General features: G+C 69.2%; 449 protein-coding genes, 2 tRNA genes, 3 pseudogenes and 1 riboswitch (2 of these 455 running past the window's edge). Of the genes and pseudogenes, 239 read left to right on the top strand and 215 right to left on the bottom strand.

From position 1 onward, the window contains the following. The 12 genes from ACWEIJ_RS02770 to ACWEIJ_RS02715 form a co-directional block, all read left to right on the top strand. Positions 1-414 carry the 3' portion of a BTAD domain-containing putative transcriptional regulator gene (locus ACWEIJ_RS02770; RefSeq protein WP_449835474.1) on the top strand. Its footprint begins 2,262 nt before the window's first position, so only the last 414 of its 2,676 coding nucleotides appear in the window; its start codon lies off the left edge, out of view; its stop codon occupies positions 412-414. Between the two features lie 73 nt (positions 415-487). Continuing rightward, positions 488-2,293, top strand: a complete 1,806-nt coding sequence (locus tag ACWEIJ_RS02765) for a type VII secretion-associated protein (RefSeq protein WP_449835473.1) — start codon at positions 488-490, stop codon at positions 2,291-2,293. A gap of 20 nt (positions 2,294-2,313) precedes the next feature. Further along, positions 2,314-2,682, top strand: coding sequence for a hypothetical protein (locus tag ACWEIJ_RS02760; protein WP_449835472.1), 369 nt, complete (start codon positions 2,314-2,316; stop codon positions 2,680-2,682). A 146-nt stretch (positions 2,683-2,828) separates the two neighbouring features. Next, the gene (locus ACWEIJ_RS02755; protein ID WP_449835471.1) at positions 2,829-3,137 is read left to right on the top strand and encodes a WXG100 family type VII secretion target; all 309 of its coding nucleotides are present in this window, start codon (positions 2,829-2,831) and stop codon (positions 3,135-3,137) included. A 62-nt stretch (positions 3,138-3,199) separates the two neighbouring features. Beyond that, positions 3,200-3,487: a WXG100 family type VII secretion target gene (locus ACWEIJ_RS02750; RefSeq protein WP_449835470.1), complete on the top strand. Its 288-nt coding sequence runs from the start codon at positions 3,200-3,202 to the stop codon at positions 3,485-3,487. Between the two features lie 257 nt (positions 3,488-3,744). Next, complete coding sequence (gene rplM / locus ACWEIJ_RS02745; RefSeq protein WP_030472013.1) at positions 3,745-4,188, top strand: 50S ribosomal protein L13; 444 nt, start codon at positions 3,745-3,747, stop codon at positions 4,186-4,188. Positions 4,189-4,214: 26 nt separating this feature from the next. After that, positions 4,215-4,748, top strand: coding sequence for a 30S ribosomal protein S9 (gene rpsI, locus ACWEIJ_RS02740; protein ID WP_449835469.1), 534 nt, complete (start codon positions 4,215-4,217; stop codon positions 4,746-4,748). Positions 4,749-4,858: 110 nt separating this feature from the next. After that, positions 4,859-6,193, top strand: a complete 1,335-nt coding sequence (glmM, locus tag ACWEIJ_RS02735) for a phosphoglucosamine mutase (protein WP_449835468.1) — start codon at positions 4,859-4,861, stop codon at positions 6,191-6,193. A 16-nt stretch (positions 6,194-6,209) separates the two neighbouring features. After that, the gene (locus ACWEIJ_RS02730) at positions 6,210-6,455 is read left to right on the top strand and encodes a hypothetical protein (protein WP_449835467.1); all 246 of its coding nucleotides are present in this window, start codon (positions 6,210-6,212) and stop codon (positions 6,453-6,455) included. A 184-nt stretch (positions 6,456-6,639) separates the two neighbouring features. Next, entirely contained in the window at positions 6,640-6,945 is a 306-nt protein-coding gene (locus ACWEIJ_RS02725) for a type VII secretion target (protein WP_449835466.1), read from the top strand. A gap of 6 nt (positions 6,946-6,951) precedes the next feature. Further along, positions 6,952-9,627, top strand: coding sequence for a WXG100 family type VII secretion target (locus ACWEIJ_RS02720; RefSeq protein WP_449835465.1), 2,676 nt, complete (start codon positions 6,952-6,954; stop codon positions 9,625-9,627). Continuing rightward, positions 9,624-10,136 (top strand): hypothetical protein, encoded by a 513-nt coding sequence (locus tag ACWEIJ_RS02715; protein ID WP_449835464.1) that lies wholly within the window; start codon positions 9,624-9,626, stop codon positions 10,134-10,136. The genes ACWEIJ_RS02720 and ACWEIJ_RS02715 overlap by 4 nt, the downstream gene beginning before the upstream one ends. Positions 10,137-10,181: 45 nt before the next feature. On the opposite strand, the gene ACWEIJ_RS02710 is transcribed toward ACWEIJ_RS02715, so the two are convergent. Together ACWEIJ_RS02710 and ACWEIJ_RS02705 are read right to left on the bottom strand one after the other, a co-directional pair. After that, complete coding sequence (locus ACWEIJ_RS02710) at positions 10,182-10,802, bottom strand: hypothetical protein (protein ID WP_449835463.1); 621 nt, start codon at positions 10,800-10,802, stop codon at positions 10,182-10,184. Positions 10,803-10,812: 10 nt separating this feature from the next. Next, positions 10,813-11,640: a dienelactone hydrolase family protein gene (locus ACWEIJ_RS02705; protein WP_449835462.1), complete on the bottom strand. Its 828-nt coding sequence runs from the start codon at positions 11,638-11,640 to the stop codon at positions 10,813-10,815. A 134-nt stretch (positions 11,641-11,774) separates the two neighbouring features. On the opposite strand from ACWEIJ_RS02705, the gene glmS reads away from it, so the two are divergent. Both glmS and ACWEIJ_RS02695 read left to right on the top strand, forming a co-directional pair. Then, complete coding sequence (glmS, locus tag ACWEIJ_RS02700; protein WP_449835461.1) at positions 11,775-13,634, top strand: glutamine--fructose-6-phosphate transaminase (isomerizing); 1,860 nt, start codon at positions 11,775-11,777, stop codon at positions 13,632-13,634. Next, positions 13,635-15,017 (top strand): NAD(P)H-hydrate dehydratase, encoded by a 1,383-nt coding sequence (locus ACWEIJ_RS02695; RefSeq protein ID WP_449835460.1) that lies wholly within the window; start codon positions 13,635-13,637, stop codon positions 15,015-15,017. It abuts the gene before it with no gap. On the opposite strand, the gene ACWEIJ_RS02690 is transcribed toward ACWEIJ_RS02695, so the two are convergent. Further along, on the bottom strand, positions 15,014-15,637 hold the full coding sequence (locus ACWEIJ_RS02690) for a maleylpyruvate isomerase N-terminal domain-containing protein (RefSeq protein WP_449835459.1): 624 nt from the start codon (positions 15,635-15,637) through the stop codon (positions 15,014-15,016). The genes ACWEIJ_RS02695 and ACWEIJ_RS02690 overlap by 4 nt on opposite strands. Positions 15,638-15,758: 121 nt before the next feature. On the opposite strand from ACWEIJ_RS02690, the gene alr reads away from it, so the two are divergent. The 4 genes from alr (at position 15,759) to ACWEIJ_RS02670 (ending at position 18,813) form a co-directional block, all read left to right on the top strand. Beyond that, positions 15,759-16,844 carry an alanine racemase gene (alr, locus tag ACWEIJ_RS02685; protein WP_449835458.1) on the top strand — a complete coding sequence of 362 codons (1,086 nt, stop codon included), beginning with the start codon at positions 15,759-15,761 and terminating at the stop codon, positions 16,842-16,844. Beyond that, on the top strand, positions 16,841-17,938 hold the full coding sequence (locus ACWEIJ_RS02680) for an alpha/beta fold hydrolase (RefSeq protein WP_449835457.1): 1,098 nt from the start codon (positions 16,841-16,843) through the stop codon (positions 17,936-17,938). The genes alr and ACWEIJ_RS02680 overlap by 4 nt, the downstream gene beginning before the upstream one ends. After that, on the top strand, positions 17,935-18,396 hold the full coding sequence (gene tsaE / locus ACWEIJ_RS02675) for a tRNA (adenosine(37)-N6)-threonylcarbamoyltransferase complex ATPase subunit type 1 TsaE (RefSeq protein ID WP_449835456.1): 462 nt from the start codon (positions 17,935-17,937) through the stop codon (positions 18,394-18,396). Before ACWEIJ_RS02680 ends, tsaE begins: the two co-directional genes overlap by 4 nt. A gap of 75 nt (positions 18,397-18,471) precedes the next feature. Beyond that, complete coding sequence (locus ACWEIJ_RS02670) at positions 18,472-18,813, top strand: hypothetical protein (protein WP_449835455.1); 342 nt, start codon at positions 18,472-18,474, stop codon at positions 18,811-18,813. A 61-nt stretch (positions 18,814-18,874) separates the two neighbouring features. Here ACWEIJ_RS02670 and ACWEIJ_RS02665 read toward each other — a convergent pair whose 3' ends face one another. Next, on the bottom strand, positions 18,875-20,224 hold the full coding sequence (locus ACWEIJ_RS02665) for an acyl-CoA synthetase (RefSeq protein WP_449835454.1): 1,350 nt from the start codon (positions 20,222-20,224) through the stop codon (positions 18,875-18,877). Between the two features lie 189 nt (positions 20,225-20,413). On the opposite strand from ACWEIJ_RS02665, the gene tsaB reads away from it, so the two are divergent. From tsaB to tsaD, 3 genes are read left to right on the top strand one after another with little or no spacing between them, the layout of a single operon-like run. After that, entirely contained in the window at positions 20,414-21,094 is a 681-nt protein-coding gene (tsaB, locus tag ACWEIJ_RS02660; RefSeq protein ID WP_449835453.1) for a tRNA (adenosine(37)-N6)-threonylcarbamoyltransferase complex dimerization subunit type 1 TsaB, read from the top strand. Beyond that, positions 21,091-21,549 (top strand): ribosomal protein S18-alanine N-acetyltransferase, encoded by a 459-nt coding sequence (gene rimI / locus ACWEIJ_RS02655; protein WP_449835452.1) that lies wholly within the window; start codon positions 21,091-21,093, stop codon positions 21,547-21,549. The genes tsaB and rimI overlap by 4 nt, the downstream gene beginning before the upstream one ends. Next, the gene (gene tsaD, locus ACWEIJ_RS02650; RefSeq protein WP_449835451.1) at positions 21,542-22,597 is read left to right on the top strand and encodes a tRNA (adenosine(37)-N6)-threonylcarbamoyltransferase complex transferase subunit TsaD; all 1,056 of its coding nucleotides are present in this window, start codon (positions 21,542-21,544) and stop codon (positions 22,595-22,597) included. The genes rimI and tsaD overlap by 8 nt, the downstream gene beginning before the upstream one ends. Before the next feature lie 249 nt (positions 22,598-22,846). Here the strand turns inward: tsaD and ACWEIJ_RS02645 are convergent, their stop codons facing one another. After that, positions 22,847-24,352, bottom strand: a complete 1,506-nt coding sequence (locus tag ACWEIJ_RS02645) for an alkaline phosphatase D family protein (protein ID WP_449835450.1) — start codon at positions 24,350-24,352, stop codon at positions 22,847-22,849. Positions 24,353-24,525: 173 nt separating this feature from the next. On the opposite strand from ACWEIJ_RS02645, the gene groES reads away from it, so the two are divergent. Both groES and groL read left to right on the top strand, forming a co-directional pair. Continuing rightward, entirely contained in the window at positions 24,526-24,819 is a 294-nt protein-coding gene (gene groES / locus ACWEIJ_RS02640; RefSeq protein WP_030471993.1) for a co-chaperone GroES, read from the top strand. Positions 24,820-24,904: 85 nt separating this feature from the next. After that, positions 24,905-26,530: a chaperonin GroEL gene (gene groL / locus ACWEIJ_RS02635; protein WP_449835449.1), complete on the top strand. Its 1,626-nt coding sequence runs from the start codon at positions 24,905-24,907 to the stop codon at positions 26,528-26,530. Positions 26,531-26,587: 57 nt separating this feature from the next. On the opposite strand, the gene ACWEIJ_RS02630 is transcribed toward groL, so the two are convergent. Beyond that, a complete protein-coding gene (locus ACWEIJ_RS02630) occupies positions 26,588-26,884 on the bottom strand; it encodes a WhiB family transcriptional regulator (RefSeq protein ID WP_053737328.1) in 297 nt (98 codons plus the stop codon). A 180-nt stretch (positions 26,885-27,064) separates the two neighbouring features. Between ACWEIJ_RS02630 and ACWEIJ_RS02625 the strand changes: the two genes are divergently transcribed. The 5 genes from ACWEIJ_RS02625 to ACWEIJ_RS02605 all read left to right on the top strand — a co-directional run bounded on the left by ACWEIJ_RS02625 (position 27,065) and on the right by ACWEIJ_RS02605 (position 31,375). Next, positions 27,065-28,006 (top strand): MerR family transcriptional regulator, encoded by a 942-nt coding sequence (locus ACWEIJ_RS02625; RefSeq protein ID WP_449835738.1) that lies wholly within the window; start codon positions 27,065-27,067, stop codon positions 28,004-28,006. 12 nt (positions 28,007-28,018) lie between these two features. Then, the gene (locus tag ACWEIJ_RS02620) at positions 28,019-28,912 is read left to right on the top strand and encodes a hypothetical protein (RefSeq protein ID WP_449835448.1); all 894 of its coding nucleotides are present in this window, start codon (positions 28,019-28,021) and stop codon (positions 28,910-28,912) included. Between the two features lie 80 nt (positions 28,913-28,992). Continuing rightward, positions 28,993-29,589 (top strand): response regulator transcription factor, encoded by a 597-nt coding sequence (locus tag ACWEIJ_RS02615; RefSeq protein ID WP_030471988.1) that lies wholly within the window; start codon positions 28,993-28,995, stop codon positions 29,587-29,589. A 307-nt stretch (positions 29,590-29,896) separates the two neighbouring features. Then, entirely contained in the window at positions 29,897-30,469 is a 573-nt protein-coding gene (locus ACWEIJ_RS02610; RefSeq protein ID WP_089915126.1) for a sigma-70 family RNA polymerase sigma factor, read from the top strand. Then, entirely contained in the window at positions 30,470-31,375 is a 906-nt protein-coding gene (locus ACWEIJ_RS02605) for an anti-sigma-D factor RsdA (protein ID WP_449835447.1), read from the top strand. Between the two features lie 117 nt (positions 31,376-31,492). On the opposite strand, the gene ACWEIJ_RS02600 is transcribed toward ACWEIJ_RS02605, so the two are convergent. Next, positions 31,493-31,876, bottom strand: coding sequence for a DUF5319 domain-containing protein (locus tag ACWEIJ_RS02600; RefSeq protein WP_449835446.1), 384 nt, complete (start codon positions 31,874-31,876; stop codon positions 31,493-31,495). Between the two features lie 127 nt (positions 31,877-32,003). Between ACWEIJ_RS02600 and guaB the strand changes: the two genes are divergently transcribed. The 7 genes from guaB (at position 32,004) to ACWEIJ_RS02565 (ending at position 40,364) form a co-directional block, all read left to right on the top strand. Next, a complete protein-coding gene (gene guaB / locus ACWEIJ_RS02595; RefSeq protein ID WP_449835445.1) occupies positions 32,004-33,515 on the top strand; it encodes an IMP dehydrogenase in 1,512 nt (503 codons plus the stop codon). A 51-nt stretch (positions 33,516-33,566) separates the two neighbouring features. Next, on the top strand, positions 33,567-34,700 hold the full coding sequence (locus ACWEIJ_RS02590; protein ID WP_449835444.1) for a GuaB3 family IMP dehydrogenase-related protein: 1,134 nt from the start codon (positions 33,567-33,569) through the stop codon (positions 34,698-34,700). 114 nt (positions 34,701-34,814) lie between these two features. After that, positions 34,815-34,991, top strand: coding sequence for a hypothetical protein (locus ACWEIJ_RS02585; RefSeq protein WP_449835443.1), 177 nt, complete (start codon positions 34,815-34,817; stop codon positions 34,989-34,991). A 66-nt stretch (positions 34,992-35,057) separates the two neighbouring features. Further along, positions 35,058-36,734, top strand: a complete 1,677-nt coding sequence (locus ACWEIJ_RS02580; RefSeq protein ID WP_449835442.1) for an FAD-dependent oxidoreductase — start codon at positions 35,058-35,060, stop codon at positions 36,732-36,734. 12 nt (positions 36,735-36,746) lie between these two features. Then, positions 36,747-37,706: an MBL fold metallo-hydrolase gene (locus ACWEIJ_RS02575; RefSeq protein ID WP_449835441.1), complete on the top strand. Its 960-nt coding sequence runs from the start codon at positions 36,747-36,749 to the stop codon at positions 37,704-37,706. Next, complete coding sequence (locus ACWEIJ_RS02570; RefSeq protein WP_449835440.1) at positions 37,703-38,956, top strand: FAD-dependent monooxygenase; 1,254 nt, start codon at positions 37,703-37,705, stop codon at positions 38,954-38,956. Before ACWEIJ_RS02575 ends, ACWEIJ_RS02570 begins: the two co-directional genes overlap by 4 nt. Positions 38,957-38,993: 37 nt before the next feature. Beyond that, a complete protein-coding gene (locus tag ACWEIJ_RS02565) occupies positions 38,994-40,364 on the top strand; it encodes an FAD-binding oxidoreductase (RefSeq protein WP_449835737.1) in 1,371 nt (456 codons plus the stop codon). On the opposite strand, the gene ACWEIJ_RS02560 is transcribed toward ACWEIJ_RS02565, so the two are convergent. Both ACWEIJ_RS02560 and ACWEIJ_RS02555 read right to left on the bottom strand, forming a co-directional pair. After that, positions 40,359-41,804, bottom strand: coding sequence for an aldehyde dehydrogenase family protein (locus tag ACWEIJ_RS02560; protein WP_449835439.1), 1,446 nt, complete (start codon positions 41,802-41,804; stop codon positions 40,359-40,361). The genes ACWEIJ_RS02565 and ACWEIJ_RS02560 overlap by 6 nt on opposite strands. Before the next feature lie 9 nt (positions 41,805-41,813). Next, a complete protein-coding gene (locus ACWEIJ_RS02555) occupies positions 41,814-42,479 on the bottom strand; it encodes an aminoglycoside phosphotransferase family protein (protein WP_449835438.1) in 666 nt (221 codons plus the stop codon). A 19-nt stretch (positions 42,480-42,498) separates the two neighbouring features. On the opposite strand from ACWEIJ_RS02555, the gene guaA reads away from it, so the two are divergent. Continuing rightward, complete coding sequence (gene guaA / locus ACWEIJ_RS02550; RefSeq protein WP_449835437.1) at positions 42,499-44,058, top strand: glutamine-hydrolyzing GMP synthase; 1,560 nt, start codon at positions 42,499-42,501, stop codon at positions 44,056-44,058. Positions 44,059-44,094: 36 nt separating this feature from the next. Here guaA and ACWEIJ_RS02545 read toward each other — a convergent pair whose 3' ends face one another. Together ACWEIJ_RS02545 and ACWEIJ_RS02540 are read right to left on the bottom strand one after the other, a co-directional pair. Beyond that, a complete protein-coding gene (locus ACWEIJ_RS02545; protein WP_449835436.1) occupies positions 44,095-44,289 on the bottom strand; it encodes a hypothetical protein in 195 nt (64 codons plus the stop codon). After that, complete coding sequence (locus ACWEIJ_RS02540; RefSeq protein WP_449835435.1) at positions 44,282-45,451, bottom strand: PspC domain-containing protein; 1,170 nt, start codon at positions 45,449-45,451, stop codon at positions 44,282-44,284. The genes ACWEIJ_RS02545 and ACWEIJ_RS02540 overlap by 8 nt, the downstream gene beginning before the upstream one ends. Positions 45,452-45,583: 132 nt before the next feature. On the opposite strand from ACWEIJ_RS02540, the gene ACWEIJ_RS02535 reads away from it, so the two are divergent. The 3 genes from ACWEIJ_RS02535 to ACWEIJ_RS02525 are packed head-to-tail and all read left to right on the top strand — an operon-like array spanning position 45,584 to position 47,996. Further along, positions 45,584-46,753, top strand: coding sequence for an ATP-binding protein (locus ACWEIJ_RS02535; protein WP_449835434.1), 1,170 nt, complete (start codon positions 45,584-45,586; stop codon positions 46,751-46,753). Further along, positions 46,750-47,400 carry a response regulator gene (locus ACWEIJ_RS02530; RefSeq protein ID WP_449835433.1) on the top strand — a complete coding sequence of 217 codons (651 nt, stop codon included), beginning with the start codon at positions 46,750-46,752 and terminating at the stop codon, positions 47,398-47,400. The genes ACWEIJ_RS02535 and ACWEIJ_RS02530 overlap by 4 nt, the downstream gene beginning before the upstream one ends. Before the next feature lie 5 nt (positions 47,401-47,405). Further along, positions 47,406-47,996 carry a hypothetical protein gene (locus tag ACWEIJ_RS02525; protein WP_449835432.1) on the top strand — a complete coding sequence of 197 codons (591 nt, stop codon included), beginning with the start codon at positions 47,406-47,408 and terminating at the stop codon, positions 47,994-47,996. Here ACWEIJ_RS02525 and ACWEIJ_RS02520 read toward each other — a convergent pair. The 3 genes from ACWEIJ_RS02520 to ACWEIJ_RS02510 all read right to left on the bottom strand — a co-directional run bounded on the left by ACWEIJ_RS02520 (position 47,980) and on the right by ACWEIJ_RS02510 (position 50,920). Then, entirely contained in the window at positions 47,980-49,278 is a 1,299-nt protein-coding gene (locus ACWEIJ_RS02520; protein ID WP_449835431.1) for a serine/threonine-protein kinase, read from the bottom strand. The two genes, ACWEIJ_RS02525 and ACWEIJ_RS02520, sit on opposite strands and share 17 nt — an antisense overlap. A 174-nt stretch (positions 49,279-49,452) precedes the next feature. Next, on the bottom strand, positions 49,453-49,872 hold the full coding sequence (locus ACWEIJ_RS02515; RefSeq protein WP_355434502.1) for an SsgA family sporulation/cell division regulator: 420 nt from the start codon (positions 49,870-49,872) through the stop codon (positions 49,453-49,455). 121 nt (positions 49,873-49,993) lie between these two features. Beyond that, positions 49,994-50,920 (bottom strand): DMT family transporter, encoded by a 927-nt coding sequence (locus ACWEIJ_RS02510; protein WP_449835430.1) that lies wholly within the window; start codon positions 50,918-50,920, stop codon positions 49,994-49,996. 82 nt (positions 50,921-51,002) lie between these two features. On the opposite strand from ACWEIJ_RS02510, the gene ACWEIJ_RS02505 reads away from it, so the two are divergent. Then, a complete protein-coding gene (locus tag ACWEIJ_RS02505) occupies positions 51,003-51,905 on the top strand; it encodes a LysR family transcriptional regulator (RefSeq protein WP_449835429.1) in 903 nt (300 codons plus the stop codon). A 4-nt stretch (positions 51,906-51,909) separates the two neighbouring features. Here ACWEIJ_RS02505 and ACWEIJ_RS02500 read toward each other — a convergent pair whose 3' ends face one another. From ACWEIJ_RS02500 to ACWEIJ_RS02475, 6 genes are all read right to left on the bottom strand, one after another. After that, positions 51,910-53,529, bottom strand: coding sequence for a serine/threonine-protein kinase (locus ACWEIJ_RS02500; RefSeq protein ID WP_449835428.1), 1,620 nt, complete (start codon positions 53,527-53,529; stop codon positions 51,910-51,912). A 118-nt stretch (positions 53,530-53,647) separates the two neighbouring features. Continuing rightward, complete coding sequence (locus tag ACWEIJ_RS02495; RefSeq protein WP_449835427.1) at positions 53,648-54,967, bottom strand: serine/threonine-protein kinase; 1,320 nt, start codon at positions 54,965-54,967, stop codon at positions 53,648-53,650. A 149-nt stretch (positions 54,968-55,116) separates the two neighbouring features. Further along, positions 55,117-56,004 (bottom strand): hypothetical protein, encoded by an 888-nt coding sequence (locus ACWEIJ_RS02490; RefSeq protein ID WP_449835426.1) that lies wholly within the window; start codon positions 56,002-56,004, stop codon positions 55,117-55,119. Positions 56,005-56,170: 166 nt separating this feature from the next. Continuing rightward, entirely contained in the window at positions 56,171-56,986 is an 816-nt protein-coding gene (locus tag ACWEIJ_RS02485; protein ID WP_449835425.1) for a hypothetical protein, read from the bottom strand. Between the two features lie 181 nt (positions 56,987-57,167). Then, positions 57,168-58,022 carry a hypothetical protein gene (locus ACWEIJ_RS02480; protein ID WP_449835424.1) on the bottom strand — a complete coding sequence of 285 codons (855 nt, stop codon included), beginning with the start codon at positions 58,020-58,022 and terminating at the stop codon, positions 57,168-57,170. A gap of 104 nt (positions 58,023-58,126) precedes the next feature. Continuing rightward, positions 58,127-58,453 (bottom strand): hypothetical protein, encoded by a 327-nt coding sequence (locus ACWEIJ_RS02475; RefSeq protein WP_449835423.1) that lies wholly within the window; start codon positions 58,451-58,453, stop codon positions 58,127-58,129. Positions 58,454-58,523: 70 nt separating this feature from the next. On the opposite strand from ACWEIJ_RS02475, the gene ACWEIJ_RS02470 reads away from it, so the two are divergent. Further along, positions 58,524-59,576, top strand: coding sequence for a histone deacetylase (locus tag ACWEIJ_RS02470; RefSeq protein WP_449835736.1), 1,053 nt, complete (start codon positions 58,524-58,526; stop codon positions 59,574-59,576). 19 nt (positions 59,577-59,595) lie between these two features. Here ACWEIJ_RS02470 and ACWEIJ_RS02465 read toward each other — a convergent pair whose 3' ends face one another. Continuing rightward, a complete protein-coding gene (locus ACWEIJ_RS02465) occupies positions 59,596-60,030 on the bottom strand; it encodes a chorismate mutase (RefSeq protein WP_449835422.1) in 435 nt (144 codons plus the stop codon). 136 nt (positions 60,031-60,166) lie between these two features. Between ACWEIJ_RS02465 and pcrA the strand changes: the two genes are divergently transcribed. Next, on the top strand, positions 60,167-62,479 hold the full coding sequence (gene pcrA, locus ACWEIJ_RS02460) for a DNA helicase PcrA (protein ID WP_449835421.1): 2,313 nt from the start codon (positions 60,167-60,169) through the stop codon (positions 62,477-62,479). Here the strand turns inward: pcrA and ACWEIJ_RS02455 are convergent. Continuing rightward, positions 62,476-63,474, bottom strand: coding sequence for an IS481 family transposase (locus tag ACWEIJ_RS02455; protein WP_449835735.1), 999 nt, complete (start codon positions 63,472-63,474; stop codon positions 62,476-62,478). The two genes, pcrA and ACWEIJ_RS02455, sit on opposite strands and share 4 nt — an antisense overlap. A gap of 1,245 nt (positions 63,475-64,719) precedes the next feature. Between ACWEIJ_RS02455 and ACWEIJ_RS02450 the strand changes: the two genes are divergently transcribed. Beyond that, complete coding sequence (locus ACWEIJ_RS02450) at positions 64,720-64,971, top strand: hypothetical protein (protein WP_449835420.1); 252 nt, start codon at positions 64,720-64,722, stop codon at positions 64,969-64,971. A 164-nt stretch (positions 64,972-65,135) separates the two neighbouring features. Here ACWEIJ_RS02450 and ACWEIJ_RS02445 read toward each other — a convergent pair whose 3' ends face one another. After that, the gene (locus ACWEIJ_RS02445; RefSeq protein WP_449835419.1) at positions 65,136-65,924 is read right to left on the bottom strand and encodes a M23 family metallopeptidase; all 789 of its coding nucleotides are present in this window, start codon (positions 65,922-65,924) and stop codon (positions 65,136-65,138) included. Between the two features lie 208 nt (positions 65,925-66,132). Next, on the bottom strand, positions 66,133-67,089 hold the full coding sequence (locus tag ACWEIJ_RS02440) for an esterase/lipase family protein (protein WP_449835418.1): 957 nt from the start codon (positions 67,087-67,089) through the stop codon (positions 66,133-66,135). Positions 67,090-67,248: 159 nt separating this feature from the next. Between ACWEIJ_RS02440 and ACWEIJ_RS02435 the strand changes: the two genes are divergently transcribed. The 7 genes from ACWEIJ_RS02435 (at position 67,249) to purH (ending at position 75,946) form a co-directional block, all read left to right on the top strand. Further along, positions 67,249-68,928 (top strand): hypothetical protein, encoded by a 1,680-nt coding sequence (locus ACWEIJ_RS02435; RefSeq protein WP_449835417.1) that lies wholly within the window; start codon positions 67,249-67,251, stop codon positions 68,926-68,928. A gap of 196 nt (positions 68,929-69,124) precedes the next feature. Further along, positions 69,125-70,291: an ADP-forming succinate--CoA ligase subunit beta gene (sucC, locus tag ACWEIJ_RS02430; protein WP_449835416.1), complete on the top strand. Its 1,167-nt coding sequence runs from the start codon at positions 69,125-69,127 to the stop codon at positions 70,289-70,291. A 5-nt stretch (positions 70,292-70,296) separates the two neighbouring features. Then, complete coding sequence (sucD, locus tag ACWEIJ_RS02425) at positions 70,297-71,184, top strand: succinate--CoA ligase subunit alpha (protein WP_449835415.1); 888 nt, start codon at positions 70,297-70,299, stop codon at positions 71,182-71,184. Between the two features lie 159 nt (positions 71,185-71,343). Then, positions 71,344-72,066 carry a DUF5336 domain-containing protein gene (locus tag ACWEIJ_RS02420; RefSeq protein WP_449835414.1) on the top strand — a complete coding sequence of 241 codons (723 nt, stop codon included), beginning with the start codon at positions 71,344-71,346 and terminating at the stop codon, positions 72,064-72,066. A gap of 124 nt (positions 72,067-72,190) precedes the next feature. Then, positions 72,191-73,705 carry a cell division protein PerM gene (locus tag ACWEIJ_RS02415; RefSeq protein ID WP_449835413.1) on the top strand — a complete coding sequence of 505 codons (1,515 nt, stop codon included), beginning with the start codon at positions 72,191-72,193 and terminating at the stop codon, positions 73,703-73,705. A gap of 55 nt (positions 73,706-73,760) precedes the next feature. Further along, positions 73,761-74,378 (top strand): phosphoribosylglycinamide formyltransferase, encoded by a 618-nt coding sequence (purN, locus tag ACWEIJ_RS02410; protein ID WP_449835734.1) that lies wholly within the window; start codon positions 73,761-73,763, stop codon positions 74,376-74,378. Beyond that, positions 74,375-75,946: a bifunctional phosphoribosylaminoimidazolecarboxamide formyltransferase/IMP cyclohydrolase gene (gene purH / locus ACWEIJ_RS02405; protein WP_449835412.1), complete on the top strand. Its 1,572-nt coding sequence runs from the start codon at positions 74,375-74,377 to the stop codon at positions 75,944-75,946. The genes purN and purH overlap by 4 nt, the downstream gene beginning before the upstream one ends. 50 nt (positions 75,947-75,996) lie before the next feature. On the opposite strand, the gene ACWEIJ_RS02400 is transcribed toward purH, so the two are convergent. After that, positions 75,997-76,716, bottom strand: coding sequence for a hypothetical protein (locus ACWEIJ_RS02400; RefSeq protein WP_449835411.1), 720 nt, complete (start codon positions 76,714-76,716; stop codon positions 75,997-75,999). Between the two features lie 225 nt (positions 76,717-76,941). Here ACWEIJ_RS02400 and ACWEIJ_RS02395 point away from each other — a divergent pair, with 225 nt between their 5' ends. The 4 genes from ACWEIJ_RS02395 to ACWEIJ_RS02380 all read left to right on the top strand — a co-directional run bounded on the left by ACWEIJ_RS02395 (position 76,942) and on the right by ACWEIJ_RS02380 (position 83,360). Then, complete coding sequence (locus ACWEIJ_RS02395) at positions 76,942-77,685, top strand: hypothetical protein (RefSeq protein ID WP_449835410.1); 744 nt, start codon at positions 76,942-76,944, stop codon at positions 77,683-77,685. Beyond that, complete coding sequence (locus ACWEIJ_RS02390) at positions 77,682-79,184, top strand: DNA polymerase Y family protein (protein ID WP_449835409.1); 1,503 nt, start codon at positions 77,682-77,684, stop codon at positions 79,182-79,184. The genes ACWEIJ_RS02395 and ACWEIJ_RS02390 overlap by 4 nt, the downstream gene beginning before the upstream one ends. Positions 79,185-79,247: 63 nt before the next feature. Continuing rightward, positions 79,248-82,535, top strand: a complete 3,288-nt coding sequence (locus ACWEIJ_RS02385) for an error-prone DNA polymerase (RefSeq protein WP_449835408.1) — start codon at positions 79,248-79,250, stop codon at positions 82,533-82,535. 162 nt (positions 82,536-82,697) lie between these two features. Next, positions 82,698-83,360, top strand: a complete 663-nt coding sequence (locus ACWEIJ_RS02380; protein WP_449835407.1) for a Type 1 glutamine amidotransferase-like domain-containing protein — start codon at positions 82,698-82,700, stop codon at positions 83,358-83,360. Between the two features lie 129 nt (positions 83,361-83,489). Here the strand turns inward: ACWEIJ_RS02380 and ACWEIJ_RS02375 are convergent. After that, positions 83,490-83,561: transfer RNA gene (locus ACWEIJ_RS02375), tRNA-Arg, on the bottom strand. An 18-nt stretch (positions 83,562-83,579) separates the two neighbouring features. On the opposite strand from ACWEIJ_RS02375, the gene ACWEIJ_RS02370 reads away from it, so the two are divergent. Beyond that, a complete protein-coding gene (locus ACWEIJ_RS02370) occupies positions 83,580-83,708 on the top strand; it encodes a hypothetical protein (protein ID WP_449835406.1) in 129 nt (42 codons plus the stop codon). Positions 83,709-83,786: 78 nt separating this feature from the next. On the opposite strand, the gene ACWEIJ_RS02365 is transcribed toward ACWEIJ_RS02370, so the two are convergent. After that, positions 83,787-84,359, bottom strand: coding sequence for a dihydrofolate reductase family protein (locus tag ACWEIJ_RS02365; protein WP_449835405.1), 573 nt, complete (start codon positions 84,357-84,359; stop codon positions 83,787-83,789). 66 nt (positions 84,360-84,425) lie between these two features. On the opposite strand from ACWEIJ_RS02365, the gene ACWEIJ_RS02360 reads away from it, so the two are divergent. After that, complete coding sequence (locus tag ACWEIJ_RS02360; protein WP_449835404.1) at positions 84,426-85,001, top strand: TetR/AcrR family transcriptional regulator; 576 nt, start codon at positions 84,426-84,428, stop codon at positions 84,999-85,001. On the opposite strand, the gene ACWEIJ_RS02355 is transcribed toward ACWEIJ_RS02360, so the two are convergent. Genes ACWEIJ_RS02355 through ACWEIJ_RS02345 form a run of 3 tightly spaced genes read right to left on the bottom strand, consistent with a single transcriptional unit; the run spans position 84,998 to position 87,070 of the window. Further along, complete coding sequence (locus ACWEIJ_RS02355) at positions 84,998-85,318, bottom strand: DUF3017 domain-containing protein (RefSeq protein ID WP_449835403.1); 321 nt, start codon at positions 85,316-85,318, stop codon at positions 84,998-85,000. The genes ACWEIJ_RS02360 and ACWEIJ_RS02355 overlap by 4 nt on opposite strands. Further along, on the bottom strand, positions 85,305-86,153 hold the full coding sequence (locus ACWEIJ_RS02350; RefSeq protein ID WP_449835402.1) for a bifunctional methylenetetrahydrofolate dehydrogenase/methenyltetrahydrofolate cyclohydrolase: 849 nt from the start codon (positions 86,151-86,153) through the stop codon (positions 85,305-85,307). Before ACWEIJ_RS02350 ends, ACWEIJ_RS02355 begins: the two co-directional genes overlap by 14 nt. Beyond that, positions 86,150-87,070, bottom strand: a complete 921-nt coding sequence (locus tag ACWEIJ_RS02345; protein WP_449835401.1) for a DMT family transporter — start codon at positions 87,068-87,070, stop codon at positions 86,150-86,152. The genes ACWEIJ_RS02350 and ACWEIJ_RS02345 overlap by 4 nt, the downstream gene beginning before the upstream one ends. 139 nt (positions 87,071-87,209) lie before the next feature. On the opposite strand from ACWEIJ_RS02345, the gene ACWEIJ_RS02340 reads away from it, so the two are divergent. Next, entirely contained in the window at positions 87,210-89,834 is a 2,625-nt protein-coding gene (locus tag ACWEIJ_RS02340; protein WP_449835400.1) for a TNT domain-containing protein, read from the top strand. Here the strand turns inward: ACWEIJ_RS02340 and ACWEIJ_RS02335 are convergent. After that, positions 89,820-90,371, bottom strand: coding sequence for a pentapeptide repeat-containing protein (locus ACWEIJ_RS02335; RefSeq protein ID WP_449835733.1), 552 nt, complete (start codon positions 90,369-90,371; stop codon positions 89,820-89,822). The genes ACWEIJ_RS02340 and ACWEIJ_RS02335 overlap by 15 nt on opposite strands. A 140-nt stretch (positions 90,372-90,511) precedes the next feature. Between ACWEIJ_RS02335 and ACWEIJ_RS02330 the strand changes: the two genes are divergently transcribed. Together ACWEIJ_RS02330 and ACWEIJ_RS02325 are read left to right on the top strand one after the other, a co-directional pair. Then, positions 90,512-91,492, top strand: a complete 981-nt coding sequence (locus ACWEIJ_RS02330; protein WP_204763197.1) for a malate dehydrogenase — start codon at positions 90,512-90,514, stop codon at positions 91,490-91,492. Positions 91,493-91,512: 20 nt separating this feature from the next. Then, positions 91,513-92,325: an inositol monophosphatase family protein gene (locus tag ACWEIJ_RS02325; protein WP_449835399.1), complete on the top strand. Its 813-nt coding sequence runs from the start codon at positions 91,513-91,515 to the stop codon at positions 92,323-92,325. Here the strand turns inward: ACWEIJ_RS02325 and ACWEIJ_RS02320 are convergent. The 8 genes and pseudogenes from ACWEIJ_RS02320 to ACWEIJ_RS02285 form a co-directional block, all read right to left on the bottom strand. Next, positions 92,322-92,513 carry a DUF1918 domain-containing protein gene (locus ACWEIJ_RS02320; RefSeq protein WP_030470815.1) on the bottom strand — a complete coding sequence of 64 codons (192 nt, stop codon included), beginning with the start codon at positions 92,511-92,513 and terminating at the stop codon, positions 92,322-92,324. The genes ACWEIJ_RS02325 and ACWEIJ_RS02320 overlap by 4 nt on opposite strands. A gap of 97 nt (positions 92,514-92,610) precedes the next feature. After that, complete coding sequence (locus ACWEIJ_RS02315) at positions 92,611-92,958, bottom strand: bacteriophage spanin2 family protein (protein WP_449835398.1); 348 nt, start codon at positions 92,956-92,958, stop codon at positions 92,611-92,613. 45 nt (positions 92,959-93,003) lie between these two features. Then, entirely contained in the window at positions 93,004-93,975 is a 972-nt protein-coding gene (locus ACWEIJ_RS02310; RefSeq protein ID WP_449835397.1) for an ABC transporter ATP-binding protein, read from the bottom strand. Next, positions 93,972-94,769, bottom strand: a complete 798-nt coding sequence (locus ACWEIJ_RS02305; protein ID WP_449835396.1) for an ABC transporter permease — start codon at positions 94,767-94,769, stop codon at positions 93,972-93,974. Before ACWEIJ_RS02305 ends, ACWEIJ_RS02310 begins: the two co-directional genes overlap by 4 nt. After that, complete coding sequence (locus ACWEIJ_RS02300; protein WP_449835395.1) at positions 94,762-95,472, bottom strand: ABC transporter permease; 711 nt, start codon at positions 95,470-95,472, stop codon at positions 94,762-94,764. Before ACWEIJ_RS02300 ends, ACWEIJ_RS02305 begins: the two co-directional genes overlap by 8 nt. 111 nt (positions 95,473-95,583) lie before the next feature. Then, entirely contained in the window at positions 95,584-96,957 is a 1,374-nt protein-coding gene (locus ACWEIJ_RS02295) for a serine/threonine-protein kinase (protein WP_449835394.1), read from the bottom strand. Between the two features lie 36 nt (positions 96,958-96,993). Then, complete coding sequence (locus tag ACWEIJ_RS02290) at positions 96,994-97,920, bottom strand: hypothetical protein (RefSeq protein WP_449835393.1); 927 nt, start codon at positions 97,918-97,920, stop codon at positions 96,994-96,996. A gap of 90 nt (positions 97,921-98,010) precedes the next feature. Then, a pseudogene (locus ACWEIJ_RS02285) lies at positions 98,011-98,511 on the bottom strand (HhH-GPD-type base excision DNA repair protein); the annotation flags it as partial. 95 nt (positions 98,512-98,606) lie between these two features. Between ACWEIJ_RS02285 and ACWEIJ_RS02280 the strand changes: the two are divergent. Together ACWEIJ_RS02280 and ACWEIJ_RS02275 are read left to right on the top strand one after the other, a co-directional pair. Next, a complete protein-coding gene (locus tag ACWEIJ_RS02280) occupies positions 98,607-99,689 on the top strand; it encodes a hypothetical protein (RefSeq protein ID WP_449835392.1) in 1,083 nt (360 codons plus the stop codon). A gap of 13 nt (positions 99,690-99,702) precedes the next feature. Continuing rightward, positions 99,703-100,569: a restriction endonuclease gene (locus ACWEIJ_RS02275; protein WP_449835391.1), complete on the top strand. Its 867-nt coding sequence runs from the start codon at positions 99,703-99,705 to the stop codon at positions 100,567-100,569. Between the two features lie 12 nt (positions 100,570-100,581). Here ACWEIJ_RS02275 and ACWEIJ_RS02270 read toward each other — a convergent pair whose 3' ends face one another. From ACWEIJ_RS02270 to ACWEIJ_RS02255, 4 genes are all read right to left on the bottom strand, one after another. Beyond that, the gene (locus ACWEIJ_RS02270; protein ID WP_449835390.1) at positions 100,582-101,157 is read right to left on the bottom strand and encodes an HhH-GPD-type base excision DNA repair protein; all 576 of its coding nucleotides are present in this window, start codon (positions 101,155-101,157) and stop codon (positions 100,582-100,584) included. 312 nt (positions 101,158-101,469) lie between these two features. Continuing rightward, positions 101,470-102,855 carry a replication initiator gene (locus ACWEIJ_RS02265; protein ID WP_449835389.1) on the bottom strand — a complete coding sequence of 462 codons (1,386 nt, stop codon included), beginning with the start codon at positions 102,853-102,855 and terminating at the stop codon, positions 101,470-101,472. Further along, the gene (locus tag ACWEIJ_RS02260; RefSeq protein WP_449835388.1) at positions 102,855-103,010 is read right to left on the bottom strand and encodes a hypothetical protein; all 156 of its coding nucleotides are present in this window, start codon (positions 103,008-103,010) and stop codon (positions 102,855-102,857) included. Before ACWEIJ_RS02260 ends, ACWEIJ_RS02265 begins: the two co-directional genes overlap by 1 nt. Positions 103,011-103,620: 610 nt before the next feature. Further along, a complete protein-coding gene (locus ACWEIJ_RS02255) occupies positions 103,621-103,929 on the bottom strand; it encodes a hypothetical protein (protein WP_449835387.1) in 309 nt (102 codons plus the stop codon). A 346-nt stretch (positions 103,930-104,275) separates the two neighbouring features. Here ACWEIJ_RS02255 and ACWEIJ_RS02250 point away from each other — a divergent pair, with 346 nt between their 5' ends. Further along, a complete protein-coding gene (locus tag ACWEIJ_RS02250) occupies positions 104,276-105,478 on the top strand; it encodes an XRE family transcriptional regulator (RefSeq protein ID WP_449835386.1) in 1,203 nt (400 codons plus the stop codon). Here ACWEIJ_RS02250 and ACWEIJ_RS02245 read toward each other — a convergent pair. The 3 genes from ACWEIJ_RS02245 to ACWEIJ_RS02235 form a co-directional block, all read right to left on the bottom strand. Continuing rightward, positions 105,452-105,949 carry an NUDIX hydrolase gene (locus ACWEIJ_RS02245; protein WP_449835385.1) on the bottom strand — a complete coding sequence of 166 codons (498 nt, stop codon included), beginning with the start codon at positions 105,947-105,949 and terminating at the stop codon, positions 105,452-105,454. The two genes, ACWEIJ_RS02250 and ACWEIJ_RS02245, sit on opposite strands and share 27 nt — an antisense overlap. A 107-nt stretch (positions 105,950-106,056) precedes the next feature. Then, on the bottom strand, positions 106,057-106,815 hold the full coding sequence (locus ACWEIJ_RS02240; protein WP_449835384.1) for a toll/interleukin-1 receptor domain-containing protein: 759 nt from the start codon (positions 106,813-106,815) through the stop codon (positions 106,057-106,059). Positions 106,816-106,964: 149 nt separating this feature from the next. Then, the gene (locus tag ACWEIJ_RS02235) at positions 106,965-108,458 is read right to left on the bottom strand and encodes a recombinase family protein (RefSeq protein ID WP_449835383.1); all 1,494 of its coding nucleotides are present in this window, start codon (positions 108,456-108,458) and stop codon (positions 106,965-106,967) included. 295 nt (positions 108,459-108,753) lie between these two features. On the opposite strand from ACWEIJ_RS02235, the gene ACWEIJ_RS02230 reads away from it, so the two are divergent. Further along, the gene (locus ACWEIJ_RS02230; protein ID WP_449835382.1) at positions 108,754-109,317 is read left to right on the top strand and encodes a rhomboid family intramembrane serine protease; all 564 of its coding nucleotides are present in this window, start codon (positions 108,754-108,756) and stop codon (positions 109,315-109,317) included. Here ACWEIJ_RS02230 and ACWEIJ_RS02225 read toward each other — a convergent pair. Beyond that, entirely contained in the window at positions 109,298-110,413 is a 1,116-nt protein-coding gene (locus tag ACWEIJ_RS02225; protein WP_449835381.1) for a J domain-containing protein, read from the bottom strand. The genes ACWEIJ_RS02230 and ACWEIJ_RS02225 overlap by 20 nt on opposite strands. A 106-nt stretch (positions 110,414-110,519) precedes the next feature. On the opposite strand from ACWEIJ_RS02225, the gene ACWEIJ_RS02220 reads away from it, so the two are divergent. Both ACWEIJ_RS02220 and ACWEIJ_RS02215 read left to right on the top strand, forming a co-directional pair. Then, a tRNA-OTHER gene (locus ACWEIJ_RS02220) sits at positions 110,520-110,594 on the top strand. A 145-nt stretch (positions 110,595-110,739) separates the two neighbouring features. Then, a complete protein-coding gene (locus ACWEIJ_RS02215) occupies positions 110,740-111,978 on the top strand; it encodes a glycoside hydrolase family 18 protein (protein WP_449835380.1) in 1,239 nt (412 codons plus the stop codon). 53 nt (positions 111,979-112,031) lie between these two features. Here the strand turns inward: ACWEIJ_RS02215 and ACWEIJ_RS02210 are convergent, their stop codons facing one another. Continuing rightward, complete coding sequence (locus ACWEIJ_RS02210) at positions 112,032-112,502, bottom strand: DUF2690 domain-containing protein (RefSeq protein WP_449835379.1); 471 nt, start codon at positions 112,500-112,502, stop codon at positions 112,032-112,034. Positions 112,503-112,695: 193 nt separating this feature from the next. Here ACWEIJ_RS02210 and ACWEIJ_RS02205 point away from each other — a divergent pair, with 193 nt between their 5' ends. The 3 genes from ACWEIJ_RS02205 to ACWEIJ_RS02195 are packed head-to-tail and all read left to right on the top strand — an operon-like array spanning position 112,696 to position 114,682. Beyond that, complete coding sequence (locus ACWEIJ_RS02205) at positions 112,696-112,956, top strand: Prokaryotic metallothionein (RefSeq protein WP_355434319.1); 261 nt, start codon at positions 112,696-112,698, stop codon at positions 112,954-112,956. A gap of 18 nt (positions 112,957-112,974) precedes the next feature. Next, positions 112,975-113,310, top strand: a complete 336-nt coding sequence (locus ACWEIJ_RS02200; RefSeq protein ID WP_449835378.1) for a hypothetical protein — start codon at positions 112,975-112,977, stop codon at positions 113,308-113,310. 37 nt (positions 113,311-113,347) lie between these two features. Further along, complete coding sequence (locus tag ACWEIJ_RS02195; protein ID WP_449835377.1) at positions 113,348-114,682, top strand: protein kinase domain-containing protein; 1,335 nt, start codon at positions 113,348-113,350, stop codon at positions 114,680-114,682. Between the two features lie 5 nt (positions 114,683-114,687). On the opposite strand, the gene ACWEIJ_RS02190 is transcribed toward ACWEIJ_RS02195, so the two are convergent. After that, positions 114,688-115,725, bottom strand: coding sequence for a medium chain dehydrogenase/reductase family protein (locus ACWEIJ_RS02190; protein WP_449835376.1), 1,038 nt, complete (start codon positions 115,723-115,725; stop codon positions 114,688-114,690). Positions 115,726-115,833: 108 nt separating this feature from the next. Here ACWEIJ_RS02190 and ACWEIJ_RS02185 point away from each other — a divergent pair, with 108 nt between their 5' ends. Continuing rightward, entirely contained in the window at positions 115,834-116,460 is a 627-nt protein-coding gene (locus tag ACWEIJ_RS02185; protein WP_449835375.1) for a TetR/AcrR family transcriptional regulator, read from the top strand. 13 nt (positions 116,461-116,473) lie between these two features. Here the strand turns inward: ACWEIJ_RS02185 and ACWEIJ_RS02180 are convergent, their stop codons facing one another. The 3 genes from ACWEIJ_RS02180 to ACWEIJ_RS02170 form a co-directional block, all read right to left on the bottom strand. Beyond that, a complete protein-coding gene (locus ACWEIJ_RS02180) occupies positions 116,474-116,956 on the bottom strand; it encodes a hypothetical protein (protein WP_449835374.1) in 483 nt (160 codons plus the stop codon). Then, complete coding sequence (locus ACWEIJ_RS02175) at positions 116,953-118,461, bottom strand: PHP domain-containing protein (protein ID WP_449835373.1); 1,509 nt, start codon at positions 118,459-118,461, stop codon at positions 116,953-116,955. The genes ACWEIJ_RS02180 and ACWEIJ_RS02175 overlap by 4 nt, the downstream gene beginning before the upstream one ends. Before the next feature lie 93 nt (positions 118,462-118,554). After that, complete coding sequence (locus ACWEIJ_RS02170) at positions 118,555-119,361, bottom strand: metal-dependent hydrolase (protein WP_449835372.1); 807 nt, start codon at positions 119,359-119,361, stop codon at positions 118,555-118,557. A gap of 114 nt (positions 119,362-119,475) precedes the next feature. On the opposite strand from ACWEIJ_RS02170, the gene ACWEIJ_RS02165 reads away from it, so the two are divergent. The 4 genes from ACWEIJ_RS02165 (at position 119,476) to ACWEIJ_RS02150 (ending at position 124,898) form a co-directional block, all read left to right on the top strand. After that, positions 119,476-120,327 carry an SDR family NAD(P)-dependent oxidoreductase gene (locus tag ACWEIJ_RS02165; protein ID WP_449835371.1) on the top strand — a complete coding sequence of 284 codons (852 nt, stop codon included), beginning with the start codon at positions 119,476-119,478 and terminating at the stop codon, positions 120,325-120,327. A 79-nt stretch (positions 120,328-120,406) separates the two neighbouring features. Further along, the gene (locus ACWEIJ_RS02160; RefSeq protein ID WP_449835370.1) at positions 120,407-121,630 is read left to right on the top strand and encodes an NADP-dependent isocitrate dehydrogenase; all 1,224 of its coding nucleotides are present in this window, start codon (positions 120,407-120,409) and stop codon (positions 121,628-121,630) included. A 203-nt stretch (positions 121,631-121,833) separates the two neighbouring features. Further along, positions 121,834-122,115 (top strand): SH3 domain-containing protein, encoded by a 282-nt coding sequence (locus tag ACWEIJ_RS02155; RefSeq protein WP_449835369.1) that lies wholly within the window; start codon positions 121,834-121,836, stop codon positions 122,113-122,115. A gap of 152 nt (positions 122,116-122,267) precedes the next feature. Next, positions 122,268-124,898 (top strand): AAA family ATPase, encoded by a 2,631-nt coding sequence (locus tag ACWEIJ_RS02150; protein ID WP_449835368.1) that lies wholly within the window; start codon positions 122,268-122,270, stop codon positions 124,896-124,898. Positions 124,899-124,926: 28 nt separating this feature from the next. On the opposite strand, the gene ACWEIJ_RS02145 is transcribed toward ACWEIJ_RS02150, so the two are convergent. Then, positions 124,927-125,241, bottom strand: coding sequence for a hypothetical protein (locus ACWEIJ_RS02145; protein ID WP_449835367.1), 315 nt, complete (start codon positions 125,239-125,241; stop codon positions 124,927-124,929). A 178-nt stretch (positions 125,242-125,419) separates the two neighbouring features. Between ACWEIJ_RS02145 and ACWEIJ_RS02140 the strand changes: the two genes are divergently transcribed. Next, entirely contained in the window at positions 125,420-125,626 is a 207-nt protein-coding gene (locus ACWEIJ_RS02140; protein WP_449835366.1) for a hypothetical protein, read from the top strand. A gap of 11 nt (positions 125,627-125,637) precedes the next feature. Next, entirely contained in the window at positions 125,638-126,432 is a 795-nt protein-coding gene (locus ACWEIJ_RS02135; protein WP_449835365.1) for an exodeoxyribonuclease III, read from the top strand. A 4-nt stretch (positions 126,433-126,436) separates the two neighbouring features. On the opposite strand, the gene ACWEIJ_RS02130 is transcribed toward ACWEIJ_RS02135, so the two are convergent. Next, on the bottom strand, positions 126,437-126,667 hold the full coding sequence (locus ACWEIJ_RS02130) for a hypothetical protein (protein WP_449835364.1): 231 nt from the start codon (positions 126,665-126,667) through the stop codon (positions 126,437-126,439). A 183-nt stretch (positions 126,668-126,850) separates the two neighbouring features. Here ACWEIJ_RS02130 and ACWEIJ_RS02125 point away from each other — a divergent pair, with 183 nt between their 5' ends. The 12 genes from ACWEIJ_RS02125 (at position 126,851) to yhjD (ending at position 136,164) form a co-directional block, all read left to right on the top strand. Continuing rightward, positions 126,851-128,509 (top strand): TIGR03767 family metallophosphoesterase, encoded by a 1,659-nt coding sequence (locus ACWEIJ_RS02125; protein WP_449835363.1) that lies wholly within the window; start codon positions 126,851-126,853, stop codon positions 128,507-128,509. A 104-nt stretch (positions 128,510-128,613) separates the two neighbouring features. Further along, positions 128,614-128,880, top strand: a complete 267-nt coding sequence (gene gvpO, locus ACWEIJ_RS02120) for a gas vesicle protein GvpO (protein ID WP_449835362.1) — start codon at positions 128,614-128,616, stop codon at positions 128,878-128,880. 14 nt (positions 128,881-128,894) lie between these two features. Beyond that, the gene (locus ACWEIJ_RS02115) at positions 128,895-129,200 is read left to right on the top strand and encodes a gas vesicle protein (protein WP_449835361.1); all 306 of its coding nucleotides are present in this window, start codon (positions 128,895-128,897) and stop codon (positions 129,198-129,200) included. Then, positions 129,190-129,936: a GvpL/GvpF family gas vesicle protein gene (locus ACWEIJ_RS02110; RefSeq protein ID WP_449835360.1), complete on the top strand. Its 747-nt coding sequence runs from the start codon at positions 129,190-129,192 to the stop codon at positions 129,934-129,936. The genes ACWEIJ_RS02115 and ACWEIJ_RS02110 overlap by 11 nt, the downstream gene beginning before the upstream one ends. Beyond that, on the top strand, positions 129,933-130,085 hold the full coding sequence (gvpJ, locus tag ACWEIJ_RS02105) for a gas vesicle protein GvpJ (protein WP_449835359.1): 153 nt from the start codon (positions 129,933-129,935) through the stop codon (positions 130,083-130,085). The genes ACWEIJ_RS02110 and gvpJ (ACWEIJ_RS02105) overlap by 4 nt, the downstream gene beginning before the upstream one ends. Next, positions 130,082-130,315 (top strand): gas vesicle protein K, encoded by a 234-nt coding sequence (locus tag ACWEIJ_RS02100; protein WP_449835358.1) that lies wholly within the window; start codon positions 130,082-130,084, stop codon positions 130,313-130,315. Before gvpJ (ACWEIJ_RS02105) ends, ACWEIJ_RS02100 begins: the two co-directional genes overlap by 4 nt. After that, the gene (gvpJ, locus tag ACWEIJ_RS02095; protein ID WP_449835357.1) at positions 130,312-130,668 is read left to right on the top strand and encodes a gas vesicle protein GvpJ; all 357 of its coding nucleotides are present in this window, start codon (positions 130,312-130,314) and stop codon (positions 130,666-130,668) included. The genes ACWEIJ_RS02100 and gvpJ (ACWEIJ_RS02095) overlap by 4 nt, the downstream gene beginning before the upstream one ends. Continuing rightward, positions 130,665-131,204, top strand: a complete 540-nt coding sequence (locus ACWEIJ_RS02090; protein WP_449835356.1) for a GvpL/GvpF family gas vesicle protein — start codon at positions 130,665-130,667, stop codon at positions 131,202-131,204. Before gvpJ (ACWEIJ_RS02095) ends, ACWEIJ_RS02090 begins: the two co-directional genes overlap by 4 nt. Before the next feature lie 72 nt (positions 131,205-131,276). Next, positions 131,277-133,799: a bifunctional FO biosynthesis protein CofGH gene (locus ACWEIJ_RS02085; protein WP_449835355.1), complete on the top strand. Its 2,523-nt coding sequence runs from the start codon at positions 131,277-131,279 to the stop codon at positions 133,797-133,799. A 158-nt stretch (positions 133,800-133,957) separates the two neighbouring features. Beyond that, on the top strand, positions 133,958-134,113 hold the full coding sequence (locus ACWEIJ_RS02080) for a hypothetical protein (protein WP_449835354.1): 156 nt from the start codon (positions 133,958-133,960) through the stop codon (positions 134,111-134,113). 26 nt (positions 134,114-134,139) lie between these two features. Further along, on the top strand, positions 134,140-135,156 hold the full coding sequence (gene trpS / locus ACWEIJ_RS02075; protein ID WP_449835353.1) for a tryptophan--tRNA ligase: 1,017 nt from the start codon (positions 134,140-134,142) through the stop codon (positions 135,154-135,156). A 24-nt stretch (positions 135,157-135,180) separates the two neighbouring features. Beyond that, positions 135,181-136,164 (top strand): inner membrane protein YhjD, encoded by a 984-nt coding sequence (gene yhjD, locus ACWEIJ_RS02070; protein ID WP_449835352.1) that lies wholly within the window; start codon positions 135,181-135,183, stop codon positions 136,162-136,164. Here the strand turns inward: yhjD and ACWEIJ_RS02065 are convergent. After that, entirely contained in the window at positions 136,148-137,098 is a 951-nt protein-coding gene (locus ACWEIJ_RS02065; protein WP_449835351.1) for an Lrp/AsnC family transcriptional regulator, read from the bottom strand. The two genes, yhjD and ACWEIJ_RS02065, sit on opposite strands and share 17 nt — an antisense overlap. 92 nt (positions 137,099-137,190) lie before the next feature. Here ACWEIJ_RS02065 and ACWEIJ_RS02060 point away from each other — a divergent pair, with 92 nt between their 5' ends. After that, complete coding sequence (locus tag ACWEIJ_RS02060) at positions 137,191-138,363, top strand: MFS transporter (protein ID WP_449835350.1); 1,173 nt, start codon at positions 137,191-137,193, stop codon at positions 138,361-138,363. On the opposite strand, the gene ACWEIJ_RS02055 is transcribed toward ACWEIJ_RS02060, so the two are convergent. Then, a complete protein-coding gene (locus ACWEIJ_RS02055) occupies positions 138,311-139,537 on the bottom strand; it encodes an FAD-binding oxidoreductase (RefSeq protein ID WP_449835349.1) in 1,227 nt (408 codons plus the stop codon). The two genes, ACWEIJ_RS02060 and ACWEIJ_RS02055, sit on opposite strands and share 53 nt — an antisense overlap. Positions 139,538-139,610: 73 nt before the next feature. Continuing rightward, entirely contained in the window at positions 139,611-140,879 is a 1,269-nt protein-coding gene (locus tag ACWEIJ_RS02050; RefSeq protein ID WP_449835348.1) for a D-alanyl-D-alanine carboxypeptidase family protein, read from the bottom strand. 61 nt (positions 140,880-140,940) lie between these two features. On the opposite strand from ACWEIJ_RS02050, the gene ACWEIJ_RS02045 reads away from it, so the two are divergent. From ACWEIJ_RS02045 to ACWEIJ_RS02025, 5 genes are all read left to right on the top strand, one after another. Next, complete coding sequence (locus ACWEIJ_RS02045; protein WP_449835347.1) at positions 140,941-141,168, top strand: SCO4848 family membrane protein; 228 nt, start codon at positions 140,941-140,943, stop codon at positions 141,166-141,168. Between the two features lie 9 nt (positions 141,169-141,177). Continuing rightward, positions 141,178-141,528, top strand: coding sequence for a hypothetical protein (locus ACWEIJ_RS02040; RefSeq protein WP_449835346.1), 351 nt, complete (start codon positions 141,178-141,180; stop codon positions 141,526-141,528). Positions 141,529-141,609: 81 nt separating this feature from the next. Next, entirely contained in the window at positions 141,610-142,179 is a 570-nt protein-coding gene (locus ACWEIJ_RS02035; protein WP_449835345.1) for a hypothetical protein, read from the top strand. 39 nt (positions 142,180-142,218) lie between these two features. After that, positions 142,219-142,437 (top strand): hypothetical protein, encoded by a 219-nt coding sequence (locus tag ACWEIJ_RS02030; protein WP_449835344.1) that lies wholly within the window; start codon positions 142,219-142,221, stop codon positions 142,435-142,437. 62 nt (positions 142,438-142,499) lie between these two features. Then, the gene (locus tag ACWEIJ_RS02025) at positions 142,500-143,135 is read left to right on the top strand and encodes a hypothetical protein (RefSeq protein WP_449835343.1); all 636 of its coding nucleotides are present in this window, start codon (positions 142,500-142,502) and stop codon (positions 143,133-143,135) included. Between the two features lie 345 nt (positions 143,136-143,480). Here ACWEIJ_RS02025 and ACWEIJ_RS02020 read toward each other — a convergent pair whose 3' ends face one another. From ACWEIJ_RS02020 to sdhC, 4 genes are read right to left on the bottom strand one after another with little or no spacing between them, the layout of a single operon-like run. Beyond that, on the bottom strand, positions 143,481-144,263 hold the full coding sequence (locus ACWEIJ_RS02020; RefSeq protein ID WP_449835342.1) for a succinate dehydrogenase iron-sulfur subunit: 783 nt from the start codon (positions 144,261-144,263) through the stop codon (positions 143,481-143,483). Next, positions 144,263-146,017, bottom strand: a complete 1,755-nt coding sequence (gene sdhA / locus ACWEIJ_RS02015; RefSeq protein WP_449835341.1) for a succinate dehydrogenase flavoprotein subunit — start codon at positions 146,015-146,017, stop codon at positions 144,263-144,265. The genes ACWEIJ_RS02020 and sdhA overlap by 1 nt, the downstream gene beginning before the upstream one ends. Positions 146,018-146,039: 22 nt before the next feature. After that, positions 146,040-146,447 (bottom strand): succinate dehydrogenase hydrophobic membrane anchor subunit, encoded by a 408-nt coding sequence (locus ACWEIJ_RS02010; RefSeq protein WP_045313181.1) that lies wholly within the window; start codon positions 146,445-146,447, stop codon positions 146,040-146,042. A gap of 2 nt (positions 146,448-146,449) precedes the next feature. Then, positions 146,450-146,872: a succinate dehydrogenase, cytochrome b556 subunit gene (sdhC, locus tag ACWEIJ_RS02005; protein WP_449835340.1), complete on the bottom strand. Its 423-nt coding sequence runs from the start codon at positions 146,870-146,872 to the stop codon at positions 146,450-146,452. A 720-nt stretch (positions 146,873-147,592) separates the two neighbouring features. Here sdhC and ACWEIJ_RS02000 point away from each other — a divergent pair. From ACWEIJ_RS02000 to ACWEIJ_RS01975, 6 genes are all read left to right on the top strand, one after another. Further along, on the top strand, positions 147,593-148,726 hold the full coding sequence (locus ACWEIJ_RS02000; RefSeq protein WP_449835732.1) for a BMP family lipoprotein: 1,134 nt from the start codon (positions 147,593-147,595) through the stop codon (positions 148,724-148,726). A 79-nt stretch (positions 148,727-148,805) separates the two neighbouring features. Continuing rightward, positions 148,806-150,386 (top strand): ABC transporter ATP-binding protein, encoded by a 1,581-nt coding sequence (locus ACWEIJ_RS01995; protein WP_449835339.1) that lies wholly within the window; start codon positions 148,806-148,808, stop codon positions 150,384-150,386. After that, positions 150,386-151,459 carry an ABC transporter permease gene (locus ACWEIJ_RS01990; protein ID WP_449835338.1) on the top strand — a complete coding sequence of 358 codons (1,074 nt, stop codon included), beginning with the start codon at positions 150,386-150,388 and terminating at the stop codon, positions 151,457-151,459. Before ACWEIJ_RS01995 ends, ACWEIJ_RS01990 begins: the two co-directional genes overlap by 1 nt. An 8-nt stretch (positions 151,460-151,467) precedes the next feature. After that, positions 151,468-152,709 carry an ABC transporter permease gene (locus tag ACWEIJ_RS01985; protein ID WP_449835731.1) on the top strand — a complete coding sequence of 414 codons (1,242 nt, stop codon included), beginning with the start codon at positions 151,468-151,470 and terminating at the stop codon, positions 152,707-152,709. Then, positions 152,702-153,091: a cytidine deaminase gene (locus ACWEIJ_RS01980; RefSeq protein WP_449835337.1), complete on the top strand. Its 390-nt coding sequence runs from the start codon at positions 152,702-152,704 to the stop codon at positions 153,089-153,091. The genes ACWEIJ_RS01985 and ACWEIJ_RS01980 overlap by 8 nt, the downstream gene beginning before the upstream one ends. Beyond that, positions 153,088-154,362: a thymidine phosphorylase gene (locus ACWEIJ_RS01975; protein WP_449835336.1), complete on the top strand. Its 1,275-nt coding sequence runs from the start codon at positions 153,088-153,090 to the stop codon at positions 154,360-154,362. The genes ACWEIJ_RS01980 and ACWEIJ_RS01975 overlap by 4 nt, the downstream gene beginning before the upstream one ends. Here the strand turns inward: ACWEIJ_RS01975 and ACWEIJ_RS01970 are convergent. Both ACWEIJ_RS01970 and ACWEIJ_RS01965 read right to left on the bottom strand, forming a co-directional pair. Next, positions 154,299-154,850 carry a DUF2716 domain-containing protein gene (locus tag ACWEIJ_RS01970; protein WP_449835335.1) on the bottom strand — a complete coding sequence of 184 codons (552 nt, stop codon included), beginning with the start codon at positions 154,848-154,850 and terminating at the stop codon, positions 154,299-154,301. The genes ACWEIJ_RS01975 and ACWEIJ_RS01970 overlap by 64 nt on opposite strands. Before the next feature lie 74 nt (positions 154,851-154,924). Beyond that, entirely contained in the window at positions 154,925-156,334 is a 1,410-nt protein-coding gene (locus ACWEIJ_RS01965) for a hypothetical protein (protein WP_449835334.1), read from the bottom strand. Between the two features lie 358 nt (positions 156,335-156,692). Here ACWEIJ_RS01965 and ACWEIJ_RS01960 point away from each other — a divergent pair, with 358 nt between their 5' ends. Beyond that, the gene (locus tag ACWEIJ_RS01960; protein ID WP_449835333.1) at positions 156,693-157,781 is read left to right on the top strand and encodes an adenosine deaminase; all 1,089 of its coding nucleotides are present in this window, start codon (positions 156,693-156,695) and stop codon (positions 157,779-157,781) included. On the opposite strand, the gene ACWEIJ_RS01955 is transcribed toward ACWEIJ_RS01960, so the two are convergent. The 5 genes from ACWEIJ_RS01955 to ACWEIJ_RS01935 form a co-directional block, all read right to left on the bottom strand. Then, complete coding sequence (locus ACWEIJ_RS01955) at positions 157,750-158,757, bottom strand: dTDP-glucose 4,6-dehydratase (protein WP_449835332.1); 1,008 nt, start codon at positions 158,755-158,757, stop codon at positions 157,750-157,752. The two genes, ACWEIJ_RS01960 and ACWEIJ_RS01955, sit on opposite strands and share 32 nt — an antisense overlap. 2 nt (positions 158,758-158,759) lie before the next feature. Next, positions 158,760-159,503 carry a GntR family transcriptional regulator gene (locus tag ACWEIJ_RS01950; protein ID WP_449835331.1) on the bottom strand — a complete coding sequence of 248 codons (744 nt, stop codon included), beginning with the start codon at positions 159,501-159,503 and terminating at the stop codon, positions 158,760-158,762. 73 nt (positions 159,504-159,576) lie between these two features. Continuing rightward, positions 159,577-160,812, bottom strand: a complete 1,236-nt coding sequence (locus tag ACWEIJ_RS01945; protein WP_449835330.1) for a primosomal protein — start codon at positions 160,810-160,812, stop codon at positions 159,577-159,579. Positions 160,813-160,866: 54 nt separating this feature from the next. Next, positions 160,867-161,304, bottom strand: coding sequence for a YbaB/EbfC family nucleoid-associated protein (locus ACWEIJ_RS01940; RefSeq protein ID WP_449835329.1), 438 nt, complete (start codon positions 161,302-161,304; stop codon positions 160,867-160,869). Beyond that, entirely contained in the window at positions 161,301-161,654 is a 354-nt protein-coding gene (locus ACWEIJ_RS01935; protein ID WP_449835328.1) for a hypothetical protein, read from the bottom strand. Before ACWEIJ_RS01935 ends, ACWEIJ_RS01940 begins: the two co-directional genes overlap by 4 nt. Positions 161,655-161,685: 31 nt before the next feature. Here ACWEIJ_RS01935 and ACWEIJ_RS01930 point away from each other — a divergent pair, with 31 nt between their 5' ends. Further along, positions 161,686-162,012: a YnfA family protein gene (locus ACWEIJ_RS01930; RefSeq protein WP_449835327.1), complete on the top strand. Its 327-nt coding sequence runs from the start codon at positions 161,686-161,688 to the stop codon at positions 162,010-162,012. On the opposite strand, the gene ACWEIJ_RS01925 is transcribed toward ACWEIJ_RS01930, so the two are convergent. Continuing rightward, positions 161,993-162,550 (bottom strand): TetR/AcrR family transcriptional regulator, encoded by a 558-nt coding sequence (locus ACWEIJ_RS01925; protein WP_449835326.1) that lies wholly within the window; start codon positions 162,548-162,550, stop codon positions 161,993-161,995. The two genes, ACWEIJ_RS01930 and ACWEIJ_RS01925, sit on opposite strands and share 20 nt — an antisense overlap. A gap of 80 nt (positions 162,551-162,630) precedes the next feature. On the opposite strand from ACWEIJ_RS01925, the gene ACWEIJ_RS01920 reads away from it, so the two are divergent. Continuing rightward, entirely contained in the window at positions 162,631-163,068 is a 438-nt protein-coding gene (locus tag ACWEIJ_RS01920) for a tautomerase family protein (protein WP_449835325.1), read from the top strand. On the opposite strand, the gene ACWEIJ_RS01915 is transcribed toward ACWEIJ_RS01920, so the two are convergent. After that, positions 163,050-163,433: a C40 family peptidase gene (locus ACWEIJ_RS01915; protein WP_449835324.1), complete on the bottom strand. Its 384-nt coding sequence runs from the start codon at positions 163,431-163,433 to the stop codon at positions 163,050-163,052. The genes ACWEIJ_RS01920 and ACWEIJ_RS01915 overlap by 19 nt on opposite strands. A gap of 783 nt (positions 163,434-164,216) precedes the next feature. Continuing rightward, entirely contained in the window at positions 164,217-164,543 is a 327-nt protein-coding gene (locus ACWEIJ_RS01910; protein ID WP_449835323.1) for a hypothetical protein, read from the bottom strand. Between the two features lie 95 nt (positions 164,544-164,638). Between ACWEIJ_RS01910 and ACWEIJ_RS01905 the strand changes: the two genes are divergently transcribed. Continuing rightward, complete coding sequence (locus ACWEIJ_RS01905) at positions 164,639-165,169, top strand: SMI1/KNR4 family protein (protein WP_449835322.1); 531 nt, start codon at positions 164,639-164,641, stop codon at positions 165,167-165,169. Between the two features lie 4 nt (positions 165,170-165,173). Here the strand turns inward: ACWEIJ_RS01905 and ACWEIJ_RS01900 are convergent, their stop codons facing one another. From ACWEIJ_RS01900 to ACWEIJ_RS01890, 3 genes are all read right to left on the bottom strand, one after another. Further along, the gene (locus ACWEIJ_RS01900) at positions 165,174-165,764 is read right to left on the bottom strand and encodes a MarC family protein (RefSeq protein ID WP_449835321.1); all 591 of its coding nucleotides are present in this window, start codon (positions 165,762-165,764) and stop codon (positions 165,174-165,176) included. 95 nt (positions 165,765-165,859) lie between these two features. Continuing rightward, on the bottom strand, positions 165,860-168,046 hold the full coding sequence (locus ACWEIJ_RS01895) for an FtsX-like permease family protein (protein ID WP_449835320.1): 2,187 nt from the start codon (positions 168,044-168,046) through the stop codon (positions 165,860-165,862). Beyond that, positions 168,043-168,729: an ABC transporter ATP-binding protein gene (locus tag ACWEIJ_RS01890; RefSeq protein ID WP_449835319.1), complete on the bottom strand. Its 687-nt coding sequence runs from the start codon at positions 168,727-168,729 to the stop codon at positions 168,043-168,045. The genes ACWEIJ_RS01895 and ACWEIJ_RS01890 overlap by 4 nt, the downstream gene beginning before the upstream one ends. A 109-nt stretch (positions 168,730-168,838) precedes the next feature. Between ACWEIJ_RS01890 and ACWEIJ_RS01885 the strand changes: the two genes are divergently transcribed. After that, positions 168,839-169,969 (top strand): sensor histidine kinase, encoded by a 1,131-nt coding sequence (locus ACWEIJ_RS01885; protein WP_449835318.1) that lies wholly within the window; start codon positions 168,839-168,841, stop codon positions 169,967-169,969. Then, the gene (locus ACWEIJ_RS01880) at positions 169,966-170,592 is read left to right on the top strand and encodes a response regulator (RefSeq protein WP_449835317.1); all 627 of its coding nucleotides are present in this window, start codon (positions 169,966-169,968) and stop codon (positions 170,590-170,592) included. The genes ACWEIJ_RS01885 and ACWEIJ_RS01880 overlap by 4 nt, the downstream gene beginning before the upstream one ends. Positions 170,593-170,614: 22 nt before the next feature. Here the strand turns inward: ACWEIJ_RS01880 and ACWEIJ_RS01875 are convergent, their stop codons facing one another. The 3 genes from ACWEIJ_RS01875 to deoC are packed head-to-tail and all read right to left on the bottom strand — an operon-like array spanning position 170,615 to position 173,859. After that, positions 170,615-171,478 carry an aldehyde dehydrogenase family protein gene (locus ACWEIJ_RS01875; protein ID WP_449835316.1) on the bottom strand — a complete coding sequence of 288 codons (864 nt, stop codon included), beginning with the start codon at positions 171,476-171,478 and terminating at the stop codon, positions 170,615-170,617. Beyond that, on the bottom strand, positions 171,471-172,898 hold the full coding sequence (locus ACWEIJ_RS01870) for an aldehyde dehydrogenase family protein (protein WP_449835315.1): 1,428 nt from the start codon (positions 172,896-172,898) through the stop codon (positions 171,471-171,473). Before ACWEIJ_RS01870 ends, ACWEIJ_RS01875 begins: the two co-directional genes overlap by 8 nt. Positions 172,899-172,902: 4 nt before the next feature. Next, entirely contained in the window at positions 172,903-173,859 is a 957-nt protein-coding gene (gene deoC, locus ACWEIJ_RS01865) for a deoxyribose-phosphate aldolase (RefSeq protein WP_449835314.1), read from the bottom strand. A gap of 123 nt (positions 173,860-173,982) precedes the next feature. Here deoC and ACWEIJ_RS01860 point away from each other — a divergent pair, with 123 nt between their 5' ends. Continuing rightward, the gene (locus ACWEIJ_RS01860) at positions 173,983-176,823 is read left to right on the top strand and encodes a BTAD domain-containing putative transcriptional regulator (RefSeq protein ID WP_449835313.1); all 2,841 of its coding nucleotides are present in this window, start codon (positions 173,983-173,985) and stop codon (positions 176,821-176,823) included. A 38-nt stretch (positions 176,824-176,861) separates the two neighbouring features. On the opposite strand, the gene ACWEIJ_RS01855 is transcribed toward ACWEIJ_RS01860, so the two are convergent. The 7 genes from ACWEIJ_RS01855 to ACWEIJ_RS01825 form a co-directional block, all read right to left on the bottom strand. Then, positions 176,862-177,164 (bottom strand): hypothetical protein, encoded by a 303-nt coding sequence (locus ACWEIJ_RS01855; RefSeq protein WP_449835312.1) that lies wholly within the window; start codon positions 177,162-177,164, stop codon positions 176,862-176,864. Between the two features lie 5 nt (positions 177,165-177,169). Continuing rightward, positions 177,170-177,814 carry a DUF1707 SHOCT-like domain-containing protein gene (locus ACWEIJ_RS01850; protein WP_449835311.1) on the bottom strand — a complete coding sequence of 215 codons (645 nt, stop codon included), beginning with the start codon at positions 177,812-177,814 and terminating at the stop codon, positions 177,170-177,172. A gap of 19 nt (positions 177,815-177,833) precedes the next feature. Then, entirely contained in the window at positions 177,834-178,031 is a 198-nt protein-coding gene (locus ACWEIJ_RS01845) for a hypothetical protein (RefSeq protein ID WP_449835310.1), read from the bottom strand. Between the two features lie 102 nt (positions 178,032-178,133). Next, positions 178,134-178,886 (bottom strand): hypothetical protein, encoded by a 753-nt coding sequence (locus tag ACWEIJ_RS01840; protein WP_449835309.1) that lies wholly within the window; start codon positions 178,884-178,886, stop codon positions 178,134-178,136. A gap of 5 nt (positions 178,887-178,891) precedes the next feature. Further along, complete coding sequence (locus tag ACWEIJ_RS01835; protein ID WP_449835308.1) at positions 178,892-179,374, bottom strand: SigE family RNA polymerase sigma factor; 483 nt, start codon at positions 179,372-179,374, stop codon at positions 178,892-178,894. A 62-nt stretch (positions 179,375-179,436) separates the two neighbouring features. Continuing rightward, entirely contained in the window at positions 179,437-180,429 is a 993-nt protein-coding gene (locus tag ACWEIJ_RS01830; RefSeq protein WP_449835307.1) for a Gfo/Idh/MocA family protein, read from the bottom strand. Between the two features lie 34 nt (positions 180,430-180,463). Further along, positions 180,464-181,075: a maleylpyruvate isomerase N-terminal domain-containing protein gene (locus tag ACWEIJ_RS01825; RefSeq protein WP_449835306.1), complete on the bottom strand. Its 612-nt coding sequence runs from the start codon at positions 181,073-181,075 to the stop codon at positions 180,464-180,466. Positions 181,076-181,108: 33 nt separating this feature from the next. Here ACWEIJ_RS01825 and upp point away from each other — a divergent pair, with 33 nt between their 5' ends. Both upp and ACWEIJ_RS01815 read left to right on the top strand, forming a co-directional pair. Beyond that, a complete protein-coding gene (upp, locus tag ACWEIJ_RS01820; protein ID WP_355448865.1) occupies positions 181,109-181,732 on the top strand; it encodes a uracil phosphoribosyltransferase in 624 nt (207 codons plus the stop codon). 96 nt (positions 181,733-181,828) lie between these two features. Next, positions 181,829-183,118 (top strand): glycoside hydrolase family 18 protein, encoded by a 1,290-nt coding sequence (locus tag ACWEIJ_RS01815; RefSeq protein ID WP_449835305.1) that lies wholly within the window; start codon positions 181,829-181,831, stop codon positions 183,116-183,118. Positions 183,119-183,156: 38 nt separating this feature from the next. On the opposite strand, the gene ACWEIJ_RS01810 is transcribed toward ACWEIJ_RS01815, so the two are convergent. Then, the gene (locus ACWEIJ_RS01810; protein ID WP_449835304.1) at positions 183,157-183,780 is read right to left on the bottom strand and encodes a TetR/AcrR family transcriptional regulator; all 624 of its coding nucleotides are present in this window, start codon (positions 183,778-183,780) and stop codon (positions 183,157-183,159) included. 56 nt (positions 183,781-183,836) lie between these two features. Here ACWEIJ_RS01810 and ACWEIJ_RS01805 point away from each other — a divergent pair, with 56 nt between their 5' ends. Genes ACWEIJ_RS01805 through ACWEIJ_RS01790 form a run of 4 tightly spaced genes read left to right on the top strand, consistent with a single transcriptional unit; the run spans position 183,837 to position 185,842 of the window. Continuing rightward, positions 183,837-184,043: a ribbon-helix-helix protein, CopG family gene (locus tag ACWEIJ_RS01805; RefSeq protein WP_030470728.1), complete on the top strand. Its 207-nt coding sequence runs from the start codon at positions 183,837-183,839 to the stop codon at positions 184,041-184,043. Positions 184,044-184,075: 32 nt separating this feature from the next. Beyond that, positions 184,076-184,462, top strand: a complete 387-nt coding sequence (locus ACWEIJ_RS01800) for a type II toxin-antitoxin system death-on-curing family toxin (RefSeq protein WP_449835303.1) — start codon at positions 184,076-184,078, stop codon at positions 184,460-184,462. Positions 184,463-184,496: 34 nt separating this feature from the next. Further along, entirely contained in the window at positions 184,497-184,874 is a 378-nt protein-coding gene (locus ACWEIJ_RS01795) for a MerR family transcriptional regulator (protein WP_355448874.1), read from the top strand. 47 nt (positions 184,875-184,921) lie between these two features. After that, positions 184,922-185,842, top strand: coding sequence for an aldo/keto reductase (locus tag ACWEIJ_RS01790; protein ID WP_449835730.1), 921 nt, complete (start codon positions 184,922-184,924; stop codon positions 185,840-185,842). Here the strand turns inward: ACWEIJ_RS01790 and ACWEIJ_RS01785 are convergent. Continuing rightward, positions 185,839-186,063, bottom strand: coding sequence for a hypothetical protein (locus ACWEIJ_RS01785; RefSeq protein ID WP_449835302.1), 225 nt, complete (start codon positions 186,061-186,063; stop codon positions 185,839-185,841). The two genes, ACWEIJ_RS01790 and ACWEIJ_RS01785, sit on opposite strands and share 4 nt — an antisense overlap. A gap of 531 nt (positions 186,064-186,594) precedes the next feature. On the opposite strand from ACWEIJ_RS01785, the gene ACWEIJ_RS01780 reads away from it, so the two are divergent. Beyond that, complete coding sequence (locus ACWEIJ_RS01780) at positions 186,595-187,254, top strand: pentapeptide repeat-containing protein (protein WP_449835301.1); 660 nt, start codon at positions 186,595-186,597, stop codon at positions 187,252-187,254. Here the strand turns inward: ACWEIJ_RS01780 and amcA are convergent, their stop codons facing one another. Genes amcA through ACWEIJ_RS01760 form a run of 4 tightly spaced genes read right to left on the bottom strand, consistent with a single transcriptional unit; the run spans position 187,255 to position 189,018 of the window. Then, positions 187,255-187,506 (bottom strand): multiple cyclophane-containing RiPP AmcA, encoded by a 252-nt coding sequence (gene amcA / locus ACWEIJ_RS01775; RefSeq protein ID WP_449835300.1) that lies wholly within the window; start codon positions 187,504-187,506, stop codon positions 187,255-187,257. Further along, positions 187,440-188,525, bottom strand: a complete 1,086-nt coding sequence (locus ACWEIJ_RS01770; protein ID WP_449835299.1) for a radical SAM protein — start codon at positions 188,523-188,525, stop codon at positions 187,440-187,442. Before ACWEIJ_RS01770 ends, amcA begins: the two co-directional genes overlap by 67 nt. Before the next feature lie 32 nt (positions 188,526-188,557). After that, positions 188,558-188,716 (bottom strand): hypothetical protein, encoded by a 159-nt coding sequence (locus tag ACWEIJ_RS01765; protein ID WP_449835298.1) that lies wholly within the window; start codon positions 188,714-188,716, stop codon positions 188,558-188,560. Continuing rightward, positions 188,713-189,018, bottom strand: coding sequence for a hypothetical protein (locus ACWEIJ_RS01760; protein ID WP_449835297.1), 306 nt, complete (start codon positions 189,016-189,018; stop codon positions 188,713-188,715). The genes ACWEIJ_RS01765 and ACWEIJ_RS01760 overlap by 4 nt, the downstream gene beginning before the upstream one ends. A gap of 112 nt (positions 189,019-189,130) precedes the next feature. On the opposite strand from ACWEIJ_RS01760, the gene ACWEIJ_RS01755 reads away from it, so the two are divergent. After that, complete coding sequence (locus ACWEIJ_RS01755; protein ID WP_449835296.1) at positions 189,131-190,228, top strand: helix-turn-helix domain-containing protein; 1,098 nt, start codon at positions 189,131-189,133, stop codon at positions 190,226-190,228. Here ACWEIJ_RS01755 and ACWEIJ_RS01750 read toward each other — a convergent pair. From ACWEIJ_RS01750 to ACWEIJ_RS01740, 3 genes and pseudogenes are all read right to left on the bottom strand, one after another. Further along, the gene (locus ACWEIJ_RS01750) at positions 190,218-190,619 is read right to left on the bottom strand and encodes a flavodoxin family protein (protein WP_449835729.1); all 402 of its coding nucleotides are present in this window, start codon (positions 190,617-190,619) and stop codon (positions 190,218-190,220) included. The genes ACWEIJ_RS01755 and ACWEIJ_RS01750 overlap by 11 nt on opposite strands. Before the next feature lie 536 nt (positions 190,620-191,155). After that, positions 191,156-191,359, bottom strand: a pseudogene (locus tag ACWEIJ_RS01745) (flavodoxin family protein); the annotation flags it as partial. After that, entirely contained in the window at positions 191,359-191,826 is a 468-nt protein-coding gene (locus ACWEIJ_RS01740) for a hypothetical protein (protein ID WP_449835295.1), read from the bottom strand. The gene ACWEIJ_RS01740 and the pseudogene ACWEIJ_RS01745, both read right to left, overlap by 1 nt. A 20-nt stretch (positions 191,827-191,846) precedes the next feature. On the opposite strand from ACWEIJ_RS01740, the gene ACWEIJ_RS01735 reads away from it, so the two are divergent. Further along, entirely contained in the window at positions 191,847-192,473 is a 627-nt protein-coding gene (locus tag ACWEIJ_RS01735; protein ID WP_449835294.1) for a class I SAM-dependent methyltransferase, read from the top strand. A gap of 21 nt (positions 192,474-192,494) precedes the next feature. Continuing rightward, positions 192,495-192,830 carry a hypothetical protein gene (locus ACWEIJ_RS01730; protein WP_449835293.1) on the top strand — a complete coding sequence of 112 codons (336 nt, stop codon included), beginning with the start codon at positions 192,495-192,497 and terminating at the stop codon, positions 192,828-192,830. Between the two features lie 4 nt (positions 192,831-192,834). Here the strand turns inward: ACWEIJ_RS01730 and ACWEIJ_RS01725 are convergent, their stop codons facing one another. The 3 genes from ACWEIJ_RS01725 to ACWEIJ_RS01715 are packed head-to-tail and all read right to left on the bottom strand — an operon-like array spanning position 192,835 to position 196,871. Next, positions 192,835-194,436 (bottom strand): phospho-sugar mutase, encoded by a 1,602-nt coding sequence (locus tag ACWEIJ_RS01725; protein ID WP_449835292.1) that lies wholly within the window; start codon positions 194,434-194,436, stop codon positions 192,835-192,837. Further along, positions 194,433-195,224, bottom strand: coding sequence for a purine-nucleoside phosphorylase (locus ACWEIJ_RS01720; protein ID WP_449835291.1), 792 nt, complete (start codon positions 195,222-195,224; stop codon positions 194,433-194,435). The genes ACWEIJ_RS01725 and ACWEIJ_RS01720 overlap by 4 nt, the downstream gene beginning before the upstream one ends. Before the next feature lie 9 nt (positions 195,225-195,233). After that, complete coding sequence (locus tag ACWEIJ_RS01715) at positions 195,234-196,871, bottom strand: serine/threonine-protein kinase (protein WP_449835290.1); 1,638 nt, start codon at positions 196,869-196,871, stop codon at positions 195,234-195,236. A gap of 90 nt (positions 196,872-196,961) precedes the next feature. On the opposite strand from ACWEIJ_RS01715, the gene ACWEIJ_RS01710 reads away from it, so the two are divergent. From ACWEIJ_RS01710 to ACWEIJ_RS01685, 6 genes are all read left to right on the top strand, one after another. Further along, on the top strand, positions 196,962-198,725 hold the full coding sequence (locus tag ACWEIJ_RS01710; protein ID WP_449835289.1) for a methylmalonyl-CoA mutase family protein: 1,764 nt from the start codon (positions 196,962-196,964) through the stop codon (positions 198,723-198,725). Next, on the top strand, positions 198,722-200,857 hold the full coding sequence (gene scpA, locus ACWEIJ_RS01705; protein ID WP_449835288.1) for a methylmalonyl-CoA mutase: 2,136 nt from the start codon (positions 198,722-198,724) through the stop codon (positions 200,855-200,857). Before ACWEIJ_RS01710 ends, scpA begins: the two co-directional genes overlap by 4 nt. Continuing rightward, on the top strand, positions 200,850-201,842 hold the full coding sequence (meaB, locus tag ACWEIJ_RS01700; protein ID WP_449835287.1) for a methylmalonyl Co-A mutase-associated GTPase MeaB: 993 nt from the start codon (positions 200,850-200,852) through the stop codon (positions 201,840-201,842). Before scpA ends, meaB begins: the two co-directional genes overlap by 8 nt. Positions 201,843-201,898: 56 nt before the next feature. Further along, a complete protein-coding gene (locus ACWEIJ_RS01695; protein ID WP_449835286.1) occupies positions 201,899-202,189 on the top strand; it encodes a hypothetical protein in 291 nt (96 codons plus the stop codon). A 197-nt stretch (positions 202,190-202,386) separates the two neighbouring features. Continuing rightward, positions 202,387-203,571: a M20 family metallopeptidase gene (locus tag ACWEIJ_RS01690; protein WP_449835285.1), complete on the top strand. Its 1,185-nt coding sequence runs from the start codon at positions 202,387-202,389 to the stop codon at positions 203,569-203,571. Next, complete coding sequence (locus tag ACWEIJ_RS01685) at positions 203,568-204,860, top strand: amidohydrolase (RefSeq protein WP_449835284.1); 1,293 nt, start codon at positions 203,568-203,570, stop codon at positions 204,858-204,860. Before ACWEIJ_RS01690 ends, ACWEIJ_RS01685 begins: the two co-directional genes overlap by 4 nt. A 42-nt stretch (positions 204,861-204,902) precedes the next feature. Here ACWEIJ_RS01685 and ACWEIJ_RS01680 read toward each other — a convergent pair whose 3' ends face one another. Both ACWEIJ_RS01680 and ACWEIJ_RS01675 read right to left on the bottom strand, forming a co-directional pair. After that, the gene (locus ACWEIJ_RS01680; protein WP_449835283.1) at positions 204,903-205,853 is read right to left on the bottom strand and encodes a threonine ammonia-lyase; all 951 of its coding nucleotides are present in this window, start codon (positions 205,851-205,853) and stop codon (positions 204,903-204,905) included. A 26-nt stretch (positions 205,854-205,879) separates the two neighbouring features. Further along, positions 205,880-206,278 (bottom strand): RidA family protein, encoded by a 399-nt coding sequence (locus ACWEIJ_RS01675; protein ID WP_449835282.1) that lies wholly within the window; start codon positions 206,276-206,278, stop codon positions 205,880-205,882. 382 nt (positions 206,279-206,660) lie between these two features. Here ACWEIJ_RS01675 and ACWEIJ_RS01670 point away from each other — a divergent pair, with 382 nt between their 5' ends. After that, positions 206,661-210,107, top strand: a complete 3,447-nt coding sequence (locus tag ACWEIJ_RS01670) for an NB-ARC domain-containing protein (RefSeq protein WP_449835281.1) — start codon at positions 206,661-206,663, stop codon at positions 210,105-210,107. 10 nt (positions 210,108-210,117) lie between these two features. Next, the gene (locus tag ACWEIJ_RS01665) at positions 210,118-210,819 is read left to right on the top strand and encodes a TauD/TfdA family dioxygenase (protein WP_449835280.1); all 702 of its coding nucleotides are present in this window, start codon (positions 210,118-210,120) and stop codon (positions 210,817-210,819) included. Between the two features lie 260 nt (positions 210,820-211,079). Here ACWEIJ_RS01665 and ACWEIJ_RS01660 read toward each other — a convergent pair whose 3' ends face one another. Continuing rightward, positions 211,080-212,492, bottom strand: coding sequence for an alkaline phosphatase D family protein (locus tag ACWEIJ_RS01660; protein ID WP_449835279.1), 1,413 nt, complete (start codon positions 212,490-212,492; stop codon positions 211,080-211,082). Positions 212,493-212,522: 30 nt separating this feature from the next. Then, on the bottom strand, positions 212,523-214,232 hold the full coding sequence (locus tag ACWEIJ_RS01655; protein WP_449835728.1) for a glycerol-3-phosphate dehydrogenase/oxidase: 1,710 nt from the start codon (positions 214,230-214,232) through the stop codon (positions 212,523-212,525). Between the two features lie 284 nt (positions 214,233-214,516). On the opposite strand from ACWEIJ_RS01655, the gene ACWEIJ_RS01650 reads away from it, so the two are divergent. Together ACWEIJ_RS01650 and glpK are read left to right on the top strand one after the other, a co-directional pair. Then, entirely contained in the window at positions 214,517-215,260 is a 744-nt protein-coding gene (locus tag ACWEIJ_RS01650; RefSeq protein ID WP_449835278.1) for an MIP/aquaporin family protein, read from the top strand. A gap of 13 nt (positions 215,261-215,273) precedes the next feature. Next, on the top strand, positions 215,274-216,782 hold the full coding sequence (gene glpK, locus ACWEIJ_RS01645; RefSeq protein ID WP_449835277.1) for a glycerol kinase GlpK: 1,509 nt from the start codon (positions 215,274-215,276) through the stop codon (positions 216,780-216,782). 127 nt (positions 216,783-216,909) lie between these two features. Here the strand turns inward: glpK and ACWEIJ_RS01640 are convergent, their stop codons facing one another. Continuing rightward, positions 216,910-217,452 carry a sortase domain-containing protein gene (locus ACWEIJ_RS01640; protein WP_449835276.1) on the bottom strand — a complete coding sequence of 181 codons (543 nt, stop codon included), beginning with the start codon at positions 217,450-217,452 and terminating at the stop codon, positions 216,910-216,912. Positions 217,453-217,783: 331 nt separating this feature from the next. Beyond that, a complete protein-coding gene (locus ACWEIJ_RS01635; protein ID WP_449835275.1) occupies positions 217,784-219,187 on the bottom strand; it encodes an NAD(P)H-quinone dehydrogenase in 1,404 nt (467 codons plus the stop codon). 109 nt (positions 219,188-219,296) lie between these two features. Here ACWEIJ_RS01635 and ACWEIJ_RS01630 point away from each other — a divergent pair, with 109 nt between their 5' ends. After that, positions 219,297-219,746: a gamma-glutamylcyclotransferase family protein gene (locus ACWEIJ_RS01630; protein ID WP_109639156.1), complete on the top strand. Its 450-nt coding sequence runs from the start codon at positions 219,297-219,299 to the stop codon at positions 219,744-219,746. A gap of 134 nt (positions 219,747-219,880) precedes the next feature. Here the strand turns inward: ACWEIJ_RS01630 and ACWEIJ_RS01625 are convergent, their stop codons facing one another. The 8 genes from ACWEIJ_RS01625 to ACWEIJ_RS01590 form a co-directional block, all read right to left on the bottom strand. Continuing rightward, positions 219,881-220,687, bottom strand: a complete 807-nt coding sequence (locus ACWEIJ_RS01625) for an ESX secretion-associated protein EspG (protein WP_449835274.1) — start codon at positions 220,685-220,687, stop codon at positions 219,881-219,883. Then, positions 220,687-221,889 (bottom strand): PPE domain-containing protein, encoded by a 1,203-nt coding sequence (locus tag ACWEIJ_RS01620; protein WP_449835273.1) that lies wholly within the window; start codon positions 221,887-221,889, stop codon positions 220,687-220,689. The genes ACWEIJ_RS01625 and ACWEIJ_RS01620 overlap by 1 nt, the downstream gene beginning before the upstream one ends. A 2-nt stretch (positions 221,890-221,891) precedes the next feature. Further along, on the bottom strand, positions 221,892-222,257 hold the full coding sequence (locus ACWEIJ_RS01615; protein WP_449835272.1) for a transcriptional regulator: 366 nt from the start codon (positions 222,255-222,257) through the stop codon (positions 221,892-221,894). Positions 222,258-222,354: 97 nt separating this feature from the next. Beyond that, complete coding sequence (locus tag ACWEIJ_RS01610) at positions 222,355-222,945, bottom strand: DUF3558 domain-containing protein (protein WP_449835271.1); 591 nt, start codon at positions 222,943-222,945, stop codon at positions 222,355-222,357. Between the two features lie 6 nt (positions 222,946-222,951). Then, positions 222,952-223,524: a GNAT family N-acetyltransferase gene (locus tag ACWEIJ_RS01605; protein WP_449835270.1), complete on the bottom strand. Its 573-nt coding sequence runs from the start codon at positions 223,522-223,524 to the stop codon at positions 222,952-222,954. Positions 223,525-223,550: 26 nt separating this feature from the next. Continuing rightward, the gene (locus ACWEIJ_RS01600; RefSeq protein WP_449835269.1) at positions 223,551-224,186 is read right to left on the bottom strand and encodes an HAD-IA family hydrolase; all 636 of its coding nucleotides are present in this window, start codon (positions 224,184-224,186) and stop codon (positions 223,551-223,553) included. After that, entirely contained in the window at positions 224,165-224,551 is a 387-nt protein-coding gene (locus tag ACWEIJ_RS01595; protein WP_449835268.1) for a DUF1707 SHOCT-like domain-containing protein, read from the bottom strand. The genes ACWEIJ_RS01600 and ACWEIJ_RS01595 overlap by 22 nt, the downstream gene beginning before the upstream one ends. A 31-nt stretch (positions 224,552-224,582) precedes the next feature. Next, positions 224,583-226,355, bottom strand: coding sequence for an acetyl/propionyl/methylcrotonyl-CoA carboxylase subunit alpha (locus ACWEIJ_RS01590; RefSeq protein WP_449835267.1), 1,773 nt, complete (start codon positions 226,353-226,355; stop codon positions 224,583-224,585). A 133-nt stretch (positions 226,356-226,488) separates the two neighbouring features. Between ACWEIJ_RS01590 and ACWEIJ_RS01585 the strand changes: the two genes are divergently transcribed. After that, entirely contained in the window at positions 226,489-227,145 is a 657-nt protein-coding gene (locus tag ACWEIJ_RS01585) for a hypothetical protein (RefSeq protein ID WP_449835266.1), read from the top strand. Here ACWEIJ_RS01585 and ACWEIJ_RS01580 read toward each other — a convergent pair. The 3 genes from ACWEIJ_RS01580 to ACWEIJ_RS01570 form a co-directional block, all read right to left on the bottom strand. Beyond that, positions 227,142-228,422, bottom strand: a complete 1,281-nt coding sequence (locus tag ACWEIJ_RS01580) for a dicarboxylate/amino acid:cation symporter (protein ID WP_449835265.1) — start codon at positions 228,420-228,422, stop codon at positions 227,142-227,144. The two genes, ACWEIJ_RS01585 and ACWEIJ_RS01580, sit on opposite strands and share 4 nt — an antisense overlap. A 180-nt stretch (positions 228,423-228,602) precedes the next feature. Next, positions 228,603-229,202 carry a Maf family protein gene (locus tag ACWEIJ_RS01575; RefSeq protein ID WP_449835264.1) on the bottom strand — a complete coding sequence of 200 codons (600 nt, stop codon included), beginning with the start codon at positions 229,200-229,202 and terminating at the stop codon, positions 228,603-228,605. Next, on the bottom strand, positions 229,162-230,595 hold the full coding sequence (locus tag ACWEIJ_RS01570) for a DHA2 family efflux MFS transporter permease subunit (protein WP_449835727.1): 1,434 nt from the start codon (positions 230,593-230,595) through the stop codon (positions 229,162-229,164). Before ACWEIJ_RS01570 ends, ACWEIJ_RS01575 begins: the two co-directional genes overlap by 41 nt. Before the next feature lie 35 nt (positions 230,596-230,630). On the opposite strand from ACWEIJ_RS01570, the gene ACWEIJ_RS01565 reads away from it, so the two are divergent. Next, positions 230,631-231,017, top strand: a complete 387-nt coding sequence (locus tag ACWEIJ_RS01565) for a hypothetical protein (RefSeq protein ID WP_449835263.1) — start codon at positions 230,631-230,633, stop codon at positions 231,015-231,017. A 514-nt stretch (positions 231,018-231,531) separates the two neighbouring features. Here ACWEIJ_RS01565 and ACWEIJ_RS01560 read toward each other — a convergent pair. Then, positions 231,532-231,762: an acyl-CoA carboxylase subunit epsilon gene (locus tag ACWEIJ_RS01560; RefSeq protein ID WP_449835262.1), complete on the bottom strand. Its 231-nt coding sequence runs from the start codon at positions 231,760-231,762 to the stop codon at positions 231,532-231,534. Then, positions 231,759-233,396 carry an acyl-CoA carboxylase subunit beta gene (locus ACWEIJ_RS01555; protein WP_449835261.1) on the bottom strand — a complete coding sequence of 546 codons (1,638 nt, stop codon included), beginning with the start codon at positions 233,394-233,396 and terminating at the stop codon, positions 231,759-231,761. The genes ACWEIJ_RS01560 and ACWEIJ_RS01555 overlap by 4 nt, the downstream gene beginning before the upstream one ends. Positions 233,397-233,513: 117 nt before the next feature. Between ACWEIJ_RS01555 and ACWEIJ_RS01550 the strand changes: the two genes are divergently transcribed. The 4 genes from ACWEIJ_RS01550 to ACWEIJ_RS01535 are packed head-to-tail and all read left to right on the top strand — an operon-like array spanning position 233,514 to position 236,340. Further along, the gene (locus ACWEIJ_RS01550) at positions 233,514-234,332 is read left to right on the top strand and encodes a biotin--[acetyl-CoA-carboxylase] ligase (RefSeq protein ID WP_449835260.1); all 819 of its coding nucleotides are present in this window, start codon (positions 233,514-233,516) and stop codon (positions 234,330-234,332) included. A gap of 13 nt (positions 234,333-234,345) precedes the next feature. Next, positions 234,346-234,870 (top strand): PH domain-containing protein, encoded by a 525-nt coding sequence (locus tag ACWEIJ_RS01545; RefSeq protein WP_355449003.1) that lies wholly within the window; start codon positions 234,346-234,348, stop codon positions 234,868-234,870. Next, positions 234,857-235,786, top strand: a complete 930-nt coding sequence (locus ACWEIJ_RS01540) for a hydroxymethylglutaryl-CoA lyase (protein ID WP_449835259.1) — start codon at positions 234,857-234,859, stop codon at positions 235,784-235,786. The genes ACWEIJ_RS01545 and ACWEIJ_RS01540 overlap by 14 nt, the downstream gene beginning before the upstream one ends. Continuing rightward, complete coding sequence (locus tag ACWEIJ_RS01535) at positions 235,783-236,340, top strand: GNAT family N-acetyltransferase (protein WP_449835258.1); 558 nt, start codon at positions 235,783-235,785, stop codon at positions 236,338-236,340. Before ACWEIJ_RS01540 ends, ACWEIJ_RS01535 begins: the two co-directional genes overlap by 4 nt. On the opposite strand, the gene ACWEIJ_RS01530 is transcribed toward ACWEIJ_RS01535, so the two are convergent. Continuing rightward, positions 236,324-236,761, bottom strand: a complete 438-nt coding sequence (locus tag ACWEIJ_RS01530) for a MaoC family dehydratase (RefSeq protein WP_449835257.1) — start codon at positions 236,759-236,761, stop codon at positions 236,324-236,326. The two genes, ACWEIJ_RS01535 and ACWEIJ_RS01530, sit on opposite strands and share 17 nt — an antisense overlap. 96 nt (positions 236,762-236,857) lie before the next feature. Here ACWEIJ_RS01530 and ACWEIJ_RS01525 point away from each other — a divergent pair, with 96 nt between their 5' ends. The 4 genes from ACWEIJ_RS01525 to ACWEIJ_RS01510 are packed head-to-tail and all read left to right on the top strand — an operon-like array spanning position 236,858 to position 240,522. Further along, a complete protein-coding gene (locus tag ACWEIJ_RS01525; RefSeq protein WP_449835256.1) occupies positions 236,858-237,343 on the top strand; it encodes a YbaB/EbfC family nucleoid-associated protein in 486 nt (161 codons plus the stop codon). Next, entirely contained in the window at positions 237,340-237,654 is a 315-nt protein-coding gene (locus ACWEIJ_RS01520; RefSeq protein ID WP_449835255.1) for a WXG100 family type VII secretion target, read from the top strand. Before ACWEIJ_RS01525 ends, ACWEIJ_RS01520 begins: the two co-directional genes overlap by 4 nt. Position 237,655: 1 nt before the next feature. Further along, positions 237,656-240,265: a glycohydrolase toxin TNT-related protein gene (locus tag ACWEIJ_RS01515; RefSeq protein ID WP_449835254.1), complete on the top strand. Its 2,610-nt coding sequence runs from the start codon at positions 237,656-237,658 to the stop codon at positions 240,263-240,265. Next, entirely contained in the window at positions 240,262-240,522 is a 261-nt protein-coding gene (locus tag ACWEIJ_RS01510) for a hypothetical protein (RefSeq protein ID WP_449835253.1), read from the top strand. The genes ACWEIJ_RS01515 and ACWEIJ_RS01510 overlap by 4 nt, the downstream gene beginning before the upstream one ends. Here the strand turns inward: ACWEIJ_RS01510 and hisN are convergent. Next, positions 240,503-241,282, bottom strand: coding sequence for a histidinol-phosphatase (hisN, locus tag ACWEIJ_RS01505; protein ID WP_449835252.1), 780 nt, complete (start codon positions 241,280-241,282; stop codon positions 240,503-240,505). The genes ACWEIJ_RS01510 and hisN overlap by 20 nt on opposite strands. A 31-nt stretch (positions 241,283-241,313) precedes the next feature. Between hisN and ACWEIJ_RS01500 the strand changes: the two genes are divergently transcribed. Further along, positions 241,314-241,988, top strand: a complete 675-nt coding sequence (locus ACWEIJ_RS01500; RefSeq protein WP_449835251.1) for a response regulator transcription factor — start codon at positions 241,314-241,316, stop codon at positions 241,986-241,988. Beyond that, positions 241,988-243,262 (top strand): ATP-binding protein, encoded by a 1,275-nt coding sequence (locus tag ACWEIJ_RS01495; RefSeq protein WP_449835250.1) that lies wholly within the window; start codon positions 241,988-241,990, stop codon positions 243,260-243,262. Before ACWEIJ_RS01500 ends, ACWEIJ_RS01495 begins: the two co-directional genes overlap by 1 nt. A gap of 1 nt (position 243,263) precedes the next feature. Here the strand turns inward: ACWEIJ_RS01495 and ACWEIJ_RS01490 are convergent, their stop codons facing one another. From ACWEIJ_RS01490 to ACWEIJ_RS01480, 3 genes are all read right to left on the bottom strand, one after another. After that, a complete protein-coding gene (locus ACWEIJ_RS01490; RefSeq protein ID WP_449835249.1) occupies positions 243,264-243,797 on the bottom strand; it encodes a GtrA family protein in 534 nt (177 codons plus the stop codon). Next, positions 243,727-244,326 (bottom strand): GtrA family protein, encoded by a 600-nt coding sequence (locus tag ACWEIJ_RS01485; protein ID WP_449835726.1) that lies wholly within the window; start codon positions 244,324-244,326, stop codon positions 243,727-243,729. Before ACWEIJ_RS01485 ends, ACWEIJ_RS01490 begins: the two co-directional genes overlap by 71 nt. 123 nt (positions 244,327-244,449) lie before the next feature. Beyond that, a complete protein-coding gene (locus ACWEIJ_RS01480) occupies positions 244,450-246,654 on the bottom strand; it encodes a sigma-70 family RNA polymerase sigma factor (protein ID WP_449835248.1) in 2,205 nt (734 codons plus the stop codon). A gap of 139 nt (positions 246,655-246,793) precedes the next feature. On the opposite strand from ACWEIJ_RS01480, the gene ACWEIJ_RS01475 reads away from it, so the two are divergent. The 4 genes from ACWEIJ_RS01475 to ACWEIJ_RS01460 all read left to right on the top strand — a co-directional run bounded on the left by ACWEIJ_RS01475 (position 246,794) and on the right by ACWEIJ_RS01460 (position 249,902). Then, complete coding sequence (locus ACWEIJ_RS01475; protein WP_449835247.1) at positions 246,794-247,561, top strand: GGDEF domain-containing protein; 768 nt, start codon at positions 246,794-246,796, stop codon at positions 247,559-247,561. A 153-nt stretch (positions 247,562-247,714) separates the two neighbouring features. Next, a complete protein-coding gene (locus tag ACWEIJ_RS01470) occupies positions 247,715-248,095 on the top strand; it encodes a GntR family transcriptional regulator (RefSeq protein ID WP_449835246.1) in 381 nt (126 codons plus the stop codon). Further along, positions 248,092-248,886: an ABC transporter ATP-binding protein gene (locus ACWEIJ_RS01465; RefSeq protein ID WP_449835245.1), complete on the top strand. Its 795-nt coding sequence runs from the start codon at positions 248,092-248,094 to the stop codon at positions 248,884-248,886. Before ACWEIJ_RS01470 ends, ACWEIJ_RS01465 begins: the two co-directional genes overlap by 4 nt. Next, positions 248,883-249,902: a hypothetical protein gene (locus ACWEIJ_RS01460; RefSeq protein WP_449835244.1), complete on the top strand. Its 1,020-nt coding sequence runs from the start codon at positions 248,883-248,885 to the stop codon at positions 249,900-249,902. The genes ACWEIJ_RS01465 and ACWEIJ_RS01460 overlap by 4 nt, the downstream gene beginning before the upstream one ends. On the opposite strand, the gene ACWEIJ_RS01455 is transcribed toward ACWEIJ_RS01460, so the two are convergent. Further along, positions 249,860-250,618 carry an NAD-dependent epimerase/dehydratase family protein gene (locus tag ACWEIJ_RS01455; RefSeq protein ID WP_449835243.1) on the bottom strand — a complete coding sequence of 253 codons (759 nt, stop codon included), beginning with the start codon at positions 250,616-250,618 and terminating at the stop codon, positions 249,860-249,862. The two genes, ACWEIJ_RS01460 and ACWEIJ_RS01455, sit on opposite strands and share 43 nt — an antisense overlap. Before the next feature lie 67 nt (positions 250,619-250,685). Between ACWEIJ_RS01455 and ACWEIJ_RS01450 the strand changes: the two genes are divergently transcribed. From ACWEIJ_RS01450 to ACWEIJ_RS01435, 4 genes are all read left to right on the top strand, one after another. After that, positions 250,686-251,510 carry a helix-turn-helix transcriptional regulator gene (locus ACWEIJ_RS01450; protein WP_449835242.1) on the top strand — a complete coding sequence of 275 codons (825 nt, stop codon included), beginning with the start codon at positions 250,686-250,688 and terminating at the stop codon, positions 251,508-251,510. After that, positions 251,474-252,661 (top strand): 5-(carboxyamino)imidazole ribonucleotide synthase, encoded by a 1,188-nt coding sequence (locus tag ACWEIJ_RS01445; RefSeq protein ID WP_449835241.1) that lies wholly within the window; start codon positions 251,474-251,476, stop codon positions 252,659-252,661. Before ACWEIJ_RS01450 ends, ACWEIJ_RS01445 begins: the two co-directional genes overlap by 37 nt. Further along, positions 252,658-253,146: a 5-(carboxyamino)imidazole ribonucleotide mutase gene (gene purE / locus ACWEIJ_RS01440; RefSeq protein ID WP_449835240.1), complete on the top strand. Its 489-nt coding sequence runs from the start codon at positions 252,658-252,660 to the stop codon at positions 253,144-253,146. The genes ACWEIJ_RS01445 and purE overlap by 4 nt, the downstream gene beginning before the upstream one ends. A gap of 78 nt (positions 253,147-253,224) precedes the next feature. Continuing rightward, entirely contained in the window at positions 253,225-254,388 is a 1,164-nt protein-coding gene (locus tag ACWEIJ_RS01435) for an acyl-CoA dehydrogenase (protein ID WP_449835239.1), read from the top strand. Here ACWEIJ_RS01435 and ACWEIJ_RS01430 read toward each other — a convergent pair. The 5 genes from ACWEIJ_RS01430 to ACWEIJ_RS01410 form a co-directional block, all read right to left on the bottom strand. Continuing rightward, positions 254,378-254,998 (bottom strand): hypothetical protein, encoded by a 621-nt coding sequence (locus ACWEIJ_RS01430; protein ID WP_449835238.1) that lies wholly within the window; start codon positions 254,996-254,998, stop codon positions 254,378-254,380. The genes ACWEIJ_RS01435 and ACWEIJ_RS01430 overlap by 11 nt on opposite strands. 67 nt (positions 254,999-255,065) lie before the next feature. Continuing rightward, positions 255,066-255,830, bottom strand: a complete 765-nt coding sequence (locus ACWEIJ_RS01425; protein WP_449835237.1) for a GntR family transcriptional regulator — start codon at positions 255,828-255,830, stop codon at positions 255,066-255,068. 67 nt (positions 255,831-255,897) lie between these two features. Further along, entirely contained in the window at positions 255,898-256,254 is a 357-nt protein-coding gene (locus tag ACWEIJ_RS01420; RefSeq protein WP_449835236.1) for a hypothetical protein, read from the bottom strand. Between the two features lie 114 nt (positions 256,255-256,368). Further along, entirely contained in the window at positions 256,369-256,848 is a 480-nt protein-coding gene (locus tag ACWEIJ_RS01415) for an SRPBCC family protein (RefSeq protein ID WP_449835235.1), read from the bottom strand. Continuing rightward, positions 256,845-257,171 (bottom strand): ArsR/SmtB family transcription factor, encoded by a 327-nt coding sequence (locus tag ACWEIJ_RS01410; RefSeq protein ID WP_449835725.1) that lies wholly within the window; start codon positions 257,169-257,171, stop codon positions 256,845-256,847. The genes ACWEIJ_RS01415 and ACWEIJ_RS01410 overlap by 4 nt, the downstream gene beginning before the upstream one ends. A 315-nt stretch (positions 257,172-257,486) precedes the next feature. Here ACWEIJ_RS01410 and ACWEIJ_RS01405 point away from each other — a divergent pair, with 315 nt between their 5' ends. Together ACWEIJ_RS01405 and ACWEIJ_RS01400 are read left to right on the top strand one after the other, a co-directional pair. Then, a complete protein-coding gene (locus ACWEIJ_RS01405; RefSeq protein ID WP_449835234.1) occupies positions 257,487-258,422 on the top strand; it encodes a trypsin-like serine peptidase in 936 nt (311 codons plus the stop codon). A gap of 77 nt (positions 258,423-258,499) precedes the next feature. Next, entirely contained in the window at positions 258,500-259,264 is a 765-nt protein-coding gene (locus ACWEIJ_RS01400) for an META domain-containing protein (RefSeq protein WP_449835233.1), read from the top strand. 50 nt (positions 259,265-259,314) lie between these two features. Here the strand turns inward: ACWEIJ_RS01400 and ACWEIJ_RS01395 are convergent, their stop codons facing one another. The 3 genes from ACWEIJ_RS01395 to ACWEIJ_RS01385 are packed head-to-tail and all read right to left on the bottom strand — an operon-like array spanning position 259,315 to position 264,885. Further along, a complete protein-coding gene (locus ACWEIJ_RS01395; protein WP_449835232.1) occupies positions 259,315-259,560 on the bottom strand; it encodes a hypothetical protein in 246 nt (81 codons plus the stop codon). Positions 259,561-259,580: 20 nt separating this feature from the next. After that, positions 259,581-263,801, bottom strand: a complete 4,221-nt coding sequence (locus ACWEIJ_RS01390; RefSeq protein ID WP_449835231.1) for a hypothetical protein — start codon at positions 263,799-263,801, stop codon at positions 259,581-259,583. Between the two features lie 4 nt (positions 263,802-263,805). Further along, complete coding sequence (locus ACWEIJ_RS01385) at positions 263,806-264,885, bottom strand: hypothetical protein (protein WP_449835230.1); 1,080 nt, start codon at positions 264,883-264,885, stop codon at positions 263,806-263,808. 252 nt (positions 264,886-265,137) lie between these two features. Between ACWEIJ_RS01385 and ACWEIJ_RS01380 the strand changes: the two genes are divergently transcribed. Together ACWEIJ_RS01380 and ACWEIJ_RS01375 are read left to right on the top strand one after the other, a co-directional pair. Then, positions 265,138-267,162: an RICIN domain-containing protein gene (locus ACWEIJ_RS01380; protein ID WP_449835229.1), complete on the top strand. Its 2,025-nt coding sequence runs from the start codon at positions 265,138-265,140 to the stop codon at positions 267,160-267,162. A gap of 186 nt (positions 267,163-267,348) precedes the next feature. Next, positions 267,349-267,765, top strand: a complete 417-nt coding sequence (locus ACWEIJ_RS01375; protein ID WP_449835228.1) for a DoxX family protein — start codon at positions 267,349-267,351, stop codon at positions 267,763-267,765. Here ACWEIJ_RS01375 and ACWEIJ_RS01370 read toward each other — a convergent pair. The 3 genes from ACWEIJ_RS01370 to ACWEIJ_RS01360 form a co-directional block, all read right to left on the bottom strand. Further along, the gene (locus ACWEIJ_RS01370; RefSeq protein ID WP_449835227.1) at positions 267,746-268,429 is read right to left on the bottom strand and encodes a TIGR03089 family protein; all 684 of its coding nucleotides are present in this window, start codon (positions 268,427-268,429) and stop codon (positions 267,746-267,748) included. The two genes, ACWEIJ_RS01375 and ACWEIJ_RS01370, sit on opposite strands and share 20 nt — an antisense overlap. A gap of 9 nt (positions 268,430-268,438) precedes the next feature. After that, positions 268,439-269,626, bottom strand: coding sequence for an LCP family protein (locus ACWEIJ_RS01365; RefSeq protein ID WP_449835226.1), 1,188 nt, complete (start codon positions 269,624-269,626; stop codon positions 268,439-268,441). Between the two features lie 68 nt (positions 269,627-269,694). Next, positions 269,695-271,251 (bottom strand): LCP family protein, encoded by a 1,557-nt coding sequence (locus ACWEIJ_RS01360; protein WP_449835225.1) that lies wholly within the window; start codon positions 271,249-271,251, stop codon positions 269,695-269,697. Between the two features lie 109 nt (positions 271,252-271,360). On the opposite strand from ACWEIJ_RS01360, the gene rfbB reads away from it, so the two are divergent. Both rfbB and rfbD read left to right on the top strand, forming a co-directional pair. Then, a complete protein-coding gene (gene rfbB / locus ACWEIJ_RS01355) occupies positions 271,361-272,347 on the top strand; it encodes a dTDP-glucose 4,6-dehydratase (RefSeq protein ID WP_449835224.1) in 987 nt (328 codons plus the stop codon). Continuing rightward, positions 272,344-273,201 carry a dTDP-4-dehydrorhamnose reductase gene (gene rfbD / locus ACWEIJ_RS01350; RefSeq protein WP_449835724.1) on the top strand — a complete coding sequence of 286 codons (858 nt, stop codon included), beginning with the start codon at positions 272,344-272,346 and terminating at the stop codon, positions 273,199-273,201. The genes rfbB and rfbD overlap by 4 nt, the downstream gene beginning before the upstream one ends. A gap of 240 nt (positions 273,202-273,441) precedes the next feature. On the opposite strand, the gene ACWEIJ_RS01345 is transcribed toward rfbD, so the two are convergent. The 6 genes from ACWEIJ_RS01345 to ACWEIJ_RS01320 all read right to left on the bottom strand — a co-directional run bounded on the left by ACWEIJ_RS01345 (position 273,442) and on the right by ACWEIJ_RS01320 (position 280,665). Next, on the bottom strand, positions 273,442-274,524 hold the full coding sequence (locus ACWEIJ_RS01345; protein ID WP_449835223.1) for a glycosyltransferase family 4 protein: 1,083 nt from the start codon (positions 274,522-274,524) through the stop codon (positions 273,442-273,444). After that, positions 274,517-277,006, bottom strand: a complete 2,490-nt coding sequence (locus ACWEIJ_RS01340) for a glycosyltransferase (protein ID WP_449835222.1) — start codon at positions 277,004-277,006, stop codon at positions 274,517-274,519. Before ACWEIJ_RS01340 ends, ACWEIJ_RS01345 begins: the two co-directional genes overlap by 8 nt. A gap of 3 nt (positions 277,007-277,009) precedes the next feature. Continuing rightward, on the bottom strand, positions 277,010-277,561 hold the full coding sequence (locus ACWEIJ_RS01335) for a hypothetical protein (RefSeq protein WP_449835221.1): 552 nt from the start codon (positions 277,559-277,561) through the stop codon (positions 277,010-277,012). A 50-nt stretch (positions 277,562-277,611) separates the two neighbouring features. Beyond that, on the bottom strand, positions 277,612-278,460 hold the full coding sequence (locus ACWEIJ_RS01330) for a glycosyltransferase family 2 protein (protein ID WP_449835220.1): 849 nt from the start codon (positions 278,458-278,460) through the stop codon (positions 277,612-277,614). Between the two features lie 25 nt (positions 278,461-278,485). Next, positions 278,486-279,613, bottom strand: coding sequence for a glycosyltransferase family 4 protein (locus tag ACWEIJ_RS01325; protein WP_449835723.1), 1,128 nt, complete (start codon positions 279,611-279,613; stop codon positions 278,486-278,488). 80 nt (positions 279,614-279,693) lie between these two features. Then, positions 279,694-280,665: a glycosyltransferase family 4 protein gene (locus tag ACWEIJ_RS01320; RefSeq protein WP_449835219.1), complete on the bottom strand. Its 972-nt coding sequence runs from the start codon at positions 280,663-280,665 to the stop codon at positions 279,694-279,696. A gap of 20 nt (positions 280,666-280,685) precedes the next feature. Here ACWEIJ_RS01320 and ACWEIJ_RS01315 point away from each other — a divergent pair, with 20 nt between their 5' ends. Then, a complete protein-coding gene (locus ACWEIJ_RS01315; protein WP_449835218.1) occupies positions 280,686-281,594 on the top strand; it encodes a glycosyltransferase family 2 protein in 909 nt (302 codons plus the stop codon). 4 nt (positions 281,595-281,598) lie between these two features. Here the strand turns inward: ACWEIJ_RS01315 and ACWEIJ_RS01310 are convergent, their stop codons facing one another. After that, positions 281,599-281,973, bottom strand: coding sequence for a hypothetical protein (locus ACWEIJ_RS01310; RefSeq protein ID WP_449835217.1), 375 nt, complete (start codon positions 281,971-281,973; stop codon positions 281,599-281,601). A gap of 101 nt (positions 281,974-282,074) precedes the next feature. On the opposite strand from ACWEIJ_RS01310, the gene ACWEIJ_RS01305 reads away from it, so the two are divergent. Next, positions 282,075-283,142: a sugar phosphate nucleotidyltransferase gene (locus ACWEIJ_RS01305; RefSeq protein WP_449835216.1), complete on the top strand. Its 1,068-nt coding sequence runs from the start codon at positions 282,075-282,077 to the stop codon at positions 283,140-283,142. Then, on the top strand, positions 283,135-284,016 hold the full coding sequence (locus tag ACWEIJ_RS01300) for a DNA-3-methyladenine glycosylase family protein (protein ID WP_449835215.1): 882 nt from the start codon (positions 283,135-283,137) through the stop codon (positions 284,014-284,016). The genes ACWEIJ_RS01305 and ACWEIJ_RS01300 overlap by 8 nt, the downstream gene beginning before the upstream one ends. Here the strand turns inward: ACWEIJ_RS01300 and ACWEIJ_RS01295 are convergent. The 4 genes from ACWEIJ_RS01295 to ACWEIJ_RS01280 are packed head-to-tail and all read right to left on the bottom strand — an operon-like array spanning position 284,013 to position 287,609. Then, positions 284,013-284,540: an NUDIX hydrolase gene (locus ACWEIJ_RS01295; RefSeq protein ID WP_449835214.1), complete on the bottom strand. Its 528-nt coding sequence runs from the start codon at positions 284,538-284,540 to the stop codon at positions 284,013-284,015. The genes ACWEIJ_RS01300 and ACWEIJ_RS01295 overlap by 4 nt on opposite strands. Next, on the bottom strand, positions 284,537-285,916 hold the full coding sequence (locus ACWEIJ_RS01290) for a coenzyme F420-0:L-glutamate ligase (RefSeq protein WP_449835213.1): 1,380 nt from the start codon (positions 285,914-285,916) through the stop codon (positions 284,537-284,539). Before ACWEIJ_RS01290 ends, ACWEIJ_RS01295 begins: the two co-directional genes overlap by 4 nt. After that, complete coding sequence (gene cofD / locus ACWEIJ_RS01285) at positions 285,852-286,820, bottom strand: 2-phospho-L-lactate transferase (protein ID WP_449835212.1); 969 nt, start codon at positions 286,818-286,820, stop codon at positions 285,852-285,854. Before cofD ends, ACWEIJ_RS01290 begins: the two co-directional genes overlap by 65 nt. Positions 286,821-286,853: 33 nt before the next feature. Beyond that, a complete protein-coding gene (locus tag ACWEIJ_RS01280; protein WP_449835211.1) occupies positions 286,854-287,609 on the bottom strand; it encodes a site-2 protease family protein in 756 nt (251 codons plus the stop codon). A gap of 245 nt (positions 287,610-287,854) precedes the next feature. Between ACWEIJ_RS01280 and ACWEIJ_RS01275 the strand changes: the two genes are divergently transcribed. Further along, a complete protein-coding gene (locus tag ACWEIJ_RS01275) occupies positions 287,855-288,151 on the top strand; it encodes a WhiB family transcriptional regulator (RefSeq protein WP_045315329.1) in 297 nt (98 codons plus the stop codon). 39 nt (positions 288,152-288,190) lie between these two features. Next, on the top strand, positions 288,191-291,346 hold the full coding sequence (locus tag ACWEIJ_RS01270; protein ID WP_449835210.1) for a glycosyltransferase: 3,156 nt from the start codon (positions 288,191-288,193) through the stop codon (positions 291,344-291,346). Between the two features lie 476 nt (positions 291,347-291,822). Here the strand turns inward: ACWEIJ_RS01270 and ACWEIJ_RS01265 are convergent, their stop codons facing one another. Beyond that, positions 291,823-292,266 carry a metallopeptidase family protein gene (locus tag ACWEIJ_RS01265; protein WP_086660853.1) on the bottom strand — a complete coding sequence of 148 codons (444 nt, stop codon included), beginning with the start codon at positions 292,264-292,266 and terminating at the stop codon, positions 291,823-291,825. Positions 292,267-292,359: 93 nt separating this feature from the next. Between ACWEIJ_RS01265 and ACWEIJ_RS01260 the strand changes: the two genes are divergently transcribed. The 8 genes from ACWEIJ_RS01260 (at position 292,360) to ACWEIJ_RS01225 (ending at position 299,767) form a co-directional block, all read left to right on the top strand. Further along, positions 292,360-292,719: a DUF3499 domain-containing protein gene (locus tag ACWEIJ_RS01260; RefSeq protein ID WP_355445061.1), complete on the top strand. Its 360-nt coding sequence runs from the start codon at positions 292,360-292,362 to the stop codon at positions 292,717-292,719. Between the two features lie 82 nt (positions 292,720-292,801). After that, entirely contained in the window at positions 292,802-294,154 is a 1,353-nt protein-coding gene (locus tag ACWEIJ_RS01255) for a phosphomannomutase/phosphoglucomutase (protein WP_449835209.1), read from the top strand. A gap of 12 nt (positions 294,155-294,166) precedes the next feature. Then, positions 294,167-294,367, top strand: coding sequence for a Trm112 family protein (locus tag ACWEIJ_RS01250; protein ID WP_189257721.1), 201 nt, complete (start codon positions 294,167-294,169; stop codon positions 294,365-294,367). A gap of 4 nt (positions 294,368-294,371) precedes the next feature. After that, positions 294,372-295,439, top strand: a complete 1,068-nt coding sequence (locus tag ACWEIJ_RS01245; RefSeq protein WP_449835208.1) for a hypothetical protein — start codon at positions 294,372-294,374, stop codon at positions 295,437-295,439. Between the two features lie 20 nt (positions 295,440-295,459). Beyond that, positions 295,460-296,674 (top strand): mannose-6-phosphate isomerase, class I, encoded by a 1,215-nt coding sequence (manA, locus tag ACWEIJ_RS01240; protein ID WP_449835207.1) that lies wholly within the window; start codon positions 295,460-295,462, stop codon positions 296,672-296,674. Positions 296,675-296,719: 45 nt separating this feature from the next. Next, the gene (locus ACWEIJ_RS01235) at positions 296,720-297,640 is read left to right on the top strand and encodes a cation diffusion facilitator family transporter (protein ID WP_449835206.1); all 921 of its coding nucleotides are present in this window, start codon (positions 296,720-296,722) and stop codon (positions 297,638-297,640) included. A gap of 95 nt (positions 297,641-297,735) precedes the next feature. Then, positions 297,736-299,271, top strand: a complete 1,536-nt coding sequence (locus tag ACWEIJ_RS01230) for an amino acid permease (protein ID WP_449835205.1) — start codon at positions 297,736-297,738, stop codon at positions 299,269-299,271. Positions 299,272-299,311: 40 nt separating this feature from the next. Next, positions 299,312-299,767, top strand: a complete 456-nt coding sequence (locus tag ACWEIJ_RS01225; RefSeq protein WP_449835204.1) for a MarR family winged helix-turn-helix transcriptional regulator — start codon at positions 299,312-299,314, stop codon at positions 299,765-299,767. Positions 299,768-299,770: 3 nt separating this feature from the next. Here the strand turns inward: ACWEIJ_RS01225 and ACWEIJ_RS01220 are convergent, their stop codons facing one another. Continuing rightward, positions 299,771-300,379 (bottom strand): hypothetical protein, encoded by a 609-nt coding sequence (locus ACWEIJ_RS01220; protein ID WP_449835203.1) that lies wholly within the window; start codon positions 300,377-300,379, stop codon positions 299,771-299,773. A gap of 18 nt (positions 300,380-300,397) precedes the next feature. Here ACWEIJ_RS01220 and ACWEIJ_RS01215 point away from each other — a divergent pair, with 18 nt between their 5' ends. Continuing rightward, on the top strand, positions 300,398-301,633 hold the full coding sequence (locus ACWEIJ_RS01215) for a glutamate mutase L (protein WP_449835202.1): 1,236 nt from the start codon (positions 300,398-300,400) through the stop codon (positions 301,631-301,633). 286 nt (positions 301,634-301,919) lie between these two features. On the opposite strand, the gene ACWEIJ_RS01210 is transcribed toward ACWEIJ_RS01215, so the two are convergent. Both ACWEIJ_RS01210 and ACWEIJ_RS01205 read right to left on the bottom strand, forming a co-directional pair. Further along, positions 301,920-302,132, bottom strand: a complete 213-nt coding sequence (locus tag ACWEIJ_RS01210; RefSeq protein ID WP_449835201.1) for a helix-turn-helix domain-containing protein — start codon at positions 302,130-302,132, stop codon at positions 301,920-301,922. Beyond that, positions 302,132-302,611 carry a DUF2975 domain-containing protein gene (locus ACWEIJ_RS01205; RefSeq protein WP_449835200.1) on the bottom strand — a complete coding sequence of 160 codons (480 nt, stop codon included), beginning with the start codon at positions 302,609-302,611 and terminating at the stop codon, positions 302,132-302,134. The genes ACWEIJ_RS01210 and ACWEIJ_RS01205 overlap by 1 nt, the downstream gene beginning before the upstream one ends. 77 nt (positions 302,612-302,688) lie before the next feature. Here ACWEIJ_RS01205 and ACWEIJ_RS01200 point away from each other — a divergent pair, with 77 nt between their 5' ends. Next, entirely contained in the window at positions 302,689-303,267 is a 579-nt protein-coding gene (locus tag ACWEIJ_RS01200) for a TetR/AcrR family transcriptional regulator (protein ID WP_449835199.1), read from the top strand. Here ACWEIJ_RS01200 and ACWEIJ_RS01195 read toward each other — a convergent pair. Beyond that, positions 303,260-303,625, bottom strand: a complete 366-nt coding sequence (locus ACWEIJ_RS01195) for a winged helix-turn-helix transcriptional regulator (protein ID WP_449835198.1) — start codon at positions 303,623-303,625, stop codon at positions 303,260-303,262. The two genes, ACWEIJ_RS01200 and ACWEIJ_RS01195, sit on opposite strands and share 8 nt — an antisense overlap. A gap of 86 nt (positions 303,626-303,711) precedes the next feature. Here ACWEIJ_RS01195 and ACWEIJ_RS01190 point away from each other — a divergent pair, with 86 nt between their 5' ends. Then, positions 303,712-304,695, top strand: a complete 984-nt coding sequence (locus ACWEIJ_RS01190) for a zinc-dependent alcohol dehydrogenase family protein (protein ID WP_449835197.1) — start codon at positions 303,712-303,714, stop codon at positions 304,693-304,695. A gap of 3 nt (positions 304,696-304,698) precedes the next feature. On the opposite strand, the gene ACWEIJ_RS01185 is transcribed toward ACWEIJ_RS01190, so the two are convergent. Together ACWEIJ_RS01185 and ACWEIJ_RS01180 are read right to left on the bottom strand one after the other, a co-directional pair. Next, positions 304,699-305,223, bottom strand: coding sequence for a GNAT family N-acetyltransferase (locus tag ACWEIJ_RS01185; protein WP_449835722.1), 525 nt, complete (start codon positions 305,221-305,223; stop codon positions 304,699-304,701). 2 nt (positions 305,224-305,225) lie between these two features. Next, positions 305,226-306,137, bottom strand: coding sequence for an RNA-binding protein (locus ACWEIJ_RS01180; protein WP_449835196.1), 912 nt, complete (start codon positions 306,135-306,137; stop codon positions 305,226-305,228). Between the two features lie 165 nt (positions 306,138-306,302). Between ACWEIJ_RS01180 and ACWEIJ_RS01175 the strand changes: the two genes are divergently transcribed. Continuing rightward, entirely contained in the window at positions 306,303-306,626 is a 324-nt protein-coding gene (locus ACWEIJ_RS01175) for a hypothetical protein (protein WP_449835195.1), read from the top strand. On the opposite strand, the gene ACWEIJ_RS01170 is transcribed toward ACWEIJ_RS01175, so the two are convergent. Next, positions 306,620-309,028 carry a hypothetical protein gene (locus tag ACWEIJ_RS01170; RefSeq protein ID WP_449835194.1) on the bottom strand — a complete coding sequence of 803 codons (2,409 nt, stop codon included), beginning with the start codon at positions 309,026-309,028 and terminating at the stop codon, positions 306,620-306,622. The two genes, ACWEIJ_RS01175 and ACWEIJ_RS01170, sit on opposite strands and share 7 nt — an antisense overlap. Before the next feature lie 97 nt (positions 309,029-309,125). Here ACWEIJ_RS01170 and ahcY point away from each other — a divergent pair, with 97 nt between their 5' ends. The 3 genes from ahcY to ACWEIJ_RS01155 all read left to right on the top strand — a co-directional run bounded on the left by ahcY (position 309,126) and on the right by ACWEIJ_RS01155 (position 312,999). Beyond that, complete coding sequence (gene ahcY / locus ACWEIJ_RS01165) at positions 309,126-310,589, top strand: adenosylhomocysteinase (protein WP_449835193.1); 1,464 nt, start codon at positions 309,126-309,128, stop codon at positions 310,587-310,589. Positions 310,590-310,737: 148 nt separating this feature from the next. Then, complete coding sequence (locus ACWEIJ_RS01160) at positions 310,738-312,489, top strand: ATP-binding protein (protein ID WP_449835192.1); 1,752 nt, start codon at positions 310,738-310,740, stop codon at positions 312,487-312,489. Between the two features lie 60 nt (positions 312,490-312,549). Further along, positions 312,550-312,999 carry a hypothetical protein gene (locus tag ACWEIJ_RS01155; RefSeq protein WP_449835191.1) on the top strand — a complete coding sequence of 150 codons (450 nt, stop codon included), beginning with the start codon at positions 312,550-312,552 and terminating at the stop codon, positions 312,997-312,999. Here ACWEIJ_RS01155 and ACWEIJ_RS01150 read toward each other — a convergent pair. The 3 genes from ACWEIJ_RS01150 to ACWEIJ_RS01140 are packed head-to-tail and all read right to left on the bottom strand — an operon-like array spanning position 312,983 to position 314,768. Then, positions 312,983-313,156, bottom strand: a complete 174-nt coding sequence (locus ACWEIJ_RS01150; RefSeq protein ID WP_449835190.1) for a DUF397 domain-containing protein — start codon at positions 313,154-313,156, stop codon at positions 312,983-312,985. The genes ACWEIJ_RS01155 and ACWEIJ_RS01150 overlap by 17 nt on opposite strands. Next, on the bottom strand, positions 313,131-313,985 hold the full coding sequence (locus ACWEIJ_RS01145; RefSeq protein WP_449835189.1) for a helix-turn-helix domain-containing protein: 855 nt from the start codon (positions 313,983-313,985) through the stop codon (positions 313,131-313,133). Before ACWEIJ_RS01145 ends, ACWEIJ_RS01150 begins: the two co-directional genes overlap by 26 nt. A gap of 54 nt (positions 313,986-314,039) precedes the next feature. Beyond that, a complete protein-coding gene (locus ACWEIJ_RS01140; RefSeq protein ID WP_449835188.1) occupies positions 314,040-314,768 on the bottom strand; it encodes a dienelactone hydrolase family protein in 729 nt (242 codons plus the stop codon). A gap of 201 nt (positions 314,769-314,969) precedes the next feature. Between ACWEIJ_RS01140 and ACWEIJ_RS01135 the strand changes: the two genes are divergently transcribed. Continuing rightward, entirely contained in the window at positions 314,970-316,940 is a 1,971-nt protein-coding gene (locus tag ACWEIJ_RS01135) for a TerD family protein (RefSeq protein ID WP_449835187.1), read from the top strand. A gap of 96 nt (positions 316,941-317,036) precedes the next feature. Here ACWEIJ_RS01135 and ACWEIJ_RS01130 read toward each other — a convergent pair whose 3' ends face one another. Continuing rightward, positions 317,037-318,005 carry a helix-turn-helix domain-containing protein gene (locus ACWEIJ_RS01130; protein WP_449835186.1) on the bottom strand — a complete coding sequence of 323 codons (969 nt, stop codon included), beginning with the start codon at positions 318,003-318,005 and terminating at the stop codon, positions 317,037-317,039. Positions 318,006-318,138: 133 nt separating this feature from the next. On the opposite strand from ACWEIJ_RS01130, the gene ACWEIJ_RS01125 reads away from it, so the two are divergent. The 5 genes from ACWEIJ_RS01125 to ACWEIJ_RS01105 all read left to right on the top strand — a co-directional run bounded on the left by ACWEIJ_RS01125 (position 318,139) and on the right by ACWEIJ_RS01105 (position 324,063). Next, on the top strand, positions 318,139-318,783 hold the full coding sequence (locus ACWEIJ_RS01125; RefSeq protein ID WP_449835185.1) for a dTMP kinase: 645 nt from the start codon (positions 318,139-318,141) through the stop codon (positions 318,781-318,783). Positions 318,784-318,859: 76 nt separating this feature from the next. Next, positions 318,860-319,690, top strand: coding sequence for an SAM-dependent methyltransferase (locus ACWEIJ_RS01120; protein WP_449835184.1), 831 nt, complete (start codon positions 318,860-318,862; stop codon positions 319,688-319,690). A 185-nt stretch (positions 319,691-319,875) separates the two neighbouring features. Continuing rightward, the gene (gene mtrA / locus ACWEIJ_RS01115) at positions 319,876-320,553 is read left to right on the top strand and encodes an MtrAB system response regulator MtrA (protein ID WP_030471262.1); all 678 of its coding nucleotides are present in this window, start codon (positions 319,876-319,878) and stop codon (positions 320,551-320,553) included. A 10-nt stretch (positions 320,554-320,563) separates the two neighbouring features. Further along, complete coding sequence (mtrB, locus tag ACWEIJ_RS01110) at positions 320,564-322,330, top strand: MtrAB system histidine kinase MtrB (protein WP_449835183.1); 1,767 nt, start codon at positions 320,564-320,566, stop codon at positions 322,328-322,330. Next, positions 322,327-324,063 carry an LpqB family beta-propeller domain-containing protein gene (locus tag ACWEIJ_RS01105; protein ID WP_449835182.1) on the top strand — a complete coding sequence of 579 codons (1,737 nt, stop codon included), beginning with the start codon at positions 322,327-322,329 and terminating at the stop codon, positions 324,061-324,063. The genes mtrB and ACWEIJ_RS01105 overlap by 4 nt, the downstream gene beginning before the upstream one ends. A 290-nt stretch (positions 324,064-324,353) precedes the next feature. Here ACWEIJ_RS01105 and ACWEIJ_RS01100 read toward each other — a convergent pair whose 3' ends face one another. After that, positions 324,354-324,968 (bottom strand): ComF family protein, encoded by a 615-nt coding sequence (locus tag ACWEIJ_RS01100; RefSeq protein ID WP_449835181.1) that lies wholly within the window; start codon positions 324,966-324,968, stop codon positions 324,354-324,356. A 988-nt stretch (positions 324,969-325,956) separates the two neighbouring features. Here ACWEIJ_RS01100 and hpf point away from each other — a divergent pair. Both hpf and secA read left to right on the top strand, forming a co-directional pair. Continuing rightward, on the top strand, positions 325,957-326,625 hold the full coding sequence (gene hpf, locus ACWEIJ_RS01095; RefSeq protein ID WP_355445148.1) for a ribosome hibernation-promoting factor, HPF/YfiA family: 669 nt from the start codon (positions 325,957-325,959) through the stop codon (positions 326,623-326,625). 341 nt (positions 326,626-326,966) lie between these two features. Further along, positions 326,967-329,903, top strand: coding sequence for a preprotein translocase subunit SecA (gene secA, locus ACWEIJ_RS01090; RefSeq protein WP_449835180.1), 2,937 nt, complete (start codon positions 326,967-326,969; stop codon positions 329,901-329,903). A 174-nt stretch (positions 329,904-330,077) separates the two neighbouring features. Here secA and ACWEIJ_RS01085 read toward each other — a convergent pair whose 3' ends face one another. After that, positions 330,078-330,482, bottom strand: a complete 405-nt coding sequence (locus ACWEIJ_RS01085; RefSeq protein WP_449835179.1) for an Rv3235 family protein — start codon at positions 330,480-330,482, stop codon at positions 330,078-330,080. A 68-nt stretch (positions 330,483-330,550) separates the two neighbouring features. Between ACWEIJ_RS01085 and ACWEIJ_RS01080 the strand changes: the two genes are divergently transcribed. Then, positions 330,551-330,955, top strand: a complete 405-nt coding sequence (locus tag ACWEIJ_RS01080) for an HAD-IA family hydrolase (RefSeq protein WP_449835178.1) — start codon at positions 330,551-330,553, stop codon at positions 330,953-330,955. A gap of 86 nt (positions 330,956-331,041) precedes the next feature. Further along, positions 331,042-331,347: a hypothetical protein gene (locus tag ACWEIJ_RS01075; RefSeq protein WP_449835177.1), complete on the top strand. Its 306-nt coding sequence runs from the start codon at positions 331,042-331,044 to the stop codon at positions 331,345-331,347. Here the strand turns inward: ACWEIJ_RS01075 and ACWEIJ_RS01070 are convergent. Then, a complete protein-coding gene (locus ACWEIJ_RS01070; RefSeq protein WP_449835176.1) occupies positions 331,329-332,087 on the bottom strand; it encodes a TrmH family RNA methyltransferase in 759 nt (252 codons plus the stop codon). The two genes, ACWEIJ_RS01075 and ACWEIJ_RS01070, sit on opposite strands and share 19 nt — an antisense overlap. A 106-nt stretch (positions 332,088-332,193) precedes the next feature. Here ACWEIJ_RS01070 and ACWEIJ_RS01065 point away from each other — a divergent pair, with 106 nt between their 5' ends. The 4 genes from ACWEIJ_RS01065 to ACWEIJ_RS01050 are packed head-to-tail and all read left to right on the top strand — an operon-like array spanning position 332,194 to position 335,208. Further along, positions 332,194-332,859, top strand: a complete 666-nt coding sequence (locus tag ACWEIJ_RS01065) for a phosphotransferase (protein ID WP_449835175.1) — start codon at positions 332,194-332,196, stop codon at positions 332,857-332,859. A gap of 9 nt (positions 332,860-332,868) precedes the next feature. Then, entirely contained in the window at positions 332,869-334,263 is a 1,395-nt protein-coding gene (locus tag ACWEIJ_RS01060; RefSeq protein ID WP_449835174.1) for a WS/DGAT/MGAT family O-acyltransferase, read from the top strand. Next, positions 334,260-334,751, top strand: coding sequence for a DUF6912 family protein (locus ACWEIJ_RS01055; protein WP_449835173.1), 492 nt, complete (start codon positions 334,260-334,262; stop codon positions 334,749-334,751). The genes ACWEIJ_RS01060 and ACWEIJ_RS01055 overlap by 4 nt, the downstream gene beginning before the upstream one ends. A 37-nt stretch (positions 334,752-334,788) precedes the next feature. Then, positions 334,789-335,208, top strand: coding sequence for a nitroreductase family deazaflavin-dependent oxidoreductase (locus tag ACWEIJ_RS01050; RefSeq protein WP_449835172.1), 420 nt, complete (start codon positions 334,789-334,791; stop codon positions 335,206-335,208). Here ACWEIJ_RS01050 and ACWEIJ_RS01045 read toward each other — a convergent pair whose 3' ends face one another. Beyond that, positions 335,209-335,595, bottom strand: coding sequence for a VOC family protein (locus tag ACWEIJ_RS01045; RefSeq protein ID WP_355445178.1), 387 nt, complete (start codon positions 335,593-335,595; stop codon positions 335,209-335,211). A gap of 36 nt (positions 335,596-335,631) precedes the next feature. Here ACWEIJ_RS01045 and pruA point away from each other — a divergent pair, with 36 nt between their 5' ends. Next, the gene (gene pruA, locus ACWEIJ_RS01040; protein ID WP_449835171.1) at positions 335,632-337,260 is read left to right on the top strand and encodes an L-glutamate gamma-semialdehyde dehydrogenase; all 1,629 of its coding nucleotides are present in this window, start codon (positions 335,632-335,634) and stop codon (positions 337,258-337,260) included. Here the strand turns inward: pruA and ACWEIJ_RS01035 are convergent. Genes ACWEIJ_RS01035 through aroA form a run of 5 tightly spaced genes read right to left on the bottom strand, consistent with a single transcriptional unit; the run spans position 337,257 to position 341,233 of the window. Further along, positions 337,257-337,982, bottom strand: coding sequence for an NAD-dependent epimerase/dehydratase family protein (locus ACWEIJ_RS01035; RefSeq protein WP_449835170.1), 726 nt, complete (start codon positions 337,980-337,982; stop codon positions 337,257-337,259). The two genes, pruA and ACWEIJ_RS01035, sit on opposite strands and share 4 nt — an antisense overlap. A gap of 22 nt (positions 337,983-338,004) precedes the next feature. Beyond that, entirely contained in the window at positions 338,005-338,535 is a 531-nt protein-coding gene (locus ACWEIJ_RS01030; protein WP_449835169.1) for a hypothetical protein, read from the bottom strand. Then, positions 338,532-338,978 carry a hypothetical protein gene (locus ACWEIJ_RS01025; protein WP_449835168.1) on the bottom strand — a complete coding sequence of 149 codons (447 nt, stop codon included), beginning with the start codon at positions 338,976-338,978 and terminating at the stop codon, positions 338,532-338,534. The genes ACWEIJ_RS01030 and ACWEIJ_RS01025 overlap by 4 nt, the downstream gene beginning before the upstream one ends. Further along, positions 338,968-339,966, bottom strand: a complete 999-nt coding sequence (gene rsgA / locus ACWEIJ_RS01020; RefSeq protein WP_449835167.1) for a ribosome small subunit-dependent GTPase A — start codon at positions 339,964-339,966, stop codon at positions 338,968-338,970. The genes ACWEIJ_RS01025 and rsgA overlap by 11 nt, the downstream gene beginning before the upstream one ends. 1 nt (position 339,967) lies before the next feature. After that, positions 339,968-341,233 carry a 3-phosphoshikimate 1-carboxyvinyltransferase gene (aroA, locus tag ACWEIJ_RS01015; protein ID WP_449835166.1) on the bottom strand — a complete coding sequence of 422 codons (1,266 nt, stop codon included), beginning with the start codon at positions 341,231-341,233 and terminating at the stop codon, positions 339,968-339,970. Positions 341,234-341,318: 85 nt separating this feature from the next. Here aroA and ACWEIJ_RS01010 point away from each other — a divergent pair, with 85 nt between their 5' ends. Both ACWEIJ_RS01010 and ACWEIJ_RS01005 read left to right on the top strand, forming a co-directional pair. Beyond that, positions 341,319-342,047 (top strand): SOS response-associated peptidase, encoded by a 729-nt coding sequence (locus ACWEIJ_RS01010; RefSeq protein WP_449835165.1) that lies wholly within the window; start codon positions 341,319-341,321, stop codon positions 342,045-342,047. Continuing rightward, positions 342,044-342,655 carry an alpha/beta hydrolase family protein gene (locus ACWEIJ_RS01005; RefSeq protein WP_449835164.1) on the top strand — a complete coding sequence of 204 codons (612 nt, stop codon included), beginning with the start codon at positions 342,044-342,046 and terminating at the stop codon, positions 342,653-342,655. Before ACWEIJ_RS01010 ends, ACWEIJ_RS01005 begins: the two co-directional genes overlap by 4 nt. On the opposite strand, the gene ACWEIJ_RS01000 is transcribed toward ACWEIJ_RS01005, so the two are convergent. Beyond that, complete coding sequence (locus tag ACWEIJ_RS01000) at positions 342,652-343,509, bottom strand: DUF7916 family protein (RefSeq protein ID WP_449835163.1); 858 nt, start codon at positions 343,507-343,509, stop codon at positions 342,652-342,654. The genes ACWEIJ_RS01005 and ACWEIJ_RS01000 overlap by 4 nt on opposite strands. Before the next feature lie 64 nt (positions 343,510-343,573). Between ACWEIJ_RS01000 and ACWEIJ_RS00995 the strand changes: the two genes are divergently transcribed. Then, positions 343,574-344,116, top strand: coding sequence for a DinB family protein (locus ACWEIJ_RS00995; protein WP_449835162.1), 543 nt, complete (start codon positions 343,574-343,576; stop codon positions 344,114-344,116). Positions 344,117-344,251: 135 nt separating this feature from the next. Beyond that, complete coding sequence (locus tag ACWEIJ_RS00990) at positions 344,252-344,761, top strand: hypothetical protein (protein ID WP_449835161.1); 510 nt, start codon at positions 344,252-344,254, stop codon at positions 344,759-344,761. Here the strand turns inward: ACWEIJ_RS00990 and ybaK are convergent. Next, entirely contained in the window at positions 344,758-345,234 is a 477-nt protein-coding gene (ybaK, locus tag ACWEIJ_RS00985; RefSeq protein ID WP_449835160.1) for a Cys-tRNA(Pro) deacylase, read from the bottom strand. The two genes, ACWEIJ_RS00990 and ybaK, sit on opposite strands and share 4 nt — an antisense overlap. A gap of 50 nt (positions 345,235-345,284) precedes the next feature. Here ybaK and ACWEIJ_RS00980 point away from each other — a divergent pair, with 50 nt between their 5' ends. Beyond that, a complete protein-coding gene (locus tag ACWEIJ_RS00980) occupies positions 345,285-345,950 on the top strand; it encodes a sigma-70 family RNA polymerase sigma factor (RefSeq protein WP_449835159.1) in 666 nt (221 codons plus the stop codon). After that, positions 345,947-346,207, top strand: coding sequence for a mycothiol system anti-sigma-R factor (rsrA, locus tag ACWEIJ_RS00975; RefSeq protein WP_355445221.1), 261 nt, complete (start codon positions 345,947-345,949; stop codon positions 346,205-346,207). The genes ACWEIJ_RS00980 and rsrA overlap by 4 nt, the downstream gene beginning before the upstream one ends. A gap of 60 nt (positions 346,208-346,267) precedes the next feature. Here the strand turns inward: rsrA and ACWEIJ_RS00970 are convergent, their stop codons facing one another. Beyond that, positions 346,268-346,342 (bottom strand): 50S ribosomal protein bL37, encoded by a 75-nt coding sequence (locus ACWEIJ_RS00970; protein ID WP_096498094.1) that lies wholly within the window; start codon positions 346,340-346,342, stop codon positions 346,268-346,270. Between the two features lie 128 nt (positions 346,343-346,470). Here ACWEIJ_RS00970 and ACWEIJ_RS00965 point away from each other — a divergent pair, with 128 nt between their 5' ends. After that, positions 346,471-347,949 carry a sensor histidine kinase gene (locus ACWEIJ_RS00965; protein ID WP_449835721.1) on the top strand — a complete coding sequence of 493 codons (1,479 nt, stop codon included), beginning with the start codon at positions 346,471-346,473 and terminating at the stop codon, positions 347,947-347,949. A 142-nt stretch (positions 347,950-348,091) separates the two neighbouring features. Here ACWEIJ_RS00965 and ACWEIJ_RS00960 read toward each other — a convergent pair whose 3' ends face one another. Both ACWEIJ_RS00960 and ACWEIJ_RS00955 read right to left on the bottom strand, forming a co-directional pair. Further along, entirely contained in the window at positions 348,092-348,346 is a 255-nt protein-coding gene (locus ACWEIJ_RS00960) for a WhiB family transcriptional regulator (protein WP_015104912.1), read from the bottom strand. 343 nt (positions 348,347-348,689) lie between these two features. Further along, positions 348,690-349,637, bottom strand: coding sequence for a diacylglycerol/lipid kinase family protein (locus tag ACWEIJ_RS00955; protein WP_449835158.1), 948 nt, complete (start codon positions 349,635-349,637; stop codon positions 348,690-348,692). A 250-nt stretch (positions 349,638-349,887) separates the two neighbouring features. Here ACWEIJ_RS00955 and ACWEIJ_RS00950 point away from each other — a divergent pair, with 250 nt between their 5' ends. The 3 genes from ACWEIJ_RS00950 (at position 349,888) to ACWEIJ_RS00940 (ending at position 352,078) form a co-directional block, all read left to right on the top strand. Continuing rightward, positions 349,888-350,307 carry a hypothetical protein gene (locus tag ACWEIJ_RS00950; RefSeq protein ID WP_449835157.1) on the top strand — a complete coding sequence of 140 codons (420 nt, stop codon included), beginning with the start codon at positions 349,888-349,890 and terminating at the stop codon, positions 350,305-350,307. An 82-nt stretch (positions 350,308-350,389) separates the two neighbouring features. Next, positions 350,390-351,097: a S1 family peptidase gene (locus tag ACWEIJ_RS00945; RefSeq protein WP_449835156.1), complete on the top strand. Its 708-nt coding sequence runs from the start codon at positions 350,390-350,392 to the stop codon at positions 351,095-351,097. A 168-nt stretch (positions 351,098-351,265) separates the two neighbouring features. After that, positions 351,266-352,078, top strand: coding sequence for an SAM-dependent methyltransferase (locus tag ACWEIJ_RS00940; protein WP_449835155.1), 813 nt, complete (start codon positions 351,266-351,268; stop codon positions 352,076-352,078). Here ACWEIJ_RS00940 and ACWEIJ_RS00935 read toward each other — a convergent pair. The 5 genes from ACWEIJ_RS00935 to ACWEIJ_RS00915 form a co-directional block, all read right to left on the bottom strand. After that, entirely contained in the window at positions 352,071-352,652 is a 582-nt protein-coding gene (locus ACWEIJ_RS00935; RefSeq protein ID WP_449835154.1) for a class I SAM-dependent methyltransferase, read from the bottom strand. The two genes, ACWEIJ_RS00940 and ACWEIJ_RS00935, sit on opposite strands and share 8 nt — an antisense overlap. 10 nt (positions 352,653-352,662) lie before the next feature. Next, on the bottom strand, positions 352,663-354,135 hold the full coding sequence (locus ACWEIJ_RS00930; RefSeq protein ID WP_449835153.1) for a glycoside hydrolase family 28 protein: 1,473 nt from the start codon (positions 354,133-354,135) through the stop codon (positions 352,663-352,665). A gap of 151 nt (positions 354,136-354,286) precedes the next feature. Then, positions 354,287-354,667, bottom strand: a complete 381-nt coding sequence (locus ACWEIJ_RS00925; protein ID WP_449835152.1) for a DUF5684 domain-containing protein — start codon at positions 354,665-354,667, stop codon at positions 354,287-354,289. Positions 354,668-354,791: 124 nt separating this feature from the next. Next, entirely contained in the window at positions 354,792-355,268 is a 477-nt protein-coding gene (locus ACWEIJ_RS00920) for an N-acetyltransferase family protein (RefSeq protein WP_449835151.1), read from the bottom strand. Then, the gene (locus tag ACWEIJ_RS00915) at positions 355,268-355,864 is read right to left on the bottom strand and encodes a histidine phosphatase family protein (protein ID WP_449835150.1); all 597 of its coding nucleotides are present in this window, start codon (positions 355,862-355,864) and stop codon (positions 355,268-355,270) included. The genes ACWEIJ_RS00920 and ACWEIJ_RS00915 overlap by 1 nt, the downstream gene beginning before the upstream one ends. Before the next feature lie 68 nt (positions 355,865-355,932). On the opposite strand from ACWEIJ_RS00915, the gene ACWEIJ_RS00910 reads away from it, so the two are divergent. Beyond that, positions 355,933-356,094, top strand: a complete 162-nt coding sequence (locus ACWEIJ_RS00910; protein WP_449835149.1) for a hypothetical protein — start codon at positions 355,933-355,935, stop codon at positions 356,092-356,094. Positions 356,095-356,182: 88 nt separating this feature from the next. Here the strand turns inward: ACWEIJ_RS00910 and ACWEIJ_RS00905 are convergent, their stop codons facing one another. Further along, positions 356,183-356,305 carry a hypothetical protein gene (locus ACWEIJ_RS00905; RefSeq protein WP_449835148.1) on the bottom strand — a complete coding sequence of 41 codons (123 nt, stop codon included), beginning with the start codon at positions 356,303-356,305 and terminating at the stop codon, positions 356,183-356,185. A 206-nt stretch (positions 356,306-356,511) separates the two neighbouring features. On the opposite strand from ACWEIJ_RS00905, the gene ACWEIJ_RS00900 reads away from it, so the two are divergent. Continuing rightward, positions 356,512-359,154: an alpha/beta hydrolase family protein gene (locus tag ACWEIJ_RS00900; protein WP_449835147.1), complete on the top strand. Its 2,643-nt coding sequence runs from the start codon at positions 356,512-356,514 to the stop codon at positions 359,152-359,154. A gap of 66 nt (positions 359,155-359,220) precedes the next feature. Here ACWEIJ_RS00900 and ACWEIJ_RS00895 read toward each other — a convergent pair whose 3' ends face one another. Together ACWEIJ_RS00895 and ACWEIJ_RS00890 are read right to left on the bottom strand one after the other, a co-directional pair. After that, a complete protein-coding gene (locus ACWEIJ_RS00895) occupies positions 359,221-359,919 on the bottom strand; it encodes an SAM-dependent methyltransferase (protein ID WP_449835146.1) in 699 nt (232 codons plus the stop codon). A 483-nt stretch (positions 359,920-360,402) separates the two neighbouring features. Next, positions 360,403-361,572: a Fic family protein gene (locus tag ACWEIJ_RS00890; RefSeq protein ID WP_449835145.1), complete on the bottom strand. Its 1,170-nt coding sequence runs from the start codon at positions 361,570-361,572 to the stop codon at positions 360,403-360,405. A gap of 663 nt (positions 361,573-362,235) precedes the next feature. Between ACWEIJ_RS00890 and ACWEIJ_RS00885 the strand changes: the two genes are divergently transcribed. After that, positions 362,236-362,346: a hypothetical protein gene (locus ACWEIJ_RS00885; protein ID WP_449835720.1), complete on the top strand. Its 111-nt coding sequence runs from the start codon at positions 362,236-362,238 to the stop codon at positions 362,344-362,346. A gap of 327 nt (positions 362,347-362,673) precedes the next feature. Here ACWEIJ_RS00885 and sodN read toward each other — a convergent pair whose 3' ends face one another. After that, on the bottom strand, positions 362,674-363,081 hold the full coding sequence (gene sodN / locus ACWEIJ_RS00880) for a superoxide dismutase, Ni (protein ID WP_449835144.1): 408 nt from the start codon (positions 363,079-363,081) through the stop codon (positions 362,674-362,676). A 73-nt stretch (positions 363,082-363,154) separates the two neighbouring features. On the opposite strand from sodN, the gene ACWEIJ_RS00875 reads away from it, so the two are divergent. Continuing rightward, positions 363,155-363,457, top strand: a complete 303-nt coding sequence (locus tag ACWEIJ_RS00875; RefSeq protein ID WP_449835143.1) for a S24 family peptidase — start codon at positions 363,155-363,157, stop codon at positions 363,455-363,457. Here ACWEIJ_RS00875 and ACWEIJ_RS00870 read toward each other — a convergent pair. Continuing rightward, positions 363,447-364,046: a dTDP-4-dehydrorhamnose 3,5-epimerase family protein gene (locus ACWEIJ_RS00870; RefSeq protein ID WP_449835142.1), complete on the bottom strand. Its 600-nt coding sequence runs from the start codon at positions 364,044-364,046 to the stop codon at positions 363,447-363,449. The two genes, ACWEIJ_RS00875 and ACWEIJ_RS00870, sit on opposite strands and share 11 nt — an antisense overlap. Before the next feature lie 333 nt (positions 364,047-364,379). Between ACWEIJ_RS00870 and ACWEIJ_RS00865 the strand changes: the two genes are divergently transcribed. After that, positions 364,380-365,576, top strand: coding sequence for an NAD(P)-dependent malic enzyme (locus ACWEIJ_RS00865; protein ID WP_449835141.1), 1,197 nt, complete (start codon positions 364,380-364,382; stop codon positions 365,574-365,576). 225 nt (positions 365,577-365,801) lie between these two features. Further along, entirely contained in the window at positions 365,802-368,966 is a 3,165-nt protein-coding gene (locus ACWEIJ_RS00860; protein WP_449835140.1) for an EAL domain-containing protein, read from the top strand. Here the strand turns inward: ACWEIJ_RS00860 and ACWEIJ_RS00855 are convergent. Next, positions 368,928-370,478, bottom strand: a complete 1,551-nt coding sequence (locus tag ACWEIJ_RS00855) for a bis-aminopropyl spermidine synthase family protein (protein ID WP_449835139.1) — start codon at positions 370,476-370,478, stop codon at positions 368,928-368,930. The genes ACWEIJ_RS00860 and ACWEIJ_RS00855 overlap by 39 nt on opposite strands. A gap of 133 nt (positions 370,479-370,611) precedes the next feature. Between ACWEIJ_RS00855 and ACWEIJ_RS00850 the strand changes: the two genes are divergently transcribed. From ACWEIJ_RS00850 to ACWEIJ_RS00835, 4 genes are read left to right on the top strand one after another with little or no spacing between them, the layout of a single operon-like run. Next, a complete protein-coding gene (locus tag ACWEIJ_RS00850) occupies positions 370,612-371,694 on the top strand; it encodes an ABC transporter ATP-binding protein (protein ID WP_449835138.1) in 1,083 nt (360 codons plus the stop codon). Continuing rightward, positions 371,691-372,329, top strand: coding sequence for an ABC transporter permease (locus tag ACWEIJ_RS00845; RefSeq protein WP_449835137.1), 639 nt, complete (start codon positions 371,691-371,693; stop codon positions 372,327-372,329). Before ACWEIJ_RS00850 ends, ACWEIJ_RS00845 begins: the two co-directional genes overlap by 4 nt. 4 nt (positions 372,330-372,333) lie before the next feature. Continuing rightward, on the top strand, positions 372,334-372,999 hold the full coding sequence (locus tag ACWEIJ_RS00840; protein ID WP_449835136.1) for an ABC transporter permease: 666 nt from the start codon (positions 372,334-372,336) through the stop codon (positions 372,997-372,999). Next, positions 372,996-373,892 carry a glycine betaine ABC transporter substrate-binding protein gene (locus tag ACWEIJ_RS00835; RefSeq protein ID WP_449835135.1) on the top strand — a complete coding sequence of 299 codons (897 nt, stop codon included), beginning with the start codon at positions 372,996-372,998 and terminating at the stop codon, positions 373,890-373,892. Before ACWEIJ_RS00840 ends, ACWEIJ_RS00835 begins: the two co-directional genes overlap by 4 nt. 50 nt (positions 373,893-373,942) lie before the next feature. Here ACWEIJ_RS00835 and ACWEIJ_RS00830 read toward each other — a convergent pair whose 3' ends face one another. Genes ACWEIJ_RS00830 through ACWEIJ_RS00810 form a run of 5 tightly spaced genes read right to left on the bottom strand, consistent with a single transcriptional unit; the run spans position 373,943 to position 377,964 of the window. Next, positions 373,943-374,914 carry a GNAT family N-acetyltransferase gene (locus tag ACWEIJ_RS00830; protein WP_449835134.1) on the bottom strand — a complete coding sequence of 324 codons (972 nt, stop codon included), beginning with the start codon at positions 374,912-374,914 and terminating at the stop codon, positions 373,943-373,945. Positions 374,915-374,919: 5 nt separating this feature from the next. Next, on the bottom strand, positions 374,920-375,870 hold the full coding sequence (locus ACWEIJ_RS00825; RefSeq protein ID WP_449835133.1) for a GNAT family N-acetyltransferase: 951 nt from the start codon (positions 375,868-375,870) through the stop codon (positions 374,920-374,922). Positions 375,871-375,875: 5 nt separating this feature from the next. Then, positions 375,876-376,709: a haloalkane dehalogenase gene (locus ACWEIJ_RS00820; RefSeq protein WP_449835132.1), complete on the bottom strand. Its 834-nt coding sequence runs from the start codon at positions 376,707-376,709 to the stop codon at positions 375,876-375,878. 13 nt (positions 376,710-376,722) lie between these two features. Further along, positions 376,723-377,142, bottom strand: coding sequence for a MarR family winged helix-turn-helix transcriptional regulator (locus ACWEIJ_RS00815; RefSeq protein WP_449835131.1), 420 nt, complete (start codon positions 377,140-377,142; stop codon positions 376,723-376,725). 33 nt (positions 377,143-377,175) lie between these two features. Further along, positions 377,176-377,964 (bottom strand): IclR family transcriptional regulator, encoded by a 789-nt coding sequence (locus tag ACWEIJ_RS00810; RefSeq protein ID WP_449835130.1) that lies wholly within the window; start codon positions 377,962-377,964, stop codon positions 377,176-377,178. Between the two features lie 113 nt (positions 377,965-378,077). On the opposite strand from ACWEIJ_RS00810, the gene ACWEIJ_RS00805 reads away from it, so the two are divergent. From ACWEIJ_RS00805 to ACWEIJ_RS00765, 9 genes are all read left to right on the top strand, one after another. Beyond that, the gene (locus tag ACWEIJ_RS00805; protein WP_045312154.1) at positions 378,078-378,605 is read left to right on the top strand and encodes a SigE family RNA polymerase sigma factor; all 528 of its coding nucleotides are present in this window, start codon (positions 378,078-378,080) and stop codon (positions 378,603-378,605) included. Further along, positions 378,602-379,513 carry a hypothetical protein gene (locus ACWEIJ_RS00800; RefSeq protein WP_449835129.1) on the top strand — a complete coding sequence of 304 codons (912 nt, stop codon included), beginning with the start codon at positions 378,602-378,604 and terminating at the stop codon, positions 379,511-379,513. Before ACWEIJ_RS00805 ends, ACWEIJ_RS00800 begins: the two co-directional genes overlap by 4 nt. A gap of 73 nt (positions 379,514-379,586) precedes the next feature. Beyond that, positions 379,587-381,092, top strand: a complete 1,506-nt coding sequence (hutH, locus tag ACWEIJ_RS00795; protein ID WP_449835128.1) for a histidine ammonia-lyase — start codon at positions 379,587-379,589, stop codon at positions 381,090-381,092. Next, entirely contained in the window at positions 381,089-382,735 is a 1,647-nt protein-coding gene (gene hutU / locus ACWEIJ_RS00790) for a urocanate hydratase (protein ID WP_449835127.1), read from the top strand. The genes hutH and hutU overlap by 4 nt, the downstream gene beginning before the upstream one ends. An 83-nt stretch (positions 382,736-382,818) precedes the next feature. Then, complete coding sequence (locus ACWEIJ_RS00785) at positions 382,819-383,988, top strand: allantoate amidohydrolase (RefSeq protein ID WP_449835126.1); 1,170 nt, start codon at positions 382,819-382,821, stop codon at positions 383,986-383,988. After that, a complete protein-coding gene (locus tag ACWEIJ_RS00780; protein WP_449835125.1) occupies positions 383,985-385,262 on the top strand; it encodes a formimidoylglutamate deiminase in 1,278 nt (425 codons plus the stop codon). The genes ACWEIJ_RS00785 and ACWEIJ_RS00780 overlap by 4 nt, the downstream gene beginning before the upstream one ends. Next, a complete protein-coding gene (gene hutI / locus ACWEIJ_RS00775) occupies positions 385,259-386,389 on the top strand; it encodes an imidazolonepropionase (RefSeq protein ID WP_449835124.1) in 1,131 nt (376 codons plus the stop codon). Before ACWEIJ_RS00780 ends, hutI begins: the two co-directional genes overlap by 4 nt. 228 nt (positions 386,390-386,617) lie before the next feature. Further along, positions 386,618-387,865 (top strand): ABC transporter substrate-binding protein, encoded by a 1,248-nt coding sequence (locus ACWEIJ_RS00770; protein ID WP_449835719.1) that lies wholly within the window; start codon positions 386,618-386,620, stop codon positions 387,863-387,865. A gap of 68 nt (positions 387,866-387,933) precedes the next feature. After that, positions 387,934-388,926 carry an aldo/keto reductase gene (locus ACWEIJ_RS00765; protein ID WP_449835123.1) on the top strand — a complete coding sequence of 331 codons (993 nt, stop codon included), beginning with the start codon at positions 387,934-387,936 and terminating at the stop codon, positions 388,924-388,926. Positions 388,927-388,981: 55 nt separating this feature from the next. Here the strand turns inward: ACWEIJ_RS00765 and ACWEIJ_RS00760 are convergent, their stop codons facing one another. The 10 genes from ACWEIJ_RS00760 to ACWEIJ_RS00715 all read right to left on the bottom strand — a co-directional run bounded on the left by ACWEIJ_RS00760 (position 388,982) and on the right by ACWEIJ_RS00715 (position 403,751). Continuing rightward, positions 388,982-389,134, bottom strand: a complete 153-nt coding sequence (locus tag ACWEIJ_RS00760; protein WP_449835122.1) for a hypothetical protein — start codon at positions 389,132-389,134, stop codon at positions 388,982-388,984. An 81-nt stretch (positions 389,135-389,215) separates the two neighbouring features. Beyond that, positions 389,216-391,873 carry an NACHT domain-containing protein gene (locus tag ACWEIJ_RS00755; protein WP_449835121.1) on the bottom strand — a complete coding sequence of 886 codons (2,658 nt, stop codon included), beginning with the start codon at positions 391,871-391,873 and terminating at the stop codon, positions 389,216-389,218. 49 nt (positions 391,874-391,922) lie between these two features. Continuing rightward, the gene (locus ACWEIJ_RS00750; RefSeq protein WP_449835120.1) at positions 391,923-392,105 is read right to left on the bottom strand and encodes a DUF6104 family protein; all 183 of its coding nucleotides are present in this window, start codon (positions 392,103-392,105) and stop codon (positions 391,923-391,925) included. 79 nt (positions 392,106-392,184) lie between these two features. Beyond that, complete coding sequence (locus ACWEIJ_RS00745) at positions 392,185-395,868, bottom strand: multifunctional oxoglutarate decarboxylase/oxoglutarate dehydrogenase thiamine pyrophosphate-binding subunit/dihydrolipoyllysine-residue succinyltransferase subunit (RefSeq protein WP_449835119.1); 3,684 nt, start codon at positions 395,866-395,868, stop codon at positions 392,185-392,187. 283 nt (positions 395,869-396,151) lie between these two features. Further along, positions 396,152-396,964, bottom strand: a complete 813-nt coding sequence (locus tag ACWEIJ_RS00740; RefSeq protein ID WP_449835118.1) for a hypothetical protein — start codon at positions 396,962-396,964, stop codon at positions 396,152-396,154. 607 nt (positions 396,965-397,571) lie between these two features. Continuing rightward, on the bottom strand, positions 397,572-401,279 hold the full coding sequence (locus tag ACWEIJ_RS00735) for an ABC transporter ATP-binding protein (protein ID WP_449835117.1): 3,708 nt from the start codon (positions 401,277-401,279) through the stop codon (positions 397,572-397,574). Between the two features lie 56 nt (positions 401,280-401,335). Further along, complete coding sequence (locus ACWEIJ_RS00730) at positions 401,336-402,211, bottom strand: hypothetical protein (protein WP_449835116.1); 876 nt, start codon at positions 402,209-402,211, stop codon at positions 401,336-401,338. After that, the gene (locus tag ACWEIJ_RS00725; protein WP_449835115.1) at positions 402,211-403,164 is read right to left on the bottom strand and encodes an ABC transporter ATP-binding protein; all 954 of its coding nucleotides are present in this window, start codon (positions 403,162-403,164) and stop codon (positions 402,211-402,213) included. Before ACWEIJ_RS00725 ends, ACWEIJ_RS00730 begins: the two co-directional genes overlap by 1 nt. 21 nt (positions 403,165-403,185) lie before the next feature. Further along, positions 403,186-403,626, bottom strand: a complete 441-nt coding sequence (locus ACWEIJ_RS00720; protein ID WP_449835114.1) for a hypothetical protein — start codon at positions 403,624-403,626, stop codon at positions 403,186-403,188. After that, positions 403,626-403,751 carry a hypothetical protein gene (locus ACWEIJ_RS00715; protein WP_281248831.1) on the bottom strand — a complete coding sequence of 42 codons (126 nt, stop codon included), beginning with the start codon at positions 403,749-403,751 and terminating at the stop codon, positions 403,626-403,628. The genes ACWEIJ_RS00720 and ACWEIJ_RS00715 overlap by 1 nt, the downstream gene beginning before the upstream one ends. 504 nt (positions 403,752-404,255) lie before the next feature. Between ACWEIJ_RS00715 and ACWEIJ_RS00710 the strand changes: the two genes are divergently transcribed. Together ACWEIJ_RS00710 and ACWEIJ_RS00705 are read left to right on the top strand one after the other, a co-directional pair. Beyond that, the gene (locus ACWEIJ_RS00710; protein ID WP_449835113.1) at positions 404,256-405,704 is read left to right on the top strand and encodes an MFS transporter; all 1,449 of its coding nucleotides are present in this window, start codon (positions 404,256-404,258) and stop codon (positions 405,702-405,704) included. A gap of 10 nt (positions 405,705-405,714) precedes the next feature. Then, complete coding sequence (locus ACWEIJ_RS00705) at positions 405,715-406,395, top strand: TetR/AcrR family transcriptional regulator (protein WP_449835112.1); 681 nt, start codon at positions 405,715-405,717, stop codon at positions 406,393-406,395. Positions 406,396-406,450: 55 nt separating this feature from the next. Here the strand turns inward: ACWEIJ_RS00705 and ald are convergent, their stop codons facing one another. Further along, the gene (gene ald, locus ACWEIJ_RS00700; RefSeq protein ID WP_449835111.1) at positions 406,451-407,563 is read right to left on the bottom strand and encodes an alanine dehydrogenase; all 1,113 of its coding nucleotides are present in this window, start codon (positions 407,561-407,563) and stop codon (positions 406,451-406,453) included. A 104-nt stretch (positions 407,564-407,667) separates the two neighbouring features. After that, complete coding sequence (locus ACWEIJ_RS00695; protein ID WP_449835110.1) at positions 407,668-409,923, bottom strand: alpha-L-fucosidase; 2,256 nt, start codon at positions 409,921-409,923, stop codon at positions 407,668-407,670. 139 nt (positions 409,924-410,062) lie between these two features. Continuing rightward, positions 410,063-410,155, top strand: a riboswitch (glycine riboswitch). A 62-nt stretch (positions 410,156-410,217) separates the two neighbouring features. Here ACWEIJ_RS00695 and gcvH point away from each other — a divergent pair. The 3 genes from gcvH (at position 410,218) to ACWEIJ_RS00680 (ending at position 412,942) form a co-directional block, all read left to right on the top strand. After that, positions 410,218-410,598 (top strand): glycine cleavage system protein GcvH, encoded by a 381-nt coding sequence (gene gcvH, locus ACWEIJ_RS00690; RefSeq protein ID WP_449835109.1) that lies wholly within the window; start codon positions 410,218-410,220, stop codon positions 410,596-410,598. A 3-nt stretch (positions 410,599-410,601) separates the two neighbouring features. Continuing rightward, positions 410,602-411,966 carry an L-serine ammonia-lyase gene (locus ACWEIJ_RS00685; RefSeq protein ID WP_449835108.1) on the top strand — a complete coding sequence of 455 codons (1,365 nt, stop codon included), beginning with the start codon at positions 410,602-410,604 and terminating at the stop codon, positions 411,964-411,966. 85 nt (positions 411,967-412,051) lie between these two features. Then, entirely contained in the window at positions 412,052-412,942 is an 891-nt protein-coding gene (locus ACWEIJ_RS00680) for a cytochrome P450 (protein ID WP_449835107.1), read from the top strand. A gap of 3 nt (positions 412,943-412,945) precedes the next feature. Here the strand turns inward: ACWEIJ_RS00680 and ACWEIJ_RS00675 are convergent, their stop codons facing one another. The 3 genes from ACWEIJ_RS00675 to ACWEIJ_RS00665 form a co-directional block, all read right to left on the bottom strand. Next, positions 412,946-413,302 (bottom strand): winged helix-turn-helix transcriptional regulator, encoded by a 357-nt coding sequence (locus tag ACWEIJ_RS00675; RefSeq protein ID WP_449835106.1) that lies wholly within the window; start codon positions 413,300-413,302, stop codon positions 412,946-412,948. A gap of 250 nt (positions 413,303-413,552) precedes the next feature. Next, on the bottom strand, positions 413,553-416,309 hold the full coding sequence (locus ACWEIJ_RS00670; protein ID WP_449835105.1) for an LAGLIDADG family homing endonuclease: 2,757 nt from the start codon (positions 416,307-416,309) through the stop codon (positions 413,553-413,555). A 484-nt stretch (positions 416,310-416,793) separates the two neighbouring features. Then, positions 416,794-417,444, bottom strand: a complete 651-nt coding sequence (locus tag ACWEIJ_RS00665) for a TVP38/TMEM64 family protein (protein WP_449835104.1) — start codon at positions 417,442-417,444, stop codon at positions 416,794-416,796. Between the two features lie 71 nt (positions 417,445-417,515). On the opposite strand from ACWEIJ_RS00665, the gene ACWEIJ_RS00660 reads away from it, so the two are divergent. Continuing rightward, positions 417,516-417,920, top strand: a complete 405-nt coding sequence (locus ACWEIJ_RS00660) for a hypothetical protein (RefSeq protein WP_449835103.1) — start codon at positions 417,516-417,518, stop codon at positions 417,918-417,920. Here ACWEIJ_RS00660 and ACWEIJ_RS00655 read toward each other — a convergent pair. Genes ACWEIJ_RS00655 through ACWEIJ_RS00645 form a run of 3 tightly spaced genes read right to left on the bottom strand, consistent with a single transcriptional unit; the run spans position 417,917 to position 420,975 of the window. Then, positions 417,917-418,225, bottom strand: coding sequence for a winged helix-turn-helix domain-containing protein (locus ACWEIJ_RS00655; protein WP_355445391.1), 309 nt, complete (start codon positions 418,223-418,225; stop codon positions 417,917-417,919). The two genes, ACWEIJ_RS00660 and ACWEIJ_RS00655, sit on opposite strands and share 4 nt — an antisense overlap. Then, entirely contained in the window at positions 418,222-419,040 is an 819-nt protein-coding gene (locus ACWEIJ_RS00650) for a hypothetical protein (protein ID WP_449835102.1), read from the bottom strand. Before ACWEIJ_RS00650 ends, ACWEIJ_RS00655 begins: the two co-directional genes overlap by 4 nt. Positions 419,041-419,097: 57 nt before the next feature. Beyond that, positions 419,098-420,975, bottom strand: coding sequence for an ABC1 kinase family protein (locus tag ACWEIJ_RS00645; RefSeq protein WP_449835101.1), 1,878 nt, complete (start codon positions 420,973-420,975; stop codon positions 419,098-419,100). 106 nt (positions 420,976-421,081) lie between these two features. Between ACWEIJ_RS00645 and ACWEIJ_RS00640 the strand changes: the two genes are divergently transcribed. Further along, positions 421,082-423,349: a glycosyl hydrolase family 95 catalytic domain-containing protein gene (locus tag ACWEIJ_RS00640; protein ID WP_449835100.1), complete on the top strand. Its 2,268-nt coding sequence runs from the start codon at positions 421,082-421,084 to the stop codon at positions 423,347-423,349. A 61-nt stretch (positions 423,350-423,410) separates the two neighbouring features. On the opposite strand, the gene ACWEIJ_RS00635 is transcribed toward ACWEIJ_RS00640, so the two are convergent. Next, positions 423,411-423,791, bottom strand: a complete 381-nt coding sequence (locus ACWEIJ_RS00635; RefSeq protein ID WP_449835099.1) for an SSI family serine proteinase inhibitor — start codon at positions 423,789-423,791, stop codon at positions 423,411-423,413. 87 nt (positions 423,792-423,878) lie between these two features. Beyond that, positions 423,879-424,736 carry an SGNH/GDSL hydrolase family protein gene (locus ACWEIJ_RS00630; RefSeq protein WP_449835098.1) on the bottom strand — a complete coding sequence of 286 codons (858 nt, stop codon included), beginning with the start codon at positions 424,734-424,736 and terminating at the stop codon, positions 423,879-423,881. 123 nt (positions 424,737-424,859) lie between these two features. Between ACWEIJ_RS00630 and ACWEIJ_RS00625 the strand changes: the two genes are divergently transcribed. Further along, entirely contained in the window at positions 424,860-426,113 is a 1,254-nt protein-coding gene (locus tag ACWEIJ_RS00625) for an MFS transporter (protein ID WP_449835097.1), read from the top strand. On the opposite strand, the gene ACWEIJ_RS00620 is transcribed toward ACWEIJ_RS00625, so the two are convergent. Together ACWEIJ_RS00620 and ACWEIJ_RS00615 are read right to left on the bottom strand one after the other, a co-directional pair. Continuing rightward, the gene (locus tag ACWEIJ_RS00620) at positions 426,045-426,896 is read right to left on the bottom strand and encodes a hypothetical protein (RefSeq protein WP_449835096.1); all 852 of its coding nucleotides are present in this window, start codon (positions 426,894-426,896) and stop codon (positions 426,045-426,047) included. The genes ACWEIJ_RS00625 and ACWEIJ_RS00620 overlap by 69 nt on opposite strands. After that, positions 426,893-427,840: an SPFH domain-containing protein gene (locus ACWEIJ_RS00615; protein ID WP_449835095.1), complete on the bottom strand. Its 948-nt coding sequence runs from the start codon at positions 427,838-427,840 to the stop codon at positions 426,893-426,895. Before ACWEIJ_RS00615 ends, ACWEIJ_RS00620 begins: the two co-directional genes overlap by 4 nt. Before the next feature lie 49 nt (positions 427,841-427,889). Here ACWEIJ_RS00615 and ACWEIJ_RS00610 point away from each other — a divergent pair, with 49 nt between their 5' ends. Next, the gene (locus tag ACWEIJ_RS00610) at positions 427,890-428,576 is read left to right on the top strand and encodes an NUDIX hydrolase (RefSeq protein WP_449835094.1); all 687 of its coding nucleotides are present in this window, start codon (positions 427,890-427,892) and stop codon (positions 428,574-428,576) included. Here ACWEIJ_RS00610 and ACWEIJ_RS00605 read toward each other — a convergent pair. Together ACWEIJ_RS00605 and ACWEIJ_RS00600 are read right to left on the bottom strand one after the other, a co-directional pair. Further along, entirely contained in the window at positions 428,573-429,580 is a 1,008-nt protein-coding gene (locus ACWEIJ_RS00605) for a Gfo/Idh/MocA family protein (RefSeq protein WP_449835093.1), read from the bottom strand. The two genes, ACWEIJ_RS00610 and ACWEIJ_RS00605, sit on opposite strands and share 4 nt — an antisense overlap. Positions 429,581-429,679: 99 nt before the next feature. Beyond that, positions 429,680-430,369 carry a TioE family transcriptional regulator gene (locus ACWEIJ_RS00600; protein WP_449835092.1) on the bottom strand — a complete coding sequence of 230 codons (690 nt, stop codon included), beginning with the start codon at positions 430,367-430,369 and terminating at the stop codon, positions 429,680-429,682. A gap of 79 nt (positions 430,370-430,448) precedes the next feature. On the opposite strand from ACWEIJ_RS00600, the gene ACWEIJ_RS00595 reads away from it, so the two are divergent. After that, entirely contained in the window at positions 430,449-431,564 is a 1,116-nt protein-coding gene (locus ACWEIJ_RS00595; protein WP_449835091.1) for an erythromycin esterase family protein, read from the top strand. On the opposite strand, the gene ACWEIJ_RS00590 is transcribed toward ACWEIJ_RS00595, so the two are convergent. Continuing rightward, positions 431,536-432,042 (bottom strand): hypothetical protein, encoded by a 507-nt coding sequence (locus ACWEIJ_RS00590; protein WP_449835090.1) that lies wholly within the window; start codon positions 432,040-432,042, stop codon positions 431,536-431,538. The two genes, ACWEIJ_RS00595 and ACWEIJ_RS00590, sit on opposite strands and share 29 nt — an antisense overlap. A gap of 120 nt (positions 432,043-432,162) precedes the next feature. Here ACWEIJ_RS00590 and ACWEIJ_RS00585 point away from each other — a divergent pair, with 120 nt between their 5' ends. The 4 genes and pseudogenes from ACWEIJ_RS00585 to ACWEIJ_RS00570 form a co-directional block, all read left to right on the top strand. Then, the gene (locus ACWEIJ_RS00585; protein ID WP_449835089.1) at positions 432,163-433,281 is read left to right on the top strand and encodes a sensor histidine kinase; all 1,119 of its coding nucleotides are present in this window, start codon (positions 432,163-432,165) and stop codon (positions 433,279-433,281) included. Next, the gene (locus tag ACWEIJ_RS00580; RefSeq protein WP_449835088.1) at positions 433,278-433,931 is read left to right on the top strand and encodes a response regulator; all 654 of its coding nucleotides are present in this window, start codon (positions 433,278-433,280) and stop codon (positions 433,929-433,931) included. The genes ACWEIJ_RS00585 and ACWEIJ_RS00580 overlap by 4 nt, the downstream gene beginning before the upstream one ends. Before the next feature lie 62 nt (positions 433,932-433,993). Next, a complete protein-coding gene (locus tag ACWEIJ_RS00575) occupies positions 433,994-434,698 on the top strand; it encodes an alpha/beta hydrolase (RefSeq protein ID WP_449835087.1) in 705 nt (234 codons plus the stop codon). Then, a pseudogene (locus ACWEIJ_RS00570) lies at positions 434,695-435,531 on the top strand (acyltransferase family protein); the annotation flags it as partial. The gene ACWEIJ_RS00575 and the pseudogene ACWEIJ_RS00570, both read left to right, overlap by 4 nt. Here the strand turns inward: ACWEIJ_RS00570 and ACWEIJ_RS00565 are convergent. After that, positions 435,494-437,719 (bottom strand): phospholipase A2, encoded by a 2,226-nt coding sequence (locus ACWEIJ_RS00565; RefSeq protein ID WP_449835086.1) that lies wholly within the window; start codon positions 437,717-437,719, stop codon positions 435,494-435,496. The pseudogene ACWEIJ_RS00570 and the gene ACWEIJ_RS00565 sit on opposite strands and share 38 nt — an antisense overlap. Positions 437,720-437,811: 92 nt before the next feature. Then, entirely contained in the window at positions 437,812-438,384 is a 573-nt protein-coding gene (locus tag ACWEIJ_RS00560) for an SACE_7040 family transcriptional regulator (RefSeq protein WP_449835085.1), read from the bottom strand. 164 nt (positions 438,385-438,548) lie between these two features. Between ACWEIJ_RS00560 and ACWEIJ_RS00555 the strand changes: the two genes are divergently transcribed. From ACWEIJ_RS00555 to ACWEIJ_RS00535, 5 genes are all read left to right on the top strand, one after another. After that, complete coding sequence (locus ACWEIJ_RS00555) at positions 438,549-439,337, top strand: SGNH/GDSL hydrolase family protein (RefSeq protein ID WP_449835084.1); 789 nt, start codon at positions 438,549-438,551, stop codon at positions 439,335-439,337. Positions 439,338-439,474: 137 nt separating this feature from the next. Continuing rightward, the gene (locus ACWEIJ_RS00550) at positions 439,475-441,067 is read left to right on the top strand and encodes a carboxyl transferase domain-containing protein (RefSeq protein ID WP_449835083.1); all 1,593 of its coding nucleotides are present in this window, start codon (positions 439,475-439,477) and stop codon (positions 441,065-441,067) included. A 2-nt stretch (positions 441,068-441,069) separates the two neighbouring features. After that, positions 441,070-442,986 carry an acetyl/propionyl/methylcrotonyl-CoA carboxylase subunit alpha gene (locus ACWEIJ_RS00545; RefSeq protein ID WP_449835082.1) on the top strand — a complete coding sequence of 639 codons (1,917 nt, stop codon included), beginning with the start codon at positions 441,070-441,072 and terminating at the stop codon, positions 442,984-442,986. A gap of 5 nt (positions 442,987-442,991) precedes the next feature. Next, complete coding sequence (locus tag ACWEIJ_RS00540; RefSeq protein ID WP_449835081.1) at positions 442,992-444,143, top strand: acyl-CoA dehydrogenase family protein; 1,152 nt, start codon at positions 442,992-442,994, stop codon at positions 444,141-444,143. Positions 444,144-444,273: 130 nt separating this feature from the next. After that, complete coding sequence (locus tag ACWEIJ_RS00535; RefSeq protein ID WP_449835080.1) at positions 444,274-446,997, top strand: hypothetical protein; 2,724 nt, start codon at positions 444,274-444,276, stop codon at positions 446,995-446,997. Positions 446,998-447,001: 4 nt separating this feature from the next. Here the strand turns inward: ACWEIJ_RS00535 and ACWEIJ_RS00530 are convergent, their stop codons facing one another. Continuing rightward, complete coding sequence (locus tag ACWEIJ_RS00530) at positions 447,002-448,537, bottom strand: acyl-CoA dehydrogenase family protein (RefSeq protein ID WP_449835079.1); 1,536 nt, start codon at positions 448,535-448,537, stop codon at positions 447,002-447,004. 170 nt (positions 448,538-448,707) lie between these two features. Between ACWEIJ_RS00530 and ACWEIJ_RS00525 the strand changes: the two genes are divergently transcribed. The 3 genes from ACWEIJ_RS00525 (at position 448,708) to ACWEIJ_RS00515 (ending at position 451,604) form a co-directional block, all read left to right on the top strand. After that, positions 448,708-449,958, top strand: coding sequence for an FAD-binding oxidoreductase (locus ACWEIJ_RS00525; RefSeq protein WP_449835718.1), 1,251 nt, complete (start codon positions 448,708-448,710; stop codon positions 449,956-449,958). Continuing rightward, positions 449,959-451,191 carry a class I SAM-dependent methyltransferase gene (locus ACWEIJ_RS00520; RefSeq protein WP_449835078.1) on the top strand — a complete coding sequence of 411 codons (1,233 nt, stop codon included), beginning with the start codon at positions 449,959-449,961 and terminating at the stop codon, positions 451,189-451,191. Between the two features lie 137 nt (positions 451,192-451,328). Further along, on the top strand, positions 451,329-451,604 hold the full coding sequence (locus ACWEIJ_RS00515; protein WP_449835077.1) for a type II toxin-antitoxin system VapC family toxin: 276 nt from the start codon (positions 451,329-451,331) through the stop codon (positions 451,602-451,604). Here the strand turns inward: ACWEIJ_RS00515 and ACWEIJ_RS00510 are convergent. Both ACWEIJ_RS00510 and ACWEIJ_RS00505 read right to left on the bottom strand, forming a co-directional pair. Then, positions 451,601-452,434: a S1C family serine protease gene (locus ACWEIJ_RS00510; protein ID WP_449835076.1), complete on the bottom strand. Its 834-nt coding sequence runs from the start codon at positions 452,432-452,434 to the stop codon at positions 451,601-451,603. The two genes, ACWEIJ_RS00515 and ACWEIJ_RS00510, sit on opposite strands and share 4 nt — an antisense overlap. A 66-nt stretch (positions 452,435-452,500) precedes the next feature. Beyond that, positions 452,501-452,535, bottom strand: the final stretch of a protein-coding gene (locus tag ACWEIJ_RS00505) for a putative bifunctional diguanylate cyclase/phosphodiesterase (protein ID WP_449835075.1). It continues 1,999 nt past the right edge of the window; 35 of the gene's 2,034 nt are visible here — the last part of the coding sequence; its start codon lies beyond the right edge, outside the window; the stop codon is at positions 452,501-452,503.

Below are 452,535 nucleotides of genomic sequence, written 5' to 3'. Positions count from 1 at the left end.
GAATGCATCACGCGGCTGAACATCGTCGGAACGCTCACCGACCTCCGTCGCTGTCATGAGGCACTCGAGGAAGGTGAGCGGGCGCGGTCGGCGATCCGCACGGCCGGCGACGAGTACCTGGCGGCACGAGCGGACGCGCTGATCGGTGCTGCCCTGTCGGTGATGGATCGGCTCGACGATGCGGCCACGCTGTTCGAGCGCTGCCTCGAAGGGATGCGCAGGTTCTCGGACGTGCGCGGGCAGATCGTGACGCTCGACGAGGACCTGGCGCCGGTGCTGTTCCGGCTGGGGCGGCACGACGACGCGGTGAGGGCTTGGGAGCAGGCGCTGGAGCTGGCCAAGGCGGTGGGCAACGATCGCGCGGCGGGGCTGGAGGCGAAGCTCGCGCTGGTGCTCGGACCCGGACCGGAGTGAGCCGAGGTTTGCCATCCGTGTCGTCCGGCCGTGCCGCATCGGGTAAGCATGTGCGCGGAAGAGGGGAAGGTGCATGAGCCTGCACGTCGCGGTCGACTTCGGCACGTCGAGCACCTGTGTCGCCGTCTCGGCCCACGGCCGGGAGCCGCAGGTCGTCGTGTTCGACGGCCAGCCGCTGGTGCCGTCCGCCGTGTTCGTCGCCGCCGACGGCACGTTGTTCGTGGGTCAGGAGGCCGAACGCCAGGCCGCGGTCGACCCCGCCCGGTACGAGCCGCACCCGAAGCGCCGCGTCGACGAGGGGGAGTTGCTGCTGGGCAGCACTGTGCTGCCGGTGGTGGACGTCGTGCGCGCGGTGCTGACCCGTGCGGTCGGAGAAGCGCGCCGGGTCGGTGGCGGGGCGCCGGTCGACCTGCTCGTGCTGACGCACCCGGCTGACTGGGGCAGTGTCCGCACCCGCGTGCTGCTTCAGGCCGCGCGCGGGCTCGGTCGTGAGCTGGTGCTCGTGCCGGAGCCCGTCGCGGCCGCCGTCTTCCACTCCGCGAGCCATTCCGTTCCGGACGGTGCCGCGCTCGCCGTGCTCGACCTCGGCGGCGGAACTGTCGACGCGAGTGTGGTGGCGCGCACTGGCAAGAGCTTCCGGGTGCTCTCGGCCAAGGGCGACCCGAGTTTCGGTGGCGCGGACGTCGACCAGGCGTTGCTCGAACACGTCGGCGGGCTGGTCTCGGCCAAGGACCCCGAGGCGTGGCGGCAGCTCGTCGAGGGCCGTGAGATGGCCGACCGGCGCAAGCGGCGGGTGCTGCGGCAGGACGTCCGGGGCGCCAAGGAGACGCTGTCCCGGCACGCCTACACCGACGTGCCGATGCCGCCGCCGTTCCCCGACGCGCACGTCACCCGGTCCGACCTGGAGCAGCTGATCACCGCGCCGCTGAGCCGGGCGGCCGCGCTGGTGGGTGCGGCCGTGCGGGACGCGGGTCTCGCTCCCCAGCAGCTGGCCGGGGTGTTCCTGGTCGGCGGGTCGAGCCGGATTCCGCTGGTCGCGCGGCTGGTCCACGAACACACGCGTGTGGTGCCGACGAGCATCGACCAACCGGAGACCGTCGTGGCCCGTGGCGCGCTGCGGGCGGTCAGCCTCGATCCGGAACGGACCGGCGGCGTCGCGCCGCAGAAGCCGCAGGGCGGTCCGGGTGAGGTCACCCACAACCTCCGGGTGACCGACGACACCACCCGCAAGATCACCCGCCGGATCACGCCGCCACCGGTCGCGCAGTTCCCCTCCACCTTCCCCGCACCCCCGCCGCCGCCGAAGAAGAGCAAGACGCCCCTGTTCGTCGCGATCGGCGTCGTGGTGGTGCTCGCCGCGGCCGGGGTCGGTGGTTACCTCTGGCTGAACCGCGAGAAGCCGCAGCAGCCGAACCCGCCGGCGAACCAGATCGCCGTGTACGACTACAGCTTCACCCGGCCGGACGGCTGGGAGCAGACGGGCGGCGCGCCGCAGGACCGCCAGGTGCTTTTGCAACCGATTGACCGCAAAACCGCCGGCCCGGATTCACCGGTCGATCGCATTGCTGTGCAGGAGCAAACACTTGTCTACGACAGTGACGTGGATCGCCCTCGCGCGCTCAAAGAACTGAAGGACCAATACGACAAGCGGGCGGGTGACGGGGGCAAGGTCTCCGGATTTGCTGATGCGACCACATTCGCGGGCAAGGTTGTTGTTCACTATCGCGAAGAAGTGAACGGCTCCGCAGTCGACTGGTACATCCAGTTCGCCCGCAAGGCTCAGGTGAGCGTGGGTTGCCAGGCCACCGAGGCGGGCAAGACGCAGGTCCGCAGCGCGTGCGAGCAGATCGTCCGCTCACTGGTCATCAAGCCGCAGTAGCAACGTCAGGGGAGTTGCCGATGTCCGCCACCGAGGCCCTTGGCCGGTTCCGCGCCGACGTGGGAGCCGCCGTCACGCGTGCCCGCCGTGCCGCCGGTGAGATCGGTGAACGCAACGCCAAGCTGCGGGAACGCACTCGTGACCTGGCCAGGCAGACCCGCGAACCCGGTGCTCGGGCCACCTCGGCGGACGTGCGGGAGGCGGCCGCCGGGTTCCGCGCAGACCGCGGACTGCCCGTCGTGGAGGTGCCGGATGCGGCCGTGCCGGCTCCAGTTGAGACGCAGCCGCCGGCCACTCTCGGTTCGGTCGCCGTCGCCGGTCCGAGTGGTCAGCTTCCCCGTGTGAGTGACGATGACGAGGACTTTTCGCAGTCGCGAATCCTTTACTGACACCTGGTTTCACCCGGAACCGTTTACTAGCGCAACTACTTCGAAAGAAGTCGCGACAGGGTGGAACCGACGTGGCAGGGTCCTCGTCGGAAGAGGCGTACCAACCAAGAAGTACGGCCTGAAGTTCTAGACAAGGGGGCTCTCCCGTGACCAGTTTCTCTCTTACGCCTTCAGACCTGGACGCTCTGGCGAAGCACATCTCCGAGGTCAACGACCAGACGCAGGGCACGCTTCGTGGAATTCGCAATGCCGCCGACGGTGTTGCGAGCGCCTGGTCGGGTGAGGCTGCGACGGCCTTCCAGAAGCTGATCGAGCGCTTCCAGGACGACGCGAACAAGGTGCAGGAGGCGCTGATGGAGATCTGCTCGCAGATCTCGAGCTCTTCGGACGTCTACAAGCGCAACGAGGAAGAGCAGAAGGGTGCGCTCGGCGGCATCGCCGGCCGTCTCGCCTGACCTGACCTCGTCGTCAACGCTTCACACCTTCAAGCTTTAGCTACTTCCAGGGGAGATTGATCATGGACGGAATCAAGGCCACTTTCGCCGAGATCGAGAGCGCCGGCTCGCAGATCAGCAGCGGCGCCTCGCAGGTTCAGCAGCAGCTGGACGACCTCAAGGCGCAGGTCGACAAGACCCTGGCGGCGTGGGAAGGCTCCGCGCAGGGCGCGTACCAGGCCTCGCAGGCCAAGTGGGCGCAGGCCGCGGGCGACCTGCAGGCCGTGCTCGCCGCCATCGGTACCGCCGTGCAGCAGGCCGCCGAGGCCTACCGCAACGCCGAGCAGCAGAACACGCAGCGCTGGGGCTAGAACCCGCCGCACTGCCGCTAGACCCTCGCGAGCCCCGGAACCACGTGGTCCGGGGCTCGCGTACGTCCGGGGGTGGCAGCTCACAGGGGGCCGTTTTGGTCCCCGCACCACCCATCCGGTATCTTCTTACGTTGTTGTGCGGTAGCTGGCGCCCGTGTGTGCCGCGCCTGTCTCGGAACCACCGCTTGGCACGTCCAAGATCGGTCTGGGGCAACCGCCGCAGTGACCCCAGACGCAAGTGACGACGAGGTAGATCCGTGCGCACGTACAGCCCGAAGCCCGGTGAGGTGACCCGCACCTGGCACGTGATCGACGCCCAGGACGTGGTGCTCGGCCGGCTCGCCACCCAGGCCGCGACGCTGCTGCGCGGCAAGCACAAGCCGACCTACGCCCCTCACGTTGACACCGGTGACTTCGTGGTCATCATCAACGCTGACAAGGTCGCCCTGACCGGCTCGAAGCGGGACCAGGAGTTCCAGTACCGCCACTCCGGCTTCCCCGGTGGTCTGCGCAAGCAGTCCTTCGGCGAGGTTCTGGACACGCGTCCGGACCGCCTGGTGGAGAAGGCGATCAAGGGCATGCTGCCCAAGAACCGCCTGGGCCGTCAGATCGCGAACAAGCTGAAGGTCTACAGCGGACCGAACCACCCGCACGCGGCCCAGCAGCCGCAGGCCTTCGAGATCAAGAAGATCGCCCAGTGAGCGACGAGTACACCGAGGAAGTTCCTGTGACCACCCCTGAGAACGAGACCCCTGACGCCGTCGAGGCCGTCGAGGTCGAGGCCGAGGTCGTCGAGGCTCCCGAGGCCGAGGCCGCTGAGGCTGAGGTCGTGGAGACCTCCGCGCCGGTGGTCGCGCCCTCGCTGAACGGCGCCGCGCACCTCGCGCAGACCGTCGGCCGCCGCAAGGAGGCCGTCGTCCGCGTCCGCCTCGTGCCCGGCACCGGCAAGTTCACCCTCAACGGCAAGGCCCTCGAGGACTACTTCCCGAACAAGGTGCACCAGCAGCTCATCAAGGAGCCGCTCGTCACCACCGAGAAGCCCGAGACCTTCGACGTCATCGCCAACCTGCGTGGCGGCGGCATCACCGGCCAGGCCGGTGCGCTGCGCCTCGCCATCGCGCGTGCGCTGATCGCCGTCGACTCCGAGGACCGCCCGGCGCTCAAGAAGGCCGGCTTCCTCACCCGTGACCCGAGGGTCAAGGAGCGCAAGAAGTACGGTCTGAAGAAGGCCCGCAAGGCGCCTCAGTACTCCAAGCGTTAATCAAGCTCCACAGCTGTACCTGCGGGAGCAGCAGTTCACCTCGAACTGCTGCTCCCGCAGTGTTTTCCGGGTCCTTTCCCGCCTCGCAGTGTGTCCATTTCGGAGGATTCATGGCCCGCCTGTTCGGCACCGACGGAGTGCGTGGTCTCGCCAACGCCGATCTCACCCCTGAGCTCGCGATGTCCGTCGCCGCCGCAGCGGCACGTGTGCTCGCCGAGCACGACCGTTCCCACCGCCCGGTCGCCGTCGTCGGCCGCGACCCCAGGGCGAGCAGCGAGATGCTCGACGCCGCGGTTACCGCGGGCCTCACCTCGGCCGGCGCGGACGTGCTGCGGGTCGGTGCGCTGCCCACGCCGGCCGTCGCCCACCTCGTCTCCGCGCTGGGCGCCGACATCGGTGTGATGATCTCCGCGTCGCACAACGCGATGCCGGACAACGGGATCAAGCTCTTCGCCGCGGGTGGTCACAAGCTGCCCGACGCGGTCGAGGACGAGATCGAGCAGCACATGGGCACGGGCTTCGAACGGCCCACCGGTGCCGCGATCGGCCGGGTCCGCGACGTCCTCGACGCCGAGACCCAGTACGTCGAGCACCTGCTCAAGGTCACGCCGCACCGCCTCGACGGCCTCAAGGTCGTGGTGGACTGCGCGAACGGTGCCGCGTCGGTGGCCGCACCGGACGCGTACCGCCGCGCCGGGGCCGAGGTGATCGCGATCAACGCGACCCCGGACGGCCTCAACATCAACGACGGCTGTGGCTCGACGCACATCGACGTCGTGGCCGCCGCGGTCCGCGAGCACGGTGCCGACCTGGGCATCGCGCACGACGGTGACGCCGACCGCTGCCTCGCCGTGGACGCCGAGGGCAACATCGTCGACGGTGACCAGATCCTCGCGATCCTCGCGCTCGCGATGCGCGACGCCGGCGAGCTGTACGAGGACACGCTCGTCGCCACGGTGATGAGCAACCTCGGCCTGCACATCGCCATGCGGGAGGCGAACATCCGCCTGCGCACCACCGCGGTCGGTGACCGGTACGTGCTGCAGGACCTCAAGGCCGGCGGTTTCTCGCTCGGCGGCGAGCAGTCCGGTCACGTGGTGCTGCCCGCGCACGCCACCACGGGCGACGGTCTGCTCACCGCGTTGCGCCTGATGGCCCGCATGGCCGAGACCGGCAAGTCGCTGGCGGACCTCGCCGCGGTGATGCGCCGCCTGCCGCAGGTCCTGATCAACGTGAAGGTCTCGGACAAGGCCGCCGTCGCCAAGGCCGCGTCGGTCAGCGAGGCGGTGGCCGCGGTCGAGGCCGAGCTGGGTGACACCGGCCGCGTGCTGCTGCGCCCGTCCGGAACCGAGCAGCTCGTGCGGGTGATGGTCGAGGCCACCAGCCACGAACAGGCGGAGTCCGCCGCGCAGCGCCTCGCGGGTGTGGTTTCCTCGGTGCACTGAGGATCTCGGAGGACTCGTGGCTATCTGGTTGGTGCTGATCTTCCTGCTCGTCCTGGTGGTCGGCGCGGTGGTGCTGGTGGTCGTGCTGACCACCAGGAAGAAGCCCGCGCAGCCGCCGTATCCCCCGCAGCAGGGGTACCCGTACCAGCAGCAACAGCAGTTCCCGCCGGGGCAGCAGGGCTACCCGCAGCCCCCGCCTCCTCCCGGTCACCAGCCGTACCCGCCGCAGGGGCAGCAGCCTCCCGCGCCGGGCGGCTGGTGACCGCCTGGCCGACAGCGGCGGCACCCGACCGGTGTGATCATCGGCGGGTGCCGCCGAATGGCTGTTTACTAAGGCAACCGACATCACGGAGCGCAGGTCAGCGTGTGAGCTGAGCTGGCACTGTATGGCGGAACCCGGCTGAGCCGAACTGCGTCAGATCGGGGACAAGGGGAGGCAGGAGCACATGTCTGGCTTTCAGGCCAACGCCGGCGAAATGATGTCGTCCGCGACGACCATTCAGGGCATCGCGACCGAAATCGAGAACTACAAGGCGAAGATCACCGCCACTTCCGTGGTCGCGAAGGACTTCGGTCGCGCGCACGAGACGAGTGGGGGCAAGTACGTCGCCGGCCTGCCGAAGCTGGGCGAGGCGATCGCCGCGTACTCCGCGGCGATGAAGGGCCTCTCGGACAAGCTGCGCGAGTCGGCCAACGGCTACGCGTGGACCGAAGAGGCCAACGCCGCCAAGGTCAACAAGCAGGGAAGGTAGTCGCGGATGCCCAGCTGGGAAGAAGTCAAGAAGCTCTGCGACAACCCCGAAGTCCCCATTGACCAGAAGAAGGCCTTGCTGCAGGCGTACTACGCCACCGAGGCCCGCGACAACCCGTTCGGCACGTTCAACGACGAGCTCGAGGACTACCTCGACAACTACGACATCTCCTGGGGAGATGGTCAGTGGCAGGCCTTCAAGGACACGATGCCTTGGGCCGACAGCTCGGACGACCGGCTGAACAAGGCCTACGACGACGCGAAGAAGTCGGGCGAGGCCGGCCAGAAGAAGATCGACGACTACAACAACTCCAAGAAGGCCGGCCAGGACGCGCTGGACCAGTCCGAGCAGCGCGCCGCCGACGGTGGCGCGGGCGTCGCCAACTCCAACGAGCTGCTCGACGCGGGCATGCCCGGCCTCAAGTACTTCGAGAACTTCCTCCCGGTCTACCAGGAGGCGAAGTCGGTCATCGGCGTCGGCGCGGACGTCAACACCGACTACGGCAACGTCAAGAAGCTCTACGAAGAGCAGCGCGACATCGACTTCCACAAGATCGACGTGGACATCGTCGAGATGCGGCAGATCTCCACCGATCTGCGCACCCAGCAGGCCGACTCCGAGAAGTCGATGTCGAAGCTGTGGTCGACCTGGGACGGCAAGGCCGCGGACAACTCCCGCGCCTTCGTCGCCGACTTCTCCAAGAAGGCGGCGGCCGTCGCGGACGGCGTCAACCACATCGCCGACGCGACGCGCCTCGCGTGCCACACCGTTTCGCAGCTGGTGAACGACAAGGCGAGCACCGTGCTGAACGGGGTGGGCAGCCCGTTCGACATCGCCGGCAAGACGCCGCCGCAGATCCGCGAGATCGTGCAGGCCGCGGACAGCGAGGACGAGGGCGTGCTCAAGCGCGCTGCCGGGTACGTCGGCATCAAGATCGACGACGAGGCGTGCGACGGCGACGTGTGGAAGGGCGAGGTGCGCAAGGGCTGCCGCGAGTGGCTGCAGGGCACCTTCCACAAGGACGTCAGCGAGAAGTACAAGAACTTCGAGGACCTCTGCAAGAACACGAAGAAGGCCGTCGACGACGCGTGGAACGCGCTCGGCGCCGAGATCGACAAGATCAACACCAAGCCGTTCGACCCGGCCAAGGAAGAAAAGCCCGCCGAGAAGCCCGGTGACAACGGCGGCGGTGGTGGCGGTGGCAAGAACCACGGCGGCGGCGGTGGCGGTGGCGGCGGCTCGACCGGTGGTGGCGGCGGTGGGGGCGGTGGCATGCCCGAGATCCCCAAGCCGGAGAACCCGCTCGACAAGAACGGCGACGGCAAGCCGGACATCCCCGGCGACACCGACGGTGACGGCAAGGTCGACGACCTCGACGGCGACGGCAAGCCGGACCACCCGCAGCAGCAGCCGAAGCACGAGGAGAAGCTCGAGTCCGTCACGGTGAAGGCGGGCGACAACACGATCAAGGTCACGGAGCCCGACTCGAACGGGCACGTGAAGATGACGATCGACACGCCCAAGGGCGACCCGAAGACCTACGACCTCGACTTCAGCAAGAACCCCGAGGCCGCCAAGGCGCTGATGGGCCAGAACGGCACGCAGGCCGTCACGGCCATGGCCAACCAGCTCACCGGCACGGCGACCCAGGGCGGCCCGCAGGCACCGGGAACGCACGCACCGGTCGCCGGGAACACGCCCGTGGCACCCGGTGGCGCGCCCGGTTCGGAGTCGAACCCGATCCCGGTCGAGGTCGGCGCCGACGGCAAGATCCACATCGAGCAGGACGGCGTCAGCTTCACCGCCGAGGTCGACCCGAAGACCGGCGAGATCAACCTGGTCGCGGACAACGGCGACGGCACGCCCGACCAGATCGGCGTGGCCTTCGGTGAGGACGACAACCCCGCCGCGGGCGCTGAGGGCAAGCTCGACCCGGCGGGCGCCGGTGGCGGCATGGCCGACGGCCAGCGGCTCAACCAGCCGCTGAACCTCCCAGAGCAGGACTTTCCGCGACCGGTCGAGGGCGAGTTCCAGACGATGCCCGCGCCCGCCCAGGGCGAGTTCCAGACCATGCCTGCCCAGGCCGAACAGGTCTGGAGCCCGCCGGGGCAGGAGACCCCGAACGTGGCCGAGCGCTTCCAGGAGTCGATGGGCCGCAGCTACATCGAGGACAACGGCATCATGCCGAACGTCGGCGAGCACCGGGGCCCCGGCGAGGGGCCGCAGTTCACCCACGCCGTGGCCTCGGACAGCACGTCGACGTCCGGCGTCTCGTTCACCGGCGGCGGCTCGTCGGGCCACGAGTCGGTGCTCGGCGGATCGGCTCCGGCCGACAGCGCGTGGAGCACGCCGTCCCACAGCGACAACGGCGTCGCGTTCGACACGAACGCCTCCGAGGCGGGCCAGGCCGGTTCCGCGAACCTGCCGACGATGCAGGACGGTCACGGCCAGCCCACCTCCGGTCCCGCGGCCGGCGGCATGATGGGCGGCGGGATGATGGGCGGCGGCGGCATGATGGGTGGTGCCGGCGGCCACGGCGGTCAGCAGGGCGGCGACACCGAGCGCGGCGCGAGCCAGTGGCGCACCACCGGTTCGCTGTTCGACGAGGACAACAGCAACCCGTTGAGCGGCGCCCAGGGCGTGCTCAGCGGCGATGACGGCAACCGGGGTGGTCAGTGGTGAGCGATCTCGACCTCGCCGCGTTCAAGGCGAAGCTCGCGGGCATCGAGTCGGAGCACTCGTCGCGCATGGCGGACGTCCGGCAGAAGTTCGACGAGTCGACCAAGGCGACTCAGGAGAGCCACGACAAGTTCGCCGACCGCAAGCAGCGGCTCACCGAGCGGTTGCGCGAGATGGCGCGCAACCAGCGCGGCGACGGTCAGCAGAAGAACGGCAACAAGGAGCTCTCCTTCGGGCTGGAGGACGAGACCGCGGCACCGCACGACGACCTGGCGGAAGAGCTCGCGCAGATCGAGCGGGAACGGCAGGAACGTGAGCTGCGCGCCCAGTCGCAGGCCTTCATGAACGCATCGGAGGCGCCGCAGCGGCACGTGCGCCAGCCTCCCGCCGTCCAGCAACCGCTGGTACCTCCGCCTCCGCCGGTCCGCCAGCCGCCACCGCCGCCACGCCGGCCGCAGCGCCCGGTCGTCGACGATGACGACGACCTCAGCAACCAGAGCTGGCTCTCCTGAACGACCAACGCCCCCAGGTCCGACGACCTGGGGGCGTTGTCGTGCTCAGCGCGGCGGTCCGTAGCCGGGCGGCGGCTGCTGCGGCGGGAACTGCTGTGGTGGGTACTGCGGCGGGAACTGCTGCTGGGGCGGGAACGGCGGCTGGGCGGCGGGTTTCAGCGCGTTGGTCACCGGCGGCAGGATCGCCAGCACTCCGACGACGAGCGTGAGCCCGGCCGCGATGTAGTTGTCGCTGGTCCCGCTCCAGCCGAGCTGGTGGTAGTAGAGGAAGTGGGCGACGGCGGCGAGCACGGCCACCAGCACGGCACCGGCGACGAGGAACGCGCCGGGCAGCTTGCGCAGCACGATCAGCAGGGCGCCGAAGACCAGCACCACCGCCGCGAGCAGCTTGAGCACCATGTCGGCGATGCTCAACGGCACCAGCAGGTCGCCGTTGCCGCCAGTTCTCGCCAGCAGTCTCGCGACGACGTCCGGCTCCGCCTCGTGCGGAGGTTCGATGACGATCCGCATCACGCCGAGGATCGCCCAGTACACGGCGACCCCGATCGCGCCCACCGCGGCCACGACGGCCAGCGCGAAGTTCCCGCGCTTCGGCGCCGGCGGTGGCGGACCCCACTGCTGTTGCTGCGGCTGGTGCCAGCCTCGGTTCTGCTCTCCCGGCATCACGGGGAGCACGCTAGCGCTGACGCAGCGCCGCTCGCTGGAAGATGAGGTTCGCGTTCTTCAGATCGCCGTCGAGCAGCTCGTCGTACGTGCGCTCACCGGTCAGCACCCGCAGCAGGAACGCGGTCACGAAGGCCCGCCCGAGCTTGTGCGATCCCCGTTCTGCGCGCCCGTCGAGCAGGAGCTCGCTCCAGTGCCGCCCCTCGGTGAACCCGAGGTGCGAAGCCTTGGGCAGCAGCCGCAGCTGCACGGGGCCGCCCCACGCCTGGGCGATCGCCTCGGCGTGCCCGACCGGCGGCGCGATCCGGTCCTCACCGGCCGCGAGGTGCAGGCCGGGCACTCGGACGTCCCGCGCGGCGTCCAGTGCGGACGGACGGGTCTCCGTTGCGGCCAATGTCACAACGGCCCGGACGTGATCGGCTTCCGAGGCCGCCAGCACCGCCGCGCCGCCGCCCATCGAGTGCCCGGCCAGTGCGAGGCGGGCCGGGTCGACGCTGATGTCCCCGGTTCCCAGCCGCACGCCGGTGCAGATGTCCAAAGTGGTCAGCAGGTTCGCCGCCAGCACCCGCGACGACAGCAGCGGCCCGCGCTCCACGGCAGGTGCCGCGGCGACGACGCCCCACGACGCCAGGTGCCGCAAAAGCCCGTGGTAGCGGCGAACGGGCTGCATCCAGCCGTGTCCGAAGGCGACGGCGGGCAGGCCCAGACCGGCGGTGGGCGTGAAGATCACTCCGGGCAGGCCGACGAGCGCGAGGTCGCCGCGCAGCACCGGGTGCGGACCGGGCCTGCTGAGCTGCTCCAGGGCCTGTTTCGCGGTCAGCGTGATCACGCGGCGAGCCATGGGGTGAACCGTAGTCGATCCTGTCGCGCGCACCACACCTGAGATTGGTCTACACCATACGGGCTTTTGACCAGCACAAACAGCGCGTCACCACTCATTAGGGTTAGCGGCGTGGTCTAGCTAGTCTGTTTCCCGTGTGCGGAATCGTGGGATACGTGGGTCACCGGGCAGCGCTCGACGTCGTCCTGGACGGGCTGAGGCGGCTCGAGTACCGGGGTTACGACTCGGCAGGCGTCGCGGTCATCAACGAGGGCGACCTCGCCGTCGAGCGCAAGGCGGGCCGGCTGCAGAACCTGGAGACGAGGCTCGACGAGGTGGGCCGCGACAACTTCGCGGGCACCGTCGGCATGGGGCACACGCGGTGGGCGACGCACGGCGCGCCGATCGACCGCAACAGCCACCCGCACCGCGACGCGACGAACCGCGTCGCCGTGGTGCACAACGGCATCATCGAGAACTTCGCCGCGCTGCGCGCCGAGCTCGAAGGCCTCGGCGTCGAGATGGCGTCCGACACCGACACCGAGACGGTCGCGCACCTCGTGGCGTTCGCCTACGCCGAGGGCGACACGAAGGGCGACCTGCCTGCCAGCGTGCGCAAGATCGTGCGCCGCCTCGAAGGCGCGTTCACCCTCGTGTTCACGCACGCCGACGAGCCGGACCAGGTCGTCGCCGCCCGCCGCAACTCCCCGCTGGTCGTGGGGGTCGGCGAGGGCGAGCACTTCGTGGCGAGCGACGTCTCCGCGTTCATCGCGCACACCAAGGAGGCCGTCGAGCTGGGTCAGGACCAGATGGTCGTGATCACCCGCGACGGCTACGAGGTCACCGACTTCGACGGCGAGCCGGCCGACGCCAAGCCGTTCACGGTCAACTGGGACCTCAGCGCCGCCGAGAAGGGCGGCCACGAGTACTTCATGCTCAAGGAGATCGAGGAGCAGCCGGACGCGCTGGCCAACACGCTGCGCGGCCACTTCTCGAACGGCCGGATCGTGCTCGACGAGCAGCGCCTGTCCGACCAGGACCTGCGTGACGTCGACAAGGTCTTCGTCGTCGCCTGCGGTTCCGCCTACCACTCCGGTCTCGTCGCGAAGTACGCGATCGAGCACTGGACCCGCCTGCCCGTCGAGGTCGAGCTCGCCTCGGAGTTCCGCTACCGCGACCCGGTGCTCGACCGCGACACGCTCGTCGTCGCCGTGTCGCAGTCCGGCGAGACCGCCGACACGCTGGAGGCCGTGCGCCACGCCCGTGCGCAGAAGGCCCGCGTGCTGGCCGTCTGCAACACCAACGGCGCGCAGATCCCGCGCGAGTCCGACGCCGTGCTCTACACGCACGCCGGTCCGGAGATCGGTGTCGCGTCGACGAAGGCGTTCCTCGCCCAGATCGCGGCGAACTACCTGGTCGGCCTGGCCCTGGCGCAGGCACGCGGCACCAAGTACCCGGACGAGGTCGCCCGCGAGTTCCACGAGCTGGAGGCCATGCCCGAGGCCGTGCAGCGCGTGCTCGGCACCGTCGAGCAGGTCCGCGCCCTGGGCCGTGAGCTGGCCGACTCGAAGGCGGTGCTGTTCCTCGGCCGCCACGTCGGCTACCCGGTGGCGCTGGAGGGCGCGCTCAAGCTCAAGGAGCTCGCCTACATGCACGCCGAGGGCTTCGCCGCCGGTGAGCTCAAGCACGGCCCGATCGCGCTGATCGAGGAGAACCTCCCGGTCGTCGTGGTCATGCCGTCGCCGAAGGGCCGTGCCGTCCTGCACTCGAAGCTGGTGTCGAACATCAGCGAGATCCAGGCCCGCGGCGCCCGCACGATCGTGATCGCCGAGGAGGGCGACGAGACCGTGCGCCCGTTCGCCGACCACCTGATCGAGATCCCGGCCGTCCCGACCCTGCTGCAGCCGCTCATCTCGACGGTCCCGCTGCAGGTGCTCGCCGCCGAGATCGCGCGCAGCCGCGGCTACGACGTCGACAAGCCCCGCAACCTGGCGAAGTCCGTTACGGTCGAGTGAGTGAGAGGCGTCTGGCACACCGAACGCGTCAAGTCCGCTGAAGAGGAGCTCATGGCGGTGGTCCCGCCGGGCTCGCTGATGCGCAAGGCCGCGTTCGGTGTGGCCACCCACGCCCTCAGGCTTTTGCGCGGACGTCGCCGCGTGACGTTGCTCGTGGGTGCGGGCAACAACGGCGGCGACGCTCTCTGGGCCGGATGTTTCCTGCGCCGTCGTGGTGTCGCGGTGTCCGCCGTCCTGCTCAACCCGGCCAAGGCGCACGCCGAAGGGCTCGCGGCCTTCCGCCGCGCCGGCGGCCGGATCGTCTCCGAGGTCGGGTCACCGGACCTGGTGATCGACGGCATCGTGGGGCTCTCGGCACGCGGTCCGCTGCGCCCCGACGCCGCCGCGCTGGTCGACTCGGTTCGCGCGCCGATCCTGGCCGTCGACCTGCCGAGCGGCATCGACCCGGACACCGGTGAGATCTCCGGGCCGTTCGTGCGAGCCCACACGACGGTCACCTTCGGCTGCCTGAAGCCGGTGCACGCGCTGGCCGAGTGCGGCGACGTGCGGCTGGTCGACATCGGCCTGCGGCCGGCGGACCCCGACTTCGTGCTGCTCGACCGCGCGGACATCGCCTGGCCGGTGCCGGGCCCGTCCGACGACAAGTACACCCAGGGCGTCACGGGCGTGGCGGCCGGCAGCGCGACGTATCCGGGCGCCGCCGTGCTGTCCACGGGCGCTGCCGTGCTGGCCACGTCGGGCATGGTCCGGTACGCCGGTCCCGCCGCGGACGCGATCCGCGCACGCTGGCCCGAGACGATCTGCACCGGCTCGATCACCGACGCCGGCCGCGTCCAGGCCTGGGTGGCCGGCCCCGGCATGGGCACCGGACCGTCGTCGGCGGAGGTGCTGCGGTTCGTGCTGGACGCCGGGGTGCCGGTGATCGCCGACGCGGACGCGATCACGTTGCTCGCCCAGCACCCCGAGCTGTGGGACGCCCGCGACCCGGACACCCCACTAGTGCTGACCCCGCACGACCGCGAGTTCGAACGACTGGCCGGACCGGTGGGCGCGGACCGCGTCGCGGCGGCGCGCAAGGCAGCTCAGCGGTTCAACGCCGTGGTGCTGCTCAAGGGCCATCGGACCGTGGTGGCGGCGCCGGATGGACGGGCGCTGGTCAACTCGGCGACCTCGTCGTGGCCCGCGACGGCCGGGTCCGGGGACGTGCTGTCCGGGATCATCGGCGCGTTGCTCGCCGCCGGCGTGGACCCGTTCCTGGCAGCCGGGTACGCGGCGTACGCGCACGTGCTGGCGGCGGAGCTGGCGGCTGACGGCGCGCCGGTGCCGTCGTCGGGGCTGATGGCGGCGATCCCGGACGCGATCCGTGCGATCCGAGGCCGTTAGACCACCGAGAAGCCCGCGGTCAGCTCCCGCCTGCCGGTCAGCGCCAGCAGGACCTGCCGGCCGTCGCCGGTGACCGCTGCCAGCCGGGCGGCCAGCGCGGCCGACTCGGCGAGCGCGTCGACGGGCAGGTCGACCGGCACGTTCGCCGCCATGGCGATGTCCATGCCGTGCACGACCAGCTCGAACGTTCTGGTGGGCAGCCACTGGGCCAGTCGCATGCCGCCGGCCGACGTGGTGACCAGCAGGTCCGGATCGGCGACGGTGACGGCGGCGACCGCACGTTCGGCGAACTGCCGGACCGGGCCTGCGGGCTGATCGCCCAGGCGCGCGCCCCACTCCCCGGCGTCCGCGCCGGACAGAGCGACGACGGCCTGGTGGACGGCAGGGTCGATGGTCTTCGCCAGGGCGTAGTAGGCCTCCGGCGTGGCGATGTCCTCGGTGGTGGCCGGCTGGTCGAGCGCCTCGGTGACCTTGACGAGCCCGGCCGAGACGGTGTGGCCGATCAGGTCGCGCAAAGTCCAGTCGCCGAGGCCCGGCCCGGGAAGACGGTCGACGGGCAGCGCGTCCATCAGGTCGGCGAAGGCGTGTGCGGTTGCGCTGAAGATCTGCTGTGCGGCCATGCCGTCAGCGTCGCAAAGTCCGTGCCACCGCAGCCCGTGCTTCGCGCACGGTGAACGTGGCGGCGTGTGCGAGTTGCGCCATAGTCCCTGTTCGCGGCTGTCATGGCACGATGAACAGGTTATGGCCCGTTCAGAAGTGGTTGTCGACCTCGGTGCGTTGCGGCACAACGTCGCACTGCTGTCGAGCCTTGCCCCCAGCTCCGAGACGATGGCCGTCGTCAAGGCGGACGGCTACGGTCACGGCGCGGTGGAGGTCGCCAGGGCGGCGCTGGAAGCCGGCGCGACCTGGCTCGGTTCCTGCTCCACCCAGGAGGCCCTCGCGCTGCGCGCGGCCGGCATCCGCGCCCCGATCCTGGCCTGGCTCGACGCACCGGATGAGGACCTGGCCGCCGGCGTCGCGGCCGACGTCGACCTGTCCGTGTCGTCGATCTCGGACCTGCGCCGGGTCGAGCAGGCGGCCGAGGAGGCCGACGCGCGACCCCGGATCCACCTGAAGATCGACACCGGGCTGAGCCGCAACGGCTGCCAGCCGCACGACTGGCCGGAACTGGTCGAACAGGCCCGCAAGCACGAGGTCGTCGCGGTCTGGTCGCACCTCGCGTGCGCCGACGAGATCGGCCACCCGTCGGTCGACCTGCAGGCCAAGCGGTTCGACGACGCCTACGAGGTGGCGAAGGCCCACGGTCTCGACCCGAAGAGGCACATCGCGAACTCGGCCGCCCTCCTCACGCGCCCCGACCTGCACTTCGACCTCGTCCGGCCGGGCATCGCGATGTACGGGCTGAACCCGGTGCCGACCGGCCACGACCTGCGCCCGGTGATGAGCTACCGGTCGCACGTGGCGCTCACGAAACGTATCCCCGCCGGCGAGTCGGTCTCCTACGGGATGACATGGACCGCGCAGAAGGACACGACGCTGGCACTGGTGCCCGCCGGGTACGCGGACGGTGTCCCGAGGGCGCTCTCCGGCCGGATGGAGGTGCTCCTGGAGGGGAAGCGCCGCCCGGTGGTCGGGCGTGTCTGCATGGACCAGATCGTCGTGGACTGCGGGGACGACGAGATTGCCGAGGGTGCCGAGGTCGTCCTGTTCGGCGACGGGAGCCGGGGGGAGCCGACGGCGACGGAGTGGGCGGAGCTGACCGGGACGATCGACTACGAGATCGTCTGCGGGATGTACCGGCCGCGGGTGCGGAGGATCTACACGTGAAGCCGGTGTGGAAGGTCGTCGGGTGGGTCGGTGGCGCGCTCGGTGCCGCCGTCGCCGGTGCCGCGGTGGCGCAGACGGCGAAGGTGTCGCACGAGCGCAAGACGGCCACCGACAGCCTCGCCGACGAGCCGTTAGGCGCGCTGCGGCCCGATCGCGAGTCGACCGTGGCCGCGGACGACGGCGTGCCGATCTCCGTGGAGGAGGTCGACCCCGGTGACGGTGGCGCCGCCGACATCACCGTGGTGCTGGTGCACGGGTTCGCGCTGGACCGCCGCTGCTGGCACTTCCAGCGCCGCGATCTCGCGGAGCTGCTCGACCCGCGCGTCCACCAGGTGCTCTACGACCAGCGTTCGCACGGCCGGTCCGGCAGGTCCTCCGCCGAGGGCAGCACGATCGAGCAGCTGGCGCTCGACCTCGACGCGGTGATCCGCTCGGTCGTGCCGGAGGGGCCGCTCGTGCTCGTCGGCCACTCGATGGGCGGCATGACGATCATGGCCCTGGCCGAGAGCCGGCCGGAGCTCTTCGCCGAACGGGTGCGCGGTGTCGCGTTGATCGGCACGGCCGCCGGAGCCGTGGGCGGCGCAGGGCTGCCGAAGTCCGTGCTCTCGCGCTACAACCCGGTGACGCTCGGCATCGGCCGCCTCGCCGGGGTGCAGCCCGCGCTCGTCGAATGGGTCCGGCGCGGTGCGAAAACCCTCACCTGGAGCGGCATTCGCGCGCTGGCGTTCGGTGACCGCAAGGTGGCTCCGTCCCTTGTGGACCTGATGGAGAAGATGATCAACGGGACGACGGTGAAGGTGCTCACCGAGTTTCTGGAGACCCTCGGCACGCACGACCGCTACCGGGCGCTGGCGGGCCTGCGGCACTGCGAGGTGCTCATCCTGAGCGGCGACGCGGACAAGCTCACGCCGTTCTCGCACGCCGAGCGGATGGCCGAGGAGATGCCCCACGCCACCCTCGTCCGGGCCCCCGGTGCCGGGCACATGGTGATGATGGAGCAGGCTGATCTCGTCAACGACCATCTGGTCGCGCTGGTCGAACGGTGCGCGGCCGATCGCGGAGAGAGTCGGAAGAAGTGGTGGCGCCGAGCGTGAAGACCGTCGAACTGCCCCTGGTGGAAGACACCGAGGAGTTCGGCCGCAAGCTGGGTGAAGTCGTGCGGGCGGGCGACCTGCTGCTGCTCGCCGGGCCGTTGGGTGCCGGGAAGACGGCACTGGTGCGCGGGCTCGCGCGCGGCCTCGGGGTGCAGGGCAGGGTGTCGTCGCCGACGTTCGTCATCGCCCGCGTCCACGAGCCCGCGGAGGGCGGCCGGGGCGTGCCGCTGGTGCACGTCGACGCGTACCGGCTCGGGGGTCACCTGGACGAGTTGGACGATCTTGATCTGGACACGGACCTGGTCGACGCCGTGGTCGCCGTCGAGTGGGGCGAGGGCGTCGCGGAACGCCTGAGCGAAGATCATCTCCTCATCCGGCTGGAGCGCGGAATCGACGACGTTCGCACGGCTCAGCTGATCCCGCACGGCGAGTGGGCGGCTCGTGACCTCCCCGTGTGACGATGATCAGCGCATGGGGTGACGTCCATTAAGGACAGAGCGTGACGAGCCGATGAAACTTGCATGATCAAGAAGATGCTTGTTGCGACTGCTGTCATCGGTGGCGCCATGCTGGTCGCCGCGTCCCCCGCCTCGGCCGGCGAGGGGCACGACCACGGCCGCTCCGGCCACGGCATCAGCATCGCGGACAACCTGTGTGCCGCTCCGTGGCAGTGGAACGGCCCGTTCTCGCTGCTGCACGAGGGCCACGCGCCCGGCTACGCCGCGTGCAACGACAACTCGGCCGCTGGTGGCTCGGACATCAGCATCGCCAACAACGCCTGCCTGCTGCCGTGGCAGTGGAACGGCCCGCTGGAGATCTTCACGGTCGACCACGCGCCGTCCTACGTCGCCTGCAACGGCAACTCGGCGGGCTGATCGACGGACGTCGTGGGGGATGGCCGGGCGAGCCCGTCGGCCATCTCCCACGACCGTCCTCTCAGGACAGCTCGCGCTTGAGCACCTTGCCCATCTCGTTGCGCGGCAAGGCTTCCAGGTAACGCACCACCCGCGGCCTCTTGTGCGGTGACAACAGCTTCGCCACGTGGTCGCTGAGCACCGACGGTTCCGGCGCCTCACCCGCGGGCACCACCCAGGCCACGATCCGCTCGCCCAGGTCGTCGTCCGGCTCGCCCGTCACCGCCACCTCGGCCACCGCCGGGTGCTCCAGCAGGGCGTTCTCGATCTCGCCCGCGCCGATCTTGTAGCCACCGCTCTTGATGAGGTCCGTGGCCCTGCGCCCGACGATCCGGATGTACCCGTCGGGGTCGCGCACCGCCATGTCACCGGTCCGGAACCACCCGTCGCGGAACGCCTGCTCCGTCGCGTCCGGCCGGTTGAGGTACTCCAGGAACAGGTTCGGCCCGCGCACCTCGATCTCGCCGATGTCGCCGATGCCGACGTCGTCGCCCTGCTCGTCGACCACGCGCACCTCGACCCCGTCCACCGGCAGCCCGACCGCACCGGGCCTGCGGTCGCCGTCGAACCGCACGCTGACGTTCATCAGCGTCTCGCTCATCCCGTACCGCTCGACGATGCCCTGTCCGGTGGCCCTGGCGATGCGCTCGTGGTCGCTCGCCGGCAGCGCCGCACTTCCGGAGACCAGCAGCCGCGCGGTCCGGAACTGCTCGGCGAGCGCTGGATCTTTCTCCACCGCCTCGGCGATCCGGTGGTACATCGTCGGGACGCCGAACATCATCGTCGCGCCGGTCGCGAGCTCGTGGCCGATGGCCTGCGGCGAGAACTTCACGTGCCGCACCGAACCGCCGAGCCGCAGCACGCCGAGGACTCCGATGCCCAGCCCGTGCACGTGGAACAACGGCAGCCCGTGCACCAGCACGTCTTCGTCCGTCCACTGCCACGCCTTGGCGAGCGAGTCGATGTTCGACGTCAGCGCACGGCGCGGCAGCACCACGCCCTTGGGCGGCCCGGTGGTGCCCGAGGTGTAGATGACCAGCGCGGGCGTCTCGGGGCCGGGCTCGTCGAACGTCCCCGGCTCGCCGAACACGATCGGTTCGTCGCGCAGCACCAGGTCGGGCTTGCTGTCCGACATGATGTGGTCGAGCTCGCGCTCGCCCAGCTTGGGGTTGAGCGGCACGACCGCCACACCGGCGAGCAGCCCCGCGACGACCGCCACGCAGGTTTCCGGCGTCGAGGTCGCCCACACGGCGATGCGGGTGCGGCCGCGCAGCCGTTCCGCCAGAGTGCCCGCGGCCTGGTGCAGCTCGGCGTAGGTCAGGGACTTCTCACCGAAGCGCAGGGCCTCGCGGTCACTCGGTTCAGCGAACATGGGATCCAGGGTGGTACGCGCCGCTGGAGCCCGCATCGGAAGTGTGGGGACGCCCACGCTGCGCGTCACCCGTGGTTCGCGTCGCGTGGGCCCTCTTTCCCGAAGCGCGACGTCCACGTCGCAGCCGCCTCGCCGGCGACCTGCGGTCGCGCGAAAGCCGTCGTTCGCCCCGCGTTACTCTGGACAACTGTGCTAGTGCTCGCCGTCGACACGGCCACCCCCGCAGTCACCGCCGGTGTGGTCGACCTCGCGCCCGATTCCCCGCCGCGCCTGCTCGCGAAGCGGGTGACGCTCAACGCCAAGGCGCACGGCGAGCTGCTCACCCCGCACATCAGCGACGCGCTCGAAGAGGCCGGCCACACCTTCGCCGACCTCGACGCCATCGTCGTCGGCGCGGGTCCCGGCCCGTTCACCGGCCTGCGGGTCGGCCTGGCCACGGCCGCCGCGCTCGGCCAGGTGCTGAACCGCCCGGTGTACCCGGTCGCCACCACGGACGCCATCGCCAGGGACGCGGCCAGCGGTCACCCGCTGCTCGTCGCGACCGACGCGCGGCGCAAGGAGGTCTACTGGGCCGCCTACGACGCCGCCGGTCGCCGCACCGACGGGCCGCACGTCGAGCGCCCGCAGGACCTGGCGGAGAAGCTGCCGTCGCTGGGCGTGCACCACGCGACCGGTGAGGGCGCCGAGATCTACCGGGACGTCCTCGGGCTCGACACCCTCGACGCGCGGCACCCGTCGCCGGAGGGCCTGGTCGCCGCCGCGGCCGCCGAGGTGCTCGCCAAGGCCCGGCCCGCCGCGCTCACCCCGCTCTACCTGCGCCGCCCGGACGCGGTCGAACCCACCGGGCGCAAGCGGGTGACCAAGGCATGACCACCGGCACCGTCACGCTCGCGCCGTTGCAGCACGCCGACGTGCCCAGGTGCCACGAGATCGAGCTGGCGTTGTTCCCCGGCGAGGACCCGTGGAGCGAGAACGTGTTCCACAGCGAACTCGACAACGGCCACTACTACGTCGGCGCGTACGCGGACAACGAGCTCATCGGTTACGCGGGGCTCGCGGCGAGCGAGTTCGAGGCCAGCGTGCACACGATCGCGGTGGCCGAGCACTGGCAGGGCCGGGGCGTCGGCAAGAAGCTCCTGCGAGACCTCCTCGCCCGCGTGGACGAGATCGGCGTCCCGGTGTACCTCGAGGTCCGCACGGACAACGAGCCCGCGATCGCCCTGTACCTGGCGCACGGCTTCGAGCACCTCGGCCTGCGCCGCCGTTACTACCAGCCGTCGGGTGCCGACGCGTACACGATGGGAAGGCCTGCTCAAAGTGTCTGATCGCTTGATTCTCGGCATCGAGAGCTCGTGCGACGAGACGGGCGTCGGCATCGTCCGCCTCGGTCCGGACGGCTCGCTCGAACTGCTCGCCGACGAGGTCGCCTCCAGCGTCGAGGAGCACGCCCGCTTCGGCGGCGTCGTGCCGGAGGTCGCCTCCCGCGCCCACCTGGAGGCCATGGTCCCGACCATGCGCCGCGCCCTGGACGCGTCCGGTGTCGAGCTCTCCCAGATCCACTCCATCGCCGTCACCGCGGGCCCCGGTCTGGCCGGTGCGCTGCTGGTAGGCGTGTCGGCCGCGAAGGCCTACGCCGCCGCGCTCGGCAAGCCGCTCTACGGCGTGAACCACCTGGCCGGCCACGTCGCCGCCGACACGCTGCAGCACGGCGCGCTGCCGGACCGCTGCCTCGCGCTGCTGGTCTCCGGCGGCCACTCGCAGCTGCTGATGGTCGAGGGCGGCCTGGCGAACTCGATCACCGAGATCGGCTCCACCGTGGACGACGCGGCCGGCGAGGCGTACGACAAGGTCGCCCGGCTGCTCGACCTGCCCTACCCCGGTGGTCCGCCCATCGACAAGCTCGCCAAGCAGGGCAACGGGTGCGCGATCGCGTTCCCGCGCGGCCTCACCGGCCCGCGCGACGCGAAGTACGACTTCTCGTTCTCCGGTCTGAAGACCTCGGTCGCCCGCTGGGTCGAGCGCGCCGAACGGGCCGGCGAGGAGATCCCGCTGGCCGACGTCGCCGCGTCGTTCCAGGAGGCCGTCGCGGACGTGCTGACCGCCAAGGCGATCCGCGCCGCGAAGGACCTGAAGGTCGACACGCTGGTGATCTCCGGCGGTGTCGCGGCCAACTCGCGGCTGAGCGGCCTGGCCGCCGAGCGCTGCGCGGAGGCGGGCATCGAACTGCGCGTGCCGAGGCCACGGCTGTGCACCGACAACGGCGCGATGATCGCGGCACTCGGCGCCCACCTGGTCCACGCGGGCGCCAAGCCGTCCTCGATGGACATCTCGACCACGCCGGGCCTCCCGGTCAGCACGGTCCAAATCCTCTGACCCCGCGGCACGCAGGGCCCCTCCGTTCCCCACAGGGAAACGCGGGGCGCCCGCGTCACTCCGACGGCACGCGGGGCTCCCGCGTTGCTCCGACGGCACGCAGGGCGCCTGCGTCACTCCGACGGCACGCAGGGCGCCTGCGTCACTCCGACGGCACGCAGGGCGCCTGCGTTGTTTCGATGGCACGCGGGGCGCCCGCGTACTCCAGGAGAGTACGAAAGCTCCCCGCGTGCCTTCGGTGAGACGCGGTCAGAGGCGGTGGAGGCCGGGGCGGCGGTCCTCGACCGCGAACGTGGCCTTGGTGCGGATGGGCGAGCCCGGCCGCGTCACGTAGTCGAGGCCGCGGAACTCCGTGCGCAGCTCACCGGGCGTGAACCTGCTCAGCGCGTACCCCCGCCGGTTGTTGAAGTACTTCACGTGAGGGTTCTCGCGCAGCCAGGACGCCGTCTCGGCGTACTCCTCCGAGCCGTCTCCGCCCGCGGTGATGGACGTGGTCACGAGCTCGGTCGCGAGCGTCGGTGACGACGGGTCGTCCCAGCGCAGCTTGACCTCCGCGCCCCACGCCGCGTGCACGTCGCCGGTGAGCACGATCGGGTTCCGCACGTCGCCGAACCGCGCCACCACCCGGTCGCGGTCCGCGACGTAGCCGTCCCACGCGTCGAGCAGGAACTTGGCCTCGTCACCGGGGATGTAGTCGTACTGCGAGAAGAACACCTGCTGCCCGAGGACGTCCCATCGCGCCGTGGACTCGCGGAAGCCGTTGAACAGCCACGCTTCCTGTTCGTCGCCGAGCATCGTGCGGTCGGGAGCGAGTCGTTCCGGGCAGAACTGCAACCCGTCACCGCAGGCCTGATCGGTCCGGTACTGCCGGGTGTCGAGCATGTGGAACGTGGCCAGCGCGCCCCATCGGATCCGCCGGTACAGCCTTGGTGACCTGCGCAGGGGCATGTTCTCGTAGTGGGCCTGGAACGCCGCCGCCCTGCGCTTGGCGAAGTCGGCCTGCGGGGTGTCGGGCTGCAGGCCCGCCCAGTTGTTGGCGATGTCGTGGTCGTCCCACACGACGGCCCACGGCGCGACGGCGTGCGCCTCCTGCAGGTCGGGGTCGGCCCGGTACTGGGCGTACCGCCGCCGGTAGTTCGCGAGCGTCGTCGAGGTCGGGCCCTCGACGTGGCGGGCGATGCCGCTCGGTGAGAGGTGGATGCCGGCCTCGTACTCGTAGGTGTAGTCGCCGAGGTGCAGGATCAGGTCGGGCTCGTCCTCGGCCATCCTTCGGTAGGCCGTGAAATAGCCGTGCTCGTACTGCGCGCACGACGCGAACGCCATCGTGAGCGGCACCTCCAGCGTGCCGGGGGCGGGCGCGGTGCGGGTGCGGCCCGTGCGCGACAGGTGGCCGAGCGCGGAGAAGCGGTAGAAGTACTCGCGTCCCGGCTCCAGCCCGGCCAGCTCGACGTGGACGCTGTGGCCCTCCTCGGGTCGAGCGGCGGTGGAACCCTGCTGGACGATCCTGGTGAAGCGCTCGTCGTGCGCGATCTGCCACTGAACCTCGACCGGGCGGTTCGGCATGCCGCCCATCCCGTCCTCGGCGAGCGGTTCGCGGGCCAGGCGCGTCCACAGCACCACTCCGTCGGGTGCCGGGTCGCCCGAGGCCACACCCAGTGTGAAAGGGTCGGTCGGCCGGGCGGACGCGGCGACCGAGAACGCTGTGACTCCCGCCACGCCGGCGATCAGCAGCGTGCGGCGCGTCAAGGTGGGCATGCTTGGAATACGGCTCCCACCGGGTGAGCGGTTCGGGGGTCTCGTTGAAGCGTTGGCACTCTCATGGGTAGAGTGCCAACTGCACGGCACCAGCACCGCCCCGACCCCCGCGACGGCGGGGTGGCAGGAGCCGTAACAACGAAACCTGCCAACGACCCGTGGAGGTCATCCCGGTGAGCGTGAACATCAAGCCGCTCGAGGACAAGATCGTCGTCCAGGCCTCCGAGGCCGAGACGACCACCGCCTCCGGCCTCGTGATCCCGGACACCGCGAAGGAGAAGCCCCAGGAGGGCAAGGTCCTCGCGGTCGGCCCCGGCCGCATCGACGACAAGGGCAACCGCATCCCGGTCGACGTTGCCGTCGGCGACGTCGTCATCTACTCGAAGTACGGCGGCACCGAGGTCAAGTACAACGGCGAGGAGTACCTGATCCTCTCCGCTCGCGACGTGCTGGCCGTCGTCAACTAAGACGCCTGGTCAACATGCCTGACGCCCCGGCGCCCCATCCCGGGGCATCCGGGGCGTTTCGCTACTCAGAGAGGCTTTGAGGTAAATGGCCAAGCAGATCAGCTTCGACGAGGACGCTCGTCGGGCGCTTGAGCGCGGCGTGAACAAGCTCGCGGACACGGTCAAGGTCACCCTTGGCCCGCGCGGGCGCCACGTCGTGCTCGACAAGAAGTTCGGTGGCCCGACGGTCACCAACGACGGTGTCACGATCGCTCGTGAGATCGAGCTGGACGACGCGTTCGAGAACCTCGGCGCGCAGCTCGCCAAGTCGGTCGCCACCAAGACCAACGACGTTGCCGGTGACGGCACCACCACCGCCACCGTGCTCGCGCAGGCGCTGGTCAAGGAAGGCCTGCGCAACATCGCCGCGGGTGCGAACCCGACCGCGCTCGGCCGTGGCATCCAGGCCGCCGCCGACGCCGTCGTGGACGCGCTCAAGGGCAAGGCCACCCCGGTCAAGGGCCGCGACAACATCGCGCAGGTCGGCACCGTCTCCTCGCGCGACGAGTCGATCGGCCAGCTGCTGGGCGAGGCCATCGAGCGCGTCGGCGAGGACGGTGTCATCACCGTCGAGGAGTCGTCCACGCTCGCGACCGAGCTGCAGATCACCGAGGGTGTGCAGTTCGACAAGGGTTACGTGTCGACGCACTTCTCGACCGACCTCGAGGCGCAGGAGGCCGTCTACGAAGACGTCCGCATCCTGCTGCACCGCGAGAAGATCTCGGCCCTGGCCGATGTCCTCCCGATCCTCGAGAAGGTCGCGGAGTCCGGCAAGCCGCTGCTGATCATCGCCGAGGACGTCGAGGGCGAGGCCCTGTCCACGCTGGTGGTCAACGCCGTGCGCAAGACGCTGAAGGTCGTCGCCGTGAAGGCGCCGTTCTTCGGTGACCGCCGCAAGGCGTTCCTGGACGACCTCGCGGTCGTCACCGGCGGCGAGGTGATCTCCGCGGAGATCGGCCTGAAGCTGTCCGAGACCACGCTCGACCAGCTGGGCTCCGCCCGCCGCGTCGTCGTGACCAAGGACGACACCACGATCGTGGACGGCGGCGGCACCAAGGCCGACATCGCCGGCCGCGCGGAGCAGCTGCGCCGCGAGATCGAGGCCACGGACTCCGACTGGGACCGCGAGAAGCTCCAGGAGCGCCTCGCGAAGCTCTCCGGCGGCATCGCCGTGATCAAGGTCGGCGCCGCCACCGAGACCGAGCTCAAGGAGCGCAAGCACCGCATCGAGGACGCGGTCGCCGCTACGAAGGCCGCGGTCGAGGAGGGCATCGTGCCCGGCGGTGGTTCCGCGCTGGTCCACGCCTCCAAGGTGCTGGACGACAAGCTCGGCCTCACCGGTGACGAGGCCACGGGTGTCGCGCTGGTCGCGAAGGCCCTGGCCGCGCCGCTGTTCTGGATCGCCGCGAACTCGGGCCTTGAGGGCGCGGTCGTGGTGAACAAGGTCCGCGAGGGCGAGTGGGGCTTCGGCATCAACGCCGCGAAGCTCGAGTACGGCGACCTGCTCGACCAGGGCATCATCGACCCGGTCAAGGTCACCCGCTCCGCGGTCGCGAACGCCGCCTCCATCGCGCGCATGGTGCTCACGACCGAGAGCGCCGTCGTCGAGAAGAAGGCGGAAGAGCCCGCTGCTGCCGGTGGCCACGGCCACGGGCACGGACACGGCCACTGAGTTCTTCGAACTCAAAAGGAAACGGGCGACACCCTCCGCGGTGCCGCCCGTTTCCTTTTAAACGATTGCCAGCTGACGCTTGCGCGCCTTGATGATGTGGTCGCGCTCCGATTCCGAGAGCCCGCCCCAAATTCCGTACGGTTCCTGCACGGCGAGCGCGTGCCTGCGGCACATCTCCAACACCGGGCAGGCGAGGCAGACGGCCTTGGCGCGAGCTTCCCGCCGTGCTCTCGCCGGACCCCGTTCACCATCAGGGTGGAAGAAGAACGCGCTGTCCATGCCCCGGCACGAACCGCGCATCTGCCAGTCCCAGAGATCTGCGTTGGGACCGGGGAGCCTTCGGGTGTCCGCCATCGAGACCGCCTCCGTGACGACTGCTCCATTCGGCTTAACGATGATCCACCGTAGAACCGCGTCAAAACTTGTTCAAGAGGCTGAAGACCCTTATCAACTGATGGGTGACGACACGCGTGTTCGATCACTCACCGCCCGGAGTTGCCGCCCGGATGAGGTGAACGGAACATGGCTCTCGTGATGACACAGCCGGAGCACAGATCTGCCGGTAGTCACACGAGTGAGCCCCTTCTCTCAGTGGCCGCGGTGGCCAGGCGACTCGGCGTGGCTCCTGCCACCCTTCGCACCTGGGACCGGCGTTACGGGCTCGGCCCGAGCGGTCACACGACCGGGCGACACCGCAAATACGGGCCCCGCGACGTGGCTCGTTTGGAATTGATGCAACGCGCTCTCCTCCGTGGCGCGTCGTCGGCCGAGGCGGCTCGTTTCGCCTTGGACTCGAAATCATCGATGACGCACGGCGAGGTTCCCGTCGCACCATCGGGTGGCGGTCGCGGCCTGAAAATGCCGGGCGCGTCCCGGCTGGCGCGCGGGCTCGGCCGCGCGGCGCTCGCGATGGACTCCATCGCGGTGCAGGGCATGCTCGCCGACTCGCTCGCGTCCGACGGTGTGATCGCCACCTGGAACGAGGTCGTGCGACCGGTCCTGACGGCCGTTGCCGCGCGGTGGCAGCTGTCCGGCGCCGGTGTCGAGGTGGAGCACCTGTTGAACGAGTGCGTGCTCGCCGCCTTCGTCCGCGCGACGCCTCTCGTCACCCTCGGTCGCAACCATCGGCCCGTGTTGCTGGCGTGCATGCCGGAGGAGAGGCACAACCTTCCGCTCTACCCGTTGGCCGCGGAGCTGGCGCAGCGCGGTGTGGTCGCCCGGCAGCTCGGGGCGGCGTTGCCGGTGGACGCGCTGGCGGCCGCGGTGCGTCGTACCGCGCCTTCCGCGGTGGTGCTGTGGGCGCAGCTGCCGCGGTACGCCGATTCGGGGGTGATCTCCGCGTTGCCGCGCACCCGGCAGCAGGTGAGGTTGTTCGTGGGCGGGCCGGGATGGCGACGTGGAGTGGTGACGGCGCCGGCCGAGCGGGTGGACGACCTCGCCGAGGCCGTCGCCGCCGTCGAGGCCGCTGTCACCTGACAGACTTCACCGGTGGAAGAGGAGCTGCGCCGCGCCGCCTTCGGCGACTCACCCGATCTGGATGTTTGGGCCGCGCTGTCGTCCTCCAGCCCGCGGGTGCGCTGGCTCGCCGCCGTCGTGCTGGGCGGCCAGGGCCACTACGCCGCCGCGGCCACCGTGCTGGACGCGCTCCGTCACGACCCCGACCCGGTGATCGCGTCCCTTTCTCTCTCCACTCGCGCGTCCCACCACCGTCAGCTCGGCGCGCATCACCTCGCCCGGCCCCTCGACGGCGCGGCCCTCACCCGCATCGGGAAGAGCGGTGGCGGCGATCCGGACGGGGTCGACGCGGACGGTGCCCGGACCGACGCGTTGCTCGGTCTCGCCGCCGACTCCCTCGGGGCCGGACGGCTGGGTGAGGCCCGCCGGCTCCTCGCGCGAACTGAGACGGGCTCGTGGAGGAGTGAGGTCCGGCGGGGATGGGTAACCGCGGAGGTTGAGCTCGCGTCCGGTCAGGCGCACGCCGCGGTGGCCCCCGCCGAGGCGGCGTACGGCGTAGCGACGAGCAGAAAGGCGCTGCGGCACGAGCTCAAGTCGGCGCTGGTTCTGGGCACCTCGTTGGTCGTGTGGGGGACACCCGACGGCCTGACAAGAGGGGTTGAACTGGTCGAGTGTGAGCTAAATCACAGCGTCACAAAGCGGCTTCATCCGTTGATCTGGCCGAGCGCTCTTGTCCTGGTGGGTCGTCCCACCACGGTGGGCGCAGTCGCCATCGACCGGGCGACGGAGGCTCTGAGCTGCGTGTTACGCAGAGCTGATCCCGTCAGCCGACAGGTTGCTCTTGATTCCCCGTGGGTGCCGAGTGGGCTGCTCCGTTCCGGGGAACCCCCGAACGCAGACCCTCAGACGAACTTCTTGACGGATTAAGCACCGGATCGTGTCAAGGTTGGGCCGCGAGCGTCCGATAGGGGAGATGGAACGTCACTCGGCTGCAGGAAGGAGTCCCCGTGACCACGGTCCTTATTTGCGACGACCGGCGCAGTGTGCGGGAGGGTCTCACCCGCGTGATGTCGGCTGTCCCCGGGGTTAGCCGCATCGACTGCGTAGCGCACGGTGACGAGTTGTTGGCTCGCTTTTCCAGGCAGCCGGTTGACGTCGTTCTGGTGGGAACCCAGCGCGCCGTGCCGACTGGGGTAGAGGCCACCCGGCGACTCGTCTCCGCCAATCCGCAGGCAAACGTCATCGTGTTCGGAGCACCCGACGACGCGGGCAGCATCGCTGCCGCGATCGCCGGTGGCGCCCGCGGCTACCTGAGGTGGGACGCGTCGCGTCCCGAGCTTGTGGCAGCCCTCGCGCACACGCTCGCCAGCACCTCGGTGCCGGCGCCGCGCCAGCCCTCCGACCCCGGCGTGCAGCTCACGGAGCGCGAGCTCCAGGTGCTGCGCGGCATGAGCCAGGGCAAGAGCAACGGCCAGATCGGCCGCGAGCTCTACCTGTCGGAGGACACGGTGAAGACGCACGCGCGTCGCCTGTTCCGCAAGCTCGGTGTCCGTGACCGCGCTCAGGCGGTCGCGCACGGCTTCCGGCGCGGTCTCGTCCAGTAGTCGACTCGCCGCACCGGCCCCGCGTCCTCATATGCCGCATGTGGGGAAGCGGGGCCGGTGGCGTGAGACGCCTCACCTGCTGCACCAGGTGTTTCTTCGGGTCGCGCAGTTAGCTCAGCCCGGTGACAATGTCGCCGGGCTGTTGCCGTTCGGCGTGTCTGCTGGTCACGCGGGGTGTCCATACCCCACTGATGAACAGAAGGCGTTAAGACCGGTACGGTGAGTGCTGCTGCAACGAGTCGCCGTGAGTGACTCGTGCTGTTTCATGTCGGTACGCCAACAAGTAACACCAGGGCTGTTGTCTGCGATGACCAACTTGGGGGACGGACTGGACGCCGAAGTGGGCGCGGCCGTCGACGGCGACCGCCAGGCGATCGAACGCCTGCTGGCCTCCATTCGTCCTCTGGTGGTGCGGTACTGCCGCGCCCGAGTTGGCAGGCAGGAGCGAAGCTTCGCTTCGGCGGACGATGTGGCCCAGGAGGTGTGTCTCGCGGTGCTCACGGCATTGCCCAGCTACCGCGACCAAGGTCGGCCCTTCCTCGCGTTCGTGTACGGGATCGCGGCGCACAAGGTTGCCGATGCACATCGGTCTGCCGCCAGGAACCGCTCCGAGCCCGTTCCTGAAGTCCCCGACGCACCGGAGACCGACGCTGGTCCGGAGCAGCGGGCGATGCAGGGCGAGCTCTCCGATCGGATGGCTGTACTACTGCGCGTCCTGCCGGAGAAGCAGCGGGAGATCCTGCTGTTGAGGGTGGTGGTCGGGCTTTCCGCCGAGGAAACTGCCGAGGCGGTCGGTTCGACGCCGGGTGCGGTCCGGGTGGCGCAACACCGTGCGCTGGCTCGGCTCCGCAAGTCGCTGGCAGCGGAGGAGGTGGTCTGAGTGGCCGACGAACACGGGAAGGACGACGAGCAAGTGCGCGGACCGGACGACAGAGCCCCGCACGAACCCGTTGTGGCGGATGATCTTTCGGCTGTGCAGGCCGATGACAGGCTGCTGGACGCACTGGGGTCTGCGACGCCAGGTGCGGCCGGCTCTCTGGTCGACGACGAGCTGAACGCGTTGCTGCTCGCGTGGCGCAACGAGGTGGAGACCGCGCCCTTCGGCGAACTGGTCGACACCGAGACCGCCATCGCCACCATCCAGGCTGCCCGCCCGCAGCCGGTGAGCAGGCACCGCTTCCTGATCCCCCTGGCAAGCGCCGCCGCGGTACTGGCCATCGCCTTCACCGGCGTGAGCCTGGTCGCCCGCGACGCCCAGCCGGGTGACGCGCTCTGGGGCCTCACCAGGGTCCTGTACTCCGAGCACGCCAAGTCGATCGAGGCCGCGGCCATCATCAACACCGACCTCGAGTCCGCCCGCCTCGCCCTGCGCGAGGGCAAGGTCAACGAGGCTCGCGAGAAGCTCAACAAGGTCGAGGCCAGCCTCGGCTCCGTCTCCACCGCGGACGGCAAGGCCCAGCTGCAGGAGAAGCACGCCGAGCTCGAGAAGCAGCTCAACACGAACACCTCGGCCACCGCGCCCTCGCCGACCACCCCGTCGGCGCCGCAGTCGACCGAGTCCTCCACCAAGCCGACGACCTCGTCGTCGACGTCGTCGAGCGAGCCGACCACCACCACGGTGCCGCCCACGACGACCACGACGGTCGCCCCTCCGCCGACGTCGAACGGTGAGAACCCGCCGCCGCCTCCGCCCCCTCCGCCGGGCACGGGCACGGGCACCGCGGAGTCGCCCGGTTCCAGCGGGGCCGCCAAGGGGCAGGAGCACGGGGAACCCGGCTCCAAGTGAGACGCTGTGTGAACGGCTCCTGATCTTTCGAGGTCAGGAGCCGTTCACATGCTGCGGGTGGTCACGCGCAGGCCGCGCGCGGCCGGCAGTGGCCAACGCCACGCCGGCGCGCCGCGTTCAGCGCGCCGACTCGGTGGCCGTCACGCCGTCCGCGTAACCCCGGCAGTACTCCCAGCTCACGTAGGCACCGGGGTCCGGGTCGAAGGCGGGCTCGTGCGGCCGCATGCGGCCGTCGGAGAGCAGCTGTTCGAGTGAGGCTCGCAACAGCGCCCAGTCGTGGTAGTGGGGTTCCTGGCACTCGCCGCAGTCGACGACGATGCCGCGCACCCCTCGGTGTTCGAGCAGGGCCTGGTAGACGGCGAGGTCGCTCAGGTCGCTGACCAGCTCTGCTCGTTCGTCGTCGTCCATCGGGGGATGGTCGTGGTCCGGCTCACCGAGGGTGAGCGCGGGGTCCTCGGGGTCGCCCTCGAAGGGGTCTGGTGGCAACGCGTCGTGCGGCACGACCCCGCACGGTACCCGCCGTACCCCCACAGCCGTCCAGATACCATGGGCAGCACCGCCTCCGCCTGCGGAAACCTGACCCGCGGGCAGAGGGGCAGACCGCACGACGGAAGGCATGTCACCCGCTATGACCAGCGAGCTCAACGCTGACGGAGTCCCGAGCAAGTTCGCCATGCTGGGGCTGACCTTCGACGACGTGCTCCTGTTGCCGGCAGAGTCCGACGTCGTTCCCAGCGGCGTGGACGCGAGCACCAGGATCTCGCGCAACATCACCCTCAAGATTCCGCTGGCCAGCGCCGCGATGGACACGGTCACCGAGGCGCGGATGGCGATCTCCATGGCGCGTCAGGGCGGCATCGGCGTGCTGCACCGCAACCTGAGCGTCGAGGACCAGGCCCGCCAGGCGGAGACCGTCAAGCGGTCCGAGGCCGGCATGGTCACCGACCCGGTCACCTGCTCGCCGGACGACACGCTGGCCCAGGTCGACGCGCTGTGCGCCCGCTACCGGATCTCCGGTGTGCCGGTGACCGACGCGAGCAACAAGCTGGTGGGCATCATCACGAACCGCGACATGCGGTTCGAGCTCGACCACTCCAAGAAGGTCAGCGAGGTCATGACCAAGGGCCCGCTGGTCACCGCGCAGGTCGGCGTGTCCGCCGACGCCGCGCTGGGCCTGCTGCGCCGCCACAAGGTCGAGAAGCTGCCGATCGTCGACGGTGACGGCAAGCTGCAGGGCCTGATCACGGTCAAGGACTTCGTCAAGACCGAGCAGTACCCGAACGCCACCAAGGACCCGGACGGCCGCCTGCTGTGCGCCGCCGCCGTGGGCGTGGGCGAGGACTCGTTCGTGCGCGCCATGACGCTCGCGGACGCCGGTGTGGACGTGCTGATGGTCGACACGGCGCACGGCCACTCGCGCGGCGTGCTGGAGATGGTCGCCCGCATCAAGAAGGAGCTCGGCGACTCGGTCGACGTCGTCGGCGGCAACATCGCGACGCGGGCCGGCGCGCAGGCGCTGGTGGACGCGGGCGCGGACGGCGTGAAGGTCGGTGTCGGCCCCGGCTCGATCTGCACCACGCGGGTCGTCGCGGGTGTCGGCGTGCCGCAGATCTCCGCGATCTACGAGGCCTCGCTCGCCTGCCGTCCCGCCGGTGTGCCGGTGATCGGTGACGGTGGCATCCAGTACTCCGGCGACATCGCCAAGGCCATCGCGGCCGGCGCGTCCGCCGTGATGCTCGGCTCGCTGCTCGCGGGCACGCAGGAGGCGCCCGGCGACCTGATCCTGGTCAACGGCAAGCAGTTCAAGACCTACCGCGGCATGGGCTCGCTGGCCGCCATGCAGTCCCGCGGTGACGCCAAGTCGTACTCGAAGGACCGCTACTTCCAGGACGACGTGCTCAACGAGGACAAGCTCGTCCCCGAGGGCATCGAGGGCCGCACGCCGTTCCGCGGCCCGTTGTCGCAGGTCGTGCACCAGCTCATCGGCGGTCTGCGGGCGGCGATGGGCTACACGGGCTCCCGCACGATCGCCGAGCTGCAGAACCAGCAGCTCGTGCGCATCACCGCGGCGGGCCTGAAGGAGAGCCACCCGCACGACATCACGATGACCGTCGAAGCCCCGAACTACACAACCCGTTAGGGTTCTCCGGGCCGTTCGAAGGCCCGCTATCGCTTGGGAGAGGAACTAGAGGTGCGCGATCTGGTCGAGATCGGCATGGGCCGGACCGCGAGGCGGGCCTACGAGCTGGACGACATCGAGATCATCCCGTCCCGTCGCACGAGGTCGTCGAAGGACGTCTCCACGACGTGGCAGATCGATGCCTACCGCTTCGACATCCCGCTGATCACCCACCCGACCGACGCGATCGTGTCGCCGGGCGTCGCGGTCGCGGTCGGTGAGCTGGGCGGTCTCGGCGTGCTCAACGCCGAGGGCCTCTGGGCCCGGCACGGCGACGTCGACGAGGCGCTGTTCCGCCTGGTCCAGGCCACGGAGGACAGCGACGACCCGGCGGCGGCGGTGAAGGTGCTGCAGGAGCTGCACGCCGCACCGCTGCGGATGGACCTGCTCGCCGAGGCGATCAAGCAGGTCCGCGAGTCCGGCGTCACCGTGGCGGCCCGGGTCAGCCCGCAGCGCGCCGCGGAGCTCACGCCGGACCTGCTGGCCGCGGGCGTCGAGATCCTGGTCGTGCAGGGCACGATCATCTCGGCCGAGCACGTGTCGCGCGACGGTGAGCCGTTGAACCTGAAGTCGTTCATCGCGGACCTCGACGTCCCGGTGATCGCCGGCGGTGTGGGCGACTACCGCACGGCCATGCACCTGATGCGCACCGGCGCGGCGGGCGTGATCGTCGGTTACGGCTACACGCCGGGCGTCACCACCACCGACACCGTGCTGGGCATCGGCGTGCCGATGGCCACCGCGATCGCCGACGCCGCGGCCGCGCGCCGCGACTACCTCGACGAGACCGGCGGCCGGTACGTGCACGTCATCGCGGACGGCGGCGTCATGACGAGCGGCGACGTGGCGAAGTCCATCGCCTGCGGTGCCGACGCCGTGATGCTGGGCGAGCCCCTCGCCGCGGCGACCGAGGCGCCGGGCCAGGGCCTGTACTGGACGGCGTCGTCCGCGCACCCGTCGGTGCCGCGCAGCCTCGTCGCCGAGGCCGTGGACCAGGAGCTGGACCTTCGCAAGCTGCTGTTCGGCCCGTCGTCGGACCCGCGCGGCGTGACGAACCTGTTCGGCGCGCTCAAGCGGGCCATGGCCAAGACCGGCTACTCCGACCTCAAGGAGTTCCAGAAGGTCGGCCTGACGATCCGCGGCTGACAGCTGATCGACGAGAGGCGCGCTCCGGCAGGGGCGCGCCTCTCTGCTTTTGCGTGGCCCCCCGACGGAAGCTGATCTTGCAACCGATCCGCCCTCCCGTGCGTCCTGTGGAGCGTGGAATTGGATGCCTTGTTCGGTGACAGCAGCGTCGACACTGTGGAGGAAGCACCCGCCCAAGAGCCGGAAGGCATCGGCTGGAAGGCACTTGCCCTGTTCATCTGCGGTGGACTGGTGATCACGGCACTGGTCGTGGCGTTCATGGTCTGGGTCATCGAGGGCCTGGTCCTGTAGATCCCAGGGGGCGTCTGAACCGATCGGGACTAGGCGTTACCGGAAGTAACGCCTACTCTCCGGTTCATGGGTGAACTCGCCGGTAACTTCGATGTGGTCATCGTCGGCTCCGGGTTCGGTGGCAGCGTGGCCGCGCTCCGCCTGACCGAGAAGGGCTACCGCGTCGCCGTCCTGGAGGCGGGGCGCAGGTTCGCCGACGACGAGTTCGCCAAGACCAGCTGGAACCTGCGGAAGTACCTGTGGGCGCCGCAGCTCAAGTGCTTCGGGATTCAGCGCATTCACCTCCTCCGCAACGTCATGGTGCTGGCCGGTGCGGGCGTCGGCGGCGGCTCTCTCGTGTACGCCAACACGCTGTACCGGCCGCTCAAGCCGTTCTACGAGGACCGGCAGTGGGCGCACATCACCGACTGGCAGGACGAGCTGGAGCCGTTCTACGACCAGGCGAGCCGGATGCTGGGTGTGGTCACCAACCCGACGACGACCCCGAGCGACGTCGTCATGCAGAAGGTCGCGAAGGACATGGGCGTCGAGGACAGCTATCACGCGACACCTGTCGGCGTGTTCTTCGGCGAACCCGGAAAGCCCGCCGACGACCCGTACTTCGGCGGCGCCGGGCCGCGGCGCACCGGGTGCACCGAGTGCGGCAGCTGCATGTCCGGTTGCCGGGTCGGCGCCAAGAACACGCTGGTCAAGAACTACCTGTACCTGGCGGAGAAGCTCGGCGCGCAGGTCTTCCCGCTGACCACGGTCACCCAGCTCAGCGAGCGCGACGGCCGGTGGACCGTCGAGACCCGGAAGACCGGTGGACGGGCCAGGCGGACCTTCACCGCCGACCAGGTGGTCGTGGCCGCCGGCACGTGGGGCACGCAGCAGCTCCTGCACCGGGCCAAGGCGAGCACCCTGCCGAGGATCTCGGACCGGCTGGGCGAGCTCACCCGCACCAACTCCGAGTCGATCATCGGGGCGGCCAGGTACTCGGTCGACCCGGACAACGACTTCACCAAGGGTGTCGCGATCACGAGCTCGATCCACCCCGACGAGATCACGCACATCGAGCCGGTCCGGTACGGCAAGGGCAGCAACGCCATGGGGTTGCTGCAAACCCTCGCCACGGACGGTGCGGCGAGCACGCCGAGGTGGTTGCAGTTCATCAAGGAGGCGGCCAAGCACCCGTTGAAGCTGCTGAGGCTGCTCAGCGTGCACCGGTGGAGCGAGCGGACCGTGATCCTGCTGGTGATGCAGAGCCTGGACAACTCCATCACCACGTTCCTCAAGCGCGGCAAGCTCACCAGCAGGCAGGGCCACGGTGAGCCCAACCCGGCGTTCATCCCGGCCGGTCACGAGGCGAACCTGTTGGCCGCCAAGCACATCGACGGCATGGCGGGCGGCACGTGGGGTGAGCTGTTCAACATTCCGCTGACCGCGCACTTCATCGGCGGCTGCGCGATCGCGGCCGACGAGGAGCAGGGTGTCATCGACCCGTACCACCGGGTCTTCAACTACCCCGGGCTGTCCGTTGTGGACGGTGCGGCGATCAGCGCGAACCTCGGCGTGAACCCCAGCCTCACGATCACCGCGCAGGCCGAGCGGGCGTTCTCGCTGTGGCCGAACAAGGGCGAGCGGGACCAGCGGCCCGAGCAGGGGCGGCCCTACCGGCGGATCAACCCGGCGAAGCCGAAGAACCCGGCGGTTCCCGATCAAGCTCCAGCCGCATTGCGGTTGCCGATCGTGAAGGCGTCCTGACACGGTGTAGGCATGGCCACCAAGCCGTTCGCCTCCAGTGCCGACCTCGCCCCGAAGGACGAGGTGTTCATCCAGCTCGCCGAGGGCGTCTACACCCTGACCGCGGAAGGAGACCCCAACGTCGGGGCGATCGAGGCCGAGGACTTCCTGATCTGCTTCGAAGCGCGCGCCACCCCCGCGGCCGCGCGCCGATGGCTCGAAAAACTGCGCAAGCACACGAAGAAGCCTGTCCGGTACCTCGTGCTCAGCCACTACCACGCGGTCCGCACGCTCGGCGCCAGCGCGTTCGACGCCCAGGAGATCGTCGCGCACGAGATGACACGGGTGCTGATCGCCGAACGGGGGCAGCAGGACTGGGAGAGCGAGTACGGCCGCATGCCGCGCCTGTTCGAGAAGCCGGAGGAGATCCCCGGCCTCACCTGGCCGACCCTCACGTTCTCCGACCGCATGTCCATCCCGCTCGGCGACGAACGCGGCGACCTCGTGCTGCAGCACCTCGGGCGCGGGCACACGGCGGGCGACATCGTGGCGTGGCTGCCGCAGCAGCGGATCCTCTTCGCCGGCGACCTGGTCGAGTCGCAGGCCGCGCTCTACACCGGTGACGCCTTCCACGACGAGTGGGCGACGTCCACATTGGACGAGATCGAGGACCTGGGCGTGGAGGTGCTCGTCGGCGGACGCGGCAAGGTCGCCCGCGACCGCATCGAGGTCGAGGCCGCGATCAACCAGAGCCGGCACTTCCTCAACGAGCTGCGCCGCACGGTCGGCGGGGTGCACGCCGAGGGCGGCACGCTCAAGCAGGCCTTCGAACTCGCGCACCGGATGCTCGCGCCCCGCTACGGGCGCTGGCCGATCTTCGAGCACTGCCTGCCGTTCGACGTGCAGCGCTACTGGGACGAGTGCGACGGCAAGGACTGGCCGGAGATCTGGACCGCCGAGCGCGACCGCGCGGTCTGGAACGCCCTGCAATGACTCCGGTGCTGGTCGTCGGTGCCGGACCGGTCGGCCTCACGGCCGCGCTGTTCCTCGCGAGAGCCGGTGTGCCGAGCATCGTGCTGGAGAAGTCGCAGCGACGTCAGCAGGCGGGCAGCCGCTCGATCTGCGTCCAGCGCGACGTCCTGGAGATCCTGGAGCGGGTCGGCGTCGGACAGGCCGTCGCCGACGCGGGCGTCACCTGGTACACCGGCCGCACCTACCACCGCGACCGCGAGGTGCTGACCCTGACGTTCCCGGAGGTCACGGGTTTCCCGCCGTTCGTGAACACCCCGCAGACCGTCGTCGAGCAACTGCTGGAGGAACGCGTCCGCGGCGAGCCGCTGATCGAGCTCCGGTACGGGCACGCCCTCGAAAGCCTGACCCAGGACGACGAAGGCGTGTCCACAAAGGACATCCGGGCGACCCACTGCATCGCGGCGGACGGCATGCACTCGACCGTGAGACAGCTCCTGGGCATCCCGTTCGAAGGCTTCTCGTTCGACGACCGGTTCATCATCGCCGACGTCCGCGTCGACCTGGACTTCGAGACGCCGGAACGCCGTTTCTACTTCGACCCGCCCTGGAACCCCGGCCGTCAGGTCCTCCTGCACCCGCAACCGAACGGTGTCTGGAGGATCGACTGGCAGGTCGCGGAGGACGTGCAGCTCACCGACGACCACATCCGCGCGATCGTGGGCGACCAGCCGTACGAGGTGGTCTGGCAGTCCACCTACCGCTTCCACCAGCGGCGCGCGAAGTCCCTGCGCAGCGGCCGGGTCCTGCTCGCGGGCGACGCCGCGCACGTGATGAGCCCGTTCGGCGCCCGCGGGCTGAACTCGGGCATCTGCGACGCCGACAACGCCGCGTGGAAGATCGCGGCCGACCGCGCCGGCGAGGCGGGGCCGCAGCTGCTGGCCTCCTACGACGTCGAACGCGGTGCGGCCGCCGACGAGAACCTCCGCATCACCGGTGACACGATGCGATTCCTGGTGCCGGGGAACGAAGAAGAGCGCGCGCACCGGCAGAAGGCGCTCGAAACAGGTGAAGGCATCGACTCCGGCAAGCTCTTCACGCCGTTCTCCTACGAGACATCGCCGCTGACCACCGACGGCGGCGAGCTGGTTCCTCGCTCCCGCACCGCGGGTCCGGGTTTCACGACCAGGAACGGTTGGTTGATCAGACCGGACGGGCACGTTGCCGCACACCGTTGCGACGATCAGGTGAAGCTGCGCGCTCTCGGCTGGTGACGAGCAACCCACCGCCGAAGGTGGACGTGTGCACACCATGGGGGTCAACAGGCGAACTTTCTTGCAGGGCGCCGCGCTCGCCGTCGCCGGCATCGGCACCGGCACGGCCGTCGCCGACACGAACTGGGCGAAGCTGCGCAGACGGCTCGGCGACCGGCTCGTGCTGCCGCAGGACGCGGGCTACGACCGGCTCAGGTTGCCGTTCAACACGGTCTACGCGAACCGCAGGCCGGCCGCGATCGCCAGGTGCGTGCGGCCGGAGGACGTGCAGGCGTGCCTGGAGTTCGCGTCGCACGAACGCATCCCGGTCGCGGCCCGCAGCGGCAAGCACAGCTACGCGGCCTATTCGCTGCCGGAGAACGGCCTGGTCGTCGATCTCGCCGGGATGTCGGCGGTGGACGTCGCGGGCAGCCGCGCATGGATCGGCGCGGGCGCCCAGCTGCTGCCGGTGTACGAGGCGATCGGCGGTGCCGGGAGGGCTCTGCCCGCGGGCACGTGCCGCTCGGTCGGCATCGGCGGGCTCGCGCTCGGCGGCGGCATCAGCGTGATCGGCCGCAAGTACGGGCTGACTTGCGATCACCTGACGGGCGCCAGGATCGTCACCCCGGACGGCTGCCTGCGCACGGTCTCCGCGCACGAGGAACCCGACCTGTTCTGGGCGTTGCGCGGTGGTGGCGGCGGCAACTTCGGCATCGTCACCCAGTTCACCTTCCGCACCGATCCCGCTCCGGACGTCACGGTGTTCAACCTCGGCTACCCGCCCGGCGCGACGGCGGAGGTGTTCGACGCCTGGCAGGAGTGGATGGCGCACGCACCGGACGAGCTGTGGTCGGGTTTCCGCGTCGACGCGGGGCCGTTGTCGGACCCCAACGTCGGTGGCGTCCACGTGGGCCAGGCGAAGGACCTGCTGCCGTTGCTCGACCGGATGCCGCCCGCGGAGCGGTTCGTCCAGGAGATGACGTACCTGGAGGCGATGCGCTACTACGCGGGCGATCCTGACCCCGGCAAGCCGTTCGTGGCGTCGTCGCGCATGCTCCGCGACCACGTGCCCGGCTCTCGGGTCGCCGGCCTGATGGACGGACAGCGCAACGTCGCGATCCTGTTCGACTCGTTCGGTGGCGCGCTCGCCAGGGTCGCGCCGGACGCCACGGCGTTCCCGCACCGCGACGCCCGCGCCAGCGCCCAGATCTTCGTGGACGTCGTCGACGAGACCGTCGAGCAGGCCCGTGCGCGGCTCGCGGTCGTGCGGGACGGCCTCGGCGCCGGCAACACCGGGTACGTGAACTACATCGACCCGGAGATGCCCGACTGGCCGACCGCCTACTACGGCCGCAACCTCGCGCGACTCAGGAAGGTCGCGCGACGCTACGACCCGGACCGCGTGCTGGCGTTCCCGCAGGCCCTATAGCTGGATGCCGGTGAGGACCGTCACGCGCTCCTCGGTGAAGTCCTCCATCGCCGACCGGACGCCCTCACGCCCGGTGCCCGAGCCCTTCACGCCGCCATAGGGCATCTGGTCGGCCCGGTAGGACGGCACGTCGCCGATGATCACGCCGCCGACCTCCAGCTCGGCCGCGGCCTCGAACGCCACCTGGACGTCCCTGGTGAAGACCCCGGCCTGCAGCCCGTACCTGGTGTCGTTGGCCTGCGCGAACGCGTCCTCGACCCCGTCGGCCACCGACACCACGAGCACCGGCCCGAAGATCTCCTCGGTCCACACCTTGGCGGTCTTCGGCACGTCGGTCAGCACGGTCGGCTCGACCGTCGTCCCGGTCCGCTTGCCGCCGAGCAGCACGCGGGCGCCCGCGTCGACGGCCATGTTGACCCACTCCTCGACGCGCCGTGCGTTGTCCTCGTCGATCAACGGACCGACCTCGACCTCGGGGTCGTGCGGGTCGCCGGTCTTCAACGCGCTGACGGCGTCGACCAGCTTCGGCACGAACTCGTCCGCCTTCGAGCGGTCCACGATCACCCGCTGCACGGCGATGCACGACTGCCCGGCCTGGTAGTTGCCGAACGTGGCGATCCGCCGCGCCGCGTGGTCCAGGTCCGTCCAATCAGGACAGATGAGGGCCGCCGCGTTGGACCCGAGCTCCATCACGACGTGCTTGCGCGGTGCGGCGTCCATCAACGACCAGCCGACCTTCGTGGAGCCGGTGAACGAGATGACCGGCAGCCGCTCGTCCTGCACCAGCGCGTCCATGTCCGCGCCGCGCACGGGAAGGATCGAGAACGCGCCCTCCGGCAGTTCGGTCTCGGCCAGGATCTCGCCCAGCAGCAACGACGACAACGGCGTGGCGGAAGCGGGCTTCACGATCACCGGCGCACCCACCGCGAGCGCCGGCGCGACCTTGTGCGCCACCAGGTTCAGCGGGAAGTTGAACGGCGCCACGGCCAGCACCGGCCCGCGCGGCACGTGGCGCACGACCGCCATCCGCCCCACGCCGTTCGCCTCGGTGTCGAGCCGCTGCAGCCCACCGGTGAACCGGCGTGCCTCCTCCGCGGCGAACCGGAACGTGTTGACCGCGCGCGAGACCTCGATCTCGGCCCACTTGAGCGGCTTGCCGTTCTCCGCCGTGATCGTCTCGGCGATCTCCTCGGCCCGTTCGGCCAGCGTCCGCGACACCTGCAGCAGCGCCTCGGCCCGCACGTGCGCGGGTGTTCGCCGGAACTGTTTCGCCACCGCGTGGGCCGCGGCGACCGCGCGTTCGACCTGCTCCGGGCCCGGTACGGCGACCGAGGCGACCTCGGTGCCGTCGAACGGGTGGAAGACCTCTAACGCCTGCTCGCCCTGCTCGGGGCGGCCGGCGATCCAGCACGGCCTGGGTTGCGGCGTGAACGCGTCCATGGGATCACGTTAGGCCCTATTGGCCTGCACGTACTGGGTGAGTCCCACGTAGTAGTCGTCGTGCCGTTCCGCACGTTGCCGAACGAACGCCGGATGCTCGCGAATGGTCCTGATCATGTCGTCCAGCCGCATGAGGACGTGTTCGTCTTCGTAGCCGCACCCGTAAGCCTCGCAGAACAGCAGCGCACGCCGTTTGCGCTCGTGGGGCAGGCCGAACACGAACTGGATGATCGCCCAGCTGACGTCCCACCAGCGCGGACCGGGATGAGCCGTGTCGAAGTCGAACACGCCGACCGGCAGGCCGTCCCGGTAGACGGTGTTGTACGGCGCGAAGTCGCCGTGGAGCACCACCTCGACGGGCTCCCTGGCGGGGAACTGCCACCCGTCGAGCTCGCCGTACCCCTCCGTCGCGTCGTGCAGCCTGCGCAGCAGCAGAGCCGACGCGACCAGCGACTCGTCGTCGTCCGGAAACACGTGGCCAACGTCACCGGGCAGATAGCTGAGCAGTTCGTGCGACCCGTCGAGTCCGAGCGGGACCGGCGCGATCCCCAGAGGAGCCAAGTGGCGCAACAAATCGTGCACCCGAGGCGCCCACGGCCCGGCCGGTCTGCGCACCGCGTCACCCACCCTGAACACCTGGTTCAGCCCGCCACCGGTCAGCAGCTCCCCGTCCACGCATGACATCCTTGGCGGCGTGTCCGACACCAGCAACCGCCCTGTTCTCGTCGTCGACTTCGGCGCCCAGTACGCGCAGCTGATCGCCCGCCGCGTGCGCGAGGCCCAGGTCTACTCCGAGGTGGTCCCGCACACCGCGACGGTGAGCGAGATCCTGGACAAGAACCCGCTGGCCATCGTGCTGTCCGGTGGCCCGTCGAGCGTCTACGAGGAGGGCGCGCCGCAGGTCGACCCGAAGCTGTTCGAGACCGGCGTGCCGGTCTTCGGCATCTGCTACGGCTTCCAGGCCATGGCGCGCGCGCTCGGTGGCGCAGTTGAACAGACCGGCACCCGCGAGTACGGCCGCACGGACCTGAGCGTGCCGACCGAGGGTGGCGCGCTGCACCAGGAGCTCCCCGCGAGCCACCCGGTGTGGATGAGCCACGGCGACGCCGTCACCAAGGCGCCGGAGGGCTTCACGGTCACCGCGACCAGCGAGGGCGCCCCGGTCGCCGCGTTCGAGGACACCGAGCGCCGCTTCGCCGGCGTGCAGTACCACCCGGAGGTGCACCACTCGCCGCACGGCCAGGAGGTGCTGCGCCGGTTCCTGCACGACATCGCGGGCATCCGTCCGCAGTGGACGACGTCGTCCATCGTGGACGAGCAGGTCGCCCGGATCCGCGAGCAGATCGGTGACGGCAAGGCCATCTGCGGTCTCTCCGGCGGCGTCGACTCCGCCGTGGCCGCCGCGCTGGTCCAGAAGGCCATCGGTGAGCGCCTCACGTGCGTGTTCGTCGACCACGGCCTGCTGCGCTCCGGTGAGCGCGCCCAGGTCGAGCGCGACTACGTGGCGGCCACGGGCATCAACCTGGTGACCGTCGACGCCCGCGAACGCTTCCTCAACGCACTCGCCGGCGTCACGGACCCGGAGGAGAAGCGCAAGATCATCGGCCGCGAGTTCATCCGCGTGTTCGAGCAGGCCGAGCGCGACCTCAAGGCCGAGGGCGACTACCGCTTCCTGGTGCAGGGCACGCTCTACCCGGACGTCGTCGAGTCCGGCGGCGGCGCGGGCACCGCGAACATCAAGTCGCACCACAACGTCGGCGGCCTGCCGGACGACCTGCAGTTCGAGCTGGTCGAGCCGCTGCGCGCGCTGTTCAAGGACGAGGTCCGCCGCGTCGGCACCGAGCTGGGCCTGCCGGAGACGATCGTGCAGCGCCAGCCGTTCCCCGGCCCCGGCCTCGGCATCCGGATCATCGGCGAGGTCACCCAGGACCGCCTCGACACGCTGCGCCAGGCCGACGCCATCGCGCGCGAGGAGCTCACTGCCGCCGGTCTCGACCGGCAGATCTGGCAGTGCCCCGTCGTGCTGCTGGCGGACGTCCGCAGCGTCGGTGTGCAGGGCGACGGCCGCACCTACGGCCACCCGATCGTGCTGCGCCCGGTGTCGTCCGAGGACGCGATGACGGCGGACTGGACGCGCCTGCCGTACGAGGTGCTGGAGCGGATCTCGACCCGGATCACCAACGAGGTGGCCGAGGTCAACCGCGTGGTGCTGGACGTGACGTCCAAGCCGCCAGGCACCATCGAGTGGGAATGACGTAGCAGAAAGGCCCCCGGCGACCGGGGGCCTTTCTCATTGCCGGGACTTCCGCTTCAGGGAGTTGGTCAGCAGCACCAGCCCGACCACGATGGCCGTTCCTCCCAGCGCCCACCGGAGGTCGAACCAGAACGTCCCGTTGCTGAGGATGTACGCGGCCATCAGGCCACCGCCGATCCCGAACATCAGCCCCAGCGGGTCGATCCGCCTGCGCATCACCGGCTCAGTCACGGAGCACCTTCACCTCTCCGACGTTCGTCCGAACGTCCAGGTCGATCTTCAAGCCACCCTCGCCGTTGTCACCGAGGTCGGTGCCGTCGACCTGCACGGAACCGCCGTCCGCCCTCTTGCCGAGGCAGTTGAGCTCGCCGACGGACGAGGCCTCGCAGCGGAACGTCACGTCGGCGTTCTTCGGCACGTGCACGATCAGCTCGCCGAGGTTCGCCTCCAGCGAGGTCTTCACCGAACCGGAGTCCGGGAGCTCCCGCAGGTCGAGGTGCACGCTGCCGACGCCGACCGCGTACCTGTCGTTCACCTCGGCAACGGTCTTCGGCGTCGGCTTGAGGTCAGCGAAGTTGGTCGGGCCGTCGAACTTGAACGTCGTCATCGCGAAGCCCACCGCGGACAGCGGGACCAGCAGCCAGATCAGGCCGCGCCCGCCACCGGTGAACGCACCGACCAGCAGCCCCGCCGACAGCACCGCGACCAGCAGGCCGAGCACGTGCGGAACCGTGAGCCACGGCAGCCAGTTCCAGGCGATCGCGGAACCGGCGATCACGAGCGACGTCACGCCCAGGGTCATCAGGCCGATGCGCGGCCTGCGCGGCCGGGGAGCCGGCGGTTGCGGCTTCGGCGTCGGTTCCGGCAGGTCCCACGCGAACGGGGCGGCGCCGAGCGGGTCCCAGGCAGGCGCGCCCGGCACCGGAGGCACCGGCGCGGGCTCGGCCAGCGTGGCGGGCGCCAGGTGGCCGCGGTTCTTCTGCAGCAGGTAGATGGCCGCGACCGCGGCGGCCAGCGTCACGACGACCTGGAACCCGCCGTTGTCGAACGTCAGCGCGAGCGCGGGGAACATCAGCAGGCCCAGCACCACCGTCCGCGTCTGGGACATCGAGCTGTAACCCTTGTTGATCAGCGACTCCAGTGGCGCGACCTGGTCGCCCTCCTCGGGCAGCAGCAGCCAGCCCGCGAGGTACAGCGGCACGCCCACGCCGCCCGACAACGCGAGCGCCACGAACGCGATCCGCACGATCACCGGGTCGATCTGGAAGCGCAGGGCGATCCCGGTGGCGACGCCGCCGAGCTTGCGTCCTGCGCGGGGCCGCACCGGACGGTGGGCCCAGAACTCCCTGAGCGTGTCCGCCACGCCCTGCATTGCCTTCTCAGTCCCGCTCACGGTGACAAGGTTGCGCTGTCACGCCTGGAACCACATCAGGGACCAGCCCTGATTCGCGGAACCGGGGTCATCCCTGATGAACAACAGCCCGGGACGTGTGACGATCTGACGGTGAGTGCACGGATTGAGCCGATGCGCCGTCGACGCACCGGTCGGGTGGTCGCGGGCGTCGCGAGCGGACTGGCGGACCACCTCGGCGCACCCGTCTTCTGGGTGCGCGCGGTCTTCGCCGGGCTCGCCGCGCTGAGCGGGATCGGGATCGTCGCCTACGCCTTGCTGTGGATGTTCGTCCCGCAGTCGACCGTGGCCGAGCCGGAGACCGACAAGGACCGCAAGGAGTGGCAGCAGGCCGTCGGTCTCGCCGCTCTCGGCATCGGTGTCGCGGTGTTCACCGGGCTGATCGGTGGCACGGCGAGTGGCTGGATCACCGGTCCGATCGCCGTGGCGCTCGTGGGCGCCGCGGTCGTGTGGCGCGAGGCGGACGAGGCGCAGCGGCGTCGGTGGAAAGACGGGGCGCTGGGGCAGGGGAAGACGGGGATCGTGCGGACGGTGGCGGGAGGGGCGCTGGTGCTGGCGGGTGTCGCCGCCTTCCTCGTCGCGAACGACTCCATCCAGAACCTCTCGACCGTCGTGCTGTCCGTGCTCGCCACGTTGATCGGTGTCGCGGTCCTGACCGTGCCGCTGTGGATGCGGCTCGTGCGTGATCTCGACGCGGAACGCCGCGCGCGCATCCGCACCGAGGAACGCGCGGAGATCGCCGCCCACCTGCACGACTCCGTGCTGCAAACGCTTGCCCTGATCCAGAAGCAGTCCGAGTCGCCGCGCGAGGTGAAGCGCCTGGCCCGCAGCCAGGAACGCGAGCTGCGCAGCTGGCTCTACGGCCGTGAGGTGGGCGAGCAGCCGGCGACCATGAGCGTCGCCATCGCCCAGACGTGCGCGGAGGTGGAGGACCAGTTCGCGATCGCCGTCTCCCAGGTCGTGGTCGGCGACTGCGAGCTGGAGGACGGGATGTTCGCGCTGATCCAGGCGTCGAAGGAGGCGATGGTCAACGCCGCCAAGCACGCGGGCGTCGGCGAGGTCAGCGTGTACGCGGAGATCGAACCGGACAAGGTGACGGTGTTCGTGCGCGACCGCGGCAAGGGCTTCGACCCGGACACCGTTCCGGAGGACCGGCATGGCCTGGCGGGCAGCATCCGGGGGAGGATGGACCGGCACGGCGGTCAGGTGCGGTTGCGGACCGCGCCGGGTGAGGGGACCGAGGTGCAGCTGGAGATGCCGAGGAAGACGGAGGCCAGGACGTGAGCGTGAGGGTGTTCCTGGTGGACGACCACGCGTTGTTCCGCGCGGGGGTGCGGGCCGAGCTCGACAACATCACCGACGAGGTGGAGGTGGTCGGCGAGGCGGGCAGCGTCGGTGAGGCGGTGGCGGGGATCGCGCACCACAAGCCGGACGTGGTGCTGCTCGACGTGCACATGCCCGACGGCGGTGGCGCCGAGGTGCTGCGGCAGATCCGGACCAAGATCCCCGAGGTCACGTTCCTCGCGCTGTCGGTGTCGGACGCGGCCGAGGACGTCATCAACGTCATCCGCGCCGGTGCCCGCGGCTACGTCACGAAGACCATCTCCAGCCAGGAGCTGGTCAAGGCCGTCGTGCGGGTCAGCGAGGGCGACGCGGTGTTCTCGCCGCGGCTGGCCGGGTTCGTGCTGGACGCGTTCGCCGACCGGCCGGGCGCGGCGCCGATCAGCGACCCCGAGCTCGACCTGCTGACCCCGCGCGAACGCGACGTCCTGCGGCTGCTGGCCCGCGGCTACGCTTACAAGGAGATCGCGTCCGAGCTGTTCATCAGCGTCAAGACGGTGGAGACGCACGTGTCGAGCGTCCTGCGGAAGACCCAGCTCTCCAACCGGTACGAGCTCTCCCGCTGGGCCACTGATCGCAGACTGGTCTGAGTGATTTGATCGAGAAGGTCGCCCGCGGCGCCACCGAGGTGCTCGCGCCGTGGGTCTGGGTGATCCTGCTGCCGTTCGCGGTGGCCGCTGCTTCCGAAGGTCTGTGGAAGACGTTGCTGTGGGGGTTCGTGGTCGCCTTGACGGCGTCCGTCATCCCGATGGCCGTCATCGTCCGCGGCGCGCGCAAAGGCAAGTGGGACGGCCACCACGTCACTAACCGCGAGGGGCGCCTCGTTCCGCTCGTCACGGCCGGTGCGTCGCTCGCGGCCGGCACGGTGATCATGGTCCTTGGGGATGCGCCGCGCAGCATGCTGGCCTTGGCGGGCAGCATGTTCGCCTCGTTGATCGTGAGCATGGCGATCACGTTCGGGCTGAAGTGGAAGATCTCCTTGCACGCCGGGGTGGCGTGGGCCGCCGTGGTGACCATGGCGATCGTCCACGGGCCGTGGATGCTGCTGATCGCGCTGCCGGCGGCCCTGGTGGCGTGGTCGCGGGTCGAGCTGGGTGACCACACGACGGCGCAGGTGCTGGCCGGGACGGCGATGGGCGTGCTCGTGGGTGGCGGCAGCTTCTGGCTGCTCACCCAATCTCTTTGAGGCTGACGATCTTCATCTCGTTGTTGACCGCGGCGATCGCGACCTCGACCGTGATGTTCCGCTGCTTGCCCAGGTCCGTGACGAGGGACAGGTCCACGGTGACGACCCAGTTGGGGCCGTCCGAGCGGACGGGCTTGTCCGGCGTCTGGAGGCACCGCACGGAGGTGTAGATCTTCCACCGCTTCTGGAAGTCGGCCAGCGGTTCCCTCGCCCGGTCCGCGAAGTGGTTCCACGCCGCCGTGGGGTTGCCCGGCAGATCGGCGTAGTGCTGCAGGACGAACGCGAGGGCTTCCTCCGCCGTGAAGTAGCGCGCCTTCTCGCCGGCGGGGATGTTGTTCTGGCTGGTCGGCGCGTAGTTGCCACCGGGATCGCTGCGGTTCAGGTACGCCGCGGCCGCGCCACCGCCGACGGCCAGCAGCCCGATGATCGAGACGAGCACCAGGATCCGGCGCTTCGGCGCCTTGAGCCCGCGCGGTGCCGGCACCGGCAACGGCTGGGACGGCTGCGGTTCGGCGGCCAGCAGGTCCGCGGCCTCCTGCGCGCTCGGCCGCTCCTTCGCGTCCACCGCGAGCAGCCGCGTCAGCAACGGGGTGAGCTCACCGGCGCTCTTCGGGTCCCTGAGCTGGCCGCTGGCCGCGCGGTAGATGAGGCCGAAGCTGTTGTCGCTCGGCCCGAAGACCGACTCGCCCTCGACGGCCGTGTAGATCGTGGCGCCGAGCGAGAACACGTCGGACGCCTCGCCGGGCTGCTCGCCGCGCGCCACCTCGGGAGCGAGGTACGCCGGGGTGCCCGAGATCACGCCGGTGTCGGTCATGGTGCCGTCGCCGTTGGCCTTGGAGATGCCGAAGTCGGTGATCTTGACCGTGCCGTCGTGGCCGATCAGGACATTGCCGGGCTTGATGTCGCGGTGGACGATGCCCGCCGCGTGCGCCGCGGCCAGCGCCGAGGCGACCTTGGCCCCGATGTTCGCCGCCTGGGAGGGCTTGAGCGGCCCGTTCTGGGCGATCAGCTCCGAAAGGCTCTGGGACGGCAGGTACTCCATGACGATCCACGGCTCTTCGTCGTTGTTGCCGACGACGTCGAACACCGCGATCGCGTGCGGGTGGTGCAGCCGGGCGGCGTTGCGCGCCTCGCGCATCGCCCGCTGGTGGTCACCCGTGATGAGCTGCTTGACCGCGACCTCGCGTGCCAGCACCTCGTCCCGAGCCCGCCAGACCACCCCCATCGCCCCGCTGCCGATGCGCTCCAGCAGCGTGTAGCGGCCCCCGATGGTGGTTGTCACACCACGAGACTAATCAATCACCCGGACGCGCATCCCCGGGATCACCGTCACGGGTTGGTGCGAATCGTTCACATCATGCCTACCAGTGGGGACCGTGTCTCGGCGTCGCTGCCCACGCCGCCGAACACCGCTGGTGGTCTCCCGCGCCCGTCAGACCACCTCAGGACACGAGAACTAGTCGATCGTCGAGACCAGCTTCTGCAGCTCGCGGTCGAAGTCGATCCACAGGTCCTCCTCGCCCGGCTGCACGACGTCGTAGGAGCTGTCCAGGAACGCCGCCACGTCCTCGGCGACCGCGCTGAGGATGGCGAAGCCGGTCGGCGCGTTCAGCTCGACCAGGACGCGCTCGGGGTCGTCGGACGCGGGGCGGACCAGGATGTCGCCCTCACCGGACGGGGTCAGCAGACCGTCGGCCAGCAGGTCGCGGGCGAACATCCACTCGACGCGGCCGGTGCCCGTGTGGAACACGATGGCCACCGCGTACGGGTCCTCCGGGTCGTACACCAGCTCGGCCTCGACCGGCGCTGGAGCCGCGCCGGGGGCCAGCAGCTGAAAAGTCGTCCGAGTGGTGACCTTCAGGTTCTCGTTGTTCATGTCGATGTCCTTCCCAGGCTGGTCTCCATGTCCGCTCACAAAGAGGAGACGGCTAACCGGCGGGATAAGGACGCGGTTCGTCTCGGAACCATCCTATTGGGGGAGACGTGCGTCTCACCGTTCAGCGTTTGACCAGGTCGCGTGTCTCGTTTGGTGAGACGTTCTGACCTGCCGCGACCGGCTGCCTGCGGGTCAGCGCGACGCCCATGAGCACGACGAGCATGCCCGCCACGACCCTCGCGTTGAGCTGCTCGCCGAGGAAGATCGCTCCGAGGAGTACCGAGACCACCGGCAACAGGTAACCGACCGTAGTCGCCGTGGTGGCACCCTCGTCCGCGATGACGCGGTAGTTGAGGATGAACGCGGCGCCGGTGCCGAAGACGCCGAGGACCGTCACGGCGACGACGCCGATCCAGTGCAGGTGCAGCGGCTGCAGGCCACCGAACGGCAGCGCGAGCACGAGCAGTCCCATCGCGGTGGTCAGCTGCATGGCGGCGAGCTGAGTCGAGGTCGCGCCGGTGTTGACCAGGTGGCGGCCCGCGTAGGTGTAGCCGACGGCGTAGCTCGCGGCGCCCGCGAGGCAGAGCACCGCACCCCAGCTCGCGATGCTGTTGGCCTGCTGCCACGGCGCGAAGATCAGCAGCACGCCCGCGAAGCCGAGCCCGAGGCCGAGCATGCGAACGACGTTGCTCAGCTTCTCGGTGCCCAGGAAGAGCCCGATGGTCAGCGCGAACAGCGGCGTCGTGGAGTTGAGCACACCGGAGACGCCAGAGTCGACCGTCTGACCGCCGATCGCGAAGAGCGTGAACGGGATGGCGCTGCCGAACGCCGCCACGAACAGCATGTGGCCCCAGGTTCTGCGGTCGCGGGGCAGCGTCATCTTCGCCGTGGCGAGCACGACGAACAGCACGACCGCTCCGAAGAACGTCCGCACGAGCGAGATCTGCAGGGGCGCGAGGCTCCCGAGTGCGAGCTTCATCCAGAGGAAGCTGGATCCCCACAGCAGGGCGAGCACGCCCATCCTGATCAACGTTCCGCGCTGGTTCACACGTCCAACGATGCGCGCCCGAACCCGTAAATACAATTTAATTGTTGTGCATAACCTTTAAGTAGGGCTGTAAGATTGACGCATGCTGGACGTGCGACGCATGCAGGTGCTCAGGGCGGTCGTGACCACGGGTTCCATCACCGCGGCCGCGACGAACCTCGGCTACACCCCGTCCGCCGTCTCCCAGCAGGTGGCCGGCCTGGAGAAACAGGCGGGTCTGCCGCTGCTGGAGCGGGTGGGCCGCGGCGTCCGCCCCACGGCGGCGGGCCGGCTCCTCACCGAGCACGCCGGCCGCCTCTCCGAGCAGCTCGCCGAGACCGAGAGCGCCCTGAGCGCGTTGCGCAACGGCTGCGCAGGCACGCTGCGCGTCCGCTACTTCGCCACGGCAGGTGCCGCACTGGTGCCGCCCGCCGTGGCCGCCTTCCGCGCCGAACGCCCCGGTGTGGAGCTCGACCTGAAGCTCAGCGAGCCCACCGACCCGTTCGAGGAGCTCGCCGCGGGCCGGGCCGATGTCGCCATCACCGTCCTGGAGCCGAACGAGCCCGCCCCCGAGGGCGTGGTCGCGCGCCACCTGCTCGCCGACCCGTTCTTCGCCGTCCTGCCCCGCGGCCACGCGCTGTCCCGCAAGCGCGTGATCGACCTGGCCGAGCTGGCCGACGAGCCGTGGATCAGCGCGGACTGCGGGTCCACGTGGCCGTGCAGGGACCTGGTGTCGAACGCGTGCGCGGGTGCCGGGTTCGCCCCGAAGATCGCCGTGGAAAGCGATGACTACGCGACCGCGCAGGGTTTCGTGGTGGCCGGGCTCGGCGTCACGCTCATCCCGCGGCTCGGCCTGAACTACGCGCACCCCGGCGTGGTGCTGCGCAAGGTCCGCAATCCTGAGCCGGTGCGGCACATCCACGTCGTCTACCGCGAAGAGGCCGCGTGGAACCCCGCCGTGGTGGCTCTGGCGGAAGCCCTGGAGAAAGCCGCGCTGGCCAGCTGACCCGCTACGCCCCGTTGCCGAGCGGCTTGTCGTAGCTCAGCAGGAAGTTCGGTGAACGCCACTCCAGCGAGACCTGACGCTGGATCGACGACTTCGTCCCGTCCTTCTTCGTGACGTCCAACGAGACCACGAAGTAGTAGGGCTGCCGTTCCTCGACGTTGGTGACGTTGACCTGCTTGACGCCGCTCCAGAAGCTCTTGAACCCGTCGTACCCGCCGGGGTACTGGCCCTGGAACGCGGCGTTGCCCATCTGCCACGCCTCGTCCGGCTTGCCGGGCGCCGTCTGGAAGTAGTCCTCCAGCAGGGCGCGCTTGTCGTCGTCGGTCGGCGTGTCGGTCCACTGGCCGGCCTTGCCCGCTGACTTGGAGGACGTCGACGGCTTGGTGCTCTCCGACGTCTGCTGGGTCTGGGTGTTGCCGCCCGCGTTGTTGCTGGAGCCGCCGTTGTCCTTGTTGTTGGAGATGATGCTGGCGAACATGATGCCGATCACCGCCGCCGCCACGATGGCGAGCGCGGTGAAGATGGTCGACTTCTTGCTCTTCGCCACCGAGGACAGCGAGGTGGGCCTCGGGCGCTGCGAGTACTGGGGTGCCGCGGCCGGACGGTGGTTCGACGGCGGCTGCTGCGTCGGCACGGGCCGTGGCGGCGTGTGCACGTCCACGCGGGTGGCGGCCGGAGGCGGCGGCTGCTGCGGCGTGAGGGCGCGGGTGGCGGCCTGCTGCTGCGGTTGCTGCTGGACCGGGGCTCCGCGCCACGACGGCGGGTGCGTCGGGGCGACGACGGCCGGCGTGAAGGCGGCTGCCTGGCCGTTCGCCACGGCGGCGAGGGCGTCGCGGGCCTCGGCCATCGTCGGGCGGTCTTCCGGCTCCGCGCGCAGCAGACGCATCAGCAGCGCGGTCAGCGGGCCGGCGTTGCGCGGCGGGTTGACCTTGCCGGAGGCGACCTTGTGCAGCAGCGCGATGGTGTTCTCGCTCAGCCCGAACGGCGGTTCGCCCTCGATCGCGGCGTACAGCGTCGAACCCAGGGAGAACACGTCGGACGGCGAACCCGGGTCGTAGCCCTTGGCCACCTCGGGAGCGAGGTACGCGGGGGTGCCGGCGAGCATGCCCGTGGCGGTGACGGTGACGTCACCGGTCGCGCGGGAGATGCCGAAGTCGGTGATCTTGACGGTGCCGTCGTCGCCGAGCAGCACGTTGCCGGGCTTGATGTCGCGGTGCACGATGCCCGCGTTGTGCGCGGCGGCCAGCGCGGAGGCGACCTGCATGCCGATCGACGCCACGTCGCGCGGCGGGAGCGTGCCGCGTTCGGACAGGACCGCCGAGAGGCTCTTGGACGGCAGGTACTCCATCACGAGCCACGGCTGGCCGTCGTCCTCGGCGACGTCGTAGACGGCGACCGCGTGCGGGTGCTGAAGCCGCGCCGCGATGCGGCCCTCTCGCATGGCCCGTCTCTTCGCCTCGTCCGTGTCGGCTTCGGCGAGTCCGGGCTGCAAGAGCAGTTGCTTGACCGCGACGGTGCGGTGCAGACGTTCGTCGTGTGCCGTCCAGACGACGCCCATGGCGCCACTACCGATGCGCTGGCTCAATCGGTAGCGACCAGCGACCAATCGGCCATCGTCGGTCACAGTTGCTCCCCGCTGTGCGGTCACTTGCTCTCTGTTCAACGGCTCATCACACCTTTGGGTTCAGATCACCCATCGGTGCGGGTACCCACCTTACGAGATTTCTACGACGTAACGGCGATTAGGTCGTTTGCTTTACGGCCGTCGTCGTGGTGGTCGTCGTCGTGCTCGACGGCGGCGGCGTCGTGGTCGTAGTCGTCGTCGTAGTCGTCGTTGTGGTGGTCGTAGTTGTAGTCGTCGTAGTGCTAGACGTCGTTTCGCGCGTTGTCGTTGCCTGGGGCGTGGTCGTCGTCACCTCAGTGGTCGGCGTCGTCGTCGGCACCACGGCCGAGGACGAGACCGGCGGCACCGAAGGCGCCTCGCGCTCCTTGTTGAACACGCCCAGCGCGACCAGCAGACCACCGATGACCAGCAACAACGCCAGCACGACCGCAGCGATCACCAACGGCCGGTTGTCCTGCTGCCTGCCCGCGGGCACCATCGGCGGCGCCGTGCGGGGAGGCGCCGTGGGCCGCGCCACCGGACGGACCACGCGGGTCCGGTCGGGTTCGATCATCGCCGTCGGTTCGGGCCCGGCGGGTACCGGCAGCCCGCTGAACGACGGCGACCTGCCGTGCGCGACGGCGTTGAGCAGCTCGCGCGCCTGCGACATCGTCGGCCGGTCGTCCGGCTCGTAGTTCAGCAGGTACAGCAGCGTGTCGGCGAGCGGGTGGTCGACGGTCGGCGGGTTGATCCGCCCGGCCGCGACGGCATGCAGAACACCCAGAGTGTTGTCGCTCACCCCATAGGGCGGTTCGCCCTCCATCGCGGCGAACAGCGTCGAACCGAGCGAGTAGACGTCCGAGGCGGCCGTCGGGTCCTGGCCGCGCGCGATCTCCGGGGCGAGGTACGCGGGCGTGCCGGCGATCAGGCCGGTCTTGGTGACCGTGATGTCGTCGGAGGCCCGCGAGATGCCGAAGTCGGTGATCTTGACGACGCCGTTCTCGGCGATCAGCACGTTGCCGGGCTTGATGTCGCGGTGCACGATGCCCGCCGCGTGGGCCGCGGCCAGCGCCGCCGCGCACTGGGCGCCGATGTGGGCGACCTCGATCGGGTCCATCGGTCCGCCCTCGGCCAGCGCGTCGGCGAGGCTGTAGGACGGCAGGTACTCCATGACCAGGCACGGGACGCCGTCCTCCTCGACGACGTCGTACACGGCGATGGCGTTCGGGTGGTGCAGCTTGGCGGCGATGCGGCCCTCGCGCATGGCGCGCTGGATGGCCTCGTCCTGCTCGGTCTCGTCCAGGCCGGGGGCCAGGAGCAGCTGCTTGATGGCCACCTCGCGGCCGAGGCGTTCGTCGTGGGCACGCCAGACGATGCCCATCGCACCGGAGCCGATGCGGTCGAGGAAGCGGTAGCGGTCGGCGATCAGACGGCCGTCCGAGGTGTCGGACGTCGTCACAAGACCACCTCTGGGGTGCAACACAGCGGAACTGCGGCTGCGGCAGCAGATCCCACGCTCGTGCTCCTCGTGCGGTAGTCAGCGGTCGTCCGGAATGCCCGCACAGGGTACCCCTGTCGTGGGCGGCTGCTGAGCTACCGGGTTGTGCGTCACTTCACGGGGGCGAAGAAGTCGAACCCTCCGACGGTGTCACCGACGGTGTTGAGGACCGGGTCGAGCAGGCCGAGGTTCACGCTCACGTCGACCGGGTTGGACTGCGTGGGCAGCGGGTTCTGCGTGGTGGGGGCCTTGGTGCTGCTGCTCGGCGCGGTGGTGGACGACGTGCTCGCCGGCGGCGGCGGGGGCGGAGTCGTCGTGCTGCTCGACGGCGGCGTGCTCGACTCGCTCGTCTGCGACGACGGGGACGGCGTGCTTGCCGACGGCGTCTGGGAGGAGGAGGTCGGCTGCTGCGTCGGCTGCTGCGTCTGCTGCGCCGGGCGCTGCGGCTGCTGGGTCTGGACGTACGGGGCGACCCGCGTCTGGGTCTGCTGCGTCGTCGGGTCGGTGGTCTCGGTGGTGTCGTCCTGCTGCGTCTTGTTCGACGGCAGCTTCACGACGCCCTCGGTGCCGGCGCTCGCGCCGCGGGCCTGGGCCCGCTCGTCGAACCGCACCTCGGCGAGCGGGCGCTCGTTCGGCGAGGACAGCCACGAGGAGGCGGCGAAGGCCACCGAACCGCAGAGGACCACGCCACCGCTGGCGGCGACGGCCAGCTTGCCGACGGTGAAGCCGCTGCGCTGCGTGTCGTCGGCACGGCCCTCACGGCGCAGCAGCTCCGTGATGTGCAGCTCCTTCATCGGCTGCTTCCTGGGCTTGCTGCCCGGTGCCTTGACCGGCTTGAACTTGACGGTCGGCTCGAACGCCTCGGGGGTGATGTCGTCGGTGATCACCGGGATCTCCACGGTTTCCGCCTCGCGGCGGGCGATCAGCTCGGCGACGGACAGCTGGCCGGTTGACTCCGCCGAACCGTTCAGCCGCCGACGATGGTCCTCAATCGACACCGCTCGTTCACCCTTCCAAGTTCGCTGCTGCGCACTGGCGGGAACATGGATACCGAATCGTGACCCGAGATGTAACCCCTTCGGGGGAATTTTCACGTTGAAAACTAGGTTTTCGCGACGAGCGGTCACCGTTCGACTGCGAACGGCGAGACCAGTTGGGTGCGGCCTAACTCCTCTGCGCCGAAAGGACCTCGGTGCCGATGATGCGCGGCTGGGTCGTGTCGGTGAGCCAGAAGAGCTGTTCGATGCGCAGCCAGCTGCCGTCCAGCTCCTGCATCGAGACGACCGCGAGCACCGAACCGTCCGGCCGGACCGACGTCTGGTCGACGTTGACCGTCTTGATGATCGACCAGGACTCGACGAACTCCTTGGGGTTCGTGCCGACGAGGTCCGGCGACAGCAGCTTGGCCGCCGAGCCGGGCTTGGTGGTGAGCAGCTCGTAGAACCGCTTCACCACGTCCACCTGCGGCTGAGGGCCGATCGAGACCTCCGGTGTGGTCGGTTCCGGCGTCTCCAGCAGCAACGCGGACGGCTGGGGCAGCGGGATGTCGGCCGTGGTCTGCCGCGGCTTGTTCTCGTTCGGCAGCTGGGCCGACAGGACGTCGGGACGCAACGCGCTCGCACCGGACAACGCGATGGGGCGTTCGGTGGCGGGGACGCCGGTGTTCGCCGGGCGCTTGCCGGCCAGGACCGCGGCGCCCGCGACGGCGGAGACCAGCACGATCGCGCCGGTCAGCAGCCCGGCGGCCTTGGCCAGGCGGTTCCTCCGCAGGCGACGGCGGCGTCCGGAGACGACCGGGATCACGGCCGTGGTCGCGGCCATGTTCTCGGTGGGGCCGAGCAGCGAGGTGACGAGAGCGTCGGTGGCGGCTTCCTCGTTCGACGGGATGCGCATCGGGCTGGGCTGCTGGTTGATCAGCTCTGCCACGCTGATCGAGCCGGCGCGGGTGTGCCTCCGCCCGGTCGTCGCGGGACGCTGCACTGGCCTGGTCCTCCGTACTGTCCGTGGTCACCAGAAGACGTACCGTGGCTACCCTTGATGACGCCAGCATCTGGACGGACTTCAGCCGTTCGTGGCGTTCGGCGGTGCTCGGATTCGCTCGATGGTGCTACTTACTACGGTCGGTAACTCGGGCCGTGACCTTTAGCCACCTTCGGGTTTTTCAGCCGCCGAGCTTCAACCGCTCGCCGTTGATCAAGGGCAGGTCGCCCAGCGTGAAGCTCAGCTCGCGCTTCTCGGTGCTGACCGAGCCGTCCTTCTTCGTCACCTGCAGCAGGCTGACGGTGAGGCCCTTGCTCGGGTCGACGACGATCTCCTTGACCTCGATCAGCGAGATGTCCGCGAGCCTGCCCTCCAGCAGCGCACCGGCGTTCGACCGCACGGTGTCCGTGGTCATGGCGAGCGCGGTGTCGGCGTTGGTCGCCATCTCGCGGTAGAAGTGCTCGGTCTGCTGGGCGATCTTCGTGCCGTCGACGACCGGGGCCCTGGTGACCGGCACGGTCGTGATCACGGGCGCCGTGGACCCGTTCGGCTTGGTGTCGGTGGCCGGTCCCGGACCGCTGGTGCCCGGTGCGCTGGACCCCGCACCCGGCACGGGAGCGCCCCTGCCGGTGTTCGCGGCGGACGGCCTCGTGCCGGCCGTGGCCGACGGGCTGGTGCCGCCGGTGGGCAGCGCGGAGATCAGCGGGACGTCGGACGGGTAGCCGGGCAGGCCGATCGTCTCGACCGCACCGCCACCGCTCACCAGCTTGGCCGCGGCGACGCTCAGGCCGACCAGCACGAGCACCGACGAGATGACGGCGAACCAGGCCGCGCGCTTCCACGTGCGCGGGGGCGTGACCGAGGCGGGCACCAGGCCGATGTTGAACTTCCGCAGTCCGTCGGTGTCCTGCAGCGGATCGATCTGGCGGCGACGGGGCAGCGGGATGCGGTCACCCCCGACGACGGGGCGCGGCTGCTCCTCCAGCGGCTGCGCGACACCGTCGTCGACACGATGTTTGCCCGGCAGTTCGTCCATTCCCGACACCCCTCTGCGACGCAGTCAGAGTAGGGCCGTCCGGACGTACCGAACCAACCAAAAGGGGGCGTTCAGGACGAGTGACACTCGATTGTGTGAAGTTTCTACCTCGGCGGAAGTTGCGCTTGACCGCTGTTCAGCTGCTTGTGCGTCTTCTGCACGCCGTTGATGGCGGCCAGACCGCTGCCGCCCGCGATCAACGCGCCGATCACGTCGGCGGCGGTGCTGTCACCGTTGGTGATCAACAGACCGATCGCCGCGCCCGCGGTCGTCAGGATGGCGGTCCTCCACCGGGACCGGACGAACTGCGAGACCGGTGCGCCGGCCAGGCCCTTCTTGTTCGCGGCCGAACCGAGCAAGGCCAGGTACGCGTCGTGCGCCAAGGCGGCGAGCAGGCCTGCGATGGCGATCAGTGCGGCGATGATGCCCATGTGTCCAGTGTGCCTCCAGATTTTTCCGGTGGACCATCCGTGATCGCCCTGATATCCGGTTCGGGTGGACATGTTCTGGCACGACGACTGCCTTGAGCACGATGCCGGTGAGGGCCTGTGGGAGCTGCCGGGTTCCTGGCCGTGGCTCGACGTGGCCGAACCGCACCCGGAGAACGCCGCGCGGCTGCGAACGTTCCGGCACGCGCTGACGCACGGTCCGGTGGCCTCTTACTTGAAGTGGCACGAGGGACGCCATGCGTCCGTCGACGAGCTTCTGCGCGTGCACACGGCCGAGTACCTCGACTCGTTGCGGGTTTCTACGCGTGTGGCGCTGGAGGTGAACACGATCGTGGGACCCGAGACGTGGCGTGCGGCGTGCGCTGCGGCGGGGACCTCGTTGGCCGCACTGGAGTCCGGGGCGCCACTGGCCTATGCGCTCGTACGTCCGCCCGGCCACCACGCGCAGCCGGACCTGGCGGACGGCTACTGCTTCGTGAACAACGCTGCGCTGGTCGCGGAAACCGCGCGACGGCAAGGGATGCGGGTCGCCGTGCTGGACTGGGACGTGCACCACGGCAACGGCACGCAGGAGGTGTTCTACGACCGTCCGGACGTGCTGACCATCTCGGTGCACATGCGGCACGGCTCGTGGGGCACCAACCACCCGCAGACCGGTGCACCGTCGGAGGTGGGTGCCAACGGCCGGAACGTGAACATCGAGCTGTCACTGGGCGCGGGCGACACGGCGTACCTGCGCGCGTTGGACGAGATCGCCTTCCCGCTGCTGCGCGAGTTCGCGCCGGACCTGCTGGTGTGCGCGTCCGGGTTCGACGGTTCCGCGTTCGACCCCAACGGCCGCCACAACCTCACCGCATCGGGTTACCGCGAGATCGGGCGACGGGTGGCGTCGTTCGGCCCGCGGGTCGTGCTCACGCAGGAGGGTGGCTATCTGCGCGGTTACTCCGCGCTGTGCCTGCACGCGCTGGTGGAGGGGCTGCTGCGGCTGCCGGAACCGTTGCTCGAAGATCCGCTGGCCTACGTGCCGGACGACGTCCAGCTCGTCGACGCGGACTTCGCTCGCGTTCGCGCGGCCCTGCGGCCTTTTTGGCCCGGCGTGCTGTGACGCCGGGCCGGCGCGTCCTCTACCTGCCGAGCGGGCCGCGGCCCATCTTGAGCAGGATCAGCGCGAGGTCCTTGCCCTCCGGGCCGAGCGGCCGGTAGCGGTTGAGGACGTCGATCTCGCGGTTGTGCACGATCTTGGTGCCGCCGGCGGCCATGCGGGCAGCGCCGATGATCTTGGAGATCTCGACGCGGCGTTGCACGAGGCGCAGTATCTCGGCGTCCAGGTGGTCGATCTCCTGGCGCAGCTCGTTGATGTCCGGCTCGGTGGTGGTGTCCATCGTTTTGACGACCTCTCGACTCTTCGAGTCCTTGGCCCGGAAGCGAACGAAGCCCCGGGGTCCGAGGACTCCGGGGCTTCGTGGTGGCTTGTTGAGCGCTAGACGACCACGGGAGCCGGAGTCCGGATCCCGTAGAAAAACTCGAAGAACGTCACGCGCACGGACCCAGTGTTGCACAGGATCCGCCCCGGCCGCCAAGTCCGCGGGGTGAGAGGGCTCACCAGGTGGGACGGCACCTGATCGAACATCCGGATCGAACACATGGTCGGGCGGTACGGGTTTTGTCGGTGCCGCCCGGTACCGTGGATGGACGATGAGCGCCTTGTTCGACTTGCCCTCAAGTCCCCCCGTTTCCCGCGCGGGCCACCTGCTCGACGACCTGAACCCCGCGCAGCGCCGTGCCGTCGAGCACGCCGGTTCTCCGCTGCTCGTGGTGGCGGGCGCCGGCTCCGGCAAGACGCGCGTCCTCACCCGGCGGATCGCGTACCTGCTCGCGGAACGCGACGTGCACCCCGGCCAGATCATGGCCATCACGTTCACGAACAAGGCCGCCGCGGAGATGAAGGAGCGCGTCGCCGACATGGTGGGCGCCCGCGCCCGTTCGATGTGGGTGTCGACGTTCCACTCGATGTGCGTCCGCGTCATGCGCCGCGAGGCGAAGACCCTGGGCATGTCGTCGAACTTCTCGATCTACGACAGCGACGACACGCGCCGCCTCATCACGCTCGTCGCGCGCGACCTCGATCTCGACCCGAAGAAGTACCCGGCCCGCACCCTGGCCGTGCACATCTCGAACCTGAAGAACGAGCTCGTCGACCCGGAGACCGCCACCGCCCAGGCCACCAACGACCTGGAACGCCGCGTGGCCGAGGTCTACACGGTCTACCAGCGCCGCCTGGGCGAGTCGAACTCGCTCGACTTCGACGACCTCATCATGCGCACGGTCGAGCTCCTGCAGACCTTCCCGGACGTGGCCGAGCACTACCGCCGCCGCTTCCGCCACGTCCTGGTCGACGAGTACCAGGACACCAACCACGCCCAGTACACCCTGGTGCGCGAGCTCGTCGGCAAGGCGGGCGGCGAGATCCCCCCGGCGGAGCTGTGCGTGGTCGGCGACGCGGACCAGTCCATCTACGCCTTCCGCGGCGCCACGATCCGCAACATCGTGGAGTTCGAGCGCGACTACCCGGACGCCACCACGATCCTGCTGGAGCAGAACTACCGCTCCACCCAGAACATCCTGACCGCCGCGAACGCGGTCATCTCCCGCAACCCCAACCGCCGCGACAAGACCCTGTGGTCCGACCTCGGCGAGGGCGAGAAGATCGTCGGCTACGTCGCCGACAACGAACACGACGAGGCCGCCTTCGTCGCCAACGAGATCGACCGCCTGGTCGACGGCGGCGAGGTCAACAACTCCGAGATCGCCGTCTTCTACCGCACCAACAACCAGTCGCGCGTCTTCGAGGAGATCTTCATCCGCCTCGGCCTCCCGTACCGGGTGGTCGGCGGCGTCCGCTTCTACGAGCGCCGCGAGGTCCGCGACGCCCTGGCCTACCTGCGCACGCTGGCCAACCCGGAGGACACCGTCTCGCTCCGCCGAATCCTGAACGTCCCGAAGCGGGGCATCGGCGACCGAGCGGAAGCCTGCGTCTCGGCCTACGCGGAACGCGAACGCATCAGCTTCGCCGCCGCCCTCCGCGAGGCCGTCGACGACCGCGTGCCGATGCTGAACCCGCGCTCCCGCAACGCGATCGCGGGCTTCGTGGAACTGATGGACCAACTCGGCGAGATGGTCGAGCGCGAGGACGACGTGGCCGACATCCTCGAAGCCGTCCTGGAGAAAACGGGCTACCGAGCCGAACTCGAAGCCAGCGAAGACCCCCAGGACCACACGAGGATCGAAAACCTCAACGAACTGGTCACCGTCGCCCGCGAGTTCACCGAACTGGAACTCCCGGAAGGCGCGGACCCGGTCCCGTCCCTCCCGGCCTTCCTGGAACGCGTCTCCCTGGTGGCCGACGCCGACTCGATCCCAGACGCGGACTCCGACGGCGTGGTCACCCTGATGACCATCCACACGGCCAAGGGCCTCGAATACCCGGTCGTCTTCTGCACGGGCTGGGAAGACGGCGTCTTCCCGCACATGCGAGCCCTCGGCGACCCAGCCGAACTGGCAGAAGAACGCCGCCTCGCCTACGTGGGCATCACCCGAGCCCAGAACCGCCTCTACCTCTCCAGGGCCCTGGTCCGCTCGGCCTGGGGCCAGCCCTCAGCCAACCCGGCCTCCCGCTTCCTCTCGGAAATCCCCCAGGACCTGCTCGACTGGCGCCGAGTGGAACCGTCCCGCGCAGCCCCAGCCGCCGCCACGACCTGGGGCCGCTCAGCCTCAGGCGGCATAGCCTCCCGAGGCCTCTCCCGCCCGGCCCCCGGCAAGCCGGGCTGGAAGGACGCGCCGGCGATGAAGCTGGAAGTGGGCGACCGCGTGACCCACGACAAGTACGGCCTGGGCCGAGTGGTCGCAGTGGACGGCGCAGGCCTGCGAGCCACCGCCACCATCGACTTCGGCGGCTCCGGCACAGTCCGCCTGATGCTGATCGGCAGCGTCCCAATGACCAAGCTCTAGCTGTACTGACCTGAGAGGTTGGGAACGCGGCTGGCGGGTGGCTGGCCTTTGAGTGCGGTGTGACCGCGGTGGTGATTGTAGGTGTGTAGCCACCGCGGGAGCGCTTGTCGGCGTTCGGTCTCGGTGCGGTAGGGGCGGGCGTAGGCCCATTCGTCGAGCAGGGTGCGGTTGAAGCGTTCGACCTTGCCGTTGGTCTGGGGCCGGTAGGGGCGGGTGCGTTTGTGGGTGATCCCGGCTGCGGCGAGGGTGTCGCGCCAGAGCAGGGAGCGGTAGCAGGCCCCGTTGTCGGTGAGGATCCTCTCGACGGTGATTCCGTTGGCGTGGAAGAAGATCTGTGCTCGTTGCCAGAACGCGACGGCGGTTTCCTTGGTCTCGTCGGCGAGGATTTCGGTGTAGGCCAGGCGGGAGTGGTCGTCCACGGCGTTGTGCAAGTAGCTGTAGCCGAGATTCGCGCGGCCGCCGACCTTGCGGGGCCGGGCGGGGTCGCGATGCGCGGAGCTGTTGTGCCCGCCGACGGTCCTGCCGTGGATCTTGTGGCCACCGCCGTCGGGGATGTTGCCCAGTTTCTTGATGTCGACGTGGACGAGCTCGCCGGGTGTGGCGCGTTCGTAGCGGCGTACCGGCTGGGCGGTGGCACGGTCGAGATGACTGAGCCGGGCCAGGCGGTAGCGGGTCAGGACCCGATGCACCGTCGAGGGCGCCAGCCCGAGCAGGTAGGCGATCCTCGCAGGCCCCCACCGCCGCGCCAGGCGGATCTTAATGATCCGCCGTTCGGTTCGAGTCGGAGTCCGGCGCGGGCTCGACAACGGACGTGACGAGCGGTCGGTCATCCCCGCCTCACCGAATTCCCGGTAGCGGTCGGCCCACCGTTTGGCCGTGCTCACAGAGACCTGGAACCGCTCCGCGGCTCGCCGCAGTGGCCAGCCGTCGTCCACGACACACCGGGCCAGGCGCAGCCGGCCCAGCTCGGTCAGCGGTGCGTTAGCGTGAGTAATCGAGGGCCTCCTGGCTAGCCGGTGCAGATGTCGCAATCCACACCGAACCCGGAGGCCCTCCCTCATTCCAAGATCATCCGATCACGTGTCGGACCGTTCACAACGTCTCGGGTCAGTACATCTAGCCCACACCCGCCACCCGCGCAGGCGGGCCACCCAAGCCACCCGCGACGGCGCAGCCGAGCGGTCCGCCCGCGCGCCCCAGGCGCACCCCACACCAGCAAAGGCGTGGCCGAGCCGAGGAACCGCACCCCCAGCGGCATCCCAGCCAATCTGTGATGGCGCAGCCGAGCCGAAAAGCCGCGCGGCCAGCGGCACCCTGATCATCCGCGATGGCGCAGCCGAGCCGTCTTTCCACAAGGCCCCGGTGGGGTGGTCCCGTCACGAGTCGTAGGCGAAGCCCTGCCGCGCTCGGGATCCGGGGTCAAGCCGACACGCTCTTCGTCGGCTTGACCCCGGATCCCGAGTGTGGCTGCCTCTGGTGCGGCTCGTGACGGGACCACCCCACACACCGCAACCCAACTAAGCAACCGCAAGCCGCCCAACCCAACCGGCGTGCCATCAACCCGCCCACGGCGCCGGCCGGTCCTTGATCAGATTGGCGGGGTCCGGGGCGGAGCCCCGAAAGCCAGAAAACCGAAGCCGACGGTGCCAACCGCACCCACCTGCGAACTCGCAACAGGCACCCGCCAACGCAACCGGGGACGACCCACGCGACCAGCGCGCCCACCCCCCAAACCCAGCCTGATCAGCCAGTTCACCCACCCCGAAGAAATCTCCCAAAAAGTCAGAAAACCAGCGCAACGAACCCCAACCTCGTACGTCTATGTGGGTGTCGCAAGCAGCACAGCCACGGGCCGTTCGGGGCGATCCGGGCAAGGGGAGCAGCCTGCGGACAAGGGGAGCGAAGTGATGGCGGGGGCCGAACTTCGCGGCGAGGTGCGGCCGGACCGAACGGGAGAGCGGTCCGGCCGCACACAACCGCCTCAACCAGCCGGTCTTCAACTCGCTGGTCTTCAACTCGCCGACCTTCTCGGCCACTGACTCCGGCCACTGATTCAGGCCAACTCATCGAGATCGAGATCGAGCCGCAGCTCAGCCCAGGTCAGGCCAGATCTTGCCCAGCCGACGGCAGGCGCAACCCGGCCGAGGAGCACAGCCCCAAGCCGCAAGCGCCGAAAATTGTCAGACCCACCGAGCAAAATCAACCGCGTGAGGACCCAACTCCCCGCGGGAGCACCAAAAGTGGATCACGTACTGGCCCAGCTGCTGCACGAACGCGTGTTCGCAACCCTGAGCGTCCTGGAAGCCCAGCACCGCCGAGCCGAATCCTCAGCAAGGCTGACCGCCGCCTGGCGCACCCTGCTGAACCTCCACGAACCGACCGACACCGGCGCCTGCAAGGCCTGCGGCCCCCGGTGGCGCAGACACATGTGCTCGGTCTGGCGGGTGGCAACGGCCTACTTCATCACCCCGGACCCCAGCACGCCGCCGTAAGCCGCAACGCGACCACTGCCCGGCTGCAGAGAGACTCGAACCCCGATCAAGCCCGCTCCTGAGCCCTCAGAAGGCGTCAAACCGACCCGGCACGCGGGAGGACAGCGCCCGAACGCCGAAACCCCGCGAGAAAGCTACTGAGGCGTAGTTCAGGAAGAGCCGAATCAGATCGTGACGCCGCGGGCGTTGAACCAGGGCAGCGGGTTGATCTTCTGGCCGGCCGGGTTCCAGATCTCGCAGTGCAGGTGGGGGCCGGTCGAGAAGCCGCGGTTGCCCATGCGGGCGATCTGCTCGCCTGCCTTGACCTGCTGGCCTTCGCGGACGTTGAAGCTGTCGACGTGGCCGTAGACGGAGATGTAGCCGTCGGCGTGCTGCACGCGCACCCAGAGGCCGAAGCCGGAGGCCGGGCCCGCCTCGATGACGACGCCGTCGGCGACGGAGTAGATGGGAGTGCCGATGGGGCCCGCGATGTCGATGCCGAGGTGCATGGTGCCCCAGCGGCCGCCGTAGCCGGAGGTGAACTCACCGGCGGCGGGGCGGACGAACTTCGGGCGGCGCTTCTCGGCCTCTTCGGCCTCGCGCTGGGTGGTGAGCTGCTGGCTGCGGAGCAGCTTCTGGGCTTCGGCCGAGCCTTCGGAGGTGGTCTTGGAGACCGCGAGGATCTGCGGGGCGGAGGCGGTGTCGCCACCCTGACCGGTGAACGCCGCGGCGCCGTCGGTGTGGTTCGCGAGCTGGACGTCCTTGCTGTCCTTCGCGGCGGCCTGGAGAGTCTGGCCCGCGCCTGCTGCGGCGAAAGCGCCTACTGCGACGGCGGCGACGACGATGCGTCCGCGGAGCGCCGACGGTGGCGGGGGGAGCCGGTGGGAGCTGATGGTGCGCGTGGAGGCACGGTCGACTGCCTCGTCGAGCGCAGCACTGCGTTCATGGCCGCCGGGGGAGCGGTGGTGACTCAAAGCTTGCCCTTCCGCCTTCGGGGAGCCTGATCGGTGGACTGCCGGGCGGGGGATTCCCGGTGAGCCAGATTTCGGGGTTCTGACTCGGTGTCCTTCTGTGATCAGACCGTGACAACGGACCGGGGGACAGTAACGGCGGGGAGCCTCAGAGGGCAAACCCCAGTTCGTTATGTCCCCCGAAGAGGCGGCAACCAGGAGGTTTCAACTGTCAACTGTGACCGTCGGTCACTTCGGGCGGGCGACACGCCTCACCGCCAGCGGCGATGGGGTGACCCAGGGAGTCGTCCGATCGAGTGATGGCTGTCACAACTACGTGAAGAGTCCTCGTGTCAACCGGCAAAGAAAGGTGACCTGAATCACGTATCTGGTGCTCCTCGACGAGCAATGAGGAGTGCTCCAGCCGGGCGTTGCGCTGCGGCACGATGATCTGATCCATCTCCGACCACACCACGACGAAGCGCGTGCGGCACGGGCGGCAGGGCTCTTCGAGCTCCGACAGCAGCTCCGAACCGGGGCGCAGCTGCCGGGTCAACGGCGTCGGCAGCAGGTACGAGAGCAACGTGCCGCGGTGTGGCGTCCCCAGGGTCACGAGCGTCCGAACGCGTGCATCGCCGTGCAGCCGTTGTACGTAATACCTCGCGATGAGCCCGCCGAGCGAATGGCCGACCACGTGCACCTGGTCGGCGCCGGTCTGCTCGCAGATCCGCTCGATGTGCGCACCGAGCAGCGCGGCCGAGCGGCGGACATCCCCCGTCAACGCCGTCAGCACGCTGTAGTTGATGGCGTGCACCACCCCGAAGCCCCGCCTCCGCAGCGCCCCCGACAGCACCGCGAAGGCGGAGCGGTTGTCCCCGATGCCGTGCACCAACACGATCGGGGTGCCCGCCGCGTCCATCGCCGAAACCATCAGCCCGCGCTGCAGGGGTGGCAGACCGTCGGTGCGGTAGTGCCGGAACTGGCCGTCCTGGCGCAGCTGCTCGGTGATCGCGCCCCACGGGTAGAGCACTGCGTGGGCCGTCAACCAGGCCGCTTCCATCGCGACTCCACGCAGACCGCCGGGCGTGGCCATCGCGCGCAACGCGACCTTCACCTCTTCGGCGACATCGCGCGCGGTGTGCACACCCCACCCGGCACGGTCGAGGACGGCGTCAGTCAGACGCGTCATCCACGACCGGCTGTTATCGCTCACATGAGCGACGGTAAGTGATGAAGTCACCGGCTAGGAGTACCCGACGCGTCTTTTCCACATGCGAACGAATTTCGTCTCATTAGGTACTGACCGCTGACGCGGAAACCACCAGGTGACTTGCTAGGTTCGCCCGCGATGACTCGAACCGAGCTCGAGAACCAGACCCCGGCCGCCGCTCGGCTGCGCATCTCGTGGGCGCTCGCCTCGGCGGGCGGTCTCCTCCTCGCCGCGGGCCCGCTGCTCGGCGTGGTCAAGGGCGCGGAACCCGCCTTCACGTCGTGGCCGCTGCTCGCCCTGCTGGCGCTGGCGCCGCCGGCCGTCGCGGGCGTGCTGCTCTTCCGCGGCAGGCCGTTCGTGGCGGCGGGACTGATCGCGGCGGTCGGTGTCCTGTCCCTCGGACGACTGCTGAGCGATCTCCAGATCGCGTTCGCCCCGATGGCCGTGGCGCGCCCCGAGCTGTTCCGGCCGACCACCCTGCTCGCGGTCACCCCGTCCGCCGGGTTGTGGCTGCTGGTCGCCGGGCACGTGCTGGTGATCGCGGGTGGCGTGCTGGCGGCCGGTCGGGCCGGCCTGCCGGCGGACGAGTCGGAGCCCCCGGCCCTCGTGGCCCTTCCGGTGATCATCGCTGCGGTGGCGACCGTCGGGTTGCTCGGCAAGCCGTTCACCTCGACGGACCCGTTCCAGCTCGACCGCGGGCCGTGGGACCTGCCGGTGCTCGGCCTGACCGGTGGCCTGCTCCTGGCACTCGCCGCACCGCTCGCCACCGCGCTCGCGGCCAGCTCGCCCGACCCGGACACCCGCGAGGGCGGGGCGTTCGGCGTGTCGCTCGCGCTGCTGGCGGTGGTGCTGCCGCCGCTGGTGGCGGGCACGGTCGCGACGGGTCTCGGCATCACCGCCGGCTCGGTGCTCGTGCTGCTCGCCGCGCTGATCCTGCCCGCGGTGCCGCTGCTGGCCAGGCTGGCGCGGGTGCTCAGCGGCAAGCGCGACGAGACCCGCGACCCCGCCTTGCCGACGGTGCGGCGCATGCACGTGGCAGCGGGTGTGCTCACTGTTCTCTCCGCTCTGATGGTGCTCATCGGCGCGGTCCTGCCGCAGCTCGTCCTCTCGACGGGCGGGGACGCGCCGGAGCTCGCGTCCGCGAAGCTGCTCTGGCCGGCCGGGCTCGCGTTCGGCGTGCTGGGTCTCGCGTTGCTCGTGCCGTCCGTCGCCGCCGCAGTGCGCCCGGCGTTGCTGTTCGGCTTCCTCGCGGTGCAGCTCGCCGCGGCGGGCGCGGCCGAACCCGTCCTGACCGCGAGCCAGGCGGGCATCGCGCAGCCGGGTGCCGGTTTCTGGCTGATGGTCGTCGAGCTCCCGCTCGGCCTGCTCGCGCTGGTCTGCGCGGGTCTCGCCGGTGCGGTCGAGCGCGAGAACGCCGAACCCGGCCGCAAGGACGAGGTCCCGATGACCGAGCTGGGCGCGGCACTGCTCGCCGGGCTCTTCGCGGTGGGCGCCTTCGCGTTGCCGGCCGTGCGCGCCGCCGACTACAAGGCGCCGACGCTGGGGTCCGACAACGACGTGGCGATCTGGGTGGCGTTGTTCGTCTCACTCATGCTCCTGATCATCGGCCTGGTGGTCGCGCTGCGGTCGAGGCCGGCTCGCGGCGCCGCGGTGCTCGCCGGCGCGGTGCTGCTGATGGGTGTGCGGGCGCTGGAACTGCCGCTGACGGGCGACAAGGTCGTGGGCGCGACGGCAGGTCCAGGCACGTGGCTCGCGCTCGCGTCGGTGGCCGCACTGCTCGTCGCGGCGGGCCTGATGGGCGCTCGCGCGACCCGGTGAACCCGCTCATTCCTGTATTCGCGCGCGTGCGCGTGATCGACCTCACCGCCGTTGAGACCGACCTCACCAGTGGTGGCGTGCGAGCGGTAGCCGCAGCTCGATAGTGTCTTGGCCCAGCCGCGTCAAGTGGGTTCGCACGGCCCCTTGAGGACCACCCAGGCGCGGTGTTCCGACACCGACGTCGCAGGAGACCCGAGTGGACCTGTACGAGTACCAGGCGAAGGACCTCTTCGCCGCCCACGGCGTCCCGGTACTGCCGGGCGATGTGGCCACCAACCCCGCCGACGCCAAGGCCATCGCCGCGAAGTTCGGCCAGCCCGTCGTCGTCAAGGCCCAGGTCAAGACCGGCGGCCGCGGCAAGGCCGGTGGTGTGAAGCTCGCTTCCACCGCCGAGGAGACCGAGGAGAAGGCGACCGCCATCCTCGGCCTGGACATCAAGGGGCACATCGTTCACCGCGTGCTGGTGACGCCCGCCTCCGACATCGCGGAGGAGTACTACTTCTCCTTCCTCCTCGACCGTGCCAACCGCACGTTCCTCGCCATGGCGAGCGTCGAGGGCGGCATGGACATCGAGGAGGTCGCGGCCACCAAGCCCGAGGCCCTCGCGAAGATCCACATCGACGCCATCAAGGGTGTCGACGCGGCCAAGGCGAAGGAGATCGCCGACGCGGCGAACTTCCCGGCCGAGGTCAAGGACCAGGTCGTCGACACGATCGTCAAGCTGTGGGAGACCTTCGTCGCGGAGGACGCCACGCTCGTCGAGGTCAACCCGCTGGTCCGCGACCCGCAGGACAAGATCGTCGCGCTCGACGGCAAGGTCACGCTCGACGAGAACGCCTCCTTCCGCCACCCGGCGCACGCCGAGCTGGTCGACAAGGCCGCGGAGAACCCGCTCGAGGCCAAGGCCAAGGAGAAGGGCCTCAACTACGTCAAGCTCGACGGCGAGGTCGGCATCATCGGCAACGGCGCCGGTCTCGTGATGTCCACTCTGGACGTCGTGGCGTACGCCGGTGAGCAGTACGGCGTGAAGCCCGCGAACTTCCTCGACATCGGCGGCGGCGCGTCCGCCGAGGTCATGGCGAACGGCCTGGACGTCATCCTCGGCGACGAGGCCGTGCGTTCGGTGTTCGTGAACGTCTTCGGTGGCATCACCGCGTGCGACGCCGTCGCCAACGGCATCGTCAAGGCGCTGGAAATCCTCGGCGACGAAGCCACCAAGCCGCTCGTCGTCCGCCTCGACGGCAACAACGTGGAGGAGGGCCGCCGCATTCTCGCCGAGGCCAACCACCCGCTGGTGACCGTTGTCGACACGATGGACAACGCGGCCGCCAAGGCCGCCGAGCTCGCGGCTGCGGGGGTCTGAGAACGATGGCTATCTTCCTCAACGAGAACAGCAAGGTCATCGTCCAGGGCATGACCGGTGCCGAGGGCACCAAGCACACCAAGCGCATGCTCGCGTCCGGCACGAACATCGTCGGTGGCGTGAACCCGCGCAAGGCCGGCGAGAAGGTCGACTTCGACGGCACCGTGCTCCCGGTCTTCGGTTCGGTCAAGGAGGCCATGGAGGCCACCGGCGCGAACGTGACCGTGATCTTCGTGCCGCCGGCCTTCGCGAAGGCCGCCGTCGTCGAGGCGATCGACGCGGAGATCGAGCTGGCCGTCGTCATCACCGAGGGCATCCCGGTGCACGACACCGCCTACTTCTGGGCGCACGCCGTCGCGACCGGCAACAAGACCCGCATCATCGGCCCGAACTGCCCCGGCATCATCAGCCCCGGCAAGTCGAACGCCGGCATCATCCCCGCGAACATCGCGGGCAGCGGCAAGATCGGTCTGGTGTCGAAGTCCGGCACCCTGACCTACCAGATGATGTACGAGCTGCGGGACTTCGGCTTCTCCACCGCGATCGGCATCGGTGGCGACCCGATCATCGGCACCACGCACATCGACGCCCTCGAGGCCTTCCAGGCCGACGACGAGACCGTCGCGATCGTGATGATCGGTGAGATCGGTGGCGACGCCGAGGAGCGCGCGGCCGCGTACATCAAGGAGAACGTGACCAAGCCGGTCGTCGGCTACGTCGCAGGCTTCACCGCCCCCGAGGGCAAGACCATGGGCCACGCCGGCGCCATCGTCTCCGGCTCGGCGGGCACCGCGCAGGCCAAGAAGGAGGCCCTCGAGGCCGCCGGCGTCAAGGTCGGCAAGACGCCGTCCGAGACCGCCGCCCTGATGCGCGAGATCATGAACGCTCTCTGACGAGTAGTTCCAGAGCAGCACACGAGGGCCGGACACCGGAGTACTTTCGGAGTCCGGCCCTCGCTCGTGTGGCGGAACCGGCATGATCCGGTCATCGTCTGAGCATGTGCGTCAAGTAGCGTTTTGAAGCATCACTCGGCTGGAGGAGGAGACCTCGACATGTCCGTGCCTTACGGCGCACCCCAACAGCAGCCGCCGGGTCCGGCACAGCACCAGGCACCGCCTCAGGCCCACGGCGCCCCCGGCGCTCCCGGCGCCAACAACATCAACCTCAGCCTGATCCTCCCGCTGGTCGCGGCCGGTCTGGGCCTCGTCGCCTACCTCATCGCGTTCGCGGACGACGTCAGCAGCGGCAACGTCACGTACCTGCTCGCCGCGGGCATGCTCGCGGGGCTCACGGTGCTGCCGAGCATCCCGAGGGGCTTCGTCCCGGTCGCCGCGATCCTGGCGGCCGTGCAGACGTTGCTGCAGCTGCAGGGCATCATCAAGTCGCCGTCGGTGCAGGGGCTCGACATCGTCGTGCTCATCATCGCGCTGCTGGAGACCGCGGCGATCGTGCTCGCCTTCCTGCTCGCCGAGGGCATCGTGAAGTTCGAGCCGAAGCCCGCGAACCCCTACGGCGGTCAGCCCGGTCAGCCCGGTGGCTGGAACCCGCAGTCCGGCGCCTTCCCGCAGCAGGGTCAGCACCCGCAGCACGGTGCGCCCCAGCCGCAGGCTCCGCAGCAGCAGCCGCAGTCGTTCGGCCAGCAGCAGTTCGGTCAGCAGCCGCAGCAGCCCGCGCAGCCGGGTCAGCCGCCGCAGCAGACCAGCTTCATGCCGCAGCCCGGCCAGTTCGGTGCCCCCGGCACGCCGCCCGGTGGCTTCGGCGGACCGCAGCAGTAAGTGTTCGACCGCTGTGCTGGTTTTCTTCTGGGGTGGTGCCGGGTCTCCGGCACCACCCCTGTCGTATGACCCGGCGTGCCTCACTCGAACGGCCCAGCCGGCCTGACACAGTGGAGAAGTGCCCGTGCTGCAACGCGAAGTGACCCGTGAGGTCGCCACCGTGCGTCCGCCCGAGTTCTCGCGCTCCGAACGCATGCGCGTGCTCGTGGCGGCCGCGGTCGGATCGGTGGTCGTCGGGTACGCCGCCGTCGCCGCGGTGCTCGCGCTGGTCTCCGCCACGGCCACGTACGCCACCTTCTCCACGGCCGGTGTGCTCAGCGCGGCCGCGCCCGCGTGGCTGGCCGCGCACCACGTGCCGTTGCGCTTCGACGCGGGACAGCTCGGCGTGCTGCCGCTGCTGCCCACCGCGTTGCTGATGCTGCTCGTCGGCCGCACCGCCGCGGGCACGGCGGACCGGCTCGGGCTCTACGAACCCCTCCAGGCGCGCGGTGTCGTGCTGAGCATCGCCGGTGCGCACGCGGTCGTCGGCGGCACGATCGCGTTGCTGATGGGCGACGGCGTCGTGCGCGCCACGCCCGCTGTCGCGTTCTTCGGCTGCGCCGCCGTGTCCGGTCTCGCCGCCACGCTCGGCGTCGCCCGCCGCTGCGGTCTGGTCGAGATGGTGTTCGACAAGCTCGACCCGGTGGCGCTGCACGGTCTGCGCTCGGGCTTCATGGCGCTGTTCGCACTGGTCAGCGTGGGTGCGCTGGCGGTGGCGGGCGGGCTTGCGGCCTCGTGGTCGAGGACGGGCGAGCTGTTCGCGGGCGCGGGTCCGTCGGTCGGCGTCGGGCTCGGGGTGTTCCTGCTGTGCCTGGCCTACCTGCCGAACGCGATCATCGCCGGCTTCTCCTACGTCGTGGGCGCCGGCTTCTCGCTCGGCGGGGTCGAGGTCTCGCCGATGCGGTTCGTCGGCGGGCCGGTGCCTCCGGTGCCGCTGCTCGCGGCGATGCCGGAGGAGAAGTCCGCGTTCAGCCCGGCCGTGCTGGCCGGTGCGGCGCTGATCGGCGCGTTCGTCGGCTGGACCTGCCGCAAGGTGTCCGACCGGCCGGCCTCGCGGTTCCGCGCGGTGCTGGTCGCCGCGGTGACCGCCGCCGTGGGCAGCCTGGTGCTCGCCGCGACCGCCGGTGGACGGCTGGCGTCCGGCGCGTTCGACCCCGTGACGGTGCCCGCGGGCCTGTTGGCGCTGATGGTGGCGCTGTGGGTGCTGGTGCCGGGTGTGCTCGTCGCGTGGCTCGCCGGGTCGAGGGTGAAGCCCGCGGTGGTGGCCGATGACGCCGAGTTCGTCGAGCCGGACTTCGACGAGGAGGAAGCGGCCGACTCCGACGTCGTGTTCGAGGACGACGAGCTCACCGACCAGTTCGAACAGCTCGAAGTGGTGGACGAGGACGAGTTCGAGGTCGAAGAGGACCTCGAAGACGACGACTACTACGACGACGAAGAAGACGAGTACGACGACGAGGAAGAGCCGGAGGACGTCGTCGAGGAGGACGAAGAACCCGAGGAAGACGTTGAGGCAGAAGAAGAGGGCCTCGACGCGGAGTTCGACGAGATGCTCGGCATGGAGCCGGAGGAGGACCTGGACGGCAAGCCGGAACGGTGACGTCATAGGCTGCCCCTGAGCTGCTGCAACACCGCCGCACGACCAGGAGTAGACGCTGAGCACCGAACTTCGGCTTCCCACACCGGCGCGCGTCGTCGTACTCGTCTCCGGTTCCGGAACCCTCATGCAGGCGTTGCTGGACGCCGACCTCCCGATCGAGGTGGTCGCGGTCGGCGCCGACCGCGAGAACATCGAGGGCCTCAAGCGCGCCGAACGCGCCGGGGTGCCGCACTTCGTCGTCAAGCTGCGCGACCACGCCGACCGGGCCGCGTGGGACGTCGCGCTGACCGAGGCGGTCGCGTCCTACGAGCCCGACCTCGTGGTGTCCGCCGGCTTCATGAAGATCACCGGCCCGGCGTTCCAGGCGCGCTTCGGCGGCCGGATGATCAACACCCACCCAGCGCTGCTGCCCGCGTTCCCCGGCGCCCACGGCGTGCGGGACGCCCTGGACTACGGCGTGCACGTCACCGGAGCGACCGTGCACCTGGTCGACACGGGCGTGGACACCGGGCCGATCCTCGCGCAGGAGGCCGTGGTCGTCGAACCCGGCGACACCGAAGAGACCCTGCACGAACGCATCAAGGTCGTCGAACGCCGGCTGCTCGTCGAGACGGTCGGCCGGCTGGCCCGTGAGGGCTGCACCGTGAACGGACGAAAGGTGAGCATCCCGTGACCACTCCTGCCGAGAGGCGACCGGTCCGCCGGGCCCTGATCGGGGTCTCCGACAAGGCCGGCCTGCTGGAACTGGCCACCGGCCTGCACGCGGCCGGAGTCGAGATCGTGTCCACCGGCGGCACCGCGAAGGTCCTCGCCGACGCGGGCGTCCCGGTGACGCCGGTCGAGCAGGTGACCGGGTTCCCCGAGTGCCTCGACGGCCGCGTCAAGACGCTGCACCCGCGCGTGCACGCCGGTCTGCTCGCGGACCTGCGCAAGGAGACGCACGTCCAGCAGCTGCGCGAGATGGACATCGCGCCGTTCGACCTGCTGGTCGTGAACCTCTACCCGTTCACGCAGACCGTCGCGTCCGGTGCTTCGCCCGACGACTGCGTCGAGCAGATCGACATCGGCGGCCCCGCGATGGTCCGCGCGTCGGCGAAGAACCACGCGAACGTCGCGGTCGTCGTCGACCCGGCGCGCTACGAGTGGGTGCTGGAGAACGTCCGCGAGGGCGGCTTCACGCTCGCCGACCGGCAGAAGCTGGCCGCGGACGCGTTCCGCCACACCGCCACCTACGACGTGGCCGTGGCGTCCTGGATCGGGAACGCGCTGGCGCCCGACGACGAGGGCAGCGGCTTCCCGGGCTGGGTCGGTGCGACCTGGAACCGGTCGAACGTGCTGCGCTACGGCGAGAACCCGCACCAGCACGCCGCGATCTACACGCAGGGCGACGGCCGCGTGGGCCTGGCGTCGGCGAAGCAGTTGCACGGCAAGGAGATGTCGTACAACAACTACCTCGACGGCGACGCCGCCTGGCGTGCCGCGTGGGACCACGAGCTGCCGTGCGTCGCGATCATCAAGCACGCCAACCCGTGCGGCATCGCGGTGTCCGACGTGAGCATCGCCGACGCGCACCGCAAGGCGCACGAGTGCGACCCGGTCAGCGCGTTCGGCGGCATCATCGCGGCCAACCGCGAGGTCACCGTGGAGATGGCCGAGTTCGTCTCGGAGATCTTCACCGAGGTGATCATCGCTCCGTCCTATGCGGACGGTGCGGTGGAGGTGTTGCAGCGCAAGAAGAACGTGCGCATCCTCGTGGCCGAACCGCCGGCCCGCGGTGGTGCCGAGATGCGTCCGGTGTCCGGCGGCCTGCTGCTGCAGCAGCGCGACGCCATCGACGCCGAAGGCGACTCGCCGGCGAACTGGACCCTCGCGTGCGGCAAGCCCGCGGACGAGAAGACGCTGGCGGACCTGGAGTTCGCGTGGCGCGCCATCCGTGCCGTGAAGTCGAACGCGATCCTGCTGGCGGACAACGGTGCCACCGTCGGTGTCGGCATGGGCCAGGTCAACCGGGTCGACTCGTCGCACCTCGCGGTGAAGCGCGCGGGTGAGCGGGCCAAGGGTGCCGTCGCGGCCTCCGACGCGTTCTTCCCGTTCCCGGACGGTCTTGAGGTGCTGCTGGAGGCCGGCGTGCGCGCGGTCGTGCAGCCCGGTGGCTCGGTCCGCGACCCCGAGGTGATCGCGAAGGCCGAGGAGCACGGCGTGACGCTGTACCTGACGGGCACGCGCCACTTCGCGCACTGATGTGCTGAGAGAACGGGGCCGTCTCCTTCGTGGAGGCGGCCCCGTTTCCGTCAGAGCTTCGCGACCATCGCTTCGGCCAGGCCCTTCGCGGCGGCTTCGAACTCCGGGACGTCCGGCTTGGTGTGGGTGAAGACGCCCGCGTCCCAGCCGGTGTAGTCGACCTGGACGACGGTGTCGCCCTTGCGCACGATGATCCAGATGTCCGTGATCGCGGAGTCGTCCTCCTGCACGAGCACCGCCGCGGCCTTGTCGCCGAGCCCGTCGAGCGGCTTCTGCTGCGGCACACCCCTGGTCTTCATGTGGTCCGCCACCATCTCGTCGACGTCGGTGCGGTTCGAGTTGGTCGTGACGTACACGGTTGCGCGGCGGTAACCGGTGCCGTCGACGTCCTTGGTCTGGCTCCACTCGCAGATCGTGCGCTTGGTGTTCTCGCCCATGTCGAACTCGGACGAACCGAGCCCGTCCGGGTTCGTGACGCGAGCCTTGGCCAGTGCGGCCTCGGTGATGTTCCCGCACAACGCCGGCAGCTTGTCGGCGCGCTTCGGATCGCCGCCGTCCCTGTTCGCGTCGAGGTGGAGGACGAGTGCGACGGCGCCGCCACCTCCGAGCACCAGCAGACCGACGATCAGCAGGATGATCAGCGGTGCCTTGCTCTTCTTCGGTGGCGGCGGTGGCGGATGGCCGTAGGCCGGCGGGGGCTGCTGCCATCCCGGCGGGGGTTGCTGCCATCCGGGTGGTGGCTGCTGCCACCCGTGTGGTGGTCGGTTCACGGTTTTCCCCAGTAAGTCCCAGTGATCCGGCCACCGTAGATGACCTTGTCCGACCGCGTGCGCCTGTCCCCCGAAAGAGTGACGCCCTGGCATTGACACAGGGGTGCGGAGGCGCGCTACGATCATCCCGTTCGTTCGAACAGGAGTTCGAATAAGCAAGTCGCCGAACTTCCCGCGGCGGCCGTGCACAGGGGTGCGCACGGTCCGAGACGGGAGGTGGGTGGAGTGTCCAGGTCGGCAACGGCGTCGTTGGCCGCGCTCGGGGTGAACCCGGCCAGCGAGCTGACCAGCACCACCACCGACCACGCCACGGGGCGGGTCCTGCCGGTTCGCGGGGAACTGGCGGGCCTGCTGCCGTGGGGCGGCTTGCGGCGAGGCAGCACGGTGTCGGTGGGCGGATCGACATCGTTGCTGCTCGCCCTGCTCGCGGGCGCGACCGCGGACGGCTGCTGGGCCGCCGTGGTCGGTCTGCCGCAGGTGGGCGTGCTGGCCGCGGCCGAGCTCGGGGTCTCGGTGCAGCGGCTGGTACTCGTCCCGCAGCCCGGTGCCGATCCGGGCCCTGTCATCGCGGCCCTGCTGGACGGCATCGACCTCGTGGCCGTCGCCTGTCCACTACCTCCCTCACTCGCGCGTCGCCTCACCGCGCGCGCCCGTCAACGCCGCGCCGTCCTGATCGCCTTCGGGGCCTGGCCCTCGCCCGACGTGGCGCTCACCGCGGAGTCCGTGCGCTGGAACGCGCTCGACGACGGCGCGGAAACGTTGCGGCGTCAGCAGATCAGCGTGCGCAGCGGTGGCCGCGGCGAGGCGGGCAAGCCCAAGCACGTGGTGCTGACGTTCGGCGAAGAAGAGATCGAGCTCCCGCTGGTGGCCGGTGACCCGCCCGCGTCCGACGAGCCGGCTGATGCCGGTCCGGACCGGGTCGACGAACTGGCCTCCAGGCGGGCTACAACCAGGGGTCGTCCTGCGTGAAGGACACCCGTCTCCTCGCGGTCTGGTGCCCCGACTGGCCCGTCGTCGCCGCCTGCACCGCCACCGGCACCAGTCAGCACGTGCCGGTGGCGGTCCTCGACGGCAACGAGATCGTGTCCACCTCGGCGGTGGCACGGGCCGAGGGCATCCGCGGAGCCATGCGCAAACGCCTGGCCGAGTCGATGTGCCCGGAGCTCGTGACCTTCGAGCACGACCCGCAGCGCGACGCCAGGTTCTTCGAACCGGTCGCGGCGGCGGTCGAGGAGCTCGCGCCCGGCATCGAGGTCGTGCAACCGGGCCTGGTCGCGGTGCCGGCGCGGGGGCCGGTCGGCTACTTCTCCTCCGCCGAGCAGGCGGCCGAACGCATCGTCGACCACATCGCCCAGCACACCGGTGTCGAAGCCCAGGTGGGGGTGGCCGACAGTCTCTTCGCGGCCACGAAAGCCGCGCACCGCAACGTGATCGTGCCGCCGAACGGGACAGCGGAGTTCCTCAGACCGTTGGGTGTGCACGAGCTTGACGCGCCGGAGCTGGTCGATCTGTTGCGAAGACTCGGCCTGAAGACGCTCGGTGCGTTCGCGGACGTCCCGGAGAACGCGGTGGCGTCACGGTTCGGCGGCCCGGCCACGCGGCAGCACCGCCTGGCCCGCGGCCTGCCGGAACGCCCGCTCGACAAGCGCAGACCCGCGCCGGAGCTGGCCGTGACGGAGACCTTCGACGAACCGGTCGAGCGCATCGACTCGGCCGCGTTCGCCGCGAAGATCCTCTCCGAACGGCTGCACGAGAACCTCGCGAACCGAAGCCTCGCGTGCACCCGGCTCGGCATCCACGCCCGCACCGAACACGACGAGGAGCTGCACCGGGTGTGGCGGGCCGCGGAACCGCTGACACCGAGGGGAATCGCGGACCGCGTGCGCTGGCAGCTCGACGGCTGGCTCACCCGCGAACGCCTCACCTCCGGCATCAGGACGCTCACCCTCGAACCGGTCGAGGTCGTCAACGGCACCGCGCTCCAGCTCGGGTTGTGGGGCCACGACGACGAACGCGCGGTACGAGCACTGCTGCACGTCCAGGGCCTGCTCGGCCCCGACGGCGTGCTCATGCCGGTGCTCGACGGCGGCAGAGGGCCGAAGGAGCAGGTCAGGCTCGTGCCGTGGGGTGACGAGCGGGTGCCGGTGCGCAACCCGGACCACCCGTGGCCCGGCCGGTTGACCAGGGCGCCGGCGACGCTCGCGGACGACCCGGCCGAGCTGAAGGACGCGAACGGCGACGAGGTCGGCGTGACCGGTCGTCTCGAACTCACCGCGCGGCCTCAGAGCCTTGTGGTGAAAGGGAAAGCGCAGGAGGTGACCGCGTGGGCCGGGCCGTGGCCGGTCGACGAGCGGTGGTGGGCGCCGGACCCGCACCGGGCCGCGCGGGTCCAGGTGCAGACGCCCGACCAGGCGTTCCTGCTGATCCGCAGGGACCAGAGGTGGTTCTTGGAAGGGGTGTACGACTGATGCACGACGACCAGTACTGGGAGCTGCTGGAGCTGCTGATCCCGTTGCCGCGCAAGGCTTCCGGTGGGGTGGAATAACCCGCCGGTCCGCTGGAGGGAGCTGGAACGCGCTCTTTCCGGCAAGCCCGTCGAGCAGAAACCCGACGGCGGCGACGGTCCGGGGTGGTCACGGCACCGCGACCGGTACACCGCGCCGCCGGGGTTCCAGCTGCGCGTGGACGAGCTCGCGGTCACCCGCAAGCGCGTGCCGTACGCGGAGCTGCACTGCCACAGCAACTTCAGCTGGCTCGACGGCGCGAGCCACCCGGAGGAGCTCGTCGAGGAGGCGCAACGGCTCAAGCTCGACGCCATCGCGATCACCGACCACGACGGCATGTACGGCGTGGTGCGGTTCGCCGAGGCCGCGAAGGAGCTCGGGATGCACACGGTGTTCGGCGCCGAGCTGAGCATCGGCCTCTCGAAGCCCGCCAACGGTGAGCCGGATCCGGAGGGCGACCACCTGCTTCTCCTCGCGCGCCAACAGGAGGGTTATCACCGGTTGTGCCGCACGCTCACCACCGGACACCTCCACGACGACGCGGAGAAGGGCAAACCCGTCTACGACCTCGACCAGGTCGTGGCGGACACCCGCGGCGAGGTCGTGGTGCTGACGGGCTGCCGCAAGGGAACCGTCCGCAGGGCGTTGGCCAGGGAGGGCCCGGAGGCGGCGTACCGGGAGATCGTCCGGCTCACCGACCTGTTCGGCACGGGACGCGTCCACGTCGAGCTGACCGACCACGGCCTGCCCGAGGACAGCAGGCGCAACGACCTCCTCTTCGCGATGGCGCAGGACCTCAAACTTCCCGTGGTGGCGACGAATGCCGTGCACTACGCCACCGCGAGCCGCGGCAGGCTCGCCGCCGCGATGGCCGCCGTCCGCGCTCGGAGCAGCCTCGACGACATGGCGGGCTGGCTGCCGCCGGCACCCGCCGCGTTCCTGCGCAGCGGTGAGGAGATGTGGCACCGGTTCCGCCGTTATCCCGGCGCCGTGCACAACGCCGCGTTGCTCGGCATGCAGCTGGCGTTCGACCTCCGCCTCGTCGCACCGCAGCTGCCGCCGTTCGACGTGCCGCCCGGTCACACCGAGAGCAGCTGGCTGCGTCAGCTCACCCACGAAGGCGCTCGGCGCAGGTACGGCGACCACGACGAGAAGGCGTTCCGGCAGATCGAGCACGAACTGAAGATCATCGAACAGCTCGGTTTCCCCGGCTACTTCCTGGTCGTGCAGGACATCGTGAACTTCTGCAAGCGCAACGACATCCTCTGCCAGGGCCGGGGTTCCGCGGCGAACTCCGCGGTCTGCTTCGCGCTCGGCATCACCAACGTGGACGCGGTCCGCTTCGACCTGCTCTTCGAACGCTTCCTCGCCCCCGCCCGCGACGGCCCTCCCGACATCGACGTCGACATCGAGTCCGACCGTCGCGAGGAGGTGATCCAGTACGTCTACACCAAGTACGGTCGCCGCCACGCCGCCCAGGTCGCGAACGTCATCACCTATCGCGCCCGTTCCGCCGTGCGCGACATGGCCCGCGCCCTCGGCCACTCGCCGGGCCAGCAGGACGCGTGGAGCAAGCAGATAGACCGGTGGGGACCGCTCAGCACCACCACCGACGACTGCGACATCCCGCGTCCGGTGCTGGAGCTGTCCGCGCAGCTGGAGAACTTCCCGCGGCACCTGGGCATCCACTCCGGCGGCATGGTGATCTGCCACCGCGCGGTCAGCGAGGTGTGCCCGGTGGAGAAGGCGCGCATGCCCGACCGCACGGTGCTGCAGTGGGACAAGGACGACTGCGCGTCCATCGGCCTGGTGAAGTTCGACCTGCTCGGTCTGGGCATGCTCTCCGCCCTGCACTACGCCATCGACCTCGTGCGCGACCACGAGGGCGTCGAGGTCGACATGGGCAAGGTCGACCTGGAGGACGAGCGCGTCTACGAAATGCTGCAGAAAGCCGATTCCGTCGGGGTTTTCCAGGTGGAGAGCCGCGCGCAGATGGCGACGTTGCCGCGGTTGAAGCCGCGGGAGTTCTACGACCTCGTCGTCGAGGTGGCGCTGATCCGGCCGGGCCCGATCCAGGGCGGCTCGGTGCACCCGTACATCAGGCGCCGCAACGGGGTCGAGGAGTGGGACTACGACCACCCGTTGCTGGAGAACGCGCTGCACAAGACCTACGGCGTCCCGTTGTTCCAGGAACAGCTGATGCAGATCGCGGTCGACGTGGCCGGTTTCACCGCCGCCGAGGCCGACGAGCTGCGCAGGGCCATGGGCGCGAAACGGTCGACGGCCCGCATGGAACGCCTGCGCGACCGCTTCTACGAGGGCTGTGCCTCGAACGGCATCGGTGAGGAGCTGGCGGGCCGCATCTACGCGAAACTGCTGGCGTTCGCGAACTTCGGCTTCCCCGAGTCGCACGCGCTTTCCTTCGCGCACCTGGTGTTCGTGAGCGCGTGGTTCAAGCTCTACCACCCGGCGGCGTTCTGCGCGGCCCTGCTCCGCGCGCAGCCGATGGGCTTCTACTCGCCGCAGTCCCTGGTGGCCGACGCCCGCCGCCACGGCGTGACCGTGCACGGCCCATGCGTGAACGCGTCACTGCCCTGGGCCGGTCTGGAACCGTTCGAGGGCAAGAACGCCGTCCGCATCGGGCTGTCCGCCGTGCGCGGCATCGGCGAGGCGGACGCCAAGCGGATCGTTGCGGCACAACCGTTCCGCGACATGGAGGACTTCGGTTCCCGCGTGCAGCTGACCACGGCCCAGGTGGAAGCCCTGGCCACCGCGGGCGCCTTCGCCTGCTTCGGCCTGGAACGCCGCGAAGCGCTGTGGGCGGCGGGCGCGGTGGCCGCGATCCGGCCGGACCGCCTGCCCGGCACCGCGGTCGGGGTGGACGCGCCGTCGTTGCCCGGCATGGACGAGGTCGAACTGGCCGTGGCGGACGTCTGGGCCACGGGCCTGTCGCCGGACAGCTTCCCGACCCAGTTCGTGCGGTCCAAACTGGACTCGATGGGGGCCCTGCCGGTGACCGCCCTCGCCTCCGTGAAACCAGGTACGCGCGTGCTGATCGGTGGTGCGGTGACACATCGGCAGCGCCCGGCGACGGCGGGCGGGGTCACGTTCCTCAACATCGAGGACGAGACCGGGATGGTGAACGTCGTGTGCTCGCCCGGGTTGTGGGCGCGGTATCGGCGGGTGGCGCGCAGCAGCGGGGCGATGCTCGTGCGCGGGGTGGTGGAGTCGGCGGAGGGCGTGGTCAGCCTGATGGCGGACCGGTTGCAGCACCTGGACCTGCGCATCCCGTCGAGGTCGCGCGACTTCCGCTGAGCCGGTCCGGTGTTCGGCGTCAGGGCCTACCGGGGGGCCGAGCCCGGTCTTCCCGTCGAGCAGCGCACGGGCGAGATCTCGGTGCTGCGATGAGTCTCAACTTGGCCGCTGGTCTTCTCCTCCGGACACATCCACCTTCCCGCGCGCGATTTGGAGGAACCTGTGAAGCTCCTGCTCACCTCAGGTGGCGTGACGAACCCGAGCATCCACTCGGCGCTCGTGCAGCTCCTCGGCAAGCCGATCTCCGAGTGCCACGCCCTCTGCGTCCCGACCGCCCAGTGGGCTCACCCGATGTGCGATCCGGTCTCGGTGCGGGGATTCGTGGCCGCCGAACCCCGGTGGCGGCACTTCTCCGGCCTGGACTGGGCGTCGCTCGGCGTCCTCGAACTCACCGCGCTGCCCACCATCGGCGCGCAGCGATGGGTTCCCTGGGTCCGGAAGGCGGACGTGTTCCTGGTCGGTGGCGGCGACGCGACGTACCTGTGCCATTGGCTGCGCGAGTCCGGGCTGGCCGATCTGCTGCCTTCGTTGCCAGACGCGGTCTGGGTGGGAGTGAGCGCCGGAAGCATGGTGATGACGCCCCGGATCGGAACGTACTTCGTCGAGTGGCCATCAGCACCGGACGACCGCACCCTGGGCGTCGTCGACTTCTCGATCTTCCCGCACCTGGACGCCTTCCCCACGAACACCCTGGCCGACGCAGAGCGGTGGGCCGCCGAAATCGGCATCCCGGCGTACGCCATCGACGAACAGACAGCCATCAAGGTCGTCGACGGTTCCGTCGAGGTCGTCTCCGAAGGGCGATGGACGAAGTTCGGGTCGTAGCCGCTCTTCCGCGAAATGAGCAAGGCACCCCGGAAAGGGGCGCCTTGCAAAGTCGGATGCCCGCGAGTCGAACGCGGTGTGTCCTCATCCCAAATGAGGTGGGTTAGCCGTCTCCCTCGCATCCGCGAGTACCCCTGCCAGGAGTCGAACCTGAATCTCGGCGTTCGTAGCGCCGCGCCTTTTCCATTGGGCTACAAGGGCGAAATGAAAGTGCACAGAATGGAGAGAGCCGCCCTGCTCGGTTACCCGAGGGGCGGCTCCCTGAACATGACGCACTACCTGGTCATGAAGGGGAGCCTGTGCCGCTCACCTGCGAGAACGGTCGCGGGAACGGTCGAGCTGAGCTGAATCGGCGGCTCATGGCGTTCCCCTTCCGTCTCGGTGTTGACCCAAGTATTGCGGCGCTCGCGGTCCCCGTCAATCATTTTAAGCGCGCTCGTAGGTCAGGAACGAAACTCCGCTCTCGAACAGTCGCGCGTTGGTCCGCGCGAACTTCGTGATGTCGGCCTTTCCGTCGAACAACGGGATGCCGCGCCCGAACACCACCGGGTTGATCTTCAGCAGCAGCTTGTCGATCTGGGGCAGCAGTTCGGCGGCCAGTTTGCCGCCGCCGCACAGCCAGATGTCGAGGCCGTCCTCCTCCTTCAGTTCCTGCACGCGGCCGAGAACGTCCTCGCGGATCACCTCGACGTCGTCCGGGGTGCCGGTCAGCGACGACGACACCACGAACTGGCGCAGGTGCGCGTAGGGCGAGGCGAGGCCGCCCGGCACCTGGTAGGTGTTGCGGCCCATCAGCACCGTGTCGAAGTTCCGGTTCGGCTCGTTCTCCAGGCCGAGTGCCGAGCGGAACTGGGTGGGCAGCGTGTCCGGGTACTCGGCGTTGATGCCGGCCATGTGGTCGCCTTCGAAGATGAACCCGTCGAAGGTGCCGTCCTCGGCCGCGATGAACCCGTCCAGCGTCACTGCCACGTAGTAAACGAGCTTTCGTATACCGATCATCCCCTCAGAGTGTTCCAACCACGACAACCGTAGTACTATGCCTGTAGTGGTTGTCAAGGAGGAACCTTGGTCAAGAACGAAGCGAGGCGGACGGCGCTGCTGGACGCGGCGATCGACGTCCTGGCGGAGGAGGGCGCGCGGGGGCTGACCTACCGTGCGATCGACGCGAAGGCCGCGGTGCCGGCGGGTACGGCGTCGAACTACTTCGCCAGCCGTGACGACCTGATGTCGGAGGTGGCGATCAGGGTCACCCAGCGGCTCATGCCGTCCGAGGAGTCCATCGCGGAGTCGCTCGCGCTGCCCCGCGACAAGGCGCTGAGCCTCAAGTTCATGCACGACATCGTCGAACGAGCGGACGCCGACAAGGCCAGCTACCTGGCGATGATGGAGCTGCGGCTGGAGGCCACGCGCAGGCCGGACCTCCGCACCGCGCTCACCAGGACGGTCGCCGGCAACCTCGACTTCAACATCGCGTTCAACGAGGAGTCGAAGCTGCCCGGCGACCGGATGACCGTCATGCTGCTGTACTTCGCGATGACGGGGTTGATCTACGAACGGCTCACGCTGCCGGACGTCGTCGCGCCGATGGACCTCGACGAGCTCATCGAGGTCCTCGTCGACCGCGCTATCGGCCCGAACTAACGGCTGAGCGGGCCGCCGGTGATCGTCAGCGACACGGCGATCACCACGACGCCCAGCGTGGAGTAGAGGAACGCGTCCATGCCGCGGCCGCGGATCTTGATCAGGCCGGCCTGCTCGTCGGTCACCAGGACCCGCAGCACGGCCGCCACCAGCAGCGACAGGCCGAGCAGCACGGCGCCCTGCCGCCAGTGGTACTGGAAGATCCGCACCAGCCCGAACACGCCGATCCCGAGCACCAGCGCGAACGGCAGGTGCTTGCCGGGGCCCGACCGCCAGCGCTGTTCCGGCATGAGCGCTTCCGCGTCAGACCGCCGCATGGGCGCGCTCGGCGGCTTCGACGGTGTTGGTCAGCAGCATCGCGACGGTCATCGGGCCGGCGCCACCGGGGATCGGGGCGAGCCAGCCGGCGACCTCGCGGACCTCGGGGGCCACGTCGCCGACCAGACCGGCCTCGGTGCGGGTGATGCCGACGTCGATCACGGCCGCGCCCGGCTTCACCATGTCGGCCGTGATCAGGCCCGCGCTGCCGGCGCCCGCGATCACGATGTCCGCGCGGCGCACCTCGGCGGCGAGGTCCTTGGTGCCGGTGTGGCACAGCGTCACGGTGGCGTTCTCGGTGCGGCGGGTCAGCAGCAGGCCGATCGGGCGGCCGACGGTGACGCCGCGGCCGACCACGGTGACGTTCGCGCCCGCGAGCGGCACGTCGTAGCGGCGCAGCAGCTCCACGATGCCGCGCGGGGTCGCGGGCAGCGGGGCGTCCACGCCGAGCACCAGCTTGCCCAGGTTGACCGGGTGCAGGCCGTCGCCGTCCTTGCGCGGGTCGATCCGCTCCAGGATCGCGTTCGCGTCCAGGTGCTTGGGCAGCGGCAGCTGCACGATGTAGGCGGTGACCTCGGGGTTGGCGTTCAGCTCGTCGATGACGGCTTCCAGCTCCTCCTGCGTCGTCGACTCGGGCAGGTCGCGCCGGATCGACTTGATGCCGACCTTCTCACACGCCCTGTGCTTGCCCTTGACGTACGAGTGCGAGCCGGGGTCGTCGCCGACCAGCACCGTGGCCAGACCGACCGGGCCGGGCAGCGCGGCGACCCGCGCCTTGAGGTCCTCGAACAGCGCGTTCCGGGTTTCGTTGCCGTTGAGCAGCGTCGCAGTCACGCCCTCATCCTCCCACTGGGCAGCGCGGCGACGCCCACCGACACCAGCGTCAGCACGACACCCACGACCGTCGGCAACGCCAGGTGCCCGCTCGTCGCGTCGAGCAGCACGGCGCCGATGAGCTGCCCGCACACCGCGCACAGCCCGACCATCAGCACCCCGATGAACCGCACGGACACGATCGCCCCGCCCACGCCGACGATGCCGAGCAGCCCGCCGGCGTAGAGCCACCAGTCCGGCGGGAACTCGCCGGGCACACCGCGCGCGGCCACCAGGTTGACGAGCAGCAACACCGTCGTGCCAGTGGTGAAGTTCACGAGAATCGTCGCCACCGAGTGCCCGGCGGCCTCGCGCACCAGCCCGTTCACCGCCTGCTGCCAGCCCAGCAGCAGCCCGCCGGCCAGCGGCAGCACCGCGAGCCACAACGCGCCGGGCGAGGTGAACCGGTCCGACACGGCGACCACCACCGCGACGACACCGACCACCGCGCCGAGCACCCGGGTGAGCGTCAACGGCTTCGGCTCGCCCGGCCCGATGCCCCGCCGGTCCACGACCAGGCTGCTCACCACCTGCCCGACGACCACCGCGACGGTGAACACCGCCACGCCGATCGTCGTGATCGCGATCCCCTGCGAGGTCACCAGGAACGCGCCCGAGATCCCGCCGATGCACTCCCACCAGCGAATCCGCCGCCCGGCCAGCGCGTTCCGCAACCGCCGCAGCCCGTCGCGCCCGGACTGTCGCGACAGGACCACCACCACCAGCACGAGCCACCCGCCGCCGAACGAGATCAACGCGGCGAGGAAACCGTTGTGCAACGACTCCGCCAGCGACCCGTTCACCCGGCCCTGGACCGCGACGGCCACCCCGCCGATCGCGGCCAGCAGACCACCGGTCACCTGCGCGGACCGCGACACGAACTCCTCCAGGCGAGACGGGGGTGTTCTTGATCAGCTTTAACCTGGCAGGTCCACCGCGTTAAGGTCGGGCCTCCACCGTTCGGCGCAGCGGCGGGGGACGTGTGCGATCCGGCGATTTGCAGGGGAAGATGTTGGCGTGTCCGAGCCGAAGCCGTTGAACCCTACCGAGCAGGACGCTCTGGTTAAGCAGATCGGCCTGACTCTCATGCGGGCCGCACCAGAGGACTGGCGCAGTGTGATCGCGCAGTACCGAGCCACCGGCCGGTACTTCGAGCTGGAGTCCGAGATGCGGCTTCAGGACGGCACCTCGCACGCGTGGGCGCCGCCGCAGGAGGTCGCGTCGCTGTTCGCCCGGCTGCGAGCCGGCATGCACCGGGAGGGCCGGGGCAGCTGGACGAACGCCCGCTACCAGCTCGACCACCCGTCGAGCTACAACCTCGACTTCGACCGCGCCGAGCCGGCCTGGCAGACGCCACCGCCGCAGCAGGCGTACTTCGACGAGATGCGGTTCTTCCCGCGGGCCGACGAGAACGTCCCCGAGTGGCTGCGCCGCAGGCTGAACCCGCCGACGCCGGTGTTCCGCACGGTCCGCGTGTTCGACGGGGCCGGTCCGGGTGGCCGTCCGTCGGTCAACCGGCCGCCGGTGCCGGAGGCCGAGGTCGCGCCGCTGCTGGCGTACCTGTCGAACGCGCCGGTCGCCGTCGCGGGCCGCGGGTTCGACGCCGACGTCCTGCACCCGGACTCGCCGCAGGTCGTGCCGTCCGGGTTCCAGACCGACGGTGCCTGGATCTGGCCCGTCGGCGTCTCCTACTACCTGCGCAAGTACGGCGTGCCGCCGGAGCCGGAGCTGGTCGAACGCGCGCGGGCCGCCGGTTTCAGCCTGCCGGAGGTGTCCGAGGAGTCGAGGCTCGCCGCCGCCGCGAACCTCGGCGCGCCCGCCGCGCCGCCCGGAACCGTCGTGCCGGTGCCGCCGGAGCCCGTCCAGCAGCAACCGGAGCCCGAACCCGAACCGGAACCGCAGCCGGACGCGACGCAGTACGTGCCCCAGCCGTCCTTCGCCGACGAGGAGCCGGAGGAGTACGACTTCGAGCCGATGTACCCGGAGCCGCCGCAGGCCGCCGAGGTCACGACCGAGCAGCCGCAGGTAGAGGCCGAGCCTCAGCCCGCGGACGTCGGTGCCACGGTCGCGGTGGCGGTGCCGCCGCCGGTCGGTGACGGTCCGCCCTATCGGGTGGTCTTCGACTCCGACGGCGTGCCCGACCACGTCGACGACCGGCGCCTGCGCGACACCTACGGCGCGGGCATGGACCTCTTCGCCCCGCACCCGAGCGAGCCCGAGGAGCCCGAGCCCGTCGCGGAGGTCGCGCCCCCGGCCGTCGCGGAAGCGGTGGCCGAGGAGCCGAACGAAACGGACGCCCGGCACGAAGACGATGTCGTGGACGCCGTCGACGAACCAGAGATCCCGACCGCCGGACCGGACGAGCCCGAGCTCTTCACGCACCACCGCGAGGAGGAGAGCACGGCGAGCCTTCTCCCGGAGGCGGAAGAACGCCCGCGCGACGCCATGCAGGACACCATGGCGTGGAGCCCGGTCCTGGACGAGCCCGTGGAGAGCCCGGCGGAGGTCACCGAGGAGCACCCGGTCGTCGCGGTCGCCGAGGACGAGCCCGACCTGGCCGAGAACGAGATCGAGTCCACGACCGCGTTCGAGGCCCAGAAGTTCGAGCAGCAGCCGGCCTTCGAGCAGCAGCCGTTCGAACCGCAGGCCTTCGAACCGGAGCCCGTCCCCGAGCCCTTGCCGGTGGCGCCTCCGGTCGTGCCGATCCCGGTACCGCCGCCCGCGCAGGTCGAGGAGACGACCCAGTTCGACGCGGCGCTGTTCAACGAGCCGAAGGCCGAGCCCGAACCGGAACCGGAGCCGGTGAAGCCGCCGCGCGCGGTCACCCCGGAGGAGGACCGCGAGCTGGCGGGCACCCGCCGCGCGCTGGACGACCTGAGCGTCCCGCACGGCGTGTACCGGATCGGCGAACCGGCCGACCGCACCTGGACGCTGCGCCTCGACGGCGACAGCTGGGAGGTGTGCTGGTTCGACCACGGCCCGAAGAGCCCGGTGCGGTTCGACAAGGTCGAGGACGCGTCGGCGTACCTGGTGGGCAAGCTGGTGCTGGGCAACTTCCGCACGATCGTGCGCACGCCCCAGCCGCCGCCTCCGCCGCCCAGGCCGATGGGCAACGGTTTCCGCGAGGAGCCGCGCCGCCCCGTGCCGCCGCAGCGTCCGCCGATGCCCCAGCCGCAGGCGGCCCCACCGCCGCCGCCGCCGGTACCGGCACCGGCACCGGTTCCCGCGCCGGCTCCCGCACCGGCACCGGCACCGGTGGCCGCCGCGGTCGCGCAGGAGGAGCCGTCGAAGCGGAAGTTCCCGATCGCGCCGCTCGCGGGCGAGCCGCCGCTCACGTTGTTCCGCCACAAGCAGATGTTCGAGCTGCCGGCGGGCACCGAGGTCGACCGCTACGGCGACCAGAACGGCAACCTCGTCTACGTGGCGGGCACCCCGTTCCCGGAACGCAGCCTCGTGCCGTCGTGGATCAACCGCCCGTACCGCGTGTACCGGTTGCGCCGCCCGCTCGAGGTGCTGACGGGCGTCGCGGTGCCGTGGTTCGAGCAGCCCGGTGGCGGAACCGCCTACCTGCTGCCGAAGGCGATCGAGGAGATGGTCGCCGACGGCGTGCTGGTGGAGATCACGGGATCAGCTGACAACTAGCCCGTAGGCGGCCGCGAAAGCGATCGCCTGGTCGACGTCGATCAGGGCTCCGGCGAGCTTGGCCTGCCGGAGCCCGTTCGCGTCGATCAACGCCCCGCGCAGGTCCGCGCCCTCCAGCTTGGCGTCGAGCAGCCGTGCGCCCATCAGGTCCGCCTTGCTCAGGTCGGTGTTGCGCAGGTCCGCTTCCATGAGGTTGGTCTCGCGGAACCGCTGCCCGTCCAGCTTCAGGTCGTACAGCGGTGCCTTCACCAGCGACGCCAGCGTGAAGTCCACCTCGGTGAAGGTGACCGGCCGCAGCACGCAGTCCACGAAGTTCGAACCCATGAGGCTGCACGAGGTGAACGACGACCGCGTCAGCACCGTGCGGTCGAAGGTGCACTGCCGGAACGCCGTCGCGTGGTGCTTCGACTCGCCGAGATCCGTCCGGGTGAAGTCGCACCGGGTGAACGTGCAGCCCGTCGTCACGAGCTCGCGGAGGTCGGCTTCGGTGAAGTCGCAGTCGGTGAAAGACCGCTTCTCCCAGTGCTGTCCGGGCATCACGGCGTCGGCGTAGTCCTCGCCGACCTCTTCCGAAGGGTTGTCCACTCTCACACTCTGCCACCGTCCACGTGTTGGTAACGTGCGGGACGCCGGGCGACCTGCCCGACGTCAACGAGGACCGTCATTCGGGAAGGCTCATGACCCGCACGCCCGTGAACGTCACTGTCACCGGTGCAGCCGGCCAGATCGGCTACGCACTGCTCTTCCGCATCGCCTCCGGCCACCTGCTCGGCCCGGACACCCCGGTCAACCTGCGGCTGTTGGAGATCACCCCGGCGCTGAAGGCCGCCGAGGGCACCGCGATGGAGCTCGACGACTGCGCCTTCCCGCTGCTCAAGGGCATCACGATCACCGACGACGCGAAGACCGCGTTCGACGGCGTGAACGTGGCCCTGCTCGTCGGCGCCCGCCCCCGCACCAAGGGCATGGAGCGCGGCGACCTGCTCGAGGCCAACGGCGGCATCTTCAAGCCGCAGGGCGAGGCGATCAACGCCGGCGCCGCGGACGACGTGAAGGTGCTCGTGGTCGGCAACCCGGCCAACACCAACGCCCTCATCGCCCAGCAGCACGCGCCGGACGTCCCGCGCGAGCGCTTCACCGCGATGACGCGCCTGGACCACAACCGCGCCCTGTCGCAGCTCGCCAAGAAGCTGGGCGTCGCGGTCACCGACATCCAGAACATGACGATCTGGGGCAACCACTCGGCCACCCAGTACCCGGACCTGTTCCACGCCAAGGTCGGCGACAAGACCGCCGCCGAGGCCGTGAACGACCAGGCGTGGCTGGAGAACGACTTCATCCCGACCGTCGCCAAGCGCGGTGCGGCGATCATCGAGGCCCGTGGCGCGTCCTCGGCCGCGTCGGCCGCGAACGCCGCCATCGACCACATCTACGACTGGGTCAACGGCACCGAGTGGACCTCGATGGCCATCCCGTCGGACGGTTCGTACGGCGTGCCCGAGGGCATCATCTCGTCGTTCCCGGTCAAGTGCTCGGGCGGCTCGTACGAGATCATCCAGGGCCTGGAGATCGACGAGTTCTCCCGCGCCCGCATCGACGCCTCCGTGGCCGAGCTGGTCGAGGAGCGCGACGCGGTCAAGGGCCTCGGCCTGATCTGATTTCGTGGCACTGTGGGCACGTGCGCATTCCATGGGACGTGCCCCAGCCACAGCTCTCCGATGACGTGCATCCTGCGCTCGCCGACGCCGCCCGTGCGGCGTCGGCGGCGTACGGACGCGCCCGATCTCAGCACACGCGCCTCGAACTCCGCGAAGAAGTGGCGGACGGCGCCGACGGAACACCGACGATGCGCGTCGACCGCATCGTCGAGGACGCGGTTCTGGAGTCCGTCCACCGCAACCGCGTGAACCTCCTGTCCGAGGAAGCCGGGTTCGTCGACAACGGCTCCTCGATCACTCTCGTCATCGACCCGGTCGACGGGTCCGCGAACGCCGCGTTCGGCGTTCCTCTCTCGTGCTTCGCCGGTGCTCTCGTCGAGGACGGCACGGCCAAAGAAGCCTTGACCACGTGGTTCGACACGGGCCGTGCGTGGCACGCGCGCGCAGGAGTTCCAACGTCGTTCCGCACGACCGGACGCACCACTTTGGACGGCGCGTCCGTGTGTCTCATGCGCCCCAAGACCGGCACTCAGGACGCGTGGCTGCGCATCGCGAACCGCGCCGACCGCATCCGGGTGCTCTGCACGACCTGCCTGGAGACCATGCTGGTCGCCGAGGGCACCGTCGACGCGTTCATCGATCCGGGCAGCGACACGCACCGGATCATGGACCTCGCGACGGCACTGGTCACCGTGCCCGCCGCGGGTGGGGTGCTGGTCGACCTGCGCGGGCGGCCGTTCACGTTCGATCCCGACCTGAGCAGGCGCTGGTCAGGCGTGGCGGCAGCGACTCCTCAGCTCGCCGAGGAGTTGATCGCGACGGTGCTCGGCTAGATCTCGCCTCGCGGCTCGACGATGCAGTCGGGGCCGGGGAACACCAGGCCCTCGTGACCGTCGTTGAAGCGGACGAGGTACGGCGGCTGGCCGTCGGTACCGCGCACTTCGAGGATCTCGCCCAGGCGCTCCTCGAGGCCGACCGACCGGCTGTGGACGTGGAGCCTGTCACCAACGGTTGCTTGCATGATGTTGCGACACCTCCGGTGTGCGGCGTGAGGCACGGCGCGCTGAACGCGTTAAAGCCTAGGCCGACACCGGAGGAGCGCAACAGGGCTCAAGTGCTCATCCGCCGCAGGCTGAGGAGACCTTCGCGACGAGATCGGCCTTCTGCTGCACCCAGTCCGCGGCGGAACCGACGTTCTGCATGCCGTTGGCCGCCTCCTGCAGAGCCTTCTTCACCTGCTCGTCGGGGGAGGAGTTCGCGAGGTTCTCGAGCTCCTTCGCCTTGGCCTGGGTGTCCTCCAGCGCCTTCTGCGGGTTGCTCAGGTCCGGCGAGAAGCCCAGCAGCTGGATCGCGTCGGCGCACAGCTTCACCTTGTCCGCGGTGTTGCTGACTCCCTGGATCGTGTCGCAGGCCGTCAGGCCACCCAACGCGATGACGGCTGCTGCCAGCGGTCCGACTAGGCGCATTCGCTCTCCTTGTGCCCGATGTGTCCGTTTGTGTTGCTTCCGACTCTACCGATGCGCGTCCTGCTCGACCTGGCGCTGGTACAGCTTCCGGATGACGTCGTCGATCTCCGGCTCCACGACGGCGAGATCGTGCACCTCCACCTGCCGCACCACCTGGGTGATCAACTGAGCCGCCGTCGTCTCCGCCCTCCTGAACGTGAGGTGGTGTCGCAACCCGTTGGCCTCGCTGCGCACCGCCGTCACTCCGGGGACGTCCGGCGCCGGACCCGGTTCCCTGAGGTCGATGACCAGCTCGCGTTCCGGGGTGACCTCGGCGCGCAGCTCGTCCAGCGGTCCGTCGGCGAGGACCCGGCCGTGGTCGATCACCATCAGCCGCGGGCAGAGGCGTTCGATGTCGTCCAGGTCGTGCGTGGTGAGCAGGAGCGTCGTGCCGCGGCGGGTGTTGATGTCCGCGAGGAACTCCCGCAGGCGTTCCTTCGACTCCAGGTCCAGACCGATCGTCGGCTCGTCGAGCACCAGGAGCTCCGGTGCGTGCAGGAGGGCGGCGGTGATCTCGCCGCGCATCCGCTGGCCCAGCGAGAGCTGCCGCACCGGGGTGATCAGCAGCTCCTGCAGGCCGAGGAGCTCGACGCACTCGTCGAGCCGCCGCCGGTAGTCCTCGTGGCTCACCCGGTAGATCGACCTCAGCAGGTCGAAGCTGTCCTTGAGCGGCAGGTCCCACCAGAGCTGGCTGCGCTGGCCGAACACGACGCCGATGCGCTTGGCCAGATCGCGGCGCTGCTTCGCCGGATCCACGCCGCTGACCAGGAGGTGCCCGCTGGTCGGTACCAGGATCCCGGTCAGCATCTTGATCGTCGTGGACTTGCCGGCGCCGTTCGGGCCGACGTACCCGACGGCCTCTCCCGCCTCGACGTCGAACGTGACGCCGTCGACCGCCGTGACGGTCTTGTAGTTGCGCCGCAGGCCTTTCGACGTGGCGACCTTGAACTCCCTGCGGAGCTCCCTGACCTCGATCATGATCCCGTTCCCCGGTAGTGCCTGACCGCGAACCGCCACACCAGCCCGGCAGCCGTCGCCGCCAGTACCGCGACGAGCGGTGATGTCCAGCCGACCCAGCCCGGCAGGCCGAGCGGGTCCTGTTTCCCGAGCAGCGCGAGGCTCGGGTAGTACGCGACGAACGCCCCCGGCACCACGTACGCCATCAGCCAGCGCAACGGCCGGGCGTAGACGTTGATCGGGTACGACGTGAAGGCGTTGCTGCCGTAGGTGACCGCGTTGGCGAACTCGCGTCCCTCGACGATCCAGAAGCAGATCGAGCAGGCGACCACCCAGACCGAACCGTAGATCACCGCGCCCGCCACCGGTGTCGCGACGGTCAGCATGATCTTCGCCGGCGACCAGGCGACCGCGACGTGCGAGAGCGTGTAGACCATGACGGCGAGTGCGCCGATGATCCGCCCGATCCGGCGCAACCGGATGTCGGAGCACATGATCTGCGGCAACGTCCCGAGCGGCCGCATCAGCAGCACGTCGAAGTTGCCGGTGCGGATGTACGTCGGCAGGTAGTCGAGCTGTCCGGCGAAGAGGTCGGCGACGCCGAACGCCGCGCCCGCGAAGGCGTACATCAGCAGCACCTCGTTCCTGCTGAACCCGCCCAGCGCGTTGACCTGGCTGAAGAGCACCAGGATCACGATCAGCTCGTAGGACTGCGCCATCACCTGCGACACGAAGTCGATCGCGAACGAGCCGCGGTAGGCGAGCTGGCTCCTGATCCGCGCGCCGATGAGCCGGGGGTAGATGACGTCAGCCACCTTGGACCACCACCTTGCGCACCGCGCGTTGCAGCATGAAGTGACCGAGCGCGAGGACTACCACGGCCCAGAAGGCTTGGTACAGCAGGAGTTTCACGACGCTGCCGTGTCCGAGGAACACGTCGATCGGCGCCTGCAGCAACGCGGGGAACGGTGACGCCCACAGCGCGTTCTTCGCCCACTCGGGGAAGAACGAGATGGGCACCGTCAGCCCGCACAGCAGGCCGGAGCTGACGTTCCAGAACCCGTACACCCCGCGGTTGTCGAGCAGCCAGAACGCGCTGGCCTCCACGAGGAACCGCACCCCGAAGCTGATGACCAGCGCGATCGTGGCGCTGAGCAGGAACAGCGGCCACCGCAACGGGTTCTCGGGGAACTGGAACGGGAACAGCAGCATGCCGAACACCATCGGCGGCGCCAGCCTCACCAGCAGCGCGAAAGCGGCGCGGCCGATGTCCTCGGCGAGGAGGGCACCCTGGAGATGCCACGGCCGATAGAGGTCTACTACCACGTCACCGGATCGCACGCGCTCGGCGAGCTCGTTGTTCCCCCACAGCAGGACGAACCCGAGCAGCCCCTGCCCGATCCAGACGTACGTGTTGGTGGCAGCGATGTCGTAGTTCGCGATCTCGCCGTGCGCCGCCTTGACCGCGGCGGTGATGACGGAGAGACGCAACAGGCCGAAGACCACGTTCGTGGTCATTCCGGCCAGCATCGCTTGTCGGTAGGTCGAGTACCTTCGAAATCCAGCAATGATCAAATCGGCGTGGACACGCACGTCGGTCTACGTTAGCGACCGTCGCAAGTGGATTTTCTAGGAGCCGAAAGCGCTGGTCACGACCTCGCCCGCCTCCGGCTGCGACCCGAGGCAGAGGAAGTAGCCGCGGGTGCCGTCCTTGAACCCGACGGCGGTGATCTCCCAGCCGGTGGTGTCGACGGTGGGCCGGGTGTTGGCCTTCATCGCCGCGGGCGTGCAGACGTCCTTGACCTCGGCCGAGTCCCGCAGTTCGTCGGAGTCGACCGCGGGGATGTCACCGGACAGCCAGCCGCCGGCGAACGCCTCCCAGTAGTGCAGGTCCGCACAGCTGCCGACCTTGCGCGTCACCGCAGCCATGCCGCCGATGTTCGTGATCCCGCGGTAGCAGGTCGACTTGTCGACGCAGAAGCCCTTGCCGCACTTCTTGAGGTACGGCGGCACGTCCTCCGCGCCACCTTGCTGCGTCGTCGTCGCCGGCCCGGGCCCCTGCGCACCAGCCTTCTCGTCGCCGATGAGGTTCCACGTGAGCGCACCCGCCGCCACCGCGACGGCGACTCCCGCGGCCGCGAACGGCCAGACCTTGCGCTTCTTCTGCGCCGCCACGACGGGTTGCGTGGGCATCCGCATCGGATCGGCCAACTCGTCCCGCAACTGCGCGGCACTGGCGGTGCGCAGGTTGGCGTCGGGGTGCAACGCCCGCGCCAACGTCTCGTGCAGGGCCGCCGGCACACCCGCCACCGCGGGCACCGGCCGGCGCAGGATCTCGCCGAGCTGGTCGAACGACGTGATCGGCCACGGCACCGGACGCGGCGGCTTGCCGGCGAGCAACGTGTAGAGCGTCGCGGCGAGCGAGTAGACGTCGGCCTGCGGCGTGGGTTCGGCCAGCGCGAACGCTTCCGGCGGCGCGTAACTCGGGCTCAGGGCGTCCCTGGTGACCGTGCTGCCGCCCTGCGCGTCCAGCAGCGCCGCGAGCCCGAAGTCGGCGAGCTTCGGCGTGCCGTAGCGGTCGACGAGGATGTTGCCGGGCTTGATGTCCCGGTGCAGCACACCTTCCGCGTGCGCCGCCGCGAGCGCGTCCGCCAGCTTGATCCCGAGGTCGCGCACCTGCTCCGGGTGCAACGGCCCGCCCTGGTCCAGCCGATCGGCGAGCGACCCGCCCGTGCACAGCTCCATGACCAGGTACGGCGTGCCCTGCGCGGTGATGTCGGCGTCGTGCACCCCGACCACGTGCGGGTGCCCGGACAACTTGGCCGCGGCGTGCGCCTCCCGGAGGAACCGCCGGCGGTCGCGCTCGTCGACCAGCACCCGATTGTCGATCTTGACCGCGACGTCGCGGCCCAGCTGTGCCTGATGGGCGCGGTAGACGGTGGCGAATCCACCGGCGCCCAACGGTCTCAGGTCGGTCAGGCCGGGAATGCGGGGTGCGGTCACGCGCGGCACTTTAGCCCCGCACCCCGACAATCCGGCTCAGCCCGTGCAGTTCAGCGCCCCCTGGCGCAACGCGTGACCGTCCTTGTTGTCGTCGTCCGACCACAACACGACCTTCTTGCCGTTGACGCAGCTCGGCGAGATCGCGAACCCTTCGAGGTTCGTGTTCGGCAGCGTGGACGGCCGGTTGTACTTCGCCGTGACCCGGAACTCGCCGCTGCTGATGGCAAGCGTCGTCGTCTGCCCGTTGCAGTTGTTGTCGCAGATGGCCCACAGCTTGCTGCCGTCGAACTCCAGGTCCATCACCTGCGCGTGCCCGCTCGCGAACGTGCTCAGCAGCACGGCCTCCGTGCCCTGCAAGGCGTACACGTAGATCTCCCCGGTCGCCTCCAGCCCGACGAAGAACAACCCGCTGCCGTGGCCGGGGTACTCGGCGGGATCGTAGGTCCGGCCGCTGTCGTCCGTGAAGCCGTTCTGCGTGAGGAACGAGTCCGGCACCCAGGAGATCGCCTCGGGCCCGTCGTTGGGGTCGACCTTCGGCATGCCGCCGAGCTCCCACTCGGCGACCGCGTTGCTGCCCGTGCCGTACTTGAGGATCATCGGCGCACTCACGTCGCCGTCGTCGTTGTCGCGCTCAACGGCGACGAAAAGCCCGTCCGGCGTGCTCACGACCCCTTCGGCATCGGGATCGCCGTACCCGTCCCGGTAGTTGAGCGACCGCTTCTGGTCGATCTTCCACGTGCTGCCGCTCGGTACGAGCCGGTAGAGCGTGGACGGGCTGTTCTTCACCGCCCACACGACGTTCGCGCTCTCGAACGAGAGTCCGCTGAGGTTCTTGCCGAAGACGTTCGACCCGTCGGCCGTCCTGGTGGCCGAGTCGCCCGGCCACGTCGAGGCCGCCTGTGCCGGACTGGCCACCAGCCCCAGCGCGAGGACCGCGAAAACGCCAATCACCTTGATGCGCAACGGAAACCGCCCTTCTCTCCCCGAGGCAAGATCGCACCTCTTACGGGCTGGCGGCGGACGTCCAGTGGATCAGACGGTGAACAGCAGGCGCTACTTCGCCTTCGCCGCGGCCTTGGCGGCCTTCTTGAAGTCCCGCACCTCCAGCAACGACTTCTGATCGGTCACATCCGCGACGCTGCGCCGACTTCCGTCCTCGCCGTAGTGCCCGGCGGCCTCCCGCCAGCCGTCCGGGATGATGCCGAACTGTTTGCCCAAAAGGGCCAGGAAGATCTTCGCCTTCTGCTCCCCGAACCCGGGCAGCGCCTTGAGCCGCTTCAACACCGCGGCCCCGTCCCCGTCGGACCAGATCCGCGTGACGTCCCCGTCGTAGGCCTCGACCACGAACTGGGACAGCGCCTGCACCCGCTTGGCCATCGAGCCCGGGAACCGGTGCACGGCGGGCGGGGTGGCCATGATCGCCGCGAACTCCTCGGGGTCGGCCTCGGCGATGCGGTGCACGTCCAGGCCGCCCATGCGGTCGGCGAGCACCTTGGGGCCGGAGAACGCCTTCTCCATGGGAATCTGCTGGTCGCAACACACAGTTGAAAGTATGTTTACGCGCCTACATCGTCCTGCGATACCTCTCGGTGCGAGCGGGCAGTAAGATCACTTGCCCTGCGTGACCCAGATCACCATGGAGGTGCTAAATGGCTGAACTTACCGAGGATCGTCTTCCTCTCTCCAAACTGCTTCTTGACCCGAATAACTTTCGGTTTCAAGACGAGGAAGGGTACATTACGGCCGATAAAGAGCGATTTCATGAAACATCTGTGCAAGACCGAGCGTTTCGGAGGATTCGCTCGGAGGGGATCGTCGATCTGAAGAATTCGATCACAGCAAATGGCTTCCTGGCGGTCGAGCGGTTGGTTGTTCGACCCTATAAGAATGCCGAAGATACGTATGTCGTGGTCGAAGGAAATCGGCGCCTTGCTGCGTTGCGTTGGCTTCAGGAAGACGATCAAGCGGGTGTGACTATCCCAGAGAGTGTCAGGGATACGTTTGCGCAAGTTCCTGTTGTGGTCATCAAGAGCGACGATGATGACAGTGTCTATCTCTCTCTTATGGGGATCAGGCACGTCGGAGGCATTAGGCAGTGGGGTGGATATCAACGGGCGAAATTGGTGACCGAACTCCGGGACCGGCACAGCCTGGAAAGCGCAGAAGTGGGTGCGCGTCTCGGTATGTCAACGCAGGAAGTTAATCGACGCTACAGGGCTTTCAAAGCGCTTGAGCAGATGCAACACGATGAAGACTTTGGTGATCTGGCGCTACCGTCAATGTATCCAATTTTTCACGAAGCGGTTTCGCTTCCTGCTGTTCGTGACTGGCTTGGATGGGTAGAGGCGCGGAATGAATTCACCAACGATGAGGAGAGGGCTAAGTTCTATGGTTTGGTGACAGTATCTGAGGATCATGAGGAGGGATCGTCGAAGGCTCCGAAGATCACAACCTATGCTCAGGTTCGAGATTTGCGGGCAATTTTGCCGATTCCCGAGGCTCGTAGGCTTCTGTTCGATTCTGATCGAACTTTTGGAGAATCGCTAGCAGTAGCAAAGGCTGAAGAGCTCTCGAAGTCGTGGGGTGCACAAATAGCGGAGGCTGTAGCGGCCCTGAAGACCATCGGGGCCTTGGAACTAAAAAACATGAAGCCGGACGATTTGGAGGATGTCAAAAGCCTGCGCGATGTGGCAATTGATCTGCTTGCAACCTACGAGAAGTTGAACTCGTAAGATGGCCCCAAAAGTGCGCCAGTTGGTGAATGCAATAGTTGCTCAGATTGACATCGAGCGAGCTCCGTGCACGATTGCGGAGATTATTGTCGAGACGAGCATCGGTGGCGGTTGGTTTGTCGACCGATCGCTGGCCGAAGACTATGCATCTCGGATGGAGAGCTCAGCAGAGCGCCTTCTACGGCAGGAGTTGGATGCATGGATACGTAAAGGAAGGGCCGCGCGATTCGAGTTCAATAGCTCTTCCTCGTACTTAATTCAGGGTTCTTCTTATATTGAGCCGATCGATTCGCCTGAGATCGCGGAGGCGAAACGGCGCAGGGTCCGGTTCAGCGAGTATGAGAGCTTATTGCGTGCGGCAACCCCGTTGGAATTTGAGGCGATCTGCCGAGGCGTTCTTGTGGAAATGGGTGCTGTGAATGCCAAACTAACGAAGGCTTCGGGCGATCAGGGAATTGACTTCTACGGCACACTTAGCCTTCAGGGGCGACTCACTCAGGTTTACCCGCTATCAAACATAGACCGTCATCTTCGGGTCTGGCTCGTTGGGCAAGCGAAGCACTATCAGAAGACCAAGGTAGCTACGCCTGATCTAAGGGAGCTGGTAGGTTCAGTTAACCTGGCGCGAGCAAAGGTTTATGCGGACGGCGGTCAATCACTTGACGGTTTGAAAATCAATGTTTGTGATCCTGTCTTCTACCTCTTCTTTACGACTGGTGAGATCAGTCGTGACGGTTGGACTCTTATTGAGAGGAGTGGCATAGTGGGCATGGATGGGTCGATGCTGGCTACTTTTCTTGCAGACTCCGGAGTTGCTGTCGTTGATGGCAATTTCGACAGCTCAACATTCGGTGCATGGATTGCCCTGCATCGAGGCTGACTTAAACACAAATCACTCCTCCTGTAGCTTCGCTTTTGCTAGTTTCTTGTAAGCGCGAACCTCAACTAGCGAGCTTGCGTCGACGACATCTGCAACGCTTCGCTTCGAGTTCAGATCGCCGTAATGGCCTGCTGCATCCCGCCAGCCATCCGGTCTCACATCGAGCTGCTTCCCGAGTAGAGCAAGAAAGATGCGCGCTTTTTGGTCGCCGAATCCTGGCAGTGACTTCAGCCGGTTCAGGACCTCTTCGCCACTTGGTGTGCCACGAGTCCAGATGGCATCTACATCGCCGTTGTAGTGTTCGATAAGGTATTGCGCCAGTGACTGAAGCCGTTTCGCCATTGCTCCAGGAAAACGATGGATTGCAGGCTTTGCGGATACAATGCCTGCAAATTTTTCCGGATTGGCCTCTGCGATACGGTGGACGTCGAGGCCACCCATTCTCTCGGAAATATCTTTGGGGCCTCTGAACGCTTTCTCCATTGGGATTTGTTGATCAAGCATCATGCCAAGAAGCAAGGCCAGCGGATTTTTGGACAGCAACGCATCCGCTTCAGGATCTTGCGCAATGCACAGCTTGGGACTCATGGCGGGAAGCATGCCACGACGTTCCTGAACCTGCCTGACGCGTTGGCACGACGGCGCGAAGCGGTGGCGTGGCGTCGATCGCCGTGCTCAGCTTGATCAATCAGCCACGTCGGCGATCGTCACGGTCTGGAGCACATCGGTGGTCACCTTCTCGTCAATGCGCTGCCGCCAGGAGGTGCCCTCCCTGTCCGCGCCCCGTCCCGAGCACGGCCGGAGGCCGCGCGCAGCGGGCGGGGATGTGGACAGAAGAGGAGGGCGCCTGCGCTGGCGAAGCCAGCGCCTTGAACAGGGAGAAGAAACTTTGAACCACCGTCATGCAGCCGAGTCCGTATCGGCCGGCCGCGCGACAGGCTTGTACCGATGCTGCTCACGGATCAGCTCAGCCCAGGACTCCTCGCCCGAGTTGGTGTAGCCGACACCGGCAACAGCCCAGTCGCCGACACGAACGGTCTGCTGATCAGCCTGAAGCGGATCAAGCCCGGCAAGCTCGCGAGCAAGATCAGCGCGGAACCTCGCCCGATCGCTGCGCATGGTACCGAGCGTCGTGGAGTACCGACGACTCTTGGTCGAGAAGTGCCCGCCGTACCCGAGCATGTGCGCCCACTCCCGCAGCTTCAGGTACGCGTGGTCCTCGTGACCGCCCAACTCCCAACACGTCTCGATCATCCGGCGCGCATGGTCCGACAGCCCGCGAACGCGATGTAGGTGACCAACGCTCCTGATCTGCCGATCAACGGTCCCCGCGGCTTCGGCTCCCTTGGTGGCGTACTTCGCGATGTACCGCGCCACCTTGGCATCCGTCCAGCCGTCCCCGTCGTGCTCGATAGGCCTGATGTCGAGCTGCTTGCCCCATCGGATCGTCTGAGAGAACCCCGGCACGCCAACTCGTGCCGCGCGGGCAGCACCGTTGATCGCATCGCACAGCATCTCCGCATCCGCACCGAACGGCGGCGGTTCGCCTGGACCAGACGGCCCGTCGAGCCGAATCACGGCGTGGAAGTGGACCAGGCCGCGCACCTGGTACTCGGCGACTTTCGCGTACTCGACCCGCAGGACCTTGGAGAGTTTCGAGCGCGAGACTCCCAGCGCCTCGGCCAGATGCCGGCGTAGGTACACGGCGAACGTGTGCCACAGCTCGCCAGCACGGTTGTTCCACAACACAGCTCCTGCGTAGTCGTAGCTGCGCTGATCAACGGCCTGCCCAAGTACTGCGTCGTCTTCCTCGTGCTTGGCACGGCAAGAGGGTCCTTCACGGCGCGGGTGACACGGACGAACGGCACCAGCCGCGTCCACAACCCGACCATGCACCGGCCCGAATGATGGCGCGGTGAACGTGGCGAACACCCGAGGGTGCGATGCGACGGAGGCCGGAACGTCGCGACCTCCGGCAAGCCCTGACCTGATCAGGTGGAACGTGTCATCGGCGTAGACCTGCGAACATGCCTCGCACCGGCTCGCGCGGCGGTTGCCGCAGGCGGTCAGCAAAGACTCGTTCGGCTCGTCCCACGTCGAGTAGGTGCTGAGCACTTCGCCGGTCGCGGCGTCGACCGTGGCAGACGAGCCGACCAGACGGATCGGCGCAGAGCAGCCACGCGTGCTGGCGACCATCTCTTTCCAGCGGTGGAAGTCCTGCTTGTTGGCGGCACCCTTCGCCAACGACACGAACTCGGGTGGCAGGTCGATCTCGTGGCCGCTCATCACGCGGCCTCCCGCTGGTGCTGGGCGGCTCGTTCGTCGGCGAGTCGAACGCCGAAGATCGCGTTGACGCGCTGCCAGCGTTCTTCGCTCCAGGCGGGCACGGCTGCGGCTTGCTGCTCGGCCCACTCCCACATCTCGTCGGGCGATGGCCCCACAAGAAACACTCCCCTTCACGGTCGTGGAGCCACGACGCGTCAACACAGGCAGCGCGGGGATCTACCCCTACTTGTGTTTGTGAAAGGGAGTGTTTGTTTGGTGGTTGCGGTCTTCTGTGGCACCCCAGAGGGCTTGGCCCTCGTGCTGCTCTCGTCAGGGGATGATGTGCCACTCCGCAGGCCGTAGCCTCAAGTTTTGTTTGTGTGTATAGGTTTCTGGCGCTTGTGTTGAGTTGTCGCACGTCCTCGCGAACTGCGTCGCGGCTCCGCTGCGGTTGATCAGACGGCCGTCAAGCGGCGGCCGGTGTTTGGTCAGTCGTCGTGCTCGTCGGCGAGGCGGCGTTGGATCGCTGCGACCGAATTGGCGAGCTGGGCCGTGACTCGGCGGGCCTGTTGGCGGGCTTCCCGGTGTCGCCACGCCGCTGCGAGACCGCAGGCAAGCGCGTACAGAGCGACGCAAGCCCACACGACGCACACGACGATGACTTGAATCGCTTCGGCGAGAGGGCTTGGCGCTGCGCTGACCTGTTCGCTCGCGAACACGCCACCCGAACCAGCAGCAAGACCACCAAGCAGCAGCAGAGCGCCACCAGTTCCAGCGTCCACCGGTTCACTCGGTGCGCCCGACGAGTTCGCTCCAGCGGGCCATCTCGTCCTCGCTCACCGGCGCGAAAGTCTCGGGCTCCGCGTTGTTGGCCGCCTGGTGCAGCTCCTCGCACCTCGCCGCGAACTCGGTAGCCGACTTCGCGAGACCCCACGCGAATTGAGCGGCGAGCTTCAACCCGTCCGGGCCGTCCGGCGTCTGCACCGCAATCTGCGAGTCGCCGATTGCCGCCATGAGGGACGGAGCGCCCGGCATGTGCTCGACCAGCGCTGAAAACGCTCCTTCCTCCGGTCGAGCGAGAACGTAGAACCCCATCTCGTGCCTCCTGTCGAGTCGTCCTGACACGACGATCGGCGCGCTACGGCAATGAACCCACCACGCGAGTGACTGAGATATCCAATCCGCTCATATCCGCACGTCAGCGCGTGCTCGTGTGATTACACTCGGGCTTGGTCGCAGGTCAGGGGCGGTGATGAGCGGACGGGACACTCCTCGGCAATGCCGGGGATGCGGGACGCGGTTGGCGAATGACAACCGCGCGCATTTGTGCGCGCCCTGCGTCCGTCGCGATGTTCAGGCTTCTCGTGCGCCTGCGAAGCGTGCCGAGTTCTGGGACCGCCCGCGTCTTAGCGCTGCCCTGCGGTCGAGGCACTTCGGTCACGTGATCGAGGCCTACCGGAAGGAACACGATCCGGCTCTCACCCAAGCCAAGATCGGACGTTGGTTCGGGCTGACTCAGGGACAGATCAGCCGCCTGGAACGCACTGCCGAGCCGCTCCAGGACCTGGGCAAGCTTGAGCAGTGGGCGTGGGCTCTCCAGATCCCGGAAGAGCTGCTGTGGTTCCGGCTTGCTGAAGACGACGTGCCGCCTGCTCCCGTGATGCCGTACGAGACCGGCTTCGGCTGGTTCAGCGCGCCGTCACCGGAGATCGTCGAGCGGATCGTTGGCACGGCTGATGTCGAGACTCTGCGGGCGATGACCCGAACGTTCAGGCAGCTCGACAACCGCTTTGGTGGTGGGCATGCCCGCGCGACGGTCAGCCACTACCTGGTGGGCGAAGCCGTGCCGCTGCTGCGTGCTGGTCGGTTCAGGGACGGCGTGCGTCGGGAGCTGTTCGGAGCGGTCGCGGAACTCAACCAGCTCGCTGGATGGATGGCGTACGACGTTGGCGACGCCAGCGCTGGGCGCAAGCACCTGCGGCAGGCCCTCCAGCTTTGCCAGGACGTCGGCGACGATGCGCTCGCCGCCGAGATGCTGGCCGGCATGAGCCATCACGCGGCCTTCGTGCGGTCGCCTCTCGTGGCTGTCGACCTGGCGCAAGCTGCGCGGGACAACGCCGGCCGAACTGGCATCTCGGCGCTCATGGCTGAGTCCGCGGTGATGGAAGCTCACGGGCTCGCGCTGCGTCGTGATGCCAAGGGATGCCTTGCAGCACTTGGGGATGCGGAGACTTCGTTCTCGTCGGTGGGCTCCGATGTGCCCGAGTGGTTGCGGTACTTCGATGCCGCGTACATGGCGGCGAAGTTCGCGCACTGCTTCCGGGATCTTGGGCGGCCTGACGAGGCTGAGCGGTTTGCTCGGCGCTCGTTGGAGATGACGGAGGGGTATGACCGAGGGCGCCTGTTCAACACGGCCTTGCTTGCGTCGATCCTGGCTGATCAGCGGCGCGTTGAGGAGGCCTGCGCGGCGGGCACGAGCGCTCTGCGCATGGCGGGGAACATGCACTCCGTCCGGACTGTGGCGTACCTGGAGGACGTGGCTCGGCGTCTCCAGCCGTTCCGCGCGGAGCCTACGGTCCAGATGCTCTACGCGGAGATGGCGGCTGCCGGGATCGGGCTATCCGAACGCGAGGACGTGCAGTAGGCCGACCTGTGCGGCTGCCCCGATGATCTCGCCCTTGGCGATCATGTCCTTGATCGAGGACAGCGGGATCCAGGCCACTCGCTCGGCCTCGTTGATGTCGGCCTGCTGGCCGGTGTCCTCCGCGCCTTCGGCGACGTAGATCAGGTTTTCGAAGTCGGCCGTGCCGGTGAGGGGCTGGAACGTCGTCAACAGGCGGACGCTGCGGGGCTTCCAGCCGGTTTCCTCGATCGCTTCGCGCTCCGCGCAGACAGCGGGGTCTTCGTTCGGGTCGAGGTAGCCGCCGGGAAGCTCCCAGGTCCAGCGGTCCATGATCCACCGGTGCCTGTAGATCATGAGCACATTCTCGCGCGCATCGTCGAGCACCAAGGCCATGACCGCCTTGGGCATGCGCAACACCCACTGCTCAAAGTGGGTACCGTCTGGCAGTTCAACGTGGGCGATGCTCACATGAAGTTTGCGGGTGTCGTCCACGAGACGTTCTTCGTGGATCGTCCAACGGGTGTCTGCGCTGTCAGGTCCAGGAAGCACAATTCAGAGCCTACAGCATAGCTAGGGGCACCGTTTGTCTATGATGTCTGTCAGGCGACGTCCTCATCGGGCAAAATTGCCGAGGCAATTTTCACTGCGATGTCACGGACTGAATCGGTTTCTGTCGTGAAGCCTGCAAGGTCCGGTAGGATTCCACTGTATTCGGCAACATCCTTAAAGGTGACGTTGTGTAGCACTGGGATGAGAGTGTCCTTGTGTAGCAAGGCGCCCAGCTCGCGCTGGGTCCAGAACCTGCCAGTGAGGTAAGCAGGTGTCAATAGAGCAATGCCCGACTTGGCCTTCCGCAAGCCTTGATCCATCTGGAGTGCAAGGCTCTTGCCTGGGATGATTGCAACTTCGTCGAACCAGACGGATACGCCGAACTCTGCGAGATTTTCGCGGAGCTCCGTGGCTACCTCGGCGCCATCAATCCGCGCGTAGCTGAGAAAAGCGTCGTACTCTCGGTTGTCCAGTCCTGCGACTGCTTCGTGAACTCGATCGACAAGCTGTCGTTCATGGACGGTGTAACGCACCGTAGGCCGAGTGCTCCTTGCCTGCAGGCTTCGGTTGATGTCGGCTACCACCTTCTTGTTGTGCTGTTCGGCGGCGCGGTTGTGTGATGCAACCTTGCGGTTGTAGTCGGCTACTGCCTTCTGGTTTTGCTGGTCGATCCTCCGTGCTTCCTGTGTGACAGCTTGCTTGATCTTGTTTTCTGCACGGCTGACCTCGCGCTTGAAGTCTTGTTCAGCCTTGCGTTGAGCTGCACGAAGCTGCGCCTGGAACGCGCTCGCGTTGAACTTCTTGACCAACTCTGGCTCCTGCGGTGTTGCTGCCTACGTGTACCTGTCGGTCAGTCTAGATCGCAGCACTGACGATTTTTCGCAGGCTTGGAAGCGGTGGTTGGAGGCGCTAGAAGAATTGGTTCAACCAATAAGTTTAGGTAGCTTTACTAAGTTCTTTAGGATCGCCAAACGAGTTCAATCCGCTCCGAGTGGAATCCTCGGCGTCCGTTCGCTGGAAAGATCAGGATGGCCGCCAACGCTTCTTCGATGTACGCGCGCTTCTGTGCCAAGGGGTAGTTGGGCCAGTCGGCGCGAATCGTCGCCAGGCTCGTACCCGCCGTAGTCGTCTTCGCTAGCCAGCGTTCGCGGTCGGCGAGTAGTTCGCGCTCCTGCTGCTCAAGCTCGGGCAGCATGGCGAAGTAGCGGTTGGCTGAGATCCGCCGCTCCTTGCGGGCTGCGCTCAGCTCTCGCAGGTCCTCGCGAACCTCGGCAAGCTCGGCCTCCTGCGCCCACGGCTCCGGCGTGCTCTGGGCTTCGCGGCGCTCAGCCTCCAGCTCGTACTTGCGGATCACGGCGGCCGTCACCCACGCATCGGTCTCCTGGCCGGGAATGCTGACGCCCCCGCCGCAACCGCCCTTGTTCCTGGCCTCACAGGTGTAATAGAAGCGGTTGGGGTCCTTCACCCGAGACGCGTGGGCCTTCAACGCCCGGAGCTTCCCGCCGCAGTCTTCCTTGCCGCAGCGAAGCGTGCCGGTGAGCAAGTACGTGCGAGTGTTCTTGCCGCGTCCAGCGATCGCGTGGTTGCCGATCACGGCCGTAACCGCGTCCCACTCATCGACTGTCAGGATCGGCTCGAACTGTCCGATGACAGGCTCTCCCTCGTCGTCGCGAACGATCTCGACGCGGAACGACTCCTTGCCGGTCTGCTGGTTGATCTCGCGCACGTTCCGCGACCGGAACCCGCAGACGCGAGGGTTGCGGAAGACAGTCTTGACCGTCTGGTTCGTCCACGCGTTTCCCAACGGCGTGGTGACACCTCGGTCGTTCCAGTCGTTGACGATGGCCGACATGGGAGCGCCGCGCAGGATCCGCTGTGCGGACTCACGGATCAGCTCGGCCTCGGCCAGGTTCAGCGTCCGCTTGTCCTCGTTCCACCCGAACGGGCGTCGACCACCAGTCGGAATGCCGGCCAGCTCCAACGCCCGGTGCTTGCGGCGCACACGACGGGCCGTGTCGGCGGACTGCTTGTTGTTGGTGGCAACGACGATGCGCGCCACGGTCCGGCCGTTGTCGGTCAGCAAGTCGAGCGTGCCCGTGATGTCCATGATCGGACGCCTGAAGTGCTCGACGACCTCGATGGCGTCTTCAAGGTGCCGGTTGTCGCGGGTGAGTCGATCGATGTCGTAGACGACCAAGCCGTCCAGCCGCTCACCGTCAGGCGTCGTGCCGCGCTTCAGGTCGTTCAACGCGCCTTCGAAGATCGGGCGCACGACGCGGTAGGTGTACGAGCCGTCCGGGAGCTGCACGCGCTTGCGCTTCCACGCGGAGGTGTCCGGCTCGATGTACGTGTGGACGTACTGGCCCTTGCGGGACTCGACGTACGTCCGACAGTCCTTCTCCTGCTCCTCGCGGCCCTTGATGTCCTTGCCGGACAACGGGAAGCTGCGCACGTTCGCCTGCGGGTCGTCGTGGTTCAGCTCGAACGACAGGCGGACGAGACCGGCCAGGTTCAGGCCCTCGAAGTTGCCCCAGTGTGCGCGTTGGACGCGGTCGGATGGATCCATACGCTAGTCATACATCAGACAGTGTGCTGGTCGAGCAGCATGCCGAGCAACAGCGCGAACCGGTCGTTCGCCAGCAGGGCGTCGGCGTCGGGGTTCTGCGCGAGGCAAAGCGTGCGGGTCATGGCGGCAATCCTGGCACGGTCGGCCCGAGCCCACGACTTCGGCATTTTATGATCGAGAAATGAGGGGGAACATTCTGCCTGCACTGCCCGATGTGCGAACCCGCGCCCCGATCGGCACGGTTGTCGTGCTGGCTTGCTGGGTGATTTGCACCGCGCTGTACCACCTGGGGGCCACGGGGTTGTTCCTGGCGGTGCGCCGGGACCCGGAAGCGCTGAAGGCGGGTCAGATCTGGCGGCTGGTCTCGCCGGTCCTGGTGCAGCCCGACTCGTGGTCCGTGGTGATCGGCCTCGGGGTGACCGCGGCACTGGTGGGGACCGTGGCCGAGCGGACGTTCGGCACGGGCAAGTTTCTCGGGCTGTTCGCGCTGGGGGCTCTCGTCGGGCACAGCATCGGGGAGTGGTGGCAGCCGTATTCCGGTGGCATCTCGGTGGCGTTCTGCGGGCCGCTCGGCGCGTTGGCCGTGTACGTGTTGATGACGCGAATTCGGCGGTTCTACCTCACAGCTGCCGTCGTGCTCGTGGGTGCTGTCGTGCTGAGTGCGATCACCGACATTCACGGGCCGCCGATTCTGGCCGGCGCGGTCGTCGGGATCTTCCTGAGCCCTAGGCTCCGGCGACCCTGACCTCGGAGACCACCTGGCGCACCAGCACGCGCAGCGCCTCGCGGTCGACGGTGGCCGGGTCGTCGGCCAGCCAGTCGCCGATCTCGCGCACGAACTGCTCCGGCGTCATCGGCGGGACCTCGAAGTCGAGGTCGTCGTCGCAGGTGACCTCGCCGGCCCGGCTCGGGTAGATGATCAGGGCGCCGCGGATCTCCAGCCACGGCAGAAGCTCGGCGAAGCGTTCCACGCCGTCGAGGAGCTGGGAGCCGCCGCCGCGGAACGGGTGGCCGTTGCGCCAGAGCTCGCCGTCCTCGTCGCAGTAGTAGTGGCCGGGCAGCCACGACTTCGACTCGATCAGGACCAGGCGCCTGCCGCAGAGCAGGGCGTGGTCGATGTCGGTGAAGACGGAGCCGGGCCAGGCGAGGCCGTGGAAGATGCGCACGCCGGGTAGCTGCGTGAGGTACTCGGTCAGCAGTCCGGCGGTCAGCCTTTCGCGTCTGTTTTCACCCGGACGGCCGAAAATCGTGTTCCCGTCGTACTCGCCGGCGAACGCCCGTTCGGCCCGCGCCACCGTCAAATAGCGTCGTACGAGTCGGAACGCCCCGTAACCGGCGCCCGCCACGAGGGGGAGCCAGACGGCCAGCAGCAGCGGGGACAGGGGCATGGCCAACGGGATGAGCAGGACGAACCACCCGCCGATCGCGGCGGCGGCCGGGGCGTGGCCGAGGCCCGTGGCGGGGACGTAGCGGACCCGTGCGCCGAGGTCGATGCGGTGCCACCAGTCCATCGCGCCGAGGTCCACGCGGGGGCGCGGCGCCATGTAGTTCGGGTCGTCGCCGAAGTCGCGCAGCCTGCCCGTGCGGCCCGTTCGGCGAGGTCGCGGGCGTGCCTGCGGGCGCACGACGGGAGGCGGCGGGGCGGCCGGGCGGTCGTAGTCGGCCCGGCGGACCGGGTCCTTCAGCGTCTCGTAGGCCTCCTGGAGCAGGCGGAAGCTGCCAGACGTCCCACCCGCGTCCGGGTGCATGACCTTGGCGAGAGAGCGGTAGGCCGACTTGATCTCCGCGGCGCTGGCGCCCCGGCTCACACCGAGCAACTCGTAGTAGTCGATCCCTGGCACGACACCGTCCAGTCCGAGGTTGGTGCATGAACCTTATTGGGTCCAACACTTTCGCAGGGCATACGGCCCGCGATTGGCGGTCTAGTGTGTTCCTACGCAGTGCGAAGGGGCCTGTAGCGCAGTGGTCGTCGCGCCCTCCTGCACGGGAGGGAACACGCCGGTTCGAATCCGGCCGGTCCCGCAGAGCACCCACCCTCCTCGGCTCTCGCCTTTCCTCCTCCACGTACGGTCGTGGCGCGTTCGCGGTTCAACCATTGACGACAGTGGTCTAGTCCACTTAGCGTGAACGCAGCGCCGCCGCGCCGTCACCCATCGAGGAGACCGCTATGTTCAGGCGCAGACTCGTCGCGGTCGCGACAGCCCTCCTGGCGGCAGCCGCCGTCATCGCGGCACCGGCTTCGCAAGCCGCACCGCAGCCGGACATCGGCGCTGCGGCGATCACCAACCGCGTCGTCGGCTACTTCGTGCAGTGGGGCGTCTACCAGCGCAACTACCACGTCAAGAACATCCGCACCTCCGGTTCGGCCGGCAAGCTGACGCACATCAACTACGCGTTCGGCAACGTCTCCGGCGGCCGTTGCGTCCTCGGCGACACTTACGCGGACTACGACAAGTTCTACGACGCAGCGTCCTCTGTGGACGGTACTTCGGACACCTGGGACACGGGTGCCCTGCGCGGCAACTTCAACCAGTTGCGCAAGCTCAAGAAGCTCAACCCCGGTCTCAAGGTGCTGTTCTCGTTCGGCGGCTGGACCTGGTCGGGCGGCTTCCCGGCGGCCGCGGCGAGCCCGAGCGCGGCGGCGGCGTTCGCGGACTCCTGCTACAAGCTCGTCGAGGACCCGCGCTGGGCGGACGTGTTCGACGGCATCGACATCGACTGGGAGTACCCCAACGCGTGCGGGCTCTCCTGCGACACCAGCGGTTTCAACTCGTTCAAGACGTTGATGCAGGCCGTGCGCGCTCGCTTCGGCAGCGGCAACCTGGTGACCGCGGCGATCACCGCGGACGCCTCGACCGGCGGCAAGATCGACAAGGCGGACTACGCCGGTGCCGCGCAGTACGTGAACTGGTACAACCCGATGACGTACGACTTCTTCGGCGCCTGGGCCGCGCAGGGCCCGACCGCTCCGCACTCGCCGCTGACCAGCTACACCGGCATCCCGCAGCAGGGTTTCAACACCGACGCGGCGATCCAGAAGCTCAAGAGCAAGGGCGTTCCCGCGAACAAGCTGCTGCTGGGCCTCGGTTTCTACGGCCGCGGCTGGACGGGCGTCACCCAGTCCGCGCCCGGCGGCACGGCGACGGGGCCCGCGCCCGGCACCTACGAGCAGGGCATCGAGGACTACAAGGTGCTCAAGGGCCGTTGCCCGGCCAACGGCACCGTCGCCGGCACCGCGTACGCCAAGTGCGGCAGCCAGTGGTGGAGCTACGACACCCCGGCCACGGTCCGCGGCAAGGTCTCGTGGGCGAGCGGGCAGAACCTGGGTGGCGTGTTCTTCTGGGAGCTCTCCGGTGACACCGCCAACGGCGAGCTGATCAGCGCGATCCGTTCCGGCATCGGCTGAGCAGATGAAAAACCCGTGGCCGGACTCCGCGTCCGGCCACGGGTTTCCCGAGGTCAGCAGAAGCTCGACGTGAGGATCACATCCCAGAGGCCGCCGTCCCAGTCGACGTAGGCCACGGCGCAGTTGTCGCCCGGCGAGTAGACCATGTTGCCGTAGTGCCGGCCGGGGGTGGGCGACGTGTGGAAGCGGATGAGCTTGTCCCGGTTCCGGTCCTGCACCGTCAGCTCCAGGTAGGAGGTGCCGCCGGCGAAGCTCGGGGTCTCGACCCAGTTCGTCTTGCACGTGTTGGAGTAGTAGAGGATGAACGTGCCCTTCGAGGTCGACTGCCGGTCGATCTCCGACCGGCCGCCCCCGCAGCCGCTGTCGTACGGGTCCTTGCCGTCGCAGCCGGTGCCGCTGCAGGTCGCCGCGGCCGAGAGCGGAGCCTGCGCCGGAGCGGCGTTCGCGACGGTCGTGACACCGCCGAGCAGCGCGATGGACAGGCCGGCGGTCGCGGCCGCACCGGCCAGCAACTTCTTCCCCATTTGGTGTCTCCCTCAGATGTGAACATCCCCTGCGGCCTGAGTTCCGGTCGCGGAAGAATGCTGGCCACGCCGCCTTGCACGATCCTTGGTGAAAGCTAGGACGACCTTGGATCGGGTACTGCCCCGAAGACGCCGGTCGCGCAACTCGGCGATCGAGTTGCCGACCCGGCCGGCCTGCCGCAGTCTTCCGCGCATGGCGACCTGTGACGTCTGTGGCAACGAGTACTGGATGGCCTTCGAGGTGCGCACCGTCGGCGGCGGGGTGCACACGTTCGACAGCTTCGAGTGCGCGATCCAGCGCCTCGCGCCGCGCTGCGAGCACTGCGACTGCCGTGTGATCGGGCACGGCGTCGAGGTGGAGGGCCGCTTCTTCTGCTGCGCTCACTGCGCGCGCTCGGCGTCGGCCGACCTGGGCGCGATGATCCGCGACACGGTCGGGGCCCACCCCGGCTGACGAGGCTACGTTGGTCTCATGGACTTCAAGGGACCGTTCGCCCGCAACATGAACAAGTGGGTGGTCGGGCTGCGCAACGCGCCGCTGGTGGGCAAGTTCGTGCGCAAGGGGATCACCGTCGTGTCCTACACGGGACGGCGTTCGGGCCGCACGTTCTCCACGCCGGTCGGTTACCGGCGCAACGGCGATGTAGTCGACATCCAGGTGATGCTGCCGGACGACAAGACGTGGTGGCGCAACTTCAGCGGTGAGGGCGGCCCGCTCACCCTCGAACTCGATGGCGTGCAACGGACCGGGCACGCGACATCGCACCGTGACGACAAGGGCGGTGTCACGGTGCGAGTGCAACTCTAGGTGGCCGATGGGCGGCTGGGCGAAGTAGCGTCGGCACGTGCCGGAAGACGGAGAGATCATCGCCGGGCGGTACCGGCTGCTGTCGCCGATCGGGCGAGGGTCCATGGGGGTGGTCTGGCAGGCACGCGACGAGGAGCTCGACCGCGTGATCGCGGTGAAGCTGCTCAACGCGGACCGGCGCGCCCCGGACGCGGTGGCGCGGATGCTGCGCGAGGGCCGGCTCGCGGCGCGGCTGCGTCACCCGCACGCGATCAGGGTGTTCGACGTCGTCGAGCACGACGGTGAGCCCTGTCTGGTGCAGGAGTACCTGCCGTCCCGCAGCCTCGCGGCGCTGATCGCCGAACGCGGCGCGCTACCGCCGAACGTGGTCGCGGACGTGGGCAGGCAGATCGCCGCCGCTCTGGCGGCCGCGCACGCCGACGGCATCGTGCACCGGGACATCTCGACGTCCAACGTCCTGATCGCCGAGGACGGCATCGCGAAGATCACCGACTTCGGCATCGCCCGCGCGGTCGGCGAGGGCACGGTGACCGATGCCCGCGTGATCGTCGGTACCCCGGCTTTCCTCGCACCGGAGGTGGCCGCGGGTGAACCGGCGACGTTCGCCTCTGACGTGTTCTCCCTGGGTGCGACCCTCTACGCGGCGCTGGAGGGCACGCCGCCGTTCGGGGTGGACGAGAACCCCTACGCACTGCTGCAGCGCGTGGTTCGGGCGGAGGTCACGCCGCCGCGAACGGGTGGCCCGCTCGGCGAGGTCCTGCTCCGCATCCTGCGCCGTGACGTGGCCGAACGCCCGACGATGGAGGAGGCGCACCGGCTGCTCAGCGCGACCGCGGAGGGACTGCCCCTGCCCGCGCCGCGCCCGGTGCCGGAGGAAGCGGCCGAGAAGAGCGGGACGCTGCTGCTTCCCGTGCGCCGCCGGAGGGCGCGCCGGGCGATCGCGATGGTGGTCGGCGCGGCCGTCCTCGTCGGCGCCGGCGTGGTGATCGGCACCATCGTGCGGGGTGACCGGGGCGGCAACGCCCAGGCCGCCTCCACCACGACCACGACCACGACAGCGCCCGCGGCGGCCGTCTGCGATGCCCGGTACGAGGTGACCAACTCGTGGCCGGGCGGCTATCAGGCCGAGGTGACGGTGCGCAACACCGGCGCGCGCGACCTCAGCGGGTGGACCGTCACTGGGCAGTTGCCCGCGGGCCACACCATCGGCAACCTGTGGAACGGCGTCCTGACGCAGAAGGCGACCGCGGTGACCGTCACCAACGCCGGCTTCAACGCCGTGCTCCCCGCCGGCGGAACCACCACGTTCGGTTTCGTCGCCGCCGGCCCCGAACCCGCCCGCCCGGCCATGAGCTGCTCCACCGCCAACTGAGTCCCTCACGGCGCCGGGACGATGACGACCTTGCCCAGCACGGTCCGCGACTCGGCCAGTGCCAGCGCGGCGGCCGCTTCGGGCAACGGGACGCGCGCGGCGATCTGCGGCGTCAGCGCTCCTGAGGCGACCAGTCGCAGCACCTGCGTGAGGTCGTCGCGAAGCCGCGCGCGGAACGCGGCGGGCCGGAACCGCTTGCCCGCCCAGAAGTTGTAGAAGCCCGCGCGCCTGCCGTTGGGCAGCACGTTCCACAGCAGCAGGCGCCCGAACAGCTTCAGCACCGGCAGCATCGCGTTGCCCGGCTCGTCCTTCGTCGCGGCCGTGCCGTAGTTGACCAGCACGCCGCCGCGGCGCAGCAGTTTCCACGACTCCCGCAGACCCTCGCCGCCGACGTGGTCGAACACCGCGTCGACACCGTTGGGCGCGAGTTCTCGGATCCGGTCGTACATCTGCGGGTCGCGGTAGTCGACGGGAACCGCGCCGAGCTCGCGCACCGCGTCGTGGTGACGGGCCGAGGCCGTGCCGATCACCGTCATGCCCGCGTGCCTGGCCAGCTGCACCAGCGTCGAGCCGACGCCGCCGTTCGCACCCAGCACGACGATCGTGTCGCCACGCTTGACCCTCGCGGTGCGGTACATCATCTGCCACGCCGTGACGCCGTTGACCGCAACGGTTTCCGCGGCGGCGGCCTCGACCCCGTCCGGCACCGGCACCAGATCCGCCGCCGCGACGACGAGGTGGCTGGCCCACGCGCCGACCTTGGTGACCGCGGCGAACCGGTGCTGCTTCAGCGCGGGGTCCACGCCGGGACCGACGGCGACGACCGTGCCCACCACGTCGTAACCCGGCACGAACGGGAACGGCGGCTGGTCGAAGTACTTGCCCAGGCGCATCTGCTGCTCGGCGAACGAGACGCCGGTGGCGTCCATGCGCAGGACGACCTGGCCCTCGCCCGGCGCGGGCAGGTCGCGGACCCGCACCCGCAGGCCGTCCGGCTCGACGACACCAGGCAGGACGACCTCGGTGGCGGTGGTGGCGTTCATCTGCTTGCTCCTCAGGTCTCGCTCGTGCTGACAGCCGTAAGCTAACGCCCGTAAGTCTATGAACGCAAGACCTAACACCGATAAGCTTTCACGTGTATGGTTACGCCTGTGACGACCACCGAGCCGCGCAAGCGCAACCGCCGGGGCGAAGGCGGCAGGCTGCGAGAAGAGATCATCGCCGCGGCCGTGGCGCTCCTGGACGAGGGCGGCGACGAACGCGCGGTCACGCTGCGCGCGGTCGCCCGCAAGGCGGGCATCGCCGCGCCGTCGATCTACGCGCACTTCCCGGACCAGCCGTCGATCATGCTGGCGGTCGTCCAGCGGGAGATGGACCGGCTCGCGGTCGTCCTGCGCGAAGCCGATGAGCACGCAGGCCCGGACGCGCGCACGCGGCTCTTCGCCGTGTGCAACGCCTACCTGGACCTCGCCAGGCAGCACCCGCAGCGCTACCGGATCATGTTCGGCGGCCTGTGGACGCCGTCGGTGGACGACACCTCGATCTCCGACGCGGATCTCGACTCACTGGGCGCCGAGGCCCTCACGCTGCTCGCCGACGTGCTCGGAGCGTGTGTGGCACAAGGGATCGCGTACGCCAGCGACGACCTCTACGGCGACGCGGTCGCGTTGTGGCTGGGGCTGCACGGCCTTGCGCACCAACGGGCCGTGGTGCGCAAGATGCCGGGACCGGCCGATGTCGCGGAACGGCTGATCACCGCGCTGGCGCACCTGAAGTGAACGGACCCCGGATCTACTCGATGACCAGCACCAGCTTGCCGTCCCGGAAGAACGGCGTGAGGTTCCCGCGAGTGTCGACGGTGTGCACCCCACGCGGTAAAACGGCCTCTATGGCCGTGAACGCGAGGATGTCCGACACGCCGTGACGGCCGCGCAAGGACCGTTGGCCCTGGAACCGCAGAGCGCGCCCCTCGCGGCGGTACTGGTGAGCCTCAGCAGCAACGGCGGCGCCTGCGCGAAGCGCCTCCGGTCCTACCAGGCGTCCTGACGAGGCGCCGCGCACCGCTACCCCGAAGCCCTGTTCCACCAGCGTGTTCACCACTGCGTCGGACGGCGGCACCGGTACCAGGAAGGACATCGCGTGGTGCGACTCGACCTCGTGCACCACGACCGTCCTGGCCGTGGTGAGCAGCGTGTCGTGCAGCTCCAGTGCGATCTTCTCCGCTTCCCAGCGGTTCTCGTGCCCGGCGTCGACGCCGATGAAGGTGCTGGTCACCTGACCTCCACGAAGATCGGGTTGGTGTAGCACCACAGGTCCTCCCACGGGTTCGCGGCTCCCGGAGTGTCCGCCTGCGGTTCGAACGCGCCGCGGTTGCCGTCGGTTCCGCGCAATCGGAGGTAAAAAGGCTCTCGGACGTTGCGGAACGTGTGCGTGAAGACCGCATAGTGCCAGCGCGGCTCGTAGGATCGCTCGACCTTCACATGTGGCGTGGACAACGTTTCGGATGACGTTAGACCGGTTACCGCACCCTTGATGAGGTCCAGACGGCGCAACCGCGGGATGAGGCCCGCGCTGTTCGGGCGGGTCGCCAGACGTACCTTGACCTGCACAGTCACGTCGGATCCGCGCCGCACGCGGAGCCGTTCGCCGAGCGTGGCGCAGCCGCCGGTGCCGTAGATCGAGAACTGCAGGTCGTCGACCAGCCCGCCGTGCGAAACCCAGGCCCGGCCGGCCCGCAGGCCCTCCATGACCGCGCCGCGCGTCCGGCGGGTCGCGCCCACGACGGTGCGCGAGAACTCGCACGGGAAGAAGTCGACGTACGGCGGCGACACCTGCGCGGGACCGCTGTCGATCGGGTCGAGGTGCTTGCCGGTGAGGTCGAACTGGTTGCCCGGTTCCGGCACGCGGACGATCGTGTCGCGCGAGTTGAAGTGCGAGTCGGAGTTCGACGTGATCCACCAGCCGAGGCCCTCGGCGAGCAGCGAGTCCCAGACACCGCCGAGCTTCGCGGTCATCCAGTCGAAGCCGCCGTAGGTCAGGTAGCCCTCGGGCGGGTACGGCGCGTAGGAGTTCGAACCTGGGCTGTTCGCGTAACCGCCGCGGTGGCCGCCGGGGCCGCGCACCGGGTCGCCGTCGCCCTGCGCACCGGGCGCGCCCTCCATGCCGACCACGATGTCCGGAGCCAGGTCGCGCATGTTGCGCAGCTCGTGGGGAGCCACGCGGCCGTTGCGCATCGGGTGGTTCACGAACACCAGCGCGGACTTCATGGTGCCGTTGCGGATCTTCGTCTGGAGCCAGCGGATCGCGTCGAGCGCCTTCTGCTCGTTGGCGGGGCTGGAGGCCTCCTGGCCGTTCAACCGCCAGTCGAACTGCCGCTCGAAGTCCCGCAGCACGCCGGCCTCGTCGCGGCAGTCCTCGAAGAAGAGGGTCGCGTGCTCGGCGCCGGGGACGTTCCACTCCATGCCGTGCCACAGCAGCAGCTGCGGGAACTTCCGCTGTGCCCGCTGGATGTCCGCGGCCGTCGCCTCGACGGAGTGCGCCTCGTGCGAGGCGTGGCCGTGGTCGGTGATCACGAGCCAGTCCGTGCCGTGCCGCAACGCGCCGCGGATCTGCTGCTCGATCGTGTACATGCCGTCGTACGAGTACTGCGTGTGCGTGTGGTGGTCGCCGGAAAGCCAGTGGTAGCGCGAGGATGCCGACGCACGACCGGTGCCCAGCACTCCCGCCACGCCCAGCACACTCGCGCCTTGCAGAAACCGCCTGCGGGCAACTTCGGACACGGCTGATCCTCCACGCGACTCGTCGGGTCCGTGGAGGCTAGGCCGATCGGGTGAGACCCAGGTGGCCGTGGCATGGCCGCTGGGCGAACAACGTCAGAGCGGCAGCAGGTGGAGCCAGTCGAGGAACGGCAGCGCTCCCGTGGCCTGCAACGCGGCAAGCCCGAGCCACACCGACAGGATCGTCACGATCGGGCCGACGATGGCCATCTCGACCACGCCGCCGGTCTTCATCCGCATGATCTTCGGCGGCGCCACCGGGAACCACGTCTTGCCCATGATCGGCACCGGCCAGAGCATCGGGCAGCCCTGTTCGGTGATCGCGTCACCGACGTAGTGCGCCACGCACCCGACCCCGACCGCGATTCCGCACGCCGCGGCCGAAGCGTTCGTCTGCGCGGTCCACGCGATCATCGCCCACGTCACGCCCGCGGACACGACGGTGATCATCAGCGCGTCCTGCTTGGGGTTCCAGTCGTTCATGATCCCGCGCACCGCGAGGCCCGCGAACACGAACATGAGCACCGGCAGCGCCCACTTCTGGCTGTTCTGCACGACCGCGGTGGTGAACACGGCCGCGAACGCCGCGAAGACGAGAGTGTGCGTCAGTCCGCGATGTCCGCCGTCTCGCTTGGAGTCCTTCTTCGTCTTCGTCGTCCGGTAGACGAAGCCGCTGACCGCGTTGATGCCCGCGGACAGGCCGCCGCTCAGTGCTCCGAACGTGCGCGAGATGGTCGAACCGGGGTGGTCGAGGTCCGGCAGAAGTGCCGCCCCAGTGGCGAGAACTGCTCCTACCGCCCAGCTCTGCGGCGAAAGGTGGCCGATCGGGTGATTCGACGCGAGGGCGGTGACGGCGCTCCAGGCGAGCAGCCCGCTCATCGCATGTGTTGGCCCAGTTGACACTTACGCCCCTTCTGGTGATCACCCGACAGTGAAAACAGTAGCCGCAGGTATCAGGTGCCCGAGCCGGAACTCCATATGTCCGGACAACTGATTCCTGATGAATGGAGCACGGACATGCCGCAGGTTTGGCTCATCACCGGCAGTTCCCGCGGGCTCGGTCGCAAGACCGCGGAGGCCGTTCTCGCCGCCGGGCACCAGCTCGTCGCCACCGCGCGCAACCCGCGCGATCTCGACGACCTCGTTGCTCAACACGGCGACCGGGTCAGATCTGTTGCACTCGACGTGCGTGACGCCGCACAAGCGCGAGAGGCCGTGCAGACCGCGGTGCGGGAGTTCGGCCGGCTCGACGTCGTCGTGAACAACGCGGGCGCCGGTCGCGTGACGTCGATCGAGGAGTGCTCCGAGGCCGACTTCCGCGACCAGCTGGAGATCAACCTCTGGGGTGTCGTCAACGTCACCAAGGCCGCCCTGCCCGTGCTTCGCGCGCAGCGGTCCGGGCACTTCGTGCAGGTCGGCTCGACCGCGGGGCACATGGCGTTCGGCGGCGGGCTCGCGCCGTACGTGATGGCCAAGTTCGCGCTGCGCGGCTTCACGGAGTCGCTGGCCGCGGAGTGCGCGGCGTTCGGGGTGAAGGCGACGATCGTCGAGCTCGGCGGCTTCCAGACCGACTGGACCGGCCCCTCTCTGGTGGTGACCGAGCCGGGGGAGGACTACGTTCCGTCTGTCGGGGCAATGCTCGACATGATGCGCGGCGCGCACGGCCACATGCCTGGTGATCCGGCCAAGGCCGCGCGGGTCGTGCTCGACGTGGTAGCCATGGACGAGCCACCACTGAGTCTGCTGCTCGGCGGCGACGCGGTGGACATGGTGCGCCTGGCGGACCAGGCACGGAACGCGGAAATCGACAAGTGGGAGCACGTGAGCCGTTCGACGGACTTCGACCCGGCCGACGCTGAATCGGTGTAACCAGGGTCGCAGGCACACCCGAGCGGTTTACCAGTACGCTTGTCTTGCTTGCATCGTCGCGAGAGGAGCGCCCGGAGTTATGGGCAAGATCAAGGTTCAGGGCACCGTCGTCGAGCTCGACGGCGACGAGATGACCCGGATCATCTGGCAGTTCATCAAGGACAAGCTGATCCACCCGTACCTGGACGTCACTCTGGAGTACTACGACCTGGGCATCGAGCACCGGGACGCCACGGACGACCAGGTCACCATCGACGCCGCCAACGCCATCAAGAAGCACGGCGTCGGCGTCAAGTGCGCCACGATCACGCCCGACGAGGCGCGCGTCGAGGAGTTCGGCCTGAAGAAGATGTGGGTCTCGCCGAACGGCACGATCCGCAACATCCTCGGTGGTGTCGTCTTCCGCGAGCCGATCATCATCTCGAACGTCCCGCGTCTGGTCCCCGGCTGGACCAAGCCGATCATCATCGGCCGTCACGCGCACGGCGACCAGTACAAGGCCACCAACTTCAAGGTGCCCGGCGCCGGCAAGCTGACGATCACCTTCCAGCCCGAGGACGGCTCGGAGCCGATCGAGCACGTCGTCACCGAGTTCCCGGCGGAGGGCGGTGTGGCGATGGGCATGTACAACTACAACAAGTCCATCGAGGACTTCGCCCGCGCCTCGTTCTCCTACGGCCTGCAGCGGGGCTACCCCGTCTACATGTCCACGAAGAACACGATCCTGAAGGCCTACGACGGTGCCTTCAAGGACATCTTCCAGCGCGTGTTCGACGAGGAGTTCAAGGCGGAGTTCGACGCCAAGGGCCTCACCTACGAGCACCGCCTCATCGACGACATGGTCGCCGCGGCCATGAAGTGGGAGGGCGGCTACGTCTGGGCGTGCAAGAACTACGACGGTGACGTCCAGTCCGACACGGTCGCGCAGGGCTTCGGCTCGCTCGGCCTGATGACGTCGGTCCTGATGACGCCGGACGGCAAGACCGTCGAGGCCGAGGCCGCGCACGGCACCGTGACGCGTCACTTCCGCCAGCACCAGGCCGGCAAGCCGACCTCCACGAACCCCATCGCGTCGATCTTCGCGTGGACCCGTGGCCTCATGCACCGCGGCAAGCTGGACAACACCCCCGAGGTGATCCGCTTCGCCGAGGCGCTCGAGTCGGTCGTCATCGAGACGGTCGAGGCCGGTCAGATGACCAAGGACCTGGCGCTGCTGATCAGCCCGGACCAGGAGTGGCTGACCACCGAGGACTTCCTCGCCGCGCTGGACGAGAACCTCAAGAAGAAGATGGCGTCGTTCTGATCGCCTGATTCGAGTACGTCAGAAGGCCACCCCGGTCACGCCGGGGTGGCCTTTCTCGTCGCGGCGTCACCCGACCGGTTCCTCTTGCGGGTGGTTGCCGCGCCGAGCGGTCCTTTCGCGCCTTTCAGCCGCTATATCTGCTGGTCCAGGCAGTGCGGGGTTCGGAGGCGGCGATGTTGGGTGTACCGGTCAGGGGATTGATCGTGATTGGCGTGCTCGGGGTCGCCGGGGTGATGTACTTCGCGAACGGCGGCAAGCCGATGGGCAGCGACAAGGGCGGGCAGGTCTGCAAGGTCACGGTGACCGCGGACATCCTCAACGTCCGGTCCGGTCCCGGTGACATGCAGCCGATCGTCTCGACGATGCAGCGCGACGCCGTCGCGGACGCCCAGCCGCGGGTCGAGAACGGGTACCGGATGCTGAGCGACCGCCGCTGGGTGAGCACCCAGTTCGTCGCGTTGACCAGCGATTCCAACTGCACCTGAGGACTCTCCGGAAGTTCGAGGTGTTTCCTGGTCCGGAAGGCCCTTTCCAGGCCGGGTGGACCTTCATAGGATTGACCTGGCTGGACTAGGCAGGACGGCCCAGAACGCGCCGCCACGTGTTCGAACTGCGTTGCGGCGAAGGGGCGTGTCCGGTGGCGGTCACGAGTTCCGCGGTGTCCGACCGCAAGCGTGAGCTGATGGCTCTGCGGCGTGCGCTGGAGGAGGCGGCCGCCGGGGTGCCCTCGGTCGTGTGCGTCGAGGGTCGGGTGGGCCTGGGCAAGACGTCCGTGCTGGCCGAGACCGTGCGGATGGCCCGTGAGCTCGGCTTCGCGATCTTCCGGGCGCAGTGCTCCGCGTCGGAGTCGGCGTTCCGGTTCGGCGTGGTCGCGCAGCTCTTCGAGAGCGAGGCCGACGAGGTCCTCGGCACCGACGCCGACCAACCGGTGCTGCACCGGCTGCACCGCCTGGTCCGCGACGTGTCGGCCGGGTCGCCGGTGCTGCTGGCGGTGGACGACGTCGAGCAGGCCGACCTGCCGTCGCTGAACTTCCTCGCCTACCTGCGCAGACGGCTGGGCGAGCTGCCCGTGGCCGTGGTCGTCACGCGCGGGCTCGCGCTCGACGCGACACCGTTGCTGCGCGAGGTGGTCGGTGACGCGCGCCGGGTCCGGCTCGCCGGTCTCGACCAGCAGGCGTGCGGGCGGTTCCTGCGGACGCTCTTCGCCGACGGGGTCACCGACGAGGTGGTCGCCGACTGGCGGGTGGCGACCGGCGGCAACCCGTACCTCCTCGGGCTGCGTGCTCGCGACCTGGGCGAACGGGCCGGCGAACTTCTCGCGCGGCTCGCGCAGGCCGGGCCGCGGGTGGTGGCGCTGGCACGGGCGTTCGCGGTGCTCGGCGAGGCGGACCTGGCGCTGGCGGGAGCCGCGGCCGGGCTGGGACCGCGTGAGGCCGTGGACGCGGCACGGGCGTTGAGCGGCTTGGGTTTCGCGGGCGTGCCGATGGTGCTGACGACGCTGGCGCAGAGCACCACCGCGCTGGACCGGGCGGCGATCCACGCCCGTGCCGCGCGGTTCCGGTACGACGACCAGGCGCCGGTCGACGACGTGGCGGCACACCTGCTGGAGGCCGCGCCGATCGGCGCGGACTGGGTGCGGGACGTGCTGCGCGCCGCCGCTCGTCAGTCCACTTCGGACAGAGCGATCGCCTGTCTGCGCAGGCTTCTGCGCGAACCGCTGCCGGACGACCTGCGCGGTGAGGTGCTGGTCGAGCTGAGCGAGGCGCAGTCGCTGGTCGACCCCGGCGCGGCGCTGGCGTCGTTGACCAAGGCGGCATCCGCGTCGATGGACGTGCTGGCCGAGGGACGGATGGCGTTGCTGCTCGCCTACGACCTGGCCGGGCGGCGGAGGTACCCCGACGCGGTGGCGAAGGTCGAGTCGGTGATCGCGCGGGTGTCCGGTGTGGACGCGGACCTGGCTCAACGGCTGGACCTGTACGCGTTGTCGCTCGGCACGGAGGAGTCGTTCTTCTCCGGTGAGGTCGAGACGCGGATCGCGAGGTTGAGCGGCGCACGCATGACGTCCGCGCGCAACGAGCGGTTCCTCAACGCGTTGCTGGCCTTCCGGGGTGCCACGATCGGCGTGAACCCCGGCGAGACCCGCCGCCGGGTGCAGTCGTCGTTGCCGTTGCACATCGGGCGCGATCTCATCGACCAGTTCTCGTTCGCGCACCTGATCGTGGCGTTGATCGGCATCGACGAGTACGAGCAGGCGGACCGGCAGTGCGAGGAGGCGCTGCGCGTGACGGCCGAACGCGACCTGGCCGTGTGCGCGGCTTCGGTGCAGGCGCTGCGGTGTCACGTGGCGCGCCGGCTGGGCTCGCTGCCGGACGCGGAACGGCTCGGCATGACGTCGCTGGAGAAGCTGGACGCGTTGGGCGCCAACCAGGACGGCAACGTGGTGATAGCGGTGGCCGGCCTCGTCGGCGTGTGGGTGGACACCGGTGACGTGGGGTCGGCGCTGCGGCTCGTGCGGGAACGCGAGCTGGACGGCGACCTGCCCGAATACACCCATTACCACGCACTGCTGCACCAGCGCGGTCGCCTGCACATGGCTCTGGGCGACCCCGCTTCCGCGCTGCGCGACCACCTCGACTGCGGTCGCCGCATGGAACGCCGTGGCGCCCGTAACCCGTCATTGCAACCGTGGCGTACGCACGCGGCGTTGGCGCACATGGCGTTGGGGGAGAGGGATCATGCCGTGCGCCTTGCCGCACAGGAGCTGGAACTGGCGCGCGACTGGGGCCTCGCCGTGCCGGTCGGGGTGGCTCTGCGGGTTTCCGGTGTCGTGACGGGGAACGCGGCCCTGCTGGAGGAGGCCGTCTCGGCGTTGCGCCCCACTTCGGCGCGGCTGGAGCTCGCGCGGGCGTTGGTCGACCTGGGTGTCGCGCTGCGGCTCGACGGCCGTGGCCCGGAGGCGCTGGCGGCGTTGCGGCAGGGCCACGACCTGGCGAAGAGGTGCGGTGCGATCCCGTTGATGGGAGCAGCGGCACGGGAGCTGCGCTTGGCGGGAGGCCGTCCGGCCCGCACGCCGACCGGTTCGGTGCTGACCGCGCAGGAGGACCACGTCGTGCGCAGGGCCGTGCTCGGCCTGACCAACCGGCAAATCGCGGCGGAGTTGTTCGTGACGCCACGAGCCGTTGAACTGCATCTGACGCGTGCGTATCGAAAACTGGGAATTTCCGGCCGCCGCGACCTGGCGGCGGCATTGGAAAAGGCCGGCGCGTGAGGGCGGCGCCGGCCTTTCCGGTGAAGTCCTACTTGATGACGACGATGCCCGACGCGACGATCCTGCCGTCGACCTTCTTGCCGTTCACGTGCACCGACGCACCGATCTTCAGCTCGCCGGAGACGACGGTCTTCTTGAGGTCGTAGTCCACGTCGACGGTCGTGGAGGCGTCGACGCGCACCTTGACGGACTTGCCCTTGACGACCGCGACGACCTCGCCGGTCACGTTCGCCGACGCCTCGGCCGACTGCCCCGTCGCCGGCGCGGCCGTGGCCTGGGCGGCACCGCCGAAGAGTGCGGCGGTGGCGGCGAGTCCGACGAGAACACCCTTGATCGCGTTCATTTCTTCTCCTTGCTGCTTTCGTGCCTTGGGGAGATTTCCTGGGCCCGTGGAAAATCTGGCTCATCGAGATCCGCACCCTCAAGAGGGCGGTGCGAAGAATTCGTGTTCGCCGAACTCGCGGTTTGCATTGGTCAACGACTTCGGTGGCGTGTGGCAAACTGGTGGCATGCTGCGGAACATGTTTCGGTGGGGCCGGGCCAAGGCCGTCACCCAGTGCTCCTGCGAGCCGGAGTGGCAGGGCCTCTACACCGAGCTGGACGGCCAGCGGCAGCTCGCGCTGCCCCGCGACGAGATGGCCACGATCGTCGGCTACCTGGACCTGACCGCGCACTGCGCCGGCTGCGGCGCGGAGTACCCGAAGCCCTGGGGCCTGGCCTCTCGGTAGGCTCCTCCGTCGTGCTCACGGTCTCCACGATCAACGTCAACGGTCTGCGCGCCGCCGCCAAGAAGGGCTACCTGTCCTGGCTGGAGGCCTCCTCCGCGGACGTGGTGTGCCTGCAGGAGGTCCGCGCGGAACCGGACGAGCTGCCTCTCGACGTCCACTCGCCCGCCGGCTGGCACGGCGTGTACGCGCCGTCGTCGTTGAAGGGCCGCGCGGGCGTGGGCGTTCTCTCGCGCGTTGAACCCACGTCGGTCCGTGTGGGCTTCGGTGCCTCCGAGTTCGAGTCCAGCGGCCGGTACGTGGAGATCGAGCTGCCGGACGTCGTCGTGGCGTCCCTGTACCTGCCGTCCGGCGACGTCGGCACCGAGAAGCAGGACGAGAAGGACCGCTTCATGGCGGCCTTCCTGCCGTACCTGGTGTCGCTGCGGGAGAAGGCGGCCGTGTCGGGCCGTGAGGTGCTCGTGTGCGGTGACTGGAACATCGCGCACCGTCCCGAGGACCTGAAGGCCTGGAAGACGAACCAGAAGTCGTCCGGCTTCCTGCCGTACGAGCGGGAGTGGATGTCGTCGGTGTTCTCGTCGGGGTACACCGACGTGATGCGGTCGCTGCACCCCGATGCCGTCGGGCCGTACTCGTGGTGGTCGTACCGCGGCAAGGCGTTCGACAACGACTCGGGCTGGCGGATCGACTACCAGGTGGCCACGGACGGGCTCGCGGCTCGGGCTCGGAGCGCCGTGGTGGAGCGGGCCGCGACCTACGCCGAGCGGTGGTCGGACCACGCCCCGGTCACCGTCGTGTACGCCGACTGACGGCTCACTGCTTGGGCTTGGTCTCGATCATTCTCGCGCCCGGCCGGTACTTGTCGCGGTTCTTGCCGGTGACCTCGTGCTCGGTCGTCTCGTCCATGAGGAACCGCGTGCGTCCGTCGTCGAACAGGGTGACCCAGCAGCCTTCCCGAACCTCGAAGCGCCAGCTGGGCGTCTCTCTCGCGCTTCCTGGCCGCCGCACGGCGGTGAACACGAAGGTCTTCCCGGTCTCGCTCATGGTCTGATCGTCGCCACCGCGGCCGCCTGCGTTTCGGACTCAGCCGAGCAGGAGATCGGGTACGCCGACTGACCCAGCCCGACCAGCCTTTATCGCTCCCGTCCCCCGCCTGACCGCTCGATTTCACCTGCCGGCTCCCCGAATCTGAACATGATTCACCATCGATGAGATCGGGGGCGGCTCATGGCGGGGTTCAACCGGCGCACCTTCCTGATGGCGATGGGCGTGGGCGCGGCAGGCCTGCCGCTCCTGGACGCGCAAGCGGTTGCGTCCACCACCGGTACCACCCTGGAAACCGCGGCCGCACCCATCGGCACCAGCGGTTACCGCAGGCTCGCGGCAGGCCCCGGCTGGCCGACGGTGATCCGCACCGACCTGATCCAGGCCAAGGCGGGCCGGGAGGCGCGGCGTCAGGCGTTGGCGAGCTTCGTGCAGTTCAGCGACATGCACATCTGCGACGCCCAGAGCCCGCTGCGGTTCGAGTACCTGCACCCGATCATGGGCTCCAGCGCGCACCGGCCGCAGGAGGCGCTCACCGCGCAGGGCTCGACGTCGCTCGTCAGGCGCGTCAACGCCGTCCGCAACGGTCCGCTGACCGGCAGGCCGTTCGACTTCCTCATGACGACCGGCGACAACACGGACAACCACGAGAACATCGAGCTGGACTGGTTCCTCACGATCCTCAACGGCGGCCGCATCACGCCGAACACCGGTGACAGCCGCTACGAAGGCGTGCAGAACTCGGGCCTCAAGACGTTCTGGCAGCCGGACATGAGCGGCAGCGACGACTACAAGGCCGCGGGATTCCCTCAGCTCACCGGGTTGCTCGACGCCGCGGTCAGGGAGTTCACCAGCCCCGGCCTGAACATCCCGTGGTACTCGACGATCGGCAACCACGACGACAGCGTCGTGGGCGCGCTGCCGGACGGGCTGCTCGACAGCTGGTACACCGGCCGCAAGAAGATCGTCGGGTTCGGCGACCCGGTGCAGAACGCCAAGGTCGCGCAGGCGTTCAACGATCCCAACGCCATCCCGGAAGCGATGGCCATCCTGGCGAGCGGCGGCGTCGTCCGGACTGTTACGCCCGACGACAGGCGACGGCTGTTCGACACCGGTGAGTTCGTGCGCAAGCACTTGCCGACGGGCGGTCACGGGTACACGGACGCCAACGCGGACGGCAAAGACGTCTTCTACACGTTCCGGATGGCGCCCGGTGTCACCGGCGTCAGCATGGACACGACGAACCTCGCCGGGTTCTCGACGGGCTCGATCGGTCTGCACCAGCTGAACTGGATCGAGAAGGTCCTCAAGCGCAACAGCTCGCTCTACTACGACTGGCTCGGCCTGCCGCAGCGGCAGAACGTCACCGACGAGTTGTTCGTCCTCTTCAGTCACCACACGAGCACGACGATGGGCAACGTGCTGCCGGACAAGCGGCGCCCGCTGGACCCGCGCATGAACGGCGACGCGCTCGTCAGCCTGCTGCACCGGTTCCCGAACGTGCTGGCGTGGGTCAACGGGCACACGCACCGCAACGTGATCACGCCGCATCGGCACGACACGCCGTCCCGCAGCTTCTGGGAGATCAACACCGCCGCCCACGTCGACTACCCGCAGCACGCCCGTGTGATCGAAGTGGCGGACAACGGGGACGGCACCTTGTCGCTGTTCACTACGCTGTTGGAGGCCGACGCTCCGTACCAGGTGGACTACGACGACAGGTCGGACACGGCGCTGGCGAGCCTGTGCCGGGAGTTCACCTACAACGACATCCACACGCGCACGGACCCGCTCGGCACGCCGCTCGACCGGAACACGGAGCTGCTCGTCGCCGTCAGGTGAACGAGAATTCGCAGGCGCACCAACAGAACTTGATCCGTTGGGTGGTCCCGCGACCGTCTGTTTGACCGTTTAACTACCTGGCGCCGCCTGCGATCATGGTGGGGATGAACGAGCCTCGCGGACCTGCCGATGCGATTCGCGCAGCAGTGCGGCAGTTCGGGGAGATCGCCGGGCGGCAGCCGGACGGTGTCACCGGCGTGCGCGCCGCCGAAGGTGGCGGTTGGTCCATTTTGGTCGATGTCGTCGAGCTGGAACGCGTGCCCGCCAGCACGAGCGTGCTCGCCACCTATCGGGTCGACGTCGATCGCGATGGCGTCCTGCAGTCCTACGAACGGCTGCGGCGATACACCAGAGGTGCCACCGACCACTGACCCGAGGGGCTGCTGTGGAAAGCGCATCGAGTTCGCTCGCCGACGTGCTGGAGCGCGTGCTCGACAAGGGTGTCGTGATCGTCGGCGACATCGCGGTGAACGTCGTCGACATCGAGCTGCTCACCCTCCGGGTCCGGCTCTTCATCGCGTCCGCCCAGACGGCTCGCGAGATGGGCATGGACTGGTGGACCGGCGACCCGTTCTTCGCGCCCCACAGCGCACGTGCGGAGCTCGAGAGACGGACAGCCGGGTTGGAGGCCCCGGAGAGAGCCCCGGAGAGAGCCCCGGAAAGCGTCCCGGAGCCGGTTCATGAGCGCTGAGCGCGGTCTCTGCGCCTACGCGATCACCCGCGGAGAGCGGTGGGAGCTGGTCGGTCCCCCGGAGCTGCGTGCGGCCGGGCCGCCCCAACTGATCAGGCACGACGGGCTGGCGCTCGTCGTGACCGAGGTGGACACCGCGCTGTTCGGCGGGCTCGACGCCGAGGAACCGGCGGAGGACGGCCTGCTGGCCACGCTCGTGCGCGACCACGACGCCATCGTGCGAGCCGTGTTCGAGCACGAACCCGTGCTGCCGCTGCGGTTCGGCACGGTCGTCGCGGACGAACCGGCGGCGCGCAGGCTGTTGGCCTCCTCGCGCGACGAGGTCATCCGGTGGCTCGACCGCGTCGCCGGGCACCGCGAGTGGGGCGTGCGGGTCGAGCACGGGGCCCTGCCGGTGGAGGAGACACCGCTGACCGGGCTTTCCGGCGCGGACTACCTGCGCAGGCGCCGGCAGAGCCGCTTGGACGGCCAGCAGCTGAAGGATCATCAGACGGACGCCGCGCGGGCGCTGCACTCGGCCTTGGCAGGTCACGCCACCGACGTCGTCCACCGGACCCAACGGCCGCAGACGCTGCTCGACGCCGCCTACCTCGTGCCGGCGTCGGACGAGGACGTCTTCCGGCGGGCGGCCGCCGAGCTGGGCGAACAAGCGCGCGGCCGGGGTGCGACCGTGCACGCCACCGGCCCGTGGCCGCCCTACTCGTTCACGCGCCTGGAGCTGGGGGTTCCCGGATGACCGAGAACACGCTGGTCGACCTGCTGGACCGGATCGTCGACAGCGGTGCGGTGGTCACCGGTGACGTGATCATCACGCTGGCCGGCATCGACCTGATCCGGCTCGACCTGCGCCTGCTGCTGGTCGGCATCGAGGAGTCGCTGCGATGACCGGCGCCAGGGTTCCCGTCGACGCGGGCAAGGGCCTCGGCCGGATCGTGCTGGCCGTGCTGGAGATCCTCGAGGAGTTGCTGGAACGCCAGGCGATCAGGCGGATGGACGCCGGGTCGCTCACCGAAGACGAGATCGAACGGCTCGGCCAGGCGCTGATCGCCCTGCGCCGCCAGTTCGCCGAGCTGCGTGCCGTGCTCGAAGTCCATCCGGAAAGGACCGAACTGTGACCGCTCCAGCCCTGCCTGCGTCCGGTGGCCTCGCCGAAGCGCTGAACATCCTGCTGGACAAGGGACTCGTCATCGACGCGACGATCAGGGTCTCCGTGATCGGCATCGAGATCCTGACCATCGAGGCCAAGATCGTGATCGCCAGCGTCGACACCTACATCCGCTACCTGGAGGCCATGCAACGCCTGGACGCCACCCGGCGGGCGATTTCCGGCGTCGTGCCGCCACCCGGCACGCAGGGCATCCTCGGCACGCACGGCATCCTGCCGCTCACCGCGCCCGTGGCGGCCGCGGTCATGCCGGCCGAGACCGTGGAACGGGTCGGGGTGGAGGCACCGGAACGGCAGCTGTGAGCCTGCACCTGCTCGGCGTCGTGCGCGCGACGCACGAGGTGCCCGCCGGCCGGGACGTCCGGCTCGTCGTGCTGGACGATCTGGCCGCCGCGGTCCGCGAGGCGCCGGTGGCGGCGATGTCCCACTTCGAGGCGCTGTCCGCGCTGGTCGCCACCGGTCCCGTGGTGCCGGTGGTGTTCGGCACGCTCGCCGAGAGCGAGGAGGCGGTCCGTGCCGACGTGCTGGCACCGAGGGCGAACGGTCTGCGCGCCCAGCTCGATCGGCTGGCCGACGTCGTCGAGGTGCACGTCTACCTGCGGCTCGGTGCGTGGACCAGCGCGGACACCGCGCTGGAGCCGGTCAGCGCACTGGCGGAGCAGGCCGTCGAGCTGCCCTCCGAACGGCAGGAGGTCCGCAGGGCGTTCCTGGTGTCACGTGAGCGGCTGGCCCTCGCGCGGCAGGCCGCGGAGAAGTCGGGCGGGAGGTTCGCCGGCCCGCTGCCCGCCTTCAGCTTCCTGAACGCGGGGCAGGCGCCGGCGTCGCGCTGGGGCTGGTGAGCGGCCGGACTGGGAACTTGGTCACACCGTCGGAGAGGCGAACAGGAATTTTCGCCGCCTAAGGTCGTTGACGTGGCAGTGGACATCTCGCTAACCCCACCGCAGCCCCGTCCGAGCGCGGCGGCCATGCGGCGTGCGCTGCGCCGGGCCGCCGACGGTGCGGTGCTCGACGCGACCGAGGCCGCCGTGCTGCTGCACGCGCGCGGGGAGGACCTGGACGCGCTGTTAACCGCGGCCGGCCGGGTGCGGGACGCGCACCTGCTCGCCGAGGGGCGTCCCGGGGTCGTCACGTACAGCCGGTCGGTGTTCATCCCGCTGACCAGACTGTGTCGTGACCGGTGTCACTACTGCACGTTCGCGACCGTGCCGCACAAGCTGCCCGCCGCGTTCCTCGAACGCGACGAGGTGCTGGCGATCGCCCGCGCGGGCGCCGAACAGGGCTGCAAGGAAGCGCTGTTCACGCTGGGAGACCGGCCGGAGGACCGCTGGCCGGCCGCGAAGGAGTGGCTGGACGCGCGCGGCTACGAGTCCACTTTGGACTACGTGCGAGCGAGTGCCATCGCGGTGCTGGAGGAGACGGGCCTGCTGCCGCACCTCAACCCCGGCGTGCTGAGCTGGGAGGAGCTCACCCGGCTCAGGCCGGTCGCGTCCAGCATGGGCATGATGCTGGAGACCACCGCGGAACGCCTGTGGAGCGAGAAGGGCGGCCCGCACTACGGCAGCCCGGACAAGGATCCCGCGGTCCGGCTGCGGGTGCTGACCGACGCCGGACGCGTCAACGTCCCGTTCACCACCGGCATCCTGATCGGCATCGGCGAGACCCTGACCGAGCGCGCCGAGTCGTTGCTCGCGATGCGCCAGGTCGCCAAGCAGTACGGGCACATCCAGGAAGTCATCATCCAGAACTTCCGCGCCAAGCCGGACACGGCGATGCGCGGCATGCCCGACGCGGACCTGACCGAGCTCGCGGCGACGATCGCCGTGGCACGTCTGGTGATGCCGTCCACCGTGAGCGTGCAGGCGCCGCCGAACCTGGTCGGCGAGGAGTTCGGCCTGATGCTGCGCGCGGGCGTGGACGACTGGGGCGGCGTCTCGCCGATCACGCCGGACCACGTGAACCCCGAGAAGCCGTGGCCGCAGGTCGACCGGCTCGCGGACATCACGCGCGAGGCCGGTTTCTCGTTGCAGGAACGGCTGAACGTCTACCCGCGCTACGTCCGCGCGGCGGCGGGGCAGTGGATCGACACCCGGCTCACCGCGCACGTTTCCGCGCTGGCACTGGAAAGCGGCCTCGCGAACCCGTCGGCCGAGGTGGTCGGCCGCGAGTGGCAGGAGCCCGACGGAGGGCTCGACACGTTCGGGCGCGCGGACCTCAACACCGCGATCGACACCGAGGGCCGCACGAGCGACCGCCGCGGCGACTTCGACGAGGTCTACGGCGACTGGGACGAGCTCAAGATCCCCGTTGCGCCGCAACGACTTTCCGAAGACGTCCAACGTGGACTGAAGATCGCCGCGAATGACCCGGCCGCGCTGCTCGAAGACACCGACGCCGCGATGGCGCTCCTCACCGCCGACGGCGACGCGCTGGAAGAGATGGTGAAGCTGGCCGACGACCTGCGGCGAGAAGTGGTGGGCGACGACGTCACGTACGTGGTCAACCGGAACATCAACTTCTCGAACGTCTGCTACGTCGGCTGCCGGTTCTGCGCCTTCGCCCAGCGCGAGCGCGACGCGGACGCGTTCAGGTTGAGCGCCGAGGAGGTCGCCGACCGCGCGCAGGAGGCGTGGGACGAAGGCGCCACCGAGGTCTGCATGCAGGGCGGCATCGACCCCAAGCTGCCGGTGACCTACTACGCCGACGTCGTGCGCGCGATCAAGAAGCGTCTGCCCGAGATGCACGTCCACGCGTTCAGCCCGATGGAGATCGTGTCGGCCGCGGCCAAGGCGGGCGTGAGCGTCCGCGAGTGGCTGACCGAGCTGAAGGAGGCCGGCCTCGGCACGATCCCCGGCACGGCGGCCGAGATCCTCGACGACGACGTCCGGTGGGTGCTCACCAAGGGCAAGCTGCCGACCGCGACCTGGCTGGAGGTCGTCGGCACGGCCCATGAGCTGGGCATTCGTTCGTCATCGACGATGATGTACGGCCACGTGGACCACCCCGGCCACTGGCTCACCCACTTCAGGGTGCTGGCGAAGCTGCAGGACCGGACCGGCGGGCTCACCGAGTTCGTCGCGCTGCCGTTCGTGCACCGCAACGCCCCGATCTACCTGGCAGGCGTCGCTCGGCCCGGCCCCAGCCGCCGCGACAACCGCGCCGTGCACGCGTTCGCGCGGTTGGCGTTGCACGGACGCATCGACAACATCCAGTGCTCCTGGGTCAAGCTGGGCGACGAGGGCACCGCGGAGATCCTCAACGGCGGTGCGAACGACATCGGCGGAACCTTGATGGAGGAGACCATCAGCCGCATGGCAGGGTCCGAACACGGGTCGGCGCGTACTGTGCGTGAGCTTGAGACCCTGGCTTCGCTCGCAGGGCGTAACGCCCGTCAGCGGACTACGACATATGGGCGAGTGCGATCCGATCACGAGTGACCGATAGTCTGATTCGGCGCATCGACGCTACCGGTCATCGGTAGCTTGGCGGCCAATCAGTCAGCAAGGTTCACCCTTCCGGGGTGAGTCTGTGCCTTGGGGAGGCTCGGCAAGTGCACGGCATGAGTCTGGTACTGAGCGCTGCGGTTGAGAGCAGCATGACCGGTACCGCTGCTGGTCCCGTGGGTCTGATCGCGGTCACGGCGGGCGTCGGCGGTCTGGTGTACGGCCTGGTCAAGCGGCGCAAGCCGGCCACGATCCCGGCGGCGAACCAGCGCATCGACCTGGTCGGGCAGGACACCGCGCAGAACTGATTCGCCTGATCTGAGAAGATTCGTTCGTGTCCACGGAGAGCGCACCCACCCGTCGTCCCCGAGTGCTGTCCGGCATCCAGCCGACGGCAGGCTCGTTCCACCTCGGCAACTACCTGGGCGCGGTGCGGCAGTGGGTCGCCCTGCAGGAGGACCACGACGCGTTCTACTGCGTCGTCGACCTGCACGCGATCACCGTGGAGCAGAACCCGAAGGAGCTGCGGCAGAACACGCGCGTCTCGGCGGCCCAGCTGCTCGCGCTGGGCATCGACCCGGACCGCGCGACGCTGTTCGTGCAGTCGCACGTCCCGGAGCACGCCCAGCTCGGCTGGGTGATGCAGTGCCTCACCGGCTTCGGCGAGGCCTCGCGGATGACGCAGTTCAAGGACAAGTCGTCGCGCTCGGAGGCCGCCGTCGGCGTCGGCCTGTTCACCTACCCGATCCTGCAGGCCGCGGACATCCTGCTGTACCAGGCGCACTACGTGCCGGTCGGCGAGGACCAGCGGCAGCACCTGGAGCTAACCCGCGACCTCGCGACGCGGTTCAACTCGCGCTACGGCAAGACGTTCCGCCTGCCGGAGGCGTACATCGTCAAGGACACGGCGAAGATCTTCGACCTGCAGGATCCGACGGCGAAGATGAGCAAGTCGGTGCCCGGCGGTGTCGTCGAGCTGCTGGAGGACCCGAAGCGCTCGGCCAAGAAGATCCGCTCCGCGGTCACCGACACCGGTCGCGAGATCATCTTCGACGCCGAGAACAAGCCGGGCGTCTCGAACCTGCTGACGATCTACTCGGCCCTGACCGGCCGGTCGATCGACTCGCTGGTCGCGGACTACGACGGCAAGGGCTACGGCGACCTGAAGAAGGACCTCGGCGAGGTCTTCACCGAGTGGGTCACGCCGGTGCAGGAACGCGTCCGGATGTACCTCGACGACGTGGCCTCGCTGGACAAGATCCTGGCCCGCGGCGCCGAGCGCGCCCGTGAGGTGGCGTCGGTCACGTTGCGCCGGTCGTACGAGAAGATCGGGTTCGTTCTGCCCGAGTAGTGCGCTTGCACTAGCGTCTTCGCCGTGGACAAGTGGCGGCGGAAGTACGCGTGGCTGGACCACATCCTGCTGGCCTACGAGCGCTACACAGAGCGCTACGGCACCCACTACGCGGCCGCGGTCACGTACTTCAGCGTGCTGTCCCTCGTGCCGATCCTGATGATCGGCTTCGCGGTGGCGGGCTTCGTGCTGCAGTCCCAGCCGGACCTGCTGGCCGACCTGCGGTCGTCGATCGCTCAGGCCGTGCCGGACGAGAACCTGCGCAAGCAGATCAACGACGCCGTGAACAACGCGTTGGACTCCAAGGGCACGGTCGGCATCATCGGTCTGCTCGGTGCCGCCTACTCGGGCCTCGGGTGGATGAGCAACCTCCGCGACGCGCTGACCGCGCAATGGGGTCACGCCAAGGAGAACCTGCCGTTCTTCGGCACGTTGTGGCGCGATCTGCTGGCGTTGATCGGCCTCGGGCTGGCGATCGCGCTGTCGTTCGGCATCACCGCGCTCGGCTCGGGGTTCACGAAGCACGTGCTGGAGTGGCTGGGCCTGGAGGACGCCGGCTGGGCGCGGGTCCTGGTGCAGATCGCCGCGATCGTCCTGTCGCTGCTGGCGAACTGGATGGTGTTCCTCTGGGTGCTCGCCCGGTTGCCGCGCAAGCCGGTCGGGCTGCGCAGCGCGTTGCGCGGGGCGCTGGCGGCGGCGATCGGGTTCGAGGTGCTCAAGCAGGCGGCGACGATCTTCCTGTCGTTCGTGACCCGCTCGCCGACCGCGGCCGCGTTCGGGTCGGTCATCGGTGTGCTGGTGTTCGCGAACCTGGTGGCGCAGTTCCTGCTGTTCATCACGGCCTGGACGGCCACCGCGCGGGAGAACCGGGAGCCGGAGGTCGTTGCGGCGCCGCCTCCTGCCGTGATCCGGCCGGTGATCTCGGTCCGGCGCGGTCCTTCACCGTCGTTGCTGCTCGGGGCCGGTGCGGTGGTCGGCGCGCTGCTCGGGATCAGGTGGCGCCGGTGAGTGCCGCGCGCTTCAGCGTGTGGATCACCGGGGCGGTCTCCATCCGTTCGATGCCCTCGATGGTCGCGACCCGTTCGGTCAGGTACGCGTAGAGCGCGTCGATGTCGCGGCACACGACCTTCGCGAGCAGGTCGGCCGGTCCGGTCGTGATCGCCGCTAGCGCGACTTCCGGTTGCCGGGCAAGGGCCTGCGCGGCGGTCACCAGGTGCTTGGGGCGCACGGACATCCACAGGATCGCCTGGGCGCTGAACCCGAGCACCGCGGGGTCCACGTCGACGTCGAAGTAGAGCAGTCCGCTCGCGCGCAGCTGGTTCACGCGGCGGCGCACGGTCGGTTCGGACCACCCGGTGGCCGCGGCGAGGTCGGTGAACGACGCGCGGCCGTCCTCGCGCAGCAACGCCGCGAGGCGTTCGTCCACCTCGGGTTCCTCGGCCTCCTCGGTGTCGAAGGACGGCGTGAGCGCGGCGATCTGGTCCGCGGTGAGCGCGCCCGCGCGGCCGTGCCAGCCGACCGGGCCGCCGACGAACGACCGCAGCAGGCAGTGCGCGGACACCGACAGGACCTTCGGGGTGCGCGGAAGTTGTTGCAGCAGCAGGGCTTCCGGGGCGTTGTCCGCGCGGATGACGCACGAGATCTCGGTGCCGCCGGACGTGAGCTGCACCCACGTCGTGTCCGGCCGGCCCGCCAGTGCCCGCGCGACCTGCACGGCCGTGTCCGGAGCACAGCTCAGCCGCAGGAACCACTCCACCTGGCCCGCCCTGCGCGCGTCGATCATGCCGACCACCCGCAGCGCGCCGCTCTCGCGCAGCTTCCGGTAGCGCCTGGCCACGGTCTGCTGGGACGTGCCGAGGACCTTCGCGACGTGGTTGAACTGGGCGCGGCCGTCGATGTGCAGCGCGTGCAGCACCGCGCGGTCGAGATCGTCGAGTGTCACATTTCCGATGCTAGGCCGGTTCTGATGGAACTATTCGTCTTCTATGGCTCTATTTGAGGTAGTTCTGTTCGTCGATGCTTAGTTTCGCGGACATGACACAGCCTTACCGTTGGCGGTGGCCGGCGCTCGCCGCGTTGTTGCTCGCCGAAGCCATGAACCTGTTCGACTCCACGGTGATGCCGATCGCGGCGCCCGCGGTTCGCACCGATCTCGCGATGAGCGACACCGTGCTGCAGTGGCTCACCAACGGGTACACGCTCCCGTTCGGGCTGCTGCTGATCGTGGGAGGACGGCTCGGTGACGTCCTCGGGCGCCGACGGATGTTCGTCATCGGCATGCTCGTTTTCGTGCTGTGCTCCGCTTTGTGCGCGTGGGCACCGCACGCCGTGGTGCTGTTGACGGCCCGCGTGGTGCAGGGCGCGAGCGCCGCGATGATCATCCCGCAGACGTTCGGCCTGATCCGCGCGATGTTCGCGGGCGACGAGGTGCCCAAGGCGCTGGGCACGATCGGGCCGGTCATGGCACTGTCGGCGTTGTGCGGTCCGGTGGTCGGCGGCCTGCTGACCGACTCGGTCGGCTGGCGTTCGGTGTTCCTGGTGAACGTGCCGCTCGGGCTCGCCGTCCTGGCCGTGGCGCCGTTGATCCGCGAGGACCGGTCGGCCACGCCGCCGAAGCTGGGCGGGCTGCTGCGCGACCGGGTGTTCCCCGCCTCGCTGGCCGGTTCGCTGCTGTTCTTCGCGGTGATGAACGGCCTGGTGTTCGTGCTGGTGCTGTTCTTGCAGCTGCGCGAGGGCAGGACGCCGACCGGTGCCGCGCTCACGCTGCTGCCGTGGTCGGCGGGGCTCGCGGTGGGTTCGTGGGTCGCGGGATCCGTGCTCGTGCCGCGGTTCGGGACGCGGGTGATGCGCGCGGGGCTGGTGCTGGTGCTGGCCGGCCTGGCGGGGATCGCGGTGTCGTTCACGGCGGTGCCGCTGCTGATCGCTGGAATCGGGCTCGGGGTGTTCACCGTGCCGTTCTTCAGCAACGCGCTGTCGGTCGCCGCTCCGCACGAGACCGGGTGGGCGTCGGGGCTGTTGAACGCGGTGCAGCAGCTCGGTGCGACGGTCGGGGTGGCCCTGCTGGGCGCGGTCTTCTTCCGGTTCGGCACCTCCGCCGCGGTGGTCACGTCGATGGCGCTGATCGCCGGTGTGCTGGCGCTGACCGCCGTGATGATCAGAGGGACTGCGGGAAGTGCAGCAGCCCTGCCGGGTCGTAGCGCGCCTTGATCTCCTTCAACCGCGCGAGGTTCTCGCCGTGGTAGGCGGTCAGCGGGTCGTCCAGGTGCGGGTCGGGGAAGTTCGGGTACACGCGGCCGGACGCGTGGCGGTGCACGCCTGCCCACGACCTGTGCACCCAGTCCGCGTCGGCGCTCACGTGCTCGATCATGAACCGCTCGGCGCGGTGGGCGAACGCGGTCGCGGTGGCCGGGACTCGGTTGTAGGCACCGCCCATGGGCGTGAAGTTGAGCTCCCGGCCCGGTGCCAGACCGGCGAGCAGCGTCTTGATCGCCTGGTCAGGCAGCGAGCGGCGGAAGAACTCGGACCTGCTGGTCACCGGTCCTGCTCCGAGGTCACCGAGGTCGTCGAAGGACTGCTTCAGCTGGTGGTACGGCATGGTGTCGATGTCGCTGGTCGCCGGAGCGAGGTCGACGAGACCGCCGGGCTCGCCCGCGCCGAACGCGATCACCCGCCGCGCGTCGATCTTGAGGTTCGCGCTGAGCTCGTCCGGTGCGTCGGGCGCGATCTCCTGCCAGGCGTGCAGCACGTCGCGCGCTCGGGTGGTCGGCCAGGTCAGCACGAACCTCGTCGTCCGCTCGGCCGGAACCGGGTCGAAGACGAGCTTCGTGACCACGCCGAACTGGCCACCGCCCGCGCCGCGCAACGCCCAGAAGAGGTCGGGCTCCCGGTCGGCCGCGCAGTCGACGACCACGCCGTCCGGGAGCACGACCTGGGCCGCGCGCAGCCGGTCCGCGGTCAGGCCGTGGCGACGGCCGAGCAGACCGAGCCCGCCGCCGAGGGTGAGGCCGGCGATGCCGACTGTCGGGCCGCACCCGGCGGGCAGGGTCAGGCCGTGCCGGTCCAGCCCGGCGTACACCTCGGCCAGCCGGGCACCCGCGCCGATCACGGCCGTCCCGTCCTGGACCGACACGTCGTTCAACGGCGTGAGATCGAGCACGATGCCGTCGGTGGAGGAACGGCCGGCGAAGCAGTGCCCGCCACCGCGTGGGGTGATGTGCGTGCCCGACTCTCTTGCGTGCGCCAAAGCCTTTCTGACGTCGTCGTTGTTGAAGCAACGCACGATCGCACGGGGTCGGATGTGGTGGTAGTTGGGCAGCGCGGGCAGGCGGAGGCGTTCGTAGTCCGGGTGGCCCGGTGCCACGACTTCGCCTGAGCCGATCATCGCAACCCCCTCGGAAAGCAGAACGGCTCCCAGCGTGCGCCGGGAGCCGTTCTGGTGTGCCTGTGGTGCCTTCTCAGACGCCCTGTGCCGCCTGCGCGGCCTGGCGGCGTGCCCGTGCCGCCTTGGCCCTCTTGTTGCGGATGTAGAGGAACACGGCGGCCAGCAGGGCCACACCCGCGATGGCCGTGATCGGCAGGCCGACGGTGCCGAACGCGGTGGGCGTCGGGCGGCCGGAGCCCGAGTCGGAGCCGGCGGCCGTGTCGGTGGTGTTGCTGTTGCTGCTCTGGGTGGAGGTGACGTTCGGCTTGGGCTGCGGGGCACCGTCGACCAGCTTGCCGACGCCGCCGGGGCCCATCGCGAAGCCGTAGTCGAGCAGCTTCGCGGCCTGGTTGGTGATGTGCGTGGGCTGCTGCTGACCGCGCAGCAGGACGACGACGAGGCGGCGGCCGTTGCGTTCGGCGGCGCCCACGTAGGTGTGCTGGGCGTCGTCGGTGAAGCCGGTCTTGCCGCCGATCGCGCCTTCGTAGCTCGTCATCAGGCGGTTGTCGTTCGTCAGCATGATCGTGCCGCCGTTGCGGCCGGGGAACTGCGCCTGCTGCAGCTTGATGGCCTGCGCGAACTCGTCGTACTTCATCGCGCCGCGGAAGATCAGGGCGACGTCGTAGGCGGAGGTGCTGGTGCCGGGGCCGTCGAGGCCCGACGGGGTCACGGCGCGGGTGTCGAGGGCGCCGAGCTCCTTCGCCATGGCGTTCATCTTGCGCAGGGCGTTCGGGACGCCGCCGAGCTGGCGGGCCAGCGTGTGCGCCACGTCGTTGCCCGACGTGAGCAGCAGGCCCTGCAGCAGCTGGCGGACCGTGTACTGGCCGCCGTCCTTGAGCCCGACGCAGGTGCACTCCTGCTGGGTGTCCTCGGCGGACGCGGTGACGACGAGGTCGCCGCGCAGCTCCTTGGCGACGACCATCGCGAGCAGCACCTTGATGACGCTCGCCGGACGCTGACGGCCGTGCGGGTCGTACGCGGCGATGACGGCGCCGCTGTCCATGTCCGCGAGCAGCCACGACGCGGCGGTGATGCCGCTCGGGGGCTGCGCCTGGTTCGGCGGCAGGATCAGGCCGCACTCGCCCAGCCGGTCACCGCCGATCGGCTTCTCCGGCACCTCGAGCGGCGCCGGGGCCTTCTGGCCGGGCGTCGGTTGCTCGGACGTGTCCACCGGTGGTGGCGGGGTCTCGCGGTTCGCGCACTGCGCCGAGGCGGCCTGCTGTGCGGTGCCGGTCGGTGCGGCGAACGCGGCTGTGGCCGTTGCTAGGACCAGGGCGACGATGAGCCGTTTCGTGAAGGGCACGGCTCCAGGCTATCCACCCCCGTTTGGTGCCTTGCACGCACCACGTCGGATACTGGTCGTCGTGAAGCTCTCGCGCCCGATGTCACTCTTCCTGGTGGCTTTCGGAGTGTGGTCGTGGGTGATCTGGCCCACGTTCCTGAAGAACATCTGGAAGGACCCGCGTTCGTTCAGCGACGGACCTACCCCGTTCTTCACGGTGCACCTGGTGCTCGTGATCGCCTCGCTCGTGTTCGGCACGATCATCGGTGTGCTGGGCGTGCGGGGATTCCTGGCCACTCGACGTCGATAGGAAAACGCTGTGGAGTTCGTACGCCTGCTGCTGGTGTTCCTGCACCTGCTGGGCATGGGCCTGCTCGTCGCGATGATCATGTTGCAGGCGAGGGCCGGCAAGGACGCGCCGGTCAACAAGGGCTGGCTGCACGGCTCGGCTCTGCAGCTGCTGACGGGTGTCGCGCTGGTCGCGATCGACCCGCTGGTCGACTCGGTGAAGTACGACCACATCAAGATCGGCGTCAAGCTGCTGGTCCTCGTGGCCATCGCCGCCGTCGTGGCCGTCAACCTCAACAAGCCGAAGGCCCCGTCCTGGCTGCTGCCGACGGCGGCGTCCCTCGTCGTGCTGAACGTGGGTGTCGCGGTCTTCTGGACCTGATCGAGCGATGTAGGGCGCACTGGTGGGTGACGTGCGCTTGCTGCCCGTGCGACGCGGCGTGTCCCGGCCAACCATCGTGGCATGTCACGTATCGCCTACATCGGTCTGCTCACCGCCGGCGCAGTGCTGACGATCGTCGCGCTGCACGGTGCCGCTCCCGAGGCCGAGGCCTCGGGGGACGGCCGGGTGTGCGTCAAGGCGTGGTGCCCGAAAGACCGTCCAGCGCGGGGCGTGCCCGTGCCGAGAGGTGGCGACACCTCGACGACCACGACCGCGTACACCACCACGACGACGACGCCGTGCACCACCACCAGCACCAGCACCACCAGCACGACCACGTCAACGACCACGCCGCCTTACACGACCTCGTCCACGACGTCTTCGTCCACGACGACCACCACGCCGCCGGTGTCGACCACGACGCCTCCGGTCACGACGTCGCCCCCGGTCACGACCACACCGCCGGTCACGACGACCACGAAGCCGCCGGTGACCACGTCGCCGCCGGTCACGACGCCCCCTCGCCACCAGGACAACCGCCTGGCGAGCACAGGCGCCGACGTCGGCTGGCTGCTGCTCCTGGGCGTGCTGTTCGGCATCGCGGGCGTGCTCCTGCTGCTGATCGACCGCAGGCGGCTCTCCCGGCGCTGACCGTCGAAAACTGTCGGTGTCGCTCGTCACACTGACTCCATGCTCATCGAACACCTGCGCGAACGCAGCGATCTCGGAGTCATCAGCGCCACCGCCCTGAGGTCGCTGGGGGTCTCGAACCCCTGGCGACGCTGCGAGCCGGGCGGGCCGTGGCAGCGCATGCACCCGGGAGTGGTGCTGCTGCACAACGGCCCGCCCACGCGCGACCAACAGGTCACCGCGGCCCTGCTGCGCGCGCGGGCCCCGACGCCGTCCTGACAGGCGCTGAAGCCTGCCGCCGCCACGGCCTGCCCGCCACGGGCACCGAGATCCACGTCCTCGTGCCGGGCCGCTCGGCCGGCTCCGGCTCGCTGATCGTCGAACGCGCCTCGCCGATGCCCGCTTCTCGCGAGGTGGGCGGATTCCCCGTCGTGTCCGCGGATCGCGCCGTGGTCGACGCGTGCCGCCAGTTGCGTTCTGCCGACGCCGCCACCGCTCTCGTCGCCGCCGCCCTCCAACGCGACCGCTGCACGCCCGAGAGCCTCGCTCTGGAAGCCCGCACCAACCGCTACGGCACCAAGCTCGTCCGCGAGGTCCTGGAGGAACTGGGCCGCGCGGAATCGGTGGCCGAACGCGACGCCCGCCGCCTCTCCCGCCGAATCCGGCTCACCACACCGCACTGGAACGTCACGATCGCGGACGCCGACGGCCTGATCGTCGGCAGACCCGACGCGTGGTTCGACGACGTGGGCCTCGCCTGGGAGATCGACTCGAAGGCGTTCCACTTCGGACCGCGCGACTACGAACGCACACTCGCGCGCAACAGCCGTTACGCGGCAGCGGGAATCCTCGTCCTGCAGACGCTCCCGACCCGCCTGCGCGACCATCCGGAGGCGGTGGCGCGGGAGTTGCGCAAGGCGCACGGGGCGGCCGCGGCACGGCCCAGGCCGCCGGTGCGGGTCGTGGAGCCGCGGTGACCGTGGCGGAGGCGTTGCGCTTGCGCGGGAGTTGAGGTGTGTGGGGTGGCGCGGCCCAGGCCGCCCGGGCGGGTCGTGGTGCCGCGGTGACCGGGATGCCGAGGGTGTCGCGGCCTGGTGGGAGTGAGGGGCTTCGCCACCGGCGACAGGCTTGCTGGACGGGTGCGGTGGCGCGGGAGCGTTGCGCTTGCGCGGGAATTGGGGCGTGCGGGGCAGCTTCGCAGCTCGGTGAGGGCTGCGCGTGACCCGCTCCGGCCGTCCGGTGCGCATCGTCGAGCCGCACCGGACAACCGAAAGCGCCGCGCCCCCAACGGGAACGCGGCGCCTCGAAAGGAGAGCCGAAACTCAGACGCGCTTGAACAGCAGCGCCCGCTTCACTTCCTGGATCGCCTTCGTCACCTGGATGCCACGCGGGCAGGCGTCGGTGCAGTTGAAGGTGGTGCGGCAGCGCCACACGCCGTCGATGTCGTTGAGGATGTCGAGCCGCTCCTCAGCGCCCTCGTCACGCGAGTCGAAGATGAACCGGTGCGCGTTCACGATGGCCGCGGGGCCGAAGTACGAGCCCTCGGTCCAGTACACCGGGCACGACGTGGTGCAGCAGGCGCACAGGATGCACTTCGTGGTGTCGTCGAAGCGCTCGCGGTCGGCCACGGACTGGATGCGCTCGCGCGTCGGCTCGTTGCCGTAGGTCACCAGGTACGGCTTGACGGCGCGGAACGCCTCGAAGAAGGGCTCCATGTCGACCAGCAGGTCCTTGTTCACCGGCAGGCCCTTGATGGGCTCGATGGTGATCGTGGTGGGCTTGCCGGAGGCGGAAAGCAGGTCCTTCAGCAGCACCTTGCACGCCAGGCGGTTGACGCCGTTGATGCGCATGGCGTCCGAGCCGCAGATGCCGTGCGCGCAGGAGCGGCGGAACGTCAACGTGCCGTCCACGTACCACTTGATGTAGTGGAGGAGGTTGAGCACGCGGTCCGACGGCAGCGCGGGGATGTCGAACGAGTCCCAGCGGGGCTCGTCGTCGAACTCCGGGTTGAACCGGCGGATCTTCACGGTGACCGTGACAGCGCCGTCCGGAACCGGCGGCTGGGAGCCGCGCGAGCCTGCAGTGGTTTCAGCGGTGGCGGTCATCAGTACTTGCGCTCCATCGGCTTGTACCGGGTAAATGTGACGGGCTTGTAGTCGAGGCGGATGTCCGCGGCCAGACCGTCGCCCTGCTTGTAGAACATGCTGTGGCGCATGAAGTTCGTGTCGTCGCGGTTCGGGTAGTCCTCGCGGGCGTGGCCGCCGCGGGACTCCTTGCGCGCCAACGCGCCTACGACCAGCACCTCGGCCAGCTCCAGCAGGAAGCCGAGCTCGACGGCCTCCAGCAGGTCGGTGTTGAAGCGCTTGCCCTTGTCCTGCACCTGGATGTGGGCGTAGCGCTCCTTCAGCGCCTGCACGTCGTGCAGCGCCTGCTTCAGCGTGTCCTCGGTGCGATACACGGACGCGTTGGCGTCCATGGTGGCCTGCAGCTCGGTGCGGATGTCCGCGACGCGCTCCTGGCCGTGCTCGGACAGCACCAGCGCGACCTGCGCCTCGACGGCCGCGGCCGGGTTCTCCGGGAGGTCGACGTGCTCGGGGCGCGACAGCGCGTACTCGGCGGCGGCGATGCCCGCGCGGCGGCCGAAGACGTTGATGTCCAGCAGCGAGTTGGTGCCCAGGCGGTTCGCGCCGTGCACCGACACGCACGCGCACTCGCCGGCGGCGTACAGGCCGGGGACGATGTTGTCGTTGTCCCGCAACACTTCGCCGTGGACGTTCGTCGGGATGCCGCCCATCGCGTAGTGCGCGGTCGGGTAGACCGGGACGGGCTCGACGACCGGGTCGACCGCGAGGTAGGTGCGGGCGAACTCGGTGATGTCCGGCAGCTTCGTCTCCAGCACCTCGGCGCCGAGGTGCGTGCAGTCGAGCAGCACGTAGTCCTTGTTCGGGCCGGCGCCACGGCCTTCCAGCACCTCGAGGGCCATCGAGCGGGCCACGATGTCGCGCGGCGCCAGGTCCTTGATGGTGGGGGCGTAGCGCTCCATGAACCGCTCACCCGAGGCGTTGCGCAGGATCGCGCCCTCGCCGCGGGCACCCTCGGTCAGCAGGATGCCGAGACCCGCGAGACCCGTCGGGTGGAACTGGTAGAACTCCATGTCCTCCAGGGGAAGGCCCTTGCGGAAGACGATGCCCATGCCGTCGCCGGTCAGCGTGTGGGCGTTCGACGTGGTCTTGAAGACCTTGCCGAAACCACCGGTCGCGAAGACGACGGACTTGGCCTGGAAGACGTGGATCTCGCCGGTCGCGAGCTCGTACGCGACGGCGCCGGTGCAGACCGGGCCGTTCTCCGTCTCGGTGAGACAGATGTCGAGCACGTAGAACTCGTTGAAGAACTCGATGCCGTGCTTGACGCAGTTCTGGTACAGCGTCTGCAGGATCATGTGACCGGTGCGGTCCGCGGCGTAGCAGGCGCGGCGCACGGCGGCTTCACCGTGGTTGCGCGTGTGGCCGCCGAACCGGCGCTGGTCGATCTTGCCCTCGGGCGTGCGGTTGAACGGCAGGCCCATCTTCTCGAGGTCGAGAACGGCGTCGATGGCCTCCTTCGCCATGATCTCGGCGGCGTCCTGGTCGACCAGGTAGTCGCCGCCCTTGATCGTGTCGAAGGTGTGCCACTCCCAGTTGTCCTCCTCGACGTTGGCGAGGGCGGCGCACATGCCGCCCTGGGCCGCGCCGGTGTGCGAACGCGTGGGGTAGAGCTTGGTGAGCACCGCGGTGCGGGCGCGCTGGCCGGACTCGATCGCCGCGCGCATTCCGGCACCACCAGCGCCGATGATGACTACGTCGTACTTGTGGAACTGCATTGTGGTGGGCTCCCCGCGCGGGTCAGTTCGAGATGTTCGGGTCGAAGGTGAAGATCACGAACGTGCCGAGCGAGACGATCAGCACCATCGAGACGTAGAGCAGCATCTTCAACCAGAACCGGGTGGAGTCCTTGCGGGCGTAGTCGTTGATGACCGTCCGCACGCCGTTGCCGCCGTGGATCTGCGCGAGCCAGAGCATCGCGAGGTCCCAGAACTGCCAGAACGGGGACGCCCAGCGGCCGGCCACGAAGCCGAAGTTGATCTTGTGTACGCCGCCGTCGAGGATGTTCATGATGAACAGGTGGCCCAGGACCAGGACCACGAGCAGCAGGCCGGACAGGCGCATGAACAGCCAGCTGTAGAGCTCGCCGTTGCTGCGACGGGCCGCGGGGCGGCGCGGCTGACGGGGCTTGTCGAGTGCGAGAGACATGGTCAGTGACCTCCAACCAGGTCGGAGATCGTGCGCTGCATCATGAAGTAGAAGCCGGGGATCATCACGACGACCCAGACGGCCAGCACGGTCCAGAGCATGACCCGCTGGTACTTGGCGCCCTTCTCCCAGAAGTCGACCAGCATGACCCGGATGCCGTTCAGCGCGTGGTAGAGCACCGCGCCGACGAGGCCGACCTCGAAGAGGTTCACGACCGGGTTCTTGTAGGTCTCGATCACCGCGTCGTACGCGTTCGGCGACACTCGGACGAGTGCCGTGTCGAGCACGTGGGTGAAGAGGAAGAAGAACGTGAGGACACCGGTGATCCGGTGGGCGACCCAGGACCACATGCCCAGATCGCCGCGGTAGAGCGTCCCACCCCCTCGGGTGGTGCCCGACCGCTCGGGTGCGCCTGCGCTGGTCATGCGCCGCGGCCTCCAACGTCAGTGGTGGTGGTCGGTGAACAGTTCCTTCCGACCATGACCGGGAAATGCTAGTCCCGCACGTCGGAAGCGACCCAGCAGGCGCACCCGCTCTGTGATCGATGAGACACGCTGTCGATCGGCCAAGCGGTCTTGATCGATCCCGAAATGCGTTCCACGCCACATCGAGCAGTACGCGGGGAGCTTTCGTACTCCAGGAGAGGACGCGGGGGCCCCGCGTGCCGTCCGGAAACGAGGACGGCGGCCTGGACCTCCGCCTTGGTCCGGGCCGCCGTCAGTGGCAAGGGCACTTGCCACCCCCTACACGGCGAGCGGCCGCGAACGGTTCAGCTCCGGCGGACATCCGAACGTCAGCGCGGTGACAGCGGACGGGCTCATCCTGGGTTCATGGGGAGGGAACTTCCGCCGGGCGGCCCCGTTTCGGGCATGTCGTCGGCGCTGGAGCGGTGGGCTTGGCGCGCGGAACTGGGCCGTTTGGACGACGATCAGAGCGGTGAAGCGGCCGAAGAGGACGTTTCACCACGCGCCGAACACGATTGATCACCGCAGGTACGGCCAATGCGTCGAATGAGTAACCGATAGGGGTCTTTGTAGGTGCTGGCCGCAACGAGGTTGGTTACTAAGAGGTACGGTGCGCCGTCTAGAACCCAACAACGTCGTTGGGGAGGAACCTCAGGGAGGAGACGAGCCGTGCGTCGTCGTATGCGTGGCGTCGCGGTCGCCGCGATCGCGTTGACCAGCGTGATGACTATGGCCGCCTGCGCGAAGGACTCGGGTGGCGGGAGCAACAACTCGAACGCGGGCAGCGGTACCGCCTGCGAGTTCGCCACGCCTCCCCCCGCGCCCACCACCTCGAACACCAGCGCCGCCGCCGGTGACAAGGTGGACGGCAGCGCGCTGAAGGTCGGCTTGGCCTACGACATCGGTGGTCGTGGCGACGCGTCGTTCAACGACTCCGCCGCTGCCGGTCTCGACAAGGCGATCACCGACTTCGGCGTCAAGAAGGAGAACGTCAAGGAGCTCTCCGCCGCGCCGAACGAGGACGAGGCCGCGAAGCAGACCCGGCTGCGCCAGCTGGCCACCGAGGGCTTCAACCCGATCGTGGCCGTCGGCTTCGCCTACGCCGAGTCGCTGAAGGTCGTCGCGCCGCAGTTCCCGAACGTCAAGTTCGGTCTCGTCGACTCCGCAGTGGACGGTGCCACCAACGTCACGCCGCTGCTGTTCGCCGAGCAGGAGGGTTCCTTCCTGGCCGGCGTCATCGCCGCGTACCAGAGCAAGAAGTGCCACGTGGGCTTCGTCGGCGGCGTCGAGATCCCGCTGATCCAGAAGTTCGAGGCCGGCTACTACCAGGGTGCCAAGGCCGCCGCGCCGAAGGTTCAGATCGACAAGAAGTACATCACCCCGGCCGGTGACTTCTCGGGCTTCCAGGACGCGCCGAAGGGCTCCGAGGCCGCGAAGGGCCTGATCGACAAGGGCGCCGACGTGATCTACCAGGCCGCGGGTGCCTCCGGCAAGGGCATCTTCTCGGCCGCCAAGCAGGGTGGCGTGCTGGCGATCGGTGTCGACTCCGACCAGTACAACCAGGCGACCGTCGCGGACACCAAGGACGTCATCGTCTCGTCGATGCTCAAGCGCGTCGACGTCGCGGTCTACGACTTCATCCGGGCCGCCGCGAAGAACGACCTCGCGTCGCTGCCGAAGGTCTTCGACCTGAAGGTCGGCGGTGTCGGCTACGCCACGTCCGGTGGCAAGATCGACGCGAAGCTGCAGGGCATCCTCGAGGGCTACAAGGCCCAGATCATCGAGGGCAAGATCAAGGTCGCGGACAAGCCGTAGTCCCGCGTAACCGCAGCAACCGGGCCCTGTGAGGTTTCGCCCTCACAGGGCCTGGTGCGTGGTAGGAGGAGCCTCGACGATGAGCAGTTCCACGTCCGTCCGGACGGACGATCCCCCCGCCGTGGTGCTCACCGGCATCACCAAGCGATTCCCCGGTGTGGTCGCCAACAGCGACGTCCACCTGACCGTCCGCCGCGGCGAGGTGCACGCGCTCTGCGGTGAGAACGGCGCGGGCAAGTCGACCCTGATGAAGATCCTCTACGGCATGCAGGCGCCGGACGAGGGCACCATCGAGGTGAACGGCGAGCAGGTGCGGTTCCGCACGCCGTCGGACGCCATCAAGGCCGGCATCGGCATGGTGCACCAGCACTTCATGCTCGCCGACAACCTCACCGTCCAGGAGAACGTGGTCCTGGGCGCCGAGTCGTTGCACGGCATCGGCCAGAAGGCCCGCAAGCGCATCATCGAGCTGTCGGGCAAGACCGGGCTCAACGTCGACCCCGGCGTGCTCGTCGAGCAGCTCGGCGTCGCGGACCGGCAGCGCGTCGAGATCCTCAAGGTGCTCTACCGCGGCGCCAAGGTGATCATCCTGGACGAGCCGACCGCCGTGCTCGTGCCGCAGGAGGTCAACGAGCTCTTCGACACCGTCCGCGGCATGCAGGAGCAGGGCTACACGTTCCTGTTCATCTCGCACAAGCTCGACGAGGTCCGCGCGATCGCGGACTCGGTCACGGTGATCCGCCGCGGCACGACCGTCGGCAGCGCGGACCCGAAGACCGTGTCGTCGCGCCAGCTCGCCGAGATGATGGTCGGCAGCGAGCTGCCCAGCCCGGAGACCCGCGAGTCCACCGTGACCGACAAGGTCGTGCTGGACGTCAAGGGCCTGAAGCTGATGACCCCCGACGGCTCGCGGCCGATCCTCGACGACGTCGACCTGGTGGTCCGGTCCGGCGAGGTCGTCGGCATCGCCGGCGTCGAGGGCAACGGCCAGACCGAGCTGGTCGAGACGATCATGGGCATGCGCAAGGCCGGCAGCGGCACGATCACGTTGCTGGACAACGACCTCACCAAGCTCGGGACGCTGGCGCGGCGCGAGGCGGGCATCGGCTACGTGCCCGAGGACCGCCACCGCCACGGCCTGCTGCTCACGCAACCCCTTTGGTACAACCGGATTCTCGGCTACCAGACCCGCAAGCCCACGGCCAAGGGCATCTGGCTCGACACCGACGGCGCCAAGAAGGACACCGAGCGGATCGTCAGCGAGTTCGACGTCCGCACGCCGGGCATCGAAGTGCCCGCGGCCGCGCTTTCCGGTGGCAACCAGCAGAAGCTCGTCGTCGGCAGGGAGCTGTCCGGCAACCCGGTGCTGCTCATCGCCTCGCACCCGACGCGCGGTGTCGACGTCGGCGCGCAGGCGTTGATCTGGGACGAGATCAAGCGCGCCCGTGCCGCCGGTCTCGCCGTGCTGCTGATCTCCGCCGACCTGGACGAGCTGATCGGCCTCTCGGACACGATCAAGGTCATGCTGCGCGGCCGCCTGGTGGCCGACGCCGACCCGAGCACCGTCACGCCCGAGGACCTCGGCAGCGCGATGACGGGCGCGGGCAGCACGAGCGCGGCGGTCCAGGAGACCGCTGTCGTCGAGGAAGGCGAGAACTGATGGGACACCTGCGCGGCAAACTCCTGCCGCCCGCGTTGGCGATCGTCTTCTCGATGCTGCTGTGCGGGGTGGCGCTCGTGATCTCGGGCGCGAACCCGCTCAGCGCGTTCGGTGCGATGGTGACGCAGGTCGGCAAGGGCACCACGCTCGTCGACATCATCAACTCGACGGGCATCTACTACATCGCGGCGCTCGCGGTGGCGATCGGGTTCCAGATGAACCTGTTCAACATCGGTGTCGAGGGCCAGTACCGCGTCGCGGCCGTGGTCGCCGCGGTGGTCGGCGGCTCGATCGCGCTGCCGCCGGGCATCCACACGCTGGCGATCATCATCGTCGGCGCGCTCGCCGGTGCCGCCTGGGCCGCGATCCCCGCGATCCTCAAGGTGACCCGCGGCGTGAACGAGGTCATCTCGACGATCATGATGAACGGCCTGGCGATCGGCCTGTCGGCCTACCTGATCCGCCGCGACGTCTTCGGTGAGCTGCGGGGCAACAACATCCGCACGCCGGAGATCCCGGAGAGCGGCTGGATGCCGGGCATCTCGTTCGGCGGCTCCGGCACGATGTTCGGCTTCCTGTTCGTGGCCATCGCGCTCGGCGTCGGCTACTGGATCATGATGAACCGCACCAGGTTCGGCTTCGAGCTGCGCGCCTCCGGTGAGTCGTCCACAGCCGCGTCGGCGGGTGGCGTCAACGCCAAGAAGATGGTGCTGGTGTCGATGCTGCTCTCCGGCGCCATCGCGGGCCTGATCGGCCTGCCGGAGATGCTCGGCCGCGACCACACGTTCAGCCTGAACTTCTCCGCGGGCATCGGCTTCTCGGGCATCGCGATCGCGCTGCTCGGCCGCAACCACCCCGGCGGCATCGCGTTCGGCGCGCTGCTGTGGGCGTTCCTCGACAAGTCGGGTCTCGCACTCGACAACGTCGGTGTGCCAAGGGAGATCGTCACCATCATGCAGGGCTCGATCGTCCTGTCGGTCGTCGTCGCGTACGAGGTGGTGCGCCGCGTCGAGCTCGCCGCGGAACAGCGTCGCGTCGGCCGTGAGCTCGGAACTGTCGGAGGTGCCGCGTGATCACGACGATGGAGGAGAAGCCCCACGTCCCGGCGGCGCCCCGCAAGCGCAAGGTGCCGGGGTGGGCCGTCGGCCTGCTCGGGGTCGCGGGCGCGATCGTGCTGCTGTCGGTCACCTCGTACCAGACCGGCTTCCTGCAGCTGACGTCGTCCGGCACCACCCAGACCGCGGTCCGGCTGGCGCTGCCGATCCTGCTCGCCGGGCTCGGCGGTCTGTGGTCGGAACGCGCCGGCGTGGTCAACATCGGCCTCGAAGGCATGATGATCATGGGCACCTGGGGTGCGGCGTGGGCCGGCTACCAGTGGGGCCCGTGGGCGGCGGTCGTCGCGGCCGTCGTGTTCGGTGCGCTGGGCGGACTGCTGCACGCGATCGCCACGGTCTCGTTCGGCGTCAACCACATCGTCTCCGGTGTGGCGATCAACCTGCTCGGCGCCGGTCTGACGAAGTACCTGTCGACGCTGATCTTCCAGCCGCTGTCGCACAACCCGCGTCAGTCGCCGCCGGTCCAGCCGTTCGACACGTACTCGGCGGCCGGTTTCGCGGACTGGCTCGGTGACCTGGAGCAGGGCAAGCGCCTGATCATCTCGGACGTCGCGGGCATCCTGCGCGGCCTGGTCACCGGTGTCTCGCCGCTGACGATGCTGACCATCCTGCTCGTGCCGCTGTCGTACTACCTGTTGTGGCGCACCAGGTTCGGCCTGCGGCTGCGCTCGGTCGGCGAGAACCCGCACGCCGCGGACTCGCTGGGCGTGAAGGTGTACTTCCACAAGTACGTCGCCGTGATCGTCTCCGGTGGTCTCGCCGGCCTGGGTGGCGCCGCGCTGGTGCTGAACCCCGGTCAGCTGTCCTATTTGGAGGGACAGACCGGTGGCCGCGGCTTCATCGGTCTCGCCGCGATGATCTTCGGCAACTGGCGGCCCGGCGGCCTGCTGGGTGGTGCGGCGCTGTTCGGTTACGCCGACGGCCTGCAGCTGCGCTCGGGCGGCGAAACCGTGCTGGCGCTGGTCTACGGCGTCGTGCTGCTGCTCGGCGTGATCGTGGTGTGGCAGCTGATCCGCCAGCGCTGGTTCTCCGCGGCGGCGGCGATCATCGTGGCCGTGCTGCTGTACCTGCTGTACATCAGCCTCGACGAGATCCCGAGCGAGTTCGTGTCCTACGCGCCGCACATGGTGACGCTGGCCGTGCTGGCCGTGGCGTCGCAGCGGTTGCGGATGCCGGCCGCCGACGGTGTGGTGTACCGCCGTGGCTGAGATCGACTGGGATCTCCTGAGGGCACGGGCAGTGGAAGCGGCGTCGTTCGCCCACTGCCCGTACTCCGGGCTTCAGGTCGGGGCGGCCGCGTTGTGCGACGACGGCCGCATCGTGACCGGGTGCAACGTCGAGAACGCCTCGTACGGTCTCGGCCTGTGCGCCGAGTGCACGATGGTCGGCCAGCTGCGGCTGACCGGCGGCGGCCGGCTGGTCGCGGTCGCCTGCCGCGGCGGCTCCGGCGAGCTGCTGATGCCGTGCGGGCGCTGCCGCCAGGTGATCTACGAGTTCGGCGGGCGCGAGTGCCTGGTCGACACCGCGCGCGGGCCGTTGCCGATGACCGAGGTGCTGCTCGACGCGTTCGGACCGGAGGACCTGCCATGAGTTTCTCCGCCGTGGACGTCATCCGCGCCAAGCGCGACGGCCTCGTTCTCTCGGACGCGCAGATCGACTGGGTCATCGACGCCTACACCCGCGGTGCCGTGGCGGACGAGCAGATGTCCGCGCTGGCCATGGCGATCTTCTTCAACGGCATGACCTCCGCCGAGACCGCGCGCTGGACGCAGGCGATGATCTCGTCGGGCGAGCGGTTGTCGTTGCACGTGGACCGCCCGACCGTGGACAAGCACTCGACCGGCGGCGTCGGCGACAAGATCACGCTGCCGCTGGCCCCGCTGGTCGCCGCCTGCGGCGCCGCCGTGCCGCAGCTGTCCGGGCGCGGTCTCGGCCACACCGGCGGGACGCTCGACAAGCTGGAGTCGATCCCCGGCTGGCGGGCGGCACTGTCCACTTCGGAGATCCTCGACCAGCTGTCCTCGGTCGGTGCCGTGGTCTGTGCGGCCACCGAAGGCCTTGCTCCGGCCGACCGCAAGCTCTACGCGTTGCGCGACGTCACCGGAACCGTCGAGGCGATTCCGCTGATCGCGTCCTCGATCATGTCGAAGAAGATCGCCGAGGGGGCCGAGTCGCTGGTGCTGGACGTGAAGGTCGGGTCCGGCGCGTTCATGAAGGACCTGGCGTCGGCCCGTGCGCTGGCCGAGGCCCTGGTGGCCATCGGTGTCGAGCACGGCGTGCGGATCTCGGCTCTGCTGACCGACATGTCGGTGCCTCTCGGCCGTGCCGTCGGCAACGCGGTCGAGGTCGCCGAGTCCGTCGACGTGTTGCGCGGTGGCGGCCCTGCGGACGTGGTGGAGCTGACCGTGGCGCTGGCCGCGGAAATGCTGTCGCTGGCCGGGATCTCCGCCGATCCGGCCGAGGTGCTGGCCTCCGGTGAGGCCTACGAGGTGTGGGCGCGGATGATCCGTGCCCAGGGCGGCGACCCGGACGCGGACCTGCCCGTCGCCTCGCACAAGCACGTGGTGACGGCACCCGCGGCCGGCGTTCTGTCCACTCTGGACGCGTATGGCGTCGGGGTGGCGGCGTGGCGGCTCGGTGCCGGGCGGGCGCGCAAGGAGGACCCGGTGCAGGCCGGTGCCGGTGTGCTGTGCCTGGCCAAGCCCGGTGACGTCGTTGCCGAGGGCCAGCCGTTGCTGGAGCTCCACACCGACACGCCCGACGCCGTCGAGGGTGCGTTGCAGGCTCTCGAAGGTGCTTACTCGGTCTCGGAGTCCGCGCCGGGACGCTCGCCGCTGGTGATCGACACGATCCGCGGCTGACGTCGCCTGATCGGGAACGGCAGCGTCGGCACGAGGTCGTCGACGAGGTCGTTCCCGAACACGCACAGCGTTTGCTCCCACGGGTGTCCGAAGGTGCCCTGGGACATGTCCGCGGTGAGGAAGATGTAGTAGTCGCCGTTGGGGAACGGCGTCACGGGCGATGGCGGCCAGCGCGTCGCATCGGCGATCGCGTGCGGCCGGAACCAGTACGACGCGTGCTGCCAGTCCAGCACCAGCAGCCTCGTGGTGTCGTCGAACACCCGCTGGAAGGACTCCAGGACCAGCTGGTCGACCTGCTTCGCACCGGTGTCGAACTCGGCGCTGCCGCCGGCGTCGAAGATCGGCGACAGGTCGACGGTGACCGAGCCGGGTGGTTCGTCGATGGCGGGTCCCGCGGGCCGGTAGTACGGCGTGAACGCGAACTTCCGCTCGAACTCGTCCCACACGTGCCGATCGTCCTGGATGTGCTCGAACGCCTCGTGTGCCACCAGTGGAGCGTAACGACAACGGTCCCGGAGCTCATCGAGCTCCGGGACCGTGTCACGTGGTCAGGCGAGGGCGATCAGGCGCCTTCGGCCGCCAAGTCGTCGTCGTCCATGTCCTTGCCACCGTTGACCGGCTTGGCACCGTTCTTGCGCGTGCGGCGCTGCGGGCGCGGCAGGGCGGTGGGCGGCGGGGGAGGCGTGGGCGAGCCGCCGCCGAGGATGAGCTCGGCGAAGGTGGCCATGGCCTCGTCCAGCTGACCGCCGATGCGCAGTTCGGACTCCTGGTTCGACTTGCGGACCAGGGACTGCAGCGCGTCGGTGTCCGGGCGGGCGCCGACGGTCTCGGCGACCTTGGACAGGCCCGCGTCCACGGAACCGCCGAGCTCGGCGATGCGGGTCGCGAAGTCGTCCTCGACCTTGTCCAGTCGGTCGGTCATGGTGTCGAGCTTCGAGGTGACCTGCTCCAGGCGGCCGGCGAGGGCCTCCAGGCGGTCGGCCGCGTCGACCTGGTCGCGGGACTGCTCGATCGCCGCGTACAGGGCGGTGCGGGCCTCGTCCAGCTTGCCGTTGACGACGTCGCGGGTGTCGGCGACGGCGGCGGCCAGCTCGGTGCGGGTCTCCGCGAGGGAGGAGGCCAGCGCGTCGCGGGTCTCGGTGACGGCGCCGGACAGCTCGCCACGGGTCTCCGCCAGCGTGTTGGCCAGTTCGCCGCGGGTCTCGGCGAGGGCGCCGGACAGCTGGTTGTGGCGGTCGGTCACGGTGGACGTCAGCTTCTCGCGGCTGTCCGCGATCGCTCCCGCCAGCTCCCCACGGCTGTCGGCGATCGCGGCGATCAGCTCGGCACGGGCGGCGGCCAGCGAGTCGCGGGACTCGTCGGCGCGGCCGTGCAGGCTGGAGAAGGAGTCGTTCAGGATCTTCTGCAGGGCCTCGCGGGTGCCGTCGAGGTGCTCGTGCACGCCCTCGTCGACCTCGTCGAGGCGGCCGCGCAGCGCGGCTTCGAGGGCCTCGATGCGCTCGCGCAGCGGGTTGGTGACGGCGCCGGGAATGGCGTCGACCTTGCCGTCCTGCTTGTCCAGGTGGCCGTCGAGGTCGTCGATGCGCTTGTGGATGCTCGCGAGCTTGTCCTCAAGACCGTCCATGCGGCCCGCGACGCCCTCGAAGCGGCCGGCGACGCCGTCGAGGCGGCCGTCCAGCTGCGCGAACGGCTTGGCCAGCTTGTCCACCAGGGCGTCGACCGCGCGACCGATGTCGGCGACGGCGTTGTCCTGGGCCTCCAGCTTGGCGAGGGCCTCGTCCAGCCGCTCCGCGAGCACGCTGACCTCGGTGCGGTCCGGCAGCTCCGACAGGCGCTTGCGGACCGAACCCAGCGACTCCAGAGGTGACATTCGGGCGTGGATCTCGTCCAGCGCGTCGAAGATCTGCTGCTGCTCGCTCTCACGGATCTCCGCGGCGCGCGTGAGCATGTTGCGCATCCGATCGAAGGACATCGTGGAGTTGTTGTTCTCTGTCACGGCTGAGTGCCTTCGTCCAGGGGAGGGGGAGACCACGGGAGCCTATCCGCGTCACGGGACGTGTCTGTACCACCCCCGCCAGAAAACGGCCGGGTGCGGACGGGCAACTGGCCCGATCAGGCTACCGGATTGGGCCGAATGCGAAGTTACCGGCCGGAAGCATGCGACAGCGGCGGGTGAAGTTCCTACCTTGGGGTGACTCAAGCCTCGTTCGTGGTTGCAGAAAGTTGTGATCACGGATCGGCAACATCCGTGAGCCAGCAAACGATCATAGTGGAAGCAAGATCATTTTGGCCATGCTGAAGCGGCGTGTCGCCTGAAGTAACGTGTAGCAATGTCCACCCCGCTTACCTCGGAGACCATCCGCAGCGCGCCGAAGGTGCTGCTGCACGACCACCTCGACGGTGGCCTCCGCCCGCAAACGGTGATCGAACTCGCCGATGCCTCCGGCTACCAGGGCCTGCCCACCACGGACGCGGGTGTGCTGGGCGGCTGGTTCCGCGACAACGCCAACTCCGGGTCGCTCGTGCGCTACCTGGAAGGCTTTGCCCACACGTGCGGAGTCATGCAGGACGAGGCCGCTCTGGTCCGCGTCGCGGCCGAGGCCGTCGAGGACCTCGCCGCCGACGGCGTCGTCTACGCCGAGCTCCGCTACGCGCCCGAGCTGTTCGTGGCGAAGGGCCTCTCGCTGGAGCAGATCGTCGAGGCCGTCCAGGAGGGCTTCCGCGTCGGCACGGCCCGTGTCGCCGAGACCGGCCGCAAGATCCGCGTCGGCACGCTGCTGTGCGCCATGCGCCAGAACGAGGGCTGGCTGCGCATCGCCGAGCTCGCCGTCCGCTACCGCGACCTCGGCGTCGTCGGGTTCGACATCGCGGGCCCCGAGGCCGGCTTCCCTCCCACCAGGGGCCTCGACACCTTCGAGTACCTGCGCCAGCAGAACGCGCACTTCACCATCCACGCCGGTGAGGCGTTCGGCCTGCCGTCCATCTGGGAGGCGATCCAGCACTGCGGCGCCGAACGCCTGGGCCACGGCGTGCGGATCGTCGACGACATCAAGGTCTCCGGCGACGGCACCGTCCAACTGGGACGCCTGGCCGCGTACGTCCGCGACCGCCGCATCCCGCTGGAGATGTGCCCGACCTCGAACCTGCAGACCGGCGCCGCACCCTCGCTCGCCGAGCACCCGATCGGGCTGCTCGCCAAGCTGCGGTTCCGCGTCACCGTCAACACCGACAACCGCCTGATGAGCGACTGCACGCTCTCCAGCGAGTTCGCCGCGCTGGTCGAGACGTTCGGCTACGGCTGGGCGGACCTGCAGTGGTTCACGATCAACGCCATGAAGTCGGCGTTCATCGGGTTCGACGAGCGGCTCTCGATCATCAACGAGCTGATCAAGCCGGGGTACGCGGCCCTGACGGCGTGACCGACCGCGCGGCCCAGGCGTTCTCGTCGACCGGGCTGAGCTTTCGCAACGGCTCCCACCACGCGCGATTGGCCGCGTACCAGCGGATGGTGTCCCGGACACCGGCCTCGAAGCCGATCTCCGGGCGCCAGCCCAGCTCGCGGCCGATCCGCGTGGAGTCCAGCAGGTACCTCCGGTCGTGCCCCGGCCGGTCCGCCACGACGGACTTCCGCGACTGCGGCAGCCCCAGCTCGTCCAGCACCAGGTCCGCGATCTGGTCGACGCTCGCCTCCACGCCCGTGCCGACGTGGTAGGTCCGGCCGACCTCACCGTCCTGCAGCACGGCGTCGATCGCGCGGCAGTGGTCCAGCACGTGGATCCACTCGCGCCGGTTGTCGCGCGCCGCGTAGATCGGCAGCTGCTCGCCGTCCAGGGCTCGGGTGGTGAACAGCGGGAGCACGTTCTCGGGAAACTGGTTCGGCCCGTAGTTGTTGGCGCAGTTGGTGATCGTCACGGGCAGCTCGAACGTCTCGAAGTACGAGCGCACCGCGTGGTCGGCGCCTGCCTTCGAGGCGTTGTAGGGCGTGCGGGGCCGGTACGGCGAGTCCTCGTGGAACGCTTCGGTGGCGTCAAGCGCGAGGTCGCCGTAGACCTCGCACGTCGACACGTGGTGGAACCGGCGCACGCCCGCGCGACGGCACGACTCCAGCAACGCCTGCGTGCCCAGGACGTTCGTGCGGAAGAACCGCGCCGGGTCCAGCACGGCGAGGCTGTTGTGCGACTCGGCCGCGAAGTTCACGACGACGTCGACGCCCTCGACATCGGCCTCGGCGATGTCCGCGTGCACGAACGGCACGTCGGCGGGCAGGTTCGTGCGGGTGCCGCGGTAGGTCAGCGCGTCGAGCGCGATGACCTCGTCCGACGGGTGTTCGCGCAGCCGGTGGCGGGTGAAGTGCGAGCCGATGAAGCCGGCCGCACCGGTGACGAGCACGCGCATTCTCAGCCCTCCGAACGGATCGGGGCGACGCCGGGAGGTTCCGCACCCGGCCAGCCGCGGAACTCGACCTCCAGCTGGAACCGGTGGCCCAGGTAGTGGTGCTCGGACAGGGCGATCGGCCGTTCCGCGGCGTCCAGCGCGATGCGGCGCACCAGCAGCACGGGCGTGCTCGCGGCCACTTCGAGCAGCGGTCCGACGTCGCCCGCGGCCACGGCGGCGATGCTCTGCCGGACCACGGCGATCTGGTTTCCGTTGCGCCGCAACGTCTCCCACGTGCCGGGCGACTCGGCGTCGGCACGGCTGACCGGTGCCGCGAGCATCAGCGGCACCCACTCGGTCACGACGTCCAGCGGCGCGTCACCGGTGCGGCGCAACGACCGCACGCGCAGCATCTCGCCCGCGCCGAGCGTCAGCGCGACGCTGGACGGGGCCTCGCGGTAGCCGTACTCCAGCACCGTGCGGACCAGCGCGACTCCGGCGTCGGCGACGGCGGAGCGCGCGTGCTGGAACGTGCCGAGTGCGAGCGGCTGGGCGAACGACGCGACGTACCAGCCGGCGCCTTTGCGCGACGCCAGCAGTCCTTCTTCGCGCAGCTGCTCCAGTGCGCGGCGGACGGTGACGCGGCTGACCTCGTACCGGCGGCCCAGCTCCGCCTCGCTCTCGATGGCGCCGGCCGGGCCGTAGTCGCCGAGCGTGATGCGTTCCCGCAGCTCGGCGGCAAGGCGTTGCGCCCGAGAACCTGTCATAAACCTGTATCATACAGGTCTTGGACAAACAAAAAGAGGGCCACCCGCGGGTGGCCCTCTTCAAGGTCTGCGATCAGTTGGTGTTGAGGCGGTCCTCGAACTTCGCCTGCAGCGCGCGGAACGCGGCCACCTCGGCGTCGTACGGGGCGGACGGCGCGAGACGCGTCGGGTCCGGTGCGACCACGAACGACACCAGCCAGCCGAGCGACTCGGAGGAGGCCAGCGCCTCCTTCACGGACTCGTCCTCGGCCCACTCGCCCGCGTCCTCGAACAGTTCGACGGCGAGGTCGAGCTGCTGCGGGTCGAGGGCGTCGGGGCCCTCCTCCATGTCCTCGGCGATGCCGGTCAGCACGTAGACGTTGTCGTCGTCCACGTCGACGTCGAGCTCGCCGGCGGTGGCCTTGACCTTGACGTCGTTCCACGTCTCGACCTCGGCGAGGTCGTGGTCGTCGTTCTGCGCCACGTACCGGCTCAGGGCTCGTGCCGAGGTGAAGACCTCGATCTTGCCGCGGTGGCCCAGGAACACCGGGTCGTCGCCGAGGTAGCAGCGCAGCGTGTAGAACTCGCCGGCGGACGTGATGATCTTGATGGGGTCGATGCCGACCTCGGCCCAGAAGCCGGTGGGCTCTTCCTTCTCCTCGTCGGCGTCCTCGGAGTCCTCGTCGTCCGCGGCGGAGGCGGCAGCTGCTGCTGCCGCGGCATTGGCCTCCTCCAGGGCGGCGAGCTCCTCCTGCGCGACGGAGAGCTCCTTCTCCGGGACCTCCGGCGTGCTCACGACGCTGTCGATCGCGTCCAGGACCTCGTCCCACTTCTCCGAGACGACCTCGGACATCGCGTCCCACAGCTTCGCGCCGTCACGGCCGCTGAACGGCAGCGTGCCCTGCGGCAGCAGCGAGAAGCCGTCCGCCGAGTCGAGCACCTCGTGGACCTTCTCCAGGTCGCACACGTCCGCGAGTGCGCGCACGATCGCGATGACGTCGGCGAGCTCGCCGATCGTCCAGGTGTCCGGGTCCTCGGCGATCAGCTCGGGCACGCCGACGAGGTCGAACTGGTGGTTGTCGTCCGGCGAGAGGTCCGCGACGCTCAGCGACGGCACGATCTGCCACGCGGGGTGATCGGTGAGGTCGTGCTCCTCGGCGGTGCGGACGAAGGCGGCGAGGTGCGCGGCGTCGGGGAAGACGAACAGGTCCTCCTCGTCACCGAGGAACGCCTCCCACTCCTCGCCCTTCTCGCGCCAGCGGGGTGCCCACAGCGTGACCACGTCACCCTGCGTCAGCCCCAGCTCGATGGGGACGATGTCCTGCGCCATCCTGACCTCCCGGTCACGCCTGCCTGATGCCGTGGGCGAGCCTAACGGTGCTGATCACCGGCGCCCAAAGGGGTTCTCGAAGAACGCGTCCTCGTCGGGGTCCTCGACGATCGGCGTCCTGGGCCGCCGCTCCGGAGCTGCCTCCGGAGCTGCGGATTTCGGGGGGACGACGGGGTTCCACGTCGACCGGAAGGGTGAATCGCCGGCGATCGATTCGACGTCGATCGCCATGCCGTCACCCAGTGCCAGCGCCATCTTGTTGAAGCTCGCCTGCACCGCCGCGTCGGTCGCGAGCCGCACGGTCTCGGTGACGACGTCGCCGACCGCCCTCGCGCCCTGCTGCAGCAGGGCCGGGTGCAGGTGCAGGGCCCTGATCTCGCCCTTCGCGGACGCCGTGACCATGCACAGCCCGTTCGGGTGCTCCACGGTCTCGGCGGTCACCGCGAGGTCGCGCTGGAGTTGCTCGACGGCCTGCAGACGTTCCTCGTTCACCGCCGCCACCCGAGCTCGTCCTCGTCCTGCTCGCGCACGAACCCCAGCTCCGTCAGCTCCCGCGGGTCGACGACCCGCTCCAGCGTCCGGTGCAGCCGGGACCCGGCGTCGCGCTGCGCCTTCTCGGCGATCCGCATGATCTCGGCGGCCAGCCCGTGCGGGCCCATCCGCAGGGCCGCGGGGCTCACCGTGATCTGCTGCGGCGGACCACCGGGCGTGGCGACCACCGTCACCGCACCGTCCGGTGAGGACGCTCGTCCCGTGATGGGACCACTGCGCGCGACGTGCTGCGACACGGCCTGCTCGACATCGCGCACCTTCCGCGCGGCGCGCTCGACGTCGTCGTCCACCTGATCACCCCCTACTGCCACAGTGTGCCGCATGATCCTGCGTTCGGTCGTGCTGTTCGCGCTCGCCGCCCTCATGGAGATCGGCGGCGCCTGGCTCGTGTGGCAGGGCGTGCGGGAACACCGCGGCTGGCTGTGGATCGGCGGCGGTGTGATCGCGCTGGGCGTCTACGGCTTCGTCGCCACGTTGCAGCCCGACGCGAACTTCGGCCGGATCCTCGCCGCGTACGGCGGCGTCTTCGTGGCCGGTTCACTGGCCTGGGGCGTGGTCGTCGACGGCTTCCGGCCCGACCGCTACGACGTGATCGGCGCCCTGGTGTGCCTCGCCGGGGTGGCCGTGATCATGTACGCACCGCGCTAGCGAGCAGCGCGGTCAGTTCGGCGGCCACGTCGTCGAGGGGCTGGAGGCTGCGCTGCGCCCGGCACATCGCCACGGCGCCCTCCGCCGCGGCCACCACGAGCGCGGCCAGCCGGTCCGCGCGGTCCGGGGCGACGCCGTGCGTGCGCAGCGACTCGGCGAGCTGTCCCGACCAGGTGGTGAACGCCTCGGCCGCGGCCGCGAGCGCCTCACGGCCGGAGGTCTCCTCGACGGACACGGCGACCACCGGGCAACCGGCCTGGAAGTCGTTCTCGCTCACGACCTCCCGCCACAGCGTGAAGAACGCCTTCATCCCGTCGACGGGTCCTTTGCGGAGCTTCGCGGTGAGCACACCGGACACCGCGTCGCTCGCCCACCTGACCGCCTCGGTCGCGAGCTGGTCCTTGCCGCCGGGGAAGTAGTGGTAGGTCGAACCGAGCGGGGTGCCCGCGTGCTTCGCGACCTCGCGGATGCTGGTCGCGTTGAGGCCGCGGCGGCGGATCATGTCCGCCGCGCCGGCGACGATCTGCTGGCGGGACATCGGCACCTCTCTGGCTATAACACTCGTCATAGGATAGCGTCCGCCCCTGGTTATAACAGTCGTCATAGACGGAGGACGCCATGCCGATGATCGAGCTGACCGCGCCGGCCGGTGCGCTCACCGACGCGGGCCGCAAGACCGTGCAGAAGGACCTGGCCGCGTTGCTGCTGAAGTGGGAGGGCGCGCCGGACAACGCGTTCTTCCGCTCGGTCGCGTGGACCTACCTGCACGAGCTCCCCGAGGGCGCGCAGACGACGGCCGAGGACGACGCACCGCGGTTCCGCGTGGACGTCCGGGTGCCCACCGGTGTGCTCTCCGACCGGCGCAAGGCCGGTCTGGTGAAGGAGGCGACCGCACTGGTGCTCGAAGCCGCCGGGCTCGGCGAGTCCGACGCGATGCGGGTGTGGGTGCTCATCCACGAGCAGCCGGAGGGGACCTGGGCCGCGGGTGGGCAGATCGTGCAGTTCGCCGAGCTGAAGGCGGCCGCCGCGGCCGGGACTCAGCCCGTCGGCCGGTAGAAGCCGTAGAACGACATCCCGCTGTTCGTCGTGCGGATCTTGCTGACCTGCACGGGATCACCGGCCTCGACCATCTGCCCGTTGCCGATCACCATCGCCACGTGCCCCTCCCACACGACCAGGTCGCCGGGCAGGACCTGGCCCGGCGGCACGGACGCGCCCATCGCCTGCGACGAGGCCGGGCGCGGGAGGTCGAAGCCCGCGTTCTTGTAGGCCCACTGGGTCAGGCCGGAGCAGTCGGTGCCCTGGGGCGGGTTCGCGCCGCCCCAGACGTACGGGGTGCCGAGCGCGGACAGCGCGTTGCGGACGGCCTTGGCCGCGGTCTCGTTCGGCGCCTCGGCACTGCTGCCGTCGGGCAGGTTCACGCCGACGCCGGTGCCGGGCTGCGGCGGGATCGCGACCGGCAGCCGGGGACCGGAACCGCCGCCGCCTCCACCACCGCCGCCACCGCCCCCACCACCGCCGCCGCCTCCACCCGAGCCGCCGCCGCCCCCCGCCGTGGGAGCCGGACCCGGTCGAGTCGTGCTTGGGGGTGTCGGAGGCGCCGGCGGTCGACGTGGTGCCGCCCTCGTCGCCACCGAGCGGCTCGCCGAGCTTGCCCAGCGCGCCGAGATCGGGCTTCTGCAGCCCGTTCAGCTGCCCGACCAGCTGCGTGAGCTGGTCGCGCACCTTCTGCACCTCGGCGGACGTCTTGCCCTGGTAACCGGAAGCCATCCCGGCGAGGTCGGCGAGCGCCGCCAGCACCACACCGGGCCCGGCCACGAACGACGCGGCCACGGCGGCGGCGAGCTTCGGCGTCGCCTTCGACGTGAACTCGTCGATCAGGCCCTGGATCGCCGTGCGACCACCGGTCACCGCGGCGACACCGGAGGACGCCACCGTCTTGAACACGGAAGCGTTGGAGGACAACGTGTTCGCGGCCGAGGCGAACGTGGCGACGCGGCCGGAGAAGGCGTTGGCCTTGTCACCGGACCACGTGTTCAGCACGGCGGTGGCCGCCGAGGAGTGCCGCGACCCCAGGTCCGTCAACGCGGTCTGCGCGCGGCCGAAGGCGTCGCCGGCCTGCGTCGCGCCGCCGGTGTCACCGTCGAGCTTGGCCAGGTCTTCCTTCATGGGCGCGATGAACGTGCTCAGCAGACCCTCGACGCTCATGCGCGCGCCGCCTTGTCCAGCGCCGCCTTGTGCGCCTCTTCCTGGGCGATGTACGCCTCACGGGCCTTCGCCACGGCCGTGCCGAGACCGGACAGCCCGGACGAGGCGGCCTTGATCGCGTCCAGCTGCGCCTGCGCGGCGGTCTGGAACGCGGCGTTGAGCCCCGCCTCGTTGCCGATCTTGCCGAAGCAGTCGCCCGGCAGCGCGGTGGTGCCGTTCAACGTGCCGGTGCCGACCGCGCCCACCTCGCTCGCCAGACCGCTCGCCGCCGACGCGTATCCGGTCAAGGCGTCGAGGTCGACCCTGAGACCCTGTTCCGCCATCTGAAAATCCCCCAGTGGTGACCTGTTCCGCCTAGATCCTGCCCCGATGAGCGGTACCTCGCCCGGCGTTCCGCCAAGATCATGGAGTAGTGGGCGTGATCGAGCACTGGAACCGGATCCTGGCATGGCTGGCGGAGCACGCGCCTGCCACCCGTGCCGTGCTGCGTCCGAGGTACGACGCGCTGCCGGAGCTCCGGGTTCCGCTCGACCTGCAGCTGTGGTGGAGCGTCTACGGCGGCACGGAGGACGACCTCTACGCCGAGATCCTGCCGCCCTTCTACACGCCGATGGGCGCCGACCGCGCATTCGTGCTGCGCGAGACCCACACGAGCAAGCCCGCGGACGCCTCCGAGGCCGGTTCGCCGACGACCGGTTTCCACCCGGAGTGGCTGCCGATCGCGTTCGACGGCACGGGCGACGTGCTCGCGGTGGACCTGCGGCCCGGCGTGCTGCGCGGCTGCGTGGTCGAGTGGGACCAGGAGCGCAACGAGATGGTCAAGCCGGAGTGGACGTCGATCGTCGAGATGTTCGACCAGGTCGCGACGGCACTGGAGACGCGCGGCGCGGTCGGGCACTGCTTCCCCGAGGTCAACACCGCCGGTGAGCTGGGCTGGCGGACCTGCTAGCCGGCTAGACCTTGCCGATGATGTGCAGCTCCTCCAGGCCGCTGATGATCAGGTCGACGCCCAGTGCCGCCAGCAGCACGCCGAGGACTCGCGCCAGCACCCACGTGTAGGTCATCTGCACGTAGCGCATCAGGATGCCGAGGACCGCGATCGCCGCCAGGTCCAGCGCGATCACCGCGGCGAACGCGGCGGCCAGCACGAACGTCGACGCGACCGTGCTGGCGTCGGACATCAGGAACAGGTACGCGATCGCCACGGGGTTCGCGTAGTACGAGGTGGCCAGCTCGTGCGTGCCGCCGGTCGGGTCGTGCTGCGGCTCCTGCTTGCGCCCGAGCACGAGGTCCAGCGCGTGCACGAACAGGATCACGCCACCGGCGAGCATCAACGCCCCGGCGCTGATGTGGAACAGCTGGATCAGCAGCCGTCCGGCCCCGACCACGAAGAGACCGGTCACGAGCGCGATGCCGGTGGTGGTGAGCGCCACCCGCCAGCGCTGGGCCGCGTCCTCGCCCTCCGTGTCGAGCATGAAGGCCACCAGGATCTTCGGCGGACCGACGACGGCCACGAGGATGCTGAAGGCCTCGACGAAGCTCATGCGGTCATGATCGAGCTGGGGAGGTGGCGCCGCGACTCGGCGAGCTCAATTCACCCGGTGCGGGCGAGGTCGCGGCTCACCTCACCCGCCGAGCGCTACTCCGCCGCGTAGTCCCGCGGGCTGATGCCCCGCAGCACCGGACCGCACGCCAGGGCCGCGACCAGGGCGACCACCATGCCGACCCCCACCGGAGCGACCACCCACGGCGTCAGCGGCATGTCGCCGTGGCCCACGAGTCCGCGCGCGAGAACGAGCAGTCCGAGGCCCACGGCGACTCCCGCACCGCACGCCGCGATGGTGACCGCGAACACCGGCAGCATCACTTCCCGGCGCAACGCGTGACCCAGCACGCGAATCGGAGTCCCGGCCGCGATCAACGCGCCGAACGTGCGCCTGCGGTCGATCACCGAGCCGGCCGCGGCCACCGCCGCGCCGATGCCGCCGAGCACGGCCGCGATGGACAACCCGATCACCGTGGCGCGTTCCAGGTCGGCCATCAGCGTGTCGCCGTAGAGGCCCCTCAGCTCGCCGTCCACCAGCTGCACGCCCGGCAGCGTGCCGACCAGCGCGGTGTGCACGGCGTCGCGGTTCTCGGGCGTCGTCGGCACGCCGACCATCGACACGTGACCCTCGACGCCCGGCAGCAGTTCCGGATCGACCACCGCGGTGATCCGCCCGTTGCCGTTGAACGGCCGTGTCTCGTACTGCGCGGGCAGGTTCGCCGTCACCACGTCGTGCGGCCCGCTCGACCGGAACACGTCGCCGTTCGGCTTCGACGGCGCGTACACGGCAGGTCCCGGCCGGCACGACAGCCCGTTCAGCACCTTGGCCACGTCCGCGCACTTGCCGACGATCACGTACGTGCCGTAGTCGTGTTCCTTGCCCGTGCTCACCGTGCCGTCGAGCATCGGGACGATCGGCGCCGAGGTCGCGAGCCGCAACGGGGTGACGTCGTGGGTCACCTGCTCCGCCACGATCGCGTCCGTCTTCCACGTCTCGTCGCGGAACGGCACCTGGCTTTCCAGGCCCGGCAACATGGTCAGCGCCATCGACCCGGTGAAGACCGCGATCACCACGCCCGCCGAGCCGCGGAACGCCGCCACCGGGTCACCGGAGAGCCGGCGCCCCGCGAGCAACGTCGACGGCCTGCGCCACCGTCCGACGAAGAACCTGCCGACCCACGCCGTCAGCACCGGGCCCGCCAGCACCAGCGCGAGCGCCACCGCGCCGAGACCGAGCAGCACCACGGTGAACTGGTTGCCGCCCCTGGCCTGCTGCGCGTAGACGATGCCGAGGAAGAACACGCCCAACGCCCCGGCGATCATCAGCAGCCGCCACGACCGCACCCCGCGCTTCTCCTCGGCCGCGAGCGGCCGGTTCACCACCCGGCGCAGCCCCATGATCGCCGCCGCGATCACCAGCACCGGCGCGAGCACCGCCACCGCCGCCACGACCGCGGGTTCCGCCACGAAGTCACCCGGATACCAGGTGCCGCCCTCCCACGGGATCTCGGCGGTGATGTGGCTGAACGGCTGCGCCAGCAGCACGCCGAGCACGCTGCCCGCGACCGCGCCGATCGCGGTCTCCACGGCGGTCATGATCACGACCTGCCGGGGGCTGGCACCGGCGAGCCGCAACGCCGCCAGCCGCCGTTCCCGTTTCGCGGCGGTCAACCGGGCGGCCGACGCCACCAGCACGAGGCACGGCACGACGAGCACCACGAGCCCGACACGGGTGAGCAGGTAGAGCATGCCGTGGTAGTCGTCGCGGTACGAGCCGGCGCCGCCCTTCAGACCCGTGGCCGGGAAGCCGTTCTCGACCTTGTCGTGACCGATGATCGCGACGAGCTCACCGGGGAACTTCAGCGCCTCCGGCCCGAGCTCGCCGACCAGCCTGCCGGGGAAGCGGTTGCCGAGGTTCTCCGCGGGGGTGCTGCGCACGAGATCCGCGAGCGCGGGGGAGAGCAGCACCTCGTTCGCCTCGGGGAACTTCGCGATGCCCTTGGCCACCGGCACGTCGCCCGGCTCGTTGCGCGCGACGTCGAACCGCTCGATGAGCTTGCCGTCGAAGGAGTCCCGGTTCACCGCGACGGAGATCGCGCCTTTGTCGCCTTGACCGTGGACGTCGCGCCACGCCGTGCGGTCCGCCCGCGCCTGCAGGCCGTTCGGTGCGGCGATCAGCCACAGCACCAGCGACACCGCGATCATCACGCCGAGCGCGACCAGCACGGTGGCGACCTGGCTGCGGCGGTCCCTGCGCAGCACCGCGAGAGCGATCCTCACGCGGACACCGCCGTGTCGATCTTCTGGGCGATCCGGCCGTCCTGGATCTCGACCACGCGCAGCGCCCGGTCGGCGATCGCCTTGTCGTGCGTGACGATCACGACGGCCGCGCCGGTCTCCTCGGCGGCCTGCAGCAGGGCGGTCATCATCTCCTGACCGGTGCGGGTGTCGAGGGCACCGGTCGGTTCGTCCGCGAAGATCACCCGCGGCCGGTGGGCCAGCGCCCGTGCGATCGCGACCCGTTGCGCCTGCCCGCCGGACAGCTCACCGGGACGCCGTTTCTCCAGGCCCCGCAGGCCGAGGCGGCCGAGCCACAGCCGCGCCGCGCCGAGCGACTCCTCCCGGGACCGGCCGGCGAGCAGCATCGGCAGCGCGGCGTTCTCCTCCGCGGTCAGCTCGGCGACGAGCATGCCGGACTGGAACACGAACCCGAACGCGGTGCGCCGCAGCTCGCTGCGTCCCGTCTCGTTCAGCTCGCCGATCGCGCGCCCGTCGAGGAACACCTCGCCGCCGTCGGCGCGCAGGATGCCGGACAGCACGTGCAGCAGCGTCGTCTTGCCGGAACCGGACGGCCCGACGACCGCGAGCACGTCCCCGGCGGAGATGTCGATGTCCACCCCGGCGAGCGCGTGCACGTCGCCGTAGGTCTTGACCAGGCCACGAGCGGCCAGAACGGAATTCATGCTGTTGACGGTGCCGCGTGCGGACCGGCAAAACCTCAGCCTTCACGACACACCGGATCAGCCGGATGACCGAGGCCGGAGAGGTGTGGTGGTCCTACCGTTGTCCATCGTGGACAACCATCGGGGCCAATGGCCGATCGCCGGTGTGCTCGCCCTGCTGATGCTCGGCGAACTGATCCTGATGAGCGGACCGCGCAGCGCCGAGGCGCTCGTGTGGTTGCTCAGCGTGCCTCCGTGCATCGCCGCCGTGGTGTCGTTCAAGTCGCGTGCCTTCACCATTCCGGTGACCGTGGCGTCGATCTTCACGGCGTCGTTCGTCATCCGGTTGTTCCACGTCAGCCTGCCCACGCTGCTGAGCCCGCTGACCGTCGCCGAGACCGCCGCGTGCCTCGTGCTGACCGCGGTCATCGTGCGCGAGGAGCCGCGCCGGGCCGCCGCGTGGTCGGTGGGCTCGCTGATGGCCGTGAGCTTCTTCGCCGCCATCGTGCGCAACAACTGGCTTTCGTCCAGCAACTACAACGAGATGATCGGCTCGCTCGTGCTGGGCTCGCTCGCGGTCGGCACCGGCCTCTACTTCCGCGCCCGCGACACCGAGAGCGGCCGGTTGATCGCCGCCGCCGTCACCGACGCCCAGAAGGAGGAGCGGATCGCGCTGGCCCGCGAGCTGCACGACGTGGTGGCGCACCACGTGACGGGCATGCTCGTGCAGGCCCAGGCCGCGCTGGAGGTCTCCGACGACGACCCGCGCGCCGCCCACCGGTTGCTGCCGGGCATTGTCCGATCGGGCACGGAAGCACTGGGCGCGATGCGGCGGCTGGTCGGCACGCTGCGCCAGGGCGAGAGCGACGTGGCGACGACCGACCTCGCGGCCGACGTGATCTCGACCGTCGAACGCACCCGCGAGCTGGGCTTCGAGACCAGGCTGCGGATCGACCTGCCCGAGGAGGTGCCGCCCGAGCTCGGCCGCTCGGTGTTGCGCCTGGTCCAGGAGTCGCTCACCAACGTGCACAAACACGCGCAGAGCCCCACCATGATCGACGTGGAGATCTCCAGGACCCCTCGGGGCGCCCTGCGGGTGATCGTCGCGGACGACGGCCGCCCGCACGAGCTGAACCAGGGTGGCTACGGTCTCGTAGGCATGCGTGAGCGGGTCGACCTGCTCGGCGGCCTGTTCTCCGCGGGTCCGCGCGAGAACGGCTGGCAGGTGCTCGCCGAGCTACCCCTGGAAGGGACGAAGTGATCTCGGTTCTCATCGCCGACGACCAGGAGATGGTCCGCGTCGGGTTTCGGATGATCCTGGAGAAGCAGCCGGACATCACGGTCGTGGCGGACGTCGCCGACGGGATCTCGGCGGTCACCGCCGCCCGTGAGCACAAGCCGGACGTGGCGCTGCTCGACATCCGCATGCCGGGCCTGGACGGCCTGGAGGTCACGAAGAAGCTCTCCGGGTCCACCAAGGTCGTCGTGGTGACCACGTTCGACCTGGACGAGTACGTGCACACGGCGCTGGAGAACGGGGCGTCCGGGTTCCTGACCAAGGACGCCGGTCCGGCGTTGCTGGTCGAGGCCGTGCGGGCGGCGGCGCAGGGCAACGCGCTGATCTCGCCGCAGGTGACCGTCCGGATGCTGGAGCACTTCTCCCGGCCCGCGGACAAGCCGGACCTCGGGCTGCTGACCGCGCGCGAGCAGGACGTCGTGCGGGAGGTGGCGCGCGGGCTCACGAACCAGGAGATCGCGTCGGCGCTCTTCCTGTCGTTGTCCACGGTCAAGACGCACCTGGCGTCCGTGCAGACCAAGCTGAACGTGCGCAACCGCGTGGAGATCGCCTCGTGGGCGTGGCGGGCGGGCCTGGTCAACTCCTGACCGGGCCCGCCGCCGCACGGGTTCAGACCCCCATGGGGTGCCAGACCGTCTTCGTTTCGAGGTAGGCGCGCAGGCGCGACAGGTCCGGCGTGACTGCGAAGTCCTCGCCGGCCTTGTTGCGCAGCACGCGCTTCACCGTGCCGGCCGCCGACCGCTCCAGGTCGGCGCGCAGCGACTCCGGCGCGCCGGTGAGGTCGAGCGCGTTCACGTCGGCGTGCGACGCGAGCCACGGCGCGATCTCCGCGGTGCGGCCGGTGATGATGTTGACGACACCGCCGGGCACGTCGCTGGTGGCGAGCACCTCGGACAGGGTGATCGCGGGCAGCGGCCGGTCCTGCGAGGTGATGACCACCGCGGTGTTGCCGGAGGCGATCACCGGCGCGATCACGGACACCAGGCCCAGCAACGACGACTGCTGCGGCGCGAGCACCGCGACCACACCCGTCGGTTCCGGCGTGGAGAACGAGAAGTACGGCCCAGCGACCGGGTTCGACGACCCGAGCACCGCCGCGATCTTGTCCGTCCAGCCCGCGTACCAGACCCAGCGGTCGATCGCGGTGTCCACGAGGGACTGCGCCTTCTTCAGCGGCACGCCCTCGGAGGCCGCGACCTCGCTGACGAACTGCTCGCGGCGGCCCTCCAGCACCTCGGCCACCCGGTACAGCACCTGGCCGCGGTTGTACGCCGTGGCACCCGACCAGCCCGGGAAGGCCTTGCGGGCGGCGGAGACCGCGTCACGGGCGTCCTTGCGGGAGCCCTGCGCGGCGTTGGCGAGGAAGGCGCCCTTCGAGTCGGTCACCGGGTAGCTGCGGCCCGACTCGGACCGCGGGAACGCGCCGCCGATGTAGAGCTTGTAGGTCTTCGCGACCGAGACGCGATCAGACATCGAGGTAGGCCTCCAGACCGGTGCGGCCGCCCTCACGGCCGAAGCCCGACTCCTGGTACCCGCCGAACGGCGCGGCCGGGTCGAAGCGGTTGAACGTGTTGGACCACACCACGCCGGCGCGCATCCGTTGCGCCATCCAGAGAATCCGCGAACCCTTCTCCGTCCAGACGCCCGCGGACAGGCCGTACGGCGTGTTGTTCGCCTTGGCCACGGCCTCGTCCGGCGTGCGGAACGTCAGCACCGACAGCACCGGGCCGAAGATCTCCTCGCGGGCGATCCGCATCGCCTGCGACACGTTGGAGAACACCGTCGGGGCGAAGAAGAAACCCTTGTCGGGCAACGGGCACGACGACGTCCACCGCTGGGCGCCCTCGGCCTCGCCCGACTCGGTCAGCTCCTCGATCTTGGTGAGCTGCTCGCGCGAGTTGATCGCGCCGACGTCGGTGTTCTTGTCCAGCGGGTCGCCGACGCGCAGCGTGCTGACCCGCGTGTGCAGCTTCTCCAGCAGTTCGTCCGCAATGGACTCCTGCACCAGCAACCGCGATCCGGCGCAGCACACGTGGCCCTGGTTGAAGAAGATGCCGTTGACGATGCCCTCGACGGCCTGGTCGAGCGGCGCGTCGTCGAACACGATGTTCGCCGCCTTGCCGCCCAGTTCCAGCGTCAGCTTCTTGTTGGTACCGGCCAGCTCCCGCTGGATGATCTTGCCGACGTCGGTGGACCCGGTGAACGCCACCTTGTTCACGTCCGGGTGCCCGACGAGCGACGCGCCGACGTCACCGGCGCCGGGGATGATGTTGACGACGCCCGGCGGCAGGTCGCACTGCTGGATGATCTCCGCCAGCACCAGCGCCGTCAGCGGCGTGGTCTCGGCCGGCTTGAGCACGACGGTGTTGCCGCACGCCAGCGCGGGCGCGATCTTCCACGCGGCCATCAGCAGCGGGAAGTTCCACGGGATCACCTGGCCCGCGACGCCCAGCGGCCTCGGGTCCGGGCCGTAGCCCGCGTAGGAGAGCTTGTCCGCCCACCCCGCGTGGTAGAAGAAGTGCGCCGCCGCCGTGGGCACGTCGACGTCGCGCGACTCCTTGATCGGCTTGCCGTTGTCGAGCGACTCCAGCACCGCGAGCTCACGCGCGCGTTCCTGGATCTGCCGCGCGATCCGGTAGATGTACTTGGCGCGCTCGCTGCCGGGCATCTTCGACCACACGCGGTCGTAGGCCCTGCGCGCCGCCTTGACCGCGGTGTCCACATCGGACTGCGACGCGGTCGAGACCTCCGCCAGCACCTCCTCGGTGGCCGGGTTGATGGTCTTGAGCGGCTCTCCGGTGCCCTCGACGAACTTGCCGTCGACGAACATCCGGTAGTTCGGCTTGAGGTTCGCGATGTCCCGCGACTCGGGCGCGGGGGCGTATTCCCACATGTCTTCAGTCCACCGTCACGTAGTCCGGGCCGCTGTAGTGGCCGTCCAACTGGGTCCGCCGCTGCATGAGCAGGTCGTTCAGCAACGTCGACGCGCCGAACCTGAACAGGTGCGGGTCGAGCCACTCGGGTCCGGCCACCTCGTGCACGGCCACGAGGTACTTGATCGCGTCCTTGGTGCTGCGGATGCCTCCCGCGGGCTTCACCCCGCGCAGCTCGCCGGTCTGGTTCTTCCAGTCCCTGACCGCCTGCAGCATCACGTGCGTGACCGGCAGCGTCGCGGCGGGCTGCACCTTGCCGGTCGACGTCTTGATGAAGTCACCACCGGCCAGTAGCGCGAGCCAGGACGCCCTGCGCACGTTGTCGTACGTCACGAGCTCGCCGGTCTCCAGGATGACCTTGAGGTGCGCGCCCCCGCAGGCCTCCTTCACCTTGACGATCTCCTCGAACACCGCGCCGTACCGGCCGCTCAGGAACGCGCCCCGGTCGATCACCATGTCGACCTCGGTCGCGCCCTGCTCGACGGCGAACCGGGTGTCGGCCAGCTTGATGTCCATCGTGCTGCGGCCGCTGGGGAACGCCGTCGCGACGCTGGCGATGTTGATGCCGGTGCCCTTGAGCTCGTCCGCTGCCGTCCTGACCATGTCCGGGTAGACGCACACCGCGGCGACCCGCGGCACGTCCGGCCGCTCGGGGTCGGGGCGCTTCGCCTTGGCGGCGAGGCTGCGCACCTTGCCGTGCGTGTCCGCGCCTTCCAGCGTGGTCAGGTCCACCATGCTGATCGCCAGGTCGATGGCGTGCAGCTTCGAGGCCTTCTTGATGCTCCGCGTGCCGAGGCCCGCGGCTCGTTGCTCGACGCCGACCTGGTCGACGCCGGGGAGCCCGTGCAGGAACCGCCGCAGCGACGATTCGTCGCGCACGGCGTCAGCCAGGGCCGACGGCAGTGTCGTTGGAGCAGCCATGACCGCGAGTCTAAGCGGAATGGGACGCCCGTCCTAAGTGAAGCCGTTTGCGCTGATCAGGCGTATCTGAACGGCACGCGCAACCTCCTCGGGGGAGTGGCCGTCATCCTGGATCATGTGGGGGTGGCTGACGTGCTGAGGATCACGCTGCTGGGGTCCGTGGACGCCTGGGTGGACGGCGAACGCCTGCCGCTCGGCTCACCCCTGCAGCGGACGCTCTTCGCGATGCTCGCGATCGAGGCCGGCACGGCGGTGCCGGTGGACCGGCTCGTCGACGCGCTGTGGGGTGAGACGCTGCCGGGAGACCCGCGGGCGTTGGTGCACAGCTACTCGTCGCGGTTGCGCAAGGTGCTCAGGACGGCCGGGGCCGAGATCGGCAAGCGGGCCGCCGGGTACGTGCTGGAGGTCGAGCCGCGGGTCGTCGACCTGCACGCGGCCCGTGCGCTGGTGCGCGACCAGGAGCTGAAGAAGGCCCTCGACCTGTGGCCGGAGCACGCGCTGGGCGGGCTGACCGACTCGGACGTGGTCGCCGCGCTGCGGACGAAGCTCGCCGCGGAACGGTTGTCCGTGGCCGAGGCGTGGGCGGCGAAGGCGCTCGACACCGGGGAGCCGGTGCTCGCCGAACTGACGAGCCTGACGGCGGCGAACCCGTTGCGGGAGAGCCTGGTCAGGCTCGAACTGATCGCGTTGTGCCGCGCCGGCCGGCAGGCCGACGCCCTCAGGCGGTACGAGGAGACGCGCGAGCTGCTGGCGGACGAGCTGGGCATCGATCCCGGCGCCGAGCTGCGGGACGTGCACGCGCGGATCCTCCGGGCGGACCCGGCGCTGGAGGCACCGGGCGAACAGGTCGTCGCGCTGCCGTTCGACGTGCCGGACTTCACCGGGCGCGCGGAGGAGCTGGCCGGGCTCGGCGACGGGCATCAGGTCGTGGTGGTCGACGGCATGGCGGGCGTCGGGAAGACCGCGCTCGTCGTGCACGCGGTGCACCGGCTCGGCGAACGGTTCCCGGACGCGCGGATCTTCGTCGACCTGCACGGGTTCACGCCCGGCCGTGAGCCCGTGACCGCGCACGCGGCGTTGCGGCACCTGCTGCAGGCGGTCGGGGTGCCGTCGTCGCGCATCCCCGGCGACCTCGACCAGCGCGTCACGGCCTGGCGGGCGGAGATGGCGCGGCGGCGGGCGATCGTGGTGCTCGACAACGCGGCGTCCGCCGAGCAGGTGCGGCCACTGCTGGTGGGGACGCCGGGCAGCCTCACGCTCGTCACCAGCAGGCTGCGGCTGATGGTCGACGGGGCGGCGGCGATGTCGCTCGACGTGCTGCCGGCCGACGACGCGACGGCGTTGGTGACCGGCGTGGTGGGGCAACGGGCCGCGGCCGAACCGGAGGCCGTCGCGGCACTGGTCGAGACGTGCGGGAGGTTGCCGCTCGCGTTGCGGATCGCCGCGGCGCGACTCGCCAGCCGTCCGAAGTGGACGGTCGCGGACCTGGTGGAACGGCTGCGGGAGCACCGGCGGACGTTGCCGGAGCTGACCTCGGGGGACCGGACCGTCGTCGCCTCCTTTCTGCTGTCGTACGACCAGCTGAGCGTTGCGCAGCAACGGATGTTCACCCTGCTCGGCCGGCTGCCCGGTCCCGACGCCGACGCGCACGGGGCCGCCGCGCTGGCCGACGTGTCGTTCCACGACGCCCGCGACCTGCTGGAGGACCTGCTCGACCACCACCTGCTCGTGCAGCACGTGCGCGGCCGGTACACGTTCCACGACCTGGTGCGCGAGTTCGCGCGCTCGCTGTCCGACGACGAACCGCGCGGCCTGCTCGACTACTACCTGCACGTCGCGAACACCGCGGCGCACATCCTCCAGCCGGGCAGGCCGGACTCGTCGCCGAAGGTCGACCGGGTGCCGCTCGAACCGCCGGTGCTGCGCAACATCGGCGACGCGATGACGTGGCTGCGCACGGAACGCGAGAACCTCCTGGCGTCCGCGCGTCTGCTCGCGGAAATCGGCGACGACCACAACACGTGGGCGCTGACCCGCGACATCGGGCACAGCCTGGTCATCACGCACCGGCTCGACGACCTGGACGAGCTGCACGTGCTGGCGCTCGCCGCCGCGCGCCGGTCCGACGACCTGGACAAGGAGATGGGCGTGGCGTTCGGCCTGGCCAACCTGGCCTACGGCCGTTGCCGTTACCGGGAGGCGCTGGGGCACGCGGAGCACGCACGGGCGTTGGCCCAGGAGCTCGGCGACATGCGCTGGGAAGGCGACTCGCAGGCCATGAAGGCGATGGTGCTGCACCGCCTCGGACGCTTCGACGAGGCCCTCGCCGTCGCCGAGGAAGGGCTGGTGCCGCAACGGATCATCGAGTCCTTCCGGATCCACGCGATCTGCGTCAGCAACATGGGCCGCGCCCACCTGGCCCGCGGCGACGCGGAGAAGGCGCTCGGGCGGTTCACCGAGTCGCTCGACCTCGTCCGCGAGCTCGGCGAGCAGAGCGAGGAGGCGTCGATCCTCTGCGGCCTCGGCGCCACGCACAGCGTGCTGGGCGAGCACGACCGCGCCCTCGTGCTCCTCGCGCAGGGTCTGGCGCTGGCCGAGCAGGTCGGCAACGACCACTACGTCATGCGCGGCCTGATCAAGACGGCCGGCGCGATGCGCCGCGCCGGACGGCTCGACGAGGCGCGTTCGTTCGCGCACAAGGCTTTCGCGGCGCTCGGGCACGGCGTCGCGCTCGACCACCTCAGCACCATGCACAACGTCATGGGCGCCATCGAGCTCGCCGCCGGACGGCCGGCGGAAGCGGCGGAGCAGTACCGCGCGGCGCTCGCTATCGCGGAGAAGATCGAGTACCGGATCGAGGAGGCGCACGCCCTGGACGGGCTCGCTCGCGCGTTGCCCGATCACGTGGACCACCGGGTCCGGGCGGACGAACTGTGCCGGGAGATGGGCGCAAGGCTGCTCTGAGCAACGGCACCGGGCGCTCGTCCAGCGGAAGTCGTTCGTCAGCGCAACAGCTCGGGCCGATCGATGATGACGATCTCGCCGTCGCGACCGCGTTCCTCGTAGAACTCGGCGACGTCGTCGAGGTCCTCGATCGGGTCGTCGAGCCACGACCAGTCACCCGGCAGCTTCGCCAACTCGTTCCGCGCGAACCTGAGCGCCTGGTCGAGCCGGTTGACGTCCGTGCGGCTCACGAAGTCCGCGCTGGAGATCAGCACGGTCCACCTCTTCGTGGCGCGTTCCCCGTCCATCTTGAGCCAGACGGTCGCGCCGGCCATCTCCGCCAGCTCGACGAAGTCCGCCACCCGCATCAGTCGAGCAGTTCGCGCAGCACCTGGGACTTCTTTTTCTTCGGCCCCTTCACGTCGACGCCGCCCATGATCGCGAGCCCGGTGATGCGCACCGTCGGCGCACCGGGGATGTGCGGCCGCGCCGGCGCCCGGTTCTCGAACGCGCCCATGATGCCGAACCCTTCGACCTTCACGTTGATGTCGTCCGGCACGCGGATGTCGACACCGCCCCAGAACGCGAACACGCTGATGGTGACCTCGGCCTCGGCGAAGTGCGCGTTGGTCAGGTCGAGGTCGATGCCGCCCATGACCGCGACGGCGTTGTGCAGCCGCGGGACCACCCACTGGCCCTTGCGGTCGACGCCGGACCAGAACGCGACGGACGTCGCACTGCCCGGCTCGCCGCCGATGCGGTTGCTCAGAGCCGGTTGGTACTGCGGCACGACCGGGGTCTGGGGCAGACCGCTCAGCACCAGGTCCGCGGTGATGGGCACGAGTTCGCCGTAGGTCTTCGCGGCGTAGACGGCCGCGAGCCGTTCGTCCAGCTCGTGGATGTCGAGGCGGCCCTCGGCGGTCGCCTTGTGCAGCACCTGGGCGACCCGTTCCCGGTCCGCGTCGGAGGCTCGCAGGTGGCTCTGGTCAGCGGGTACCAGCTCGTCGCTCACCCGATCGAGTCTAGAGCGGTCACCTGCGGTTCGGTGCGAACTTCACGGTGATCGCGAAGGCGAGAACGAGCAGGGCTCCGAGGGCCGAGGCGAGCGCCGGGCTGTAGCCCCACGTCATCGGCAGCACGCCGATCGCCACGGCGAGTGAGGCCGACACACCCAGGATGAGCAGCGGCGATTCGCACAGCTGCTGGACGGGCTTCTGCTCGATCGTCACCGTTCGCTCCTCCGCGTCTCAACTGGTCAGCAGACACTTCGGAGTCGCTTTGTCGATTCTTTACTCCCGGATCGGGTTGCGCGGCCACTGAATCGGGTGGTGTCAGCGCAGCGGGTTCGTGACCGGAGGGTCGGCCGGCCGCACGGAGCCGCTCACCTCGCGGAGCTCCGCGTACGGGACGCTGCCCTCCGCGCCGCGCGACGAGACGCGAACCCCGTTGGTGAACACCAGCTCGACGACGCCGCTGGTGTCGCGCACGCCGTCCAGCTGCCACGACGTCTCCACCGTGAACGGGAACCTGATCTGCACGTGCTCGTCGAACGACAGGCTCTCGGCGAGCAGTCGCGCGCGGTCGCGGTCGTCGGGAAATCCCTGCACCTGAACGAAAGCCCACGCGCCGCGCTCCCACTCGACCGCGACCGTCGTACCGGTCCAGAGCGCGCGCCTGCCGTTGACGTCCGGCATCGGTTCGCCCGACGGCGTACCGACCGCGCCCGCCGCGTTCACCTCGACGAGTCCGGACTGGTGGCCGCCGGGCTCGGGCGTCAGCGTGATCAACTGACGCTCTCGCCCGGTGAAGTACGCGCTCGTCTGCAGGCCGGGCACCGGACCTGCGCTGATCGTGCGCACGAACGGGTCGAACGCGCCGGCGGCCGGTGCGGGTGCCGCGGCAGGCCGGATCATCAACGGCAGCAGGCCCGCGACGATCAGCACGAACGCCCCGGCCGCCGTCACCCGCAAGGCCTTCGTGCGTTTCCCGGACCTGATCGCGCGCTGGACGTTGACCCCGGTGGACGCCGGAACGTCGACGGCGCGCAGCGGGCCGAGCAGCAGTGCACCGTCCTCTTCGGACATTCGAGTCATCGCTGAGTCACTCCCAACTGTGCGCGCAGGGTCGTCAGCCCGGCCGACGTCTGGCTCTTCACCGTGCCCTCCGAGCAGCGCAGGGCGCGCGCGACCTCGGCCACGGGCAGGTCGAACAGGAAGCGGAGGACGAGCACCGCGCGTTGACCGGCGGGCACGCGCATCAGGGCGACCCGGACCTCCTCGCGGGTCTCGAACTCCGGGTTCGTCACGGTGGACAGCTCGTCGACCCGGTCGAAGAGGCGCATCCGGCTCCACGGGCGTCTGCGCTCGTTGAGGAACGTCCGGACGAGGATCGCCCGGACGTACGCGTCGAGGTTGTCGGCGGCCTTCGCCCTGCGCCAGTTCGCGTACAGCCGCGTGATCGCGACCTGCACGACGTCGTCGGCGCCGTGCACGTCACCGCAGAGCAGGTAGGCGGTGCGCCGCAACCAGGGCAGCGCCGCCGTGACGTACTCGGTGTAGTCGTGGTCAGCCAACCCTCCCCCTTCTGTCCTCACTCAGGACACGGCGAGAGGGAGGGCGGGTTGGGTGTTCTGGGTCACACGGTCGGCTGGCGCAACGGCAGCCCCGCCGCCCGGTAGATCGAGTCGATCACCGTCATGTTCTTCACGGCGTCGTCCGCGGTCGTCGGGAACGGCTTGCCGTGCAGCACCGCGTCGGTGAACGCGTCGAGCTGGTAGGCGTAGGTCGGACGCCGCCCGAACGTCTCGGCGGAGCTCCTGTTCTTGAGCCGCAACGACAACCGGTGGAACACGTGCGGCCCGATGGGGTTGAAGACGCTCAGCGTGCCGTTCTCGCCGATGGCCTTCATCGACATCTTGAGCACGGTCGACGACCACATCGACGCGTGCACGGAACCCGTGTGGCCGGAGGGGAAGCGCAGCTCGGCGCGCATCGCCCTGTCGATGGACGGGCCTCGCAGCAACGCCCGTGCCGACCGGACTTCGGGTTCTTCGCCGCCCAGCAGGCGCGCCATGTGCACGGCGTAGCAGCCGGCGTCCATCATCGCGCCACCCGCGAGCGAGTAGTCGTAGCGGATGTTGGAGAACATCGGCAGCGGGAAGCAGAGCGAGGCCTCCACGTGCCGCAACGGGCCCAGCACCCCGGACCTCATGATCTCGTCCACGCGCTGCGCCAGCGGGTGGTAGCGGTAGTGGAACGCCTCCATCACCACGAGCCCGGACTTGGCGGCGGCTTCGGCCACCACCGCGGCTTCGGCGGCGTTGGCGGTGAACGGCTTCTCGCACAGCACGTGCTTGCCGGCTTCCAGCGCGGCCAGCGTCCACCTGCCGTGCAGGCCGTTCGGCAGCGGGTTGTAGACGGCGTCGACGGCCGGATCCGCGAGCAGGTCCTCGTAGGAGCCGTGCACGCGCGGGATGCCGTGCTTGTCGGCGAAGGCCTGGGCGCGCTGCGCCGACCGGGCGGCCACCGCGACGACTTCGGCGACGGTCGAGGAGCGGGCCGGCCGGATGACAGCGGGCGGCGTGATCATGGCCGCGCCGAGCACTCCGATGCGCACGTGATCTGTCACGCGGCCGACCCTACACCTCTTCAGTTAACAGCGTTCACTCCACCAGATCGGTGGCGCGGGAGGGGAAGAACGGGATCTTCTCGATCGGGGACGGATCGGACCAGCGCCACGACTCCATCTGGCGGCGGGACCGCCTGCCGAAGAACGCCCGCCACAGCTCGTAGCCCTCGACCTCCAGGGTCACGGGACCGTCGCCGAACTCGCCGAAGTCCGTCTTCGCGGTGACCTCCGGCAGGCGGCGCACGAACATCCAGGTCAGCGTGGGCTGCCACACCGCGTCCGGCAGGCGTTCGCGGCCGAGCGCCCCGCGCAGGTCGGCCTCGTGCGTGATCGCGTCCACGGCCAGCTGGAACGGGATCTGCTCCAGCGCGTCGATGCGGTCGCCGTCGGCGTTCCACTGCTCCAGGAGCTCGACGACGGAGAGGTGCTCGCGTTCGGCGACGTGCCGCGCGGTCCACTCCTGCGACGGCGCGCCCTCCATCCGTCCGGTGGTGAAGTCCGAGGCCCCACCCGCGAGGTGCGCGATCAGCTGGTGCACGGTCCACTCAGGACAGGCGGGGACCGTGCGGGCCAGGTCTTGCGGGCTCAGTCCCATCGCGAGCCCCACCGTGCGCTGACGGGACTCCCGGTAGATCTCTTCGAACACCCCTAGCTCCTCCCAGCGGTTACGGTGTCGGGCATGGACGTCCTCGTCGTCGATCATCCACTCGCCAAGGCGAGACTCACAACCATGCGCGACGCGCGCACGGACAACGCCGCTTTCCGCGCCGCGCTGCAGGAACTCACCGTCATGCTGGTCTACGAGGCCATGCGCGAGGCGCCGCTGACGGAGGACCGGACGCACACCCCGGTCGCGCGCACCACCGGCTACCGGCTGTCGAACCCGCCGCTGCTCGTGCCGGTGCTGCGGGCCGGGCTGGGCATGGCCGACCAGGCGCACAAGCTGATCCCGGACGCCCAGATGGGGTTCGTGGGGCTGGCGCGCGACGAGGAGACGCTGCAGCCGACGCCGTACATGGAGTCGCTGCCCGAGGACCTCGCCGGACGCCCGGTGTTCGTGCTCGACCCGATGCTCGCGACCGGTGGCTCGATGGCCTACACGATCCGGTTGCTGACCCAGCGCGGCGCGACGGACGTGACGGCGGTCTGCGTGCTGGCGGCGCCCGAGGGCATCAACCACCTCGAGGACTCGAAGCTGCCGGTGCGTCTCGTCACCGCTTCGGTGGACGAGCGGTTGAACGACTCCGGCTACATCGTGCCCGGCCTGGGCGACGCCGGTGACCGTCTGTACGGGGCGGTCTAGGACATACCTCCGATCGGACGTAGCAGTGGTCTAGACCTCAGAGCTAACGTGCTCTGGACCACATCGCCGCTGCCGCGATCGTTCTTGAGGAGACACATGTCCAGACGGAGATGGGGTGTCACCGCTCTCGCGGTCGGCGCCCTGTCCGCGTCGCTGGCCGTAGTGCCGGCGAACGCCGATGTCGAGACCAGTGGGCACCACGGGTACTCGAAGACCCGCACGGTCGGGTACTTCATCCAGTGGGGCGTGTACGGCCGCAACTTCCGGGTGAAGAACCTGGTCGACAGCGGGGCCGCCGCGCGGCTCACGCACCTCAACTACGCCTTCGGGTTCCTCGACGAGTCGGGCAAGTGCGTCAGCGCCGACCCGTGGGCCGACTGGCAGATGCCCTACACGGCCGAGCAGTCCGTCAGCGGCAAGGCCGACGAACCCGGACAGCTCGCGGGCAACCTGAACCAGCTCAGGCAGCTCAAGGCCAAGTACCCCAAGCTGAGGATCAACATCTCGCTCGGTGGCTGGACGGGCTCCCGCTACTTCTCCAACGCCGCGCTGACGCCCGAATCGCGTGCCGCGAGCGTCAGGTCCTGCGTCGACATGTGGATCAACGGCAACCTGCCGGGCCTGCCCGCGGGTGCCGCCAAGGGCATCTTCGACGGTGTCGACATCGACTGGGAATGGCCTGCCAGCAACGGCAACATGGAGCCGCCCAACGTCGTGCGCCCCGAGGACAAGCAGAACTTCACCAAGCTGCTCGCCGAGTACCGCAGGCAGCTGGGCTGGAACCGCGACCTGACCGCGTTCCTGCCCGCCGACCCGGTGCAGGTCGACCGCGGCTTCGAGGCCGCGAAGGTGTTCTGCTACCTCACTTTCGGCACGCTGCAGGGCTACGACTACCACGGCGCGTGGGAGCCTCCGGCCAACCAGCAGTCCGCGCTGCGCGTGCCCAAGGGCGACCCGTCGCCGTCCGAGTTCAGCTCCGAGGTGACCGTCAACGCGTGGCTCTCGCGGGGTGCGCCGCGCTCGAAGACCGTGCTCGGGGTGCCGTTCTACGGCCGCGGCTGGACCGGTGTCGCACCCGGCACGCGCAACGGCCTGTTCGGCACGGGCACGCCGGCGCCGGCCACGTACGAGGCGGGCTACGAGGACTTCCACGCCCTCAAGCCGAAGCTGGCCGACGGCAAGTACAAGGTCTACCGCGACGAACGCGCCGGCTTCGCGTGGATCTACGACGGCACGACGTGGTGGACCTACGACGACGCGGTGGAGATGAAGCGCAAGGCTCGCTTCATCAACGACCGTCGTCTGGGCGGCGCGATGATCTGGTCGCTCGACGGTGACACCACCGACGCCGAACTGATCAAGGCCCTGGACGGCGCCCTGAGATAGGGCACCGCCAGTAGGACGGACTGTCCGGACCGGACAGTTCAGCGGGTCCGGGGAGGTTTCGCGGCGGCCGCCTCCCCGGATTCCGTCAACCACCCCCTGCCGTGCGCGCGCAACGCCAGCTCGTAGGTGGCGGCGGCGTCGATGCCCGGCGGCAGGTTGCCGTTGAGCTCCAGGCTCACCAGGCCGTGCGCGATGCCCCACATCGACATCGCGATCTGCTCCGGGTCCTCGTCCAGGAACACCTTCTGCTCGACCGCCCGCCGCACCGTGGTGATCACCGGTGCGAACGTCCTGCCCGCCGCGCGGCTCATCGCCTTCGTCGGCTCGACGACCTTCGAGTAGAGCACCGAGTAGAACTGCGGGTCCGCGAGCGCGCTGCGCCGGTACGCGAGGCCGATCTGGACCAGGTCCTCCGCGGGGTCGTCGGTGACCGGCACCGCCGTGAGGTGCGCGCCGAACCGGTTGAACGCCTCGTCGTAGAGCGCTTCGAGCAGCGCCGGTTTGCCGCCGAAGAGGGAATAGACCGCCGTGGTCGACGTGTTGACGTCGGTGGCGATCTTGCGCAGGCTCACCGCCGCCGGACCTTCGGTGCTGAGCAGCTCGCCCGCCCGTTCGAGCAGACGCCGCCGCAGAGCGTCGTCGTGGGTCTTGGGCCGGGGCATCACGCAATCCTAACGGCCGCTGGCCGGAGTGGTATCACATTGGTACCGTCGCGAGCATGGCGATGACCTTGCGGTTGACCGAAGAGGAGAACCTGCGGCTCGCTGAACTGGCGCAGGCCGAGGGGCGCTCCAAGCAGGAGGTCGTGCGTCTCGCGATCGCGGACCGCTACCAGCGCATGCAGCAGGAGGAGAAGCTCGGCGAGGTGCTCGGGCGGGTCCTGCCGAAGTACCGGGGTCTTTTGGATAGGCTCGGATCTTCCTGAAACTGTCAGACCTCTGTGATCAACTGGGTGCCGTGATCTCCTACCTCGACGCCGGGGACCTCTTAGTGCTGGCCACGGCCGTGACCGGCGGCGACCTCGTCGTCCGGGACATCGGTCTGCTGGACACGGCGGCCTACCGTCCCCGCGCCACCGTCCTCGGCGTGGAGGCTTACGACACGCTGTGGTTGAAGTCCTCCGCTTTACTCGACTCGATCGTGCGAACCCGCCCCCTGGTCGAGGGAAACTGGCGGCTCGGCTGGGTCTCCGCCGTCACGATGTGTGACATCAACGGGTACTGGATCGACGCGGACGAGGATGACGCGCTCGAACTCGTGCGCGCCCTGGGCCGTGACAAGATCGACGTGCCGGAGATGGCGGGCCATCTCGAAGCGTGGGGACTCCCGAAGGATTCCGCTTGACCTAGAGCGCGCTCTAGGTCATAGCGTCGAGCTCGTGAGTTACTCGATAGCCCAGGCCGCGCAGCGCAGTGGGTTGTCCATCGACACCTTGCGCTACTACGAACGAATCGGGCTCGTCGACCCGCCCGCGCGTGACTCGGGTGGTCGCCGCAGCTACTCGGAGGAGGACCTCGGCTGGCTGGCCTTCGTGACGCGCCTGCGCACGACCGGCATGCCGATCCGCATGATGCGCGAGTTCGCGCAGCTCAGGCACCGCGGCGACCTGACGGCAGGCCGCCGCAAGCAGATCCTCGTCGAGCACCGCAACGACGTCCGCTCCCGCATCGCGGAGCTGCAGACGTGCCTGGAGGTGCTCGACTACAAGATCGACCACTACGCGGTGGTCGAGCGTGACTTGGAGGCGACGGCGTGAGCCGTTTGTTGGGACAGCTGGAAGTCGGGCCGCAGGGCCTCGGCTGCATGGGGATGTCGGAGTTCTACGGCGCCGGCGACGAGGCGGAGTCGATCGCGGTGATCCACCGGGCCCTGGAGCTCGGCGTGACGCTGCTCGACACCGCCGACATGTACGGGCCGCATCTGAACGAGGAGCTGGTGGGCCGCGCGATCGCGGGCCGTCGTTCGGACGTCGTCCTGGCCACGAAGTTCGGCATCGTGCGCGAGCCGGGCGGCACCCGCAGCGTCCGCGGCGACCGCGAGTACGTGAGGTCCTCGGTCGAGGGCTCGCTGCGCAGGCTCGGCACCGACGTGATCGACCTGTACTACCTGCACCGCGTGCCCGCGGACACGCCGATCGAGGAGACCGTCGGCGCGATGGCCGAGCTGGTCACCGAGGGCAAGGTGCGCTTCCTCGGCCTCTCGGAGGCAGGCGCCGAGACCCTGCGCCGCGCCCACGCCGTGCACCCGATCACGGCCCTGCAGAGCGAGTGGTCGCTGTGGTCGCGCGACATCGAGACCGAGATCGTGCCGACCGCCCGCGAACTGGGCATCGGCCTGGTCCCGTACTCGCCGCTGGGCCGCGGCGTGCTGACCGGCCGCTTCACCTCGGCCGCCGACTTCGGCGAGGGTGACTTCCGCGGCGTCGCACAGCCCCGGTTCTCCGGCGCGAACCTCGACACGAACCTGAAGATGGTCGAGGAGCTGCGCGCCCTCGCCGCCGAGCGCGGCGTGACCGCGGGCCAGCTGGCGCTGGCGTGGGTGCAGCACCGGGGCGACGACGTCGTGCCGATCCCGGGCACCAAGCGGATCAAGTACCTGGAGGAGAACGTCGCGGCGGCCGCCTTGTCGCTGTCCGCCGACGACCTGGCCGCGATCGAGGCCGCGGTGCCCGCGTCGGCGGTGGCCGGTGACCGCTACCCGGACATGAGCGCTGTCGGCCGCTAGAACATACGTTCGAACCTATCCCCAGGGTTGTCCACAGGTTGGGGACAAGAAGCTGTGGACAACCCTGGGTTCATGTGGACAACTCGCTTGTTGAGCGCGCGGATGATCGCGGGCCGCTGCGCGGGCTTCGTACCGCGAAGCGCCAACCAGGTGATCGCGACGCGGCCGGTGGCGCGGATCAGCAGCGCGAGAAGGCCGGCGGTGGTGACTGCGGTCAACATCCACCAAGTGGATCGCTGTTCGTCCGGTGAGTCTATGTCGAATTGTGAATACCGATATTCTGGTTTCAGCATAACGCCTGCTCAGGCGGCGTGGAGGCTAGTCGGAAAGGGGCGTCGTGACCGTGGCCCCGAGCTCTCAGCGCGCCTCCAGCTGCGCCTTCCTCGGCTCACCGGTGACCACCACGTGCTGGGTCGCCTTCTCTAACCCCACCCCAGCCCGGTCGTGGCCGTCTCCACGCTGCGCACCGCACCTGTCGTGTCATTGTTGCCGTGCACGTGCAGCCCGAACGGCCTCGTCCGCACCCTCTCCCGGTTCGAAGTGGTGGAGCTGGGACCGGTGCTCACGCCCGCGTACGGCGAGATCACCGTTGCGATGCGCAGCCTTGCCCGAGTCAGTCGAGCGCGAGAATTCGTTCCGCTGATCTACCTGCTTTAGAAAGCGGAGCTAAGCCCTCCGTGCGACATTGTTCGCGCGGAGGGCCTTTTGTGTTCAACTTCGTTGACGCTTGCTTGGTGCGCTACTGTGTCTGCATGGAGTTCCTGAAAGTCGCGGGCAAGACGATTCAGCGGCCGTCGTTCGAGGAAGAAGACCTTGCGGACGAAGTGGTCGTGTTCCGTGGTGACTTCGAACTCGAAACAGCGCGGGTCGGGCAGGGCGATCAGTCCGGTGTCACCGGTGAGGGTTCCATTTCTTTGTCGCTTGTATCGGATGTGGACCTGTCGGAATCGCGTCTTGCTCCGCTCGAACTTTCGGACGTCAGGTTCGAGGAGGTGAACTTGGCGAACGCGGTCCTCGCTGATGTGACCGCGCGGAGGGTGGACTTTCTTCGCTGTCAGGCAATCGGGCTTCGGGCCTCGTTTGGTCAAGCTTCGGATATCTACGCGGAGGACTGCCGGTTCGACTACGCGACCTTCAGGATTGATCAGGTCAAGAACGCTGTCATCTTCCGTCGATGCTCATTCCGTGAAGCCGTGTTCGTTGGAGACCTTTCCAATGTAGTTTTCGATGAATGTGAGGTGCCTCAGGTTGAATTTGAGGCCGCCCGCGCTGGTGGCTGTGACCTCACGACTTCCCGGCTTAGTGACGTCAGCGGGCTGTTGACCCTGCGAGGAGCGAAGATCGAAGCCGTTCAGGCCAGCTTCCTCGGTGCTCAGTTCGCCAAGGAAGCTGGCCTGACGGTTGCGGACTGACTACTTCTTGTCCCAGTTGTCCCACGTGGGACGATTGTCGAATCCGCCGCCTCCGGTCACGTTGTCCCACGTGGGGTCATTGTCAAAAGCGTTGATTCGTGTAGGTAGCTGACCGATCCTGGTCAGCAGGTCCACGAGCGTCGTTCGACACTCCAGGATCCTGGTCTCCAGTAGCTGTTGATTGGTCAAGGCGTAGCACTCCCTCCAGTAGTGAAATCTTGCTGTTCCGGCAGTAGTTGGTCGTGGTTCCATCCATGCGGCCGTGCTCGAAGTAGCGGTTGGCCGGATGTCCGCCTCCGTAGAAGTCGAAGTACGGGCATGTGAGCTGGCAAGCCTTGACTCCCCGCGCGAACTCGGAGACCCAGGAGTCTTCGGATGTCGATTGCTCGATGATCTCGACCAGGGTGTTTTGCAGTACGTTTCCCGCTGGAGAACGTGCCGCGATTCGAGTTGAAGCCCGCGAGCTCAGGCGAGATCAGGGTTACCGAGCCGTCGTGGCCAACAGTCGGCAGAGGATCGAACAGCGTCTCATCACGATGCGTGGCGCTGTCACGCCTGAGGACCGCACCTGCATAGCTGAGCGCCCTCTCAAGCTCTCGGACGCGGACAGCGGGGTTCTCGCGCCAACTCGCCGCGAGCGTCGTCCAGAAGTCAGTTACGACGTCTTGGCGGTGGGCGTTGGTGGAGACGTTGACGCCTTCCTGCTCTTCGATGTTGACGCCGAGATGCGCGATCCCGCACTCGACGGCGAAGGCGTAGAGCCTGCGGGCGCGCTCGGGCGTTGGATCGGACACCACCGCGATGGCGTGGACCTCGTGACCGTGGGCGCGCAGAAGTTCTATGCCGCGCACCGCCTTTGCCTGCGTGGGCATCTGCCGCCGGTCTACGCGGCTCGTGTTGTCGGCGGGCGCGCCGTCGATGCTGACGCCGACGTGTAGGTCCCGCTCTGCGAAGAACTCGCACCAAGCGTCGTCGATCAACGTCGCGTTCGTCTGAACCACGTGCTTGACGTCGATCCCCGCGAACGCGTCCATCAGCCGCCCGAGATGGGCTCGGCCGGTGGCCAGCGGCTCTCCGCCGTGCCAGCACACTTCGACCGTGCCGGACGCTGCCCACGGACGTACTGACGCGGCTACCGCTTGTGCGACCGCGAGCTTCATGGTGTTCCGCTCGTGCCGGAACGGCAGGTAGCAATAGGTGCAGTCGAGATTGCACAGCGTCTCCGGCTGCATGATGACTGAGGTCGGCCGAAGGAAGAGTTGCTGATCCAAGATTCCCCCTCGTTCGTGACTTGGTCCGAGCGCTATCGGCGCCTCGGTCGCCGCCTCCACCACGTCCACGGGAAGCGATAAACGAACGGCCATCGGTCTTTGAGCTGATCCCAGATGACGACGCCGATGATGAAGGCGAACGAGAGTGCGGCGAGGATCGCGCCGATGGTCTGTTCCCAGCCCCAGTTCATGCCGACACCACTCCTCGGGCGGTGGGCATCTCGGGCCACGTGAGCGCGATCCGGGCGACTACCTCAGCAACTGACCCGTAGGTCTGCAACGCCACAGAACTGCCGACCATGCGGACTGCTTCGCACTCGTCCGGCCCGACGACGCGGACCAGGTCGCGGATGTCCACCTTGAGCTGGCGGATGAAGACCAGGCTCTCCGGCTCCGCGTCGAACTCGCCGAGCCGTCGACCCACGAACCCAATCGCTGTCAGTCGGCTCACCGCGACCGACTCAGGCGAGAACGGGTTGTAGATCGTGCTCATGGCGGGTGAACCTCCCCGGTGGATCTGGCTGCCTCTGTTCCTACCGGGATCAAACGATGTTTATGCTGATCAACGCGTTTACAAGAGTTGACAACGCGGACCGGGAGCGGGCGTGTCGGAGCTGAGTGCTGCCCTCAGGGCAGCGCGCGAGACGGCCGGACTCAGCCTGTCCCGGATGTCTCAACTCACGCACTACAGCAAGCCGTACCTGAGCCTGATCGAGAACGGCAAGCGCCGGCCACTCCCGGACGTCGTCACCGCCTACGAACAGGCTCTTGGCGTTCCGCTGGGCAGCGATCCGGTGCGCCGCGCGCACGAGTGGCTTGTCTCGGACTCTCCGATTGCCGTGCAGAGCCGTTCCGGCCGCAGGGTTGGTGACTCCCTTGCGGACGCCGTAGAAGCTCGTGTGGTCGAGCTGCGTCACCTGGACGACGTGGTTGGAAGTACGGACCTGCTGCCTGCTGTGCGGCAAGAGTTGTCCGAGACAGAATCGTTGGTGCGTAACGGTTCTTACTCCGACGCCACGGGACGAAGGCTGCTGACCGCGACGGGTGAACTCGCCCAACTCGGTGGGTGGGTCGCATCGGACGCGGGTAAGTACGCGGATGCTCAGCGGCTCTACCTCGGTGGAGTGTCCGCGGCTTCCGAGGCAGGCAATGATTCCCTTGCCGCACAACTGTTTTCGTCGCTGAGCTACCAGATTGCGAACGTGGCTGACCCGCATGATGCGCTGTTACTGGCACGGTCTGCGGTGAAGGGTGCTCGTGATGCCACGCCCGTCGTTCGGGCGCTGCTGTTGGAGCGGGTGGCATGGGCGAGTGCCAAGACGAAGGACCACGACGGAACACGGCGCGTGCTCGATGCCGTGGACGACGCGTACGAACAGCGGTCACCTGGAATTGAAGAGCCCGAGTGGGTTTATTGGCTCAACAGAGCCGAAATCGATGTGATGGCCGGGCGTTGCATGATCGAACTGGGTGACCCTGGCCAAGCCGAACCGCTGCTTTCAGCCGCTGTCGCCACCTACCCGGAGGAACACTCGCGAGAGGTGGCGCTCTATCTCTCGTGGCTCGCGGAGTCGTACGCACGAGTTGGTGCCCTCGACGCTGCGAGGGACACGTTGAGTCGAGCGCGAGAGTTCGCCTCGCGGATGCCGTCCGCGCGGACAGACGACCGGTTCAACCTCCTGGACAGCTTGCTCAGGGCATGAGTTGTGCGGCGACCGTCGCGCCGAGTTCCCAGCACGCGCGTAGATCGCCCTTCGACGGCTCGCCGGTCACGCTGACGTTCGGGGTCACCTTTTCCCACGCCAAGCCCGTGGTGATCGACTCGATACCGCGAATCGCTCCGGTCGTGTCGTTGTTGCCGTGGACATAGAGGCCGAACGGTCGACCCCGCGTGGCGTCCAGGCACGGGTAGTAGGCGAGATCGAAGAACACTTTGAGCGCGCCGCTCATCATGCCGAGGTTGGCGGGCGTGCCGAGGATGTAGCCGTCCGCTTCGAGCGCGTCGGAAACGGATGTGGACAAGGCTGGACGACGTACCACTTCCACATCCTGGATTTCCGGGTCGGTCGCCCCCGAGATGACTGCCTCGAACATTGCTTGCAGGTTCGGTGATGGAGTGTGGTGGACGATCAGCAGCCTCTTGGACACGCCGGTCAGGCTTCCTTAGATGTTGACGTGATGCAATCGCGATAGGCTGACGGTCAGCAGGTGGGTCCGTAATGGGCACCTGTCGTGTCGTCGCCTGTTTTTGTGGGATGGGGCAGGAGTGAGCCGACGACGCGACTGGGTGGGGAAGCCTCCCTGTGAGGGATTCAACTGAACATGGCTGTACAACGATCGCCCTCCGTGCTCACAGGTGGGCTTGGTTGTTGTGGAGTGCCATGTCGATCTGGTGGGCTGCTGTCGCGGTGATCGCGACGACTGGGTCCGGTCTCGTCGCGAAGTGGATGGTCTTACGGTTCTTGCACCGCGTCTACGAGCGTGGTGGAGCGGCCGATCTCAAAGCTGCGGCGGAGGCCCTGCGTCGTACCAGCTCATGGACGGTTGCCGAAAAGCTTGCGCGGGGCCGGAATGTGCTCCCGCGTGGCCGTGACCAGGGCGAACAGTGAATGCTATTTCTTCGCCTTGCCACCGCTCATGTAACCGAGGTTCGCGGGCGTCCCCAGCAGGTAGCCGTCGGCCTCCAGGACATCCACAGCGGTTGTGGACAACGCGGCCCGCCGGACCACGTCGACACCGGAGATCTCGGGCGTGGTCGCACCCGCGACGACGGCCTCGAACATCGCCTGCAGGGCGGGCGACGGCGTGTGGTGGACGATCAGCAGCCGCGCCATCAGTAGTCCATCTCGTAGTCATCGAGGTTCGGTGGCGTCACGTTCACGCCGAGCGCGATCAGGTCCTCGGTGGTGACCGTCTCGACCGTGGAGTCGATGAGACCGAGCAACTCCTCGACGATGTCGAGGTGTGCCTTCTTCGACATGTTGTTCAACTGGTCGATCTCGTCCACCTTGTCGAGGACGCCGCTGCCCTCCAGCCTGCGGATGATCAGGCCGGCCTCGCCGAAGTTGCTCATCGGCCCGGTGATGGCCGCGTTGGACCTGACGGTGGCGTTCAGCATCATCTTCATCGCCATGTTCGAGTCGAGGTCGACCCCGAAAGCGATCAGCAGGCCGTCCCTCATCCTGACCTGGTGCTTCTTCATCTCGTTGCTGAACCCGCCGTAGAACATGTTGAGCCCGCGACGGCTGTCGGGATGCGCGTCGAGAACGGCCTGGGCGAGGTCACGCCGCGTGTACTCCATGAGCGGCAACATAGATGACCATGACCCGCGCCTCCTACGACATCGTCGCCGCCAGCTACGCCCGCCTCGTCCCGGACGCGCACGACGGCCGCCCGCTCGACGCCGCGATCATGCGGGCGTTCGCCGAGCTGGTGGAAGGCCCGGTCGGCGACCTCGGCTGCGGCACCGGCCGGATCACCCAGTACCTGCACGAGCTGGGCCTGGACGCGTTCGGCGTCGACCTGTCCGACGGCATGCTCGACGAGGCGCGCAGGCTCTACCCGCACCTGAACTTCACGCAGGGCGACATCACGAACCTGGATCTCGAGGACAACAGCCTCGGCGGCGCGGTCGTCTGGTACTCCACGGTCCACATGCCCGCCGAGGAGGTGCCCTGGCGAGAGTTCCACCGGGTGCTCAAGCCCGGCGGACACCTCTTGCACGCCTTCAAGCTCGGCCACCTGAAGAACCACATGACGCACGCCTACGGCCACGACGTGGACCTCTACGTCTACTGGCACGACATCGATGAAACCGTGCGCAACGCCACCGATGCCGGGTTCAACGAAGTGGCACGCCTGCAACGTCAGAAGGACGTGGACGAGAAGGGGCCGCAGGCGTTTTTGTTGGTGCGGAAACGGAACCCCGGTACCCGTGAAGCGTCCTAGTGGGTGTACACAGGAGGGACCATGAAGACCACCGCCCTTATGACCACCAGTCCTCGTCAGCGTCGCATCACCTGGGGTTTCGGCCTTGCGATCGGCATCGGGATGATCGGGATCGGGCCCCTCTTCGCGTCGCTGTGGCCGGGATTCGACCACAGCCCGTGGGACGTCAACACGATGTTGCTCGGGCTCGGCGTGGGGCTTTGCACGATCGCGTACATCTTCGGGCGGATCGCCGTCGCGGCGGTCACCGAGGGGCGCCGCAGCGCGGTCGCCCCGCCGACCAGCAGAGCTTTCTGGGTGGCCGGCGGGGGTTTCGCGCTCGCCGCGGTCTGCCTGATGATCGCCCTGTCGGGCTGACCGGCTAGCTGACCAGTGCGGTGACCCGTTCCCGCAGCACGTCCAGTCGTCGCCGAGCCGCCGCACGGGCGGACTCCAGTCCGTCCGTGACCGGCTCGACGACCTCCAGGTACGCCTTGAGCTTCGGTTCGGTGCCCGACGGGCGCACGATCACCCGCACGCCGTCGGCCGTCCAGCGCAGCACGTCCGCGCCGGGCAGCAGGTCCTCCGAAGCGAAGTCCTCGGGAGGCGTGGCGCGCAACCGGGCCATCGTCGCGCCGATCAGCGACAAATCGGTGTATCGCAAGGAAACCTGGTCGGTCAGGTGCAGGCCGTGGTCCAGTGCCAGCTGGTCCAGCGCGTCCAGCAACGTGCGGCCGGAGGCCTTTAGACCGGCGGCCAGGTCCGCGGCCACGACGGCGGCCGAGATGCCGTCCTTGTCCGCCACGAACTCCGGGTCGACGCAGTTGCCGAGCGCCTCCTCGTAGGCGAACACCAGACCCTCACCGGCCCGTGCCAGCCACTTGAAGCCGGTCAGCGTCTCCGCGTACCGGGCACCGTGCGCGGCAGCGATCGACTTCAGCAAAGAAGAAGACACGATCGTCGTCGCCACCAACGGATCCGCGGACTCGGTGGTCGACAGCACCAGCGACCCGAGCAGCACGCCGGTCTCGTCGCCGCGCAGCATCCGCCACGTCGAGCCGTCCCGAACACCCAGCGCACACCGGTCGGCGTCCGGGTCCAACGCGATCGCGAGATCCGCGTCCACCGACGCCGCGAGGGAGAGCAGCTCGTCGGACGCGCCGGGCTCCTCCGGGTTCGGGAACACCACGGTCGGGAAGTCCGGGTCCGGCACCGCCTGCGACCGCACCACGTGCACATCGGTGAAACCCGCGCGCCGCAACGCTTCCACCGCGAACGCGCCGCCGACGCCGTGCATCGGCGTCAACGCGATCTTCAGCCCGCGCGCGTTCTGGCGCGGCAACGACGCCACCCGTTCCAGGTAGGCGTCGACGTCGGCCTCGGACACGACCGAGTATCCGCCGGATCGAGGTACCGACACGGCCGCCGGAACGGCCTCGATCGCCTTCTCGATCTCCCGGTCCGACGGCGGCACGATCTGCGAGCCGCCGGTCAGGTAGAGCTTGTACCCGTTGTCCGCGGGCGGGTTGTGCGACGCGGTGATCTGGATCCCGGCCACCGCACCGTGTTTGCGCACCAGGAACGCCAGCACCGGCGTCGGCAACGGCCCCGGCAGCATCCGCACGTCGAAGCCCGCGGCCGCCATCACCTCGGCGGCGGCGGTGGCGAACTCCTCCGACCCGTGCCGGGCGTCCCGCCCGACGAACACCAGCCCGGACGTCCCGAGCCACGACGCCAGCCCGGCGGTCGTGCGGACCACCGTGGCCACGTTCATGCCGTTCGTGCCGGCCCGGACCGGTCCGCGCAGCCCGGCGGTGCCGAACGTCAGCGGCCCGGCCATGCGGTCGGCCAGGTCCTCCGCCGCGGCGGGGTCGCCGCCCATCGCGCGCGCCAGCACGCCCTGCAACTCGGTCCGAGTCGCGTCGGAGGGGTCGTCAGCGATCCACCGGAACGTCGCGTCACGCAGTGCCGGCGTCAGGCTCATGCCCGGTCCACCAGCTCGCGCAGCAGCGTGCCCATGCGCTCGGCCGCGGCGGCACCGGCGTCCAGCACCTCCTGGTGGTTCAGCGGCTCGCCGGTGATGCCCGCCGCGAGGTTCGTGACCAGCGACAGGCCGAACACCTCGACACCCTCGGCGCGTGCGGCGATGGCCTCGAGCACGGTCGACATGCCGACCAGGTCCGCGCCCATCGTGCGCAGCATCCTGATCTCGGCGGGCGTCTCGAAGTGCGGGCCGGGCAGCCCCGCGTACACGCCTTCTTCGAGCGACGGGTCGATCTGCTGGGCCAACGACCGCAGCCGCGGCGAGTACAGGTCCGTGAGGTCCACGAACCGCGCGCCGACCAGCGGCGACAGCGAGGTCAGGTTGAGGTGGTCGGAGATCAGCACGGGCTGCCCGACCGACATGCCCTGCCGCAGACCACCGGCGGCGTTGGTCAGCACGATCGTCGACACGCCCGCGGCGGCGGCGGTGCGCACGCCGTGGACGACCTTCTGGACGCCCTTGCCTTCGTAGCCGTGGGTGCGGCCGAGCACGACGAGGACCTTCTTGCCGCCCACCTCGACCGAACGGATGGTGCCGCCGTGGCCGAGCGCGGTCGGCGCCTCGAAGCCCTCCAGCTCACCGACGGGGATTTCGGTGACCGGTTCACCGATCACGTCGGCGGCGGGCCGCCAGCCGGAGCCGAGCACGATCGCGATGTCGTGCTTCGCCACGCCGGTGCGGCTCTGGATCTGTTCCGCGGCCTTGCCGGCCAGCTCTTCTGGAGTCACCGCGAGAGCTTAAACCGGGGCGAACGTCGAGGCGATCGCGTCGAACAGCCGCACGCGTGCCTCGTCCTCCTGCTCTGTGGGCACCACCACTTCGATCACCCACAGGTCGTTGCCGTACGGCAGCACGCGGGAGAAGTGCGACCTCCTCAGCGCGTTGGGTTCGTCACCCTCCACCGTCTTGTAGATGAACTGGATGCTGTCCTCGGTGCGCGGCCCCGCGAGGTTGGGCGTGAGCACCTTGTCGCCGCCGAAGAACCGGCTCGGCCACCGCGCCTGCACGCTGGCCGTGTACGCGCTGATGGACCGCTTCGGGTAGAAGTCGGGGAACCGCTGCACCGTGACCTCGTACGCACCGGTGTCGGACACGAAGTGCACGACCGAGGACGCGGGCATCAGCTTGTCGGCCGCGCGTTGCTCGGCGTAGGTCGACCAGTTCGCCTCGACGCTCAGCTTGAACTTCCCTCCCTGGTCGCCGATCGCCGTCACGGCGGACGCGGTGCGCGGCTCCAGCGTCGGTGACGTGGGCAGGGTCGGCAGCGTCTGCACCGTCTGCTGGGTCGGCGGCAGCAGCGACGCCCCGGCCGTCAGCCGGATCAGCGCGAACCCGCCACCCGACCCCGCCACGAACAGCAACAGGGCAGCGACCAGCAGGAACGTCGTGGCCGCCGGCCCTCGCCGCCGCTGCGGCGTGATCGGCTTGGTGATCATGAACGGCAACGGCCCCGGATCGTCGGCCAGCGGCGCGTCCGGTTCGATCTTCGGCTTCGGCCGCACGACCACCGGCAGCGGCACGGCCTCGCGGACCTCGAACGCGTCGGTGCCGGGTTCGGGCAGCAGCTGGTAGACCTTCCGCCGAACGTCGACCAGCGACATGCGCTCCGACGGCTCCTTCTGCATCAACCCGCTGATCACGGGCCCGAGCCGCCCGGCGCCCGCGGGCACCGGCACGTCGCCGTTGATCACGGCGTTGATCGTCTGCATGACGTTCTTGCCCACGTACGGCGGCTCGCCGGCCATCGCGGCCCACATCGTGGCGCCCAGCGACCACCGGTCGGCCGCCTCGGAGACGTCACCGCCCTGGGCGACCTCGGGCGCGATGTAGGCGGGCGTGCCGAGCGTGATGCCGCGCGCGGTCATGGTGGCCTCGGCGACGTTGCGCGCGATGCCGAAGTCCGTGAGCTTCACCCGTCCGTCGTCGGCGATCAGCACGTTGCCCGGCTTCACGTCCCGGTGCGTGATCCCGGCCCGGTGCGCCGACGCCAGCGCCGCCGCGACCGCGTCCAGCACCGCGGCGCCCTGCTTCTCGGTGAGGCAGCCCTGCTCCTGCAGCACCTCGCCCAGGCTGCGCGACGGCACCAGCTCCATCACCACGTACGGGTCGCCGTCGTGCTGGACGACGTCGTAGAGCGTCACGAGGTTCGGGTGAGACAGCGCGGCGATGGCCCGTGCCTCGCGCATCGTCCGTTCCCGCAGCTCGTCGGCAGCGTTGTCGGGCATGCCGGGGGTGTGCAGGATGCCCTTGACGGCGACCTGCCTGCCCAGCACCTCGTCGTGCGCGGCCCACACCGTGCCCATCGAGCCCTGACCCAGCACGTGCAGCAGCCGGTACCGGTCCGCGATCAGGCGCTTCAGGTCAGCTTTGTCCACGCTTCAATTCTTCCTGACACACTGACTGCATCGTTAACGGCGGTGAACCTCACATAGCCGTGTCGGTACTGGTCGGTAACACTGCAACGCATGATGGAGTTGGCCTTGCCCGCCGAATTCCGCCCGAACGAGTTCCCCGCGGCCACGCGGGAACAGTGGCGAGAGATGGTCGACGCCGTCCTGAGCAAGACCGGCGCGAGCTTCGAATCGCTGATCACCAAGACGTACGACGGCATCGAACTGCAGCCGCTGTACACCCTCGACGACGCGCTGCCGGTGCCGTACGCGCTCGCGCCCGCCAAGCAGGGCTGGGACGTCCGCCAGCGCCACTCCGTACCCGATCCCGTCGCGGTGATGAACGACCTGGAGGGCGGCGTCACCTCGCTGTGGCTCGCGCTGCCCGCCTCGTCGCTCGAACGCGTGCTGGACGGCGTCTACCTCGACCTCGCGCCGATCGTGCTGGACGGCGACGTCGAGGCCGCGCGCACGATGCTGCGGATCTACGACCAGGCACCGCTGCTGCCCGACCAGGTGCGCGGCAACCTCGCCCTCACCCCTTCCGGTGACGCTCTCGACGTCATCAGGCAGGCCGTCGAGCAGTTCCCGAACCTGCGGACCGTCGTCGTCGACGCGCTGCCGTTCCACGACGCGGGCGGTTCGGACTCCGAGGAGCTCGGGGCCTCACTGGCCCTGGCGGTGTCGCACCTGCGTGCCTTGACGGACGCGGGGCTGAGCGTCGCGCAGGCGTTCGCGCAGCTGGAGTTCCGCTACGCCGCGACCGCCGACCAGTTCACGACCATCGCCAAGCTGCGCGCCGCGCGCCGGCTGTGGGCGCGGGTCGCCGAGGTGTCCGGTGCGGACGTGCCGCAGGTGCAGCACGCGGTGACGTCCAGCGCGATGATGACCCGGCGCGACCCGTGGGTGAACATGCTGCGCACCACGGTGGCGACGCTCGCCGCCGGTCTCGGCGGTGCCGACGCGGTGACGGTGCAGCCGTTCGACGCGGCGATCGGGCTGCCGGACGAGTTCGCCCGCCGGATCGCGCGCAACACGCAGAACCTGCTGCTGGAGGAGTCGCACCTCGGCGAGGTGATCGACCCCGCGGCCGGGTCCTGGTACGTGGAGAAGCTGACCGACGAGCTGGCCGCTGCCGCCTGGACGTGGTTCCAGGAGATCGAACGCGCGGGCGGGTTCGCCGCCGCGCGTGAGCTCATCGCCTCCCGGATCGCCGAGACGTGGGCCGCGCGCTCGGCTCGGCTCGCCGACCGGAGCGACCCGATCACGGGCGTCAGCGAGTTCCCGAACCTGGCCGAGAAGCCGGTCGTGCGCGAGCCCGCCCCCGGAATCGATTCGGATTCGCAGACCCCCAGGGGGGATGCACCCCCCATCCCAATTCTCCCAAGCGGGTCTGACAGTTTCGGGCTGCCGCGCGTTCGGTACGCCCAGGCCTTCGAGGAGCTGCGCGACCTCGCCGACGCACAGCCCGAACGCCCGCAGGTCTTCCTCGCCACCCTCGGCCCGGTCGCCGCCCACACCGCGCGCGCCACCTTCGCCGCGAACCTGTTCAACGCGGGCGGTTTCGCCACCCCGAACGCGGGCCCGACCAGGACCCCGGAAGACGTCGCCGAGAAGTTCAGGGCCTCCGGAGCCAGGATCGCGGTCATCTGCGGCAGCGACACCAGCTACGCCGACCAGGCCGTCGCGACGGAAGAGGCCCTGCGCGAAGCGGGCGCGGAACGGGTACTCCTGGCGGGCAAGAGGACCGACGCGAACGTCGACGGCTACGTGCACCTGGGTTGCCCGGCACTGGAGATCCTGAACAACACCTTCGACTTCCTGGGAGTGGAGCGATGATCCCCAACTTCGCGGACATCGACCTCGGCCCGCTCCCGTCGGCGAAGTACGAGGCCGACCTGCCGGCGTGGGAGACGCCGGAGGGCATCGCGGTCAAGCCGGTCTACGGACCGTCCGATGTGGACGGACTGGACTTCCTGCGGACCTACCCCGGCATCGCGCCGTTCCTGCGCGGCCCGTACCCGACGATGTACGTCAACCAGCCGTGGACGATCCGGCAGTACGCGGGCTTCTCGACGGCCGAGGAGTCGAACGCCTTCTACCGCCGCAACCTCGCGGCCGGTCAGAAGGGTCTGAGCGTCGCGTTCGACCTCGCCACGCACCGCGGTTACGACTCGGATCACCCGCGCGTGGCCGGTGACGTGGGCATGGCGGGCGTGGCGATCGACTCGATCTACGACATGCGCACGTTGTTCGACGGCATCCCGCTGGACAAGATGTCCGTGTCGATGACGATGAACGGCGCGGTGCTGCCGATCCTCGCCCTGTTCGTCGTGGCGGCGGAGGAGCAGGGGGTGAAGCCGGAGCAGCTCATGGGGACGATCCAGAACGACATCCTCAAGGAGTTCATGGTCCGCAACACCTACATCTACCCGCCGCAGCCGTCGATGCGGATCATCTCCGACATCTTCAGCTTCACCAGCGGTCACATGCCGAAGTTCAACTCCATCTCGATCTCCGGCTACCACATGCAGGAGGCCGGGGCGACGGCCGATCTGGAGCTGGCCTACACGCTCGCGGACGGCGTCGAGTACATCCGCGCAGGCAAGGCGGCCGGCCTCGACGTCGACGCGTTCGCGCCGCGGCTCAGCTTCTTCTGGGCGGTCGGCATGAACTTCTTCATGGAGATCGCCAAGATGCGGGCCGCCCGCCTGCTCTGGGCGAAGCTCGTGCAGACGTTCGAACCGAAGTCCGCGAAGTCCCTCAGCCTCCGCACCCACTGCCAGACGAGCGGGTGGTCGCTCACCGCGCAGGACGTGTTCAACAACGTCGCGCGGACGTGCGTCGAGGCGATGGCGGCGACGCAGGGCCACACGCAGTCGTTGCACACCAACGCACTCGACGAGGCGCTCGCGCTGCCCACCGACTTCTCCGCGCGCATCGCCCGCAACACCCAGCTTCTTCTCCAGCAGGAGTCCGGCACGACGCGCGTCATCGACCCGTGGGGCGGCAGCGCGTACGTCGAGCGGCTCACCAACGAGCTCGCCAAGAAGGCCTGGGAGCACATCACCGAGGTCGAGAAGGCGGGCGGCATGGCCCGCGCGATCGACGAGGGCATCCCGAAGCTGCGCATCGAGGAGGCCGCCGCCCGCACGCAGGCGCGCATCGACTCCGGCCGGCAGCCCGTCATCGGCGTCAACAAGTACCTGGTGGCCGACGACGAGCAGATCGAGGTCCTCAAGGTCGACAACGCCGGCGTGCGCGCGCAGCAGCTCGAAAAGCTGCGCAGGCTCAGGGAGGAACGCGACCAGTCCGCTGTGGACAGTGCGCTCCAGCAGCTGACGAACGCCGCGACCGGCGGCGGCAACCTGCTGGAGCTGGCGATCAACGCCGCCCGCGCCAAGGCGACCGTCGGCGAGATCTCCGAGTCGCTCGGCAAGGTGTGGGGGCGGCACAGCGCGCAGATCCGCACCATCACCGGTGTCTACCGCCAGGAGGTCGGCGAAGTGTCCAACGTGGACGCCTGCCGCGAGGTCGTCGAGGCGTTCGCGGAGGAGGAGGGACGCCGTCCGCGCATCCTGGTCGCCAAGATGGGGCAGGACGGGCACGACCGCGGCCAGAAGGTGATCGCGACGGCGTTCGCGGACCTCGGCTTCGACGTCGACGTCGGCCCGCTGTTCCAGACGCCGGAGGAGGTCGCGCGCCAGGCCGTGGAGGCCGACGTGCACATCGTCGGCGTGTCCTCGCTGGCCGCCGGTCACCTCACGCTGGTGCCCGCGCTCAGGGAGGAGCTCGCCAAGCTCGACCGCGCGGACATCATGATCGTCGTCGGTGGCGTGATCCCGCCGCAGGACTTCGACGAGCTGTACGCGGCGGGCGCTTCGGCGATCTTCCCGCCCGGCACGGTGATCGCCGACGCGGCCAAGGACCTTCTGGTGAAACTCGCGGACCAGCTCGGCCACCATGGCTAGGGTGATCGACGTCGCCGAGCTCACCAAGGGCGTCCTCGAAGGCAACCGAGGCGTCCTGGCGAGGGCGATCACGCTCGTCGAGTCCAAGCGAGCGGACCACCGCGCGAAGGCGCAGGAGCTGCTGATCGAGCTGCTGCCCAAGTCGGGCAACGCGATCCGGGTCGGCATCACCGGCGTACCCGGCGTGGGCAAGTCGACGTTCATCGACGCGTTGGGCACCATGCTCACCGAGAAGGGCCATCGGGTGGCGGTGCTCGCCGTTGACCCGTCGTCCACCCGCACCGGCGGCAGCATTCTGGGCGACAAGACGCGCATGGCCCGGCTGTCGGTCGACCAGGAGGCGTTCATCCGCCCGTCGCCGACGTCCGGCACGCTCGGCGGCGTCGCGCAGGCCACCCGCGAGACGATCGTGCTGGTCGAGGCGGCCGGGTTCGACGTGGTGCTGGTCGAGACGGTCGGCGTCGGGCAGTCGGAGGTGGCCGTCGCGAACATGACGGACTGCTCGCTGTTCCTGACCCTGGCGCGCACCGGCGACCAGCTGCAGGGCATCAAGAAGGGCATCCTGGAGCTCGCGGACGTCATCGCGGTCAACAAGGCCGACGGTGAGCACGAGCTGGACGCCCGCAAGGCCGCCCGTGAGCTGGCCGGAGCCCTCAAGCTGCTGCGCCCGCCGGACGCGTTGTGGCACCCGCCGGTGCTGACGTGCTCCGGCCTCACCGGGGCCGGGCTGGACGAGCTGTGGTCCCGCGTGCTGGAACACCAGTCCACCTTGAGGGACGCCGGTGAGCTGGACGAACGCCGTCGGCGTCAGCAGGTCGAGTGGACCTGGATGATGGTCCACGACGAACTGTGGCGGCAGGTGCGGGAGAGTGCGAACGTGCGCGCGTTGGCACCCTCTTTGGAGGAGAAGGTCAGGTCGGGCGAGCTGACCGCGACGCTGGCCGCCGAGCAGCTTTTGCAGGCGTTTCAATCGGACTCTCGGTAGCGCTGTAACTAGTTTGGGTGACCTTCGATCGTGGTATTCGAGGTAGAGTTCAGGCCATGTCGAGGTTGCTGCTGGCCTGCGTGTTCGCGCTGATGAGCGTTCTCGGGATCGCCGGTGTGGCGTCCGCGCAAGAGGCGCCGAACGCGCCGGTGGTGGCGGCCGGGCAGACAGCGAATCCGGGTCCGAGCGTGAACGCGCCGCAGGAACCGTCGCCTGAAGTACGCCAGGAGACCAAGCGCAAGCTGTGGATCGGCGGGATCGCGCTGTTCCTGTTCGTGCTGGTCTACTACCGCAACAAGAAGCGGTGGGCGAAGTGGCGCAAGGAGCGGGCGGCCAAGAAGGGCTAGTCGTTAACACTGGGCGACGTGTCCCACTGGGTGAGACGTAATAGTCAAAATTAAGCGTGCCTCCCGACCATTTGCGTCATCGTTGATCGGTCAGACCGAAACTCGCTCGCCGCTCGGCGCAGCGCTGCGACCGGCCAGCCGGTTGATCATCATCAGCGCACCGCGCCTCACAGGTGGTGATGCAGGATGGTGAGCAAATGAGTACCGACTTGAAGATCAGCACACGCTCGACCGTCGAGCGGTACTCCGACGCGCTGGTGGACCTCTCGCACTCGCTGCACGCCGAGCCTGAGCTGGCGTTTCAGGAGCACCGCAGCGTCGAGAAGATCACTTCGCTGCTCGCCCGCGAGGGTTTCGAGATCGACCGCGGGGTGGCGGGCCTCGACACCGCGTTCGTCGCGACCTGCGGCGACGGCGAGCTGGTGCTGGGACTTTGTGCCGAGTACGACGCGTTGCCCGAGGTCGGACACGCGTGCGGGCACAACGTCATCGCCGCCGCTTCGGTCGGTACCGCACTCGCTCTGCGTGACATCGCCGACCGACTGGGTATCACCGTGAAGGTGATCGGTACTCCGGCGGAAGAGGTCGGCGGCGGCAAGGTGCTCCTGCTCGAACGGGGCGTGTTCGACGACGTCTCGTTCTCGATGATGGTGCACCCCGCGCCGTACGAGTCGTGCGCCGCGAAGTCGCTCGCCATCACCGACCTCGAAGTGCACTACACGGGCAAGCCGTCGCACGCGGCCGCCGCCCCGCACCTCGGCATCAACGCCGCGGACGCGGTGACGGTCGCACAGATCTCGATCAGCCTGCTGCGGCAGCACCTGGAGCCCGGCCAGATGGTCTCGGGGATCGTCACCAACGGCGGCACCGTGCCGAACGTAATACCCGCTCGCGCCTCGGCGATGTTCGATGTGAGGGCGGAGAACCTGGAATCGTTGCAGCGCCTGGAGAACCGGATCCGGGACTGCTTTCGAGCCGGCGCACTCGCGACCGGCTGCACCCATGAGGTCGTGCAGGTCTCACCGATCTACGCCGAGCTGACTCCTGACCCGTGGCTTGCGGACGCCTACCGGCGTGCGGCCACTGAGCTGGGACGACGACCGCTTTCACCCGATCAGGAACAGCGGGAGAAGATCGGGAGCACCGACATGGGCAACGTCACCAGAGTGTTGCCCGCAATCCACCCGACCATTGCCATCGACTGCGGAGACGCGGTGAACCACCAACTAGAGTTCGCGACCGCCTGTGCCTCGGCGTCGGCCGACCGTGCGCTCCTGGACGGAGCACTTGCCATGGCCTGGACGACGATCGCGACAGCCACCGATTCCCAGCAGCGCGCACGGCTGCTCGCTGCGGCCGACAGCGTTGTGAGTGCGAAATGAGTATTCTGGATCCCGGTCTCGACCTGGCGCACGATGGCGGTCTGCTGGAGGAAGTTCCCTCCAACGGTGCGCTGGCGGACCTGTCATACGCCACCATGTCCACTGTGGAAGACTTCGGAGCAGGACGAGGGCCGGAGTGGCTTGATGATTGGCTGAAGCGCAACGCGGCTGAAGTAGTCGGGTGGCGGCGGCACATCCACGCGCATCCTGAGCTGTCGCGCCAGGAGCACAACACCACTCGTCTCATCGTCGACCTGCTGCGCTCGGCAGGGTTGAAGCCTCGCGTGCTTCCCGGTGGTACGGGTGCGGTGTGCGAGGTGGGCAGCGGGCCCAGGTGCGTGGCGTTGCGCGCCGACATCGACGCGCTGCCGCTGCCCGAACGCACAGGCCTGGATCACCAGTCGACAGTTCCCGGCGTCAGTCACGCTTGTGGCCATGACGGTCATACGACGGTGCTGCTGGGCGCCGCTCTCGCGCTTGCGTCCGCTCCCCAACTCCCGGGGAGGGTTCGGCTGATCTTCCAGCCCGCTGAAGAGGTCATGCCCGGTGGTGCGCTCGACGTGCTGGCGGCTGGCGGTCTCGACGGTGTTGAGCAGATCTTCGGCCTGCACTGCGACCCCAGGCTTCAGGTGGGCAGGATCGGTACGCGGATCGGCTCCATCACCTCGGCGAGCGACCTCATCGAACTCCGGCTCACCTCGCCTGGTGGGCACACCTCGCGTCCGCACCTGACGGCTGATCTGGTCCATGCCATGGGCACCGTGATCACAGGTTTGCCGTCGTTGCTGTCCCGCAGGGTCGATCCTCGTTCGGGCACCGTCCTCGTGTGGGGCGCGGCGCACGCCGGTGAAGCGCCGAACGTCGTGCCGCAGGAAGGTGTGCTCCGGGGAACGCTCCGCACGGGCAGCCACGAGATCTGGGCCGAACTGGAGCCGCTCGTCCGCGACCTGATCGGCTATCTGCTCGGTCCCACCGGTGTCGGCTTCGACCTGCACCACCGTCGAGGTGTGCCGCCCGTTGTGAACGCCGCGGAGAGCACCGCGATCCTGCGGGCGGGCATCGAGGCAGCGCTTGGCGAGGACGCGCTGGCCGGCACGGAACAGTCGTCGGCAGGCGAGGACTTCGGCTGGTACCTGGAGCACGTGCCGGGCTCGTTCGGACGCCTCGGCGTGTGGTCGGGAGAAGGGCCGCAGCGCGACCTGCATCAGCCCACGTTCGATCTGGACGAGCGGGCCTTGTTGGTCGGTACGAGGGTCATGGTGCACGCGGCTCTTGCCGCGTTGGCCTAACGGATGTGGGGCGCGCCGTCTGTGCGGTACGCCCCACATTGCTCAGTCGTTCAGCAGACCAGCCAGCAGCCCCGTGTCGATGTTTCCACCCGAGAGCACGGCCGCGCATCGCCCGCCGGGCAGCGAAGAACGATGATGCAGATAGGCGGCGGCAGCGACCGCGCCACTCGGCTCGACGATCAGGTGCGCCTGCGTCGCGAGCATCCGGACAGTGCTCAGGATCTCGTCCTCGGACACCGTCACGATGCCGTCCAGATGCTCGCGAAGGTGCGCGAACGTGAGCGGCGAAAGGTTGGTGCGCAGGCCATCGGCCACTGTGCGCCCCGTCAAGTCCATCGACCAGGTCGCCAACTCACCACTGCGCAGGCCCTCCGCGGCGTCCGCCGCGAGTTCCGGCTCCACACCGATCACGGATGTGCCGGGGCTCAACGCCTTGATCGCTGCCGCAACTCCCGAGGCAATGGCTCCACCCCCGACCGGCACGAGCACCAGGTCGACCAGTGGCAGGTCCTCGATGATCTCCACTCCGATGGTGCCCTGACCCGCGATCACGTGCGGGCTGTCGAATGGCGGGACTACCGTGAAACCATGCTCGTCCGCCAGTGCTTCGGCCTTGGCTTTGCGCTGGGCAGGTGGGACGAGCAAGATTTCCGCACCGAGTTCCTTCGTTGCGTTGACCTTCACCACTTTGGCGTCGCTCGGCATGACTACGGTGCAGGGTGCTCCCATCGTTCTGGCGGCGTACGCCAGTGCCTGGGCGTGATTGCCGGATGAGTAGGTGACGACTCCGGCGGCGATCTGCTCGGGAGAGAGCTGACTGACCGCGTTGAAGGCACCGCGAATCTTGAACGAGCCCGTGATCTGAAGATTCTCCGCTTTCAGCCAGAGGTTTTCCGCACCGAATCCAGGACAGTTCAGGAGTGGTGTGCGGACGGTCCGTCGTGAGGTGGCCTCGACAGCTCGGCGGATCTCTGAAATCGTTACCAGGTTCATTGCTGCTCGCAATCAGCGGATGTGTGCTATTGGGCGGGTGAGTCCACAGCTATCGCGTCGACGGCGATTCGCCTGCCACCCGCGAGCTGGACGATTGCTGCGGTACGTGCCGGCGGCATCACCGGAAAAGTCTCCTCGTAGACCCTGTTGATGATCGGCAGGTACTGGAGGTCGGCGTAGAGAATCGTGGTTTTGACCACCTCGTGGAGCTGCGCCCCGACCGCCTTCAAAGTTGTTCCGAGGTTGACGAACGCCTGCCTGCACTCGGCTTCGAAGCCGCCCTCGGGGACCTCGTTCGTCGCTGGGTCTACGCCGGATTGCGCGGAAACGAAAACAATGTTCCCGGCTCGCACTGCGGGCGAGTACGGGCCGAGTGTGAGTGGCGCACCTGTGCTTCCGAGCTGCCCGTTCGGGAGGATCGACACGTTCCTCACCTGCCAATCGCGATATAGTTGTCTGGCGGTTCAAAATTGGGCACATGCTATCGGAATCGGCATCGTTGTGGGTAACCGGGTTGCACCGTGCCTGCCGATGTCATAGTGAAGGCGTCCAGCCGTGGGGTGATTGTACGACTATTGAGCGTCACCCGAGGCGGTCCATGTGAGTGATATGTATTGGTCGGCAACGCAATAAGTTTCCGCTGGCCTGGAATATTCCACAATTGGTGGAAAATTTGACACGAAAGGGTCAAGTACCGGCAAACTGCGGTAACGATTCTGCGCGCCGTCCGATGATATGAAGTCAGAGCGTGGTGTGATGGCCGAACCGGATCGATCATGGTGACTGTGTGGAGCCAGGGGCGACATCATGAGGTTCGTGTTCAGAAAGCCCGGTGTGCGTGCCGCGGTGATCGTGATCGTCGGTATCACGGTGACAACGCTGGTGAACCTCATCACGAGTGGACTGGCCCTCGACGGCCTGCGCTGGTGGTTTGTCGGGGGGCTCGCCGTGGTCTGCGGCGTCTGGGGTGTTGTCGAGTACGCCAACGCGGACAACAAAATGCCGGCCAAAGTCGTACGTGAGTCCACACCTCCGTTGTGGATGCTTCCCGCTACCGATGAGCCGATCGATCGACCTGTTCTGAGTGCGGCGTTGCTGGCACTGCTCACCGAACGGAAAGGTGCGCTGATCGGAATTACCGCACTGCACGGTGCGGGCGGCTTCGGCAAGACCACGCTCGCTGCCCAGGTTTGCGCGCTGCCCAAGGTCCGTGCTGAGTATCCCGGCGGCCTGCTCTGGGCCACGATCGGCGAGGAGCGAAAGGGCTCCGACGTCGCGGCGATAGCGAACGACCTCTCGGCCCAACTGACAGGCGACCGACCTTTCTTCTCGGATGCCGAGCAGGCCGGACGTCATCTCGGTGGACTGCTCGACCAACGGCCTCCGACCCTGCTGGTGGTCGACGACGTGTGGAGTGCGGACCAAGTCGCTCCATTCCTTTTCGCGGGAAGCCAGACGACCCGGTTGGTCACCACCCGGAATGCAGGGTGCCTGCCGGTGACCGCCACGACGATTCACGTCGATGAAATGGAAGGCGGGGAATCGGCCGCGCTCCTGCGTCGCGGCCTGGGTGATCTTCCCGAAACTGCCGTTAAACCACTGGTGGAAATGACCGGCAACTGGCCGCTCCTGCTCGCCATGGTGAACGGAGCCATGCAGGCGCACATCCGGGAGGGTGTCTCGGTTCAGGACGCCGTTGGGTTGCTGATCGACCAGTTGCGCGCTGAAGGGCCGGCGTTCTTGGATGTCCGGATCGGTGCGAGCCGTGATCACGCGGTGAAGCTGACGGTGGCAGCGAGCTTGCGGCTGCTCGCTCCTGTGCAGCGTGAGCGGTACTTCGCGTTGGGTATTTTCCCCGAGGACGTCGACATTCCGCTGTCCATGCTCTCGGTGCTCTGGTCGCTGACTCCGACCGACACGCGCAGGCTCTGCGAGGATCTGGCTGGACTTTCCCTGGTCAAGGCCTATCGGCGCGGTTCGGCCACGTTGCAGTTGCACGACGTCATTCGTGATCACATTCGGCACGAGCTGGGTGACGAGGGGATCGTTCGGGTCAACACCGACCTGTTGAAAGCCGCGCGCTCATTCCTGCCCGACGATCAGGACGGGTGGTGGTGCCTTCCGCGGACAGCCGAGTACTTGTGGAAGAAGCTCGCCTATCACCTCTCCGAAGCACAGTGCGACGATGACCTGGAAGCGCTTGTGTGTGATCTCAGGTGGGCTGCGGAGAAGATTCAGAATTTTGGTTTGCCGGCTTACGAGTCCGACCTCGCAAGGGTTGACAGCGAGGTCGTTCGGGCGTTGCGCAGGGCTTTGGTGCGGAAAGGGCACCTGCTTGAACCGGTAGCACCTCCGCATTCGCTCGGCGATTTGCTGGTCAGCAGGTTGCGAGAGATCCCCGAGCTCGGTTCATTGGTCGCCGACTACGTGGCGACACTTCCCGCCAACGTGGCCCATCTGGTGACGCTCTGGCCGATTCCTGCGGTGGACCCGGCGCTTGTGCGCGTGCTTCCCATCGGGCATGGCGACGCGGCTGTCTGCACCCTGTCTCCGGGTGGGGAGTGGTTGGTTTCTGGGGATTCTGCTGGGGTCGTGCGGGTGTGGGGTACTGATGTTTGGGATGGCCAGGTGGTGTTGGGTGGCCATGTCGGTGGTGTGAGTGACTGTGGTTTTTCTCCTGATGGGAGATGGTTGGTCACGACTGGGCTGGATCGTACGGTTCGTGTGTGGAGTGTCGGTTCGTGGTCCGAGTTCGAGTTGTTGCGCGGTCATGCTGACGAGGTGCGGTGTTGTGCGTTTTCTCCGGGTGGGGAGTGGTTGGTTTCTGGGGATTCTGCTGGGGTCGTGCGGGTGTGGGGTACTGATGTTTGGGATGGCCAGGTGGTGTTGGGTGGCCATGTCGGTGGTGTGAGTGACTGTGGTTTTTCTCCTGATGGGAGATGGTTGGTCACGACTGGGCTGGATCGTACGGTTCGTGTGTGGAGTGTCGGTTCGTGGTCCGAGTTCGAGTTGTTGCGCGGTCATGCTGACGAGGTGCGGTGTTGTGCGTTTTCTCCGGGTGGGGAGTGGTTGGTTTCTGGGGATTCCGCTGGGGTCGTGCGGGTGTGGGGTACTGATGTTTGGGATGGCCAGGTGGTGTTGCGTGGCCATGTCGGTGGTGTGAGTGACTGTGGTTTTTCTCCTGATGGGAGATGGTTGGTCACCACTGGGCTGGACCGTACGGTTCGTGTGTGGAGCATCGATTCCTGGTCCGAGCGCGTGTCATTGCGTGGTCATACGGACTCGGTGACGAGTTGCGCCTTCGGCTCGGAGGCGCTGTGGTTCGTCACCGCCGGCGCGGACCACAGCGTGCGGATCTGGGACCTCGCCGTCGAGCGAGAAGGCCTGCTCGGCTTCGGTCAGAACCGGGCGGTGCACAGCTGTGCGGCATCATCGGACGCCCGCTTGCTCGCGGCCGCAGGAATAGACGGTGTGTGCATCTGGGACGCGGATACCCCGGTTGAACGGCAAATGCTTGTTCGGCACGCTGGACCGGTTTCTTCCTGCGCTTTCTCGCCAAGTGAGAAGATTCTCGCCACCGCAGGTGAGGATGGCGCGGTGCTGTTGTGGGACACCCAGCGCTGGGTGCCGGAAGAGATTCCCGTCAGTCATTCTGGGGCTGCCACGGGGTGCTGGTTCTCGTCGGACGGCAGGCTTCTTGCAACCGTAGGCGAGGATGGGGTCGTGTGCGTGTGGAGCATGGAGAAGAGGTGCGTCCACGCGTTGCTTCAAGTTCCGTCTGAACCAGTGCGTTCCTGTGCTTTCTCCGAAGATGGTTCGTGGATCATCACAGGGAGTGTGAACGGGGCGCTGAGGGTGTGGAGCACGAGCGGCTGGCTTGAGCAGATGGGCAGAAACGTGCACGGCAGCGAGGTGCGGAGCTGTGCCTTCTCCCCGGACGGAGCGTGGATCGCCACCGCGGGCGGCGACGGTGTGCGCGTGTGGCGGGCACACGATCTGGCGCCTGTCGCCGAGCTCGACACGACCTTCGGCGCGACTGAGTTGGGTTTTTCCACCGACGGTAGGTGGCTGGCGGCGACTGCGGCCGATTTGGGACTGCGCGTGTGGGAAGTCGCATCGTGGGAGCTGATGGCAGCGATGCGCACCAACGGCAAGGCGAACGCGTTGTGCTGGCTACCAGGCTCGAACTCGGTTTGTGTCGGCAGTGTCGGCGGTATCTATCGTTTCGCGTTCATGCCGCCGACTCAACAGTGAGGAGTCGACTGTGGTGGATGTTTACCGTTCCATACTCGATGACGCGAAACTGACCGAGCGACTGGTGAAGCACGGCTACTGCTACGTTGCGCCGACCGGTGTGCGGATGGAGTTTCCGGACGTGGTGAAGGAACTCGGTCCCCTGATTCCGCAGTACGCCGGTGAGCTGGTCCGTGACATCCGACCTGATCCGGCCTTTTCGAACGCTACTCCGTCCGCCTACAACACGGCGGAGTTGACGCCTCACACGGAGTGGTACGAGTCACCGGAGCTGCCGCCGCGGTATGTCGCGTTGTGGGGCGTGCATGCCTCGGAGGGGCCTGGCGGCGAAACCACGTTGGCGGACGGCTACGGGCTTCTCAGGCACTTCTCCGAAGAAGATCGTAAACGTTTCATGAAAGTCTCGTATGAATGGCGCCTCCCTGCGCGCCGAACGCCGGAGAACGTTGAGCTGGCGGCTACCAGTCCAATCCTGCAGCGGCACGGCGGGGTTGACGTTCTGCGGTTCAGCACCAACGACTTGCGGGTTTCTGACGAGTTGTCGGCAGAATATGTGCGTGTGGGGGTTCGCTATTTCCGGGAAAACTGCGTTGCAGTGAAGGTGCAGAAGGGCGGTCTGCTGGTGTGGGACAACTGGCGGATGCTGCACTCTCGCACGGCTTTCGAGGACAAGCGGCGGCACCTGAGGCGAGTGCTGATTGCCGCCGAGTGAGTCACCCTCCGCGAGAGCGCGTTCCGGAACGTCAGATGTAGAACGCGCTCTCGCAGCGAGTCGGATGCACGCAGATCCTCAATTCCTCACGGATCGCTTCTGCGGGACGTGAGCCGCCGAGACCGCGGATGAGGCCTGGCAGCGCTGGAACGAGCCGCAGCTCGTCCGCGCGGGTGCCCGGCGTCGTCCGGTTGTGAAGACTTCGGCTGGTAGCGGGAACACGTCCCCGGCTCGTTCGCCCTGGCCCAGCCCTTCATCGCTCACAGCACCGGTTCGGTCTGCGCTGTGTCGTGGCGGGTGCGCCACGAGTGGGCGCGCGTCACCAGCGTGTTCGGGTCCTTCTTGTCGGCCACGTAGTACCAGTCCATGCGGACCTCGTCGGCGGTGACCTTCAGCGTCGAGACCCCGTGCGAGTCCAGCTCCACGAACTTGGCGTGCGGGTTGAGCGCCATGATCTGCGCCTCCAGCACCAACGACCCGGTGCGCGGCGGCACCTTCAGCAGCTCGTCGAAGTTGTCCGACGTCAGTGACGTGACGATGTACTCGGTCGCGACCGACTGACCGTCGAGCGGCACGTCGCACGCCCACGAGCTGTGGATGTCACCCGTCAGGAACACCGTGTTCCTGCGCTCTCCCAACGACCGCAGCACCAGCTCCCGGTCCACCGGAAAGCCGTCCCACTGGTCGGGGTTCGAGGGCGGCAGGCCGGGCAGCGGCGGGATCTTGAACGGGCTGATCATCACCGAGTTGCCGACGAGCTGCCAGCGGCCGCGGTCCGCGGTGAGCGTGTTGATCAGCCAGTCCCGCTGGGCGGCACCGAGGATCGTCGTGTCGGTCCGGTACGAGCGCAGGTCGAGCATGCTCAGCGTGGCCAGCTCGCCGAAGCGGAAGATCCGGTCCAGCTTGCCCTCGCGCACCGGCATCCACTCGAAGTAGGCCTGTGTCGCGGCGGCCAGGCGGGCACCCCACGGGCCGTCGGTCGCCGGGTCGTGCGCCGGTGAACCGATGCTCGACGAGTTGTCCGCGCTCTCGTGGTCGTCCCACGTTGCGATGAACGGATGCGCCGCATGGACCGCCTGCACGTGCGGGTCGGTCTTGTACTGGGCGTGCCGGCGGCGGTAGTCGTCGAGCGTCACGCACTTGTGCGCCGGGTCGGGCACGCGGAGCTCGGTGGAGAAGCCCTCGTAGATGTAGTCGCCGAGGTGGATGACGGCGTCGAGGTCCTCGCGGGCGAGGAAGCCGTAGCCGGCGAAGTGGCCGACCGACCAGTTCGCGCACGACACCACCCCGAACCTCAGCTCGGACTCGCAGCCCGCCGTCTTGGTCCGGCCGACCGGCGAGACCACGTCGTCGACGCGGAAGCGGTACCAGTAGCGGGTGTTCGGGCGCAGGCCGTGGACCTCGACCTTCACCGTGTGGTCGCGAGCAGCGGAAGCGTGCGTGGTGCCGCGCCGCACGACGCGGTGGAACTGCTCGTCGGCGGCGACCTCCCACGCCACCGGCGACGACGTCACCACCCGAGTCCACAGCAGCACCCCGTCGGGCAACGGGTCGCCGGACGCGACACCGTGCTCGAACAACGCGGTGGCGGCGTGGGCGGTACCGGCGGAAGTGGCTGCGGCACCGGCCACGGCAGCACTGAGCAGGAAAGTTCTGCGATCAACCCCAGTCATGCAGTCCAGCATGCCCGGAGCGGGTCACACTCAGCTCACGGGTTCGATCAACTGGGCACGTGCCTCCGGTGCCGCGGCGCGGACCGCGTCGGCCGCCTGGTCGTCCGGCTTGGTCTGGGACGCGCGCTCGGCGTCGACCCGCGCGTTGTAGACCTCGACCTCGCGCTTGATCGCGTCGTCGTCCCAGCCCAGCACCGGCGCGATCAGCCGGGCCACCGCCTCCGCCGACTCGACGCCGCGGTGGGCGTACTCGATGGAGATGCGGGTGCGGCGGGTCAGCACGTCCTCCAGGTGCATCGCGCCCTCGTGCGAGGCCGCGTACACGGCTTCGACCTGCAGGTAGTCGGGGGAGGCCGGGATCGGCTTGAGCAGCTCCGGGTTGTCCGCGGCCAGCGAGAGCACTTCGTGCACCAACGAGCCGTAGCGGTCCAGCAGGTGCCGGACGCGGTACGGGTGCAGGCCGTGCTTGGCCGCCAGCTGGTCGGCCTGGTTCACCAGCGCGTGGTAGCCGTCGGCGCCGACCAGCGGCACCTTGTCCGTGATGGACGGCTGGATCCGGCCCGGCAGGTCCACGTGCGCCGCGTCGACCGCGTCCGCACCCATCACCCGGTACGTCGTGTACTTGCCGCCCGCGATCGCGACCAGTCCGGGAGCGACCCTCGCGACGGCGTGTTCACGCGAAAGCTTCGAGGTCGAATCGGACTCGCCTGCCAGCAACGGCCGCAGACCCGCGTACACGCCCTCGATGTCGTCGTGCGTCAACGGGGTCGCGAGCACCGAGTTGACGTGTTCGAGGATGTAGTCGATGTCGTGCTTGGTCGCCGCCGGGTGCGCCAGGTCGAGGTTCCAGTCGGTGTCGGTGGTGCCGACGATCCAGTGGTTGCGCCACGGGATCACGAACAGCACGGACTTCTCGGTGCGCAGGATCATCCCGGACTCGGCGACGATCCGGTCGCGCGGGACGACGATGTGCACGCCCTTCGACGCCCGCACCCGGAACCGGCCGCGCGAACCGGAAAGCCGCTGCAGCTCGTCCGTCCACACGCCCGTCGCGTTGATCACCGCGTGCGCTCGGACGTCGACCTCGCGACCGTCCTCGACGTCCCGCACGCGCACCCCCGAGACGCGGTCGGCCTCGCGCAGGAACCCGACCACCTGGGTCGAGGTGCGCACGACGGCGCCGTAGTGCGCGGCGGTGCGGCCGACCATCATCGTGTGCCGTGCGTCATCGGCTTGTGCGTCGTAGTAACGGATGCCGCCGATCAACGCGTCGCGCTTCAGCGCCGGCACGAGCCGGAGCGCGCCCGCGCGGGTGAGGTGCTTCTGCCCCGGCACGGACCGGGCGCCGCCCATCGTGTCGTAGAGGAACAGACCGGCCGCCGTGTACGGGCGTTCCCACACCCGGTTCGACAGCGGGTAGAGGAAGCTCACCGGCTTCACCAGATGGGGTGCGATGCGCGTCAGCATCAGCTCGCGCTCGCGCAGTGCCTCGCGGACCAGACCGAACTCGAGCTGCTCCAGGTACCGCAGGCCGCCGTGGAAGAGCTTGGAGGACCGGCTGGACGTGCCCGACGCGAGGTCACGGGCCTCGACGAGCGCCACCCGCAGGCCACGCGTCGCGGCGTCGAGTGCCGCGCCGACACCGACCACACCACCGCCGATCACGACGAGGTCGAACGTCTCGGCCCCCAGCCGCTGCCACGACTCCTCGCGCTCGGCGGGACCCAGCCTGCCGGTGATCGGCGGGGCGGCGGGGGTTTGCGGTGCTGCAGCTGCGTTCTTGCGCGTGGCCACGACAGACGCCTCCCTGTGACGACTCGCGGATCACGTTACCTGCAGCAACGCCCCTTCGCCCACGGGCGCGACGACCAGTTGCCAACGGCCTGAAAATGGCCCGACCAGGGGCACTTGGCGTGGACAACTGATCAGCACGGTAATAGCGTCCGAACACGTTGTGGGCGGGCGGCGCGGCCTGACCTCCGGGTTTGCGCTCCCTCCTTGCCGCAGACTGCAGGAGGTCGACGATGAGTGCAGGCTCGATCTTCGTTTGGGAGATGCTGGGGACCGCGGTCCTCATCCTCCTGGGCACCGGTGTCGTCGCGAACCAGGTGCTCAAGAACACGCTCGGCAACAGCACCGGCTTCCTGTTCGTGAACGTCGGCTGGGCCTTCGCGGTCTTCACCGGCGCGAGCATCGCGAACCCGAGCGGGGCGCACCTCAACCCGGCGGTGACGCTGGGTCTCGCCATCGCGGACAAGACGCCGTGGAGCGACGTTCCGATCTACATCCTCGGACAGATGGTCGGCGCGATCCTCGGCGCGATGCTCTGCTGGGCGACGTACAAGCTGCAGTTCGACACGCACGACGAGCCGCAGAACACGCTCGGCATCTTCTCCACCGGACCTACCGTGCCGAACGTGCCGTGGAACCTGGTGTCCGAGATCATCGGCACCTTCGTGCTCGTCGCGTGGATCCTGCTGTCGCCGGGCGCGAAGGTGGCGACCGACGGGATCCCGCAGTTCGGCAACTCGGCGCTCGGCTACGCGGGTGTCGCGTTCGTCGTCCTGGTGATCGGTACCTCGCTCGGTGGCCCGACGGGCTACGCCATCAACCCGGCGCGCGACCTCGGTCCGCGCATCGCCTACGCGTTCCTCATGCCGATCCGCAACAAGGGCAACGCCAACTGGGCCTACTCGTGGGTCCCCGTCGTCGGCCCCCTCGTGGGTGGCGCGCTCGCCGCGCTGCTCTACCTGGTTCTCCCGGTCTGAAAGGACTTCTCGCATGACGCAGTACGTGGCCGCGATCGACCAGGGCACCACGTCGACCCGTTGCATGATCTTCGACCACTCGGGTCGGGTGGTGTCGGTCGACCAGAAGGAGCACGAGCAGATCTTCCCGAAGGCGGGCTGGGTCGAGCACGACCCGATGGAGGTCTGGCAGAACACCCGCCAGGTCGCCGCGGGCGCGCTCGCCAAGGCCGATCTGACCACTTCGGACATCGCCGCCGTCGGCATCACCAACCAGCGCGAGACCGCGGTGGTGTGGGACCGCAACACCGGCGAACCCGTGTACAACGCCATCGTCTGGCAGGACACCAGGACCGACAAGATCGTCGCCGAGCTGGGCGCGCTCGGCGGCGGGCAGGAGCGCTACCGCGCCAAGGTCGGCCTGCCGCTCGCGACCTACTTCTCCGGTCCCAAGATCCGGTGGATCCTCGACAACGTCGAGGGTGCGCGCGAACGTGCCGAAGCCGGCGACCTGCTGTTCGGCAACATGGACACGTGGGTGCTGTGGAACATGACCGGCGGGGTTGACGGCGGCGTGCACGTCACCGACCCGACGAACGCCTCGCGCACCATGCTGATGGACCTCGACACGCTGCGGTGGGACTCGTCGATCGCCGCCGACATGGGCATTCCGATGTCGATGCTGCCGGAGATCCGTTCCTCGTCGGAGGTCTACGGCCAGGTGCGCGAACGCGGCGCGCTGGCCGGGGTGCCGATCGCCGGCATCCTCGGCGACCAGCAGGCGGCGACGTTCGGCCAGGCCTGCCTCTCGCCCGGCGAGGCCAAGAACACCTACGGCACCGGCAACTTCATGCTGCTCAACACCGGTACCGAGAAGGTGATGAGCGAGAACGGGTTGCTCACCACCGTCTGCTACAAGATCGGTGACGCGGCTCCGGTGTACGCGCTGGAGGGCTCGATCGCGGTCACCGGCTCGCTGGTGCAGTGGCTGCGCGACAACCTCGGCATGATCGGCTCCGCGGCCGAGATCGAGGAGCACGCGCGGTCCGTCGAGGACAACGGTGGCGCGTACTTCGTGCCGGCGTTCTCCGGCCTCTTCGCGCCGTACTGGCGTTCCGACGCCCGTGGCGCGATCGTCGGCCTGACCCGGTTCGTCAACAAGGGCCACCTCGCGCGGGCCGTGCTGGAGGCCACCGCCTTCCAGACGCGGGAGGTGCTCGACGCGATGAACGCCGACTCGGGCGTCGACCTGACCGCGTTGAAGGTCGACGGCGGCATGGTCGTGAACGAGCTGCTGATGCAGTTCCAGGCGGACATCCTGGGCGTGCCGGTGATCCGGCCGGTCGTCGCCGAGACGACCGCGCTCGGCGCCGCCTACGCGGCCGGTCTCGCGGTCGGGTTCTGGAAGACCGAGGACGACATCCGCGAGAACTGGGCGCAGGACAAGAAGTGGGAGCCGCAGATGGACGACGACCGCCGGCGGTCCGAGTACGCGAACTGGAAGAAGGCCGTCACGAAGACCTTCGACTGGGTGCAGGACTGACCTGCTGCCTCGTCCTGATCGGGCTTCGCCGAGTCAGGACGAGGCTGTGTTGGCTCCTTGGGAGGCTGTGTTGACTCCTCGGGAGGCGAAGCCTGCCGCTGCCTCGTCCTGATTGGGCTACGCCGAATCAGGACGAAGCAGCGGCGTGCACGATCACGTTGTCGGGAGTGCCGCACGTGATCAGCCGCAGCCCCTGCTCGTCCGCGTCCCGCCCGACCGCCTCGGCGAAGAAGTCGTCGCGGATGATCCTCTCGCTGCGCGCCACGGTGAAGCGGGCGACCGAACCGTCCTTCTTGGACACTTCGAGGGTGTCGCCGGGCTGCAGGTCGTTCAGGCGGTAGAAGACGCCTCTGGCCTTGTTGCTCTCGATCCGGCCGACGATGATCCACTGCTTCGGGTGCGTCTGGTGCCAACCGGCCTGCATGCCCTCGTTGACCGGCGGCTGCTGGACCAGGCCCTGCGGGTCGAGGCCGAGCTGGACCAGCGACGACCGCACGCCGATGCGCTCGATCCGCAGCTCCATCGGGTCCGAGTCGCCGAGCGGCGAGATCACCGGCGGCGCGACAGCGGCATCGCTCGTCGCCGCCGACGGCTTCGGTGCCGGCGCCTGCGCACAGGCGGCCGTGGCCAGTGCCACGCTCAGCACCGCGATCAAGACACGAGTCCCCACGAACTCATTGACGCACATCTGGTGCGTTCGTTGCTCGACCAGATGAGATCCGAGGCACTTCTTCGATCATGCCGTGGCGCCGCCGGCTTGCGGGGCGCCGGTCGGCGGCCCTGGCTCGGTGCCTGATGAGCGGCAGGTCGCCGGCGCTGGTCCTTCAGCGTCCTCTTCGGACAGTGTGAAGGCGCTGGTCTCGGCTTTGCCGGTGCCGAGACCGTCAACGCCGACGGTAACTCGGAGGCCTGCGGCGCAGCGCGACCCGTCAGCGCCAGGACCAGGAGCAGCACGCCGGCGAGGACGAGCTTCATCTTCTTGTCTCCAACTGCGGAGTCGCCTAGTCGAGGTCGTCGTGCCGCATCAGCTGGCGGCCCGACTCGGTGATGGAGCCCGACAGCGAAGGGTAGACCGAGAACGTCGTGGCGAGGTGCTCGACGGTCAACTGGTTCTGCACGGCCAGCGCGATCGGCAGGATCAGCTCGCTCGCGTTCGGCGCGACCACCACACCGCCGATGACGACACCGGTCGCCGGGCGGCAGAACAGCTTCACGAAGCCCCGGCGCAGGCCCTCCATCTTGGCCCGCGGGTTGGTGGCGAGCGGCAGCATGATCGTGCGCGCGGGCACCTCACCCGAGTCGATCGCCTGCTGGCTGATGCCGACGCTCGCGATCTCGGGGTTGGTGAAGACGTTCGCGGCGACGGTCTTGAGCTTGATCGGGCTGACGCCCTCGCCCAGCGCGTGCCACATGGCGATGCGGCCCTGCATGGCGGCCACGGACGCGAGCAGCAGCACACCGGTGCAGTCGCCGGCCGCGTAGACACCGCTGACGTTGGTCCGGCTGACCCTGTCGACCGGGATGTACCCGCCGCGCCCGAGCTCGATGCCGATCTTGTCCAGGCCGATGTCGGCGGTGTTCGGCACCGAACCGACCGTCATCAGCGCGTGCGACGCCTCGATCGTGCGACCGTCTTCCAGGTGGATCAGCACACCGTCACCGGTGTTCTCGACCCGGTCCGCGCGGGCGTGCTTGACGACGGCCGTGCCGCGCTCGGCGAACACGTCCTCCAGCACCGCGGCCGCGTCGGCGTCCTCGTGGGGCAGCACCCGGTCCCGGGACGAGACCATGGTCACCTTCACGCCCATCTCGGTGTAGGCGGAGGCGAACTCGACACCGGTCACACCGGAGCCGATGACGGCGAGGTGCTCGGGCAGTTCGGGCAGGTCGTAGATCTGGCGCCAGGTGAGCACCCGCTTGCCGTCGGGCTCCGCGCCGTCGAGAACGCGCGGCGTGGCGCCCGTTGCGATGAGCACCACATCGGCGTTGAGGATCTCCTCCTCGCCGTTCGCGCTGATGGCGACGACCTGGTGCTGGGCGAGCCCGCGCGAGCCGTCCGCGAACTTGGCGCGCCCGTTGATCAGCCGCACGCCTTCCCGCTGGAGGCGCGCCCGGACGTCCGCGGACTGCGCGAGCGCGAGCCCCTTCACCCGTCCGTGGACCACCGGCAGGTCGACCGCGGCCTGGTCGTTGTTGGTCTGAATGCCCAGCTCACCGGCGTTGCGGAAGGCGCTGCGGGCACCCGCGGAGGCGATGAAGGTCTTCGACGGCACGCAGTCGTACAGGACGCACGCGCCACCGGCCCCGTCGTTCTCCACCACGGTCACGTCGGCGCCGTGCTGCGCCGCGACCAGGGCTGCCTCGTAACCTGCGGGTCCGCCGCCCATGATGACGATGCGGGTCACGATCAGTTCCCTTCTGCGCGCTTGCTGGCCGGCACAACCGTACGCGTTGGCCGAATCGCCCGTGTCGTCAGTACCGAAAGCTGATCGCCGGGTCGCTACGCTGTCGGACGTGCCGCTCTATGCCGCGTACGGGTCGAACATGGATCCGAACCAGATGATGGAGCGAGCCCCGTACTCCCCGCTCGCGGGGACCGGCTGGCTCGTGGGTTGGCGCCTGACCTTCGGCGGCGAGGATCTCGGCTGGGAGGGCGCGCTCGCGACGATCGTCGAAGATCCCGACTCGCAGACGTTCTGCGTGCTCTACGACGTCTCGCCCCGCGACGAGTCGCGCCTCGACCGCTGGGAGGGGGCGCTCGGCCTCTACAAGAAGATCCGGCTGCGGGTGCAGACCCTGGAGGGGTCCGTGGTCGCCTGGCTGTACGTGCTGGACGCGTACGAGGGCGGGCTGCCGTCGGCTCGGTACATCGGGGTGGTCGCGGACGCGGCTGAGGCCGCTGGGGCGCCCGATGACTACGTGAACGATCTGCGGACCCGGCCTTGTCAGGGGATCGGGCCCTGATCGGGTTGTTTTGACGGGCGTTGGTTGCGGAAGCCGGGCAGGTGAAGCGCCCGGCCGATCCGCGCGGGCATTCCGGGATGCCGACACGCCGTCCACGGCGTCGTTGTGGCGGGTGCGCGCGAGCTGACCGCGGGCTACGAGCCCGCCGCCTCCTCCAGCAGTTCCACCAGGTGGTGGTGCAGGCGCCGGTAGTCCACGGGCGTGATGGTCGACCACGGCGGCTGACCGGGCGTGGCGCGGCGCATCTGCAGGTAGCGGCCCTTCGGGGTGTCGTAGAAGGCGACCACGCGGTCCGGGCGGACGCGTTTGCCCCACTTGTCGCGGGCGGCGGCGCCGAACTGGCCTCGGTTCGAGACGTCTCGGACCATTTCGGCCAGGGTGTCGGCGTCGGCGGGGCGGACCGTGCCGCGCAGGGCTGCTGCCAGGTCTTCCGGGGTGGCCGCTGAGGCGGCTGCCGCGTCCAGGTCCGCGGACGGGAGGGTGATGGAGTGGCCCTCGCCTGCCGGGGCGGCGGGGAGGGCGGTCAGGGCCTCGCGGGGCAGGCCGCCGGCTTCGGCCGGGCGCAGGATGAGCTGGCCGCTGTCCAGGACGGCCAGGACGCCTGCCTGGCCCTTGCCGGCGGCGAGGACGCGGACGCTGCGTTCGTGCAGCCACAGGCGGGCGTCGACTTCCTGCTGCGGGCGGTTCAGGACGTGCAGCAGGTCTTCGAGGGTCGGGTCCAGGGCGCGCGGGCCGCCCAGGCCTCGTGCGCCGAGCTGGCGCCAGACCTGGTCCTCGACCGCCCGGCGTTCCTCACGGGTCTTGCCCGGTGACGGGACCTTGAGCACCAAGGGCATTGTCTCCAGGCCCAGGTGTTCCCAGAGGACGTCGAACTCCAGCGTGGAGATGATCACCGGGTCGCGCGTGTCGCTCGTCCCCATGTCCAGGCCCAGCACAGTCATCAGTCGGTCGTGCTCTCCCCGATCACGGGCAGCGTGTAGCTGCCCACGCCGTAGATGTCGTCTCGTTCGCGCAGGTAGTCGGCGGCCTTGTGCTCAAGGTCCTCTTCTTCCTCGCCCTTGCGCTGGCCCATGCCGCCGAACGGGTCGAACTGCTGCGCCATCGGCACGGCCCGGCGGTGCACCTGGTCGCCGTCGGAGGCGGCCGCGCCGACCGTGCCCAGCGGGCCCATGGCGGAACCGGCGGCCGAACCCGCACCGGCAGCGCCGCCGTGGCTCATCATCTGACCCACCGCGGCCGACGACGCGGCGGTCGCGCCCTCCTCCATCTCCCTCGCCGCGGAGGAGCCGGAACGGCCCGAGCGCGGGCCCGGCACGCCGGCACCCGCGGTGCCCGTGGTGGACGGGCCGGACGTGCCGGTGGACGACAGCGAGGTCGTCGAGCCCTTCGACGACGAGGACGAACCGACCGGCACCGATGTGCCCGAGGTGCGGGTCGAGGAGCCGGGAGGCGGCTGCGTGCCACCGCGGGGTGGAGGAGCGGTGGAGACCCGCGAACCCGTGCCCGTGCGGCCGCGCGGGACGCTGCCACCGGTCGTGCCCTGCGGACCCACGACCCAGGTGCCGGGCGTGCCCACCTGGGCGCCGCCGCCGTGCGTCACGCCGGTGGTGCTGATCTGCAGCTGCGGCGGCTGGCTGAACTGGCCCAGGGTCGAGGTGTTCGCGGTCGTGGACGACGCGTAGGTGGTCATGACCTCACGAGCGCGGCGTTCGGCCGCGTCCTGGGCCGCCTCCTGCTTCTCGTGGTCGGTCTGGCCGACGAAGAGGTGCGTGAGGCCGGTGATCAGGGCGCCCGGCTGCTCCGAGGTCACCTCGACCGGGGCCGGCATGTCCGCGCGCGCCTTCGAGATGTTGTTCGCCTGCAGTTCCGCAGAGCAGCGCATGACGTCGGCACCGCTGCGGGCGCTGTCGGCCCAGGCGGCGATCGGGTTCAGGCCGCTCTGCGCCATCTCGGCGGCCTTGCCGGTCCACTTCGCGCCGGACAGCGTGATGCCCTTGTGCAGGTCGTCGTTGATCTCGGTCAGCGCGGCCGACACGCCCTGCCAGCGCTCCATCGACGCGAACGACGCGGACGGGCCGGGCCCGGCGTGGATGCGTTCGTACAGCTCCTTGTGGCTGTAGCCCTGCCAGCGGTGGTCTGCCATCTTCAGCACCCGCTCTTGTTCATCATGCCGGTGTTGTCGCCCTCGACCACCTGGTACTGCCGCTCGATCTGGTTCAGGTTGTCCATCGCGGTCTTGAGCTGGCGCTGGTAGTTCAGCAACGCCTGCAGCGCCGAGTCGTTGTCGGTGATCGACCTGTCGTTGAACTTCTCGGCCGCCTCCTGGCTGACCGGGTCACCCGCCCACGGCCGGACGCGGAACTCGGTGATCGCCATCTCGATCTGCTTGTCGAGCTTGGTCAGCGCGGCGGAGAAGGTGTTGCGCAACGCCGGGATCGCCTCCGGTGCCACGCTCAGCTCGTGGCTGACGGGTGGCGAGGTGTCGGCCCCGCTGCTTCCCCCTGGCGGCATGGTTCGACCTCCGGCGGTTGTGCGTACAAGCGCTTCGTCACTCTAACCACCGAAGGTAACGCTGGGGAGTGCGATCAGTGACATCCGCCCGTGTGGGTCAGCGCTTCTGGAGCAAACTGGCCATGGCCGCCTCCGCCACCCGCTGCGCGCCCAGGCAAAGATGATCTTGTTGCACCGCAGTGGAATTCCCGCCGTCGCGGAACATGACGTCGAGAAACTGACCGTCCGCCACGTCGATCTCCACGTTGCAGACGTCGTCGATGCCGGGTGTGCGGACAGTAATCGCCGCGAAACCCTCGATCGTGCCGACCTTGTAGTCCACCTGGGCGTTCTCGGAGAGCCACACCTCGGCCCCGGACGCCAGCACGAGCGCGAGCCGCGCCACGTTGCCGCTGGTCGTGCTGCGCATCGTGCACGCCTTCGCGCCTCCGAAGCTCGTCTCGACGTACGCGCTGGGCGGGTTGTCCAGACTCAGCGAGATGCGCTGGTCAGGCGTCAGCACGGCGCACGGGTCGACGTTGTCCAGCGGCACGGCGCGCGGTCGCTGCGGGAAGTCCAGGTGCGAGGGAGAGGTCGACGGCGTCGACGAAGGGATCGGTGGCGTGCTGCCCAGGGAGCTGTGGGCGGGTCCGGCCGTGCACCCGGCCAGCGCCACCGCGACGACGATGAGGAGCGCCGTGGTCCGCATGGCCGGTCACCGTAGCTGCTCTGGGTGGGGGTCTGTGGCCAGTCGTGCCCACAGCAGTTCGTCGACGCGCTGGTCATCGATGATCGTCTCGTCGCGAAGTCGACCCTCCAGGGTGAATCCGCACTTCTCCGCGACGCGCTGCGACGCCGTGTTGAACACCGCGTGCTTGTAGACGACCCGGTGCAGGTCCATCGCGCCGAACGCCCAGCCCAGCACGGCGTTGAGCGCGGTCGGCAGCACGCCCTTGCCGCGGTGCGCCGGGTGGGTCCAGCAGGTCACCTCGGCCGACCCGAACTGGAGGTCGAGGTTGTTGAGGACGATCCCGGCGACCAGGTCCGCGGTGACCGCCTCGCACACCGCCCACGACCAGCGGTAGTTCTTCGCCCAGCCGTTGGTCATCAGCATGATGAACAGCTCGGCGGTCGCAGGGCTGTCGACGGTCAGGCGGTTCATGTACCGCCTGGTCTCCGGGTCCGCGTAGATCTCGACGAGCGCCGGCACGTCGTTGACGCGGTCGTCGTTGCGGAAGGCGCGCAGGTAGTACTCGCCTGCGTTGATCTCGACTGGCTCCACGGTCATGAGGCTAACCGCCGCAGCGGCCGTGCCTACGGCTCGCCGGTGAAACCCTCGTGCCGTTCCGCCACCTCGTCGAGCCGGTCGCGATGCGCGGACGCGGGGGTGCCGTCCGGAGCCGTGGTGAGCTCGATCACCCAGTCCACGTCCTCGGCGTCGTCCTCGCCCGCCAGCATGTCGCGGTGCACGGCGCACGGTGCCCAGCCGTCCGCGAGCAGCTCCTGCGCCAGCTCCTCTGCCTCGTCGCGGTCGGGCAGGATGAGCAGCACCGTTGGCGGGATCAGCCCGCGCACCGCCAGTGCCGTCCGCAACGCCGCGGTGTCCGGCACGTGCACGCCGTCCAGTCCCGCCGCGCGGGCGGCCGCGACGTTCTCCTCGGTGTCGTCGCAGAACACCGCGGTCGGGTGGCCGAGCTCGGCCAGCACTCGCCGGAAGATCTCCGGATCGGGTTTCGCGACCCCGAGCCGCGCCGAGTTGAAGATCGCGTCGAACTCGGCGTCCAGGTCGAGCCGGGCGAGGTCCGCGTTGGACAGCAACGCCACGAAGCAGTGCCTGCGCGCGGTTCGCACCAACGCCAGTGCCTCGGTGCTCTCACCCGTCACGGCACTGTGCAGCACCCCGTCGAGATCGAGCAGCAGCAACGGTTTCAGCGCCGGCGTCCGTTCCACTGGCCCAGCACGATCGCCACGAGGGGGATGAGGGCGAAGATCAGCGGGGTCCTGACCACCGTGAAGAACAGGATCACCGCGGCGATCCCGGCCACGGGCACGAGTGCGCCCTGCCATTGGCGCGCCGGTGCCCTGGACGGCTGGGGGACCATCGGCATCGGGCTCACGAACTGCGGACGCGGATCCGGCAGGTCGTAGAACAACGCCATCAGCTCGCCGCGGGTCTTCGCGGTGGTGATCTTCGCGGACCGCTCGCCGTACTCCTCGATGTCGATGCGTCCCGCGCTCATGTGCTCGCCGAGCACCTCCAACGCCTGCTGGCGTTCGGTGTCACCGATGCGGATGTCCCTCGACGGGTCGCTCACGAACGCAATCGTAGGTGAGCGACCCCGATGGTCAGTCCTTGATCTCGCAGATCACGGTGCCCTGGGTGATCGGGTCGCCGGGAGCGGCCGCGAGACCCGTCACGGTGCCGGCCTTGTGCGCCGTCACCGGGTTCTCCATCTTCATGGCCTCCAGGACCACGATCAGCTCGCCCGCCTCGACGGTCTGCCCGTCCTCGACGGCCACCTTCACGATCGTGCCCTGCATCGGCGCGGCCACCGCGTCACCCGACACCGCGGCGGAGCTGCCGCCCGCGCGCTTCGACTTCGGCTTCTTGGTGGCGGCGGCAGCGGCCGGACGCCCACCACCGACCGCGAGGTCACCCGGCAGCGACACCTCCAGGCGACGCCCGCCGACCTCGACCACCACGGTCTGCCGCGGCGTCTCCTCGTCCGCCTCCGCGGCGCCACCGGTGAACGGCGCGATCTGGTTGTCGAACTCGGTCTCGATCCACCGCGTGTGCACGGTGAAGCCCTCGGGCTTCTCAGCGGTGAACGCCGCGTCCCGCACGATCACGCGGTGGAACGGCAGCACGGTCGCCATGCCGTCCACGACCATCTCGTCGAGCGCGCGGCGGGCACGGGCGAGCGCCTCGTCGCGGTTCTCGCCGGTGACGATCAGCTTGGCCAGCAACGAGTCGAACTGCCCGCCGATCACCGAGCCGCTCTCGACACCGGCGTCCACGCGGACACCCGGACCGGACGGCGCGACGAACGACGTGACGGTGCCCGGCGCCGGGAGGAAACCGCGACCGGCGTCCTCACCGTTGATGCGGAACTCGATGGAGTGCGCGCGCGGCGTCGGGTCCTCGGTGTGCCTGAGCTTCTCGCCCGCGGCGATGCGGAACTGCTCGCGCACCAGGTCGATGCCGGTCGTCTCCTCCGAGACCGGGTGTTCGACCTGCAGGCGCGTGTTGACCTCCAGGAACGAGATCGACCCGTCGAGGCCGACGAGGTACTCGACCGTGCCGGCGCCGTGGTAGCCGGCCTCCTTGCAGATGGCCTTGGCGGAGCTGTGGATCGTGGCGCGCTGCTCGTCGGTCAGGAACGGCGCGGGCGCCTCCTCGACCAGCTTCTGGTGACGGCGCTGCAGCGAGCAGTCGCGCGTGCCGACGACGATCACATTGCCGTGGGTGTCGGCGAGGACCTGCGCCTCGACGTGCCGCGGCTTGTCCAGGTACCGCTCGACGAAGCACTCGCCGCGGCCGAACGCCGTGACGGCCTCGCGGACCGCGGAGTCGAACAGCTCCGGGATCTCCTCGATCGTGCGCGCGACCTTCAACCCGCGACCGCCACCGCCGAACGCGGCCTTGATCGCCACCGGCAGACCGTGCTCCTGTGCGAACGCGATGATCTCGTCCGGTCCGGAGACCGGGTCCTTGGTGCCGGGCACCAGCGGCGCGCCCGCGCGCATCGCGATGTGCCGCGCGGTCACCTTGTCACCGAGGTCGCGGATCGCCTGCGGCGTCGGGCCGATCCAGACCAGGCCCGCGTCGATCACGGCCTGCGCGAAGTCGGCGTTCTCGGACAGGAAGCCGTAACCGGGGTGCACCGAGTCGGCACCGGACTGCGCGGCGGCGGCCAGCACCTTCTCGAACGACAGGTAGCTCTCGCCCGGCGTGTTGCCGCCGAGCGCGAACGCCTCGTCCGCGAGCCGGACGAACGGCGCGTCGCGGTCGGGATCGGCGTAGATCGCGACACTGGCCAGGCCGGCGTCACGGCAGGCGCGGATGACCCGGACGGCGATCTCACCGCGGTTGGCGATGAGGACCTTGCGCAGCGACACGGCGTCGTACCTCCTGCTGGACCGGTAATTACGGCTCTGGCTGGTGCCGCAGTCTACGGAAATCGGTGAACTCCGAGAGGGAGAGACGGCTCACTTCACAACCATCCTGAGCCCATCCGCCACAATCTGCGATGTGGGTGGGTCCAGGTCGGTGCAGGTGACCGCCGTCGTGGCGGCCTTGGTGGTCGTCGCGGGGCTGGTGTTCGCCTATTTCCAACGGCCGCACAACACCGATTCAGGTCAGTCCGGCACGGACACCGGAATGCGCTGCGGCACCACCGTCTGCCAGGTCGTGATCGGCAAGTCGGTCGGCAAGGACCTCGTCGAGCTGCTCAGCGGCACCGGCGGCGGGCGGATCAGGGTGACCGGCGAGTCCGGCCCGTTCATCTTCGAGATGACCATCGCCGAGTCCGGCGCGACGGTGAACGACAAGTCGCTGCAGTGCGCGGAGGCGGCGGTCAGCGTGTGCCTGGTGCGTGGTGCGCGCGGCAGCGAGATGCTCGGCGAGGTGCTGGTCCGCAAGAACGGCACGTGGTCGCGCGCGCAGGACAACTACCTGGCCAGCGCCGGATATCTCGGGCTGCACGACGTCAACGACGACGGCACCGCGGACATCATCGCCGCCCAGCACGCGTGCGCCGGTCAGTGCGGCAACGCGTTCCTGCAGGTGTTCTCGCCGCTCGGCGCGAGCATCGGCTGCACGCAACCGGCACCGGCGCGGGAGCAGCTCGCGGGCTGGCCCGCACCGGTGCCGAAGATGTCGCAGCTTCGTCCGTGCGCTGATTCCTAGGCCGTGACGAGCTCACGGTCGTCGGCGGGCTCCTCGATCAGGTTCTCGCTGCGCGCCACCAGCACCGGCACGGTGATCTGGCCGGCCACGTTGGTCGCGGTGCGGATCATGTCGAGGATCGGGTCGATCGCGTAGACCACGGCCACACCGGTCGCGATGACCTGCGGCGGCAGGCCGACGACGCTCAGGGTCAGCGTGAGCATCGTGTACCAGCCGGTCGTGCCGGCGGTGGCCAGCGCGCCGAACACGGCGACGAGCACGATGCCGGCGTACTGCCACACCGAGAGCTGGATGCCGAAGAGGTTCGCGATGAAGATCGTCGCGACGGCCGGGTAGACCGCGGCGCAACCGTCCATCTTGGTCGTGGTGCCCAGCGGCACGGCGAAGTTCGCGTACTCGTTCGGCACGCCGAGGTCTGTGGCCGCCTTGCGCGACAACGGAAGCGTGGCACCCGATGAGCGTGAGACGAACGCGAACTGGATGGCCGTGCCCGCCTTGCGGAAGAACTCGACCGGCGAGGTCCTGCCGACGAACTTCAGCAGGATCGGGTAGACGACGAACAGCACCAGCAGCGTGCCGGCGTAGACCGCGAGGATCAACGAGAACAGCGGCCGCACGAACGAGTTCCCGTACGACGCCACGGCGTTGCCGATGAGACCGAAGATGCCGATCGGCGCGAGCAGGATGATCCAGCCGACGACCTTCTGCACGATGTCGAAGAACGACCGGACCAGGTTCGTGAACGGCGCGGCCTTCTCACCGAGCGCGTAGGCGGCGAAGCCGACCAGCACCGCGATGAACACGACCTGCAGCACCTCGCCCTCGGTGAAGGCGCTGAAGATGTTGCTGGGCACCAGGTTGTCGAGCAACGCGCTCCACGAACCGGACGTGCGCTTGGCGAGCTTGTCGACCGCCCCGGCGGCGGGGTCGATGTGCACGCCCTGGCCGGGCTTGATGATCGCGCCGACCGCGAGACCGATCAGCACGGCGATGAACGACGTGGTGGCGAACCACAGGAAGGTCTTGCCGCCGAGCCGGGCGGCGGTGCGGCCGCCGCCGAGGTTCCGCAGCGACGCGATGCCGACGACGATCGCGGTGAACACCAGCGGGATCACGGTCAGCTGCAGCAGCGACGTGAAGATCGAACCGATCTTGGCGAGCACGGGCGCGAGCCACGTGCCCTTGCCGAGCCAGCCGGCGAGCGCGCCGAGCACGAGCGCGCCGAGCACCGTCAGGCCGAAGACCTTGGGCTTGCGATAAGTCTGGACGAACGACACTGGGACATCTCCGTTTGCAGGGATGAGCGAAAGGGGCCGGGAGCGTCAGCTCCGACAGCCCGTGCTCGTCCTGCGGCCGTGGTCGATGTGCCGGCGGCGCGTCAAAAACTCGTTCATCGCACTACCCCCAACGCGTGCGCTGAGGGCAGTCTTCCCTGATCAAGCCAAGTGTGACCAGGGCTACCAGAGTGTGGACACCGCGACGCCCACCTGACCGAGCAGCCTCCGCGTGAGCGGCAGGCTGATGCCGATCACCGACGTGTGGTCGCCGTCGATGCCGTCGATGAACCAGCCGCCGAGCCCGTCGATCGTGAAGCCGCCCGCGACGTGCAACGGCTCACCCGTGGCGATGTAGGCCTCCAGCTCCTCGTCCGAGGGCGTGCCGAACCGCACGGTCGTCGACTCCGCGGCCGACGCGCGGCCGACGACGTCGCCCCCGGAGACCCGCAGCACGGTGTGCCCGGTGATCAGCGCGCCGCTCTTGCCCGCCACCCGCCGCCACCGCTCCCGCGCGACCTCGGCCGTGCCCGGCTTGCCCACGAGCTCGCCCTCGAACAGCAGCATCGAGTCGCAGCCGATCACGACGCACTCGTCGTCGTGCTCGATCGCCTCCGCCTTCGCCGCGGACAGCGCGACGACGGTCTCCTCCGGCGTGGGGTCGACGAGCGATGCGACCAGCGCGTCCTCGTCGACACCGGACACGCGGACGACGGGCTCGACGCCCGCGGACCGCAGGACGCTAAGACGGGCGGGTGACTGGGAGGCCAGGATCAGACGCACGCCCGGAGTCTTGCACGCCGGTTTCGCGCCTCATCAGCACCGCCGCGCTCACGCCGATGACGGTGGACGTGACCAGCATGAGCAACGCGCCGCGCGTGGCCGTGGTGAAGTCACCCGTCGCGGCCAGCACGATCTGCAGCACCGCACCGGTGCCCGCGCTGCCGAGCACGCCGCCGAACTGCCGCGAGGTGTTGTAGATCCCGGCGCCCGCGCCCATCAGCCGCGGGTCGAGCGTCTTGGTCGCGATGTTGGTGAGCGGCGAGTAGACCATCCCCATGCCGCAGCCCACGACGACGAGCGCGGGCAGCAGCACCCACGGCGATCCGCCGAGCTGCAGCGTCATCACGGCGATGCCGAGCCCGAGCATCGTGAAGCCGGTGATCGGCAGGTACTTCGCGCCCGGCCCGTTCGACCACCGTCCCGCGAAGAACGCCACGACCCCGGACGCCAGCGAGGTCGGTGCCGTGAGCAGGCCCGCCTCGAACGCCGACAGCCTCGGCACGGTCTGCACGAACAGCACGAGCGGCACGAACAGCCCGGTGACGGAGAAGCCGATCATCACGTTGGCGATGTTGCCGAGCGAGAAGTTCCGGTTGCCGAAGATCCGCAACGGCAGCAGCGGCTCACCGTTGCGCGCCGCCGCCTGCCACAGCACGAACGCCACCAGCAGCACCACGCCCGCGACGATGATCTCGGCGATCGTGACCGGTCCGGCGACCCTGCCCCAGCCGTAGTGCTCGCCGTTCTGCACGCCGAACACGACCAGCCCGAGCCCGAGACAGCACAGCACGACGCCGAGCACGTCGAACCGGTGCGACCGGCCAGGCTGCCAGTCCGGCACCCAGCGCAGCACCAGCACTGCGGCGAGCACGCCGATCGGCACGTTGACGAAGAAGATCCACTCCCAGCCGAGCTGGGTGACGAGCACGCCGCCGAGCAGCGGCCCGGAAACCGTCGCGAACCCCGCGACCGATCCCCACACGCCGAGCGCGGCACCACGCCGCTGCGGCGGGAACAGGTGCGTGATGAAGGCCATCGTCTGCGGGGTCATGGCCGCGGCGCCCAGCCCCTGCACGGCGCGGGCGGCGATGAGCAGCTCGGCGCTGCCGGACAACCCGCACGTCAGCGAGGCCAGCACGAAGATCGTGAGCCCGGTGAGGTAGACCCGCTTCGGCCCGAACCGGTCGCCCAGCCTCCCCGTCAGCAGCAGCGGCACCGCGAACGACAGCAGGTACGCGCTGTTCACCCAGATGATGTCGTTGAGCGACGCCCGCAGACCATCGATCATCGCGGGCATCGCGACGTTCACGATGGTCGTGTCCAGCAGGATCATGAAGAACCCGACGCAGAGCGCCGAGACGGCCCGCCAGGCGGTTCGAGTAGTACTACTGATGCGCGCTCGCCTCCTCGATCGGCACCCTCGGCAGAGTGAAACGCTGGGTGCTTGTCCTCACCGAACGCGGTTCCGATCGCGAAGGCAAGCGCAGACGGATCGCGGCACTGCTCGTCGTCCTCGGCGGCCTCGTCGGATCGTGGGCCGTCGGAAGCGTGCTCGCCAGCGACCCCATCGGCTACGGCGTGCCGATCTGGCCGTTCGCCGACCGCCTGGACCGCGCGGAGAACGCGCTGCTGGGACAGGTCATCCCGGCGGTGCGCGACAACCTGCCCCTGAACCCCGACGACGCGCAGGTGCTCCGCAAGACCGACGCTTACGGCAGCGTGTTCTGGACGCTCAAGCTCAAGGTCGACGGCGAGACCCGGTGCCGCGAGGTCTCCGTGGGCCTGACCATCACAAGCCGCCGCGTCTCCTGCTGACCGCACGCACGCGGGGCCCTCGCGTACTCCAGGAGAGTACGAAAGCTCCCCGCGTACTCCTCGCAGCCGAACGTGCGGTGTTGTCTGCCGCCGGAGTGCACGTGGGGTGCTTGCGTACTGCAGGAGAGTACGGAAGCTCCCCGCGTACTCCTCGCAGCCGAACGTGCGGAGTCGCCTGCCGCCGGAGTGCACGTGGGGCGCTTGCGTACTGCAGGAGAGTACGGAAGCTCCCCGCGTACTTCTGGCGGCCGGGCGTGCGGTGTTGTCTGTTGGCGTAGTGCACGTGGGGTGCTTGCGTACTGCAGGAGAGTACGGAAGCTCCCCGCGTACTTCTGGCGGCCGAGCGTGCGGTGTTGTCTGTTGGCGTAGTGCACGTGGGGCGCTTGCGTACTCCAGGAGAGTACGAAAGCTCCCCGCGTACTTCTCGCAGCCGAACGTGCGGAGTCGTCTGCTGACTGCGGGGACGCGGGGCCCCGCGTTCCCCAGAAGGAAACGCAGGGCCCCGCGTCCCCGATCAGCTGGGGAAGCCGGAGGCGCGCCAGGCGCCGGGGCCGTGCTGCAAGGGCCTGCGCACGCGGCGGGCCGGGTTGGCCCACTCCGAGCGGCGGACGGGCTCGGGGTCCTCCGCCGGCCCGGCCGCGGCCAGGCCAGCGATGACCGCGGTCAGGGCCGCCAGTTCGTGGTCGTCCGGGGTGCCCTTGACCACCCGGAGCAGCGGCTTTTCCTGGGGCTGGTCCGCGCTCACAGCGGGATGTTCCCGTGCTTCTTGGGCGGCAGCGTCTCGCGCTTGTCCCGCAGCATCGACAACGCCCGCGCCACGTACCCGCGCGTGTACGACGGCGGGATCACCGAGTCGACGTACCCGCGCTCAGCGGCGACGTACGGGTTGCACAGCGTGTCCTCGTACTCCTGCTGCAGTTGCGCGCGCAGGGCGTCGACGTCTTCACCGGCGGCAGCGGCGGCCGCGAGAGTCTTGCGGTGCACGATGTTCGCCGCGCCCGACGCGCCCATGACCGCGATCTGCGCGGTCGGCCACGCCAGGTTGATGTCGGCGCCGAGGTGCTTGGAGCCCATGACGTCGTACGCGCCGCCGTACGCCTTGCGCGTGATGACGGTGACCAGCGGCACCGTGGCCTCGGCGTAGGCGTAGATCAGCTTGGCGCCGCGCCGGATGATGCCGTTCCACTCCTGGTCCGTGCCGGGCAGGAAGCCGGGCACGTCGACGAACGTCAGCACCGGGATGTTGAACGCGTCGCAGGTGCGCACGAACCGTGCGGCCTTTTCTGAGGCGTCGATGTCGAGGCAGCCGGCGAACTGCGTGGGCTGGTTCGCGACGACGCCGACGGAGTGGCCGTCCACGCGGCCGAAGCCGACCAGGATGTTCGGCGCGAACAGCGGCTGGACCTCCAGGAAGTCGCCGTCGTCGAGCACGCGGTTGATGACCTCGTGCATGTCGTACGGCTGGTTCGCGGAGTCGGGGATGAGCGTGTCGAGCGAGCGGTCCTCGTCGGTGATCGAGTCGGAGATCGATCCGGCAGCCAGCGTGCCTTCGAACGTCGGCGCGTCGCTCAGGTTGTTCGACGGCAGGTACGACAGCAGTTCCTTGACGTATGCGATCGCGTCCTCCTCGTCGCTGCCGAGGTAGTGCGCGTTGCCGGACTTGGTGTTGTGCGTGCGGCCGCCGCCGAGCTCCTCGAACGTCACGTCCTCGCCGGTGACGGTCTTGATGACGTCCGGGCCGGTGATGAACATGTGCGAGGTCTGGTCGACCATCACCACGAAGTCGGTCAGCGCGGGGGAGTAGACGTGGCCGCCCGCGTTGGAGCCCATGATCAGCGAGATCTGCGGGATCACGCCGGACGCGCGGACGTTGCGGGTGAAGATCTCGCCGTAGAGACCGAGCGAGACGACGCCCTCCTGGATGCGCGCGCCGCCGCCCTCGTTGATGCCGATGATCGGACGGCCGGTCTTGATCGCCAGGTCCATGATCTTGACGATCTTCTCGCCGTAGACCTCGCCGAGCGAACCGCCGAAGACGGTGACGTCCTGGGAGAACACGCACACCGGACGGCCGTCGACGGTGCCGTAGCCCGTCACCACGCCGTCGCCGTACGGGCGGTTCTTCTCCTGGCCGAAGTTCGTGGAGCGGTGCCGCGCGAGCTCGTCCAGCTCGACGAACGAACCGGGGTCGAGCAGGAGGTCGATGCGCTCGCGGGCGGTCTTCTTGCCCTTCGCGTGCTGCTTTTCGACCGCGCGCTCCGATCCGGCGTGGACCGCCTCGTCGTTGCGCCGGTAGAGGTCAACGAGCTTGCCCGCGGTGGTGTGGACGTCCGGGGCGTCCGCGGGGACGTTCCCGATCGGCTCGGTCGCACTGCTCATGGGCTCGCAGCCTAACGAGAGCATTGCTGAACTGCCCCGTGCAGTTGTCCAGGTCACGGCAACCTGTTGGTCATCTCTTATCGCACGTACTCTCTCTCGTTCCAATAGCCTGGCGCGATGGACACCGCACTCGACGCCGAGGCGCTGCGCGCGCGGCTGGTAGCACCCAACGGTCCGTACTCCGCGCTGGACGTCGTGGCGACCACCGCGTCCACGAACGCGGATCTCGCGAAGGCCGCTGCCGAAGGCGCCGCCGATCGCACCGTGCTGATCGCGCTGGAGCAGAGCGCCGGGCAGGGCCGCCGCGGCCGCACCTGGTCGTCGCCGCCCGGCGGGCTCTACGTCAGCGTGCTGTTCCGCCCGTCCGAGGTGCCGCCGCAGCGGTTGCCGTGGCTCAACCTGATCGCCGGCCTGGCGCTCGTCCGCGTCGTGCAGTCGGTCGGTGTCGAGGCGTCCCTGAAGTGGCCCAACGACCTGCTGCTCGGCCCGAAGGCGGAGAAGGGCGCCGGGATCCTGTCCGAGATCACCGCCGGGGTCGCGCAGGCCGTGGTGGTCGGCATCGGCCTGAACGTGGCCAAGCTGCCCGACGACGTGCAGCCGGCGCCGGGTGGTCTCGCGCCGACGTCGCTGGAGGACGTCGGTGCCTCCGAACTGGATCGTGGCGAGCTGGCGTTCCGGTTGCTGGTCGAGCTGGCCCAGCTGGAAGGCGTGTGGCGCAAGAACGGTGGCGACGCGTTCGAGTCCGGCGTGCTGGAGGAGTACCAGGAGCACTCGGCGACCGTCGGCGAGCGCGTGCGCGTCGAACTTTCAGGTGGTGTTCAGCTGCTCGGGGTCGCGCAGCGCATCGAGGCGGACGGCACGCTGGTCGTGCGCGGGACCGACGGGGTGGATCACGGCGTGTCCGCTGGTGACGTGGTGCATTTGCGCCCCGCGTGATTAGGGTTGGCCCATGGCCTATCCCGACGACCTGCTGAGCCCGAGCGAGCATGTCGTGATCCACCGGCATCCCCACTGGAAGATGCTGATCTTCCCGGTGTTCTGGCTGCTGGTGGTCGTCGCGATCGCCACCTACCTGGCCGGGCTCGTCGTGGACCAGTCGTGGGCCACCGTCGCGTGGATCGCGCTGGCCGTGGTCGGCGTCGTGCTGATCATGTGGCTGACGCTCGCCCCGCTGGTGCGCTGGCGGACCACGCACTTCATCGTCACGTCGGACCGGGTGATGGCGCGCGAGGGCGTGTTCAAGCGCACCGGCCTCGACATCCCGTTGTCGCGCATCAACAGCGTCCGGTTCGAGCACAGCCTGCTCGACCGGGTGCTGGGCTGCGGCACGCTGATCATCGAGTCGGCGTCGGACGAGCCGCTCGAGTTCGACGACATCCCGTCCGTGGAGAGGGTGCACTCGTTGCTGTACCGCGAGGTGAACGACAACCCCGACGACGACTTCCACCCGAGGACGCTCGATGGGCGCGCGTGAGGCCGGTCTGCCCGACGTGGTGCCGTCCGGGTCGCTGCCCTCGCGGGTGACGATCTGGGAGGTCGGCGCGCGGGACGGCCTGCAGAACGAGTCCGTCGTGGTGCCGGTGTCGGTGAAGCTGGAGTTCCTCTCGCGGCTGGCCGGCGCCGGACTGTCCGTTTTGGAGGCGACGTCCTTCGTGCACCCCAAGTGGGTGCCGCAGCTGGCGGACGCGGCCGAGCTCCTGTCCGGTTTGGACGCCAAGCCGGGCGTGATCTACCCGGTGCTGGTGCCGAACGAGCGCGGGCTCGACCGGGCGCTGGAGGCCGGCGTCACGCACATCGCGATCTTCGCGTCGGCCACGGAGACGTTCGCCTCGAAGAACCTCAACCGGACGCTGGACTCGCAGTTCGAGATGTTCGAACCGACGGTGAAGCGGGCGCTGGCGGCCGGTCTGGACGTGCGCGGGTACGTGTCGATGTGCTTCGGCGACCCGTGGGAGGGCGCGGTCCCGCGCGCCCAGGTGGTGGCCGTCGGCGAGCGGTTGCTGGAGATGGGCTGCTCGCAGCTGTCGCTGGGCGACACCATCGGGGTGGCCACGCCGGGGCAGGTCGAGTCGCTGCTGGAGGGCTTCCGGGACGTGACCCGGCTGGCCGTGCACTTCCACGACACCTACGGCCAGGCGTTGTCGAACACGTTGGCCGCCTTGCGTTGCGGCGTCACGACCGTGGACTCCTCGGCCGGCGGGCTGGGCGGGTGCCCGTACGCGGAGTCGGCCACCGGCAACCTCGCCACCGAGGACCTGGTGTGGATGCTCGACGGGCTCGGCATCGAGACCGGGGTCGATCTGGACAAGCTCGTCGAGACGTCGGTGTGGATGGCCGAGCGGCTCGGCCGGCCCAGTCCGTCACGTGTGGTGCGGGCGCTCGCGAAGTGAACGTCGTCGAGCTGACGTCCGAGAGCTGGCCGCTCGCCGAGGCGTTGTTCAGCACGAGCAAGACGGTCGAGTGGTGCTTCTGCACGTGGTTCATGCAGACCAACGCCGAGATGAGGACCAACGACAACCGCGCCGTGCTGCGCGAACGGCTCGGGTCGCCGATCGGCCTGCTGGCGGTGGACGGTGAGGAGGCCGTCGGCTGGGTCGCCGTCGCCCCGCGCGCGTCGTACTCGCGCCTCGGCCGGTCGAAGATCACCGCTCCGGCATCCGGCGACGTCTCCGGCGACATCTCGGACGTGTGGTCGGTGACGTGCTTCTACGTGCGGCGGGACGCACGGCGGCAGGGCATCACGTCGTTGCTGCTGAACGCGGCAGTCGAACACGCCGCCAAGGCCGGTGCCCGGTCGGTCGAGGGCTATCCGGTCGACACCGAGGGCCGCAAGCTGCAGGCGGGCGAGCTGTACCACGGGCGGCTCACGACGTTCCTCGACGCGGGCTTCGAGCTCGTCGAGCGGCGGGGAACGCGCCGAGCGCTGGTCAGCCGCGCGCTGTGAACATGCCGGTCGCGACGAACTTGTAGACCAGCTCGTCGCCCCGGTGCGCGGTGCCCGCGAACTCCACCAGGCCCAGGGTCGGCCTGCTCTTCGACAGCCGTGCGTTCAGCACCTCGGCGGCGAACGTGAGCTTGTCGCCCGCGTAGACGGGCGCCAGCCAGGACAGCTCGCGGCCGCCCGGTGAGCCCTGCGACGTGGAGTCGGCCAGGACCACGTCGACCCAGCGGCGCATCCACAGCGAGGCCGTGTACCAGCCGGAGGCGGACAAACCGCCGAAAATCGAGTTTCGGCCCGCTTCCTCGTCGAGGTGGAACGGCTGCGGATCGAACTTCTTCGCGAAGTCCACCATGTCGTCGCGGTCGACGATTACCTCGCCGAGCGGGATGATTCGGCCTGCGGGCAGATCCTCGAACGCGATCACGCGTTGATCGTACGTAACTGAATCCGCTGGGAACCGATCTAAGGGCGACGGCGTCCAAGAGCCCGAGCCCAGGGCTATGCGTGTGAGGGGGACTCGGTGGACGACCACCGTGCGCAGGTCGAGGAGCTGCTGGCCGACTACCGGCGCAGCCGTGAGCAGCTGGCGTCGGTCCAGCGCGAGCTCGCGGCCGTGTCCGGACGGGCGTCGAGTCCGGACGGGACGGTCACGGCCAGGGTCGGGACGGGCGGCAGGCTCGTGGGGCTGGAGCTGTCCGAGCTCGCCTACCGGCGCCATCGGCCCGAGCAGCTGGCCGAGCTGATCGTGCGCACGGTCGAGGCGGCCGCCGCTTCCGCCGCCGAGGACACGTACAAGGCGTTGAGCACGGTGCTGCCCGCCTCGACCGATCCCGCCGCGCTGGTCGCCGGCACCGCGGATCTGCGGCCCGCCGAGTACGCGGTGGACGAGACGGAGACCGTGGACCTCGGGCGCAACCCCGTCCGCCGTCGTGTGGACGACGACGAGGACAACGAGCAACGGGAGAGCTGGCTCGACTCCGAGCTCATCAACAGGAGGGTCCGATGACCGGGTACGAGGCCGACCTCGATCGGCTGGACGCCGGAGCGCGGGAGCTCAAGGGGTTCGCCGGGCAGGCCACCGAGATCGCGTCGACGCTCGGCAGGACGCTGGCCGGGTTCGGCGCCTGCTGGGGGGACGACGCGGTCGGCCGCAGCTTCGCCGCCTCCCACGAGAAGCCTTCCGGTGAGGCGCAGGGAGCGCTGTCGGCGCTGTCGGCCACGTTGGGGGACGTGGGCGACAAGCTCGCCACGACGGCCGAGACGTACCGGCACGTCGAGCAGAGCAACGCCTCGGCGTTGAAGAGACTGGGAGGCTGACATGGGCATCGAGCTTCCCGCCGAACTGACCGAGGTCGCCGCCAAGGCCGGGGTGTCGTGGCCCAAGGCGGACGAGGACGCCATGCGTTCCAGCGCCGCCGCGTGGCGCGAGGCGGGCGACAAGATCAAGGGCTTGGGCACCTCCTCCGACGGTGCCGCCAACCGCGCGCTGGCAGGCGTGACCGGCGCGACCGGCGATGCCGCGCGTGGACGTTGGGCGAAGGTCGTGGCCCCGGACGGCGACCTGCAACGAGCCGCGCACGGCTGCCACGCCGCCGCCGACCGGCTCGACCACGCCGCGCAGCAGGTGGGCGCCGCGAAGGTCGAGATCGTCCGCGAGCTGGTGACGCTGGCCAAGAACAACGACGCCGCCAACGCCTCGGCCAAGGCCGGCAACCCCACCGCGTTGCTCGGCCTCGACACGCTCACCCGAGGCACCGCGGCCAACGTCGCGAACCTCCACAACACGCTGTCGTCCGCGGTCCGCCTGGACAGCGGCGTGGACATGAGCCAGGCCTCGCCGCCCGTGAACACCGCACCGGGCGCGCACGGTCCCGGCGGTGGTGGCGGCTTGCTGTCGCCTGTCACGAACGTCGTGGGCGGCGTGGTCGCCCCGGTCACCGACGCGGTCGCACCTGTGGTGCACGCGGCGACGGCTCCGGTCGCGCCTGTGGTGCACGCCGTGACCGACACGGCCGCGCCTGTCGTGCATGCCGCGACGGCTCCGGTGGCGCCCGTGGTGCACGCCGCGACCGACGCGGCCGCTCCCGTGGTGCAGCCCGTGGCCGACGTGGTGCCCGGTGGCCGTGACGCCGTCGGTGCGGTCACGGACGGTCAGGGTCACGGCGGCAACCACGGCGATGGCCCCGGTCGCTTCGACGGTCCTGCCGACGGCTCCGGTCGCGCCGACGGCCCCGGTGACGGCCCGTTCCGCGGTGACGGTCGTGGCGACGGCAAGGGGCCGGTGCCAGGCCTGGTCGCCGACGTGGCCCAGACGGCCGGTCAGGTCGCCCAGCCCGTCGTGCACCAGGTGGCGGAGACCATTCCGAGCGTTCAGGGCACCCTCGGCCCGGTCGCGGAGGGCACGACGCAGGCGTCGGCTGCCGTGATCGATCAGCCGCTGGTCCGCGGCGGCGAGATGCACGGCCAGCCGATCACCGGACCTGCCGCCGCCGCACCCGCGGCTCCGGCGGCTTCTTCCGGCCCGGCCCTCGGCGGCGGCCCGCTCGGCGGTGGCGCCCCGATGGGCGGTCCGGTGGGCGGTCCGGTGGGCGGTGGCGTCGGTCCCGTCGGTGCTGTCGGCGGGGCCGTGGGTGGCGCTGTCGGTGGTGTCGCGTCGGCGGCGCCAGGTGCCCAGGTCGGCGCCGTTGTGGGTCAGCAGACGCCAGGACAGCAGGGGCAGGCCGGTCAGCCGGGCCAGCCCGGCCAACAGGCCGGCAAGGCCACGGACGCCAGGTCCGCGGACGCCAGGCTCGGTGACGCCAAGTCGGGTGACGCCAAGTCGGGTGACGCCAAGTCGGGTGACGCCAGGCTCGGTGACGCCAAGTCGGGTGACGGCAGGCTCGGTGACGCCAGGTCCGGCGGTTCCCAGGTCGGATCGGCGGCCAGGACGGGCGTGCCGGGCGCAACGTCTTCGGTCGGTCAGGCGGCCCAGTCCGGCAACCAGGCCACCGGCCAGACGCCGGGCCAAGCGGGCAACCAGGCCTCCGGCCAGCCTCAGGCAGGCGCCAAGGACTCGAAGGACCTGTCGAAGGAAGCCCTCGACGCCCTGAGGGACGGAGCTCCCGCGTGGAGCCCGGACGAGCGCGGCACCCACCAGCCCGGCGAGACCATCGCGGCGGCGCCCGCTCCGATGGCCGGCGTCGACCTCGGCAGCCACCAGCCCGGAGCCCTCACCGACCGCCTCGACCGCCTCGACCACCGCGACCAGGCGCTGTCCGGCGGCGTGGCGTTCGACATCGCCCGCCACACCTACACCGCGGCCGCGGTCGGCAGCTGGTTCATGGCAATCTTCGTCGGCACCGGCCAGGCCCCGCGGCTCGCCCCGAAGCCGGCCAGGCAGCTTCCCGCGCCCGCACCCGAGGACCCGCAGCAGGTGATCCCCAGGTTCGCCCCGCAGGACCACCCGCAGGCCGACCTGGTCGACACCTCGTTCCCGCAGGCGGCCGAGCAGTCGGAAGGTCTCGGCCAGGATCACCCGGTCGTGCAGGAGCTGTTGGCGGGCTACGACCCGTTGGCGGGCATGCACGAACGCGACTGGGCGAGCCTGTTCGAGAACGAGGACGGCAGCCCGCGCTGGCCGGTGGAACGCGAGGGCGGCTACGAGGACAGCCAGCCGGAGATCCTCAAGGCCGGCGCCGAGATCGACCGGTTCGGCACGCCGGAAGGTCGCGTCCTGTCCGCCGCGGGCACGCCCTTCAAGGAGCGCTCGCTGCCGCCGCAGGCCGCGGACGAGGGCTACCGCCGGTACCGCGTCACGAGGGACCTGCCCGTTCACCGCACGATCAGCGCGCCGTGGTTCGGCCAGCCCGGCGGCGGCGCCCGCTACCGCACCACCTACCCCGTCGCCGACCTGGTCGCGCTCGGCTACCTCACGGAGATCACCGCATGAACGTCGAGACGCTGCCCGAATGGCTGACCAAGATCGGCGTGCCGGACGACGTCGTCAGCATCGGCGAGGAGGCGGACCAGCGCTGGTGCCTCCTCGCCGACTCCGACGGCAAGGGCGTCGAGGTGTTCTGGCAGGAGCAGGGCAACCGGTACGACTGGGCCCGGTTCGACGACGAGAGCGTGGCGTGCCACTACCTCTTCGGACGGCTGGCGTGGGCTCAGGTCGCGCGCGGAACCCTCACCGTGCCAACAGCTTGAGCGCTGCCTCGTGCAGGTGGCCGTTCGACGTCAGCACGTTGCCGCCGTCGTAGCGCTCCTCGCCGGACAGCGAGGTGAAACGGCCACCGGCCTCGGTCACCAGCACCTGGAACGGGGCGATGTCCCACGGGTTCGCCACGGCCTCGGGTGCGAGGTCGATGGCGCCCTCGGCGACCAGGCAGTGCTGGTAGAAGTCGCCGAACGCGCGACTCTCCCAGGTCGCGTCCACGAGCCGCAGGAACGCCTCGCGCGAGTGGTACTCCACCCACGTCTTCAGGTCCGTGGTGGAGATGTACGCGTCTTCGAGTTCGCGCACACCCGACACGGAGATCGCGCGCTCACCGGAGGCGTCCGACGCGAACGCGCCACCACCGGCGGCGGCCCACCAGCGGCGGCCGAGCGCGGGCGCCGACACCACGCCCACGACCGGCGTGCCGTCGACGACCAGGGCGATCAGCGTGGCCCAGATCGGCACGCCGCGCAGGAAGTTCTTGGTGCCGTCGATCGGGTCGAGCACCCAGACGCGCGCCGCGTCCAGCGTGCCACCGCGTTCCTCGCCCATGACGACGTCGTCCGGGCGTTGTGCGGCCAGCACCGCGCGGACCGCGTCCTCGACCGCGACGTCGGCGTCGGTGACGGGGGTGCGGTCCGGTTTCCGCTCGACAGCGAGGTCGTGGGCGCGGAATCGGGTCGCGGTGATCGCGTCGGCGGCGTCGGCGAGGCGGAGGGCGAGTTCGAGATCAGCATCGTGGCGTGACACGCGGCGATCGTTGCACGAATACGCTGGGCCCGTGAGCGTGGTGTTGCTGGCCGAGGACGACCCGGCCATCGCGGAACCGCTCTCCCGCGCGTTGACGCGAGAGGGCTATTCAGTGCAGGTCGTCGGCGACGGGCCGAGTGCCCTGGAAGCGGCGATCGCCGGAGGCGTCGACCTCCTGGTGCTCGACCTCGGGCTGCCGGGGATGGACGGTCTGGAGGTGTGCCGCCGGCTCCGGCAGAACGGCAGGGGCGTGCCCGTGCTGATGCTCACGGCGCGCGCCGACGAGGTCGACTTCGTGGTCGGGCTCGACGCGGGCGCGGACGACTACGTGGCGAAGCCGTTCCGCCTGGCCGAGCTGATGGCGCGCATCCGGGCCCTGCTGCGCCGCCGCGCACCGGGCACGCTGGAGGTCAACGGCGTGCGCGTCGACCTGGCCGCCCGTCGCGTCACGGTCGACGGCGGCGAGATCCAGCTCGCGAACAAGGAGTTCGAGCTCCTCAAGGTGCTGATCCAGCGCGCCGGCCAGGTGGTGAGCCGCGACGAGATCCTCTCCGAGGTCTGGAACGACCCGGACATGAAGGGCAGCAAGACGCTCGACATGCACATGTCGTGGTTGCGCCGGAAACTCGGCGACGGCACCCCGAACTCGGCGGAGAAGCGCATCGCGACCGTCCGCGGCCGCGGCTTCCGCTTCAACGCGGACTGATGCGCCGCCGCATCCTGCGGGCGATCCTGCTCGCCGTCGCCGTGACCGGCATCGTGCTCGGGCTGCCGCTGGGCTACTCCGCGCTGACCCTCGTCGAGGACAACGCCCGCGGCGACCTCACCGACCGCGCCCAGGGCATCGCGACGAAGCTCGACGACCAGCTCGCCAACCGGCAGGGCCTCAACATCGAGGCCGTCCAGATCGCCATCCCGACCGGTGGCCGCCTCACCGTGATCTCCGGCGGTGCCACCACCGTCACCGGTCCCTCGCCGGGCGAGGACCCGCTGACCGTCGAGCTGCCGATCGCCCAGCAGGGCACCGTCCGGCTGGAGATCCCGTCGGACCCGATGCGCACCACCCAGGCCCAGGTGGCGGGCCTGGTGCTGCTCCTGCTCGGCCTCTCCGTGGGCACCGGCACGGTGGTGGCCCTGGTGACGGCGCAAACGCTTGCCCGCCCGCTCGGCCACGTCGCCGCCCGCGCGTCCCGCCTGGGCGCCGGCGACTTCCGCGAGGACGGCCAGCGCTACAACATCGACGAACTGGACGCGGTCTCCGAGGCGCTCGACACCTCCGCCACCGCGCTGGCCCGGCTGGTCCAGCGCGAACGCGAGCTCGTCGGCGACGTCTCCCACCAGCTCCGCAGCCGTCTCACCGCTCTTCAGCTGCGGCTGGAAGCCCTGGCGGAGCACCCGGAGGCCGAAACCGCCGCCGAGGCCCGCGCGGCCCTGGAACAGGCCGAACGCCTCGCCGCCGTGCTCGACGAGCTCCTCGCCGCCGCCCGTGCGGCCCGAGCCGTCGGCGCCGAACCGCTGGAGCTGCGTCCCGCCCTGAACGCCATCGCCGAGGAGTGGCGCGAGCAGGTCCGCAGCCAGGGCCGGGCGCTGCGCGTCCGGGTACCAGACGGCCTGCTCGCCCGCGCCACGCCGGCCCGCCTGCGCGAGGCCATCGGCGTGCTGCTCGACAACGCGCTGCGCCACGGCGAGGGCTCCGTGCTCGTGTCGGCCCGCGGCGAGGACGGCACGGTCGTGGTCGAGGTGAGCGACGGCGGCGCGGGCGTGCCGGACGAGCTCGCCGCGCACATCTTCGAGCGGGGCGTGTCCGGCGGCGGTTCGACGGGCGTGGGGCTGGCGCTGGCCCGTGCGCTGGTCGACGCGGACGGTGGCCGGCTGGAGCTGTCGACCGCGCGGCCGGCGACGTTCGCGGTGTTCCTGCCGGTGCCCAAGGCCCAGGACGTGGTCGGCATCCCGTGGAAGGCGCCGAGCACGCCCCGGTAGGTCACGAGTGGCCGAGGGCCTCTTCCTCGTTCAACGGCCGCGGCCCGCGCGCGTTCTCCTCGGGGAACACCCACTTCTTGTAGCCGTACCAGCGGAACGCCATCGCGATGAGCGTGCCGATGATCTGCGCGCTCAGGAAGTCCGAGATCTCCTCGGTGAGCCGCGACACGTGCGGCTCCTGCAGGTGGAACAGGTACCGCGCGACGTACAGCGGTGCCGAGTTCAGCACGATGCCGATGCCGTTGATCAGGAAGAACAGCGCGGCCTCGTGATGCCGTTCGCGGCCGCCGCGGGTGCGGAACGACCACTCCCGGTTGAGCACGTACGACACGATCGTGGCGACCAGGGTCGCGATGATCTTCGCGGTCACCGGGTTGTTCGGCAGGACGACGGTCTTGATCCCGAAGAACAGGACCGTGTCGATCACGAAGCAGGTGCCCCCTACCAGGGCGAACTTGACCAGTTCACGATGCTTCAGCGCGATCGACCGGATCGGCTCCGGAAACCGGGAGACCACTGTTTCGGCTAGGGACACGAGAAGAGTCTACGGAGATCGGGTGAACGTGCCGGTCAGGACGAGCGCCCGCGTCCGGGAAGACCCAGCGCCGCATCGCCCAGAACTTGAAGCCCGTGGCGAGCAGCATGCCGATGATCGAGCCCGAGACGAAGTCCGCGACCTCCTCGGTGAGCACCGAGACGAACGGCGCCTGCAGGCCGAAGAGGTGCCGCGACAGGTACAGCGGCAGGATGTTGATGCCCACGCCCAGGCCGCTGACCAGGAAGAACAGTGCGGCCTCGTGGTGGCGCTCGCGGCCGCCGCGGGTGTGGAACGACCATTCGCGGGACAGCACGTACGAGGCGATGATCGCGACCAGCACGCCGATGACCTTCGCCGTGACGACCTTGTCGGTCAGCACGGTGAGCTTGAGCGCGTACCAGACGCCGTTGTCGATGAGGAACGTCGTGCCGCCGACCACTGCGAAGCGGATCATCTCGCGGTGCTTGTGCAGCAGGAACTGGAGTGGTTCTGGCAACCGGCTCATGGCCCGGCGTACGACTGGCAGCACCGCGTCAGCTTACGGATCAAGGTAACGGTACTTGCCTCCGGGTGTTACCGAAGTCCACGCAGAGGCACCTGACCTGCACGTCCAGTGACGATCTCGATCTTGGGAAAGATCAACTTTTGATCAACTCCGGACGCACGGCTTCCCCAGCAGGTCCGGGATCAACCACGGGAGCAGCCCGGGCTTCGGCCGGCACGGTTCCTCCGACCTCGGCGGCGCGGTGGGCACCGTGGTCGACGGCGGCACGGACGGCGTCGGCGAGCCGGTCGACGGCGGGAGCACCGGCGGCAGGTCCGGGGTCGGCAGCGGCAGTGGCAAGGTCGGGGTGCCCGGCTTCGCAGGCTCGACCGGCTTCGTCGGCTTGGTCGGCGGAGTGGTGGTCGTCGTCGGCGGCTGCGTGGTCGGAGCAGGCGTGGACGTCGGTGGGGCCGGCTCGACCTCGCCGGGCGGCGGGTTGTCCGGATGCAGGTGCACCGGCACCGTGACGGTCTTGGTGGCGTTGCCCAGCGACGCGGTGACGGTGATCGTGCCGCCGCGGTGCGGCAGCCCGAACGCCCACACGGCCGTCCGGAACCGGGCGCCCTTGTCCAGGTCCGTGACGCAGTGGATCGAGTTCTTGTCCGTGCGCGAGCACTCCCGGCACGGCGTGAACACCACGATGTTCTCCGACGACGACACGTCGAGCTTCAACGTGCCGGCGCGGGGGCCGATGTTGCGCACCTGGATGTCCACGCGCGGGTCCCAGTAGATGTGGTGCCACGTCGACACGGTCAGCTCGATGTCGTCGTTGACCGGCGGCACGTTGACCTCGACGCGGACGTCGACCGAGATCGAGGCACCCGCGGAGATCGTGCCCGTGATCGTGCCCGGCTGGGCGTCCTGCGTGGCGCGCAACCGGAAGAGGAACGTCGCCTGGCCGCCGGGCGCGATGCCCTGCGCGGTCGTGCAGGTGATCGTGCCGCTGCCGGCCGGGCAGTTCACGGTCTGGTCGGCTGACCCGTCCGGCTGCAGCAGGCGAGCGGTGAACGACGCCGGCCCGCCGGTCGACAGCACGCCCGGCGGCAGGTTCAGCACCATGCTGGCGGGCGGTGCCGCGGTGCCGCCGGTGTTGCGGACGGTGATCGGGAAGTCCTTGGGCTCCTCGCCGGGCGTGAGCGTGAACCCGCTCGGCGTCGTCGGCGTGAGCGAGGCCGGTGGCGGAGGTGTCGGCTCGGGCGCGGGGGCCGGCGGGGGCGCGGACGGTGCCGGCGGCGTGGGCGTGGGCGTCGGCGCGGGGGGCGTCGGCTGCTGCGGGGCCGGCGGCGGAGGTGGTGTCTTGGGTGCGGGCGGCTGGACCTGGGTGGTCACCGGCGGTGGCGGTTCGGCGGCCTGGACCTGCGGCGACTGCTGGTCGCCGCCGCCCGCGGTCAGCGCGATCACCACGGCGGCGGCCACGGCGGCCGCGGAGCCGCCGAGGGTGATGAGCTGGCGGGGGATCGAGGCGCCGACCGCGCCCGCGCCACCGGCGGCCGCTCCGGCACCGACGACGGCCGTGGTCGTGCCCGCGACCGCCAGGTACGTCGTGGCGCCCACGCCCAGCACCAGCGGTGCGACGAAGATCCGCAGCGCGCCGTTGACGTCCGCGAGCTCGGCGGCCAGCGCACGGCAGCGGCCGCACTCGTCGAGGTGGGCCTCGACCTGCGTCGCCTCGCGCTTGGACAACCCGCCGCGGGTCCACGCGCCGAGCCGGTCGACGGTCGCCTTGCAGCGTTCCGCGTCCGTCTCGGCCAGGTGCATCTGCAGGTACTGCTGCTTGAGGCCCTCACGGGCGCGGTAGGCGAGCGCGGACACGCCGTTGGCCGTCAGCCCGAGCAGCGGGGCGACCTCGGCGGGCGACTGGCCCTCGATCTCGGTGTGCCAGAGCACCATCTGCCAGCGTTCCGGCAGGGCGGCGAACGCGCGGGCGGCGAGCGAGCGCTCCAGCCCGGCCACCGCGGTGTCGCTGAACGCCACGGCGGGCGCGACGTCGGTCATGTCCTCGGTGAGGTCGACCTTCTTGTCGCGGCGGGTCTTGTCGTACGCGGTGTGGCGCAGGGCGGTGAGCAGGTAGGCGCGGAACGCCGAGTCGGGGCCGCGACCGGCCCGCAGCGTGTCCAGCACCTTCGCGAAGGCCTCGGACACCAGGTCGTCCGCTTCGGCCTGCGAGCGGGCCAACTGGCGGGCGAGGTTGTAGGCCGCCGAGACGTGCCGTTCGTACAACTGGCCGTAGGCGTCGATGGTCCCTCCGCGCACGGACTCGATCAGTTCCGCGTCGCTGGGCCCCTGGACGTCTGCAGGAACGGTCGCCAAGTCTCGTGTCCCTCCTCGCGGCGCCCAGTGTGACGCACGACGCCGGATGGAGTCATCTCAATCCCCCGCGCGGGTTGCGTCACGAACCGGAAGTGACCGCGTCTCCCACCTGGAATCGGGAGAGCTGAAGGGAGACCGGGTGGGTGTCGCACAAGCGGAACGCCTGCTGAAGTCGAGGTGGCGCACCGCCACCATGGCCGCAGGCTGGGCGTTCCCCGCAGACTGGCCGCTCGCCGAGGTCGACGAGGTGTGCGCGGCGATGCTCGAGGACGCCGACCCCGGCGACGCGCTGATCCGGCTGGGCCGGGCGCGCGCCGAGGCGGGTGCGGGCCTGAGCGAGACGTTGCTGGACCTGGCCGCGCTGCACGCCGTGCTGACCGACGCGTCGCACATCGTGTCGCCGAACGTCGACGCGCTCCCTTCACGGATGCTGCGCATGACAGCGCTGGGATGGGCGGACGTGGTGACGAAGCAGGCCGGCGACTGCGCGGCCGAGGACCCTCTGACCGGGCTGGCGACGGCCGCGTACCTGCGGACTCGTCTCGGCGAGGTGTACCGGGAGACGCCGGTCGCACCGCTCGACTACGCGCTCGTGCTGCTGCGCCTGGACGTGCACCGCGCCTCCGGCTGGTCGCGCGTCGTCGCGATGACCCTCATCTCGGACGCCCTGCGGACCGTGTTCGACGGCGGCGAGACGTTGGCGACCCTCGGCCCGTGCGTGGCCGCGGTGCTGGTGCGCCGTGACGAGCTGCTCGCCCGGCGCATCTCCAACCTGCGCGTGCTGGCCGCCGACCGCCTGGCCGACGACCCCAACGTCCGCCCGGTCGGTCCCGCCAAGGTCTGGACCGAACGCCTCCCGGACACCCACGCCGAGGCCTGCACCCTCCTCACCTCGCTCGGGCGCTGACCACCCCTGTCCCGCGCCCGAGTGCTCCCCGCTCCCCACCGCACGCGGGGCCCTTTCGTGCGCCAGGAGAGTACGAAAGCTCCCCGCGTACTTCTCAGCGCGCGCAGTAGTGTTCTATTGTCCTAGATCAGTAGAACAATCTGGGGAGCGTCTGTGGTCGAGTTCCACGTCGATCGCGGCAGCGGTCTTCCCGCGTACCTGCAGCTGGGGTTGCAGGTCAGGGAGGCCATGAGACTCGGTTGGCTGCAACCGGGCGATCGGCTGCCGACGGTCCGCGACGTCGTCGCGACCAGCGGCGTGAACGCGAACACCGTGCTCAAGGCCTACCGCGAGCTGGAGCTCGCCGGTCTCGTCGAGGCGCGGCAGGGTTCCGGCACCTTCGTCAAGGCGTCCCTGGGGGCCGCCGCGCCCGAGGACCTCGACCCGCTGCGCGCGAAGCTCGCCGGCTGGGTCGCGGAGGCACGCTCCGCCGGGTTGGAGGACGAGGACATCTACGCGCTGCTGCGCGAGGTGCTGAGTGGGGGAGCGCAATGAGCGTGGTCGCGGCCGAAGTGTCGAAGTGGGCGGTGCGGAACGTCTCCTTCGAGCTGCCGCCGGGCAGCGTCACCGCACTGGTGGGGGCCAACGGCTCCGGCAAGTCGACGCTGCTGAACGTGCTGGCCGGTCATCTGCCGCCGGACTCGGGGCACGCGTCGATCGCGGGCCGCGTGGCGTACGTGCCGCAGCAGAAGCCGATGTACAAGACCTTCAAGGTGGCCGACGTCCTGCAGTTCGGCCGCCGCATGAACGACGTCTGGGACAACGAGCGCGCCGACGGCTGGCTCACCAGGTTCAAGGTGCCGCGCCGGTTGCAGATCGGTGATCTCTCCGGCGGCCAGCGCACCCACGTGACCCTGGCGCTGGCGCTGGGTGCCCGCCCGGACGTCCTGATGCTCGACGAACCGCTGTCCGAACTGGACCCGTTGGCGCGCAGGAAGGTCATGCGGGAGTTGTTGACCGAGGTCAACGACAACGGCATGACGCTGATCTTCTCCACGCACGTCGTCGCGGAGATCGGTGGCGTGGCCGACCGGCTGCTGCTGCTCTCCGACGGCCGCCTGATCATCGACGGCGACACCGACGAGCTGCTGGAAGAACACGTTCTCTACACGGGTCCGCGCGACTCGACCTCACCCGTGGAAGGACCCGTGGTGCTGGCGAGGCACAGCAAGTCGCAGTCGTCCTACCTCGTGCGCTCCGGCGGCACGCAGGTCGCCGAACCGTGGACCGCGCGGTACGTGACGCTGGAGGAGCTGGTCGTGGCGCACCTGGAGCGTGCCGCGTGACCGACTTCGTCTGGCTGACCTGGCGTCAGCACCGCTGGACCATCACCGGCACCGCGGTTCTCGCCGTGCTCGCCGCGTACGGCCTCGTCCGAGCCGAGTCCGCGCACAACGCGTCGTTCGACTCCATGCCCATGAGCGGCTTCTACGGGCTCATGGTGCAGATGGTGTTCGGCGGGGTGATCGGCATGTTCTGGGGCGCCCCGCTGATCGCCCGCGAGCTGGAGGAACGCACCTACTTCGTGGCGTGGGGCCAGGACGTCACCCCCGCGAAGTGGTTGCGCGGCAAGGTGATCGTGCTGTCCGTGCTGGCGGTGGTGCTGGCCCTGCTCGTCGGTGTCGGCGACGGCCGCGTCGGTTCGCAGCACGCGTGGGCGGTGTTCGAGGCGCATCCGGCCGTGCAGGTGGGCTACGCGATCTACGGCCTCGCGCTGGGCGTGTTCATCGGCCTGCTCAGCAGGCACGTGGTGACCGCGATCGCGGCCACGCTGGTTTCCTACACGGTGTCCCGCGTGCTGCTGTCCGCGTTGCTGCGCGACCACTACCTGCCGGCGAGCCGCGCGATCGCCCGCTGGGACAGCACTCCGGTGACCCCGGTGGGCGCGTTGGAGCTCCGCAGCGGTTTCGTCGGCGCCGACATGCGCCCGGTGGGCATACCGGACGTGTGTGCGAAGTTCGCGAACCCGAACAGCTGCATGCGTCGCGAGGGCGGTGCCATCGGTACGTACGTCGACTTCCAGCCGATCGAGCGGATCACGGCCTTCCGCTTCATCGAGTTCGGTGTCTTCGCATTGCTCGCCTTGGTGCTGTTCGCGCTGACGTTCCGGATCCTGCGCCTCGGTGGCGGGTGGAAGCCGTCCCGGCGGCACCGCCGCATCGAGCCGCCCGCCGCCGAGAGCGTGCCGGCGGCCGTCGAGAGTGCCGCCGGCGGTGAGAGTGCCGAGGGCGCCGAGACGGCCGAGGGCGCCGAGACCGCTCAGAGCGCGCCGGAAACCGCTGCCGCCCAGGCCGACGGGTAGCGAGGGCGGAAACCGAGTTCCCGCTGGGCGCGGATCGTCGACACGATCCCGTGCCACGGGTCGAAGTCCTGCTGAACGGTCTCACTGGGGGTGAGGCCGTTCAGCAGGTGCAGTTCGACGGCGGTCGTGGGGCTGTCGTCCGCCACGTTGAAGATCCCGCTCGCACCGGAGTCGAGGACCTTCGCGACCGCCTGCGCCACATCCGCGTGATGCACCATGTGCAGCCGTTGGTGTCCGGGCCATTTCGCGGCCCACTGCAGCGATTCCTCCAGGTGCGGGTCGCCGTCGCCGTAGACGAAGGCCAGGCGCAGGATCGCGGCCTCCCTGGTCTCGCGCACCGCCTGCTCGCCGAGGGCCTTGGTGCGGGGGTAGTCGCCGAACGCCGCGTCCGGGCCGGTCGGGTCGTCCTCGGTCGCGGGCCTGCCGAGGCCACCGGGGTAGATCAGGTTCGTGCTGATGTGCACGAACAACGGCACCTTCTCACTGGCCTCGGCGAGTGCTCGGGTGCCGTGCACGTTGACGCCTTCGAAGTCCGTGCTCGTGCGGAGGGCGGCGGCGACGTGCACCACCGCGTCCACGCCTGCCACGAACTCCTCCACGGCCCTGGTGTCCTCCAGCCGGTGGGCGAACGTGCGCACGTCGTGGTCCAGCTCCCGCAGTCGTGGCAGGAGCCTGCTGCCGACCCGTCCGGTCGACCCCGTCATCGCGATCTTCATGTGTCCCAGCCTGTTCGCGCGTTCCTCGCACAGCCAGGGACGGTCGATACCCGGCTACGGTGGTGGCATGCGTGACCTGGCCGGCTTCCTGCGCAGCCGCCGTGAGCGGATGGCGCCCATCGGCACCGGACGCCGCCGCACCCCCGGCCGCCGCCGGGAGGAGATCGCGGCGGCCGCGGGCATGTCCATCGACTACTACACACGCCTCGAACAGGCTCGTGGCCCGCATCCGTCGGTGTCTGTGCTGCACGGCATCGCACGCGCGTTGGAGCTCAACGCGGACGAGCGCGCGCACCTGTTCCGGTTGGCCGGCGAGGCGGTGCCGGAGGAGCCTCCCTCACCGTCGGTCCGGCCCGGCGTCCGGCTGCTGCTCGACCGGCTGCGGGACGACCTCGCGGTGGTGTTCTCCGACGTGGGGGACGTGCTCGCCGCGACACCGCGGGCCGAGCTGGTGTTCGGCGAGCTCGTGGGCAGGAACCTGTTCAGGGCGTTCTTCCTGACCGATGAGAGCTGGGTTCCCGACGAGGACCGCGAGGACGTCGCCCGCGCGCACGTCGCCGACCTCAGGGCCACGGTCGCCCGGCGTCCCGCCGCGCAGTCGTTGGCCGACGAGCTGATGGCGAGCCCGCTGTTCGCCCGCCTGTGGGCCGAGCACGACGTGGCGGTGCGCCGGTCGGCCACCAAGCGGTTGCGGCATCCGGTCGCGGGCCTGCTGGAGTTCGACTGCGAGGTGCTCGGCGCGCCGGAGCACGACCAGCGGCTCGTGATCCACACCGCACCTGAGGGCAGCGTCACCGCGCGGCGGCTGGCTCTGCTCGCGAGCACGGGAGAAGCCGCAGGTAGGATGCCTGAACCGTGGACTCCCGTACCCGTCTCCCCGTCGTCGGCATGATCGGCGGCGGGCAGCTCGCCCGCATGACGCACCAGGCCGCGATCCCGCTCGGTCAGTCGCTTCGCGTGCTCGCCGTCTCCGAGAACGACCCCGCCGCGCTGGTCGCGCGGGACGTGGTGCTCGGCACGCACACCGACCTCGACGCGTTGCGCGCGTTCGCGAAGGGCTGCGAGGTCGTCACGTTCGACCACGAGCACGTGCCCTCCGAGCACCTGCGCACGTTGGTCGCCGAGGGCGTGAAGGTGCACCCCGGTCCGGATGCGCTGCAGTACGCGCAGGACAAGCTGAAGATGCGTGTGCGGCTGGCCGAGCTGGGGCTGCCGGTGCCGCCGTTCGCCGAGGTGCACGACGTGCGCGACGTGCTGAAGTTCGGCGCCGCGCACGGCTGGCCGTGCGTGCTGAAGGCGATCCGCGGCGGCTACGACGGCCGTGGCGTGTGGATGCTGAACCAGCCGCACAGCGCCGAGCTGGTCGTGCCCGAGCTGCTGGAGGCCGGGACGCCGCTGATGGTCGAGCAGTGCGTGCCGATGCGCCGCGAGCTCGCGGCCGTGGTCGCGCGTTCACCGTTCGGGCAGGGCGCGGCGTGGCCCGTCGTCGAGACCGTGCAGTCCGAGGGCATCTGCGTCGAGGTGCTGGCCCCGGCGCCCGCGCTCGACGGCGCGGCGGCCCAGGAGCTGGCGCTCAAGGTCGCCGACGCGCTCGGCGTGGTCGGCGTGCTGGCCGTCGAGCTGTTCGAGACCGCGGACGGCGTCGTGGTGAACGAGCTCGCGATGCGCCCGCACAACTCCGGCCACTGGTCGATCGAAGGTGCCCGCACGTCCCAGTTCGAGCAGCACCTGCGCGCCGTCCTCGACTACCCGCTCGGCCGCACCGACCTGATGGCGCCCGCGGTGGTGATGGCGAACGTGCTCGGCGCGTCCGAACCGCCGGCCATGGGCCCCGACGAGCGCGTGCACCACCTGTTCGCGCGCTTCCCGGACGCGCACGTGCACCTCTACGGCAAAGAGGAACGGCCGGGCCGCAAGGTCGGCCACGTGACGTTCCTCGGCAACGACATGGCCGAGGTCCGCCAGCGCGCGCGGTTGGCCGCCGACTGGCTGTCCACCGGTACTTGGTCAGACGGATACGACATTCACGGGAGCTCGGAGTGACTCAGGTTGGCGTGATCATGGGCAGCGACTCGGACTGGCCGGTGATGAAGGCGGCCACCGAGGCCCTCGCCGAGTTCGACGTCTCGTTCGAGGTGAGCGTCGTCTCCGCGCACCGCACCCCGCAGCGCATGCTCGACTACGCGACCTCCGCCGCCTCGCGCGGTCTGCGCGTGATCATCGCGGGCGCGGGCGGTGCCGCCCACCTGCCGGGCATGGTCGCCTCCGCCACCGTGCTCCCGGTGATCGGCGTGCCGGTGCCGCTGAAGTACCTCGACGGCATGGACTCCCTGCTGTCGATCGTGCAGATGCCCGCGGGCGTCCCGGTGGCCACGGTCTCAGTGGGTGGCGCGCGCAACGCGGGCCTGCTGGCCGTCCGCATGCTGGCTTCTTCTGACGTGGAGCTGCAGGAGCGCATGGCCCGCTTCCAGGCAGAACTCGAGCAGCTCGTGCTGGACAAGGACGCGGCGCTGCAGAAGTCCCTCTGAGTGCGCAACAGCACACCGGCGCCCGTGGTGAACGGGCGCTAACATCGTGCCGAGTACTCGCTACCCGGAGGTAACAAGGTGAACCCGAGCTTCGGCACCTACCAGCTCGCCGAGGAGCACGAGGCGCTGCGAGAGGCCGTCCGCTCGCTCGCCGAGAAGGAGATCAAGCCGTTCGCGGCCGAGGTCGACGAGAACGAGCGCTTCCCCGTCGAGGCCCACAACGCCCTCGTGAAGGCGGGCTTCGCGGCCGTCCACGTGCCGGAGGAGTACGACGGCCAGGGCGCGGACTCCGTCGCCACCTGCATCGTGATCGAGGAGGTCGCCCGCGTCTGCGGTTCGTCGTCCCTGATCCCGGCGGTGAACAAGCTCGGCACCATGCCGATCCTCCTGTCGGCCTCCGAGGAGCTGAAGCAGCTCGTCATGCCGTCCATCGCCTCCGGCGAGGCCATGGCGTCCTACGCCCTGTCGGAGCGCGAGGCGGGCTCCGACACCGCCTCCATGCGCACCCGCGCGGTGCTCGACGGTGACCACTGGGTCCTGAACGGCACCAAGTGCTGGATCACCAACGCGGGCGAGTCCTCCTGGTACACGGTCATGGCCGTGACCGACCCCAACGCCGCGAAGAAGTCCGCCGGCATCTCGGCGTTCGTCGTGCACAAGGACGACCCCGGCTTCTCGGTGGGCCCGAAGGAGCGCAAGCTCGGCATCAAGGGCTCGCCGACCCGCGAGATCTACTTCGAGAACTGCACGATCCCCGCCGACCGGATCATCGGCGAGCCCGGCACGGGCCTCAAGACCGCCCTGCGCACCCTGGACCACACGCGCCCGACGATCGGCGCGCAGGCCGTGGGCATCGCCCAGGGCGCCCTGGAGGCCGCGGTCGCGTACGTCAAGGACCGCAAGCAGTTCGGCAAGTCCATTTCGGACTTCCAGGGCGTGCAGTTCATGCTCGCCGACATGGCCATGAAGATCGAGGCGGCCCGCCACATGGTCTACGTGGCCGCGGCCAAGGCCGAGCGCGGCGAGCCGAACATCGGCTTCATCACCGCTGCCGCCAAGTGCTTCGCCTCCGACGTCGCGATGGAGGTCACGACGGACGCGGTACAGCTGTTCGGTGGCGCCGGCTACACGCGGGACTTCCCGGTCGAGCGGATGATGCGGGACGCGAAGATCACGCAGATCTACGAGGGCACCAACCAGATCCAGCGCGTCGTGATGTCGCGCTCGATCCTCAACGGCTGAGCTCGCGTTCCAGCTCCCTGAGCGGAACGACGGTGCAGTCGCGCAGTTCGCGGATCAGCGCGGAGGCGACGACCCGTCGAACCGCTGGGTCGTGATAGGCGAAGTTTCCCGCTGTGGCGGCGGACGGGGCGAGCACGCTTTCCCGGTAGAGCACGCCCCGTACCGCCGCGATCGGGTACTCCCGGACGCGGACGGTCACGGCTCCACGCCGCAAGGCGGGGCACAGTCGCATCGCGACTGGCACGCACGGCAGGCACACCGGCGGCTCCACCGCAGCCATGCCTTCCGGCCACCGCGGCCAGTCGTCGCGGTGATCTCGTTGTAGCCACAGGACTCCGTCGTCGGTCTGGTCCGCCGGTCCGCCGCAGACCTGGCACAGCAACAGTTCCATCGCGCGTCGCTGCCGCAACGGATGAACCCGAGCGAACTCGGGCCGGCCGACGTGGGGGCGCAGAGCGGTCTGCCGCCACAGCACCCCGTGCCGGTCCCGATCGCTCAGCAGTTCGTTGGCGTATCCGATGCTGTGATCCGACCGTTCGACCAGCACGCACGGCAGGTCTTGCTCGGCACTCCACGCGGTGATGTACGGCGCGATGGGCACGTTCGGCATGGCGACCACCTATTCTGTACAGAACCTGCGACCGCTAGTGAAGCGCAGTTCTGTACAGAAAGGCAAGTCAGTCTTCTGAGGTGAACTTGTACTCGAGGACGTAGGACGCTGAGTCGAGCACCATCTCGTTGACCTCGACTGGCTGGTCATCGGCGGTGAAAGCCGTCCGCACGATCAGGATCACCGGATTGCCCTGAGCGAGTTCGAGAGCCTCGCGCTCGGCTTCTCTGGGCATGCGGACGCGGAGTTCTTCGCGGAACCTCGTCGGCTCGTGGCCCAGCTCCTTGAGCCGGGCGTACGCGCCACCCTCACCCGTGTCCACCTCGGTGATCGCGGAACCCGCGACGAGTGCTTCCGGGTAGTACGAGGTCGCGAGCTGGACGGGCTTGTCGTCGACCACGTACTTGCGTCGCCGTGCCACGACACGGGCGCCGTCGTCGAGGTTCAGCACCTCGGCGACAGGTGCGGGTGGCAGTTCCACGTCGACGGTCACGTTCTCGGTTCTTGGCCGCGTACCGACGTCGGCGGTCCAGATCGGACGGCCCGATCCCCACGAAGTGTTGGCTTGCAGTCGGTCTGGAGACACGCGCCTGATCGGCTTGAACTCGCGGACGAACGTTCCGGAGCCGCGTTTGGCGACGATCAGGCCTTCGTTCTTCAGCACGTCCAGCGCCCGCCGCGCGGTTGGTTGCTCCACGCCGTACTGGCTCGTGAGGTCGTTCTCGCCGGGAACTCGGCTGCCGGGTGGCAGCTCGCCGGAGTCGATCTGCTCGCGGAGGTCGTTCGCGATGTCCCGATAGCCAACGCGCCCTGGCTGGGCGTTGCCGGTCATGAGCCATCTCCTCAGCGGGGCCGCGGTTCTGTACAGCGACCAAGCTACCCCGCGTGGGCGGGAGGTTCTAGGCGGCCACGCAGGTGCCGAACGCCTCGCCGATCGCCCCCTTGGCCCCCAGCACGCACGGCGAGTCCGCCGTCAACGACTTGTCCGAGATCTGCTGGGCGAACGCGAGCGCGACGTTCATCATCCGCGTCGGGCTGCCGCTGTCCACGGCCGCCTTCACCGCCGCCGCCCGCGCCTGCTCCGTCGCGCAGTTCAGGTCCGTGCCGAACTTGTCGACGCGCGGTAGCCACAACGCCTTCGTGCCGGGGGCGCACGGTGCGACGAGCCAGCGGGTGCCTGTCGCGGCGGTGGCGGGCTGGGTGGAGAGCGCGACGAAGCTGAGCGTGAGGGCCAGAGCAGCGAGAAGTCGTCTCATGTACCCGAACGTAACCGCGCCCAACCACCCCTACCGGGGGAACCGTGAACACGGTCGGTGAATACGCTCTGTCTCTCCAGACCTAAGTGGACTGCATGTGCGGCAACGGTTTTCTCACAGCGTGGCCAGCACCTCGCCCAGCCGCTCGTAGCTGCGTCCGGCGCCGTCCGCCATCCCGCTCGCCAGCACGGCGTCGCGCGCTTCCTGCGACACCAGCCGCATCGTCGTGGTCATCGTCGTCTGCCCACCGGACTCGGCGAACTCCACGACGGTGATGGCCGGCGGGTTGTCCTCGAACTGCTCAGTGTTCACGATGCGCGAGTACGGCGTGACCTCGGTGTACTCGCCGTGCATCTCGAACGCGCCGGAGCCGTCGGGCAACGCCCAGCCGTAGCGCCACTTGCCGCCGACGCGCAGGTCGACCTCGCAGATCGGCATCTCCCAGCCGTCGGGGCCGAGCAGCCAGCGCCGCAGCAGCGAAGGCGTGGTGAAGGCCTCCCAGACCAGGGCGGCGGGCGCGTCGAACGTGCGGGACATGGCGATCTCGGTGTCGGACGGGAGCGTCACGGTGGTGCCGAACTTGACGGTGCTCATTGCTCTTTCTCCTTCATCTCGGTCAAGAGTGCGTCCAGGCGCGTATAGCTCGCATCCCAGAAGCGGCGGTAGTTCTCGGCCCACACCGCGACCTCGCGCAGAGGCGTGGCGTCGAGCCGGCAGGGGCGCCACTGGGCTTCCCGGCCGCGGGTGATCAGGCCTGCCTTCTCCAGCACGCGCAGGTGCTTGGAGATCGCCGGGCCGCTGATGTCGAACGGCTCGGAGAGCTCCTTCACCGTGGCGGGGCCCTCGGTGAGCCGCGCGAGGATCGCCCGGCGGGTCGGGTCCGCCAGTGCGGCGAAGGTGGCGCTCAGCTGGTCCATCTCGTACCTAACCACTTGGTTATCTAACCGTTGGGTTAAGTAGGCCGCACGGGCGGCCGTCTGTCAAGCCCCGGCTTCAAGATCGACATCCCGGATAACGCTTTTCGATCCTGCACATTTATTCGAGAAATGGCCCGGACGGACCTTTTTCTGGCCGGTGTGGAATGGGAGTTCTGCTGAATAGAGCAACTTCGCAGACGGTGCTGGACAGCAGGTCAGCGGCATCGCTACGTTCGCAAAGCCGCAAGTTGACCCTCTTTAAATGGGGTATTTCGAATGAGAGCGAAAAGAACTGTTTCATTAGCGTTCGGATTCGTGCTGGCTGCTTCTGTGTTCGTGCCGACCGCGCAGGCGGCATCGAACGGCAGCTCTGCCAGCCTGGCCAGAACGTCCGACAACAAGATCCAGACGGCTGCGGCGGCGGAGGCGTACTGGACGCCCGAGCGCATGGCCGCCGCCATCCCGGCCGAAGGTCCTGCCACGGTCAAGGCCTCGTCCGCACACCAGCCCTCGGGTCGTGCGGGCAGCATCGACGGTGCCGCGCCGTCGGTGAAGGTCCAGAACCAGCAGGCGCAGGGCGACGTCGGGACGTTGCTCAACGAGTCGCAGACGGTCGGCAAGGTGTTCTTCACCAACCCGGCCAACGGCCTGAACTACGTGTGCTCGGCCGCGACTGTCAACAGTGGCAAGAAGAAGCTGGTCCAGACGGCGGGGCACTGCGTGCACGGCGGTGCCGGTGGCCAGTGGATGACCAACTGGGTGTTCGTGCCTCGCTACCGCAACGGCGCGCGCCCCTTCGGTACGTGGTATGCGTACCAGCTCACCGCTCGTACTGCGTGGGTCAACTCCAGCAGCAGTGACGAGGACATGGGCATCGTGATCATGCAGACCAACGGCGGCAACTCGATCGTGAACGTGGTTGGTGGCAACGGGTTGCGCTGGAACTGGGGCTACTCGGTGTACGTGACGGTGCTGGGCTACCCGGCCGCGCCGCCGTTCACCGGTGAGCTGCAGTACTACTGCCAGGGCACGACCTACAACCCGCACGGGCAGGAGGTCGAGATCGCCTGCAACATGACCGGTGGTTCGAGCGGTGGCCCGTGGCTGCAGGAGTACAACGACCAGAACGGGCTGGGCTACATCAACAGCGTGGTCAGCCACCGGCACTCCAACGCGAACGTGATGGACGGGCCGTACTTCGACAACGACATCAAGAGCCTCTACGACTTCGCGGAGTCCCTGTCCCCGTGACGTCGAATCTCCCGAAGGCCGGGTCCTGCACCCGGCCTTCGGGCAACCCGGGAGACCCCGTGTTCCGTCCTCACGGCATGAGCTACCGAGTTCTCGTCGCCGTCATCGCCGTCGCCCTGCTGGCCACCGGGTGCGGCGCCAGGTCCGCAGGGCTTGGGGGGAGCGACGTGCGGGGAAAAGTGTTCAAGTCCACGGCCGTGACCGAGCAGGGCAAGCCGCGTGCCCTGGTCGAGGGCACGGTGATCGAGTTGCACTTCACCGAGGACGGCAGACTCATCGCCAATGCCGGCTGCAACATGATGCAGGGCCCGGTGGCGCTCGACGGGGGCAAGGTCGCGGTGGACGACCTCAGCAGCACGGCCATGGGATGCCCCAGTCCCGACCTGCACAAGCAGGACGAGTGGTTGACGAAGCTGCTCTCCGCCAAGCCGTCGTGGAAGCTCGACGGCACGGACCTGGTGATCACCGGGCCGGACACCGAGATCGTGCTTTCGGCCGAGGCACCGGCGAAGCTCGAAGGCGGGACCTGGAAGCTCACCAGCCTCGTCCAGGCGGACGCGGTGTCGTCGGTCCCCGGTGGGGTGCCGGCCACGCTGCAGTTCCAGGACGGCAAGGTGACCGCGTTCACCGGCTGCAACAACGCTTCCGGGTCGTACAAAGTGGATGGTCGGACCATCGCGTTCGACTCGGTGTCCGTCACCTACAAGGCGTGCGGACCGGACGAGATGGCGGCCGAGAAGGCGATGCTGGGCGTGCTGTCGGGCCAGGTCACGTACAAGATCGACCGCAGCTCGCTGACCCTCACCAACGCCAAGGGTGAAGGCGTGCAGCTGCGGAAGTAGCGAACAGGCCGGGTCGCGCACGAAGCGTGACCCGGCCTGCCTCGAAGAGATCAGGACTTCCGTGCCTCCGCTACCCGGCGGGCCTGGGTCTTCTCGAACTTCTTGCCCTGCTTCTCACTGATCGGCACGGCGTCGAAGTACTCACGACCGGAGTCGATGCGGTACAGCAGATCTGTCCGCTCCCACTTCAGGTTCGTGCTGAAGACCTCGGGGTGCTCGCCACCCGTCCGCACCACGACGTACGGGTTGTCCACCGTGTGCGCGTTGCCCACGATCGCGAAGTACTGGTGGCTCATGGCAGTCCAATCTACTCCGGCTACGCGGGGAACTTCGGGATCTGGACGGCACCCTCCGGGAACGGCACGTCACCGAAGATCAGCGCGGCCTGCGCCTCGCTGAAGGCGATCTCCAGATCGGTTGTGCCCGGCACGCGCCGCAGCTCGTACCACGGATGCTCGAACGACTTCGCACTCAGGCTCTTGTCCGTGTGGAACTGGAACTCGAAGAGCTGCTTGGTCTGGGGGTCTCGCCAGGTGGTGTTGATACCCCGGTACTTGTTGTTGTTCTGGTTCTTCAGCCAGAAGTTCTTGACCTGGACCTTCTCGAACTTGGCCTCCAGCTTCGCGATCGCGTTCGCGACCGCGTCGGCGTACACGGCGTCGTCCACCACCATTGTGTAGCGGACGGCGTCGTTGATCTCGCTGAGCACTGAGTCGACGTTCGAGTTGTCCGACAGCATGTCGACGACTTTGCGTTTCAGCGAGTCGGCGCTCTTGAGCCTCTTGTCGAAGCCTTCCAGCCGCGCACTGCCGTAACCCGGCTCGGCCTTGACCTCCTTGACGACGTCCTGGAGCTTCGGGGAGATGTCCTTCTCCGCAGCCTTGGCCTTGTTGAGGAAGTCGTCGACGGCCTTGTTGGGGATCTTGTCCAGCTTGAGCGTCTGGCCGAACTCCTCCATGGTCCAGACACCGTCCTTGACCACACCCGCCGGCGCGGTCAACGGCGTGGGTGGCGGAACGCGTTCCAGCTGCTCGAACTTGAACGAGGCGTTCTCGAGCTTCGCCGTGCCGTTCTCCAGCAGGCGGATCGCGGGGGTGAGGCGGTTGCCGCTGCCGTCGAGCGCTCCCTCGATGCGCGCGATCGAGCTCTCCAACCTGGAGAGATCACCCTCGGCCCTGAGCTCCAGGTCCGCGACTTTGTAGAGCCTGCCGTCGATCCCGGCCACCGCACCGGACAGCTTGGCGATGCCGTTCTCCACCCGCACGGACATGTTGAGGACCTCGGCCGAGGCGCGCGGCAGCATGCCCGGCAGCGCGAAGTCGTCCGCCAGCTTGACCACGAAGCTGCCGAACTTGCCGACGCCCTCGGCGAGCCGGGTCGTGGCCTTCGTGATCGCCGACGCGGCGACCCCGAGCACCTTGGACAGCGCGCTGCCGCTGCCACCGAGCGGCGCGGTCGCCGCGGCCGCCAGCACGTCGAACGTCAACAGGCCGAACGCCTTGCCGGGGTTCTCGTGCCACACGTCCAGGTGGATCAGCTTGTACGGGTTGTGGGCGAGGTCCTTGATGCCCGCCCAGATCTCGCTGCACGCCGGCGTGCTCGCCGCCGACACGGCCTGCACACCGCACTCGCCCAGCTTGACGAGGCCCTGCCACATGTTCGCGGCACCCTCGGCGAAGCCCTTGGCGGCCTCGACCGCGAAGTTGGCGATCTTCTTGGTCGACTCCTTGAACCGGTCGCAGGCGGCCGCGTCGCCGCCGTAGCAGAGGGCGGCGTCCTTGGCGTAGTCGCCGAGGGCCGCGAGCGCCGTGCCGACCGCGTCGCCGACCTTGGCCGCGACCTCCTTGCACTTCGGGTCCGTGAGGTCCTGCTTGCAGGCCATCGCACCCATCAGGCCGTCGAGGAACTCCTTGTTGAGCTCGTCCTTCTTGCGCTGCTCGGACTCCCTGGCGATCCGCTCCGCTTCCGCCGCGCGCTGCTTGGCGTCGAGGAACTGGTCGAGGTGCGTGCTGACCTCGTTCTCGAACGTGTGGATCGAGGCCGTCGCCTTGATCGCCCACTGGTGGATGGCCTCGGCGGCGGCCGCGGCCTGACCGGCGGACTGCGCGGCGCTGGACGCGACCGCTGCGGCGTTGCCCGCACTGACGGCGTCGGAACGGGCCGACGCCGCGGACTGCGCCGCGGACGAGGCTGCGGAGTGCGCGCCGGCGGCGTGCTGGGACGCCTCGTTCGCCGCGTTGTTCGCGGCGACCGCGTACTGCGCGGCCTGGTTCGCCGACTGCGCGGCACGGGCGGCCGCTTCGTAGGCGGGCTTCACGTCGGCGATCGCGCGGTCGGCGGCCTGCTGTGCCGCCGTGGCCGCGCGGGCCGCCTCGTCCGCCTTCTCGCGTGCGGAACGGGACTGCTCCTCACCGAGCAGCAGTGCTTTCGACGCGGTCTCCAGCGCACGACGGGCGTCGCCGTTGATCCCCGCGTACGGCCTCTCGATCACCTCCGCCATGCGAGCCGGATCGATGATCATCGACGCCGACGCGGCGGCCGCGGCCGAAGCCCGGTCGGCGATCGTCGACTGCCACACCGCGGCGTTGGCCTCGCTCACCGCGGCCTCGGCTTCGAGGCGGGTGTTGTCGGCCGACGCCTCGGTCGCCACCGCGAGGTTGGTCGCCTCGATCGCGAGCCGGTTCGCCTCGTCGGCGGCCCGGCGCGCGGTCACGGCCTCCTGGTCGGCACGTGCGGCGGCCGCGCGTGCCGTGCGTGCGGCTGCTGCCGCCTGCTGGGCTTCGGAGTTCGCCGCCGCCGCTGCCGCACGGGCGCGTCCGGCCCACGCTTCGGCGGCGTTGGCCTCGGTGCGGGCCCGGCTCGCCGCCGCGGCGATGTCCTTCGTCGCCTCGTCGGCGTCCTTGCCCTCCCGGATGGCCTGTTCCTTGGCCGTCCGCAGCGCGGTCTCGACCTGCTCGGCGAAGCTGACCTTGCCCAGGCAGACCGACGTGGCCGTCTGGAGCTGGCGGCCGGTGGTCGTGGCGGCGTCGATCGCGGCCTGCTCACGTGAGCTCGCCTCGAGCGCGTCGCCGTGCGCCTTGACCGCGGCCTGCGCCTTGCTGACCGCGTTGGACGCCGCGGACTGCGCGTTCAACCGGTAGTTGCGGGCCTTGGTGGCGTGCTGGCGTGCGCTGGTGGCCGCGTTCTGCGCGATCACCTTCTGCTGGGCCGCCTTGTCACGCGCGGCGACCGCGATCTCCTGCTGCTTGCGCGCCGCCTCTGCCAGGCTCGCGGCCTGAGCCGCCTGCCTTTCCGCCTCTTCGCGGTACTTCCTGGCGTTCTGGGCGTGTTCCTGCGCACCGGCGTTCGCGTCCAGCGCGCGGCTGTCCGCGAGCGTCGCCTCGACGGCGTGCTGCGCGGTCTCGGTCGCCTTGGCCGCCGCCTCGACCGCGCTGCCGATCCCGATGGTGACCTTGGCCCAGTCCAGGCCGTTGGTCAGGCCGGTGTCGACCAGCCGGACCGCCGCGTTCTGCGCCTGTGCGGTCGCCTCCGCGGCGGAAAGTGACGCCCTGGCACCGGATTCGGCGTACCGGGTGGCTTCGGCGCGCAACGCGTCGATGTCGGCGTCACGGCCCTTGTGACCGCTGGCGCGGCCGGGCTTGTCCTCCTGCAGGATCTGGTCGGCGCGGTGCGCGGCCTTGGCGGCCATGTTCATGGCCATCGTGCCGTCGTCGAGCGCCTTGACCGCGTTGATGTTCGCGCGCACGATCTCCGCCCGCGCGTTGGCCGCGGCCTCGGCACGACGGGCGACCGCGGTCAGTTCGGTGATCGCCTTGTTGCGGTCGATCAACGCCTGCTCGATGGTCGCCTGGAAGTCGTGGTCGAGCTTGTTCGCCTCGGCGTAGCCGGTGAGGTAGAACTCGCGGATCAGGGCGTAGTCACCGCGGATCAGCAGCGCCTCGCCCTCGAGCTTCACCTGCGGGCCGCCGTGCTCGACCATGTCCTTGACGCGCGCGGTGATCCGCTCCTGCTCGGCCTTGTCGTCCTCGGCCTGCTGCTTGTCCTGCTTGAGCGCGATCTCGTAGCCGTAGGCCACGAAGTCCTTGATCGCCTGGTCGCCGGCGTTCAACGCGGCCTGCGCGCCCGCCTTGACGTTCGGACCGCCGGTGGCCGCCCAGCCCTCGACCTTGCGGCGGTTCTCCGCGGCCTCGGCGCGCTTGCGTTCCGCCGCCTTGGCCCTCGCCTCGGTCTCGCCGTGGTCGAGGAACCAGATCAGCTTCTCTTTGGTGTTCTCGGCCAGCGCGGCCTTCGCCGCGTCGCGGACCTCGACGTCCTCCGCGTGGTCGGCGATGTCCTGGACGAGCTGCTTGTAGAACTCGTACTCCTCGGCCACCGGCTCGGCGGCCGAGGACTGCTGCAGCTGGAGCACCGGTGCGGGTCGCTGTGGTGCGGCGATGGCGGGCAGGTTGCCGCCTGCCAACGCCAGCACCACCGTGATGATGACGGCCGTGATCGACCGGCGCCGCCACGCGGCGACGCTGGGTTCTGTGGTGCGCATGGTGTCAGCTGTCCCCCTGGTCGCGGTCGATCGCCGCGAGGGCGTTCGACCGCGCTTGTGCGGCGATGCTTCGCCACGAGTTCGCCTGCTGCAGAGCCCACTCGGCCTCGTCCGCCCAGGACGTGTTGCCCTGTTCGGCCCGTGCGAGCACCGCTGCCCAGTCTTGTTCCGTCTGCGCCGCACGTGCGTGCGCCGCGACCGATGCCCAGCCGGCCGCCTGCGTGTCCGCCTTGGCCTTCTCCGCAGTCCAGTCCACAGAGGACTGACCGGCCTGTCCCTCGATCTCGCGCCACGCGGCGATCGCGTCGGCACGTGCCTTGCGGGCGAGCTCGCCGCTCGACTCGCGTTCGGCCTTCTCCGCGGCCAGTGCCGCCTCGGTCAGCGTGCGGATCTTGCTGTGCCAGATGTCGTTCTGGTCGGAGGTGTTGCGGCGGAACGCCTCGTTGTCGAGGTCGGCCCCGATTCCCCAGTAGTACTTGAAGAACAGCCCGATCGCCGCCTCGGTTCCCGTCGACAACGCGCGGTTCGCGGCCGCGCGCACCTGTGGGCCGGGGTCGTTCGCGGCGAGGTCGGCCACGTAGTCGTGGTCCGCCTGCGCCATGCGGGCGAGCTTCTCCTCGTACTTGTTGTTGTTGACGCGGTCCAGTTCCTGAGCCCGAGCAAGTCCACTTTGGACGTACTCGGCCTGTGCCGCGGGTGTGTCCACCAGTGCTCTGGCGGACGTCGCCCGCACCGCGCTGCCGGTCAGCGAGAAGTCGTTGACCCGCTTGATGTACTTGTAGTTCCGGTCGATCCGCTGCGCGGCCCGCGCCTTGGCGTCCGGGTACCCGACCGCCAGGAAGTCGACGAGTGCGGCCTCACCCGCGTTGCTGCGCAACGCGTTCCAGGCCTCCGCCCGCACTTCCGGCATCGAGTCCCGCAACGCCAGCCTCAGGACGAAGTCGTGGCGGAACGAGGCCAGTCCGACCTGGTTCTCCGCGACCGTCGCCGGGCCGGCGAGGGCGGCGGGAACACCGGTCGTCACGACCGTTCCCGCCGTGAGCGCGGCCCCCAGGACCGCGCGCAAGAGCGTTCTACGCTCCATGTACTTCCCCCAGTACCCCAGTAAAAAATGCTTTACCCCAGTAGAACTGCAACGGGCAGTGGTTGCCCGTGGAGTTCCTAACACGCATGTCAATGCAGGTCCGTTCGGCCTAAATGTGACCTGCATTACACAAAGAGCGGTTTCTTGCGGCGTGTGAAGGCGCGTGCATACAGTGCGCGCTGGCACCGGAATTCTTCTTCGCTGGGGCAACTGGGGCGGTGCCGACAACTTGATGAATCTTGGGGGATTCACTTGTCCAGATCCACTCTGGCCGGCCGCGGCATGCGCACGATCGCATCGCTCGCGGTAGCGGTCACTTTGGCGAGCGGTGCTCTCACCGCGCCGGCGATGGCCGCGCCCACCACGAGCTCGGACACCACGGCCTCGACGCAGGCCGCCGCACAGGAGTCCACAACGGAGCAACGCGAGCGCGCGGCCCGTGAGCTCAACATCATCCTCACGCCGGAGATGGCGGTGATGACCGACAAGAACTTCGTCATCACCTTGTGGCAGAAGGCCCGTGAGGGCAGCAACATCAAGTCCGCCGCGCTCGCGGCGTTCACCAACACCACGGACGAGAGCGCCTGCTACCGGTTCATCACCGCGGGCATCTTCGACGCGAGCGTGCTCGACCAGATCGAGGCGGCCAAGAAGGCCGAGCGCGACCGGCAACGCCTTGCGGCGGCAGCGGAAATCGGCTGGACCGACGTGACGCAGGCACTGCTCGACGGCTCGCTGGAGAACTTCGTCTTCAAGCTCTGGGAGCACGCCGAGGAGGGCAGCGACGTCAAGAAGGGCGCCGCCAACGTCCTCAAGACCGGCGCGACCGACGAGCAGCGCCAGGAGTTCGTCGTCAACGGCGTCTACGCCGCGTCGCGCGCGGACAAGCAGCGCAAGATCGAAGAGGCCGAACGCCTTGAGCGCGAACGGCTTGAGCGCGAGGCGAACCGCAAGGCCAAGGAGCAGGCCTGGGCCGCGGCGACGCAGTCGACCGCGACCGACGACCTGAAGAACCTCCCGGACCACGAGTTCATCTACGAGATCATCAAGCGCACCAGGGGTGTGCAGGTGAAGGCCAAGGCGCAGGTCGCCTACGACAGCACCGATCCCGCCGTGTGGAAGGCGTTCATCTTCACCGGCGTGCACGCCGCGCACCAGGCCGACATCGACGAGCAGGACCGGTTGGACAAGATCGAGGCGGAGCGCCAGATCCGCGTCATCCTGGACAAGGCCCTGGCCGACGGCTACCAGCCGAACCTGGTCGCCGCCGCCCGCGCCGCGCTGGCGGAGGGCACGAAGCTCGCCTACGACACGTTCCTCAACACCGGCCAGCACGCTGCCGCCAAGCAGGACCTGATCAAGCCCGCGGCCAACCGCGTGATCGAGCTGCAGGGCATCGGTTCCGGGCGCTGCCTGCAGGTCGCGGGTCTCTGGGACCAGCCGAACCAGGGCGCCAACGCCCCCGGTGCGGGCACCGAGCTGTGGGACTGCGTGCGCGGCCCGAAGCAGGTCTGGGAGCTGCAGTGGATGGCGGACGGGCAGTACCGCCTGAAGAACCTCGGTTCGCAGCTGTGCCTCGACGTCAACGGCAGCAGCGTCATCCAGAACACCTGCACCGAGCACCCGAACCAGCGCTGGCAGTTCCTGGAGAACGCCAACGGCACCTTCCAGCTGAAGAACATCGGCACCGGCCAGTTCGCCACCGCGGCGGACAACGGCACCGCCAACGCCACGCTGGTCGTGCAGTACACCAACACCAACGCGATCAACCAGCAGTGGCGGATCATCGACCCGAGCCACGTCTCGTGGACGAAGCAGATGACGCTGGGCACCATCCGCCTCAAGGGCGTGGAGTCCGGTCGCTGCCTGCAGGTCGCGGGTCTGTGGGACGTCCCGAACCAGGGCGCGCTCGCGGACCTCGCCGGCACCGAGATCTGGGACTGCGTGGGTGGCAACAAGATGGTGTGGGAGCTGGTCGACCTCGGGGACAAGAAGTACGCCCTGAAGAACAAGATGTCCGGCAAGTGCCTCGACGTGCGCTACGGCGACTACCACACCGGCACCCCGCTGATTCAGTACTCGTGCCACTTCGGTGCCCCGCAGCAGTGGGTGTTCATCGAGGGTGACAACGGCAGCGTCGGCCTGGTGAGCGTGCTCACCGGCAAGTTCGCGGACGTGGAGCAGCGCAGGACGCCCAACGGCTCGATCGTCTCGCAGTGCGAGGGCAACGGCCAGACCAACCAGCGCTGGACCGTTCAGCAGCTGACCACGGCCTGACCTGCACGAACCGTGTTGTGAAAGGCCCTCGCCGGCATCGGCGAGGGCCTTTCGCGTGTCCGGGGGAGAACCTGTGGGTTCGCTGTTGGGTTCCTCTCGTTTTCCTGAGGTCGTTCAAATCTGCACTAGATTTGGTTCGAAGTTGAACGACCGACAGTGGAACGACAGGATCGGGGAGCAGGCACCATGGTGAAGGACATCACCGCACTCATCGGCCGGATCGGCATCGGCATCGTGTTCGTCGCGCACGGCTGGCAGAAGTGGACCGAGTGGGGTCTGGCAGGAACCGGCGCGTCGTTCGAGAAGATGGGCGTGCCGCTGCCGTCGGTGTCGGCCGCGTTCGCCGCGATCGTCGAACTCGCCGGTGGCCTCGCGCTGATCGCCGGTGTCGCACTGCCGATCGCCGGTGTGCTGCTCGCGGTCGACATGCTCGGCGCGCTGTTCCTCGTGCACCTGCCGAACGGGCTGCTCGGCCAGGGCGGCTCCGAGCTCGTCGTGGTGCTCGGCGCGGCCGCGCTCGCGCTCGGCTTCAACGGTGGTGCCTACGCGCTGGACCGCGTGCTGTTCAAGAACAACAAGGTGCTCAACCCAGCTGCAGCGTAGTTTTCTCGCTCTCCCGGCGCGCGGCCAGGCGGCCCGCGTCGGGATTGCTCACCTGCACCAGTGAGCCACCGGCTGCCAGCACCGCCAGGAACCCTTCCAGCACACCGGAAGGCACGTCCCACTCCAAAGTGGACAAAACGCGCGGCTCGGCTCCCAGCTTCGCGCCGAGCTCGCGCGCCCGCGCGACCACCTCGTCCACAGTGGACTCACCGAGCGCTGGTGTCGAACCCTCGACCGCGGACCACGGCGTGAAGTCGTCACCGTGCACGCGCACGTCGTCGAGGTAGTCGACCGGCGCTCCGGCACCGCGGCCCCAGACGTCCAGCGACGCGACCGCCACGACGTCCGCGTCCGCCGTGCCGCCCGGCGGCACCACGGCCACCCGAGCGCGCTCACCGGCGCCGACCACGCGGGCGCCGCACCACCACGCGCCGAGCAGCAGGCCCGCCGTCTGCCAGTGCGCGGGCAGCAGCACCGCCACCGGGTCACCCGGCTCGACGTCGTGCTCGTCCCGCAGCCAGTTGGCCGTCTTGGCCGCCCAGTTCGCGGCCGTCGCGCGGGACAGCTCCATCCGCGTGCCCGCCGCGTCGTCGAAGTGCGTGATCAGCGGACGACCCGGATCGGCCTTCAGCAACGGCGTGAAGAGGATCTCGGTCACGCTCACGCGGCACTCCTAGTCGACGCAGGGCACATCCTGTTGGGCTGCCACGGCGTGCATGCCGTCCAGCGAGAGCAGCTTCTCAGGACCGAACTTCGCGGGCGTGGTGGGGGTCGTGGACGACGGCACCGGCTTGGGCGTCTCGCCGATCTGCTGTGCCACCCACGCCCTCACCGCGTCGCGGTCCACCGTGACCACGCTCTGACCGCGCTCGTTGCGCGCGTCGATGTTCGTCACCGGGATCGTGGCGAACTCCACGTTGCCCGACGCGAGGCCCTGTGCCTGCGCGGCGAGCGTCGCGAGGTCCAGCTTCTCGTCCACCACGACCGACTTCGAGACGGCGTCCAGCAGGCCCTTCAACCGGCCCGCGTCGGTGAACGTGCCCGCGGACAGCAGCTGTTTCATCGCCTGCGACATGAACACCTGCTGGCGTGCGATGCGGCCGAGGTCACCACCGGGCATGTTCCGCTGCCGCACGAACGACAGCGCGTCGCCGCCGGAGATGACCTGCTCACCGGCGCGGAAGTTCGCGCCCGAGTTGGGGTCCGACGTGCCGGCCTTCAGACACACCTTCACACCGCCGATCACCTCGGTCAGCAGGTAGAAGCCGTAGAGGTTGATCTCGGCGTAGTGGTCGACCCGCATGCCGGTGAGGTCCTGCACGGCCTGCACCAGCGCCTTGCGCCCGGCCTCGTCCGACTTGCGCTCGCGTTCCTGCTGGTCGGTCACGCCCTCGGCCTGCAGCCGTTCGGCGGTCAGGTACTTCACCGCGCCGTAGGCCGAGTTGATCTTGTCCTCGCGGAAGCCCGCGATCGGCACGTACGTGTCGCGGGGGATCGAGATCGCGCTCACCTTGCCGCCGTTGCGCGGCACCCGCAGCACGATGATCGTGTCGGTGTTCACCGTGTCCGTGCCCTCGGTGCGCAGCTTGCGCAGCACGTCCGGCGGCAGCGGGCGGCCCTGGGCGTCGGTGCGGCTGTCGCTGCCGACGAGCAGGATGTCCATCGCCCCGTCCTCGACCGCGGGCGAGTTCGGGATGTCCTCCAGCACGTTGAGGATCTGCGTGGTGTTGGTGTTCTCCTTGACCAGCTTGAGCGCGGCCCAGAAGTAGCCGGAGAACACCAGCGTCGTCACGGCGACCAGCGCGACGACCGTCCGGCCGGCGACCAGTGCGGTCTTCTTCGCGCGGGTGGCAGCGCTCAACGTACGTCCTCCGTGTGCTGGATATGCGTGCTCAGCGTAACGATCGGAAGCCCGTCGCGCCGGGGGATTCAGTTCACGCAGACCAGTCCGGCCGCTGTGATCGGCGGCGCACTGCTCGACGGGGCCGTCGACGACGAGCCGGGCACACCCTGCGGGTCGACGTCCTCCTCGTCGTTCACCGGCGCGGAGTAGTCGGTGCCGACGAAGACCTGCACCTGTCCACTTCGGACGGAGGCGTCCTGCTGGACGCCGACGTTCGGCCCGAGCTCGGCCGCGACCTTGCGGGCGGAGCCCTCCTCACCCGCCGCGTACCTCACCACGGTGGTGTCGCTGGTCTGCGGCGCCGAGGCGACCGCGCCGCGCTTGAACCCCTTGGCGGCCAACGTGTTCATCACGGTGCTGGCGAGACCCTGCACGTTCGCCGCGTTGAAGACCTGGACGGTGATCGACGAGTTCGGCGGCGCGGGCAGCGTCGTGGTCGGCGCCGCCGAGCTGGACGGGGACTTGTCCGCCGCGAGGCTCGTGAGGAACTTCCGCACCTGCGCCGGGTTCACCGGCAGGACGTTGCCGTCGCCGTAAGTGTCCATCGGGTCACCGACCGGGATGGTGCGGAACTCGAAGTTGCCGCCCACCAGGCCCTGCATCTGCTCGGCGAACGTGGTGATGTCCCAGCCGGAGCTGAGGACCACCGACTTCTGCACGGCCTCGACCAGCCCGTTCAGCTTGCCCGGGTCGGTCAGCGTGCCGCTCGACAGCACCTTCTTGGCCAGCGCCCCGATGAACACCTGCTGCCGCACGATGCGGTCGAGGTCGCCACCGGGGAGGTTCTTGCGCTGCCGGACGAACGACAGCGCCCGCGCGCCCTCGATCGTCTGCGGGCCCGCCTTGAAGTTCGCGCCCGAGTCGCGGTCCGAGGTGTCCTCCTTCAGACACACCTCGACCCCGCCGATGGCCTTCGTGACCTCGTAGAAGCTCGCGAGGTTGACCTCGGCGTACCGGTCGACCCGCACGGTGCCGCCGGTCATGTTCTCGATCGTCTTGATCAACGTCTTGCGGCCCGCGGCCATCGACTCGGTGCGGATCTTCTGCTCGTCCGTCTCGCCATTGGCGCGCAGCTGCTGGTCGACGGTGTTGCGCTGGCGGGCGAACGCCGAGTTGAGCTTGTGCTTGCCGAACCCGTCGGCCAGTTCCACATAGGAGTCGCGGGGGAACGAGATCGCGACCGCGCGCGTGCCGTCGACCGGGATGTGCACCAGGATCATCGTGTCGGTGTTCTGCTCGCCGTCGGCGTACCCGCCGTTGAGCAGGGCCAGCGCCTCCTCCGACAGGGGGTTGCCCTGCGCGTCGGTGCGGCTGTCCATGCCGACCAGGAGGATGTCGACGGCGCCGTCGAGCGGCTTGGGGCCCTGCTTGGTGAGCTCTTCCGAGATGACCTCGGTTTTGACGATGCCGTCGTTCGCGGCCCGGAGCTTGCCCCAGCCGTAGGACGTGAGCAGGAGCACACCTGTCGAGACGAGCGCGACGAAGATCTTCCCCGTCACCAGGAACGCGCGGAAAGCCGCCGACGGCCGGGTCGCCTGCACCCTGACCGGCAGGCTTCTGCCTTCCACTGTTTCCTCCCCCACCACGCCGAGTTTAGTCGTTTATAAGACACACGACGTGACGTCGCTGTGGGTTGCAGCGATGAGCCACGTGACAGACTGCGAGCGGGGAACACCACGGGAGGAACTGAGCATGCGCGTACTGGTGACAGGTGGGGCCGGGTTCATCGGCTCGCACTACGTGCGGGAGTTGGTGAGCGGCTCGTACCCGGCCTTCGCGGGTGCCGAGGTGGTGGTGCTGGACAAGCTCACCTACGCGGGCAGTGAGACCAACCTCGCACAGGTCGCCGGCAAGTTCGAGTTCGTCCGCGGCGACATCTGCGACCCGGCCGTGGTCGCCGAGCAGATGCGCGGCACCGACGTCGTGGTGCACTTCGCCGCCGAGTCGCACGTCGACCGCTCCATCACGGGCTCTGCCGACTTCGTGCTGACCAACGTCCTCGGCACCCAGACCCTGCTGCAGGGCGCGCTGAACGCGGGTGTCGGCCGGTTCGTGCACGTGTCGACCGACGAGGTCTACGGCTCGATCGAGGAGGGTTCCTGGTCGGAGACGCACATCCTGGAGCCGAACTCGCCGTACTCGGCCTCGAAGGCCTCTTCGGACCTGCTCGCGCGCGCGTTCCACCGGACGCACGGGCTGCCGGTGAGCATCACTCGGTGCTCGAACAACTACGGGCCGTACCAGTTCCCCGAAAAGGTGATTCCGCTCTTCGTCACCAATCTGATCGACGGCAGGAAGGTGCCGCTGTACGGCGACGGCCTGAACGTGCGCGACTGGCTGCACGTCGCCGACCACTGCCGCGGCATCCAGCTCGTCGCCGAGGCCGGCCGGCCGGGTGAGATCTACAACATCGGCGGCGGCACCGAGCTCACCAACCGCGAGCTGACCGAGAAGCTGCTCGCCGCGACCGGCCGCGACTGGTCGTTCGTCGAGCCGGTGACCGACCGCTTGGGTCACGACCGCCGCTACTCCGTGGACATCTCCAAGATCTCGTCCGAGCTGGGCTACGCGCCGCAGGTCGACTTCGCCGTGGGCCTCGCGGACACGGTGGAGTGGTACCGCGAGAACCGGGCCTGGTGGGAGCCGCTCAAGGAGCGCGCCGGGCTGGCGAAGGGCTGACGGCGTTGATCCTCGTTCCCGGTGGTCGTGGTCAGCTCGGCCACGACCTCGCCGCCCTGTCACCCGACGTCCGCGCGGTGTCGTCCGCCGAGCTGGACGTGACCCGCGTCGGTCCGGCCGATCTCGCCGGCGCCTCCGCGGTGATCAACTGTGCCGCGTACACCGCGGTCGACGCGGCCGAGACTGACGAGGACCGCGCGTTCGAGGTGAACGGCGTCGGTCCCGGCCTGCTGGCCGAAGCGTGCGCGTCCCTTGGCATTCCGCTGATCCACGTGTCGACGGACTACGTGTTCGCCGGTGACGGCACACGGCCGTACGAGCCGTCCGACCCGGTCGGCCCGAAGTCCGCGTACGGACGCACGAAGCTCGAAGGCGAACGCCGCGTGCTGGCCGCGGGCGGGTGGGTCGTGCGCACCTCGTGGGTCTACGGAGCGCACGGCTCGAACTTCGTGAAGACCATGGCGGCACTGGAGTCCTCGCACCCCGAACTGTCCGTTGTGGACGACCAGCTCGGCTCGCCGACGTGGTCGCACGACCTCGCCGCCGGCCTGCTGGAACTCGTCTCGGTGCTGCCGCAGGCCCGCCTGCTGCACGCGACCGGAGGCGGCGAGACGACGTGGTTCGGCTTCGCCCAGGCGATCTTCGCCGAACTGGGCGCCGACCCGGCCCGCGTGCGGCCGTGCACCACCGCCGACTACCCGCGACCGGCCCCGCGACCCGCCTACTCGGTGCTGTCGGGCGCGGCGTGGGCAGCAGCGGGACTGCGCCCTTTGCCGCACTGGCGAAGCGCCCTTTCGGAGGCGTTCAAGGCAGGGGTGGTAGCTCCCCGTACCGGTGCTGCGCCATTGGGGTGACCGGTCTGGCACGGTCGTTCCAAGTGCGGGAACCTGTTCGGCATGTTCGATTCCGGGCGCACCCCCCAGCGTCCCGCGACAGCGGATTCCGATCGGCAGCGCTTCCTGAAGTGCGTTGCCGCCGTCACGGGCTCGCGACAGGTCTCGCTGAGCCAGCTCGACAAGTACTCGCCGAGGCCGCATTCTCGGTGAAGTCGTTGGGGCGTCGGGGTTTCCTGACGCCCTACAACGTGCCCGGCGTCACGCCCGGCTCTGCCGGTACGCCTCGACCGTCTTCTCCGCGCACCGCCGCCACGTGAACCCGGACGCGTACGCCCGCCGTTCCGCCTGCGCCGCCGGAGTCGCCGGTGCCGCCACGGCCTGAGCCAGCCCCTCGGCCAACGCCTCGACGTCACCGACCGGCACGTGCAGCGCGTGCCCACCGGCGACCTCGCGCAACGCGGGCACGTCCGAGCACACCACCGGAACGTTGCACGCCAACGCTTCCAGCACCGGCAGCCCGAAACCCTCGTCCCGGGACGGCAGCACCAGGGCGGTGGCACCGGCCACCACGGACCGCAGGTGCACGTCCGGCAGGTACCCGGTCCGCAGCACCCGACCGTCCACACCGGACCGGCCGGGTCCGACGATCACCAACGGCGGCAACGACGGATCGGACGCGTGCGCCTTCACCAGGTACTGAAGTCCCTTGCGCGGGCCGTCCGCACCGACGAACAGCAGGTACTCCGACGGCAACCCCAGGCGGCCGCGCAGCGTGGCGGAGGGCGGTCGCGCCGCGTACCACGCCGGGTCGACGCCCAGCGGGGTCACGACGATTTTCTCCAGCGGCACCTCGAACCGTTCCGCCACAACGGAGGCGACGGCCGCGGTGGGCGTGCAGATCACGTCCGCGCGCTGGGCCGAGAGCCGGACCAGTTCCGGCAACCGGCGGTCCGACGGCGGCAGGTCGCCGGGCGAGTCGAGGAAGGCCAGGTCGTGGATCGTGACGACCCGGCCGGCGCGCACCGTCGGCGGCAGCACGAAGTTCGTGCCGTGCATGACGTCGGAGAACCCGGCCAGCATCTCGACCGGCGGGAACGGGGCGCTCAGCCACATCCGGCGCAACGCCCGTGCCGCCACGGGCAGGCCGCGCGCGGTGACGTCGTGCGGCAGGACCGTCCGCAACGCGCGCCAGCCGCGCAGGGTGAACGCGACCGCCCGTACGTCGGCCTCCTCTGGCATGGATGCCAGCTCTTCGGCCAATGCCGCGGTGTAGCGGCCGATTCCGGTGCGATGTCCGAGCAGGGGCGTGCCGTCGAGCAGCACGGAGAGGGGTTTAGCCATGTCCACCACGCGCGATCTTGCGCAGACGCCCCGTCGCCCGCTTGGCCAACTCGGTCGGGCCGCCCGCGTCCAGGTACTCGCGCACCAGCCGCAGGTCCCGCTTCACCTTGTCCGCCTTGCTCAACCCCGGTGTGCGCACCAGTGGTGCGGAGCCCGGCAGACGGTCCGCGGCGGGCCTGGGGTCGCGGCAGAACTCCGCCAGCGGCGCGAGCGCCGTCTCCCAGGTGAACCGCTCGCGGACGACGGCGATGCGCTCACGGCACGCGGCCGCGAACTCCTCGTCGTAGAGCACCTTCTCCAGCGCGTCGGCGAGCGCGTCCGGGTCCTCCGGCGGCACGACGACGCCCAAACCTTCCCGCAGCACCAGGTCCGCGAACGAGTCGCCGGACGTGGTGACGATCGGCAGCCCCGCCCACAGGTAGTCGAGCACCCGCGTGCGGAACGCGAACGTGGTCTCCACGTGCTCGTAGTGCGTGGTGACCCCGCACTGCGCGTCCAGCAGGTAGTTCTGCCGGTCGTGGTACGGCACCCAGCCGTCGTTGAAGAACACGTTCTCGCCGGTCAGCCCGAGCGACGCGGACAGCGCCCGCGTCTGGCCGGCGATGTCCATGTCCGGCACCTCGGGGTTCGGGTGCTTCATGCCGAGGAAGAACAGCTTCGCGTCGGACCGCCGCTCGCGCAACGAGCTCATCGCGTAGATCAACGACAGCGGGTCGAACCACGAGTACACGCCACCGGCCCAGATCACGACCTTGTCGGTCCCGGACACGCCCGGCACCACGCCCTTGATCGCCGGGCCCGTGCGCTGTGGCGGCTTGCCCGGCAGTCCGAAGGGGACGATCCCGAGCAGCGACTGGGTCGTGGGGTCGTTGTCGTACAACGTCGGCGTGAGCCGGCCCAGCGCGGCGAGGTGGCCGAGCCAGAAGTGCCGCTGCCGTTCGGACGCGCACAGGAAGAAGTCGCCGCGTTCGAGCTGGGTGTTCAGCACCCGCGTGACGGTCTTCAGGTCGAGGGCGCGCTTCTCGTCGGTGTCGTCCTTGCCCTGTTCCAGCAGCTCCAGGTGCATCGGGTCGTACATGTCGCAGACCACGATCTTGGTCGACGACGCCTTCTTCAGCTCGCTGACCATCTCCAGCGCGTGACCCTGCAGCACGATCACGTCCGCCCACGCGACGTGCGGCGGCAGCTCCTTCGGCCGCGCCCGCCCGACGGCGAACGGCGCGTCCGGCGGCACGCACAGCGGGTTCGTCGTGACGAGACGCACCTCGTGCTCGCCGGACAGCACGTCGGCCATGTGCCACGCGCGGATCGCGGGCCCGGCCATCCGGTCCGAGATCGCGTCACCGGTGATCACCAGGATCTTGCGCGGCTTGCCGAACACGTCGTCGAGCCCCAGCACGTCGACCAGGACGTCGTGCGCCGCGAGGTAGCGGGGCAGGGGATAGGCGGGTTCGAACGCCTTGCGCATCAACGGGACCAGGTCGGCGTCGGACCGGCGGCGCGCGGCCTGCTCGATCTTGCGCGACTCCGCCAGCGACGGCATCAGCTCGACGAACTGGTCGATCGCGAGGAACCCGGCCAGCGCCTGGCGCGACACCCCGACCGGCTCGCGGTCGGCCGCGGGGTCCGCCGGCCTGCGGGTGATCTCCAGCTGCGTCGGGTCGATCTCCCCGCGCGCGGTCGCCCGGCGCACGCACAGCGCCAGGGCCGCGGGCAGCACCTTCGCCAGCGTCTCGTCGGAGAAGTTCTTGTACAGCGACGCGAGTGCGTTGCGCTCCAGCAGGTACAGCTCGCGGCTGTGGTCGATCGAACTCATCGACGCGTGGTGGCGGTGGAACGTGAGCGACGCGGGCTCGTAGCGGACCCGCCAGCCGCGCAGGTTGAGCCGCCAGCCGAGGTCGACGTCCTCGTAGAACATGAAGAACCGGTCGTCGAACCCGCCGAGCTCGCGGTACACGTCCGCACGCACGAACATCGCCGAGCCCGTGCCGAACAGCACGTCGCGGGGGTCGTCGTGGGCACCGTCGTCGTCCTGGCCGGCGTGGCGCTTGTAGCCCATGCCGAACCAGGTCAGCCCGCCGTCCACGAAGTCGATCTTCTGGCCGTCCCAGTCGAGCACCTTGCTCGCGACCGCGCCGACCGACGGTTCCGAGTGGAACACCCTGATCGCCGTCTTGATCCACGCGCGGTCCGCGCGCGCGTCGTTGTTCAGGAACGCCAGCACGCTGCCCGTGGCGTGCTCGACGCCGAGGTTGCAGCCGCCCGCGAAGCCGAGGTTGCGCTCGGAGGTGACGATCTCGACGCCGGGCAGTTCCGCGGTGAGCCGCGCGGTGTCGTGCGCCTCGTTGTCGACGACGACCACCTGCAGCAGCTCGGCCGGGTAGTCCACCTCGGCCAGCCCGCGCACGCAGGTGATCGTGTCCTCCGCGCCTCGGTAGTTCACGACGACGACGGACACGACGGGCAGTGATGCGCGATCCACGGGCTAAGCCTGCCTCATCACTCTGCGCGCCCGCAGTGTGGTTGCACAGATCAGCAACAACAAGATCGCGATCGGCACCCCGAACACCCACTCGCCGGACCAGTCGTTGCGGTCGGCGAGCAACGGCCGCATGACCGGGTGCCGCAGCACGGTGGCCGGGCCCGGCGGCATCTTCTTCTCCTGCTCTCCCAGCACGACGATCCGCAGCTGCGCACCGTCCGGGCAGGTGAGGTGGTGTGCGAACGCCGGGTTGTCCGGGCCGGGCACGTCCTCGACGCTGGTGATCACGCACGTCTGGGGCGTGGCCAGCACGTCCATCAACGCGCGGTGACCGTCGCTGACCAGCACGGCCGTGCCGGGGATCGCGACCATGATCGCGGGCAGCACCAGCCACGCGGGCCCGAGCCTGGCGAGACCCCACGCGAACGCGAGCGACAGCAGGCAGCACGGGACCAGCACCGCGAGCTCGTACTTCTCGGGCACGACCGCGCCCAGCACGACGGCGGCGGCGATCGCGGCCAGCCCGATCACGATGAGCGGTACCGGTCGTCTCACGGCTGCCTTCCCATGCTGGGAGGACGCCTGCGGGCGGGAGAGGTTCCCGGTCACCCGCGTGTGAGGATCTTCACCCGCAACGTCAGCCCGGCCTTCACCAGCAGCCGGAACGGTGCCCACAGCACGCCCTGGTGCCGGTCGGCGAGGTAGCGGTAGGCGCTGCGGTGGTGCTCGCGCAGCATCCGGTCCGACGACCGCGCCGTGGAGTGGCCGCCGATGTGCGTGACCTCGGCGTCGGGCACGTAGACGTTCTGCCAGCCGGCCTTGCCGACCCGCTCGCCGAGGTCCACGTCCTCGAAGTACATGAAGTAGCGCTCGTCGAAGCCCCCGACCGAGTCGAACGCCTCGCGCCGCATCAGGAAGCAACTGCCCGACAGCCACCCGGCGGTGCGCTCGACCGGCGTCTTCTCCTGGCGGTACGCGCGCGTCCACGGGTTCGACTTCCAGAACGCGCCGAACACCGCGTGCCCGAGACCGCGGCCGAGCGACGGCAGCAGCCGCGCCGACGGGTAGACCTCACCGTTCGGCTCGCGGATCAGCGGCCCGAACATGCCGCCCCGCGGCCACCGGGACGCCGCCTCGATCAACGTGTCCACGCTGCCGGGGGCGAACTCGATGTCGGGGTTGGAGATCAGCACCCAGCCGACGTCCGGCCCCAGGGCCGCGACACCGCGGTTCGCGCCGCCGCCGTAGCCGAGGTTCCCGCCGGTCGGGAGGAACGTGACGTGCTCGCGTTCGGCCGCCACCTGCTCCGGCACGCCGTCGGTGGAACCGTTGTCGGCGAGGATCACCTGCACAGGGCGGGTGGTCGCCTTCGCCAGGGTGTCCACGAACGGTGCCAGCGTCTCGCCCGGCGAGTACGTGACCGTCACGACACCAAGTCCGTCGCCGTAGTTCACGCGCGACACAGTAGTGCGTCGGGTTTCACCGCCGGTGACGCACCAGCGCGGCCCGCTCGTAGGCCAGCCGGTGCCGTTCGGCGCTCACCGCCCACGAGAAGTCCTTCGCGCGCTGCTGCCCGGACGCGGCCAGGGCCGAGCGCCGGGCCGGGTCGTCGAGCAGGTCGGCGATCCCCACCGCGATGTCCCCCGCTCCGACACCGCAGTACGCGACCGCCTCGCCGCCCACCTCCGGCAGCGAGAGTCTTCGGGTGGTGAGCACGCAGGCGCCGCACGCCATGGCTTCGAGCACCGGCAGGCCGAAGCCCTCGCCGAGCGACGGGTACGCGACCAGCTCCGCGCCGCCCAGGAAGCCCGCGAGCTGCTCGAACGGCAGGTAGCCCGCGCGGATCACGCGGATCCGGTGCGGCACCGCGTCCAGGGCCCGTTCGACCTGGCTGTCCCAGCCGGGCTGACCGGCGAGAACCAGCGCGGGCGGGTTCTCGCGGCCGGCCACCGCCTGGGCGAAGCCCCGGATCAGCGCCGGGACGTTCTTGCGCGGTTCGAGCGCGCCGAGGAACGCCACGTAGGGCATGTCCCCCAACGACAACGTGCGCCGCACGGTCATGATCTCGTCCGGTGACGGCGGGTGGAAGCGCTCGGTGTCGACGCCGTGCTGGGCGATGTGCAGGACGCGGCGGTCGGCCCCGGCGACGCGCACCAGTTCGTCGGACGTGGCCTGGGACGGCACCACGCACAGGTCCGCGCGCTTCAGCGAGGCGCGGGTCCACGCGCGGAAGAAGCGCGCCTTGACCGACGAGTGCAGCACGGGGTCGGTGAAGAACGTGGCGTCGTGCAGCGTCACGACCGATGCGGCCTTGCTGGCCAACGGAAGTGTGTAGTGCGGTGAGTGCACGACGTCGATTCCCAGCGACCGCACCAGGCGCGGCAACGTCGTCTGCTCCCAGGCCAGGCGTGCTGTCCTGGTGGCGACGGCGTCCGCGGCCCGCACGACGCGGGCGTTCGGGGCGATCTTGGTGAACAGCTCCTCGTCGCGCGGCTGGCACACCACCGACAGCTTGGCGCCATCGGCGTCCAGCGCGGCGACGAGCGAATCCACGTAACGGCCGACGCCACCACGATCTGCGGGAACCGCGGTGGCGTCGATCAGCACGCTGGGTTCGGCGGTCGGCACGATCAGCTAGCGTAATGTCAGTTGCGAATGCGTTTAGCGGGATTGCACTAATCCGGTTGTTAAGCGTGCGTGTCCCAGACACCGCGTGCGGTGTTTGCCCAGGTGAACTCACTCGCCCGGGTGAGCCCCGACTCGACGGTGTGACGCGGATCAGTCAGGACGGCACGCAGACCTTCCGTCAACGACCCCAGATCGCCCCGTCGCACGACCGTTCCGGCGCCTCCCGCCACCTCCACGAGCGCGGGGTCGTCGGAGTGCACGACCGGTACGCCCGCGGCCATCGCCTCCAGCACCGGCAGCCCGAAACCCTCGGCCAGACTGGGTGCTGCCAGCACCGTCGCCCCCGCGAGCACCGACGCCAGCCGTTCGTCGGAGACCTTGCCCAGCAACGTCACGTGCGGTGCTCGAAGATCGACACCACCCCAGCCCTGCGGCCCGATCACGACCAGCGGGACGCGCAGTCGCCCGGTCGCCCGGACGAGCAGGTCGAAGCCCTTGCGCGGCTCGATCGTGCCGACCGCGAGCACGTACCGGTCGGGCAGATCGGCCGGTTTTTCGCCGACGAGCTTCGTGACTCCGTTGGGCACCACGTGGACCGGAACTTCGACGTGCAAGTGGGTCCGCAGTTGGTCCGCGACGGCCTGTGTCGGCACCACGAGCGCACGGGCCTGCCGGGCGGCCTTCTCGATGACCTTGCGGTGCCACGCGACCCCGCGCGGGGTCAGCGTTTCCGGGTGCGTCCACGGCACGACGTCGTGCACCGTCACGACCGCGCCCGGCAGCGGGGCGAGCGGCGTGGGCGCGTGCACGTGCGGGCCGAGCTTCGGCGGCAGTCCCCGTTCCCACAACGCCACCAGCACCCGGCGCGGCACCCTGATCACGCGGTCCGCACCGGCCGTCGCCGCGGTGGTGACGGTCCAGCCCGCGGGCGCGGTGTCCTTCAGGGCGCGCAGCAGCTCGGCCGTGTAGCGGCCGGTGCCGCCGGGGACGGGGGCGTTGAGTTGCTCGGTCAGCACTACGAGCTCGGGCACGTCGCGTACCGTCTCACGCCGTGTCGGCACTCAGCACCGTGGTGGTCGTGACGTGGCGCGGGCGTGCCCACATCACGGCGTGCCTGGACGCCCTCTCGGCCCAGAAGAGTCCACATAGGACGATCATCGTCGACAACGCGTCAGACGACGGCACAGCCGCGTTGATCAGCGGACATGAGGTCGTGCGGCTGCCGCGCAACCGCGGTTACGCGGGCGGGCTGGCCGCTGTGCTCGACCTCGTCGACACCCCGTACGTGGCGTGGCTCAACGACGACGCCGTGCCGGACCCGTCGTGGCTCACCGAGCTGGAGCACGCTCTCGACGGTGATCCGGCCGCGGCCGCCGCCACGTCGTCGATCCTGCTGACGGACGGCTCGACGCAGTCCGTCGGTGTGGCGTTGACCTCGGACGGCTACGGCAAGGACGTCGTGCTCGCCGGGCGCGAGGTGTTCGGGTTCTGCGGCGGCGCGGCCTTGCTGCGGACGGCCGAGCTGCGTGCTGTGGGTGGCGTGCCGGCGAGCTTCTTCTGCTACTACGAGGACACCGACACGGCGTGGCGGCTGCGGCTGGCCGGGCACCGGGTGATCTCGGTGGGGCCGGCGCGGGTGCGGCACCGGCACGGCGCGAGCACGCGGCCGGGTTCGGCGTTGTTCCACCGGTGGAACGAGCGCAACCGGCTGCTGATGCTGCTGCGGTGCGCGCCGGGGCCGGTGGCGGTGCGGGAGCTGGCGCGGTTCGGAGTGATCACGGCGTTGCTGCCGGTGCGCGGGGATGTGCCCGATGCGGCCAACTTCACGTTCGGCCTGCGGGCGCGGGTGTTCGGCGAGGTGCTGCTGAGAATGCCCGCGACGGTCGTGCAGCGGCTCGTGATCGGCGCGCGGTCGAAGGTCGCCCGCCGCGTGGTGTGGCGGGAGTGGGCCGGTCGCTAGACCGTCACAGGGGGCCGTTGAGGCGCTGTGACAGGGAGTTCCGGTGCTGCTGGTGGTTCGAGACCGTCGGGATCACACCGGGCTGCACGACCTGGGTGATCTCCGCGTCGTCCGCGGGAGCCGGCGGCCTCTGCTGGGCGGGCATCGGCGGCGGCTGCTGCTGGTGGTGGTGCGGCCGCTGGTGACCGATCTGGGCCGGCGGGATGATCATGGTCGAGTCCGGGTCCTGGCGCGGGTCCACGGCGTTGACCAGCGTGCGGGGGATCTGGAGCGTGTCGGACGCGTCCATGGGGGACGTCATGTTGTCCGGCGTCACGATGTTCCGCCCACGTGCGCGGGCGCGGGCGAGCATGGCGTCGGCCCGGTCGCGGGGGTCCATGTCGGATTTAGCTCCTTGCCGGGACCAGATCCCGTATGACGATCTGCTTCGTGTCAGAGTATTCCGTCGAACGGCTCGCTGTAACGCGGAGGAGGAAAAAGGTGCACGGCGTCGAAGCTGTGGTGCTGGTCGGGGGCAAGGGCACCCGTCTTCGCCCGCTGACCCTGTCCGCTCCCAAGCCCATGCTGCCGACCGCGGGGGTGCCCTTCCTGACCCACCTGTTGTCGCGGATCAAGGAGGCCGGCATCACGCACGTGGTGCTCGGCACGTCCTACAAGGCCGAGGTGTTCGAGGAGTACTTCGGCGACGGGTCCCGGCTGGGGCTTGAGCTCGAGTACGTGGTCGAGGAGGTCCCGCTCGACACCGCGGGTGCCATCCGCAACGTCGCGGACAAGCTGCGCGAACCCGACGTGATGGTCTTCAACGGCGACATCCTCTCGGGCGTCGACCTGACGGGGATCGTGGACACGCACCGCAAGCACGAGGCGGACGTCACGCTGCACCTGGTGAAGGTCGCGGACCCGCGCGCGTTCGGCTGCGTGCCGACCGACGACGAGGGCCGCGTGCAGGCGTTCCTTGAGAAGACCGAGAACCCGCCGACCGACCAGATCAACGCCGGTTGCTACGTGTTCCGGCGCGAGGTCATCGAGGCCATCCCGGCGGGCCGCCCGGTGTCGGTGGAGCGCGAGACGTTCCCCGGTCTGCTGGAGGCGGGCCGTCGCCTGCAGGGCCACGTCGACGCCACGTACTGGCTCGACCTGGGCAAGCCGGAGGCGTTCGTGCAGGGCTCGGCCGACCTGGTCCGCGGTGTCGCGCCGTCGGCCGCCGTCGCGCAGCCCGGTGACTTCCTGGTGCTGGAGGGCTCGTCGATCCACGAGGGCGCCACGGTTCGCGGTGGCTCGGCGGTCGGCGCCCGGTGCACGGTCGCGGACGGCGCGGTGCTCGACGGCGCGATCCTGTTCGACGGCGCGGTCGTCGGTGAGGGCGCGGTGGTCGAGCGCTCGATCGTCGGCGCCGGTGCGCTGGTGCAGGCCGGTGCGGTGCTGCGGGACGCGGTCGTGGGCGACTCGGCCGTGATCGGTGCGCGGTGCGAGCTGATCGGCGGGGCGCGCGTGTGGCCGGGCGTGGTGCTGCCCGAGGCCGGCGTGCGCTTCTCGACGGATGCCTAGGAGATCCTGGACACCACCGTTCCCGCTGGACCTGGGCGCGGTGCTCGGACCGCTGCGCCGCGGACCGGGTGATCCGTCCTTCTCCGCGGAGGGCGGCATCTGGTTCGCCGCGAACACCCCGTGCGGTCCGGGAACTCTGCACGTGCGCCGCACCTCGGGAGTCATCGAGGCCGAGGCGTGGGGCGACGGCGGCGGGTGGCTGCTCGACGGCCTGCCCGCCCTGCTCGGCGCGGACGACCCGGTCGACGAGTTCGTCGCCCACCACCCGATCATCGCCGAAGCCCGTCGCCAACGCCCCGGCCTGCGGCTCGGCGCGTGCGGGCGGGTCTGGGACCTGCTGTTCGCCTCGATCCTGGAGCAGAAGGTCACCGGCAAGGAGGCGTTCCGGACGTGGCGCGAACTGGGCCGCCGCTTCGGCGAGCCCGCACCCGGACCGATGCCGCTCAAGGTCCCGCCGACACCTCATCGGCTGCTGTCGTTGCAGGACTGGGAATGGCACCAGTGCGGTCTCGACGGCGCGCGCCGCCGCACGTTGGTCAACGCCGCCCAGGTCGCGCACCGGCTGGAGAAGGCCGCCGAGATGCGCAGCCGCGAGCTGCTGGAGAAGGTGCCCGGCATCGGCGTGTGGACCTCGGCCGAGGTGGCGCAACGGTCGTGGGGCGACCCGGACGCGGTGAGCGTGGGGGACTACCACGTCGCGAAGAACGTGGGCTGGGCGTTGACCGGCACGCCCGTGGACGACGACGGCATGATGGAGCTGCTGGAACCGTACAAACCACAGCGCCACCGGGCCGTTCGCTACCTGGAGGCGGCGGGGATGCAGCGGCCGCGGCGAGCCCCGAGGTTCTCGCCGCGCGACTACCGCGAGTTCTAACGCAGCCTGGCCAGTGCCGACTCGATCAGCGGGTGCAGGTCGTCCACGTTGTCGGGCAACGAGTCCAGCGGCCACCACTGCAGGTCCACCGACTCGGCCGACCGCACCGGCTGCGCGCCGACCGGTGCCCGCACGAGGAACCGCACGTCGAAGTGCCGCGTCGGCTTGCCGAGCGAGCAGGTGATCGGGTGCACGTCGAGGTGGATCGGCGTCGGCTCGATCCGCAGCCCGCGCATCCCGGACTCCTCGGTGGCCTCCCGCAGGGCGGCCGCGGCCAGCGTCTCGTCCTCCGGCTCGCAGTGGCCGCCGAGCTGCAGCCACCGGCCCACGCGCGGGTGCAGCGTGAGCAGGGCGTGCTCCGCGGTGGCGTCCAGGACGAGTGCCGACGCCGTGAGGTGGCCGGGTTCGCAGGAGCGCCGGCAGGCGTCCTCGCGGGCTGCCAGAAAGCCCAGGTAGGCCTCCTTCAACGCGTCCTGGCCGGTGAACCGGCTCAGCGTGGAGACCGCGTCGTCGTGCAGTGTCACAGCTCGATCAGTCCTTCCAGCGGCTCCCGCGGTGTCAGCGGCTCCGTCGGATGCCCGACCGCCACCGCGCCGAGCGGCTCCCAGTCCTCCGGCACCCCCAGCACCGACCGCACCACGTCCGCGCAGAAGATCGTCGACGACACCCAGCACGACCCGAGCCCCTCGGCGGCCAGCGCCACCAACAAGCCCTGCACCGCGGCGCCACCGGCGACCGTGAACATCGTCTTCTCGGCCTCTGACCTGCGCTGGTCCGGGTACGCGTGCGCTCCGTCGCGGACCAGGAACGGCACCACGATCTCCGGTGCCTCCACCAGCAGGTCGCCCCGCCGCACCCGGCGCGCGATCTGCTCGTCGGTGAACCCGTCGCCGCGCAGGTCCGCCTCCCACTGCGCACGCATCGCCCGCAGCAACTCAGCGCGCTTCTCCCGCACCAGCACGAACCGCAGCGGCTTGGTGTGGTGCGGCGCGGGCGCGGTCAACGCCGCACCGACCGCACGTCGCACGGCAGCGACGTCGACGGGTTCGGGCGAGTAGAACCGCACGGACCGCCGCATCAGCACGGCCTCGGCCCGGCCCTGGGCCAGCGCCTCCTCCGTGCCGAGCCGGAACAGGTCCTCGTGCGTCGGCCTGGCCAGGTCGCGGGCGGACGAGCCGTCGTCCACCACGTCGAACCCGCGCAGCACCGCCACCGGCACCGCGCCGAGCTTGCCCTTGACCAGGTCGGCGGCCGCGGCGATCTCGTCGGCGACCGCCACGGACGTCACGACCAGCTCGTTGCCGTGCTCGTCGATCGAACCGGCGTAGTTGTGCAGCACGCGGATGCCGGACGCGCCGATCGCGGCGTCGGTCTGGCCCATTCGCCACGCCCGGCCCATCGTGTCGGTGACGATCACCGCGACCTCGACGCCGAGCAGGCCCTTCAACGCGCCGCGCAACGCCGCCGCCGAGCCGTCCGGGTCGACGGGGAGCAGCGCGATCTCGTCGCCCGCCACGTTGGAGGCGTCGACGCCCGAGGCGGCCTGCACGATGCCGAGCTTGTTCTCGGTGATCAGCGTGCGCATCTTGCGGGCCAGCACGCGAACGGACTCGGCCTCTACGTGCGCGCGGCGGATCCGGTCGCGTTCCTCCGGGTCGGCGGGCACGCTGACCAGCCGTCCCTCTACTTTGGACAGCACCTTGGACGTGACGACCAGCACGTCGCCGTCGCGCAGCCAGGGCGCGGCGGCGGCGATCGCGCCCGCGAGGTCGTCGCCGGGGCGGAACTCCGGCAGGCCCGGTACCGGCAGCAGCTCCAGCGCCGCGGCGGCGTGATCAGTCAACGTCGACTCCGGCCAGCTCCAGCGCGTCACGGGCCATCTGCGCCGTGGCGTCCACATCGGACATCAGCAGCGGAACCGCGCGAACCGCGACACCCGGCACGTCGGCGCTGTCGCCGGTGTGCACCAGCCACGCGTCGAGGATGCCGTCCTCCGAGCACTTGCGGGACCCGTAGTGCCGTCCGACCGCCTCGGCCGAGGTCTCGACACCGATCGCGTCCAAACAAGCGTCGGCCATACCGCGCAACGGTTTCCCGCCGATGATCGGCGACAGGCCCACGACACCGGCCTCGGTCTTGCGCAGCGCGTCGCGCACACCGGGCACGTTCAAGATCGTGCCGATGCTCACCACCGGGTTGGACGGGGCCAGGATCACCGCGTCCGCCTCGGCGATCGCCTCCAGCACGCCCGGCCCGGCGGTGGCGGCCTCGGCACCGACGAACGCGAACGACTGCGCGGGCAGCGCCGCCCGGTGCTTGACCCACCACTCCTGGAAGTGGATCGCCTTCGGCTCGCCGTCCAGCTCGACGACGACGTGCGTCTCCACCCGGTCGTCGGACATCGGCAGCAGCCGCACGCCCGGCTGCCAGCGGTCGCACAGCGCCTCGGTGACGGCCGACAGCGGATAGCCGGCGCGCAGCATGCGAGTGCGCACGAGGTGCGTCGCGATGTCGCGGTCGCCGAGCCCGAACCAGGTCGGTTCGGCGCCGTACGCAGCGAGCTCCTCCTTGACGGTCCACGACTCGTTCGCGCGGCCCCAGCCGCGTTCGGTGTCGATCCCGCCGCCCAGCGTGTACATGCAGGTGTCGAGGTCGGGCGTGATGCGCAACCCGTGCATCCACACGTCATCGCCGGTGTTGACCACCGCGGTGACGTCAGCCCCCTGTCCTTGATGTGACAGTTGTTTGAGTCCCTGCAGGAACCTCGCGCCGCCGACCCCGCCGACCAGTGCTACGACCTTCACGCCGCACCATGCTTCCACAGTGCCGCGGCACGCCTACAGGTAGCGCCAGAACGCGAACGCGACCGCGCCGGAACCGGCAGAGCCCCGGTCGCCGCCGATCGCCTCGAACACCGCGGACGCCGCCTGGAAGAACAGCACGTTGACCTCGGAGAAGGTCAGCAGCACGGCGAAGAGCACCAGCGGTGCCCACATCCTGGCCTTCGCGCCGAACTGCTGCGCCTGGTACGGCATGAACGGCTCCCAGACGCCCCAGCCGTCCAGGCCGGGAATCGGAAGGATGTTCAGCAGGAACGCGACCACCTGCAACAAAGCCAGGTACGAAATTGCGCCCGCGAGCGCGGCAGGCGGCGAGAACAGCGTGACGATTCCCGCGAGGATCACGCCGATCGCGAGGTTCGCGGCGGGGCCGGCGAGTGAGACGAGCGACTCGATCTTCTTCGAGCGCAGCGCGTGGTGGTTGATCCACACCGCGCCACCCGGAAGGGGAATTCCGCCGACGGCGAGGAGCACGAGCGGCAGCACGATGCTCAGCACGGGATCGGTGTAACGGCGGATGTCGAGGGTCAGATATCCCTTGTCCCGCACGGAGAAATCGCCGCCCTTGTAGGCCACGGCGGCGTGCCCGAACTCGTGCAGGCACAGCGTCACCGCCCACCCGGCGAGTACGAAGAGGATGGTGCCCGCGATGATGGCGACGTCACCTTCGAGCAGGGTGAGAGCAGCTCCGGCGACGGTTGCCGCGAGCAGGCCGAGGAACAGTGGACTGGGGCGCACCGCTGATCGCTTCACCCCTCCAGTGTGGCGTGTCGGCTGGTGTGGTGGGCCGTTCGGGGACCCCTTGCGACGCGTGAATCACTGTCTGTGCTGCCAGTCAAGGTTTTTGCGGCCATCTGCGCGAATATCCCCCGACGTGTGGACTCCGCTTGACCGCCCGCTGTGACGCAGGTGTAATCACATCGGTGTCATTCGTCGTTGTGGGAACGGCGTCTGGCGTCCGCCAACCGGGGAGAGCGGAAGGCGAGGAGGCGGACGAAATGCAGGAATTCGAAGAAGATCACGTCGCGCAGCCGGTTGTGCAGGGCGAGCTGTCGTACCTGTTCGACCCTGCCGACGAGCAGGACTGGCAGGAGCGTGCGCTCTGCGCGCAGACGGATCCCGAGGCGTTCTTCCCCGAAAAGGGTGGTTCGACGCGGGAGGCCAAGCGCATCTGCCTGGGCTGCGAGGTCCGGTCGGAGTGCCTTGAGTACGCGCTCCAGCACGACGAACGCTTCGGCATCTGGGGCGGTCTCTCGGAGAGGGAACGCCGCAAGCTGAAGAAGCGAGCCGTCTAGCCGGTCAAAAGTGTGATCTTTGTGCCTTAACTTGAGGACGTGACAAGTCCTCACCCGAGGCTCCGGACTGCGCCGGTGCTGTGCGTCCTGGTCTGCCACGACGGCGACCAGTGGCTCAGCACGGCGCTGTCCGCGTTGCGGCGTCAGCGAATTCGCCCTCGGCACGTGATCGCGGTCGACACCGGGTCTCACGACCGCACGGCGAAGATCCTGGCGGAGGCGGAAGATCTGCTGGACGGCGTGCTGACCCTGCCGCGCGGCACGGGTTTCGGCACGGCCGTGCGCGTGGCCGTCGAGCACGCCGTCGAACGGTGGGGCGATCCCGGCAAGTGGCTGTGGTTGCTGCACGACGACAGCGCGCCCGAACCCGACTGCCTGGCCGCCCTGCTGACCGCGGCCGAGGTGTCTCCCAGCGCTGCCGTGCTGGGCCCGCTGTGCCTCGATTGGGTGGATTCTCGGCTGGTCGTCGAGGCAGGTCTGTCGACGGATTCTTCAGGACATCGACAGCTCGGCCTTTCGTCCGCCGAACACTCCGCCTCGTTCCAGCAGAGCACCGAGGTGCTGGCGGTGTCGTCGGCCGGTTCGCTGATCCGCCGCGAGGTGTGGCACGCGCTGGGCGGCTACGACGAGGCGATGCCGCTGCTGCGCGACGACGTCGACTTCGGCTGGCGCGTCAACCGGGCCGGTCATTTGGTCCTGTGCGTTCCCGTGGCCCGAATGCGCCACGCTCGCGCCGCAACTAAAGGTGCACGCCGTTTGGATGCGGCCATGGCCCGTCCCGGTCCATCGTTTCGTGGCGTCGACCGCGCGCACGGCATGCGCACGTTCCTGGTCAACACCTCGGGTTTCTCGTTCCTCATCGGACTTCCGCGACTGCTGTTTCTGTCTTTGCTGCGGGCGCTGGGTTTCCTCTTTCTGCGCCGCTTCGCCGACGCGCACGCCGAAGTGGGCGCCGCCCGCTACCTCCTGACCAGGGGCCGTCTGCTGCAGGGTCGCCGCGCGCGCCGCGGGTCCGCCGTGGTGCGCGGCCTGTTCACCTCGCGACTGACCAGGTTCCGCAACGCGGTGCGCGCCGGTGCCGCCTTCCTGATCCGCCGCCGGGTCGAGGCCGACGCCGCGCTGGGCCGCCTGCCCGCGTCCGACGCTCGTTCGGCGTGGCTCGAACCGTCCGAAGTGGACGTCCCGCTGGTCGGCCCCTCGGCGTTGCCCGCCGGCGCGGCTCGGGGCCGTCCGCGGGTGGCCGGTCTGCGCCGGCCACCGGTCGTCGTGCCGGTCGACGCGGCGCTGCCCGGTGCACTGCGGCCTTCACCACGTCCCCGGCCGTCTCCGGGCCCGCGCGGCGCGGAGATGGTCTTCGTCGAGGTCGACCAGTCGCGGGTGCTGCGGTCGTTGCTGCTGGCCCCTCCGGTGCTGCTGGTGCTGGCCCTGTCGGTGGTCGCGGTGGTGGCCAACTGGTCGCGGCTCGGGTTGGACCTGGCCGGCGGCCGGCTGCTCCCCGTCGGGTCGCTGGGGTCGGTCTGGTCGACCTATCTCGACTCCTGGCATCCGGTGTTCGGCGGCACCGCCGCGCCCGCTCCGGCCGCTCTGGCCGTCCTGGGGCTGATCCCCGGCGGCCCTTCGTTCGCGGTCGCGTTGTTGATGCTCGGCGACATCCCCCTCGCGGCGTTGTCGGCGTACATCGCGTCACGCGGCATGCGCGTGCGACGGTCCGTGCGCGCGGTGGTGGCGGCCTTCTACGGATTGCTGCCAGTGGCCACGACGGCCGTGGCGGAGGGACGGTTGGACGTCGTCGTCGTCCACGTCGTGACGCCCGTGGTGTTCGCCGGCGTGTACGCGGTGTTGCGCGCGTCGTCCACGCACGCGTGGTTGCCCATGGCCTCCGGCACGGCGATCGGCGTCGCGGTGCTCGGGGCGTTCTCACCGTTGACCCACGCCGTGACGATCGTCGGCGCCCTGGGCGGCTTCGTCGCGGTGTCCGGCGGGGCGCGGCGCATCGCCGCGTTGTTCGCCATCGTGCTGTTGCCGATGGCGTTGTTGTTGCCTTGGCCGGCCGTGTTGCTGCAACACCCCGAGATGGTGCTGAACGGGCTCGGCGCGGTGTTCTCGTCACCTCCGCCGAACCTGATCGTGTGCTCGGTGTTCGTGGCGGCGGCGTTCGCGGCCGCGGTGCTGCGCCCCAACGCCGCGATGCTGCCGGGGCTGTTCGTGATCGTGCTGGCCATCGGTTCGCTGGCGGCCGTCGCGGCCGTTCAGGCCTGGCCGGGGACCCCGTTGGTGATCCTGGCGTGGGGGCTCGTGTGCGTGGTGCTCGCCGGGTGTCAGCGCGGGGTGCCGCCCGGCGTCGCCGGACAGGTCCGGGTGCGGCGGGCCGTGTACGCGGTCGGTGTGGTGACGCTGGTCAGCCTCGGGGTCGCCGGGCTGCTCGACCTGAGGTCCGGGCCGTTGCGGGCCGACGGCGGCACGCGCCTGTCGGAGTCGTTGACGGCCGAGCTGGAGCGGACCGGGCGGTCCGTGCTGATCCTCGGAGCGCCGGTCCGGCAGGTGGCCGGGCGGATGCCCGCGTTCGGGGACGACGACCTGATGCCCACCGTGTCGTCGCCGGCTCGGTTGCGGCGCTGGAACTCGTCGCTGCTGGACGGGGCCGCGCCCGCGGTGAAGGTGGCCCTGGCTCAGGCGGCTTCGTCCGGCGTGACGTTCGTGGTGCTGCCGTCCGAGGAGGCCGCGGCTCGGGTGCGCAGCGCGGCCGGGGAACTGGTCTCGGTCGCGCCCGCGGCTTCGGACGGGCGTCCCGTGCTGCGGCTGAGGTTCGCCGCCGACACCGGGGTGCTGCTCGCGCCTGACCTCGCCCGGCGGGCGCGGACCGGCGGGGATCCGCCGGTCGAGCTGGCCGCGGCCGGGGTGTCACCGGTGAACGTGTCGCTGCCCGAGGTCGCGGTGCGGGTCTCCGCCGGTGGGGACGGGCGGGTGCTGGTGCTCGCCGCCGAGGACGAGCCGGGGTGGACGGTGTCCGTGGACGGCGTGCAGGTGCCGGTGGTCCGGGCCTGGGGCCACCTGGTCGGGGTGCCGTTGCCGGGCTCGGCCGCCGAGGTCCGGGCGGAGATGTCGACCACGCTGCGGGACTTCCTGCTGCTGGCGCAGGCCGCAGCAGCCCTGTTCACACTCCTGACCGCGATCCCAACCCGCCGCCGCCCCTAACCCCTAACCCCTGCCGCCGCCGCAGCCGCTGCCGCACGCGGGGCCCTCCCGTACTCCAGGAGAGTACGAAAGCTCCCCGCGTACTTCCGGACCACTGGATGCGGTGTGGGTTGGTTGTTGGCGCACGTGGGGCCCTTTCGTACTGCAGGAGAGTACGAAAGCTCCCCGCGTACTTCCGGACCACTGGATGCGGTGTGGGTTGGTTGTTGGCGCACGTGGGGCCCTTTCGTACTCCAGGAGAGTACGAAAGCTCCCCGTGTACTTCTGGGCCGTTGGGTGTGGTGTGGGTTGGTTGTTGGCGCACGTGGGGCCCTTTCGTACTGCAGGAGAGTACGAAAGCTCCCCGCGTACTTCCGGGCCACTGGATGTGGTGTGGGTTGGTGTTGGCGCACGCGGGGCCCTTTCGTACTGCAGGAGAGTACGAAAGCTCCCCGCGTGCCGTGCGGAGCAGGCGGGTGGGCGGTGTGAGAAGGGACTCAGCCCTCGTCGATCACGTCCGGGTCCAGGCCCAGGTAGTTCGCCACCTGCTCGACCAGGACGTCGTGCACCAGGTCCGCCAGGTCCGCGCCGTCCTTCGCGCGGGCCTCCAGCGGGCGCCGGTAGAGAACGATTCGGGCACGTTGGTCGGACCCGGCGGGCAGCAGGCGGGCGAGCGGGACGTTGCCGTCCTCCACCACGCCGTCCTCGCCCTCCACCTGCACGTCGGGCACGTCGTCGACGGCCACGTCGAGCTGGGTGAGCTCGGTGCGCCAGCGGGCCTCGATGGGCTCCAGAGCCTCGATGACCAGGGCGTCGAAGCGTTCGGCGCGGGAGCGGGCGGCCGGCAGGGTGGCCGGGTAGAGAGGGCCGCGCAGGCCTCGGCCGTGCCGGTCTCGGTTGCGCCGACGCGGCGAGTCCTGTCGACGTGAACCTCGTGCCATCACCACAACCCAGCAGCCTAGTTGCTGCGCCGGGAGAGCAAACACAGCGTGCCTCACACACAGGCTCGCGTGGACGCGCTATCGTCCCCGATCGTGCGGAGCGTGAGACGGTGCTCGCGAACCGGGTGTGCTAACCCGGCTGTCGCCACGCTCACCTACGCCTATGCGGACTCCACCGCAGTCGTCGGACCGCTCGCCACGTACTCCGAACCGCACAGCTACGACCTGTGCGAGGAGCACGCGTTGCGGCTCACGGCGCCGCGCGGGTGGGAGGTCGTCAGGCATCAGGGTGAGTTCGCGGCGCCCGAGCCGAGCGTGGACGACCTGACGGCGCTGGCCGAGGCCGTGCGCGAGGCTGGGCGGGCTGATGTGACCCCCAAGGTGCCCGATGTGCCCGCGGGCACGCAGAGGCGTGGTCACCTGCGGGTATTGCCTGATCCGCACGAGGACTGACTGACCACACGCATCACTAATCCTCTCGCCGGTAGGCTGCCGGGGCAGTGGCCGTCAAGAGCGAGTTTCGGGAGTGTGCGGCGTGCGTGACCTGTCCGGCATCGTCAAGGCGTACGACATCCGTGGGGTGGTCGGCGAGCAGCTGGACGCCGGCGTAGTGCGCGACTTCGGCGCGGCTTTCGCGCGGCTGGTGGGCGGGCCCGCCATCGTCATCGGTCACGACATGCGCGACTCGTCGCCCGAGCTGTCCAGGGCGTTCGCCGAGGGTGCGCAGGCGCAGGGCGTCAACGTCATCAGCATCGGCCTGGCCAGCACGGACATGCTCTACTTCGCGTCCGGCAAGCTCGACCTGCCCGGTGCCATGTTCACCGCGAGCCACAACCCCGCGCAGTACAACGGCATCAAGCTCTGCCGCGCGGGCGCGAGCCCCGTCGGGCAGGACTCCGGGCTCGCGCAGATCCGCCAGGACGCCGAGAACCAGGTGCCGGACGCCGAGGGCGTCGAGCGCGGGACGTTCGAAGAGCGCAACATGCTCGCGGACTACGCGGCGTACCTGAACGAGCTGGTCAACCTGAAGGACATCCGCCCGCTCAAGATCGTCGTGGACGCGGGCAACGGCATGGGCGGCTACACGGTGCCGCAGGTCTTCGAGGGCCTGCCCATCGAGGTGATCCCCATGTACTTCGAGCTCGACGGCAGCTTCCCGAACCACGAGGCGAACCCGCTCGACCCCAAGAACATCGTCGACCTGCAGGCCCGCACGAAGGCCGAGGGCGCGGACGCGGGTGTCGCGTTCGACGGTGACGCGGACCGCTGCTTCGTCGTGGACGAGAACGGCGACCCGGTGAGCCCGTCGGCGATCACCGCGCTGGTCGCGGTGCGCGAGCTGGCGAAGGACCCCGGCGGCACGATCATCCACAACCTGATCACCTCGCACGCGGTGCCGGAGATCGTGCGCGAGCACGGCGGCCAGCCGGTGCGCACGCGCGTCGGGCACTCGTTCATCAAGGAGGAGATGGCCAAGACGGGAGCCATCTTCGGTGGCGAGCACTCCGCCCACTACTACTTCCGCGACTTCTGGCGTGCCGACACCGGCATGCTGGCCGCGCTGCACGTGCTGGCCGCGCTGGGCGAGCAGGACGGTCCGCTGTCGAAGCTGACCGAGGTCTACAACCGCTACGCCGCCTCCGGTGAGATCAACTCGACCGTGTCCGACCAGGCCGGCCGGATCGCCGCGATCAAGGAGGAGTTCGGTTCCCGCGACGGCGTCACGCTGGACGAGCTGGACGGTCTCACCGTGCAGCTGGCGGACGGGTCGTGGTTCAACCTGCGGGCCTCGAACACCGAGCCGCTGCTGCGCCTGAACGTCGAAGCCGCCAACGACGAGGCCGTCGCCGCACTGCGCGACGAGGTCCTCGCGATCGTGCGGGCCTGAGGGGGAACAGAAGTGGCCGTCAAGCTCGAAGAGCAGTTGCTGGAGATCCTCGCCTGCCCGTGCCCCGAGCACGCGCCGTTGCAGGTCGGGAAGCCGGACGACCCGGAGGCGGACTTCCTCACGTGCACCGCGTGCGGACGTTCCTTCCCGGTGCGCGACGGCATCCCGGTACTGCTGCTGGACGAGGCGGTCGAGCCGCCCTCGGCTGGGTGATCCGGTGCTCGACGACATGCTGCTCGACGACCCGAGCCGCCTCGCCGACGCCGACACCGGTGGCTGGCTGAGGGCTGCCGCTCGGGCGGGAGCACAGGTCCGTTCCACCGCCGAGGCCGCGGCCGAGGCGGGGGTGGAGCGGATCTTCTCCGAACGCCCGCGCGCGGTCGTGCTGGTCACCCGGCCCGGCCACTCGGTGGCGGTCGCCCACGTCGTCATGGCGTTGCTGGGTCCGGGCTGCTCGGTGCCGGTCGTGGTGTCCGACGAGGTGCCGCCGTGGGTCGGCGCGCTCGACGTGGTGCTCGCGCACACGGAGGACCCCGGTGACCGCGTGCTCGCCGAGTCGATCGACCGCGCTTCCCGTCGTGGCGCGCGCACGCTGCTGACGGCGCCCGACGCCGGTCCGGTCGCCGCCGCTGCGGCGGGCCAGGCCGTGCTGCTCGCTCCACGCGTCGACGTGCCGCCGGGCTTCAGCTTCCACCGTGCGCTCGCCGCATGGCTCACCGTGCTGAACTCGCTCAACCTGCTCAAGGTCGACATCGGCCTGATCGCGGACGAGCTCGACCGCGAGGCCGAGCGCGACCACCCGATGCACGAGTCGTTCGTGAACCCGGCGAAGTCGCTCGCGCTGCGCGTCGCCGACCGCACGCCGCTGCTGTGGGGCCTCGACGAGGTCGCCACGTCGGTGGGCGTGCACGGCGCGGGCGTGCTGGCGGCGTTCGCCGGGATTGCCTGCGATGTCGCCGGGTATCCGCAGGCGCTGACCCGCCCGGTGCTGCACCGCCGCGCGGTGCAGGGGACTTCTGGCGCGGACCTGTTCGCCGACCCGGACGACGAGATGGGAACTCCGGGTCTCGTCCGCGTGCTGTTGCTGGCCGTTCGCCAGGGCCCGGTGGCCGATGCTGTTCGGCACGCTGCCGAGGACGCCCTGCCGGGAGCCGACGTGCTGGAGCCGGCCGTCGAGGTGGCGGGAGGCGACGCGGTCAGCGCCGCGCTGCTCGCGCTCCGCTTCGAACTGGCCGCGCTTTACCTCGGGCTCGCCGCCGGAACGCTCGGCGGCAACCCGTACTGATTTGGGAGCTGAGAAGAGAAGTGGACCTGCTGCACAACGCGGTCAGGCCGTACGCGTGGGGATCGCGCACGGCCATCGCCGAGCTGCTCGGGAGGGAGGTGCCCGCACCCCATCCCGAGGCCGAGCTGTGGATGGGCGCCCATCCCGGCGACCCGTCCCGGATCGTCGGCGCGGACGGCGCCGAGCGCTCGTTGCTCGACCTGCTGTCGGCTGACCCCGGCGGCCAGCTGGGCACGCGCGTGTCTCAGCGGTGGGGCAGCCGGCTTCCCTTCCTGCTCAAGGTGCTCGCCGCCGAGGAGGCGCTGAGCCTGCAGGCCCACCCGTCCGCGGCGCAGGCGGCGGAGGGCTTCGCCGCGGAGGAGGCCGCCGGCGTTCCGCGCGACGCCGCGGTGCGCAACTACAAGGACCCGGCCGCCAAGCCGGAGCTGATCTGCGCCCTGACCGAGTTCCACGCCCTCGCCGGCTTCCGCGCCCCCGCGCGGACGGTGGCGCTGCTGCGCGAGCTGGACGCACCCGCGCTGGCCCCGTACACCGAGATGCTGGTCGCGCAGCCGGACGCGTCCGGCCTGCGCGCGCTGTTCACGATGCTGATCACGCTCCCGCAGACGTCGCTCTCGACGCTGCTGCCGCAGGTCCTGGACGCGTGCGTGCTGCACGTGAAGGAGCACGGCGAGTTCGACCTGGAGTGCCGCACGGTCCTGGAGCTCGGCGAGTCCTACCCCGGCGACGCGGGCGTGCTGGCCGCGTTGCTGCTGAACCGCATCGTGCTGCAGCCGGGCGAGGCCATCCACCTGCCCGCCGGCAACCTGCACGCGTACCTGCGCGGCACCGGCATCGAGATCCTCGCGAACTCCGACAACGTCCTGCGCTGCGGCCTCACCCCGAAGCACGTCGACGTGCCGGAACTGCTGCGCGTGCTCGACTTCACCTGCGGCGACATGGAGGTCATGCTCGGCGAGGAGATCTCGCCCGGCGTCCGCGTCTACCGCACGCCCGCGCCGGAGTTCGAACTGTCGCGGCTGGACGTCACCGGCGAGACCCGCGTGAACCACGACGGCCCGCAGATCATGCTGTGCACTGCGGGCGCGGCGGTGCTGACGAACGCCCGCGGCGACGAGCTGCGCCTGACCCGCGGCCAGTCCGTGTGGCTGCCCGCCTCGGACCCGGCGGTGCTCGTCCGGCCGGATGGTGTTGAATCCGCTCAACTTTTCCGCGCCACGGCCGGGAACGACTAAGGTTCACGACCGGACAAACCGGACTGGTCAAGCGAGGAGACAGGCGTGTCAGCAGGGGGCGGAACCAAGGCCATCATCGCGGCGTTGGTGGCGAACGCCGGTATCGCGGCAGCCAAGTTCGTCGGATTCTTGATCACCGGCTCGTCGTCGATGCTGGCCGAGGCGGTGCACTCGGTCGCCGACACGTCGAACCAGGGCCTGCTGCTGCTCGGCCAGAAGACGGCCCAGCGCCAGGCCACCAGGCTCCACCCGTTCGGCTACGGCCGCGACCGCTACTTCTGGTCGTTCGTGGTCGCCCTGATGCTCTTCAGCCTCGGCTCGGTCTTCGCCCTGTACGAGGGCATCCACAAGCTGCACGAGCCCTCCGCCCTGGACAGCCCGATCGTCGCGGTGGCGATCCTCCTCGTCGCGATCGGCCTGGAGGGCTACAGCTTCGTCACCGCGATCGGCGAGTCGAAGAAGATCAAGGGCAACTCCACCTGGTGGGGCTTCATCCGCAACTCCCGCGTGCCGGAGCTTCCGGTCGTGCTGCTGGAGGACGCGGGCGCGCTCATCGGTCTCGTCCTCGCGCTGCTCGGCGTCGGCCTCACCACGGTGACCGGCGACCCGGTGTTCGACGCGCTCGGCACCATCGCCATCGGCACGCTGCTCGGCGTGATCGCGATCATCCTGATCATCGAGATGAAGTCGCTGCTGATCGGCGAGGGTGCGTCCGACGCCGATCTCGACCTGATCTGCGACGAGCTGGCCGTGGGCAAGGTGCAGCGGGTCATCCACATCAAGACGCAGTACCTCGGGCCGGAGGAGCTGCTCGTCGCCGCCAAGATCGCGTTGGAGCCCGAGCTGCCGTTGGACGAGGTGGCTCAGGCGATCAACGACGCCGAGCAGCGGGTGCGGAACAAGGTCCCGCACGCTCGGTTGATCTACCTGGAGCCGGATCTGGACCGGTCAACGGTCAAGTCCTGAAACTCCGGACGAACCGCCGGACAACAGCTATAGGCGTTCCACATGTTGGATACCTCTAGGGTGGGCCGAACAGGTCCATCAAGGAGGTATGCACCGTGCCGGGCAACGGGTTGTGGCGCACGAAGTCGATCGAGCAGTCGATCGCTGACACCGACGAGCCGGACACCAAGCTCCGCAAGGATCTCACCGCGTGGGACCTGACGGTCTTCGGTGTCGCGGTGGTCATCGGTGCCGGCATCTTCACGCTCACCGCGAGCACGGCGGGCAACATCGCCGGGCCGTCGGTGTCGCTGAGCTTCGTGCTGGCGGCGATCGCGTGCGCGCTGGCCGCGTTGTGCTACGCGGAGTTCGCCTCGACGGTGCCCGTGGCGGGTAGTGCGTACACGTTCTCCTACGCCACGTTCGGCGAGTTCGCGGCGTGGATCATCGGCTGGGACCTGGTGCTGGAGTTCGCGGTCGGGTCGGCGGCGGTGGCCAAGGGATGGTCGGCCTACCTGCAGACGACGCTCGGGTTGCTCGGTGTCGACGTGAAGACCGAGGTTGGCACCGGCATCAAGTTCGACTGGGGTGCGGTGCTGCTGGTCGCGGTGCTCACCGTGCTCCTGATCATCGGCACGAAGCTGAGCTCGCGGGTCAGCGCGGTCATCACGGCCATCAAGGTCGCGGTGGTGTTGCTCGTGATCGTGCTCGGCATCGGGTACATCAAGGCCGAGAACTACCGCCCGTTCATCCCGCCCGCGGCCGAAAGCGGTCCGGCGGCGCACACCGGGATCGAGCAGTCGCTGTTCTCGCTGCTCACCGGGTACTCGGGCAGCACGTACGGCGTGCTCGGCATGCTGGCGGCGGCGAGCATCGTGTTCTTCGCGTTCATCGGGTTCGACGTCGTGGCGACCACGGCGGAGGAGACCAAGAACCCGCAGAAGGCCGTGCCGCGGGGCATTCTCGGGTCGCTCGCGATCGTCACGGTGCTGTACGTCGCGGTGACGCTGGTGATCACCGGCATGGTGCCGTACACGAAGCTCGCGACGCAGCCGGACGGCACCCGCGCGACGCTCGCCAGCGCGTTCCGGGACAACGGGGTCGACTGGGCCGCCACGGTGATCTCGGTCGGCGCCCTCGCCGGTCTCACCACCGTCGTCATGGTGCTGATGCTCGGCCAGAGCCGGGTGCTGTTCGCGATGTCGAGGGACGGGCTGCTGCCGCGCGGGCTCGCGAAGACCGGTGGCCACGGGACGCCGACGCGCATCACGATCATCATCGGTGTGCTGGTCGCGGTCGCGGCGGGCTTCTTCCCGGCCGGCAAGCTCGAGGAGATGGTGAACGTCGGCACGCTGTTCGCGTTCATCCTGGTGTCCGCTGGCGTGTGGGTGCTGCGCAGGACCCGGCCCGACCTGTCGCGCGGGTTCCGCGTGCCGCTCGTGCCGTTGGTGCCGATCCTCGCGATCCTCGCCTGCCTGTGGCTGATGCTGAACCTGACCGCGCTCACGTGGGTCCGGTTCCTCATCTGGATGGCGCTCGGCGTGGTCGTCTACTTCGGTTACAGCCGCCGCAACTCCGTGCTCGGCAGGACCGGCGAGCGCAAGGTCGAGGCGGAACCGGTGATCAAGCACGGCGAAGAACCAGGGGTCTAGTCCCGGGGGAACAGCTCTAGACCAACTAACCTGCGGACTCATGGCAAACGCGCGGTGGCTTTCCGCGGAGGAGGAGTACGCCTGGCACCACTTCGTGCAGGCGTACCACCTCCTCGAGAGGCAGATCGAACAGCAGTTGCAGCGCGACGCGGGCCTCTCGCACGCGCAGTACAACGTGCTGGTCGTGCTGTCCGAACAGCCGGGCAACCGCATGCGCATGACCGAGCTGGCCCGCCGCGTGGTGGTGTCGAAGAGCTCGCTGACCTACCAGATCGGCAAGCTGGAGAAGTCGGGACTCGTGCGGCGCGAACCGCACGAGTCCGACGAGCGCGGCATCGTCGCCGTGCTCACCGAGGCCGGCAAGGAGCTGCTGAGCGCTACCGCGCCCGGTCACGTCGAGACGGTCCGCGCGTACCTGATCGACCTGTTCACGCCGGAGCAGCTCGCCCAGCTCGGGTCGTTCATGCAGGTCGTGCACGAGAAGGCGGACGACTAGGACCTACTGGAGGGTCAGCAGGTCGCGTTCGGCGAGGAACTCCGCCACGTCGTCCGGCCCGTGCCGCGTCACGTCGAACTCGAACACGGGCAGGATCGACTTCGCGGCCAGCGCGCGCAGCTGTGCCTGCTCCTCGACGAACGGTTCCAGCGACACGTACTGCTTCGGGTTCGCGCTGATCTTCAACCGCTCCTCGCGCGCCTCCTCGAACGTGTCCTCCGGCCGGGTGCACAGCACGATCGCGAAGTTGAGCGGCTTCAGCCGTTCCTCCAGCCACCCGAAGTCGAACTCACGGCCCTGCCGCGCCTGGTACGCCATCGTGGACAGGTGGAACCGGTCGACGATCCACGAGTAGTAGCGCTGCAGTTCGAACATCCGCACCCACGTCTCATACGTCTCCATCGCGTGCGCTGTCTCGTCCGGCGCGAAGTCGATCAGCCCGCGGCCCCACGGCTCGTTGGTGAACCCGCTCCACTCGGCCGAGATCAACGGCGAGTGGTAGCGGTACTTGCGGTGTCCGACGAGGCGGGGGTGTTCGTTGAGCGCGTAGGCCAGGTCGGTCTTGCCGGTCAGGCGGGTGCCTTCGAGGATCACCTTGGGCGTGAGCTTCATGGTGCGTTAGCTTGCCTCGTGATCCTGTGTCTCGACGTCGGTTCCACCTGGACCAAGGCCGCGCTCCTCACCGAGGAGGGCGAACTGGTCCGGACCGGACAGCACCCGACCACACCTCCCGAGGTGCTGCACGGCATCGACGCGCTGCGCGCCGAGGTGGGCGACGGTGAGATCCTCGCGTGCTCGTCGGCCGGTGGCGGCCTGCGGCTCGCGGTCGTGGGCCAGGAACGCGTCGTGAGCGCCGAGGCCGGCTACCGGGTGGCGCTCAGCGCGGGCGCCAAGATCGTGCACGTCAGCGCCGGCCCGGTCGACGTGAAGGCCCTGCGAGCGACCGAACCCGACCTGGTCCTGCTGGTCGGCGGCACGGACGGCGGCGACCGGTCGGTGCTGCTGCACAACGCCGCGAAGCTCGCCAGGGTCGCCGTGCCGATCGTGCTCGCGGGCAACGTCGAGGCGCAGCCGGAAGCCTTGGAACTCCTCGCGAAACGCACGGTCGTCGCCTGCCCGAACGTGCTGCCGGACGTCGGCCGGCTCGCCCCGGAACCGGCCCGCAAGGCGATCCGCGCGGCGTTCCTGCAGCACGTGATCGGTGGCAAGGGCCTGTCGCGGGGCCCGCGGTTCCGGCAGCTCGTGCGCGCCGTGACGCCCGACGCGGTGTTGGCGGGTGTGTCACGGTTGGCGGCACAGGACCGTGAGGGTGCCGTGTTGGTGGTGGACGTCGGCGGCGCGACCACGGACGTCTACTCGGCGGTGTCCACTGCGGACAGTGAAGGTCTGGAACGGACGGTCGCGCTGCCACCGGACCGCCGCACGGTCGAGGGCGACCTGGGCATGCGCTGGTCCGCGCCGGGCGTGGTGAAGGAAGCTCACGCCGAACGCCTGACCACCGAGGACCTCGCGCACGAAGCTCAACTGCGGGCCGAGAACGTCGGCTGGCTGCCCGACGACCCGTCCGTGGACGTGAAGCTGGCGTCGTTCGCGGCGATCCTGGCGGTCCGCAGGCATCTCCGCCAGGTCGACGGCCAGCTCGGACCGCACGGCGCGGGCCTGCTGGTGCTCTCCGGCGGCGTCTTCCGGCACGCGGAGGACCTCACGCCGGTGGTGGAGGCGCTGCGGGGCGACCCGGTGCTGCGACCGGTGCTGCGTTCCGCGGAGATCACCGTCGACCGCGACTACGTGCTGGCACCGGTGGGCCTGCTCGCCGAGTCGGGGCGGCTCGAAGCCGCCGACCGACTGGCGAAGCGGCTGACGTGAGACGTGCAACCGCGGGGCCGTGCTTTCCGTGTGCACGAGCATGAAGCGAGCAATGGCATCGGCCGCGGTGATCGCGGTGTCCGCGGGAGTCCTGCTGGGCGGCGCGGGCACCGCGTCCGCCCAGGAGCCGTGGGGGCAAGTACTCGACGAGGGGCACGTGCCGGACTCAGGGCGTCCTGCTGGTCCAGGACCACCGGGCCACGCAGTACGACTGCTGGGAGAACACCCACGCACCCGCGAGCGAACGCTGGTGGCTGTTCATCGTCTGATCCGGACGCCGGCCGGGTCAGTCGTCCTCGGGAACGAACTCGAGGAGATCGCCCGGCTGGCACTCCAGCACCCGGCACATGGCCTCCAGGGTGCTGAACCGCACGGCCTTCGCCCGCCCGTTCTTCAGCACCGCGACGTTGGCAGGCGTCAGCCCGACCTTCTCCGCGAACTCGCCGACGCTCATCTTGCGCTTGGCCAGCTCGACGTCGATGCGCACGATGATCGCCATCAGATCACCGAGTCCATGTCGGACCGCAACGTCGTGGCGCGCTGCAGCAGCGCCCGCATCACGATGAGCACGAGCCCGATCACCGACACCCCCGTTGTGAACAGGAAGAACAACACCAGCACACCGGGGTCGTCGGCGATGAAGCCGAGGTAGACGAACACCCCCACCAGCACGACCCAGCCGGCCCCGATCGCCCAGACCATCACGTTGACCCACTTGATCGCGGCGTCGGTGAAGATCAGATCCTTGCGCACCAGGGTGAGCAGCTTCCACGTGGCCACGATCACCACCTGCACGCAGACCACCCAGAAGATCGCGACGATCATCGACACGAACTGCTCGGAGGCGTGCTCCGGGTGCTGCTCGGCCGAGTACCGGTACGAGCCCGGGATCGACAACGTCTCCAGCACGACGAGGATCCCGAACAGCGCCACCAGGAAGAACCGGAGGGCGACCACCGCCCAGCGCTCAGAAATCATGCATCGAGTATCGGTAGCGATCTATCGAAAGTCAATCGGTAGTGATCGTGTTGCAACAGGTCTCTACAGTGATCGCCGTGGGACTGCGTGAGCGCAAGAAGACCGAGACCCGAGCGGCACTGGCCGCCGCCGCGTTGCGCCTCGCCCTGGAGAAGGGCGCGGACAACGTGCGCGTCGACGAGATCGCGGAAGCCGCGAACGTCTCGCCGCGCACCTACAACAACTACTTCGCGAGCCGCGACCAGGCGATCGTCGCGGGCATCACGGCCTCCCGCGCCCTCGCCGTGGCCTCCGCCCTGCGCTCACGCCCGTCGGACGAGCCACTGGCCGACTCGATCATCGCCGCGTTCGCCGAGCAGTACCGCGAACCCCCGACCGAGGCCCTCGCCCTGATCACCTCGACGCCGTCGTTGCGCGAGGCCTACCTCGACTCGACCGCCGCGATGGAACCGCCGATCGCCGAGGTGATCGCCGAACGGCTGGGCAAGGACGTGATCGGCGCCGAGGTGCTGGCCGCGGCGGTGTCGGCGGCCGCGCGGATCGCCGTGCAGCGGTGGGTGGACGAACGCCCGTCCGGCCTGGTGGTGGTGTCGACGGCCTCCGTCGAGGACCACCTGCGCGAGGCGATCGGCCACCTCGCGCCCGCGCTCAGCTGAGCACGCCGGCTTCCGCCGCCTCCTGGAACTCGACGATGGCGGCGCCGTGGTCCTTCGCCCAGTTCGTCAGGACCTCGATGGGTTCGACGAGGGTCAGGCCGAGCTCGGTGAGGTTGTACTCGACCCGGCGCGGCGCTTCGGCTCGGCGCTCGACCAGGCCGTACTGCTGGAGCCGGCGCAACGTCTGGGTGAGGACCTTGCGCGAGACACCACCGATGAGGTCGACGAGCTCACCGTGCCGGCGAGGCTGATGGCTGAGACCGAAGAGCACGAGCACGGCCCACTTGTCGGAGATGATCTCGACCGCCAGCCGCGTGGGGCAGTCGGCGAGGAAGGCCGGTCCAGCGGCGTTCTGCATGGAGGCCGAAGGTACCAGGAGGTAACTCACGGCTTCGTAACGTCTTTCGCAGCAACGAGTTCAGCACCAGCTGCGGAGGAGTCACCATGCCACGAGTCGTCGTGTTCGACGAGTTCGGCGGACCGGAGGTCATGCACGTGGTCGAGGAGCCGGCCGTCGAGCCCGCGGTCGGCGAGGTGCGGGTCAGGATCGAGGCGTTCGCCGTCAACCCGCTCGACCAGATGATGAGGTCCGGCACGTCGTCCGCGGCCGTTCCCCTGCCACGCGCTCGCCTCGGCGTCGAGGGAACCGGTGTCGTCGACGCCTTGGGTTCCGGGGTCACCGGCCTCGAGATCGGTGATCCGGTCATCCTCACCGCCATCCCGGACGCGTACCTCCGGGGCAGCTACGCCGAATGCACCACGGTCCCCGCGAGCCGGGTGATCGCCCGTCCGGCCGGGCTCGGCGTTACGGAGGCCGCAGCGATCTGGGTCGCGTTCTCCACCGCCTACGGCGCTCTCGTCGAGAAGGCCGGGATGCGGCCCGGCGACCACGTCCTCATCACCGCGGCGTCCGGCGCCGTGGGCAGGGCGGCGATGCAGATCGCCAACCAGATCGGCGCAGTGCCCATCGCCGTCACCCGGCACACCGAGAGGAAGGACGAACTGCTCGCCACCGGTGCCGCCGCGGTCATCGCCACCGACCGCGAGGACGTCGCCGAAGCTGTCCGCCACCACACCGGCGGGGCCGGCGCCGACATCGTCCTCGACGTCGTGATGGGCCCCGGCCAGCAGGATCTGGTGAAGGCGGCCCGTCCCGGCGCGACCCTGGTCGTCGCGGGCTTCCTGGATGCCCGGCCGACTCCCTTTCCTGCGAGCGCGCCGCTGAGGATCTTCAGCTACCGCAGCTTCGAGCACACCCTCGACGCCGTCGTGGTGAAGCGCATGGCGGCCTTCCTGAACGCCGGTGTGCGCCTCGGCGCACTGCGGCCCGCCGTCGACGAGGTGTTCGCTCTGGACGACGTCGTCGAGGCACACCACCACCTCGAAAAGGGGCTCCACTCCGGGAAGAAGATCGTCGTCAGGGTCTAGCGCTCAGGTGAGCTCGTCCCGCAGCACGCACATCAACAGCTCGTCGTGCCACTCACCGTCGCGGTGGAACGCCTGGCGCAACCGTCCGTCGACCTGGAAGCCGATCTTCTGGTACGACCTGACGGCCCGCTCGTTCTCCTCCACGACGGTGAGCTCGATCGAGTGCAACCGCAGCGTGTCGAACCCGTACCGGCACACCCGGCGCAGCGCATCGGTGCCGTAGCCGCCACCCCAGTACTCCTGCTCGCCGATGTAGATGTCGACCTTGGCGCGCGCGTTGATCGGGTCCGCCTCCCGCAACGCCACGATCCCGATCGGCTTGCGCTCCTGCAGCGTCTCGATGCAGAAGGTGACCTTCTCGTGCGAGTTCTCCTGGCGGTCGGCGAGGCGTTTGCGCAGACCGGCCAGCGACTCGTGGAAGTAGGACTGCAGCCAGCGCATGACCACTTCGTCGTTGTGCCAGCGGTACAGCACGTCGGCGTCCTCGGGTTCGAGGGGCCGCAGTCGGACGAGATCACCGGTCAACATGGTCACGCACTCCAACGCACTCGAACGACACCGTCTTCATCGGGCAGCACGGCGGTCAGCAACGGGTTCTCCTCGTCCGCGTAGCCGGAGATCACCATCGCGCCGACGGCCTTGGTGAGCTCGACCGCGATGGCGGGACGGTCGTCGCCGTGGACCCGGCGATCGGTGATCCGGCCGTCCCGGTCCTGAAAGACCAGCGTGGCGACGTCGTGGTCGTCGAGGGTGCGCAGCTCCGCGACGACGTCGTCGTTCAACTCCGGCCACACCGCCAGTCCGGCTCGTGGCGTGAGCCGCGCGCGGATCGCCGCGACATCGGACGCGCACAGGCGGTGCCAGCGCGAAGCGTTGCGGACGTACCGCTCTTCCAAGATCACCGTCCCACGATCGAGCACGAGCTGCGTGACCTCCGCCCAGAACGCGTCGTCGGCAGGGCGCGGTTCTTCGAGCTCCTCGCGGTACGGGTCGTATGGAGAGCCGTCGATCGGCACGGGGAACAGTCCCGCGGCGCGGGCACGGGTGACCGCGTCATCGCACGGCTCCGCACTGCCGATGTACATGTACTGGTCGAAGCCGACGTGGACGAAGAACCTCTCGCCGTCCTCCAGCCGGCACCACGCCCCGTTGTCCCGCAGCATGGCGCGGACCAGCGCGACACCGGTTGCGAGAGGCACTCGCGCCCCGTCGTGGTAGCCGGACAGGTCGGGTGGGAACAGCTCGGTCAGCCCGTGTCTCTTGCTGATCTCGGGCTCGCGGACGGTCAGCTCGGTGACACCGGTGTCCAGCGCGAACGCCTCGACCGCCGCGAGGTACGCCGCCTCCAGCGGCCCGCGATCACTCCGGGATTCCAGCGGCCCGAAGTACCCGCGCTCGCCGAAGTGCGCAGGGTCGTACTTCGTCACCTTGAACACGTGCATGAGCCGGACACTACGAGCCTCCAAGGACGTTCCGCGACCGTTCCGCGATTCCGGAGACTCTCTGCGCGCTTCTTGAGGACATCACCTTTCGGCGAAGTTCTCCTGCATCCTGGCCCGTGAACGGAGCGGCGTCGGTCGCGTCCAGGTGAGATCGAGAGGAAGTCCATGTCCAGCAACAAAAAGCGCGCCCTGACCGTGGTGGCACTCGCCACGGCGCTGTGCGGGTTCGCCGTTCCCGCCTCCGCCTCCGCCTCCACCTCCGCCGACGGGTGGTCGTCGTGCGGCGAGTGGAACGACCGGAACACCTACGGCGTCAACTGCAGCGGAAACTACGACTTCCAGTACCAGGCGATGGCCCGGTGCAGCAACGGCGAGTACTACTTCGGGCCGCTGAAGCGCAATGGCAGCGGTGAGTCGTCGTATGTCTACTGCTCGACCTACGGCGCCCACTACATCGAAGGTTCAGGCCACGCCGTGATCTATCACTGAGAACCGCCCAACGCGTCGCGCGATCGCGCCTCGGGTTTGCGCGCGAACGGCAACGGCGGCGACTCCGGTGCCTCCACGTCCAGCAACCCGGCCGCGATCGCCACCGCCCGATCCCACTCCGGATCCGACGTGTAGTCCGAGTGCGCCGACACCCCGGACCGCCACCGCCGCCCGGGGAACGGCCCCCGCTGCGGATCCGGCAACCAGTGGTCGCCGCCCAGCACCAGCGCCCCGGTCGGCCCGCGCAAGGCGGGCGCCAGCGCACCCTCCGAGCCGTCCGGCCGGTACCCGACGCCGAGCAGCATCCCGTCGAACACCTGCCGCCGCCACGTCATCACCGCGCCGCCCAACGGATCCGTGCCGCGGCACAACGCGCGCCAACGCCCGTCCAGCCCGCCGGCCAGCCGGGCCAACGACGCGTGCGGCACCACGGCGGGAAACGCGCGCGGGTAAGCCCACTGCAGCTGCGATCCGGCCGTCACCAGCCCGATCCGTTCGCGGTCCTGGGGCGGCAGGTCCTCCAGCAACCGTGCCGCCGCAACGGCGACCAGTAAAGATCCCTGCGAATGTCCACACAGGACCACCCGGGTGCCGGGGTCGCGCAGGTGGTCCTCGACGCGGGAAACCAGCTCCGGCACGACCTTCAGCGCGTAGCAGGGTGGCACGATCGGGTGAGCTTCACGCGGCCAGAACTGCGCGACGTCCGCGATGATGCCGAGCCGGCGGCCGGACTCGGGCTGCCGCGCCGCCAGGTACACCGCCCGCAGCAACGACACGGCCAGCAAGCCGAGCACGAACACGCCGAAGGCGGAGAACGGCGCCGTCCACGTCGGCGGTTTCACGTTCTGCACCCGCAGCCACGAAGCCACCACGGCACCGACCACCAGCACCGATGCGATGATCAGGATCAGGTGATGCCCGTGGTTGCGTTCCCAGCGCGCCCACCACCACGCGCGCGTCGCGGTGCGCAGGTCGCGCATCCGGCCGGAGTGCAGCAACGAGGCTTCGCGCGCCCACACCTTGCCCTTGCGGAAGGCCCGCCACCGCACCGCGCCGGTGAACGACGCCACCGCGAACGTGCTGAGCAACGCCAAAGCACCCGCCACGCCCCACAAGAAGGTGATGTACGCGTACCCGTCCGGCAGGTCCAGCCCGCCGCCCAGCGCCTGGCGCACCGGCAGCGCGACCCCGGCACCGAAGCCGCCGCCCAGCAGCCCGGCGATCGCGAGCACCGGCGCGGAGAACCAGCCACCGGCCCACGGCCGCAGTTCGCGCGGCAGCGAGGCCCACGTCTTGCGCGCCAGCAGTGCCGCGGGCACCAGCAGCAGCCCGAACAACACCAGCACGAACGCCATCAGCAACGCCAGGACCTGCATGGTCACGTCCGCGCCGGGCACCCGCACCGGCAGCTGCTCCTGCAGCCCGAGCGTCGTCAGCACCAGCACCGCCGACAGCACCATCAGCACGCGCCGAGGCCGCCGGCCCAACGCCGCCCGCAGCCACCGTCCACCGCGATGAGGCGCACCACCGGTCGGGTCGTCGAGCAGCAGCACACCGAGCACCGACAGTCCGATGAACACCAACGCGACGACCCACGCCACGGTGATGGCCACGCCCATCTGCCCAGAGGCCGTGAGCTGCTTCAACGGGCCGCCGAGAGCGATCAGCGAGGTCACCGCCAAAGCCGTCACGACGTGCAGGGAGCGCAAAGCGGGCGTGTCCGGGTCGGTGGCGACGTGCGCGCCGGGCAGACCGGACGCGGGCTGCCGTTCCTCGTCCTGGGCGTCGGCGATCTCGCGGCGCTCGATCCGCCACTCGACGTGCGAGATGCGCCGCATCACCGAGATCAGCACGACGACCGGCAGGAGCCCGAGGAACGTGCGGAACCACGGCAGCAGGCGCACGTCGGTCGGCACGCTGGTCAGGCAGGCCGAGCCGGGCCGCAGGCACTGGGCGGCGAGCAGGTCGAGGCTGACCACCGAGGCCTGCGCGACCAGCAGCGCCGTCAGCAGCAGCGCGAACACCCGCAGCAACGACCGCAGCCCGAGTCCGAGCAGGTGAGCGGGCAGGTTGCCCTCCGGCACGGGAGGCAGCATCCAGTGCGCGACGTTCGCGATGCTGAACGGGAAGAGCAGCGCCCACGTGGCCTTGGCCACACCTCCGGACGTCATGCCGCCCCACAGGTACCCCTCGACCACGCGCGGCACGGCGCGTCCCTCGGTCTGCAGCACCGGACCAGGGGCGGGTCTGCGGAGCCGGTCCGCCGGCCGCACGATGCGTCCGAGTCCGTCTCCCGCAACGTCCACGGCCGCGACGGCGTCGACCAGCGTCTGCGGCGTCGTGCCCTGCACGCCGTGCACCCGCAGCTCGACGACACGCGTGTCCGGGCCCGCGATCAACACCCGAGACCTCCCTCACCAGAAGTAGGGGTCATAGTGGTGCATCCGCGGGCGGTATGGTCGGAAGACACCCTCTCTGAAGTGCCTTGGAGGACTTCGCATGACTGCGGACCGCTTGCAGACCCGCAACGGGATCGACTTCGCCGTCGCCGATCTCTCGCTCCACGAGTTCGGCCGCAAGGAGATCCGCCTGGCCGAGCACGAGATGCCCGGCCTGATGGCGTTCCGCCGCGAGTACTCCGGGGTCTACCCGCTCAAGGGCGCTCGGATCTCCGGCTCGCTGCACATGACCATCCAGACCGCCGTGCTCATCGAGACGCTGGTCGACCTGGGCGCGGAGGTCCGCTGGGCCTCCTGCAACATCTTCTCGACGCAGGACCACGCGGCCGCCGCGGTCGTCGTCGGCCCCTACGGCACGGAGGAGGAGCCCAAGGGCATCTCCTGCTTCGCCTGGAAGGGCGAGACGCTGCCGGAGTACTGGTGGACCGCCGAGCAGATGCTGACCTGGCCCGACGGCAAGGGCCCGAACATGATCCTCGACGACGGCGGCGACGCCACGCTCCTGGTCCACAAGGGCGTCCAGTACGAGGCGGCCGGTGTCGTCCCGAACGCCGAGGACGACGACCCCGAGGAGTGGAAGATCATCCTCGAGACGCTCCGCAACTCGCTCGCGGCCGACGGCAAGAAGTGGACGAACATCGCGTCCGGCATCCGCGGCGTCACCGAGGAGACCACCACGGGCGTCATGCGCCTGTACCAGCTGGCCGCCGCCGGTGAGCTGCTGTTCCCCGCGATCAACGTCAACGACGCCGTCACCAAGTCGAAGTTCGACAACCGCTACGGCATCCGCCACTCGCTGATCGACGGCATCAACCGCGGCACCGACGTCCTGATCGGCGGCAAGGTCGCGGTCGTCTGCGGCTACGGCGACGTCGGCAAGGGCGCGGCGGAGTCGCTGCGCGGCCAGGGCGGCCGCGTGGTCGTCACCGAGATCGACCCGATCTGCGCCCTGCAGGCCGCCATGGACGGCTACGACGTCCAGCGCCTGGAGGACGTCCTCGACAAGGCCGACATCATCATCACCACGACCGGCAACAAGGACGTCGTGATGGTCGAGCACATGGCGCGGATGAAGCACCAGGCGATCGTCGGCAACATCGGCCACTTCGACAACGAGATCGACATGGCCGGCCTCGCCCGCTACCCCGGCATCCGCCGCAACAACATCAAGCCGCAGGTCGACGAGTGGGTCTTCCCGAACGGCAAGAGCATCATCGTGCTCTCGGAGGGCCGCCTGCTCAACCTCGGCAACGCGACCGGCCACCCGTCGTTCGTCATGTCGAACTCCTTCTCCAACCAGGTGATCGCCCAGATCGAGCTGTTCACCAAGCACGAGGAGTACGACAACGAGGTCTACCGCCTGCCCAAGGTGCTGGACGAGAAGGTCGCCCGCATCCACCTGGAGGCGCTCGGCGGCAAGCTCACCAAGCTGACCAAGGAGCAGGCCGAGTACATCGACGTCGACGTCGAGGGCCCGTTCAAGCCGGAGCACTACCGCTACTGAGTGCGATTTGGTCAGAGCTGAGCGCAGCGGGTCTCCTGGACCTTCGGGAGACCCGCTGCTGCTGTTCGCCACACCGTGTCGCCCTCTTCCTGCTCACTATCCTGCCCACAACTGCTAGCGTGCAGGGTAGTGAGCAGGAAGAGGGCGCATGCTGGACAACGAACTCGCCGAGATCGTGGACAACCTTCGGGCTCTCGGCAGTGACGTCGCCGATGTCGAGGTGAAACGGGCTGCTGAGGCCTTGCCTCGAACAGTGCGCGAGACGCTGTCGGCGTTTGCCAACACAGGCGGGGGAACCCTCATCCTCGGGCTGGAGGAAGCCAGCGGGTTCAGTGCGACTGGCGTCAGCAACCCTGCGAAGATGGCCGCTGATCTCGCGTCGCTGTGTTCCACCGACATGGAGCCGGCACTTCGCCCACTGATCAAGATTCACGAGTTCGAGGGCGCGAGACTCGTTGTAGCCGAGGTGCCTGCGGTAGATCCCGCGCTGCGGCCCTGCTTCTACCGCGGTGCAGGCATCACGCAGGGCAGCTTTGTCCGTGTGGGTGATGGTGATCGCAGGCTGAGCAGCTATGAGGTCCAGCTCATGCTCGCCTCACGCGGTCAACCGAAGGACGACGAGCAGCCAGTACCTGATGTCGGGGTCGATGCGCTGAACCAGGCGTTGACCGACGCCTTCGTCGCACGATTGAGGACCAACCGACCCCACGCGTTCAAGAACCTCGACCGAGAACATGTGTTACGGCGGGCGAAGGTGCTGGCGCCCGGAACCGACGAGGTTTCGCTGGCCGGCCTGCTGGCGTTGGGCGAGTACCCGCAAGAGCACTTCCCGCAGTTGATGCTCACATTCGTGCATTACCCGACCGTCGCAGGCGCGGATCTTGACACAGGTGAGCGCTTCCTCGACAACGTGCTGGTCGAAGGCCCGATCCCGATCATGGTCCGTGACGCGCTGGCCGCGATCCGGCGAAACATGCGCCGACGTTCTGTGGTGGTTGGCGTTGGTCGCACCGACATGTGGGAGTATCCGGAGCCCGCGCTGCGGGAGGCGGTGGTGAACGCGTTGGTGCACCGTGATTTGTCCAGCGCGGCAAGGGGTACGCAGGTTCAGGTCGAGATGTACCCGGACCGCTTGGTCGTGCGCAACCCCGGTGGCCTTCACGGCCCGGTCACGGTCGACAGTCTCGCGAGCGAAGGCATCTCCTCGGCACGGAACGCGACCTTGATGAAGATCCTCGACGAGGTGCCGATCGCGGACAGCACGCGAACAGTGTGCGAGAACCGGGGATCAGGGATCCGCACGATGCTCGATTCCTTGCGTGCGGCTCGGATGAGCCCTCCGCAGTTCGATGATCGGGTCGCGAGCTTCACCGTCACGTTCCCGAATCACACTCTTCTCAGTGACAGCGTGGTCAGCTGGATCGCGAGTCTCGGACAACGCGGCTTGTCCGACAGCCAGTGTTTCGCGCTCGCCTCGCTCAGGGACGGCGAAGCGCTGGACAACCGAACCTATCGAGCCGCGACGGGGGTGGACTCCCGCGTGGCGACCGCAGAACTTCAAGACTTGGTTGCGCGCGAGCTGGTGGTGCAGACAGGTAGCCGGCGATGGGCGCGCTACCAGTTGAACGATGCGCCGAGATCGGGGATGGTCGCGCACCGCTCAAAGCGGGCTGATCGGCGTGACGAGATCCTGGCGGCCCTGGGCGACGAGTTGCTGTCGCGAGCCGAGATCGCCGCGCGTCTTGACTTGCCGAACGGCACTGTCCGCCGCTGGCTCACCGTGCTGAAGAAGGAGGGATCGGTCGCGACGATCGGCGCATCCGAAGTCAGCAGGAACGTGAAGTATCGCCGCACTGAGAAGAACTACCTGACGGACGAAGGGCCTCGGGAACTCGGCTGACGTGCCGGCGATCAGGGGCCTCCCGCGCGCGTCGCGGGAGGCCCCTGTTTCATGTGCGTCGTGGGATTCTTCGGGACTTACGCGTTCGAGCACGGCCAGTGGAAGACGCTGTCCGAGGGCGAGCTGCCGCCGTTGGACGAACCGTCGCTGTGGATCGACATCCACGACAGCGACATCACCTCGGTCGTCTACGCGCCTGCCGGTCCGGGCACCGGCGTCGCCTACCTGGGCCTGACGCCGCGCACCTACTTCGAGAACCCCAACGCCTCCGACCCCACCGACGTCCTGCGCGAGGCGGCGGGGCTGGCCGCGTGGTGGGCGTTGCAGAACTCCGGTGACGTCACCGCCAAGCAGGCCGAGCTCCTCGGTTACCTGGCGTCGGACGAGAACCCGGAGGACTTCACGCTGGACGAGGAAGAGGACGTCGAGGACGTCGACGTGTTCGTCGAGCTCAAGACCAAGCAGTTCCTCGCGGCGCTGGACCTGCCGCTGCCTACCGAGCTCCGATGAACCCCTGCCAGGCCTCGACGCTGAACCTCAGCTCGGGGCCTGCCGCGTTCTTGGAGTCACGCACGCGTACGACCTGGGCAAACGCCACCTCGACGCACTCGTCGCCGGCGTTGCCGCCGCTGTAGCTGCTCTTACGCCAGGTGCAGTTTCCGGCCACTGAGGTCCTCCCGCGATCGGCTGGCGAGGTCCGCCACCATCGATCGCGATTGTCCCTCATCGAGAGCGAGCGCATCCAGGCGCGCGAAGATCGACTTGCAGTGCTTGATCCCGCGCAGGTCCTGCACGAACACCTGGGCGAGGTCTGACTCCGTGTAGGCGACGCTGCTGCGCTTCTCGTACTCCCACAGCACGTAGGGGGCCATGAAGACTCCTGCGGCGCCACAGGACGAAGGCACGATCCGGATGACATGGGTGTGGAAGAGCAGCTTCATCAGTTGCTCTTCCATGACCTGATCACTGCCGACCTTGAGACGCAGTGCGTTTTCGTGGATGTAGAAGGTGCACTGCGGGCGGTTCGGCCGCCTGAGGATCGCCTGCCGCTCGATCCGGAAACGGACATATGCTTCGATCTCGTCCACGCTCACCGTTCCGCGGGCCTCGATGAGCGCCGTCGCGTATTCCTCGGTCTGCACCAAGCCAGGAATGGTCGTCAGGCTGTAGCTGGTGATTTTGTCGGCGCTCGACTCGGCCATCGTCACTGTGCGCAGGTTGTCCGGGACCTGCACGAAGTAGTGGTCGAACGCCGACCGGTACCGGTTGAGGAAGTCCTCGATGAAGGACTGCGGGCGCCCGCACCGCCCCAGGTACTGGACGATGTCGATCTCGCTGGCACGGATCTTGCCGTGCTCGATGTTCGAGACCTTGCCCGGATCCCACCCGAGCATGCGGGCGATCCGCCGACCGCGGAAAGTCGTGTAGCGCTCCCGCACCTGGCGCAGTTCATCGCCCAGGTCACGGCTGTACGGAGTCGACGGATCGCCGTTCATTGCCCCGACGTTAGGTGATGGAGCCGGAACAACATCGTGCCCGAACGGGTGGAGTTATTTGAGGTGCCTGGCGAAGAACTGGTTCGCGTAAGGCCCCTCGAACGCCGGGATGCCGGTGTGGCCGCCCATGTTCGCGTGCAACGTCTTCTCCTTGGATCCGAAGGCGTCGAACAGGTCCAGCGCCATCTGCCGGTCGTTGCCCTCGTCGTCCCACTGCAGCAGGACCAGCAACGGCACGGTGACCTCCCTGGCCTCGGAGAACATGCTGCGCGGCACGTAGCTCCCGGCGAACAACACCGCGGCCCCGATGCGCGGCTCGACCGCCGCCAGCCGCAACCCGATGGCGAGCACACCGCCCGAGATGCCGACCGGGCCGTCGCTGATCTCGGGCAACGTCAGCAGCGCGTCCAGGGCGGCCTGCGACTCCGGCACGGCCTTGTCGACCAGCGGCAGGACGAGGCGCGTGACGATCTCGTCGGACACCGGCTCACCTGCCTGCACCGCCGCGCGCAGGTCGGCGCGGGCCTGTTCGGCGTCGGGGTCGAGGGGCCGGTCACCGCTGCCGGGGAGCTCGATGGTGGCCGCGGCGTAGCCCTCCACCACGGTGCCGCGCGCCCTGGCCGCGAGCCGGGGGTACATCCGGTCCAGGCCGCCCTGGTTGCCGATGAGGATCAGCGGGGCCGGTTCGGACCCGCGGGTCCACAGGATGCCGGGAATGTCGCCGAGGGTGAACCTGCGTTCGAGGACACCGTCGTCGAGGAGTTGTTCGGAAGTGAAGTGCATGGTCGTGCCTTTCGGAGTGCTCGTGAACGGCGCTCCCGGACGACGACCTATCGCCCGACCGTGACCCCGCAGGGGAGCACCCATGTCGAAATGTTCACGGGTACCACCTCCTCGGTCTCTCGCACGGTCGCCGGAAAGCTAGCACCGCGGTCGTCGCTCGCCCAAGCGTTTTACGGTTGACGTGCGGGTTTTACTGACCGGGTGCGGACGACCATCATCAAGAAGACCCTGCGCGTGCCCCTGTCGGACGGCGCGCGGGGCGATGGCGGCACGACCGCCAGGCAGCTCGACGTCGCGCTGATCAGGTCCGGGTTCAAGGCCTCGCGCGAGCTGCTCGAACACGTCACGGGCCTCGCGGACGCGGACGAGTACGCCCAGACGGTCGTCCGGGCGGTCGAGGAACTCCTCGGCGCGCGGGCCGAGCACAACCCGTACTTCAGGAGCTTCCCGCACGACGTGCCGGGCACCCTCGACCACTGGCTGGCGTGCATCTTCCACTTGCGCAGCTACGGTCGCGTCCAGCACACCTACGAGGAGATGCTGGCCGAGCACGACGAGCTGATCCCGTCGCTGAAGGACCGCGTCACCGTCCTGCACCTCGGCGGCACCCTGGACGACGAGATCACCCGCCTCTACCTGGAGCTCGCGGCGAGCCCGATCCCGCTCGGCGAGGACGACCGGACTCTGTTGGGCGAACTCGCGACCCAGCGCCTCGACCTCGTGCCGGAAGCCGTTCCCACCAGGGAGAACCGCGCGATCCTCAACGCCGCCCGCCTCGTCGCGCAGCGGCCGTTGACCGGCATCGACACCGTCACCGACGTCCTGCGCCTGGCCGCGGAAGCCTCCGGCGGCGACGTGACGCTGCGCGAGCCGACCCGCTTCCGGTCGTTCCGCAGGCCGGAGCGCCGGGCGCTGCTCGCCGCGCTCGACGGGGTGGACGCGAGCAAGTTCGGCGACGTGGGTCAGCACCGCGAGGCGTGGAAGCGGCTGGGGGAGCGCCTGCACCCGCACGAGCACCCGTTCGAGCGCGCCCAGGACGTGTTCGCCGTGGCGCGCAAGGAGAAGACCGCCCGGTCGTTCGCCGGCCAGGTCGAGCTGGCGTTCGCGGACAACGATCCCGATCTCGCGTTGCGCATCCTCTCGAAGGCGCCCGGCATGCTGCTGCGCCAGGTGGACCGGTTGGTCCGCAGCGGCGCTTCTGGCGTTGCCGACGCTGTCCGCGTGGCGGTGCCCGACGTGTCCGGACGCGTGCTGGTGTCGGTGCTGGAGCACCTGTCGAACCGCGGAAAGCCCGACACCGCAAGGGTTTTCGCGAACCGCGCGCGCAAGGTGTGGATCGCCGACGACACCCGTCCGCCGATCGACACCACCGCGATCGTCGAGGTCATCGAGGACGAGCTGGTGCGCAGGCTGCCGGACTTCTCGTCGCTGACCGTCGATCCCGAGCTGCTCGACGTCGTCGTGCCGGTGTCCGGCACCGCCACCGAGGACGGTTTCGGCGTGCTGCCGCGCGGGTCGAAGCTGTGGCTCGAAGGCGACGTCCTGCGGTTCTTCGTGCACTGGCGGCAGGCGTCCAGGTGCACCGACTACGACCTGTCCGCCTTGCTGCTCAACGAGAACTTCGAGTACCAGGGGCAGGTGTCGTGGACGAACCTGAAAGCCGGTGGGGTCGTCCACTCAGGTGACGTCACCGATGCCACCGACGGCGCGACGGAGTTCCTCGACCTGCACCGCGACGCGATCGACGCCAAGTACGTCGTGCCGCAGGTGAACATCTTCTCGGGGGAGAGGTTCGACGAGGTCGCCGAGTCGATGTTCGGGTTCATGACGCGCGACCTCGACCAGATGGGCAAGCCGTTCGAACCGGGCACCGTGCGCGCCCGCTCTTCCATGCGCGGCAAGGGAAAGGTAGCGCTGCCGGTGATGTTCGAACGGCAGGGCGACCTCTGGTTCGGCACGTGGCTGCACCTCTACCTGCGCGGCGAGCCGTGGGGCAACCGGGTCGAGGCGAACCGCGACCTGGTCAAGCTGATCGCCGCGGCGGCGTTGCACCGCAAGTACTTCACGGTCCGCAGGCTCGTGGAGCTGTTCGAGCGCAAGGGTGCCACGCCGGGTGGCCGGTCCATCCACATTGGACCCGTGGCGGAACTGGCAAACCTGCTGTCGGATTGAGGGCTTCGCTGCTAACGTGACACGAGCGAGGCCATGAGAGAGCTTCCTGCCAACTCCTGTAAAGAATCAGCGCTCTCGCTCTCCTCGCACCGAACGTCAGGACCACTCGACGGCGATGCCGGCAATTCCGGGGCCGACATCGCCGAAGTACGCGCTGACCACGCCGCCGAGTCCGCACACCAGCTCCTCGACGTCGACCGGCGTCGCGTCGGCCGAGGCGCGGAACTGCTTGGTGCAACGCGCGGGCATCGCGCGCCGGTGGAACGACAGCTGCACGAGGTACGAGCAGCACGCGTCGCGGAACGTCCGGTGGTGGCCGGGCGTGGCGCCGCCGGTGTCGTCGACGATGGTGAAGCTGAAGACGTGTTCCTCACCGGCCGCGAGCCGCCGGTCGAAGAGCATCTCCACCGCCAGGTTGCGGGAAGCGCTTTCCCGGCGCAGCCGCCCCTGCCGGCATCCTTCCCCGGCTCTCACCAACGCGTTCTCGATCAACGCGCCGTCGTCGCCGCGGTGCACCGCCAGGTACCGGTCGGGTCCCTGCCGGACCGCCCGCACGACCAGCCGCGTGGTGATCGAGCGCTGTTCGCGGTGCATGCCGATCTGCACGGTGTCGTGCACGGACAGCACTTCGAGGTCGGCGTTGCCCCGCGCGGCCTCCGGCACCGAGTCGAACGTCGCGAGCAGCGGCGCGGGTTCCGGCCAGGTCGCCACCGGGCGCGGCAGGTAGGTGTTGGCGGTGCGCGGGCCGATCAGGTCCAACAAGGACGATGGCGGCAGACGCAACACGGACTCCAGCGCGCGCACCGTGCTGATGGCGCGGGGGACCTCGGGATGGCGCAGACCGCGTTGCCAGTAGGAGAGCGTCGACTGGCCCACTTGGACCCCGAGTTGTTCGAGGTGGGCACGCAGCCGGGCGAGCGAGAGGCCCCGATGGGCGATCGCCTCGCGCAGGGCGCGGTGGAACGGCCCGTAGCGGAGCGTCTCGGCGAGAGGGGTCGGCAGACCCCCGGTCGGGTTACCGATCGGCTCGTCGACCGATCCGGCGTGCCCGGAATCCGCGGCCACCGCGGCACCTACCCTTCACACACGCGCCGTGTGACTGTTCACCGTAGTCACTCGTTCTGGTGATCGAAAGATCGGATTTCGCCCGTGTGGGGGATGTGTGGCGGCCATGTGAGTGGCCGTTAGGGTTCGCCGGGTGGGAAAGCTCGTGGTGATCGAAGGCCTTGACGGCGCCGGCAAGCGGACGCTCGCGAACGGCCTGACCGAGGCGTTGCACGCTCAGGGCAGGACCGTGACCAGCCACGCGTTCCCGCGCTACGGGGTCAGCGTGCACGCCGACCTGGTGCGCGACGCCCTCTACGGCGAGGTCGGCGACCTCAGCGACTCGGTCTACGGCATGGCCGTGCTGTACGCGCTGGACCGGCGCGGTGCCGCCGACCAGATCCGCAAGGACCTGGAGGAGCACGACGTCGTGCTGCTCGACCGGTACGTGGCCTCCAACGCCGCCTACAACGCCGCGCGGCTGCACCAGGACGAGCACGGCGAGTTCGTCGAGTGGGTGCGCGCGCTGGAGATCGACCGCTTCGGCCTGCCCGTTCCCGATCTGCACCTGCTGCTCCGCGTGCCCGTCGAGGTCGCGGCCGAGCGCGCGGCCAAGCGCGAGCAGGACGACGACACCCGCGCCCGCGACATCTACGAGTCCGACGGCGGGCTGCAGGCCAGGTGCGGTGTCGTCTACGACGGACTGGCGAGAATCAACTGGCTCGCCCCCTGGCAGGTCATCGACGGGCGGTCAAACGTGAACTTTTCTTCGCTTTTGGCACCGATCTTCACTCCTTGAGTGGTCGCTCACGTGCGTACCGATTGACACGATCGTGGCTCCGGTGTGTCACTGTGAGTGAACGGGAGATCACAATTTGAAGCGTGTTCTGCAGCGCCCCCCGGTCGGAGTGGCCCGCACGGCTGTTCTGATCGCTGCCGCCCGCGCCACCGAGCAACGTCATCTCCGCCCCCTCTTCACCGACCCGCTGGCCGCCGCCCTGGTTCAGGCCGCCGGCTCCGCGAGCGACCTGAACGGTGTCCGGACCCTCGCGGGCGAGCACTTCGTCCTGCGCACCCGGTACTTCGACGACCAGCTCCTCAGCTCGGCCCAGCCCCAGGTCGTGATCATGGCGGCGGGCCTCGACACCAGGGCGTTCCGGCTGCCGTGGCCGCCGGGCACCACGCTCTTCGAGCTCGACCTGCCCGAGCTGGTCGAGTTCAAGGAGGACGCTCTGCACGACCTGCACGCCCGGCCCCGGTGCGAACGGATCCCGGTTCCCTGCGACCTGCGGGACGACTGGGCCTCCGCGTTGATCCACGCGGGGTTCGACCCGAACAGGCCCACTGCGTGGTTGCTGGAGGGCCTCTTCATGTTCCTGCCGCCGGACGTGGGCGATCTGGTCCTGCACTGGGTGAGCGCGCTGTCCACCCGCGGCAGCACCCTCGCGCTCGAACACGTCAACCGCGCCTTCCGCGACCTGCCGCAGATGCGAGCCGTGCACGAGAGGTTCGACGCGCTGGACGCCCGCTGGCGGTCCGACGTGGACGATCCGGTCGAGTGGCTGGCCGCCCACGGCTGGCACGCCTCGGTGACGCACCCGGCCGACCTCGCCGCGCGGCACGGGCGTCCGGTGCCGGCGATCACCGATCCGGCGCAGGTGGGTGACGCGCGCATCTGGCTGGCCTCGGCGATCCACACCGTCTGACCACACCGGGTAACGAAAGGTGAGCATCTCGCGGATACTCCGGCGACGAGCAGGCAGAATCGGGCGAGGTGGGGTACGTGGAGCGACAGTTCCGGCCGGTTACCGAACGACCGCACACCGCCACCAGCGGCAACGGAACGTGGGTGGTGCGCGAACGCGCGACCGGGAGTGCGACGATGTTGAGCATGAAGGCACGCGTGCTCGTCGTCGATGACGACCCCGCCCTGGCGGAGATGCTGACGATCGTGTTGCGCGGGGAGGGCTTCGACACCGCGGTGGTCGCCGACGGTGCCCGTGCCCTGCCCGCGCTGCGCGAGCTCAAGCCCGACCTCGTGCTGCTCGACCTGATGCTGCCGGGCATGAACGGCATCGACGTCTGCAAGGCGATCAGGTCCGAGTCGGGCGTGCCGATCGTGATGCTCACGGCCAAGAGCGACACGGTCGACGTGGTGCTGGGCCTCGAGTCCGGCGCCGACGACTACGTGGTGAAGCCGTTCAAGCCCAAGGAGCTGGTGGCCCGCATCCGGGCGCGCCTGCGCCGGACCGAGGCCGAGCCGTCCGAGGTGCTGCAGATCGGCGACCTCACGATCGACGTCCCCGGCCACGAGGTGCTGCGCGAGGGCAGGCCGATCCAGCTCACGCCGCTGGAGTTCGACCTCCTCGTGGCGCTCGCCCGCAAGCCGCGCCAGGTGTTCACCCGCGAGGTGCTGCTGGAGCAGGTGTGGGGTTACCGCCACGCCGCCGACACGCGCCTGGTGAACGTGCACGTGCAGCGGTTGCGTTCCAAGGTCGAACGGGACCCGGAGCACCCCGAGGTGGTGTTGACTGTCCGCGGTGTCGGCTACAAGGCCGGCCCTCCGTGACAGGTGGCGTATGAAGTTCGTTCGTCCGGTCGTCGCGAAGGCGCAGTTCCTCCTCGAGGAGGGGCGCAAGCGGTGGGCCGCATTCGGTGACCTGTGGCGTCGTTCGCTGCAGTTGCGCGTTGTCGTGTCCACGCTCGCGTTGTCGTCCGCAGTGGTGTTCGTGCTGGGCATGGTCCTGCAGATGCAGATCACCAACCAGCTGCTGAACACCAAGGACGAGGCCGCGGTGCGCCAGGCGATGGCCTCGCGCAGCCTGATCCAGTCCGATCTGGTCGGTCTCAACCCCGGCCCGGACAGCGTGCAGACGCGGTTCCAGAGCGCCATCAACAAGCTCGCCGTCGGTGGCTCCGGCACGGACGCCACCACGGCGGGAGCCGGTGCGTTCGAGCCCGTCCTGGCCGACGGGCTCGGGTCGGCCGGTGCCGGACGGGTGCCGGCCGTCGGCCCGCTGGAGGACGTGCCGCGCGGTCTGCGCGACATGGTCGAGAACGGCGACGAGGGCACCCAGATCCACACGGTGCAGCGCGACGGCACGCCGACCACGCTCTTCGTCGTGGGTCTGCCGATCAGCACGTCCGCGCGCTCGATGCAGCTGTACCTGATCTTCCCGCTGACCGCGGAGCAGCGCACCGCCGAGGTCGTGCAGTCGACGCTCGCCGTCGGCGGCATCGTGCTGCTGATCCTGCTCGCGCTCATCGCGAACCTCGTGACGCGCCAGGTCGTCCGGCCGGTGCGGCAGGCCGCCGAGGTCGCGGAACGGTTCGCGGACGGCGTTCTGCACGAACGCATGCACGTCGTCGGCGAGGACGACGTGGCACGCCTGGCCGAGTCGTTCAACGAGATGGCCGAGTCGATCCAGGCCCAGTTCAAGCAGCTGGAGGAGTTCGGCCAGCTGCAGCGCCGGTTCACCTCGGACGTCTCGCACGAGCTGCGCACGCCGCTGACGACCGTGCGCATGGCCGCGGACGTCCTGCACGCCTCGCGCGAGCAGTTCCCCGCCGGGCTCGCCCGCTCGACCGAGCTGCTGGTCGACGAGCTGGACCGGTTCGAGTCGCTGCTGGGCGACCTGCTGGAGATCTCGCGGCTGGACGCCGGCGTCGAGGAGCTCACCGCCGAGCAGGTCGACATCCGCGTGCTCGCGCGCCGCGCGCACGACTCGGTGCGCGCGATCTCGTCGAGCGCCGGTTCGCCGGTCGTGCTGGACCTGCCGGACTCGGAGCTGGTGGCCGAGCTGGATTCCCGCCGCGTGGAACGGATTCTGCGCAACCTGCTCGCCAACGCCATCGACCACGGCGAGGGCCAGCCGGTCGAGCTGACCATGCGCGGCAACGACGACGCCGTCGCGATCACCGTGCGGGACCACGGCGTCGGGCTGCGGCAGGGCGAGGCCGAGCTGGTGTTCAGCCGCTTCTGGCGCGCCGACCCGTCGCGCAACCGCCGCACCGGTGGCACCGGCCTGGGCCTGTCGATCTCGCTGGAGGACGCGCGCCTGCACGGCGGCTGGCTGGAGGCGTGGGGCGAGCCCGGCCACGGCGCCGTGTTCCGGCTGACCCTGCCGCGCCGGCACGGCGAGGAGGTGCGGGAGAGCCCGCTGCCGCTCGCGCCCGCGATCGCGCTCGCCCCCGTCGTGGTGGTCGACGAACCGCCGGTGGCCGACGAGCCGGAAGAGGTCGAGCTGACGCCGGAGGAGATCACCTGGCAGCCCGCCGAGCCCGTCGACGGGACACCCGTTGAGAAGCCCAGTGCGCAGTCAGAGGTTTCGGAGGAAGTGCGGTGAAGCGGCTCGCGTTGCTGTTGCTCGTCCTCATGACCGTCACCGCGTGTGCGGCGATCCCGACGAACACCCAGCCGAAGCCGATCGGGCCGAAGGACAACAAGACCACCAAGACGTTCTCGGCACCGGAACCGCCGCGCGACATCGACCCGCTCATGCTCGTGCGCGACTTCATCGACGCGACCTCGGACCCGCACAGCGACTACGCGGCCGCCCGCGCGTACATGACGCCGGAGGCCAACAAGAACTGGAACACCAAGAACCCGATCATCATCGAGTCGGACTTCAAGACGGTGCCGACGCCCCAGTCGCCGCAGGACAAGACGCAGTACGTGCTGCTGCAGAGCAAGAAGATCGGCCGCCTCGGCGGTGACAACGCGTTCGTGCCGGAGGTCGGCGACCTCAACGAGTCGGTGAAGCTGGAGCGCAACAGCGACAACCAGTGGCGCATCTCGGCCGCGCCGTCGGCCGTCTACCTGCCGCTGAACGTCTTCAACGACAACTACCGCCGGGTGACGCTCTACTTCTACAACCCCGAGTTCACCGTCCTGGTGCCGGACCCGCGCTACGTGGTGGTGCCGCCCGCGACGAGCATCCCCACGCGCGTCACCGAACTGCTGATCAAGGGCCCCGGCGACACCCTGCGGGACACGCTGGTGAGCGCGCTCAGCCCGGACACCGACACGTACTCGGAGACCAAGGAAGCCGACGACGGGGCGCTGGAGGTCAACCTCACCAAGGTGGGCAAGGACCTGACGCCCGAGAAGCGCAAGCAGATCGTGGCGCAGGTCGTGAAGTCGTACTCCGGCGTCACGACCTCGCGGGTGCGCGTGCTCGTCGACGGCCAGCAGATCCTGCCGGACCAGCGGGACTACCGGCCGTCCGACGTGTCGGCGACCGCGGGCGAGCCGTTGCTGGCGCTGAACGCGAACCTCCAGGGCATGTTCGTGACGGACGGGGCGATCAAGTCGCTGCCCGACGGCAACCCGATCAAGGGCCCAGCGGGCAGCGGCGCGTACGGCGCGGTGAGCGCGGCACAGTCCCTCGACGGGTCGAGACTCGCCGTGGTCTCCCGCGAGGGCGGCGGCATGCGTCTGCGCGTGGGAGAGCTCGAACAGGAGTTGTCCCAAGTGGACCTCCAGGCGACCACGCTCACCAGACCCACGTGGCTGCTGTCCAGCGGCCCGAAGGAGCCGGGCACCGAGGTGTGGACGGTGGCCAACGGCTCCGTCGTGAACCGCGTGACCCGAGCCGACAACGGCAGCTGGACGGCCAAGGGAGTCAACTTCAGCGGCCTGTCGCAGTACGGTTCGATCAGCGACCTCCGCCTGTCCCGCGACGGCACCCGCGCGGCGCTGGTGATCGGCGGAACCCTCTTCGTCGCCTCCGTCGTGCGCAACAACGAGGACGTCGCGCTGCGCGCACCCCGCCCCATCCAGCAGTCGGTGCTGGGCTCCTCGGTGCAGTCCATCGACTGGCTGGCCCCGGACGTGCTGGTCGTGGCCTCCTCACTGCCCTCGCTGCCGGTCACCAAGGTCTACACCGACGGGTTCCGGCTCGACCGCTACAGCCAGTCGAACCTCACCGTGCCGGTGGCTTCGGTGGCGGCGGCGCCTGCTCGTCAGGTGCAGGTGATCGACCCCTCGGGCCTGTGGTCGGCGTCGGACATCACCGACGTGTGGAAGTCGAGCTCGATCCGGGTGTCGCCCGGTTCGCTGGTGTTCTACCCGGGCTGACCGGGACGGGCTCGCGGTCGTGCCGGGCCAGGTCGCCGGGCGGGCGCCGTGTTGTTCGTCGTGTGCGCGGGTTGGCGGGTTGTACCGAGGCAGATCACCCGCGCAGACGTCGACCGCGTCTTCGGGCGGGGTGCGGCGGGTTACCTGATGCCCGCGTACCGCCTCGCCCGGGGAGTCGCGTGGCTCGTTGCCGAGCCAGATCACCGGCGTGGGCAGGCTCGGCGACCTACGTCATGGCCCCGGACAGCTGCCACGCAGCCCAGGCCGCGCCACACCGCTCGCCGGCCCCGCTACCCGGGCGGATTCGGCCGGGCCGACGTCAGCGCCAGCACGGCGTGCGTGCGCACCCCCGCCCGGCGCAGAGCACCGACACAGGCCGCTGCCGTCGCACCCGTGGTGATCACGTCGTCGAGCAGCACGGTGGTGCCCGGCGGCGGTCTGCCGTCGACCAGGACCCGGCCCGCGAGGTTGCGCCTTCGTTCGGCGGCGCTCAGCCCCACCGAGTCGCTCACGCCGGGCGCGAGCCGCAGGATCTGGGCCGCGGTCGCGATGTGGACGGCCCGCGCGACTCCCAGCATGTGGTCGCCGCCCCTGTCGCGGGCGGCGCTGCGGCGGGACGGTGCGGGGACGAGCGTCCACGGCCGGGGACCCACGGCGACCAACGCCGCCGCGACGAGGGCGCCGAACCAGGCCGCCAGCGCCCGTGCGCCGCGTTCCTTGAAGGCGAGCACGAGTTCCCTCGCGGGGCCGTGATAGGCGGCCAGCGTCCACACCGGCGGCCCGACGCCGGGGACCTGGAGCCGGGCCGGCGGACCGAAGGTGTCGAGGCAGGTGGCGCAGCAGGCGGTGCCGGGTCGGTCGCAGCCGGCGCAGGCGGGTGGCAGGAGCAGGTCGAGTGCGGTCATGGGACAAGGATGGCGACGGGGTCTGACAGAAAATCGCGGTCGCGGTGCTGGGCCTGCCGCGGGGGACTTTCGGCACCGCCCACAAGGGTGAAGTTCTGGTTGGGTTGTCGATCACCGTTGGGTCCAGGGTGGACGCATCGGCCCAGCTCGCTGCGAGTTCTGTGACGACGTCCCAAGATCCGGAACTCGTTTCGACCCGTTCGCGGCAGAGTCTGTTGACCCCGTGTTTCAGAACTGAGGCGTCCGCAAGTCCGTCGTCTCAACTGGCGGGCCGGTGGTGCACGGGGCGTCCTCCGTCGGCAGGTCGGACCGGTGCTCAGCGGCCACCCGCGTGGCCGGTCGGAGTTAACGACTATTCACATGCGGAGCTGACCAGCGGTTATTCCTGGAAATACCGTGGTGTCCGGTCGTGTCGGTGATCAACGGCCTTGTCCGGCATTGGGCGAAATCCCCCGTTCAGGCGGGCGTGACTGGGTCGTGATCGGTCATCGGCGCCGATCAGTTCGGTCGCAAGAAGTGCGCTTCGGCCCCAGTTCGCGGATCGGAATCGATCTCTTCGAGGTTTCGGGAACATGACGCGGGGGTCGCCCGTTGGCTGGGTATGAGGCCGCGACTGGACCCGTTCGACGCAGCGATGCTGCCGTCGAGTGCCGGTTCCGGGCTGAGCCGTACGGGTGAGCGAGATGCCGGTGAGCAGGGTTCGTGGCACGCTCGGGACATGACTGGCAACGCGCTGTCGTCGCGCTGCGTAGTCACCGAAAAATCTCGTCGTTCCCCCGGCAAGGGGGCTTACGCGACGGTGAATCCCAAGCTAACGTGCACCGCTATCAGCGTTCCCGGCCCGCGGGGAGGAGGCGAACAGCCCATGACCCTGGCGCCGTGAGAGCTGCGGAGGACGACCCTCTGCGACACAATCCGCGATCCAAGATCGCCACGGCGCGCTGAATCAGTCCAGCCAAAGCTCGCAGCAAAGCGAGGGAGGTCGTGTATGGACATCGTCGTTAAGGGCCGCAACGTCGAGGTGCCCGATCACTACAGGGTGCACGTCGCCGAAAAGCTGGCCCGGCTTGAGCGCTACGACCGCAAGGTCATCCGCTTCGACGTGGAGCTTTTCCACGAGCCGAACCGCCGACAGTCGAAGAACTGCCAGCGGGTCGAAATCACCGGCAAGGGACGTGGACCCGTGGTCCGTTCCGAAGCCTGCGCGGGTGACTTCTACGCCGCGCTCGATTCTGCGGTCGCAAAGCTCGAGAACCGCCTGCGCCGGTCACACGACCGCAGGCGAGTCCACCACGGGGCACGCGCCCCGATCTCGGTGGCCGAAGCGACAAGCGGACTGGGGGATCCCTCCGCCGCTGGCGAAACCATGACGTCACGCCGCGCGAAGACCGCGGTGCTCGACGCACCCGAGGCCGACTACGAGGGCATGGCGGAAGTGCCCGCGCAGCGGTGGGACGACGGCCTCGACGACAAGTTGCCCGGACGCGTCGTACGCGAAAAGGAGCACGCCGCCAAACCGATGACCGTCGACCAGGCCCTCTACGAGATGGAACTGGTCGGACACGACTTCTACCTGTTCGCCGACACCGACAGCGGGCGCCCGAGCGTCGTCTACCGCCGGAAGGGGTTCGACTACGGCGTGATCAGGCTGGCCTGACCCGGTAAACACAAACCCACCTTCGACCGCCGCCGCCCCGCACCCCTCGCGTGCGGGGCGGCGGCGTGCGTCTACCGCCACCCGGCCCCATCCCGCGCCTCGGCGTTCACCGTGAAGGTGAATCTCGCCCGACCAGGAACCTTTACGCGGGCCTCATGCGTTCTCCACACCAGTAGCCGAGGTGGCGGCACGTCCTGCGGAGGCACCTGACCTGCGTATACCAGGTCGCGGGGCCCAATCCGCCTGTGTCTGTGCGCACATCTTGGCGACTTGCCTACGATGGGCAGGGGAAAGGCGTCCGACGTGGGCGCGCCGCGATACAGGTGATGAGGTCTATCCAGATGGTGCTGTCCCGACTGCTCCGCTCCGGCGAGGGCAAGATGCTCAAGCGCCTCCGCAACATCGCAAACGCCATCAACGGGCTCGAAGATGACGTGGTCGACCTCTCCGACGCCGAGTTGCGCGCCAAAACCGACGAGTTCAGGAAGCGCCACGCCGAGGGCGAGTCGCTCGACGAGCTGCTGCCGGAGGCGTTCGCCGTGGCCCGCGAGGCCGCGAAGCGCACCCTGGGCCAGCGCCCCTACGACGTGCAGCTGATGGGTGGCGCCGCGCTGCACCTCGGCCAGATCTCCGAGATGCGCACCGGTGAGGGCAAGACGCTGACCTCGGTCATGCCCGTGTACCTCAACGCCATCGCCGGCAAGGGCGTCCACGTCATCACCACGAACGACTACCTGGCCAAGCGCGACGCGGACTGGATGGGCCGCGTGCACCGCTTCCTCGGCATGTCCGTCGGCGCGATCCTCTCCGAGATGACGCCCGAGCAGCGCCGCGTGGCGTACAACTCGGACATCACCTACGGCACGAACAACGAGTTCGGCTTCGACTACCTGCGCGACAACATGGCGTGGAGCCTGGACGAGTGCGTGCAGCGCGGCCACTACTACGCGATCGTCGACGAGGTCGACTCGATCCTCATCGACGAGGCCCGCACGCCGCTGATCATCTCCGGCCCGGCCGAGCAGTCGGCGCGCTGGTACACGGAGTTCGCCCGCCTCGCCCCGCGGATGCGCGGCATCGACGTCACGCAGCTCTCCCAGAAGGAGCGCCTCGAGGTCGTCGAGGAGAAGTCGAAGTCGTACCACTACCAGTACGACGAGAAGAAGCGCACGATCGCCGTCACCGAGCTCGGTGTGGAGTTCATCGAGGACCAGCTCGGCATCGACAACCTGTACGAGGCGGCGAACACGCCGTTGGTGGGCTACCTGAACAACGCCCTCAAGGCGAAGGAGCTCTACAACCGCGACAAGGACTACATCGTCCGCAACGGTGAAGTCATGATCGTCGACGAGTTCACGGGCCGTGTGCTCGCCGGCCGCCGCTACAACGAGGGCATGCACCAGGCCATCGAGGCCAAGGAAGGCGTGGAGATCAAGGCGGAGAACCAGACTCTCGCCACGATCACCCTGCAGAACTACTTCCGCCTGTACGAGAAGCTCGGCGGCATGACCGGTACCGCCGAGACCGAGGCGGCCGAGTTCCACCAGACCTACAAGCTGGGCGTCGTCCCGATCCCGACGAACCGCCCGCCGCAGCGCAAGGACCAGCCCGACCTCGTCTACAAGAGCGAGGAGGCGAAGTTCGAGGCCGTCGCCGAGGACATCGCCGAGAAGCACGAGAAGGGCCAGCCGGTCCTGGTCGGCACGACGAGCGTCGAGCGCTCCGAGTACCTGTCGAAGCTGTTGGTGCGCAAGGGCATCCCGCACGAGGTCCTGAACGCGAAGCACCACGAGCGCGAGGCGTTGATCATCGCGAAGGCGGGCCGCAAGGGCGCCGTCACGGTCGCGACGAACATGGCCGGTCGCGGTACCGACATCGTGCTGGGCGGCAACCCGGACATCCTGGCGGACCACGAGCTGCGCGAGCGCGGGCTCGACCCGGTGGAGACGCCGGAGGAGTACGAGCGCGAGTGGTCGAAGGTCGTCGAGGAGCTGACGACCCAGGGCAAGGCGGAGGCCGACGAGGTCCGCGAGGTCGGCGGCCTCTACGTGCTCGGCACCGAGCGCCACGAGTCGCGTCGCATCGACAACCAGCTCCGCGGCCGCACCGGCCGTCAGGGCGACCCCGGTGAGTCGCGCTTCTACCTGTCGCTGCAGGACGAGCTGATGCGCCGCTTCAACGCGTCCATGGTCGAGATGGTCATGACGCGCCTGAACGTGCCGGACGACGTGCCGATCGAGCACAAGATGGTCACCCGCGCCATCCGCAGCGCGCAGACCCAGGTCGAGCAGCAGAACTTCGAGATCCGCAAGAACGTCCTCAAGTACGACGAGGTCATGAACCGCCAGCGCACGGTGATCTACGCCGAGCGCCACCGCGTCCTCGCGGGCGAGGACCTGCGCGAGCAGGTCGAGCACATGATCGTCAGCGTCGTCGAGGAGTACGTCAACGGCGCCACCGCCGACGGCTACGCCGAGGACTGGGACTTCGAGAAGCTCTCGACCGCCCTCAAGACCCTCTACCCGGTCTCGGTGGACTTCAAGGAACTCCTCGAGTCCGATGAGGACATCACCCGCGAGTACCTGCGCGAGCTGCTCGTCGAGGACGCCCTGAAGGCCTACCGCGCCCGCGAGGCCGACATCGACGGCCGAGTCGGCGAAGGCGCCACCCGCGAACTGGAGCGCCGCGTCCTGCTGTCCGTTCTGGACCGCAAGTGGCGCGAGCACCTGTACGAGATGGACTACTTGAAGGAGGGCATCGGCCTGCGCGCCATGGCGCAGCGCGATCCCCTCATCGAGTACCAGCGCGAGGGCTTCGACATGTTCAACGCGATGCTCGACGCGTTGAAGGAGGAGACCGTCGGCTTCCTCTTCAACCTCCAGGTCGAGGCCGCCGAGCCGGAACCGGCCGAGCCCGAGGTCCCGGTGACCCTGAGCGCGGCCCCGCAGACCCTCCCGCAGGTCTCCGGCAACGGCGGCGGAGCCCGCGCCCGAGCCCGCGCCGCAGCGGCCGCCCAGCAGCAGGCGCAGCAGCAGTCGCAGGCCCCCGCAGGTCCGGCCATGGCGCAGCTGTCCAGCGGCAACGCCATCCCGCCCGCCCTGCGCGGCAAGGGCCTCGGCGGCCCCGGTGAGCAGCACCTGAGCTACAGCGGCCCGGCCGAAGACGGCGGCGTCGAGCAGCACGGCGAGGCCGCCGGCGGCGGATCCCAGCAGGGCGGCACCCGCAAGGAGCGCCGCGAGGCGGCCCGTCAGGCCGCCAAGGACCGCAAGCGTCGCTGACCTTTCGCAGTCGACCGACACGTGGGCCGCGTTCCTCCGGGAGCGCGGCCCACGCGGCTTTCGGGGAACGGTGGGGCGGACGGAACGCGCGGCGCACCAGCCGGGTCGCGTTTTGGTGTCGACGGCAGATGCCGGGCGGCAAGCACAACCGAAGTCCGTCGATCAAATCCGAAATCACTCCAGCACGGAGAACACGGTCAACCACCACCGCCCACCCCGATGCTCGGCCCGAGCCGCAACGGCCATCACCCGCCCGTCCCTCCGAACCGTCACCGACATCTCGGCCACGAACCGGGAGGGATGGCAAACCCGAGGCGCCCGAACCAACCGAGTGGTCCGCACCCGAACCAGCCGTCCCAGCCGAGCGACCAACGCGGGCACCGCGACCTCGCGCAACACCCGCGCCGGTCGCCGCGAGTCCAGCACCTCCAACACCACCCAGATCAACCGGGCAGCGTCCAACGCGGGCGGCGGAGGCTCCGGCACCGGCACCCAAACCGGCCGCGGGCGAGGTCGCGGCACGAAGGCCGCGCCGACAGGCGGCTCATAGGCAGGCAGACGGCGAACGACTGGGGGCATGCCGAACCAGGCGACGCACCGGGCCGCATCAGGACACGCACCACTCGAAAGTGGGTACCGTCCCAGGGGTGCTCAAAGCTCTGGTGCTCGACTACGGCGGCGTCCTGACCGACCCCGGCGAGAACAACGCGAAGGAACCTCCGTTGCTCACCGCCCTCAGGAAGGCCAAGCAGCACGGCCTGAAGACCGCCCTGCTGTCCAACGCGGACGGCTGGTGGCAGCCGCCGTGGCAGGACCTCTTCGACGCCGCGGTCATCTCCGGCGAGGTCGGGCTGGCGAAGCCGGACCCGGAGATCTACCTGCTCACCGCGACCAAACTCGATCTCGAACCCGGCGAGTGCGTGTTCGTCGACGACCTCGCGATCAACGTCAGGGGTGCGGCGGAGGCGGGCATGGTCGGTGTCCACCATCGGTCGACCGAGTCCACCCTCGAGGAGCTGGAAATCCTGCTAGCGATCGCACTCCGCGATTAGAGGTTCACCCCGCGGCGTAATTGCCCGGTATTCGGTGCGCGCACTAATGTCGATTGGGCAAGCAGTCGAATGCATAGGGGTTGGAAATGCGAAGAATTGTCGCTTGTGTTGCAGCCGCCATTGCAGCCACGGCAATTGCGACACCTGCGCAGGCGCAGGGGCCGCGCGATTGTTACGACGAGTACCAGCGCAACGGGCGCAGTGTCGAGGTGTTCTGCGACCACGGCGCGCCGAGCAGGTTCCAGGCGGTCGCGCACTGTTCCAACGGGCTGGGGTTCTACTGGGACCAGTACGGCACGGTCGGCCGGGTCAGGGGTGAGTCCTCGTTCGCCGAATGCACGTCATTGCTCGGGAACCCGCAGATCAACGATTATCACGTCCGCTGGCTCTGAGCGCGGCGCACCAGTTCGAAGCAGAGCACGGCCGCCGCTGAGGCCACGTTCAGGGATTCCACACCGGCCGCCATCGGGATCGAGATCCACGACGTGATGTGCGGGCGCACGTCGTCGGTGATTCCGGAGGTTTCGCTGCCCAGCACGAAAGCGGCGCGGCGGTCGAAAGACGCGGAATACAGCGTGTCGGAAGCGTGGGAGTCCAACGCGTAAAGCGGGAACCCCGCGGAGCGCAACAAAGCCGAGGCCTCCGCCGCGGTGCCGCAGCGCAGCACGGGCGCGCGGAAAGCCACCCCGGCGGAGGCCTTCACCACCAGGGGGTCGATCGACGCGACGCCTCGGCGCGGCACCACGATGCCGTCGATGCCCGCGGCGGTCGCGGTGCGCAGGATCATGCCGACGTTCGCGGGCGTGGTGATGCCGTCGAGCACCAGCACGGACCGCAGCCCGCCCTCTTCCAGCGCCAGGGCAAGGGGCTTCATGCGGGGCGCCACCACGTCGGCGAGCACGCCCTGGTCCTGCTTTCCGTTGCCCGCCAGCACCTTCACGCGCTGTGCGGTGGCGCGCTGGACGGACACCCCGCGCGAGCGGGCCGCGTCGAGGATCTCGCGTGCCGCCGGGCCGCGGGCCGTGTCGGCGAGCACCACCTTGTCCACCGAGAGCGCCGGGTCGTCCAGTGCCTCCAGCACTGGCTTGCGGCCGTAGACGGTGACGAAGCGGTCCTTGGGCGAGATCTCCACGAGCAAAAGGGTGACAGAAGCGGGCACCGCAGGCTCAAACGGGTGAAGAGTGCGACTAGAGCCGTTCGGCCCTTGTGCTTTGGATCATATGCATGATGATCGTCACATGACGGCAGGTATGCGCAGCGTCGCGCAACGTCAACATCTCGCGAGCGGTCAGGACTCGGACGTGTTCATCCGGTCCGACGGCTTGCTGGTCAAACGCACGCGCACCGGCCGTGACCTGCGGCGCGAGGCCGAGATGATGCGGTACCTGAGCGGCCACGGCATTCCCGTCCCGCGCGTGCACGAGGCCACCGAGGAAGAGCTCGTCATGCAGTACGTGCCCGGTCCGCGGATGTCCCAGGAGATCGGCCGCCGGCCGTGGCTCGCCGGCAGCCTCGGCACCCAGCTGGCAGACCTGCACCACCGCCTGGACGCGATCCAGGCCCCCGACTTCCTCAGCGGTGAGGGCCGCCTCCTGCACCTCGACCTGCACCCCGGCAACGTCGTGCTCGGCCCGGAAGGTCCCGTGGTCCTGGACTGGGCGAGCGCCACCAAGGGCGACCGCAGGCTCGACGTCGCGCTCAGCTGGGTCTCGCTCGCCGTCGCGCGCCTCGCGCCGGTCAAGAAGCTCACGCGGTGGCGGTTCCTCCGGTCGTTCATGGCCAACGTGGACCCGAGGGCGCTCGAAGCGATCCCGGAGGCCGCGCGCATCCGGCTGGAGCGCCACGACCGCGACCCCGTCGAACGTGCCGCACTTCAAAAGCTCATGGACCGCAAACGCCACTAGGCTGGCGGCATGCCGGACCGACTGTCAGCGCTGGACGCCTCGTTCCTGTACCTGGAGGACTCCACGACGCCGATGCACGTCGGTGGTGTCGCGGTGTTCCGCAGGCCCAAGGCGGGCTTCGACTACGACAAGCTCGTCGACCTGATCGAGCAACGTCTGAGCCTCGTGCCGCGCTACCGGCAGAAGGTCGTGCACGTCCCGGGACGCATCGCGCGCCCGGTCTGGGTCGACGACCCGGACTTCGACGTCACCTACCACGTCCGCCGAAGCGCCCTGCCCAAGCCGGGCAACGACGCGCAGCTGCACGACCTGGTCGCGCGCCTGATGTCCCGCCCGCTCGACCACTCCCGCCCGCTGTGGGAGATCTACCTCGTCGAGGGTCTCGCGAAGAACCAGACCGCGGTCATCACCAAGACCCACCAGGCCATGATCGACGGCATCGCGTCGCTGGAGATCGGCCAGGTCATGCTGGACGTGTCGCCGTCGCCGCGGACCAACGTCGAGAACCTCTGGATGCCGCAACCGGAACCGAGCTCGCTGCAGCTCGTGGCCGACGCGGTCACCGACATCGTGCACAGCCCCGGCGAGCTCGTGGAGAACGTCCGCAGCGCCGCGCTCGACACGGTCGCCACGGTCGAGAAGGTGTTCAACGCGTTCGGTGCCGTGGCCGCCGCCGTCCGCACCGCCGCGACGCCCGCGCCCGGCAGCCCGCTGAACGTCCGCATCACGTCGCCGCAGCGCCGGTTCTCCGTCGCGCGCGCTCAGCTCGACGACCTGCGCGCCATCCGCAAGGCGCACGGCGGCACCGTCAACGACGTGGTGCTCGCGGCCCTGTCCGGAGCGCTGCGCAACTGGCTGCTCAGCCGGGGCGAGATCGTCACCGGCAGCACCACGATCCGCGCGATGGCGCCGCTGTCGGTCCGCGAGGCGGACCCGGACTCGGGCAACAACGTGAGCGCCTACCTCGTTGATCTGCCGGTCGGCGAACCGAACCCGGTCGTGCGGCTGCACCACGTGTCGCACGCCATGCGCGCGCACAAGGAATCCGGCCAGTCCGTCGCCGCCGACGCGCTGGTGAAGGTCTCCGGCTTCGCGCCGCCGACGCTGCACGCACTCGGCGCGCGGGCGGCGAGCTCGTTCAGCCGCCGGCTGTTCAACGTGATCGTGACGAACGTTCCCGGCCCGCAGGTGCCGCTGTACGCGGCGGGCGCGAGAATGACCGAGATCTTCCCGGTCGTCCCGCTCGCCAAGAACCAGGCGCTGGCCATCGGGGTGACGTCGTACGACGGCGGTGTGTACTTCGGGCTGAACGGCGACCGCGACGCCATGTCCGATGTGGACGTTCTCGCGACCATGGTCGAGGAGTCGGTGGAGGAACTGATGGGTACGGCGAGCGCGTCATGAGGGTCTACATCCCGGCCACGGTGCCGATGCTCCGCACGTTCGTCGACAGCGGCGAACTGGCTCCGATCGGCGGCACCGCCTTCGCGCTGACGCCCGCGTTGCGCGAGTCGTACGCGGCGGGCGACACCGAGGAGCTCGAGTACGCCGCGATGCTCGACGCCGCACGGGCGTCGCTGCGCCTGCTGGCGGGCGAGGAGAAGGCGGAGCCGCGCCGCGCGGTGATCGCGGTCGACATGGACGACGTCACGCTGCGTCCGGACCTCGACCACTCGGTGGTGAAGGTCGCCGGTTCGGTGACGATGAAGGCCGTCGCGTCGGTGCACCTCGACACCTCGGAGGCCGAGGAGGACGTGCGCGCGGCGGCGGAGGTCGTGGACGCCGCGGACATGGGCGACCCGGACGCCGAGTTCACCCTGGGCAGCGCCGAGGACCACGAGCTGGCCTGGTACGCGCCGCAGGAGCTCGCGTTCGTGCTGGAACTGATGTAGGCCGGATCCCGGCCCGAGCAGGAGAACAGGACAACCCGTGAGCGACTTCAACGCCCAGGTCATCGAAGAGTTCCGGGCGAACGAGGGGCGGGTCGGCGGCCCGTTCGCCGGAGCCCCGATCGTGCTGGTCCACCACCGCGGCCGGCGCAGCGGCAAGGAGAACATCGCCCCGATGATGTACCTGCCGCACGAGACCGACGACGACGTCATCTACGTCTTCGCCTCCAAGGGCGGCGCCCCGCAGCACCCCGACTGGTACCACAACCTCGTCGCGTCAGGTCAGGCCACCGTCGAGCGCGGCACCGACACCTATGCCGTCAACGTCCGTGAGCTCACCGGTGCCGAACGCGACGAGCGTTACGACCAGCAGGCGAGCCGGTACCCCGGTTTCGCCGAGTACGCGGAGAAGACCGCCGGTATCCGCACCATCCCGGTCCTGGAGCTCACCCGCGCGTAGCTACATGCCCTCCGCGGGCTCCCAGAGCTCGATCCGGTTGCCCTCGGGGTCCACGCACCACCCGAACCGCCCGAACTCCGAGTCCTCGGTGTCCGGTAACACCTCGACCCCGCGTGCCTTCAGCTTGGCCATCAACGACGGCAGGTCGTCCACGCGCAGGTTCAGCATCGCGCGCTGATGCGGTTCGCCGATGTACTCGGTGTCCTGCGCGAACAACGCCATCGTCGTCGTGCCGGGCTGTTCGGGCGTGGCCGTGTCGAGCCAGTGGAAGGTGACGGTGCCCTTTTCGCTCATCGGTACGCCCAGGTTGTCGCGGTACCAGGCAGCCAGGCGCACCGGATCTCTGGAACGCAGGAAAACGCCACCGATCCCAGTCACCCGCGCCACCCGACGGACCCTACTACCGCGTGCCACGATGGGGGAATGGACGCCGTAACGTCTGCACCCGAACCGGTCAACGAGCCGGTGCACACCTACGCTCCAGGTAGCGCCGAACGCGCGAGCCTCCAGCAGCGCATCGCGGAACTCGAGGGCGTCACCCACGAACTCACCATGACCATCGGTGGTCGGCAGCGGATGGCCGGCGGTGACCGAGTCGACGTCGTTCAGCCGCACGACCACCGGCACGTGCTCGGCGTGACGGCGCAGGCGACCAACTCCGACGTCGCGGAGGCCATGCGAGCCGCCCAGCACGCCGCCCCCGGCTGGCAGGAGCTGCCGTTCGACGAACGCGCCGCGGTGCTGCTGCGGGCGGCCGACCTGCTCGCCGGGCCGTGGCGCGACACCCTGAACGCCGCCACGATCCTCGGGCAGTCGAAGTCCGTGCAGCAGGCCGAGATCGACTCAGCGTGCGAGCTGATCGACTTCCTGCGCTTCAACGTCCACTTCGGCCGCCGGATCCTCGCCGAGCAGCCGGTCAGCAGCCCCGGCGTGTGGAACCGGATGGACCACCGCCCGCTCGACGGCTTCGTCGTGGCGATCACGCCGTTCAACTTCACCGCCATCGCCGGCAACCTGCCGCTCGCGCCCGCCCTGATGGGCAACACCGTGCTGTGGAAGCCGTCCCCGACGCAGCAGCTCGCCGCGCACTTCACCATGCGGTTGCTGGAGGAGGCCGGTCTGCCGCCGGGCGTGATCAACCTCGTCACCGGTGACGGCCGCGCGGTGAGCGAGGTGGCTTTGCGGGACAGGTTCTTCGCGGGCCTGCACTTCACCGGTTCCACGCGCACGTTCAAGGCGCTGTGGCAGACCATGGCGGCCAACCTCGACCACTACCGCGCCTACCCGCGCGTGGTCGGCGAGACCGGCGGCAAGGACTTCGTGCTGGCGCACGCCTCCGCCGATCCGCAGGCGCTCGTCACCGGCCTGGTCCGCGGTGCTTTCGAGTACCAGGGCCAGAAGTGCAGCGCGGCGTCACGCGCCTACGTCGCGCGTTCGCTGTGGGAGAGCGAGGTGCGTGAACGGCTGCTCGACGTCACGAAGTCCTTGTCCTACGGCGATGTCACGGACCTGTCGGCGTTCGGTGGCGCGGTGATCGACCACCGCGCGTTCGCCAAGCACGAGGACGCGCTGCTGATGGCGTCCGCGTCCACCTCGGTGGAGGTGCTGGCGGGCGGCACGTGCGACGACTCGGTGGGCTACTTCGTCGACCCGACCGTGCTGCTCGGCACCGACCCGCACCACGACATCTTCACGACGGAGTACTTCGGGCCCATCCTCGCCGTGCACGTCTACGAGGACGCGGACTTCCCGGACATCATGCAGACCATCGACAGCTCCACGCCGTACGCGCTGACCGGCGCCGTCTTCGCACGCGATCGTGAAGCCGTTGCGCAGGCGCACAAGGCGTTGCGGTTCGCGGCGGGCAACTTCTACGTCAACGACAAGCCGACCGGCGCGGTCGTCGGCCAGCAGCCGTTCGGCGGCTCGCGCGGTTCCGGCACCAACGACAAGGCGGGCTCGATCTACAACCTGCAACGGTGGACGAGCCCACGCGCCATCAAGGAAACGCTGGTGCCGCCGACGGACCACACCTATCCGCACATGGGTTAGCGGGGTTTCCAGCCGGTCGCTTCGGTCAGCTTCGTGCTCACCACCCGTTGCGACCGGCCGAACACCTCGAAGGAGGCCGCCAGCCTGCTCGTGAACCTCGGCAGCCGGGTGATCCCCAGCTCTCGTTTGAGGATCGGCGAACCGACGTTGTAGATGCCGGGAGGCGCGTGCAGCACCGCGACGGCAGCGGCCGCCGCGTCGCCGGGGTGTACGACCGACATCCACCCGTCGCCCACGAGCACCGGCGGTGCCTGCGCCGCGCCGCCCATCAGCAGCCCGATCCGCAGGAACACCCCGCCGGGGTGCCTGAGCACGTTCTCCTGCGCCACGACCGAACTGGCGATGTGCCCGACCGGCTCGATCGGTGCGTTCTCGTCCAGCTCGCGGTCGCCGCCGTCCGCGTAGACGAACGAGATGCCCTCCTGCACGATCCGCTCGACGCGCGCGCGTTGGGCCGCCTCCACCAGCGCGGCGCTGCCCTCGGTGCGGATGCGGTCGTTGTCCGCCCAGGCGCTCGCGAAGACCGCCTTCGCGCTGAGCGGGATGCGGGTGGCGAGGTTGATGACGGCGTCGTGGCCCGTCAGCGCCTTCGTGAGTTGCTCGACGTCGAACAACGAGGTGGTGCGCCGGTCCAGCACCCCGACCTCGTGTCCGGCGGTCTGCAACAGCGGCACCGCTTCCCGTCCGAGCACACCCGTCGCACCGATCACGAATACCTTCATGACAGGTGGACGAGACAGCGCGTCAGGACGTGACAACCAGCTTCTCGAACGCCCGGCGGGCCTTGCCCTGCGAGATCCCGGCGACCTGGTCCAGGTTGCCGTTCTGCAGGTGGGCGATCACCTTGTACGACTCCGTCGCGTTGACCGCCACGAGGGTGGTGCACTCCACCACGCCGGAGCCGGTGGCACAGGACGTCGCTGCCGAATGTCCGTCGCCGATGAGCATCTCCGTGGACTTGTCCGGGCGCGCGTAGGCGTCCGTGAACACCACCACGACGATCAGGTCCGCGTCAGTGCCGCTGCCCTCCCGGAAGGCGCAGGACCGCGGGATGTCCGGGTAGGGCTGCGGAGGGATGTTCAGCGGTGTGTCGAAGTCCGCGGCGGTGAGCAGCCCGCACGGGTCGGCGACGAGCTTGCGAGGCGTGTCGATCCGTGGCGAGGTCGTGGTGACCGTCGTCGTTGTGGTCGTGGTCGTCGTGCTCGACGGCGTGATCGCAACCGGTGCGGCGGTGCAGCCAGCGAGCAGCAGGAGGAACGGCAGCAGACGCTTCACTTCGGCAGTCTCTCCAGTGCTTTCGACGCCAGTCCCTGTGTGACCTGGCCCACGGCGTTGACGTCGGGGCTGCGCTGTACCACCTTCAGCCCGATGACCTGGCCATCTCGTACTTCCACCACGGCGTCGCACGTCACGACACCGGACGTGTCCGTGCAGCGGCGTGTCATCGGGTGGTCGTTGACCACCGCGCCGTAGCCGCCGTCGGACTGCAACGACTGTGACGCGTCCGCGAACTTCTCCGGCCGCAGGGTCAGGCGGACGGTCAGCGAGTCGAACGTGAAGTCGCACGCCCGCGAGCTCTTGGCCGTGCCGCTGAGGTCGCCCGCATCGCCGGACTTCAGCAGCGCGCAGGCGTCGGTGTCCTCGAACTTCGGGGGAGAAGGCTCGGTGGTGCACGCCGTCACCAGCGCGGCAGCGCACAGGACAACTTCAATCCGCATGTTCGTCCAGTCCCGCACGTGACGCCAGCAGCCGCCGCAACGACGCCAGCCGGCCGGGCGCGTCCGGCACCAGCTCGTCGAGCATGCAGCCGGGGTCCTCCGGCGCGCCGAGGTGGCCGCAGCCGGGTGGGCACTCCTCCGCGGCCTCGGCGAAGTCCGGGAACGCCTTCACGATGTCGTCCGGCGTGATGTGCGCGAGGCCGAACGAGCGGATGCCCGGCGTGTCCACCACCCAGCCGCCGTCGGGCAGCCGCAGCGCCACGGCCTGGGTGGACGTGTGCCTGCCCTTGCCGACGCCGGAGACCACGCCCACCGCGCGGTTCGCGTCCGGCACCAGCCGGTTGACCAGCGTGGACTTGCCGACGCCGGAATGGCCGATGAGGCACGACACCGTGTCGGACAAACGCGCGCGCAGCTCGGCCGGTTCCTCGTCGAACCGCGTCACGATCACCGGCACGTCGAGCTCGGTGTAGAGCGCCAGCAGCGAGTCCGCGGACGCGAGGTCCGACTTCGTCAGGCACAGCACCGGTTCCAGGCCGCCCGCGTACGCGGCGACCAGGCACCGGTCGATGAAACCCGTGCGCGGCGGGGGATCCGCCAGCGCGACCACCATGATCAGCTGGGAGGCGTTGGCGACGACGACGCGTTCGAACGGGTCGGTGTCGTCCGCGGTCCGGCGCAGCACCGAGGTCCGCTCCTCGACGCGCACGATGCGGGCGAGCGTGTCCGGCTGGCCCGACGTGTCACCGACGATGCCGACCTGGTCGCCCACCACCACGGGCGTGCGGCCGAGTTCGCGCGCACGCATCGCGGTGACGACGACACCGGAGTCCAGCGCGCACGTCCAGCGGCCGCGGTCCACGCCGATCACCATCGCGCTCTCGGCGTCGGCGTGTTCCGGTCGCCTCTTGCTGCGCGGCCGCGTCCCCTTGCCGGGGCGCACGCGCACGTCGGACTCGTCGAGCTTGCGCCAGTCCCGCTTGCTCACGTCAACGCGCCCCCGCGAGCATGGCGTTCCACATGCCTGGGAAGTCGGGGATCGTCTTGGTGGTCGACCCGATGTCGTCCACCGAGACGCCGGGCACCACCAGCCCGATGATCGCGCCCGCGGTCGCCATCCGGTGGTCCGCGTAGGCCTTCCACCCGCCGCCGTGCAGCGGCGCGGGGTTGATGATCAGGCCGTCCTCGGTCTCGGAGGCGTTGCCGCCCAACGCGTTGATCTCGTTCACGAGCGCCGCGATCCGGTCCGTCTCGTGGCCGCGGATGTGCGCGACACCGCGGATGATCGTCTGGCCCTCCGCCAGCGCCGCCAGCGCGGCGATGGTCGGGGTCAGCTCGCTCTCGTCGTGCAGGTCGATGTCCAAACCGGACAGCTTCGCCGGTCCGCGCACGGTCAGCCCCTTCTCCGACAGCTCGACCTCGCACCCCATCTGGGTCAGGACGCCGCCGATCGCGTCGCCGGGCTGGGTGGTGCTGGTCGGCCACAACGGGATCGTCACCTCGCCGCCGGTCACCGCGGCCGCCGCCAGGAACACCGTCGCGTTCGACAGGTCCGGCTCCACGGTCCACGTGCGCGCGGCGATGGGGCCCGGCTCGACGTGCCAGACGTTCGCGCCGGTCTCCACCCGGACACCGACCGACCGCAGCGTCTCGACCGTCATGTCGATGTGCGGCAACGAGGGCACGGGCTTGCCGTCGTGCCGCACAGTCACGCCCTTGTCGTAGCGGGCGGCGGACAGCAGCAGGCCGGACACGAACTGCGACGAGCCCGACGCGTCGATCGTCACCTCACCACCGGGCAGCGATCCGGTGCCGCGCAACGTGAACGGCAGCGCGTCGCCCTCGACGTCCGCGCCGAGCGAGCGCAACGCGCCCAGCACCGTGCCCATCGGCCGCGTGCGCGCGTGCGGGTCGCCGTCGAACCGGATCTCGCCCTCGGCCACCGCGGCGGCGGGCGGCAGGAACCGCATGACCGTGCCCGCGAGACCGCAGTCGATCTCGGCCGGTCCGCGCAGCGCGGCGGGCGTCACGTCCCAGCCGCCGTCCTCGCGGTCGGCGAACCCGACCCCGAGCGAGGAGAGCCCGGCGGCCATCAACACGGTGTCCCGGCTGCGCAACGGCGCGTGCACGGTGGACGGCCCGTCGGCCAGTGCCGCGAGGACCAGAACGCGGTTCGTGATCGACTTCGAGCCGGGCACCGGCACGGTCGCGTGGACTGGGCCTGCTGCGCTGGGGGCTGACCAGTGCTGAGTCATGCCGCAATGATCCCGCATCGACACTGGGGCGGCTCGCACAGGTGTTCCCGACGTGCGACGATGACGACTTCGGAGGTGATCGGTTTTGTGCGGTAGGTACGCCTCCACCAAGGACCCGGCGCTGCTGGCGGCCGAGTTCGACGCGGTGGACGGAACCGGCGACGAGGCGCCGGGCGCCGACTACAACATCGCTCCCACCAAGCACGTCCTGGCGGTGGTCGAGCGCAAACCGGAGGACGAGGAGCTGGAACGCAGCATCCGCGTCATGCGCTGGGGGCTCGTCCCGCACTGGGCCAAGGACCTCTCCGGCGCGGCCAAGATGATCAACGCGCGGGCCGAGAGCGTGCTGGAGAAGCCCGCCTACAAGCAGTCCGCGATGAAGCGCCGCTGCATCCTGCCCGCCGACGGTTGGTACGAATGGCAGCCGGGCGAGGGGCGCAAACAGCCGTACTTCATGACCCTCGGCGACGGCGCTTCGCTGGCGATGGCGGGTATCTGGTCGGTGTGGTGGAAGGACGACGTTCCGACCGTCACGTGCGCGGTGCTCACCACGGAGGCCATCGGCGCGATGACCGAGGTGCACCACCGCATGCCGTTGCTGCTGCCTCAGGACCGTTGGTCGGCGTGGCTCGACCCGACGTCGCTGGACCCGTCGGAGCTGCTGACCCCGGACCCCTCGATCATCGACGCACTGGAGCTGCGTCCGGTGTCGACGGCGGTGAACAGCGTGAAGAACAACAACCCGTCCCTGATGGACCGCGTTTCCCTCGACGAAGAAGAGAAGCCCTCCTCCACGTTGTCCGAGCTGTCGTGACGACGCTGTTGGTGGACACGCCGCACGGCCCCGCGAGGGCCTCGCTGCACTGTGCCCACGAACCGCGGGCCGCCCTGCTGCTGGGGCACGGCGCCGGTGGCGGCGTCGAGGCCCCGGACCTGGTGGCCGCGTGCCACGCCGCGAACGCCGTGGGTGTGCACGTGGCCCTGGTCGAACAGCCCTACCGCGTGGCGGGCCGTCGTGCGCCCGCGCCGGCCAAGCAGCTCGACACCGCCTGGTTGTCCGTCGTCGAGGATCTCGGCGAACGCTGGTTCGACGGCCTGCCCCTGGTGTTCGGGGGCCGGTCGTCGGGCGCGCGGGTGGCCTGCCGCACGTCGGTCGAGGGCCAGGCCGTCGCGGTGCTGTGCCTCGCGTTCCCCGTGCACCCGCCGGGCAAGCCGGAGAAGTCCCGCTTGGCCGAGCTGGACGCCGTCGAGGTGGCGACCCTGGTGGTGCAGGGCGAGAACGACCCGTTCGGCCGGCCGCCGTCCGGTCACCACCGGGAAGTGGTGCTGCTGAACGGTGACCACTCGCTGAAGGCGTCCGTCGCGGACGTGGGCCGGTTCGTCGGCGAGTGGCTGGACCGCGTGCTGAGGCCGTTGGACTAACGCGCCATCCGGGTCCACGTGTGCCGACGGCCCCTGATGGCCACCGAGTAGGCGTAGAGCAGCTCGGGGTCGCCCATGCCCGGCAGGAAGCAGTCGCCGATGTGGTGCGCGTCGACCCCGATCTCCTTGGCGGTCAGAGCCAGGTGCGGCACCACGTTGGTGTGCGAGCCCTCCTGTGACGTGCCGATCGCGCCCATGACCACGGCACCCCTCTCGTGGACGGCGGCGACGGCTTCGGCCGCGGCTTCTCTGGTGACGCCGGGCAGCGTGCCGGGAATCGGCAGGATCACGCCGTCCGCGCCCGCGTCGACGAGGTTCACGAGCTTCTGCGCGGTGATCGGCTCCGGACGACCGGCGTGGTGCATCTTGCCGGCCCACAGCGCGGCATCGCTCTTGATCAGCTCGGTGGCGCGGGCCATGCCGTCCAACGAGCCGTCCGTGCTCGGGTTGGCGGTCAGCACGATCAGCGCGGCGCCCGCGTCCGCGAGCCTGGCGGCGTTGTCCTTCGTCGCCCTGCGCAGGTCCGGGACGGTGCCGGGCTCCAGGTTGACGCCGATCGGCCGCCCGATCTTCGCGGCCAGGGCGGTCAGGCTCGGCAGCTCGCCGAGACCGGGGAAGCGGAACGTCGTGCCGTCCCAGACCCGGTCGATCATGTTCAGCACGATGACGTCGGCGCCGAACGCGGCCATCAGCTCGGCGTTGTGCACGCCGGTCCGGCCGTCGAACGACAGCGCCGCGCGGTCCGCGAAGACCTCCGCCACCATCGTTCGGCCTTCCGAGGCGGCCACGGCCTGCGTGAGCTCAGGCCCCCGGAGCGCGGCCAGCCCGGTGCGGTCGAGGTCGAGGATGCGCACGTCTGCCTCCACTGTGGTCTAGACCATGTGGTGGCACTCTACGACTTCGGCTGGGATCACGCCCATGAGCGACTTCGACGAGCAGGGCCGCCCGGAACCGCCGGTGGACGGCGACGAGCTCGCCACCCTGGTCGGCTTCCTGGAGTTCCACCGCGCCACCCTCGCGTGGAAGACCGACGGCCTCACGGCGGAGCAGCTGAACCAGACCACCGCGAGGTCGTCCATGACCCTCGGCGGTCTCCTCAAGCACATCTCCTACGTGGAGCAGGAGTGGTTCAACCACGTCCTGCTCGGCCGCGACCGCACCGAGCCGTGGGCGAGCGTCGACTGGCTGAGCGACATCGACTGGGACTGGCACTCGGCCGGGCAGGACTCACCGGAACAGCTGCGCGCGCTCTGGCGGTCCAGCGTCGAGCAGTCCCGGCGGGACCTGGCCGAGGCGCTCGAAAGCGGTGATCTCGGTCAGCTCGCCAGGCGGCCGCCGTGGAGGGACGGCCGCACGCCGACGCTGCGGTGGATCCTCACCCACATGATCGAGGAATACTCGCGGCACAACGGCCACGCGGATCTCATCAGAGAAGCGATCGACGGTCAGGTCGGCGAATAGAGCGCGTTCCTCCGAACGGTCGAGGGGTCGGCCGAAAGTACGAAAACGATTCTTCGTGCAACCCGGTGGATCTCCGAGGCGTCCACGGATCTGTAAGGCGAATACGCCAACTGAGACGAATTCGGGGATTGACACGTGAGTAACTTCCGCACGATCGCGACCGTTGCCGCCCTGACCGGTGCAGCCGCTTTGGCCGTGGTGGCGACCTCTGTCGCTCAGGCCTCCGGCACGTCGGCGGCGGCCCCGTGGTGCACCGCCGGCGACCTGGCGATCGGTGTCTACGACATGCCCTCTCCGACGGTCAAGAGCAAGGCGCACCAGATCAAGTTCGTGTCCGCGGAAGGCGCTTCCTGCACGATCGGGGGCTCCCTGAGCAACGTGCGCTTCCTGGACGGCCAGGGCAAGGACATCCACGCCTCCCAGAACGGCGGCCAGCCTCCGTACACCGAGACGCTGGTCAACGAGGACCGCTCTGCCGTCGTCTACGTGGCGTCGGACAGCGCGGGGCCGCAGCTCGCCCCCGCGTTCGTCCGCTTCAACCTGCCCGGCCAGGGCAAGCTCGGCGAGCTGGTCACCGTCCCGTGGCCGAAGTCCGGCATCGGCGCGAACGTCCGGATGGGCGGCGTGACGGCGCCGGTTTCCTAAGCACTGATCCGGGCGACCACCGCATTGGTGAGCCGCACCAGGTCGGCAGGCGTGATCTCGACTTCGAGACCACGCCTGCCCGCGCTGCAGAAAACAGTTTCGAAATTCGACACCGACTCGTCGAGCACGACCGGCAACCGCTTCTTCTGCCCGAGCGGAGAAATTCCACCGGCGACATAACCCGTCGCGCGTTCCGCGTCCGCGACGACGGCCATCTTCGCCTTCTTGCCCTTCAACGCGGCGGCGAGACCCTTCAGGTCGAGCTGCGACGTCACCGGCACGACGCCGACCGCGAGCCTGCCGTCCACCTCGGCGACCAAAGTCTTGAACACGCGCTCCGGCACCAGCCCGAGCGCCTCCGCCGCCTCCAGCCCGTAGGACTCGTGGCGGGGGTCGTGCTCGTACGAGTGCAAGGTGTGCGCCACCCGCTGCTTGTCCAGCAGCGCTGTGGCGGGCGTCCCACGTCCGGCCATGCGGAATTACTACCAGCACCTCCGTTGTTACGAGGGACGTGGTGACGAACATGCTCGAGCGGCCCCGCGTAGAGTCGGACCCGACCCAGAACCTGTGGGAAGGGAGCGCGGTGCCCGCCACCGGCACGACGGAGACGACGGCGGAGCGAGCCGCGCGGTTCGAGCGCGACGCCATGCCGATGCTCGACCAGCTCTACTCGGCGGCCCTGCGCATGACGCGCAACCCGGCTGATGCCGAGGACCTGGTGCAGGAGACGTTCCTCAAGGCCTACTCCGCGTTCGAGTCCTTCTCGGAGGGCACGAACCTCAAGGCGTGGCTGTACCGGATCCTCACCAACACCTACATCAACGGCTACCGCAAGAAGCAGCGCCAGCCGATCCAGCAGCCGACCGACGAGATCACTGACTGGCAGCTGGCACAGGCGGAGAGCCACACCTCGACCGGGCTGCGCAGCGCAGAGGTCGAGGCACTCGACAACCTGCCCGACAGCGACGTCAAGGAAGCATTGCAGCGGTTGCCGGAGGAGTTCCGGATCGCGGTCTACCTCGCCGATGTCGAAGGCTTCGCGTACAAGGAGATCGCAGACATCATGGGCACCCCGATCGGCACGGTGATGTCCCGGTTGCACCGGGGCCGTCGCCAGCTCCGCGACATGCTGGCGGACGTCGCGCGTGAGCGTGGATTCCTCCGAAGCGGCAACGGAGACGCGTCATGAACTGCGGCGAACCTCACGACACGGACTGCTCAGAGGTGCTGTCCGAGGTCTGGCTGTTCCTCGACCGGGAGTGCGACCAGGAGCGCCGCGCGGCGCTGCAGACGCACCTCGACGAGTGCCATCCCTGCCTGGAGCAGTTCGGGCTGGAGGAGCACCTCAAGGCGCTGCTCGCGCGCAAGTGCGGCGGGGACCTCGCCCCGTCCGAGCTGAAGGCGCGCATCCGCGCCACGATCGTGGAGATCCGCACCGAGGGCTGAGGCCTTCGCGGCAGAACAAAAGGCCCTGGTCACGCTTGTGACCAGGGCCTTTCGCAGCACTCAGGCGTTGGGGCGCTTCCCGTGGTTCGCGCCACCCTTCTTGCGGTCGCGGCGCTTGCGGGCACGCTTCGACATCGGTGTCTCCTAGGATCAGAACTTCTTCAACGAGCGTCGGCTGGACCGGCCCGCTGGGTTACCGCTTCCAATCGGCCGGGCCAGCCGACCAATCGAACACAGCTTCGCTATTTTCGCATGGAGGAGTTCTGAGCACGCTCACGGACCTGCTGGCCGAGCACACGAAGCTCTCCGGTGCCGCCGTCGACCACCTCCAGCTGGTCGTCGCCGAGTGGCAGCTCCTCTCCGACCTGTCGTTCGCGGACTTCCTCATGTACGTCCCGCTCGACGACGACAACTTCCTCTGCGTCGCCCAGGCCCGTCCCACGACGGCGCCCACGGCCCACCCGGAGGACGTGGTCGGCAGCGCGGTGGACTCCGACGAGCACCCGCAGCTGCGCAGGGCGATGGACGAGTCGCGGATCTGCCGCGAGGAGGACCCGCGCTGGCACCTGGGCGTGCCCGTGCGCCGCGAAACCATCCCGGTGCGGCTGGGGACCCAGGTCATCGCGGTGCTGAGCCGCAGCACGAACCTGGCGGTGCCGCGCGTGCCGTCGCCGTTGGAGATCTCCTACCTCGGGTCGGCGGCCGACCTGTGCCAGATGATCGCGGACGGCACGTTCCCCGCGCCCGAACCGTCCCCCGACGTGCACACCAGCCCGCGCGTCGGTGATGGCCTGATCAGGCTCGACCCGTCCGGGGCGGTGGTGTTCGCCTCGCCGAACGCGTTGTCGGCCTACCACCGCATGGGGCACGCGTCGGACCTGGTGGGCGTGCACCTGGCGCCGTTGACGCGCAGCCTCATCGGTGACCCGTTCGACGCCACCGAGGTCGCGCAACGGATGAGGCAGGCGCTCGACGGGCAGCCCTCCATGCGCATGGAGGCGGAGTCGCGGCGGGGCGCGGCGGTGCTGTTCCGCGCGTTGCCCCTCCGGCCACGCGGGCAGGCCGCGGGCGCGATCGTGCTGTGCCGGGACGTCACCGAGGTGCGCCGGCGTGACCGCGCGTTGATGTCGAAGGACGCCACGATCCGGGAAATCCACCATCGGGTGAAGAACAACCTGCAGACCGTGGCCGCGTTGCTCAGATTGCAAAGCCGCAGGCTGAGCAACCCGGAGGCCAAGGAGGCGCTGGCCGAGTCGGTCCGCCGGGTGACTTCCATCGCACTGGTGCACGAGACGTTGTCGATGTCCGTGGACGAGCGGGTCGACCTTGACGACGTGGTCGACAAGGTGATCCCGATGATGAGCGACGTGGCGGTCACCGAGACCGAGGTGAAGGTCCGCCGCGAGGGCGGGTTCGGGATCGTCCCGGCCGAGATCGCGACGCCGCTGGTGATGGTGCTGACCGAGCTCGTGCAGAACGCGTTCGAGCACGCGTACGCGCCTGGCCAGCGCGGAGAGGTCGTCGTGCACTCCGAGCGGTCCGCCAAGTGGCTCGACGTGACGATCTCCGACGACGGCAAGGGGCTTCCGCCCGGTTTCTCCCTGGAGCGGACCGATCGTCTCGGTTTGCAGATCGTTCGGACCCTCGTCGATTCCGAATTGAGGGGGTCGTTGAGCTTGCGGCGGAGGCCCCGAGGCGGTACAGAGGCGGTCCTGCGCGTACCGCTCAGAGGGCGGCGCTAAACTAACGCCGTGCACACGTGACGGCCAGCCTCAGCGGTCTCACGTGGTCATGCGGGAGGGTGTGCAAACAAAGAAGAAGCCCGACACCTGGCACGGTGTCGGGCTTCTTCTTATGTGTGGTTCTTCGCGGCTAACTGCCTGCTCAGGCGTTGCTGCGGGCCCGCGTGCGGGCGTTGCGGCGCTTGAGAGCGCGGCGCTCGTCTTCGCTCATCCCGCCCCAGACGCCGGCGTCCTGGCCGCTCTCCAGCGCCCACGCGAGGCAGTCGGAGACGACGGGGCAACGGCGGCAGACGGTCTTCGCCTCGGCGATCTGAAGCAGCGCGGGACCACTGTTCCCAACGGGGAAGAACAGCTCGGGGTCCTCGTCGCGGCAGATCGCGCGGTGGCGCCAGTCCATTGGAACTACTCCTCAGCTAGGCGCGCACAAGGGCACGCCGGTTGTCAGCGGTCGTTTTGGGGTGCTTGTGAATGCTTTCACGAACGGCTGGGATGTCAAGGGGTTAGCACTGACCCGGTGAGTGAACTCACCCAAAAGATCGACAGCGTTCACCTGGGGTTTCACGCTCTGCTGTCACTCGACTGCAGTACATCCCGGGTGAGTACCGAGACGGTCACGAACCGATCACGGACTGTCAAGTTGTAGCACGTCTGGGCGCGCAGCGCCCTGCCATCGGGGTCTGCGGGGTCGCCCCCGCAAAATCACGCCGGCCACGTCGGCTCGCGCTCTCCGCGGGCAGACCTCACCCGTGGGTGGCAACAGTCAACGCGTCGGGGACTGCTCGGAACTCCACTGCAGTCGTCCTGCCGAGGAAATCACCGTCGACCTGGAGGTTGGCGGGCTCCTCGCACTTCACTCTGACATAAGCCACGTCGTCGCGCCGAACGAGATTCCCGCCCTTTGGGTTACCGGTGGCGAGCACTTGGGCGACATAGCGCCCGACGGTCGGCACGCGCAGGGTCTTCAGCGCGGTCAGGCCCAGGCCGCCGTCGAACGACGTGCTGGGGTTGAGCTGGATCGCGCGGTCGCCGAAGTACGTCCACGGGTCGGTGTTCGACACGAACACCATGCCGACGTCGTTGAACGCCGGTTCGCCGGGAACCTCGACCGTGAAGTGCTGGGGCTTGCGCACGTTCTGCGCATACGCCCCGAACGCGACCGAGAGGTACAGGGCGGGACTCGCGTTGCGGCCCTTGGCGCGCTTCTTCTCCACGCCGGCGACGACGTCGGCGTCCAGGCCCATGCCCGCGTTGAAGGTGAACCAGCGGCCCTGGCCGCCCTCGACGACGTCCGCGAAGACCTGCCCGAGCCCGATCCGGCGCTTGGTGCCGTGCTCGATCGACTGGAGCAGGACGTGGGTGGCCTCGACGGGATCGCGCGGGATGCCGAGCGCGCCCGCGAAGACGTTGGCCGAACCGCCGGGCACGACGCCGAGCATCGGCTTGTTCGGGCGGGGGCCCGCGCGCAGGATGCCGTTGACGACCTCGTTCACCGTGCCGTCGCCACCGTGGGCGATGACCAGGTCGACCCCGTCCTCCGCCGCCTTGCTCGCGGCGTCCGCGGCGTGGCCCCGGTAGGAGGTCTGGACGATCTCCAGCTGCACGTCGCTGGCCAGCGCGTGCGCCAACACGTCACGGCCCGCAGCCGTCGTTGTAGTCGCCTGCGGGTTCACCACGAGAAGAGCGCGCACTACTGCAGAGTAAGACAGTGCGTGACCGTGAGCGGCGCGCATGTCCTCCCTCAGGGTAGCTCCTGCCTCACGAAAGTGGCGTAGATCTCCCTTCCGCTCGCACCGCGTAGGCCCGCAGGCGAGTGCACCCCGGACGACCGCCGGCTCGCTGAAGGCCCCTTGATCTTCCCCCGTCAGGTGTGCCATGTGAGACCTCCAACCGGGTGGCCTACGATCCGTGACCAGTACAGAACGTGAGGAAAGGTCTCCCGTGACCACTGGGACCCCGGCGCCGCCGCGGGCGGTGCGGACTGCCGCCGCTCTCACCTCTCTGCAGGGCCTGGGCGGCATCGCCCTGGCCGTCGCACTCGTCGTACGCGTGCTTCAGGGTGCCCCGTCCGGTGGTCCGATACTCGGTGCCGCCGGCGTGCTCGCGCTCTGGTTCGGCGGGGTGATCTTCGCGTCGGTCATGTTGTTCCGCGGCCACCACGGAGCGCGCACACCCGTGATCGTCACGCAGCTGCTGCTCCTCGGTTGCGCCTGGTACGCGTACGGACCGTCGGAGCAGCAGTTGCTGGGCTCGTTGGGCGGCATCTACTGCGCCGTTGTGCTCGTGCTGCTGTTCACCGCCGACGGGCGCAAGTGGGCGATGGGCCACGTCGAAGTGCCGGAAGGCGACAAAGCCGACTAACGGAGGGTGGTCAGGGTCACACGACAGAGTGAAGCTGTGCGTGGTTGCTTAACCACTCCCTGCACTCAAGAGGTGACCAACCATGCGTTTGTTGACCGCGATCGCGGGCGCCTTCCTGGCGGCGCTCTCCCTCGCCCCTGCCGCCGCGGCGGCTCCGGAGGACCCGGAGATGTCGCCGATGATCATCGGTGGCAGCTACGCGTCGAACTTCCCCTACGCGGCACGCCTGTTCGTGAACGGGCGGGAGAACTGCTCGGCCACGAAGATCGCACCTCAGTGGATCCTGACCGCTGAGCACTGCGTGGCGTCGTCCGGCACGTACACGTTCCGCGCGGGCAGCCTCGACCAGACCTCCGGCGGCCAGCTGGTGACCGGAAACCAGATCATCAAGCACCCGTCGGTCGACCTGGCGCTGGTGCACGTGACGACGTCGATGTCCGCGCCGTTCTCCCCGCTCGGCACGACGAGCGACGTGTCCACCGGCAACACCGTGCAGCTCTACGGCTGGGGCGCCACCTGCACCAACCAGCCGGAGATCAACTGCCAGTCGCGCTACCTCAAGGTCGCGAACACCCGCGTCACCTCGACCAACGGCACCGACTACCGCGGTGGCCGGGCGGTGTCCGTCACGCGCGTCGACGGCATCGCCGCCGGTGGCGACTCGGGCGGCCCGATGTTCTCCAACGGCAAGCAGGTCGGCGTCGCCTCGACGTCGGACCGCGCGACCCGCTCCAACTACACGCACGTGGGCGCCTACCGCTCCTGGATCCGTCAGTACGCGGGCGTCTGACCTGAAGCAACGCAGGGGCCCCGCGTTTCCTCCTGGGGAACGCGGGGGCCCCGCGTTCCTGCGGAAACACGGAAGCCATCACCCTGTGTGTTCACGAATGGTGGATGGACACGAACGGAGTAGCCGGTTACCGTGCTGCCAGCGTTCGCGCCGCTCGGGAGCAGCAGGGTGAGGTGCGCAGTGCAGGACGGCCCGAAGCGGGTGACGACAAACGGCGGTCCAGAACGCCCAAATGTGGCCCGCCTCTTCGACTACTACCTCGGCGGTGCGCACAACTTCGCCGTGGACCGCGCCGTCGCCGAGGCGAGCATCCAGAAGTTCCCGGTGGCCGAAATGGCCCGCACGATCCGCTCGTTCTCCCGCCGCGTGGTGCGCCTGTGCGTGGAGGAGATGGGCATCCGCCAGTTCCTCGACCTGGGCAGCGGCATCCCGACCGCGGGCAACGTGCACGAGATCGCCCAGTCCGTCGACCCGTCCTGCAACGTCGTCTACGTCGACCACGACCCGGTGGCCGTCGCCCACGCCCGCACCATGCTGCGCGACAACCTGAGCGCCGCCATCGTGCAGGCGGACGTGTGCGACGTCGGCGCCGTGCTGCGCCACCCGGAAACGCGCCGCCTGATCGACTTCACCAAGCCGACCGCCGTCCTGATGGTCGGCATCCTCCCGTACATCACCGATGAGCCCGCCGGTGTCGTGGCGCGCTACCGGGCCGCCCTGTGCGAGGGCAGCGTGCTGGCGTTGACGCACCTGACGAAGGACGTGGAGCCGGACCTGGTCGACCAGCTCGTCGAGATGGTGGACGGCATGGAGTCCGAGCTCGTGCCGAGGTCCAAGCAGGACGTCGAGGAGTTGGTGTGCGGGCTGAAGCTGCTGGAGCCCGGGCTGGTGCTCGCCGCCCACTGGAGGGCGGACGGCGAGCTGCCTGGCACGTCCGAGGCGGCTGACGCTTCCAGTTACGGCGCGGTCGGCGTCATCTAACGCTCACCAGCAGGTAGCGCTCGTCGTCGATCTCGCGTCCCCACAGCGCCGGATCGGTCAACCGCGTCACCATCGCCTCTCGGCGGACCGAGCGGACCAGGCCCTCGCACTCGGCGGTGGTCAGACCGGAGCCCGTCGACCAGTGGCCTTCCACGAGCACCAGCCGTCCGTCGGGGCGAAGCAGCCGCACCCACGCTTCGAGCGCGGTTGCGGGGTCCGGCAACGCCCACAGGACGTGCCGCGCCAGCACGACGTCCGCCGACCCAGATGCACACGGAGGCTCGGTGGCATCGCCCTGCGCGAATTCCGCCGTCACGCCCGCGGCGCGAGCTTTGGCCATGGCGGCCGAGAGCATGCGTGTGGAGAGGTCGACCCCTTGGACGCGATGTCCGGCCGCGGCCAGGAGCACCGAGAGACTGCCCGTGCCACAACCGAGATCGACGACCTCCGACGAACTCGATGGCATCAGGGGGAGCAGCAGCTCCGCCCATGCCGCTCGCACACGAGCGTCTCGCAGACCGTGGTCCGGCTCGTCGTCGAAGGTCGCCGCCTGCTCGTCCCAGAAGGTCGTCACGCCCTCCTGTCTAGCTCGTCTTCGCGCGCAATGCCTGGCCGCTGGTCGTCGTGCTGTCCGTGACCGACGTGTCGCTGCTCTTCCGCCACTGCAGATCCGCACCACCCGTGCTGCGCTCCACCTTCACGCCGCTCAGCGAGATCCCGGAAACGCTGTCGGTCGTGAACGCCGGCCGCCCGTCGTTCTTGTCGAACTCGATCGTGCTGTCGACGAACTTCACGTCCGCGGCGTTGCGGAGCCAGAAGCCGAACGCCGGTCGCGGGCCGAAGATGCGCGGCGGGTACTCGCCGGAGACCTCCGGCGGGTTCTTCGACGCGTCGCCCTCGCCGTGGCCGCCGGGGACGGTCAGCTTGACGTTCTGGAAGGTCAGGCCGGTGATCTTCGAGTCGGCGCGGCCGGAGACGGTTGACGCGTACTCGGGGTCGCCCGGGATGTCGCGGGGCGCGGTGAGGTTCGTGCCGGTGATGTTGCGGTAGGTGATGTTGCGGATCTTGCCGGTGGGCGGGTTGCCGGGGCAGCGGCCGCGCTTGCCGATGTGGATGAAGATCGGCGAGGCGGTCTTGGTGAGCTGGATGTTGTCGTACAGGACGTCCTCGATCGTCGCGCCGTCCATCGACACCAGGCCGAGGCCGGCCTTCGAGGCGCCGGTGACCTTGAGGTTGCGGAACTGGATGTTCTTGAAGCTGCCGCAGGTCTCCGAGCCGAACTGGACGGCGTTGTTCTCGGTCGACTGGATCGTGGAGTCGCGGACGACGTTGTTCTCGCTCAGGAAGGTCCTGCCGGTCGCGTAGTCGGACTTGAACGCCACCGCGTCGTCGCTGGAGATCACCGTGGAGTTCGACAGCTCGATGTTGGAGCTGTTGATGAAGTTGATGCCGTCGCGGTCGTCGGGGGTGTCGACGGTGATGTGGTCGAGCTTCATCCCGTTGCAGCCGTTGGTGATGATGGCGAAGTGGCCTGCCTCGCGGAACGTCACGTCGGTGATGTTGACGTTCTTGCAGAACTTGAGCGACAGCATCTTGTCGCCCTTGCCGGCCGGGATGTTGTCGCCGGTCTCCAGCTTGTTGGCGCCGTCGATCACGCCCTTGCCGGTGAAGTTGACGTTCTCGACGTTCTCTCCCCACAGCAGCGCGTTGCGGAAGTGGCTGTGGCCGAAGTCCTGGTACTTCGAGTTCGGGTTGGACTCCGGTGCGTCGATGCCGCTGCCGGACGCCACGATGCGCGCGCCCTGCTGCAGGTTGACGGTGATGTTGCTGCGGAGGTGGATCGAGCGCGACAGGTAGGTGCCCGGCGGGATCTCGACGACGCCGTTGCCCGCCGCCGACGCCGCGGCGATGGCCTTGTCGATGGCGACCGAGTCGATCGCCTTGCCGTCGCCCTTCGCGCCGTAGTCCTTGACGTTGAAGCTGGCCGCGTTCGCCACGCCCGCCGGTGCCACGATCACCGCTAGCGCGACGAACGCGCCGGTCAGTCGACGCCTCATCGTTGAGAGGTCCTTCCTCGTCGTGCGTCGAGGCGGCGGCAGCTCGGCGTCTGAAACGCTCTGAAAACGATTTCATTCCTGACCATAGTGAAGGCCGGGCCTGAAGTACAGGGGTGACTTCAGACCCGGCCTCGGTCCAGCTCAGGCTTGATCAGCCGTGGTACGCCTGGCCCCCCGTGGCCGGGCCGCGGTACTGCGCGCTGCCGAAGCCGAGCACCGGGTAGCCGATGAAGCCGAGCAGCCACAGCATGAAGAAGCCGAAGGCACCGCCCTTGCCGAACGCCTTGGCGACGTCGATCGCAACGATGATCGAGATGATGAAGTTGACGATCGGGATGATCCACAGGATCAGCCACCAGCCCGGACGGCCCGCGACCTTGAGCAGGACGTAGATGTTGTAGATCGGGATGATCGCCGCCCAGCCGGGCTTGCCCGCCTTGCTGAACGTCGCCCACATGCCGGCGATGACGAGCACGGCGAAAATGAGGCCGAAGATCAGGGATCCCGAGCTGGAGCCGGAGCTTTCTTGCACGGTCTTTCCTCTTTCCACGCTTACTTGTGCCGGGAGATCGGCGAGCGGGGACGCTGCCAGGACCGGGGACCCGTCCTGTGTGGAATTCCCGTTTCGTGAGCTTTTCGAGACCTTCTGTCAACCTTCAGAGTGAAGAAGAGCCCAGCTTCTGCAGTGCCTCGTCCGCCACTCGCATCACAGTCCATTCGTCCAATGGGACGGCACCGAGCGCCTCGTAGAACCTGATGCTCGGCTCGTTCCAGTTGAGGACGGACCACTGCAGCCGCGTGTAGCCCCGCGCGACGCATTCCTGGGCCAGAGTTTCCAGCAGCTTCTTGCCCAGGCCGTTGCCGCGTTGCTCCGGCGTGACGTAGAGGTCCTCGAGGTAGATGCCGTGCACGCCGTCCCAGGTCGAGAAGTTGAGGAACCACAGGGCGATCCCGACGACCTGACCATCCACTTCGGCCACATGGCCGAACAGCGCGGGCGCCGGGCCGAACAGTGCCGCGTGCAACTGCTCCGCGGTCAGATGGCACTGCTCCGGCGCCCGTTCGTACAGCGCGAGCTCGTGCACCAGCTTCACGACCGCGTCGACGTCACGCGGTTCCACCCGCCGGATCATCACACCTCCCAGGCAGGCACGTTGAGCCTGCGCACCTGCGGGTCGCCCCGCTCGTCGCCCAGCTGGCAGATGCCGGCCGGGTCCAGTCCGAAGTGGACACCCTGGTCGGGTGCCAGTCCCAGCCACGCCGCGATCAGCACGCGGCTGAAGTGCCCGTGCCCCACCAGCACCACGTCGCCGCCGGGCAGGATCTTGCGCACCTCGCCGAGCACCTTGCGGGCCCGCTCCTGCACCTCCGCGTGCGTTTCGCCGCCCGGCATCGGGTGCGTCCACACCGTCCACCCCGGCACGCGCTCGCGGATCTGCGGCGTGGTGATGCCCTCGTAGTCGCCGTAGTCCCACTCGGCCAGGTCCTCGGTCATGCCGTTGACCTCCAGGCCGGCCAGCGCCGCCGTTCTGGTCGCGCGCTGCCGCGGACTGGTCAGCACCAGCGCCGGAGCCTGGTCCGTACCTCTCAGCCAGGCGAGCGTGGCGCCCGCGCGGCGTGCCTGCTGTTCGCCCTCGGGCGTCAGCTCGATGTCGGTGCGTCCCGTGTGCCTGCCGCTCTCGGACCACTCGGTCTGGCCGTGACGCAGCAGGTAGAGGTGGGTGCTCACCTGTTCGATCCTAGGCAGTGACCGGGACCACGTTTGGGGGAGTCCTCTCCTGAGGTACCCCGCTCGCCATGACCGCCGAGCACCCCGACCACGGCGCCCCCGACGAGGTAGATGCCCAGGAGATCCGCGAGGCCTTCGGGGTGCGCATCGCGCGCATCCGGGCCGAGTTGACCTCGACGTGGAACAAGCTGCGCCAGAACCAGCGCGATCCCGGCACCGGAGACCTGTGACGTTTCGGCTCCTGTCGAAATGTGGGTGCCGGTTGCGCGTTCGTCTGCTTTCCCCTGAAGTTCCGCGCAGAATTTCAGACGGGCCGCGTCACTCGCGGCCGAACGGATCGACCTCGACCCGGTAGGTCCCGCCGCTGTCACCGGGCTTGATCAGGACCACGAAGTCCAGTGCCTCGCCCAGCGCTTCCGCGTCGATCAGGTGCACGGTCACGCTCCACCTGCATGCCGGCGTCCGTGGCCACGAGCCCTCGTGCCCGTCCCGCTCATTCCCCCAGTTCCCCGGCCGTTGCGCTGAACGGCGTAATACCCAGGTCTGGTCATCGTTTTAATTGGCATATCAACAGCAGAACTGCGTGTCGTGTGCTCGGCGACGTCGATAGAACTGAGTGGCATTCCTTTTTCGAGAGGAACCCACTCATGCGCCGAATAGTCGCACTGTTCATACCAGCCGCGCTGGCCGCGGTGGTGCCCGCGCTGCCTGCTGCGGCCGCACCCCAACCACCGCCGGCACCGGGCTGGGCAGTCGCTGGTCAGGAGATCCGGTGGACCGCTCCCGCGCCGATGCCGTTGTCGGACGCGGGTGTCGAGTTCTGGGAGGGCGACCGGCTCCTCGGCACCGCCCGCGAGTCGGCGAACCTGCGGACCTTCACGCTCACGGCCCGGCTGAAGGACCCCGCCGCGCTGCAGGTGCGGTCGGCGGGCAGGCGGCTGGACGTGACAGCACCGGCGCCGGCTCAGCTGGCCGTGCCGGAGTTGCCCGCGCTGTCGCCGGAGTCGGCGGTGGACCCCGGCAAGCCCGGGCGGTACGTCACGACCAGAGGCGAGTACTCGCTGGACCCGATCCGGCTGCCTGGCTACGCGGCGCCGATCGAGATGGACGCCATCGTGGTCGCGCCCAAGGGTGCGCAGGGCAAGCGGCCGTTGGTGCTCTTCCTGCACGGACGGCATTTCACCTGCTACAGCAAGACGGACCCGAACCGGATCGTCGCCGCCTGGCCATGCCCGGCCGGGTTGACCGCCGTGCCGAGCCAGCGCGGCTATCTGAAGGCGCAGGAGTTGCTGGCGTCGCAGGGATACGTGACGGTGTCGATCTCGGCCAACGGCATCAACGCACAGGACGCGCAGACCGTCGACGCCGGCGCGCAGGGGCGTTCTTCGTTGGTGCGCAACCACTTGGCGAAGTGGGCGGACTGGTCCGCCGGTCGCGGCGACGCGCCGGAGGTGGTCAGGTCCGCGCCGGCCGACCTGTCGAAGGTGTTGCTGGTCGGGCACTCGCGCGGTGGTGAGGGCGTCAACCGGGCCGCGACCGACAGTCTGAACCCGCCGCCCGGCGACACCGGGTTCAGCGGACCGGTGCGGTGGCACATCAGCGGCACCGCGCTGATCGGCCCGACGATCTTCGGGCACAACCCCCAGCCCGACGTGCCGTCCGTGACGGTCCTGCCCGGCTGCGACGGTGACGTGTCCGACCTGCAGGGGCAGATGTACGTGGACCAGACCCACGGGGTGAGCCGCGGTGCCGCGTTGCACAGCGCGCTGTACGTGGTGGGCGCCAACCACAACTACTTCAACAGCGAGTGGACGCCAGGTCAGGCCGAGGCGCCGGCGTTCGACGACTTCTGGCCGGGTCAGCCACCGGACCCGATCTGCGCACCTGGCGCCGCCACCCGGCTGACCGCGGACCAGCAGCAGACCGCGGGCGCCACGTACCTCGCGGCGTCGGCCCGCCTCTTCCTCGCCCGCGACCAGTCCGTGCTGCCGCTGCTCGACGGCTCCGGCGTCCGCGCGCCGTCCGCCGACCCAGTTCGCGTCCTCTCGCACGCCGTCGGTGGCGACCGCAGGCCGTTCGTCGTGCCGGACACCTCGACGGTCGCCGCCGGCAGCGCAAGGGTGTGCGCTCAGGTGACACCCGATCCCGCTGCCGCGTGCGGCACGCGCTCACCGCACCTCGTCCGCTTCCGCTTCGCGACGACCCAGCCGGAACGGCAGTCGGTCGCCCTCAAGTGGACCGCCGCAGATCAGGCCGGTGTCGTGACTCCGGCGGAACCCGTTTCGCTGCACGGATCGAAGGAACTCGCGTTGCGCCTCGCGGTTCCGCCGAACGCGCCGGCCACCCGGTTCGGCATCTCGGTGACCGACCGAAGTGGACAGAAGTACGCGCTGGGCGCGGTGTCGGTGACCGGCCTGCCCGGCAGCGACCGCCTGAGCGCCTTGTGGGCCCAGGAAGTCCGCGTGCCCCTGCCCGCGGGCCTCGGCCGGGTGGCGTCGCTGGAACTGGCGCCCGAGTCCGCGTCCGGCGAAGCGCTGCTCATCGACGCCCACGGCTACACCAGGGGCCTCGTCCCGGTCGTGCCGGCCAGGCTCGGCCGCGTCGACGCCACCGTGACGTCCGTGCTCGAAGGCGACGAGGGCACGGTGACCCAGAACGTGGCCGTCACCGCCACGGGCAACGGCACCCGCACCGTCCGCCTCTTCTACCGCGACCCGGCCAACACCCCGGTGACCAGGCTCGTGACGCTGAAGCCCGGAGAGCACCGCGTGGACGTGCCGATCACCTACACCGCCAACACGCGGTGGAGCGCCGACACCCAGTACCCCGTCGGCGTCGTGGCGATCGGCAACGCCGTGGTGGGCGCCGCGTTCGGCGGACTGCTGGTGCGCAACGACGACCCGCTGCCGAAGCTGACGGTGACGCCGGTCGCCGACAGCGTCGCGGAAGGCGGCACGTTGCGCTGGAGGCTGACCCTGTCGGAGGCGGCGGACTCCGCCATCACCTTCATGGGCCTGCCGGTGGCACCCGGTGGTCCCGAACTGTCCACAACGGACGTCAACGCCGAGTGGTTCCTCCGGAACTCGGGCGAGAATCCCGTGCCGTCAAGGGTGTTGTCCTCCACCGGGCTCCAGCTGTGGACCGTCATCCCGCCGGGGGAGACGTCACTGGACGTCGAGGTGCCGACTGTGACCGACGACGAGGTCGAGGGCGAGGAGCAGATCCGGCTGAAGTTCGAGGGGTTGTCGCCGACCGGCACGGACTTCGAGGTGACCGGCAAGGTCACGTGACGCCGACGGTGCCGCCTCTGCCTCAGGAGGCGGCACTCGGGGTCGCGGTGCAGCTCGTGGTTTCCCTCAGGACATCTCAGTCGGTGCTGAGGGAGGTGTGCGCCGCAGCAGGAGCACGACGAACCCGAGAAATCCGCGATAGCCGCCCAGCCAGCCGGTGCGGTGGGCCGCTGACATCCCAAGGGCGCGGTCGCTGTCGGGGTGTTCGGGATTGTCGAGGGCCCACTGGGCCAGGGTGCCGGTCCAGCACCACTGGTACTCGTCCCACTCCGCGATGGTGCTGATGTATCCGTAGACCGGTGTCCATCCGTCGGCGACGACCTGGGCCACGGTGGTCGGGAGATCCGCGTACTTCTGCGGACCGTCCTCCATTTCCGCTCGGACGGCGGCGTCCGGCTCGTGCTCCCAGAAGCAGTCGCCGAGCAGGAGCATCCCGTCTTCGGCGAGGTGCTCGCGAGCGGCGTTCAACGTGGGGAGCAGCCCGCCGAACGCGTAGGCGGCTCCCACGCTCAGCACCAGGTCCGCTTTCCTGGCCGACCGGTACTCGGCGACGTCCTGGCGGCGCAGTTCGAGCCGATCTCCCAGGCCGAGCCGGGCGGCCTCGCTGAGGACGCTGTCGAAGCCCGCACCCGAGATGTCGACTCCGACAGCCGTTACGCCGCCGTGCGCCTGTAGTGCGCGCAGCAACCAGGTGCCGTCGCCGCAGCCCAGATCGAGCAGGTGATCGTTCTGCCTGCGGATGGCCCGCTGGAGGAGGTGCGCCACTGTGCTGTCGCTCAGTGGAGCCGATATCGGATGGTCTTTGTGCGCGATAGCGGCGAGTTCGTGTCGTTCCACCATCGCTGTCTAGCAGAATTTTGATCTTGTGTCGCAGGTGTTCGACGGTGGGGATGCCAGCACCCGTGGACGAAAACGACGCTGACCTGCGAAAGAGGTTTTCGCAGGTCAGCGTCGTTCTCAAGGCTCTGAGCTCAGCCCTGCTTGGTCTCCCAGAACATCTTGTCGATTTGTCCACCGACCTACGCTGGCCAGCCCTAACCGGTCTTGCCCGCCCCTCGGGCCGTCTCAGGGCCGTCGGTGCCGTTGAGGCGGCCAAGAACCCGCCGATCACGCCCGCAGTGCGTGACATGTTCTTAGGCATCAAGAGCGTTGCGCTGCCGCGCGATGGCCTTCGGCCACTCTTAATGCCGGCGCCCATTCTCGCATGGTGCAGTAAGGGCAAGGAAAGGTGCGGTGTAGCGGCGATGCCTACGTGACGGTCGAAACGCTCCTGCGAGGAGTTTCGCTAGTCTTCCCAGCTGGGCCGTAAGGGTTGACGACGTCCTTCCTGCTCGCCGCTACACTCTTTCGGATCCTTCGTAGTTCATCGCTGGCCGTGTAGATGCGGGCCTTAGTCTCACCGAAGGGTACGAGTAGTCCTTTGGATACCAGAATCCTGAGATCCCGGGCTGCCGTTCCCGGCTCCAGTTCGGCGTTTTTCTCATAGCTGGTCCGACGCACGCGAATTCCGATAAGTGCGTCGAACAGTGCAAATGCGGCGCGCTCGGGCAGCTTGTTCTTTGCGAGCAGTGTGTCAAGTTCGCTCCACATCTGACTGGCTTCTGTTACACGTCGAAGCACGGTCTGCGCTTGTATGTGGTGCGCCGTGAGGTTGAACCTGATCCACTGACGTGTGCTGCGCTCAGGATGCCAGGAACCTGCTCCTACATCGGCGAGTACCTCGTAGTAGGCGTTGGTGTTGCGACCCAACCACTCTTCGATGCTGCTGAACTCCGGGGCGAGGATCCTCTCGCGTGCAAGGATCAGTGTTTGCAGTGCCCGGGCCATACGTCCGTTGCCATCGCGGAACGGGTGGATCATGACCAGGTTCAAGTGAGCGAGAGCTGCGCGCACATAAACAGGGCAGTCGCCAACCTTTGAAAGGTCGCTCATCAGCTCGGCCATCAAACTGGAGACAGTCTCTGGCTCAGGGCCTTCGTAGACGATCTTGTTGGTCTCTTCGTCGTGGACGTAGATTGATTTCTTCCGGTACTGGCCCGGGCTTTTGGAAAGATCGTGACCGAGCATCATGAAGTGTAGACTGCGCACCAATGACTGGTCGAGACTAAATTCCGTGTCTTGCGCGAGCTGCTGAATGTAGGTCAGAGCGTTCCTGTACCCGATGATCTCGAGTGAGGTGAGACGGTCAGCGTCCAGTGGCTCTTCGTCTTCCAGGATCGCTACGGCGTCATCAAGGGACACGTCGTATCCCTCAATGCTGTTGGAGCCACGGATGGCCCGAGCCTTGAGGTTGCGGCGGAGTTGTCCCTTCCAGCGGCGAGGCTCGCTGAGGTAGTGACGCAGGCGTCGTCGGAAGTCGTCAATCTCGCCGATGACCCGGTGGTCGTCAGCGTCGAGGGGGGACGGTTGGAAGAGCATGCCGCCAGTGTGAGGATTGACGGATCATTCGTCAAGCTTGATGGAAGATTCGTTCATGATCGCGCTCGTCCGGCAAGCATTGGCTCAGTTTGTTGCGCGATGATCGTCTTGGACCTAGTTGCAGTGTGTCACTGTCGACACGTCGCGTAGCCGGGTCGGAGTACCTCGTTTGAGGTCGAGTGGTTGACCCGCTGTTGGCAGGCGGGTCCATCAGGGCTTGCAATGTTGATGGATTGACGGTTCATTCGTCAACGTTGAGAGATGAACCGATCATCTCTCAACCTTGTGTCCGACCGTCCTGACGTGCAGTGGTCTAGGTACCGAGGCGAGCCGCCGGTTCTCCTGGGATCTTTGGTGCGTTTGTGGTTGCTAGCGATCTGTCGACGTTGATGGATTGACGGTTCATTCGTCAAACCGTCCGGCGGTCCGCGTCAGTGGGCATCGGTGTCTGGCGGTGTCGCACATGGTTTGAAGGGATCTGTGGATCCTGCATGCCGGCAAGGGTGCCGGCCGTGTTCGTCCACGCTGCGCCCTGGCGTGTCCAATTAGGACGAGTGTGGGGCGTCTGTGAATCGCGATGCGCTGCGATCTGCGGTGCACGCACTCGGACTCCGCTACCGCGTGGCTGCTAAACCGTTCCCGCGGATCCGGTGAACTGCGGACCTGGCCTTCACTCGCGCGAAGGTTGCGGTCTTCCTCGACGGCTGCTTCTGGCACGGATGCCCAGAACGCCACACTCAGGCCGCGACGAACGCTGGCTTCTGGGCCGACTAGGTCAGTGCCAACCGCGATCGCGACCGGGACACGGACATGCGGTTCCGCGAAGCAGCTTGGCACGGCATTCGAGCATGGGAACACCAAGATCCAAAGCAGGCGGCTCTTGAGATCGCCGCGGTCGTTCGGCAGCGGCGCCAAGGGGGCTCGACCGCAGATTGACTGACCACCTGTGCGGCTTTGAATCTGCGAACTCACACGGAAGCAGACTGTCCAATTAGGATGAACTGGGCCGTCTGGGGGCCGTCGAACAACCCCAAGGACGACAAACGACGCTGACCTGCGAAAGAGGTTTCGCAGGTCAGCGTCGTTCACAAGGCTCTGGACTCAGCCCTGCTTGGTCTCCCAGAAGATCTTGTCGATCTGCGCGATCAGGTCCAGCAGGGCCTGACCCGACGCGGGGTCCATCGATCCCTTGGTGCCCGACGCACCCGCGGCCTTGGTGGCGCGGTTGAAGAGGTCGTGCAGCTCGGGGTACTTCTCGAAGTGCGGCGGCTTGAAGTAGTCCGTCCACAGCACCCACAGGTGGTGCTTGACGAGCTCGCTGCGCTGCTCCTTGATCAGGACGGCACGCTCCCGGAACTCCGGGTCCTCGTTCGCCTGGTACTTCTCCTGGACCGCCTTGATCGACTCGGCCTCGATGCGGGCCTGTGCCGGGTCGTAGACGCCGCAGGGCAGGTCGCAGTGCGCGGTTGCCTCGACGCGCGGGCGGAGAATGCGCGACACGAGTCGCATCGTTCCTCCCAGAGTGAAAACAGTGGATGCTCCGACAAGAAGGACCCTACTCCGGCTGACCGAAGGGTGATCGTTGAGACCGCGCCTCTCCACCGTGCTCGTGAAAGGGCCGTCCATGGTGCCGGCCCTGCGCAACGACGACATCGTGCTGGTCAGATGGGGTGCGCAGGCCAAACCCGACGATGTGGTGCTCGTCCGGTGGGCCAGCCGACCTGGTCAGTTGTCGGTGAAGCGCGCCTCCCACCCAGTGGACGGCGGATGGCACGTGGTGGGCGACAACCCGTTCGCCAGCACGGACTCCGAGCAGCTCGGGCCCGCCGAGGTGCTCGGAGTCGTCAGGGCCCGGTTGTGGCCTTGGCCACGGATCAGGCTTTGAGCGACGCGTACAGGGCCAGGCAGTCCTCGTAGCGCGGCAGGGCGCCCGCCTCGTAGGCCTCGGCCAGGGTCGGCGCCTTCGTGTCCTTCTCCGAGAGCAGGAACTCGAGCTCGCGCGGCCACGGCAGGTCCAGCGCCGGGTCGAGCGGGGTCAGGCCGTGCTCGCCGGACGGGTTGTAGACCGTGGAGCACAGGTAGTTCATGACCGTGTCGTCCTCCAGCGCGATCATTCCGTGGCCCAGCCCCTCGGCCACGTAGACGGCGTTGGACTTCTCCGACGACACCAGCACCGCCTCCCACTGGCCGAACGTGGGGGAGCCGACCCGGATGTCGACGATCACGTCGATGAACGAGCCGCGCGGGCAGAAGATGTACTTCGCCTGGGACGGCGGCACGTCCGCGTAGTGGATGCCTCGGATGGTGCCCGCGCGCGAGACGCTGTGGTTCGTCTGGGCGACCCGGAGAGGGTGGCCGACCGCCTCGGTGAAGGCGGCTTCCTGGTACGGCGAGACGAACACGCCGCGGTCGTCGGGAAATGTCCGGGGGGTGAACTCGAACGCGCCGTCAATTTTCAGCGAACTCGCCTGCATGCCGTCACTCTAAGGCGTCGATTTTTCTTGACCGATCGGGTGCTTCCTGCCTGCATAAACCGACCGGTCGGTGCAGAAAACCGGACAGACGTCTTGCTACATGCCCTCTGACCTGCGGAAAAAGTGTGATCCCCGCCGCAGACAGGCGAGCGCGACCCTGCCACACTTCCGTCACCCGCAGCACTCGGGCGGTTCTCCGACGCAACTCGTCGGAGGGCGTCGACCGAGTTTCCAGGCCCCGTGTACCCGGCGTGACAACGCTGGGCCGGTGCGCCGTTTGGTGATGAGCCCAAGTTGGGGCTACTACGCCGCCCGCACCGCAGGAGGGACGCCGTGACAGCAGTGAACGAAGCCCGTACCGAGAACTCCGATCCGACGAAACTGACGGACGAGGAGATCTTCAACGCGCACGTGGGCGGGAAGCTCGAGGTCGGCGCGACCGCCTCGCTGGCTGACCCGAAAGCGCTGTCCATCGCGTACACCCCCGGTGTCGCACGAGTGAGCAAGGCCATCGCCCAGGACGCCTCCCTGGCCGCGAAGTACACCTGGGCGCACCGCCTGGTCGTCGTCGTGAGCGACGGAACCGCGGTGCTCGGCCTCGGCGACATCGGTCCCAGCGCGTCGCTGCCCGTCATGGAGGGCAAGTCCGCGCTGTTCAAGACGTTCGGCGGCCTCGACTCCATCCCGCTCGTGCTGAACACGACGGACGTGGACGAGATCGTCGAGACCCTGGTCCGGCTGCGCCCGTCGTTCGGCGCGGTCAACCTCGAGGACGTGTCGGCGCCGCGCTGCTTCGAGCTGGAGCAGAAGCTGATCGAGGCGCTCGACTGCCCGGTCATGCACGATGACCAGCACGGCACGGCCGTCGTGTCGCTCGCCGCGCTCAACGGCGCGAACACGGTGCTCGGCAAGAACATCGGCGACCAGCGGGTGGTCATCTCCGGTGCGGGCGCCGCGGGCATCGCGATCGCCAAGATCCTCCTCGCGGCCGGCGTCGGTGAGGTCACGCTGCTCGACTCGCGCGGCATCGTCCGCACCGGTCGCGCCGGGCTCAACCCGATCAAGGAGGAGATCGCGGCCGTCACCAACGGCAGCAACCTCGACGGTGGCATCGACGTGGCGCTGCGCGGTGCGGACGTCTTCATCGGCGTGTCGTCGTCGAAGGTGTCCGAGGACGTGATCGCGAGCATGGCGAACGACTCGATCGTGTTCGCTTTGTCCAACCCGGATCCCGAGGTGCACCCGGACGTCGCGGCCCGGCACGCCGCGATCGTGGCGACCGGTCGCAGCGACTTCCCGAACCAGATCAACAACGTGCTCGCGTTCCCCGGAATTTTCCGGGGTGCGCTCGACGCGGGTGCGCGGCGGATCACCGAGGGCATGAAGCTCGCGGCCGCGGATGCCATTCTGGCCGTTGCGAAAGATGATTTGGGTCCAGATCGAATTGTTCCGTCCGCACTGGATCCGCGGGTCGGACCCGAGGTCGCGGCCGCAGTCGCCCTCGCCGCGAGGGCTGACGGCGTGGCCTGAGCCGGCCCGGAAATTCGCCACCTTTTCGCATCTGCACGGGGACCGGAACCACGAACGTGGCTTTTCGTTAACCCGTGCAGGGGTGGGCGATGACGCTCTGAAGCGCTACCGTCCCTCTCCTCGGGTGTTCACCCGAGGAGAGGGTTCGTGTTTGCCGCCGTTCGGGTGCCGTTGTCGTGTCCACCCGAATTGCCGCGGGCGGCGGATGCGGGAGAGGGTGGGCCGGTGCCCAAGTGGGTAGGACGCGCGACGGTGGTGAACGGCCGTGCACGGACGGCTGCGAAACCTCCGATGACGCTCGACGGGCTGACACTGCCCGACGCGCCGTCGTTGCTCGTCGACGTCAAGGGTGTCGTCATGCAGGCGAACCCCGCCGCCGTGGAGCTCGCGGCCGTGCAGGGCGCCGACGACCTCGTCGGGCACCCGCTCGGTGAGCTGCTGCTCGGCGACCAGTCCGACCTGAGGCTGCTGCGCGGCGACGGCACCGAACTTCCGGTGCGCGTGGCCAGGCACGCCGTTCCCGGCACGGGTCTGCAGGCCGTGCTGCTGATCGACGTCTCCGACCTGTCCGCCGCGGCGGACGCGCTGCGCGACGAGCAGCGCCGGTTGCGCAAGGTCCAGCGGGTCGCGGAGCTGGGCTCGTGGGAGTACGACCCGGAGACCGGTCTGACCATCTGGTCGGACACCCACTACGAACTTCTCGGCGTCGAACGCGGCACGGTCGTCCCCGGCGCGCAGGCCGTGCTGGACGTCGTGCACCCGGACGACTACGCCATGGTCGAGTCGTACTGGCAGGGCCGTGAGATCACCGGCGACCCCATCGACATCGAGTACCGGATCGTGCGCCCGGACGGCCAGCTGCGGTGGATCCGCGGTGTCGCCGAGGCGCGGCTGACCGACGCCGGCCAGCTGGACAAGATCACCGGGTACATCCGCGACATCACCGAGTCCAAGCGCGCGGCCATCGAGCTCGCGCAGGAACGCCGGCGGCTGCTGGAGGCGCAGCGCATCGCCCGCATCGGCAGCTGGGCGTACGAGACGGGCACACGGGCCGTGCACCGCAGTGAAGTGCTGATGGAGATGTACGCCGAGCTCGGCATGACACCCGACGACGACCTGCTCAGCGGTGTCCACCCGGCCGACAAGGAGCTCGTCAAGAACCTGCGGCACCAGTTGCTGCACGCCCAGGACGACGAGCCCGTCGAGGTCGAGGTCCGCAGTGAGATGGGCGAGCGCGTCTACATGTGCCGGGCCAGGGCGGAGATCGACTCGTCCGGCCGCATCGAGCGCTACCACGGCACGATCCAGGACGTCACCGAGGCCCGCGAGCTCGAACGCCAGATGCGTGAGGACCGCCGAAGACTGGCGGACGCGCAGCAGGCCGCTCGCCTCGGCATGTGGGAGTGGAACCCCGCCACCGGCGAGGTCGTGTGGTCGGACATGCTGCGCGAGCTCTACGGCATTCCGGCGGACGTCGTCGGCAGCTACCAGTACTACCTCGACCTCGTGCACCCCGAGGACCGCGGCTGGGTCGACGACCTGTGGCGCCAGCTCGCCGTGGACGAGGTCGCCGTGCAGTGCGAGCACCGGGTGGTCCGCGGCGACGGCACGACCCGGATCTTCCGCTGCCACGGCATGATCGTCCGCGATCCGCAGGGCGCGCAGCTGGCCGTCGGCACCGCGCAGGACGTCACCGAGCAGCGCGCGGCCGAGGCCCGCATGAAGCGTTCCTCGCAGCGCTTCACCGACCTGGTCTCCGTGACGCCGGTCGGCATCGGCCTGTTCGACGAGGCCGAGCGCCTGGTCGACGCCAACGACGCGTTGTGCGACCTGCTGGGCATGGAACTGGAGCAGCTGCGCGGCATGACCGCCGAGCAGCTCACCCATCCCGAGGACACCTCGCCCGGCCTGCAGTGGGCCGCCGAACGCACGCAGAAGATCCCGCAGCGCATCCTCGTGCGTCCCGACGGCGAGAAGGTCTACTGCGAGCTGCACATCGCGTTGTCCGTGCAGGACGACGGCCGCCGCTTCTGGCTCATCGTGTTCCTCGACATCACCGAACGCCGCCGGACCGCCGAGGCGTTGCGGCACCAGGCGACGCACGACGAGCTGACCGGCCTGCCGAACCGCGCGCTGGTCAAGGAGATGCTCGGCAAGCTGCTGGACGGTCCCGGCCGGTCCAAGGTCGCCGTGTTCTTCTGCGACATCGACAACTTCAAGCGCGTCAACGACTCCCTGGGCCACGACGCGGGCGACGAGCTGCTGGTGGCGCTGGCGCGCCGGCTCGAAGGCGGCCTTCCCGACGGCTGCACGGCCGCGCGGTTGTCCGGCGACGAGTACGTGATCATCTGCGAGGACATCGACGCGGTCGGCGGTGTCGACGCGCTGGCCACGCGGGTCGCCTCGTTGCTGCGGACCGCCGTTCCGGTGCACGGGCAGCTGGTCCGGGTCTCGGCCTCGATCGGCGCGGCCGTGCCCAACGGTTCCCGGGCCAACGGAGCGGACCTCCTGCGGTTCGCCGACGCCGCCATGTTCGAGGCGAAGCGCAACGGTGCGGGGCGGGTGTCGCTGGCCTCCGCCGCGTTGATCGCCTCCGCGGACCGCCAGGTGCACCTCGAAGGCCAGCTGCGGGACGCGTTGCAGCACGACGGACTGGCGTTGCACTTCCAGCCGGTCGTGGGCGTCGACGGCGCCGTGCTGACCGCCGAGGCACTGGTGCGCTGGCCGCACCCGGACCGCGGGCTGCTGCCGCCGGACGTGTTCCTGCCCGTCGCCGAACAGGGCGATCTGATGCGCGAGCTCGACCGCTGGGTGCTGCGGACCGCGTTGCGCGAGGCCGCCACCTGGCCCGCGCCCGACGGTCGTCCGGTGTCGGTGGCGGTGAACCTGGCCGGTCTGGTGCCGGGCGATCCCGAGTTCGTCGACATCGTGTCGACCGCGATCCTCGAGTCCGGCGTGCCGTGGGACCGCGTGGTCCTGGAGCTGGTCGAGACGGCGTTGGTCGACCTGCCGTCACGGGTGCGGCAGTCGATGGACGAGCTGGTGCAGCGCGGCGTGCAGTTCGCCGTGGACGACTTCGGCACCGGCTACTCGTCGCTGGCGCGCCTGAAGGACCTGCCGGCGCAGATCATCAAGGTGGACCGGCGGTTCGTCTCCGGCGTGGGCAACGACTCCTCGGACTTCGCCGTCGCGCGTGCGGTCGTGGACATGGCGCGGGCGATGGGGCGCAAGTGCGTGGCCGAGGGTGTCGAGACGGCCACGCAGTTCCACGTGCTGCGCGGGGTCGGCGTGGACGCGTACCAGGGCTGGTTGTTCTCGCGTCCGGTGCCGCCCAAGGAGTTCCGCGCCGTGCTAGCCCTCGGGCCGCTCCACATACCGCGCGCTGGCTGAGATCTCCGGCAGCAGCGCCGCGATCCGGTGCTTCGGCAGGTCGATCAACCGCAGTTCGAGGTCCTCGGACGAGACCGCGGCGTTGTCGACGATCTCCGCTGCCTGCTTCTTGGTCAGCACGCCCTGCGACGCCGTGATCAACGCCTCGCGCCACACGTTGCGCAGCTTGCCGTGCGCCTTCATGAGGACCTCGCGGACCGTGCGGTCGCCCAGCGACAGCGTTCCGGTCAGCACCTGGTCGGCGACGACGATCGTGGTCTTGCCGTCCGGGTTGTTGCGCAGGAACTTCAGCTTGAACCGGGTGTGCACCAGCTCCTGCAGCTCCTTCTGCCCCGCCTCCGACGACACGGCCGGATGGTTGTTCGGCACCAGGCACGCCAGCCGGGCCGGGCTCGACGCCAGCAGGGTGCGCAGCAACCACGGTCCAGGGTCCGCCGACAGGTCGACCGCCAGTGACGCGGCGCCCTTGCCGACGGGCTCCGCCCAACCGGCCGCGCGCGGCTTCGGCGGTGGCGAGGACTCCGGGCGCGGCGCCAGTTCCGACAGCGCGGCAAGCGCTTCCCGCGACGGCCCGGACGACTCCACGGACTGCGCGCCGTGCGTGTAGATCCGCGTGCCACCGGACACCGCGCGCCGGCCCGTGGGGCGGCAGACGTACAGATCGGCGGCCGACCCGATGGCCTGGGCGCCGTCGAACCGGTGGAACGCGGGCAGGATCGCCTCGAACACCAGCCCGAGCTTCTGCAGCTCCTGCTGGACCTTCAGCCCCAGCGCGGGCGTGCGGTCGGAGAAGCCGTAGGCCAGCAGCACCCGCCCGTCGGCGATGTCGCCGAGGGCCTCGACCGCCCGTCCGGCGAAGAGCCCCATGCCCTCCGGCGTGTAGGGCGGGTCGCTGAAGACGAGGTCGAAGGACTCCAGAACCGACGTGGGCAGCCCGAAACGCATGTCGCAGTGCAACGTCCGGATGTCCAGGTCCCTTGCGGCGGCACGTGAGTCGATGAACTCCAGCAGCCGTTCGTCCAGATCCACGACCGTGATCGACACGTTCGGGTTCACGGCGGCGACGGCGAGTGACGTCAGGTCGTGGTCGCCGAGACACAGCAGACGCTTGCCCGCGAGGTCGTACGTCGAGTCCAGCCACACCGCGCGGTTCAGCGCCGTCTCCGCGGTGGCCTGCACGTGGTCCAACGAGGACAACGGCGGTGGGACGTCGGCGATGTCGACGAGGATCTGCCGCAGCACGTCGGTGTGGTCGCGAACACCCGAGATGCCGAAGGCGTCCCGGTAGGCGGCCACCTTGCCGGGTGCGATGCGGTAACGATCGTCTGAAGATTCCATGTCGTCGCCGAGCGCCTTGAGCAGGTCCTGGACCGTGCGGCGGGGGACCGCGGGCAGGCGCACGAGCTCGGCCAGCGGGTGCCAGTCCTCGCTGAGCAGGGACAACACCTCGCGGAGCTTGCGGGCGTGCACGCCGCGCTCCGCCACCAACTGCCGAACCTGGTCGATCGTCACAAGCGGTAGACCATACGGCCTGTCAGATGGTGGAACGCTGTGCCGGGGTACGCCGAACGAGTTAAGGTCTTTCAGATCTACATCCAGGGCGGCCCGAATCGGGGAGGCCGTCACGACCGGAGGGATCCGAAGGGTGATCGAGTTCCGGGCCGTCACCAAGCGGTTCGAGGACGGGACCATCGCTGTCGACGAGCTCGACCTCGCGGTCGAGGCGGGCACCATCACGGTGTTCGTCGGTCCTTCCGGCTGCGGCAAGACGACGTCGCTGCGCATGGTCAACCGCATGATCGACCCCACGTCCGGCACGATCCTGGTGGACGGCAAGGACGTCCTCAGCGTGGATCCGCCGACGTTGCGGCGCGGCATCGGCTACGTGATCCAGCAGGCGGGGCTCTTCCCGCACCGCACCGTCCTGGACAACGTCGCCACCGTGCCGCTGCTGTCCGGTTGGGACAGACGCAAGGCCCGCACGCGCGCGGCGGAGCTGCTGGAGATCGTCGGCCTCGACCCCGCGTTCGGCAAGCGCTACCCGGCGCAGCTCAGCGGTGGTCAGCAGCAACGCGTGGGCGTCGCGCGCGCGTTGGCCGCCGACCCGCCGGTGCTGCTGATGGACGAGCCGTTCAGCGCCGTCGACCCGGTCGTGCGCGAGGACCTGCAGAACGAACTCCTTCGCCTGCAAGCGGAACTCGACAAGACGATCGTCTTCGTCACGCACGACATCGACGAGGCGCTCAAGCTCGGCGAGCGCGTCGCCGTGTTCCAGACGGGTGGCCACCTCGCCCAGTACGCGCGGCCGACCGAGCTGCTGGCCGCGCCGGCCAACGACTTCGTGGCCTCGTTCGTCGGCAGGGACCGCGGCTACCGCACGCTCACGTTCCTGCACGCCGACGTGCCCGTGCGTCCCGTCGCCACGGCCAAGCTCGGCGAGCGCGTCGTGGTCGACGACTGGACGCTCGTCGTCGACGACCAGGACCGGCCGAGGGGCTGGCTGTCCGGTGTGGACGGTGAGGTCGAGGTGCGCGAGCAGGACCTCATCTCCGGCGGCTCGCTCTACGACGGCAGCACGTTGCGCGGCGCGCTCGACGCCGCGCTCAGCTCGCCGTCCGCGCTCGGCGTGGCGGTCGACGAGAACGGCGCGGTGATCGGCGTCGTGCAGGCCGACGACGTGATCAAGGCGCTCGCGAAGGCCCGCGCGGCGGGTGAGGTCCCGAAGTGACCTGGATTTTCGAGAACTGGGCCAGGTTCTGGGAAGTCACCGAGGTGCACCTCCGGCTCTCCGCGGTGCCGGTGCTGGTCGGGTTCGTGCTGTCGATCCCGCTCGGCTGGCTCGCGAGCCGGTCCGCCACGGCCCGCGCGATCCTCTTCCCGCTGGCCAACATCCTGTTCACGATCCCGTCCATCGCGCTGATCGTGATCACCCCGGTGCTGATCGGCGTGAAGATCCTCGACGAGATCAACGTCATCGTGCCGCTGACGATCTACACGATCGCGCTGATGGTCCGCTCGGTCTCCGACGCGCTGTCGTCGGTGCCGGGCCACGTGACCGCCGCCGCGAACGCGATGGGCTACCGGCCGTTGCGCCGGTTCCTGACGGTCGACTTCCCGCTGGCGTTGCCCGTCACGATCGCGGGCCTGCGGGTCGCGGCCGTGTCGAACATCAGCATGGTGAGCGTCGGCGCGCTCGTCGGCCTCGGCGGCTACGGCCAGCTCTTCACCGAGGGCTACCAGACCGACAACTCCGCGAAGGTCTTCGCGGGTCTCATCGGGACGGTCGTGCTGGCGGTGCTCGCGGACGGTCTGCTGTTGCTGCTCGGACGAGTGCTCACGCCGTGGGCGAGGGCGGGGAGGTGAGCTGATGGGCGGCTGGCTCTTCGACCCCGCGCACTGGTCCGGTCCGACCGGAATTCCGGTGCGGCTGCTGGAACACCTCGGCTACACGCTGGTGACGTTGCTGATCGCCGCGGTGATCGCGATCCCGCTCGGCGCGTTCGTCGGCCACACCGGCAAGGGCGGCTTCGTCGTCGTCGGACTCTCCAACGCGCTGCGGGCGTTGCCGACGACGGCCGTGCTGATCCTCGTCGTGCTGTGGGCGGGCCTCGGCGACTTCCCGGTGTACGTCGCCCTGGTGCTGCTGGCGATCCCGCCGATCATGGCCGGCACCTACGCGGGCATCCGCGCCGTCGACCCGGTGGCGGTCGACGCGGCACGGGGCGTCGGCATGCGCGAGTCGGGCGTGCTGCTGAACGTGGAGATCCCGAACGCGCTTCCGTTGATCTACGGCGGTTTCCGCGGCGCCGCACTGCAAGTGGTCGCGACCGCCACCATCGCCGCCTACACCGGCGCCGGTGGTCTCGGCAGGCTCGTCTTCGACGGCCTCGCCCTGCAGGAGTTCGGACAGATGCTCGCCGGCGCGGTGCTCGTGGCACTGCTCGCCGTTCTCGTCGACCTGGGGTTCGCCGGCCTGCAACGGCTGACGGTCTCGCCAGGGCTGCGTCCAGTGGGAACCGGAGGAAAGAGATGAAGCGCATTGCCACGGCTGTCGCTGCCGTGATGCTTCTGTCGGCGTGCGGCGGTGACCCGCTGTCGGGAGGCAGCAACAACCCGGCCCCGACGGACACCATCGTGGTGGGTTCCGCCAACTTCCCGGAGTCGACCGTGCTCGCCGAGATCTACGCGCAAGCGTTGGCGGCCAAGGGCATCAAGGTCTCCAAGAAGCTGAACATCGGCAACCGCGAGCTGTACTTCAAGGGCGTGCAGGACGGCTCGATCGACCTGATCCCCGAGTACACCGGCGTGCTTCTCAAGTACGTCAACAAGGAGGCGACCGAGGTCGGCCCCGACGAGGTCTACACGGCCCTGAAGAAGTCGCTGCCGCAGGGCCTCACCGTGCTGGAGAAGTCCGCCGCTGAGGACAAGGACGCGGTCGTCGTCACCAAGCAGATCGCCGCGCAGTACAGCCTCAAGACGATCGAGGACCTCTCGCCGTACTGCAAGGACCTCGTCTTCGGCGGCCCGCCGGAGTTCCAGAACCGCCCCGACGGCCTGCCCGGCCTGAAGGCGAAGTACAACTGCGAGTTCAAGCAGTTCAAGGCACTCGACGTCGGCGGCCCGGTGACCGTGGCCGGCCTTAAGGACAACGCCGTGCAGGCGGCCGACCTCTTCACGACGGACGCCGCCATCAAGGCCAACGAGTTCGTGGTGCTGGAAGACCCGAAGAACGTCTTCGCCGCGCAGAACGTGTTGCCGCTCATCAACGAGAAGAAGGCGTCGCAGCAGGTCCGCGACACCCTCAACGCCATCTCGAAGAAGCTCGACACGAAGGTGCTGCTGGACCTCAACCAGAAGCTCGCGTCCCCGGACAAGCCGGAGCCCGAGAAGGTCGCCAAGGAATGGCTCGCCTCCGCGGGCATCTGACGTCACCGGAAAGGGGGCGGGCACCTTCGGGTGTCCGCCCCGTTCTCGTTTCACCGCAACAGATCGGTGACGCGGGCGCTCAGGGTGACGGTGGTGAGCCGGTCGGTGAAGCCGAGCGAGTGATTGATCCGCCGCATGTGCTCGTTCGTGCTGTTCGTCTTGGTCTCGATGATCTCGATACCGGTCAGGTCGTGCAGCATCCGTGCCTTGATCAGTCGGCCCAGGCCCTTGCCGCGATGGGCGGAGAGCACGCCGGTGTGCTGTTGGAGGCCAACGGAAGGCCGCGCGAGGCTGCGATGCATCACCGTCACCGCGGAGGCCTCGGTGCCGTGCAGCGCGAGGACGACATGCACGTCGACACCGCCGGCCAACAGCTGGTCCTCTTCCTGCCGCACCCGTTCCCGCGTGAACGTGGCCAGCTCGATCGTGCTGTCGCCCATGGGCTGGTCGGCCCACGTGTTGAGCGCGTCGACGTAGGCGTCGAGCAGCGACTCCGGAGCCCGTCCCGTCCACTGCGCCAGGTGGTACCCGGACGGAACCTCACCGACCTCGGGAAGCGGGTCCGCGAGGACGAGATCCTGCAAGGTGAGCGAGCTGACCACGGTGAAACCTCGGCGGGCGGCCCATCGCGCGCCCTCGCTGTCCGCGGGAATCCACGAGGCCGTGGCCGTGTCGCGGTTCGCCAGGCGGAGGGAGTGCCGGAGCAACGCGGTGCCGATGCCCCGGCCCCGCCACCGCTCGCCCACGATGATGTTGCCCGCGACCAGGTGCGTGCTGTCGGCTTCCGACACGAATCTGTGCGCATATCCGACGATGTGGCCGTTCTCCCGCGCGACCGCGAACCGCGGGCGACCCCAGCTGCCGTCGGGCATCAGATGACGGCGCACCCACCCGCTGAAGTCGGGTAGCTGACGTGGTGGCATGGCGGCCGTCCACCAGGCCATCTGAAGGTCGAAGAGCGCGCGCTGGTCGGCTTCGGCCGCACTGGCGAGGTCGAGTTCCTCGACGTCGATTTCCCCCATGCGCCCTATGAAACCAGGCGGTGCCGCAGGTCAGCGACTTGCGCTTGTACGGCGACGTACGTGTCGATGTCCGTGTAGCCGAGCGAGTGGTTCACGCGGAGCATGTGCTCGTTCTCGCTGCTCGTGCGCGTATAGATCTCTTCGACGCCGGTCAGGTTGTGCAGCATCCGTGCCTTGATCAGCCGGCCCAGTCCCTTGCCGCGATGCGCCGGCAGCACGGCCGTGTGCAGCTGCGTCGCCACGGCCGGCACCGCAGGGTCCAGCTCGACCACCGTGACACCGGCGGCTTCGCCTTCGTGCAGCAGGAGAACGACCCACCGGTCAGCCGTGTCCTGCCGCACGCTTTCGACCGTGTTGAACGCGTGGTCGAGGGCAGTTTCACCGAACGGCGCGTCCGCGACCGCGTTGAGCCCCTTGACGTACGCCTCGACGAACTCCTCTGGCACCGTGCCTCTCCACGTGGCCAGTTCATATCCGGATGGCAGCTCGGCGACCTCTGGCAGCGCGGCGAGCGCCAGCCGTTGAGTCGTCATGGAGGTGACGATCCGGAACCCGCGGGCGGTGGCGAACCGCTCGCCCTCATCGCCTTTGGTGAGGCCCCATGACTCGACGATCGTTCGCCCGTTCAGCAAGGAGGGCACCGCGCGGAGCAACGCCGTGCCGATGCCCTGGCGGCGATGTTCCGGTCGTACCACGACGATGATCAGGCCGAGGTCTGCGTTCTGCTCCGCCTCCGAGACCTTCGCCCTGGCGTAGCCGACGATCTGGCCTGCCTCCCGTGCCACCGCGAACCGTGAAGGCCCGAAGCCGAGCTCGTCGCGTGCCGAGCAAGCGGCGGCGAAGGCGTCGTACGGCACCACTGGCACCGCGGTCCAGGCTGCCCGGACGTCGAACAGGCCGCGCCTGTCGTCTTCCGATGCCTGCGCGAAATCGAGCTCCTCGACTGTTACCCCCATGCACGCTATGCAAGCAGGCGGTGGCGTTCCGTCCAAGCGGCGATCTCGGCCGCGATCTCCTTCGGCCGATCCTCCGTCGCGTGGTGCCCGGCCTCGCCGACAGCGACCACGTCCAGCGCGGCGATGTTCTCCTCGCACCAGGCCTGCAGCGCAGGTCCGATCAGCAACGTCGGCGAACCCTCGAACGTCAGCAGCAGCTTCGGCACGTCTGAAGACGAACCAAGCCACGCGTCGTAGGCCTCGATGCGCGGGATGAGCTCGGCCGGTGAGCCGTCGAACGGCATCTGCTTGGCCCACGCGAGCACCGGCCGTCGGCCCACCACATCAGCGAACGGCGCCAGATAGGCCGCCAGGTCCTCGTCCGAGACGGGCGACAGAACACCACCGGTGTACGCCTGCCGCACGAACGCGTCGTCGTCCAGCGCCGATGCCACGCGGAACCTGCGCAGCCGTTCCTGGGCGGGCAGCGGCAGCTCGGAGCCGGTCATCGGCTTCACGATCGTCTCGAAGAAGGCCACACCCGCGACACGCGAGGGGTGGCGGGCGGCCCAGTCGAACGCCAGCGCGCCGCCCCAGTCGTGGCCCACGAGCACCACGCGGTCCAGGCCGAGGGCGTCGAACCACGCGTCGAGGTAGCGGGCGTGGTCGGCGAACGAGTAGGCGATGTCCGGCTTGCCCGAGCGGCCCATGCCGATCAGGTCCGGCGCCAGACCTCCCAGCTCGGGCAGCACGTGCCGCCAGGCGTGCGACGAGCTGGGGTTGCCGTGCAGGAACACGATCGGCGCGGAGCCGGACCGCTCGTAGTGCATGGTCGAGTCGAGGACGGGAACAACGGGCATGGCGGGAACTCCGTCAGTCGAGGGGAACGGCGAGCAGTGCGGTCAGCTCGCGGGAGAAATCAGCAGGGTCGCCGAGGGGCGCCAGCAACCGGTCCAGCAACGCGCTGACAAGAGCCACGGCGGGCTCGACCACCGAACGGCCTTGTGGGGTCAGTGCCAGCCGCACGGTCCGTGTGTCGACCTTGTCGCGTGCGCGCTCGATCAGCCCCGAGGATTCGAGCGCGCGCGCCAGCTTCGAGACGTACAGCGGTTCGAGGCCCGTGTGGTCCGCCAGCTCGCGTTGTGACGGGCGGTCCAGGCCGAGCAACGACGACAGCACGACGTACTGCGCGTGCGTCAGCCCGAGGGGGTCCAACGCGCGGTCAACGGCCGTGCGCCACTTCATCGCCAGACGCCACACGAGGTGCCCAGGCGTCGCTTCTGCACTGCTCATGGCAGATACAGTACATGGCTACTATGTACATGGCTACTGATTTGGTGCTGCGTGACCGCCGATTCGAGCCGTCAGCTCCTCGGCCGCCTTGCGCACCTCCTTGGCGAGGTCCGGCCACGTCTGGCCGCACGGCGTGTCGCAGACGTGCCGGAACGTCAGCGTGATGGCCGCGATCGGGCGCTCGCCGTGGTCGAACACCGGTGCCGCGACGGACGCGAAGCCCACGGTCACGAAACCGTCCTCGACCGCCCAGCCCTGACGCCGCTCGGTGGTCAGCAACCGGCGCAGCGCCGGCAGGTTGTGCGGGCCCCGCCCGGTCCGGTCGACGAACGACGCCACGGACGGGAACAAGGCCCTGACCTGCGCCGGAGGTACGTGCGCCAGCATCGCGCGCCCCGAGGCCGTGAGGTGGGCGGGCAGCCGCACGCCGACGTCGGACACGATCGTCTGCGGCTGCCGTGGCTGCTCACGCACCAGATAGAGCGCCTCGGCCCCGTGCAGCACGCCCAGCTGCGCGACCTTCTCCATCCGGTCGGCGAGCTTGCGCAGCAACGGGCGGGCCAGCCGTTCCAGCGGGTCGTGCCGCAGGTAGGCGGAGCCGAGCTCGAAGGACGCGACGCCCAGGCCGTACCGCTTCTCCTCGGGGAAGTGCGTCGCGAAGCCGGCCTCGGTCAGTTCCGACAGCAGGTGGTAGGTCGTTGACCTGGGCAGATTCAGCTCGCGCGCCACCGATGCCGCGGAGACCGGGCCGGGTCTGCCCGCCAGCAACCGCAGCACCGCGAGTCCGCGTCGCAGTGCGGGAACGTCACTGCTGCTGCCCACGACGGTGATTTTCCCATGTGATGCAGCCCACGCCGTTCGTCCATCAGTGCACACTCAACAGAACAGGCCACAGGTGCGTTGGAGTGGCGTGACGGTTTTGAAGGGGGTCGGGATTGACACCGAGTTTCGATGACTTCGTGGCAGAACAGGTGACCCCGTTGCTGCGCTACGCCACCGTGCTCACGTGTGACCCGCACCTGGCCCAGGACGTGGTCCAGGAAGTGCTGCTGCGTGCGCAGCAGAAGTGGGATCGCATCGGTTCAGTCGACCTCCCTCACGCCTACGTCAAGCGCATGGTGACCAACGAGTACCTCTCGTGGCGCCGCCGCAGGGCCGCCAAGGACGTGGCCCTCTGCATGACGACGCTGGAGTCCGTCACACCGCCCGTCGGTGACACCACGCACCACTACGACGAGCGGGAAGCCATGTTGCAGCGGATCGCCAAGCTGCCCCGCAAACAGCGGGCCGCGATCGTGCTCCGCTACTACGAGAACTACGAGGACTCGGAGATCGCACAGATGCTCGGTTGTGCCGAGGGAACCGTGCGCAGCCACATCTCACGTGCGCTGGCCACACTCCGCCTGGACCACACGCCGGAACCCGCTGGTGTCGGGTTGCGGCTCGGGGAGGGCCTGTCGTGAACGACACCGAACAGCTCATCACGGAGGCGCTCGGCAAGCTGGCCGAACGCACCCCGCATCCGGGGCCGACGCTCAACGCCCTGCGCCGCAAGCGCAAGAGGCACCGCAACGTGTTCATGATCGCCGCCGTCGGGGTCGCCGCCGTCAGCGCGCTGATCTTCGCCGGCGTCATCGCCAGCGACCGGTACGCGCCGCCGAGTGGCAACGACGCGGCCGCCGCGCTCGTGCCGAACAGCGGCAACGCGCTCAAGTACGCGCCGCACTGGCTGCCGGACGGTTTCGTCGAGGGCCACCGCAGCGTGGAGAACGGTCAGGTCGTGCGCACGTGGGTGCCCGCGGGCGCCGCGGAGAACATCGTTCGCGGCAGCGGCCCGTCGATCTCGGTCGCCGGCGGTTCCCTCCAGCTCGACACCGCCGGGTGGGAGGACGTGACGGTCCGCGGCCTGAAGGGTCGTCTGCAGCTGGTCGGCCAGGCCGCCACCGTCGAGTGGAAGGCGCAGGAGACGCTGGTCGTCACCGTGAACGCCGTGGCCGACCTGCGGGAGACGGCGTTGCGCGTCGCCGATTCCGTGCGGGCCGACGCGAAGGCCGTGTACCAGCCGGTGTTCCGGGTGAACGGCAAGCAGGCGTCCGAGATGGGCGGCAACGGGCCCGCGGACTGGTTCGCGCAGGTCAACCTGCAGCCCGTTCGGGTGAAGGTGTCACCGCGGGCCCCGCAGGCCGACGGCACGCGGACGCCGGTCACCGTTCGCGGCAAGCAGGGCTTCGTCGTGGACGACACCGTCGCGGTGCAGGACGGGGACGTCTGGATCAGCGCGACCGGCGGCGCGCCGGTCGCCGAGCTGGTCTCGACCATCGACAAGGTCGAGCTCGTGCCGTCTCCCGACACGAGCTGGCTCGGCAGGTAGACCGTCTGGCATTCCAGACACGCATCCGCGCTCCGGGGTCGCTGAGTCGGCCCCGGAGCGCTGTGATGTCTGCATGCGACAACCGGTGGAGCTGGGTCCGAAGCCGCTGACCCTCGAGGACGTTCATGCCGTCGCCCGCGACGGCGCCCCGGTGACGATCACCGAGGCGGCCCGTGAGGCGGTCACCACCGCCCGCGGCCACATCGAACAGCTCGCCACGGCCGAACGCCCCACCTACGGCGTCTCGACCGGGTTCGGCGCGCTCGCCGTCCGGCACATCCCGCCGGACCGCCGTGCCCAGCTGCAGCGGTCGCTGATCCGCTCGCACGCCGCCGGTTCCGGTCCCGAGGTCGAACGGGAGGTCGTGCGTGCGCTGATGCTGCTGCGGTTGCGCACCCTCGCAACCGGCCACACCGGCGTCCGGCTGTCCACTGTGGACGCGATGGCGGGCGTGCTGAACGCCGGCATCACCCCGGTGGTGCACGAGTTCGGCTCGCTGGGCTGCTCCGGCGACCTCGCGCCGCTCTCGGCGAGCGCCCTGGCGCTGATGGGCGAGGGCATGGTCCGCAACGCTCGGGGCGAGCTCGTCCCCGCGGCCGAGGCGCTCGCGGAAGCCGGCATCGAACCGGTGCAGCTGGCCGAGAAGGAAGGCCTCGCGCTGATCAACGGCACTGACGGCATGCTCGGCATGCTGTCGCTCGCGATCGCCGACCTCACCAGGCTGCTCGACATCGCCGACCTCACCGCCGCGATGAGCGTCGAGGCGCTGCTCGGCACCGACCGGGTGTTCGAGCCGGAGCTGCACGCGTTGCGCCCGCACCCCGGCCAGAACGTCAGTGCCGCGCGGATGCTCGCGTTCCTGCGCGGCTCCGAGATCGTCGCCTCGCACCGCGGCCCCGACTGCACCCGCGTGCAGGACGCGTACTCGCTGCGCTGCTCCCCGCAGGTGCACGGCGCGGCGCGCGACACCGTGGCGTACGCGGCGACGGTGGCCGACCGCGAGCTGTCGTCGGTGATCGACAACCCCGTGGTGCTGGCCGACGGCCGGGTCGAGTCGAACGGCAACTTCCACGGCGCACCCGTCGCCTACGTGCTCGACTTCCTGGCCATCCCGCTCGCGGACGTGGCCTCCATCGCCGAGCGCCGCACCGACCGCATGCTCGACGTGTCGCGCTCGCACGGGCTGCCGCCGTTCCTCGCCGACGACCCCGGCGTCGACTCCGGTCACATGATCGCCCAGTACACCCAGGCGGCGATCGTGTCCGAGCTCAAGCGCCTCGCGGTGCCCGCGTCCGTCGACTCGATCCCGTCCTCCGCCATGCAGGAGGACCACGTGTCGATGGGCTGGTCCGCCGCCCGCAAGCTGCGCAAGGCCGTCGACGGTCTGACCACCGTGCTGGCGATCGAGCTGCTGACCGCCGCGCGTGCGCTGGACCTGCGCGCGCCCCTCAAGCCCGCCCCCGCGACGGCCGCCGCCGTGGCGAAGCTGCGCGAGACGGTGCAGGGACCCGGTCCCGACCGCCACCTCGCACCCGAGATCGCTGCCGCCGAGGCCCTGATTCGAAGTGGAGCTCTGTGATGACCACCGTTCGTGCTGATCGAGGTACGTCGCTGACCGCCAAGCAGTGGTCGACCGAGGCCGCGCTGCGGATGTTCCACAACAACCTCGACCCCGACGTCGCCGAGCGCCCCGAGGACCTGGTCGTCTACGGCGGCACGGGCAAGGCCGCGCGCGACTGGCCGTCGTTCCACGCGATCTCCCGCGAGCTGGCCTCGCTGGAGGCCGACGAGACGCTGCTGGTGCAGTCCGGACGTCCGGTGGGCGTCATGCGCACGCACGAGTGGGCGCCGCGGGTGCTGATCGCGAACTCCAACCTGGTGCCCGACTGGGCGAACTGGCCGGAGTTCCGCCGCCTGGAGGCCGAGGGCCTCACGATGTACGGGCAGATGACCGCCGGTTCGTGGATCTACATCGGCACCCAGGGCATCCTGCAGGGCACGTACGAGACGTTCGCCGCAGTCGCCAACAAGCGGTTCGGCGGTTCGTTGCGCGGAACTCTGACGGTCACGGCGGGCCTCGGCGGCATGGGTGGCGCGCAGCCGCTCGCCGTGACGATGAACGAGGGTGTCGCGCTGTGCATCGAGGTCGACCCGCACCGCGCCCAGCGCCGTCTGGAGACCCGCTACCTGGACGAGATCGCCGCCGACCTGGACGCGGCGGTCGAACGCTGCCTGGCCGCGAAGGCCGCCGGTGAGGCCGTCTCCGTCGGTGTCGTGGGCAACGCGGCCGAGATCCTGCCCGAGCTGCTGCGGCGCGAGGTCGCGGTCGACATCGTGACGGACCAGACGTCCGCGCACGACCCGTTGGCGTACCTGCCGGTCGGGGTGGCTCTGGAGGACTGGGCGTCCTACGCCGCCGCGAAGCCGGAGGAGTTCACCGACCGGGCGCGGGCCTCGATGGCCGCGCACGTCGAGGCCATGGTCGGGTTCATGGACCGCGGCGCCGAGGTGTTCGACTACGGCAACTCGATCCGCGGCGAGGCCCAGCTCGGCGGCTACGACCGGGCGTTCGCGTTCCCCGGCTTCGTGCCCGCGTACATCCGGCCGCTGTTCTGCGAGGGCAAGGGCCCGTTCCGCTGGGCCGCGCTGTCCGGTGACCCGGCCGACATCGCCAAGACCGACCAGGCGATCCTGGAGCTCTTCCCGGAGAACGAGCAGCTCGCCCGGTGGATCAAGATGGCGGGTGAGCGCGTCGAGTTCCAGGGCCTGCCCGCCCGCATCTGCTGGCTCGGTTACGGCGAACGGCACCTGGCCGGCCTCAAGTTCAACGAGATGGTGGCGTCCGGCGAGCTGTCCGCGCCGATCGTGATCGGCCGCGACCACCTGGACTGCGGTTCGGTGGCCTCGCCGTACCGCGAGACCGAGGCCATGGCCGACGGCTCCGACGCGATCGCCGACTGGCCGCTGCTCAACGCCCTGGTCAACACGGCCTCGGGGGCGACCTGGGTGTCGATCCACCACGGCGGCGGCGTCGGCATCGGGCGGTCGATCCACGCCGGTCAGGTGACCGTCGCGGACGGCACCGAGCTGGCCGCGCAGAAGATCGAGCGCGTGCTGACCAACGACCCCGGCATGGGCGTCATCCGGCACGTGGACGCGGGGTACGACGAGGCCAAGTCGGTGGCTTCCGCCAAGGGCGTGCGCATCCCGATGGAGGGCTGAAAATTGTCAGACCTCGCTGGGAGAATTGAAATTGGGGGACCCCCAGGAGGGGACCCCTGCGCGAGCGCGCCGGTGGTGGCGTGATGCTCGACCAGATCGCGGACGTCGGCCGGGACGCCAAGCGCGGCGGCTACTCCCGCCACGCCTACGCCAAGCCGGAGCTCGAACTGCGCCACTGGTTCGTCGAGCAGGCCGTCGAGCGCGGCCTGAACGTCGAAACCGACCAGAACGGCAACCTCTGGGCCTGGTGGGGGGAGCGCGGTGACAACGCGCTCGTCACCGGCAGCCACCTGGACTCCGTGCCCGGCGGCGGCGCGTTCGACGGCCCCCTCGGCGTCACGAGCGCCCTGGAGGCCGTGGACCTCCTGCAGGCCAAGGGGTTCACGCCGCGCAGGCCGTTCGCCATCGCGGTGTTCGCCGAGGAGGAAGGCGGCCGGTTCGGCGTCGCGTGCCTGGGCAGCCGGCTCCTCACCGGTGCCATCGACGCGGGCAAGGCGCTGGGCCTCAAGGACCCGGACGGCATCACGCTGGCCGAGGCCATGAAGGCCGCGGGCTACGACCCGGACCTGGTCGGCGAGGACACCAGGACCCTGGGCCGCATCGGCCAGTTCGTCGAGCTCCACGTCGAACAGGGCCGCGGCCTGACGGTCCCGGTCGGCGTCGCGAGCAGCATCCTGGCGCACGGCCGGTGGCGCTTCACGTTCAGCGGCGAGGGCAACCACGCCGGTGCCACGCTGATCGAGGACCGCCGCGACCCGATGCTCCCGGCGTCGCAACTCGTGCTGGCAGCGCGGAGAGCGGCACGGGACGGCGGGCGTGCCACCGTGGGGCGGCTCGTCCCCAACCCCGGCGGCACGAACGTCATCGCGTCCACTGTGGACGTCTGGCTGGACGCGCGCGACACCGACGACGAGCGCACCCGCGCGATGGTCGCGGAGATCTCCGAGGCGGCGCGCGACGCTGCCAGGGAGGAGGGTTGCGAGTTGACCATCACCGAGGAGTCGTACGGCGACACGGTGTACTTCGACACCCGGCTCCGCGACGACATCGCCACCGCGCTCGGCGGCGTGCCGGCCCTGCCGACAGGCGCGGGGCACGACGCGGGCATCCTCGCCGCGCACGTGCCGACCGCGATGCTGTTCGTGCGCAACCCCACCGGCGTGAGCCACGCGCCGGAGGAGTTCGCCGAGCAGGCCGACGTCGACGCGGGCGTCAAGGCGCTCGCCGCGACCCTCGAACACCTCGCCTCATGAACTTCTGGTGCGAGCGGGCCTGGTTGCCCGGTGGCCTCGCGGAACGCGTGCTGGTCCGCGTCGAGAACGGCGTGATCACCTCGGTGTCCGAAGTGGACACGATTCCGCTGGGGGTGCGGAGGCTGCACGGCATCGTCGTGCCCGGCTTCGCCAACGCGCACTCGCACGCGTTCCACCGGGCGCTGCGCGGCCGCACCCACGACGGTGGCGGCACGTTCTGGACGTGGCGCGAGGGCATGTACGCGCTGGCCGGCAAGCTCACCCCGCGGTCCTACTACCGTCTCGCCCGCGCGGTCTACGGCGAGATGGCGCTCGCCGGGGTGTCGACGGTGGGCGAGTTCCACTACGTCCACGACCGGTCGAACGAGTTCGGTCACGCCCTGCGCGAAGCCGCGAAGGACGCGGGCATCCGGCTGACGTTGCTGGACACCTGCTACCTCGCGGGCGGCATCGACCAGCCGTTGAACGAGGTGCAGCAACGCTTCTCCGACGGCAGTGCCGAGGCGTGGGCCGGTCGGGTCGCGGAGCTCAAGTCCGACGACGTGATGCGGGTGGGTGCCGCGATCCACTCGGTCCGAGCCGTCCCGCGCGACGAGCTTCCCGTGGTGGCGCAAGCATTCCCGGATGCCCCGCTGCACGTCCACCTGTCCGAGCAGCCGGCGGAGAACGAAGCCTGCCTGGGCGCCTACGGCCTCACCCCGGCCGGGATCCTGGCGGAAGCAGGCGCGCTGTCCCCGCGCACCACGGCTGTGCACGCCACGCACCTGACGCCGGAGGACATCGCGCTGCTGGGCGAGTCCGGCACCGGTGCGTGCTTCTGCCCGACCACCGAGGCCGACCTCGCCGACGGCATCGGGCCGGCCCGCGAGCTCGCCGACGCGGGCAGCCCGCTGTCGTTGGGCAGCGACCAGCACGCCGTGATCGACCCGCTGCTGGAGACTCGCGCGTTGGAGCACAACGAACGCCTTCGCACCGGTCAGCGCGGTCGTTTCTCGCCCGCCGAACTGCTGCGGGCCGCCACCCGTCACGACGCGCTGGGATGGCCGGAAGCCGGCCGCATCGAACCCGGCGCGCCCTGCGACCTCGTGGCCATCAGCTGCTCGACGCCCCGCACCGCGGGTTCGTTGCCGCAGCAGGTTTTCCTGTCGGCCACAGCGTCCGATGTGGACACCGTGGTGGTCGGTGGCCGGGTGGTCGCCTCCGGCGGTGTGCACGAGACCCTGGGAGACGTCGGCAGGCTGCTGGCGGACGCGATCGAGGAGCTGTGGGCATGAGCGTGCTGATCACCGGCATCGGCGAGCTGACCACGAACACCGAGCTCGGCGGCGACGCGCTGGTCGTCGACGGCGCGGAGATCGCCTGGGTGGGCCAGGCCTCCAGCGCCCCGGCCGCGGACGAGCGGGTCGACGTCGAGGGCCGGGCCGTCCTGCCCGGCTGGGTCGACAGCCACACCCACCTGGTGTTCGCGGGCGACCGCACCGCCGAGTTCGGGGCGCGCATGGCCGGAAAGCCTTACACCGCAGGCGGTATCGCCGTCACCGTGAACGCCACCAGGCAGGCCGCCGACGCCGAGCTGTCGGAGGTCGTCCGCAGGCACGTCGCCGAGGCGCTCCGGCAGGGCACGACGTTCGTGGAGACCAAGACCGGCTACGGCCTCAACGTTCCGGACGAGGTGCGGTCGGCGCGCATCGCCGCCGAGCACGCCGACGAGATCACGTTCCTCGGTGCTCACCTCGTCCCGCCGGGCGAGGACGCCGACACCTACGTCGACCTGGTCCGCGGCGAGATGCTCGACGCCGTCGCACCTCTCGTGCGCTGGGCGGACGTCTTCTGCGAGAAGGGTGCCTTCGACTACGACCAGTCGAAGGCAGTGCTCGTGGCCGCGCGCGAGAAGGGCCTCGGCCTGCGCGTGCACGGCAACCAGCTCGGCGAGGGGCCGGGTGTGCGGCTGGCGGTCGAGCTCGGTGCCGCGTCCGTCGACCACTGCACGTACCTGTCGCAGCAGGACATCGACGCGCTGGCGTCGTCGGACACGGTGGCCACGCTGCTCCCGGCCTGCGATCTCTCCACCCGCCAGTCGCTGCCTCCCGCCCGCGCGCTGCTCGACGCGGGCGCGACCGTGGCGTTGGCCAGCAACTGCAACCCGGGCTCGTCCTACACCTCGTCGATGGCGTTCTGCGTCACGACCGCGGTGCTGCAGATGCGCATGACCGTCGAGGAAGCCGTGTGGTCGGCCACCGCGGGCGGCGCGCAGGCGTTGCGACGAGACGACATCGGCGTCATCAGGCCTGGTGCGCGCGCTGACCTCCACGTGCTGGACGCGCCGTCGATCACGCATCTGGCGTATCGGCCGGGCGTGCCGTTGACGCACGCCGTCTGGCGGCGTGGCATACGTGTATAACCCCCGCGTGTGGGCCTGCTGGCAGGCGCTACGCACGGGCCAGGCAAAAGGTTCGAAATTTCAGTTATCAAAACTATGACGAAATCCGGCGTGATTGTCGGCGGAAACGTTTACAGGTCACTTGGTTACCATTTAATTCGACGATGTCGTGAAAAGTGCTGAGAGGACTGTCGATCGGGTGAAGGTGGAGGTAAGCTCCTTCGAGCCGTCGGTCGATTGGACGTGAAGATGTCCGGGTTCATCTCTCGGGTCCTCCCTTTGTGCATGTCTGCATCCCTGCTGGCTGCCTGCGGTGGGGGAGGAATTGGTGCCGCACCCCTTCTCGGGGGGTTTCGCGGTGGGCCCGGGGTGACCCAGGACAAGATCTACCTGGGTGTTCTGAGCGACCTCTCCGGTCCCTTCGCCTCGGGTGGAAAGAATGTCACCGAAGGCAATCGGCTGTTCGTCGAAAAGGTCAACTCCGCAGGCGGCATCTGCGGCAGAAAAGTCGAACTGATCGTTCGTGACCACGGTTTCGACACCGGCAAGGGGAGGTCCGAGTACCTCTCCCTCGAACCCCAGGTTCTCGGATTCGTGCAGCTCGTCGGGGCGAAGGTCGCCCAGTCGATCGAAGATGACATGCTCCACCAGCAGGTCCTGGTGGCGCCGACCTCGTGGAAGAGCGATTTGCTGGACAATCCGTACATGATGGTCGTGGGGGCGACCTACAAGGTCGACGTCATGAACGGAATCGAGTACCTGATGCGGCAGGGTCTGCTCAATCGCGGAGACACGGTCGGCCACCTGCACATCAGCGACGAGAACGAATATGGCGACGACGCCATCTCCGGCAGCACCTTCGCCGTCCGCCAACTCGGTCTCAACCTGACGAAAGCAGCGCTCAAGGACGCCGATCCGGACATGTCGCCGGGAATCGCGAGCCTCAAGGAGGCCGGCGTGAAGGCGATCATCCTGAGCACCAACCCGCGGCAGACGGCGAGCGCCGTCGCCGCCGCCGCGCAGCTCGGGCTCACCGTCCCGATCATCATCAACAACCCCGGCTTCGCCCCCGAGCTGTTGCAGGGACCGCTCGCGACCGTCATGGAACGTCAGGTCTTCGTGCTGTCGTCCGTCGCCCCGTTCGACGCCGCGATCGCCGGCCCGCGCCAGGTCGCGGCGGCGTACCGGTCGATCTTCCCGCAGGGCGTCCCGTCCATGGGGGTCAACTACGGTTACCTGGTCGGGCTGAGCTTCGGTGCGGTGCTGAAGCGCGCCTGTGAGCGCAAGGACTTCTCCCGCGAAGGCGTCCTCAAGGCGTTCCGCGAGGTCGAAAGCGTCGAATCGGGCGGCATGTCCGTGCCACTGCGGTTCTCCATCACCGGCAGGCCGTCCGCGACGCGGACGTTCGTGCTCCGGCCGGACGCGAAGGTGGCAGGCGGTCTCACGATCGTCACGGACCAGTTCGAGTCGGAAGTGGCCCGGAGAGCCGGTCGGTGACGTGAGGGCCGTGTCCCTGGAGCAACTCCACGTGGCATCGCGCGCCCGCGCGAGGCAGGGTGGAGAGCATGGAATACACCCACCTCGGCCGCAGCGGCCTGTCCGTCTCCCGGCTGTGCCTCGGCACGATGAACTTCGGCCCCGAGACGTCCGAGGCCGACAGCCACGCGATCATGGATCGCGCGCACGAACACGGCCTGAACTTCTTCGACACGGCCAACGTCTACGGCTGGAAGCAGGGCGAGGGCGTCACCGAGCAGATCATCGGCCGGTGGTTCGCCCAGGGCGGCAACCGTCGCGAAAGGACGGTCGTCGCCACCAAGCTCTACGGCAGCATGGGTGACTGGCCCAACGAGACCAAGCTGTCCGCGCTGAACATCCGCCGCGCGTGCGACGCGTCGTTGAAGCGCCTGCAGACGGACTACATCGACCTCTACCAGATGCACCACGTCGACCGCGAAACCCCGTGGGACGAGATCTGGGAAGCCTTCTCCGTGCTGCGCCAGCAGGGCAAGGTCATCTACTTCGGCTCGTCGAACTTCGCCGGCTGGCACATCGCCCAGGCCCAGGAAGCCGCACGGACGCGTGGGTTCCTCGGCCTGGTGTCCGAGCAGTCGATCTACAACCTGATGACCCGCTGGGTGGAGCTGGAAGTGCTGCCGGCGGCCCGCCACTACGGCCTCGGCGTGATCCCGTGGTCGCCGCTGCACGGCGGCCTGCTGGGCGGAGTCCTGCGCAAGCAGCGCGAGGGCGGCGCCTCCCGCAGCGCGTCCGGACGGTCCGCGGACGCGCTGGAGAAGTACCGCGACACGATCGACGCCTACGAGAAGCTCTGCGCCGAGCTCGGGGAGGACCCGGCCAACGTCGGCCTCGCCTGGCTGCTGCACCAGGAGGGCGTGACGGCGCCGATCATCGGCCCGCGCACCGCGGAGCAGCTGGACAACTCGCTGCGCGCGGCGGAGCTCAAGCTCGACGCCGACGTGCTGGCGAAGCTGGACGAGTTGTTCCCGGCGCCCGCCCCGAACGGCTCCAAGCCCGCCCCGGAGGCCTACGCCTGGTAGGACGCGACGAGCCGCCGGGCCAGGCGGACCGGCGGCTCGTCATCGGCCTTCCGCGCTAGTGAATCGTGGCGTAGTCGGGCGTGACCACGTCCGTCGACTGGTAGCCGTCCGTGCTCTGGTACCCCTCGGCCTGCGCGGCGGTCGCGGTGAGGATGCCGAACGCCGCCACCGCCACGAGGCCGGCGGTGATCTTCCTGAACGTGCTCATCTCGTACCCCCAGTTGTGCTGTTCGGTGAACGTCGCCGACGGTACCGGGAGGGCCGAGACCGGTGCGGCCGGTCGGCGAGGTCAATCCATCGCCAGCACGATCGTCTCGATCGGCGGGATGGCGCCGCTGATCCGGCGTTGCAGGTACGACACACCGGCAGCGATGAAGCGAAAGCGCATCGCCTGGTCGTCGTCGTCAGTCTCCAGGGACAGGCACATCGCTGCTATTCGCAACTCCGAAGCGATCTCAGGGGTAAGTGGTTCCTCTCCTGAGAACACGGCATCTGCCAGCGTGGCGAACTCCGTGAGACTGGCGTTCCCCCAGTCCGTCATCGGGGCCTGACCGGCTCGGTCGATCAGCTCCGGTATCCAGTCGGGAGGCACCTGGTAGTGCTCGTCCCGACTGCCGACGACCTTGATGAACGCAAACCGGAATCGATCCCCGAAGGTGGATTTGGTGCTCTCCGCAGACCGTTCGACGGCTTTGACCAGTGCGTGGCCGATCGTCGTCGGCCCGGCCCAGGTCTTGGTGGCCGCGCCGAGCTTCAGCACCCGCAGGCCGGACTGCGGTGGGAGATGCACTGACCCGTTCGGCAGATCCTTCGTCCTCATGAAGAGCTCCGCGCTCTCCACAACTGCGGGCAGCACGAGAAGGTCGTGGGCGAGGTCCTTGTCCAGAAGTTCGGCGGAGACCATGTAGCTTCGCGGGTCGGACAGCGCGGGCAGACGGCGATCTGATGCCCAGGGGACCAGCTGTCCGAGCTTCGCTCGCATCGGCCACGACTCCAGCTCGACGTTGCTGGGCAATCTGACGATGCGTTCGAAGCTGTCGCTGCTGTTGACCCATTCGGCGAACGCTTGGGCGTCAGCCCGTCGAACCCCGCAGACGGGTTCGTCAGGTGTGCCGAGCGAGCCGTCCGGCCAATGACGAGGATGCGATTCCAGGAACAACTGATAGATGCGCCTTGTCACGGGTTCTGTGCACAGCCGGGTGCCTTCGCCAGTGCGGACGACATTGCGCAGATGGCGTGACACCACGACGTGGATCATGAGGCTCCGCAGCGAGGTGTTCTGCTTCTCGTCGAAGACGGTCTCGAGCAACTGATCGAGTTCCGCGCGGAGTTCCGGGGCGAGCTCGCTGCTGTGCTCCGAGCAGTCGAATGCCAGCGACAACGCTCTGACCGTTGCCGAGTCGAGGCATGCCTGGACGATCGGGTCCGCGTTCACGCGGGCCACGTGGAGCAACGTCGTCTCGCGCCACCACACGTCGTCGACGTTGTCCACCAACGCCTTGGTCAGTTGCTTCTCCCGGATGTGGTGAGCGGCGAGGTACTCCTGGAAGGTCAGGTGAGCGAAGGCGAAGAGATCACGTTCCCGTTCCACCAGCAGACCGCTCGACGTCATGTCGGTGAGGACCTCGTCCTCGTCGATCCCTCGTGCTGTCCGGCGCAGGAACGAGCGGAACTCGGTTTTGACCTGTTCGCTGGAGAGGTCGCGGACGTGGCGGCTCATCATCACGAACGCCAGTCCGCTCAGGAGCATCATCTTCTGGTCGGCAGTCAGTTCCGACGAGAGCTTCTTGGCCTCCTGTCGCCTCCAGAGGAGAACCTGGCAGATCTCGCTGTAGAGGTCGACGCGACTACCGGGGAGCGCTCCGCGGAACTTGTGCACATTCGCGATCATGGTGAGCAGCAACGGGTTGACGGTCAGCTCGTAGAGCGCTGGGTTGTGGTGCAGGCGCTTGAGCAGGTCATCGGCTTCCGCCGCCGCGCGCTTGGCGACGGCGGCGGACTTCTCCCCGGTGCTGCGCTGCTCGAACGCGAGGTACCAGCCGTGCGCGAACCGGGTCACCTGCTGGTCGCTGAAACCCCGAACCTGCACGACGTCCGCGCCGGAGATCGGTGCGGTCTGGTAACCGTGCGGGCGGGAGGTGATCACGAAGTCGTTCAGCGGATAGCACGCGACCTGACGCTCGACCCAGTCCGCGACCTCGCGCCGGTTCTCCAGGTCCGCGACCTCGTCGAGGCCGTCCAGAAGGACCACGCACGAGCCGGCGTCCAGTTTCTGCTCGAACCAGCCTGCCGACGCTCTGCGGTGGATCATTTCCGGAAGCGGGGTGTTCTGCGCGATCGCCTGGATGTGATCACGCAGGTAGAGCAGCACGGGGACGCGCCGTCGCCGACGACGCGTGCGGCACACCAGCAATGCCGTGTGCTTGAGGAGCGTCGTCTTGCCACAGCCGGGAGCCCCGATCACCGCGAGCACCACGGGATCCGGTTTGTCGATCAGATCACCGATGAAACGCCGATCGGGCTCAACGTGCTGCTGACCCAGCACACCGGAGGGCACCTTGACCGGATCGCTGTGGACCAGGCTGACGTCGACGAAGACCTCGTCGAGCTGAGGCGTGTAGAACCCCATCGTCGCGAGACCTTTGAGGTCGACGAACCGCACGCTGTTCTGCACGGACTGGCGGTAGCGGCGCTCGAAGCCCGAGAGGCGGTGCCGGACCCACTCGTCGATCCACTTGGCGAGTGGACCCTTCCAACGGGCGTTCAGCTCGTCGGCAGTACCGCCGACGAGCTTGCTGACGAACGCGAAACTCCAGACGAACACCTGCCATGCCAGCAGCGCCGCGAACGCCCACCACGGATGTGCCGTTGCCCAGGCCTGCAGGACGGTGAACGCCGCAGCGGGCGGTAACAGTGCCGCGATGATCGTCCTGAGGTGCTTGCCCATGCTCCGATAATCGCTCCGTTTGCACCCGTTGCAACGCTGTTCGAGGTGACTAGTCCTCGAAGTCGTCCTCGTCGTCGCGCGCCAGGTAGGTGGCGAAACGCTCGATGGCCGTCTCGAAGTCCGGGTTGGCGTCGACGAACGAGCGGAGCTTGTCGGCGAGCCACGCGAGCGTGACCTCTTCCTCGCCGCGCCGCTGCTCCAGTTCCTCGATGCCGCGATCGGTGAAGTACATGGCGAAAACTCCTGTGCGGTCCTAGAAAACGAGCCGCCGGACCAGGTGCGGTCCGGCGGCTCGTTCGGTCATCCGGTGGTCACTCGAACGCGCGGGTGATGATCTCGCGCTGCTCGACCTCGTGCACCTTGCTCGAACCGGCCGACGGGGCGGCCATCGGGCGGCGCGACACGCGGCGGACGGTGCCCAGGTGCTCGGGCAGCAGCTCCGGCAGGGCCAGACCGTAGAACGGCCAGGCGCCCTGGTTCGCCGGCTCCTCCTGCACCCAGCGGACGTCCTTCGCGTTCGGGTAGCGCTCCAGGGTCTCGGTCAGCTTGCGGGCCGGGACCGGGTAGAGCTGCTCGACGCGCACGATCGCCACGTCGCCGCCGCCGCGCTTCTCGCGCTCGGCGTGCAGCTCGTAGGAGATCTTGCCGCTGCACAGCAGGACCTTCGTGACGGCGTTCGGGTCCTTGATCGTCGGGTCGTCGATCACGGACTGGAAGCGGTCGTTGATGAACTCGTCCGTGCCGCTGACGGCCGCCTTGAGGCGCAGCATCGACTTCGGCGTGAACACCACGAGCGGGCGGTCGACGCCGTCGAGGGCGTGGCGGCGCAGCAGGTGGAAGTAGTTCGCCGGGGTCGACGGCACCGCGACGGTCATGGAGCCCTCGGCGCACAGCTGCAGCCAGCGCTCGATGCGGCCCGACGTGTGGTCGGGGCCCTGGCCCTCGTGGCCGTGCGGCAGCAGGATCACGACGTCGGAACGCTGACCCCACTTGGCCTCACCGGACGAGATGAACTCGTCGATGATCGGCTGCGCGCCGTTGACGAAGTCGCCGAACTGCGCCTCCCACAGCACCAGCGCCTGCGGGTTCGCGACCGAGTAGCCGTACTCGAAGCCGAGCGCGGCGAACTCCGACAGCACCGAGTCGTAGACCATGAACTTGCCCTGGTCCGGCGACAGGTTCTGCAGCGGCGTGTACTCCTCGCCGGACTTGCGGTCGATCAGGGTCGCGTGACGCTGCACGAACGTGCCGCGGCGCGAGTCCTGGCCGGCCAGGCGGACCTTGCGGCCCTCCAGCGCGAGCGAGCCGAACGCGAGCAGCTCGGCGAACGCCCAGTCGATGCCGCCCTCGCGCGCCATCTTCGCGCGGCGCTCCAGCACCGGCTTGACGCGGGCGTGCGGGGTGAAGCCCTCCGGCAGGTTCACGTGCGCGTCGGCGATGTGCTCCAGCACCTCGCGGGTGATGCCCGTGGGCAGCTTCGCGGGGACCTGCTGCTCGGCCTCGACCGACGGGCTGACCGTCACCGGGTGCTTCTCGAGCTCGCGGACCTCGTTGAAGACGTGCTCCAGCTGGCTGGAGAAGTCCTGCAGCGCCTTCTCGGCCTCTTCGACCGTGATGTCGCCGCGGCCGATCAGGGCCTCGGTGTAGGTCTTGCGGACCGAGCGCTTCTGATCGATCACGTCGTACATCGCAGGCTGCGTCATCGAGGGGTCGTCGCCCTCGTTGTGGCCGCGGCGGCGGTAGCAGACCATGTCGATCACGACGTCCTTGTGGAACGCCTGGCGGTAGTCGACGGCCAGCTTCGCGACCCAGTAGCAGGCCTCGGGGTCGTCACCGTTCACGTGGAAGACCGGCGAGCCGATCATCTTCGCGACGTCGGTCGAGTACTTCGAGGACCGCGAGTGCTCCGGCGCGGTGGTGAAGCCGACCTGGTTGTTGACGACGATGTGGACCGTGCCACCGGTGCGGTAACCGCGCACCAGCGCCAGGTTCAGCGTCTCGGCCACGACACCCTGGCCCGCGAACGCCGCGTCGCCGTGCATCGCGACCGGCAGGACGGGGAACACGTCGCCACCGCGGTCGATCAGGTCCTGCTTGGCGCGCACGATGCCCTCGAGCACCGGGTCGACGGCCTCCAGGTGCGACGGGTTCGCGGTCAGCGACACCTTGGTCTCGCCGTCGCCGAACATGCGGAAGTACTTGCCCTCGGCACCGAGGTGGTACTTCACGTCGCCGGAGCCGTGCGCCTGGCCGGGGTCGAGGTTGCCCTCGAACTCGCGGAAGATCTGCGAGATCGGCTTGCCGACGATGTTCGCGAGCACGTTCAGGCGGCCGCGGTGCGGCATGCCGATGACGACCTCGTCGAGCTCGTGCTCGGCTGCCTTGTCGAGCACCGCGTCGAGCAACGGGATGACGGTCTCGCCGCCCTCCAGCGAGAAGCGCTTCTGGCCGACGTACTTCGTCTGCAGGAACGTCTCGAACGCCTCAGCCGCGTTCAGCTTGCTGAGGATGTACTTCTGCACGGTGGCCGGCGGCTTCTCGTGCGGAACCTCGACGCGCTCCTGGATCCAGCGGCGCTCCTCCGGCTCCAGGATGTGCATGTACTCGACACCGACGGTGCGGCAGTACGAGTTGCGCAGCACGCCCAGGATGTCGCGGAGCTTCATCCGCTCCTTGCCGGCGAACCCGCCGACCGGGAACTCGCGGTCCAGATCCCACAGCGTCAGGCCGTGGCTCAGCACGTCCAGGTCGGCGTGGCTGCGCTGGCGGTAGTTCAGCGGGTCCGTGTCGGCCATCAGGTGGCCGCGGGTGCGGAACGCGTCGATCAGCTCGATGACGCGCGCGGTCTTGTCGACCGCGCCCTCGGGGATGTCGGCGACCCAGCGGATCGGCTCGTAGGGCAGCCGCAGCGACGCGAAGATGTCGTCGTAGAAGCCGTCCTCGCCGAGCAGCAGCTGGTGCACGCGCTTGAGGAACTCGCCCGACTCGGCACCCTGGATGATGCGGTGGTCGTACGTGCTGGTCAGCGTGATGATCTTGCTGACGCCCATGTCGGTGAGCGCCTGCTCGCTGGTGCCCTGGAAGTGCGCGGGGTACTCCATGGCGCCGACGCCGATGATCGCACCCTGACCGGCCTGCAGCCGCGGCACCGAGTGGTTCGTGCCGATCGTGCCGGGGTTGGTCAGCGAGATCGTGGTGCCGGAGAAGTCCTCCGTCGTCAGCGATCCGGTGCGGGCCTTGCGGATCAGGTCCTCGTAGGCCTGCCAGAACTGCGTGAACGTCATGTTCTCGCAGCCCTTGACCGACGCGACGACCAGCGTGCGCTGCCCGTCCTTGCCGGGCAGGTCGATCGCGAGACCGAAGTTCACGTGCTCCGGCGTGACGACGAACGGCTTGCCGTCGACCTCGGCGTAGTGCCGGTTCATGTTCGGGAACGCCTGCAGCGCCCGGACCACCGCGTAGCCGATGACGTGCGTGAAGGAGACCTTCCCGCCGCGCGTCCGCTTCAGGTGGTTGTTGATGACGATGCGGTTGTCGGCCAGCAGCTTGGCGGGCACGGCGCGCACGCTGGTCGCGGTCGGAACGGTGAGCGACAGCTCCATGTTCTTCGCGATCGCGGCGGCGGCACCGCGCAGCTGCTTCTGCTCGGGCTGCGCGCTCTGCGTGACCGGCTTGGCCTTCGCGGCCTGCTGCGGCGCGGGCTTGCCGGTCTGCGGCAGCGTGGCCGCGGGCTTGGGCTGCGTGACCGGCTTGGGGGCGGCGGCGGGCGCGGCCTTGCCGTTGTCGGCGGCAGGCGGGGTCACGGTGGCGGTGGTCGTCGTAGCGCCACCCGCACTCGCCGTGGCGGTGCCGTTACCGCCCGCACGCTTGTAGTCGGCAAAGAAGTCATGCCATGCCGGGTCTACGGATGACGGGTCCGCGAGGAACTGCTCGTACATCTCCTCGACGAGCCACTCGTTCGGCCCGAATTGTGACGCAGGACTGCTGCTGGACACGGCTGGCGCTCGCCTCTATCCATCTCGCTCTTGGTGTTGACTCATGCGGTAGTCAGGCTAGTCCCCCAGGCCCGGGCCTTCACACGCTGGAGGCACCTGGCAAGGAGTGCTCTGTCACAGGATCGATCAGGACGGCCCGGTCGTCACCCGCAGTTGAGCAATTCTTGATGTGCGTCTCACTACGTCTCCTCCCTTTCAGTGCACTGTTGGAGTGGCATACGCACCGAGCGCGCTGATCAGTTCACGATAGGTACAACGAGTCCACTCCGTGGATTGATCTTGTTCACCTGAGGGATCGCCGGATCGACGTGCTCAGCGCCTTCACGAAGTCCGTTCTGGACCGCTCGTCGGTGCGGTCCAGCGACAGGTACGGGTTGAGGTCCTCGAGCTCGACCAGCAGAAGATCTCCCTCTCGTGTGCGACAGGCATCCACCCGTTGGACGCCGTGGTCGAGGTCGTTCCACTCGATGAACTTCCGCGCGAATTCGAGATCGGTCGTCGAAGGCGTGTACTCGGCGAGTTCCCAGCGCTGGGCCGGATCCGGCGCGTGCAACGCGTACTGGAAGTCGTGGTCGACGAAGTAGAACGACACCTCGTACCGGAAATCGATCCTGGGCTGGATGAGGTCGCCGGTGTCCTCGATCTGGTCCCGCGTGACGAACCTCAGCCCGTGCGAGTCCGCGCCGGCCTTGGGCTTCACGACGTACTCGGCCGCGGGTGGGAGGCGGTCGAGGTGTTCCGGGTCGTCGACCGTGGGGATGACCGGGTAGCCCAGCGCGGTGAGGTCGACCAGGTACTGCTTGCCGGCCATGTCGGCCTTGCCGGTGAGCGGGTTGTAGACGCGCTGGCCGGTGGCCTTCGCCTGCTCGCGGAAGTGCGCGTGGGCGTCGGCGTGGTCGATGACCGGGCCGCTGTTGCGGACCACCACCGTGTCGAAGCCCGCCATGAGGGCGGCGGCGTCCTCCGGGTGGCAGATGGCCAGGTCGAAGTCCTTTCGCAGGTGTGCGGTCAGGTGGATGTCCTCGTCGCAGTAGCGCCTGCCTCTGGCGGGGTAGGTGAGGTTGGAGACGTACAGGACTTTGGGGCGGGTGGGCATGGAGTCGGTTTGTACGTCACGGGTGGGGGTGGGGACGAGGGTTCGTGGCCGGGGCCACGGAGCCACTCGGAGGAACTGGTAGGGCCGGGCGCGGTCGGGACGGGTGCGGTCAGGGCGGGCGCAATGGGTGAGCCCGGAGCCGTGCAACCGGGCTGGGGCTGGGGTGAGGTTGGCGTGTGCGGCCCGGGATGGAGAGCTGGCGCCGGGATGTGCCGGAGCCGGGCCAGGGCTGGAGCCAAGGCCCGAGATGGAGCTGGAGCTGAGGCCGGAGCCAGGAGTCAGGGCCCGAGATGGAGTCGGAGCTGAGGCCGGAGCCAGGAGTCAGGGCCCGAGATGGAGCCGGAGCTGAGGCCGGAGCCAGGAGTCAGGGCCCGAGCCAGGGCTGGGCTGGGTGTGCCAGGGCTGGTGTGGCAGGTGCGGGGTGGATGCGGGGCTCGGGGCTGGGTGAGGTGGCGTGGCAGGTGCCGTGCTTGTGGGCGGATGGGTGCAGAGCCAGGGCTCGGGTGTGGGTAGGTGGCGTGGCGGGCGCTGCCGCGGGGCGGAGGCGGCGGAACGCGAGGTGCAAGGGCGCCCTGGGAATGACCGTGCGTTTGGGGTGGACAGGTGGTCAGGCGGCTGCTTCTGGGGTGTTGTGGCGCCATAGGTGGGCGTAGGCGCCGTTGGTGGCCAATAGGTCGGTGTGGGTGCCCTGTTCGACTATGCGGCCGTCTGCCAGGACGACTATCCGGTCGGCTTTGGCGGCGGTGGCCAGGCGGTGGGCCACCACGAAGGTGGTTCGGGCGCCGGTCAGGTGGTCGCTGGCGGCCAGGACTGCGGACTCGGTTGCCGGGTCCAGGGCGGCGGTGGCTTCGTCGAGCAGGAGCAGGTCCGGGTTGACCAGTTCGGCTCTGGCCAGGGCCAGCAGTTGGCGTTGGCCTGCGGAGAGGTGGTTGCCGCGTTCGCCCACGGGCTGGTGGAAGCCGTTGGGGAGGGTGCCGACCATCGGGAGGGCGCCGACGGCGGCCACGGCGTGTTCGATCTCGGCTTGGGTGGCGGTGGGGCGGCCGTAGGCGACGTTCTCGGCCACGTCGCCGCCGAACAGGTGGGCTTCCTGCGGGACCACGCCGAGGCGTTGGCGGTAGGCGGAGAGGTCGTAGGTGCGGACGTCCACGCCGTCGACCAGGACCTCGCCGGCGGTGGCGTCGTAGAAGCGGGCGATCAGTTTGACCAGGGTGGACTTGCCTGCGCCCGTTTCGCCCACCAGTGCCACGGTCTCGCCCGGGGTGACGTGCAGGGACACGTTGTCCAGGGCCGGGCGGTCGGCGCCCTGGTAGGTGAAGGAGACGTTGCGCAGCTCGACCTCGCCGCGCAGGCGGGCCGGGACCGGGACCGGTGAGGGCGGTGGCTCCACCGTGCTCGGGGTGCGGAGCAGGTCGCCGATCCGGCGCAGGCCCACGCGGGCCTGCTGGTAGCCGTCGAAGACGCCGGAGAGTTGCTGGATCGGGCTGAAGAACAGGCCCAGGTACAGCAGGAACGCCAGCAGAACGCCCGGCGTCAGGGTGCCGGTGGCTACCCGGTGGGCGCCCACGGCCAGGACCACGGCCTGGGCCACGCCGGAAAGCATTGCCACGAACGGGAAGTAGGTGGCGATGTAGCGCTGGGCGCGCAGGCGGGAGCGGCGGTAGGCGTCGCTGCGCTCGGCGAACGCTTCGGCCGAGTGGCGTTCTCGGGTGTACGCCTGGGCGACGCGCAGGCCCGAGACGTTCTCCTGCAGGTCGGCGTTGACGGCGCTCACGCGTTCGCGGGCTTCGGCGTAGGCGGTGGAGGAGAGGCGCTGGAAGATCACGGTCGCGACCAGCAGGACCGGGAGCACCGCGAGGGCGATCAGGGCCAGCGACGCGTCGGTGACCACCAGGGCCGCGGTGATGCCCACGACGGTGAACAGGCTGATCACGGCGGTGACCAGGCCCGTCTGCAGGAACGTCGAGAGGGCGTCGACGTCCGTCGTCATCCTCGTCATGATGCGGCCGGCCATCTCGCGCTCGTAGTAGTCGAGGCCGAGCCGTTGCAGGTGGGCGTAGCTGCGGACGCGGAGCAGGTAGAGCAGGCGTTCGCCCAGGCGGGCCGCGAACACCGTGCTGCTCGTCGTGGTCAGCCAGCCGACCACCACCAGACCGACGCCCAGGCCGGTCGCCAGCCACAGCGCGGACTCGGCCCCCTTCACCACGCCTCCGTCGACGCCCAGCCGGACCAGCGCCGGTAAGCCCATGCCCACCAGCGCGTCCAGCACCACGAGCACGCCCACCCCGGCCAGCGCCCAGCGAACCGGGCGCAGCAGCCGCGCGAGGCGGAAGCCTGGATCGGGGGCTCGCGGGTCCTCGCCGTGCAACACCGGGACCTCGGTGGCGGGTGGCAACGACCGCACCTGGGTCAGCAGCTCCGGCGTCGGCGGACCGCCGGCCAGCGCGGACATGCCGCCACCGCCACCTCCGCCACCACCGCCGCGGCGGCCGGCCGCGGCGGGAGCCGTCGTCCTGGCGTCGTCGAGCAGGCGCCGGTCGAGCTCTTCCTGTGACAACTCCGGCCACAGCTCGCCGGTCGCCACCGGTGCCGTGGACTCGATCGCCTCGTCCGGGCCTGCCAGCAGGTCGCGGTAGAGGGCGCAGCGCGCCGTCAGCTCCTCGTGGGTGCCGATGTCGACCACCCGGCCCGCGTCCAGCACCGCGATCCGGTCCGCCAGCGACAGCGTGGAACGGCGGTGCGCCACCAGCAGGGTCGTGCGATGAGCCGTCACCGAGGCCAGCGTGGCGTGGATCGCGGCCTCGGTCGCGGTGTCCACCGCGGACGTCGCGTCGTCCAGCACGAGGATGCGGGGATCGGAGAGCAACGCGCGGGCCAGGGCCACGCGCTGGCGCTGGCCACCGGACAGCGTGAGACCGCGCTCGCCCACCACCGTGTCGTATCCCAGCGGCAGGGCCTCGATGAACTCGTGCGCCTCCGCGGCCTTCGCGGCACGCTCGACCTCCGCCCGCGAGGCGTCCGGCCGGCCGTACGCGATGTTCGCGAACACCGTGTCGGAGAAGAGGAAAGCCTCCTCGAAGACGACACCCACCGCGCCGCGCAACGACTCCAGGCGCAACGTGCGGACGTCGGCGCCGCCGACCCGCACGGCACCGGAATGAACGTCGTAGAACCGGGGCAGCAACAGGGAGACCGTCGACTTGCCGGATCCCGCGGTGCCCACCAGGGCCAGCGTCTCGCCCGGCTCGACCGAGATCGAGAAGTCCTGCAGCACCGGCTCGCTGCGGGTGTAGCCGAAGCTCACGCCGGAGAACGAGACGCCGAGCGGGCCGTCGGGCACCTCGCCGGGACCGTCCGTCACGTCCGGCTGCGAGTCGATCAGCTCGTAGACCCGCTCGACCCCGGCCCGCGCCAGCTGCGCGGACACCACCAGCCCGGACAGGATCCTGGTCGGGCCCACCAGGTTCGCCACGTACGTCGTGAACGCCAGGAACGTGCCCAGCGTGACCTGGCCGTGCAACGCGAGCCAGCCGCCGAGCGCCAGCACGCCGACCTGGCCCAGCAACGGCAGCGCCGTGACGGTCGCGAGCGGCCGGGAGGACAACCGGGCGGCCCGCATCCGTTCGGCGAACAACGCCCGTGCGTGCTTCTCCAGCCGCGCCACCTCGCGCGCCTCCTGGCCGAAGCCCTTCACCACGCGCACGCCGGTGACGGTCTCCTCGACGTGCTGCGCGAGATCCGCCGCCCGCTGCTGCGCCGACCACGTGGCCGGGAACAACGTCAGCCGCGTCCGGCCCGCGAGCCACGCCACCAGCGGCAGCACGACCAGCGCGATCAACGTCAGCGGCACCGACAGGTAGAGCATCGCGGCGAGCGCGGCCACCGCGAACACCACCGTGCCGACCGCGAGCGGCGCCATCATCAGCAACGACTGCACCAGCTGCAGGTCGGTGATCGACCGCGACACGATCTGCCCGGTCCGCAGCTCGTCCTGCTTCGCGCCGTCGAGCCGCTGCACCGACGAGAACACGCGCAGCCGCAGGTCGTGCTGCACGCCCAGCGCCAGCCGCCCGCCCAGGTAGCGGCGCAGGAACGCCGATCCGAACGTGAGCAGCTCCAGCACGACCAGCGCCACCGTCAACGCCCACAGGCGATCCGTGCGGCCGGCCGTCGAGTCGTCGATCGCGGTCTTGAGCAGCAACGGACCTGCCGCCTGCAGCCCCACGCCGACGACCGCGGCGAGCACCGACAGCACCACCAGCCGGGGGTGCTGCCAGCAGGCCGCGGTCAGTCGGCGGATCCAGCCCTTGGTCACGCAGCCAAGACTACGGACGCGGTCCGACAGTTAAGCAGATCTTGGAAAAGCGCTGGTCAGGTGATGTCCTTGCGGGCAGTGAGCGCCCAGCCGCCACCGAAGACGACCGCCACCCAGCCGAGGAAGATCAGGCCCGACAGCCACCACGACTGCGCGCCGCCCGCGCCCGCGAACATCCGCAGGAACGTGACCGCCTCCTCCGGCACCACGCCGGCTTTGGCCAGGAACAGGTCGACGACCACGGAGCCCGTGAGCCCGTTCACCGACCCGTTCGGCAGGAACCCGACGAGCGTCTCCGGCGTGCCCGCGATCCGCAGCCCGAGCAGCAGCGCGTTCTCCACCACCACGAAGTACATGATCAGCAGCACGGTCACGCCGGCGACGTTCGGCACCAGCGCGCCCAGCCCGATGCCGAACATCGTCATCAGGATCGACGACAGCACGCAGACCAGCGTGAGCATCGCCCAGCCACCGGCGTCGGGCAGCTGACCGGACGTGCTGGTCAGCACCACGCCGAGCGCGACGAAGCCCATGATCGCCAGCCCGTAGATCACGCCCCACAGCGCGTAGACCAGCATCTTCGCCAGCATGGTGTGCATCCGCGACGGCGCGGTCAGGAACGTCGTGGTGATCGTCCGCCTGCCGACCTCACCGGAGATCGCCAGCGCACCGAAGATCAACGGGAAGATCGTGGCGAGGTTGATCGACCGCGCGATGCCGAAGAGGGAGAACTTCCACTGGTCCGGCGTGACCCCGAGCATCTCCGAGAGCTGCTCGGCGTCCGCGGTCGAGGTGAGGTCGACGAACCACCGGCCGATCAGACCCGAGAGCAGGCCACCGCCCAACGCCACCAGCACGGTCGGGATCAGCAGTCCCCACCACAGGCTGGTGGTCGTGGTCTTGCGGAGCTCCGCCTGTACGAGGTTGCCCATCAGACCCAACCACCCTGCTGCTGCTGATGCGGAGCCGGCGCGTACCCGGCGTACTGGCCACTGGTGAGCTGGAAGAAGAGCCGTTCCAGATCGACCTGCTCCTCCTGGATGCCGTAGACGGACACGCCCGCGCGCAACGCGACGTCCGCGACGTGCTTGGCGTCCACTCCGGACACGGCGAGACGGCCGTCCACGAGCTGCTCGATCGTCTGGACGCCGTCCTCGCGCAGTGCGGTGGCGAGCGCGCTGACGTCCGACGGCTGCACGAGAACACGGCGTTGTTGTTGCTGGCGCAGGTGATCCAACGGCCCGTAGTACATGGTCTGCCCGCGCGAGATGATCACGACCTGATCGACGGTCTGCTCGACCTCGGCGAGCAGATGGCTGGAGATCAGCACCGTGCGGCCCATGCGCGCGTACGACTGCAGGAACGTGCGCAGCCACGCGATGCCCTCGGGGTCGAGGCCGTTCGCGGGCTCGTCGAGCACCAGCACCTGCGGATCCCCCAGCAACGCGGTGGCCATCGCGAGCCGCTGCTTCATGCCCAGCGAGAACCCGCCGACCGCGCGGTCGGCCGCGCCGCCGAGGCCGACCAGACCGAGGACCTGGTCGGCCTGCCCGTCGGGAACGCCGATCGCGGCCGCGTAGACGCGGAGGTGGTTGCGCGCGGTCCGGCGCGGGTGGAACCCCTGCGCCTCCAGCACCGCACCCACCACGCGGCCGGGCTGGCCGAGCTGGTGGAACTGCCGTCCGTTGATCGTCGCCGTGCCACCCGTCGGCTTCACCAGCCCCAGCAACATCCGCAGGGTCGTCGTCTTCCCCGCACCGTTCGGGCCGAGGAAGCCCGTCACGCTGCCGGGGGACACGGTGAAGCTCAGGTTCTGCACCGCCGTGACAGAACCGAACTGCTTCGTCAGGTTCTGGACCGCGATGAGGCCGCTGCCGTCATGCATGCGGCCCATCCTGCCCGAAGGTCAGTCGGGCAGTGCGTGCTTCGGTCGCGACACCACCGGCGCGCGGTGCACCACCGGCGGCAGGTCGGTCAGGATCGGCGGGAGTTCGGTGGTCAGCTCGACCGGTGTCTCCTCGGGCACCTCGATCGTCCCCGATCGGGTGAACGGGTTGCGCAACGGCCGTCGCCGTTCGCGATGCGGCAGACCTTCGCCGATCAGGTGCTGGTGGGCCATGTTCCAGACCTGGCAGGGCCACCGCCGTCGCCGCAGCCAGCCGGGACACGCCCGGCACCGGCCGTCCTCGTCGGGCTGGTGCACCGTCAGCAGCAGGCGCCAGCCGTCCGCCAGGCGGTGGATCTCCGCGCGGGCCAGCGGAACCAGCGCCTCGGCCTCGCCGTGCTCGGCCACCTTGTCCAGCAGTGCCAGCCTTTGCAGCACCGCGTCTCGCAGGACCCGGTCCATCACATCTTCGCCGTGGCCTGGTCGAGCAAGGAGCCCAGCCGTCGTGTCTGAGTGGCGGACATCACAGCGGTCTCACCCGGCGGCGTGACCAGCAGAACTCGGTCGTTCTCCACCAGAACGGTCATCGATCTGTCTCGACCGAACGGGTCGTGGCAGTGGATCCATCCCTGTGGTTCAGCCATGGAATCTCCCTTCGAGGGACACCCGACTCCGTCTTCATCGGCTGTCGGCCCTGCTCGCCGCACCGCGGGCGGGGGAATTCACTCGTTTGCTGGACGGGCCGAACACGGGCAGTGGTCCAGTCGGGGAAACTTTCTGTGCGCGTTTGGGCGGGGGTGCTGGGCGCGCCCCACTCCGGCCCGCTATATTTGGTTCCGGCGGCCCCGCTCCCAGTGACCCCCAGGCTGGTTGAGCGCGGCCGCCCTTTACGTGGCGGGCTCTGGCGCTCAACGACCTCCGGTCGTTTTCGCTGGAGCCCGCAGTGCTATTCGGGGGACGCCTCCGAGCCCCCAGGTCCTTTCTCCAGCACGCCTCCGTGGCGCACCTCTCGGTCAACCTCTCCGTGAAACCCTCTTGCGCGCCGCGCTCTCGTACGCTGTAAGGTCCTCGTACACCGTAAGGGGGACGAGATGACTTCGACGACCGAGGAGGTCGGGGTGCACCCGCACCCACAGCGCTGGGCCGTGCTCGGCGTGCTCTGCCTGTCCGTGATGGTCGTGGTGCTGGACAACACCGTGCTGAACGTGGCGATCCCGTCGATCTCCACGGGACTGCACGCCAGCACCGCCGACATCCAGTGGATGATCAACGCGTACTCGCTGGCGCTGGCGGGCCTGCTGCTCACGACCGGCAGCCTGAGCGACCGGTTCGGGCGCAAGAAGGCGTTGCTGGCCGGGCTTCTGCTCTTCGGCGCGGGCAGCGGGGTGGCGGCGTACGCGGGCTCGGCGCAGGCGCTGATCGCGGCACGCGGCTTCATGGGCGTCGGTGCCGCGATGCTGATGCCCGGCACGCTGGCCGTGCTGATGCAGTTGTTCGACGAGAAGGAACGCCCGAAGGCCATCGGCATCTGGGCCGCGGTCACGAGCCTCGGCTTCGCGGCCGGTCCGGTGATCGGGGGCGCGCTCATCAGGAACTTCTGGTGGGGTTCGGTGTTCCTCATCAACGTGCCGGTGGCGGCGCTGGCGATCGCGGCCGTCGCGGCGCTGGTGCCCGAGTCGAAGGACCCGGCCGTGCGCAGGCCCGACGTCGTCGGCTCGATCCTGTCGATCATCGGCATGGTCTCGCTGGTGTACGCGGTGATCTCGGTGCCGGAGCACGGGTTCGGCTCGCCGGAGTTCGGGGTGCCGGTGGCGCTGGGCGTGGTCACCATGGCGGCGTTCGCGTGGTGGGAACGGCGTACCGCGGAACCGATGCTGGACCTCGGGTTCTTCTCCGACCGGCGGTTCACCGGTGCGGTGGCGTCGGGGGTGCTGGCCGCGTTCGGCATGGCGGGCTCGCTCTTCCTGCTCACGCAACACCTTCAGGGCGTGCTCGGCTACACCCCGCTGGAGGCCGGTGTCCGCGTGGCGCCGATGGCGATCGCGCTGCTCGTCACCAGCAACACGTTGGGGCAGCTCGTGCTCAAACTGGGTGCGGGCAAGGCGATGCTGCTCGGCATGACGATCGTCGCGGGCGGCGTGGTGCTGCTGTCGATCGGGAACACCTATCCGCCGACGCTGGCCGGGCTGATCCTCATCGGCGTCGGAGTCGGTGTGGCGCAACCGGTTGCGGTCAACGCGCTGATGGGCTCCATCCCGCCGGAGCGCGCCGGCATCGCGTCCGGTCTGTCGAGCACCCTGTCCGAGCTGGGTTCGTCGTTCGGCATCGCGGTGCTGGGCGCGCTGTTGTCGGCGCGGTTCGCCGCCGCACTGCCCGACGGGGTGCCGTCCCGATCCCTGAGCGAGGCCCTGCACAGCGGTGCGGACGTCGCGGTCGTGCGGGAGGCGTTCTCGTCGGGCATGGGCGTGAGCCTCGTGATCGGTGCGGTCGCGGTATTCCTGGGAGGTGTGGTGGCCAGCGTGTTGCTCCGGCGTGCCTAGGATCGCCGGTGTGGACAGCGTGTGGTTCGGCAAACCCAGGCCCGGCAGCGGGCAGCCTCTCGGCCTGAGCCGGGAGGCCATCGTCCGCCAGGCCGTGAGGATGCTGGACGAGCACGGCCTGCAGAAGCTGTCCATGCGCAAGCTCGCGGCCGAGCTCGGCGCGGCCCCGATGTCGCTCTACTGGCACGTGCCGACGAAGGACGCCCTGATCGAGCTGTGCCTCGACGCGGTCTACGGCGAGTTCACCCTGCCGGGCCCGGAGGACGACTGGGAGACCGCGCTGCGCGGGATGATGCACTCGTTCCGTCATATCGCGCTCAAACACCCGTGGTGGGTCCGCGGCATCGGCGAGTTCAACAGCATCGGCCCGAACGCGGTGGCGATGGCCGACTCGATGTTCGGACCCATGCTGCGCGCGGGCCTGTCGATGGCGGTGGCGGCGCAGTCGATCTCCACGGTGTCGAGCTTCGTCGTCGGGTACGCGGTCGCCGAGGTGAACTTCATCGCCCGCGGCGGGATGGACTCGCCGCCGCCGGACCTGGGCAAGATCGCCGATCTGTACCGGGAGAAGCACCCGAACTACGTCAAGATGCTCGACGAGCAGGAGGTCTGGTCGTTGGAGCGGCAGTTCGAGTTCGGGCTGGACTGCGTGATCGACGGCATCAAGGCGCGGGTGACCGCCCTCAGATAGGCGAAACCCCCGCAGCGTTGATCGCGTGCGGGGGCCTCATTCATTCAGTTGGCCTTCAGATGACGGACTCCAGCGGCGTGTGCACGAGGCCGGTCGCCTCGGCCACCGGGCCGTTGGTCAGCCGGCCCGCGTGGACGTTGAGGCCCAGGGCGAGCGAACGGTCGTCCTTGAGCGCCTTCTCCCAGCCCTTGTCGGCCAGCGCGACCGCGTAGGGCAGCGTGACGTTGGTCAGCGCGTAGGTCGAGGTGCGCGGGACGGCGCCGGGCATGTTCGCCACGCAGTAGAAGACCGAGTTGTGGACCTCGTAGGTCGGCTGGGCGTGCGTGGTCGGACGGGAGTCCTCGAAGCAACCGCCCTGGTCGATGGCGATGTCGACGAGCACGGAGCCCGGCTTCATGTCGGCGACCAGCGCGTTCGACACGAGCTTCGGTGCGGCGGCACCGGGCACCAGCACGGCGCCGATCACCAGGTCGGCCTCGCGGACGGCCTGCTCGATGGCGAACGAGTTGGAGGCCAGCGTGCGCAGACGGCCCTGGAACTGGGCGTCGATCTGACGGAGGCGGTCGACGTTGGTGTCCAGGATCTGCACGTCCGCACCCATGCCGACGGCGATGGTGGCGGCGTTGACGCCCGCCACGCCACCGCCGATCACGACCACGCGGGCCGGGGCGACGCCGGGGACGCCACCGGGCAGCACGCCGCGGCCGCCGGAGGGCTTCATCAGGGAGAACGCGCCGACCTGCGGGGCGAGGCGGCCCGCGACCTCGGACATCGGGGCGAGCAGCGGCAGCGCGCGGTTGGGCAGCTGCACGGTCTCGTAGGCGATGGCCGTGGTGCCGGACGCGAGCAGCGCCTCGGTCAGCGGCTTGTCGGCGGCGAGGTGCAGGTACGTGAAGAGGGTCTGGCCGGCGCGCAGCCGCGGGTACTCCTCGGCGATGGGCTCCTTGACCTTGAGGACCATGTCGCCCTCGGCCCACACGTCGTCGGCGGAAGCGAGGATCTTGGCGCCCGCGGCGAGGTACTCCTCGTCCGTGATCGCGGAACCCAGACCGGCACCCTGCTCGACGAACACGTCGTGGCCGCGGCTGGTCAGCTCGTGAGCGCCCGCCGGGGTGAGGGCGACGCGGTACTCGTGGTTCTTGATCTCGCGGGGAACTGCGATCCGCACGGTGACTCCTCCGATCGGGCTGGCCTCTGTTCAACAATCTGAGGCAGCCGGAAGGTCATGTCACCGTGCGGATCGCACTATCCGGTCACTGTGCGGTTGTTCCGTCAGGACAAAGCCACTTTGAACACCCATGCGTGCTCGCCGACGCCCGCAGGCACGTCGACCACGAGTTTTCCACCCGATCGGGTCCATTTCAGGGGCCTGTCGTACCCCAGCAGCGTGACGCGGTCACCGTCCTTGATCGGCACTGGAGCGTCGACCACGAGCTGTGACCCCGGCTGGGCCAGCGAGGTGATGTAGAACGCCTCGTTCGGCCGGCCAGGAGTTGTCATCGTGAACCGCAGCGAACCCAGCTGGGCCATCCGCGACCAGTACGTCGTGCCGTAGATCGACTCGCCGTTCGTGCGCAGCCAGGCGCCCGTCTCGCGCAACCGCTGCTGCATGATCTCGGGGATCGAGCCGTCCGCTCGCGGGCCGATGTCCAGCAGGAAGTTGCCGTTCTTGGACGTCGTGTCGACCAGCGTGCGGATCACCTCGTCCGCCGTCATGTACATGGAGTCCGGCGTGGCCCGGTTCCACCCGTACGAGCGCGGGTCGAGGCCGCGCGAGGCCTCCCACTTCTTCACCACGGTGTTCGGGTACGTCGCGTACTCCGGCGTCGTGTAGTCGTGGGTCGGGATGCCGCACCGGTCGTCCACCGTCACGTCCTTGGGCACCGCCCGGTTCTTGGCCTTGTTGAAGTAGTCCGCCAGCACCCGCCGCGAGTCGTTGGCGCCGCCGATGTCGCACCAGATGACGTCCGGGTCGTACCCGTCGACCAGCTCGGTCATCTGCGGCGCCTGGTAGTCGCGCACGAAGTCCCGTCCGGCCTGGTAGCCGGTGTAGGGCTCGGGCGCTCCGCTCCACGGGTTGCGCGGCCCGTGCCCGCTCCACGGGTTGTCCGGGTTGAACCACTCGGGCATCGAGAAGTAGAGCCCGTTCTTGAGGCCCGGCGTGTACTTCCGCGACGCGTCGAAGAGCTCCTTCACCAGGTCGCGGTGCGGGCCGAGGTCGACGGCGTCCCGGCCGGACACCTTCGAGTCCCACAGCGCGAAACCCTCGTGGTGCTTGGAGGTCAGCACGTAGTACTTCGCCCCGGCCTCCTCGAACAACCGCACCCACTCGCGCGGGTCGAACTTCGCGGCGGTGAACTGCGGGATGAACTGGTCGTAGGCGAAGTCCTCGCCGTACGTCGCCGCGTGGTACGGGTTCACCGCGTTCGACGGGTCCTGCATCCACTGCCAGTACCACTCCGCGTACTGCTCACCCGGCGGCGACCACGCGGGCACCGAGTAGAGCCCCCAGTGGATGAAGATCCCGAACTTCGCGTCGTCGAACCAGTACGGCGACTCGTGCGCCGCCAGCGACGCGTCTGTGGCCTGGTAGTCGGCCACGCCCAGGGAGAACCTGGCGTGCTGCGCCGCCGAGACGCGGCCGGACCGCGCCGTCACCTTCCCGTCGAACGTGCCGGTCCGGTAGGCGTGGATGCCGATCCGCACTCGCGCCTCCTCACCGGGCGCGAGCCGTTTCACCGACGCCGGTTGCAGTGTCACCACCCCCAGCCCCTCGGCGCTCACGGAGATGTTGGACACCCACTGGTCACCGAGGTTCACGACGGTCGCCTCGATCGTCTGACCGCCCACGCGCGGCAGCTTGGTCGTGCTGCGCGCGCTGCGGACCGCGAGCACCTGTCCCTTGGCCGCCGGCTGCACCGACAGCGCGAACACGTGCAGCGAGGACTTGCCCTCCACCGCCGGGTTCGTCACCGGCAGCGTGACCGCGACCGCCTCCTTCTGGGGATCAGCCCACAGTTGCGCGGTGCCGATCGACACGGGGTGCTCGTCACGGCCGCCGGGCGAGTACCGGAACGGCGTGGAGATCGGACCACTGCCCGAGTACCAGTCAGGTCCGCTGATCGCTCCCGTCGTCGAGGACCCGTCCGCGTAGTGCACGGTCGCGGTGCCGCCGGCTGCCCCGTACGACGACGCCACGAGCAGGTGCACGGTCAGGTAGTGCCCTCGGGGCAGGTCGATCCGCTGGCCGAGAGCGACCACGTTGTTGTTCTTGGTCTGTGAATTTCCCGGGAAGAGGTACGGCACGCCATCGGCCGTGACCTGCCCGGACGGGAGTGCCTCCGCGGGGAAAGCGTAGCCGGAACCGTCGAAGTTCCCGGTACGGTCGGACGCGGTGTCGATGCCGTCGTTGTCGAAGAGGTGGCTGATGGGGACGGTGACCGGAGCCGGTGCAGCCGCGGCCGTGGCGGCGGGGACGGGAGTCAGCACCAGTGTGGTGAGCAAGGCGACGATGAACGGTTTCCGCATGAGACCTCCGATGTCTGCCTGCACTCACCATGGCAGCGCTCTCCCCGATGTCAACCGTCTCGCGTTGACACTTGGCAGTGGCCGCACATAGCGTTCGCGCTCGAGAACTGAAGACCGGCCGCGGTGCCCGTGAGGCACCAGAACCCGAGTGGGAGAGACCTCGACGAAGAAGTCGGGGCGCCGAAGGGGCAAGCTCCCGCACACTCTCAGGCAGCAAGACCGCTCGGGGTAGGCAACTCTGCACGGCGGAGGGGGCTGTTACCAGACCGAGCCGTCTTAGCCAGAGGAGTCGCCGTGGAGTTCCCCGAGAACCTGCTCTACACCCACGAGCACGAGTGGGTCGACTGGACGCCGGGCACCCAGGACCCGCTGACCTGCGGCATCACCGCCTATGCGGCCGACGCGCTCGGCGACATCGTGTTCGTCCAGCTGCCCGAGGTCGGCGCGAAGGTCGTGTCGAACGAGGTGTGCGGCGAGCTCGAGTCCACCAAGTCCGTCAGCGACCTGTTCTCCCCGGTCACCGGTGAGGTCATCGAGGTCAACGGCGCGGTCGTGGACGACCCGGCGATCATCAACAACGACCCCTACGGCGAGGGCTGGCTCTTCCGCGTGCGCGTGGAGTCCGCGGAGAACCTGCTCACCGCTGCCAAGTACGCGGAACTGACCAAGGACTGATCAGTGGCGATCAGCGTTTTCGACCTGTTCTCCGTCGGCATCGGACCGTCCAGCTCCCACACCGTCGGCCCGATGCGCGCGGCGGCGATGTTCGTCGAGAAGCTCGGGGCGCGGGTGTCCGAAGTGGACCGCGTGCACGTCGAGCTGTTCGGCTCGCTCGGCGCGACCGGGCACGGCCACGGCAGCCCGAAGGCCGTTTTCCTCGGCCTGGAGGGCAACCTCCCGGAAGAGGTCGACCCGACGGTCGCGGCGGTCCGCGTCGAGGAGATCGTCTCGACCGGACGGCTGCGGCTCGGCGGCGTGCACGAGATCGGCTTCGTGCACGACCGCGACCTCGTCATGCACCGGCGCAAGTCACTTCCGTTGCACCCCAACGGGATGAGCTTCGAGGCCTACAAGGGCGACGAGTCCGTCGAGCACGCCGTGTACTACTCGATCGGCGGCGGTTTCGTCGTCGACGAGAACGCCTCGGGCACCGACCGGATCAAGCCCGACACCACGCCGTTGCCGCACCCGTTCCTCACCGGCGACGAACTGCTCGCGCGCTGCCGGGAGACCGGTCTGTCGATCAGCGAGATCATGATGGCCAACGAGCTGTCGTGGCGGTCGGAAGCCGAAGTCCGGCAAGGACTTCTGCACATCTGGCACGTGATGCAGGAGTGCGTGGAACGCGGCTGCACCGAGCAGGGCGTCCTGCCCGGCGGCCTCAAGGTCCGCCGCCGCGCCGCCGAGATGCGCAAGCGGCTGGAGGGCGAGCACTTCGTCACCGACCCGCTGCGGGTCATGGACTGGGTGACGCTCTTCGCGTTGGCGGTCAACGAGGAGAACGCGGCGGGCGGCCGGGTCGTCACCGCGCCGACCAACGGCGCGGCCGGCATCGTCCCAGCGGTCCTGCACTACTACACCAAGTTCGTGCCGGGGGCCAACGACGACGGCGTCGTCAGGTTCCTCCTCACGGCCGGTGCGATCGGCGTGCTGTTCAAGGAGAACGCCTCGATCTCCGGTGCCGAGGTCGGTTGCCAGGGCGAGGTCGGCTCGGCCTGCTCGATGGCCGCGGGCGGGCTCGCCGAGGTCCTCGGCGGCACCCCGGAACAGGTCGAGAACGCCGCCGAGATCGCCATGGAGCACAACCTCGGCCTGACCTGCGACCCGATCGGCGGCCTGGTCCAGATCCCGTGCATCGAGCGCAACGCCGTCGCGTCGATCAAGGCGATCACCGCGGTGCGCATGGCGTTGCGCGGCGACGGCTCGCACTTCGTGTCGCTGGACAAGGTCATCAAGACCATGCGGGACACCGGCAAGGACATGTCGGTGAAGTACAAGGAAACCGCGCGTGGCGGCCTCGCCGTCAACGTCATCGAGTGCTGAGTTTCCACAACACTTTGGCGGGCGTGCGTCTCAACTGCGCCTTGTGCACTTTCGTCACGCACGCCCGCTGCCACACTCGCGCCTTGTGGTCACCGCGTACGAGCCTCTGAACTCGCAGCACATCGCGAACCCGTACCCGCTGTTCGTGCACTTCCGGGCGTGCGAACCGGTGTTCTTCAGCGAGGAGAACGGTTACTGGGTGGTGAGCCGGTACGACGACGTCGTGCGGGTGCTGAGAGACCCGAGCTTCGCGGCCACGTCCCACCACCTGGATCCCCAGGTGCGCAGGGCACTTCAGGACACCTTCTCGGCACGGCGGATGGCCAAGCTGGAACCGCTGGTCCGCGACTTCGCCGACCGCCTGATCGACGGCTTCCCGGGCTACGGCCACGGCGACTTCGTGCCGCTGTTCGCCGACCCGTTCCCCGCCATGGTGATGCGGGTCGCGATCGGCACCCTGTCACCGGCAGAGCAGAAACCGTTGGCGGACTTCGACATGACGGTCAACGTGCTCGCGCTCGGCCTGCGCTCGCTGCTCGCCGGCCGCCGCAGGCACTGGATCGGGATCGTCGACGATCCCGCCACGATCCCGTCCGTCATCGAGGAACTGCTCCGCTACGAGGGGCCGATGATGAGCCTTTTCCGTTGCGCCACCGAGGATGCCGAGATCGGCGGACATCCGGTGCCGGCGGGGGCGAAGGTGCAGGTGCTCCTTGCCGCCGCGAACCGCGACGAGGCCGTCTACCACTGCCCGGAGGCGTTCGACCCGTCCCGGCAGATGCCGACCGTGCACCTCTCACTGGGTGCGGGCCCGCACTTCTGCGTCGGCGCGGCACTCGCGCGCATGCAAACCCGTGTGGCGCTGGAACAACTGTCGTCCCGGTTGCCCGGACTGCGGCTCGCACCGGGCCAGTCCGTCACGTTCCGGCCGGACCTGCGCACGCGCGTGCCGGAGCGGTTGATCGTCGAGTGGTGAGGTCTAGCCGCGGCTGTCGTACGCGCGCTGTGCTTCGAGCACGTCCGGCATGCGCGCTTCGAGCAGGTGGATCAGCGACAGCAACCGTTCCGCCGTCTCGCGGCCGAGCGGCGTGAGGCTGTAGTCGACGCGCGGCGGGTTCGTGGGCTGCGCTTCGCGGTGCACCAGCCCGTCCCGTTCCAGCGCGTGCAACGTCTGCGACAGCATCTTCTCGCTGACGCCGTCGACCCGGCGGCGCAGCTCGTTGAACCGCAGCGACCCGTCCACGAGCGCGCCCAGCGTCAGGCTGCCCCACTTGCCCGTGACGTGCTCCAGCGTCGGGCGTGACGGGCACGCCTTGGCGAACACGTTGTACTCCATGGGGGCCATGGTACCTGGTGGGAGCGCTTACGAAAAGTAAGCTCCAAGGTGAGAGGTAGTCTGCGCCCGGACGCCTCGTCCCGGCCGACGAGCCGTCCGCCGCTCTCGACCACGGCAACACCGAGGTGGTCGTGTCGCTGTGCTGCGAGAGACGGCGGACGGAGGCGCGTGCGTGGTGATCGCCACCCACGACGACTGGGTGCGTGACCAGTGCGACGACGTCGTCTCGGTGAACGACTACGTGCCCTGATCAGAACGGCCAGTCGGCGTTCCGGCCCGCTTCGAGCAGCGGGACCATCCGGAACGTCGCATCGGTCAGGCCGCCGAACTCGTGGCGGTCGGCCTGGCCGGTCGCGAACGCCGCCTGCCGGTACCCGTTCAGGTTGAAGCCGTAGATCGGCACGTGCCGCGGCACGGCCTCCGCGACGCCCTGGCCGTGGTGACCGCCGACCGTCTGCATGTCCGAGATGATGAACACGCGGTCGTGGCCCCGGTAGGTCCGCTGCAGCGACCCGACGATGTCGGTGCCGTGCCCGACCTCGCCGATCCGCTGCAGGAACCGGTCGATCTCGCGGATGACCGACGCCCCGCGCGGCACGTCGTGCCGGAACGTGCCGTCCGCGAACCCGACGACGTCGACCTGCTCGCCCTTGGCGCCCAGAGCGACACCGAAGACCGCCGCCGCCTTGGCCGGGGTGACCTTCGACTTCGCCGAGATCGTGCCGTGCGTCATCGACGCCGAGGTGTCGATGAGGATCAACGACCGGCCCGGCAGTGCCGGCAGGTTCGCGAGCGACGCCTGCAGTGCCTGGTCCAGGGCGTGGCCCCAGCGCAGGCTCGGTGCCGCCTCGTACGCCGACAGGAACCGGAACGGGAACTGCCGCGAGCGCGCGACCTGGCCGGGGTCGGCCAGCCGTGCCGCGACCTTCGCCGCGGCCTCGTCGGACATGCCCGCCTCGTCGAAGTTGCGCAGGTTGCGCAGGCAGTTGCCTGTGACCAGACCGGCCACGATGAACAAGTTCGATGGCTCAACCGTCACGCAGTAGGTTGGACGCTCTCCTCCGTCCTCGATCGACACGATTCGGTCCAACGCGATCGCTTCGTCGTAGCCGTGCATTTCGCTGCCCGCCGGGGACACGTGCGCCACCCGCTCTGCCAGTTGCGCAAGCTTTGCCGCCTTGTAGCTGATTCGAAGATCCAGCAGGTCAGCGAGCCGCACCAGTGCGGTTGCCCTGTTCACCTCGACGACGTGAAGAGGGAACCGGCTCTGGATCCTGTCGCTGGTCGCTCGCACCCTGCGCTCTCGGATGATGTTGGTGACACCAAGTCGAAGCAGCGCATCCGAGACCTGCTCGGCCAAGCGGCGCGACACCGTCGCGTACTCGACCGAGCCGTGCATTGTGCCCTTCGGGTTCATGCGCTCACGGACACAGCCGTCTGTGTCGATCAGCCCGGAAAGCGCACCGATCCAGAATTCGCGGCTGAACGGTCTGTTGGGCAACGCCTTGACTTCGCAGCGCTTTCCCCACACCTCGTAGGAGCGCAGGATCTCGGTCATCGGGTTTCGCTTCCACTGCTTGAACGGAAACCGCAACCGCACGATCCGGTTGTTCACGGTCTCCGTCACGCCGCACCCGTGCTTCGCAGCGTAGTCCCGCATGAACGCCACAGCGCCGTCGTCGGGATCGCCGTGGAATTCGGGAGTGAGCGCTGTCATGCCGCCGTCGCCAAGCATCGCTCCGACGAAGTACCCGTCCCATGCGTCGCCCTCGTCTCCGAAGTAGGCGGCAGTCAGAGGGACGGGCACGCGGTCACCTGGACGCAGCTCACCGGACGTGGTCCACTCCCATGCTTGACGACCAGTGCGGCGCTGACGGATCCAGCGGTGGTCCGTCGTGGCGTCGACAATCCGGCCGGACGCGAATCGGATGGTCATGACCGGTCGGACACCGGTGTCGAGCCACGCTGTGGGAATGGTCGGAACGAGGTTGCCCACCGCGTGATCACGAGGTCCCTGGTTGGCGCCGTACTTCACCAGGCGTGCGTCCCAAGCCTTGTCGTAGGAGAGAACAGGCAGCCGCCGAGTGACGACGTCCTCGATGGGCGCCGTGGTTCCATCTGCGAGCCAGACAGGGGTGCCTTCCGCGAGGCATGCCATGTAACCCATCGACGGCGCGAGCGCCTCCCACACCTCCCGGGTCAGCGGACCCTGCAGCCACCCGGCCACGGCCTCCCACGTCATCCCGGCGCGGCGCAGCACGTCGGCGGCGTCGGGCCGGGCGAACAACGCGCGGCGCTGCTCGACCGGCCACGCCATGAGCTCGCGCCGTGCCGCGATCACGCGCAGCGCGTCCGGCACCGCGATGTCGGCGGTGCGGCGGCGGTCCAGCACGTGCTGGAACAGCGAGCCCTGCCAGTCGGCGGCGGGCGAGGGGTGCACGAGGTTCAGCACGTCGGCCATGCGGAAGCCGCGGGCGTCGCTGTCCCACTTGAGGACCGCGCGCTCGTCGTAGAGCCGCCTGACCGCGTCGGCGATGCCGCGCTTGATCGGCTTCGGCACGCGCCGGCCGTGCGTGCTCGTCCAGCAGGCGAGGAACTCACCCGGCTCGTCCGCGCGCTGCAGCACCGACTCGACGACCGCGCGGTTGGTGACGCCCGCGTCCGAGGAGGCGGCGAGCCGGGCGTGGACGAACTCGGCCGCGCCGACGAGCGACGCCGTGCGCATGTTCGCCTCGTTGCGCAGCCACTTCAGCAGGCGTGCGGTCCACACCGGATCCGTGAGCGCCGCCTCGCGGACGAGCTGGGCGAACCGGGTGTCGCGCTGAGCGCCGGACTCGTAGAAGGTGTTCTCGCCACCCATGTTCGACACGGCGAGCAGGAACAGCTCGGACTTCGTGTCGCGGACGTGGCCGTCGCCGCCCTCGTAGGTGCGGACGGCCGGCGTTGGCACCGTGGCGATCGGGCTGGTGCCCGCCGGACGTGCGCGGAAGACGTTGAACTTCGCCATCGGCTCTTCCCCCTCAAGCAAAAAGAAGGGGAGCCCACGAACTCCACACGTGTCCGAGATCAAGGTCGCGGAAGGTACGTTGCTGCTCTACCAGACTGAGCTACAGCCGCAATGGCCGGCAGGATTCGAACCTGCGACCCGCCCATCCCAAGTGGAAGTAACCCTCTGCTTCGCACCGGACACGTGTGAAGTTGTGCGCTCCCGAGATCAAGACCGCCGACGGACATTTGCGTTTTGAAGACGAAGTAACCGTCGGCTTCGCACCGGGTGCGATTTCCATGTAACCACGCCGCGCCAGCGATTTGATTCCGGCCGAGGTGGAGTTGTGGGCGCCCGAGATCAAGTCGCGGAAGGTGACGTGCTCACCGAGGTGAGCGAAGACCGGCCGAAGCCGGCTTCAGGAGTCGAACCTGAGATACCAGAAGTAACCCTCCGCTGCGCACCGGGCGCACCTCCATACAACCACGCCGCGCCAGCGATTTTTCTACGGCGCCGCCTTCACGAGTCGCCGGAGCAGGTAGAAGAGCCCGACGGTGACCAGGAAGCCGACCGCGCTGATCATCACGATCTGCTCGACGGTCTCGGCTTTCGAGCCGGCGAACACGTAGGCCGCACAAATCGGCACGGTGCCGATGAGCGTGTAGAACATGAACGTCTGGAACGACACCCGTGAGACACCGGCCGACACGGACACCGTTTCGGCCATCATCGGAATGCCGCGCGCCACCCCGAAGAACCAGGGCCCGAACTGGCGGCCCCAGCGGCGCATTTCGGTTAGTTCCTCAATGGTTACGACGCGGCGCACCAACCACGGTCCGGCATACCTCCCGAGCGCGTATCCTGCGGCAGAGGAACCCAGGGATCCGACGATCGCGAGTGCCAGCCCGAGGGGCAGGCCGAGTGCCGTTCCCGCCAGCACGATGAGCGGAGTGGACGGCACGGGCAGCAGCACGTCCAGGACGAGCAGGACGAAGATCGCCACTGCCGCCCACACCGGGTCGATGCCACGCACCCACGTCACGACTCCCTCGAAGTCGATCAGGTCGAGCGCCTCGAACACGATCCAGCTCAGCAGCACGAAGCCGAGCACGACGAACGGTATCCACTTCCACCGAACGCCCGTCTCATAACTCATCGGGTGATGGTCGCCCACCTCGATGCGCCGGACAATCCGCCAGTGGCGCAGGTTCCGTGAAGGAGACACACATGAGTGACGACCTCGTGCCGTTTCTAGGGCACTGGGTGCTCGATCCGGCACGCTCCGCGTACACCGGCGGCACGCCACCCCGAAGCGGCCACTACGACCTGCGCCTGGACGGAGAGCGGCTGGTGGTCAGCATCGAAGGTGTGCTGGGGTCCGGTGATCCCATCCGCACCGGGTACACATTGGACCTCTGGCAGGACACGCCGATGAGCGTGGGCAAGGTCGACCGCGTGCGCACGGTCGTCGAGCCGCGCCGGTTCTGCACCATCGCCTACGCGGGCGCGCAGGCGGTCGCGCGGGCGTGGCGGATCCTGGGCAACCTCAACGAGATGACGATCGTGCAGTCCGCGCCCGACCAGTTCGGCGTGTGGCGCGACGACGTTTCCGTGTACCGCAGGCAGTTCTAGAGGCTGTCGTGCCGGTCCAGCAGGGCCCGCAGCGCGGCCATCTCCGCCGCGAGGGCGGTGCGACCGGCCTCGGTGATGTGCAGCCACGTCTTGGGGCGTTTGCCCTCGTAGCCCTTCTCCACCTCGACCAGGCCGGCCTGTTCCAGCACGGTGATGTGCCGCGACAGGTTGCCCGCGGTCAGTTCCAGCACCGACCTGAGGTACGAGAACTCGACCCGTTTCGTCTCGGCCGCGATGGTCAGCACGCCGAGCCGGTGCCGCTGGTGGACGGTGTCGTCCAGCCCCGCCGTGGGGTTCTCGCTCATCCGCCCGTCTCCCGTCGCACGGATCCGATGATCCCCCCGGCCAGGAGCACGACCGCGGGCAGGGCCGTGCTCGCGTACTGCTCGACCCGGTACGGCCAGACGAACCCGAACCGGCTCGCCTCGTTCACGAACAGCGCGGTGGCGGTGAAGACCGCCACGGTGACCGTGCACACCGCGCTGCGTTCCAGGTGGGCGAGCCCGGCCAGTCCCGCGGCCAGCACCAGCATCGGGCCGTACGGGTAGACCGTGACGAAGTGCGCGAGACCGAACAGCACGAGCACCGCGAGCGTGAAGCCGACGCTCCGCACGCGCCACGTCGCCGCCACGATCACGGCCGCGGTGATCGGCAGCGCGACCTGCCAGCCGGCCAGGCCGAAGAAGAGCTTGCTCAGCACCGGAACACCGATCAGCGGCAGCACCAGCAGGAAGATCGTGACCTGGGCGTAGAGCGCGGTCGGCGTCTCCACGCCGACCTGCGCCGCTCGCCACCGGTACCACCGGACGACCGCGAGATAGCCGCACAGCAACGCGACGAGCCAGTAGAGGTCCACGGCGATGCCCGGCTCCTGGTAGGCGAGTACCGGGCCCATCATCTTTCCGGTGGGGTGCAACCAGTGGTACAGCCACGGCTCGTCGGACACGCTCCAGGAGCACGCTCCGGTCTCGCCGCAGTACCTCGGCCCGTAGAACGGCGTCGCGCCGAGCGTGATCAGCCCGAACAGCAGGAAGGGCAGCCAGTACCCGTGCCGGTCCGCGCGGGCGCGCTTGCGCATCGCGGCCAGTTCGGCGAGCAGACCCCGCGGATCGTCGGTCATGATCAGTCCCCCAACTGCACTCGACTGCAATCAGGTTTGCATTGCAAACCTGATTGGTCAAGGACGCGGCCGGAACACCGCCACGACGACGCGCAGACCCAGCAGCACGCTGACGATCAGCAGGTTGTAGCCGAGCACCTGGTACAGGCCGATGTCCGGCACCACCCGCGGCCCACCGGAGGAACCGAGCAGCAGCACCGCCATCACGCCCGCGGTCGCGCCCAGCACGGTCAGCATCACCTGGTGCAGCAGGCCGGTGAGGAACGAGCGGTCGCGCTCGTCGGCGAAGAGCCGCATCGACATGCTCAACCGGCCCTGCTCCATCGCCCCGGTGATCCGGTCGATCCGGCGCGGCAGGCGGCGCAGCATCGGCAGCACGGCCTGGAACTCCTCGGCCAACGTCCGCTGCACCGACTCGGGCGACAGTCGCTCGGAGATCTGCTCGGCGGCGAACGCCCGCGACTCCACCACGATGTCGAAGCCCGGTGAGAGCACCGCCAGCGTGCCTTCGAGGGTCGCCAGCGCCCGGAACACCGCCGCGATCTCCGGCGGGATGCTCAGCCCGAACCGGGACACGATGCCGAACAGGTCGGCGAACATCTCCACGTCCGGCCGCATGCCCGCGCCCAGGTGCCGGGCCATGAACCGGCCGAGCGCGCGCTCCAGCCGTTGTTCGTCGATGTCCTCCGGCCGGGAGGTCAGTTCCAGCAACGCGTCCGTGAGGCCGGCCGGGTCGGTGCGGTCGATCGCGAGCAGCAGCCGTTGCAACGCCGAGCGCAGCGCGGAGTCGATCCGGCCGACCGAGCCGAAGTCGAGCAGGCCGAGCCGTCCGTCGGACAGCAGCAGCACGTTGCCGGGGTGCGGGTCCGCGTGGAAGACGCCGTCGAGCATCACCTGCCGCAGCACGAACCGCAGCAACGTCCTCGCCAGGCCCTCGTCCTCGGCGGCACCGCGCAGCGGCACGCCGTCGAGCCGGTCCATGACGAGAACCCGGGAAGTCGACAGGTGGACGTGCGGCAGCCCGACGGAGGAGTCCGACACCGCCGAGACGGCCGCGATGTTGCGCGCCTCGACGCGGAAGTCGAGCTCCTCCCGCAACGCCGCCGCGAACCCGGCCGCCAGGTCCCGCACGCCCAGCGCCGAGCCCCAGCGCGTGCGCTGCAACGTCTCCGCGAGCCGCGAGACGATGTCCAGGTCGCCCTCGGCCACGGCGCGCACGCCCGGCCGTTGCACCTTCACCACGACCTCGGCGCCCGACTGCAGCACGGCCCTGTGCACCTGTGCGATCGACGCCGCCGCGAGCGGTTCCGGATCGACCGAGGCGAACGCGTCCAGCCCGACCTCGGCGTCGAGCACCGCCCGGACCTGCTCCCACTTCGCCGGAGGGACCTTGTCCTGCAGGAGCGACAGCTCCTCGACGAACTCCACCGACAGCAGGTCGGCCCGCGTCGACAGCACCTGCCCGAGCTTCACGAACGTCACCCCGGCGTCCTGCAACGCGAGCCGCAGCGACCTCGCGAGCCCGGCCGACGACCGCTCCCGGCCGCGCAGGTAGGGCCCGAGACCGTGCCGGAAAGCGATCGCGGTGATCCGCGAGTACCGGCGGGTGCGCGCGATGCGGCGGCGCAGCAGGCCCCACCACTCCGTCGGCGGCGGGATCGACCCGGTCGGCACGATGACCTCGGCGAACGCCAGCACGCCGATCACCGCGAGGATCGACAGCCCGAGCTGGAGCGTGACCAGCCCGGCCGTCGGTTCGGCCGTCGTGTCCGAGAAGGCGTTGGAGGCGACCCACATCGCCAGTCCGCACGCCAGCGCCGTGCGGATCAGGCCGATGCGCAGGCCGAGGATGCGCCGCGCCGCCAGGGCCATGCCCAGGACCAGCAGCAGGAACGTGATCGGGACGCCGATGGCGGTGACCAGGAAATCCCCCATGACCGCAGCCTAGGAGCGGCTCTTGACTCGGGCTGGGCTCTCACGAAAGATCCGATGAATCGCCGCCGCGAGGACCTGACCGCACAGCGAAGTGAGGTGCCCGAAAGTGGTCGAACTCAACCGGCGCACGCTGATCGGAGGCGCGTTGGCCGGGGTAGCGGGCAGTGCGCTGCTCCCTGGCATCGCCTCCGCCGGCGACGGCTTCAACTGGCAGGACTTCATCGGGTCATCCGATCTCATCTGGAAGAAGATGCCCACGACCTGGTTCGAGGGGCCGTACCTCGGCAACGGCTACCTGGGGTCGGGCATCTACGCCGAACCGAACGCCAACGCCATCAGGTTCAACGTCCAGCACTCCGAGGTGCAGGACCACCGGCCGGAGTTCGGGGCGCTGTTCGGCCTCGCCCGGCTGCCCATCGGCTACTTCACGCTCGAACCCGTCGGCGCGATCACCGGCGTCGACCTGCGCCTGGACCTGTGGCACGCCGAGCTGACCGGCACGGTCACGACCGCGGCCGGGAGCCTCAGGATCCGCGCGTTCATCCACACCAAGCGCGACCTCTACGCCATCGACGTCCAGGCCAGCGAGGGCGAGCGCGCGTTCAGGTGGGTCTTCCACCCGCTCAAGGCGATCAGCCCGCGCACCGACCCGAAGTGGAACAAGCCGGCACCGGCGGGCTTCACCGACAACCCGCCGGTGCGGCTCACGACTTCCGGCGACGTGCAGCTGGCGGTGCAGCCGTTGAACGCGGGCGGTGAGCACGTGACGGCGTGGCGAGAGGTCACCCGCGGCACCCGCCGCACGCTCTTCACCAGCGTGGCGTGGTCGCATCCGGACAGGACCGCGGTGCGCAAGGCGATCGGCAACGTCCGGTGCGGGTCGGTCGAAGGCCTCGCCGTCGACCACCGGTTGTGGTGGCACGACTTCTACCGCAGGAGCTTTCTGTCCATTCCGGACAAGAGGCTGCAGGCGTTCTACTGGATCCAGCTCTACAAGTTCGCCTCCGCGGCGCGCAGGGAGGCGCCCGCGATCGCGACCTGCGGGCCGTGGCTGGAGAACACGCCGTGGCCCAACACGTGGTGGAACCTCAACGTGCAGCTGGAGTACTGGCTGATCCACGGCTCCAACCACCTCGACTTCGACGCCGTCACGTACTCGGTCGACCGGTACCGCGACGCGCTCGTCGAGCAGGTCCCCGCCCAGTACCGGCACGACTCCGCCGGCATGCCGCGCACCACCGACACCGTGCTCGACAACGGCGCCGGCATCGGCAACTCCGGTTACGGCGTCGGCATTCCCGGCCAGGAGGTGCCGACGCCGGAGGTCGGCAACCTGACCTGGACGTTGCACAACGTCTGGCTGAGCTACCGGCACACCATGGACGACCGGATCCTGCGCAACGTGCTGTTCCCGTTGCTGCGCAGGGCGATCAACTACTACTTCCACTTCCTGACCAAGGGCTCGGACGGCAAGTGGCACCTGCCGATCACGTTCTCGCCCGAGTACGGCGTCAACTCGCCCGACACCAACTACGACCTCGCGCTGATCCGGTGGGGCTGCAGGACGTTGCTGGAGTCCGCCAAGTCGTTGCGCGTCAACGATCCGTTGATCCCGAAGTGGCAGGACACGCTCGCGAACCTCACGCCGTACCCGGTGGACGCCAACGGGTTCATGATCGGCGCCGGGGTGCCGTTCGCGAAGTCGCACCGGCACTACTCGCACCTGCTGCAGATCTACCCGCTGTACGAGGTCACGTGGGAGGACCCGGCGCAGCGGCAGGTGATCGAGACGTCGCTGAACCACTGGATCAGCTTCGAGGGCGCGTTGCAGGGCTACACGTTCACGGGCGCGGCGTCGATCAGCGCGCAGATGTTGCGCGGGGACAAGGCGGACTTCTACCTCGGCGAGCTGATGCGCCGGTACATCAAGCCGAACACGATGTACCAGGAGTCCGGCCCGGTCATCGAGACGCCGTTGTCCGCAGTGCAGTCCATGTACGACATGCTCTGCCAGAGCTGGGGTGGCGTGATCCGCGTGTTCCCGGCGGTGCCGTGGCCCGAGATCTCGCTCGACAACTTCCGGACGCAGGGCGCGTTCCTGCTGTCGGCCTCGCGGCAGCAGGGCGCCACGCGGTGGATCAGGCTGCGCAGCGAGGCCGGTGCGCCGTGCGTGGTGCGGACGGGCATCAAGGACCCGGTGGTGCGGGACCGCTGGGGCCGCCCGAGGCGTTTTTCGGTGCTGCCCAACGGGGATCTGCGCATCGAGCTGGGCCGCGGTGAGGAGGCCGTCATCCACCGCGACGGCGACCGGCCGGACCTGAACGTCGGTCCGGTGATCGGTGCGCCGGCACCTTCCTGGGGATTGCCGGGGTAGCACCAGAACGCCACCGGTGTTCCAGCGCGACGGCGGTGCGCTGGAACACCGGTGACGCGGTCTAGAAGTCGAAGACCTTGCCGGTGAACGCGCGCACCACGCACGGGTTCGAGTACACCTGCTGGAAGTCGACCTTCTTGTTGCGCCACTTGCCGCGCAGGATCGCCTTGGTCGGGTTCAGCTCCATCGTGCACATCGCGCCGGTGTCGGGCAGGCGGCGGAAGTCGCCCTCGACGGGGATGAGCTGGTCGCACGCCTCCTTGGCGTGCCGGTGCAGCCCGCCTGCCGGTTCGCAGTTGAGCTGAGTGGTGCTGAGGATGCCCATCTCCGGCTGCAGCGACAGCACCAGGCCTGATGCAGGGAGAGGCGCTGCCTGGGCCGTCGCGGGGACGATCGGCGCGGCGAGCGCGAGGCAGGCAAACAGGAGTCGGGTCTTTGCCATGCCACCACTCTGGCGCGGCGAAGACCCGAATCTCCAACCAACTCAGCGGTAACACCGGATCGTGTAAACCGCCATGACGGCGTGCAACTAGACGCCGGTCGATTCCGTCCCGGCGAGTGCTGCGGCGACCTGCTCACCCACCGCAGCCATGCCCTTGGCGTTCGGGTGAACGGGGAACGCGGGGCTGGTCGGGATGATGCCCTCGACCCACTTGTCCCACGGTGCCGCGCACGTGTCGCGACCGAGGCTGATGTCGTAGGGGTTCACGAAAGTGGCACCGGCCGCTTTCGCTTGCGCGCCGAGCATTCCGTTGAGCTGCTTCTGCACGTTGTCGAGGTACGGCACGTCGCCCTTCGAGATGGGCACGACCGGCCAGCAGCCACCGGACGGCGGCAGGATCCGCAGGTAGCCGACCACGACGATCCTGGCCTTCGGCGAGCGCTGCCTGATGCCGTTCAGCACCTCGGCGACCTTCGGGGCGGTGGCGTCGACCCGTTGCGCGAGCTCGTCGCCGTAGTTCGCCTTGCAGGGCGCGCCGTTCGGGTCGAGCAGGCTCTTCCCGGCGCAGGTCAGGATGATGTCCATGAAGCCGATGTCGTTGCCGCCGATGGAGACCGTGACGAGGTCCGTGTCGGGCTTGAGCGCGGTGAGCTGTGCGGTGGACTGACCGGGGATGCCGCTCTGGGCGGTGAACATGTCCTTCGTCTGCGCGCCGCCGCAGGAGATGTCGGTGAAGTCGGCGATGCCGAGCTCGCGTGCGACGACGGACGGGTAGTTCTGGGTGGACTTGAAGCAGCTCAACGGGTCGAGCCGCTGCAGGGGGATGAACGGTCCGGAGACGAACGAATCTCCGAGTGAGACGTAGTTCCGGTACATCGGCGCGGCCGTGGCGGTGGGGACGAACAGTGCCGCGATCAGGGCGGTGAGCAGGGAAACGACAGTCACTCGGCGCGTCATTGCTACCTCGTTACTGAAGAGTAGGAACGTAGGACGAAGGGTGACCGGGCCATTGCGCAGTGTCAATCCCTCCACCAGGCTGGAACGATGACGGGGGTACGGAAAGTAGCTGTGGCGTCCGCGATCGGTAACACGATCGAGCTGTACGACTTCCTGCTCTACGGCACGGCGTCGGCGCTGGTGTTCGACAAGATCTTCTTCCCGCACTTCGACTCGCGCGTGGCCGTGCTGCTCGCGTTCGCGACGTTCGGCGCGGGCTTCCTCGCGCGGCCGCTGGGCGGTGCGGTGATCGGTCACCTCGGTGACCGGATCGGCCGGCGCGCGATGCTCGTGATGACGTTGTCCGCGACGGGACTGTCGACGGCGGCGATCGGCGTGCTGCCGACGTACGCGCAAGCGGGCATCCTCGCGCCGTTGTTGCTGGTGCTGCTGAGGATCGTGCAGGGCTTCTTCATCGGCGGCGAACAGGGTGGCGCGTCGCTCATGGCCGTCGAACACGCGCCACCGGGCCGTTGGGGTTGGTACGGCAGCTGGGTGTTCATCGGGTCACCGGTCGGTCTCGTGCTCGCCAACCTGGCGATGTTCGCGTCGTCGCGCGCCTCGGGGCCGGCGTTTCTGAACTGGGGCTGGCGGTTGCCGTTCCTGTTCTCGTTGGTGCTGGTGGGGATCGGCCTCTACATCAGGCTGCGGGTGGCCGAGAGCCCGCGCTTCACCCGTGCCGAGAAGTCCAGGACGCCGCTCGCCGAGGTCGTGCGCACGCGGTGGCGGGTGCTGCTGCTCGGCGCGGGCGTGAACCTCGGCTTCCAGATCTTCATCTTCGTGTTGTCGGTGTTCACCATCAACTACGGCCGCACGGCACTGCACCTGTCGCCGGACGACCTCCTGGTGGCCCAGGTGATCGGCGGGCTCGCGCAGGTGGTCTCCGTACCCGTGTTCGCGTGGCTGTCCGACCGGGTCGGGCGGCTGCCGGTGATGTTCGGCGGTGCGGTGTTCCAGGCGGCGTTCGCGTTCCCGCTGTTCTGGTTGATGGACGCGCACTGGTTCACCGCGGCGATGGTGCTCGGCTTCCTGGGCTCGGGTGCGTTGTTCGGGCCGATGGCGGCTTACTTCGCCGAGCTGTTCCGGACTCGCGTGCGCTACAGCGGGGTGGCGGTGAGCTACCAGATCGGCGCCGTGCTCGGCGGTGGCCTGGCGCCGTTCGTCGCGACCTCGTTGCTGGGCTACGGGACCTGGGCCGTCGCGGTGTACCTGATCGCGGGCGCCGTGCTGTCCGCGGTGTGTCTGCTGGTGATCGGCTCAGCGCACCAGGCGGAGCCGGCGGGAGGAGAGCCCGACGCTCAGCCGCTGGCCCCAGCCGAGGCGTAGCGCGTCGCTCTCGATGCCGTCGCCGAACGCCACCAGCCCGTCGGACTCGACGTCGACCGTCAGCGGTTCGCCGGTGATCTCGCCCTCGGTGTGCTCGATGCCGGTGCCCGGCGACGGCCACGCCTCCCGGACGAACCACACGAGCCGCTGCTCGGTCGGTTCGGGCAGGCTCAGCCGGCTTTTCCGCTCCCGGTGGACACTTGAGCACCAGCCGGTCGCCCCGGTGCCGCTGCCGACGAGGATGCCGGACGACGCCTGGCGTTCGTTCTCGATCCGGTACCGGCTGGTCTGGTGGCTCGGGTGGCCGACGTAGATCTCGTTGAGGGCGCAGAGGGTCTGGCCGTCGTCCGTCCTGGCCTCGACCATCGTGCGTTCCTCGGTGTTGCTCGTGCTGTGCAGGAGTTCCTCGGCTTCGCGCGGCGAGTGCTTCGCCAGCACGCCCCGTTCGGGGTTGATGCCGATCACGGGCTGGCCGTCGAGGTACTTGGCGACGTTGGCGACCAGCCCGTCCTGCCCGACGACGACCACTACGTCCTCGGGCGCGAACAGGAACCGCGACAGGTCTTCCCTCTCGACCACGCCGCGGCGCCAGTCCAGCGGGATTGCGGCGCCGACCTCTCCCAGCGCCCTGCGGGTCTGCTCGTCACGGTCCACCACCTCGTCCAGGGTTCTGTTGCGGGACTTCAGGAAGAACTCGACCTGACCCCGCGTGCCATGCCGTGCCAGCAACTCTGTCAGCTCGGTGCGCCGGTGCACCAGCACAATTCGCGGCGCGAGACTCATCGGGCCAGCCGTTGCAGGATGGGCTGGATCACGTCCGGTGTCAGCGTGATGCTGCCGATCTCGGGCAGGTTGCCGGCGAGCTCCTTGGCGGCGAGGGCGAGCAGCGTTCCCCGCGGGATCTCCTTGTAGGCGTCCAGGCGCGCCTTCTCACCCGCGGCTTCGGCCTCCGCGAGCTTGCGGATGCCCTCGGCCTTGGCGTCGTCGGCGATCCGGCTCGCCCTGGCGTGGTCCTCGGCCTGCTTGAGCGCGTTCGCACCTCGTTGCACCACCAGGAGCTCTTCGCGCTTGGCGAGCTCGATCTGGTTCTGCAGCTCGTTCTCGCTGATGGCGCGCTCGCGCTCCACGGCGATGGCCCGGCGTTCGTAGGTGGCCTTGTCGGCCTCCTGCTGGACCTTCTCGCGAACCGTGGTCTGCAGCGCCTTCTCCATGTCGGCGTCCGGCCGGATCGCGACGACCCGGACGTCGATGACCTCCAGGCCGATGTGGTCCGCCGTCAGGTTGTCGCCGACCGCCTGCTTGACCCGTTCGACGCCGGTCTTGATGGCCGTTTCGAGGTCCAGGGTGCCGAGGATCTTGAGGGCGTGCTGCTGGGTGCTCTCGGTGAGGGTGTTGGCGATCTGGCTCAACGGGTCCTGCCGCCAGGTGCCGGTGTCGGGGTCGATCGAGAAGTCGATCCGGTTGGTCGCGGTCTCCGGGTCGGTGCAGCGGTAGGTGACGGTCAGCTGGACCGTCACGTCCTGGTAGTCGCTGGTGCGGGCGTGGAAGAGCATCGGGAGCTCGCGGTCGTCGACCGGTACTTCGCTGAGCACGGCGGTTCTCGGGCGGAACCAGAAGCTCAGGCCGGTGCCCTCGTGGACCACCTTGCCCTTGCGGACGTGTCTGATGTGGACCGTGGGGGTGCCTCTGAGGTGCCTGAGCCCGGGGTAGCTGCTGATGTCGGCCATCGCGTCGTCTCCTTGTCGTCAATCTGACGATAACCCTATACTCGGAGGCGTGTACTCGCCAAGTGATTTCCCGCCCTTCGCGGTCACGGTCGACCTGGTCGTGCTGACCGTGCGGTCCGACGCGCTGTGCGCCCTGCTGGTCCGGCGCGGGGAGGCGCCGTTCCGCGGGCGGTGGGCGTTGCCCGGCGGGTTCGTCCAGGTGGCCGAGTCGGTGGACGCCGCCGCCGTCCGGGAGCTGGCCGAGGAGACGGAGGTGTCGGGGCTTCACCTGGAGCAGCTGGCCACGTACGGGGAACCTCGGCGCGATCCGCGGATGAGGGTGGTGTCGGTGGCCTATCTGGCGTTGGCGCCGGACCTGCCGGTGCCGGTGGCCGGGACCGACGCCGCCGCGGCTTCGTGGGTGCCGGTGGCCGAGGTGTCCTCGTTGGCCTTCGACCACTCGCGGATCCTCGCCGACGGGGTCGAGCGGGCGCGGGCCAAGCTGGAGTACACGTCGCTCGGGACCGAGTTCTGTCCCGCTGAGTTCACCGTGGCCGAGCTGCGGCGGGTTTACGAGATCGTCTGGGGCGTTTCGCTGGATCCTCGGAACTTCCACCGGAAGGTGACCGGTGTTCCCGGGCTGTTGGCGGCCACCGGGGAGACGACCACTCGGGATGGAGGGCGGCCCGCTGCCTTGTTCCGACGTGGGGGAGCCGGCGTGTTGTACCCGCCGTTGGTGCGGGCGCCGGCGGGCTAGAGCCGCACGGAGTCGCCGGTGGTGGCGGACTGCTTGGCCGCTTCGATCACTTCCAGGCCCGTCACGGCGTCCTGCGGCGAAACAGGAGGCACGCCCGCGGCCACCGAGGCGTAGAAGTTCTGGTAGGCGCCTGGTTCCGTGCGGTGCGGGGTGCCGCCCACGGTGCCCCAGGCCGATTCGGGTTCCTCGCCCCAGCCCGGCCCGGCGGGGGTGTCGCCTGCCTTGAGGCGGTCTTCCTGGGGGTCCATGCCGTGTTTCACGTAGGCGGCGTCGTGGCCCAGGACTCGGAAGCGCGGGCCCAGGTCGGCGGCCAGCGCGCTCATCCACAGGTGCGAGCGGACACCGTTCTCGTGGGCCAGGGAGAGGAAGACGTCGTCGTCCGCGCGGGCACCGGGGCGGACCGTGGCGATCTCGGCGTGGACCGAGGTGGGGCGGCCGAAGAGCGCCACGGACTGGTCGACCAGGTGGGTGCCGAGGTCGAAGAGGATGCTGCCCAGGTCGGCCGGGTCGCCGGATTCCTTCCAGGAGGACTTGATCTCCGGGCGGTAGCGCTCGAAGCGGGACTCGAAGCGGTGGACCTTGCCCAGTGCGTTGGCGGCGAGGAGCTTCTGGACGGTCAGGAAGTCGCCGTCCCAGCGGCGGTTGTGGAACGGGACGAGCATCAGCCCCCTGGAGGAGGCGATCGAGGCCAGAGCTCTCGCTTCGGCCGCGGAACCGGCGAAGGGCTTGTCGACGACGACGTTGAGGCCGTGTTCCAGGACCTGGCGGGCGTGGGTGGCGTGGAAGCGGTTCGGGGTGGTGATGACCACCAGGTCGAAGCCGCCCTGCCAGACCTCGTCCAGAGAGGACAACAGGCGGGTGGACGGATAGCGCGCGGCAACCTCGGCTTGGCGCTTCGGGTTGGCGGTGACCACGGCGGAGAGTTCCAGGCCCGGGGTTGCCGCGATGAACGGGGCGTGGAAGGCCGCCCCACCTAGCCCGTAGCCGACCAGTGCTGTGCGCATGCGATCAGCCTAAGCGGTCTCACCTGGTGGACGGGGCGCCGGAGGGGCTGGACGGGACCGCGCCGGCGCACGGTCCCAGTCCTATTTGGACAACTCCGCTCATCGCGGAACCGGTTCCCGCACGCTCAGGTACTCGTTGAGCCGTGCGGACGCGGCGAGCATCGCCAGGCCTCGCGCGGTGAGGCGGCGCCGCCAGTCGGCCAAGGCGGCGCCGAGCGTGTCCGTGCCGCCCGCGGTGCGGATCTGTTCGACCACCAGAGCTATGCGCGCCAACGGATAACCGCCGCGGCGCAGCAGGTGGGCCAGCTCGGCGTCGCGGACGTCCTCGGCGCTGAACGTGCGGTAGCCGGTGGCTTCCCGTTGCGGCACGAGGATTCCGGCCTCCTCCCACGCGCGCAGCGTCGCCGGGGTGACGCCCAACCGCCGGGCCAGCTCGCCGATCGACCGCGGCCGCAGGACCGGTTCGAACTCGGTCAGGTCCTCGACCGCCCGGCTGACCGAGTTGAGGGTCTCGCGGTCGCGGAGAAGCTGCTCGTGGCCGCGGTCGACGGCCAGCAGCACGTCGTCCAGGGAGCCGGTGTTCGCCGCGACCATGATCTCGCCCGCGCGCGCGTGTCCGAAGGCGGGAATCAGCGCGATGAACGCGCGCAGGGCAGAGGCGTGGACCTCGGTGTAGACGCGGTAGCCGGACGGGGTGCGCGTGGCCGGCGGGAGGAAGCCGGACTCCTCGTAGTTGCGCACCGCCTGGGTCGAGATGCCGTGCTCGCGGGCGAGGTCGGACGGACGCACGGTTGAGACTTTAGACCAGCTCAACATGCAAAACCGTGCGAAAGCTTCAACGGAGCTTTCAATGTTACGGTTGAGCCACATGAGCCAGGACATTCGCGAGTTCATCAGCCCCTTCACCGAGCTCTTGGCCTTCGGCGAGCCGACGCACCGGGAGCACGCCCACACCTGGATCCGCAACGAGCTGTTCGAGCAGCTGGCCGCGCTGGGCTACCGGTCGATCGCACTGGAGAGCTGTCGCATTCGAGGCTTGCTCGTCGACGACTACGTCAAGGGCGGGCCGGGCGACCTCGACGCGGTCGTGAAGGAGGGGTTCTCCCACTCGTTCGGCGAGCACTGGCCGGCCAACCGCGAGCTGGTCGCGTGGATGCGCGAGCACAACGCGGACAAGCCGGCCGAAGAACAGCTCACGTTCTACGGCTTCGACTTCCAGACCGAGACCACCAGCGCGCCCAGCCCGCGCCCGTACCTGGAGCACGCCCGCGACCACCTGGGCGTCGAGGCCGACCTCGGCACCGACGACGAGAAGTGGAGCCGGGACGAGGCCGTGCTCGACCCCGGCCAGTCACCCGGCCGGTCCGAGGAAGCCGTCCGGCTGCGCGAGATCGGCACGGACCTGCTCAAGCGGCTGTACCGCAGGACGGTCCGGGACGACGCCTGGAACCGCGCGGAAGCCCACCTCACCGCCGGGCTGAGCCTGTTGCGGTACCACCGGGAGTGCGCCGAGCCGAACCCGTTGGGCGTGCGGCTGAACCGCCTGTGCCAGCTGCGCGACGGCGTGATGGCGCGCAACCTGCTGGACATCCGCCGGATCGAGGCCGGCCGGGGACCGACGTTCGTGCACGCCCACAACGCCCACCTGCAGCGCACCAACAGTTCGATGGAGATGGCGGGCGAACGGATCGAGTGGTTCTCCGCGGGCGCGCTCGTGGCGCCGATCCTGGGCGACCAGTACACGGTCATCGCGGGCACGCTCGGCCGCAACGACAGCTTCGGGCTCGGTGAACCGGACGAAGACACCCTCGAAGGTCAGCTCCAGAAGCGATTCGTCACCTGGGGTCTGACCGATGACGTGCCGCAGGGCAGGACTCGTCAGGACACCGCGCTGGAAATGGGCTACTTCCCGCTCGACCAGCACCTGCTGGCCGGCGTGGACGCCCTGCTGCACGTCAGGGTTGGTCGTCCAGTGACGCGGTGATCCACGACGCGACGGGCAGGTCGCGCGTCTCGCACTCGATCGCCAGCTTGAGGGTCCACCGCAGGGCTTGCAGGACCACGGTCGCGAGCTCCTGCGGTGCCCCGTTGGCCAGGGCGATCTCGATCTGCTCGGACGCGGCCTCCTGGTCGCCGTGCACCTCGGCCAGCAGCGCGCGGATCGCGGTGCGCACGGGCGGGTCCGCGTCGTCGATCTGGACCTCGTTGCCCTCCTCGTCGAACACCTGCATCTTCACCGGTGTCGCGCCGCCGGAGCCCAGTTCGCCGACCATGCTGCTGCACTCGGCGAACAGCAGCAGCACCAGCTCGCGGATCTCCTCGTTGCCCTCTGGCGATCCGCTGAGGTAGCCGGTCACGAGGTCCACTGCCACAGCGTCCTCACCGGCCCTGGCCGCGGCCAGCGCCTCACCGGCCACGGCGGTCAGCCGTGACCAGCGATCTGGATCCTGTGGTGGTCTCACAGGTACTGCCTACCGCGCGGTGTCACGCGTCCGCAATGCCCCATCTTGATCAGAGTGGTACCGGGGTATGTCACTCCGCAGGTCAATGTGCGAATCAGCGGATCGACCTAGCATCGGGTGGTGTTTCGCACGCTGTACCGAACGTTCGTCGGCCCGGACCGGACGCGGGTGCTCGCCACCGCGCTCGGCCGGTTCCGCTTCCCCGTCCAAGCCGCACTGATCGTCTACGGGTTCGTCTTCGCCGTCGTCGGCAGCGTTCAGTACGCGCAGCACGAACGGCCGGTCGGCTGGTGGACGGTCGTGTTCGCGTCGATCTTCCTGCCGTACCTGCTGCTGATCTGGTCACCGATCTACGCCTGGCGGTTGTCCGCGGCCGCGTTCTGGCCGGTCGCGGGACTCGTGGACTGGGCGGGCGTTCCGGCGTTCCAGTACTGGGCCGCGCTGCCGTTGGTGGTGCTGGTCGCGGCCTTCTACTCGGGCTGGACCGTCCTCCTGGTCGCCGGGGTCAGCATGCTGGTGGTCGCGACCTCCGACAGCGTGAACGCGGGGATGGCGTTCGCCGTGCCGCTGGTCATGGCCGTCGTCTACTTCTTCGGTGCGCGCGGACGTGCGGAGAAACGCCTTGAAGAAGAGCAGAACGCCAAGGCCGCGCTGGAAGAACGTGCTCGCATCGCTCGCGAGATGCACGACGTCGTGGCGCACCACATGTCGATGATCGTGGTCAGGTGCGAAACCGCGCCTTACCGGTTGAAAGGCCTCAACGAGGAAGCCGAGCACGAGTTCGCCGAGCTCGGTCAGGCCGCGCGCGAAGCCATCACCGACATGCAACGCCTGCTGGGCGTGCTGCGGACCAACGGCCAGGAGCCGGAACGGGAACCGCAGCCCGGCATCAGCCGCATCCCCGAGCTGGCGAGGCCCGGCGACGAGGCCGAGGTCGACGTGGACGACGTGCCGCAGGCGGTCGGCCTCACCGCGTACCGGATCGTCCAGGAGGCGCTCACGAACGCCACCAGGCACGCGCCCGGCTCGAAGGCTTCCGTCCACGTGCACAAGAACGAGGGGCACCTGGACGTCCTGGTGCGCAACACCGCCGGTGGACCGTCCATGGGCGGTGGCAGCGGCCAGGGTCTCGTGGGCATGCGTGAACGCGTTGCGGTGCACGGTGGCACGCTGACCGTGAAGTCGACCGAGGACGGCGGGTTCATGGTGCGGGCGAGGATTCCGTTGGGGGACAAGTGATCAGGGTGGTCGTGGTGGACGACCAGGAGATGGTGCGCGAGGGGTTCTCGGCGCTGCTCGACGCGCAGGACGACATCGAGGTGGTGGGGGCGGCGGGCAACGGCGTGGAGGGCGTCTCGCTCGCTCGTGGCGTCAAACCGGACGTCGTGCTGATGGACGTCCGCATGCCCGAGATGGACGGTCTCACCGCGACCAGGCTGCTGCTCGACGGTTCGGTGGAGACCAAGGTCCTCGTGCTGACGACGTTCGACCTCGACGACTACGTCTACGAGGCGTTGCGGGCCGGCGCGAGCGGGTTCCTGCTCAAGCACGCGCCCGCCCGCGAGCTGCTCAACGCCGTCCGCGTGGTGGCCGCCGGCGACGCGTTGCTGGCGCCGTCGATCACGAAGCGACTGATCGAGGACTTCGTGAAGGCGCGCCGCACCGAACGCGTCCGGCCCGCCCGGCTCGACGTGCTGACCGAGCGCGAGACCGAGATCCTCGTGCTGATCGCGCAGGGCCTGTCGAACACTGAGATCGCCGCGCACCTGGTGCTGGCCGAGCAGACGGTCAAGACGCACGTGAGCCGGGTGCTGACCAAACTGGGGTTGCGCGACCGCGCCCAGGCCGTGATCGCGGCTTACGAGAGCGGGCTCGTAGTACCGGGGTAGCAGCGGTGAAACAGCACGTCAGAGGGACGATTGCGAGGGTCTCGCCTTCCTAGTTTCGGTCCATGCGCCGAGCACTGCTGTTCCTCCTGCTGATCGCCGTTCCCGCGGTCGCGCCGTCGATCGCGCACTGGCGTGGTGACGTCGCCCGCCGGGTCGCGATCGTGGGCGACCTCGCCACCGCACGTGACGTCGTGGTCGTCGTGCCGGGTTCCGACGTGGACGTCGACCGGTTCGAACGGACCGTCGGAAGGATGGCCACCAACCTCTACGAGCAGGCACACCGCGACGACCTCGCGGTGATCGCGTGGCTCGGGTACCGGACGCCGCAGGGACTCGGGGTGGACGCGGCGACCGGCGGCCTTGCGCGTCAAGGAGCTGCTGCGCTCATGGACTTCGTGCGCGCACTGCACACCAACGCGCGCATCCACGTGTTCGGGCACAGCTACGGCTCGGTGGTGGTGGCGTTGGCAGCGCACGACTTGGACGTGGACGACATCGTGTTCACCGGAAGTCCTGGTGTGCGGGCGAAATCGGTGGCGGAGCTGGGGACGCGGGCGAAGGTGTGGGCGATCCGGTCGAGCGGTGACTGGATGCGGTTCGTGCCCAACGTGCGGCTGTTCGACCTCGGGCACGGCACGGACCCGGTTTCGGACGGCTTCGGGGCCGCGGTGTTGCGGTTCGAGGGTGGGAAGCACGACACGTACTACGAGCCAGGCACGGAGACGCTTGCGGCGCTCGTGCGGATTGCTTCGGGGGAGAGGCCGTGAAGAGGAGCCCGTTCATCGATGCCGTGCGGGCGATCGCCGTCGTCACCGTCGTGCTGGGACATTGGCTCGTGACCGCGCTGGTGGACACACCCACCGGCATGTACATCGACAGTCCGCTCAAACATCTACCCGGATTGGCACCGGCGAGCTGGGTGTTGCAGACGCTCGGACTGTTCTTCTTCGCCGGCGGGTTCGCGGCGGCCCACTCGCGGACGCCGTTCCTGGTCAGGTTCCGGCAGCTCGCGGTGCCGACGCTGCTGATGCTCGGCGTGTGGACGGCCGTCCTCTTAGGACTGTCGATGCGCGGCGTCGACCAGGGCACCGCGTACAACATCGCTTTCCTGGTCACGACACCGCTGTGGTTCCTCGGCGTCCACCTGATCCTCCTGGCGATGAAACCGTTGGTGCGCAAGCTGGACGAGTACTCGTGGGGTGTGCTCGTCCCGGTCCTGCTGGTGCTCGTCGTGCCGTACGCGGTGTGGTGGGCGGCGTGGCAGCTCGGCCACTCGCTGGCCCGCAGGAGGATTCCCGGGCCGCCGTTGCTCGTCCTGGGCGTGCTCGGGTACGCATTGCTGACGCGGTTCGGCGGTTATCCGGTGTCCGCGGTCGGCATTCCCGGCGCGGCCGTGTCGAACCTGAACCCGCCGAACTACGCCACGCTCGCGCTGGCGTTCGCCCAGATCGGCCTGGTGCTCACGATCGCGCCCGTGCTCACCCGGTTCGGCACCGCGAAACCCGTGCGGTGGCTGAACACGCAGGCGCTGGGCATCTTCCTCGCGCACCAGAGCGCGTTGATCACAGTGGTGCTGACCCTGCCGGTGCTGCGGCAGCCACCAGATCATCCGGGCTGGGTGTGGCAGCGAGTGCTGTGGCTGCCGGTGTGCGCGGCCGTGACCTGGGGATGGCTGCGAGCACTGCGAAGCCGATCGCCACGGCGTGCAGCACCAGCACCGGAGGCGTCGGTTCCAGCGCCAGCATCGGCGGAACGCACGCCAGCGCCGTGAGCAGCCACGGCAGGCGCGTGTCGCAGCTGCCGGTGCGGGCGGTGTGGATCAGGTACCAGCCGAGCAGCAGGTGGATGAGGTTCTGCAGCGGGTCGACCGGCAGCCACACCAGCGTCCCGTCGCCGAGGAACCCGCTCACCACGAACCCGAGCACGCCGAGCGTCCCGAACACCACGCCCATCGCGGTCGCGAGCCGGGTCCGGTGCGACTCGTGCGACAGGCGCGGGAAGCCGACCAGGCGCGCCTCGAACCGGTGGAAGACCAGGGCCAGCGGCAGCAGCAGGAACACCAGCCAGATCGGCGCCTGCGACACCCCGAGCAACCCGACGACGGCCCCGACCCCGGCCAAGTAGGCGAGGTAGACGGTCATCGGGGCCCGGCGCGCGAAGTTCACGACGTGCCACGAGCGGCCCTCCAGCCACGCCGTGACGCGCCCGCGCGCCAGCAGCGCGAGACACACCTGCGCGATCCCGAGCACCATCATCGACCGCGGGTAGTCGCTGAAGAACACCAGTGCGGGCAACGTGATCGCGCCCAGCGCGGCCAGCACCCTGCGCGGGATCTGCTGCAGCGTGCCGTCGGCGTAGAAGAACCCGAGCTGCTGCATCAGCAACGCGCCGACGATCAGGTTGACGTACCCGCCGGTCTTCCAGTCCGTCGACGTGCGCGCGACCTCGACGCACAGCGTCACCAGCATCAGCACGAACGGCGCGGTGCGGCGGAACCGCCGGTGCAGCCACGCGGCGGCCGGCGTCGCGGCCACGGCGAGCAGGTAGACCCCGAGGAACCACAACGGATGCGTGATCAGCCGGCTGTACGCGTCGACCCGCACGTCCAGCAGGTTCAGCGCCGCGAACAGCACCACCCACAGCAGCACGAACGCAAGCACCGGCCGCAGCAGCCACGACGTCCTGCTGGAGACCCAGCAGCCGAAGCCGCCCTCGTGGGCCTGCCACGAACGCAGGTTCGCGTGCCCGCCCGCGAAGAAGAACAACGGCACCGCCTGCAACGCCCACAACCAAGGCGTGCCGACGCCTCTGAGGCTCGCGAGCGTCGCGACGGTCTCGCCGAGCACGAGCAACACCATGCTCAGCAGCCGCAGGAACGTGGCATAACGGTCCTGCTCGACGGGAGCGGGGGTGGTGCGCTGGTCCTCACGGCGGCGGGGGTGCGCGACAGGTTCGCGCGAGTTCGCGTCGGTCGTCCGGTCTCCTCTTCGGGTCAACCGGCGAAGGCGATTCGGGCCGAAGCGGAGGCCGGATGACCGACTTCCCGGCGAACTCGCCGCCGTCTGCGGAGCAGCGGCCATCAAGCACAGCGAGTTCGCGTCGGTCGTCCGGTCTCCTCTTCGGGTCAACCGCCGAAGGCGATTCGGGCCGAAGCGGAGGCCGGATGACCGACTTCCCGGCGAACTCGCCGCCGTCTGCGGAGCAGCGGCCATCAAGCACAGCAGCACCACGATCGCGCTGCCGAACGCCCACGCCACCACGGGTTCGTGACCCGGCGTCCCCCACCGCTGGCGCCACGAGTTGAACTTCAGCCCCAGCGCGTAGGTCTCCGCCACCACGTGACAGCTCTGCTCGGAACCGCGCGGGTTCAGCCGGCACTGCGCGTGCAGGTCGCTCGTGAGCCGGTCGTCCAGCGCCCGGCGCGCGTCCGGCCCGAGCGGGTGCCCCTTGTCCTCCGCGTAACGCAGGAGGTCGTAGCCCATGTCGTGCGCGCGGCACGCGACGCTGAAGTCCCACTCGGTGTCGCCCGCGGGTCCGGAGCAGCCGCCGGAGAGGTCGATCGCCCTCAGCGTGCCGTCCGGCGCGGTCGCGGTCAGCGGATCGCGGCCCATGTGCCGGGCGAAGTCCGACGGCAGGTTGATGCGCGGGTCGTGGGTGGCCGACGGGTTGACGAACGCGTTGACGGCGTTGGCCGCCGCGATCGCGTCAGGGCTCGGCGGTGTCCCGCTGTCGCCGCTGGCCGGGCGCGAGGCGATGACCCCGCACACGAACACGGCGAGCGTGATCACCGTGAACCTGAACCAGGCCGGAAGCCGGAGGAGGAGTGTGCGCGCGCCCATCGTCGCGCCAGGTTACGGAAGGGTCTCGGCTGATCGCCAATTCACGAGGTCACGGCGATCGGTGTGAGCGACGCGAGTGCCATGCGCGACAACAGCGCGGCCATCTGGTCGCGGTCGAGATGTGCGCTGTGCGGCGTCGAGTTGATCAACCCGAACACCGCGTGCGCCGCCGCCCGCGCGGTCGGTTCGTCGAAGTCCGGGACCGTGCGCCGGATCGTCTCCACCCACACCTCGACGTAACGCCGCTGCAACGCGCGCACCCGCCGGCGGTCCGGGTCGGTGAGGTTCGCGAGGTTGCGCGCCTGCACGGTGATGAGCGCCGGGTCGTCCAGCGCGAAGTCGACGTGCCAGCCGATCAGCGCCTGCAGGGCCTCGTCCGCGCTCGACGCCGCGTCCACGCGGGCCTGGCCGCCGTCCAGCAACCGTTCGGAGATCGACGTCAGCATCTCGCCGAGCATCGCGTCCTTGCTGCGGAAGTGCCGGTACAGCGCGGGTCCGGAGATGCCGACGGCCGCGCCGATGTCGTCGATGCCCACGCCGTGGAAGCCGTGCCGGGCGAAGAGCTCGGCCGCGGCGGTGAGGATCTGGTCCCTGCGTGAGGGTTTCTCGGCCACATCGGGAGGTTAGCAGCCGTTTACCTAGTGGACCGATAGGTGGAATTTTCGCTGGTACAAGCCCTGATTGTTGACTCTTGACGAATACTTCACACGGGTCTTACCCGTGAGTAACCATTGCCGTGCAATGCATCACATCCCTGCGGCCCCTTCGGGAGGTCTCGATGCGTCCTGCTCACCTCATCGCCTCAGTGGTCACCGCCGCTGCGGCCGTCATCGCGCTCGCCAACCCCGCGAGCGCAGCCGGAGTCAACTACGTCGCACTGGGCGACTCGTACGCGTCCGGCCTGGGTACGGGCTCGTACGACAGCACCAGCGGCAGCTGCAAGCGCGGACCGCTCGCCTATCCGGCGCTCTGGGCGGCCTCGCACTCGGTGGCGTCGTTCAAGTCCGTCGCGTGCTCCGGTGCGCGCACCTCCGACGTCCTGAGCGGTCAGGTCTCGTCGCTGGCGGCCTCGACCACGCTGGTCACCCTGCAGGTCGGCGGCAACGACGCGGGCTTCACCGACGTGATCACGACCTGCACCTTCGGTTCGGACCAGGACTGCGTCAACCGGGTGAACCAGGCCAAGTCCTTCGTCGCGAACACGCTCCCGGGGCTGCTCGACAACGTCTACGGCACGGTTCGTTCGAAGGCGCCGTCCGCCAAGGTCGTCGTCCTCGGCTACCCGCGGATCTACAAGGTGCCGGGCTCCTGCAGCGTCGGGATGAGCGACACCAAGCGGGCTGCGATCAACTCGGGGTCCGACGCGCTGCACGCGACGATCAGCGCGCGGGCCGGAGCGGCCGGGTTCGGCTACGTCGACGTGCGCGGGGTGTTCACCGGGCACGAGATCTGCTCGTCGAGCTGGTGGCTCAACAGCCTCAGCTGGCCCGTCGAGGAGTCGTACCACCCGAACCGCGCCGGTCACCAGAGCGGCTACCTGCCCGCTCTGCAGGCGGTCGTCGGCTAGCCTGATTCCGGAACTTGGGAGTGCCTGAAAAGGTCTTTGACCTGCGTTCCGGCCACTCCCGAGTGGTTGTGGTGGACAGCTAGGTTAGCGGGCGTTAACATCTGGTTGTTAACGCCCGCTAACGTCATGGGGAGCTCATGGACGCGCCCGTCCTGCGCAGCGCCGCCGAGCCATCGGACCGTTACGTCAAGGAGCACACCGCGCTCGTCGACGAGCTGCGCGGCAAGCTCGCCACCGCCGCGCTGGGCGGTCCCGAGAAGGCACGTCAGCGGCACGTCGACCGCGGCAAGCTGCTGCCGCGCGAGCGGGTGGACACGCTGGTCGACCCCGGCTCGCCGTTCCTGGAGCTGTCGCCGCTGGCCGCGAACGGCATGTACGGCGACGAGGCACCGGCCGCGGGCATCATCACCGGCGTCGGGCGGGTTTCCGGCCGTGAGTGCGTGATCGTCGCGAACGACGCCACGGTCAAGGGCGGCACCTACTACCCGATCACGGTCAAGAAGCACCTGCGCGCGCAGGAAGTCGCGCTGCAGAACAACCTGCCCTGCGTCTACCTGGTCGACTCCGGCGGCGCGTTCCTGCCCAAGCAGGACGACGTGTTCCCCGACCGCGAGCACTTCGGCCGGATCTTCTACAACCAGGCCACGATGTCGGCGCGCGGGATCCCGCAGATCGCGGCCGTGCTGGGCTCCTGCACCGCGGGCGGCGCGTACGTGCCCGCGATGAGCGACGAGGCGATCATCGTCCGGAACCAGGGCACGATCTTCCTCGGCGGTCCGCCGCTGGTGAAGGCCGCGACCGGCGAGGTCGTCAGCGCCGAGGACCTCGGTGGCGGTGACCTGCACTCCCGCACGTCCGGCGTCACCGACCACCTCGCCGAGAACGACGCGCACGCGCTGCGGATGGTCCGTTCGATCATCTCGACGCTGGGGCCGCGGGTGCCGCGGCCGTGGGACGTCGCCCCGGCCGAGGCGCCGGTGGTCGACCCCGACGATCTCTACGGCGTGGTGCCGACGGACTCCCGGACGCCCTACGACGTGCGCGAGGTGATCGCGCGGATCGTGGACGGCTCGAAGTTCCAGGAGTTCAAGAAGGAGTACGGCACGACCCTGGTGACGGGGTTCGCGCGCATCCACGGCCACCCGGTGGGGATCGTCGCCAACAACGGCATCCTGTTCGGCGAGTCCGCGGTGAAGGGCGCGCACTTCATCCAGCTGTGCGACAAGCGGTCCGTGCCGCTGGTGTTCCTGCAGAACATCACCGGGTTCATGGTCGGCCGCGAGTACGAGGCGGGCGGCATCGCCAAGCACGGCGCCAAGATGGTCACCGCGGTGGCCTGCGCACGGGTCCCGAAGTTCACCGTGATCATCGGCGGCTCGTTCGGCGCCGGCAACTACTCGATGTGCGGGCGGGCGTACTCGCCTCGGTTCCTGTGGATGTGGCCGAACGCGCGGATCTCCGTGATGGGCGGTGAGCAGGCGGCTTCCGTGCTGGCGACCGTGCGGCGCGACCAGCTCGGTGACTCGTGGTCGGCCGAGGACGAGGAGGCGTTCAAGGCGCCGATCCGCCAGCAGTACGAGGACCAGGGCAACCCGTACTACTCGACCGCGCGGCTGTGGGACGACGGGGTGATCGACCCGCGCGACACCCGCACGGTGCTGGGGCTCGCGTTGTCGGCCGCCGCCAACGCGCCCATCGACGATGTTTCCTACGGCGTCTTCCGGATGTGATCATGTTCGACAGCGTTCTGGTGGCGAACCGCGGGGAGATCGCGGTCAGGGTGATCCGCGCGCTGCGGTCGCTCGGGATCCGATCGGTCGCCGTGTACTCCGACGCGGACGCCGACGCGTTGCACGTCCGGCTGGCCGACGAGGCGGTGCGGATCGGGCCGGCGGCGGCTCGTGACTCGTACCTGTCCATCGAGAAGATCGTTCAAGCCGCCGTTTCGACGGGCGCGCAGGCGATTCACCCCGGCTATGGATTCCTCGCGGAGAACACGGCGTTCGCGGCGGCCTGCGCCGAGGCCGGGATCGTCTTCGTCGGACCGCCCGCGTCGGCGATCGACGCGATGGGCGACAAGATCCGCGCCAAGCTGACCGTGTCGGCGGCGGGCGTGCCCGTGGTGCCTGGCCGGACCCGCGAGAACATGTCCGACGACGAGATCGTCGACGCGGCCCTGGAGATCGGTTTTCCGGTGCTGCTCAAGCCTTCCGCCGGCGGCGGTGGCAAGGGCATGCGGCTGGTGCACTCCCAGGACACCCTCCGTGAGGCCATCGAGTCGGCACGACGTGAGGCGCGCGGGTCGTTCGGTGACGACACGCTGCTGATCGAGCGGTTCGTCACGAACCCGCGCCACATCGAGATCCAGGTGCTCGCGGACGCGCACGGCAACGTGATCCACCTCGGTGAACGCGAGTGCAGCCTCCAGCGGCGGCACCAGAAGATCATCGAGGAGGCGCCGTCGCCCTTCCTGACGCCCCAGATGCGCGAGGCGATGGGGGCCGCGGCCGTCGACGCGGCGAAGTCCTGCGGGTACGTCGGCGCGGGCACGGTCGAGTTCATCGTGGACGGTACGTCCGGCGACTACTTCTTCATGGAGATGAACACCCGGCTGCAGGTCGAGCACCCGGTGACCGAAGAGGTCACGGGCGTCGACCTGGTCGAGTGGCAGCTCCGCGTGGCCTCCGGTGAAGTGCTGGATCTCGAGGTCGAGCTGACCGGGCACTCGGTCGAAGCCCGTGTCTACGCCGAGGACCCCGCGCGGGGCTTCCTGCCGACCGGCGGCCGGGTGCTGGCGTTGCGCGAGCCCACGTCGGTGCGCGTGGATTCCGGGCTGTACGAAGGACTTGTCGTCGGCTCGGACTACGACCCGATGCTCGCCAAGGTGATCGCGCACGGCCGTACGCGTGAGGAAGCGTTGCGGCGCCTCGATCACGCGCTCGGACAGATGGTGCTGCTCGGCGTCACCACGAACATCCCGTTCCTGCGGGCGCTTCTGCGTGACGAGGACGTCCGTTCCGGCTCGCTGGACACCGGTCTGGTCGAGCGGAAGCTGGAGTCGTTGACCTCGGCCGGGATCCCGGACGAGGTGTACGTGGCGGCCGGGCTGGAGCGCTCGTTGGAGCCACGCGGCGACGACCCGTGGGACCAGCTGTCCGGCTGGCGGATCGGCGAGCACGCGTGGACGACGTGGCGGATCAACGACGTCGACGTGCGCGTGCGCGGTGACGAAGTCGTTGTGGGCGCTGGAGAACCGGTCCGGGCGCGGGCGCGCCGGGAGGGCGCGGACCTGCTCGTCGGGTCACGCCGGTACGCGATCGCGCGCGACGGTGACGTGCTGTGGCTCGGGCACGACGGCGCCTCCTGGGCGTTGACCGAGGCCGAGTTCCTGGTCGGCGCCTCCGCCGGCGGCGCCGCTGCCTCCGGTGGTCCGGTGAAGTCGCCGATGCCCGGCACCGTGCTGGTGGTGCGGGCGTCCCAGGGCGACGAGGTGACCGCCGGTCAAGCGTTGTTCGTGGTCGAGGCCATGAAGATGGAGCACACCGTGACCGCACCGGTCGACGGCGTGCTCGCCGAAGTGCACGTGCAAGCAGGCCAGCAGGTCGGACTCGACCAGGTGCTGGCCCTCGTCGTCTCTCACGAGGAGTGACACCGATGTTGGACTTCAGGCTCCCGAGCGAGTACGAGGACCTGCGCAAGACCGTCGAGGAGTTCGCCCGCGACGAGGTGGCCCCGGTCATCGGCGAGTACTACGAGCGGGGCGAGTTCCCGTACCCGATCGTGGCGAAGATGGGCGCGATGGGCCTGCTCGGCCTGCCGTTCCCCGAGGAGCACGGCGGCATGGGCGGCGACTACTTCGCGCTGTGCCTGACGCTGGAGGAGCTCGCGCGCGTCGACTCGTCCGTCGCGATCACCGTGGAGGCGGCGACCTCGCTGGGCGCCATGCCGATCTACCGCTTCGGCACCGAGGAGCAGAAGGCCGAGTGGCTGCCTTCGCTGACCTCCGGCCAGAAGCTGGGCGCGTTCGGCCTGACCGAGCCGGGCAGCGGTTCGGACGCGGGCGCGCTGGCCACCACCGCGCGGCTGGACGGTGACGAGTGGGTCATCAACGGCACCAAGGCGTTCATCACGAACTCCGGCACGGACATCACCGGCCTGGTGACGGTCGCCGCGGTCACCGGGACCCTGCCCGACGGTCGCAAGGAGATCTCCTCGATCATCGTCCCGTCCGGCACGCCGGGCTTCACGGTGTCGAAGAAGTACTCGAAGGTCGGCTGGTGCGCCTCGGACACGCGTGAGTTGTCGTTCCAGGACTGCCGGGTGCCCGCCGCGAACCTGCTCGGTGAGCGCGGCCGCGGCTTCGCCCAGTTCCTGCGCACGCTGGACGAGGGCCGTGTCGCCATCGCCGCGCTGTCGGTGGGTCTCGCCCAGGGCTGCGTGGACGAGTCGGTGCGTTACGCCCACGAGCGCGAGACGTTCGGCGCGAAGATCGGCACCTACCAGGCGATCCAGTTCAAGATCGCCGAGATGGAGGCCCGCGCGCACACCGCGCGCCTCGCCTACTACGAGGCCGCGTCCCGGATGCTGCGCGGGGAGCCGTTCAAGAAGCAGGCCGCGATCGCGAAGCTCGTGTCGTCCGAGGCGGCGATGGACAACGCCAGGGACGCCACGCAGATCTTCGGCGGCTACGGGTTCATGAACGAGTACCCGGTCGGGCGGTTCTACCGCGACGCCAAGATCCTGGAGATCGGTGAGGGCACCTCCGAGGTGCAGAAGATGCTGATCGCCCGCGAGCTCGGCCTCTAATTAGTCCGTTCCATCTAAATAATCGCGAACCGCAGGTTCGAATCGCCGGTCCGGGCTACCGTCGTCAGCCTTCCGCACGAGTGTGAGGGTGCAGATGACCGGTAGCCCGACCGAGCCTGTTTTCCCCGGAATGCGAGTACTGCTCGAAGTCATTCGAGGTCTCTGCGACCGGCCTGGGTTCTTCTTCCGCAGCGCGACCGAGGAAGTGGTCGGTGACCAGCCGCTTCCCCTGCTGTACCTGGAGAGCGAGACCAGCCCGACGCCATTTCTGCGCGCTCTGGAACGCAGGCTCGAAGCGGGGCGTCCGGTAATACCGCACGCCTATGTCGACGTGACCGCGGTACCGGCGGATGTCGCCAAAAGATGGTCGCCGGAAGCGCGCAAGGCCCCGCCGCTGCTGCCGTTGCTGGACGTGCTGAGCCGTGCGCTCGCGGAGGTCCACGTCGGCACCGAACGGCTGACGCGGTTCGACCACTACCGGCTCGTCGACTGGCTCACGAGCAAGCCGCTGCCGAGCAAGTCCGGACGGGACGACCGGGCGAGCGTCATCGAGCTGCTGCGGCAGTGGACCGGCAAGGCCACCGAGAACGGTGAGGCGCTCAACCGGGCCGTGGACGCGTTCATCCCGAACCTCGTGACGCGGCTGGGCCTCGGGCTGGTCGCGTGGATCGGCAGCAAGGCGGGTTTCCGGTGGCTCGGCAGGCGGGTGCCGGGGCTCGCGCGCGAGTCGAAGTGGTTCATGCGCGGGCAGAACTTCGCGCTGCCCAACCACTCCATCGAGTTCCTCGGGTTCGCCGAGCGGCTCACCCTGGGCCGGCGCGAGTCCGAGAACGAGGAGCAGGTCAAGCTGCTGCTCGTGCACGCGTTCCTGGAGGACCTGCGGATCGCGTACCGGCGGCGGCGCGGGCGGTTCTGGCCGCGCCGGGCCGGGTGGCGGCGCACCGCGTACATCCCGGTGCTGCTCGACGGCGTCACCGAGGACAACGGCGGGTGGGAGCTGCTCAAGCTCATCAACGACGTGCGCAACGAGACCGGTGAGCTCGACCCGTTGCTGGTGATCGCGGCGAGCTCGGACGCGCGGAAGCTGTCGGCCAAGCTCCAGGTCACGCCGGTGCCGCCGGAGGAGACCGCGGACGCGTTGGCGACGTGGCGCGAGGAACTGCCGCGCAAACGGCAGCTCCTCGCCGACGACGCCCGCTACCTGCTGATCGCGTTGCCGCAGGGCGAGGACAAGAAGTGGAAGGGTGCACCGGTCTTCCGCGCCGCTGGGGTCCGCTGGCTCGCGCGGCCGCGACGGCTGGAGGCGATCATCGCCGCGGTGGCCGCGGTGTTGTTGCTGCCGGGCTTCGTCACGGTGCAGAACCACCTCGAGGCGAACTGCTCGATGGTCGGCTCCGCCATCTCGCCAGGGGTGTCGACCAGGTTGATGGACGTCGACGGCAACGCCGAATGCGTCGGCTACAGCGACAACACCAATCAGGTGTTCGGCTCCAACGAGCGCCTGCGGTGGACGCAGCAGGCGGTGTTCGCGCAGAACGAGGAGGCGGAACGGCTGCACGAAGCCGATCCCGGCCGGCCGTACGTCTCGCTGGTCTACTTCTCCAGCCTCACCCACAAGGACACCAACCCCGACGCCGACCACTCCCGGGCCGAGGAGCTGGAGGGCATGCTGCTCAAGCAACGGCAGCAGAACGACAGGTCGCGCTCGGAACCGCTGCTGCGCATCGTGATCGCGAACGGCGGTGCGACGATGAAGCGGGCGCCCGAGGTGCTGCGGGACATGCTGACCCCGTTGCTGGAGAAGGACCCGAGCATCCTCGGCGTGGTCGGGCTGGACCGCAGCGTCGCGGAGACCCAGGAGGTGATCACCGAGCTCGGGTCGCTGGGCGTGCCGACCATCGGCACCACGCTCACCGAGGCGTCGCTGCCGAAGCGTTCGGCGATGTACTTCCAGCTGATCCCCGGCAACGTCCGGCAGGCCGACCTCGTCCGCCGGTACGCGCAGCACGTCGGCGCGAGCAAGGTGACGATCTACCACCCGCCGCTGAACCGCGGCGACGTCTACCTCGACGACCTGGTCAACGTGCTGGGCACGGAGCTCGCGAACGCGGCGGTGCGCTTTCAGGCCGTGCCGTGGGCCAGGAGTCCTCAGGAGCTGGCCTCGCAGTGCGTGGAGGACCACTCCAGCGAGCTGGCGTTCTTCGCGGGCCGGGAGGAGGACTTCGGGGAGTTCCTGCGGGCGATCGGCAAGGACTGCTACGACAAGAACCGGTTGCCGCGCATCGTCGCCGACGACGCCATCATCCGGTTCATCGCGCAGAAGGCCAACCGGGTGCACGACTCGCTGGCGGGGATGCGCGTGTCGTACGTGAGCATGGCGGGGCTGGTGGTGCTCGCCGGGAAGTCCTGCGTGGAGGGCAAACCGGACCAGAAGGTGCACGGCGGTCTGCCGTTGGACGCCTTCTGCGCGGGCTACAGCAGGCTGGCCCAGGAGATCCAGGACACCTCGCTGCCCCCGCAGGACAAGCCCGTCAAACCGTGGCCCGGTGAACACATGGGGGTCGCCTACGACGCGGCCGGCCTCTTCCTCGAAGCGGTGCGCAACGCCGAGGGCCGCCTGTCCGGCCACACCCCGCACCGCGGTGCGATCGGTGGGGAGTTCCGCGAGCTGGAGTACTTCGGTGCCACCGGGCGCACGGACTTCAGCGCGTCGCGGGTCGGAGAGCAGCGCAACTTCACGATCCTGGAGCTGACCGACATCCACGACTTCGAGCAGCAGCCCACGTGCGTGTTCCTTACCGGTGACCTGTACGGCCCGGACTCACCGCGGCAGGCCAACGGCTGTCCCGCCTAGGGGGTCACAGCTTGGGCACCGCTCGGTCGATGATGGCGGCGAAGTCGGTGGACCTGGGGAGCGTCCCGAAGGCGACTCCCCAGTCCCCGCCCAGCCGTGAGGCCACGAAGGCGTCCGCGACCGCGGGGTGCCCGTGCCTGACCAGCAGGGCGCCCTGCAGGATCAGCGCCATGCGTTCGACCACCCGGCGGGCCTGCGACTCGTCCACATCGGACAGGGCGGTGCCGAGGTCCTTCAGCGCGTCGTCGATGCGCGGGTCGACCCCGGTGACGGTGGCCAGGAACTCCTGCACCGACTCGGGTTCCTTCTTCATCGCGCGCAGGACGTCCAGCGCGGCGACGTTGCCGGACCCCTCCCAGATCGACATCAGCGGCGACTCGCGGAACAGCCGCGGCATCCCGCTGTCCTCGATGTAACCGTTGCCGCCAAGGCACTCCAGCGCCTCGGCCGCGTGCACCGGACCGCGCTTGCACACCCAGTACTTGGTGACCGCGAGCCCGAGTCGCGGCCGGTTCTGCGCCAGCCACATCGCCGCCGTGGTCGCCGCTTCCGACTCCACGGCCAGGTCCGCCAGCACGTTGCGCATCGCCGGCTGGTCGATCAGGTACTCGCCGAACGCCTTGCGGTGCGCGGCGTGGTGCGCCGCCTGCCGCAGCCCGGCGCGCATGCACGCCGCTGACCCGAGCACGCAGTCCAGGCGGGTCGTGTTGACCATCTCGATGATCGTCCGCACGCCGCGGCCCTCGTCGCCGACGCGCCACGCGAACGCCTCGTCGTACTCGATCTCGGCGGACGCGTTGGACCTGTTGCCCAGCTTGTCCTTCAGCCGCTGCAGGAAGAACCGGTTGCGCGTGCCGTCCGGCAGCACCCGCGGCACCAGGAAGCAGGTCAGCCCGCCGGGCGCCTGCGCCAGGGTGAGGAAGACGTCGGACATCGGCGCCGACGTGAACCACTTGTGCCCGGTCAGCACGTAGCCGTCCTCGACCGGCTTCGCGACCGTGGTGTTCGCGCGGACGTCCGACCCGCCCTGCTTCTCGGTCATCGACATGCCGGCGATGAGACCCCGCTTGGTGAGAGGGGCTTTGAGACCGAAGTCGTAGTCCCGAATGGTGAGAAGCGGTTCGTAGATCTCGGCGAGCTCCGGCGATGTGCGCAAAGCGGGCACAGCTGCATAAGTCATCGAAATCGGGCATCCGTGGCCTGCCTCGACCTGCGACCACACGTAGAACTTCGCGGCCCTTTCGAGGTGCTCGCCGTCGACATATGCGTGCAATCCCCGCGAAACGGCGACGTTCATCAGGTCGTGCCAGGCAGGGTGGAACTCGACCTCGTCGATCCGGTTCCCGTACCGGTCGTGCGTGCGCAGGACCGGCGGATACGTGTTCGCGAGCCGCCCTCGCTCCTGCCACTCCTCGCTGCCCGCGAGCCTGCCCAGCTCGTGCAGCTCGGGGTTGTCGACCCAGCTCAGCAGTGCCGGGTCGGCGGCGACGTCGTGACCGCTCAGCGGCGGAACCTGGTTGGTCACCTCGTGGGTAGCCATGCCTCGCACGTTACTACCGGTTGGTAACTTTGGGCAGGGTGTGAGGAAAGATCGCTGGCCCATTCGGGCTTTTGGGCGTGCCAACGGCGCTGACGAGGAATAACGTCGTGCTGGTGAGTGACCATGGGCACAGCACGGCCGTTGCTGCGTTGACCGCGCAGTACGCCGCGATGCGCGAAGGTGCGCCGGTGCGGCTCGCGAAGAAGACGTCGAACCTGTTCCGGTTCCGCACCGAGCAGTCGGGCGGGTTGGACGTCGGCAGGTTCGACCGGGTGCTGGCGGTGGACCCGGTCGGACGCACCGCGCAGGTGCAAGGCATGACCACCTACGAGAACCTCGTCGCCGCGACACTGCGCCACGGCCTGATGCCGCTGGTGGTGCCGCAGCTCAAGACCATCACGATCGGCGGCGCGGTGGCGGGACTGGGCATCGAGTCCACGTCCTTCCGCAACGGTCTCCCGCACGAGTCCGTGCGGGAGCTGGAGATCCTCACCGGTGACGGTGAGGTCGTCGTGGCCAAACCGGACGACGACCTGTTCCGCGCGTTCCCCAACTCCTACGGGACCCTGGGTTACGCGTTGCGGCTGGAGATCGAGCTGGAACCGGTGCGGCAGTACGTCCGGCTGCGGCACGTGCCGTTCGGCTCCTTCGCCGAATGCGCGGCCGTCATCGAGGAGGTGTGTTCGGACGGTTCGGCGGACTTCGTCGACGGCACGGTGTTCTCGCGCGGCGAGATGTACCTGACGTTGGGGCACTACGCCGACATCGCTCCGTACACGTCGGACTACACCGGAAACCAGATCTACTACCGGTCCATCCAGAAACGCCGCACGGACCACCTGACGATCCACGACTACCTGTGGCGCTGGGACACCGACTGGTTCTGGTGCTCCCGCGCGTTCGGTGCGCAGAACCCGGTGGTGCGGCGGCTGTGGCCCAAGCGCTACCTGCGTTCGGACGTGTACCGCAAGCTCGTGGCCAAGCACCGGCAGCTGAGGCCGCGGGTGGACGTCGAGCCGGTGATCCAGGACGTCGAGATCCCGGTCGGCGCACTGGCCGACTTCCTGGACTTCTTCGACCGCGAGATCGGCATCTCGCCGGTGTGGCTCTGCCCCGTCCGGTTGCGCGACAACACGGGGTGGCCGCTGTACCCGATGGACCCGGACACGTTGTACGTCAACGTCGGGTTCTGGTCGGAGGTCCCGGTGCGGCCGGGGGAACGCATGGGTGACCGCAACCGGCTGATCGAGCGCGAGGTGGCGCGGCTGGGCGGCCACAAGTCGCTGTACTCGGACTCCTACTACGACGAGGACGAGTTCTGGCGGCATTACAACGGTTCGCACTACCGGTCCGTGAAGGCCCGGTACGACCAGACGAACCGCTTGCCTGATCTGTACGCCAAGTGTGTCAGGGGACGATGAATGCGGTTGGCCTCCATTTTCCAGCGCATCACGGGTGGCAGCGACGTTCGCTTCCAGGCCTACGACGGCAGTACCGCGGGCCCTTCGCAGGCCCCGGTGTCCATCGACATCAAGACACCGGAAGCCTTGTCCTACCTGGCTTCCGCACCCGGTGAGCTGGGTCTCGCCCGTGCCTACGTGACGGGCCACCTGGAGATCCTCGGCGACGTGCACGCCGGCCTCTCCCAGCTCTCCGAGTTCTCCCTGCGGGAGCTCCCGTGGCTGCAACGCGTGGAGCTGCTGCGGTTCCTCGGCCGAATCCGGTTGTCGCACAAGGTGGCGCCACCGCCGCAGGAGACCCGCCTGCGCGGCCTGCGGCACTCGAAGGCCCGCGACCAGGCCGCCATCGCCCACCACTACGACGTGTCGAACCAGTTCTACGAGTGGATCCTCGGCCCGTCGATGGCCTACACCTGCGCGGTCTACCCGACCCTTGAGTCCACTTTGGAGGAAGCCCAGTTCGAGAAGCACGACCTGGTCGCCCGCAAGCTGGGACTCAAGCCCGGCATGAAGCTGCTGGACGTCGGCTGCGGCTGGGGCGGCATGGTCATGCACGCGGCCCGCGAGTACGGGGTGCGCGCGATCGGCGTCACGTTGTCCCGCAACCAGGCGGAATGGGCGCAGAAGGCCATCGTCGAGGCCGGCCTGTCGGACCTCGCCGAGGTCCGGCACCTCGACTACCGCGACGTGCGCGAGACCGGCTTCGACGCGGTGTCGTCGATCGGTCTCACCGAGCACATCGGCAAGGCCCAGCTGCCCGCGTACTTCTCCTCGCTGTACAAGAAGCTCAAGCCCGGCGGCCGTTTGCTGAACCACTGCATCACGCGGCCGAACAACAAGGAGCGCGCCCTGTCCGGGCCGTTCATCAACCGGTACGTGTTCCCGGACGGTGAGCTGGTCGGGCCGGGCCACATCGTGTCGCAGATGCACGACGTGGGGTTCGAGGTGCGGCACGAGGAGAACATCCGCGAGCACTACGCGCTGACGCTCGCCGCGTGGGGCCGCAACCTGGAAGCGCACTGGGAAGAGGCCGTGGAGGAGGTCGGGGAGGCGCGGGCTCGGGTGTGGCGGCTGTACCTGGCGGCGTCGCGGCTCGGGTTCGACCGCAACAACATCCAGCTGCACCAGGTGCTCGGGGTGAAGCTGGACGGGACGAGGTCGCACATGCCGTTGCGGCCGGACTGGCTGTCCTGACCTGTACCTGCCGCGACGTGTGATGGAGCGGGTGACCGGCCGATGTTGGACACCCGCTCCATCGTGCTGAACGGCGCCGCCAGGTCGGTGGGAGCGCCTCATCCACGGCTCGCGGCTCGAACTCGATCCACCTCGACGTGGAGGTGGTCTCCGCGCTGCGGACGATGGCGCGGGGCAATCCTGCTCTGGCGGCGGTGGTGCCGTCCGCGCTGCACCACCTGGCCGGGTTGCCTGTGCGACGCATGGCATTGGCGGCCTTGTTGCCCCGCATGTGGGAACTGCGGGACAACATCACCCCTTACGACGCCGCGTACGTCGCTCTCGCCGAGCAGTTGCGCGCCACGCTCATCACGTGCGACGTGCGCTTGGCCTCCGCGTCGGGTGCCAAGCGCACGTCGCACGTGATCTCCTAGCTCAGCTGGTCCACGATCGTCTTGGCCTGGTTGGACGGGATCGCGAACCCGATCCCCACGCTTCCGGCCTCACCGCTGCTCGACGCCGGCGAGTAGATCGCCGAGTTGATCCCGATCAGCTCACCGGCAGCGTTCACCAGCGCGCCACCGGAGTTGCCGGGGTTGATCGACGCGTCGGTCTGGATCGCCTGGTACGTCACGGGTTGCGAGCGGCGGGTCTCACCGGGCACGGTCACCTTGCGGTCGAGTGCCGAGACGATGCCGGTGGTCACGGTGCCCTGCAGGCCCGACGGCGAGCCGATGGCCATCACCGCGTCGCCGACCTTCACGGAGTCGGAGTTCGCCCACTTGATCGGGGTCAGGCCGGAGACGCCGGACGCCTGCACCACGGCGAGGTCCGAGGTCGGGTCGGTGGAGACGACGGTGGCCGGCACCTCGCGGCCGTCGTTCAGCGTCACGGTCACCTTGCCGCCGGAGGAGGCGACGACGTGGTTGTTGGTGAGGATCCTGCCGTCCGCCGACAGGATCACGCCGGAGCCGAGGCCGTTGGCGACGTTGACCTGCACCACGGAGGGCAGCACGTTCGAGGCCACGGACGACCAGTCCAATGTGGAGGTGTTGGAGACCGTCTGCGCCACCACGGAGCTGCTCGGCGAGGTGCCGTCCGGTGAGGCGATCACCGCGCCGGTGACCCCTCCGAACAGGCCCGCGACGAGTGCCGCCGCGGTGAGCATCGGGGCCGTGCGGCGCCAGAACTTCGGCGCCGGGGCAACGGCGGGCTGCGGTTCCACCAGTGACCCGCTCATCGCGGGGAAGCTCTGCTCGGTCATGGCTCCACGATGGACCGCCATCATGTGAGCAGCCTGTGGGAAAAGCCAAAGAATCCCTGATAAGAACTAGCTGAGAAGCAGCGAAGAGACGTCTGAAGCCG

It is taken from the genome of Lentzea sp. NPDC004789, assembly GCF_053601075.1.
This window is presented reverse-complemented; position numbering and strand designations above follow the sequence as displayed.

Coding starts and splice junctions, on each gene's coding strand:
- ACWEIJ_RS02765 (WP_449835473.1), top strand. CDS start 488: ATGAGCCTGCACGTCGCGGTCGACTTCGGCACGTCGAGCACCTGTGTC.
- ACWEIJ_RS02760 (WP_449835472.1), top strand. CDS start 2,314: ATGTCCGCCACCGAGGCCCTTGGCCGGTTCCGCGCCGACGTGGGAGCC.
- ACWEIJ_RS02750 (WP_449835470.1), top strand. CDS start 3,200: ATGGACGGAATCAAGGCCACTTTCGCCGAGATCGAGAGCGCCGGCTCG.
- glmM (WP_449835468.1), top strand. CDS start 4,859: ATGGCCCGCCTGTTCGGCACCGACGGAGTGCGTGGTCTCGCCAACGCC.
- ACWEIJ_RS02725 (WP_449835466.1), top strand. CDS start 6,640: ATGTCTGGCTTTCAGGCCAACGCCGGCGAAATGATGTCGTCCGCGACG.
- ACWEIJ_RS02720 (WP_449835465.1), top strand. CDS start 6,952: ATGCCCAGCTGGGAAGAAGTCAAGAAGCTCTGCGACAACCCCGAAGTC.
- ACWEIJ_RS02705 (WP_449835462.1), bottom strand. CDS start 11,640: ATGGCTCGCCGCGTGATCACGCTGACCGCGAAACAGGCCCTGGAGCAG.
- ACWEIJ_RS02690 (WP_449835459.1), bottom strand. CDS start 15,637: ATGGCCGCACAGCAGATCTTCAGCGCAACCGCACACGCCTTCGCCGAC.
- alr (WP_449835458.1), top strand. CDS start 15,759: ATGGCCCGTTCAGAAGTGGTTGTCGACCTCGGTGCGTTGCGGCACAAC.
- ACWEIJ_RS02670 (WP_449835455.1), top strand. CDS start 18,472: ATGCTTGTTGCGACTGCTGTCATCGGTGGCGCCATGCTGGTCGCCGCG.
- ACWEIJ_RS02665 (WP_449835454.1), bottom strand. CDS start 20,224: ATGTTCGCTGAACCGAGTGACCGCGAGGCCCTGCGCTTCGGTGAGAAG.
- rimI (WP_449835452.1), top strand. CDS start 21,091: ATGACCACCGGCACCGTCACGCTCGCGCCGTTGCAGCACGCCGACGTG.
- ACWEIJ_RS02645 (WP_449835450.1), bottom strand. CDS start 24,352: ATGCCCACCTTGACGCGCCGCACGCTGCTGATCGCCGGCGTGGCGGGA.
- groL (WP_449835449.1), top strand. CDS start 24,905: ATGGCCAAGCAGATCAGCTTCGACGAGGACGCTCGTCGGGCGCTTGAG.
- ACWEIJ_RS02630 (WP_053737328.1), bottom strand. CDS start 26,884: ATGGCGGACACCCGAAGGCTCCCCGGTCCCAACGCAGATCTCTGGGAC.
- ACWEIJ_RS02625 (WP_449835738.1), top strand. CDS start 27,065: ATGACACAGCCGGAGCACAGATCTGCCGGTAGTCACACGAGTGAGCCC.
- ACWEIJ_RS02610 (WP_089915126.1), top strand. CDS start 29,897: ATGACCAACTTGGGGGACGGACTGGACGCCGAAGTGGGCGCGGCCGTC.
- guaB (WP_449835445.1), top strand. CDS start 32,004: ATGACCAGCGAGCTCAACGCTGACGGAGTCCCGAGCAAGTTCGCCATG.
- ACWEIJ_RS02580 (WP_449835442.1), top strand. CDS start 35,058: ATGGGTGAACTCGCCGGTAACTTCGATGTGGTCATCGTCGGCTCCGGG.
- ACWEIJ_RS02575 (WP_449835441.1), top strand. CDS start 36,747: ATGGCCACCAAGCCGTTCGCCTCCAGTGCCGACCTCGCCCCGAAGGAC.
- ACWEIJ_RS02570 (WP_449835440.1), top strand. CDS start 37,703: ATGACTCCGGTGCTGGTCGTCGGTGCCGGACCGGTCGGCCTCACGGCC.
- ACWEIJ_RS02565 (WP_449835737.1), top strand. CDS start 38,994: ATGGGGGTCAACAGGCGAACTTTCTTGCAGGGCGCCGCGCTCGCCGTC.
- ACWEIJ_RS02560 (WP_449835439.1), bottom strand. CDS start 41,804: ATGGACGCGTTCACGCCGCAACCCAGGCCGTGCTGGATCGCCGGCCGC.
- ACWEIJ_RS02535 (WP_449835434.1), top strand. CDS start 45,584: ATGCGCCGTCGACGCACCGGTCGGGTGGTCGCGGGCGTCGCGAGCGGA.
- ACWEIJ_RS02515 (WP_355434502.1), bottom strand. CDS start 49,872: ATGAACAACGAGAACCTGAAGGTCACCACTCGGACGACTTTTCAGCTG.
- ACWEIJ_RS02505 (WP_449835429.1), top strand. CDS start 51,003: ATGCTGGACGTGCGACGCATGCAGGTGCTCAGGGCGGTCGTGACCACG.
- ACWEIJ_RS02480 (WP_449835424.1), bottom strand. CDS start 58,022: ATGGACGAACTGCCGGGCAAACATCGTGTCGACGACGGTGTCGCGCAG.
- ACWEIJ_RS02475 (WP_449835423.1), bottom strand. CDS start 58,453: ATGGGCATCATCGCCGCACTGATCGCCATCGCAGGCCTGCTCGCCGCC.
- ACWEIJ_RS02470 (WP_449835736.1), top strand. CDS start 58,524: ATGTTCTGGCACGACGACTGCCTTGAGCACGATGCCGGTGAGGGCCTG.
- pcrA (WP_449835421.1), top strand. CDS start 60,167: ATGAGCGCCTTGTTCGACTTGCCCTCAAGTCCCCCCGTTTCCCGCGCG.
- ACWEIJ_RS02440 (WP_449835418.1), bottom strand. CDS start 67,089: ATGACGCGTCTGACTGACGCCGTCCTCGACCGTGCCGGGTGGGGTGTG.
- ACWEIJ_RS02435 (WP_449835417.1), top strand. CDS start 67,249: ATGACTCGAACCGAGCTCGAGAACCAGACCCCGGCCGCCGCTCGGCTG.
- sucD (WP_449835415.1), top strand. CDS start 70,297: ATGGCTATCTTCCTCAACGAGAACAGCAAGGTCATCGTCCAGGGCATG.
- ACWEIJ_RS02420 (WP_449835414.1), top strand. CDS start 71,344: ATGTCCGTGCCTTACGGCGCACCCCAACAGCAGCCGCCGGGTCCGGCA.
- ACWEIJ_RS02370 (WP_449835406.1), top strand. CDS start 83,580: ATGGAGAGAGCCGCCCTGCTCGGTTACCCGAGGGGCGGCTCCCTGAAC.
- ACWEIJ_RS02365 (WP_449835405.1), bottom strand. CDS start 84,359: ATGATCGGTATACGAAAGCTCGTTTACTACGTGGCAGTGACGCTGGAC.
- ACWEIJ_RS02355 (WP_449835403.1), bottom strand. CDS start 85,318: ATGCGGCGGTCTGACGCGGAAGCGCTCATGCCGGAACAGCGCTGGCGG.
- ACWEIJ_RS02335 (WP_449835733.1), bottom strand. CDS start 90,371: ATGCCCGGACAGCACTGGGAGAAGCGGTCTTTCACCGACTGCGACTTC.
- ACWEIJ_RS02330 (WP_204763197.1), top strand. CDS start 90,512: ATGACCCGCACGCCCGTGAACGTCACTGTCACCGGTGCAGCCGGCCAG.
- ACWEIJ_RS02320 (WP_030470815.1), bottom strand. CDS start 92,513: ATGCAAGCAACCGTTGGTGACAGGCTCCACGTCCACAGCCGGTCGGTC.
- ACWEIJ_RS02315 (WP_449835398.1), bottom strand. CDS start 92,958: ATGCGCCTAGTCGGACCGCTGGCAGCAGCCGTCATCGCGTTGGGTGGC.
- ACWEIJ_RS02310 (WP_449835397.1), bottom strand. CDS start 93,975: ATGATCGAGGTCAGGGAGCTCCGCAGGGAGTTCAAGGTCGCCACGTCG.
- ACWEIJ_RS02300 (WP_449835395.1), bottom strand. CDS start 95,472: ATGACCACGAACGTGGTCTTCGGCCTGTTGCGTCTCTCCGTCATCACC.
- ACWEIJ_RS02280 (WP_449835392.1), top strand. CDS start 98,607: ATGGCTGAACTTACCGAGGATCGTCTTCCTCTCTCCAAACTGCTTCTT.
- ACWEIJ_RS02270 (WP_449835390.1), bottom strand. CDS start 101,157: ATGAGTCCCAAGCTGTGCATTGCGCAAGATCCTGAAGCGGATGCGTTG.
- ACWEIJ_RS02265 (WP_449835389.1), bottom strand. CDS start 102,855: ATGAGCGGCCACGAGATCGACCTGCCACCCGAGTTCGTGTCGTTGGCG.
- ACWEIJ_RS02255 (WP_449835387.1), bottom strand. CDS start 103,929: ATGGGGTTCTACGTTCTCGCTCGACCGGAGGAAGGAGCGTTTTCAGCG.
- ACWEIJ_RS02230 (WP_449835382.1), top strand. CDS start 108,754: ATGAGGGGGAACATTCTGCCTGCACTGCCCGATGTGCGAACCCGCGCC.
- ACWEIJ_RS02215 (WP_449835380.1), top strand. CDS start 110,740: ATGTTCAGGCGCAGACTCGTCGCGGTCGCGACAGCCCTCCTGGCGGCA.
- ACWEIJ_RS02210 (WP_449835379.1), bottom strand. CDS start 112,502: ATGGGGAAGAAGTTGCTGGCCGGTGCGGCCGCGACCGCCGGCCTGTCC.
- ACWEIJ_RS02205 (WP_355434319.1), top strand. CDS start 112,696: ATGGCGACCTGTGACGTCTGTGGCAACGAGTACTGGATGGCCTTCGAG.
- ACWEIJ_RS02200 (WP_449835378.1), top strand. CDS start 112,975: ATGGACTTCAAGGGACCGTTCGCCCGCAACATGAACAAGTGGGTGGTC.
- ACWEIJ_RS02190 (WP_449835376.1), bottom strand. CDS start 115,725: ATGAACGCCACCACCGCCACCGAGGTCGTCCTGCCTGGTGTCGTCGAG.
- ACWEIJ_RS02165 (WP_449835371.1), top strand. CDS start 119,476: ATGCCGCAGGTTTGGCTCATCACCGGCAGTTCCCGCGGGCTCGGTCGC.
- ACWEIJ_RS02160 (WP_449835370.1), top strand. CDS start 120,407: ATGGGCAAGATCAAGGTTCAGGGCACCGTCGTCGAGCTCGACGGCGAC.
- ACWEIJ_RS02145 (WP_449835367.1), bottom strand. CDS start 125,241: ATGAACGCGATCAAGGGTGTTCTCGTCGGACTCGCCGCCACCGCCGCA.
- ACWEIJ_RS02140 (WP_449835366.1), top strand. CDS start 125,420: ATGTTTCGGTGGGGCCGGGCCAAGGCCGTCACCCAGTGCTCCTGCGAG.
- ACWEIJ_RS02130 (WP_449835364.1), bottom strand. CDS start 126,667: ATGAGCGAGACCGGGAAGACCTTCGTGTTCACCGCCGTGCGGCGGCCA.
- ACWEIJ_RS02125 (WP_449835363.1), top strand. CDS start 126,851: ATGGCGGGGTTCAACCGGCGCACCTTCCTGATGGCGATGGGCGTGGGC.
- gvpO (WP_449835362.1), top strand. CDS start 128,614: ATGAACGAGCCTCGCGGACCTGCCGATGCGATTCGCGCAGCAGTGCGG.
- ACWEIJ_RS02110 (WP_449835360.1), top strand. CDS start 129,190: ATGAGCGCTGAGCGCGGTCTCTGCGCCTACGCGATCACCCGCGGAGAG.
- gvpJ (WP_449835359.1), top strand. CDS start 129,933: ATGACCGAGAACACGCTGGTCGACCTGCTGGACCGGATCGTCGACAGC.
- ACWEIJ_RS02100 (WP_449835358.1), top strand. CDS start 130,082: ATGACCGGCGCCAGGGTTCCCGTCGACGCGGGCAAGGGCCTCGGCCGG.
- ACWEIJ_RS02080 (WP_449835354.1), top strand. CDS start 133,958: ATGACCGGTACCGCTGCTGGTCCCGTGGGTCTGATCGCGGTCACGGCG.
- ACWEIJ_RS02060 (WP_449835350.1), top strand. CDS start 137,191: ATGACACAGCCTTACCGTTGGCGGTGGCCGGCGCTCGCCGCGTTGTTG.
- ACWEIJ_RS02055 (WP_449835349.1), bottom strand. CDS start 139,537: ATGATCGGCTCAGGCGAAGTCGTGGCACCGGGCCACCCGGACTACGAA.
- ACWEIJ_RS02035 (WP_449835345.1), top strand. CDS start 141,610: ATGTCACGTATCGCCTACATCGGTCTGCTCACCGCCGGCGCAGTGCTG.
- ACWEIJ_RS02030 (WP_449835344.1), top strand. CDS start 142,219: ATGCTCATCGAACACCTGCGCGAACGCAGCGATCTCGGAGTCATCAGC.
- ACWEIJ_RS02020 (WP_449835342.1), bottom strand. CDS start 144,263: ATGACCGCCACCGCTGAAACCACTGCAGGCTCGCGCGGCTCCCAGCCG.
- sdhA (WP_449835341.1), bottom strand. CDS start 146,017: ATGCAGTTCCACAAGTACGACGTAGTCATCATCGGCGCTGGTGGTGCC.
- ACWEIJ_RS02010 (WP_045313181.1), bottom strand. CDS start 146,447: ATGTCTCTCGCACTCGACAAGCCCCGTCAGCCGCGCCGCCCCGCGGCC.
- sdhC (WP_449835340.1), bottom strand. CDS start 146,872: ATGACCAGCGCAGGCGCACCCGAGCGGTCGGGCACCACCCGAGGGGGT.
- ACWEIJ_RS02000 (WP_449835732.1), top strand. CDS start 147,593: ATGCGTGGCGTCGCGGTCGCCGCGATCGCGTTGACCAGCGTGATGACT.
- ACWEIJ_RS01995 (WP_449835339.1), top strand. CDS start 148,806: ATGAGCAGTTCCACGTCCGTCCGGACGGACGATCCCCCCGCCGTGGTG.
- ACWEIJ_RS01990 (WP_449835338.1), top strand. CDS start 150,386: ATGGGACACCTGCGCGGCAAACTCCTGCCGCCCGCGTTGGCGATCGTC.
- ACWEIJ_RS01985 (WP_449835731.1), top strand. CDS start 151,468: ATGGAGGAGAAGCCCCACGTCCCGGCGGCGCCCCGCAAGCGCAAGGTG.
- ACWEIJ_RS01975 (WP_449835336.1), top strand. CDS start 153,088: ATGAGTTTCTCCGCCGTGGACGTCATCCGCGCCAAGCGCGACGGCCTC.
- ACWEIJ_RS01965 (WP_449835334.1), bottom strand. CDS start 156,334: ATGTCCTTCGATCGGATGCGCAACATGCTCACGCGCGCCGCGGAGATC.
- ACWEIJ_RS01960 (WP_449835333.1), top strand. CDS start 156,693: ATGTCCACCCCGCTTACCTCGGAGACCATCCGCAGCGCGCCGAAGGTG.
- ACWEIJ_RS01955 (WP_449835332.1), bottom strand. CDS start 158,757: ATGCGCGTGCTCGTCACCGGTGCGGCCGGCTTCATCGGCTCGCACTTC.
- ACWEIJ_RS01950 (WP_449835331.1), bottom strand. CDS start 159,503: ATGACAGGTTCTCGGGCGCAACGCCTTGCCGCCGAGCTGCGGGAACGC.
- ACWEIJ_RS01945 (WP_449835330.1), bottom strand. CDS start 160,812: ATGGCGCAGGACATCGTCCCCATCGAGCTGGGGCTGACGCAGGGTGAC.
- ACWEIJ_RS01930 (WP_449835327.1), top strand. CDS start 161,686: ATGATCCTGCGTTCGGTCGTGCTGTTCGCGCTCGCCGCCCTCATGGAG.
- ACWEIJ_RS01925 (WP_449835326.1), bottom strand. CDS start 162,550: ATGTCCCGCCAGCAGATCGTCGCCGGCGCGGCGGACATGATCCGCCGC.
- ACWEIJ_RS01920 (WP_449835325.1), top strand. CDS start 162,631: ATGCCGATGATCGAGCTGACCGCGCCGGCCGGTGCGCTCACCGACGCG.
- ACWEIJ_RS01910 (WP_449835323.1), bottom strand. CDS start 164,543: ATGGCGGAACAGGGTCTCAGGGTCGACCTCGACGCCTTGACCGGATAC.
- ACWEIJ_RS01900 (WP_449835321.1), bottom strand. CDS start 165,764: ATGAGCTTCGTCGAGGCCTTCAGCATCCTCGTGGCCGTCGTCGGTCCG.
- ACWEIJ_RS01890 (WP_449835319.1), bottom strand. CDS start 168,729: ATGAATTCCGTTCTGGCCGCTCGTGGCCTGGTCAAGACCTACGGCGAC.
- ACWEIJ_RS01875 (WP_449835316.1), bottom strand. CDS start 171,478: ATGTCTGATCGCGTCTCGGTCGCGAAGACCTACAAGCTCTACATCGGC.
- ACWEIJ_RS01870 (WP_449835315.1), bottom strand. CDS start 172,898: ATGTGGGAATACGCCCCCGCGCCCGAGTCGCGGGACATCGCGAACCTC.
- deoC (WP_449835314.1), bottom strand. CDS start 173,859: ATGGCTGCTCCAACGACACTGCCGTCGGCCCTGGCTGACGCCGTGCGC.
- ACWEIJ_RS01840 (WP_449835309.1), bottom strand. CDS start 178,886: ATGTCCGAAGAGGACGGTGCACTGCTGCTCGGCCCGCTGCGCGCCGTC.
- upp (WP_355448865.1), top strand. CDS start 181,109: ATGGACGTCCTCGTCGTCGATCATCCACTCGCCAAGGCGAGACTCACA.
- ACWEIJ_RS01815 (WP_449835305.1), top strand. CDS start 181,829: ATGTCCAGACGGAGATGGGGTGTCACCGCTCTCGCGGTCGGCGCCCTG.
- ACWEIJ_RS01810 (WP_449835304.1), bottom strand. CDS start 183,780: ATGCCCCGGCCCAAGACCCACGACGACGCTCTGCGGCGGCGTCTGCTC.
- ACWEIJ_RS01805 (WP_030470728.1), top strand. CDS start 183,837: ATGGCGATGACCTTGCGGTTGACCGAAGAGGAGAACCTGCGGCTCGCT.
- ACWEIJ_RS01790 (WP_449835730.1), top strand. CDS start 184,922: ATGGGGATGTCGGAGTTCTACGGCGCCGGCGACGAGGCGGAGTCGATC.
- ACWEIJ_RS01785 (WP_449835302.1), bottom strand. CDS start 186,063: ATGTTGACCGCAGTCACCACCGCCGGCCTTCTCGCGCTGCTGATCCGC.
- ACWEIJ_RS01780 (WP_449835301.1), top strand. CDS start 186,595: ATGGAGTTCCTGAAAGTCGCGGGCAAGACGATTCAGCGGCCGTCGTTC.
- amcA (WP_449835300.1), bottom strand. CDS start 187,506: ATGGAACCACGACCAACTACTGCCGGAACAGCAAGATTTCACTACTGG.
- ACWEIJ_RS01765 (WP_449835298.1), bottom strand. CDS start 188,716: ATGAACTGGGGCTGGGAACAGACCATCGGCGCGATCCTCGCCGCACTC.
- ACWEIJ_RS01760 (WP_449835297.1), bottom strand. CDS start 189,018: ATGAGCACGATCTACAACCCGTTCTCGCCTGAGTCGGTCGCGGTGAGC.
- ACWEIJ_RS01750 (WP_449835729.1), bottom strand. CDS start 190,619: ATGTTCGAGGCAGTCATCTCGGGGGCGACCGACCCGGAAATCCAGGAT.
- ACWEIJ_RS01740 (WP_449835295.1), bottom strand. CDS start 191,826: ATGGAGTACACGCGGCGTGACCTCGCCCAGGCCGTTCTCGACGCGCAT.
- ACWEIJ_RS01735 (WP_449835294.1), top strand. CDS start 191,847: ATGACCCGCGCCTCCTACGACATCGTCGCCGCCAGCTACGCCCGCCTC.
- ACWEIJ_RS01730 (WP_449835293.1), top strand. CDS start 192,495: ATGAAGACCACCGCCCTTATGACCACCAGTCCTCGTCAGCGTCGCATC.
- ACWEIJ_RS01725 (WP_449835292.1), bottom strand. CDS start 194,436: ATGAGCCTGACGCCGGCACTGCGTGACGCGACGTTCCGGTGGATCGCT.
- ACWEIJ_RS01710 (WP_449835289.1), top strand. CDS start 196,962: ATGATGGAGTTGGCCTTGCCCGCCGAATTCCGCCCGAACGAGTTCCCC.
- scpA (WP_449835288.1), top strand. CDS start 198,722: ATGATCCCCAACTTCGCGGACATCGACCTCGGCCCGCTCCCGTCGGCG.
- meaB (WP_449835287.1), top strand. CDS start 200,850: ATGGCTAGGGTGATCGACGTCGCCGAGCTCACCAAGGGCGTCCTCGAA.
- ACWEIJ_RS01695 (WP_449835286.1), top strand. CDS start 201,899: ATGTCGAGGTTGCTGCTGGCCTGCGTGTTCGCGCTGATGAGCGTTCTC.
- ACWEIJ_RS01690 (WP_449835285.1), top strand. CDS start 202,387: ATGAGTACCGACTTGAAGATCAGCACACGCTCGACCGTCGAGCGGTAC.
- ACWEIJ_RS01685 (WP_449835284.1), top strand. CDS start 203,568: ATGAGTATTCTGGATCCCGGTCTCGACCTGGCGCACGATGGCGGTCTG.
- ACWEIJ_RS01680 (WP_449835283.1), bottom strand. CDS start 205,853: ATGAACCTGGTAACGATTTCAGAGATCCGCCGAGCTGTCGAGGCCACC.
- ACWEIJ_RS01670 (WP_449835281.1), top strand. CDS start 206,661: ATGAGGTTCGTGTTCAGAAAGCCCGGTGTGCGTGCCGCGGTGATCGTG.
- ACWEIJ_RS01660 (WP_449835279.1), bottom strand. CDS start 212,492: ATGACTGGGGTTGATCGCAGAACTTTCCTGCTCAGTGCTGCCGTGGCC.
- ACWEIJ_RS01650 (WP_449835278.1), top strand. CDS start 214,517: ATGAGTGCAGGCTCGATCTTCGTTTGGGAGATGCTGGGGACCGCGGTC.
- glpK (WP_449835277.1), top strand. CDS start 215,274: ATGACGCAGTACGTGGCCGCGATCGACCAGGGCACCACGTCGACCCGT.
- ACWEIJ_RS01625 (WP_449835274.1), bottom strand. CDS start 220,687: ATGACTGTGCTGGGCCTGGACATGGGGACGAGCGACACGCGCGACCCG.
- ACWEIJ_RS01620 (WP_449835273.1), bottom strand. CDS start 221,889: ATGGCAGACCACCGCTGGCAGGGCTACAGCCACAAGGAGCTGTACGAA.
- ACWEIJ_RS01615 (WP_449835272.1), bottom strand. CDS start 222,257: ATGCCGCCAGGGGGAAGCAGCGGGGCCGACACCTCGCCACCCGTCAGC.
- ACWEIJ_RS01610 (WP_449835271.1), bottom strand. CDS start 222,945: ATGCGGACCACGGCGCTCCTCATCGTCGTCGCGGTGGCGCTGGCCGGG.
- ACWEIJ_RS01605 (WP_449835270.1), bottom strand. CDS start 223,524: ATGACCGTGGAGCCAGTCGAGATCAACGCAGGCGAGTACTACCTGCGC.
- ACWEIJ_RS01555 (WP_449835261.1), bottom strand. CDS start 233,396: ATGAGCAGTGCGACCGAGCCGATCGGGAACGTCCCCGCGGACGCCCCG.
- ACWEIJ_RS01550 (WP_449835260.1), top strand. CDS start 233,514: ATGGACACCGCACTCGACGCCGAGGCGCTGCGCGCGCGGCTGGTAGCA.
- ACWEIJ_RS01545 (WP_355449003.1), top strand. CDS start 234,346: ATGGCCTATCCCGACGACCTGCTGAGCCCGAGCGAGCATGTCGTGATC.
- ACWEIJ_RS01540 (WP_449835259.1), top strand. CDS start 234,857: ATGGGCGCGCGTGAGGCCGGTCTGCCCGACGTGGTGCCGTCCGGGTCG.
- ACWEIJ_RS01520 (WP_449835255.1), top strand. CDS start 237,340: ATGACCGGGTACGAGGCCGACCTCGATCGGCTGGACGCCGGAGCGCGG.
- ACWEIJ_RS01515 (WP_449835254.1), top strand. CDS start 237,656: ATGGGCATCGAGCTTCCCGCCGAACTGACCGAGGTCGCCGCCAAGGCC.
- ACWEIJ_RS01510 (WP_449835253.1), top strand. CDS start 240,262: ATGAACGTCGAGACGCTGCCCGAATGGCTGACCAAGATCGGCGTGCCG.
- ACWEIJ_RS01495 (WP_449835250.1), top strand. CDS start 241,988: ATGCGCCGCCGCATCCTGCGGGCGATCCTGCTCGCCGTCGCCGTGACC.
- ACWEIJ_RS01465 (WP_449835245.1), top strand. CDS start 248,092: ATGAGCGTGGTCGCGGCCGAAGTGTCGAAGTGGGCGGTGCGGAACGTC.
- ACWEIJ_RS01455 (WP_449835243.1), bottom strand. CDS start 250,618: ATGAAGATCGCGATGACGGGGTCGACCGGACGGGTCGGCAGCAGGCTC.
- ACWEIJ_RS01450 (WP_449835242.1), top strand. CDS start 250,686: ATGCGTGACCTGGCCGGCTTCCTGCGCAGCCGCCGTGAGCGGATGGCG.
- ACWEIJ_RS01430 (WP_449835238.1), bottom strand. CDS start 254,998: ATGCCGAACGTGCCCATCGCGCCGTACATCACCGCGTGGAGTGCCGAG.
- ACWEIJ_RS01425 (WP_449835237.1), bottom strand. CDS start 255,830: ATGACCGGCAACGCCCAGCCAGGGCGCGTTGGCTATCGGGACATCGCG.
- ACWEIJ_RS01420 (WP_449835236.1), bottom strand. CDS start 256,254: ATGAGACGACTTCTCGCTGCTCTGGCCCTCACGCTCAGCTTCGTCGCG.
- ACWEIJ_RS01415 (WP_449835235.1), bottom strand. CDS start 256,848: ATGAGCACCGTCAAGTTCGGCACCACCGTGACGCTCCCGTCCGACACC.
- ACWEIJ_RS01410 (WP_449835725.1), bottom strand. CDS start 257,171: ATGGACCAGCTGAGCGCCACCTTCGCCGCACTGGCGGACCCGACCCGC.
- ACWEIJ_RS01400 (WP_449835233.1), top strand. CDS start 258,500: ATGAGCTACCGAGTTCTCGTCGCCGTCATCGCCGTCGCCCTGCTGGCC.
- ACWEIJ_RS01395 (WP_449835232.1), bottom strand. CDS start 259,560: ATGAGCCACCAGTACTTCGCGATCGTGGGCAACGCGCACACGGTGGAC.
- ACWEIJ_RS01390 (WP_449835231.1), bottom strand. CDS start 263,801: ATGCGCACCACAGAACCCAGCGTCGCCGCGTGGCGGCGCCGGTCGATC.
- ACWEIJ_RS01385 (WP_449835230.1), bottom strand. CDS start 264,885: ATGGAGCGTAGAACGCTCTTGCGCGCGGTCCTGGGGGCCGCGCTCACG.
- ACWEIJ_RS01375 (WP_449835228.1), top strand. CDS start 267,349: ATGGTGAAGGACATCACCGCACTCATCGGCCGGATCGGCATCGGCATC.
- rfbB (WP_449835224.1), top strand. CDS start 271,361: ATGCGCGTACTGGTGACAGGTGGGGCCGGGTTCATCGGCTCGCACTAC.
- ACWEIJ_RS01345 (WP_449835223.1), bottom strand. CDS start 274,524: ATGGCTAAACCCCTCTCCGTGCTGCTCGACGGCACGCCCCTGCTCGGA.
- ACWEIJ_RS01310 (WP_449835217.1), bottom strand. CDS start 281,973: ATGGACCCCCGCGACCGGGCCGACGCCATGCTCGCCCGCGCCCGCGCA.
- ACWEIJ_RS01300 (WP_449835215.1), top strand. CDS start 283,135: ATGCCTAGGAGATCCTGGACACCACCGTTCCCGCTGGACCTGGGCGCG.
- ACWEIJ_RS01290 (WP_449835213.1), bottom strand. CDS start 285,916: ATGTGGACGCCACGGCGCAGATGGCCCGTGACGCGCTGGAGCTGGCCG.
- ACWEIJ_RS01275 (WP_045315329.1), top strand. CDS start 287,855: ATGCAGGAATTCGAAGAAGATCACGTCGCGCAGCCGGTTGTGCAGGGC.
- ACWEIJ_RS01265 (WP_086660853.1), bottom strand. CDS start 292,266: ATGGCACGAGGTTCACGTCGACAGGACTCGCCGCGTCGGCGCAACCGA.
- ACWEIJ_RS01225 (WP_449835204.1), top strand. CDS start 299,312: ATGGCAAACGCGCGGTGGCTTTCCGCGGAGGAGGAGTACGCCTGGCAC.
- ACWEIJ_RS01220 (WP_449835203.1), bottom strand. CDS start 300,379: ATGAAGCTCACGCCCAAGGTGATCCTCGAAGGCACCCGCCTGACCGGC.
- ACWEIJ_RS01210 (WP_449835201.1), bottom strand. CDS start 302,132: ATGGCGATCATCGTGCGCATCGACGTCGAGCTGGCCAAGCGCAAGATG.
- ACWEIJ_RS01205 (WP_449835200.1), bottom strand. CDS start 302,611: ATGATTTCTGAGCGCTGGGCGGTGGTCGCCCTCCGGTTCTTCCTGGTG.
- ACWEIJ_RS01195 (WP_449835198.1), bottom strand. CDS start 303,625: ATGCAGAACGCCGCTGGACCGGCCTTCCTCGCCGACTGCCCCACGCGG.
- ACWEIJ_RS01190 (WP_449835197.1), top strand. CDS start 303,712: ATGCCACGAGTCGTCGTGTTCGACGAGTTCGGCGGACCGGAGGTCATG.
- ACWEIJ_RS01185 (WP_449835722.1), bottom strand. CDS start 305,223: ATGTTGACCGGTGATCTCGTCCGACTGCGGCCCCTCGAACCCGAGGAC.
- ACWEIJ_RS01180 (WP_449835196.1), bottom strand. CDS start 306,137: ATGCACGTGTTCAAGGTGACGAAGTACGACCCTGCGCACTTCGGCGAG.
- ACWEIJ_RS01175 (WP_449835195.1), top strand. CDS start 306,303: ATGTCCAGCAACAAAAAGCGCGCCCTGACCGTGGTGGCACTCGCCACG.
- ahcY (WP_449835193.1), top strand. CDS start 309,126: ATGACTGCGGACCGCTTGCAGACCCGCAACGGGATCGACTTCGCCGTC.
- ACWEIJ_RS01160 (WP_449835192.1), top strand. CDS start 310,738: ATGCTGGACAACGAACTCGCCGAGATCGTGGACAACCTTCGGGCTCTC.
- ACWEIJ_RS01145 (WP_449835189.1), bottom strand. CDS start 313,985: ATGAACGGCGATCCGTCGACTCCGTACAGCCGTGACCTGGGCGATGAA.
- ACWEIJ_RS01140 (WP_449835188.1), bottom strand. CDS start 314,768: ATGCACTTCACTTCCGAACAACTCCTCGACGACGGTGTCCTCGAACGC.
- mtrA (WP_030471262.1), top strand. CDS start 319,876: ATGAAGGCACGCGTGCTCGTCGTCGATGACGACCCCGCCCTGGCGGAG.
- mtrB (WP_449835183.1), top strand. CDS start 320,564: ATGAAGTTCGTTCGTCCGGTCGTCGCGAAGGCGCAGTTCCTCCTCGAG.
- ACWEIJ_RS01100 (WP_449835181.1), bottom strand. CDS start 324,968: ATGACCGCACTCGACCTGCTCCTGCCACCCGCCTGCGCCGGCTGCGAC.
- hpf (WP_355445148.1), top strand. CDS start 325,957: ATGGACATCGTCGTTAAGGGCCGCAACGTCGAGGTGCCCGATCACTAC.
- secA (WP_449835180.1), top strand. CDS start 326,967: ATGGTGCTGTCCCGACTGCTCCGCTCCGGCGAGGGCAAGATGCTCAAG.
- ACWEIJ_RS01085 (WP_449835179.1), bottom strand. CDS start 330,482: ATGCCCCCAGTCGTTCGCCGTCTGCCTGCCTATGAGCCGCCTGTCGGC.
- ACWEIJ_RS01075 (WP_449835177.1), top strand. CDS start 331,042: ATGCGAAGAATTGTCGCTTGTGTTGCAGCCGCCATTGCAGCCACGGCA.
- ACWEIJ_RS01065 (WP_449835175.1), top strand. CDS start 332,194: ATGACGGCAGGTATGCGCAGCGTCGCGCAACGTCAACATCTCGCGAGC.
- ACWEIJ_RS01060 (WP_449835174.1), top strand. CDS start 332,869: ATGCCGGACCGACTGTCAGCGCTGGACGCCTCGTTCCTGTACCTGGAG.
- ACWEIJ_RS01055 (WP_449835173.1), top strand. CDS start 334,260: ATGAGGGTCTACATCCCGGCCACGGTGCCGATGCTCCGCACGTTCGTC.
- pruA (WP_449835171.1), top strand. CDS start 335,632: ATGGACGCCGTAACGTCTGCACCCGAACCGGTCAACGAGCCGGTGCAC.
- ACWEIJ_RS01035 (WP_449835170.1), bottom strand. CDS start 337,982: ATGAAGGTATTCGTGATCGGTGCGACGGGTGTGCTCGGACGGGAAGCG.
- ACWEIJ_RS01025 (WP_449835168.1), bottom strand. CDS start 338,978: ATGCGGATTGAAGTTGTCCTGTGCGCTGCCGCGCTGGTGACGGCGTGC.
- aroA (WP_449835166.1), bottom strand. CDS start 341,233: ATGACTCAGCACTGGTCAGCCCCCAGCGCAGCAGGCCCAGTCCACGCG.
- ACWEIJ_RS00995 (WP_449835162.1), top strand. CDS start 343,574: ATGAGCGACTTCGACGAGCAGGGCCGCCCGGAACCGCCGGTGGACGGC.
- ybaK (WP_449835160.1), bottom strand. CDS start 345,234: ATGGCCGGACGTGGGACGCCCGCCACAGCGCTGCTGGACAAGCAGCGG.
- ACWEIJ_RS00980 (WP_449835159.1), top strand. CDS start 345,285: ATGCTCGAGCGGCCCCGCGTAGAGTCGGACCCGACCCAGAACCTGTGG.
- rsrA (WP_355445221.1), top strand. CDS start 345,947: ATGAACTGCGGCGAACCTCACGACACGGACTGCTCAGAGGTGCTGTCC.
- ACWEIJ_RS00960 (WP_015104912.1), bottom strand. CDS start 348,346: ATGGACTGGCGCCACCGCGCGATCTGCCGCGACGAGGACCCCGAGCTG.
- ACWEIJ_RS00945 (WP_449835156.1), top strand. CDS start 350,390: ATGCGTTTGTTGACCGCGATCGCGGGCGCCTTCCTGGCGGCGCTCTCC.
- ACWEIJ_RS00930 (WP_449835153.1), bottom strand. CDS start 354,135: ATGAGGCGTCGACTGACCGGCGCGTTCGTCGCGCTAGCGGTGATCGTG.
- ACWEIJ_RS00920 (WP_449835151.1), bottom strand. CDS start 355,268: ATGATCCGGCGGGTGGAACCGCGTGACGTCGACGCGGTCGTGAAGCTG.
- ACWEIJ_RS00910 (WP_449835149.1), top strand. CDS start 355,933: ATGACCGCCGAGCACCCCGACCACGGCGCCCCCGACGAGGTAGATGCC.
- ACWEIJ_RS00900 (WP_449835147.1), top strand. CDS start 356,512: ATGCGCCGAATAGTCGCACTGTTCATACCAGCCGCGCTGGCCGCGGTG.
- ACWEIJ_RS00890 (WP_449835145.1), bottom strand. CDS start 361,572: ATGCTCTTCCAACCGTCCCCCCTCGACGCTGACGACCACCGGGTCATC.
- sodN (WP_449835144.1), bottom strand. CDS start 363,081: ATGCGACTCGTGTCGCGCATTCTCCGCCCGCGCGTCGAGGCAACCGCG.
- ACWEIJ_RS00870 (WP_449835142.1), bottom strand. CDS start 364,046: ATGCAGGCGAGTTCGCTGAAAATTGACGGCGCGTTCGAGTTCACCCCC.
- ACWEIJ_RS00840 (WP_449835136.1), top strand. CDS start 372,334: ATGGGCGGCTGGCTCTTCGACCCCGCGCACTGGTCCGGTCCGACCGGA.
- ACWEIJ_RS00835 (WP_449835135.1), top strand. CDS start 372,996: ATGAAGCGCATTGCCACGGCTGTCGCTGCCGTGATGCTTCTGTCGGCG.
- ACWEIJ_RS00830 (WP_449835134.1), bottom strand. CDS start 374,914: ATGGGGGAAATCGACGTCGAGGAACTCGACCTCGCCAGTGCGGCCGAA.
- ACWEIJ_RS00825 (WP_449835133.1), bottom strand. CDS start 375,870: ATGGGGGTAACAGTCGAGGAGCTCGATTTCGCGCAGGCATCGGAAGAC.
- ACWEIJ_RS00820 (WP_449835132.1), bottom strand. CDS start 376,709: ATGCCCGTTGTTCCCGTCCTCGACTCGACCATGCACTACGAGCGGTCC.
- ACWEIJ_RS00815 (WP_449835131.1), bottom strand. CDS start 377,142: ATGAGCAGTGCAGAAGCGACGCCTGGGCACCTCGTGTGGCGTCTGGCG.
- hutH (WP_449835128.1), top strand. CDS start 379,587: ATGCGACAACCGGTGGAGCTGGGTCCGAAGCCGCTGACCCTCGAGGAC.
- ACWEIJ_RS00785 (WP_449835126.1), top strand. CDS start 382,819: ATGCTCGACCAGATCGCGGACGTCGGCCGGGACGCCAAGCGCGGCGGC.
- ACWEIJ_RS00780 (WP_449835125.1), top strand. CDS start 383,985: ATGAACTTCTGGTGCGAGCGGGCCTGGTTGCCCGGTGGCCTCGCGGAA.
- hutI (WP_449835124.1), top strand. CDS start 385,259: ATGAGCGTGCTGATCACCGGCATCGGCGAGCTGACCACGAACACCGAG.
- ACWEIJ_RS00770 (WP_449835719.1), top strand. CDS start 386,618: ATGTCCGGGTTCATCTCTCGGGTCCTCCCTTTGTGCATGTCTGCATCC.
- ACWEIJ_RS00765 (WP_449835123.1), top strand. CDS start 387,934: ATGGAATACACCCACCTCGGCCGCAGCGGCCTGTCCGTCTCCCGGCTG.
- ACWEIJ_RS00760 (WP_449835122.1), bottom strand. CDS start 389,134: ATGAGCACGTTCAGGAAGATCACCGCCGGCCTCGTGGCGGTGGCGGCG.
- ACWEIJ_RS00755 (WP_449835121.1), bottom strand. CDS start 391,873: ATGGGCAAGCACCTCAGGACGATCATCGCGGCACTGTTACCGCCCGCT.
- ACWEIJ_RS00750 (WP_449835120.1), bottom strand. CDS start 392,105: ATGTACTTCACCGATCGCGGCATCGAGGAACTGGAGCAGCGGCGCGGC.
- ACWEIJ_RS00740 (WP_449835118.1), bottom strand. CDS start 396,964: ATGCCCACCCGCCCCAAAGTCCTGTACGTCTCCAACCTCACCTACCCC.
- ACWEIJ_RS00730 (WP_449835116.1), bottom strand. CDS start 402,211: ATGGGCAACCTCGTACAGGCGGAGCTCCGCAAGACCACGACCACCAGC.
- ACWEIJ_RS00725 (WP_449835115.1), bottom strand. CDS start 403,164: ATGCATGACGGCAGCGGCCTCATCGCGGTCCAGAACCTGACGAAGCAG.
- ACWEIJ_RS00720 (WP_449835114.1), bottom strand. CDS start 403,626: ATGGACCGGGTCCTGCGAGACGCGGTGCTGCAAAGGCTGGCACTGCTG.
- ACWEIJ_RS00715 (WP_281248831.1), bottom strand. CDS start 403,751: ATGACCGTTCTGGTGGAGAACGACCGAGTTCTGCTGGTCACGCCGCCG.
- ACWEIJ_RS00710 (WP_449835113.1), top strand. CDS start 404,256: ATGACTTCGACGACCGAGGAGGTCGGGGTGCACCCGCACCCACAGCGC.
- ACWEIJ_RS00695 (WP_449835110.1), bottom strand. CDS start 409,923: ATGCGGAAACCGTTCATCGTCGCCTTGCTCACCACACTGGTGCTGACT.
- ACWEIJ_RS00675 (WP_449835106.1), bottom strand. CDS start 413,302: ATGGAGTACAACGTGTTCGCCAAGGCGTGCCCGTCACGCCCGACGCTG.
- ACWEIJ_RS00670 (WP_449835105.1), bottom strand. CDS start 416,309: ATGGCGAAGTTCAACGTCTTCCGCGCACGTCCGGCGGGCACCAGCCCG.
- ACWEIJ_RS00665 (WP_449835104.1), bottom strand. CDS start 417,444: ATGAGTTATGAGACGGGCGTTCGGTGGAAGTGGATACCGTTCGTCGTG.
- ACWEIJ_RS00660 (WP_449835103.1), top strand. CDS start 417,516: ATGAGTGACGACCTCGTGCCGTTTCTAGGGCACTGGGTGCTCGATCCG.
- ACWEIJ_RS00655 (WP_355445391.1), bottom strand. CDS start 418,225: ATGAGCGAGAACCCCACGGCGGGGCTGGACGACACCGTCCACCAGCGG.
- ACWEIJ_RS00650 (WP_449835102.1), bottom strand. CDS start 419,040: ATGACCGACGATCCGCGGGGTCTGCTCGCCGAACTGGCCGCGATGCGC.
- ACWEIJ_RS00645 (WP_449835101.1), bottom strand. CDS start 420,975: ATGGGGGATTTCCTGGTCACCGCCATCGGCGTCCCGATCACGTTCCTG.
- ACWEIJ_RS00635 (WP_449835099.1), bottom strand. CDS start 423,791: ATGGCAAAGACCCGACTCCTGTTTGCCTGCCTCGCGCTCGCCGCGCCG.
- ACWEIJ_RS00620 (WP_449835096.1), bottom strand. CDS start 426,896: ATGAGTCTCGCGCCGCGAATTGTGCTGGTGCACCGGCGCACCGAGCTG.
- ACWEIJ_RS00615 (WP_449835095.1), bottom strand. CDS start 427,840: ATGGCCGACATCAGCAGCTACCCCGGGCTCAGGCACCTCAGAGGCACC.
- ACWEIJ_RS00605 (WP_449835093.1), bottom strand. CDS start 429,580: ATGCGCACAGCACTGGTCGGCTACGGGCTAGGTGGGGCGGCCTTCCAC.
- ACWEIJ_RS00595 (WP_449835091.1), top strand. CDS start 430,449: ATGAGCCAGGACATTCGCGAGTTCATCAGCCCCTTCACCGAGCTCTTG.
- ACWEIJ_RS00575 (WP_449835087.1), top strand. CDS start 433,994: ATGCGCCGAGCACTGCTGTTCCTCCTGCTGATCGCCGTTCCCGCGGTC.
- ACWEIJ_RS00555 (WP_449835084.1), top strand. CDS start 438,549: ATGCGTCCTGCTCACCTCATCGCCTCAGTGGTCACCGCCGCTGCGGCC.
- ACWEIJ_RS00550 (WP_449835083.1), top strand. CDS start 439,475: ATGGACGCGCCCGTCCTGCGCAGCGCCGCCGAGCCATCGGACCGTTAC.
- ACWEIJ_RS00545 (WP_449835082.1), top strand. CDS start 441,070: ATGTTCGACAGCGTTCTGGTGGCGAACCGCGGGGAGATCGCGGTCAGG.
- ACWEIJ_RS00540 (WP_449835081.1), top strand. CDS start 442,992: ATGTTGGACTTCAGGCTCCCGAGCGAGTACGAGGACCTGCGCAAGACC.
- ACWEIJ_RS00535 (WP_449835080.1), top strand. CDS start 444,274: ATGCGAGTACTGCTCGAAGTCATTCGAGGTCTCTGCGACCGGCCTGGG.
- ACWEIJ_RS00530 (WP_449835079.1), bottom strand. CDS start 448,537: ATGGCTACCCACGAGGTGACCAACCAGGTTCCGCCGCTGAGCGGTCAC.
- ACWEIJ_RS00525 (WP_449835718.1), top strand. CDS start 448,708: ATGCGCGAAGGTGCGCCGGTGCGGCTCGCGAAGAAGACGTCGAACCTG.
- ACWEIJ_RS00520 (WP_449835078.1), top strand. CDS start 449,959: ATGCGGTTGGCCTCCATTTTCCAGCGCATCACGGGTGGCAGCGACGTT.
- ACWEIJ_RS00510 (WP_449835076.1), bottom strand. CDS start 452,434: ATGACCGAGCAGAGCTTCCCCGCGATGAGCGGGTCACTGGTGGAACCG.